The 449,609-nt window shown below is 66.9% G+C and carries 420 protein-coding genes, 6 tRNA genes, 4 pseudogenes and 1 riboswitch (2 of these 431 running past the window's edge); of the genes and pseudogenes, 209 read left to right on the plus strand and 221 right to left on the minus strand.

Annotated features, from left to right (window positions below):
- From AC5RWG_RS08450 to AC5RWG_RS08475, 6 genes are all read right to left on the minus strand, one after another.
- On the minus strand, nt 1-773 hold the 5' portion of the coding sequence (locus AC5RWG_RS08450; RefSeq protein WP_494166757.1) for an alpha/beta hydrolase. The gene continues 244 nt to the left of window position 1, outside the view; the window shows 773 of its 1,017 coding nt (coding positions 1-773); it begins with the start codon at nt 771-773; its stop codon lies off the left edge, out of view.
- A 186-nt stretch (nt 774-959) separates the two neighbouring features.
- A complete protein-coding gene (locus AC5RWG_RS08455) occupies nt 960-1,337 on the minus strand; it encodes a hypothetical protein (protein WP_494000813.1) in 378 nt (125 codons plus the stop codon).
- 115 nt (nt 1,338-1,452) lie between these two features.
- Nucleotides 1,453-2,385, minus strand: coding sequence for a cytochrome b/b6 domain-containing protein (locus AC5RWG_RS08460; protein ID WP_494049374.1), 933 nt, complete (start codon nt 2,383-2,385; stop codon nt 1,453-1,455).
- A gap of 132 nt (nt 2,386-2,517) precedes the next feature.
- Nucleotides 2,518-3,225 (minus strand): FadR/GntR family transcriptional regulator, encoded by a 708-nt coding sequence (locus tag AC5RWG_RS08465; RefSeq protein WP_494166758.1) that lies wholly within the window; start codon nt 3,223-3,225, stop codon nt 2,518-2,520.
- On the minus strand, nt 3,222-4,532 hold the full coding sequence (locus AC5RWG_RS08470; RefSeq protein ID WP_494076441.1) for an MFS transporter: 1,311 nt from the start codon (nt 4,530-4,532) through the stop codon (nt 3,222-3,224). The genes AC5RWG_RS08465 and AC5RWG_RS08470 overlap by 4 nt, the downstream gene beginning before the upstream one ends.
- Nucleotides 4,533-4,640: 108 nt before the next feature.
- Nucleotides 4,641-5,864 carry a glycerophosphodiester phosphodiesterase family protein gene (locus tag AC5RWG_RS08475; RefSeq protein ID WP_494000817.1) on the minus strand — a complete coding sequence of 408 codons (1,224 nt, stop codon included), beginning with the start codon at nt 5,862-5,864 and terminating at the stop codon, nt 4,641-4,643.
- A gap of 190 nt (nt 5,865-6,054) precedes the next feature.
- On the opposite strand from AC5RWG_RS08475, the gene AC5RWG_RS08480 reads away from it, so the two are divergent.
- The 4 genes from AC5RWG_RS08480 (at nt 6,055) to AC5RWG_RS08495 (ending at nt 10,761) form a co-directional block, all read left to right on the plus strand.
- The gene (locus AC5RWG_RS08480; RefSeq protein WP_494000818.1) at nt 6,055-6,438 is read left to right on the plus strand and encodes an RNA-binding S4 domain-containing protein; all 384 of its coding nucleotides are present in this window, start codon (nt 6,055-6,057) and stop codon (nt 6,436-6,438) included.
- A gap of 332 nt (nt 6,439-6,770) precedes the next feature.
- Nucleotides 6,771-8,177 (plus strand): NAD-dependent succinate-semialdehyde dehydrogenase, encoded by a 1,407-nt coding sequence (locus AC5RWG_RS08485; RefSeq protein WP_494012965.1) that lies wholly within the window; start codon nt 6,771-6,773, stop codon nt 8,175-8,177.
- Between the two features lie 429 nt (nt 8,178-8,606).
- Nucleotides 8,607-9,605 (plus strand): fatty acid desaturase family protein, encoded by a 999-nt coding sequence (locus AC5RWG_RS08490; protein WP_494166759.1) that lies wholly within the window; start codon nt 8,607-8,609, stop codon nt 9,603-9,605.
- Nucleotides 9,606-9,696: 91 nt separating this feature from the next.
- Nucleotides 9,697-10,761, plus strand: coding sequence for an ATP-dependent DNA ligase (locus AC5RWG_RS08495; RefSeq protein ID WP_494166760.1), 1,065 nt, complete (start codon nt 9,697-9,699; stop codon nt 10,759-10,761).
- Between the two features lie 82 nt (nt 10,762-10,843).
- Here the strand turns inward: AC5RWG_RS08495 and AC5RWG_RS08500 are convergent, their stop codons facing one another.
- Nucleotides 10,844-11,869, minus strand: coding sequence for an LLM class flavin-dependent oxidoreductase (locus tag AC5RWG_RS08500; RefSeq protein WP_494012968.1), 1,026 nt, complete (start codon nt 11,867-11,869; stop codon nt 10,844-10,846).
- A gap of 35 nt (nt 11,870-11,904) precedes the next feature.
- Entirely contained in the window at nt 11,905-12,951 is a 1,047-nt protein-coding gene (locus AC5RWG_RS08505; protein WP_494012969.1) for an NAD(P)-dependent alcohol dehydrogenase, read from the minus strand.
- 178 nt (nt 12,952-13,129) lie between these two features.
- Between AC5RWG_RS08505 and AC5RWG_RS08510 the strand changes: the two genes are divergently transcribed.
- Nucleotides 13,130-13,606 carry an SRPBCC family protein gene (locus AC5RWG_RS08510; protein ID WP_494012970.1) on the plus strand — a complete coding sequence of 159 codons (477 nt, stop codon included), beginning with the start codon at nt 13,130-13,132 and terminating at the stop codon, nt 13,604-13,606.
- A gap of 533 nt (nt 13,607-14,139) precedes the next feature.
- Nucleotides 14,140-14,541, plus strand: coding sequence for a VOC family protein (locus tag AC5RWG_RS08515; protein ID WP_494012971.1), 402 nt, complete (start codon nt 14,140-14,142; stop codon nt 14,539-14,541).
- Nucleotides 14,542-14,592: 51 nt separating this feature from the next.
- On the opposite strand, the gene AC5RWG_RS08520 is transcribed toward AC5RWG_RS08515, so the two are convergent.
- Genes AC5RWG_RS08520 through AC5RWG_RS08530 form a run of 3 tightly spaced genes read right to left on the minus strand, consistent with a single transcriptional unit; the run spans nt 14,593 to nt 17,601 of the window.
- Nucleotides 14,593-15,546, minus strand: coding sequence for an ABC transporter permease (locus AC5RWG_RS08520; RefSeq protein ID WP_494012972.1), 954 nt, complete (start codon nt 15,544-15,546; stop codon nt 14,593-14,595).
- Nucleotides 15,536-16,501: an ABC transporter ATP-binding protein gene (locus AC5RWG_RS08525; RefSeq protein WP_494012973.1), complete on the minus strand. Its 966-nt coding sequence runs from the start codon at nt 16,499-16,501 to the stop codon at nt 15,536-15,538. The genes AC5RWG_RS08520 and AC5RWG_RS08525 overlap by 11 nt, the downstream gene beginning before the upstream one ends.
- Nucleotides 16,498-17,601: a LolA family protein gene (locus AC5RWG_RS08530; RefSeq protein WP_494128444.1), complete on the minus strand. Its 1,104-nt coding sequence runs from the start codon at nt 17,599-17,601 to the stop codon at nt 16,498-16,500. Before AC5RWG_RS08530 ends, AC5RWG_RS08525 begins: the two co-directional genes overlap by 4 nt.
- Nucleotides 17,602-18,075: 474 nt before the next feature.
- Here AC5RWG_RS08530 and AC5RWG_RS08535 point away from each other — a divergent pair, with 474 nt between their 5' ends.
- Nucleotides 18,076-19,218 carry an acyl-CoA dehydrogenase family protein gene (locus tag AC5RWG_RS08535; protein WP_494001308.1) on the plus strand — a complete coding sequence of 381 codons (1,143 nt, stop codon included), beginning with the start codon at nt 18,076-18,078 and terminating at the stop codon, nt 19,216-19,218.
- 155 nt (nt 19,219-19,373) lie between these two features.
- Here AC5RWG_RS08535 and hrpB read toward each other — a convergent pair whose 3' ends face one another.
- Nucleotides 19,374-22,004, minus strand: coding sequence for an ATP-dependent helicase HrpB (gene hrpB, locus AC5RWG_RS08540; RefSeq protein ID WP_494167109.1), 2,631 nt, complete (start codon nt 22,002-22,004; stop codon nt 19,374-19,376).
- 244 nt (nt 22,005-22,248) lie between these two features.
- Here hrpB and AC5RWG_RS08545 point away from each other — a divergent pair, with 244 nt between their 5' ends.
- From AC5RWG_RS08545 to AC5RWG_RS08595, 11 genes are all read left to right on the plus strand, one after another.
- Complete coding sequence (locus AC5RWG_RS08545; RefSeq protein ID WP_494076486.1) at nt 22,249-22,665, plus strand: ChaB family protein; 417 nt, start codon at nt 22,249-22,251, stop codon at nt 22,663-22,665.
- Nucleotides 22,666-22,832: 167 nt separating this feature from the next.
- A complete protein-coding gene (locus tag AC5RWG_RS08550) occupies nt 22,833-23,768 on the plus strand; it encodes a transposase (protein ID WP_494166761.1) in 936 nt (311 codons plus the stop codon).
- Between the two features lie 129 nt (nt 23,769-23,897).
- A complete protein-coding gene (locus AC5RWG_RS08555) occupies nt 23,898-24,503 on the plus strand; it encodes an isochorismatase family protein (protein WP_494012976.1) in 606 nt (201 codons plus the stop codon).
- A gap of 87 nt (nt 24,504-24,590) precedes the next feature.
- Nucleotides 24,591-25,706, plus strand: coding sequence for an NAD(P)-dependent alcohol dehydrogenase (locus tag AC5RWG_RS08560; RefSeq protein ID WP_494000832.1), 1,116 nt, complete (start codon nt 24,591-24,593; stop codon nt 25,704-25,706).
- Between the two features lie 70 nt (nt 25,707-25,776).
- Nucleotides 25,777-27,234 (plus strand): benzaldehyde dehydrogenase, encoded by a 1,458-nt coding sequence (locus tag AC5RWG_RS08565; protein WP_494012977.1) that lies wholly within the window; start codon nt 25,777-25,779, stop codon nt 27,232-27,234.
- Nucleotides 27,235-27,392: 158 nt separating this feature from the next.
- A complete protein-coding gene (locus AC5RWG_RS08570; RefSeq protein ID WP_494000834.1) occupies nt 27,393-28,379 on the plus strand; it encodes a S1C family serine protease in 987 nt (328 codons plus the stop codon).
- Between the two features lie 176 nt (nt 28,380-28,555).
- On the plus strand, nt 28,556-29,809 hold the full coding sequence (locus AC5RWG_RS08575; RefSeq protein WP_494166762.1) for an amidohydrolase: 1,254 nt from the start codon (nt 28,556-28,558) through the stop codon (nt 29,807-29,809).
- A gap of 23 nt (nt 29,810-29,832) precedes the next feature.
- On the plus strand, nt 29,833-31,362 hold the full coding sequence (locus AC5RWG_RS08580) for an MFS transporter (protein WP_494000836.1): 1,530 nt from the start codon (nt 29,833-29,835) through the stop codon (nt 31,360-31,362).
- Between the two features lie 82 nt (nt 31,363-31,444).
- On the plus strand, nt 31,445-32,044 hold the full coding sequence (locus tag AC5RWG_RS08585; RefSeq protein WP_494025215.1) for a protoglobin domain-containing protein: 600 nt from the start codon (nt 31,445-31,447) through the stop codon (nt 32,042-32,044).
- 368 nt (nt 32,045-32,412) lie between these two features.
- Nucleotides 32,413-33,318, plus strand: a complete 906-nt coding sequence (locus AC5RWG_RS08590) for a sulfite exporter TauE/SafE family protein (RefSeq protein WP_494025214.1) — start codon at nt 32,413-32,415, stop codon at nt 33,316-33,318.
- 12 nt (nt 33,319-33,330) lie between these two features.
- Complete coding sequence (locus tag AC5RWG_RS08595) at nt 33,331-33,795, plus strand: RrF2 family transcriptional regulator (protein ID WP_494000839.1); 465 nt, start codon at nt 33,331-33,333, stop codon at nt 33,793-33,795.
- A gap of 83 nt (nt 33,796-33,878) precedes the next feature.
- Here the strand turns inward: AC5RWG_RS08595 and AC5RWG_RS08600 are convergent, their stop codons facing one another.
- Complete coding sequence (locus AC5RWG_RS08600) at nt 33,879-35,273, minus strand: MFS transporter (RefSeq protein ID WP_494166763.1); 1,395 nt, start codon at nt 35,271-35,273, stop codon at nt 33,879-33,881.
- A gap of 250 nt (nt 35,274-35,523) precedes the next feature.
- On the opposite strand from AC5RWG_RS08600, the gene hpaH reads away from it, so the two are divergent.
- From hpaH to AC5RWG_RS08625, 5 genes are all read left to right on the plus strand, one after another.
- The gene (gene hpaH, locus AC5RWG_RS08605) at nt 35,524-36,309 is read left to right on the plus strand and encodes a 2-oxo-hept-4-ene-1,7-dioate hydratase (RefSeq protein WP_494013742.1); all 786 of its coding nucleotides are present in this window, start codon (nt 35,524-35,526) and stop codon (nt 36,307-36,309) included.
- Nucleotides 36,294-37,112, plus strand: coding sequence for an HpcH/HpaI aldolase family protein (locus AC5RWG_RS08610; protein WP_494076457.1), 819 nt, complete (start codon nt 36,294-36,296; stop codon nt 37,110-37,112). Before hpaH ends, AC5RWG_RS08610 begins: the two co-directional genes overlap by 16 nt.
- Before the next feature lie 131 nt (nt 37,113-37,243).
- Entirely contained in the window at nt 37,244-37,456 is a 213-nt protein-coding gene (locus tag AC5RWG_RS08615) for a hypervirulence associated TUDOR domain-containing protein (RefSeq protein ID WP_494166764.1), read from the plus strand.
- A gap of 79 nt (nt 37,457-37,535) precedes the next feature.
- On the plus strand, nt 37,536-38,603 hold the full coding sequence (locus tag AC5RWG_RS08620; RefSeq protein WP_494166765.1) for an alcohol dehydrogenase catalytic domain-containing protein: 1,068 nt from the start codon (nt 37,536-37,538) through the stop codon (nt 38,601-38,603).
- A gap of 46 nt (nt 38,604-38,649) precedes the next feature.
- Nucleotides 38,650-39,402 (plus strand): ArsR/SmtB family transcription factor, encoded by a 753-nt coding sequence (locus tag AC5RWG_RS08625; protein ID WP_494166766.1) that lies wholly within the window; start codon nt 38,650-38,652, stop codon nt 39,400-39,402.
- Nucleotides 39,403-39,574: 172 nt separating this feature from the next.
- Here the strand turns inward: AC5RWG_RS08625 and gap are convergent, their stop codons facing one another.
- Complete coding sequence (gene gap / locus AC5RWG_RS08630) at nt 39,575-40,594, minus strand: type I glyceraldehyde-3-phosphate dehydrogenase (protein WP_494166767.1); 1,020 nt, start codon at nt 40,592-40,594, stop codon at nt 39,575-39,577.
- 82 nt (nt 40,595-40,676) lie between these two features.
- On the opposite strand from gap, the gene AC5RWG_RS08635 reads away from it, so the two are divergent.
- Nucleotides 40,677-41,888: an ROK family protein gene (locus AC5RWG_RS08635; RefSeq protein WP_494024228.1), complete on the plus strand. Its 1,212-nt coding sequence runs from the start codon at nt 40,677-40,679 to the stop codon at nt 41,886-41,888.
- A gap of 67 nt (nt 41,889-41,955) precedes the next feature.
- Here AC5RWG_RS08635 and AC5RWG_RS08640 read toward each other — a convergent pair whose 3' ends face one another.
- Nucleotides 41,956-42,903 carry a D-2-hydroxyacid dehydrogenase family protein gene (locus AC5RWG_RS08640; RefSeq protein WP_494166768.1) on the minus strand — a complete coding sequence of 316 codons (948 nt, stop codon included), beginning with the start codon at nt 42,901-42,903 and terminating at the stop codon, nt 41,956-41,958.
- 183 nt (nt 42,904-43,086) lie between these two features.
- Nucleotides 43,087-43,629 (minus strand): YceI family protein, encoded by a 543-nt coding sequence (locus AC5RWG_RS08645; RefSeq protein ID WP_494000850.1) that lies wholly within the window; start codon nt 43,627-43,629, stop codon nt 43,087-43,089.
- A 258-nt stretch (nt 43,630-43,887) separates the two neighbouring features.
- Between AC5RWG_RS08645 and AC5RWG_RS08650 the strand changes: the two genes are divergently transcribed.
- From AC5RWG_RS08650 to AC5RWG_RS08670, 5 genes are all read left to right on the plus strand, one after another.
- Nucleotides 43,888-45,459 carry a molybdopterin-dependent oxidoreductase gene (locus tag AC5RWG_RS08650; RefSeq protein WP_494166769.1) on the plus strand — a complete coding sequence of 524 codons (1,572 nt, stop codon included), beginning with the start codon at nt 43,888-43,890 and terminating at the stop codon, nt 45,457-45,459.
- Nucleotides 45,460-45,671: 212 nt separating this feature from the next.
- The gene (locus AC5RWG_RS08655; RefSeq protein ID WP_494001311.1) at nt 45,672-46,307 is read left to right on the plus strand and encodes a uracil-DNA glycosylase family protein; all 636 of its coding nucleotides are present in this window, start codon (nt 45,672-45,674) and stop codon (nt 46,305-46,307) included.
- A gap of 132 nt (nt 46,308-46,439) precedes the next feature.
- Nucleotides 46,440-47,189 carry a ZIP family metal transporter gene (locus tag AC5RWG_RS08660; RefSeq protein WP_494013734.1) on the plus strand — a complete coding sequence of 250 codons (750 nt, stop codon included), beginning with the start codon at nt 46,440-46,442 and terminating at the stop codon, nt 47,187-47,189.
- A gap of 317 nt (nt 47,190-47,506) precedes the next feature.
- Nucleotides 47,507-49,372, plus strand: a complete 1,866-nt coding sequence (locus tag AC5RWG_RS08665) for an APC family permease (RefSeq protein WP_494166770.1) — start codon at nt 47,507-47,509, stop codon at nt 49,370-49,372.
- 180 nt (nt 49,373-49,552) lie between these two features.
- Nucleotides 49,553-50,122: a hypothetical protein gene (locus AC5RWG_RS08670; protein ID WP_494000854.1), complete on the plus strand. Its 570-nt coding sequence runs from the start codon at nt 49,553-49,555 to the stop codon at nt 50,120-50,122.
- Here AC5RWG_RS08670 and AC5RWG_RS08675 read toward each other — a convergent pair.
- The 5 genes from AC5RWG_RS08675 to AC5RWG_RS08695 all read right to left on the minus strand — a co-directional run bounded on the left by AC5RWG_RS08675 (nt 50,027) and on the right by AC5RWG_RS08695 (nt 59,476).
- Complete coding sequence (locus AC5RWG_RS08675) at nt 50,027-51,604, minus strand: dynamin family protein (protein WP_494166771.1); 1,578 nt, start codon at nt 51,602-51,604, stop codon at nt 50,027-50,029. The genes AC5RWG_RS08670 and AC5RWG_RS08675 overlap by 96 nt on opposite strands.
- Complete coding sequence (locus AC5RWG_RS08680) at nt 51,601-53,430, minus strand: dynamin family protein (protein ID WP_494166772.1); 1,830 nt, start codon at nt 53,428-53,430, stop codon at nt 51,601-51,603. Before AC5RWG_RS08680 ends, AC5RWG_RS08675 begins: the two co-directional genes overlap by 4 nt.
- 112 nt (nt 53,431-53,542) lie before the next feature.
- The gene (locus AC5RWG_RS08685; RefSeq protein WP_494166773.1) at nt 53,543-54,754 is read right to left on the minus strand and encodes an IniB N-terminal domain-containing protein; all 1,212 of its coding nucleotides are present in this window, start codon (nt 54,752-54,754) and stop codon (nt 53,543-53,545) included.
- A gap of 196 nt (nt 54,755-54,950) precedes the next feature.
- Entirely contained in the window at nt 54,951-57,419 is a 2,469-nt protein-coding gene (locus tag AC5RWG_RS08690; RefSeq protein ID WP_494166774.1) for a LuxR C-terminal-related transcriptional regulator, read from the minus strand.
- Nucleotides 57,420-57,526: 107 nt separating this feature from the next.
- On the minus strand, nt 57,527-59,476 hold the full coding sequence (locus AC5RWG_RS08695; RefSeq protein ID WP_494025201.1) for an Hsp70 family protein: 1,950 nt from the start codon (nt 59,474-59,476) through the stop codon (nt 57,527-57,529).
- A gap of 556 nt (nt 59,477-60,032) precedes the next feature.
- Here AC5RWG_RS08695 and AC5RWG_RS08700 point away from each other — a divergent pair.
- From AC5RWG_RS08700 to AC5RWG_RS08720, 5 genes are all read left to right on the plus strand, one after another.
- Nucleotides 60,033-60,611, plus strand: coding sequence for a DUF1697 domain-containing protein (locus AC5RWG_RS08700; protein ID WP_494166775.1), 579 nt, complete (start codon nt 60,033-60,035; stop codon nt 60,609-60,611).
- Nucleotides 60,612-60,757: 146 nt separating this feature from the next.
- A complete protein-coding gene (locus AC5RWG_RS08705; RefSeq protein WP_494024217.1) occupies nt 60,758-61,021 on the plus strand; it encodes a PLD nuclease N-terminal domain-containing protein in 264 nt (87 codons plus the stop codon).
- 120 nt (nt 61,022-61,141) lie between these two features.
- Nucleotides 61,142-62,128 carry a 2-hydroxyacid dehydrogenase gene (locus tag AC5RWG_RS08710; RefSeq protein WP_494166776.1) on the plus strand — a complete coding sequence of 329 codons (987 nt, stop codon included), beginning with the start codon at nt 61,142-61,144 and terminating at the stop codon, nt 62,126-62,128.
- Nucleotides 62,129-62,279: 151 nt separating this feature from the next.
- Complete coding sequence (locus tag AC5RWG_RS08715) at nt 62,280-63,413, plus strand: L-talarate/galactarate dehydratase (RefSeq protein WP_494013725.1); 1,134 nt, start codon at nt 62,280-62,282, stop codon at nt 63,411-63,413.
- An 80-nt stretch (nt 63,414-63,493) separates the two neighbouring features.
- Entirely contained in the window at nt 63,494-64,189 is a 696-nt protein-coding gene (locus AC5RWG_RS08720; RefSeq protein WP_494049337.1) for a FadR/GntR family transcriptional regulator, read from the plus strand.
- A gap of 108 nt (nt 64,190-64,297) precedes the next feature.
- Here the strand turns inward: AC5RWG_RS08720 and AC5RWG_RS08725 are convergent, their stop codons facing one another.
- The 4 genes from AC5RWG_RS08725 to AC5RWG_RS08740 form a co-directional block, all read right to left on the minus strand.
- Nucleotides 64,298-64,693, minus strand: coding sequence for a universal stress protein (locus AC5RWG_RS08725; RefSeq protein ID WP_494000865.1), 396 nt, complete (start codon nt 64,691-64,693; stop codon nt 64,298-64,300).
- A complete protein-coding gene (locus AC5RWG_RS08730) occupies nt 64,690-66,216 on the minus strand; it encodes a tripartite tricarboxylate transporter permease (RefSeq protein ID WP_494166777.1) in 1,527 nt (508 codons plus the stop codon). Before AC5RWG_RS08730 ends, AC5RWG_RS08725 begins: the two co-directional genes overlap by 4 nt.
- An 87-nt stretch (nt 66,217-66,303) precedes the next feature.
- A complete protein-coding gene (locus AC5RWG_RS08735) occupies nt 66,304-66,855 on the minus strand; it encodes a tripartite tricarboxylate transporter TctB family protein (protein ID WP_494076475.1) in 552 nt (183 codons plus the stop codon).
- Between the two features lie 49 nt (nt 66,856-66,904).
- Nucleotides 66,905-67,909, minus strand: a complete 1,005-nt coding sequence (locus AC5RWG_RS08740) for a tripartite tricarboxylate transporter substrate binding protein (protein WP_494013724.1) — start codon at nt 67,907-67,909, stop codon at nt 66,905-66,907.
- A gap of 160 nt (nt 67,910-68,069) precedes the next feature.
- Between AC5RWG_RS08740 and AC5RWG_RS08745 the strand changes: the two genes are divergently transcribed.
- The 5 genes from AC5RWG_RS08745 to AC5RWG_RS08765 all read left to right on the plus strand — a co-directional run bounded on the left by AC5RWG_RS08745 (nt 68,070) and on the right by AC5RWG_RS08765 (nt 74,170).
- Nucleotides 68,070-68,954, plus strand: a complete 885-nt coding sequence (locus tag AC5RWG_RS08745; RefSeq protein WP_494000868.1) for a LysR family transcriptional regulator — start codon at nt 68,070-68,072, stop codon at nt 68,952-68,954.
- Between the two features lie 155 nt (nt 68,955-69,109).
- The gene (gene kdgD, locus AC5RWG_RS08750) at nt 69,110-70,054 is read left to right on the plus strand and encodes a 5-dehydro-4-deoxyglucarate dehydratase (protein WP_494000869.1); all 945 of its coding nucleotides are present in this window, start codon (nt 69,110-69,112) and stop codon (nt 70,052-70,054) included.
- 93 nt (nt 70,055-70,147) lie between these two features.
- Nucleotides 70,148-71,749, plus strand: a complete 1,602-nt coding sequence (locus AC5RWG_RS08755; RefSeq protein WP_494166778.1) for an aldehyde dehydrogenase (NADP(+)) — start codon at nt 70,148-70,150, stop codon at nt 71,747-71,749.
- Nucleotides 71,750-71,752: 3 nt separating this feature from the next.
- Nucleotides 71,753-73,081 carry an enolase C-terminal domain-like protein gene (locus AC5RWG_RS08760; protein ID WP_494166779.1) on the plus strand — a complete coding sequence of 443 codons (1,329 nt, stop codon included), beginning with the start codon at nt 71,753-71,755 and terminating at the stop codon, nt 73,079-73,081.
- Nucleotides 73,082-73,183: 102 nt separating this feature from the next.
- Entirely contained in the window at nt 73,184-74,170 is a 987-nt protein-coding gene (locus AC5RWG_RS08765; protein ID WP_494166780.1) for an AEC family transporter, read from the plus strand.
- Nucleotides 74,171-74,344: 174 nt separating this feature from the next.
- Here the strand turns inward: AC5RWG_RS08765 and AC5RWG_RS08770 are convergent, their stop codons facing one another.
- Together AC5RWG_RS08770 and AC5RWG_RS08775 are read right to left on the minus strand one after the other, a co-directional pair.
- Nucleotides 74,345-74,539 (minus strand): hypothetical protein, encoded by a 195-nt coding sequence (locus AC5RWG_RS08770; RefSeq protein ID WP_494167110.1) that lies wholly within the window; start codon nt 74,537-74,539, stop codon nt 74,345-74,347.
- Between the two features lie 317 nt (nt 74,540-74,856).
- Nucleotides 74,857-76,359 (minus strand): CitMHS family transporter, encoded by a 1,503-nt coding sequence (locus AC5RWG_RS08775; RefSeq protein ID WP_494025191.1) that lies wholly within the window; start codon nt 76,357-76,359, stop codon nt 74,857-74,859.
- 160 nt (nt 76,360-76,519) lie between these two features.
- Between AC5RWG_RS08775 and AC5RWG_RS08780 the strand changes: the two genes are divergently transcribed.
- The 3 genes from AC5RWG_RS08780 to AC5RWG_RS08790 all read left to right on the plus strand — a co-directional run bounded on the left by AC5RWG_RS08780 (nt 76,520) and on the right by AC5RWG_RS08790 (nt 79,788).
- Nucleotides 76,520-78,397 carry a sensor histidine kinase gene (locus tag AC5RWG_RS08780; protein ID WP_494166781.1) on the plus strand — a complete coding sequence of 626 codons (1,878 nt, stop codon included), beginning with the start codon at nt 76,520-76,522 and terminating at the stop codon, nt 78,395-78,397.
- Nucleotides 78,390-79,046 (plus strand): response regulator, encoded by a 657-nt coding sequence (locus tag AC5RWG_RS08785; protein WP_494000877.1) that lies wholly within the window; start codon nt 78,390-78,392, stop codon nt 79,044-79,046. Before AC5RWG_RS08780 ends, AC5RWG_RS08785 begins: the two co-directional genes overlap by 8 nt.
- Before the next feature lie 109 nt (nt 79,047-79,155).
- Nucleotides 79,156-79,788, plus strand: coding sequence for a trimeric intracellular cation channel family protein (locus AC5RWG_RS08790; protein ID WP_494000878.1), 633 nt, complete (start codon nt 79,156-79,158; stop codon nt 79,786-79,788).
- Nucleotides 79,789-79,982: 194 nt separating this feature from the next.
- On the opposite strand, the gene AC5RWG_RS08795 is transcribed toward AC5RWG_RS08790, so the two are convergent.
- On the minus strand, nt 79,983-81,029 hold the full coding sequence (locus AC5RWG_RS08795) for a Gfo/Idh/MocA family protein (RefSeq protein WP_494166782.1): 1,047 nt from the start codon (nt 81,027-81,029) through the stop codon (nt 79,983-79,985).
- Between the two features lie 53 nt (nt 81,030-81,082).
- Nucleotides 81,083-81,844, minus strand: coding sequence for an IclR family transcriptional regulator (locus AC5RWG_RS08800; RefSeq protein ID WP_494049328.1), 762 nt, complete (start codon nt 81,842-81,844; stop codon nt 81,083-81,085).
- Nucleotides 81,845-82,108: 264 nt separating this feature from the next.
- Between AC5RWG_RS08800 and AC5RWG_RS08805 the strand changes: the two genes are divergently transcribed.
- From AC5RWG_RS08805 to AC5RWG_RS08815, 3 genes are read left to right on the plus strand one after another with little or no spacing between them, the layout of a single operon-like run.
- Nucleotides 82,109-82,825, plus strand: a complete 717-nt coding sequence (locus AC5RWG_RS08805; RefSeq protein ID WP_494166783.1) for a CoA transferase subunit A — start codon at nt 82,109-82,111, stop codon at nt 82,823-82,825.
- 25 nt (nt 82,826-82,850) lie between these two features.
- Nucleotides 82,851-83,561, plus strand: coding sequence for a CoA transferase subunit B (locus tag AC5RWG_RS08810; protein WP_494166784.1), 711 nt, complete (start codon nt 82,851-82,853; stop codon nt 83,559-83,561).
- Complete coding sequence (locus AC5RWG_RS08815; protein WP_494166785.1) at nt 83,561-84,751, plus strand: acetyl-CoA acetyltransferase; 1,191 nt, start codon at nt 83,561-83,563, stop codon at nt 84,749-84,751. Before AC5RWG_RS08810 ends, AC5RWG_RS08815 begins: the two co-directional genes overlap by 1 nt.
- 184 nt (nt 84,752-84,935) lie before the next feature.
- Here the strand turns inward: AC5RWG_RS08815 and AC5RWG_RS08820 are convergent, their stop codons facing one another.
- A complete protein-coding gene (locus AC5RWG_RS08820; protein WP_494049324.1) occupies nt 84,936-85,598 on the minus strand; it encodes a uracil-DNA glycosylase in 663 nt (220 codons plus the stop codon).
- Nucleotides 85,599-85,858: 260 nt separating this feature from the next.
- Nucleotides 85,859-86,461 carry a biotin transporter BioY gene (locus AC5RWG_RS08825; RefSeq protein WP_494000884.1) on the minus strand — a complete coding sequence of 201 codons (603 nt, stop codon included), beginning with the start codon at nt 86,459-86,461 and terminating at the stop codon, nt 85,859-85,861.
- Nucleotides 86,462-86,614: 153 nt separating this feature from the next.
- Between AC5RWG_RS08825 and AC5RWG_RS08830 the strand changes: the two genes are divergently transcribed.
- Both AC5RWG_RS08830 and AC5RWG_RS08835 read left to right on the plus strand, forming a co-directional pair.
- Nucleotides 86,615-88,249 carry a LuxR C-terminal-related transcriptional regulator gene (locus tag AC5RWG_RS08830; protein ID WP_494024203.1) on the plus strand — a complete coding sequence of 545 codons (1,635 nt, stop codon included), beginning with the start codon at nt 86,615-86,617 and terminating at the stop codon, nt 88,247-88,249.
- A gap of 130 nt (nt 88,250-88,379) precedes the next feature.
- Entirely contained in the window at nt 88,380-89,468 is a 1,089-nt protein-coding gene (locus tag AC5RWG_RS08835; protein WP_494166786.1) for a class I SAM-dependent methyltransferase, read from the plus strand.
- 15 nt (nt 89,469-89,483) lie between these two features.
- Here the strand turns inward: AC5RWG_RS08835 and AC5RWG_RS08840 are convergent, their stop codons facing one another.
- Nucleotides 89,484-90,470, minus strand: coding sequence for an LLM class flavin-dependent oxidoreductase (locus AC5RWG_RS08840; RefSeq protein ID WP_494166787.1), 987 nt, complete (start codon nt 90,468-90,470; stop codon nt 89,484-89,486).
- 161 nt (nt 90,471-90,631) lie between these two features.
- On the opposite strand from AC5RWG_RS08840, the gene AC5RWG_RS08845 reads away from it, so the two are divergent.
- Complete coding sequence (locus tag AC5RWG_RS08845) at nt 90,632-91,276, plus strand: SAM-dependent methyltransferase (protein WP_494166788.1); 645 nt, start codon at nt 90,632-90,634, stop codon at nt 91,274-91,276.
- 84 nt (nt 91,277-91,360) lie between these two features.
- Here the strand turns inward: AC5RWG_RS08845 and AC5RWG_RS08850 are convergent, their stop codons facing one another.
- The 3 genes from AC5RWG_RS08850 to AC5RWG_RS08860 form a co-directional block, all read right to left on the minus strand.
- The gene (locus AC5RWG_RS08850; RefSeq protein WP_494025179.1) at nt 91,361-91,549 is read right to left on the minus strand and encodes a DUF1918 domain-containing protein; all 189 of its coding nucleotides are present in this window, start codon (nt 91,547-91,549) and stop codon (nt 91,361-91,363) included.
- A 54-nt stretch (nt 91,550-91,603) separates the two neighbouring features.
- Nucleotides 91,604-92,155, minus strand: coding sequence for an acyl-CoA thioesterase (locus AC5RWG_RS08855; RefSeq protein WP_494000890.1), 552 nt, complete (start codon nt 92,153-92,155; stop codon nt 91,604-91,606).
- 85 nt (nt 92,156-92,240) lie between these two features.
- Nucleotides 92,241-94,004 (minus strand): BCCT family transporter, encoded by a 1,764-nt coding sequence (locus AC5RWG_RS08860; protein WP_494000891.1) that lies wholly within the window; start codon nt 94,002-94,004, stop codon nt 92,241-92,243.
- A gap of 97 nt (nt 94,005-94,101) precedes the next feature.
- Here AC5RWG_RS08860 and AC5RWG_RS08865 point away from each other — a divergent pair, with 97 nt between their 5' ends.
- Both AC5RWG_RS08865 and AC5RWG_RS08870 read left to right on the plus strand, forming a co-directional pair.
- Nucleotides 94,102-94,728, plus strand: a complete 627-nt coding sequence (locus tag AC5RWG_RS08865; RefSeq protein WP_494024198.1) for a cob(I)yrinic acid a,c-diamide adenosyltransferase — start codon at nt 94,102-94,104, stop codon at nt 94,726-94,728.
- Nucleotides 94,729-94,785: 57 nt separating this feature from the next.
- On the plus strand, nt 94,786-95,574 hold the full coding sequence (locus tag AC5RWG_RS08870) for an IclR family transcriptional regulator (RefSeq protein WP_494166789.1): 789 nt from the start codon (nt 94,786-94,788) through the stop codon (nt 95,572-95,574).
- 159 nt (nt 95,575-95,733) lie between these two features.
- Here the strand turns inward: AC5RWG_RS08870 and AC5RWG_RS08875 are convergent, their stop codons facing one another.
- Nucleotides 95,734-97,773 (minus strand): ABC transporter ATP-binding protein, encoded by a 2,040-nt coding sequence (locus AC5RWG_RS08875; protein WP_494166790.1) that lies wholly within the window; start codon nt 97,771-97,773, stop codon nt 95,734-95,736.
- Nucleotides 97,770-99,503 (minus strand): ABC transporter ATP-binding protein, encoded by a 1,734-nt coding sequence (locus AC5RWG_RS08880; RefSeq protein WP_494025176.1) that lies wholly within the window; start codon nt 99,501-99,503, stop codon nt 97,770-97,772. Before AC5RWG_RS08880 ends, AC5RWG_RS08875 begins: the two co-directional genes overlap by 4 nt.
- A 233-nt stretch (nt 99,504-99,736) precedes the next feature.
- Here AC5RWG_RS08880 and putP point away from each other — a divergent pair, with 233 nt between their 5' ends.
- Complete coding sequence (gene putP / locus AC5RWG_RS08885; RefSeq protein ID WP_494100939.1) at nt 99,737-101,248, plus strand: sodium/proline symporter PutP; 1,512 nt, start codon at nt 99,737-99,739, stop codon at nt 101,246-101,248.
- Between the two features lie 287 nt (nt 101,249-101,535).
- Complete coding sequence (gene ligM, locus AC5RWG_RS08890; protein WP_494000897.1) at nt 101,536-102,942, plus strand: vanillate/3-O-methylgallate O-demethylase; 1,407 nt, start codon at nt 101,536-101,538, stop codon at nt 102,940-102,942.
- Between the two features lie 103 nt (nt 102,943-103,045).
- Here the strand turns inward: ligM and AC5RWG_RS08895 are convergent, their stop codons facing one another.
- Together AC5RWG_RS08895 and AC5RWG_RS08900 are read right to left on the minus strand one after the other, a co-directional pair.
- Entirely contained in the window at nt 103,046-103,348 is a 303-nt protein-coding gene (locus AC5RWG_RS08895; protein ID WP_494166791.1) for a hypothetical protein, read from the minus strand.
- Nucleotides 103,349-103,697: 349 nt separating this feature from the next.
- The gene (locus AC5RWG_RS08900; RefSeq protein ID WP_494166792.1) at nt 103,698-104,564 is read right to left on the minus strand and encodes a methylenetetrahydrofolate reductase; all 867 of its coding nucleotides are present in this window, start codon (nt 104,562-104,564) and stop codon (nt 103,698-103,700) included.
- A gap of 161 nt (nt 104,565-104,725) precedes the next feature.
- Between AC5RWG_RS08900 and AC5RWG_RS08905 the strand changes: the two genes are divergently transcribed.
- Together AC5RWG_RS08905 and AC5RWG_RS08910 are read left to right on the plus strand one after the other, a co-directional pair.
- A complete protein-coding gene (locus tag AC5RWG_RS08905) occupies nt 104,726-106,033 on the plus strand; it encodes an MFS transporter (protein WP_494166793.1) in 1,308 nt (435 codons plus the stop codon).
- Nucleotides 106,034-106,167: 134 nt separating this feature from the next.
- Nucleotides 106,168-106,800, plus strand: coding sequence for a PadR family transcriptional regulator (locus AC5RWG_RS08910; protein ID WP_494076500.1), 633 nt, complete (start codon nt 106,168-106,170; stop codon nt 106,798-106,800).
- An 87-nt stretch (nt 106,801-106,887) separates the two neighbouring features.
- On the opposite strand, the gene AC5RWG_RS08915 is transcribed toward AC5RWG_RS08910, so the two are convergent.
- The 7 genes from AC5RWG_RS08915 to AC5RWG_RS08945 all read right to left on the minus strand — a co-directional run bounded on the left by AC5RWG_RS08915 (nt 106,888) and on the right by AC5RWG_RS08945 (nt 114,635).
- Complete coding sequence (locus tag AC5RWG_RS08915) at nt 106,888-108,441, minus strand: acyl-CoA synthetase (protein WP_494076501.1); 1,554 nt, start codon at nt 108,439-108,441, stop codon at nt 106,888-106,890.
- 360 nt (nt 108,442-108,801) lie between these two features.
- Nucleotides 108,802-109,806: an ABC transporter substrate-binding protein gene (locus AC5RWG_RS08920; protein WP_494076502.1), complete on the minus strand. Its 1,005-nt coding sequence runs from the start codon at nt 109,804-109,806 to the stop codon at nt 108,802-108,804.
- 148 nt (nt 109,807-109,954) lie between these two features.
- Entirely contained in the window at nt 109,955-110,950 is a 996-nt protein-coding gene (locus AC5RWG_RS08925; protein ID WP_494000904.1) for an ABC transporter substrate-binding protein, read from the minus strand.
- Between the two features lie 155 nt (nt 110,951-111,105).
- Nucleotides 111,106-111,561, minus strand: coding sequence for a MaoC family dehydratase (locus AC5RWG_RS08930; protein WP_494065139.1), 456 nt, complete (start codon nt 111,559-111,561; stop codon nt 111,106-111,108).
- 28 nt (nt 111,562-111,589) lie between these two features.
- A complete protein-coding gene (locus AC5RWG_RS08935) occupies nt 111,590-112,801 on the minus strand; it encodes an acyl-CoA dehydrogenase family protein (protein ID WP_494013695.1) in 1,212 nt (403 codons plus the stop codon).
- The gene (locus AC5RWG_RS08940; RefSeq protein ID WP_494166794.1) at nt 112,798-113,700 is read right to left on the minus strand and encodes an amidohydrolase family protein; all 903 of its coding nucleotides are present in this window, start codon (nt 113,698-113,700) and stop codon (nt 112,798-112,800) included. Before AC5RWG_RS08940 ends, AC5RWG_RS08935 begins: the two co-directional genes overlap by 4 nt.
- Before the next feature lie 2 nt (nt 113,701-113,702).
- A complete protein-coding gene (locus tag AC5RWG_RS08945) occupies nt 113,703-114,635 on the minus strand; it encodes an SDR family NAD(P)-dependent oxidoreductase (RefSeq protein ID WP_494166795.1) in 933 nt (310 codons plus the stop codon).
- 124 nt (nt 114,636-114,759) lie between these two features.
- Between AC5RWG_RS08945 and AC5RWG_RS08950 the strand changes: the two genes are divergently transcribed.
- Nucleotides 114,760-115,233, plus strand: coding sequence for a MarR family winged helix-turn-helix transcriptional regulator (locus AC5RWG_RS08950; RefSeq protein WP_494000909.1), 474 nt, complete (start codon nt 114,760-114,762; stop codon nt 115,231-115,233).
- Nucleotides 115,234-115,472: 239 nt separating this feature from the next.
- On the opposite strand, the gene AC5RWG_RS08955 is transcribed toward AC5RWG_RS08950, so the two are convergent.
- The 7 genes from AC5RWG_RS08955 to AC5RWG_RS08985 all read right to left on the minus strand — a co-directional run bounded on the left by AC5RWG_RS08955 (nt 115,473) and on the right by AC5RWG_RS08985 (nt 121,089).
- A complete protein-coding gene (locus AC5RWG_RS08955) occupies nt 115,473-116,336 on the minus strand; it encodes an ABC transporter ATP-binding protein (RefSeq protein WP_494000910.1) in 864 nt (287 codons plus the stop codon).
- Nucleotides 116,326-117,099: an ABC transporter permease gene (locus AC5RWG_RS08960; protein ID WP_494000911.1), complete on the minus strand. Its 774-nt coding sequence runs from the start codon at nt 117,097-117,099 to the stop codon at nt 116,326-116,328. Before AC5RWG_RS08960 ends, AC5RWG_RS08955 begins: the two co-directional genes overlap by 11 nt.
- A complete protein-coding gene (locus AC5RWG_RS08965; RefSeq protein WP_494000912.1) occupies nt 117,096-117,941 on the minus strand; it encodes an ABC transporter permease in 846 nt (281 codons plus the stop codon). The genes AC5RWG_RS08960 and AC5RWG_RS08965 overlap by 4 nt, the downstream gene beginning before the upstream one ends.
- Before the next feature lie 243 nt (nt 117,942-118,184).
- A complete protein-coding gene (locus AC5RWG_RS08970; protein ID WP_494013690.1) occupies nt 118,185-118,412 on the minus strand; it encodes a PLDc N-terminal domain-containing protein in 228 nt (75 codons plus the stop codon).
- A gap of 70 nt (nt 118,413-118,482) precedes the next feature.
- On the minus strand, nt 118,483-119,280 hold the full coding sequence (locus tag AC5RWG_RS08975; RefSeq protein WP_494166796.1) for an NUDIX hydrolase: 798 nt from the start codon (nt 119,278-119,280) through the stop codon (nt 118,483-118,485).
- An 85-nt stretch (nt 119,281-119,365) separates the two neighbouring features.
- Nucleotides 119,366-120,409, minus strand: coding sequence for an LLM class flavin-dependent oxidoreductase (locus tag AC5RWG_RS08980; RefSeq protein ID WP_494074653.1), 1,044 nt, complete (start codon nt 120,407-120,409; stop codon nt 119,366-119,368).
- Nucleotides 120,410-120,438: 29 nt separating this feature from the next.
- The gene (locus tag AC5RWG_RS08985; protein ID WP_494074652.1) at nt 120,439-121,089 is read right to left on the minus strand and encodes an NADPH-dependent F420 reductase; all 651 of its coding nucleotides are present in this window, start codon (nt 121,087-121,089) and stop codon (nt 120,439-120,441) included.
- A 91-nt stretch (nt 121,090-121,180) separates the two neighbouring features.
- Between AC5RWG_RS08985 and AC5RWG_RS08990 the strand changes: the two genes are divergently transcribed.
- The 4 genes from AC5RWG_RS08990 to AC5RWG_RS09005 all read left to right on the plus strand — a co-directional run bounded on the left by AC5RWG_RS08990 (nt 121,181) and on the right by AC5RWG_RS09005 (nt 123,389).
- The gene (locus tag AC5RWG_RS08990; protein WP_494074651.1) at nt 121,181-121,687 is read left to right on the plus strand and encodes a MarR family winged helix-turn-helix transcriptional regulator; all 507 of its coding nucleotides are present in this window, start codon (nt 121,181-121,183) and stop codon (nt 121,685-121,687) included.
- Between the two features lie 10 nt (nt 121,688-121,697).
- On the plus strand, nt 121,698-121,991 hold the full coding sequence (locus AC5RWG_RS08995; protein ID WP_494000918.1) for a DUF503 domain-containing protein: 294 nt from the start codon (nt 121,698-121,700) through the stop codon (nt 121,989-121,991).
- A 104-nt stretch (nt 121,992-122,095) separates the two neighbouring features.
- Nucleotides 122,096-122,527 (plus strand): hotdog fold thioesterase, encoded by a 432-nt coding sequence (locus AC5RWG_RS09000; protein WP_494076504.1) that lies wholly within the window; start codon nt 122,096-122,098, stop codon nt 122,525-122,527.
- Nucleotides 122,528-122,558: 31 nt separating this feature from the next.
- On the plus strand, nt 122,559-123,389 hold the full coding sequence (locus AC5RWG_RS09005) for an aldo/keto reductase (protein ID WP_494076505.1): 831 nt from the start codon (nt 122,559-122,561) through the stop codon (nt 123,387-123,389).
- 73 nt (nt 123,390-123,462) lie between these two features.
- Here the strand turns inward: AC5RWG_RS09005 and AC5RWG_RS09010 are convergent, their stop codons facing one another.
- A complete protein-coding gene (locus tag AC5RWG_RS09010) occupies nt 123,463-124,566 on the minus strand; it encodes a fatty acid desaturase family protein (RefSeq protein WP_494074649.1) in 1,104 nt (367 codons plus the stop codon).
- A 303-nt stretch (nt 124,567-124,869) separates the two neighbouring features.
- Here AC5RWG_RS09010 and AC5RWG_RS09015 point away from each other — a divergent pair, with 303 nt between their 5' ends.
- From AC5RWG_RS09015 to AC5RWG_RS09030, 4 genes are all read left to right on the plus strand, one after another.
- On the plus strand, nt 124,870-125,076 hold the full coding sequence (locus AC5RWG_RS09015; RefSeq protein ID WP_127512299.1) for a cold-shock protein: 207 nt from the start codon (nt 124,870-124,872) through the stop codon (nt 125,074-125,076).
- 156 nt (nt 125,077-125,232) lie between these two features.
- Nucleotides 125,233-125,928, plus strand: a complete 696-nt coding sequence (locus AC5RWG_RS09020) for a hypothetical protein (RefSeq protein ID WP_494074648.1) — start codon at nt 125,233-125,235, stop codon at nt 125,926-125,928.
- Between the two features lies 1 nt (nt 125,929).
- On the plus strand, nt 125,930-126,619 hold the full coding sequence (locus AC5RWG_RS09025) for a PspA/IM30 family protein (RefSeq protein WP_494166797.1): 690 nt from the start codon (nt 125,930-125,932) through the stop codon (nt 126,617-126,619).
- Entirely contained in the window at nt 126,619-127,599 is a 981-nt protein-coding gene (locus AC5RWG_RS09030) for a D-2-hydroxyacid dehydrogenase (RefSeq protein ID WP_494074647.1), read from the plus strand. Before AC5RWG_RS09025 ends, AC5RWG_RS09030 begins: the two co-directional genes overlap by 1 nt.
- 12 nt (nt 127,600-127,611) lie before the next feature.
- Here the strand turns inward: AC5RWG_RS09030 and AC5RWG_RS09035 are convergent, their stop codons facing one another.
- Together AC5RWG_RS09035 and AC5RWG_RS09040 are read right to left on the minus strand one after the other, a co-directional pair.
- Entirely contained in the window at nt 127,612-128,289 is a 678-nt protein-coding gene (locus tag AC5RWG_RS09035; RefSeq protein WP_494166798.1) for a TetR/AcrR family transcriptional regulator C-terminal domain-containing protein, read from the minus strand.
- A gap of 110 nt (nt 128,290-128,399) precedes the next feature.
- Nucleotides 128,400-129,596: an MFS transporter gene (locus AC5RWG_RS09040; RefSeq protein ID WP_494076507.1), complete on the minus strand. Its 1,197-nt coding sequence runs from the start codon at nt 129,594-129,596 to the stop codon at nt 128,400-128,402.
- Between the two features lie 331 nt (nt 129,597-129,927).
- Here AC5RWG_RS09040 and AC5RWG_RS09045 point away from each other — a divergent pair, with 331 nt between their 5' ends.
- Nucleotides 129,928-131,613, plus strand: a complete 1,686-nt coding sequence (locus tag AC5RWG_RS09045) for an amidohydrolase (RefSeq protein ID WP_494076508.1) — start codon at nt 129,928-129,930, stop codon at nt 131,611-131,613.
- 86 nt (nt 131,614-131,699) lie between these two features.
- Here the strand turns inward: AC5RWG_RS09045 and AC5RWG_RS09050 are convergent, their stop codons facing one another.
- The gene (locus AC5RWG_RS09050) at nt 131,700-132,284 is read right to left on the minus strand and encodes a PepSY domain-containing protein (protein WP_494025150.1); all 585 of its coding nucleotides are present in this window, start codon (nt 132,282-132,284) and stop codon (nt 131,700-131,702) included.
- 126 nt (nt 132,285-132,410) lie between these two features.
- Between AC5RWG_RS09050 and AC5RWG_RS09055 the strand changes: the two genes are divergently transcribed.
- Complete coding sequence (locus tag AC5RWG_RS09055) at nt 132,411-133,112, plus strand: dienelactone hydrolase family protein (RefSeq protein WP_494013781.1); 702 nt, start codon at nt 132,411-132,413, stop codon at nt 133,110-133,112.
- Between the two features lie 146 nt (nt 133,113-133,258).
- On the opposite strand, the gene AC5RWG_RS09060 is transcribed toward AC5RWG_RS09055, so the two are convergent.
- Nucleotides 133,259-133,648 (minus strand): cupin domain-containing protein, encoded by a 390-nt coding sequence (locus tag AC5RWG_RS09060; protein WP_494049309.1) that lies wholly within the window; start codon nt 133,646-133,648, stop codon nt 133,259-133,261.
- A 248-nt stretch (nt 133,649-133,896) separates the two neighbouring features.
- On the opposite strand from AC5RWG_RS09060, the gene AC5RWG_RS09065 reads away from it, so the two are divergent.
- The 11 genes and pseudogenes from AC5RWG_RS09065 to AC5RWG_RS09115 all read left to right on the plus strand — a co-directional run bounded on the left by AC5RWG_RS09065 (nt 133,897) and on the right by AC5RWG_RS09115 (nt 143,471).
- Nucleotides 133,897-134,910 (plus strand): squalene cyclase, encoded by a 1,014-nt coding sequence (locus AC5RWG_RS09065; protein ID WP_494166799.1) that lies wholly within the window; start codon nt 133,897-133,899, stop codon nt 134,908-134,910.
- Nucleotides 134,911-135,137: 227 nt separating this feature from the next.
- Nucleotides 135,138-135,440, plus strand: a complete 303-nt coding sequence (locus tag AC5RWG_RS09070; protein WP_494000932.1) for an urease subunit gamma — start codon at nt 135,138-135,140, stop codon at nt 135,438-135,440.
- A gap of 16 nt (nt 135,441-135,456) precedes the next feature.
- Nucleotides 135,457-135,891, plus strand: a pseudogene (locus tag AC5RWG_RS09075) (urease subunit beta); the annotation flags it as partial.
- 149 nt (nt 135,892-136,040) lie between these two features.
- Nucleotides 136,041-137,753: an urease subunit alpha gene (ureC, locus tag AC5RWG_RS09080; RefSeq protein ID WP_494000933.1), complete on the plus strand. Its 1,713-nt coding sequence runs from the start codon at nt 136,041-136,043 to the stop codon at nt 137,751-137,753.
- A gap of 30 nt (nt 137,754-137,783) precedes the next feature.
- Nucleotides 137,784-138,257 (plus strand): urease accessory protein UreE, encoded by a 474-nt coding sequence (gene ureE / locus AC5RWG_RS09085; protein WP_494025142.1) that lies wholly within the window; start codon nt 137,784-137,786, stop codon nt 138,255-138,257.
- Nucleotides 138,238-138,951: an urease accessory protein UreF gene (locus AC5RWG_RS09090; protein WP_494166800.1), complete on the plus strand. Its 714-nt coding sequence runs from the start codon at nt 138,238-138,240 to the stop codon at nt 138,949-138,951. The genes ureE and AC5RWG_RS09090 overlap by 20 nt, the downstream gene beginning before the upstream one ends.
- A 64-nt stretch (nt 138,952-139,015) precedes the next feature.
- Complete coding sequence (gene ureG / locus AC5RWG_RS09095; protein ID WP_494000936.1) at nt 139,016-139,630, plus strand: urease accessory protein UreG; 615 nt, start codon at nt 139,016-139,018, stop codon at nt 139,628-139,630.
- On the plus strand, nt 139,627-140,481 hold the full coding sequence (locus AC5RWG_RS09100) for an urease accessory protein UreD (RefSeq protein WP_494166801.1): 855 nt from the start codon (nt 139,627-139,629) through the stop codon (nt 140,479-140,481). Before ureG ends, AC5RWG_RS09100 begins: the two co-directional genes overlap by 4 nt.
- Nucleotides 140,482-140,545: 64 nt before the next feature.
- Nucleotides 140,546-141,628: a FecCD family ABC transporter permease gene (locus AC5RWG_RS09105; protein ID WP_494076513.1), complete on the plus strand. Its 1,083-nt coding sequence runs from the start codon at nt 140,546-140,548 to the stop codon at nt 141,626-141,628.
- A 53-nt stretch (nt 141,629-141,681) separates the two neighbouring features.
- Complete coding sequence (locus AC5RWG_RS09110) at nt 141,682-142,686, plus strand: ABC transporter substrate-binding protein (RefSeq protein ID WP_494076514.1); 1,005 nt, start codon at nt 141,682-141,684, stop codon at nt 142,684-142,686.
- Nucleotides 142,683-143,471: an ABC transporter ATP-binding protein gene (locus AC5RWG_RS09115; RefSeq protein WP_494166802.1), complete on the plus strand. Its 789-nt coding sequence runs from the start codon at nt 142,683-142,685 to the stop codon at nt 143,469-143,471. The genes AC5RWG_RS09110 and AC5RWG_RS09115 overlap by 4 nt, the downstream gene beginning before the upstream one ends.
- An 89-nt stretch (nt 143,472-143,560) precedes the next feature.
- Here AC5RWG_RS09115 and AC5RWG_RS09120 read toward each other — a convergent pair whose 3' ends face one another.
- Nucleotides 143,561-144,007 (minus strand): MarR family winged helix-turn-helix transcriptional regulator, encoded by a 447-nt coding sequence (locus AC5RWG_RS09120; RefSeq protein WP_494101368.1) that lies wholly within the window; start codon nt 144,005-144,007, stop codon nt 143,561-143,563.
- A 346-nt stretch (nt 144,008-144,353) separates the two neighbouring features.
- Here AC5RWG_RS09120 and AC5RWG_RS09125 point away from each other — a divergent pair, with 346 nt between their 5' ends.
- A complete protein-coding gene (locus AC5RWG_RS09125; protein WP_494101367.1) occupies nt 144,354-144,710 on the plus strand; it encodes a hypothetical protein in 357 nt (118 codons plus the stop codon).
- Nucleotides 144,711-145,058: 348 nt separating this feature from the next.
- On the opposite strand, the gene AC5RWG_RS09130 is transcribed toward AC5RWG_RS09125, so the two are convergent.
- Entirely contained in the window at nt 145,059-147,971 is a 2,913-nt protein-coding gene (locus tag AC5RWG_RS09130) for an FAD-binding and (Fe-S)-binding domain-containing protein (protein WP_494166803.1), read from the minus strand.
- A gap of 124 nt (nt 147,972-148,095) precedes the next feature.
- Between AC5RWG_RS09130 and AC5RWG_RS09135 the strand changes: the two genes are divergently transcribed.
- The gene (locus tag AC5RWG_RS09135) at nt 148,096-148,824 is read left to right on the plus strand and encodes a GntR family transcriptional regulator (RefSeq protein ID WP_494101365.1); all 729 of its coding nucleotides are present in this window, start codon (nt 148,096-148,098) and stop codon (nt 148,822-148,824) included.
- 156 nt (nt 148,825-148,980) lie between these two features.
- Here the strand turns inward: AC5RWG_RS09135 and hglS are convergent, their stop codons facing one another.
- Nucleotides 148,981-150,399, minus strand: a complete 1,419-nt coding sequence (gene hglS / locus AC5RWG_RS09140) for a 2-oxoadipate dioxygenase/decarboxylase (protein WP_494166804.1) — start codon at nt 150,397-150,399, stop codon at nt 148,981-148,983.
- Nucleotides 150,389-151,555 (minus strand): Glu/Leu/Phe/Val family dehydrogenase, encoded by a 1,167-nt coding sequence (locus AC5RWG_RS09145; RefSeq protein WP_494101363.1) that lies wholly within the window; start codon nt 151,553-151,555, stop codon nt 150,389-150,391. The genes hglS and AC5RWG_RS09145 overlap by 11 nt, the downstream gene beginning before the upstream one ends.
- A 138-nt stretch (nt 151,556-151,693) precedes the next feature.
- Between AC5RWG_RS09145 and AC5RWG_RS09150 the strand changes: the two genes are divergently transcribed.
- The 6 genes from AC5RWG_RS09150 (at nt 151,694) to AC5RWG_RS09175 (ending at nt 157,459) form a co-directional block, all read left to right on the plus strand.
- On the plus strand, nt 151,694-152,521 hold the full coding sequence (locus tag AC5RWG_RS09150) for an amino acid ABC transporter ATP-binding protein (protein ID WP_494166805.1): 828 nt from the start codon (nt 151,694-151,696) through the stop codon (nt 152,519-152,521).
- Nucleotides 152,522-152,530: 9 nt separating this feature from the next.
- Nucleotides 152,531-153,364 carry a glutamate ABC transporter substrate-binding protein gene (locus tag AC5RWG_RS09155; RefSeq protein WP_494101361.1) on the plus strand — a complete coding sequence of 278 codons (834 nt, stop codon included), beginning with the start codon at nt 152,531-152,533 and terminating at the stop codon, nt 153,362-153,364.
- Between the two features lie 103 nt (nt 153,365-153,467).
- Nucleotides 153,468-154,154: an amino acid ABC transporter permease gene (locus tag AC5RWG_RS09160; protein WP_494101374.1), complete on the plus strand. Its 687-nt coding sequence runs from the start codon at nt 153,468-153,470 to the stop codon at nt 154,152-154,154.
- Entirely contained in the window at nt 154,151-155,005 is an 855-nt protein-coding gene (locus tag AC5RWG_RS09165; protein ID WP_494101360.1) for an amino acid ABC transporter permease, read from the plus strand. The genes AC5RWG_RS09160 and AC5RWG_RS09165 overlap by 4 nt, the downstream gene beginning before the upstream one ends.
- A 386-nt stretch (nt 155,006-155,391) precedes the next feature.
- Complete coding sequence (locus tag AC5RWG_RS09170) at nt 155,392-156,957, plus strand: amino acid permease (protein ID WP_494025135.1); 1,566 nt, start codon at nt 155,392-155,394, stop codon at nt 156,955-156,957.
- A gap of 118 nt (nt 156,958-157,075) precedes the next feature.
- The gene (locus tag AC5RWG_RS09175) at nt 157,076-157,459 is read left to right on the plus strand and encodes a VOC family protein (RefSeq protein ID WP_494000944.1); all 384 of its coding nucleotides are present in this window, start codon (nt 157,076-157,078) and stop codon (nt 157,457-157,459) included.
- Nucleotides 157,460-157,520: 61 nt separating this feature from the next.
- On the opposite strand, the gene AC5RWG_RS09180 is transcribed toward AC5RWG_RS09175, so the two are convergent.
- The 3 genes from AC5RWG_RS09180 to AC5RWG_RS09190 all read right to left on the minus strand — a co-directional run bounded on the left by AC5RWG_RS09180 (nt 157,521) and on the right by AC5RWG_RS09190 (nt 159,348).
- Nucleotides 157,521-158,027 carry a ferritin gene (locus AC5RWG_RS09180; protein WP_494000945.1) on the minus strand — a complete coding sequence of 169 codons (507 nt, stop codon included), beginning with the start codon at nt 158,025-158,027 and terminating at the stop codon, nt 157,521-157,523.
- Between the two features lie 71 nt (nt 158,028-158,098).
- On the minus strand, nt 158,099-158,629 hold the full coding sequence (locus AC5RWG_RS09185) for a YbaK/EbsC family protein (RefSeq protein ID WP_494166806.1): 531 nt from the start codon (nt 158,627-158,629) through the stop codon (nt 158,099-158,101).
- Nucleotides 158,626-159,348, minus strand: a complete 723-nt coding sequence (locus tag AC5RWG_RS09190) for an alpha/beta fold hydrolase (protein WP_494074633.1) — start codon at nt 159,346-159,348, stop codon at nt 158,626-158,628. Before AC5RWG_RS09190 ends, AC5RWG_RS09185 begins: the two co-directional genes overlap by 4 nt.
- Nucleotides 159,349-159,514: 166 nt before the next feature.
- Here AC5RWG_RS09190 and AC5RWG_RS09195 point away from each other — a divergent pair, with 166 nt between their 5' ends.
- The 4 genes from AC5RWG_RS09195 to AC5RWG_RS09210 all read left to right on the plus strand — a co-directional run bounded on the left by AC5RWG_RS09195 (nt 159,515) and on the right by AC5RWG_RS09210 (nt 163,969).
- Nucleotides 159,515-160,612 carry a DNA alkylation repair protein gene (locus AC5RWG_RS09195; protein WP_494166807.1) on the plus strand — a complete coding sequence of 366 codons (1,098 nt, stop codon included), beginning with the start codon at nt 159,515-159,517 and terminating at the stop codon, nt 160,610-160,612.
- Between the two features lie 252 nt (nt 160,613-160,864).
- Nucleotides 160,865-161,614 (plus strand): glucosamine-6-phosphate deaminase, encoded by a 750-nt coding sequence (locus AC5RWG_RS09200; RefSeq protein WP_494049296.1) that lies wholly within the window; start codon nt 160,865-160,867, stop codon nt 161,612-161,614.
- 13 nt (nt 161,615-161,627) lie between these two features.
- On the plus strand, nt 161,628-162,899 hold the full coding sequence (locus AC5RWG_RS09205) for an N-acetylglucosamine-6-phosphate deacetylase (protein ID WP_494166808.1): 1,272 nt from the start codon (nt 161,628-161,630) through the stop codon (nt 162,897-162,899).
- Between the two features lie 20 nt (nt 162,900-162,919).
- The gene (locus AC5RWG_RS09210) at nt 162,920-163,969 is read left to right on the plus strand and encodes an LLM class flavin-dependent oxidoreductase (RefSeq protein ID WP_494166809.1); all 1,050 of its coding nucleotides are present in this window, start codon (nt 162,920-162,922) and stop codon (nt 163,967-163,969) included.
- Nucleotides 163,970-163,994: 25 nt separating this feature from the next.
- Here the strand turns inward: AC5RWG_RS09210 and AC5RWG_RS09215 are convergent, their stop codons facing one another.
- The 5 genes from AC5RWG_RS09215 to AC5RWG_RS09235 all read right to left on the minus strand — a co-directional run bounded on the left by AC5RWG_RS09215 (nt 163,995) and on the right by AC5RWG_RS09235 (nt 169,243).
- Nucleotides 163,995-164,909, minus strand: coding sequence for an alpha/beta hydrolase (locus tag AC5RWG_RS09215; RefSeq protein WP_494166810.1), 915 nt, complete (start codon nt 164,907-164,909; stop codon nt 163,995-163,997).
- Nucleotides 164,910-164,935: 26 nt separating this feature from the next.
- Nucleotides 164,936-166,084, minus strand: a complete 1,149-nt coding sequence (locus tag AC5RWG_RS09220; RefSeq protein ID WP_494138994.1) for a cation diffusion facilitator family transporter — start codon at nt 166,082-166,084, stop codon at nt 164,936-164,938.
- A complete protein-coding gene (locus AC5RWG_RS09225; RefSeq protein ID WP_494024153.1) occupies nt 166,081-166,446 on the minus strand; it encodes an ArsR/SmtB family transcription factor in 366 nt (121 codons plus the stop codon). Before AC5RWG_RS09225 ends, AC5RWG_RS09220 begins: the two co-directional genes overlap by 4 nt.
- Before the next feature lie 203 nt (nt 166,447-166,649).
- On the minus strand, nt 166,650-168,734 hold the full coding sequence (locus tag AC5RWG_RS09230; protein WP_494166811.1) for a copper-translocating P-type ATPase: 2,085 nt from the start codon (nt 168,732-168,734) through the stop codon (nt 166,650-166,652).
- A gap of 158 nt (nt 168,735-168,892) precedes the next feature.
- Nucleotides 168,893-169,243 (minus strand): heavy-metal-associated domain-containing protein, encoded by a 351-nt coding sequence (locus AC5RWG_RS09235; protein ID WP_494024151.1) that lies wholly within the window; start codon nt 169,241-169,243, stop codon nt 168,893-168,895.
- Between the two features lie 185 nt (nt 169,244-169,428).
- Between AC5RWG_RS09235 and AC5RWG_RS09240 the strand changes: the two are divergent.
- Nucleotides 169,429-169,728 (plus strand): annotated as a pseudogene (locus tag AC5RWG_RS09240) (four-helix bundle copper-binding protein); the annotation flags it as partial.
- An 88-nt stretch (nt 169,729-169,816) separates the two neighbouring features.
- Here AC5RWG_RS09240 and AC5RWG_RS09245 read toward each other — a convergent pair.
- Together AC5RWG_RS09245 and AC5RWG_RS09250 are read right to left on the minus strand one after the other, a co-directional pair.
- A pseudogene (locus AC5RWG_RS09245) lies at nt 169,817-171,008 on the minus strand (NAD(P)/FAD-dependent oxidoreductase).
- Nucleotides 171,009-171,380: 372 nt separating this feature from the next.
- Nucleotides 171,381-171,453: transfer RNA gene (locus AC5RWG_RS09250), tRNA-Ala, on the minus strand.
- Nucleotides 171,454-172,099: 646 nt separating this feature from the next.
- Between AC5RWG_RS09250 and AC5RWG_RS09255 the strand changes: the two genes are divergently transcribed.
- Together AC5RWG_RS09255 and AC5RWG_RS09260 are read left to right on the plus strand one after the other, a co-directional pair.
- Entirely contained in the window at nt 172,100-172,585 is a 486-nt protein-coding gene (locus tag AC5RWG_RS09255) for a hypothetical protein (protein ID WP_494024149.1), read from the plus strand.
- Between the two features lie 438 nt (nt 172,586-173,023).
- Complete coding sequence (locus AC5RWG_RS09260; RefSeq protein ID WP_493989860.1) at nt 173,024-173,485, plus strand: Lrp/AsnC family transcriptional regulator; 462 nt, start codon at nt 173,024-173,026, stop codon at nt 173,483-173,485.
- A gap of 82 nt (nt 173,486-173,567) precedes the next feature.
- Here the strand turns inward: AC5RWG_RS09260 and AC5RWG_RS09265 are convergent, their stop codons facing one another.
- Entirely contained in the window at nt 173,568-174,065 is a 498-nt protein-coding gene (locus tag AC5RWG_RS09265) for a DUF456 domain-containing protein (protein ID WP_494024148.1), read from the minus strand.
- Nucleotides 174,066-174,308: 243 nt separating this feature from the next.
- Here AC5RWG_RS09265 and AC5RWG_RS09270 point away from each other — a divergent pair, with 243 nt between their 5' ends.
- On the plus strand, nt 174,309-176,129 hold the full coding sequence (locus tag AC5RWG_RS09270) for a calcineurin-like phosphoesterase C-terminal domain-containing protein (protein WP_494024147.1): 1,821 nt from the start codon (nt 174,309-174,311) through the stop codon (nt 176,127-176,129).
- Between the two features lie 79 nt (nt 176,130-176,208).
- Here the strand turns inward: AC5RWG_RS09270 and AC5RWG_RS09275 are convergent, their stop codons facing one another.
- Nucleotides 176,209-176,655: an iron chaperone gene (locus tag AC5RWG_RS09275; protein ID WP_494166812.1), complete on the minus strand. Its 447-nt coding sequence runs from the start codon at nt 176,653-176,655 to the stop codon at nt 176,209-176,211.
- A gap of 176 nt (nt 176,656-176,831) precedes the next feature.
- Between AC5RWG_RS09275 and AC5RWG_RS09280 the strand changes: the two genes are divergently transcribed.
- Nucleotides 176,832-177,281 (plus strand): hypothetical protein, encoded by a 450-nt coding sequence (locus AC5RWG_RS09280; RefSeq protein ID WP_494025118.1) that lies wholly within the window; start codon nt 176,832-176,834, stop codon nt 177,279-177,281.
- 93 nt (nt 177,282-177,374) lie between these two features.
- On the opposite strand, the gene AC5RWG_RS09285 is transcribed toward AC5RWG_RS09280, so the two are convergent.
- On the minus strand, nt 177,375-178,646 hold the full coding sequence (locus AC5RWG_RS09285; protein ID WP_494074605.1) for an MFS transporter: 1,272 nt from the start codon (nt 178,644-178,646) through the stop codon (nt 177,375-177,377).
- Here AC5RWG_RS09285 and AC5RWG_RS09290 point away from each other — a divergent pair.
- Nucleotides 178,645-178,794: a hypothetical protein gene (locus AC5RWG_RS09290; protein WP_494166813.1), complete on the plus strand. Its 150-nt coding sequence runs from the start codon at nt 178,645-178,647 to the stop codon at nt 178,792-178,794. The genes AC5RWG_RS09285 and AC5RWG_RS09290 overlap by 2 nt on opposite strands.
- 38 nt (nt 178,795-178,832) lie before the next feature.
- On the opposite strand, the gene AC5RWG_RS09295 is transcribed toward AC5RWG_RS09290, so the two are convergent.
- Both AC5RWG_RS09295 and gluQRS read right to left on the minus strand, forming a co-directional pair.
- Entirely contained in the window at nt 178,833-179,639 is an 807-nt protein-coding gene (locus tag AC5RWG_RS09295) for an SGNH/GDSL hydrolase family protein (protein ID WP_494166814.1), read from the minus strand.
- A 121-nt stretch (nt 179,640-179,760) separates the two neighbouring features.
- Nucleotides 179,761-180,678 carry a tRNA glutamyl-Q(34) synthetase GluQRS gene (gene gluQRS / locus AC5RWG_RS09300; protein ID WP_494139001.1) on the minus strand — a complete coding sequence of 306 codons (918 nt, stop codon included), beginning with the start codon at nt 180,676-180,678 and terminating at the stop codon, nt 179,761-179,763.
- 64 nt (nt 180,679-180,742) lie between these two features.
- On the opposite strand from gluQRS, the gene AC5RWG_RS09305 reads away from it, so the two are divergent.
- Complete coding sequence (locus tag AC5RWG_RS09305; protein ID WP_494074602.1) at nt 180,743-181,606, plus strand: SDR family oxidoreductase; 864 nt, start codon at nt 180,743-180,745, stop codon at nt 181,604-181,606.
- A gap of 135 nt (nt 181,607-181,741) precedes the next feature.
- On the opposite strand, the gene AC5RWG_RS09310 is transcribed toward AC5RWG_RS09305, so the two are convergent.
- On the minus strand, nt 181,742-182,587 hold the full coding sequence (locus AC5RWG_RS09310; protein WP_494000968.1) for an HpcH/HpaI aldolase/citrate lyase family protein: 846 nt from the start codon (nt 182,585-182,587) through the stop codon (nt 181,742-181,744).
- 88 nt (nt 182,588-182,675) lie between these two features.
- On the minus strand, nt 182,676-183,164 hold the full coding sequence (locus tag AC5RWG_RS09315; RefSeq protein ID WP_494074601.1) for a DedA family protein: 489 nt from the start codon (nt 183,162-183,164) through the stop codon (nt 182,676-182,678).
- Nucleotides 183,165-183,496: 332 nt separating this feature from the next.
- Here AC5RWG_RS09315 and AC5RWG_RS09320 point away from each other — a divergent pair, with 332 nt between their 5' ends.
- The 3 genes from AC5RWG_RS09320 to AC5RWG_RS09330 all read left to right on the plus strand — a co-directional run bounded on the left by AC5RWG_RS09320 (nt 183,497) and on the right by AC5RWG_RS09330 (nt 185,887).
- Complete coding sequence (locus tag AC5RWG_RS09320; protein WP_494024139.1) at nt 183,497-183,901, plus strand: helix-turn-helix domain-containing protein; 405 nt, start codon at nt 183,497-183,499, stop codon at nt 183,899-183,901.
- Between the two features lie 170 nt (nt 183,902-184,071).
- Nucleotides 184,072-184,905, plus strand: a complete 834-nt coding sequence (locus AC5RWG_RS09325) for an aldo/keto reductase (protein WP_494074600.1) — start codon at nt 184,072-184,074, stop codon at nt 184,903-184,905.
- A 196-nt stretch (nt 184,906-185,101) separates the two neighbouring features.
- Nucleotides 185,102-185,887: an acetoin reductase gene (locus AC5RWG_RS09330; protein ID WP_494074599.1), complete on the plus strand. Its 786-nt coding sequence runs from the start codon at nt 185,102-185,104 to the stop codon at nt 185,885-185,887.
- 163 nt (nt 185,888-186,050) lie between these two features.
- Here the strand turns inward: AC5RWG_RS09330 and AC5RWG_RS09335 are convergent, their stop codons facing one another.
- The 3 genes from AC5RWG_RS09335 to AC5RWG_RS09345 all read right to left on the minus strand — a co-directional run bounded on the left by AC5RWG_RS09335 (nt 186,051) and on the right by AC5RWG_RS09345 (nt 187,455).
- Nucleotides 186,051-186,242 carry a hypothetical protein gene (locus AC5RWG_RS09335; RefSeq protein ID WP_494000973.1) on the minus strand — a complete coding sequence of 64 codons (192 nt, stop codon included), beginning with the start codon at nt 186,240-186,242 and terminating at the stop codon, nt 186,051-186,053.
- Entirely contained in the window at nt 186,239-187,210 is a 972-nt protein-coding gene (locus tag AC5RWG_RS09340; RefSeq protein WP_494074598.1) for a lantibiotic dehydratase C-terminal domain-containing protein, read from the minus strand. Before AC5RWG_RS09340 ends, AC5RWG_RS09335 begins: the two co-directional genes overlap by 4 nt.
- A gap of 98 nt (nt 187,211-187,308) precedes the next feature.
- Nucleotides 187,309-187,455 carry a hypothetical protein gene (locus AC5RWG_RS09345; protein ID WP_493979969.1) on the minus strand — a complete coding sequence of 49 codons (147 nt, stop codon included), beginning with the start codon at nt 187,453-187,455 and terminating at the stop codon, nt 187,309-187,311.
- A 406-nt stretch (nt 187,456-187,861) separates the two neighbouring features.
- Between AC5RWG_RS09345 and AC5RWG_RS09350 the strand changes: the two genes are divergently transcribed.
- Both AC5RWG_RS09350 and AC5RWG_RS09355 read left to right on the plus strand, forming a co-directional pair.
- On the plus strand, nt 187,862-188,836 hold the full coding sequence (locus AC5RWG_RS09350) for a helix-turn-helix transcriptional regulator (protein WP_494074597.1): 975 nt from the start codon (nt 187,862-187,864) through the stop codon (nt 188,834-188,836).
- A 65-nt stretch (nt 188,837-188,901) separates the two neighbouring features.
- Nucleotides 188,902-190,194 (plus strand): aminotransferase-like domain-containing protein, encoded by a 1,293-nt coding sequence (locus AC5RWG_RS09355; RefSeq protein WP_494074596.1) that lies wholly within the window; start codon nt 188,902-188,904, stop codon nt 190,192-190,194.
- Here AC5RWG_RS09355 and AC5RWG_RS09360 read toward each other — a convergent pair.
- The 6 genes from AC5RWG_RS09360 to AC5RWG_RS09385 all read right to left on the minus strand — a co-directional run bounded on the left by AC5RWG_RS09360 (nt 190,172) and on the right by AC5RWG_RS09385 (nt 196,158).
- The gene (locus tag AC5RWG_RS09360) at nt 190,172-190,396 is read right to left on the minus strand and encodes a hypothetical protein (protein ID WP_494000977.1); all 225 of its coding nucleotides are present in this window, start codon (nt 190,394-190,396) and stop codon (nt 190,172-190,174) included. The genes AC5RWG_RS09355 and AC5RWG_RS09360 overlap by 23 nt on opposite strands.
- A 117-nt stretch (nt 190,397-190,513) precedes the next feature.
- Complete coding sequence (gene rraA, locus AC5RWG_RS09365) at nt 190,514-191,026, minus strand: ribonuclease E activity regulator RraA (RefSeq protein ID WP_494074595.1); 513 nt, start codon at nt 191,024-191,026, stop codon at nt 190,514-190,516.
- 128 nt (nt 191,027-191,154) lie between these two features.
- Nucleotides 191,155-192,681 carry a dihydrolipoamide acetyltransferase family protein gene (locus AC5RWG_RS09370; protein ID WP_494074594.1) on the minus strand — a complete coding sequence of 509 codons (1,527 nt, stop codon included), beginning with the start codon at nt 192,679-192,681 and terminating at the stop codon, nt 191,155-191,157.
- A 13-nt stretch (nt 192,682-192,694) separates the two neighbouring features.
- Nucleotides 192,695-193,669: an alpha-ketoacid dehydrogenase subunit beta gene (locus AC5RWG_RS09375; RefSeq protein WP_494074593.1), complete on the minus strand. Its 975-nt coding sequence runs from the start codon at nt 193,667-193,669 to the stop codon at nt 192,695-192,697.
- Nucleotides 193,669-194,853: a pyruvate dehydrogenase (acetyl-transferring) E1 component subunit alpha gene (gene pdhA, locus AC5RWG_RS09380; RefSeq protein ID WP_494025108.1), complete on the minus strand. Its 1,185-nt coding sequence runs from the start codon at nt 194,851-194,853 to the stop codon at nt 193,669-193,671. The genes AC5RWG_RS09375 and pdhA overlap by 1 nt, the downstream gene beginning before the upstream one ends.
- Nucleotides 194,854-195,003: 150 nt before the next feature.
- The gene (locus AC5RWG_RS09385) at nt 195,004-196,158 is read right to left on the minus strand and encodes a histidinol-phosphate transaminase (protein WP_494074592.1); all 1,155 of its coding nucleotides are present in this window, start codon (nt 196,156-196,158) and stop codon (nt 195,004-195,006) included.
- 72 nt (nt 196,159-196,230) lie between these two features.
- Here AC5RWG_RS09385 and AC5RWG_RS09390 point away from each other — a divergent pair, with 72 nt between their 5' ends.
- On the plus strand, nt 196,231-196,632 hold the full coding sequence (locus AC5RWG_RS09390; protein ID WP_494000983.1) for a phage holin family protein: 402 nt from the start codon (nt 196,231-196,233) through the stop codon (nt 196,630-196,632).
- 25 nt (nt 196,633-196,657) lie between these two features.
- Here AC5RWG_RS09390 and AC5RWG_RS09395 read toward each other — a convergent pair whose 3' ends face one another.
- A complete protein-coding gene (locus AC5RWG_RS09395; protein WP_494074591.1) occupies nt 196,658-198,130 on the minus strand; it encodes a hypothetical protein in 1,473 nt (490 codons plus the stop codon).
- 37 nt (nt 198,131-198,167) lie between these two features.
- The gene (locus AC5RWG_RS09400) at nt 198,168-198,479 is read right to left on the minus strand and encodes a hypothetical protein (RefSeq protein ID WP_494157873.1); all 312 of its coding nucleotides are present in this window, start codon (nt 198,477-198,479) and stop codon (nt 198,168-198,170) included.
- Nucleotides 198,480-198,639: 160 nt separating this feature from the next.
- On the opposite strand from AC5RWG_RS09400, the gene purB reads away from it, so the two are divergent.
- Both purB and AC5RWG_RS09410 read left to right on the plus strand, forming a co-directional pair.
- Nucleotides 198,640-200,052, plus strand: coding sequence for an adenylosuccinate lyase (purB, locus tag AC5RWG_RS09405; protein ID WP_494074589.1), 1,413 nt, complete (start codon nt 198,640-198,642; stop codon nt 200,050-200,052).
- A 156-nt stretch (nt 200,053-200,208) separates the two neighbouring features.
- Nucleotides 200,209-200,282 (plus strand) — tRNA-Met (locus AC5RWG_RS09410).
- A 119-nt stretch (nt 200,283-200,401) separates the two neighbouring features.
- Here AC5RWG_RS09410 and AC5RWG_RS09415 read toward each other — a convergent pair.
- From AC5RWG_RS09415 to AC5RWG_RS09425, 3 genes are all read right to left on the minus strand, one after another.
- Nucleotides 200,402-201,253 (minus strand): pyruvate, water dikinase regulatory protein, encoded by an 852-nt coding sequence (locus AC5RWG_RS09415; RefSeq protein WP_494074588.1) that lies wholly within the window; start codon nt 201,251-201,253, stop codon nt 200,402-200,404.
- Between the two features lie 19 nt (nt 201,254-201,272).
- Nucleotides 201,273-203,678 carry a phosphoenolpyruvate synthase gene (gene ppsA, locus AC5RWG_RS09420; RefSeq protein WP_494074587.1) on the minus strand — a complete coding sequence of 802 codons (2,406 nt, stop codon included), beginning with the start codon at nt 203,676-203,678 and terminating at the stop codon, nt 201,273-201,275.
- Nucleotides 203,679-203,893: 215 nt separating this feature from the next.
- Nucleotides 203,894-205,108 (minus strand): mechanosensitive ion channel family protein, encoded by a 1,215-nt coding sequence (locus tag AC5RWG_RS09425; protein WP_494074586.1) that lies wholly within the window; start codon nt 205,106-205,108, stop codon nt 203,894-203,896.
- A 166-nt stretch (nt 205,109-205,274) separates the two neighbouring features.
- Between AC5RWG_RS09425 and AC5RWG_RS09430 the strand changes: the two genes are divergently transcribed.
- The 5 genes from AC5RWG_RS09430 (at nt 205,275) to AC5RWG_RS09450 (ending at nt 210,046) form a co-directional block, all read left to right on the plus strand.
- Nucleotides 205,275-205,832, plus strand: coding sequence for a MarR family winged helix-turn-helix transcriptional regulator (locus AC5RWG_RS09430; protein WP_494074585.1), 558 nt, complete (start codon nt 205,275-205,277; stop codon nt 205,830-205,832).
- 151 nt (nt 205,833-205,983) lie between these two features.
- Nucleotides 205,984-206,700, plus strand: coding sequence for a DUF2238 domain-containing protein (locus AC5RWG_RS09435; RefSeq protein WP_494074584.1), 717 nt, complete (start codon nt 205,984-205,986; stop codon nt 206,698-206,700).
- Between the two features lie 129 nt (nt 206,701-206,829).
- Nucleotides 206,830-206,903, plus strand: a tRNA-Val gene (locus tag AC5RWG_RS09440).
- Between the two features lie 369 nt (nt 206,904-207,272).
- Nucleotides 207,273-209,537, plus strand: a complete 2,265-nt coding sequence (gene betT / locus AC5RWG_RS09445; protein ID WP_494013580.1) for a choline BCCT transporter BetT — start codon at nt 207,273-207,275, stop codon at nt 209,535-209,537.
- A 74-nt stretch (nt 209,538-209,611) separates the two neighbouring features.
- Nucleotides 209,612-210,046 (plus strand): acyl-CoA thioesterase, encoded by a 435-nt coding sequence (locus AC5RWG_RS09450; RefSeq protein ID WP_494025098.1) that lies wholly within the window; start codon nt 209,612-209,614, stop codon nt 210,044-210,046.
- Nucleotides 210,047-210,178: 132 nt separating this feature from the next.
- Here the strand turns inward: AC5RWG_RS09450 and rlmN are convergent, their stop codons facing one another.
- Nucleotides 210,179-211,396, minus strand: a complete 1,218-nt coding sequence (gene rlmN, locus AC5RWG_RS09455) for a dual-specificity RNA methyltransferase RlmN (protein WP_494024109.1) — start codon at nt 211,394-211,396, stop codon at nt 210,179-210,181.
- A gap of 122 nt (nt 211,397-211,518) precedes the next feature.
- Between rlmN and AC5RWG_RS09460 the strand changes: the two genes are divergently transcribed.
- The gene (locus AC5RWG_RS09460; RefSeq protein ID WP_494025097.1) at nt 211,519-212,001 is read left to right on the plus strand and encodes a pyrimidine dimer DNA glycosylase/endonuclease V; all 483 of its coding nucleotides are present in this window, start codon (nt 211,519-211,521) and stop codon (nt 211,999-212,001) included.
- Between the two features lie 90 nt (nt 212,002-212,091).
- Here the strand turns inward: AC5RWG_RS09460 and AC5RWG_RS09465 are convergent, their stop codons facing one another.
- The gene (locus tag AC5RWG_RS09465; RefSeq protein WP_494074583.1) at nt 212,092-212,790 is read right to left on the minus strand and encodes a helix-turn-helix transcriptional regulator; all 699 of its coding nucleotides are present in this window, start codon (nt 212,788-212,790) and stop codon (nt 212,092-212,094) included.
- A gap of 73 nt (nt 212,791-212,863) precedes the next feature.
- On the opposite strand from AC5RWG_RS09465, the gene AC5RWG_RS09470 reads away from it, so the two are divergent.
- Complete coding sequence (locus AC5RWG_RS09470; RefSeq protein WP_494074582.1) at nt 212,864-213,604, plus strand: alpha/beta fold hydrolase; 741 nt, start codon at nt 212,864-212,866, stop codon at nt 213,602-213,604.
- A 97-nt stretch (nt 213,605-213,701) separates the two neighbouring features.
- Here the strand turns inward: AC5RWG_RS09470 and AC5RWG_RS09475 are convergent, their stop codons facing one another.
- The 3 genes from AC5RWG_RS09475 to AC5RWG_RS09485 all read right to left on the minus strand — a co-directional run bounded on the left by AC5RWG_RS09475 (nt 213,702) and on the right by AC5RWG_RS09485 (nt 215,662).
- The gene (locus AC5RWG_RS09475) at nt 213,702-214,862 is read right to left on the minus strand and encodes an aminotransferase class I/II-fold pyridoxal phosphate-dependent enzyme (protein ID WP_494074684.1); all 1,161 of its coding nucleotides are present in this window, start codon (nt 214,860-214,862) and stop codon (nt 213,702-213,704) included.
- 62 nt (nt 214,863-214,924) lie between these two features.
- Nucleotides 214,925-215,350 (minus strand): universal stress protein, encoded by a 426-nt coding sequence (locus tag AC5RWG_RS09480; RefSeq protein ID WP_493980096.1) that lies wholly within the window; start codon nt 215,348-215,350, stop codon nt 214,925-214,927.
- Between the two features lie 108 nt (nt 215,351-215,458).
- On the minus strand, nt 215,459-215,662 hold the full coding sequence (locus AC5RWG_RS09485) for a hypothetical protein (RefSeq protein WP_494001075.1): 204 nt from the start codon (nt 215,660-215,662) through the stop codon (nt 215,459-215,461).
- A gap of 213 nt (nt 215,663-215,875) precedes the next feature.
- Between AC5RWG_RS09485 and AC5RWG_RS09490 the strand changes: the two genes are divergently transcribed.
- On the plus strand, nt 215,876-216,331 hold the full coding sequence (locus AC5RWG_RS09490) for a VOC family protein (protein ID WP_494024105.1): 456 nt from the start codon (nt 215,876-215,878) through the stop codon (nt 216,329-216,331).
- A 221-nt stretch (nt 216,332-216,552) separates the two neighbouring features.
- Nucleotides 216,553-216,993, plus strand: a complete 441-nt coding sequence (locus AC5RWG_RS09495) for an arsenate-mycothiol transferase ArsC (RefSeq protein WP_494001077.1) — start codon at nt 216,553-216,555, stop codon at nt 216,991-216,993.
- 51 nt (nt 216,994-217,044) lie between these two features.
- Here the strand turns inward: AC5RWG_RS09495 and AC5RWG_RS09500 are convergent, their stop codons facing one another.
- The 3 genes from AC5RWG_RS09500 to AC5RWG_RS09510 form a co-directional block, all read right to left on the minus strand.
- Nucleotides 217,045-218,358, minus strand: a complete 1,314-nt coding sequence (locus AC5RWG_RS09500) for an MFS transporter (protein ID WP_494167111.1) — start codon at nt 218,356-218,358, stop codon at nt 217,045-217,047.
- A gap of 264 nt (nt 218,359-218,622) precedes the next feature.
- On the minus strand, nt 218,623-219,108 hold the full coding sequence (locus AC5RWG_RS09505; RefSeq protein WP_494166815.1) for a DUF4190 domain-containing protein: 486 nt from the start codon (nt 219,106-219,108) through the stop codon (nt 218,623-218,625).
- A gap of 70 nt (nt 219,109-219,178) precedes the next feature.
- Nucleotides 219,179-219,718: a TetR/AcrR family transcriptional regulator gene (locus AC5RWG_RS09510; protein WP_494001080.1), complete on the minus strand. Its 540-nt coding sequence runs from the start codon at nt 219,716-219,718 to the stop codon at nt 219,179-219,181.
- Nucleotides 219,719-219,821: 103 nt separating this feature from the next.
- On the opposite strand from AC5RWG_RS09510, the gene AC5RWG_RS09515 reads away from it, so the two are divergent.
- The 4 genes from AC5RWG_RS09515 to AC5RWG_RS09530 all read left to right on the plus strand — a co-directional run bounded on the left by AC5RWG_RS09515 (nt 219,822) and on the right by AC5RWG_RS09530 (nt 224,616).
- Nucleotides 219,822-221,327, plus strand: coding sequence for an MFS transporter (locus tag AC5RWG_RS09515; RefSeq protein WP_494074579.1), 1,506 nt, complete (start codon nt 219,822-219,824; stop codon nt 221,325-221,327).
- A 79-nt stretch (nt 221,328-221,406) separates the two neighbouring features.
- Nucleotides 221,407-221,763, plus strand: a complete 357-nt coding sequence (locus tag AC5RWG_RS09520; RefSeq protein ID WP_494101805.1) for a metal-sensitive transcriptional regulator — start codon at nt 221,407-221,409, stop codon at nt 221,761-221,763.
- A 34-nt stretch (nt 221,764-221,797) separates the two neighbouring features.
- Complete coding sequence (locus AC5RWG_RS09525) at nt 221,798-222,022, plus strand: heavy-metal-associated domain-containing protein (protein ID WP_494001083.1); 225 nt, start codon at nt 221,798-221,800, stop codon at nt 222,020-222,022.
- Nucleotides 222,023-222,183: 161 nt separating this feature from the next.
- Nucleotides 222,184-224,616, plus strand: coding sequence for a heavy metal translocating P-type ATPase (locus AC5RWG_RS09530; protein ID WP_494166816.1), 2,433 nt, complete (start codon nt 222,184-222,186; stop codon nt 224,614-224,616).
- Nucleotides 224,617-224,699: 83 nt separating this feature from the next.
- On the opposite strand, the gene AC5RWG_RS09535 is transcribed toward AC5RWG_RS09530, so the two are convergent.
- Nucleotides 224,700-224,975, minus strand: coding sequence for a DUF2277 domain-containing protein (locus AC5RWG_RS09535; protein ID WP_494101803.1), 276 nt, complete (start codon nt 224,973-224,975; stop codon nt 224,700-224,702).
- Between the two features lie 191 nt (nt 224,976-225,166).
- Between AC5RWG_RS09535 and AC5RWG_RS09540 the strand changes: the two genes are divergently transcribed.
- Nucleotides 225,167-225,844 (plus strand): NADPH-dependent F420 reductase, encoded by a 678-nt coding sequence (locus AC5RWG_RS09540; RefSeq protein ID WP_494166817.1) that lies wholly within the window; start codon nt 225,167-225,169, stop codon nt 225,842-225,844.
- Here the strand turns inward: AC5RWG_RS09540 and AC5RWG_RS09545 are convergent.
- Nucleotides 225,828-226,832, minus strand: a complete 1,005-nt coding sequence (locus AC5RWG_RS09545) for an EamA family transporter (RefSeq protein ID WP_494001087.1) — start codon at nt 226,830-226,832, stop codon at nt 225,828-225,830. The two genes, AC5RWG_RS09540 and AC5RWG_RS09545, sit on opposite strands and share 17 nt — an antisense overlap.
- 107 nt (nt 226,833-226,939) lie before the next feature.
- Between AC5RWG_RS09545 and AC5RWG_RS09550 the strand changes: the two genes are divergently transcribed.
- Entirely contained in the window at nt 226,940-227,488 is a 549-nt protein-coding gene (locus AC5RWG_RS09550; protein ID WP_494001088.1) for a CGNR zinc finger domain-containing protein, read from the plus strand.
- 13 nt (nt 227,489-227,501) lie between these two features.
- On the opposite strand, the gene AC5RWG_RS09555 is transcribed toward AC5RWG_RS09550, so the two are convergent.
- From AC5RWG_RS09555 to AC5RWG_RS09580, 6 genes are all read right to left on the minus strand, one after another.
- Nucleotides 227,502-228,386 (minus strand): DUF4261 domain-containing protein, encoded by an 885-nt coding sequence (locus AC5RWG_RS09555; protein WP_494001089.1) that lies wholly within the window; start codon nt 228,384-228,386, stop codon nt 227,502-227,504.
- Nucleotides 228,387-228,427: 41 nt separating this feature from the next.
- Nucleotides 228,428-228,853 carry a hypothetical protein gene (locus AC5RWG_RS09560; protein ID WP_494001090.1) on the minus strand — a complete coding sequence of 142 codons (426 nt, stop codon included), beginning with the start codon at nt 228,851-228,853 and terminating at the stop codon, nt 228,428-228,430.
- 102 nt (nt 228,854-228,955) lie between these two features.
- Entirely contained in the window at nt 228,956-229,564 is a 609-nt protein-coding gene (locus tag AC5RWG_RS09565; protein ID WP_494001091.1) for a hypothetical protein, read from the minus strand.
- Nucleotides 229,565-229,573: 9 nt separating this feature from the next.
- Complete coding sequence (locus AC5RWG_RS09570) at nt 229,574-230,929, minus strand: MATE family efflux transporter (RefSeq protein WP_494166818.1); 1,356 nt, start codon at nt 230,927-230,929, stop codon at nt 229,574-229,576.
- A gap of 53 nt (nt 230,930-230,982) precedes the next feature.
- Complete coding sequence (locus AC5RWG_RS09575; protein ID WP_494167112.1) at nt 230,983-232,134, minus strand: MFS transporter; 1,152 nt, start codon at nt 232,132-232,134, stop codon at nt 230,983-230,985.
- A 143-nt stretch (nt 232,135-232,277) separates the two neighbouring features.
- On the minus strand, nt 232,278-233,486 hold the full coding sequence (locus AC5RWG_RS09580) for a cytochrome P450 (protein ID WP_494166819.1): 1,209 nt from the start codon (nt 233,484-233,486) through the stop codon (nt 232,278-232,280).
- Nucleotides 233,487-233,656: 170 nt separating this feature from the next.
- Here AC5RWG_RS09580 and AC5RWG_RS09585 point away from each other — a divergent pair, with 170 nt between their 5' ends.
- The 4 genes from AC5RWG_RS09585 to bcp all read left to right on the plus strand — a co-directional run bounded on the left by AC5RWG_RS09585 (nt 233,657) and on the right by bcp (nt 237,824).
- Nucleotides 233,657-234,439, plus strand: coding sequence for an IclR family transcriptional regulator (locus AC5RWG_RS09585; RefSeq protein ID WP_494166820.1), 783 nt, complete (start codon nt 233,657-233,659; stop codon nt 234,437-234,439).
- Complete coding sequence (locus AC5RWG_RS09590; RefSeq protein WP_494166821.1) at nt 234,417-236,096, plus strand: HAL/PAL/TAL family ammonia-lyase; 1,680 nt, start codon at nt 234,417-234,419, stop codon at nt 236,094-236,096. The genes AC5RWG_RS09585 and AC5RWG_RS09590 overlap by 23 nt, the downstream gene beginning before the upstream one ends.
- Nucleotides 236,097-236,221: 125 nt before the next feature.
- Nucleotides 236,222-237,187, plus strand: coding sequence for a PDR/VanB family oxidoreductase (locus tag AC5RWG_RS09595; protein WP_494166822.1), 966 nt, complete (start codon nt 236,222-236,224; stop codon nt 237,185-237,187).
- Between the two features lie 172 nt (nt 237,188-237,359).
- Complete coding sequence (gene bcp / locus AC5RWG_RS09600; protein ID WP_494166823.1) at nt 237,360-237,824, plus strand: thioredoxin-dependent thiol peroxidase; 465 nt, start codon at nt 237,360-237,362, stop codon at nt 237,822-237,824.
- A 146-nt stretch (nt 237,825-237,970) separates the two neighbouring features.
- On the opposite strand, the gene AC5RWG_RS09605 is transcribed toward bcp, so the two are convergent.
- Nucleotides 237,971-239,239 carry an MFS transporter gene (locus tag AC5RWG_RS09605; RefSeq protein ID WP_494049285.1) on the minus strand — a complete coding sequence of 423 codons (1,269 nt, stop codon included), beginning with the start codon at nt 239,237-239,239 and terminating at the stop codon, nt 237,971-237,973.
- A 95-nt stretch (nt 239,240-239,334) separates the two neighbouring features.
- Between AC5RWG_RS09605 and AC5RWG_RS09610 the strand changes: the two genes are divergently transcribed.
- From AC5RWG_RS09610 to AC5RWG_RS09620, 3 genes are read left to right on the plus strand one after another with little or no spacing between them, the layout of a single operon-like run.
- Nucleotides 239,335-240,432 carry a WD40/YVTN/BNR-like repeat-containing protein gene (locus AC5RWG_RS09610; RefSeq protein WP_494166824.1) on the plus strand — a complete coding sequence of 366 codons (1,098 nt, stop codon included), beginning with the start codon at nt 239,335-239,337 and terminating at the stop codon, nt 240,430-240,432.
- 11 nt (nt 240,433-240,443) lie between these two features.
- Nucleotides 240,444-240,746, plus strand: a complete 303-nt coding sequence (locus tag AC5RWG_RS09615) for a MoaD/ThiS family protein (RefSeq protein WP_494166825.1) — start codon at nt 240,444-240,446, stop codon at nt 240,744-240,746.
- A gap of 60 nt (nt 240,747-240,806) precedes the next feature.
- The gene (locus AC5RWG_RS09620) at nt 240,807-241,022 is read left to right on the plus strand and encodes an Rv3202a family protein (protein WP_493979815.1); all 216 of its coding nucleotides are present in this window, start codon (nt 240,807-240,809) and stop codon (nt 241,020-241,022) included.
- A gap of 46 nt (nt 241,023-241,068) precedes the next feature.
- Here AC5RWG_RS09620 and AC5RWG_RS09625 read toward each other — a convergent pair whose 3' ends face one another.
- On the minus strand, nt 241,069-241,608 hold the full coding sequence (locus AC5RWG_RS09625; protein WP_494166826.1) for a DinB family protein: 540 nt from the start codon (nt 241,606-241,608) through the stop codon (nt 241,069-241,071).
- Nucleotides 241,609-241,644: 36 nt separating this feature from the next.
- Here AC5RWG_RS09625 and AC5RWG_RS09630 point away from each other — a divergent pair, with 36 nt between their 5' ends.
- On the plus strand, nt 241,645-242,229 hold the full coding sequence (locus tag AC5RWG_RS09630; RefSeq protein ID WP_494166827.1) for an LOG family protein: 585 nt from the start codon (nt 241,645-241,647) through the stop codon (nt 242,227-242,229).
- A gap of 108 nt (nt 242,230-242,337) precedes the next feature.
- Here AC5RWG_RS09630 and AC5RWG_RS09635 read toward each other — a convergent pair whose 3' ends face one another.
- From AC5RWG_RS09635 to AC5RWG_RS09645, 3 genes are all read right to left on the minus strand, one after another.
- Nucleotides 242,338-243,324: an ABC transporter substrate-binding protein gene (locus AC5RWG_RS09635; protein WP_494166828.1), complete on the minus strand. Its 987-nt coding sequence runs from the start codon at nt 243,322-243,324 to the stop codon at nt 242,338-242,340.
- 321 nt (nt 243,325-243,645) lie between these two features.
- Complete coding sequence (locus AC5RWG_RS09640; protein WP_494166829.1) at nt 243,646-245,337, minus strand: long-chain-fatty-acid--CoA ligase; 1,692 nt, start codon at nt 245,335-245,337, stop codon at nt 243,646-243,648.
- 115 nt (nt 245,338-245,452) lie between these two features.
- Nucleotides 245,453-246,124 carry a transglycosylase family protein gene (locus AC5RWG_RS09645; protein WP_494076588.1) on the minus strand — a complete coding sequence of 224 codons (672 nt, stop codon included), beginning with the start codon at nt 246,122-246,124 and terminating at the stop codon, nt 245,453-245,455.
- A gap of 371 nt (nt 246,125-246,495) precedes the next feature.
- Between AC5RWG_RS09645 and AC5RWG_RS09650 the strand changes: the two genes are divergently transcribed.
- Entirely contained in the window at nt 246,496-246,690 is a 195-nt protein-coding gene (locus AC5RWG_RS09650; protein ID WP_493979809.1) for a DUF2795 domain-containing protein, read from the plus strand.
- Here the strand turns inward: AC5RWG_RS09650 and AC5RWG_RS09655 are convergent.
- Nucleotides 246,687-247,208, minus strand: a complete 522-nt coding sequence (locus AC5RWG_RS09655; protein WP_494166830.1) for a metallophosphoesterase family protein — start codon at nt 247,206-247,208, stop codon at nt 246,687-246,689. The genes AC5RWG_RS09650 and AC5RWG_RS09655 overlap by 4 nt on opposite strands.
- A 22-nt stretch (nt 247,209-247,230) precedes the next feature.
- Nucleotides 247,231-247,881, minus strand: a complete 651-nt coding sequence (locus AC5RWG_RS09660; RefSeq protein ID WP_494001108.1) for a LysE/ArgO family amino acid transporter — start codon at nt 247,879-247,881, stop codon at nt 247,231-247,233.
- A 40-nt stretch (nt 247,882-247,921) separates the two neighbouring features.
- Between AC5RWG_RS09660 and AC5RWG_RS09665 the strand changes: the two genes are divergently transcribed.
- Nucleotides 247,922-248,821: a LysR family transcriptional regulator ArgP gene (locus AC5RWG_RS09665; protein ID WP_494049282.1), complete on the plus strand. Its 900-nt coding sequence runs from the start codon at nt 247,922-247,924 to the stop codon at nt 248,819-248,821.
- Nucleotides 248,822-248,961: 140 nt separating this feature from the next.
- Nucleotides 248,962-250,482 carry a succinyl-CoA:acetate CoA-transferase ScpC gene (gene scpC / locus AC5RWG_RS09670; protein WP_494076590.1) on the plus strand — a complete coding sequence of 507 codons (1,521 nt, stop codon included), beginning with the start codon at nt 248,962-248,964 and terminating at the stop codon, nt 250,480-250,482.
- A gap of 38 nt (nt 250,483-250,520) precedes the next feature.
- Here the strand turns inward: scpC and AC5RWG_RS09675 are convergent, their stop codons facing one another.
- Nucleotides 250,521-251,342, minus strand: coding sequence for an oxidoreductase (locus tag AC5RWG_RS09675; protein ID WP_494024298.1), 822 nt, complete (start codon nt 251,340-251,342; stop codon nt 250,521-250,523).
- Nucleotides 251,343-251,693: 351 nt separating this feature from the next.
- On the opposite strand from AC5RWG_RS09675, the gene AC5RWG_RS09680 reads away from it, so the two are divergent.
- Nucleotides 251,694-252,446 carry a hypothetical protein gene (locus tag AC5RWG_RS09680; protein ID WP_494166831.1) on the plus strand — a complete coding sequence of 251 codons (753 nt, stop codon included), beginning with the start codon at nt 251,694-251,696 and terminating at the stop codon, nt 252,444-252,446.
- A 34-nt stretch (nt 252,447-252,480) separates the two neighbouring features.
- On the opposite strand, the gene AC5RWG_RS09685 is transcribed toward AC5RWG_RS09680, so the two are convergent.
- Complete coding sequence (locus tag AC5RWG_RS09685; RefSeq protein WP_494001112.1) at nt 252,481-252,624, minus strand: hypothetical protein; 144 nt, start codon at nt 252,622-252,624, stop codon at nt 252,481-252,483.
- A 168-nt stretch (nt 252,625-252,792) separates the two neighbouring features.
- On the opposite strand from AC5RWG_RS09685, the gene AC5RWG_RS09690 reads away from it, so the two are divergent.
- Both AC5RWG_RS09690 and AC5RWG_RS09695 read left to right on the plus strand, forming a co-directional pair.
- On the plus strand, nt 252,793-253,605 hold the full coding sequence (locus AC5RWG_RS09690) for an SGNH/GDSL hydrolase family protein (protein WP_494166832.1): 813 nt from the start codon (nt 252,793-252,795) through the stop codon (nt 253,603-253,605).
- A 256-nt stretch (nt 253,606-253,861) separates the two neighbouring features.
- Nucleotides 253,862-255,439, plus strand: coding sequence for an amino acid permease (locus tag AC5RWG_RS09695; protein ID WP_494100662.1), 1,578 nt, complete (start codon nt 253,862-253,864; stop codon nt 255,437-255,439).
- A gap of 109 nt (nt 255,440-255,548) precedes the next feature.
- On the opposite strand, the gene AC5RWG_RS09700 is transcribed toward AC5RWG_RS09695, so the two are convergent.
- Together AC5RWG_RS09700 and AC5RWG_RS09705 are read right to left on the minus strand one after the other, a co-directional pair.
- Nucleotides 255,549-258,014 (minus strand): zinc metalloprotease, encoded by a 2,466-nt coding sequence (locus AC5RWG_RS09700; protein WP_494076594.1) that lies wholly within the window; start codon nt 258,012-258,014, stop codon nt 255,549-255,551.
- 7 nt (nt 258,015-258,021) lie between these two features.
- Entirely contained in the window at nt 258,022-258,828 is an 807-nt protein-coding gene (locus tag AC5RWG_RS09705) for a peptidoglycan-binding protein (protein ID WP_494076595.1), read from the minus strand.
- A 403-nt stretch (nt 258,829-259,231) separates the two neighbouring features.
- Nucleotides 259,232-259,333: riboswitch (glycine riboswitch) on the plus strand.
- A 436-nt stretch (nt 259,334-259,769) separates the two neighbouring features.
- Between AC5RWG_RS09705 and gcvH the strand changes: the two genes are divergently transcribed.
- Genes gcvH through AC5RWG_RS09720 form a run of 3 tightly spaced genes read left to right on the plus strand, consistent with a single transcriptional unit; the run spans nt 259,770 to nt 262,900 of the window.
- Nucleotides 259,770-260,156 carry a glycine cleavage system protein GcvH gene (gene gcvH, locus AC5RWG_RS09710; protein WP_494025060.1) on the plus strand — a complete coding sequence of 129 codons (387 nt, stop codon included), beginning with the start codon at nt 259,770-259,772 and terminating at the stop codon, nt 260,154-260,156.
- 8 nt (nt 260,157-260,164) lie between these two features.
- Nucleotides 260,165-261,475, plus strand: coding sequence for a serine hydroxymethyltransferase (gene glyA / locus AC5RWG_RS09715; protein ID WP_494167113.1), 1,311 nt, complete (start codon nt 260,165-260,167; stop codon nt 261,473-261,475).
- A gap of 9 nt (nt 261,476-261,484) precedes the next feature.
- The gene (locus AC5RWG_RS09720; protein ID WP_494024068.1) at nt 261,485-262,900 is read left to right on the plus strand and encodes an L-serine ammonia-lyase; all 1,416 of its coding nucleotides are present in this window, start codon (nt 261,485-261,487) and stop codon (nt 262,898-262,900) included.
- 48 nt (nt 262,901-262,948) lie between these two features.
- Here AC5RWG_RS09720 and AC5RWG_RS09725 read toward each other — a convergent pair whose 3' ends face one another.
- On the minus strand, nt 262,949-263,662 hold the full coding sequence (locus AC5RWG_RS09725; RefSeq protein ID WP_494001119.1) for a FadR/GntR family transcriptional regulator: 714 nt from the start codon (nt 263,660-263,662) through the stop codon (nt 262,949-262,951).
- Nucleotides 263,663-263,839: 177 nt separating this feature from the next.
- Between AC5RWG_RS09725 and AC5RWG_RS09730 the strand changes: the two genes are divergently transcribed.
- From AC5RWG_RS09730 to AC5RWG_RS09740, 3 genes are all read left to right on the plus strand, one after another.
- Nucleotides 263,840-265,366: a gamma-glutamyltransferase gene (locus AC5RWG_RS09730; RefSeq protein WP_494024067.1), complete on the plus strand. Its 1,527-nt coding sequence runs from the start codon at nt 263,840-263,842 to the stop codon at nt 265,364-265,366.
- Entirely contained in the window at nt 265,363-266,067 is a 705-nt protein-coding gene (locus AC5RWG_RS09735) for a YoaK family protein (protein WP_494074548.1), read from the plus strand. Before AC5RWG_RS09730 ends, AC5RWG_RS09735 begins: the two co-directional genes overlap by 4 nt.
- Before the next feature lie 109 nt (nt 266,068-266,176).
- Complete coding sequence (locus AC5RWG_RS09740; RefSeq protein ID WP_494074547.1) at nt 266,177-267,484, plus strand: Nramp family divalent metal transporter; 1,308 nt, start codon at nt 266,177-266,179, stop codon at nt 267,482-267,484.
- Between the two features lie 214 nt (nt 267,485-267,698).
- Here AC5RWG_RS09740 and AC5RWG_RS09745 read toward each other — a convergent pair whose 3' ends face one another.
- The 11 genes from AC5RWG_RS09745 to AC5RWG_RS09795 form a co-directional block, all read right to left on the minus strand.
- Complete coding sequence (locus tag AC5RWG_RS09745; protein ID WP_494166833.1) at nt 267,699-268,733, minus strand: AAA family ATPase; 1,035 nt, start codon at nt 268,731-268,733, stop codon at nt 267,699-267,701.
- A gap of 454 nt (nt 268,734-269,187) precedes the next feature.
- Nucleotides 269,188-269,361, minus strand: coding sequence for a hypothetical protein (locus tag AC5RWG_RS09750; RefSeq protein ID WP_494166834.1), 174 nt, complete (start codon nt 269,359-269,361; stop codon nt 269,188-269,190).
- 248 nt (nt 269,362-269,609) lie between these two features.
- Entirely contained in the window at nt 269,610-270,092 is a 483-nt protein-coding gene (locus AC5RWG_RS09755; RefSeq protein WP_494166835.1) for a riboflavin kinase, read from the minus strand.
- Nucleotides 270,089-270,631: an NUDIX domain-containing protein gene (locus tag AC5RWG_RS09760; RefSeq protein WP_494166836.1), complete on the minus strand. Its 543-nt coding sequence runs from the start codon at nt 270,629-270,631 to the stop codon at nt 270,089-270,091. The genes AC5RWG_RS09755 and AC5RWG_RS09760 overlap by 4 nt, the downstream gene beginning before the upstream one ends.
- Before the next feature lie 205 nt (nt 270,632-270,836).
- The gene (locus AC5RWG_RS09765; RefSeq protein ID WP_494166837.1) at nt 270,837-271,586 is read right to left on the minus strand and encodes an SDR family NAD(P)-dependent oxidoreductase; all 750 of its coding nucleotides are present in this window, start codon (nt 271,584-271,586) and stop codon (nt 270,837-270,839) included.
- Between the two features lie 260 nt (nt 271,587-271,846).
- Complete coding sequence (locus AC5RWG_RS09770) at nt 271,847-272,782, minus strand: SDR family NAD(P)-dependent oxidoreductase (protein ID WP_494166838.1); 936 nt, start codon at nt 272,780-272,782, stop codon at nt 271,847-271,849.
- A gap of 382 nt (nt 272,783-273,164) precedes the next feature.
- On the minus strand, nt 273,165-274,118 hold the full coding sequence (locus tag AC5RWG_RS09775) for an isocitrate lyase/PEP mutase family protein (protein WP_494166839.1): 954 nt from the start codon (nt 274,116-274,118) through the stop codon (nt 273,165-273,167).
- Between the two features lie 105 nt (nt 274,119-274,223).
- The gene (locus AC5RWG_RS09780) at nt 274,224-274,733 is read right to left on the minus strand and encodes a cupin domain-containing protein (RefSeq protein WP_494096815.1); all 510 of its coding nucleotides are present in this window, start codon (nt 274,731-274,733) and stop codon (nt 274,224-274,226) included.
- A gap of 216 nt (nt 274,734-274,949) precedes the next feature.
- Nucleotides 274,950-276,164 (minus strand): LLM class flavin-dependent oxidoreductase, encoded by a 1,215-nt coding sequence (locus tag AC5RWG_RS09785; protein ID WP_494166840.1) that lies wholly within the window; start codon nt 276,162-276,164, stop codon nt 274,950-274,952.
- A gap of 191 nt (nt 276,165-276,355) precedes the next feature.
- Nucleotides 276,356-276,928, minus strand: a complete 573-nt coding sequence (locus tag AC5RWG_RS09790) for a flavin reductase family protein (protein WP_494167114.1) — start codon at nt 276,926-276,928, stop codon at nt 276,356-276,358.
- Nucleotides 276,929-276,930: 2 nt separating this feature from the next.
- Entirely contained in the window at nt 276,931-277,116 is a 186-nt protein-coding gene (locus AC5RWG_RS09795; protein ID WP_494166841.1) for a hypothetical protein, read from the minus strand.
- A gap of 251 nt (nt 277,117-277,367) precedes the next feature.
- Here AC5RWG_RS09795 and AC5RWG_RS09800 point away from each other — a divergent pair, with 251 nt between their 5' ends.
- Complete coding sequence (locus tag AC5RWG_RS09800; protein ID WP_494166842.1) at nt 277,368-278,414, plus strand: AraC family transcriptional regulator; 1,047 nt, start codon at nt 277,368-277,370, stop codon at nt 278,412-278,414.
- Nucleotides 278,415-278,914: 500 nt separating this feature from the next.
- Entirely contained in the window at nt 278,915-279,808 is an 894-nt protein-coding gene (locus AC5RWG_RS09805; RefSeq protein WP_494166843.1) for an aminoglycoside phosphotransferase family protein, read from the plus strand.
- A gap of 197 nt (nt 279,809-280,005) precedes the next feature.
- On the opposite strand, the gene AC5RWG_RS09810 is transcribed toward AC5RWG_RS09805, so the two are convergent.
- Entirely contained in the window at nt 280,006-280,530 is a 525-nt protein-coding gene (locus AC5RWG_RS09810) for a hypothetical protein (protein WP_494166844.1), read from the minus strand.
- A gap of 1,114 nt (nt 280,531-281,644) precedes the next feature.
- Here AC5RWG_RS09810 and AC5RWG_RS09815 point away from each other — a divergent pair.
- Together AC5RWG_RS09815 and AC5RWG_RS09820 are read left to right on the plus strand one after the other, a co-directional pair.
- Nucleotides 281,645-282,469 (plus strand): DUF4166 domain-containing protein, encoded by an 825-nt coding sequence (locus tag AC5RWG_RS09815; protein ID WP_494166845.1) that lies wholly within the window; start codon nt 281,645-281,647, stop codon nt 282,467-282,469.
- A 264-nt stretch (nt 282,470-282,733) separates the two neighbouring features.
- Nucleotides 282,734-283,207 carry a DUF1990 family protein gene (locus tag AC5RWG_RS09820; RefSeq protein ID WP_493967187.1) on the plus strand — a complete coding sequence of 158 codons (474 nt, stop codon included), beginning with the start codon at nt 282,734-282,736 and terminating at the stop codon, nt 283,205-283,207.
- Nucleotides 283,208-283,747: 540 nt separating this feature from the next.
- On the opposite strand, the gene AC5RWG_RS09825 is transcribed toward AC5RWG_RS09820, so the two are convergent.
- The gene (locus tag AC5RWG_RS09825; protein ID WP_494166846.1) at nt 283,748-284,311 is read right to left on the minus strand and encodes a recombinase family protein; all 564 of its coding nucleotides are present in this window, start codon (nt 284,309-284,311) and stop codon (nt 283,748-283,750) included.
- Between the two features lie 212 nt (nt 284,312-284,523).
- Nucleotides 284,524-285,696, minus strand: coding sequence for a hypothetical protein (locus AC5RWG_RS09830; RefSeq protein ID WP_494049239.1), 1,173 nt, complete (start codon nt 285,694-285,696; stop codon nt 284,524-284,526).
- 705 nt (nt 285,697-286,401) lie between these two features.
- Here AC5RWG_RS09830 and AC5RWG_RS09835 point away from each other — a divergent pair.
- Nucleotides 286,402-288,525, plus strand: a complete 2,124-nt coding sequence (locus AC5RWG_RS09835; protein WP_494074858.1) for a calcineurin-like phosphoesterase C-terminal domain-containing protein — start codon at nt 286,402-286,404, stop codon at nt 288,523-288,525.
- Nucleotides 288,526-288,573: 48 nt separating this feature from the next.
- Here the strand turns inward: AC5RWG_RS09835 and AC5RWG_RS09840 are convergent, their stop codons facing one another.
- From AC5RWG_RS09840 to AC5RWG_RS09855, 4 genes are read right to left on the minus strand one after another with little or no spacing between them, the layout of a single operon-like run.
- The gene (locus AC5RWG_RS09840) at nt 288,574-289,677 is read right to left on the minus strand and encodes a zinc-binding dehydrogenase (RefSeq protein WP_494166847.1); all 1,104 of its coding nucleotides are present in this window, start codon (nt 289,675-289,677) and stop codon (nt 288,574-288,576) included.
- Complete coding sequence (locus AC5RWG_RS09845; RefSeq protein ID WP_494166848.1) at nt 289,674-290,684, minus strand: Gfo/Idh/MocA family protein; 1,011 nt, start codon at nt 290,682-290,684, stop codon at nt 289,674-289,676. The genes AC5RWG_RS09840 and AC5RWG_RS09845 overlap by 4 nt, the downstream gene beginning before the upstream one ends.
- A complete protein-coding gene (locus tag AC5RWG_RS09850) occupies nt 290,681-291,808 on the minus strand; it encodes a glycosyltransferase (protein ID WP_494166849.1) in 1,128 nt (375 codons plus the stop codon). The genes AC5RWG_RS09845 and AC5RWG_RS09850 overlap by 4 nt, the downstream gene beginning before the upstream one ends.
- 3 nt (nt 291,809-291,811) lie before the next feature.
- The gene (locus AC5RWG_RS09855; protein ID WP_494074854.1) at nt 291,812-292,783 is read right to left on the minus strand and encodes a glucosyl-3-phosphoglycerate synthase; all 972 of its coding nucleotides are present in this window, start codon (nt 292,781-292,783) and stop codon (nt 291,812-291,814) included.
- Nucleotides 292,784-292,986: 203 nt separating this feature from the next.
- On the opposite strand from AC5RWG_RS09855, the gene AC5RWG_RS09860 reads away from it, so the two are divergent.
- The 3 genes from AC5RWG_RS09860 (at nt 292,987) to AC5RWG_RS09870 (ending at nt 295,547) form a co-directional block, all read left to right on the plus strand.
- Nucleotides 292,987-293,685 carry a histidine phosphatase family protein gene (locus AC5RWG_RS09860; protein WP_494166850.1) on the plus strand — a complete coding sequence of 233 codons (699 nt, stop codon included), beginning with the start codon at nt 292,987-292,989 and terminating at the stop codon, nt 293,683-293,685.
- Between the two features lie 279 nt (nt 293,686-293,964).
- Nucleotides 293,965-294,696, plus strand: coding sequence for a hypothetical protein (locus tag AC5RWG_RS09865; RefSeq protein WP_494109576.1), 732 nt, complete (start codon nt 293,965-293,967; stop codon nt 294,694-294,696).
- Between the two features lie 194 nt (nt 294,697-294,890).
- The gene (locus AC5RWG_RS09870) at nt 294,891-295,547 is read left to right on the plus strand and encodes a 4a-hydroxytetrahydrobiopterin dehydratase (RefSeq protein WP_494013503.1); all 657 of its coding nucleotides are present in this window, start codon (nt 294,891-294,893) and stop codon (nt 295,545-295,547) included.
- A gap of 314 nt (nt 295,548-295,861) precedes the next feature.
- Here the strand turns inward: AC5RWG_RS09870 and AC5RWG_RS09875 are convergent, their stop codons facing one another.
- The gene (locus AC5RWG_RS09875) at nt 295,862-296,197 is read right to left on the minus strand and encodes a hypothetical protein (protein ID WP_494013502.1); all 336 of its coding nucleotides are present in this window, start codon (nt 296,195-296,197) and stop codon (nt 295,862-295,864) included.
- Between the two features lie 153 nt (nt 296,198-296,350).
- Here AC5RWG_RS09875 and AC5RWG_RS09880 point away from each other — a divergent pair, with 153 nt between their 5' ends.
- Both AC5RWG_RS09880 and AC5RWG_RS09885 read left to right on the plus strand, forming a co-directional pair.
- Entirely contained in the window at nt 296,351-297,367 is a 1,017-nt protein-coding gene (locus AC5RWG_RS09880; protein WP_494166851.1) for an SDR family oxidoreductase, read from the plus strand.
- Between the two features lie 512 nt (nt 297,368-297,879).
- Nucleotides 297,880-299,718, plus strand: a complete 1,839-nt coding sequence (locus AC5RWG_RS09885; protein ID WP_494166852.1) for an FAD-dependent oxidoreductase — start codon at nt 297,880-297,882, stop codon at nt 299,716-299,718.
- A 141-nt stretch (nt 299,719-299,859) separates the two neighbouring features.
- Here the strand turns inward: AC5RWG_RS09885 and AC5RWG_RS09890 are convergent, their stop codons facing one another.
- From AC5RWG_RS09890 to AC5RWG_RS09915, 6 genes are all read right to left on the minus strand, one after another.
- Nucleotides 299,860-300,327: a sortase domain-containing protein gene (locus AC5RWG_RS09890; RefSeq protein ID WP_494166853.1), complete on the minus strand. Its 468-nt coding sequence runs from the start codon at nt 300,325-300,327 to the stop codon at nt 299,860-299,862.
- Between the two features lie 308 nt (nt 300,328-300,635).
- Complete coding sequence (locus AC5RWG_RS09895) at nt 300,636-301,409, minus strand: hypothetical protein (protein ID WP_494100891.1); 774 nt, start codon at nt 301,407-301,409, stop codon at nt 300,636-300,638.
- 91 nt (nt 301,410-301,500) lie between these two features.
- Nucleotides 301,501-302,115 (minus strand): TetR/AcrR family transcriptional regulator, encoded by a 615-nt coding sequence (locus AC5RWG_RS09900; RefSeq protein WP_494076634.1) that lies wholly within the window; start codon nt 302,113-302,115, stop codon nt 301,501-301,503.
- A complete protein-coding gene (locus tag AC5RWG_RS09905) occupies nt 302,115-303,299 on the minus strand; it encodes an NAD(P)/FAD-dependent oxidoreductase (RefSeq protein WP_494076635.1) in 1,185 nt (394 codons plus the stop codon). The genes AC5RWG_RS09900 and AC5RWG_RS09905 overlap by 1 nt, the downstream gene beginning before the upstream one ends.
- The gene (locus AC5RWG_RS09910; RefSeq protein ID WP_494013496.1) at nt 303,296-303,490 is read right to left on the minus strand and encodes a ferredoxin; all 195 of its coding nucleotides are present in this window, start codon (nt 303,488-303,490) and stop codon (nt 303,296-303,298) included. The genes AC5RWG_RS09905 and AC5RWG_RS09910 overlap by 4 nt, the downstream gene beginning before the upstream one ends.
- The gene (locus tag AC5RWG_RS09915; protein WP_494076636.1) at nt 303,487-304,659 is read right to left on the minus strand and encodes a cytochrome P450; all 1,173 of its coding nucleotides are present in this window, start codon (nt 304,657-304,659) and stop codon (nt 303,487-303,489) included. The genes AC5RWG_RS09910 and AC5RWG_RS09915 overlap by 4 nt, the downstream gene beginning before the upstream one ends.
- A gap of 201 nt (nt 304,660-304,860) precedes the next feature.
- Here AC5RWG_RS09915 and AC5RWG_RS09920 point away from each other — a divergent pair, with 201 nt between their 5' ends.
- Entirely contained in the window at nt 304,861-305,850 is a 990-nt protein-coding gene (locus AC5RWG_RS09920) for a M20/M25/M40 family metallo-hydrolase (RefSeq protein WP_494076637.1), read from the plus strand.
- Between the two features lie 13 nt (nt 305,851-305,863).
- On the opposite strand, the gene dnaB is transcribed toward AC5RWG_RS09920, so the two are convergent.
- Nucleotides 305,864-307,231, minus strand: coding sequence for a replicative DNA helicase (gene dnaB / locus AC5RWG_RS09925; protein ID WP_493941666.1), 1,368 nt, complete (start codon nt 307,229-307,231; stop codon nt 305,864-305,866).
- Between the two features lie 494 nt (nt 307,232-307,725).
- Here dnaB and AC5RWG_RS09930 point away from each other — a divergent pair, with 494 nt between their 5' ends.
- Nucleotides 307,726-308,511, plus strand: a complete 786-nt coding sequence (locus tag AC5RWG_RS09930; protein ID WP_494076638.1) for a hypothetical protein — start codon at nt 307,726-307,728, stop codon at nt 308,509-308,511.
- Between the two features lie 94 nt (nt 308,512-308,605).
- Nucleotides 308,606-309,043 (plus strand): DUF1801 domain-containing protein, encoded by a 438-nt coding sequence (locus AC5RWG_RS09935; RefSeq protein ID WP_494001156.1) that lies wholly within the window; start codon nt 308,606-308,608, stop codon nt 309,041-309,043.
- Nucleotides 309,044-309,053: 10 nt separating this feature from the next.
- Here the strand turns inward: AC5RWG_RS09935 and AC5RWG_RS09940 are convergent, their stop codons facing one another.
- The 10 genes from AC5RWG_RS09940 to AC5RWG_RS09985 all read right to left on the minus strand — a co-directional run bounded on the left by AC5RWG_RS09940 (nt 309,054) and on the right by AC5RWG_RS09985 (nt 316,747).
- On the minus strand, nt 309,054-309,893 hold the full coding sequence (locus tag AC5RWG_RS09940; protein ID WP_494074842.1) for a PhzF family phenazine biosynthesis protein: 840 nt from the start codon (nt 309,891-309,893) through the stop codon (nt 309,054-309,056).
- Nucleotides 309,894-309,969: 76 nt separating this feature from the next.
- Nucleotides 309,970-310,419, minus strand: coding sequence for a 50S ribosomal protein L9 (rplI, locus tag AC5RWG_RS09945; protein ID WP_493988326.1), 450 nt, complete (start codon nt 310,417-310,419; stop codon nt 309,970-309,972).
- A 27-nt stretch (nt 310,420-310,446) separates the two neighbouring features.
- Nucleotides 310,447-310,686: a 30S ribosomal protein S18 gene (gene rpsR, locus AC5RWG_RS09950; protein ID WP_136787674.1), complete on the minus strand. Its 240-nt coding sequence runs from the start codon at nt 310,684-310,686 to the stop codon at nt 310,447-310,449.
- Nucleotides 310,687-310,744: 58 nt separating this feature from the next.
- A complete protein-coding gene (locus tag AC5RWG_RS09955; protein WP_494013490.1) occupies nt 310,745-311,317 on the minus strand; it encodes a single-stranded DNA-binding protein in 573 nt (190 codons plus the stop codon).
- A 94-nt stretch (nt 311,318-311,411) separates the two neighbouring features.
- On the minus strand, nt 311,412-311,717 hold the full coding sequence (rpsF, locus tag AC5RWG_RS09960; RefSeq protein ID WP_136787676.1) for a 30S ribosomal protein S6: 306 nt from the start codon (nt 311,715-311,717) through the stop codon (nt 311,412-311,414).
- A gap of 303 nt (nt 311,718-312,020) precedes the next feature.
- The gene (locus AC5RWG_RS09965; RefSeq protein WP_494074841.1) at nt 312,021-312,740 is read right to left on the minus strand and encodes a response regulator; all 720 of its coding nucleotides are present in this window, start codon (nt 312,738-312,740) and stop codon (nt 312,021-312,023) included.
- Nucleotides 312,733-314,001 carry a sensor histidine kinase gene (locus AC5RWG_RS09970; RefSeq protein ID WP_494074840.1) on the minus strand — a complete coding sequence of 423 codons (1,269 nt, stop codon included), beginning with the start codon at nt 313,999-314,001 and terminating at the stop codon, nt 312,733-312,735. The genes AC5RWG_RS09965 and AC5RWG_RS09970 overlap by 8 nt, the downstream gene beginning before the upstream one ends.
- A 19-nt stretch (nt 314,002-314,020) precedes the next feature.
- On the minus strand, nt 314,021-314,869 hold the full coding sequence (locus tag AC5RWG_RS09975; RefSeq protein WP_494024012.1) for an ABC transporter permease: 849 nt from the start codon (nt 314,867-314,869) through the stop codon (nt 314,021-314,023).
- A 2-nt stretch (nt 314,870-314,871) separates the two neighbouring features.
- Nucleotides 314,872-315,858 (minus strand): ABC transporter ATP-binding protein, encoded by a 987-nt coding sequence (locus AC5RWG_RS09980; protein WP_494049213.1) that lies wholly within the window; start codon nt 315,856-315,858, stop codon nt 314,872-314,874.
- 229 nt (nt 315,859-316,087) lie between these two features.
- Nucleotides 316,088-316,747, minus strand: coding sequence for a GntR family transcriptional regulator (locus AC5RWG_RS09985; protein WP_494001163.1), 660 nt, complete (start codon nt 316,745-316,747; stop codon nt 316,088-316,090).
- A 98-nt stretch (nt 316,748-316,845) separates the two neighbouring features.
- Here AC5RWG_RS09985 and AC5RWG_RS09990 point away from each other — a divergent pair, with 98 nt between their 5' ends.
- On the plus strand, nt 316,846-318,162 hold the full coding sequence (locus AC5RWG_RS09990; RefSeq protein ID WP_494074837.1) for an MFS transporter: 1,317 nt from the start codon (nt 316,846-316,848) through the stop codon (nt 318,160-318,162).
- A gap of 25 nt (nt 318,163-318,187) precedes the next feature.
- Complete coding sequence (locus AC5RWG_RS09995) at nt 318,188-319,393, plus strand: alpha-hydroxy acid oxidase (protein ID WP_494013484.1); 1,206 nt, start codon at nt 318,188-318,190, stop codon at nt 319,391-319,393.
- A gap of 21 nt (nt 319,394-319,414) precedes the next feature.
- Here the strand turns inward: AC5RWG_RS09995 and AC5RWG_RS10000 are convergent, their stop codons facing one another.
- Nucleotides 319,415-320,773 (minus strand): protein kinase domain-containing protein, encoded by a 1,359-nt coding sequence (locus AC5RWG_RS10000; protein WP_494166854.1) that lies wholly within the window; start codon nt 320,771-320,773, stop codon nt 319,415-319,417.
- A 208-nt stretch (nt 320,774-320,981) separates the two neighbouring features.
- Complete coding sequence (locus AC5RWG_RS10005) at nt 320,982-321,959, minus strand: LysR family transcriptional regulator (RefSeq protein WP_494109588.1); 978 nt, start codon at nt 321,957-321,959, stop codon at nt 320,982-320,984.
- Between the two features lie 73 nt (nt 321,960-322,032).
- Between AC5RWG_RS10005 and AC5RWG_RS10010 the strand changes: the two genes are divergently transcribed.
- Nucleotides 322,033-323,781: an L-aspartate oxidase gene (locus AC5RWG_RS10010; RefSeq protein WP_494013482.1), complete on the plus strand. Its 1,749-nt coding sequence runs from the start codon at nt 322,033-322,035 to the stop codon at nt 323,779-323,781.
- A 93-nt stretch (nt 323,782-323,874) separates the two neighbouring features.
- On the opposite strand, the gene AC5RWG_RS10015 is transcribed toward AC5RWG_RS10010, so the two are convergent.
- From AC5RWG_RS10015 to AC5RWG_RS10070, 12 genes are all read right to left on the minus strand, one after another.
- Nucleotides 323,875-324,126 (minus strand): GNAT family N-acetyltransferase, encoded by a 252-nt coding sequence (locus tag AC5RWG_RS10015; protein ID WP_494166855.1) that lies wholly within the window; start codon nt 324,124-324,126, stop codon nt 323,875-323,877.
- A gap of 69 nt (nt 324,127-324,195) precedes the next feature.
- Entirely contained in the window at nt 324,196-324,381 is a 186-nt protein-coding gene (locus AC5RWG_RS10020) for a PspC domain-containing protein (RefSeq protein ID WP_494001169.1), read from the minus strand.
- Nucleotides 324,382-324,481: 100 nt separating this feature from the next.
- Nucleotides 324,482-325,300, minus strand: coding sequence for a class I SAM-dependent methyltransferase (locus AC5RWG_RS10025; RefSeq protein WP_494166856.1), 819 nt, complete (start codon nt 325,298-325,300; stop codon nt 324,482-324,484).
- A 128-nt stretch (nt 325,301-325,428) separates the two neighbouring features.
- On the minus strand, nt 325,429-326,556 hold the full coding sequence (locus tag AC5RWG_RS10030; RefSeq protein WP_494167115.1) for an MFS transporter: 1,128 nt from the start codon (nt 326,554-326,556) through the stop codon (nt 325,429-325,431).
- A 139-nt stretch (nt 326,557-326,695) separates the two neighbouring features.
- Complete coding sequence (locus AC5RWG_RS10035) at nt 326,696-328,378, minus strand: ABC-F family ATP-binding cassette domain-containing protein (protein WP_494024945.1); 1,683 nt, start codon at nt 328,376-328,378, stop codon at nt 326,696-326,698.
- 276 nt (nt 328,379-328,654) lie between these two features.
- On the minus strand, nt 328,655-331,510 hold the full coding sequence (locus AC5RWG_RS10040; protein ID WP_494024944.1) for a helix-turn-helix transcriptional regulator: 2,856 nt from the start codon (nt 331,508-331,510) through the stop codon (nt 328,655-328,657).
- A gap of 39 nt (nt 331,511-331,549) precedes the next feature.
- The gene (locus AC5RWG_RS10045) at nt 331,550-332,374 is read right to left on the minus strand and encodes a fumarylacetoacetate hydrolase family protein (RefSeq protein WP_494024943.1); all 825 of its coding nucleotides are present in this window, start codon (nt 332,372-332,374) and stop codon (nt 331,550-331,552) included.
- 106 nt (nt 332,375-332,480) lie between these two features.
- Nucleotides 332,481-333,476 carry a cation diffusion facilitator family transporter gene (locus AC5RWG_RS10050; RefSeq protein WP_494001174.1) on the minus strand — a complete coding sequence of 332 codons (996 nt, stop codon included), beginning with the start codon at nt 333,474-333,476 and terminating at the stop codon, nt 332,481-332,483.
- Nucleotides 333,473-333,955, minus strand: a complete 483-nt coding sequence (locus AC5RWG_RS10055; protein WP_494001175.1) for a transporter substrate-binding domain-containing protein — start codon at nt 333,953-333,955, stop codon at nt 333,473-333,475. Before AC5RWG_RS10055 ends, AC5RWG_RS10050 begins: the two co-directional genes overlap by 4 nt.
- A 64-nt stretch (nt 333,956-334,019) precedes the next feature.
- Nucleotides 334,020-335,039, minus strand: coding sequence for a PHP domain-containing protein (locus AC5RWG_RS10060; RefSeq protein ID WP_494001176.1), 1,020 nt, complete (start codon nt 335,037-335,039; stop codon nt 334,020-334,022).
- A gap of 39 nt (nt 335,040-335,078) precedes the next feature.
- On the minus strand, nt 335,079-336,518 hold the full coding sequence (locus tag AC5RWG_RS10065; RefSeq protein ID WP_494024942.1) for a phytoene desaturase family protein: 1,440 nt from the start codon (nt 336,516-336,518) through the stop codon (nt 335,079-335,081).
- Nucleotides 336,515-338,104, minus strand: coding sequence for a glycosyltransferase family 87 protein (locus AC5RWG_RS10070; protein ID WP_494024941.1), 1,590 nt, complete (start codon nt 338,102-338,104; stop codon nt 336,515-336,517). Before AC5RWG_RS10070 ends, AC5RWG_RS10065 begins: the two co-directional genes overlap by 4 nt.
- A 139-nt stretch (nt 338,105-338,243) precedes the next feature.
- Between AC5RWG_RS10070 and AC5RWG_RS10075 the strand changes: the two are divergent.
- The 8 genes and pseudogenes from AC5RWG_RS10075 to AC5RWG_RS10110 form a co-directional block, all read left to right on the plus strand.
- Nucleotides 338,244-339,368 (plus strand): annotated as a pseudogene (locus AC5RWG_RS10075) (cytidylyltransferase domain-containing protein); the annotation flags it as partial.
- Nucleotides 339,369-339,482: 114 nt separating this feature from the next.
- Nucleotides 339,483-340,400 (plus strand): N-acetylneuraminate synthase family protein, encoded by a 918-nt coding sequence (locus AC5RWG_RS10080; RefSeq protein ID WP_494167116.1) that lies wholly within the window; start codon nt 339,483-339,485, stop codon nt 340,398-340,400.
- A gap of 9 nt (nt 340,401-340,409) precedes the next feature.
- Nucleotides 340,410-341,381 (plus strand): glycosyltransferase family 2 protein, encoded by a 972-nt coding sequence (locus tag AC5RWG_RS10085; protein ID WP_494023989.1) that lies wholly within the window; start codon nt 340,410-340,412, stop codon nt 341,379-341,381.
- Nucleotides 341,378-342,730 (plus strand): polysialyltransferase family glycosyltransferase, encoded by a 1,353-nt coding sequence (locus AC5RWG_RS10090; RefSeq protein ID WP_494166857.1) that lies wholly within the window; start codon nt 341,378-341,380, stop codon nt 342,728-342,730. The genes AC5RWG_RS10085 and AC5RWG_RS10090 overlap by 4 nt, the downstream gene beginning before the upstream one ends.
- A gap of 10 nt (nt 342,731-342,740) precedes the next feature.
- Nucleotides 342,741-343,853, plus strand: coding sequence for a hypothetical protein (locus AC5RWG_RS10095; protein ID WP_494166858.1), 1,113 nt, complete (start codon nt 342,741-342,743; stop codon nt 343,851-343,853).
- Complete coding sequence (locus tag AC5RWG_RS10100; RefSeq protein ID WP_494024938.1) at nt 343,850-345,097, plus strand: DUF6716 putative glycosyltransferase; 1,248 nt, start codon at nt 343,850-343,852, stop codon at nt 345,095-345,097. Before AC5RWG_RS10095 ends, AC5RWG_RS10100 begins: the two co-directional genes overlap by 4 nt.
- Before the next feature lie 129 nt (nt 345,098-345,226).
- Entirely contained in the window at nt 345,227-346,312 is a 1,086-nt protein-coding gene (locus AC5RWG_RS10105; RefSeq protein WP_494001183.1) for an inositol-3-phosphate synthase, read from the plus strand.
- An 87-nt stretch (nt 346,313-346,399) separates the two neighbouring features.
- Nucleotides 346,400-347,500, plus strand: coding sequence for an acyltransferase (locus AC5RWG_RS10110; RefSeq protein WP_494024937.1), 1,101 nt, complete (start codon nt 346,400-346,402; stop codon nt 347,498-347,500).
- A 37-nt stretch (nt 347,501-347,537) separates the two neighbouring features.
- Here AC5RWG_RS10110 and AC5RWG_RS10115 read toward each other — a convergent pair whose 3' ends face one another.
- The 3 genes from AC5RWG_RS10115 to AC5RWG_RS10125 form a co-directional block, all read right to left on the minus strand.
- On the minus strand, nt 347,538-349,226 hold the full coding sequence (locus tag AC5RWG_RS10115) for a formate--tetrahydrofolate ligase (protein WP_494024936.1): 1,689 nt from the start codon (nt 349,224-349,226) through the stop codon (nt 347,538-347,540).
- Nucleotides 349,227-349,483: 257 nt separating this feature from the next.
- Nucleotides 349,484-349,744, minus strand: a complete 261-nt coding sequence (locus AC5RWG_RS10120; RefSeq protein WP_493978224.1) for a GlsB/YeaQ/YmgE family stress response membrane protein — start codon at nt 349,742-349,744, stop codon at nt 349,484-349,486.
- A 321-nt stretch (nt 349,745-350,065) separates the two neighbouring features.
- Entirely contained in the window at nt 350,066-350,224 is a 159-nt protein-coding gene (locus tag AC5RWG_RS10125) for a hypothetical protein (RefSeq protein WP_494166859.1), read from the minus strand.
- Between the two features lie 298 nt (nt 350,225-350,522).
- Here AC5RWG_RS10125 and AC5RWG_RS10130 point away from each other — a divergent pair, with 298 nt between their 5' ends.
- Together AC5RWG_RS10130 and AC5RWG_RS10135 are read left to right on the plus strand one after the other, a co-directional pair.
- Nucleotides 350,523-350,681, plus strand: a complete 159-nt coding sequence (locus AC5RWG_RS10130) for a hypothetical protein (protein WP_494166860.1) — start codon at nt 350,523-350,525, stop codon at nt 350,679-350,681.
- Between the two features lie 461 nt (nt 350,682-351,142).
- A complete protein-coding gene (locus tag AC5RWG_RS10135; protein ID WP_494024934.1) occupies nt 351,143-352,381 on the plus strand; it encodes a DUF418 domain-containing protein in 1,239 nt (412 codons plus the stop codon).
- A 3-nt stretch (nt 352,382-352,384) separates the two neighbouring features.
- On the opposite strand, the gene AC5RWG_RS10140 is transcribed toward AC5RWG_RS10135, so the two are convergent.
- On the minus strand, nt 352,385-352,987 hold the full coding sequence (locus AC5RWG_RS10140) for a histidine phosphatase family protein (protein ID WP_494024933.1): 603 nt from the start codon (nt 352,985-352,987) through the stop codon (nt 352,385-352,387).
- Nucleotides 352,988-352,989: 2 nt separating this feature from the next.
- Nucleotides 352,990-354,456 (minus strand): CCA tRNA nucleotidyltransferase, encoded by a 1,467-nt coding sequence (locus AC5RWG_RS10145; RefSeq protein WP_494024932.1) that lies wholly within the window; start codon nt 354,454-354,456, stop codon nt 352,990-352,992.
- 103 nt (nt 354,457-354,559) lie between these two features.
- Between AC5RWG_RS10145 and AC5RWG_RS10150 the strand changes: the two genes are divergently transcribed.
- The 6 genes from AC5RWG_RS10150 to AC5RWG_RS10175 all read left to right on the plus strand — a co-directional run bounded on the left by AC5RWG_RS10150 (nt 354,560) and on the right by AC5RWG_RS10175 (nt 361,126).
- The gene (locus AC5RWG_RS10150) at nt 354,560-355,084 is read left to right on the plus strand and encodes an NUDIX hydrolase (RefSeq protein WP_493978228.1); all 525 of its coding nucleotides are present in this window, start codon (nt 354,560-354,562) and stop codon (nt 355,082-355,084) included.
- 53 nt (nt 355,085-355,137) lie between these two features.
- A complete protein-coding gene (gene murJ, locus AC5RWG_RS10155; RefSeq protein ID WP_494024931.1) occupies nt 355,138-356,838 on the plus strand; it encodes a murein biosynthesis integral membrane protein MurJ in 1,701 nt (566 codons plus the stop codon).
- 93 nt (nt 356,839-356,931) lie between these two features.
- Nucleotides 356,932-358,458 carry an ABC transporter substrate-binding protein gene (locus AC5RWG_RS10160; protein WP_494166861.1) on the plus strand — a complete coding sequence of 509 codons (1,527 nt, stop codon included), beginning with the start codon at nt 356,932-356,934 and terminating at the stop codon, nt 358,456-358,458.
- 142 nt (nt 358,459-358,600) lie between these two features.
- Entirely contained in the window at nt 358,601-359,584 is a 984-nt protein-coding gene (trxB, locus tag AC5RWG_RS10165; protein ID WP_494001192.1) for a thioredoxin-disulfide reductase, read from the plus strand.
- A 23-nt stretch (nt 359,585-359,607) separates the two neighbouring features.
- Nucleotides 359,608-359,934 carry a thioredoxin gene (trxA, locus tag AC5RWG_RS10170; protein ID WP_493978232.1) on the plus strand — a complete coding sequence of 109 codons (327 nt, stop codon included), beginning with the start codon at nt 359,608-359,610 and terminating at the stop codon, nt 359,932-359,934.
- A gap of 4 nt (nt 359,935-359,938) precedes the next feature.
- On the plus strand, nt 359,939-361,126 hold the full coding sequence (locus AC5RWG_RS10175; RefSeq protein WP_494166862.1) for an N-acetylmuramoyl-L-alanine amidase: 1,188 nt from the start codon (nt 359,939-359,941) through the stop codon (nt 361,124-361,126).
- Nucleotides 361,127-364,073: 2,947 nt separating this feature from the next.
- On the opposite strand, the gene AC5RWG_RS10180 is transcribed toward AC5RWG_RS10175, so the two are convergent.
- From AC5RWG_RS10180 to rpmH, 8 genes are all read right to left on the minus strand, one after another.
- Entirely contained in the window at nt 364,074-365,351 is a 1,278-nt protein-coding gene (locus AC5RWG_RS10180) for a ParB/RepB/Spo0J family partition protein (protein ID WP_494166863.1), read from the minus strand.
- Nucleotides 365,352-365,435: 84 nt separating this feature from the next.
- Nucleotides 365,436-366,437, minus strand: a complete 1,002-nt coding sequence (locus tag AC5RWG_RS10185; protein ID WP_494013769.1) for a ParA family protein — start codon at nt 366,435-366,437, stop codon at nt 365,436-365,438.
- A gap of 184 nt (nt 366,438-366,621) precedes the next feature.
- Nucleotides 366,622-367,263, minus strand: a complete 642-nt coding sequence (gene rsmG / locus AC5RWG_RS10190; protein ID WP_494166864.1) for a 16S rRNA (guanine(527)-N(7))-methyltransferase RsmG — start codon at nt 367,261-367,263, stop codon at nt 366,622-366,624.
- 34 nt (nt 367,264-367,297) lie between these two features.
- Complete coding sequence (locus AC5RWG_RS10195; protein ID WP_494013441.1) at nt 367,298-367,864, minus strand: Jag family protein; 567 nt, start codon at nt 367,862-367,864, stop codon at nt 367,298-367,300.
- A complete protein-coding gene (yidC, locus tag AC5RWG_RS10200) occupies nt 367,861-368,826 on the minus strand; it encodes a membrane protein insertase YidC (protein ID WP_494001197.1) in 966 nt (321 codons plus the stop codon). Before yidC ends, AC5RWG_RS10195 begins: the two co-directional genes overlap by 4 nt.
- Entirely contained in the window at nt 368,826-369,224 is a 399-nt protein-coding gene (gene yidD, locus AC5RWG_RS10205) for a membrane protein insertion efficiency factor YidD (protein WP_494166865.1), read from the minus strand. Before yidD ends, yidC begins: the two co-directional genes overlap by 1 nt.
- A complete protein-coding gene (gene rnpA / locus AC5RWG_RS10210) occupies nt 369,221-369,625 on the minus strand; it encodes a ribonuclease P protein component (RefSeq protein ID WP_494023975.1) in 405 nt (134 codons plus the stop codon). The genes yidD and rnpA overlap by 4 nt, the downstream gene beginning before the upstream one ends.
- Before the next feature lie 71 nt (nt 369,626-369,696).
- Nucleotides 369,697-369,834 carry a 50S ribosomal protein L34 gene (gene rpmH, locus AC5RWG_RS10215; RefSeq protein ID WP_127513203.1) on the minus strand — a complete coding sequence of 46 codons (138 nt, stop codon included), beginning with the start codon at nt 369,832-369,834 and terminating at the stop codon, nt 369,697-369,699.
- Between the two features lie 401 nt (nt 369,835-370,235).
- Between rpmH and dnaA the strand changes: the two genes are divergently transcribed.
- The 12 genes from dnaA to AC5RWG_RS10275 all read left to right on the plus strand — a co-directional run bounded on the left by dnaA (nt 370,236) and on the right by AC5RWG_RS10275 (nt 383,203).
- Complete coding sequence (gene dnaA / locus AC5RWG_RS10220) at nt 370,236-371,678, plus strand: chromosomal replication initiator protein DnaA (RefSeq protein ID WP_494001200.1); 1,443 nt, start codon at nt 370,236-370,238, stop codon at nt 371,676-371,678.
- A 528-nt stretch (nt 371,679-372,206) separates the two neighbouring features.
- Nucleotides 372,207-373,331, plus strand: a complete 1,125-nt coding sequence (gene dnaN, locus AC5RWG_RS10225) for a DNA polymerase III subunit beta (RefSeq protein WP_494167117.1) — start codon at nt 372,207-372,209, stop codon at nt 373,329-373,331.
- Between the two features lie 30 nt (nt 373,332-373,361).
- Nucleotides 373,362-374,288: a phosphogluconate dehydrogenase (NAD(+)-dependent, decarboxylating) gene (gnd, locus tag AC5RWG_RS10230; protein ID WP_494166866.1), complete on the plus strand. Its 927-nt coding sequence runs from the start codon at nt 373,362-373,364 to the stop codon at nt 374,286-374,288.
- A 10-nt stretch (nt 374,289-374,298) separates the two neighbouring features.
- On the plus strand, nt 374,299-375,495 hold the full coding sequence (recF, locus tag AC5RWG_RS10235) for a DNA replication/repair protein RecF (protein WP_494166867.1): 1,197 nt from the start codon (nt 374,299-374,301) through the stop codon (nt 375,493-375,495).
- Nucleotides 375,476-376,114: a DciA family protein gene (locus tag AC5RWG_RS10240; protein WP_494166868.1), complete on the plus strand. Its 639-nt coding sequence runs from the start codon at nt 375,476-375,478 to the stop codon at nt 376,112-376,114. Before recF ends, AC5RWG_RS10240 begins: the two co-directional genes overlap by 20 nt.
- 315 nt (nt 376,115-376,429) lie before the next feature.
- A complete protein-coding gene (gyrB, locus tag AC5RWG_RS10245; RefSeq protein ID WP_494013768.1) occupies nt 376,430-378,454 on the plus strand; it encodes a DNA topoisomerase (ATP-hydrolyzing) subunit B in 2,025 nt (674 codons plus the stop codon).
- 74 nt (nt 378,455-378,528) lie between these two features.
- Complete coding sequence (gyrA, locus tag AC5RWG_RS10250) at nt 378,529-381,204, plus strand: DNA gyrase subunit A (RefSeq protein WP_494001204.1); 2,676 nt, start codon at nt 378,529-378,531, stop codon at nt 381,202-381,204.
- The gene (locus AC5RWG_RS10255; RefSeq protein ID WP_493978245.1) at nt 381,201-381,764 is read left to right on the plus strand and encodes a DUF3566 domain-containing protein; all 564 of its coding nucleotides are present in this window, start codon (nt 381,201-381,203) and stop codon (nt 381,762-381,764) included. The genes gyrA and AC5RWG_RS10255 overlap by 4 nt, the downstream gene beginning before the upstream one ends.
- A gap of 60 nt (nt 381,765-381,824) precedes the next feature.
- A tRNA-Ile gene (locus AC5RWG_RS10260) sits at nt 381,825-381,898 on the plus strand.
- Nucleotides 381,899-381,933: 35 nt separating this feature from the next.
- A complete protein-coding gene (locus AC5RWG_RS10265; protein WP_494001205.1) occupies nt 381,934-382,050 on the plus strand; it encodes a DLW-39 family protein in 117 nt (38 codons plus the stop codon).
- A 37-nt stretch (nt 382,051-382,087) separates the two neighbouring features.
- A tRNA-Ala gene (locus AC5RWG_RS10270) sits at nt 382,088-382,160 on the plus strand.
- 137 nt (nt 382,161-382,297) lie between these two features.
- Entirely contained in the window at nt 382,298-383,203 is a 906-nt protein-coding gene (locus AC5RWG_RS10275) for a DMT family transporter (protein ID WP_494001206.1), read from the plus strand.
- 3 nt (nt 383,204-383,206) lie between these two features.
- Here the strand turns inward: AC5RWG_RS10275 and AC5RWG_RS10280 are convergent, their stop codons facing one another.
- Both AC5RWG_RS10280 and AC5RWG_RS10285 read right to left on the minus strand, forming a co-directional pair.
- Nucleotides 383,207-384,046, minus strand: coding sequence for a glycosyltransferase family 2 protein (locus AC5RWG_RS10280; protein ID WP_494001207.1), 840 nt, complete (start codon nt 384,044-384,046; stop codon nt 383,207-383,209).
- Nucleotides 384,047-384,171: 125 nt separating this feature from the next.
- Nucleotides 384,172-385,185: a hypothetical protein gene (locus tag AC5RWG_RS10285; RefSeq protein WP_494013429.1), complete on the minus strand. Its 1,014-nt coding sequence runs from the start codon at nt 385,183-385,185 to the stop codon at nt 384,172-384,174.
- A gap of 119 nt (nt 385,186-385,304) precedes the next feature.
- Between AC5RWG_RS10285 and AC5RWG_RS10290 the strand changes: the two genes are divergently transcribed.
- The 3 genes from AC5RWG_RS10290 (at nt 385,305) to AC5RWG_RS10300 (ending at nt 388,683) form a co-directional block, all read left to right on the plus strand.
- Nucleotides 385,305-385,847 (plus strand): peptidylprolyl isomerase, encoded by a 543-nt coding sequence (locus AC5RWG_RS10290; protein ID WP_494001209.1) that lies wholly within the window; start codon nt 385,305-385,307, stop codon nt 385,845-385,847.
- Nucleotides 385,848-385,907: 60 nt separating this feature from the next.
- Nucleotides 385,908-386,765 carry a rhomboid family intramembrane serine protease gene (locus AC5RWG_RS10295; RefSeq protein ID WP_494013427.1) on the plus strand — a complete coding sequence of 286 codons (858 nt, stop codon included), beginning with the start codon at nt 385,908-385,910 and terminating at the stop codon, nt 386,763-386,765.
- A gap of 742 nt (nt 386,766-387,507) precedes the next feature.
- Complete coding sequence (locus AC5RWG_RS10300) at nt 387,508-388,683, plus strand: NAD(P)-dependent malic enzyme (protein ID WP_494013426.1); 1,176 nt, start codon at nt 387,508-387,510, stop codon at nt 388,681-388,683.
- Nucleotides 388,684-388,767: 84 nt separating this feature from the next.
- Here the strand turns inward: AC5RWG_RS10300 and AC5RWG_RS10305 are convergent, their stop codons facing one another.
- The gene (locus AC5RWG_RS10305) at nt 388,768-389,760 is read right to left on the minus strand and encodes a magnesium and cobalt transport protein CorA (protein ID WP_494001212.1); all 993 of its coding nucleotides are present in this window, start codon (nt 389,758-389,760) and stop codon (nt 388,768-388,770) included.
- A gap of 6 nt (nt 389,761-389,766) precedes the next feature.
- Nucleotides 389,767-390,018: a cell division protein CrgA gene (locus AC5RWG_RS10310; RefSeq protein WP_494001213.1), complete on the minus strand. Its 252-nt coding sequence runs from the start codon at nt 390,016-390,018 to the stop codon at nt 389,767-389,769.
- A gap of 267 nt (nt 390,019-390,285) precedes the next feature.
- Between AC5RWG_RS10310 and AC5RWG_RS10315 the strand changes: the two genes are divergently transcribed.
- The gene (locus AC5RWG_RS10315; protein ID WP_494109609.1) at nt 390,286-390,930 is read left to right on the plus strand and encodes an anthranilate synthase component II; all 645 of its coding nucleotides are present in this window, start codon (nt 390,286-390,288) and stop codon (nt 390,928-390,930) included.
- Nucleotides 390,931-390,988: 58 nt separating this feature from the next.
- Here AC5RWG_RS10315 and pknB read toward each other — a convergent pair whose 3' ends face one another.
- From pknB to AC5RWG_RS10350, 7 genes are read right to left on the minus strand one after another with little or no spacing between them, the layout of a single operon-like run.
- Nucleotides 390,989-392,911, minus strand: coding sequence for a Stk1 family PASTA domain-containing Ser/Thr kinase (pknB, locus tag AC5RWG_RS10320; RefSeq protein ID WP_494024917.1), 1,923 nt, complete (start codon nt 392,909-392,911; stop codon nt 390,989-390,991).
- A gap of 37 nt (nt 392,912-392,948) precedes the next feature.
- On the minus strand, nt 392,949-394,724 hold the full coding sequence (locus AC5RWG_RS10325; protein WP_494001216.1) for a protein kinase domain-containing protein: 1,776 nt from the start codon (nt 394,722-394,724) through the stop codon (nt 392,949-392,951).
- Nucleotides 394,721-396,169: a peptidoglycan D,D-transpeptidase FtsI family protein gene (locus AC5RWG_RS10330; protein ID WP_494001217.1), complete on the minus strand. Its 1,449-nt coding sequence runs from the start codon at nt 396,167-396,169 to the stop codon at nt 394,721-394,723. Before AC5RWG_RS10330 ends, AC5RWG_RS10325 begins: the two co-directional genes overlap by 4 nt.
- Nucleotides 396,166-397,584 carry an FtsW/RodA/SpoVE family cell cycle protein gene (locus AC5RWG_RS10335; protein WP_494001218.1) on the minus strand — a complete coding sequence of 473 codons (1,419 nt, stop codon included), beginning with the start codon at nt 397,582-397,584 and terminating at the stop codon, nt 396,166-396,168. The genes AC5RWG_RS10330 and AC5RWG_RS10335 overlap by 4 nt, the downstream gene beginning before the upstream one ends.
- 3 nt (nt 397,585-397,587) lie before the next feature.
- Entirely contained in the window at nt 397,588-399,117 is a 1,530-nt protein-coding gene (locus tag AC5RWG_RS10340; RefSeq protein ID WP_494024916.1) for a PP2C family protein-serine/threonine phosphatase, read from the minus strand.
- 2 nt (nt 399,118-399,119) lie between these two features.
- Nucleotides 399,120-399,596, minus strand: a complete 477-nt coding sequence (locus AC5RWG_RS10345) for an FHA domain-containing protein FhaB/FipA (protein WP_493978260.1) — start codon at nt 399,594-399,596, stop codon at nt 399,120-399,122.
- Nucleotides 399,596-400,333, minus strand: coding sequence for an FHA domain-containing protein (locus AC5RWG_RS10350; protein ID WP_494013421.1), 738 nt, complete (start codon nt 400,331-400,333; stop codon nt 399,596-399,598). The genes AC5RWG_RS10345 and AC5RWG_RS10350 overlap by 1 nt, the downstream gene beginning before the upstream one ends.
- Before the next feature lie 364 nt (nt 400,334-400,697).
- Here AC5RWG_RS10350 and AC5RWG_RS10355 point away from each other — a divergent pair.
- A tRNA-Leu gene (locus AC5RWG_RS10355) sits at nt 400,698-400,780 on the plus strand.
- Between the two features lie 154 nt (nt 400,781-400,934).
- On the opposite strand, the gene AC5RWG_RS10360 is transcribed toward AC5RWG_RS10355, so the two are convergent.
- A complete protein-coding gene (locus AC5RWG_RS10360; RefSeq protein WP_494001331.1) occupies nt 400,935-401,285 on the minus strand; it encodes a DUF5997 family protein in 351 nt (116 codons plus the stop codon).
- A 60-nt stretch (nt 401,286-401,345) separates the two neighbouring features.
- On the opposite strand from AC5RWG_RS10360, the gene AC5RWG_RS10365 reads away from it, so the two are divergent.
- The 3 genes from AC5RWG_RS10365 to AC5RWG_RS10375 are packed head-to-tail and all read left to right on the plus strand — an operon-like array spanning nt 401,346 to nt 403,824.
- Complete coding sequence (locus tag AC5RWG_RS10365; RefSeq protein WP_494001221.1) at nt 401,346-402,155, plus strand: LysR family substrate-binding domain-containing protein; 810 nt, start codon at nt 401,346-401,348, stop codon at nt 402,153-402,155.
- Between the two features lie 50 nt (nt 402,156-402,205).
- Nucleotides 402,206-402,985 carry an inositol monophosphatase family protein gene (locus AC5RWG_RS10370; RefSeq protein WP_494109610.1) on the plus strand — a complete coding sequence of 260 codons (780 nt, stop codon included), beginning with the start codon at nt 402,206-402,208 and terminating at the stop codon, nt 402,983-402,985.
- 41 nt (nt 402,986-403,026) lie between these two features.
- Nucleotides 403,027-403,824: an enoyl-CoA hydratase/isomerase family protein gene (locus tag AC5RWG_RS10375; protein ID WP_494109611.1), complete on the plus strand. Its 798-nt coding sequence runs from the start codon at nt 403,027-403,029 to the stop codon at nt 403,822-403,824.
- A 24-nt stretch (nt 403,825-403,848) separates the two neighbouring features.
- On the opposite strand, the gene AC5RWG_RS10380 is transcribed toward AC5RWG_RS10375, so the two are convergent.
- Together AC5RWG_RS10380 and AC5RWG_RS10385 are read right to left on the minus strand one after the other, a co-directional pair.
- Nucleotides 403,849-404,271 (minus strand): hypothetical protein, encoded by a 423-nt coding sequence (locus AC5RWG_RS10380; RefSeq protein WP_494166869.1) that lies wholly within the window; start codon nt 404,269-404,271, stop codon nt 403,849-403,851.
- A gap of 66 nt (nt 404,272-404,337) precedes the next feature.
- Nucleotides 404,338-406,026, minus strand: coding sequence for a nuclease-related domain-containing DEAD/DEAH box helicase (locus AC5RWG_RS10385; protein WP_494109613.1), 1,689 nt, complete (start codon nt 406,024-406,026; stop codon nt 404,338-404,340).
- A gap of 225 nt (nt 406,027-406,251) precedes the next feature.
- Here AC5RWG_RS10385 and AC5RWG_RS10390 point away from each other — a divergent pair, with 225 nt between their 5' ends.
- On the plus strand, nt 406,252-406,848 hold the full coding sequence (locus AC5RWG_RS10390) for an SRPBCC family protein (protein ID WP_494001226.1): 597 nt from the start codon (nt 406,252-406,254) through the stop codon (nt 406,846-406,848).
- Nucleotides 406,849-406,875: 27 nt separating this feature from the next.
- On the opposite strand, the gene pstS is transcribed toward AC5RWG_RS10390, so the two are convergent.
- Together pstS and AC5RWG_RS10400 are read right to left on the minus strand one after the other, a co-directional pair.
- Nucleotides 406,876-407,991, minus strand: a complete 1,116-nt coding sequence (pstS, locus tag AC5RWG_RS10395; protein ID WP_494024911.1) for a phosphate ABC transporter substrate-binding protein PstS — start codon at nt 407,989-407,991, stop codon at nt 406,876-406,878.
- A 42-nt stretch (nt 407,992-408,033) separates the two neighbouring features.
- A complete protein-coding gene (locus AC5RWG_RS10400; RefSeq protein WP_494024910.1) occupies nt 408,034-409,539 on the minus strand; it encodes an FAD-dependent oxidoreductase in 1,506 nt (501 codons plus the stop codon).
- Between the two features lie 124 nt (nt 409,540-409,663).
- Here AC5RWG_RS10400 and AC5RWG_RS10405 point away from each other — a divergent pair, with 124 nt between their 5' ends.
- The gene (locus tag AC5RWG_RS10405; protein ID WP_494023956.1) at nt 409,664-410,230 is read left to right on the plus strand and encodes a cysteine hydrolase family protein; all 567 of its coding nucleotides are present in this window, start codon (nt 409,664-409,666) and stop codon (nt 410,228-410,230) included.
- Between the two features lie 13 nt (nt 410,231-410,243).
- Here AC5RWG_RS10405 and AC5RWG_RS10410 read toward each other — a convergent pair whose 3' ends face one another.
- Nucleotides 410,244-410,834: a TetR/AcrR family transcriptional regulator gene (locus AC5RWG_RS10410; protein ID WP_494001230.1), complete on the minus strand. Its 591-nt coding sequence runs from the start codon at nt 410,832-410,834 to the stop codon at nt 410,244-410,246.
- Nucleotides 410,835-411,188: 354 nt separating this feature from the next.
- Between AC5RWG_RS10410 and AC5RWG_RS10415 the strand changes: the two genes are divergently transcribed.
- The gene (locus AC5RWG_RS10415) at nt 411,189-412,805 is read left to right on the plus strand and encodes an MFS transporter (protein WP_494024909.1); all 1,617 of its coding nucleotides are present in this window, start codon (nt 411,189-411,191) and stop codon (nt 412,803-412,805) included.
- 91 nt (nt 412,806-412,896) lie between these two features.
- Here AC5RWG_RS10415 and AC5RWG_RS10420 read toward each other — a convergent pair whose 3' ends face one another.
- The 3 genes from AC5RWG_RS10420 to AC5RWG_RS10430 form a co-directional block, all read right to left on the minus strand.
- Nucleotides 412,897-414,372 carry an MDR family MFS transporter gene (locus tag AC5RWG_RS10420; RefSeq protein WP_494024908.1) on the minus strand — a complete coding sequence of 492 codons (1,476 nt, stop codon included), beginning with the start codon at nt 414,370-414,372 and terminating at the stop codon, nt 412,897-412,899.
- Between the two features lie 100 nt (nt 414,373-414,472).
- On the minus strand, nt 414,473-414,952 hold the full coding sequence (locus tag AC5RWG_RS10425) for a MarR family winged helix-turn-helix transcriptional regulator (RefSeq protein WP_494001233.1): 480 nt from the start codon (nt 414,950-414,952) through the stop codon (nt 414,473-414,475).
- 126 nt (nt 414,953-415,078) lie between these two features.
- A complete protein-coding gene (locus AC5RWG_RS10430; RefSeq protein ID WP_494166870.1) occupies nt 415,079-416,818 on the minus strand; it encodes a CocE/NonD family hydrolase in 1,740 nt (579 codons plus the stop codon).
- Nucleotides 416,819-417,034: 216 nt separating this feature from the next.
- Between AC5RWG_RS10430 and AC5RWG_RS10435 the strand changes: the two genes are divergently transcribed.
- Nucleotides 417,035-417,976, plus strand: a complete 942-nt coding sequence (locus AC5RWG_RS10435) for an MBL fold metallo-hydrolase (protein WP_494024907.1) — start codon at nt 417,035-417,037, stop codon at nt 417,974-417,976.
- A 77-nt stretch (nt 417,977-418,053) separates the two neighbouring features.
- Here the strand turns inward: AC5RWG_RS10435 and AC5RWG_RS10440 are convergent, their stop codons facing one another.
- From AC5RWG_RS10440 to AC5RWG_RS10460, 5 genes are all read right to left on the minus strand, one after another.
- Nucleotides 418,054-418,980 carry an alpha/beta hydrolase gene (locus AC5RWG_RS10440; protein ID WP_494109614.1) on the minus strand — a complete coding sequence of 309 codons (927 nt, stop codon included), beginning with the start codon at nt 418,978-418,980 and terminating at the stop codon, nt 418,054-418,056.
- Complete coding sequence (locus tag AC5RWG_RS10445) at nt 418,977-420,098, minus strand: FAD-dependent oxidoreductase (RefSeq protein WP_494166871.1); 1,122 nt, start codon at nt 420,096-420,098, stop codon at nt 418,977-418,979. Before AC5RWG_RS10445 ends, AC5RWG_RS10440 begins: the two co-directional genes overlap by 4 nt.
- A 125-nt stretch (nt 420,099-420,223) precedes the next feature.
- Nucleotides 420,224-421,177: a phosphotriesterase family protein gene (locus tag AC5RWG_RS10450; protein ID WP_494024904.1), complete on the minus strand. Its 954-nt coding sequence runs from the start codon at nt 421,175-421,177 to the stop codon at nt 420,224-420,226.
- Between the two features lie 48 nt (nt 421,178-421,225).
- Nucleotides 421,226-422,215 (minus strand): phosphotriesterase family protein, encoded by a 990-nt coding sequence (locus tag AC5RWG_RS10455; RefSeq protein WP_494109615.1) that lies wholly within the window; start codon nt 422,213-422,215, stop codon nt 421,226-421,228.
- 289 nt (nt 422,216-422,504) lie between these two features.
- Nucleotides 422,505-423,248, minus strand: coding sequence for a GntR family transcriptional regulator (locus tag AC5RWG_RS10460; RefSeq protein WP_494024902.1), 744 nt, complete (start codon nt 423,246-423,248; stop codon nt 422,505-422,507).
- A gap of 148 nt (nt 423,249-423,396) precedes the next feature.
- Between AC5RWG_RS10460 and AC5RWG_RS10465 the strand changes: the two genes are divergently transcribed.
- Nucleotides 423,397-423,639 carry a DUF2630 family protein gene (locus AC5RWG_RS10465; RefSeq protein ID WP_494024901.1) on the plus strand — a complete coding sequence of 81 codons (243 nt, stop codon included), beginning with the start codon at nt 423,397-423,399 and terminating at the stop codon, nt 423,637-423,639.
- A 79-nt stretch (nt 423,640-423,718) separates the two neighbouring features.
- On the opposite strand, the gene ku is transcribed toward AC5RWG_RS10465, so the two are convergent.
- A complete protein-coding gene (ku, locus tag AC5RWG_RS10470; RefSeq protein ID WP_494001895.1) occupies nt 423,719-424,573 on the minus strand; it encodes a non-homologous end joining protein Ku in 855 nt (284 codons plus the stop codon).
- 82 nt (nt 424,574-424,655) lie between these two features.
- On the opposite strand from ku, the gene AC5RWG_RS10475 reads away from it, so the two are divergent.
- The 5 genes from AC5RWG_RS10475 to AC5RWG_RS10495 all read left to right on the plus strand — a co-directional run bounded on the left by AC5RWG_RS10475 (nt 424,656) and on the right by AC5RWG_RS10495 (nt 431,040).
- The gene (locus AC5RWG_RS10475) at nt 424,656-427,199 is read left to right on the plus strand and encodes an ATP-dependent DNA ligase (RefSeq protein WP_494074762.1); all 2,544 of its coding nucleotides are present in this window, start codon (nt 424,656-424,658) and stop codon (nt 427,197-427,199) included.
- 134 nt (nt 427,200-427,333) lie between these two features.
- Entirely contained in the window at nt 427,334-428,413 is a 1,080-nt protein-coding gene (locus AC5RWG_RS10480; protein ID WP_494001897.1) for a LacI family DNA-binding transcriptional regulator, read from the plus strand.
- A gap of 23 nt (nt 428,414-428,436) precedes the next feature.
- Nucleotides 428,437-429,222, plus strand: a complete 786-nt coding sequence (locus AC5RWG_RS10485) for an alpha/beta hydrolase (RefSeq protein WP_494074763.1) — start codon at nt 428,437-428,439, stop codon at nt 429,220-429,222.
- Between the two features lie 41 nt (nt 429,223-429,263).
- On the plus strand, nt 429,264-430,178 hold the full coding sequence (locus AC5RWG_RS10490; RefSeq protein ID WP_494049168.1) for a carbohydrate kinase family protein: 915 nt from the start codon (nt 429,264-429,266) through the stop codon (nt 430,176-430,178).
- A gap of 37 nt (nt 430,179-430,215) precedes the next feature.
- Nucleotides 430,216-431,040, plus strand: coding sequence for an HAD family hydrolase (locus tag AC5RWG_RS10495; protein ID WP_494023945.1), 825 nt, complete (start codon nt 430,216-430,218; stop codon nt 431,038-431,040).
- A 20-nt stretch (nt 431,041-431,060) separates the two neighbouring features.
- Here AC5RWG_RS10495 and AC5RWG_RS10500 read toward each other — a convergent pair whose 3' ends face one another.
- Nucleotides 431,061-431,741 carry a hypothetical protein gene (locus AC5RWG_RS10500; protein WP_494074764.1) on the minus strand — a complete coding sequence of 227 codons (681 nt, stop codon included), beginning with the start codon at nt 431,739-431,741 and terminating at the stop codon, nt 431,061-431,063.
- 48 nt (nt 431,742-431,789) lie between these two features.
- Between AC5RWG_RS10500 and AC5RWG_RS10505 the strand changes: the two genes are divergently transcribed.
- From AC5RWG_RS10505 to AC5RWG_RS10515, 3 genes are read left to right on the plus strand one after another with little or no spacing between them, the layout of a single operon-like run.
- A complete protein-coding gene (locus AC5RWG_RS10505; RefSeq protein WP_494074765.1) occupies nt 431,790-432,593 on the plus strand; it encodes a glycerophosphodiester phosphodiesterase family protein in 804 nt (267 codons plus the stop codon).
- Entirely contained in the window at nt 432,590-433,711 is a 1,122-nt protein-coding gene (locus AC5RWG_RS10510; protein WP_494074766.1) for a glycerate kinase, read from the plus strand. The genes AC5RWG_RS10505 and AC5RWG_RS10510 overlap by 4 nt, the downstream gene beginning before the upstream one ends.
- Before the next feature lie 28 nt (nt 433,712-433,739).
- Nucleotides 433,740-434,246, plus strand: a complete 507-nt coding sequence (locus AC5RWG_RS10515; RefSeq protein WP_494049164.1) for a hypothetical protein — start codon at nt 433,740-433,742, stop codon at nt 434,244-434,246.
- 24 nt (nt 434,247-434,270) lie between these two features.
- Here AC5RWG_RS10515 and AC5RWG_RS10520 read toward each other — a convergent pair whose 3' ends face one another.
- The 6 genes from AC5RWG_RS10520 to pgm form a co-directional block, all read right to left on the minus strand.
- Nucleotides 434,271-435,926 carry a SulP family inorganic anion transporter gene (locus AC5RWG_RS10520; RefSeq protein ID WP_494074767.1) on the minus strand — a complete coding sequence of 552 codons (1,656 nt, stop codon included), beginning with the start codon at nt 435,924-435,926 and terminating at the stop codon, nt 434,271-434,273.
- Complete coding sequence (locus tag AC5RWG_RS10525) at nt 435,923-436,327, minus strand: ArsR/SmtB family transcription factor (protein WP_494013396.1); 405 nt, start codon at nt 436,325-436,327, stop codon at nt 435,923-435,925. Before AC5RWG_RS10525 ends, AC5RWG_RS10520 begins: the two co-directional genes overlap by 4 nt.
- A 181-nt stretch (nt 436,328-436,508) precedes the next feature.
- On the minus strand, nt 436,509-436,763 hold the full coding sequence (locus AC5RWG_RS10530; RefSeq protein WP_494013395.1) for a hypothetical protein: 255 nt from the start codon (nt 436,761-436,763) through the stop codon (nt 436,509-436,511).
- Between the two features lie 7 nt (nt 436,764-436,770).
- Nucleotides 436,771-436,980, minus strand: coding sequence for a dodecin (locus AC5RWG_RS10535; protein WP_494013394.1), 210 nt, complete (start codon nt 436,978-436,980; stop codon nt 436,771-436,773).
- Between the two features lie 137 nt (nt 436,981-437,117).
- Complete coding sequence (locus AC5RWG_RS10540) at nt 437,118-438,443, minus strand: uracil-xanthine permease family protein (RefSeq protein ID WP_494013393.1); 1,326 nt, start codon at nt 438,441-438,443, stop codon at nt 437,118-437,120.
- Between the two features lie 132 nt (nt 438,444-438,575).
- Nucleotides 438,576-440,222 carry a phosphoglucomutase (alpha-D-glucose-1,6-bisphosphate-dependent) gene (pgm, locus tag AC5RWG_RS10545; RefSeq protein ID WP_494013392.1) on the minus strand — a complete coding sequence of 549 codons (1,647 nt, stop codon included), beginning with the start codon at nt 440,220-440,222 and terminating at the stop codon, nt 438,576-438,578.
- A 145-nt stretch (nt 440,223-440,367) separates the two neighbouring features.
- Here pgm and AC5RWG_RS10550 point away from each other — a divergent pair, with 145 nt between their 5' ends.
- The gene (locus tag AC5RWG_RS10550) at nt 440,368-440,811 is read left to right on the plus strand and encodes a DUF4190 domain-containing protein (protein WP_494001911.1); all 444 of its coding nucleotides are present in this window, start codon (nt 440,368-440,370) and stop codon (nt 440,809-440,811) included.
- A 195-nt stretch (nt 440,812-441,006) separates the two neighbouring features.
- On the opposite strand, the gene AC5RWG_RS10555 is transcribed toward AC5RWG_RS10550, so the two are convergent.
- From AC5RWG_RS10555 to AC5RWG_RS10565, 3 genes are all read right to left on the minus strand, one after another.
- Nucleotides 441,007-442,500, minus strand: coding sequence for a peptide MFS transporter (locus AC5RWG_RS10555; RefSeq protein WP_494166872.1), 1,494 nt, complete (start codon nt 442,498-442,500; stop codon nt 441,007-441,009).
- Nucleotides 442,501-442,603: 103 nt separating this feature from the next.
- Complete coding sequence (locus AC5RWG_RS10560) at nt 442,604-443,986, minus strand: amidase (protein ID WP_494166873.1); 1,383 nt, start codon at nt 443,984-443,986, stop codon at nt 442,604-442,606.
- A 51-nt stretch (nt 443,987-444,037) separates the two neighbouring features.
- Nucleotides 444,038-444,781: a Type 1 glutamine amidotransferase-like domain-containing protein gene (locus AC5RWG_RS10565; RefSeq protein WP_494001914.1), complete on the minus strand. Its 744-nt coding sequence runs from the start codon at nt 444,779-444,781 to the stop codon at nt 444,038-444,040.
- A gap of 131 nt (nt 444,782-444,912) precedes the next feature.
- Between AC5RWG_RS10565 and AC5RWG_RS10570 the strand changes: the two genes are divergently transcribed.
- From AC5RWG_RS10570 to AC5RWG_RS10580, 3 genes are all read left to right on the plus strand, one after another.
- Complete coding sequence (locus AC5RWG_RS10570; protein WP_494001915.1) at nt 444,913-445,239, plus strand: rhodanese-like domain-containing protein; 327 nt, start codon at nt 444,913-444,915, stop codon at nt 445,237-445,239.
- Complete coding sequence (pheA, locus tag AC5RWG_RS10575) at nt 445,239-446,165, plus strand: prephenate dehydratase (protein ID WP_494001916.1); 927 nt, start codon at nt 445,239-445,241, stop codon at nt 446,163-446,165. Before AC5RWG_RS10570 ends, pheA begins: the two co-directional genes overlap by 1 nt.
- Nucleotides 446,166-446,247: 82 nt before the next feature.
- Complete coding sequence (locus AC5RWG_RS10580) at nt 446,248-446,577, plus strand: hypothetical protein (protein WP_494013383.1); 330 nt, start codon at nt 446,248-446,250, stop codon at nt 446,575-446,577.
- A 95-nt stretch (nt 446,578-446,672) separates the two neighbouring features.
- On the opposite strand, the gene AC5RWG_RS10585 is transcribed toward AC5RWG_RS10580, so the two are convergent.
- Nucleotides 446,673-447,767, minus strand: coding sequence for a diacylglycerol/lipid kinase family protein (locus AC5RWG_RS10585; protein ID WP_494166874.1), 1,095 nt, complete (start codon nt 447,765-447,767; stop codon nt 446,673-446,675).
- Between the two features lie 98 nt (nt 447,768-447,865).
- On the opposite strand from AC5RWG_RS10585, the gene serS reads away from it, so the two are divergent.
- Together serS and AC5RWG_RS10595 are read left to right on the plus strand one after the other, a co-directional pair.
- Nucleotides 447,866-449,155: a serine--tRNA ligase gene (gene serS / locus AC5RWG_RS10590; protein ID WP_494166875.1), complete on the plus strand. Its 1,290-nt coding sequence runs from the start codon at nt 447,866-447,868 to the stop codon at nt 449,153-449,155.
- A gap of 187 nt (nt 449,156-449,342) precedes the next feature.
- Nucleotides 449,343-449,609 carry the 5' end (the start) of an HAD family hydrolase gene (locus AC5RWG_RS10595; protein ID WP_494013381.1) on the plus strand. It continues 576 nt past the right edge of the window, so the window shows 267 of its 843 coding nt (coding positions 1-267); it begins with the start codon at nt 449,343-449,345; its stop codon lies beyond the right edge, outside the window.

Genomic DNA, 449,609 nt, shown 5'->3' on the forward strand with positions numbered 1-449,609 from the left:
GAGGCCAGCGCGACGTACGGACGCTCCAGATAGTCCTTGGCCCCGGTGTAGGACCACAGCACCGTGCGCAGGTAGTTCTGGTTCCCGGCCTGGTCCGCCCCGGCGAGCGAGAGGTCGTACGCCCCGCAGTGCAGCAGCACCGCGCGCAGCCGCTCCGGCTTCATGGGCGAGGCAATGCCGAGCCTTTTGGCATAGTCGGGATCGGCGATGACCAGCGCCAGTTGCGCGGCGATTTGCGCGCCCGCCGAGTCCCCGGCCAGCACGATCCGCTCGGTATCGATGTGCAGCCGCTCGGCATTGTGTTCCAGGTAGCGCAGCGCGGCGGCCGTCTGGCGCACCGGCGCGGGGTAGCGGCGCACGTGGGCCAGCGAATAGTCCACTCCCACGGCGGTGAAGCCGTAGGAGGCGAGAATCCGCAGGTAATTGGCGACGTCGTTCTTGGTGCCGGAGATCCAGGCCCCGCCGTGGATCCAGACAATTGTCGGAAGGCGCAGCGAATCCTCGGCCGCCTTGTCCGGGAAGAACACGTCCAGGCGGGTATGCCCGTGGTTGCTGAGGTATTCCTGATCCAATACTTCGCTGATTCCGTCCGGCACGTGCCGGGCCATCGCGCGGGCCGTGCGCCGGCCGTCCCGTTCCGACAGCACCCGCAGCAGCACCGCCAGCGGCCGGGGGCTGAAGCGCAGCCACAGGACCAGGCCGCCGGCAAGGGCCGCCGGGACGGTGACGAGCACGGCAACTGCTGTCAGTGCGCGGCGGATACGGACCTGCATGGCTTCCTCCGATCGGCCGGTAGTGAACCAATCGTGAGCCCGCCCCGCCCGCGGGGCAAGCCCCTCCCCTGCCTGACCGTCAACCGTCGGAACCCCCCGCCCGCGAAGGGACGTGAGACCCGCAAACGGCTGGACGGCCCACCGACGAAAAGCCTTGCAGCTCCCCGCCAAGGGCGGGAAACCACGTCAACCGAGGGCAACCACCAGGCTCAGCGCGGCCAAGACCAGGGCGACCGGCGTCATGGTCCACCGCTCGGGCTTGCTGCGCGAGATGGCGTTCATCAGGACGCCGACGAACAGGTACGCGGTCAGGACCCAGCCAAGAACGAGCGACGCGGTCTCCGGCAACGCGTCGAGAAACTGCGCGCGGTCCATGATGACGAACACGAAGAACGCATACAGGAGCACCGAGACCGCGCTCCCGATGCGCAGCTTCGCCGGCAGGATGCGGTGGCTTCCTCCCCAGGCGAACCGGCCCAGCGGCAGGCCCGCGGCCAGCAGGATCTGGAAGACGGCCAACAGCGCGAAGACAAGGCACGCGGCGATGGCCGCAACGGTGATCATGGCGAGCAGTGTAGCGGTGCAGCCTTCAGCCGCGGTCAGGCGGTCAGCGGCTGGCGGTAAGGCGGCGGCCACGCGTGCCACGCGGTCAGCGGCCGGCGATCAGGCGGCCGCGCGGTCAGCGGCTCGTGACCTTGCCCGTCAGCGAGGCGATCGGGCGCAGGAAGATCGGCCGGGCCAGGAACCAGGCCGCCACGGTCACCGCGACGGAGGCGGCAAAAATCCAGAAACCGGTCCACCCGCCGTCGTCCGTGGCCGCATACATGTGGTTGAGGTTGCGCAGCGCGCCGGTGGCCAGCACCAGCGTCACGTGCACGATGATGAACAGCACGAAATACACCATCACCGGGAAGTGGATGGCCCGGGCCGCCTCAATCGGGAAGTATTTGTTGACCGCGGCCCGCTTGGGCCAGGCGGCCGAGGTGCGCAGGCCGGAGACGATGGCCAGCGGGGCGGCGATGAAGACGGTGGCGAAGTAGGTCAGCAGCTGCAGCGCGTTGTAGTTCACCCACCCGTTCTCCAGCGGCCAGTCCAGCGAGGCGTACTGCAGCACCGCGGACAGCGCGTTCGGGAAGATGTCCCAACTGGTGGGCACAATCCGCATCCAGTGCCCGGTCGCGAAGATCAGCACCATGAAGACGATGCCGTTCAGCACCCACAACGCATCCAGCGTCAGGTGGAACCACAGGTTCAGGGTGATCTTGGTGGGCGCGTTTTTGGTCTTCACCAGGCCCTTGTTGTTGCGTGTCCAGTACGCCGGCGAGCGCGTGCCGGCGCGTACCTGCAGGCCGGTGCGGATGATCAACACGATCAGGAAGAAGTTGAGGAAGTGCTGCCAGCCCAGCCAGGCGGGCAGCCCGACGGGCGCGGATTCGGGCAGTTCGGAACGGCCCGGGTAGGCGGCCAGGAAGTCCTGGACGCCCGGCATCGTGCGCATCCATTTGGCCAGCAACACCAGCATCAGGAGCACGACGACGGCGCCGGCCACCGCCGCGGTGATCTTCAGCCACGTCTTCCGGGTGCTCCCGGACGGTTTCGTCGAAGTGGACATCGCCAGCTTTCCTCGTTCCCTGCGTCCCGACAGTCCGGGCTTCGTGATTCAAGGTACCCCGGCCGGGCGGCATCGTGCCACACGCGCGGCCGCGGCGGCCAGAGCCCGCCGCAGCACGGCGTGAGCGGGGCGTTATTGGCCGTCCTGCGGCATCCATTTCAGGCAGTAGCGCAGGTTGGCGGTGACGGTCCGTACCGCGGCTTCTTCGTCACCGGCCGCGATGGCGTCCGCGAGGTCCTCGTGTCCGGCGCGCAGGCATCCATCGAAGCCGTCCCGCAATCGCTGGGCCATCTTGGTCCCGTGAAACACGTCGCCGAAGCTGCCGTACAGCTCGTGCAGCAGCTGGTTGCCGGAAGCCTCGGCCACGGCCAGGTGGAAGTCCCAGTCGGCGGCGATCCAGCCTTCCAGGTCCTGTTCGGCCCACGCATGCCGGCGCCGGGCCAGCATCTCCCGCAGCGCCTCCACGCCGCCGCCGGGGCCCGGCGGCTCGGACCGCGCCGACTGCGCCGCCAGCCTCGCCGCCTGGGTGTCCAGCGCGAAGCGCACCTGCAGCACGTCCTCGTCGTCGTACTCGCGGTAGGCGCGGCGGGCGGTGCCGCTGATCTCGCTGGTAGCGCGCACGTACGTGCCGTCGCCGCGGCGCACCTCGAGCATCCCGGCGTGGGCCAGGGCCTTGACCGCCTCGCGCAGGGTGCCGCGGGAAACGCCCAGACTCGCCATCAGTTCCGGCTCGGGAGGGATCCGGGACCCCAGCTCCCACCGCCCCGCGGCGATGGACTCCCGCAGCCTGGACGTGACTTCCTCCGCCAGCGGCGGCCGCTGGAGCGGGCCGGACCTCACGCGCGCGCCTTCCGCACCAGGCCGCTGACCGCGTGAGCCAGCAGCAGTTGCAGCGCCGCGCCGGCCACCAGGAGCACCAGCGGTACGGTCCAGTCGGCGAGTGCATCGTGCAGCAGGCCGAGACCGAACGGGCCCAGGGCGGCGAAGAGGTAGCCCACCGATTGGGCCAGCGTGGACAGCGCGGTGGTCTCGGCCGCGCTGTCACCGCTGCGGCTGATCACCAGCATCAGCAGCGGGAAAACCCCGAAACCCAGTCCGATCAAAACCGCAGGCAGCACGGCGAGCTCGGCAGGCAGCACCAGCAGGGCGAGGTAGCCCGCCAGCGACGCCGCGCAGGTGATCATGAAGGCCGGCCGCAGCAGGCCCGGGCGCGCCGCCATGGACAACAGCAGGACGACGGCGGGGATGGACACCAGCTGGACCAGCGCGAGCAGCTGCCCGGCGGCCGCGGCATCCACCCCGCGCGAGATCAGGATGTACGGCAGCCAGCCCATCACGGAATAGACGAGCAGCGCCTGGATGGTGAACAGGCCGGTGAGCAGCGCGCCCTTGCGCGTGAGCAGCAGCGGCCACGGCGACGAGTGGTCCCGGGTCCGCGTGCCCGAACCGCGCCTGCCGGCCACGGCCATGGGAAGGAACACCGCGAGCCCGACGACGGCCAGCAGCGCCCACGCGGCCAGCGCGAGCGACGGCGAGTCCAACTGCGCGGCCAGAGGGACGCTGATGGCCGCGGCCAGGGTGGCGCCGACGGACATGGAGATGGTGTAGGCCCCGGTCATCGTCGACGGCCGGTGCGCGAAGTACTTGCGGATGAACGCCGGCAGCGCCACGTTGCAGACCGCCAGTCCGGACATGGACACCACCGTGCCGGCCAGCAGCATCCCGACGGATTCGACCCCGCGCAGGCCCAAGCCCGCAATCAGCAGTGTCAGCGCAAGTGCGATGGCGCGTTCCAGCCCCATGCGGCTGCTCAGCCAGGCGGTCGCGGCTCCGGCCACGGCGAAACACAGCACGGGAACGGTGGGCAGCAGTGCGGCGACCAGCGGCCCGTACCCCAGCAGCTGCTGCAGGTCGTGGAAGAGCGCGGCCGCGCTGGCAATACCAGCCCGGAGGTTCAACCCGATGAGTATCACGGCGGCTACGGCCGCGGCGATGAACCAGCGGCGGCCCGCGGCGGCGGGTGCTGGGGCAGGCTCCTGCACGTTGAGCTCCGGCACCAGGGCCTCGGCGAACTCCCCCGGAGCCTCGTCGCCGCCCGGCGCGTGGTCGCTGCTGCTGCCGCCGCTGGGCCGTCGCTCTAAAATCATTCTCTAAACGTTAGACGTTTGATGTCTGAGGCACCAAAACCGGCGCCGGCGCCTCGGGCGGCGTAAGGCCGCCCGAGGTGCCGGCGTCGGAGCTGCAGAACCTGCCGCCTAGTTGGCGAAGACGTCCTGCAGCGTGCCCTGCGGGGCCCACAGCGCAATGGAGTCGCCGGTGTTGTTCAGTACTGACGCGGTGCCATTGTTGTAGTAGGCCTCGGCGCTGTTGGTGCCGGGACCGGTGTAGACCCGCAACTCCGCGCCGGGGGCAAGCACGTAGCCCTCGCCCACAGCCAGGATATTGTTCGCCGCGTCGCGGATGATGTAGCCGCTGGCGTCGATGCTGTGGTTGGCGGTGTTGCGCAGCACCACGTGCTCGCCGGTCTCCGGCTGAACGTCGCTGCCGGCGGGGTCATTCACCGCGCCGGCGATTTCCAGGCCGGTGCCCGCGGGGAAGGGCTTCCGCCCGTCCAGGTAGCGCATGGTCTGGATCGGGAAGTCACCGGTGACGGCATCGACGCCGAGGTCGACGGAGTGCTGGACGGCCTCGGGCGAGTTGGCGGTGTAGACGCCGACGACCAGCCCGGCGGCCTTGGCGTCTGCAACATTTTGCGCCGTCAGGGTGCGGTAGTTGGTGCCGATTGAATCGGCAAAGGCCGCCCAGGATTCCAGCGTGGCCGGACCCGGGACGGTGCTCGAGAGCTGCTGCAGCGCGATCTCGGGGGCCAGGTCGGCGAAGGTGCGGTTGGAGGCCTCGTCGAAGCCGAGGACCTGGACCTTGTCGGCGGCAACAAGCTTCGTCCAGGCGGCATCGGTGCGGAGCTCGTCGGCGACGAGCTGTTCGATGCCCGGGGAGTTCTTCGGCGACTTGATTTCGATGTACACGCCGGTCTTCACCGTGGCGATCTTCGCCGCGTCATCCAGGTGCGGGATCCGCTCCCCCTGGTACTTGGCGCCGAAGTAGGATCCGGCGTCGAGCTGCTGCAATTCATCCCAAGTAAAGGACGTGATGGGGTCCCCGGCACGCTCGGGAAATACTTCCTCCACGTTGGTGGTCCGGGCCGGAGTGTCGTCGTGGAACAGGAACGGTACGCCATCGGCGCTGAGCTGGACGTCGATCTCGAAGAAGTCGGCGCCGGAGGCGCGCCCGTCCTTGAAGGCCGCAACCGTATTTTCGGGGGCGGTGCCGGCGGCCCCGCGGTGGCCGATCAGCAGCGGGGCTTCATCCTGCCCGCCCGGGTTGTTCTGCGCGCCGGCCGCCGGGGCGGCCACGAGGGTAGCGCCGACGGCGACGGCCGCGGCGGAGGTGGTCAATGTTTTGAGCAGGCGAGATGCCATGGGATATGACGCCCTTCGTAGTGGTTGTCCGGGTTTCCCCGCCATCGAGCTTCACAGCGCCAGTGGACCTGCGGGCCAACTGGCTGTGAACTCGCAGTGAAAGGAAACACCGCCCAAGGGCCGGGGCGCGGCGACGGCGCAATCGGACCGCCGCGGGATGCCGCCGCGGCGACGCTAGACTCGGAGTGGCATGAACACTTCCGCCAATACCCCGAGCTCGGTGCGCGTCGATGCGTGGCTGTGGGCCATCCGCGCCTACAAGACCCGTTCCGCGGCCACCGCCGCCTGCCGTGCCGGACACGTCCGGCTTAACGGCAACCCGGTCAAGGCCTCCCAGCCGGTGGTCCCGGGCGACACCCTGCGGGTGCGGCAGCCCGGCTACGAACGGATCCTGGAAGTGCGCCGGCTGATCGCCAAGCGGGTGGGAGCCGAGGCGGCCTCGCACTGCTTCACGGACCACACGCCGCCGCGCCCGGCGATGCCCTCGCTCGGAATCCCGCAGCGCGACCGGGGTGCCGGCCGGCCAACCAAGAAGGACCGGCGGGAGATGGACAGGCTGCGCGGCCCCCGCTAGGAACGGGAGCGCGGAAGCAGTTCGGTGGTTTCTTGGAACGGGAGCCCGGCGGCGCTTCGGCGGCCGCTGGGAACGGGAGCCCGGAAGCCGTTCGGCGGCCGCTCAGGACGGGAGCCCGGAAGCCGTTCGGCGGCCGCTCAGGACGGCCGGATGGCCCGATGCTGCACCGATCGGCCCGCGCTGCCCGTCAATTCACGCCGCGCCGGGCTTCTTACTTCCATGCCGTGAGCGTAACTCACTTCACATAACCGGCCGGACGGTACAAGATGGAAACCGGAGACGGCCGCGCCGCCGTCCCGCTGCTATGTCATTATCTGAAGGAGATCAGGGCTGTGACCACCACTTCCCACGCCGCTTCATCCACCCAGCCGGGCTACCGGGTCCAAAACCCGTCCACCGGCGAGGTGGTCGAGGAATTCCCCACTGCCACCGACGCCGAGGTCAAGGACGCCCTCGCCAGGTCCCAGGCTGCCTACACAGCGTGGAAGGCCACGCCGATCACGGACCGTGCCAAGGTGGTGTCCCGCATTGCGGAACTGTTCACCGAGCGGGCCGACGAGCTCGCCGCGATCATCACCGAGGAAATGGGCAAGCCCCTGTCCGAGTCCAAGGGCGAGGCCGAGTTCTGCACCGACATTTTCAGCTACTTCGCTACTGAAGGCCCCGACCTGGTGGCGGACCAGGAAATCAAGGCCATCGGCGGCGGCCGCGCCATGATCCAGAAGCTGCCGGTCGGCCCGCTGCTGGGCATTATGCCGTGGAACTACCCCTACTACCAGGTGGCCCGCTTCGCCGCGCCGAACCTGATGCTGGGCAACACCATCATCCTCAAGCACGCCGAGACCTGCCCTCGCTCCGCCCTGGCCATCCAGAAAATCATGGACGACGCCGGCGTGCCCGACGGCGTCTACATCAACCTCTTCGCCAGCCACGAGCAGATCGCGGACATCATTGCCGACCCGCGCGTGCAGGGTGTCTCGCTGACCGGCTCCGAGCGGGCCGGCGCCATCATCGGCGAGCTCGCCGGCAAGAACCTGAAGAAGGCCGTCTTGGAACTGGGCGGCTCCGATCCCTACGTGCTGCTGGACACCGACGACGTCAAGGCCGCGGCCGAGCAGGCGTGGGCCACCCGCATCGAGAACACCGGCCAGGCCTGCAACTCCAACAAGCGCATGATCGTCATGGAGGACATCTACGACGACTTCGTGGCCGAGCTGACCAACCTGGCGAAGGACCTCAAGCCCGGCGACCCGGCCGAAGAGGCCGAGGGAACCTACGCCCCGCTTTCCTCCCGGGCGGCGGCCGAAGGACTGCACGAGCAGCTCAAGGACGCCGTCAACAAGGGTGCCACGCTGCACGCCGGCGGCACCCTGCACGATGGCCCCGGCGCCTACCTGGCCCCGGCTGTTCTGACCGGCGTCACTCCGGAGATGCGAGCCTACCGCGAAGAGCTGTTCGGCCCGGTGGCCGTGGTCTACAAGGTCAGCAGCGACGAGGAAGCCCTGGAACTGGCCAACGACACCGACTACGGGCTGGGCGGCGTCGTCTTCTCCAAGGACGAGGAGCGCGCCCGCAAGATTGCCCAGCAGCTGGAGGTGGGCATGGCCAACGTCAACGGCGTCGGTGAAGGCGCCGACATCCCGTTCGGCGGCGTGAAGCGCTCCGGCTTCGGCCGCGAGCTTGGCCCGCTGGGCATGGACGAATTCGTCAACAAGCGCCTGTTCTACATCGCCGACTAACCGGTCCGGCATCGACTGATCAGCAGGCGCCCTTCCCGCTCGCGGGAAGGGCGCCTGCTGATCTTTGCTTTCTGAGACGGCCAGGGTTTGGAATGGCGGCGTGCAACAGCGCTTTAAGGGTGCCGTCGCAGTCCGCCCGCGAGGCTCGCTGGCGTCCTCGCAGCCTGCGAATTTGGCCCGGATGATGGCCGGGACGCCTCCTACCGATGACAGATTCGCGCGGCGTCGGTACATTCACAAGACTGGTGCTGAAGCTTGACGGCCGGCTGCACCGATTGTATTTACCCGCCGGACGCAAGGCATGTCATGGACTTTCAGCCCGAGCCGCAGACCAATACGGCTCCCCAGCCCGACTCCGCCCGCGAACCGGATCGCCCGACCCGTGCACCAAACAGTATTGCTGGCGGGTACCTGGCACTCATGGCCCGCATGAAATCCGCCGGTCTGCTGACCCGCCGCAGGGGCTACTACATCACCCTCTTCGCGGTGCTCATGATGCTGCTGGCCGCGGCGTGGACAGGGTTTTCGTTGCTCGGGAGCAGTTGGTTCCAACTGCTGATCGCGGCCGGGATGGGGATACTGTTCACCCAATTCGCCTTCCTGGCGCACGAAGCGGCCCATTGGCAGGTATTCAAATCCAAGCGGGTCAACGAATGGGCTGCCCGGCTGGTTGGCACCTGCCTGGTGGGCATCAGCTACGCCATGTGGATGCGCAAACACACCAAGCACCACGGGTTTCCCAACACCGTGGACAAGGACCCGGACATCAGGACCGGGTCCATCGCCTTCCACCCGGACGCTGCGGCCGGGCGCCGCGGCGCGATGGTCCGTGTCACCCGGCTCCAGGGCTACCTGCTGTTCCCGCTGCTGCCCTTCCTGGGCTTCAGCCTGTACGCGGATTCTTTCAAGTACCTGGTCCGGCAGGCCAAGGTGGAGCACCGCTGGCTGGAGCTGGGCATCCTCGCGGCCCGCGCCGCCGTGCTGCTCACCGTGGTCTTCTGGCTTCTGCCCTTGGGGCAGGCGTTCGCGTTCATCGGCGTGCAGATGGCGGTCTTCGGCTTCTACATGGGCGCGTCGTTTGCCCCGAACCACAAAGGCATGCCGATCTATTCGAAATCCAGCCGGCCGGACTTCGTCACCCGACAGGTGACGGCCTCCCGCAACATCCGCGGCGGCTGGATGATGGACCTGCTGATGGGCGGTCTGAACCGCCAGGTCGAACACCACCTGTTCCCCGACATGCCCCGTCCCTGCCTGAGCAAGGCGGCGCCGATGGTCCGCCAATACTGCCGCGAGCACTCGATCCCGTACACGGAGACCAGCGTGCTGGCCTCCTATGCGGCGATAGTCCGCTACCTGGGCGCCGTCGGAATAGCCGCCTCCGATCCCTTCCACTGTCCGGTGGCGGATATCTACCGCCGGGTCTGAGCCCGCGCGGGCCCGGATTCCTTGCGCCCGGGGCGTCCTCCCTGTCTGCGCTGGCATGGACACCGGCTGGGCCAGCACAGAGAATGGGCGCATGGACCTGCCCGTGATGCCACCCGTTCCGCCCATGCTGGCCAAAAGCGTGGCCAAGATCCCCGACGGCGGAATGACGTACGAGCCGAAATGGGACGGCTTTCGGTCAATCATCTTCCGCGATGGCGACGAGGTGGAGATCGGCAGCCGGAACGAGAAGCCCATGACTCGCTACTTCCCCGAACTGGTGGACGCGTTCCGTGAGCAGCTGCCCGAGCGCTGCGTCGTGGACGGGGAGATCATCCTGGTGGGCAAAGGCGGCGACAGGCTCGACTTCGAGATGCTGCAGCAGCGCATCCATCCGGCGGCCAGCCGGGTCAAGCTCCTCTCGGTGCAGACTCCCGCCCGGTTCGTGGCCTTCGACCTGCTCGCCCTCGGCGACGACGATCTGACCTCGCGCCCCTTCGAGGAACGGCGGGCCGCGCTGGAGAAGGCGCTCTCCGCCGTCGTCAATCCCATCCATCTGACCCGGGCCACCACCGACCCGGTGGTGGCCGAGCGGTGGTTCGGAGAGTTCGAGGGGGCCGGGCTGGACGGCGTGGTGGCCAAGCCCTTGGACGGAAAGTATCAGCCGGACAAGCGGAGCATGTTCAAGATCAAGCACGAGCGCACTGCCGACTGCGTGGTCGCGGGCTACCGCGTGCATAAGAGCGGGCCGGGCCTGGTGGGCTCGCTGCTGCTGGGCCTGTACAACGACGGCGGAACCCTGGTGCACGTGGGCGTGGCCGGGGCGTTCAGCATGAAACGCCGCAAGGAACTGTTTGAGGAGCTGCAGCCGCTGATTGCCGATTCGGACGGCCATCCCTGGAACCGGGTACAGCACGAGGCCGGCGAGCGCACACCCCTGACCACGGAGGGCAGCCGCTGGAGCGGCGGCAAGGACCTGTCCTTCGTGCCGCTGCGGCCGGAAAGGGTGCTGGAGGTCAAGTACGACCACATGGAGGGCGAGCGCTTCCGGCACACCGCGCAGTTTGTCCGCTGGCGGCCGGACCGCGATCCGGAGTCGTGCACCTACGGGCAACTGGACGAGCCGGTTTCCTACGACCTGAACGACGTGCTGCTGTAGCGCGCCGGGCCGGGACTCAGTCCCAGCGGCCCGCCGCCGCCGGCCAGCCACCCCGGCGACGAGCCGACGGCGGCCTGGTTTCTCAGCGCCAGCCGGCGGCCGGTGCCACCTGCTGCACGATGTTGCCCAGCATCTTCACGTTGTACTCCACGCCCAAGTAGTTCGGCACCGTCAGCAGCACGGTGTCCGCGGCCTGCACCGCCTGGTCCCGGACCAACTCGGCGCCGATTTTGTCCGGATCCCCGATGTAGCTCCTGCCGAACCGCGAGCGCGTACCGTCGAGCATGCCGACCTGGTCGTGCTGGTCGGCCTGGCCGCGGAGCCCGAAGTAGCGCTGGTCTTCGTCGTCGACAATCGGCATCACGCTGCGACTGACCGACACCCGCGGAACATGCGCGTGGCCGGCCTTCTGCCAAGCCTCGCGGAACAGGTGGATCTGCTCGGCCTGCAGTTGGTCGAAGGGCACGCCGGTGTCCTCGATCAGCAGGGTGCTGCTCATCAGGTTCATGCCCTGCTCCGCGGTCCACACGGCGGTGGCGCGGGAGCCCGCACCCCACCAGATCCGCTCCGGCAGCCCCGGGGACGTGGGCTCCACGGGAAGCATGCCGGCATGCCTGCCCTGGAGGTGGTTCGGGTCGGCGGGGACCATGCCCGCACCCGTGATGGCCCGGCGGAACACCGCGGTATGGCGCCGGGCCATGTCCGCATCGGTCTCGCCCTCGGCCGGCCGGTACCCGAAGGCCGCCGCACCGTTCAGCGCCGGCTCGGGTGACCCGCGGCTGATCCCCAGTTGCAGCCGCCCGCCGCTGATCAGGTCCGTGGCCGCCGCCTCTTCGGCCATGTAGAGCGGGTTTTCATAGCGCATGTCGATCACGCCGGTGCCGATCTCGATCCGGTTGGTCCTCGCGGCGATCGCTGCCAGCAGCGGAAACGGCGAGGACTGCTGCCGCGCGAAGTGGTGCACGCGGAAATACGCGCCGTCCACCCCAACTTCCTCGGCCGCAACCGCGAGCTCGATGCTCTGCAGCAGCCCTTCAGCGGCGGTGGGAACCGGCGAGCCGACGGCGGGGCTCCAATGGCCGAAGGACAGGAAACCGATGCGCTTCATATCCGCCACAACCCCGCCGCCGGCACTTCAATTCCCTAGCTCCCGTGCGGAACCACCACGGCTCGGCCGCTGAGCTCGCCGGCCTGCAGCTTGCGGTAGGCCTCCAGCGCATCGTCCATGCTGTAGCGCTCGATCTCGGGAACGATCTGTCCGGCCTTGTACATGTCCACCACCTCGTGCAGGTCCTCGATGGTGCCCCAGTAGGTGTTCGTGATGACGGACTCGTACGGGTTAGTGAAGAAGCTCCACTCCAGCGTGCCGCCGGCGATCCCCACCACCGTCATCCTGGACAGCCGGGCCATGGAAGCGGCGGCGGTCTTGACGGTCGGGCCCACGCCCACGAAGTCGAACGCGGCATCGACGCCCCGGCCGCCGGTGATGTCACGGATCCGCTCGGCCTGCCCCTCGCCGCCGGAAACGGTCACGGCGCCGGCCTCTTCGGCCTTGCGCATCGCTTCTTCCTTCATGTCGGTGGCGATGACGGTGGCGCCGGTCAGCGCCCTGAGGATCTGCACGGCGATCTGGCCCAGGCCGCCCAGCCCGATGACCAACGCGTACTTGCCGCCGCCGGCCAGGTGCGGCAGCGACTGCTTGATGGCGTGGTACGGAGTCAGCGCAGCGTCGGCCAGCGGCGCCGCGGCCACCGGATCGGCGTCGCCGAGCGGCACCAGGTTCCGCGCCGGCACGGTGACGTACTCGGCCATCCCGCCGTCGCGCCCCAGTCCCACGCCGAGGTAGGGCATCTTGGCCGCGTTCTCGCAGTAAGTGTCCTGGCCGCGCGAACACGCCTTGCAGTGCCCGCAGCCAATCGGCCCATAGACCAGATAGGCATCGCCGACGTTGAAGCCTTCCACGCCCTCCCCGAGCTCTTCGACCCACCCGGAGTTTTCGTGGCCGAGCGTAAACGGCGGCGGCACCGCCCCCGGGCCGCCGGCCTCGAAGTCGTTGTAGATGGCGACATCGGAGTGGCAGGCTCCGGCGCCGGCGACCTTCAGCAGCACCTCCCCGGCCCGCGGCTTCGGCCGCTCCACGTCCTTGATGGTGGGAAAAGTCTTGAAGTCCTCGAACACTACAGCGCGCATGATTCACTCCTGCCGGTTGACTCTGCGATAGCTACACACGCCACCCTACGCACCGCGGAAAATGGTCAGCAAGCTGTCTATCGAGTTGTCACGTTTCACCAGTCTGTGTAGCGTAGGCCACGAGGCCACCTCGAGGGGCGCACCAGCGGCCCTGGCCCGATTCCAAAGGAGGCAACTGATGCAAACCGTGGAAGAAACCATTGATGTAGCCGTTCCGGTCCGCACAGCGTACGACCAGTGGACGCAGTTCGAATCCTTTCCGAACTTCATGTCCGGCGTTGAGTCCGTGACCCAGCTGACCGACACCACCAACCACTGGAAGACCAAGGTCGGCGGCGTGGAGCGCGAGTTCGACACCGAGATCGTGGAGCAGCAGCCGGACGAGCGCATCGCCTGGCGCAGCGTCGACGGCAAGTCCCACGCCGGCGTCGTGACGTTTAGCCCCCTCGGCGCGGACAGCACCAAGGTCTCGGTGCGCTTCGAGTGGGATCCCGAAACCTTCACCGAGAAGGTCGGCGCCGCCCTGAATATCGACGACAAGCAAGTGAAGTCGGACATGCGCAAGTTCAAGGAGTTCATCGAAACCCGCGGCGCCGAAACCGGCGCCTGGCGCGGAGAAGTGAACGACAGCGGCCCCATCGGCACGCAGCTCTAAACTTCCAAAACCACAAGCACGACGGCGGTGGGCCGGCTCTCGGAGCCGGCCCACCGCCGTCGTTTGCTCGCCCACCTGACAGCGCTGTCGCAGCAGCCGGCCCTTCCAAGCCAACAAATTTTTCCGGATTCTCCCCCATTTTCTGGTTATCCGGTTTACTCTAGGCCGCAGGGGATTAACTGAGCGGCGATGGGGGCCAATCATGCGGAAAAATCAGGAACGGCCGGAAGCCAATCCAGTAGCCGACATGGAGCGGATGGGACCTAAGCCCGTCCACGGGTCCGGGGACAGCACGGGGATGCCGAATCTGGCAGCGGCCCAGATACCCGGCCCCGGAACAAGTCACATTGTGGCCGGCGAGGATCGGCATCTGCCGGATGATGCTGCCGATCCGCTGGAAAAGGAAGGCCACCTCAGCCGACCGCGCCGCACCCGCGGCTGGCTTCCCTGGAGCCGTGGAACCGGCCGCCACCGCCTCGCTTGATCAGCGCTCGCACCACCATCAGCATCCGCGTCCAGCGAAGGAGCCCGCCATGGCCCGTCCCGTGCACTTTGAAATCCAGGCAGAAGACCTGGAACGAGCCAAAAACTTCTACGCGACCGTGTTCGGCTGGACGTTCGAGGACTATTCACAGGTCACCGGCACTCCCTACTACGGCGTCGTGACCGGCCCGGAGGACCAGCCCGGCATCAACGGCGGCCTCATGCAGCGCCCCGCCCCGACCCCGGACAGCGGCCAGGGCACCAACGCCTGGGTGGTCACCATGGAGGTGGACGACTACGACGCCACCGAACGGAAGATCCTGGCGGCCGGCGGCCAAACCGCCCTGCCGAAGTACGCACTGCCGGGAATGGCGTGGCAGGGCTACTACCTGGACACCGAAAACAACACCATCGGCATCCATCAGCCCGACGAACAGGCCGGGATGTCGTAACAACTTCAAGCGGCGGCGGACAGCCACAGTCCATCTCCGGCGGCGATCGTCTTAGGACAGCACGTCCTTGGTGGTGAAGCGGCCGTAGGCGAGGGCGCAGGAAACGGCGATGTAGCCGCCCTGCAGGACGGCGTTGGCGCCGAAGGCGTCCCAGGAGATGGGCTGGCGCAGCAGGTCGGCGAAGCTCAGCCAGTGGTGCGTGAACAGCCACGGGTGCAACCACTCCAACTGCGGCAGCGCGCCGACAATCTGGGTGACGACGGCCAGCACTGCCGTCGCCGCCATGGCGCCGACGGGGACCTCGGTGAGAGTGGAGATAAAGAGCCCGATGGCCGCCAGCCCGGCCAGCGACACGGCAACGTAGGCGGCCACCAGCAGCAGCCGAGCCAGAGACTCGCCGACGCCGATCGTGTCGCCGGACAGCAGCGTCACCGGCCCGACGCCGAAGAGCAGGCCGCCGATCAGCGCGCCGGTGACCGCGATGGCGAGCGCCGCCGCCATGCAGAAGACCACCGCCGCACCGTACTTGACGGCCAGCAGCCGCAGCCGGCCGGCCGGGGCGCTGAGCAGGTAGCGCAGCGTGCCGTGGCCCGCCTCGCCGGCGATCGTGTCCCCGGAAACGACGCTGACGGTCAGCGGCAGGAACAACGGGATGGACACCACCAGCCCGGTCAGCGCCACGAACAACCCGTTGTCCGTGATCCGGTTGAGGAACGGTGGACCGCCGCCGGGCCCTCCCTCGTCCGCGGCGAACCGGACCACCACCGCGATGAGCGTCGGTACGGCGGCCAGGGCCAGCAGCATGGCCCACGTCCGGCCACGTCGGAACAGCACGCTGAGCTCGGAACCGAAGAAGGCCCATCCGGCGGACTTCCCGTTTTCCCGTCCCTGGGCCGAAGCGGCCGCCGAAGCGCCGGGATTTTCCTCGTCGGCGGCCTCGACTTCCACGATTTCCGGCCCCGGCCGGCGGTCGCCACCCCTGCTCGGCCGCTGCTCACTGGACAACGTCGAATCCCTCCCCCGTCAGCTCCACGTACCGGTCCTCGAGGCTGCTTGCCTCCACGGCAAACCCGCGGATCCGGACGCCGTCCGCCACGAGGGCGGCGGCGATGTGCTCAGGCAACAGACCGCCCTGGTCCATCGGGGCGTTCACGTGTCCGTCGAGTGCGGTGCTCGGGACCTCGGGTTCCAGGCCCAACCGGCGCAGCACGCCGCGCGCGGCTTCGATGTCGGGCGTCTGGACGCTCACATGCGTGAGCCCCGCCCGGCGCACCTCGTCCAGGGCCCCCTGCGCCACCAGCCGGCCGGCGCGCATGACGGCCGCGTGCGTGCAAATCTGCTCCACCTCGGAGAGCAGGTGGCTGGAGACGAATACCGTGGTGCCCTCCCCCGCCAGCGAACGGACCAGGCTGCGGACTTCGCGGGTGCCCTGCGGGTCGAGCCCGTTGGTGGGTTCGTCCAGCACCAGGAGCTGGCGCGGCATCATCAGGGCGTTGGCGATGCCCAGCCGCTGCTTCATGCCCAGCGAGTAGGCGCGCACCTTCTTGTCCGCGGCGTGGGTCAGGCCGACCCGCTCCAGCGCCCTGCCGATCCTCGCCCGCCGGGTCTCTGACGGGGCATGGCGGTCCGCGGTGTCCAGCCGGTGCAGGTTCGCGGCGCCGGACAGGAAGGGGTAGAACGCCGGGCCTTCGATCAGCGCTCCGACCCGCGGAAGCACGTCCCGCAACGACCCGGGCATGTCCTGCCCGAAGATCCGGACGCTCCCGCTGGTGGCGGCGGCCAGCCCGAGCATGACGCGGATGGTGGTGGTTTTTCCCGAGCCGTTGGGGCCCAGGAAGCCGAAGACGGAGCCGTGCGGGACGGCCAGGTCAAGGGAGTCGACGGCGGTTTGCCGGCCGAAGCGTTTGGTCAGTCCGGAGGTCTCGATGACCAGCGCGGCAGGGTTGCCGCTGCCGTTCACCGGGCCTCCGCGGCTGCCTGCAACGACTCGAACGGGACCGACCCGGCCAGAACGCGGCCGTCGTCGGTCAGGTACACGTTGAGCAGGGCGGTGGAGATCAGCCTGCCGCCGTCCACCGCTTCGGTGGCCTGGGCCAGGAAGGGCGAGTCTTCCCAGCCCTCCGGCAGGGCCCCGGCGGGGACTTCCGCCACGGTCTCCCAGCCGGAGCCGTGGAGGGTGACGTCATCCCGCAGCGCGGCAGCGCCGCCGCCGTGCCGGCCATGGCGTCCGGACGGTGACTGCTCTCCGTGCCGCGGCACGGCCTTTTCGCTGACGCTGGCACCGGCCGGCGGGGTGAACTCGAACAGGCCCTGGTCCGGGGTCTCGAGCGTCAGCTTGCTGAAGCCCAGCTGGAACGCCGGATCCTGCTGTCCCCGCGCGTTGACCCTGAGGCTGAGCGGCAGGCCGGTCTCGGCGTCGACGGCGACGGTCACGGATCCCACCAGCGTGGCAGTGCTGTTCGGCTCCACCAGCAGCTGATAGGCGCTGCGCCCGGCGACCTCGGTATCGGCGCCGACGGACACCTTCGTTTCCGGGCCGATCTTGGCCAGCAGGTGATCGGCGAGCTGTTCGGGCGTGTAGGCGCTGGCGGGATGGTGCGCACCGCCGTCGTGATTCTTTCCGCCGTCCGCACAGGAGGGCAGCGTCAGGTGGACCGCCTCGTTCTCCTTGGAGCTGTAGACCCAGGCCTCGGTGCCGTTGCGGATCACGTCGCGCTCTGCAAAGCGGTCGAAGAGCTGCAGCCGGGCCTGGTCCGGCCCGTCCAGGTAGACGCGCGCGGTGCGGGAACCGGTCAGCAGTTCCAGCGCCTCGGCCACCTGTCCGCCCTCGTCCGCGGGCAGGTCCTCGGGGAGTTCCGGCAGTCCCAACGCGGAGTCCTGTTCCAGCGTGCCTGAGAGTTCCCGGACGTCGCTGTCGGCCACGAATTCCAGCAGCTGCTGCGGGGTCTTGTCCGGCAGATCGGTCGCGGCGTTGGCCTGCAGGGAACCGGTGAGCACTCCGCCGGCAATGACTGCGGGCACGACGGCGGCGGGCAGCCAGCGCTTCCACGTCCGGTCCATGGCACATCACCTTTTCTGCTGCAGGACTCGCTTCCCAGCCTACGCTTCCCGCCTCGCCGGGTCACCAGTCACAGCAAAGCTGGTCCGAGCTCCAGAGCGGCCTGAACACCGGCCCCGCGCCGGCCGGACGCCGGCCCCGCGCCGGCTCGAGCTCCAGAGCGGCCGATAGTCGACACAGGCCCGTCGCGGAAGGCCGCTCTCGCACAGCTCGGCCGCTCTGGAGGACCGCGGCCGTCGCCGATGTCCAGCGACTGCTCCTGTTGCTCGGCAGCGCGGTCCGACCGGCCGCGACACCGGCCCCCACACCGGCCCGCATACACGCCGGGGATCATGCTTGTCAGGCCCCTGTTGCCGTGTTGTAGTTGACTCACGCAATGACATGGACGCACCGCAGCGTCCCGGCGAACCCGGCTTGGCTGCGGCAATCCAGGCGCCGGTCCGCACCCAGGCCGGTAGCCGGAGGGGTGAGTGGCGATGGTTGTGCAACGGTTGTTGCCGACGGAGGAAGCGCAGGACCTGATCGAGCTGGTCCGCGACATCGCGGACCGCGAGCTGCTGCCGCAGGCGGCCGAGGCCGAAGCCGCCGAACGCTTCCCGCGCGAGGTTTTCCGGATGCTGGGGGAAACCGGGCTGCTCAGCCTGCCGTACCCGGAGGAGTTTGGCGGCGGCGGCCAGCCGGCCGAGGTCTACCTGCAGGTCCTGGAGGAACTCGGCGCCGCCTGGGGCAGCGTGGCGGTGGGCGTCAGCGTCCATGCCCTCTCCTGCTTCCCGCTCGTGCATTTCGGCAGCGATGCGCAGCGCAAGACCTGGCTGCCGGACATGCTCTCGGGCGACACGCTGGGTGCTTACTGCCTCTCCGAGTCGCACGCGGGCTCCAACCCGGCGGCGATGCGCACCCGCGCCGTCCGGAAGGGCGATGGCTACGTGATCCGCGGTGCGAAGGCCTGGACCACGCACGCCGGCGAGGCCGATTTCTACACGGTGATGGCCAGGACGTCCGACGATCCCCGGCACGGGATTTCCTGCTTCCTGGTTCCGGCCGACGCCGAAGGACTGAGCGCGGCGCCGCCCGAGCACAAGATGGGGCTTACGGCCTCGACCACGGCGACGATGAACTTCGACGACGTGTACGTCCCGGCCAACCGCCTGATCGGCGAGGAAGGCCAGGGCCTGGCGATCGCCTTCGCCGCGCTGGACTCGGGCAGGCTGGGCATTGCGGCGGTGGCCGCCGGGCTGGCCCAGGCCGCGCTGGACCTGGCCGCCTCCTACGCCAACGAGCGCGAGGCCTTCGGCAAGCGGCTGATCGAACACGAGGGGCTGGCGTTCCTGATCGCCGACATGGCGGTGGAAGTGGAAACCGCGCGCGCCATGTACCTGGCGGCGGCGCGGCTGAAGGACGCCGGCCTTCCCTACGGCCGGGAGGCCTCGATCGCCAAGCTGGTGGCCACCGACAACGCGATGAGCGTGACGACGAACGCCGTGCAGGTGCTGGGCGGGGCAGGCTACACCCGGGACTTCCCGGCCGAGCGGTACATGCGCGAGGCCAAGGTCATGCAGATCTTCGAGGGGACGAACCAGATTCAGCGGCTGCTCATCTCCCGCCACTTCATCCGCTAACTGGGACCGGCCGGAAAAGACCCGCTGACGGCGGCAGTCCGCCCGGCCGGGGCGGCACGCGCCGGACCGTGCCGAACCGCCGGGGCGCGGCACCCGCTGGACCGTGGCCGAACCGCCGGTCCGGCACGCCGGGCCCGGGCGGCACTATCCGGCCGTTACCTTCGGTGCTTGGTCCGCGCGGTGGCCGGCGCGGTCCACGGGTCCTCCGGCCACGGGTGCTTCGGGTAGCGGCCGCGCATCTCGGCGCGGACCTGCGCGTAGGGACCGGACCAGAAAGACGCCAGGTCATCGGTGACGGCCAGCGGCCTGCCCGCGGGCGAGAGCAGGTGGAACAGCACGGGGACCCGACCGCCCACCAGCCGGGGCGTGTCCGCCCAACCGAAGCACTCCTGCAGTTTGACCGCCACTACCGGGCGCTCTCCCCCGTCTCGTTCCGGGTAGTCGATCCGCACCCGCGAGCCGCTGGGAACCTGCAGCCGCTCCGGCACGAGCTCATCGAACCTCGCCGCTTCCGGCCAGGGCAGCAGCCGGCGCAGCGGCTCGGCCAGGTCCACTGCGGCGGCCGGCTTCCCGCCGGCAAGTGCCTCCAGTTCCGGCGCCAGCCAATCGGCCAGCCGCCCCAGCAAGGCTGCGTCCGCGACGTCCGGCCAGGGCGCGCCCAGCTCGCGGTGCAGCAGGGCCAGCCGGCGGCGCAGCCCCTTGGCTGCCTCCGACCAGCCAAGGATGCCCAAACCGCGCTCTTCCAGGGCCCGGGCTACCGCCTCCCGGCCCTCGTCCCGCGACGGCCGGACCGGTGCCGAGGAGAGCACGATGGCGCCAAGCCTGCGTTCCCGGCGGGCCGCGAGTTTGCCCGACTCGAAGCGAGCCTCCACCCGGTCGGTCATCAGATGCCGTGCCGCCGCTGCCGCCGTATCGCCCGCCAACGGGGCGGCCGCGCGGATCACCGCCCCCGTGCCTGCCGCGTCGCGGCCCTGCGCGCGGGACACCTCGGCCACAGCCAGCCACTCGTGCCCGGCCAAGGCACTGCCGGACGGAAGCCCGGCCCGGGTTCCGGACGCCAGCAGGTAGGTTTGCCCGGGACCGGGCACGCGGCGGGCGACCCGTTCGGGGAAGGCCAGCGCCACCACGAAGCCGGCATGCTCCGCCGGGACCACCTCACCGGTGGAAGGCACGACGGCGGCGGCCTCCTGCCGTGCGATGCCCTCCAGCCGTTGCGCCTCCTCCCGCCAGCGCCGCGCGGCGGGGTCGCCGCGGCCTGCCGAACGCAGCCGGGACAGCAGCACCGTGATGTCTGCCCCGGGTGCCCGTTCCTCGCCGGAGACCAAGGCGACCACTTCGGCGGCCACCTGCCGGCCCACCACCGCCGCACCATCCAGCAGTGCCCGGCCCAGCCGGGGGTCGGCCGGAACCCTGGAGAGCACACGCCCCACATCGGTGGCCCGCCCGCCGCCGTCAATGGCGCCCAGCTCATGCAGCGTGCGGACGGCATCCGCCATGGCCGGCGCCGGCGGCGCGTCCGGAAGCCGCAGCCCCTCGCCGCCCGGGGCACCCCAGCAGGCCAGCACCAGGGCGGCACCCGTGAGGTCGGCGACGGCGATCTCCGGGGTGGGATGGGCGGGCGCGGCGCCAAAGGTTTTCGGCTCGTAGCAGCGCACCACGGTGCCCGGCCCCTGGCGGGCCGCGCGGCCGGCGCGCTGGTCGGCGGAAGCGCGCGAGGCCGACACCGTCACCAGCCCGGACATGCCGCGGGCGGCATCCCGGCGGGGTTCGCGCGACAGCCCGGAGTCGACGACCAACCGCACGCCCGGCACGGTGAGCGAGGACTCGGCCAACGAGGTGGAGACAATGATGCGCGGCGGCCCGCCGGGTTCCCGACCGGAAACGGCGCGGTCCTGCGTGGCGGGATCCGCCTGCCCGTGCAGCTCCAGCACCTCCGTGCCGCTGCCGGCGCCGCCCGTCCTGTCGCGGACTCTGTCCCGGATCGCCGCGGCCACCTGCTGCACTTCCCAGGCTCCCGGCACGAAGACCAGGGCGTCCACCGAGGGGTCGTCCGCGAGCGCCTCGGCGTGCGCGGACGCCGCGGTGAACGCGACGTGGTCCAGGAAACCGCGGGCCACTCCCCGCCCGTCCAGCCGCGGCACCGAGGCCGGAGCCCACCGCACCGCCAGGGGATGCAGTGCGGAAGGGCAGTCGACCACCGGGGCCGGGCCTTCGCCGTCGTCCGCGCCGATCAAGGCGGCGAAGCGCGGCGCGTCCAGGGTGGCCGACATCGCCACCAACGTGAGATCTCCGCGCAGCTGGCGGACCTCGCCGAGCAGGCCGACCAGCAGGTCGGTCTCCAGGCCGCGCTCATGCACTTCATCCAGGATCACCGCGTCCGTCCCGTCCAGGCCGGGATCGGTGAGCAGCCTGCGCAGCAGGATTCCCGGCGTGACAAACTCGATCAGCGTCTGCGGGCCCGCCCGGCGTTCCCCGCGCACCGTATAGCCGACGCGTTCGCCCAGCCGGCTGCCATCCAGCGCGGCCAGGCGCCTGGCGGCGGAACGGGCCGCGACCCGGCGGGGCTGGGTGACCACGATGCGCGGCCGGCCGCCCGCCGCAGCAGCCGCCACACAGTTGGCGACCAGCGGCGGAACCAGGGTGGTCTTGCCCGTGCCCGGCGGGGCCTGCACGACGGCGGTGCCCGTCCGGGTGCCTACGGTTGCGGGTTCCTCGCCCACAGGGCTGCCCGTCAGGGCTGCGGCCAGGTGATCCAGTGACTCGGCGAAGACCAGGCCTTCGCCCATCGCGGCCAGGTCGAAAAGGACGTGGCGGTGCGCGGGTTCCTGCGGGATTGGCTGGCTCACCCTTCCATTGTGCCGGTGCCTGTCGCGCCCTCCGGCATCGCCGCCACTCCCGTCGGCAGGCGGCCGTCCCGCCGTCCTTGTTCGCGCTTCCACACCCCGGCGTATCTCCCTTGGCAGCGCCCACGAACTGTGCCACGTTGGAGGTGGAATGGCGAACAATCCTTTCTGGAGGGACGTGGTTCAGATGCCGAAGACGACGAAGAGCGGCAAGCCGAAGCAGACCGAATTGCCCAGCACGCTGCAACGGTCGGGCAAGAAGGCCCAGGAGACGTTCGCGGAAGCCCATGATTCCGCCGCCGAGACGTACGGCGACGAGGAGCGTGCCCACCGCGTGGCCTACAGCGCGCTCAAGCACACGCACGAGAAGGTGGGCGACCACTGGGAACCGAAGGAAAAGAAGGGCCCCTCCGACCCGCAGGCCGAGGGCGGCGCCGGCACCTCTCGGGAAACCAAGGGCGGGGTGGACGCAAACGCCTCCAAGCAGCACCTCTACGATCTGGCCAAGAAGCTCGACGTCCCCGGCCGATCGAAGATGGACAAGTCGGAGCTCGTCGATGCGCTGCGCAAGGCCAACGACCGGGAGACCAGGAAGGCCCGGTAGCTGCCGAGGACCCCGCTTCTGCCGCCGGCTTGCCGGCCGAGGTGATCACCGCCGCCGGACTCCGGGTGATGGGTGCGGGCGCCCGCCCCTGGCCCCCAAGGCACGGCTGCACCACGGGCTTGGCCGGAAACAACGGGGCTTCAGCCGCTCCTATTAGGCTGGGGCACATGGACCTGGAGAGCGCGGCACGGGAGCTGTACGCGCTGCTGCCCGGCGAATTCACCGCCGCCCGCAACGCTCGGGCCAAGGAGGCAGCCGAGGACGGCCACAAGGAGCTCGCCCGGCAGGTCAAAGCGCTGGCGAAACCGTCGGCCGCGGCCTGGCTGGTCAATCTCCTGAGCCGGCAGCGGAGCGCTGACATCGCGGGAATCGTGGAACTGGGCCACGCCATGAGCGAAGCCCAGGAACAGCTCGATCCGCAACAACTGCGCCGACTGGGTGACCAGCGCCGGGAACTGTTGGCCGCCGTGGCGGCGGAGGGCCGGAAGCTGGCCGATGAGCTCGGGCAAAAGGTGAGTGCCGCGGCGGTCGCCGAGGCGGAACAGACGCTGCGTGCGGCGATGGCGGATGCCGGTGCGGCGGCGGCCGTAACCAGCGGCCTGCTGACCGAGTCGCTGTCGTCGAACGGGATCGACCCGGTGGACCTGGACGGCCGGGTGGCCCTGCCGGGCGCGGGCGCTCCCCCGGATGCTGGTGCCGAGCCGGCGCCACGCCTCCAGCCGAAGCGATCCTCGCGGGACGAACTCGCCGAGCGCCGGGCCGCCAAGGCCGAACGGGCTGCCAAGCAGGAAGCCGAAGAGGCCGAGCGGCGGCGCCGGCAGGCGAGGGCGGCGCTGCACAAGGCGGAGCAGCGCAAGGAAGACGCCGAAGCATCGGAACAGAAGGTGCTGGACAAGCTTGACCAACTGCAGAACCGGCGGGACGAACTCGTGGGCGAGCTCGCCGAACTGAAGCGGCGCATCGAGGACCTGGAACGCGAGGTCGCCTCGACCGATCGCAAGATGGAGGCTGCCGAGGAAGACCTGGTGTCCGCGGCCAAGACCGCGGATCGGACGCGCAAGGCCGCCGCAGCGGCACGGCGGGAGTTGGCCGAGCAGGAATAGTCTTCTCGCGGCAGCCGCCGCAGGGCAGCAAGTCAGCGGGGCAGCGAGACGCGAGGGAACATGTAGCCTAGGTCTCAAGTCCGGCCCGGGCGGAATGCCCGGACCGGCCGGAGCCGACAGGGGGCAAACATGTGGCGCATTGATGCGGCCAGGACCGCACTGCTGATGATCGACATGCAGAACGATTTCGTGCTGGAAGGCGCGCCGATGGAAGTGCCGATGGCACGCCACCGGCTGCCGGAAATGGTGACCGCCGCCGCGGCATGCCGGCAGGCAGGCATCCCGGTCATCTACACCCGCCACGTGCTGCTGGATACATTCGACGTTTCGCCGTTGGAGACCACCTACAACCAGCGGCTGCGGGCGGCCGGGATGCGCCGCGGAACCAGCGGAGTTGAGATCGTCGAGGAACTCAAGCCCGAAGCCGCCGACTACGTGCTGGACAAGCACCGCTACGACGCGTTCCACAACACGCAACTGCAGAGTGTCCTGTCGACCATCCGCGGCTTGAACACGATAGACACGGTGATCATCGCCGGCACGCTGACCGAGGTGTGCTGCGAATCGACCGCGCGCAGTGCCTTCATGAACGACTACAAGGTGGCGTTCCTCTCGGACGCCACCGGGGGCCGGTCGGAGGCTGCCCAGGCCGCCACCCTGGACGCTATCGGCACCTTCTTCGGCCGGGTGATGAGCGCCGCCGACATGGAAGCGGAACTCGGAACGACGGCGTAGGTGCAGCCCGGGGACTTTTCCGTGGTTGTGAAACGTTCGACTAGATGACACGTCAACATAGCCGGCAAGACCGTTAGGAGCATGGCAATGAAGATCAACGCGCTGGTAGTCGAAGAAAAGGATGCCCCGTTTGTCCCCGAGCAGCTGGAGCTGGACGAGCCCGGGCCCGGCGAAGTGCTGGTCAAGGTGGCCGCCGTCGGCCTCTGCCATACGGACTTGATCACCCAGGCCGGAGACATGCCGCTGCCGCTGCCCGGCGTGCTGGGCCATGAAGGCTCCGGCGTCGTGGAGGCCATCGGGGACGGCGTGACCAATGTCGCCGTGGGCGACCACGTCATCATGGGTTGGGCTTACTGCGGCGAATGCAAGAACTGCCTGCGCGGCGAGCACCGGTACTGCCTGCGCCTGGGCGAGGCGCTGGTGAGTGGTGCCCGGTTCAAGGGTCCCGACGCCGGCAAGTCCGCCTACACCCGGGCCGACGGAGGCAAGGTGTCCGGCCATTTCTTCGGCCAGTCGTCCTTCGCCGACTACTCGCTCGCACTGGCGTCGTCGCTGGTGAAGGTGGACAAGGAGATCCCGCTGGAACTGCTCGGGCCGCTGGCCTGCGGCATCACGACGGGTGCCGGCGCGGTGTTCAACACGGCCAAGCCCGAACCCGGCCAGTCGCTGGTCGTATATGGAGCCGGCGCCGTGGGCCTGGCCGCGATCATGGCCGCGAAGAACACGCCCGCGGCCACGATCATCGCCATCGACCTGCACGATTCGCGGCTGGAGCTGGCGCGCGAACTCGGTGCCACCCACACCATCAATTCCGGCAACACCAACGCCCTCGAGGAGATCCAGCGCATCTGCGGCGGCCCGGCCGACTACGTGCTCGAATGCACCGGCAACATCAAGGTGGTTGAAGAAGCCGCGGACGCCGTGGGCATGCTGGGCACGCTGATCCTGATTGGCGGGGCGCCGGCGCAGGCGCGGTTCTCGGTGGACCACCTGCGCACGCTCTGGGGCAAGCGGATCATCGGCACCCTCGGCGGTTCCAGCACCTCCGCCCAGCTGATTCCCGGACTGATCGCCCTGTTCAAGGCCGGACGGTTCCCCTTCGACAAGCTGGTGAAGTACTACGGGTTCGACCAGATCGACACGGCCATAGCCGATTCCACCGCCGGCGGGACCATCAAGGCCGTCTTGAAAGCCGCCGACTGAAAACCCTTCCCTGCCCGGCCGCCCCGCTGCGGCCCGCACAACCATGCAATCAACCCTGAAAGGACGGGATATGTCCCTGCTTGATGCCTCCCTGTGGGAGGGCAAGATCCATGTCAATGGCTGGCGCGACGGCGGTGCCGGCACCGCCACTTCGGTGGAGCCCGCCACCGGCGAGACTTTGGGTCGCTACGGGCTGGCCTCGGTCGAGGACGTGAAGGAAGCGGCAGCAGTAGCTGCCGCTGCCCAAAAGGACTGGGCCGCCCGCAAACCGGAAGAACGCGCCGCCGTGCTGCGCCGCGCCGGCGCGCTGTGGGAGGAACACGCCGAGGAAATCCAGTCCTGGATCGTGCGCGAATCCGGGGGCATCGGCCCCAAGGCCGGCCTGGAAACCCACATCGCCGCCAACGAATGCTACGAAGCCGCGGCGCTGCCCTCGCTGCCGGCCGGCGACGTGCTCACCTCCAACGAGGACCGCTGGTCCTTCGCCCGGCGCCGCCCCGTCGGCGTGGTTTCGGTCATCGCGCCGTTCAACTTCCCGCTGATCCTCTCCATCCGCGCTGTCGCCCCCGCCCTCGCCCTGGGCAACGCGGTGCTGCTCAAGCCCGACCCCCGCACCGCTGTCTGCGGCGGCGTCAGCCTGATGCGCGTCTTCGAAGAAGCCGGCCTGCCCGCCGGGCTGCTCTCCCTGCTGCCCGGCGGCGCCGACATCGGCGCGGCCGTGGTCGAGGCCCCCGAGGTCCGGGTCATCTCCTTCACCGGCTCCACCGCCGCCGGCCGGAAGATTGGCGAGTCCGCCGCCCGGAATCTCAAGCGCGCGCACCTGGAACTCGGCGGCAACAACGCCATGATCGTGCTGCCCGGCGCGGACCTGGCCAAGGCCGCGTCCGCCGCCGCGTTCGGCTCGTTCATGCACCAGGGCCAGATCTGCATGACCACCGGCCGGCACATCGTCCACGAGGACATTTACGAGGACTACGTCGCCGCGCTGGCCGAGAAGGCGAAGAACCTGCCGGTCGGCGACCCCAAGACCGGCACCGTCGCGCTCGGCCCGATCATCGACGAGCACCAGCTCAAGCGCATCGACTCGATCGTTCAGGACGCGGTCGCCGCCGGCGCCCGGCTGGCCGCCGGCGGCACCAACGACGGCCCGTTCTACTCCCCCACCGTGCTCGCCGACCTCGACCCGGCCAACACCGCGTGGAAGGACGAGATCTTCGGCCCGGTCGCCCCGGTGATGAAGTTCTCCACCGTCGACGAAGCCGTGGAACTGGCCAACGCCAACGAGTACGGGCTCTCCCTGTCCATCCTCGGCGACGTGGGCCTGGCCATGCAGATCGCCGACCGCGTCGATTCCGGCAAGGTCCACATCAACGAACAAACCGTCTCCGACGAGGCGAACTCCCCGTTCGGCGGCACGAAGAACTCCGGCAACGGCTCCCGCATCGGCGGCCACCAAGCCAACATGGACTCCTTCACCGAGACCCAATGGCTCACCGTCCGCCCGGACATCGCGCAGTACCCGTTCTGATCCCCTCCTGAGTCCCGCGACGGCGGCGGCCGGCAACCAGCCGCCGCCCGCCGTCGCGTGGTTAACTCCCGGGTTCACTGAAGGCGTAGCGGCAGCCGGATTAAACCGGGCCATTCTGCGGTTCCATAGTGAGCAAGCAAAGCTCCCGGAGGTGGGCCGTGAACACAATCCCGGAACCGCATGCCGACCCGCAGGCGGCGCACGCCGCCCAGGACCCGCTGGACTCGTATTCGGCGTCCGTGGTGCGCATAGCGGAGACCGTCACGCCGCACGTGGCGGGCATTCAGATGGACGTGCGACGCCGGGACAGGAGCTTCCCGTCCGGCGGCTCGGCCGTGGTGTTCACCGAGGACGGCTACCTGCTCACCAACGCGCACGTCGTGGCGAACTCCGACGGCGGCCATGCGGCCTTCGCGGACGGGTCACGCACGGACGTTGACGTGGTCGGCGCGGATCCGCTCTCCGACCTCGCCGTTCTGCGCGGCCGGCTCACGGTGCCGCGCCCGGTCGAGCTGGGCGATGCGTCCAAACTGCGCGTAGGCCAACTAGTCGTCGCCGTCGGCAGCCCGCTGGGCCTCTCCGGCTCGGTGACGGCCGGGGTGGTCAGCGCGCTGGGCCGCTCCATCCCCGTGGCCGCGGGCAGGAACCGGAGGGTGATTGAGGACGTCATCCAGACGGACGCCGCACTGAACCCGGGCAGTTCCGGCGGCGCCCTGGCCGACGCCTCCGGACGGGTGGTCGGGATCAACACGGCCGTCGCCGGGATCGGGCTCGGCCTGGCCGTGCCGATCAACGCCACGACCCGCCGGATCATCTCCGCGCTGCTGGCCGACGGGCGCGTGAGGCGCGCCTACCTCGGCCTGGTGAGTACGCCGCTGCCGTTGTCCCCGCGGGAGATCATGCGGACCGGCGAGCGGAACGCGCTGCGGGTGGTCGAGGTGCTGCCCGGCTCCCCCGCCGAGCAGGCCGGACTGCGGCCGGGCGACCTCGTGATCCGGGCCGCCGGGCAGCCGGTGGCCAGTGCGCAGAGCCTGCAGCGGCTGCTTTTCGCGGATGCCATCGGCGTGGAGTTCCCGCTGGCCGTGCTGCGCGGCGGGTCCGTGGTGGAGCTGGCCGCCTGGCCGGTGGAAATGTCAGCCGGTTGAATCGCGAGCCGCGGCCTTTGGCCCGCCGTGCGCGGCGCCCGTGCCTCGGATGCGGAATTGCAGGTGGCCGGGACACCGCCGTCGTCGTTGTGTCTGAACGGTCCAAGTCCTACCGTTGGAGGAAGCACGCCTAACCAGCCGGCCCCCACTTCGGCCGGCGGACCAGGAGGGCAACCATGGCGATCACGGACGGCCTCGCCGGCTCACTCGAGCGGGAGCTGGGCTGGCAGCGGGACCTGTACAAGGACCTGCACCGGAACCCCGAGCTCAGCATGGAAGAACACCACACCGCCGACCTGATCGCGCGGGAGCTAACCGGCTTCGGCTACGAGGTCCAGCGGATCGGCGGGACGGGCGTCGTCGGGGTCCTCACCAACGGTTCCGGCAGCACGGTGCTGGCACGGGCGGACATCGATGCGCTGCCGGTCGCCGAGGCCACCGGCCTGGACTACGCCGCAGAAACCACCGCGAAGCTTCCCGGAGGCGGGACCACCGGCGTCATGCACGCCTGCGGCCACGACATGCACATCGTGTCCCTGCTGGGTGCGGCAAAGCTGATGGCCGGACACAGGGACCGCTGGGCGGGCACCTACGTGGCGCTCTTCCAGCCGGGAGAGGAGACTGCCGCCGGAGCCCGGGCAATGGTCGACGACGGCCTGGCCGCCAGGATTCCTACACCGGACGTCGCCTTCGCCCAGCATGTGATGCCCACCGAGGCCGGGAAGATCGGCACCACGGCCGGCCCCATCCTCTCGGCCGGCGACTCCCTGAAAATTACGGTCTACGGGCGCGGCGCCCACGGCTCCATGCCGCACAACTCCGTGGACCCCGTGGTGCTGGCCGCATCGATCGTGCTGCGGCTGCAGACCATCGTTTCCCGCGAGACCAAGCCGGGCGAATTCGCGGTGGTGACTGTCGGCGCCTCCAACGCGGGCACCAAATCCAACATCATCCCGGACCGTGCCGAACTGCTGCTGAACCTGCGCACGTACGACCTGGGCCTGCGGGAACGGATCATGGCATCGATCGAACGGATTGTCCGCGGCGAGTGTGCGGCCGCCGGATCGCCCCGCGACCCTGAGTTCGAGTACTACGACCAGTTCCCGTTGACCAGCAACGACGCCGAAACGACCGAGCGCATCACGGCCGCCTTCAGCCGGCATTTTGGGGACGATCAGGTCTACCGTGCCGAACCCGTCACGGCCTCCGAGGACTTCAGCCGGATTCCGGATGCCCTCGGGGTGCCCTACACCTATTGGACGGTCGGCTCCGTTCCGGCCGACGTCTACCGGGAAGCCGTGGAGAACGGCACTGTCTCCGAAGACATTCCGGCCAACCACTCACCGTTCTTCGCTCCCGCCATCGACCCGACGCTCTCCGTCGCCACCCAGGCGCAGGCCGTTGCAGCTCTGGAGTACCTGGCACAGTAAGGCAATGTAAGGGGTCGTTTGCCATGACCGAATCCACCACGACCACAGTCCGCACGGACTGGAAACCTACCGACAAGTGGCTGCTGGGCATCGTCCTGGCCGTCATCAATTTCTGGCTCTTCGCGCAGACTTTGCTCAACGTCATCCCGGGGATCCGGGACCAGCTTGGGGTCGAACAGACGCTGGCCAACCTGGCCGTCTCCATCACGTCGCTGTTTTCCGGGATATTCATCGTCGTCGCGGGCGGACTCGCCGACCGGATCGGCCGGGCCAAGATCATGTACGCCGGGATCTACCTCAGCATTCTCGGTTCCCTGCTCATCGCGCTGACACCGGAAAACCTCGGCGGCCTCACCGACTTCATGCTGCTGGGCGGCCGCGCGATCCAAGGCCTGTCCGCCGCGTGCATCATGCCTTCGACCATGGCGCTGATCAAGAGCTACTACGAGGGGAAGGACCGGCAGCGGGCACTCTCCTATTGGTCCATCGGCTCATGGGGCGGCTCGGGCTTCTGCGCCCTGTTCGGCGGCCTGATGGCCACCTCCTTCCTGGGCTGGCGGTCCATCTTCTGGATCTCGATCGTCCTGTCGGTGCTGGCGCTGTTCCTGCTCCGGGGCACGCCCGAGTCGCGGGCGGCGGCTGATCCGGAGGCCGCCGGGCACCGCTTCGACTGGGGCGGGCTGGCCTGCTTCATCGTCATGCTGGTGGCCATCAACGTGTACATCTCCCAGGGGCCGGCCATCGGCTGGTTCAGTTGGCCGGGGGTCGCGCTGGTGGCCGCTTTCGTGGTGTTCGGCCTGCTGTTCCTGCAGATCGAAAGCCGCCGCCACTTTGCGTTCGTGGACCTGAAGCTTTTCAGAAACGGCACCTTCACCGGCGCGACGCTGTCCAACTTCCTGCTCAACGGAGCCGCGGGCACGCTGATCGTTTCGCTGGGACTGGTGCAGGTGGCCGCCGGGTTGAGCTCGCTGCAATCGGGCCTGCTGACGCTCGGCTACCTGATCGCCATCCTCGCCACCATCCGGGTGGGCGAGAAGCTGCTGCAGCGCTTCGGCCCGAAGAAGCCGATGCTGTGGGGCAGCATGATCACTGGCGTCGGCATCCTGCTGTGCTCCACCACGTTCCTGCACATCGAAGAGTACATAGTGCTCACCGTCATCGGGTTCACCCTGTTCGGCGTCGGCCTGGGGTTCTACGCCACCCCGTCCACCGACGCCGCCCTGTCCAACGTCCCGGACGCCCAGGTGGGTGCGGCGTCCGGCATCTACAAGATGGCGTCCTCGCTGGGCAATGCCATCGGCGTGGCCATCTCCGCGGCACTGTATGTGGCCGCACAGGCGGTGAACCCGGAACTCATCCAGTCCTGGGGCCTGTTCATCGGCCGCCAGGACAACGTGGCGCTGCGCTTCGGCGGGGCGGTCGGGCTGTTGTTCAACGTCTTCATGGTCGTGGTCGCCATCGCCTCGATTATCGTCACGGTCCCCGCCACCAGGAGCAAGGAGGAGGAAGAGGCCCGGCCGGACGTGGTCCCGCCGCCGGCCTTCGGCAACTAGGCATCGTTGACCCCACCGGCGTCGCGGAGTATAAATGGCCGTTCAAGGCGCCGGTCCCAAACCTTCCAGCGGAGGCACTGCCATGTCGGTCCATGCATCCAGCGGTTCAGACATCCCCGGCTACGAGTACGGCACGGTGGCGCATTCACCGGTCACGTTGGCCGAGCTCGATGAGCTCAAGGCCAGCGCCATGTTTGGCGACGAGGACGCCACCCTGCTGCACCGGGCCGGCGAGATCCTTGACGGCCAGGTGGAGGACGTGCTCGACGTCTGGTACGGATTCGTCGGCGGCCAACCCCAGCTGGTCGCGCACTTCTCCCGGCCCGACGGCCCGCCCATTGAGGACTACCTGAATGCGGTCCGCCGCCGGTTTGGCCAGTGGATCAGGGATACCTGTACCAAGCCCTACGACCAGGAGTGGCTGGACTACCAAAACGAAATCGCCCTGCGGCACACCCCGGAACACAAGAACGAAACCGACCACGTGGGGTCTACTCAGGTCGTCCCGTTGCGCCACCTCATCGCGCTGATCGGGCCGGTGGTCACCACGATGCGGCCGTTCCTGGCCAGCGGCGGGGATCCCGTGGAGAAGGTCGACGCCATGATGCAGGCATGGCTGAAGGCAGTGGTCCTGCAGATCGCGCTCTGGTCCCGGCCCTACACGCTGCCGGGCGAGTGGTGACGGCGACCGGCGGAAGGATCAACGCCAGGGCAACTCCGGTTCTGCCCCGGCCGATACCCAGCCCCAGCGGAATGGTGATGCAGGGCGCCTGAAATTTCAGCGGCGCCTCGATCACCGACATGCCGACAATCAGGCCCAGTGGGCCGGCAGCACCAGCCGCGCCGCCATGCGCAGGCAAACCGTGTTGTGCCTCCCAGTCCACGCTCCGTCCTACGTTTCCGCGGGAGCGGCACGGCCAACCGCGCACGCTCCTCAAGATTTGCTCAGGGATGTTTGCTCACGACGGATTGCTATCGACACGGACCCGTGGTGTCCATACACTCCAAACTCTAGTAACTTACTAGTGTTTCGGGGGGAAAGGCACTCACATGCGCAATTTGTTCCTCATGGCCATCGTCGGCCTCCTCGCCCAGATGGTCGACGGCTCGCTCGGCATGGGATACGGCGTGACTTCGTCCAGCCTCATGATTGCCGTGGGCATCGCTCCCGCTGCGGCCAGCGCAGCAGTCCACCTCTCCGAGGTCGGCACGGCGCTGATCTCCGGATTCGCCCACCACAAGTTCGGCAACGTCGACTGGCGCATCGTCGGGATCATGGCGGTTCCGGGGGGCATCGGCGCCTTCATGGGAGCCAACTTCCTGGTCAGCCTGCCGGCCGACGTCGCCAAGCCGTGGGTTGCCCTGCTGCTTTTCCTGCTCGGTGCCTACGTCCTGTTCCGGTTCCTGATCCTGTCCGGCCGCCGGCCGCAGTTCAAGGGCCAGGTCAAGGCCGTCGTCCTGATGCCGCTTGGCCTCGTCGCCGGCACGATGGACGCCATCGGCGGCGGCGGCTGGGGGCCGATCGGCACCACCTCGCTGCTGTCCACCGGCAAGATCGAACCCCGCAAGGTCATCGGCTCAATTTCCGCCACCGAGTTCATCGTTGCGGTCAGTGCCTCGGTGGGCTTCCTGCTCGCGCTCGGACGGGAGGGCATTAACTTCGCCTGGGTTCTGGCCCTGCTTGCCGGCGGCGTCATCGCGGCCCCCGTCTCGGCGTGGCTGGTTCGACACCTGGCCGCGGCGGTCCTCGGCGTAGCAGCCGGAAGCCTCATCATCCTGACCAACGCCAAGACCATGATGGAGACGTGGGGCGGGGCGGAAAAGAACTCCGCCCCGGTGTGGCTCACGCTGGCAGTCCTGGCGGTCGCGGCCGGCCTGTTGATCACGCAGTCCGTCCGCAGGGAGTTGCGCCGACGCCGCGAGGAGGAGCCCGAGCTGGAGCTCGCCGGCGCCTGAGACAATGGGCGGGTGCACATCACCGCCAAATCCGACTACGCCCTGCGCGCCCTGATCGTCATCGCCCGGTCGTCCGAAGCGCAGACCGGGACGCTGGCGGCCGAGGCCATAGCAGCCGCCCAGGGCATCCCGCACAACTACTTGCTGTCGATTCTCGCCGATCTGCGGCGCAGCGGCATTGTGCGCAGCCGCCGCGGCCAGGGCGGCGGTTGGCACCTTGCCCGCACCGCGGTGGAGATCACCGTCGCCGACATCATCCGCGCGGTGGACGGGCCGCTGGTGAGCGTGCACGGGGTGCGGCCCGAAGCGGTTCAATACGAGGACCCGGCGGCGGTTCTCCAGCCGGTCTGGATTGCCGCGCGCAGCAGCCTGCGCGAAGTTCTGGAGTCGGTTACCCTGGACCAGCTTGCCTCCGGTCAGCTGCCCGCAGAAGTCACCGGGCGCAGTTCGCGCGACGATGCGTGGGAGCCCAGGTAGACATGCCTCATCGCCTTGCCTTCCCGCGGCGGGGCGACGATCAGTGGCCGGCTTGAGCCGGGCCCGGCGAAGGCGGCCGCCCTCTAGCCTGCCCGCCCTGTTCCCCCGGTGCCGACCGACGCAGCCTTCGACGGCACCCTGCCGTTGACGCGGTAGCGCGGGTTCCTGCGCCGGCCGCCGGCCGCGGGCGGGTCTTCGATGTTCCTGGGCCCGTTGATCATGACGGCGCCGACCAGCATGACCACGATGCAGGCGCCCAGCATGGCGAACGAAGCGGTCCAGGAGCCGGTGGCCTCGTGCACCACGCCGAACAGCAGCGGGGCGACGCCCGCGCCGGCGTAGCCGATGCCCTGGCTGAAGCCGGACAGGACCGCCGAGCCGTGCGTGGTGCGCGAGCGAAGGTTCACCATCAGCAGCGCGGTGGCGAAGGTGCCCTGGCCCAGCCCGGAGAGGGTCATCCACCACCAGGTGCCGCTCTCCGGCGAGAGCAGCAGGCCCAGATGCCCGCCCACCCAGCAGGCGGTGAACACCAAAATGGCGGCGATGGGGTGCCTCAGCCGCGGCACGATCAATGGCACGAGCAGGCTGGCGGGCAGCCCGAGGATGGCGAAGTACGCCAGCGCCGACCCCGCCGTCGCGGCGTCGATGCCGTGTTCGGTCAGGTACGGCGGCAGCCACGCGAAGTACACATACGTCTGCGCGGAGTTGCCGGCCAGGAAGATGGCCAGGCCCCAGGCCACCGGTGAACGCCACGGATTCAGCTTCACCGGCCCCGCCGCGGCTTCGCGGGCGCGAACGGCAGGCCCGTCGCCGCGGACCGGTCCGGGCGGGCCCTCGTCCGCACGGGGTCCAGGCGAGGCCGCCGCAGCCCGCCCGCCGGCGTCGTCCATTCGGCGCTTGCGGCGGTCCCGTGCCGCCTGCACCGCCCACGGGATGAGCACCACGGCGCTGACCGAGGCCCAGAGCGCGATCGATGTCCGCCAGCCCGCGGCGTCCGCCACCGGGACCGCCAGTTGCGGGCTCATCGCGGTGCTGACCGCCAGCAGGGTCACATAGCCCGCGGTCACCACGCCCACCCGGTCCGGGAAGTATTTCCGGACCAGCGGCGGCAGCACGACGTTGCCGATTCCGTACCCCGCCATCACCACCGCGCTCAGGGAAAGAAACGGCCACACGCCGTCGACGGCGGCGCGGCCTAACTGGCCGGCGACCGCCAGCAGCACGGCGGCCACCAGCACCTTTTCCAGCCCGAGCCAGCGGATCAGCGCCGGGGTGCCCAGGCCGGCGGCGGCGAACACCAGCGGCGGCAGCATCGCCAACACGCCGATGCTGGTGGCGTCGAAGCCGAGTTCGGGGCCAAGCTGGCCCAGCAGCGGACCGACGGCGGAGACCGCGGCGCGCAGGCTCAGCGCCATCAGCAGGATGCCCAGCAGCGCGCCGATCCGCCCGGTCCACGGCCTGCGGAGGAAGTAGTTCACCCGCCTACCCTAGCCGCGGCCCGCCCGCTTACCCGGCCGGATACGGTTTGCGGCGCAACAGTCGGGCCGGATGACGGCAGTTCCTGCCCGCGGTCGCCGTCCTTGTCCGCTCCCCCTGTAACCAACTTCCGGGCGGTGACAGGCGCCGCCGTAAGATGGTGCTGGCGCCCTTCCCGTGCGGCGCCGCGGACTGCCGAACGCCCGCCCCGGGCGGCTGCGGCCTGCGAAGAACTAGGAAGTGGTGCCAAGGATGCTTGACCCGTCAACGATCGAGTCCATCGCCGACGAGCTGGTGGAGGCCGGCCGGACACGGACGCCGGTGAAACGGCTGACCGCCCGCTACCCGGAGATGACCATTGAGGACTCCTACAAGGTGCAGAACCTGTGGCGCGAGCGCAGCGAGGCCGCCGGCCGTACGCTGGCGGGCCGGAAGATCGGCCTGACGTCCAAGGCCATGCAGTACGCCACCGGCATCAGCGAGCCGGACTACGGGATCATCTTCGATGACATGATCCTGGAGAACGGCTGCACGGTGAAGTGGGACCAGTACACCCACCCACGCATCGAAGTGGAACTGGCCTTCGTGCTCAACCGCGACGTCAAGGGCCCCAACGCCACCATTTTCGACGTTTTGAACGCCACCGAGTACGTGGTTCCCGCGCTCGAGATCCTGGACTCGCGGATCGAGATGGAGGGCCGCACCATCGTTGACACCATCTCCGACAACGCCGCCATGGGCGCCATGGTGATCGGCGGCAACCCGGTCCGCCCGCAGGACGTGGACCTGCGCTGGATCTCCGCCATCCTGTACAAGAACCAGACCGTGGAGGAGACCGGCGTGGCCGCCGGCGTGCTCAACCACCCGGCCGCCGGCGTCTACTGGCTGGCCAACAAGATTGCCCCGCACGGCGACCACCTCAAGGCCGGTGAAACCATCCTCGCCGGCTCGTTCACACGACCCATGTGGGTACACAAGGGGGACACGGTCTTCGCCGACTACGGGCAGTTGGGAACCATCACGTGCCGTTTCGAGTAGAGCCCGATCCGTCCTTCAAGGACGCCCTGTCCACCGCCGACCGGCCGCTGGCCGGCATCTGGGTCTGCTCCGGCTCGCCCCTGGTGGCCGAACTCTGTGCCGGGGCCGGCTTCGACTGGATCTTCATTGACGCCGAGCACTCCCCCAACGGGCTGGAGTCTGTGCTGGCGCAGTTGCAGGCCGTGCGCGGCTACCCCGGCATTCCCGTGGTCCGCCCGCCCGTCAACGACACCGTGCTGATCAAGCAGTACCTGGACCTGGGCGCGCAGTCACTGATCATTCCGATGGTGCACACGGCCGAACAGGCCCGCGCCGCCGTCGCGGCCACCCGCTACCCGCCGGCCGGCGTGCGCGGCGTCGGTTCCGCGCTGGCCCGCTCGGCCCGCTGGAACCGCATCCCGGACTATCTCACCCGCGCGGAGGAGACGCTCACGCTCATCGTCCAGATCGAGTCCGCCGAGGCCGTGGAGAACGCCGCCGAGATCGCCGCGGTGGACGGCGTGGACGGCGTGTTCATCGGCCCGTCCGACCTGGCCGCCTCGATGGGCGTGATTGGCCAGCAGGAGCACCCGGACGTGGTCGGCGGCGTGGAGAAGGCGCTGAAGGCCGCCAAGGCGGCCGGCAAGTTCGTGGGGGTCAACGCCTTCGCCGAAGCCTCCGCCCGCCGCTACATGGAGTGGGGCGCCGATTTCGTCGGCGTCGGCGCCGACGTGGCGCTGCTGGCCCGCGGCTCCGAAGCCCTCGCGGCCAAGTACATCCCCTCCGACGGGAACGGCAAGGCCGGCACCCCGGCCAGCTACTGATCCTCCGCAGAACGACGGCGGCGCTTGGGCGGGTTTCACAGCCCACCTAAAGCGCCGCCGTCCTACGCGGCGAGGTGCAGCAACTGCTGGTTGGGGAAGCGTCCTTCGGCTAAAAATGCTAAGACTTGAGCATGGCTGCTTCATTCAAGGTTGGGGATAGAGTGCGCTGGAATTCAGAGGCCGGCCAAATCCACGGCAGAGTCACCAAGATCCACACCAAGGACTTTGAATTCCGGGGCCGCACGAGGCGCTGCTCCGAGGATGAGCCACAGTACGAAGTCCAGAGCGACAAGACGGACCACTTGGCTGTCCACAAGGGCTCGGCGCTGCGCAAAACGGACTAACCGGCGACGCCGCCAAAGGCTCTCAGGGCTGGGACTCCACGGCCGTTTGAGGCTCCACAGAAGTTCGAGGAAACAAGACGTGGCAACTGTCTCCAGCAATCTTTCCGGCCGGCAACCGACCGTTCGGGCGCTGGCGCGGATTTCCCACACGCACGGGGGCGTCGGGCTGATCGACCACCTGCTGCGGGCGCCGACAGCGGACGAGGTGGAACTGCGGGTCAGCCTCTGCGGGCTGTGCGGCTCGGACGTTATCGTCTACCGTGCCGACGCGGCAGCGGCGCCGGTTCCGCTGGGCATGGTGCTCGGGCACGAGTCGGTCGGCACGGTGGTCCGCACCGGGCTGCTGGTTCCCGAATGGCTCGCGCCGGGCACCCGGGTAGTGCCCATTTCCACCGTGGGCTGCGGCGACTGCGAGGCGTGCCGGGCGGACCAGCCGCATCTTTGCGCCGAGCGCTCCGGTCTGGGGCTGACCCAGCATGGCCAAGCCACTTCACGGGCTCTCGTTCCGTGGCGCAATCTGGTGCCGGTGCCGGAGTCGGTTCCGGACACCACGGCAGTTCTAGCAGAGCCCGCGTCCATCGCCTGGCGCGCGGTCTCTACTGTCGCCCGCATCCAGCCCGGCGAGCGCGTGGCAGTCTCGACCACCCGCAGCATCGGCCTGCTCGCCGGCCTGTTGGCGCAGCGCGCCGGCGCTGAGGTGACGATGATTGGCCGTGAAGGTCCCGGCCACGCGGCTCGGGTTGAGTTGGCCCAAGGCCTTGGCTTGGGCAGCACGACCGAGCAGCAACCCAACACCTACGATGTGTGGATTGAAGCGACCGGTGCTGGTATCAACCTGGCACGTGCCGTTCAGGAACTGCGGCCCTTGGGCCGCCTGGTCATGGTGGCGATGTACGCCACCGGGACCGCCCCTGCGCCCGTGGTCCGGACCAGCAAGAACCTTGCGGTCCTGAACAGCTTCATCTCCACACGGCCGGATTTCGAGCAGGCCCTGGCGTTCCTTGCCACCAGTCCGGATTTGGGCGAGCGCCTCATTACGACCTACCCCATGGGCCGGGCCGTCGAAGCGCTGCGGCTGACAGCCGAAGCCAGCACCGACGCCGTCGGGCGGCCGCTGGTCAAAGCGGTCCTCATCCCCGATGCCTGAGCGGGCTCTCTCGACATGTGACTAAACAGTCACCTATTATGGGCGCATGGATGCCGTGTTCAAGGCCCTGGCGGATCCCACCCGGCGCGGGCTGCTGGACGAACTGTTCCGCGAGGACGGGCAGACCCTCACCGCACTCGAAGCGCGGTTCGGCATCACGCGCTTCGGCGTCATGAAGCACCTGAAGCAACTGGAAGAGGCCGACCTGGTGGTGACCCGCCGCCGCGGCCGGGAGAAACTGCACTTCCTAAATCCGGTGCCCATCCGGCTCATCCACGACCGCTGGGTGAGCAAGTATGCACAACCATGGGCCGCTGCCCTCAGCGACCTCAAATCCCGATTGGAAAGTCCCATGGAGAAAATCTTCGAGATCTATATCCGCACCACCCCGGAACAGCTCTGGGAAGCCATCACGGACAGCGAGACCAGAAGCAAGTACCAGTTCGGCAACCGGATCGAGACGGACTGGACGCCAGGGTCCGGGTACGCGGTGACCAACCCGCGGGCCGATGCGCCGCTGAGCGAAGGCGAGAACCTGGAAGTCGATCCGCCGCGCCGGCTGGTCCAGACGATGCGCGCTCTGTGGGGCGAGGACGTCGCGGCCGAAGGCACGTCCCGGGTGACGTGGGAGATCGAAAAGGTGGAGGACTCCTGCCGCCTCACCGTGACGCACGATCAGCTGCGCGAGGGGGCCAACGAGCAGGTGTACGGCGGCTGGCCGATGGTCCTGTCCGGCCTCAAGACGTGGCTGGAGACCGGCGAGAAACTCACCACACCCGGCTCGCTGATGTACACCTGATACCGGCCAGAGAGCACTTCGGACATCAGAGCGCCCCGGAAGTTCTGGCTGGCCGGCGCTCTCACCCCCTAGTCCCATCAAAGAATCAGCAGGCGCCCTTTTCACGACTGGAAAGGGCGCCTGCTGAATAGTCAGTCCGGAGTCAGTGTCCGGGAGCGGGATCGGAGCGGAATCAGGAGAGCTTGGACGCCACCAGCGAGGTCAGGTCCACCAGGCGGTTGGAGTAGCCCCATTCGTTGTCGTACCAGCCCACGACCTTGACCTGGTTGCCCATGACCTTGGTGAGGCCGGAGTCGAAGATGGCCGAGGCCGGGTCGGTGACAATATCCGAGGAGACGATGGGGTCCTCGGTGTAGGTCAGGATGCCGGCCAGGCGGGGATCCGCGGCTGCCGCCTTGAACGCGTCGTTGACTTCCTTCACCGTTACCTCGCGGCCGACCGTGACGGTGAGGTCCGTGGCGGAACCGGTGGGCACCGGCACGCGGATGGCGAAGCCGTCCAGCCGGCCCTTGAGCTCGGGCAGCACCTGCCCAATCGCCTTCGCTGCCCCGGTCGAGGTGGGAACCATGTTGATCGCGGCGGCCCGGGCCCGGCGCAGGTCGCGGTGCGGCCCGTCCTGCAGATTCTGATCCGCGGTGTAGGCGTGGATGGTGGTCATTAGGCCCTGCTCGATCCCGAAGTTCTCGTGCAGCACCTTCGCCAGCGGGGCCAGGCAGTTGGTGGTGCAGGAGGCGTTGGAGACGAGGTGGTGGGCACCGTCGTCGTACTCGCCGTCGTTGACGCCCATTACAACGCTGAGCACATCGCCCTTCGCGGGAGCGGAAATGAGGACCTTGCGGGCGCCGGCGACCAAATGCTTTTCGGCATCCGTGGAGCTGGTGAAGCGCCCGGTGGACTCGATCACGATGTCTACGCCGAGCTCGTGCCAAGGGAGGTTTCCGGGGTCGCGCTCGGCCAGCACCTTGATGGTCCGTCCGTCGACCACCAGGTCGCCGTCGGCGACCTTGACGTCCGCGCCCAGCCGGCCGACCACGGAGTCGTACTTGAGCAGGTGCGCCAGGGTTTCCGGCGAGCCGAGGTCATTGATCGCCACGATCTCGAGGTCTGCACCGATCTTGCCCTGCGCCATGGCCGCCCGGAAGTAGTTGCGGCCAATGCGCCCGAAACCGTTGATGCCAATCCGTACTGCCATGGGAACTCCTTTTATTTAGCCTCTAAATTTATGTTCCATTATTATTATCCTGATACTGCCGGACGAGGTCAAGGGGATCGATGTGAGCACCACCGCCACCACTCCGCAGGTCCTGCGGCTGACCAACCTGAAAGCCGTCCTGTCGGTGATGCGCGAGAACGGCGCAGTGACCGGGAGCGACCTGATCGAGGCGACCGGGCTGACGCGTGCCACGGTCATCGCGGTCTGCGACGACCTGGTGTCCCGGGGCTGGGCCCGCGAGGTGGCCGGCGAACGCGTGCTCGGCACGGCGAAGGGCAGGCCGGCCCGGCGGTTCCAGTTCAACCCCGGGGCGGGCTGCGTGCTGGGACTGGACGTCGGCATGGCCACCGCCACCGTGCTGGTGGCGGACCTGAACGGCCTGGTGCTGGCCCGCATCTCAGAGCGGTTCGAGAAGCCGCCGGCTCCGGCGGACTCGCGCCGCTCCACGATTAAGCGGGCAGTAGCCGCCGCCCTGGCCGAGGCCGGACTGCCGCCGGAATCGGTGCTGGCGACGGCCATCGGGGTGTCCACCGTCGTCGATCGCCACGGCAACGTGGCACCCGGACATGAACTTTCCGAGCACTTCGACATTGGCCTGCAGACCGAGGTCTTTGCCCGCTACGGCTGGCCGGTGCTGCTGGAGAACGACGCGAACCTGGCGGCCCTGGCGGAGCGCTGGAGCGGCGCCGGCAAGGGCGTCGACGACTTGGCCGTCATGCTGGCCGGCGAGCGGCTGGGCACCGGCCTGATCGAATCGGGCCGGCTGCTGCACGGCTGCAACGGCGGCGCCGGCGAAGTGGGCACCCTGGAACTGGTGGACGGGGTGGGCAGCCAGGACGGCATCGCGCGGCTGGCCCGCTACTGGGGCAACGAGGCCCTGGCCTCCGGCAGGCCCACCTTGATCCGCGAACTGGTGGGGCCGGGCACCACGCGCGTGTCGGCCCGTTTCGTCTTCGAGGCCGCGGCCCGGGGAGACGCGGTGGCGCAGGAAATCCTGGAGCGCATCGGCCAACGGATGGCCCGCGTGGTCGCGATACTGGGCACCTTCCTCAACCCGGAACTCGTGGTGATCGGCGGCGCGGTGGCCGCCTCGGCGTCTGCCCTGCTGCCCACCATCAACCGGGAACTCCCCAAGCTCACGGCGACGCCGCCGCGGGTGGCGGTCTCCGGGTTCGGCGACGCGATTGTGGCCACCGGAGCGGTGCGGCTGGCCCTGGATTACGTGGAGGAGCACGCCATGGAACTTGTCCCGGCCGGCATGGCGGCGAGCTAGGCGCGATCCCGTCGGGGACCCACCGGACGCCCGGCGGAAACGACGGCCTCCCGCGTGCCGCCGCCGGTCAGGTGAGGACGTTCATTGGCGCGCCGTCGAGGTAGGCCAGGATGTCCTCGAGCATCTGCGTGTACCCCAGCCTGTGGGCCTCCTCGGTGACGAAGCCGACGTGCGGGCTGAGGATCAGGTTAGGCACGTCGAGCAGCGGGCTGTCCTGCGGCAGCGGCTCCACGTCGTAGACGTCGAGCGCGGCGCCGGCGATCCGCCGTCCCGCCAGCGCAGCCACCAAGGCGTCCTCGTCCACCAGCGGTCCGCGCGAGGTGTTGACCAGCCGGCCGCCGGAACCCAGGAGGTCCAGCTCGGCGGCGCCGACAATCCCGCGGGTGGACTTCGCCAGCCTCAGGTGGACGCTGACGATGTCCGAGCGCCGGAACAGATCCTGCTTGGACACCCACTCCGCCCCGTGGCCGGCGGCGCGTTCCCGGGTCAGGTGCGGGCTCCACGCCAGTACGTCCATCCCGAACGCCTGCGCGTAGCGGGCCATCAGCTGCCCCAGCCTGCCCAGGCCCAGCAGCCCGAGGGTGGACCCGGCCAGGTCGACCCCCATCCGGGCCTGCCAGATCCCGGCCCGCACGTCCCTGTCGTTCTGTGGGATCTCCCGGGCCACAGCCATCACCAGCGCCCAGGCCAGCTCGGCCGGAGCCTGCGTCGTTTTCTGTGTCCCGCACACGGTCACCCCACGGGCGCGCGCGGCGTCCAGGTCGATCGATGCGTTGTGCATGCCGGTAGTGGTCACCAGCTCCAGGCCGGGCAGCAGGTCCATCAGTACGGCGGTGATGGGTGTCCGCTCGCGCATGGTGACCACCACCTGCGACCCTTCCAAGCGCTCGGCGAGAACGCCGACGTCGTCACAATGGTCCGTGAAACGCTCGACGGCGATGCCCGCCGGCAACTGCTCCCACGGGGCGCTGCCCAGTGCGACGTCCTGGTAGTCATCGAGGATGGCGATCTTCACGATGCCAGCGTATCCGCCCGGGGCCCGGGAGAGCCGGGGAGCCCCGGCTTGGCGGGCGCGGTGCCGGGTGCTTTAAGCTGCGCAGCCGGGCAAGCTCCGGATCAGCGCAGTTACGCCCAGGGCGTTAACGCAGCAGGCAGGGCCCGGAGCGGATCCGGGCCCTGCCTTTGGGTGTCGCGTGGGTTAGTTGGCCGGCAGCACGAAGGCCGAGTCAACCGTGATGGTGACCTTGTCGCCCACCAGCACGCCGCCGGCTTCCAGGGCGGCGTTCCAGGTGATGCCGAATTCCTTGCGGGAGATCTGCGTGGTGGCAGAGAAGCCGGCGCGGGTGGCGCCGAACGGGTCAACCGCCATGCCGCCGAATTCGACGTCGAAGACCACCGGCTTGGTGGTGTCCTTGATGGTCAGCTCGCCGGCCAGCCGGAACTCTTCGGGAGTGCCTTCGACGCTGGTGGCCTTGAAGGTCATCTCCGGGTACTGCTCCACGTTGAAGAAGTCTTCGCCCTTGACGTGGGCGTCGCGGTTGTCATCGTTGGAGTCGAACGAGGCGGTCTTCACGACGGCTTCGACGGAGGAAGTGGCCAGGCTGTCGCCGACCACGAGGGTGGCGTCGGCGTCGGTGAATTGGCCGCGCACCTTGCTGATGCCGGCGTGGCGGACGGAGAAGCCGACCTCGGTGTGGGACTGGTCGAGATTCCAGGTTCCGGGGGTGAGCTGTACGGCCATTTAGTGCCTCCTGGTTGAAGTTAGGATATGAAGCCCGGGTGAACTTCATGCTTATGCATCTACCGTAGCACCTGATAGTTGAAGAGTCAACTAATGGCCGGTGAACGGCAGGCAACAATTCTTCGCCCGGCGCGGGAGGCCGCCCTGCCAACATCCACGGTGGTTGTCCTGCGCCCTGCTTCGGGTAGATGATCGGAGCAGGGCACGATGCCACCCGTTCGGAGACATCCGGCCCCGTCATCGAGCGAAGGACACGGCATGGCAGCACCGCCAGCCACGAAGGCCACGCTGACCGGGCGGTCGCCGGCCATGCTGGCGGGCGTCGCGTCCGCGGCCGCGCTCTTTGGCACGGCTGAACTGGCGGCAGCTTTTTTCGGCCCGGCCGCCTCCCCCTTCGGCTCGGTGGGCGCCGCCGTCGTGGAACTCTCCCCGACCTGGCTGACCGAATTCGCCATTTCGACTTTCGGGACGGCGGACAAACTCGTGCTGTTCTTTGCGATGGCGATCGTTGCGGTACTGATCGCCGCCGCGGCCGGCCTGCTCGCAGCCCGGCGCTGGACCGCCGGCGCGCTGGTGGTGGTGATGCTCGCGGCGGGCATGGCGGCCTGCGTGCTCACCCGCGCCGGGGCTGTGCCGGCCGATGCCATTCCGACGGCGCTGGGAACCGCGGCTGGCCTGCTCTGCCTGCGCCGGCTGATCAGGCTCCTGCCCCGGCCCGCGCCCTTGTCCGTGGGCGACGCGGCCGTCATGCCGGAGGTTCCGGACCGCCGCCGCTTCCTGGCGAACGCCGCGGCGATGGCGGGTGTCGCCGTCGTCATGGGGATCGCGGCCGGCGCAGTTTCGGCGGCGCGGAACAGCGCACGGCAGGTGCGCCAGGCATTGGGGCTGCCGGCCCCCGCGCGGCCTGCCGGGCCATTGCCGGAGGATGTGCAGGCACCGGTGGACGGGGTGGTTCCCTTCGTAACCCCCAACGAGGAGTTCTATCGCATCGACACTGCGCTCATCGTCCCGTCGGTAGATCCGGGGCAATGGCAGCTGCGCGTTCACGGACTGGTTGAGGAAGAGTTCAGCATTAACTTCGAGGAGTTGCTGGAGGCCGACCTTGTGGAGAGCTACACCACGCTGACGTGCGTTTCGAATCAGGTGGGCGGGAACCTGGCCGGCAACGCCCGCTGGCTGGGGTATCCGCTGCGCGACTTGCTGGCGCGTGCACGCCCCCTGCCGGAGGCGGACATGGTCCTGTCCACCAGCGTCGACGGCTTCACTGCTTCGACCCCCTTGGAAGTGCTCACCGACGGGAGGGACGCGCTGCTCGCGGTCGGGATGAACGGGGAGCCCCTGCCACTGCAGCACGGTTTCCCCGTGCGGATGGTGGTGCCGGGGTTGTACGGATACGTGTCCGCGACCAAGTGGGTGGTCGACCTGGAGCTCACGCGGTTTGCGGACAAGGCCGCCTACTGGACCACCCGCGGCTGGTCGGACCGCGGTCCGATCAAGACGGCCTCGAGAATCGAGGTGCCGCGGCCCGGAGCCCGCCTGCCGGCCGGGACGCTGGCCTTTGGGGGAACGGCCTGGGCCCAGCACCGGGGCCTGTCAAAGGTCCAGGTGCAGTTGGACGACGGCGACTGGGTGGACGCCCAACTGGCGGCGGAGGCTTCCGTGGACACCTGGCGCCAGTGGTACTCGGTGCAGGACGACGTTCCGGCCGGGCCGCACCGGCTCCGGGTGCGCGCCTGGGAGGCCGACGGAACGCTGCAGACCGAGGCGGCGGCACCGCCTGCTCCGGATGGCGCCACCGGCTGGCACAGCGTTGATTTCACCGTTGCTTAACCGCCGGGTCATCTTCGTCACAGGGCCCGCGCCCGATGCCCGGGATTCCGCCGCCGGTCTGCAGGAGGCGCCCAGCTTCGGTTGCTATGCTCAATAGCCGCCTCCCGTCGCCGCAGGCGGCTGCCCGTTCCCTCGGCGGCACCGCCGTCGTTCCCCGGCGCACCGATTTCCTACCGTTCACCTTCCCTTCCCTCCAGGAGACCCGCACCCCGATGACCAGCCCGGCAGTATCCGATCAGCACAAGGACCTCATGGACCGCAGGTACGACTCTGGCGTCGCCGACATTAACCGTCTCTGCGACGAACTGCGGGACCTGAAGCCGGGTACCGAGGTCCCTTACGTGGATCCGATCCACGACGCCGATGAATGCCGGATCGTCTCGCTCTACTCGAACATCGGGCACGCCTCGGACACGGGTTTCATCTGGCCGGGAGACCAGGAGGCAACGACGCGGATGCTCGGGCTGCAGTGGCAGCTCGGCCTGCGGCCCCAATACGTGATGCCGTGGAACGTGCATCCGTGGTTCACCCCGGGCGAGGCCAACGGCAAGCTCACCCCCGACCAGATCAACGCCGGCCTCAAGCCGCTGCTGAAGATGCTGACGCTGGTGCCGCGGGCCTCGGTGCTCGTGGCACACGGAACCGAAGCCCAGCGGCTGGCCGGCTTGCTGCTGAAGACCGAGAACCCGCTGCTCTGGCGGCGCGGCTTCAAGACCTACAAGGTTCGGGCGCTCAGCGGCCGGGCCTTCGCGGGTTCGCCTGCCCGCCAGCAGGAATGGCTGGACGCGATGCACGAAGCCTATGCCGACGCCATGGCGCGCACCGGATTGGGCCGGCCCGCCAAGTAGCACTGCGACCCGGCTCGCCGGCACCGCCGGCGACCGGCCGTCCATCCCTCCCATCCGGCTGAACAATCCCTCTCCCGCCATGGCGGCTGCGCCTTCCCGCGGCTAGCCTGAGCCTGGACGGGAGGAACAGCCATGCCGTTGTGGATGACCGCGTTTTCCGTAGGGGCGATGGGCGGTGCCGCGCTGGTGCTCGGCTGTGCCGTCGCTTGGAAATGGGACATTCCCGTCAAGGTTGTCTCGACTGTCATGGCCTTCGGCGCCGGCGTCCTTATTTCGGCGCTCGCCTTCGAACTGGTCGACGAAGCGGTAACGACCGGCGGGATCGGCGCGACCATCGGAGGTTTCCTCGTCGGCGCCTGTCTCTTCGTGGCAACGAACGCCCTGCTGGCCACAAAAGGGGCCAGGCACCGCAAACGGTCCGGCAATCAGCAGCCCGCCGAGGGAGATACCCCGGGCAGCGGCCTGGCGATCGCCGCCGGCGCCCTGCTGGACGGTATCCCTGAATCCCTCGTGCTGGGCCTCGGCCTCGTCGCCGGGGGAACAGTCAGCCCCGCAATGTTGGGAGCCGTGTTCATTTCCAACATCCCCGAAGGGCTCTCCAGCAGCGCCGGCATGAAGAAGGCCGGGCGGGGCGCGGGCTATGTTTTTGGCGTGTGGGGCACCATTGCCGTGCTCTCCGGAGCCAGCGCACTGGTCGGTTACCTTGCGCTGCAAGACGCACCGGAAGAGCTCGTGGCGTTCATCAACGCGCTGGCGGCGGGCGCCATCCTGGCCATGGTCGCCGACACCATGATCCCCGAGGCCTTCGAAGAGCATCACATCCTCACCGGCCTCACGGCAGCGCTCGGGTTCGTCACGGCCCTGGGCCTCGATGCGCTGTAATCCGGCCCCTGCGGCCATCCCCCGGCCACGCTGAAACCAGGACCAATCACGGTGAGAATCAGCAGGTTCGCCATTGCGGGGAACCGGATGCGGAATCCACAAAATTTTCTCGTTCCCGGTCAATGACGGATCTATACTGTGGGAGCGCCCTGCGACAGGGCCCCGGGCAACGGGGTTCGCCCGGCCGGGGCGACAGGAGAAAATCGGTGCGCTGGTCGCTCGAACATACGGTCCCGGCTGTTGTCCCGAGGCCGGCTCCCCCGCCGCCGCTTCGCCGCGCGCTTAGCCGCTGGCTGTTGATGGACAAAGTTCCGCCGGTGGGCCGCGAAAGCGCAGCGCGCGGGACGCCCCATCCCTGGTGGAAGGTCGTGTGCCTGACCGGCGTTGATTACTTCTCCACGCTCTCCTACCTGCCCGGAATTGCCCTGATCGCTGCGGGACCGCTGTCGCCGCTGGCAACGCTGCTCATTGTGGGGCTCACCTTGCTGGGAATGCTCCCGCTCTACCGGCGCGTGGCGGCGGAGAGCCCGCACGGGGAAGGCTCGGTGGCCATGCTCGACCGGCTCCTGCCGTTTTGGAAGGGGAAGGTTGTTATCCTCGTCCTGCTCGGTTTCGTTGCCACATCGTGGATCATCACCATCACACTCTCGGCCGCCGACGCAACGGTGCATTTGCTCGAGAATCCCTACTCTCCCGGCTTCTTGCAGGGCCACCCGGTTCCAGTCACCGTCGTGCTGCTGTTGGTCCTCGGGGGCATCTTCCTGATCGGATTCGGCGAGGCTGTAGCCATTGCCGTGCCCCTGGTGACCGCGTTTGTGATCCTGAATGCGGCCGTCATCATGGCCGGCCTGTCGCTCATCGCGCAGGACCCCGGCCGCATCAGCGACTGGGCGCAGGCCATGGCCGTTGCCAGCCCCGGCCCCGGCAACCTAACCTTGTCCCTGCTGCTGGCATTTCCTCTGCTGATCCTGGGCCTGTCTGGATTCGAGACCGGCGTGAGCATGATGCCGCTCGTGGCGTCCGAGGGGCACACTCCCGCACAACGCCTCGCCTCACGGGTCCGCAATACGCGGAAGATGCTGACGTGTGCTGCGGCTGTTATGAGCGGTTTCCTGATGGGCAGCAGCTTCGTGACGGCCGTCCTCATCCCGCCCGAGGCCTACGCCGCAGGCGGCCCCGCGGATGGCCGGGCCCTCTCCTATCTTGCGCACGCACTGCTCGGCGAGGGGTTCGGCACGATCTATGACGCGGCAACGGTCTTGATCCTGTGGTTCGCGGGAGCCTCGGCGATGGCCGGGCTGATCAACATCGTCCCGCGTTACCTGCCGCGCTTCGGAATGGCCCCCGAATGGACCAGTGCGATCCGGCCCGTCGTCCTGGTCTACACCGGGGTCAGCATCCTGCTCACCGTGGGTTTCGGGGCGGATGTCAACGCCCAGGCCGGAGCCTACGCCACAGGCATCCTGGCCATGATGGTGTCGGCGGCCGTCGCTGTCGCCGTCACGACTGCACGCCGCCACAAACGCCGCACCGCTGCCGGGTACGGCGCCCTCAGTTTGGTGCTGCTCTACGCACTGCTGGCCAACGTCCTGGAAAAACCCGAGGGCATCGGCATCTGCGGGCTGTTCATCGTCGGCATGGTCGGCGTCTCGCTCGTCTCCCGCGTCGCCCGCACCATAGAACTCCGCGCCGAACGTATCGAATTCGACCAGACTGCCCGGCGGTTCATCAGCGATTCCTTGGACAAGGACGGCTCGCTGAACATCATCGCCAAGCGCCGGCCCGGCAACCACGACGATTACAGTGCCAAGGAAGACGCGCAGCGGCACATGAATCCGGTCCCGGGGACGGCGGACGTCCTGTTCCTCGAAATCGACATCGTGGACCCTTCGGCCTTCGCCAAGGTGCTTCGCGTCCGCGGCATCGACGTCGGCGGGTACCGGGTGCTTCGTGCGGAAAGCCCCGCGGCCCCGAATGCTATTGCCGCCATCCTCCTGGCCGTGCGGGACGCAACGGGTGTTCGCCCCCATGCCTATTTCGAATGGTCTGAAGGCAATCCGCTCGGCCACCTCTTCCGCTATCTGCTCCTGGGAGAGGGAGACACGGCTCCCGTAGTGCGCGAAATCATCAGGCAGAATGAGCCTGACCCTGCCCACCGGCCCGGGATCCATGTGGGCGGATAGCGGCGGCGGAAGCCCGCCCTGACCGCTGAGATGCCGCACGCCGCCGTCGTCGTGGGCACGGCGGCCGGAGGGCGGTCACGCCCGGGCACGAGCATTGCGGTCGCTTTGGGTGGCGGCTAGATTATCTCCATGTCGCAGGAACCAGGGATGGGGGCGCCTGGAGCTCAGGGAACCGGGGGAATGTCCGGCGAACCGGAACGTCCCGCGCCACCGCGTCCGCAGATGTCCGACCTCACGCCGCCTCCGATCATCGGGACTTTGGTGCCGCCGCCTGCTGTCAAGAGGGTCCGCGCCTTGTGGATCCTCAGTTTTGTTTCGGGACTGATTGCGGGGATCTTCGCGTATTTCGCGCAGGAGGAGATCCTCAAGCACCTGCGCGGGCTCATCGACGGTTTGGAGCAGGGCGCCGACAAGGAGACCGTGGAAGCGCTCGCGGTCGTGGTTTTCTGGGGAACCCTGGGCGTGCTGGCGCTCGTCATGCTGATCGAGGCCGTGCTGCTGCGGGCCCTTATGCGCCGGCATGGCAAGGTGCGCTTCGTGCTGCTCGCCATGCTGTTCGTCCACGGGGCGGTGACCCTGCTGGCCGACGAATTCCTGGCCGCTCCCGGCGATCAGGAATTGGGCATCAGGATCATGCTGGTTCTGCAGCTGGTGCTAGCCGGCGCGGCGGTAATCGCCAGCGTCCTGAGCGGGGCCAACCAATGGTTCCGTGCCGAGCACCAGGGGCGGCGAGGCAGGCCGCCTGCCTGAAGCAGGCTGCATTCCGGCCAACAGTTCCTCGCAGCTGCGAATGACGGTCTGGCAGACCTCGGCGACGGCACGGCCGCGCAGCGGGTCGCCGGCCACGGCGTGCCAACGTCTCAGGCACGCCACGGCGTGCTCCCGCAGGACCTCGCCCGGGGCGTCACGCGGAAGCCCCAGGCGTTCGGGCGCCGAGACGCCTTCGCCGCCGATCATCCGTTCAGCTTCGGCGGCCAACTCCGGCTCCAACGGCAGCCCGGTGGTGCGGGCGGCCGCCAGCAGACGCAGTTCACGGAAGGCGTGGGCGCTGGCGAGCAGCCGTTCCAAGCCGGCCGCGACTCCCGCGGCGCCCGGGCGGGGGTGGTCGTTCAGCAGCTTTTCGACGCCGACCAGGGCCGTCCGGGCTTTCAACTGTCCGGCCCGGGCTTGGAACTGCCCGGTCATCACGGCCAGCAATTCGTCCAGCCCGCTGCGGCGGGCCAGTTCGTGGGCCAGCGCGGTCGGCTCCGAGATGCCTCCACGGAGCAGCGCGGCTGCCAGCCGGAGCCCGAAGAGCCCGAACCTGTCCAGCAACTTGGCCCGCGCTTCCGGCGTGGCGGACAGCGGGCCTCCCGGACGGACGAAGCGGTCGGCGGACAGCAGGAGCAGCTCCCGTTCCCGCCTGTCCAAGGAAGCGAGCTCGGCGAGGACGGCGTATTCCGCCTGCCGCAGGCTGCGCGCCGACTGGGCCAGCAGGCCGGCGATCGGCACTACCCCGAGGGCCAGTGAACGCAACGCGCCGTCACGGCGGTACCGCGCAGCGATGTCCCGGGCGGAGAGCATGGCGTCGATCCGGCCGGACCCAACCTCGTCCGCACGGGACAATACCGCCAGTGCGTTGACGGTACCGCTCTGGCCGGCCGCGGTATCACGGAAGGACTCCAAGAAACCCAGGTCGGACGCGTGCAGGTGCCGCAGCAGGTAGATGATCGCGTCGGCCTCCGAGGGCGCGTCGGCCGGCGTCAGGAAATCGGTGGAGCGGGCCGACACGTCCCGGGAGAGCGAGGCAATGCCCGGCGTGTCGATCAACGTCACGTCCCGCAGGGTTCGGGACGGCCAGTCCACCACGAGCCTGTCGACGTCCTCTGCCTGGACCCCGCCGAGCTCGAACACCAACCGGCCGTCGGTGCGCTTGGTCGGCAGGTCCCGGGGCGCTCCAGAACGCGGGTGCAGGGTAATCCGCGGCGTGTCGCCGAAGCGGTACCAGGTGACCACCCGGGTGCACTCTCCCGTGTCGGTCGGGGCAATCTCTTCGCCGATAATGGCGTTGAGCAGGGTTGACTTGCCCGCTTTGACCATGCCCGCAATGGCGATCCGCAGCGGCTCGTCGAGGCGGCGCGCATACTCCTCCAACACCTGACGCACGGCCGGTTCGTCGCGGTAGGCTTCGATCGCTTCCTGGACCAGCGCGCGGGCCGCTTCGACGTCCGCTCCGGCTGCCGCGGTGTTCATGCCTGTCCAGCCACTTGCGGTGCAGCGTCCAGCGCCAATGCCTGCTTGCGCAGCGACTCCACGAGCGCGAGGGACGCCTTGAGCTCCTTGATCCGCAGGTCGCGTTCCTGGTGGAACCGGCTTGCCGCCTTCTGCGCCGCCAGTACCGAATCCGCCAGCGAGCGATGGTGCTCTTCGGCCAGTTCGGTGAAGTGGTCGCGGGTGGCCCGCTGCACTACCCTGAGCCGGTCCTTGAGCTGCTTGCCAACCTGGAACACGACCTCATCGACTTGTTTCCGGACCAGGGCCTTGGCCTCCGATTGGCGGCGCTTCAACCGGGCTTCCTTGTCTTCGCGGTAGGCCTTGCCTCCCAGCAGCAGGCCGGCGCCGACCGAGATCGGGTTGATCAGCGCCATACCCGCGATCCCGGTGAGGAGGCCGAACATCAACACACCGCCGTACGAACCCCGCATGCCAATCAGTATTTTCTGGACCGTTCCAAGGCGTCCTGCATCCAGATCCGGGATTTCCTCGACCGGGTCGAGCACGTTCTCCGTGGAATCGACCTGCAGCAACGGCAGGGTCACGTCGTCTTGGTTGAAGTGCTCGGCGACCTTTTCCGCCAGCCACAACGACCGTTCGTTCGTCCACACGAAGGTGTCGGACACGGCCGCGGCCACACGCTGTTCCAGCCAGTGCACAAACTGCTCCCACTGCGGACCGGGATCCCCGGTATCAATGGACTGCTCGGCGTCCCGCAAAATGCTGCGCAGCCGGTCTCGCAAGTCGTATTCCATATCGGCGATGAGATCGCTCATGCCGTCATTGAGCGTGACCTGCCAGCGGGAAGAACGACGGCGGAGCTCGTCGGCGCGTTCCTTGGCCGTTTCCAGCTCGGCCAGCATCTCCGGGGTTCCGTCCGGATTCTCCAGCGCGCTCAGTTCCGACTTCAGCGAGAGCCGCAGATGGTCCATGGCCGAAATCAGGTCCTGCGCCACCGACCGCCGCTGGAGCCGCTCGGTCTGGCCCAGAATCTTTTGCCGGAGGTAGGCCACCAGCTCCGGAAATCCCGATTCGGCGTTCAGCTCGCTGTCACGCATTTCGGCCGCCCGGAGGCGAAGTTCCGAGGAGACCGGAATCAGCGGCATGCCTGCCCCGATCCGCTTCAAATGGCCCCTGTCCAGTTGGGCCACCCGCCGCCATTGCGGGTACAAATCCGTCTTGGACAGGACGCCGGCCACATTGGGGCAAATCCGTTGCGCCTGCCGCAGGAACCGGATCTCCGGTTCGGTGAACTCCTGGGATGCGTCCGAGACCAACAGCACGGCGTCCGCCGTCGGCAATGCCGTCAGCGTGGTGAGGGTATGGGCCGAGTCCAATCCCCCGACCCCCGGCGAGTCCACCAGGGCGAGTCCGCCGTGCAAGACCTTCCGGGGCAGGGAGACTTCCGCTGCTGCCAGCCGGCGCTCGTTGCCCGGATTCCCCCGTTCCGAGACGTGCTCGGCGAGCTCGTCCAAGGCGACCGGGAGACGCTCCAGTTCAACGTCCCCGTCGCTGGAGTCGGCGCGTTCCTTCGGAACCAGGATCACGGCTGAGGCAGGCTCCCCGTGCTTGACCACCGTCGGCACCGAGGTGGCGACGTCGTCGTCGATGGGACAAACCGGCGCATTTACCAGGGCGTTAATGAGCTGGCTTTTGCCCTGCTTGAATTCACCGACGACGATCACCCGGGTGGTCGGATCCTGCAATCGCTTGCGGGTCTGTTCCAGGCGCCGCTGCAAGTCTGCGCGCTCACCCTTCTTGGCCAATTCCTGGCCCTGATCCACCAGCTTGACGAGCTCGACCACCGTATCCCCTTTTGACTTCCGGCCCCGCGGCCGGACCGTGACACTGTCCAGCAGGAGGTCCCCCGGCCTCCTGCTGGACAGCTGATCTGTCGTGATTCAGTTATCGGGTCGGTTAGAAGTCGACCTCTTCGGCAACAACGCTGTCTTCGATGTCCACTTCGTTGTCCGCGACGATGACGGAGTCGTTGACGGAGTTGTCGGTGAACTCGGCGTTGATGTCGTCCACCTGCACGTCCGTGTTCGTGGAGCTGTCGTTGAACGAATCCTCGACCTCGACCTCGTTGAAGGAATCCTCGATCTCGACCTCCTCGTTGAAGGAATCCTCCACGTTGATGTCGGTGGTGGAATTATCCTCGTTGAAGGAGTCCTCGACCTCGATCTCGGTGGTATTGCCGTTGTACGAGTCCTCGATTTCCACGTTGGTGGAGTTGTCGGTCGAGTGGTCGGAGTTGTAGTTGAAGGAGTCTTCCACTTCGACGTCCAGGTCGACATCCGTGTTGTAGGAGTCCTCGTTGTAGGAGTCCTCGTTGTAGGAATCCTCATTGTAGGAGTCTTCGACGTTGAAGGAGTCCTCGACGGAGATGTCGGTGTCCCCGACGGTCACATCGCCCTCAATGTCACCGGTTGTCACGGTGGTGGAGTTGTCGGTCGAGTAATCCTTCGAGTAATCGTTGGAGTTATCCGTCGAGTTATCCACGGTGGCGTCCCCGCCAGCCGCAACAGAGTCGTCGCCCGAGGCAATCACGGCGTCGTTGTCGAACCACTGGTTCACGTCGCCGTCGGCCCAGATGTTCTGGTTGACAGACTGATCCGTGATGGTGTCCCGATCGTCGATCGTAGAGGTGTACGAGTAGTTGTTCACGATGTGCGTCAGTTGCTGCACAGCGTGGGCGTGGTCATCATGATCGTTGCCCCTGCCGCCGCCGTGACCGTGGTCATCGTCGTCATGGCCGCCACCCCCATGGCCGCCGTCGTGACCGTGGCCCCCGCCACCGTGGCCGCCGCCAGCGTGGCCGCCGCCGCCCCAGCCACCGCCATTGTTGCCGGAGTTGTCGCTGGACCAGTCGCCGGTGTCGCCGCCGGAGTGGTTGCCGCCGGTGTTGTACTCGCGGTCGAAGGACGAGCTGGCATCCACGGGAGCGTAGTCGAGGATGACCGGCATGATGGCGTCCACATCATCGGAGCACACGTCGCCCAGGCCGGCCTCGGCGAGGGCGGCCTCCGGGTCTGCCTGGAATTCGGCGGCTGCGCGCGGATCACGGAGCAGATTCATGATGAATTCGAGTAGAGAGCTTGCGAGCGTAGGCATTATGTGAATCCCCATTCTTATTCCTACTGGATCTGGCCAAAATTATGGATGGTGGCCCGCCGAGCTGAGTTGCTTGGCGTGGTTCAAAGCTACGGCCGGGCTGCTGTCGCCCGCATCGGGGCTTCCTCCCCCGCCGCCCGCCCCCTCCAGGGGGATCGCGGTGGACGGGGACTAGGTAGGGAGGGGCCCCCAGGCCCGGAAGTCCGCGAACTTACTGCGGGGAACTGTCTTCGCCGAGCGCAAGCCGCAACTGCGTCAGGAGTTCGGCACGGTTCGAAGCCCCTAGCCGCCGTCGAATACGCGCTATGTGGTGCTCGGCGGTGCGCGGCGAAATGAAAATCGCGGCCCCGATCTCCCGGTACGTCTTGCCCTCCAGCACCAACCGGGCGACTTCGCGCTCCCGCTCGCTCAAGACGGCGCTTTCTTGTCCCTGTGCTGCTCCGGCGGGGACCGCTGCCTGCCCGCCGGGCTCGGTGACGGTGACGTCGGCTGGCGCGTCCATGGTCCCGCGCGTGCCGGGATGAAGGTCCCTGGCGCAAGCCAAGAGGCGGCTCATGTCCTTGCGCTCGTCCGCGTGCGCTGCCGCGTGCCCGGCGAGGCGCGCCCCGTCCCAGGTGAGGCCGACGGATGCGAGCGCCCGGGCGGACTCCTCCACCAGCTTCGGATCGATCCTGCCGGCCAGCACCGTTACCCACGCCCGGCCGGCCGCCGCGAGCACGCCCGCCAGTCGGTACGTCCCCGAGGCCCGGACCAGCGCCGAGGCATGCGGGGCGAGCTCGCTGGGGCTGTCCGCCAAAAGGGCCGCCTGGACCGCATACCAATGCAGCGAGGTAGACCACAGCGCCGGTTCGCCCAATCTGCCCAGCAGCGCCCAAGCCTCCGTCAAATGCGGCTGCAGCCTCGCGGAATCACGCAGGCGGGCAGCGGCTACTGCCAGTTCGCCGAGCGGCAAAAGGCTGTAGAGATCGACGGCGACGTGCAGCAGCCGGCCCCGCGCCCGGTCCCAGGCGCGCACCAAGGCAGCGGTGTCATCGGTTCGCCGCGCCAGCCCGACCTGCAGGGCGTCCAGCAACAATTCGTCGCGCGGGGTGGGACGGATTCCGCTGGCGGTCGCCTCTGCGATGGCAGCCCCGGCGCTGTCCGGGTGGTCCTGCAGCATGGCGACCCAGGCCCGCAGGAGCAGCAGCCTCAAGCGGGCGGCCGGGCCTCCCTGGCGTCCGCGCAGAGCGTCGTCGAGGACGGCTGCCGCTACGGGGAGCTCACCGCTGTGCAGGGCCACCAAGGCCGCGAGGGCTGCAGGGCTGTCCGGCAGCGGAATGGCGGCGCCGGAGGCCGTGAGCATGTCGGAAGCCCGCACCAGGGCCGGCAGCGCCTGCTCGGTGTGCTCGCCGATCGACGCGACGATGCCTTGTCCCATCAACGAGACGGCCACGTTCGTCAGGGTTGGCGAGTTGTCGGCATGGTTGCCGGCAAGCAGGCTTCGAGCCCCGTCGGGGTCACCCGTACCGATCATGACGACGGCGGCCAGAGCCCTGGACGCCTCCGTGGCGGGTGATCCGAGCCACCGGTAGACCTGGGCGCTGCGCGCCAGCATGCCCCGCTGCGCCCACAGCGACGCCGCCACGTCCGCTCCGCGGAGCCTGTCCGGTGCCTCCGGCTGAGCCAGGAGACGGTCAAGGATGCGGCCGGCTGCTTCGAGGTCTCCGGAGGCCAGTGCCGCCTGGGCCCGGCGCGCCGCCGTTGCCGTTTCATCGGCGCCGGCTGCCGCCGCTTCACCGTACAGTGTCGCGGCCACCCGGGGCTCGGAAGCCAGGGCGCCGTCGCCGGCGTCTTCAAGGACGCGGGCCACGCGTGCATCCTGGAGTCCGCCCCGAACCAGTCCGCGGGCCACGTCCACGGGCGCCGGTGCGGTGTTGTTGGCTAAACAGTCGGCCAGGGCCCGCTGAAAGGCCCGGACGTGGTGCTGCGGGGTGACATGAAGCAGGACGTTGCGCATGAGCGGAGCAAGGTTTCCCTCGGGCAGCACCAACCCTGCGGCCGTGGCCTGCGACATCAGCGGCCCGATTCCGCCGGGCAGCTCCCGCAGTCCGGAAGGCAGCGGCCCGGCTGGATCGAAACCGACGGCCAGGGCCAGCAGCAGCTCCCGGAGATTGGGTTTCAGCCGTTCGAGCTCGTGGCCCACATGGTTGACCAACCCGCCGAACTTCACCGGATCTGACGGTATTGGGCGGGCATCGTCGATCGCTTCCAACACATGCTGGACCAGCCAAGGCAGGCCCCCGGTCAGCCGGAAGACCTGATCAAGGACGGGAGCAGGAAGCCGGTCAGAGCGGACAGCTGCTGCGTGCCGGGCAATATCGTTACGGGTCCAGGGCCCCAACAACACCGGCCGCCGGTGCGCCTCCAACACCGCCGTCAGCCGCTGCAACGCCGGCAACTTCGGCCACGACCGGTAGGCGACCACGAGGTTCACGTTCTGCCCGTCGGCCAACCGATGGACGCGCTCCAGTTCGGCGTCGTCCAACTGGTGGGCGTCGTCGATCAGTACCGTGGTTCCTTCGTCCACAGGGTCTTTCCCCAGTGCGTGCCTGCCCGAGCTGACGGGGACGCCTGCTTCCTCACAGGCCGCCGCCAAGTTTTCCAGCAGCAGGCTCTTGCCCGATCCTCCCGGACCGGACACGGTAGCCAGTAAACGCGACGCGGGTTCCGTCGCGGCTTCCGTCAGCAGTTGCGCGGCATCCCGGTTCACTAGACGGCGCGCCGCCGGCTGCGCCGGTGTCGCACCTGTCATGCCGGCCCCGGAGCAGGCGCATCGGTGGGGTCACCCGACGGTGCCGGCGGCTGCGGCGGGTCCACCCAGGCTGGCGCGGTCGGCGGAGGATCGACAACCACCGTCTCTGACGGTGTTGATGAGGGCTCCGGCGCGGGCTCCGGGGCAGGTTCCGGCGCAGGGTCGGGGGCGGGAGGCGGCGCGGGGTCGGGGGCCGGAGGCGGCAGCACCGGATCCGGTTCCGGTGTCGTTGTCGGCACAGCCGGAACACTCGGTTCCGGCTCGGGGGCGGGAGGTTGGGGAGTGGTGCCTGGCTGTGGAGCCGCGGGCGGCACGGGGGTTCCCGTCGGTCCCGGGGCAGGAGTGTTGGTGCCGTTGTCCGGCTTCGATCCGGGGCCCTGCCCGGAATCGCCGGCCGGCGTAGACACGCCTCCCGGGCGAGTCGACGGTTGGCCGTTCGGCGTCGTCGTCGCCCGGTCCTGCGCGTAGGTCACCTGGTCCTGCGCGAAGCCCGCAGTGCCGCCATAGCCCGGTGAGCCTTCCGGGCTCGGAGCCGCTGCGCCGGAGGACGTTGCAGCTGAGTTCTCCCAAAAGACCACGGGACTCATGCCAGGCTGCGCCGGTTCAGCCGCCATCACGGAATTGGCCGGCCCGGCCCCTTCGCTTTCCTCCGGAGCTCCCCCGGGTACGTGGCCGTTCCGCTCCGCGGCGCTGCCTTGGGCGACGCCCGGTTGGGAACCGAACAGGCCGAATTCGTGAGGGCTCTGGGCGGCGGTTGCCGTCAACGCCGTGAGGGCCGCGACCGCCACTGTTATGGCAGCGGCGCGCATAGCCAGCACGGGTTTCCGTGCGGTGCCGGCGCCTTCCACCGCGGACGCGGCGTGGGCGTGGAAGTGTGGTTGCGGAAAGGCGCGGCCTTCGGCCGCGACGGCTTCCGGCACCGGCCGGGGCTCCGGATCCGCAGCGTGTTCGGATGGCACCGCGAGCCTGTTTCGGGCCGCGAAGTACGCGGCCCCCAGGCTGATGGCGGCCTTCGGGTCCGCATCCACCGCGAGAGGACGGTTCAGTTCGGCGGACAGCAATTGGGCAACCAAGGGGATGCGGGACGAGCCGCCGGTCAAGAGGACGGCGGTGAGGTCCTCGGCAGCCACTTGCGCTGTGTCGAGGGCCCGGCGCAGGGAGTGGAGCGTGTCCCGCACCAGCTCCTCGATCATGCCCTCAAACTCGGACCGCACCAGGCGGACGCCTGTCTGCAGCTCCGGCAGCAACACAGGGATCGTTGCCTCGGAATCGGCCGAAAGCGCTTCTTTGGCTTCCACGCATTCCCGCCGGATACGGTCCAGCGCCACGCGTGCTTGCGTCGAAGTGGGATCCACCGCGCTCAGCCCGCCGTCCAGGCTGGCGACGACGTGCGCGAAGACGACGTCGTCGACATCAGCTCCACCCACCCGCTCCAAACCTTCCGGTTTGCCCAGCAGCGTGAATGAGGCTGCGTCACCCTTGTGCAGGACTGCCGCGTCGAAGGTACCGCCGCCGAAGTCATAGACGGCGACCAGGCTCCCCGTGCCCACGCGGTTTTGGGAGGCGTAATGGAGCGCGGCTGCTTCCGGCTCGCTCAACAACATGACGTCGGCGAGCCCTACGCCGGCCAAGGCGTCACGGATCAGTCCGGTCTTGTAGTCACCCCAGCTGGCCGGATGCGACACCACTACGGCTTCCGGAGCTTCGCCTTCACGTTCCTGGGCGCGGTCTACGACCCACCGGACCACGGCGGCGAAAATGTCCTCAGGTGCGACAAACAGGTCTCCGACCATCATCGGCACCGAGTCGCCGATCCGCCGCTTGAATTCTCGAACCACCCGGTCAGGGGACGTCGTGCCCCGCCGTTCGGCTGCCTCTCCGACCAGAACTGCGCCGTCTTCGCCTACATAGATCACCGACGGCACGGCCGCCGCACGTGAACCCAAGTGGACAGCCTGCGGCTGCTGAGGCTTTCGGTCTCCGCTCCCGTATCGCGCTGTCGCTGCTGCCGTGAAACTTGTGCCGACATCGACACTCAGTACATAAGCCATGAATCCCCTCAGGTACGTCCAGCAAGGAACGCCCCCCACCGCTTCTTTATACTGTCTCCAGAGTCATGCTCTGATTCCCCCTAGGCGGGCGGTATCCATCCGCCCGTGTCCCCATGAAGCCGCTGCTAAATGACGCCCTCAGCCGCCGCCAACCGCAGTTCCCCACACTTGGATCCGGCGTCCTTCAGAAAGCCGTTCCGTTACATTCAGCCTAGGAGGGGTGACGTGCTTAGACAAGGGAATGGATCCCCCGTTTAACAGGCATGAGCAACACGAAAATTTGGTGAATGGTTTAGTCCTTCGACGGCCTATTTCCTCGATTTTGCAGCTCCCTGGTGATACATATGCGAAGTCGCGTACCTTGCCTCGCCTAGTCCCTGAATGGCTAGACCGTGAAGCGATCACGGCCGGTGCATACAATGATTTCCTGTCCATCCGACCCCGGAGCACCATGAAAAATAAATACGGCGAATCCGGTTCCTTACGGACTTATGGCGTGTTTTTGCGCGGCATCAACGTTGGAGGCGTCCGGATTGCCATGAAGGACTTGCAGCGGGTCCTCACCGAAGCCGGTTTCGGGCAGGTGGAGACCGTCCTCGCCTCGGGCAACGTCGTGCTGCGCGCGGAGACCCAAGACCCCGGCGTGGTCAAGCAAAGAGTCGAAGCGAGCTTGCGGACGGCTTTCGGCTACGACGCCTGGGTCATCGTCAAGACTCCCAGCGAGCTGGCCGCCATCGTCGAGGGCTACCCGTTCACCCCGGCCGACGACGGCGTTCCCCGGCACGCTTACGCGGTGCTCACCACGGGTGAGGATGTTGTGGAACAACTGCTCGAGGACTGCCCGGAACTTTCGCCCGAAGAACGGGCGTCTCCGGGGGGCGACGTCCTGTACTGGGAGGTGCCCAAAGGCAACACTTTGGAGTCCAAACTGTCCAAGCAAATGGCCAAAACGATGTACAAGCCGGTGACGACCACCAGGAACCTCAACACGTTGCACAAGATGCTGCCCAGGTTCCGCACGGAGGGCTGAGGCGGCCCCTGCTACCGGGGGAGGAGTGGAACCGCCCGAACTCATCCTCCCGGCGGATAGCCGCGGCGCCGGTGCGATTCTAGACTCGTGTTTGTTGCGGCCTTGTTATGGCCGGCGGCCGGTCACGGCCAAGGAAGGGGGATCCTATGCTGTTCGACTCGGTCACGTGGATATCGGCTGCCGTCTGTGCCGGTCCATTTGCCCTCTTCCTGGCGGTCGGAGCGCTGGTCAGCATCGGGCGGAGCAAACGGCAGCGGTCGGCGAAAGCCGGCTGGTCCCTGCTGGTGCTCGCGGTGCCCATCCTTGGCCCCCTGGCGTGGTTCCGGACGGCATCGCGCCGGGCCGCCGCTCATACGGCCCAGCCGGACACCCGGCCGGCGAAGCAGGCGACGGGGCCCCTTGTTCCCTAAAGGCCCGCCCGCGAAAACGGCCAGCGGTTCCGCGGGACGGATGGAACGTGTCCCGCCGGGTATCGGTCCATGCAGTATCCGTGTTGGACGCGCCTCCGCGAAGGTCCTTACTCTTCTGGCATGACCACCCGTACGGCCGTGCGCGCCGCTGCTCCCACACCCTCCGACGGCCGGCAGGTCCTTCAGGTTGGACCGGTGAACCCCGTTGTCACCGCCGCCTTGGCGGATGAGTTCGGCGCACTGTTGCTCCCGGACGGCCCGGAACGCGGCGATTTCCTGCTGCGGCACGCCCCCGGCATCCGCGTGGCGGTGTGCTCCGGCCGCCATGGTGTCGGCTCCGACCTGATGCGCCGGCTGTCGAACCTCGAAGCCATCGTAAACTTCGGCGCCGGCTACGACGCCACCGACGTCGAGCAGGCAAACGAACGCGGCATCCACATCAGCAACACCCCGGATGTGCTCACCGATTGCGTGGCCGACACCGCGCTGGCCCTCTATCTGGATGTACTGCGCCGAACCAGCGCCGCCGACCGGTTCGTCCGCCTCGGCGGATGGGCCTCAACCACGTCCTACCCACTGACCACGCGGGCCTCCGGCAGAAAGGTCGGCATCCTCGGCCTGGGCCGGATCGGCCAGGCCATCGCCAAGCGGCTGGAAGCGTTTAACTGCGAGATCCACTACCACAGCCGCCGCGCCGTCGAAGACTCGGGCTACGCGTTCCACTCCTCCCCCGCCGAACTGGCCGAGGCCGTCGAGGTGCTCGTCATCGCGGCTGCCGGAGGACCGGAGACGGTGAACCTGGTCGACGCCGGGGTGCTGGCCAAGCTCGGCGCGGGAGGCTACCTGATCAACATCGCCCGCGGCACCATTGTGGACGAACATGCCCTGGTCTCCGCCTTGGCCGGAGGACGGCTGGCGGGCGCAGGGCTGGACGTCTTTGCCGACGAACCGCATGTGCCGGCCGAACTGATGGAGCTGGAGAACGTGGTCCTGTTACCGCACATCGGCAGCGGCACCCGTGAGACCCGCGCCGACATGGCCGCATTGACATTGGAGAACCTGCGCAGCTACCTGCGCGACGGCTCGTTGGTAACCCCGATCGGCTAACCCCGTGCCCGGCGGCGCCGGGAAATCCGGGGGTCGACGCGGGGTAAAACCGGGGTTGGCTCTGGCAAGCGTCGCCTTGGAGCAATACTTGTATGACAAGTGTGCGACTTGTACAATCAGTCGCAGTAGCCATCCCCGCGTAAGGACCGCCATGCCCTACACCGCCGATGCCATCCGGCACGTCAAGCTCTCCACTGCCACGCTGCCGCTGGCCACGCCCATCTCTGACGCCAAGGTCTTTACCGGGCGCCAGAAGCCCATGACGGAAGTCGTCTTCCTCTTTGCCGAAATCACCACCGTGCAGGGACACGAGGGCCTGGGCTTCAGCTATTCGAAACGGGCCGGCGGCCCGGCGCAATACGCCCACGCGACGGAAGTCGCCGAGGCGATGCTCGGCGAGGACCCCAACGACATCGCCAAGCTCTACAACAAGCTGCTTTGGGCAGGCGCGTCGGTGGGCCGGTCCGGCGTCGCCACCCAGGCCCTGGCCGCGCTCGACATAGCGCTCTACGACCTCAAGGCCAAGCGGGCAGGGCTCCCGCTGGCCAAGTTCCTCGGCGCGCACCGGGACTCGGTCCGGACCTACAACACCTCCGGTGGCTTCCTCAACGCCTCCATCGACGAGGTCAAGGACCGCGCGAGCCGTTCCCTTGCCGACGGCATTGGCGGCATCAAGATCAAGGTCGGCCTGCCGGACTCGGCCGAGGACCTGCGCCGTGTCGCCGCGGTCCGCGACCACATCGGCGACGGCGTGCCGCTGATGGTGGACGCGAACCAGCAGTGGGACCGGGCCACCGCCCTCCGGATGGGCCGCCGCCTGGAGCAGTTCGACCTGGTCTGGATCGAGGAACCGCTGGATGCCTACGACGCCGAAGGCCATGCCGCGCTGGCCGCTGCCCTGGACACCCCGATTGCCACCGGCGAGATGCTGGCCTCGGTGGCCGAACACGAACGCCTGATCGCCGCCCGCGCGTGCGACATCATCCAGCCCGACGCTCCCCGGGTCGGCGGCATCACGCAGTTCCTGCGCCTGGCCACGCTGGCGGACCAGGCCGGGCTGGACCTCGCGCCGCACTTCGCGATGGAGATCCACCTCCACCTGGCCGCCGCCTACCCGCGCGAGCCCTGGGTGGAGCACTTCGACTGGCTGGACCCGCTGTTCAACGAGCGCCTCGAGACCCGCGACGGCCGGATGATCGTCCCGGACCGTCCGGGCCTCGGCTTCACCTTCAGCGAACAGGCGCGCGCCTGGACCACGGACAGCGTGGAGTTCGGCCGCGCCTAGCCTTATCCCATGACGACGACGGTGCCGCGCACCGTCGTCGTTCCCCTCTCACCCTGCCCTAGAGAAAACGGGAGCGATTGTTGAAACCGAACCTGACGGTCACCTTGGTTGACGACCTGCGCCGGCGCATTGTCGACGGCGATATCGCTCCCGGCGACAAGCTGCCCAGCGAGAACACGCTGATCGCAGAGCACGGCGTGAGCCGCACAGTGGTGCGCGAGGCCATCACTCGGCTGCAGGCGGAGGGACTTGTGCATACCCGGCGCGGCAGCGGGAGTTTCGCGCTGACGCCACCGGCGGAAGCGGAAGGCCCCCGCGGCCTCCGGCCCGTGCGGACTCTGGAGGACCGGAGGGCGCTGGTGGAGTTCCGCACCGGCGTGGAAAGCGAAGCCGCTGCCTTGGCCGCCGTCCGGCGGACCGACCAGCAGTTGGCGGCCCTGCGCGCCGCAAACGCTGACTTCTCTCGCTCCGGTTCCAACCCGGCCGCGGCCTTATCCCACGACTTCGAGTTTCACCGCACCGTCGCCGAGGCCAGCGGCAACCCCTACTTTCGGGATGCGATCGCGGCCCTCGGCCCGGCCATGATTGCCATGCCCCGCTACCGGCTGGAGGCCAGCGGATCCGAAGCCGAAACGTCCCGTCTCTCGGCCGTGGCGTCCGAACATGCGGCGGTGCTGGCCGCAGTGGAAGCCGGCGATGGACTGGCCGCGGCTGCCGCCATGCGCACCCACCTGGTCAATTCGCGGCTGCGGTTGGAGAGCGAATCCGGGCACTGATTACCCCGGGAACTGCACCCGCCGTAAGGTCACTGGGTCCGGATACGGAAGCGGCAGCAGACCAAAGTCTGCTGCCGCTTCGCTGTTGCGGGGGTGAACCGGCTGTGGCTACTCGGCTGCCTTGACGGCCAACACCGGCCGGTCTGCCTGCAACAGGATGCGCTGAGCGTGCGAACCCATGATGAATTTGCCCACCTGCGTGCGCTGGCGCAGACCGATGACAATGAGCGAGACCTCGCGTTCGCTGGCGAGCTCAAGGATCTCGTCGGCCAGGTCGTCGCGGTGGGTGGGGCGAAGCACTTCTGCGGCCACGCCCGCCTCATTGGCTGCCGACTTCAGGCGGAGGAGGTCGTTCTCCGACGCCACGGTTTTATCCACCAGCACCCCTTCACGGGTGGAGTTGACGATCAGCAGGTCTTCACCGCGGAGCTTGGCTTCCGCGATGGCGGCGGACACGGCTGCCTCTCCCACGGGGGTGGGTACATAGCCGACGAGGATGCTCATGCGTTCTCCTTGGTTTCGGTGCGAGCTTGGGTACGGGAGTTTTTCCGGCGCTCTATGGCGGACTTGACCATCGGCCAGACAGCGACCAGCACGAACAGAACTACCAGCGTGCCGGAGATCGGCCGGCCCATGAATCCGGTGACGTCTCCGTCGAGCACCAACAGCGAACGCCGCAAGCTGGACTCGAGCAGCGCACCGAGCACGAAGGCCAACACCAGCGGTCCAGGCTCGAATCCGAATTTTTTCATCAGGTACCCGACGGCGCCGAAGAGGACCACCAGCAGCACGTCGAACATCGAGTTGCGGATGGTGTAGGCGCCAAGCAAGGTGATCAGTGCGGTGATCGGAGCGAGGATGGCGGCGCGCACCCGCAGGATGCGGACGAACAAGCCGACCAGCGGGATGGACATGATCAGCAGCAGGATGTTGCCGATGTACATCGAGTTGACCACACCCCAGAACAGATCCGGGTTCTCGACAATGAGCTGCGGGCCCGGGGTCACGCCCTGAATGAGCAGCGCGCCGAAGATGATCGCCATGGTGGCATTGGCGGGAATACCCAAGGTCAGCAGCGGAATAAAGGAGCTTGTCGCCGCGGCGTTGTTGGCGGTCTCCGGACCGGCAACACCCTCCACGGCGCCCTTGCCGAAGCGTTCCGGGTTCTTGGCGCGCTTCTTCTCCACGGCGTAGGCGGCGAGCGAGGAGATCGTGGCGCCGCCGCCAGGCAGGATGCCCAGGAAGAAGCCGAGCACAGAGCCGCGCCCGATAGCCCCGGCCGACTGCTTTAGGTCCTTCTTGGACGGCCAAACGTTTGCCACTGTTGCCGGCGCTTGGGCCGCGCGGTGGCGTTCTTCCAGGTTGTAGAGAATCTCGCCGACGCCGAACAAGCCCATGGCCACCGGGACAAAGTCGATGCCGTCGGCCAGACTCAGGTTGCCAAACGTGAAGCGTTCGGCACCGGTGAAAATGTCGCGGCCCACGGTGGCCAGCAGAAGTCCGAAGGCGGCGGCGATCAATGCCTTGATTTTGGCGCCGTTGCTGATCGTGGCGACCAGCAGGATGCCGACCATGGCCAAGGCTGCGTACTCGGGCGGGCCGAAGTCCAATGCGAAGCCTGCCACCAGCGGGGCGAGGAAGGTCAAACCGATGATGGCCACCGTGCCGCCGATGAAGGAGCCGATGGCGGCGATGCCCAGCGCCGTTCCGGCTTTGCCCTTCCTGGCGAGCTGGTAGCCGTCGAAGACGGTGACGACGGAGCTGGCTTCGCCCGGAAGTCGCAACAGCACCGAGGTGATAGTGCCGCCGTATTGTGCGCCGTAGAAGATGCCCGCCAACATGATGATGGCCGTGACGGGCTCGATCCCGTAGGTCAGCGGCAGCAGGATGGCGATGGTGGCTGCCGGACCGAGGCCAGGCAGTACGCCGATCAGCATGCCGATAACAACGCCCAGCAGGCAGTACAGCAGGTTGGAGGGCTCTAGGACGACGCCGAAGCCGTCCATGACCGGTTGCAGGAAATCCATGCGAGAACCTTTGGATCAGTGGGCGAGGGTGGGGCGCGAGGGTCCCACGTTGGCGGCAAAGCCGACACCGTGGGAGTGCACAACCCGCTAGAACAGGTGGGGAATCGACGTTCCCAGGGCAAGGATGAAGATGGCGTAGAACGCGGCAACAATCAGCAGCGAGTAGATGATGGCGCCACGCCAGGATTCACCGCCGAGGAACTTCATCCAGACCAGGCAGAGGAGCAGTGCAGGGACCTCGAAGCCGATCAGCGGCATCAGCAACACCATGATCAGCAGGGTCGCAAACCCAATGGCCGCAAGCCAGGACAGTTTGGAGAATTTTTCCCCGTCGCGGCCCCCACGCCGCCCAACAACCAGTTGGGCGAGCGCGAGGACAGCGATGATCAGGCTGACCACGAACGGCCACATGCCGGGCCGGGGCTGGGAGGGCGTTCCCAGCCCCAGACCGAGCGACATGACGAGCCCCGCCACGCCCAGCGCGAGCACCACGAGGGATGATGCGAGGTTGGCAATGGGTCCTGCCGGCGGTGCGGCCTCGGCTTCCCATTGGGCAGCCAGTTCCTCCGGTGTCAGGTCATCGTCGACGACGTCGACTGACTCAGTGCCTTCTGCTGGCGTCTCGCGGTGGGGCGTCATGGTTTAACTCGATTCGCTGTGGAGGCCGGACGGCCTCACGTGGGTGTTGCTACTCGCCGGCCAGCGAGATGTCGTACTTCTCGGTGAGCTCCTTGTACTTGGCAGCCAAGTCGTTCCACTGCTGGACGACTTCCTCGCCGGAGATTTCCTTGGGGGTCAGCATGTTCTTCTCGTTGAAGGCCTTGTACGTGTCGGTGGCCTGGGCGGCCTCGACCGACTCGACCAGCTTGGCCTTCACATCCTCGGGCAGTCCCTTCGGGGCAGCCAGGGCGCGGTACTGGGAGACCGGGACTTCGTAGCCTTCTTCGATGGCGGTGGGGACGTCCGGCAGGAAGGTGTTGCGCTCGTCGGAGAAGACAACGATCGGCTTGACTTTGCCGGCGTCGATCTGCGGCTTGGCTTCACCCAGCTGGATGGTGGCCAGCTGGACCTGGTTGCCCATGACAGCGGTCAGCGCGGGGGAACCCGAATCGAACGGCACCGCGGTGCCCTTGATCTCGGCCTGGGCGAACAGGATGGCCTGGGACAGCTGCGAGCCGGTGCCCACGCCGGTGGTGCCGAAGGTCAGCTTCTTGGAGCTGTTCTTGATATCGTCCAGGTTTTCAAAACCGGATTCGGCGCTGGCAACCAACACGTAGTCGTCCTGAGAGAGGCCCTTGATGACATCCAGGTCGTCAAGGCTGACGGCTTCGTCTTCAGATACTGCCAGCGGAGTGATAGTGATCAGCGAGGCATTCAGCAGGACGAGGTTCTGTCCGTCGGGCTCCATTGCCGCGACTTCCTGCGTTGCCAGGGCGCCGTTGGCACCGGGCTTGTTCACCACCGGAACAGCGACGCCGAGCTCGTCGGCCATACCTTCGGCCGCGGTGCGCGCGATCAGGTCGGTCGACCCGCCCGGAGCCTGGCCGACGGTCAGAGTAATGGGGCCGTTGGGGAAGCTGTCCCCCTCGGCGGCAGTGCCGCCCCCAACGTTGCCGCCGCAAGCGGTCAACGCCAGCGCAGCAGAGGCAGCGGTCAGACCTAGAACGGTCCGGCGGATGGAGAGTGCTTTCACTTCGGGCTCCTTGCTCGATGAACAGCGATGTTCGAACGGGTCTCGGCCGTGACCCGACTCATATGAGACAGGTCACTAGTGGCTCGGACATCGAGCTTAGAAAGAGACTATGATGCATGTCCAAGCCCATTAGTGCATTGAATGATACTTGAAAGGCATCATGTTCACCCTGGACCAGGCCCGAAGTTTCATCGCTGTCGCCGAAGAGTTGCATTTCGGCCGCGCCGCCGAACGGCTGAGCATGACCCAGCCCCCGCTCAGCAGGCAGATCCAGAAACTGGAGCGCAGCATCGGCGTCGAACTCTTGGAGCGGGACAACCGCAAGGTGGCATTGACCGCCGCCGGACACGCCTTTCTCTCCGAGGCGCGGAAGCTGGTGGTGTCGGCAGACCGGGCGCCCCGAACCGCACGCCGCATCGCCGCCGGCCGGGCGGGTGAGATCCGGATCGGCTTCACTGCCGCCACCGCCTTCAGCGTACTCGGACCCCTGCTCGCCGAGATTGCACTGGAACTGCCCGATGTCGACGTCGAACTCGAGGAACTGGTGACCGGGGAGCAGGTTCAAGCCATTATGGACGGCGACCTTGACCTGGGGCTGGCCCGCCCGCCCTTCGACACAGACCTCTTCGAATCGCACCTGATGCTGTCGGAAAACCTGATGCTCGCAGTTCCCAGCGGGCACCCGCTGGATCAACTGGCACGTCCGCTGGCCGTGGCCGACCTCAAAGACGTGCCGCTCATCATGCATTCACCGATCAAGGCGCGCTATTTCTACGATCTGGTGGTGCGCCAAATCCCGATCGAGCACGGCAACGTCGTGCACACCGTCAGCCAGATCCTGACCATGGTGGCGCTGGTGGCGGCCGGCCGAGGTGTGGCCTTCGTGCCCGAATCGGCACAACTGCTGGGAGTCGATGGCGTCAGCTACTTGCATCTGCCCGAACTCGCGCCGGACTCGGTGGAACTGCATGCCATTTGGAACCGGAACTCGCACAACCCCGCGCTACGCAGGATGCTGGAGAGCGTGTGGGCCAAAGCCTCCTAGCTGCCAGCCGACCACCACCGCGTCTCCGAACGTCAATACTCTTAGTGCATCAATCCATACAAAAGAGGGCTTGGACAGGCATCACGTTGTCTTCCTAGGGTGGAGCCAACGCATTCAACCCGCCGCCCGCGGCACCATCGCAAAGGAAGATGCACGTGGCCCAGTACACGCCCCATGAACTCGCAGACAAGCTCAAGGACGGGCTGTTGTCATTCCCAGTGACGGCGTTTGATGCGGAGTTGAACATCGACGAAGCCGCCTACCGCAACCACCTGGACTGGCAGTCCAGCTTCGATGTCGCAGGCCTGTTTGCCGCCGGCGGCACCGGCGAAGGCTTCAGCCTGACTCCGGCCGAGTCCGCCCGCGTGGTCCGGATGGCCGTTGAGGAGGCCGGCAGCCGGGTTCCGGTGCTTGCTTCGGCCGGCGGCTCCACCGCCCAAGCCATCCAGAACGCCAAGGACGCGGAGGCCGCGGGAGCCGAGGGCCTGCTGCTGCTGCCGCCATACCTGACCGAATGCGACCAGGCCGGCCTGCTGGCGCACGTTTCGGCCGTATGCGCCGCCACCAACATCGGCGTCATCGTCTACAACAGGGCGAACGCCATCTACGCCGCGGACACCGTGGCGGCCCTGGCCGACCGGCACGCGAACTTCATCGGCTTCAAGGACGCCCTGGGCGACATCGAGCACCTTACCAAGGTCTACGCCAAGAACGGTGACCGGTTGTTCTACCTGGGCGGGCTGCCGACGGCGGAGACCTTTGCCCTGCCGCTGCTGCAGCTGGGCATGAGCACCTACTCCTCCGCCATGTACAACTTCGTGCCGGAGTTCGCCCTGGATTTCTACCGCGACGTCCGCAACCAAGACCGCGATGCGGTGACCGAGAAGCTCAACCGCTTCGTGCTCCCCTACCTGGACATCCGCGACCGGGTTAAGGGATACGGTGTTTCCATCGTCAAGGGCGGCCTGAAGGCCGTCGGCCGCGACGCAGGCTTCGTCCGCCCGCCGCTGCAGGACCTAACCGAGAAGGACATCGCCGACCTGTCGGCCCTGATTGAGGCCGCCGGCATCCGCCCGGCAGACGTCCGGCAGAACGCCTAGGTTCCGCGCCCGGGAAGCGGCCGCCCTGCACGGGGCGGCCGCTTTCCGCCCAGCAGCCACCGCAGACCATCCCCAGTCCAGAAGGAGCATCCGATGCCCAGCACGCAGACAACTCTGACAGGCCATTCGATCATTGCCGGCGAAGCCGTGACCGGTACCGGCGGCACTGTCAACGGCTTCGACCCTGCCACCAACGAAGTCCTCGAACCGGCCTACAGCCTGATCGACGCGGCCCAGCTGGCGACCGCCACTGCCGCGGCGGAGGAAGCTTTCGCCTCCTTCAGCACGCTGGAGCCGGAAACGCATGCCGCCTTCCTGGAGAAGATCGCCGAGAACATCGAAGCCGTCGGTGAAGAGCTGGTCGAACGCGCGATGGCCGAAACCGGTCTCCCCGCCGCGCGGCTGAACGGGGAACGCGGCCGCACCACCGGCCAGCTGCGCCTGTTCGCCGCGGTAGTGCGCCAGGGCGACCACCGCGGCGTGCGCATCGATCCGGCCCAGCCGGACCGCCGGCCGATGCCGCGGGCCGAGATCCGCCAGCGCAAGGTTCCGCTGGGCCCGGTCGCCGTGTTCGGTGCCAGCAACTTCCCGCTGGCCTTCTCCACCGCCGGCGGAGACACCGCCTCGGCGCTGGCGGCCGGCTGCCCGGTGGTGTTCAAGGCCCACAACGCCCACCCCGGCACCAGCGAAATCGTCGGCCACGCCATCGCCGACGCGGTGGCCGAGGCCGGCCTGCATCCGGGCGTGTTCTCCCTGGTCTACGGCCCCGGCGCCAGCATCGGGCAGGCGCTGGTCGCCGATCCGGCGATCAAGGCCGTCGGGTTCACCGGGTCCCGCTCCGGCGGCACCGCCCTGGTGGCCACCGCCGCGGCACGGCCGGAACCGATCCCGGTCTATGCGGAGATGAGCTCGATCAATCCGGTGTTCTTCTTCGACGGCGCGCTCCAGGGCGACCTGGACGCGCTGGCCGCGGCCTACGTCGGCTCTGTCACCGGTTCCAGCGGGCAGCTGTGCACCGCTCCCGGGCTTGCCTTCGTGCCCGCCGGGGAGGCCGGGGACGCGTTCGCGGCGGCCGTGAACCGCGCCCTGGCTCCGGCCGCCGGCCAGACCATGCTGACCCGCGGCATCGCCGACTCCTGGATCGCCGGCGTCGACTCCCTCGGCAAGCAGGACGGGGTGGAGCTGGTGGCCCGCGGCCAGGACGGCGCCACGCAGAACGCCCCCGCGCCGGCGGTCTTCGGCACCGACGTCCGCACCTTCCTGACCAATGAGGTGCTGCACGAGGAAATCTTCGGCGCGGCCTCGCTGCTGGTCCGCTACACCTCCATTGAGGACCTGCTGGCTGCGGCCAAGCGGCTCGAAGGGCAGCTGACCGCCACGCTGCACATGACCGACGAGGACCACGCCACGGTGGCCCCGCTGCTGCCGGTGCTCGAGCGCAAGGCCGGCCGCATCCTGGCCAACGGCTGGCCGACCGGCGTCGAGGTCGGGCACGCGATGGTCCACGGCGGCCCCTTCCCGGCCACCTCCGACACCCGCACCACCTCGGTGGGCACGCTGGCGATCGAGCGGTTCCTGCGCCCGGTGGCCTACCAGAACATTCCCGATGCCCTGCTGCCGGCACCGGTGCAGCAGGAGAACCCCTGGAAGCTGAACCGCCGCATCGACGGCGCACTGGAACTGGCCGGAGAGTAACGCATGAGCAACCAACCCACCATTGCCGCCGTCGAGGTGGTCCCGGTCGCCGGGCACGACTCGATGCTGCTGAACCTCTCCGGCGCGCACGGGCCGTTCTTCACCCGCAACGTGGTCATCGTGACCGACTCCGACGGCCGCACCGGCCTGGGCGAAGTCCCTGGCGGGGAGAAAATCCGCACCACCATCGAAGACGCCGGCGCCCTGATCACCGGCCGCCCGGTGGCCCGCTTCCGCAGCCTGCTGCGCGAGATCGCCGCGGCCTTCGCCGACCGCGACGCCGGCGGCCGGGGGCTGCAGACCTTCGACCTGCGCACCACCGTGCATGCCGTGACCGCCATCGAATCCGCGCTGCTTGACCTGCACGGCCAGTTCCTGGGCGTTCCCGTGGCCGAACTGCTCGGCGACGGCCAGCAGCGCGACGCGGTGCCGATGCTCGGCTACCTCTTCTACGTGGGCAACCCGGACGCCACCGACCTGCCGTACCTGCGCGAACCCCACGGCGCGGACGACTGGGAACGGGTGCGCCGCGAAGAAGCCATGACCCCGCAGGCCGTGGTCCGTTTGGCCGAAGCCGCGCAGGCCCGCTACGGCTTCCAGGACTTCAAGCTCAAGGGCGGCGTCCAGGCCGGCGACCTGGAGGTCGACGCGGTCACCGCGCTCAAACAGCGCTTCCCGGACGCCCGCATCACGCTGGATCCGAACGGCGGCTGGCTGCTGCAGGACGCCATCCGGCTGGGCCAGCGCATGCAGGCCGTGGTGGCGTATGCCGAGGACCCCTGCGGCGCCGAAGGCAAGTTCTCCGGCCGCGAGGCCATGGCCGAGTTCCGCCGCGCCACCGGCCTGCAGACCGCCACCAACATGATCGCCACCGACTGGCGCGAAATGGCCCACGCAGTGCGCACCAACGCCGTCGACATTCCGCTGGCCGATCCGCACTTCTGGACCATGGCCGGCTCCGTCCGCGTCGCGCAGCTGTGCAACGAGTTCGGCCTGACCTGGGGCTCGCACTCAAACAACCACTTCGACATCTCACTGGCCATGTTCACCCACGTCGGCGCCGCCGCCCCGGGCGAAATCACCGCGCTGGACACGCACTGGATCTGGCAGGACGGCCAGGGCCTGACCAAGGAACCGCTGCTGATCCGCGACGGCGAGATCAAGGTCCCGCAGGCCCCCGGCCTCGGGATCGAACTGGACGGCGAACGCCTCGCCGAAGCCAACGCCCTGTACCTGGAACACGGCCTCGGCGCACGCGACGACGCCGTCGCCATGCAGTACCTGGTGCCCGGCTGGGAATTCGACCCCAAACGCCCCTGCCTGGTCCGCTAGTACCCGCCGCCCGCTCCGCACCCTGCGGGGCGGGCGGTCTTCTTGTGTCCCGCCGTTTGACCTCTGCCCGGCCGCGCGTTTTGCGCCGGCCCGGGCAGAGCCGTGAGTTCTGGAGGTTCCGTGGAAGGTGTGCTGCTCGGCTTCGGCGTGGTGCTGGTGATTGTTGCCGTCGGCTTTGCCGCCGCAGCCATCGTCCCGCAGAAGGCGCCGGAGATGCAGCGCGGACTGACGCCGGTGATCTACTACATCACCAATCCGGCGCTGATGCTGGTGCTGCTGTCCGAGGCGGATCTCGCGTCGGTCGTCGGCGTCTACACTCCGATTGCGCTGATGACCGCCGCCCTCGCGGGAGCGGTCTATGCGCTGTTCAGCCGCTTCGTGCTGCGCCGCCCGGCAGCGCAGACGGCCGGTGGCGCCATGGCCTCCACCTACGTCAACGCGGGAAACATCGGGGTGCCGATCGCCCTCTACGCCGTGGGCAGCGCCGACCCGGTCGTTTCGGTGCTGCTGGCGCAGCTGCTGGTCATCGCGCCCGTGTACCTGACCGTCTTCGCCTGGTGCCAGCGGAAGGCGGCTAAGGGAAAGCTTTCACCGGACGACGGCGGTGCTGACGCGGCTGTCCCGCTCTGGCGCACCGTGATCAAGTCCATCCTCAATCCGGTCACCGTCGCCACCGCCGTCGGGGCGCTCATCTCCGTGACCGGGCTGCGCCTGCCGGAAGTGCTCTGGACGCCGGTGGAAATGCTCGGCAACGCGTCCATTCCGTTGCTGCTGATGCTGTTCGGCATGAGCCTGCGCGGGCAAAAGCCGCTGACCCAGCGCGCCCTGCGGGCCGACGTCGCGCTCGGCTCCGTGGTCAAGCTGGCCCTGATGCCGGCCATCGCGTGGGCGCTGGCGCACTTCGTGTTCGATGTCGGCGGCGTCCCGCTGCTGGGCGTGGTCGTCATGGCGGCCTTGCCGACGGCGCAGAACGTCTTCCTGTTCACCAGCCAGTTCCGCATGCAGTCCACCCTGGTGCGGGACATCATCTTCCTGAGCTCCCTGCTCTCGCTGCCCGCCGTCCTGCTGGTCGCCCTGCTGCTGGGCTGAGCCCTCCGGCGGAACTCGGACGCTCGTGGACTCGGCGAGGCGTTGGAGGTTCAAGACCTGACGGGTCTGCATGACCCAAGGGGAGCCGGCGTGGCCGCACAACTGACGGGTAGCCGGCGGTGAAACCGGCTGCAGCCCGCGCTGCCCGTAGCGCTCCCTTCAGGCTGCGGTATGTCATCGCGCTTCCCCCCTCAGGCCAGGGTGCAGGCGTTCCTGGAAAAAGGCGAGGATGCGCCTGCGCGCGTCCTCGGCAGACGGCTCGTGATAGCCAGCGGCAACCAGCTTGGCGAGCACCTTGTCCCCGAATGTCAGCTCCGACGGGCCATGGTTGTTGAGGAAGCGGCGGCCGGCGCCGGGATAGACCTTGATGTCATGGTCTGGTCTATCCCGGCGTCGGCGAGCAGCGGCTCAAGACGGGCCGGAACCTTAGGCACTCCAGGCCAGCGGTCCCTACCTCAGCTGCGTCTGGTCTTTGCTCGCCAACGCCCGTGTAGCCTTCACCGTGGTCACAGCGGCCCACTTCTCGGCTTTCTCCTTTTCTTGGTTGGGGGCCTCCTTCATTGCGGCCGCGGAACCGGTTTTCCGGACAAATTATCGGGACCGGTTTTCTGCAAGGTTGAGCGGTGGCGCCCACTGTCCGGTGGTCGAAACCAGACGGCGGCGCCGCGTCGTATTTGGCTGGCGGCTCAGCCCCAGGGGATGGCGCCCAGCAGGACACCGACGGCCAGCATCACCAGCGAAACGACGGTGGCACGCCACAGCACCTTCTTGTGGTGGTCGCCCAGTTCCACGCTGGCCAGCGACACCAGCAGCAGGATCGCAGGGACGAGCGGGCTCTGCATGTGTACGGGCTGGCCTGTGATGGAGGCCCGTGCCATCTCGGCGGGGGCGATGCCGAAGTGGGCGGCAGTTTCGCTCAGCACCGGCAGCACACCGAAGTAGAACGCGTCGTTGCTCATGAAGAAGGTCATGGGGATGCTGAGCACCCCGGTGATCACGGCCATGAACGGCCCCATCGAGTCCGGAATGATGTCCACCAGCCAGGCTGCCATGGCGTCAACCATGCCGGTGCCGTTCAGCACGCCGGTCAGGACCCCGGCTGCCATCACCATGGAGACGACGGCGACGATGCTCTTGCTGTGCGCGACCAACTGGTTGGCCTGTTCCTTGACGTTCGGGAAGTTGACCACCAAGGCAATGGCGGCCCCGACCATGAAGACGTAGGCCAGCGGAACGACGTCCAGCACCAGGATCACCATGACGGCCACGGTCAGGGCCAGATTGAACCAGAACAGATGCGGACGCAGGGTGGCCCGGTTGGGGTCCAGGGCGGAGTCGGTCAGGGATCCGCCCACCGGGCCTTCCTCTGGAGCCTCCAGAACAGCGACAGAGCCACCGGCCGGAGCGCCGACCGTCGAGGTACCCGGGACGGGCTTCCCGGACCCGGCTCCGCGCCTGCCGCGGCCCCTGCCAACGCCGGAGTTTCCAGCGGAGCTGCCGGCACCGCCGTCGTCGTCCCGGGCAGCATCCGCCCACAGATCGGGCTTGCCCTTGGCGGTGGCCTTGGGATTGCCGCCCGCCAACCGCTTGCGCTCGCTCAAACCGAGCGTCCAGGCGAAGACCATCACGACAAGGATGCCTGCCAGCAGGGATGGAATCATCGGCACAAACACGTCGGTCGGGGAGACATCCAGGGCGGCAGCAGCGCGTGCCGTCGGACCTCCCCATGGAACAATGTTCATGGTGCCGTTGGCTAGGCCGGCGACGCAGGTGAGCACCACCGGGCTCATGCCCAGCCGCAGGTAGATCGGCAGCATGGCCGCCGTCGTCAGAATGAAGGTGGTGGAACCATCGCCGTCCAGCGAGACGACGGCGGCCAGCACCGCGGTGCCGAGCACAACCTTGGCCGGGTCGTTGCCCAACGTGCGCAGGATGAAGCGCACCAGTGGGTCGAACAGTCCGACATCGATCATCAGGCCGAAGAAGATGATGGCGAACATCAGCAGCGCCGCTGTGGATGTCAACGACTTCATCGACTCGAGGATCATGTCGCCCAGGCCGAGGCCGGCCCCTGCGAAGAGGCCGAAAACAGTCGGCACAATGATCAGGGCTAAAACAGGCGTCAGTTTCTTGGTCATGATCAGCGCCATAAAGACCGCGATCATTGCGAAGCCGAGGAAAACCAGCACAGCAACTCCTTTGTCTAATGCAGCCGGTGTGACCGGCTTTACAGACATTAGGGTGGTCCGGGTCACGAATGGCGGTTAAACGCCCTTCAGGTGCATACTGCTTATTGAGCACGTTTTGCTCATTTAGCTCACAGGCCGAGGGCCGCACCCGGGAGGCACCATGGAGAACGGGGGCAGGCGACCGCCCCGGATGGGCTTTTCGGCCCGCATGCTGTTCCTCCAACTGGCCGTCGTGGCCGTGGTGCTCCTTCTCTCCGCCGCCGTTCTGGGCTGGCTGACCTACCAGCGGCTGGGCGAAGACGCCGAAGGCCAGGCCCTCGCCGCGGCACGGGCCGTCGCGGCGTCCGGCGACGTCCGCGCCGAGACCGCCGCGCTGGTCGATGCCGGGCCCGATCAGCTGTCCGCAAGGGCACTGGAGAACGGACCGCTCCAAGCACTGGCCGAGGACGTCCGGCTCCGGACCGGAGCCCTGTTCGTTGTGATCACCGACGACACAGGCCTGCGGCTGGCCCACCCCAATCCGGCCGAGCTGGGCCGCATGGTCAGCACCGACCCATCGGAAGCACTGGCCGGCCGCGAGGTCACCGAACAGGAACAGGGCACGCTGGGGCATTCCGCGCGGGCCAAGGTTCCCGTGTACGCTCCCGGGTCCGCATCCGTGGTGGGCGAAGTCAGTGTGGGCTTCTCCAGCCAAGACGTGCTGCAGTCCCTGGCCCGGAGCATCCTGCCCATCGCGCTTACGACTGCCGGGGCTCTGGCGCTGGGGATGGCCGCTTCCCTGCTGCTGGGCCGCAGGCTCAAGCGCCTGACTCTCGGACTCGAACCGGAGGAGATCGCGGCGCTGGCCCAGGACCAGGAGGCGGTGCTTCGCGGCGTGGACGAGGGCGTCATCGGTGTTTCCGCGGACCGCAGGATCACCGTGTTCAACCGCGAGGCCAAACGGCTGCTGGGCTTTCCCATCGACGCGGACCTCGTCGGCCGGCCGCTGGCCGAGCTGGAGATCCCCGGCGCCGGGGCATCTGTGCTGCCCGATGCCTTGGCCGGGCTGCTGGACGCCGCCGATCCGCAATCGCCCACCGTGGAGCTGGTGGTTGGTTCCCGGGTGCTGATCCTATCCGCGCGCGAAGTCCAGGCCAGCCGCACCCCGGGCAGACGCGGCTACCGTCCCGGAACGGGCACCGGCGCCGTAGTTCCGCGTGCACCCGAACTGGGCTGGGTGATCATGCTGCGCGACCGCACGGCCGTCCAGTCGCTGACCCGCCAGCTGGACGCCGTGGGCGCGTTGAGCACCGCGCTGCGGGCACAGCGGCACGAATTCGCCAACCGGCTGCACACCATTTCCGGCCTGCTCGCCACGGGGCACCCGGACCGCGCCCAGGAATACCTCACGTCCATCATGCAGACCGGACCGCTGAACTACCCGGCCGAACAGGCCGACCTGCTGCGGGACGCCTACCTGCAGGCTTTCATCGGAGCGAAGAGCATGGAGGCGGCCGAGCGCGGCGTGGTGCTCCGAGTCGGTCCCGAGACGCTGGTGCGCGGCCGGGTCACCGACCCGCAGGATGTCACCACGGTGATCGGGAACCTGGTGGACAACGCCGTCCGGGCCGCTGTGCTCGGGAGCAACCCGGACCGCTGGGTGGAAGTCGAGGTCATGGACGAGTTAACGGAAGACGGTGGAACGCTGCACCTGGTGGTGGCAGATTCAGGAGACGGGCTGTCCGGCCTCGCCGCCGACCACCCGGCCGCCGGAGAAGCGGCCGCCAGCATTGACCAGATCTTCGCCGAGGGCTACTCGACGGCAGACCCGTCGAGAGACCACCCATCGATCAAGACCGCGCCGCCGGACGACGTGTCGGGCCTGCCCGACATCCACGGCCAAGGCTTCGGGCTGTCGTTGAGCCGCCGGCTGGCTCGGCGCCGCGGCGGGGACGTCTGGGTGGCAGATCCAGGGCGCACGTTCGGGCCGGGAGCCGTATTCTGCGCGAGGCTGCCGGGCACGGTCGAACCTGTACCACCAGGAGGAAACCATGACTGATCTACAGGTGCTGATTGTCGACGACGATTTTCACGTGGGGCGCCTGCATGCCGGATACGTTGATTCCGTCCCCGGGTTCAGCGCGCTGGCGCCTGTCGGAAGCGCCGAGCAGGCGCTGCGCTCGGCTCACGGCCAGGCACCGGACCTGATGCTGCTGGATGTGTACCTTCCCGATGCGTTGGGACTGGACCTGCTGCGGAAAGTCGACGTGGACACGATCATGCTGACCGCCGCAGCTGACGCAGCGTCCATCCGCAAAGCACTGCGCCGCGGCGCGCTCGGCTACCTGATCAAGCCGTTCACGTCGGAGCAGCTGGCGAGAAAACTGCGTGCCTACGCGCGCTACCGCCGCCTCTTGGCTGAGCAGCCGGCCGTGGACCAAGATACGGTGGACCGCGCGCTGCACGCCCTGCACCCGGCCGAGGCCGCCGTGGCGGCCCGGACCCGGTCGGCCACGGAGGCCGCCGTACTGGAGTCGTTGGCACCCGGGCTGCAGCGGTCCGCGGCGGAAGTAGCGCAGACGGTTGGCATCTCCCGGGCCACTGCCCAGCGGTACCTGTCTGCTTTGGCGGACGACGGCGCCGTCGAAATCCATTTGCGCTATGGCAGCACCGGGCGCCCAGAGCACCGTTACGGCCGGGCCGGGTGACTCAGGGCGGGGCCGTCGGCCGGTCCGGGGCACCACCGGACTGGTTTTTGTGGCCGCGCAACGGCGGGCAGAGGCAGGAACAGGGGCGGGCAATGATTGGATGGCAGGCATGACCGTTGGCTTGGTACTGGATCTTTTCGGCACCTTCTTTTTTGCCATGTCCGGTTGCCTGTTGGCGGCCCGCCGGAAATTCGACATCATCGGTTCCGTGTTCCTTGGCTCCCTGGCCGGTCTGGGCGGCGGCATCATCAGGGACGTAATTCTGGATACCGTCCCCAGTGCCTTCAACAATCCGCTGTACTTCGTCCCGCCGGTGGTGGCAGCGCTGGTGGTCTTCTTCCTGTTCCGCAGCGTGGAACGCATGCAGCGTCCATTGCTGATCTTCGACGCCGGCGGGCTGGCACTGTTCTGCATCACCGGGACGGTCAAGGCCCTGAGCCTGGGCATGAACCCTGTCGCCTCGGCGCTGCTGGGCCTGACCACTGCCGTGGGCGGCGGCATACTGCGTGACGTCGTGGCCAACCGGGTGCCCCAACTGTTCAGCCCGGACGATCTGTATGCCGTGCCCGCCATGTTGGGTTCGGCCTTGGTGGTGGTGCTGTGGTTTGCCGGGGTCTACGGAACGCTGGCCGCCGTGGGCGTGGCCGCGGTGGTGTTCGGGCTCCGTGTGGTCTCCCTGCACTATGGCTGGCACATTCCGCACGCGGCCCCGGTATCGCGCCTGCCGCAGGACGACGGCTGATCAGGGAACACCCGCGGCTGGGCGGAAGCCGCGGCGGGACGGCTGCGGCGGCTGGGCGGAAGCCGCGGCGGGACGGCTGCGGCGGCTGGACGGAAGCGGCGGCCCTGGCCCCACGCGGCGGCCGGACGGAAGCCGCGGCTGGGGGGGGCCCACGGCCGCTCTGGGGCATCTTGTGTCGGCGCCGCTGCCCGCCCTTATGTCCGGTTTTGCCGGTGGATCTCCTCGATGATGCGGATGGCTGCCACGGCGTCGGCGGGCTCGACGGGAACCGGGGCGCCGTCGTGGATGGCCGCCGCCAGCTGCCGGTAGAACTCCGGGTAGGCCCCGGCCACGGAGCGAACCTTGCGGGCATGGTGCGGCGTGCCGAGGGTTCCCCACCGCTCTTCGGGCTCCTCGCCGTATCCGGCGGCCCCGGGAACCGCGCCGGCCGCCAGCGCGGCCTCCTGGCCGTCCAGCCCCCGGGAGGTGAAGGCGGCGGCCGAGCCGAGCACGTGGAACCGCGGCGCGGGCAGCGCGGAGATGAGGTTCATCGACAACCGCGAGCGCACGCCCGATTCGTGCCGCAGGGAGACGAAGGCATCCTCGTCGGCGGCGGATGCTGCGGGGGCGGTGTGGCGGGCGGTCTCGCCGTAGACCGTGGCGGCCGGCCCGAAGAGCGTGAGCGCCTGGTCGATCAGGTGGACGCCAAGGTCGAAGAGGATGCCGCCTCCGCCGACGACGCCGGCCGTTGCCTTCCAGGCCCGCAGACCCTCCGGCTTCCAGCGCTCAAAGCGGGACTCGAAGGTGTGCACCCGGCCGAGTTCGCCGTCGCCGATCAGCTGCTTCAGGGTCAGGAAATCCGAATCCCAGCGGCGGTTGTGGAAGACGGAGAGCACCATGCCGGCCCGTCCGGCCTTGGCCAGCAGGGCGTCGCCTTGGGCGGATGCGGGGACGAAGGGCTTGTCCACCACCACGTGCAGGCCGCGGTCAATCGCGGCGTCGGCGAGCGCGTAGTGGCTGGCCGGCGGGGTGGCCACCACCACGAGGTCAAGCGGCTTCGGCGCGTTGAAGAGTTCTTCCGCCGTTGAGACGATCCGGGCGCGCGGGTGCCCGGCCGCCGCCTGTGCCGCCCGCTCGGGATTGGCCGTGACGATCGCGTCCAGCGAGTACCCGCTCGCGGCCTCCAGCAACGGCGCGTGGAAGACCCTGCCGGAGAGTCCGTAGCCGATCACGGCGGTGCGCAGCGGGTTGTGCCCTGCCATCGTTGCTCCTAGGGTGTTCTGGTGCCGGTCGAAGGTGCCCGGCTGCCTCGAGCCTAACGGCGGACCTGGGGCTGTTCACGCAATTGCTGCGTGAGGATGTGCGCCTCCTCCAGGAGCAGCTTGCCGAGGAACTCCTGCCGGTCGGGCCGGAACCGTTGTTCGATGCCGGTCAGCGACAGCGCCCAGGCCGGCTGGCCGTGCCGGTCGAAGACGGCCGCACCCATCCCCCAACTGCCCTCCAGGATCAGCCCCGGGTTGACGGTATAGCCCCGCTGCCGGGTTTCGGCCAGGTTCGCGCGGATCTTGTCCGGCGCATGGGCCGGGCCGAAGCGCTCAACCCGGGCACCGCCGTCGTCGAGCAGCCGGTCGATTTCCCCGTCCTCCAGAAAGGCCATGATGGCCAGCCCGGCCGAAGCGATGCCCAGCGGGAAGCGGACGCCTTCGTGCAGTACAAAGGAGCGGACCGGAAAGCTGCCTTCAACCCGGACCAGGCAGACGGTTTCGTCGCCCCGCCGGATGGACAGAAAGGCGCTCTCGCCCGTTTCATCCGCCAACCGCTGCAGGCGCGGCCGGGCCAGGTCCTCGATCGCAAAGCGGCCAGCGGCCACCGACCCGAGCACATAAAGCTCCGGGCCCAGATGCCAGGTGCCGGTCTCCGCATGATGGTCCAGCAGGCCCTCGGCGGCGAGGGAGTTCAGTAGCCGGTAGACCGTGGGCCGGGTCAGGCCCGAGGCCCGGACGATGTCCGCCAGGGCCGCGCCGGTCTCCGGGGCGCGTCCGACGATCCGCAGCAGCCGGGCTACCCGGCCGACCACTTGGGCTCCTTGTACCTGCTTGTCCGGCAATTGTCCTCCTGGCGGTCTGGCGGCCGGGCCGGGTCGGTTATGCCGCCCCGCAGATCCACAATGTGGACAGTCTACCCGCCACTGTCCACACTGTGAATGCAGTTCTTGGCCGCCCGTTGACGGTTGCGCGGCGGCCGCACTAGTCTGCCGGATAACAGCTGTCCACAAGATGGACAAGTTCCGCGCCAGGTCAGGACGAGTGGCTGCGGACGGCACTCAACGAGGAGGAAGCATATGTCCAAACTGACCGCAGGACCCGCCGCCGCTCTGGCAGGCGTGCTGCATGACGGCATGACCATTGCGGTGGGAGGATTCGGGCTCTCCGGCATCCCCGCGGACCTGATCGACGCGGTGCGCGATTCCGGCGTCAAGGACCTGACGGTGGTCTCGAACAACATGGGCGTCGATGGCAAGGGTTTGGGCGTGCTGATCGAGGCCGGGCAGGTCCGCAAGGTGCTGGCCTCCTACGTGGGCGAGAACAAGCTGTTCGCCCAGCAGTTCCTGGCCGGCACGCTGGAGGTCGAGTTCAACCCGCAGGGCACGCTCGCCGAGCGCCTTCGCGCCGGCGGCGCGGGCATCGCGGCCTTCTACACCAAGACCGGGGTGGGCACGGTGATCGCCGAAGGCAAGCCGCACGAGGAGTTCGACGGCGAGCTTTACGTGCAGGAGCGCGGGATCGTGGCCGACCTGTCCCTCGTCCACGCCCACACCGCCGACACGGACGGCAACCTGATCTACCGCTACACCGCCCGCAACTTCAACCCTGTGGTGGCCACCGCCGGCCGCGTCACCATCGCCGAGGCCGAGGTGATCGTGGGGCCGGGTGCTCTGGACCCGAACCACATCGTCACCCCGGGCGTGTATGTCCAGCGCCTCGTGCAGGCCTTGGACCGCGCCAAGGACATCGAGCAGCGTACCGTCCGCCCCCGCCCCGCCGCCGTCGGCGCCTGAGATTTCAGACCAGAAGGAGCACATCATGGCTTGGACACGAGACGAGATGGCGGCCATCGCGGCCGCCGAACTGAACGACGGAGACTACGTCAACCTGGGCATCGGCATCCCCACGCTGGTGGCCAACAACCTGCCGGACGGCGTGCGGGTGGTGCTGCAGAGCGAAAACGGCCTGCTGGGGATGGGCCCGTTCCCGTACGAGGGCGACGAGGACGCGGATCTGATCAACGCCGGCAAGCAGACCGTGACGGTGCTGCCCGGCGGCTCCATCTTCGATTCGGCCACCAGTTTCGGCATGATCCGCGGCGGCCACGTGAAGACCGCTGTCCTGGGCGCCATGCAGGTCTCCGCCGCGGGCGACCTGGCCAACTGGACCATCCCCGGGAAGATGGTCAAGGGCATGGGCGGCGCCATGGACCTGGTCGCGGGCACCCCACGCGTGGTGGTGCTCACCGAGCATGTCGCCAAGGACGGCACGCCCAAGATCGTTAACGAATGCTCGCTGCCGCTGACCGGAGTGAAGGTGGTCAACCGGATCATCACGGACCTCGCCGTCTTCGACATTGACGACGACGACGGTGCCCTCCCGCTGCGGCTGGTCCGCCTGGCGCCGGGCGTCACCGTGGCCGAGGTGCGGGAGAAGACCGAGCCGGACTTCGCCGTCGCCCCTGAACTGGACGAAGCCGCCGCCGAACCGGCCGGCGCACGGGAAACAGCGCTGGAAGGAACTCACTGATGAGCCTGAAGCAACATTTCGGCCGGGACATCCTGCTGACCGGCTGGGGGCACTCCCCCTTCGGCAAGCTGGCCGACGAGACGCTGGAATCGCTGATTGTCGGGGTGGCCCGGGAGGCCATCGCCAACGCCGGGTTGGAGCCGGGGCAGATCGACGAGATCTACCTGGGCCAGTTCAACTCCGGCATGGTGCCGCTGGGCTTTGCGTCCTCGCTGGCCCTGCAGGTCTCCGACGATCTGGCGAACGTGCCGGCCACGCGGGTGGAGAACGCCTGCGCGTCCGGTTCGGCGGCCGTGCAGCAGGGTGCCAAGTCGCTGCTGGCCGGCGCGGCGCACAACGTGCTGGTGATCGGCGCCGAGAAGATGACCCATGCCGGCGCCGACGTGGTGGGCGCTGCCCTGCTGGGCGCCGACTACGAGGCCGCCGGCAAGCCGAGCTCCACCGGGTTTGCCGGCCTCTTTGCCGAGACCGCCAAGCACTACCAGAAGCGCTACGGCGAGGTGGGCGACGTCCTCGGCTCGATCGCCGCGAAGAACCACCGCAACGGTGTGGCCAACCCCTACGCGCAGCTGCGTAAGGATCTGGGTGAGGAGTTCTGCCGGACGGTCTCGGACAAGAACCCCGTGGTCGCCGAGCCGCTGCGCCGCACGGACTGCTCGCCGGTCTCGGACGGTGCCGCCGCCGTGGTGCTCAGCACCGAGTCGCCGCGTTCCGGTGCCGCGGCGGCTGCAGTCCGGCTGGCCGGCTTCGGCCACGCCAACGACTTCATGCCGACAGAGAAGCGCGATCCCACCGCCTTCGCCGGCAGCCGCGCCGCGTGGCGGCGCGCCCTGGATATGGCCGGGGTGGGGCTGGAGGACCTGGACCTGGCGGAGCTGCACGACTGCTTCACCATCGCCGAGCTGATCATGTACGAGGTCATGGGGCTGACCCCGGCCGGCGAGGGCCGCCGCGCCATCGAGGAAGGCTGGGTGTACCGGGACGGCAAGCTGCCGGTGAACCTGTCCGGCGGGCTGAAGGCAAAGGGCCACCCGGTCGGCGCCACCGGCGTCTCGCAGCACGTGGTGGCCGCCATGCAGCTGTCCGGCACTGCCGGGGACATGCAGCTCCCGGGCGCCCGGCGGGCGGCAGTGCACAATATGGGCGGCCTGGCGATCGCCAACTACGTCAGCGTGCTCGAAGCGGTGTAGTCCCTCTCTGGGTTGGCGGCAACGGGCGCCCGGCGACCGGCCGGGTGCCCGTTCGCGTCCCTGGCTGGTTTGCTTTCCGGCCCCCGTGGCTCCCGGTGCCGGAGACCGCGTTCGGAAAGCGGCCGTGCAGCCTTGCCGCCGTGCCGACCTGACGTCGGGCAGGCCCCCGGACGATCATAGTGACTTACGTCGCCGCGCCGTGGTTGATGCCGGCCTCCAGCAACTCCTGCAGCCCCCGGCGGAACAGCTCCCTGCCGCCGTGGGCCGGGTGGCGGACCTTCGGCACGTTGAGCCCGGCCGCCGCAACGCTGCGGTGCCCTATGTTCCCCACGGCAACGAGTGTGTCGATGCCGAAAATGCGGGCCAATTCCTGCCAGAGCGGCAAGCCGGCCTGGATTTCGGCGCTTGAGGGCGTCCGGTTGGAGTGCGGCCGGCCGGGCTGGTGAGGGTGAAACGGGTACGCGCTCCAGAGCAACGGCAGAAAGTCCAGATCGGCCAGCACGTTCCACATCACCGTTGCCGTCGGCTCCGCCGGCACGGTCTGGACCTCCGGCGGAACCACGTAACCGTTGCCCGGGCCGAACATGCCGAACGGGTCACGCCCTGAAATCAGCGCCTTGTTGGTGAAGGGGACCCCGGTCACCGTCATGCCGCGGTACCCGGGGGCCTCCCCGACCAGCAGGACCTTGGGCCGGCGTTCCAGCATCTGTTCCAAGTACCTGGCGATGTTGTGCCGGCGCGCTGCGTTCGCCGGCACGGATGACGAGAAGAAGTTGCGGCTCGCCGGGCCCGTCTCGAACTCCCCCAGCCGCACCACAAAGTCCCTGATTTCCTGCTGCGCCGTCACCATCCCAACCTAAGCGATCAGCGCGGCGACGGTGGAACCTGAACCCGCGCCCCCGGATCGCTAACCATCCAGTGGCGGGAAGATGCAGCGAAACGGCCCTGTTCGCTGCATCTTCTCACCACGAGTGTGCAGGGAGATAGCAACGACGCCGGTGCCCGGGCGAGGAAGAATCCCCGCCCGGGCACCGGCGTCGCGCTGTGAAATTGTCAGGCTGCAGCGGGCGCGAAAGCCCGCCGCCCAGGCGCTTGGCCACCCAGCCGCTAGGCGCGGGCAGAGTCCTTGGGCAGCCGGGCCGCCAGCTTCCACGCGGCCGGCATGGCGGCTGCCGCGATCAGCGACTTCACAATGCCGCCGATGATGAACGGGTACAGGCCCCACTCGAGCGTCTGCTGCAGGTCGGCGCCCAGGGAAATGGCCAGCCAGGCCATGCCGAAGACAAAGGTGATCACGGTGCCCGCCAAGAATGAAACGGTGGCGCCCAGGAACTTTTTGTCCCAGTTGCGCTTGGCCAGCCAGCCGGTCAGCCCCGCGGCGGCGATGAAGCCCACCAGGTAGCCGCCGGTCGGGCCAACGGCGGCGGCCAGGCCGGAGGAGGCGTCGCTGAACACCGGCATGCCGGCCACGCCGGCCACCCAGTACAGGGCCATCGACAGCATGCCGCGGACCGGGCCCAGCGTGCTGCCGACCAGCAGGACGGCCAGGGTCTGGCCGGTGATCGGGACCGGCCACAGCGGGACGGCCAGCTGCGCCATGACGGCGGTCAGGCCTGCCCCTCCGACAACCAGCGCGGTGTTGGCCAAGGCGGTGCTGGGGACCAGGGCGTCGGCCAGGACACCCTGTCGCGCAACGGCGGCTGAACTCATGTTTGCTCCTTCTCGGGGACATTTCCTTGCGGAAACTGTGGTCCGGTTTCGGCACCACTGTACCGGCAGCCCTCCGCTGCAAAGCCGATTATGGCGATGATTACGCAGTTCCCTGCCGGCTGCGGGAGGACTACCCTGAAATGCAGGAGCGCTATGGAGCCAATCGAAACACTGCTGGCTACTGCACGCGATGCCTACGCGCGCGGTGAATGGCGCCCAGCCTATGACGGATTCGAGCAGGCCCGCAGCCTCTCGCCACTGGACGTGGAGGATCTGGCCCGGCTGGGCGACGCCGCCTGGTGGGTGGGGGATGTCCGCGAATCGGTAATGGACTCCGAGGAAGTCTTCCACCGCTACGAGAACGACGGCGAAAAACTCGCTGCCGCCATGAAGGCCCTGGATCTGGGACTGCTGTGGACGCTGCGCGGGGACCTGATGATCGCCTCCGGCTGGATCAACCGCGCCAGGCGCATGCTGCTGGATGCCCCGCAGAGCCCGGTCCACGGTTACCTGCTGTATCTGGACACCGTCAACGCGCTGCTGTTTGCCGAAGACCCGGAGCCGGCCTTGGCCGCCGCCGAGGAGCTGCAACAGATGGGGCGGAGGTTCAACGCGCCCGTGCTGCATTCCTTCAGCCTCACGCTGACAGGTTTGGCCGATCTGCGGGCCGGGCGGACGGCTTCGGGCTTCGCGGCCTTGGACGAGGCGATGCTCCCGGTCCTCGCCGGGCAGGTGCCCCCAACCTGGTCGGGAGACATCTATTGCACGGTACTCCACGCCTGCTACCAGCTGGCCGACCTGCCGCGGATGCGGGCATGGACCGAAGCCACCGAGCGCTGGTGCGAGCAATTGGCGGGCGGCATGGTCTTTTCCGGCGTGTGCCACATCCACCGGCTCCAAATCCGCAGCATAGAAGGCAATTGGGACGGAGTGGAACGCGAGATTGCCCAAAGCAGCTCGGAACTGGCGGACCGAAACGTGTGGGCCGCCGGTGAAGGGTACTACCAACTCGGCGAGCTGCGCCGGCTGCGCGGCGACCTGCAGGGCGCCACCGACTCCTACGCCAGGGCGCGGGACTTGGGTGTTGAGCCACAGCCCGGCGAGGCCAAACTGCTGGCCGCGCGCGGACATCTCGACGCCGCGTGGGCCGGCCTGTCGGCAGCGCTGGAGTCCGACGATCGGCTGACCCGGGCACAAATGCTGCTCCCCGCGGTAGAACTCGCCGTGCAGCTGAAGTTGACGGCAGAAGCCGAGGAATACTGCCGCGAACTGGAGCAATCTGCCGGTGACTTCAGCAGCCCCGGTTTCCTGGCCTGGGCACGGCATGCCCGCGGGGTCCTGCTGTTTTCCGGCGGCCAGGCCGCGCAGGCCCTCTCCGTGCTGAGGTCCGCGCTGCAGGGTTATCGTTCCCTGCATCACCGGCACGACACCGCGCGGGTGTACGAACTGCTCGCCGCCGTGCACCGCAAGCTGGGCCAGCCGGAGACCGCGGCGTCGGAAGAGGCGACGGCCCTGGCCATCTACCGGGAGCTCGGGGCGGAGCCGGATGTGCGCCGCCTGGACGGCCAAAGGTCCCCGGGCGGCCTGACGGATCGGGAAGCGGAGGTACTTGCCTGCATCGCCCGCGGTGCCACGAACAAGGAAACGGCAGCCGCACTGTTCATCAGCCAGAAGACGGTCGGCAGGCATCTGGCCAATATTTTCCTCAAGATCGGTGTCTCGTCCCGCACCGCGGCCGCCGCGTGGGCCCACGAGCACGGCGTTACCGCTCCCTTGACGCGGCGCTGACGCCTGCATCTTTTGCCCCATCCGACCCGCCCGATCCCACAGAACTTGCCCGATGTTCCCGGTGCCGCCGGCTCCCTACCGTGGGATTCAGCAGGCAACAGGTGCCTGCTTCCAGACCATGGGAGAAGCCATGACCACCATCCAGGAAGCTGCCGGGCAGTTCGACACCCGGTCCGCCGAAGCGTTCGCGCAGCGCTGTCTGACCATCCTGAACGACGGCGCCCTGGCCATGCTGGCCAGCATCGGTCACCAGACCGGGCTGTTCGACACCCTGGCGGCGTTGCCGCCGGCCACCAGCCAGCAGATCGCGGACGCCGCGGAGCTGGACGAGCGCTACGTGCGCGAATGGCTCAACGGCCTGGCCGCGTCGCAAGTGGTGGTGTACGACCCGGTTGCGCGCACTTACCGGCTGCCGGCCGAACACGCCGCCTCGCTGACCAGGGCGGCCGGCCCGGACAACTTGGCGCGGCTGCTTCAGTACATCCCGCTGCTCGGCGGCGTGGAGGAGGGGGTCGTCGCCGCATTCCGCCAGGGCGGCGGGCTGTCCTATGCCGACTATCCGCGCTTCCACCAGCTGATGTCGGAGGAAAGCTCGGCGGTTTTCGACGCCGGACTGATCGAGGAGATCCTGCCGCTGGCCGACGGGTTGGTCGAACGCCTGCGCCGGGGCATCGACGTGGCCGACGTCGGCTGCGGCAGCGGGCACGCCATCAACCTAATGGCGCAGGCGTTTCCCGCCAGCCGATTCACCGGCTACGACTTCTCGCCGGAGGGAATCGCCCGGGCACGGCAAGAAGCGGCGCGCATGGGCCTGCACAATGCCTCGTTCGAGGTCCGGGACGTCGCCGAGCTGAAGGAACCGGGACGGTTCGACCTGGTCACCGCTTTCGACGCCGTCCACGACCAGGCCCAGCCGGCGAGCGTGCTCGGCGAGATCCACGCGGCCCTGCGGTCCGGCGGAACCTTCCTCATGGTGGACATGAGGGCCTCCAGCAATGTGGAGGACAACGTGTCGCTGCCCTGGGCGGGCTTCCTCTACACCATTTCGGTGATGCACTGCATGAGCGTTTCGCTGGGCCAGGGGGGCGCGGGACTCGGCACCGCATGGGGCCAGCAGCTTGCCCTGTCCATGCTGGCGGATGCGGGCTTTTCCGGGACGGTCGTCAAGGACGTCGAGCAGGACCCGTTCAACGCCTACTACATCGCGGCCAAGCGGTAACCAAACGACGGCGGCTCAAGCGGCCAGCCCGGCGGCCTGGGCCGTCAGCTCCAGCGCGCGCAGCCGCTGCGCGACGGTCGGCGCCTGGAACGCCACAATCAGCTCGTCGGCGCCGGCATGCCTGGCGAAGCCTTCCAGGTACTCCGCCACCGCCTCGCGCGTCCCGACGGCCGAGTACTTGACCATCTGCTCCACGTGCTGGCCCTGCGGCGAGTCCAGGATGAGATCCGCTTCCTCGTCGGTAAAGGTCCGGTCGCGGCCGAACAGCAGCGAGACGCGGCTGCGCCGGACAACCCGGAACTGCTCCTGCGCTTCCTCGTTGCTGTCCGCGGCGATGGCGTTCACACCGGCGATCACGTACGGTTCGGCGAGTTGCTCCGACGGCTGGAACTCGCGGCGGTAGACGGACACGGCGTCCTGCAGCGCATTAGGCGCGAAGTGCGAGGCAAACGAGTACGGCAGCCCCAGCGCCGCGGCCAGCTTCGCGCCAAACAGCGAGGAGCCCAGGATGTACAGCGGCACGTTGGTGCCCTTGCCCGGTGTCGCATCCACGCCCTTGATGCGCGACTGTCCGGTCAGGTAGCCCTGCAGCTCCAGCACGTCCTGCGGGAAGGATTCGGCGCTCATCGGATCACGGCGCAGCGCCCGCAAGGTGTTCTGGTCGCTTCCCGGTGCGCGGCCCAGGCCAAGATCGATCCGTCCCGGATGGAGCGCCTCCAGCGTGCCGAACTGCTCGGCGATGGTCAGCGGGGCATGGTTCGGAAGCATGATGCCGCCGGCGCCCAGGCGGATGCTGTTGGTGTGCGCCGCCACGTGGGCAATCAGCACGCTGGTGGCCGAGGACGCGATCGACGCCATGTTGTGGTGTTCGGCGTACCACACCCGCCGGTAGCCCAGTTCCTCCGCCCGCTGCGCCAGGGACACACTGCCGGCCAGGCTTTCACCCACGGTTTCGTTCGTGCCGATGGTTGCCAGGTCAAGGATGGACAGAGGTACGTTCACGTCGGCGGGGCCTTTCGTTGCGGGACGCCCGGGGTGGTTGCCGCGGGCACACATCCTGCACAACAACGGCGGTGCCCGTCTTTATTTCTTCCCTCCCCGCCCGTGGGGGCCGGCTGCCGGGCCGTCGCCGCCGTCACCTCGCCGGCGTAGAGTCTGCAGGCATGGAGCATCATCACGACCGTAGGGAAGAGCCCGACCAGTTCTGGGAGTCCTTTTACAGCCAAAGGGACCAAGTGTGGAGCGGCCGGCCGAACGCCATGCTGGTCCGCGAGGTCTCCGGCCTGCCGTCCGGCACCGCCCTGGAGCTGGGTTGCGGCGAGGGCGCGGACGCCATCTGGCTCGCCGGCAAGGGATGGACGGTCACCGGCCTCGACATGTCCGGGCTCGCGCTGCAACGGGCGGCCAAACACGCCGATGAAGCCGGTGTTGCGGACCGCATCCGGTGGCTCCGACAGGACCTGGTCCGCTGGGAACCGCAGGAAAGCTACGATCTGGTCTGCGCCCAATTCCTGCACTCGCCGGTCGAGCTGCCGCGGAACGCCATTCTCGCCACGGCGGCCCGCGCGGTAGCACCCGGCGGCACGTTGCTGGTTGTCGGCCACGAATCGTTTCCGCCCTGGTCGGGACATCCGGAACCCGAGGAACCTCTGCCCACGGCCGGGGAGCTGGCCGATGCACTCGGACTAGGTTTCCCGGACTGGGCCCTCGACACGCTCGACTCCGTCCCCCGCGAGGTCACGGGCCCGGACGGGCAGACCGCCACGATCACGGACAGCGTCCTGCGCGCCCGGCGGCTGGCCGTTTAGCCGGCATCGGACGTGGCATGCAGCGGGCCTCTCACCCGGCAGCGCGCCCCGTCTGCAGCGGGTCTCTAACCCGGCAGCGGCTTCTTACCCGGCAGCGTGCTCGATGCTGCAGTCCGTGCCGGGGAAGACGACGCTCTCATGCCCGTCGTCGAACCTCACGAAGTAGGGCGGGGCTCCGCCGTCGCCCCTGACCTCGATGACTTCGCCGTGCCGGTCAGCCGAGTCCACCGTCCTGCCCCTGATGACGATGCGGTCTCCGGGTGCTGCGATCATGACCGCTCACCTCCTTTCCCATAGCCTAGGGGAACGGGCTGCGGCCGACCAGAGTCAGCGCACCCAGCGGTGCGGGGCGGGCCGGCGGGTGCTGGGCAGGGCGTTGTTCTCCCGCCACTCATGCAGCCATTCGGGCAAAACCAGATCCGCCGGCGGCCGCTGGCCCACGGCGGCGAAGATCTCCTCATTGGAGACCGGGCCCTGCTTCGAAACCAGCCGGGTGGCGATGTAGGCGCGGGCATGGATTTCGCCGTCGGCCACCATGCGCTGCTCGAAGAAGATGGCGCGGTCATCAAATCCGATGATCCGGGTTTCGATGCTGTATTGCTGGCCGAGTGTGAGCGATTTACGGAAGGAAATGGTCTCCGCGCCGACCACCGGCGACCAGCCCTTGCGGCGGAAGGTGTCCCACACGCCCGCACGCACCATCAGCTCGAAGCGGCCGAGGTCCATCAGCGAGAAATACATCCCGTTGTTGACGTGCATGGCGATGTCGATGTCGGTGGGCAGCACGCGCAGGGACAGCGTGGACGAATCCCATATGTCCAAGGCAGGACGGCGGCGGGCCGTCAGCAGCAGCAGGAGGGTGCGGAAGATCAGGTGCATGCCGCCATGTTACCCGGAGGTAACTTGCCGGGCGGGCGGGACCGGCTAAGCCGCGCCGGTCCCGCCACCTTCCCGCTAGTCCCGGCTACGCGTGGTGTCCGTGTTTTTTGCCGTCCCCGAGGTCCTCCGGCAGTCCGCCCGCGGGATGGTCGGGGCCGCCGGATCCATTGATGCGCCCGGCTTGGCCAGGCTGGACGACCGGCGTCTCGGACGTCACCGGCACCGCGAACGGCACGGTGCTGGGGACGCTGACGGCTCCGCGCACCGGGCCCATGCGCCGCTGCCGCAGCGGATCCCGGCGCAAGTCCACGTACAGCGAGAGGCAGAGCCCCACCATGATCAGCACGAAGGGCGTTGACGCCAGGATGGTGAACGTCTGCAGCGCGTCGAGCCCGCCGACGAACAGCAGCACGGCCGCGACGGTACCGGTGAGAACGCCCCAGAGGATGACCAACGGCTTCCACGGCTCCTTTCGGCCGCGGGAGGAAAGCGTTCCCAGCACGACGGCGCCGGCGTCGGCGCCGCTGACGAAAAACACCGCCGTCAGCACCATCACCACGATGGCCGCGCCGAAAAAGAACGGATAGTTCTGCAGGGTTGCGAAGAAACCGGCCGCCTCGTCTCCGGTCCCGGCAATATCTTCACCGCCCAACTGCAGGTGGATGCCCGCACCGCCGAACACCGAGAACCAGACCACGCTCACGGCGGTGGGGACCAGCAGCACGCCCAGGACGAACTCCTTGATGGTCCGCCCGCGGGAGATCTTGGCGATGAACGTGCCCACGAAGGGGGTCCAGGAGATCCACCACGCCCAGTAGAAGATGGTCCAGTTGGCCAGCCACTCGGTGCCGCCGAAGACGGCCGAGTGGAAGCTCATGGGGACGATGTTGGCCAGGTAGTCGCCGATCGCGGCGGGGACCAGATCCAGGATGAAGACGGTGGGACCCACCACGAAGACGAACACCAGCAGCACCGCGGCCAGCACCATGTTCGTGTTGCTCAGCCACTTGATGCCGCGGGCAACGCCGCTGGCCGCCGAAATCACCACACCCACCGTCAGCACGCAGATGATCAGGATCGGAGCCACGACGCCGGGGTTCTCCTCGAACCGGCCGGTCCGCAGCAGCGCCAATCCGGCCGCAATCTGCAGCGCCCCCAGGCCCAGCGAGGTCGCTGAACCGAATTTCGTACAGATGATCGCCAGGATGTCGATCGGCTTGCCCCAGCCCTTTTCCTCAATCCGCTCCTTGCCGAAGATCGCCTGGAAGGGCGAACTCATCAGGTTGCCGCGGCCCATCCGGTACGTCGAATAGGCCAGGGCCAGGCCAACCACCGAGTAGATGGCCCATGGGTGCAGACCCCAGTGGAAGAGCGTGTAGGCCATCGCGCTGTTCGCGGCCTCGGGGGATCCCGGAGCGGCATCCACGAAGGGCGGCGGCGAGGCAAGATGAGTGACCGGTTCGTAGACGCCGAAGAACATCAGGCCGATGCCCATGCCGGCGCTGAACATCATGGCAATCCACGACAACGTGGAGAATTCGGTGGTTTCGCCCTCCTGCGCGAGCGGAATGTTGCCATACCGGCCGAAGGCCAGCACCAGCGAAAAGATTACGAAGCCGGTGGCGCCGAGGATGAACAACCAACCGAAGGAGTTGGTCACCCAGCCGAGAATTGATCCGGTTACTTCGGTCACCTGCTGGGTAAAGAAAACACCCAGCAGGCAGATGGCAACAATAATGCTGCCTGAAACGAAGAAAACCGTCTTGTCGACGGTATTCCAGCCCCGCTGCCCGTCATCACCCGTATCCCGGGAGACAGTCGGCAAGGGGCCGGTAAATTCGCTGCTCATCACTGATCCTCACTGTTGTCACCGGCTGTACGCGTGCGGCGCTCCGGGCTTGCTGCGGCTCTTCGATGTCAAACGTCCCGTCAGTATGATGGCAGGCATGAGTGGAGATGGCGACTTTCAAAGCGATGATCAGACCCGGATGGACCACTATGGCGACACCGGGTACACCGCCTTCGGCAGCCACGGCGAGGTGTCCAAGAACGACCCGAGGGTGGTCGCGCATGCCGAAGTGGATGCCGCCAACGCCGCGGTGGCCGTGGCCATGGCGAGCGGGGGCGTGTCCCCGGAGGTCAGCGCCATGTTGGTCAGCGTCCAAAACGACTTGTTCGACCTGATGGCCGACCTGCTGGTGCCGTATCGCGGCAATCAGGCGGCGGACGCCCGCATCATCCCCGAGCATGTGGAGCGGCTGGAACGCGCCATCGACCACTTCAGGCAGGAAGCCAAGGACCTCAGCGGCATGCTGCTGCCGGGCGGAACCCTCTCCGCTGCGCTGCTGTACCAGGCCCGCACGGCGGTGCGCCGCGCCGAACGCGCGGTCTGGGCGGCCCTGGATGAGTACGGCGACGTGGTGAATTCCGAGACCGGCCGCTACCTCAACCGGCTCTCCGGGCTGCTCTTCGTGATGGCCCGGGTGGCCAACGCCGAGCACGGGGACGTGATGTGGGTTCCCGAGTCCTCCGTCCGCGGCGTCCTCGAGGACCAATCCGGCACCACCGAGTAGCGCTGCGCAGGCAACCGCCGTCACGATCCGGCGGCCTGCCGGGTATCCTCGACGGTGATGAGCATCACCTCCGACGCGCCCGTGACCAGGGCCTTGACAGAGCCGTCCGCACGCACCCTGGCGCGCGGCCTCTCGGTGTTAAGCGTCTTCGATGACGGTCATCCGCAGATGCGGGCGGCCGAGGTTGCCGCCCGCGCCGGCCTGAACCGTGCGGCTACCGCGCGGGTGCTCCGGACGCTGGTCAGCCTTGGCTATGTGCGCTGCCGGGATGATCTGTTCTCGCTGGCCCATCAGGCTCTGGAGCTGGGCCACGGCTACGTCGCGGGCTCTCCGCTCGTCCGGGCCTCCCGCGGGGCGGTCCAGTGGCTGACCGGGGAATTCAACGAACCGTGCACGGCGGGCGTGCTGGCCGGCGGCGACGTCATCTGCATCGCGGCCACCCGCGTGCCGCGCATGATCCGCGCCGGGCTGACCGTCGGCGCCAGGATTCCGGCGCACGCCTCGTCGATGGGCAAGGTGCTGGTGGCCGGGCTGTCCGAGGACGGCCTCCGGTCCGCCGTTGACGGCGGCCTCAGCAGGCTGACCGAGCAGACCATCGACAGCACCTGGCGTTTCCGCCAGGAGATCGAGCAGGTCCGGCGGCAGGGCTACGCGGTCAACAACAGCGAACTGCAGCAGGGCCACCGCACGCTGTCCGTGCCCGTGAGGGACAGCGCCGGCACGGTGCTCGCCGCCGTCGGCGTCAATATGCTGGCCACCCCCGACACGTTGGAGACGGCCATCGCCAGCCACCTCCCCCTGCTGCGCCGCGCGGCGGAGCGGATCGCCGAAAGCGCCTCGCACTAAGAGCCCGACGGCGGTGCCTGCGCGCGGAGCCTGCGGGCGGCGCTTGACGGCGGCGGTGCCTGCGCGCGGAACCTGTGGGCGGCGCCTGCGGGCGGGCCCGCGCGCGGTGCGGGAACCGCCGAAGCGGGCGCCGCCGTCGTCGTCCTCCCGTTCAGGGGATCAGGACACCGGATCCGCGGCCGCCGCGAACTGCGACATGTAGAGCCGGTAGTACGGGCCTTCGGCCGCCAGCAGCTCCGTGTGGTTGCCCTGCTCCACGATCTTGCCGTCCTCCATCACCAGGATCACGTCGGCGTCCCGGATGGTGGAGAGCCGGTGCGCGATGACAAAGCTGGTGCGGTCCGTGCGCAGCGCGGCCATGGCGTGCTGGACGAGCAGTTCCGTGCGGGTGTCCACCGAGCTGGTGGCTTCATCCAGGATCAGCAGCGACGGGTTCGCCAGGAACGCGCGCGCGATGGTGATCAGCTGCTTCTCACCGGCGGAGACGTTGTTGCCCTCTTCGTCGATCACCGTGTCATAGCCGTCCGGAAGCGCCCGCACGAAGCGGTCCACGTAGGTGGCCTTGGCCGCCGCCATCACTTCTTCCTCGGTGGCGTCCAGGTTGCCGTAGCGGATGTTCTCGTAGATGGAGCCGCCGAACAACCAGGCGTCCTGCAGCACCATGCCCACCTTGGACCGCAGCTCGGCCCGGCTGAGGGCGGTGATGTCCACCCCGTCGAGGGTGATGCGGCCGGCATCCAGTTCGTAAAAGCGCATCACCAGGTTCACCAGGGTGGTCTTGCCCGCGCCCGTCGGCCCCACGATCGCCACCGTCTCGCCCGGCCGCGCGGCGAAGGAGAGGTCCTCGATCAGCGGCTTGTCGGGGCTGTAGCTGAAGCTGACGTTGTGGAACCGGACCTGCCCTTCGGTTTGGGCGGGCAGCGATTCGGTGGCGGTGTCCGGGGCCTGCTCGTCGGCGTCGAGCAGTTCGAAGACGCGCTCGGCCGAGGCGACGCCCGACTGCAGCATGTTGGCCATGCCCGCCATCTGGCCCAGCGGCTGGTTGAATTCACGCGAGTACTGGATGAACGCGGTGGCATCGCCCAGGGTCATGGAACCGGATGCCACGCGCAGGCCGCCCACCACGGCGATTCCGACGTAGCTCAGGTAGGAGATGAACTGCATGACCGGCATGATCATGCCGGAGACGAACTGCGCCCCAAACGAGGCCTTGTAGAGTTCCTCGTTCTTTTCGTCGAACTGTTCCACCGACTGCTGCTCGCGACCGAAGGCGCGGACCAGATCATGGCCGCTGAACGATTCCTCGATGTGCCCGTTGAGCGCTCCGGTGTTCTTCCATTGCGCGGTGAACAACTTCTGGCTGCGGGTGCCGATGAGGCCGGCGCCCACGGCGGAAAGCGGCAGGGCGATCAAGGCGATCAGGGCCAGCTGCCAGGAGACGATGAACATCATGATGGTGATGCCCAGCAGGCTCAGCGCGGACATGATCAGCTGCGCGAACGCCTGCTGCAGCGCCTGCTGGATGTTGTCGACGTCGTTGGTCACCCGGGAGAGCATGTCGCCGCGCTGGCGGGTGTCGAAGTAGTTCAACGGCAGCCGGTTCAGCTTGGCTTCCACGTCGCGGCGCAGCCCGAAGACCACCCGCATGACGATTTGGTTCAGCAGCCAACCCTGCAGCCACATGAACAGCGACGCGACCACGTACATCCCCAGCACCAGCAGGATCAGGTTGCCCAGCAGTTGGAAGTCGATGCCGACCCCGGGAACCAGTTCCATGCCGCTGAGCATGTCGGCGAACTGGTCCTGGCCCTGGGCGCGGAGCCCGGCGATGACTTCTTCCTGGCTGGCGCCGGCGGGCAGGTTCGCGCCGATCGCGCCGCTGAAGATGACGTCCATGGCGTTGCCCAGCACCTTGGGCGCAATCACGTTAAGCACCACTGCCACCAGCACCATGGCCAGCACCAGGATGATCCCGGCCTTCTCCGGCTTCAGCAGCCCGAACAGGCGCTTGGCGGACGGCCAGAAGTGCTGGGCCTTGCGGACCGGCGTCCCGGTCATGAAGTCCTGGTCGGCCTCGCCCGGCTGGAACTGTTCGTCCAGCACCTCGGCCTCGGCTTCAGCGGCGGCTCCCGGCGTTGGCGCCGTCACGGGGTCCGGCCCGGTGGCCACCTCGGCCGGGGCTTCCTTGTCCGGCGTCATGCCGCTTCCTCCACCGCAGTCTGGGATTGAACAATTTCCTGGTAGGTCTCCGAGCTCTCCAGCAGCTGCCCGTGGGTGCCGCGGGCCACGATCTGTCCGTGCTCCATCACCAGGATCTGGTCCGCGTCGATGATGGTGGCGACGCGCTGGGCGACGATGATGACTGTCGCGTCGCCGGTGGTCCCCTTGAGGGCGGCCCGCAGCCTGGCGTCGGTTGCCACGTCCAGCGCGGAGAACGAGTCGTCGAACAGGAAGACCTTGGGCTTGGCCACCAGGGCGCGGGCGATGCACAGCCGCTGGCGCTGGCCGCCCGACACGTTGGTGCCGCCCTGCGAGAGCGCCGAATGAAGCCCCTTGTCCTTGGCACGGACGAAGTCCTCGCCCTGGGCCACGCGCAGCGCCTCCCAGAGTTCTTCATCCGTGGCGTCCGGATCGCCGAACCGCAGGTTGTGTGCCACCGTGCCGGAGAACAGGTACGGCCGCTGCGGCACCAGCGCCACGCGGTCCGTGATGTCGGTGCGCTCCATCCGGGTGACCGGAACGCCGTCGATGAGCACCTCACCGCTGTCGGCGTCGAACAGCCGCGGGAGCATGCTGATCAGGGTGGTCTTGCCCGCGCCGGTGCTGCCGATGATCGCCGTCGTCTGCCCCGGCCGGGCCGTGAAACTGACGTTGCGCAGCACGGGTTCCTCGGCGCCGGGATAGGAGTAGGTGACGTCGCGGAACTCGACGACGCCGGCCGGTTCCCGGGCTTGCTGCGGCTCGGCGGGTTCATGCACGGAGGGCTCGACGTCGAGCACCTCGCCGATGCGTTCGGCACAGACCGAGGCCCGGGGAATCATCATCGCCATGAAGGTGCCCATCATCACCGCCATGAGGATCTGCAGCAGGTACTGCAGGAACGCCGTCAGGGCACCGACCTGCATCTCGCCCGCGTCCACGCGAAGTCCGCCAAACCACAGCACCGCCGCCGTGGCCAGGTGAAGGATCATGCCGATCGAGGGGAACATCAAAACGAACAGGTTGCCGACCGAGACCGAGACATCGGTCAGTTCGCGGTTGGCCTTCTCGAAGCGCTTGGCCTCGTAGGGCTCGCGGACAAACGCCCGGACCACGCGGATGCCGGTAATCTGCTCACGGAGCACCCCGTTGATGTTGTCGATCTTCGTCTGCATCATGCGGAAGAGCGGCATCAGCTTCCAGACCAGCAAACCGACGACGACGAACAGCAGCGGCACCGATGCCCACACCAACCACGACAGTTGCAGGTCCTCGCGCAGTGCCATGATGATGCCGCCGACGCACATGATGGGTGCCATCACCATGAAGTTCAGTCCCATCAGCACGAGCATCTGCACCTGCTGGACGTCGTTGGTGCCGCGGGTGATGAGGCTCGGCGCGCCGAATCGTCCTACCTCCCGGGCGGAGAACCCGGTGACCTTGTGGAAAATGCCGCGGCGGAGGTCGCGGCCCAGGGCCATCGCTGCCTTCGAGCCGAAATAAACCCCGGCGATCGCGGCCGCCACCTGGATAAAGCTGACCACCAGCATGAGGCCGCCGGTGCCCCAGATGTAGTCGGTGTCGCCCCGGGCCACGCCCTCGTCGATGATCTGGGCGTTCAGGCTGGGGAGGTACAGCGCGGCGATGGTCGCAATCAGCTGCAGCACCACCACGGCGAACACGTAGGGAAGGTAGGGGCGGCCGTAATGGCGGATGAGGCGGAGCAGCATCGGGACGTGACGCAACTTTCGGCGAAAGGGTGGATTGAGGCCAGATAGAGGCTACACCTTGGCCAGAGCCGCTGTAACCCACGGCAGATGAACTTCTGCCCCGGCCTTCAGCGGACCGCCGGTTACCCCGCGGTTCTTCGTCCCGTGCGACACAAAGCGGCGGCGATTGGCCACGCCTGTAGCCCGCTGGAAGACTGAGGCGCACCAAACCGAGACACGGCGGAGGAAACCTCGTGAACGACCAGATGTTCCAAATCATCGCCATGCTGATTTACATGGCAGGCATGCTGGCCATCGGATGGTGGGCCTACCGGCGCACGAGCGATTTGGACGACTACATGCTTGCCGGCCGCGGCCTCAAGCCCGGCGTCGCGGCACTGAGCGCCGGCGCCTCGGACATGTCGGGCTGGCTGCTGATGGGCCTCCCCGGGGCGCTCTACGTCGGCGGGTTGTTCGAAGCCTGGATTGCCATCGGCCTAACGATTGGCGCCTGGCTCAATTGGAAGTTCGTGGCCCCGCGGCTGCGCTCCTACACGGAGGTATCCAATAACTCCATCACCGTCCCCAGCTTTTTGGAGAACCGGCTCAAGGACCGCTCGCGGCTGCTGCGGATAGTCTCCGGCGTGATCATCCTGGTCTTTTTCACCTTCTACGTCTCCTCCGGCATGGTGGCCGGAGGCGTCTTCTTCGAATCCTCCTTCGGCTCCACCTATGGGGTCGGCATGCTCGTGGTCGGCGGCGTCACCGTCCTGTACACGTTGTTCGGCGGCTTCCTCGGCGCCAGCTATACCGACGTCGCCCAGGGGCTGTTGATGTTCGCGGCCCTGCTGCTGGTTCCGATCGTCGGTGTGTTCGCCACCGGCGGCCTGGCTGCCACCATCGACTCCATCCGTGAGGTGGATCCGAGCCACCTCAGCCTGTTCACCGGTGGTGCAGTCGCCGGCATTTCGGCCGCGGCCTGGGGACTGGGCTACTTCGGGCAGCCGCACATCATCGTCCGCTTCATGGCCTTGCGCACGCCCGGCGAGGCCAAGGCCGCCCGCCGGATCGGCATCGGCTGGATGCTCATGACGGTATTCGGCGCCGTTGCCACCGCGCTGGTGGGCGTGGCCTACTTCCAGCAGAACCCGGGCGCCACCCTCACGGACGCCAAGTCCGCCGAATCGGTGTTCCTGGACCTCGCGCAGATCCTGTTCCACCCGTTCATCGCCGGCTTCGTGCTGGCCGCGGTGCTGGCGGCGATCATGAGCACCATCTCCTCCCAGTTGATCGTGTGCTCGTCTGCCCTGGTGGAGGACCTGTACAAGATCTTCGCCCGCAAGGACGCCCCGGCGAAGACCCAGGTGATGCTTGGCCGCCTGGGCGTGCTGGTCGTCGCCCTCGTGGCGGGCCTCCTGGCCTGGAGCCGCAACGACACCATCCTGGGGCTCGTGGCCTTCGCCTGGGCCGGCTTCGGTGCATCGTTCGGGCCGACCATCATCCTGTCGCTGTTCTGGCGCAAGCTCACCGTCGCCGGCGCGCTCTCCGGCATGCTGGCCGGCGCGGTCACGGTGTTCATCTGGGGCACCTCGGCGCTCTCGGCCACCATGTACGAGATCGTTCCGGGCTTCATCCTCAACGTTGCCGTCGCCGTCGTCGTCAGCCTCTTCACGCACAAGCCGCAGCCGGACATCGAGACGGAGTTCGCCGAAGCCGTCAGCCGCGCAACCGCGGGGAAGCCCTTCGTGGCTGCCGGAGAGCGCTGACCCACCTCCCGGTCAACGGACTGCAAAGGGTGCCCTTTCCGACGTCGGGAAGGGCACCCTTTCGCTTTGTACACCATGCGCTGCCCGGCAGGCCTGGCGCTCCGCCGCCCGGGCTCGTGATTTCCAGCGCCGGCGAGAACCAGCGGCCGGCCGGCAGCCGTAGGGCCTTCAGCAAGAATTCCGCCCTCAACCGTCGACATAACTATCTCCATAGGTATAGAGTCGGAGTATCTTGGAAATGTGCAATGCGTCACACTCCGGCCCGCCATCGAGGAGGACAAGAACCCATGAGCGCCAAGAATCTTCAGGAAGTATTGGACCAGTCCGGCAACACCGTCGAGATGCTGCGCAACTCGCAGATCGGCGCCTACATTTACCCCGTCGTCGCCCCGGAATTCACCAACTGGCGCAGCGAGCAGCGCGCCTGGCGCGAGTCCGCGGTCCTGTTCGACCAGTCGCACCACATGGACAACCTGTTCATCAGGGGCAAGGACGCCCTGAAGCTGATTTCGGACACCGCCATCAACTCGGTAGCCAATTTCCCCGTGAACAAGGCCAAGCAGTACGTGCCCACCACGCCCGCCGGGCACGTCATCGGCGACGGCATCCTGTTCCACGAAACGGAGGACCAGTACGTCTACGTGGGCCGCTCCCCCGCCGCCAACTGGCTGATCTATCACGGTGAGACCGGCGGCTACGACGTGGACATTGAGGTGGACCGGCGCTCACCGTCGCGGCCCATGGGACAGCCGGTGAAGCGCAAGTACTGGCGCTTCCAGATCCAGGGCCCGAACGCCTGGAAGATCATCGAAAAGGTCAACGGCGGCCAGGTTGAACAGTTGAAGTTCTTCAACATGGACCAGATGCAGGTCGCCGGCCGGCAGGTCCAGACCCTGCGCCACGGCATGGCCGGCGCACCGGGGCTGGAGATTTGGGGACCGTACGAGACGTACGACCAGGTCCGCGACACCATCCTGGAGGCCGGCCAGGAGTTCGGCCTGCTGGCCGTCGGTTCGCGCGCCTACCCGTCCAACACCCTGGAATCGGGCTGGATCCCCTCCCCGCTGCCCGCCATCTACACCGGCGAGGAGCTGCGCCCCTACCGCGAATGGCTCGGCGCCGACAGTTACGAGGCGGTCAACGCGGTCGCCGGCAGCTTCGTTTCGGACAAGATCGAGGACTACTATCTCAACCCATGGGAGCTTGGGTACGGCCACATGGTGAAGTTCGACCACGACTTCATTGGCCGCGAGGCGTTGGAGAAGATCGACCCGGCCGACCAGCGCAAGAAGGTCACGCTCGAATGGAATGCCGAGGACATGGCGAAGATCTTCGCCTCGCTCTTCGACACCGAGGGCACGCCGTACAAGTACTTTGACCTGCCGCTGGCCAACTATGGTTCGTCCAATTACGACGCGGTGCTCGACGCCGCGGGCGAGACGATCGGCCTGTCCATGTTCACCGGCTACTCCGCCAACGAGAACCGGGGGCTGTCCCTGGCCACGGTGGACGCCGACGTGCCGGAGGGCACCGAGGTCACGGTGCTCTGGGGCGAGCCCGACGGCGGTACCCGCAAGACCACCGTGGAGCCGCACCGGCAGCTGAACGTGCGGGCCATCGTCAGCCCGGTGCCGTACTCCCAGGCGGTCCGCCAGGACTACCCGGGCGGCTGGCGCTCCGGCCGGAAGGCCTGAGCCAGGCTGCGTTCGGCCGCGACGGCGGACGGCGGGGAAGGTGCCAAGGGCACCTTCCCCGCCGTTTTGCCGTTTTCCTAGCGCCGCTCAGACGGGACGCTCGTCAGGCGCCGTTTTCCTGGCTGCCGGTTTCTTCGATGTACCGCTCGCCCGACTCGGTCTCGCCGACGCGGAAATGCTGCTCCATGTGCTCGATCGCCGCGGCGTCTTCGGGGCCGGGCGCGCTGACTGGATCGTCAATAGCCGTCCGGTCGGCATCGCCGTAGACGTTGGCCAGGCCCTTCTTGGCATCCGCAGGCAACTCACCGGGCGGGAGCAATTCCTCGTCCCGGGAGGTTTCGCCGCCCTGGTTCTCTTCCCGCTCCGTACGGTCGTAGCGGTCCGGGTTGTTGATTTCCTCGCTCATGAATCTCCTTCCCTCAAGCGCTGGTGCGCCCTGCCTTCACCTAATCACAGAGCGGCGGCGCGCAACAGGGCCGGGAACTGCGCACCACGCCCCAGGAGTTCCATCAGCCAACCTCGGCGGGGCCACGCCGGTGGCCCGATCCGGCTCTGACTCCGGCCGGCGAGCGCCGCTTAGGAGCGGCGCTGTCCAGGTATTAAAACCTGCTCAAGCATCGCCCCTTGTCAGGGCGCCATGGCGCGCCAAAAGATGGAAAATTCCCTCTGAACGTGGACAGCGCAGCCCCCGGAAGCCGATGGGCATCGCCGCGGCGCGGAGTCACCGTCCCCGATGAGCTTCCGTTCGCGCAGCGCTACCGTCCGGCGCGGAAGTCTTTGACCCAGTCGGCCGTGGCCTTCATTCCTCCGAACGTGTAGAAGTGAAGCTTCACCGTGCCGTGCACCGATGGGTCATAACGGCCGGCGAATTCCTCCAGGAACTTGTCCGGCCCGGCGGTCCCCAGCAGGTTGGTCAGGGAAAAGCCGTACTTGTGCACGATCCCGGCGGACGAGGCCACTCCGAACCGCTTGGCATAGTTCAGCAGCCTCTTGACCCCGGCCGGCCCGGGGATGCCGATGCGCACCGGCGCGTGGATCCCGCGGCGGCGGGCCTCGGCCAGCCAGTCGAAGACGGGATCCGTGTCGAAGCCGAACTGCGTGATGATGACCGCTTCAAGGTCTTGCCGCTGCAGTTCGGCATGCTTGTCTTCCAGCGCCTTCCACAACACCTCGCCGGAAATGTCCGGATGCCCCTCCGGGTAGCCGCTGATGCCCACGCGGCGGATTCCGTACCGGGGCAGGAGCCCGCTGCGGATGACCTCGAGCGAGTCCGGATAAGGCCCCATCGGCTCAACCGGGTCGCCGCCGACCACGAAGACGTCCTCCGGTGCCGCATCGGCGGACAACGCCTGCAGGAAGTCTTCCAATTCGGCCCGCGACGCCAACCGCCGGGCAGAGACATGGGGTACCGGCAAGAAGCCGTGCCGTTTGACGGCGGCCGCCGCCGCAACCCGCGTCGGCAGGTCCTCGTTCCCCAGGAAGGTGACGTTGATCCGCGTTCCCGCCGGAATCGTGCCGGCGGCATCTTCCAGCGCGGGAACATCCTTGCCGGTCATCTCGAGCGAGAAGTCGTCGAGCAATGTCCGGGCCGCCTGGGACGGCGCGTGCTTGGGGTCGGCCATAGTCGGAATTCCTTCCTCGTGTGGTGCCGGTCACCCTTGACCGACCTGCAGCGAGTCTAGCCGGAAAGCCACTACCAACATAGGGGGTGATAAGTGGTTTGCATTTCTCAATCACTGGGTGGATACTATGTGAGCCTTTCCTTCTAATCCCAGGAACAACCATGTCCACGCCCCGCGCGCTGCGGCCCTTCGCCCATCGCAACTACCGCATCCTCATTTCGGCCCTGGCCATCTCGGTCTTCGGCGCCGGCATGTGGGCCGTGGCCATGGTGTATCAGGTCGTCGCCCTGGGCGGCGGACCCATTCAGCTCTCGCTCGTCGCCACCTGCGCCAGCGTCGGCTTGTTGGCGTTCGTGCTGCTCGGCGGCATCGCGGCGGACCGTCTTCCGCGCCGCCGCCTGATTATCAGCGTGGAGGCGGCCAACCTGGTGGCCATCGGCGCGGTGGCCCTGCTGGCCATGACCGGGCTGCTGCAACTGTGGCACCTGGCCGCAGCCGCCTTCCTGCTGGGAGTCGGTGCCGCGTTCTTTTTTCCCGCCTACTCGGCCATCCTGCCGAGGATTCTGCCGGCCGAAGACCTGCTGGCGGCCAACGGCATGGAGGGGACCATGCGGCCGTTGCTGCAGCAGGCCGCCGGACCGGCGGCAGCGGGCATGATCGTCGCCTCCTTCTCCCCCGGGGCGGCCATCGGGTGGATCACGCTGTGCCATCTGTCCGCGTTGATCATCCTGAACTTCCTCGGACAGGAACTGGCTCCGGATGCAGGGACGACGGCGTCGGTCGCCGCTGCAGACGAGCCCCCGGGCAAGCGCGGCTCCGTGCTGGCGGATCTGCGCGAGGGCGTGGCCTACACGCTGAAGACTCCCTGGCTGCTCTGGACGCTGCTGTGGGCCGTCGTGAGCGTGCTCATCTTCATTGGCCCCATTGAGGTACTGCTGCCGTTTGCGGTTGCAGACCAACTGGGCGGGGAATCGCGCACGTTTGGCTTCCTGCTTGGCATCTTCGGCATCGGCGGCGCCACCGGGGCGATGGTGACTGCCTCGCTGCGGCTGCCCCGGCGCTACCTGACCATGATGCTGCTGTTCTGGGGCGCCGGCGCCCTGCCGATCGCCGTCATCGGCTTCACCGGCAGCTTTTGGTGGATGGCCGCGGCACTGTTCGTGGTCGGCGCGACCGGCAGCGCGGGCCAGGTCATCTGGGGCACGCTGCTGCAGCGCCGGGTGCCGCCGCACCTGCTCGGCCGGATCTCCAGCCTGGACTTCTTCGTCTCGCTGGCGTTGATGCCGGTCTCCATGGCGCTCGCCGGGCCGTTGGGCGAAGTCGTGCCTGTCTGGCTGATTTTCCTGCTGATCGGCCTCGCCCTGCCGCTCCTGGCTGTGCTGGCGCTTATTTTCGGCGGAATGCTGAAGGACGAGCTTGAGCACCCGCTGGACCGGACTTTGGAACCGGTTGGGCCGGCGCGCACTTAGCGCGGCCGGCCCGGCATCCCGTAAACGACGGCTTCGGGATCACGATCCACGATCAACATCGATTTTCGCGTGGCCATCCGACTACCGATGGATATAGTGATTGGCAACACAACACTGAAAAGGAAGTTGAATCAGTGAGTCTCCGCTACGCCTTGCTGGCGCTGCTCAGCGTCGAACCCATGACCGGTTACGACCTCTATAAGGAATTCGAGTCGTCCGTCGGGAATGTGTGGCACGCGCCCGACTCCCAGATCTATCCCGAGCTGCGGCGGATGGAGCAGGAAGGGCTGCTCGACGGGGAGGAGGTCATCTGGGGCCAGCGCGGGAGGAAGCGCCGCTACCACATCACCGCCGCCGGGCTGCAGGCCTTCCGGGAGTGGATGAACACCACGCTCGACTACACCCGCGTGCGGGATCCAGCCCACCTGAAGGCGGCCTACCTGGAGTGGGCCGAACCGGACGCTGCGCGCGAACAGATGCGCGCGCACATTGAGCACCACACCGCGCTCCGGCAGCAGTGGGAGCAGCGGATCCGCGAGATCGACGACGACAGCAGCGAGATGCTCAATCGCCGGTTGGCCGGCACCCCGGCGAGCGAACGGACGCGGGTCAAGGCCTTCAAGCGCTTCACCTATGAAGGGCTCGTGGCCCGCGCGGAACAGGAGATTACCTGGGCCCGCCGCGGCCTCGCGCTCATCGACCGGCTTTCCGACCAGCCGGGCGTCCAGCAGCCGCATTCGCCGCAGCCGGCCGGCGCCCGCAAGTAGCCCGGGCCCGCAGGCAGTTAGGCGCCCGCAGTCGGCCGGCGCAGGCGGGCCCCCGCAAGCATCCCGGGCGCCCGGGGGCAGCCCCGTCTAGTTCGAGTATTCCTTCCGCAGGTCCGCCTTGCGGATCTTTCCGCTGGCCGTCCGCGGCAGGTCCTCCACGAACACCACGGACTTGGGGATCTTGTAGCGGGCCAACCGCCCGTCCAGGTGCTGCTGGATCTCCTCGGCGGACACGGAGAAGCCCTCGCGGAGCGTGACCACCGCGCGCGGCACCTCCCCCCATTTCTCGTCCGGGACGCCGATGACCGCGGCGCTGCTGACGGCCTCCAGCTCCAAAATGACCTGCTCCACCTCGGCCGGGTAGATGTTCTCGCCGCCGGAGATGATCATGTCCTTGAGCCGGTCGGAGATAAAGAGGAAGCCTTCGTCGTCCACGTAGCCCATGTCGCCGGACTTGAACCATACGCCGTCGGCATAGCTCTCGGCCGTGGCATCGGGCCGGTTCCAGTACTCGCGGATGACGTTGGGACCCGCAATCTGGATTTCGCCGACCTCCCGCGGGGGCAGGACCTCGCCCAGCGGCTCGGCGATCCGGATGTCCGTGAAGAAGTGCGGGAGCCCGGCGGATCCGGCCTTCGGGCGGGACTTCTCCGCCGCCAGCGTGGTGGCTCCGGGGGCCGTTTCGGTCATCCCGTAGCCGTTGGTGAAGGACAGCCCGCGGGCCTCGTAGGCCTCCAGCACCCGCATGGGCACGGCCGATCCGCCGCAGGTCAGCTTGTTCAGGGAGCTGATGTCCGTCTTGTCCCAGTCCGGGTGCTCGCACAGCAGCTGGTAGGTGGTCGGCACGCCGCTGATGCTGGTGGCCTTGTACTTCTCGATCAGCATCAGGGTACGCCCCGGATCGAACTTGGGCTCCAGCACCACGGTGGCCCCCTTGAGCAGGGCCGGCAGCACGCCCATGCCCAGGGATGCCACGTGGAACATCGGGGCGATCATCAGGGCCACGTCGGTGCTGGCCATGTCGAAGTCCACGAGCACATTGATGCTGTTCCAGGTCATGTTGCCGTGCGTGAGCAGCGCCCCCTTGGGCCGGCCCGTGGTGCCGGATGTGTAGAGGATCATGGCCGGGTCATCCAGCGTCACTGCCTCATCGCGGCGTTCTGTGCCGCCGGAGGCAATGACTTCCTCCAAAAGTTCGACGACGGTGCCCGGCTCGGCTGCCTCGGCAACGGTTCCCGCCGGGGTATCTTCCACCACGATCCGCCGGTTTAGCCCCAGCAGCGCACTGCCGCGGTCAGCCAGCGCCTGCAGGCTGCGGGCGTGGACCAGGATGCGGCTGCCGGAGTCCTGCAGGGCGAACTGGACCTCGGGCGGGGCCAGCCGGGTATTCAGCGGGACGAAGATGGCGCCCAGGGTCCCGCACGCAAAGAAGGTTTCCAGGAACGCCGGGTGGTTCTCCCCCAGGTAGGCCACCCGGTCACCGCGGCCGACGCCGCGGTCCGCCAGGGCGTTAGCCAGGCGGTCCACCCGCCCGGCTAACTCCCCGTAGCTCAGTTCACCCGCGCTGCTGATGACGGCGGTTTTCGCGGCGGACTTCATGCGGCGCTTGTGGATCCAGGCCCCAAGACCTTGATTGTGCATGGTGACATACCTTCCGACGTACCCGGCGAGCGGGTCTGGACAGCCCCTCGAGCGGCCCCGACCCTCAAGCCCGCGGGCGGGGGCCGGACTCACGGCTCAGCGGTGAACCAGATCACACTGGACATCTCCAACCTAGGGCCATTTAGTTGAGAAAGTCAATAGTTGAAGATGCGGGTGTACCATCGGCCTTCGCCGCACCACAACCGGCGGTGCCCCGCCACAGAAGGCAGCCGTTCGACCCGCCCGGGAACAGGAAAACGCCTCTCCGCGAGCGCGGAGAGGCGTTTCCGCCGACGGCCCGCCCCTAGCCGCACCGCCAGACCCTCAGCAACACGTCGGCCAACGCAGGCCGGTGGACGCCTATTGCCGCGGCAGGAGCGCCTCCATATCAGGGATCTCCTCGATCAGGCCGTTCTTCAGGGAGATGTCGGCGATCTCCTGGATGGACTCGGCATTGACCTCCTGCGGGAATTTCGGCAGGGTCAGCTTTTCGATGACCGCGGGGTCAAGCTGCGTGTACTCGGGCAGGATCTCGCGCACCCGGTCCGGATTCTCGTCGGCGAACGCCAACGACTTTTTCATCGCCCGAACAAAGGCCTGGGTGACGTCCGGTTTCTCCTCGGCAATGTCGTCCGAGGTGAAGTAGGTCGCCACCGTGAGGTTTTCCACCGGATAGGCATAGTTGGAGAACACGGGCACCGCACCATCGCCTTCGACGATGGTCACGAACGGCTCGACGGCGGCGATCGCGTCCACATTGCCGTTGGCCAGCGCCGCGGGCATGTCCGGGAAGGGCATCTCGACGAAATTCAGGTCCGACGAGTCCGCGCCGGCCTGCTCCACCGCCTCACGGATCGTCGAGTCGCTGATGTTGTTCAGGGTATTCACGCCGATGCGCTTGCCGGTCAGGTCCGCAATCTCCTTGATCCCGCTGTCCGGCTTGACCATCACGGCCGCGAAATCCTCATCCTGGTTGCCGGTGGTTGAAGCGCCGTTGGCCACCATCTGCATGTTCAGCCCCTTGGAGCGGGCAATCACCAGCGACGTGACATTGCTGAAGCCGAAATCCATCTGACCGCTCGTGATGGCCGGAATGATGGCCGCGCCGCCCTGCGCCGGAACGAGTTCGAGATCGAGCCCCTCTTCTTCGAAGAATCCCTCCTGATCACCCAGATAGATCGGAGCCACGTCGACGATCGGGATGACCCCAACCTTGATGGGAGTCATTCCGCCGGCGGCTTCGGTGCCACCGGTCGGGGCCGCATCACCACCACCGGACGGGCTGCCCCCACCGCACCCTGTTACCGCCAGCACTGCCGCCAGCGCAACCGCCGTTCCAATTCTCTTCACGGGTCCCTCTCCCACTCACCGCCCCATGCAGCAAGAGTGTGCCTTAGGTCACAGTATCTACGGACATAGTGGAGGCCGTCAACGACGGGAACCCCTGCAACAGGCCGCAGAGCGGCTCCCGCATCCCGGGAACCGCCCCGCCACCTGAAGCCAAGAACGAAGGCTACTGGACGGCCATGGCCGGCACGTCCGGAGCCTTGTCCACGTACCCGTACTTGACCATCAGCTCGCCCATGTCGCTGAGAACATCCACCGGGAGCTCGGCGTCGAACGTTTCCATCTTCAAGCCCTTCGCCACTTCTTCGGGCATGCCCATGAAGTCCGGCAGGACGGCACGGACGCCAGCCGGATCCGCTTCCGCGGCCGTCAGGGTTTCCGAAACGGCTGCCTTGAAGTCGGCCACGATCTCCGCGTTCTGGTCGGCGTAGCTGCCGCTGGTGAAGGTCACCATGGTGGGCAGGCCCGGCAAGGCCTTCTGGTTCGGGTAGCCCAGCAGCTTGTAGTCCTTGTTGGCCAACGCCTTCGACTGGAAGGGTTCAGGCACCCAAATGGCATCAACGTTTCCGCGCTCCAGCTGGGCTTCCATGTCCGGGAACGGCATTTCGCTGAACTTCAGCTTGGACGGGTCGCCCCCGTCGATCGCCGCCGATTCCATGATGGTGAGGTCGCCCTGGGTCTTGAGTGTGTTGACCGCGGTGGTCTTGCCCTCCAGATCGGCGAAGTCCTCGATCCCGGAATCAGCCTTGACGATCACGGCGTTGATATCCTCGCCCTCGGCCTTGGAGTTGCTGTAGCCCGTGACGATATTCATATCCAGGCCCTTGTCCACCGCCGTCATCACCGACAGCGGATTGCCGACAGCGAAGTTCAGGGTGCCGGTGGAAACGGCGGGCAGCATGGCAGCGCCGCCCTGCCCGGCCTGCAACTCCAGTTCCAGGCCGTGCTTCTCGAAGATGCCCTCATCGATGCCGTACTGCATGGCTCCCGACGGGGCGATCGGCAGCACGCCTACGGTGAGCTTGGTGAGCCCGGAGCCGGCGGCGCCGGACTGTTCCGCCGGCGCTTCGTTCGACCCGGAGGGGGAACCGGAGCCGCAGCCGGTCAATGCCATCGCGGCAATCGCGCCACCGGCCAACAACTTCGCCAAGTGCTTCTTCATGAAATGCTCCTCGCGGTCCTAGGCGCCGCCGCCCCCGCCGTCGGGAGACTGACTGTGATCGACGCCACACCTAATTACAATGTAGATACAATAGTTGAATAAATCAACAGTTAGGTTGGATTTGTGCAGCCGGCAGGACAAGGAGGGCGCCGGCGTCAGGCGTAAAAGCGGGCCAAGAACTCCGCGATGACCGCGGGGCGCTCCTCGCCTTCGATCTCGATGGTGTTGTTGGTCTTGATCTGGACCCCGCCCTTCACCTCGGTGACCTCGGAAATCACCGAATGCAGGCGCACCTTGGAGCCGACCTTCACCGGGCTGGTGAACCGCACGCGGTCCAGGCCGTAGTTGACCTTGGTCGTGACGCCTTCCACGTCGAACAGTTCGCTCCACAGCGGGATGACCAGCGACAGGGTCAGGAAGCCGTGGGCGATCGGCGCGCCGAACGGTCCTTCCTTGGCCTTTTCCGGGTCGGTGTGGATCCACTGGTGGTCATCGGTGGCATCGGCAAAGGTGTTGACCTGGTCCTGCGTGATTTCACGGTAGTCGGTGTAGCCCAGGTCCTTGCCGACCAGGTTGGGCAGTTCTTCGAGGCTGACGACGGTGTTGCTCATAGATGGCTCCTTGGAAAGATGGATGGTCTTAGCGGAATGCGCCCGTGCCGGTGATTGCCCGGCCGACTATCAGGGCGTTGATCTCGTGGGTGCCTTCATAGGAATAGACGGCCTCGGCGTCGGCATGGAACCGCGCGACGTCGGTGTCCAGGGTGATGCCGTTGCCGCCCACGACTTCCCGGGCCAGGGCAACGGTCTCGCGCATGCGGGCGCTGCAGAACATCTTGGCCAACGCCGAGTTCTCGTCCTTGTAGATGCCGTCCTCCTGCTGCTGGGTCAGCCGCACCGCCATGCCGAGCGAGGCCGTGAGGTTGCCGAGCATGGTGGCCAGCTTCTCCTGAACCAGCTGGAATCCGGCCAGCGGCTTGCCGAACTGCCGCCGCTCCTTGACGTAGCGCAGCGCGGCCTCGTAGGCGCCGGCCTGGACGCCCGCGGCGATCCAGGCGACGTCGGAGCGCATGTTGCGCAGCAGCGAGGCCACGTCCGCGAACGAGTTGACGTTCTGCAGCCGCGCGGAGTCCGGTACGCGGACACCGGCCAGCGCGATGTCGGCGTTCTGCATCATGCGCAGCGAGGTCTTTCGCATGATCTTGGCGATGCCGACCCCGGGGGCATCGGTCGGGACGAGGAAGCACTTGACCTGTCCGTCCGCCTGGTCGCGGGCGAAGACGGCGAGCACGTCGGCAGCGGCGGCCCCGCCGATCCAGCGCTTGGCGCCGTCGATCACCCATTCGCCTCCCTCGCGGCGGGCGCTGGTCTCAAGCCCGCCGGCAATGTCCGATCCGTGTTCCGGTTCGGTCAGCGCAAAGACGCCCTTCAACTCGAAGCTGCGGATCTTCGGGTCCAGCTCGGCAGCCTGCCCGGCGCTGCCGCCCAGAGTCACGGCCGTGCGGAACAGTCCTGACTGGGCGTTGTAGAAGGTGGCGACGGAGGCGTCTGTTCGGGCGAGCTCGAAGTTGCGGAAGCCCTCGTAGAGTCCGGAGGGCTTCGCACCGCCGTCGGTCAGTTCGGCCGGCGCCATCAGGTTCAGGTCATACAGCGGCTGGGCAATCTGATACGGAAACTCACCCTGTTCCCAGTAGTCCGCCAGCAGCGGCTGAACCTGCTCCTCGAGCACGCCGCGCAGCCGGCCGAGCACGGTGCGTTCGGCGTCGGTCAGCAGCGCGGCGTAGCCGTACTGGTCGGAGGGATAGAAGGGTCCGGCCGCGGTGCCGGCCTTCTCCTGGGCCACCGTGCTCATGCCTGCCCACCGCCCAGCCCGAGCAGGCGCACCGCGTTGTCCTTGAGGATCTTCGGCCGGACCTCGTCCTTCATCGGCAGGTCCGCGAATGCGCCCAGCCACTTCTGCGGGGTGATCAGCGGGTAATCGGTGCCGAACAGCACCTTGTCCTGCAGGACGGAGTTGGAGAGTTTCACCAGGGATTCCGGGAAGTACTTTGGCGACCAGCCGGACAGGTCGATGAACACGTTCGACTTGTGCGTGGCAATCGAGTTGGCCTCGTCCTGCCAAGGCACCGAGGGGTGCGCCATGATGATGCGGAACCCCGGGAAGTCGGCCGCGATTTCGTCCAGCAGCAGCGGGTTCGAGTAGGCAAGTTTAATCCCGGAGCCGCCCGGGGTTCCGGCCCCCATGCCGTTCTGGCCGGTGTGGAACACCGCCGGCAGGCCCAGCGACTGCAGGGCTTCCCACAGGGGGTAGAACCGTTCGTGGGCCGGGTTGAAGCCCTGCAGGCTCGGGTGGAACTTGAAGCCCCGCACCCCATAGTCCTCGGCCAGGGACTTGGCCCGGTCGATGGCCTCCGCACCCGTCAGCGGATCGACGGAGCCGAACGGGATCAGCACGTCGTTGTTGCGGGCGGCGCCCTCGGCGATGTCCTCGATGCTGTTCGGCTCGTGCTTCAGGCGGGTGCGGGCATCCACGGTGAACACTACGGCCGCCATCTTCAGTTCCCGGTACGTTTCGGCGATCGCATCCAGCGACGGCGTCCGCTCCTCCGCCTTGAAGTACGCGCTCGACGCGTCCATCAGCTCCTGCGGCAGCGAGAGGTGTCCGTGGCCGTCGATCTCGACGTGAACATGCATATCGATCGCCGCCAGCGACGCGACATCGAGCGCCGGTTCGTAACGCGTGGCAGGCATGGCTATTTCGCCGCCGACTCGGGCTGCAGGTCCGCCGGCAGCTCGGGGAACGTCTCGCCCACGCTCTGCAGCCGGCCGCCGAACAGGTCCTGGAAGCGCTCGCTCAGCGCTTCGTAGTTCCAGCCGCCGTCCAGGAACTCGGTGGCGACGGGCTCCGGATGGGACCACAACTGCAGCCGGTCGCCGCCCACCCCGATCGCCTGGCCGGTCACGTTGGCTGCCGCATCGGAGGCGAGGTAGGCAACCAGCCCGGCAACGTCGTCGGCCGTTCCAAAGCCCAGCTCCTTGCGGAAGAAGTCGGGCATGGCGTCGCCGCGCTCGTCCGCCTCCACGGCCTTCTGGAAAAACGGCACGGTCTTCGTCATCGCGGTGGCTGCCACCGGAATCACGGCGTTGGCGGTGACGCCGGCCTTCTTCATCTCCAGCGCCCAGGTCCGGACCATCCCGACGATGCCGGCCTTCGCCGCGGCGTAATTGGTCTGACCGAAGTTGCCGCGCTGGCCGGTAGGCGAACCGATCGTGATGATCCGTCCCGCGACAGCGTTCTCCTTAAAGTAGGCGTAGGCCTCGCGCACGCAGGTGAAGGTGCCGCGCAGGTGCACGTTGATCACCAGGTCGAAGTCCTCGTCGGTCATCTTCAGCAGCGACTTGTCCCGCAGCACTCCGGCATTGGTCACCAGGATGTCCAGGCGGCCGAAGGTCTCGACGGCGGCGGCCACCAGCTGGCGGGCAGTTTCGGTGGGCCCCACCGGGGCCACGACGGCCGTGGCCTGGCCGCCGGCGCCGGTAATACTGGCGACGGCTTCCTCCGCGACCTGCGCGTCCACGTCATTGACCACAACGGAGGCACCCTGGCGGGCAAGCTCCTGCGCGTAGGCCAGGCCGAGGCCCCGGCCGCTTCCGGTGACGATCGCTGTTTTTCCGGCCAAAGACATCTGCTGCTCCTTCATCCCGCACGGTGGAGGTGCGTTGCGGTTTATGCTGGTCTAGAACCCATGACAACCCATATGATTGAAAAAGTCAATCATTTTGGGCAGCACCTACTTCTAGCGAGGAACCATGTCCGCAGCAACAACGGCCGTCCGCCCGTCGGCGACCGCCGGCCTTGAACGGCTGTACGGCACCGATCTGGCCAACGAAATCGAGTTCCTCACGGCGCGGGCGCGTTCGCTGGGGTCCGGCCTGGCCAACAACATGCTGGCCGAGCTTGACCTGAAGGTGCGGTCCTACTCGGTGCTGTCGCTGGCGTGCAGCGGGGAGAACCCGTCGCAGCGCGAACTCGCCGACTTCCTGAGCCTGGACCCCAGCCAGATCGTGGCCCTGGTGGACCAGTTGGAGCGGCGCGGCGCCGTCACCCGTGAAGCCGACCCGCGCGACCGCCGCTCCAAGGTCATCGTTGCGACGGCATCGGGCCGGAAGCTGTACAAGCAGGCCGAAGCGATCATCCGCGAGGCGTCGGACGAGTCCTTGGCCCGGCTGAACGAACAGGAACGGGAAACGCTGCGCGACCTGCTGCGCCGCATCGCCTTCTGACCGGCCGCGAGGGGCGCCGCGCACCGGGCGCCGCAGGCCGGCTCTCCCCTCTCCCAAACCCCTCCCTCAACCCCACCCCAACCTCACCCAATCGGCTACTCAGATAAGGCCCTTTCAGCTGAGAAGGGCGTTATCTGAGCAGTCGATCTCGGAGGGCGGGCGGGACCGGCGCACTGGTTAAAAATCGGAGCCGGCCGCACCCCTTGCCCAGGATGCGGCCGGCGCCCCACTGCCTTCTGCTAGCCGGCGCTGCCGGCCTGGGTGGCGGCGGCGGGGCGGTGGCCCTGCTTGGCAAGCTGGATCTGTTCGTAGACGTGGTGGCGCAGTTCGGTGAACCGCGGCAGTGCCCGGGTGTTTAGCTGGTCGCGCTCGTCGGGCAGGTCGATCTCGAGGTCTTCCTGGATCACGGTCGGCGAGGAGGACAGGATAATCACGCGCTGGCCCAGGTAGACCGATTCGTCGATGTCGTGGGTGACGAACAGGACGGTGACGCCCAGTTTCTTCCAGACCGTGCGGATCAGGTCCTCCAGGTCGGCCCGGGTCTGGGCGTCGACCGCGGCGAACGGCTCGTCCATGAGCAGCACCTCAGGCTGGTAAGCCACTGCCCGGGCGATGGCCACGCGCTGCTGCATGCCGCCGGAGAGCTGCCACGGGTAGGACTGCGGCACGTGGTCCAGGCCCACGGCCTCGAGGGCGTCGTCCACGAGCTTGTCGCGCTCGGCCTTGCCCATGCCGGCGTTCTTCAGCGGCAGTTCCACGTTCTCGCGCACCCGCATCCAGGGGAACAGTGAGCGGCCGTACTCCTGGAACACCACGGCCATCTTCTTGGGCGGGCCGGTCACCCGGGCGCCGTCCAGCAGCACCTCACCCTCGGTTGGGGCCAGCAGGCCGGAGATGCACTTGAGCAAGGTGGTCTTGCCGGACCCGGACGGGCCGACAAGGCAGGCCAGCTCCCCCGCCCGCAGGTCGAAGGTAAGGTTGCGCACCGCCTCAATGTCGCCGCCGTCGGTGTGGTAGACCTTCTTGACGCCGCGCACCGAGAGCATGGCCTGGCCTTCGGGCAGGGTTTTGCCGGTCGGAACCGGGGTGGTTTCAGGCTGCATTTTCTACCTCTCGCAGGCCGTGGTACCAGCGCAGGATCTTGCGCTCGGTCCATTGGAAGATGAATGACATGGCAACACCGATCAGGCCCAGCACCACGATGCCGGACCACATTTCGGGGATCGCAAAGGAACGCTGGAACTGCACGATGGTAAAGCCCAGCCCCGAGGACGAGGCGAACATCTCGGAGATGACCATCAGGATCAGGCCGATGGACAGGCACTGGCGAACGCCGGCCATGATCTGCGGGCCCGCAGAGGGCAGCACGAGGTGACGCACGCGGGCCATGCCGCCGATGCCGTAGGTGTGCGCCGAGTCCGAAAGCACCGAGTCAATGGCGCGGACGCCTTCGATGGTGTTCAGCAACACCGGCCAGATGCAGCCGGAGATGATGACCACAATCTTCATCGTGTCGGTGATGCCCATCAGCAGCATCAGTACCGGAATCAGCACCGGCGGCGGGATGGCGCGGAAGAACTCCAGCACCGGCTCGGTGAAGTCGCGCAGCCACTTGATCGAGCCGATCAGCAGGCCGGCGACGATGCCCAGGATGATCGCCGCGGCCACCCCGATGATCAGCCGCCCGATCGAGGGCAGCACGTCGGACAAAAGCCGTTCTCCGAACCAGGTCTCGGCGAACGCGTCGACGAGCAGTGCCGGCGTGGGCACGAAGAAGTTTGTCGCGCCCAGCGTCGAGGCCCACCAGATCAGCACGAGGATGACCGGCAGCGCCAGCGCGTAGGCAATGCTTTTCAGGACTTTCACGCGATTACCTCGGAACGGATCGATTCATGCCACGACAGGGTCTTACGCTCAATGAAGCGCATCACCAGGTTGACCAGCACGCCGATCAGCCCCGTGGCCAGCACCAACGCATACATGCCCGCGATCGCGCCGCCGGACTGCGCCAGCGCGATTTCCCGGCCCAGGCCCGGGGAACCGATCACCAGTTCGGCCGTGATGGCGAGGATCAGCGCCACCGCTGCGGCCAGGCGCACCCCGGTCATCAGGTACGGCAGGGCGGTAGGGAACACCACGTGGCGGACCCGGGCGAATCGGCCCAGGCCGTAGGACTTCGCCGTTTGCATCGCCACGTTGTCCACGTCGGCCACCCCGTACAGCACCTGGATGAAGACCTGCCAAAACGATGCGTAGACAATCAGCATCAGCGAGGACTCGATCTTCACGCCGAACAGCAGCACCGCCAGCGGAATCAACGCGACCGACGGGATGGGGCGCAAAAACTCCACCGTGGAGTTGGTGAACTTCCGCAGGAAGTTTGACGAACCGATGATGAAGCCAAGTACCACGGCCAGCAGCACCGCCATCAGCAGGCCAAGGAACCACGCGAGCATGGTCTCGCCCACCGCGAGCCAGAACGCCGCCAGGCCGAAATCGTTGAACAGCACGGCGAGCACCTCGGAGGCAGGAGGCAGGAAGCGGGCCTCAACAATCCCCACCCGCGGCACCAGTTCCCACACCAGCAGGAATGCAAGGATCCCGGCGAGGCCCAGCAACTGCTTGGTGGGACGCTTCTTCGACGGGCGCCGGCGTGACCGGCTGGCCGCCGGACCCTTGCTGTCAGTTGTCACCGCGGGCGCGCTCACGGGAGCATCCCGACGAGGTGCGGCGCCCTATACAGCGCACATTTCATTTCCACTCCTTCTGCCCCGAGGAGAACGGGGATACAGACCGCCCTGTTCGCTAGCCGAACATGCGTTCACTAGCTCAAGTGTGGTCGACGCCACTTGGTGACGTCAAACACTCTAGGCCATCGTTACGCAGGCAACACTGCGCGACGGTCTCTAACACCCCTGAATTGAATAGATCAACGGTTTGTGCAGAGGAGTTCAGCGCTTTCGCCCGAGCAGGAAGTAGGCCGCCGGGCCGATGAAGTTGAGGAAGGACGCGGCAAACCACACCGGCTTCGGCCCGTTGACCAGGGCGGCCGGGCGCTTCTTCAGGTCCTTCAGAGCGGCCGTCTGCAAGACAAGCTGCAGCCCGGCCATGGTGGCTACACGCAGCCGCTGCCCCCCGCTCAAATCCCTCAAGGACTTCTTCTTCATGGCTTTCTTCATGGCGGCCTCCCGGTCGGTTGTGGCAGCAGGTGCCTCAAGTGTAGGCGTGCCGGGCCGGCGGCGCAGGGGCCTAGCGATGCCTTTCGTACCGCCAGGGCAGCGAGGCGGTGGAGAGCCGGTGCCTGGCCCCGGCGGCCGCCGCCGGCCCGGAACCGGGGTAGGCAGGGTCGCCCGCCCACACGATGACCTGTCCGCTGGCCGGGTCGTCAATCACGTGGCTCTCATAGTTGAAAGGCTCCGTGTTCCGAGCGGCTGCCAGTGCGTCCGCCACGGTGTTGAAGCGGCCCAGTTCATGCAGGGTTACCCAGGTCGGCGGGACCAGCCGCATCAGCCCCGTCTCATGCCGGCGGAGCGCTTCGCCGGGCCGCATCCAGGCGAAGCCGGCCAGCTCGCCGTCGTTGAGCACGACCTCGCCGACCGGCGCCGCTGCCGCGAAAAACCATGTTTGGAAGCGGCGGACCAGGCTGTGGCGGGGTACCCAGTTGGATAGGTGTACCAGGTCCTGACCGGCGATCCGCAGGCCGGTCTCCTCGAAGGTCTCGCGCGCCCCTGCGATCTTTGCCGCCGCCAACTGCCGACCCTGGTCACGTTCGACGGCGCCGCCGGCCTCTGTGCCGATGCCCGCTTTGGCTTCGGCGTCGGCTTCGGCTTCGGCTTCGGCATCGGCTTCGGCATCGACTTCGGCGTCGGCGGCACGGTAGTCCCCCGGGTCCACCTTGCCGCCGGGGAATACCCAGGCCCCCGCGAAGGATCCACCGCCGGGGCGTTCCAGCATCAGGACTTCCAGTCCCTCCGGGCCGTCGCGCAGCAGGATGACTGTTGCCGCCAACTCTGCCTGGTCCGTTTGTCTGTCCAACGCTTTATCCACGCCCTTAGCTTAGGACGGCGGCGGAGGCGTCGCTTCGAGCCGCGGATAGATATGGCCAGCGGGGCGCGACGGCGGCGCGTCGTGTCTACTTCCGGGACAGCAGCCGCTCAACCCGCGGCTTGACCTCGGTGGCCAGCAGCGTGATGGAGTCGATCAGGTGCTCGTGCGGCAGCCCGCCGATGTCGGTCTGCAGGAAGTGGCGCACATGTCCGAGGTATCCGTGGAGGTGGGCAATCCGCTCGGCCACGTCGTCCGGATCGCCGACGTAATAGGCGCCCGGGGCCTCGGCCTGGGCCAGGAAAGCGCGCTTGTCGGGTGCGGGCCAGCCGCGCAGCCGACCCATTTCCACGTTGAGGTTGTGCCAGCCGGGGTAGAACCGGTCGAGGGCCTCCTGCTTGCTCGGCGCCACCAGCCCGAGGGCGGCAACGGAAACCTTGATCTGCGGACCGCTGTGGCCGGCCTGGGCCGCGGTGCGCCGGTAAAGCTCGGCCAGTGGAGCGAACCGGTGCGGGGCTCCGCCGATAATCCCGTAGGAGACGGGCAGTCCGAGCTGCCCGGCCCGGGCGGAAGAACCGGCGTTGCCCCCGGTGGCCAGCCAGATGGGCAGCGGCCCGGCGGCAGGGCGCGGCACGACGGCTAGGTCCGCGATGGGCGGCCGCCGGGATCCGCTCCACGTCACTTCGGGGGCGCGGCTGTTGTTGATGGCCATCAGCAGATCCAGCTTCTGCGCATATAACTCGTCGTAGTCGCCCAGGTCGTAGCCGAACAGCGGAAATGTTTCCACCGAGGAACCGCGGCCCGCGGTGATCTCGACGCGGCCGCCCCCGGAAATCGCGTCCGCCGTGGAGAACTGCTGGAACACACGAACGGGGTCGTCCGTGGAGATGATGCTGGCGGCGCTCCCGAGCCGGATCTGCTGCGTGGCGGCCGCGGCCGCGGCGACGATCGCGCCCGGCGAGGACGCGGGCATGCTGGTGGTGTGGTGCTCGCCGATCCCGAAGTAATCCAAGCCAACCGTGTCGGCGTGGAGGATCGCCTCAAAGAGGTTACGGATGGCCTCCGACGTCTCCCGCTGGCTGCCGTCCGGATTGAGCTGCGTGTCGCCGAAGCTGTAGGCACCGATTTCCATGTCTTGTCCTGTTCTGCCTGTTGATGCCGTCATCGACACGCCGGTTCGGTGGCCTCCGCCAAGAGGCCTCGGAGCTCGTCGGCGGCATGGGCGGCGTTGAAAATGCGGGTCCCCGGCTGGAAGGCGCGGCCGGCCGAGAGCGGGCCGGCATCGACCGGGTCGTAACCCAGGCGATCGATGAAGGCCGCGACCAGGGATTTGGCGTCGTCGTGATCGCCGGCAAGAGCCAAGGCTCGGCGGTCGGCGGAACCCGGATCGCGGCCCTCCTCTTCGAGTTCCCGGTACCCGATGTGGTTCAGGGTTTTCACCAGTCGCGCGCCCGCCAGGAAATCCTGGACGACCTCGCTGCTGCCGCGCGGGTCGTTCTCAAAATCGCGGATCACGCCGTCGGTCGGTGCCCAGTAGTTCATCGCATCGATCACGGTCTTGCCGGCCAACCGGCCCGGATCCAGCGTGCGGTAACGGTGCAGCGGGATCGCGGCGAGAACCAGGTCCGCCTCCCCCACTTCTGCGGCGTCGACCGGCTCCGCCCCCGGCGTGATGATTTCCGTCAGCAAGGCGATCTCTGCAGCCGGCTTGGACGTTGCGATCTTCACCCGGTAGCCGGCCTTGAGCGCCTGTCTGGCGAGGGCCGTGCCCACGCGGCCGGCCCCCAGGATGCCAACGGTGCCAAGCTTCATTTCAACTCCAGTCTGCCTATATGCTGTCCGACAGACTATATTCATCGCAGATTATCTGTGCAACTTCGCATGATTAGTTATCATGAGAGGCATGACAGGAGAACGAGCCGCCACAGCAGACAGGACGCACAGCCCGGTTCCCGGCGACTTCGGCTGGAACCTCGGCATGGTCCTGCGCGGGTACCAGTCAAATTTCGAGGAGGCCGTCACCGGCATGCCGGAAGGCATCCGCGGCTACCAGATCCTCTCCGCCGTCGTTCATCGGGACCCGCCGAACCAGCAGGCCCTCGGGGCCCACTTGGCGATTGACCGCACCGTACTGACCTACATCCTCGATAAACTCGTGGCCGCCCGGCTGGTGGAGCGCATCCCCGCCGCCAACGATCGGCGCGCACGGAAAATCGTCCCCACCGCGCAGGGACGGGCCGCACTTTCGGAGCTTGAGGTCCGCGTCGCACGTGCCGAGCAGGACCTGCTCTCCGGCCTGTCGCCGGAGGACGTGCGCACGCTTTCCGCCTTGGTCGAGGTGTTGGCCATGGGAATCCACCGCGCGCAGCCGAACTCCAGCCCGTGCGAGGCGATGGACCACCTGCCCTAGACTCGTCAGCATGTGGATCGGCTGGATTGAGTTCGACCTGCTCCTGGGCGACGTGCACTCGCTCAAGGAAAAGCGTTCCGTGCTGCGGCCGATCATCGCCGAGGTGCGGAAGCGGTTCGATGTCTCAGTGGCGGAAGTCGGCCAACAGAACCTCTACCGGCGGGCCGAGCTGGGCATCGGGCTCGTAGGCGGCGACCGGGCCCATGTGGTCCAGGTGCTGGACACGGCCGAGAACTACATTGCCTACCGCCCCGGCGTGGACCTGCTCAGCACGCGGCGGAAAATACACTCAAGCGACGACTGAGCCCGGCCCCGCGCCGCTGCCTGCAGGCCGCCGTGCGCATCGACCGGCGTGGATCTTGGTAGCGTTGGTCACGCCCATGATCCGTGCCACATCCGGAGGCTCTGTTGACTACCCCCGCCACCGACGAGCAGTTTTCCACCGTCGAGGAGCTTGTCCGCCACCGCTATGCCTCCGACAAAGCGTCGCAACACCTTGGCATCGAGGTGCTCGAGGCCGACGAGGGCCGCGTGGTGATGTCCATGGGCGTCCAGGACTACATGCTGAACGGCCACCACATCCTGCACGGCGGCTACCTGTTTACGCTCGGCGATACGTGCTTCGCGTTCGTTTGCGAGTCACTGGGCCGGCCGTCGGTCTCCCGTCAGGCGGAAATAACATACATTGCGCCCGGCGCGGCCGAAGCCCGCCTGGTCGCCACCGGCGTCGAACGTACCCGCTATGGCCGGAACAACATCGTGGATATCTCCATTCACGACCATGACGGCCAGCACTTGGCCGAGATGCGCGTCTACGGCGTGCTGGTCCCGAAGAAGTAGTTTCCCCCCCTGCACCAAAGGAGCATTTCCGATGTCCGCAGTGCCCGCGATCGATCTCAACAACGGCGTCAGCATCCCGCAGCTGGGCTTCGGCGTCTTCAAGGTGCCGCCGGCTGAAACGCAGCGGGCCGTTGAAGCTGCGCTGGAGGCCGGTTACCGCCACATCGACACCGCCGCCGCCTACCGCAACGAGTCCGGCGTGGGGGCGGCGATCAGATCCAGCGGTATTCCGCGCGAGGAACTGTTCATCACCACCAAGCTCCGCAACGGCGAACAGGCCGACGCCCGCCGGGCTTTTGATAACAGCCTGCGCGAACTCGGCTTGGACTTCGTGGACCTGTACTTGATCCACTGGCCGGTGCCCTCGCAGAACCTGTACGTGCAGGCGTGGCAGGCGCTCGAAGAACTCTACGCCGAAGGCCTCAGCCGGGCCATCGGCATCTCCAACTTCCTGTCCGAGCATCTACAGACCCTGCTGGCCGCCGGAGGCATGGTGCCGGCGGTCAACCAGATCGAGATCCACCCGACCTTCCAGCAGCGCGAAGTGGCGGCGCTCAGCCGCCGGCACGGCATCGCCGTCGAGGCCTACAGCCCTCTGGGCCAGGGCGCCGATTTGGAGAGCCGGACGGTCATCGCCATCGCGGCAAAGTATCTGGCGACCCCGGCCCAGGTGGTGCTCGCCTGGCACCTGGCCAACGGCAACATCGTGATCCCAAAGTCCGCCAACCCGGACCGGATAGCGAAAAATCTGACCGCGGCACGGCTCACGCTCGATGCGGAGGACCTGGCCGCGATCACGGCGCTTGACGCAGGCGGTCGCATCGGCGCGGACCCGGCCACGGCAGCCTTCACGCAGCTCTAGAAACGACGGTTGCCGGTGTCCGCGTTGGACACCGGCAACCGTAGGGAACCTGCTGAGCGCAAGAGGCTGAGCGCTAGAGCCGGCGGTACTCGGCCACCATCGGGCAGTCGAACGGGTCCCGCGCCGACAGGCCAACCTTGTTCAGGTACCGGACCACGATGCCGTAGGACTTGGGCAGCGACGTTTCGGTGTACGGGATGCTGTGGCTGGCGCAGTATTCGCGCACGATCCGGGCGGCCTTGGCCAGGTTGGGCCGCGGCATGCTCGGGAACAGGTGGTGCTCCACCTGGTAGTTGAGCCCGCCCATGAGCGCGTTGATGGCGCCGCTTCCCCCGGGGGTGCGGCCGACGATGTTGCGGCTGGTCAGGACCTGGCGGCTGAGGAAGTCCACCTTCGAGTCCTTGGGGATCAGCGGCATGCCCTTGTGGTTCGGCGCGAAGGACGCACCCATGTAGACCCCGAAGACGGCCAACTGCACTCCGAGGAACGCGAACGCGATGCCGGGCGGGAGGAAGAAGAAGATGGCCGCGATATAAAGAGTGAGCCGCGCGAACAGCACGGAAATTTCCCGCTTGCGGCCCTTGACGGGGCCGCGCGCAAACAGCGACCTGATGGAGGTGGCGTGCAGGTTGATGCCCTCGAGCATCAGCAGCGGGAAGAACAGGTAGCCCTGCCGGCGGGTGAACCAGGCCATCAGGCCGCGGCGTTCGGCAGCCTGTTCGGGCAGGAAGGAGACGGTGTCCTGCTCGATGTCCGGGTCTTTCCCGATGGTGTTCGGGTTGCCGTGGTGCCGGGTGTGTTTGTTCATCCACCACTGGTAGCTGATGCCCACGACGGCGTTGGCCAGGAACCTTCCGGCGCGGTCGTTGGCCGGACCGGTTTCGAAGACCTGCCGGTGGGCGGCCTCATGGGCCAGGAACGCCAACTGCGTGAACAGGATGCCCAGTGCGCCGGCAATCAACAGCTGGAACCAGCTGTCGCCAAGCAGTACGAATCCGGTGACCGCGCCCGCCAGCCCCAGCGCCAGTGCAACAAAGAGGCTGATGTAGAACCCCCTGCGCTTTCGCAGCAGACCTGCATCCCGCACGGTGCTCAACAGCTGGGAGTAGCCGCTGGCGGCGGAAGAACCGCGCTTGCTACGGGTAGAAGTTGTCGGTGGAGATACAGATATGCTCATGCAGCCTTCAGTGGTTCGGGTCCGACTTCCCAGCCGCGGAATAGGGCGAGTGCCCCGTAGATGAAGATCACTTTACGATAACAACCTGAACGCGCCCTGAACAGGGGGTGCCGTGGTAGCGCCGTTCGGATTCCCGGCCAAAGTCCTGTACAGTAATTTTTGTAGTTGTTGTGTTGCGCATTTGATTTTGAGCAACAGGCCCTTCACCGAAGGGTTTGTGCTTCTCTGAACGGCGGACGAAAAACACCGCTGCAAGCGACCCGTGAAGTCCGCGGGCCGTGTAAATACTCGGAGGAGTACAAAATGGCAACTGGAACCGTCAAGTGGTTTAACTCTGAAAAGGGCTTCGGCTTCATCGCTCCGGACGACGGCTCGGCCGACGTTTTCGCTCACTACTCGGCTATCGAGAACAGTGGCGGATACCGCGAACTGCGTGAAGACCAGAAGGTCGAATTCGAAACCGTGCAGGGCCCCAAGGGCCTGCAGGCTGCCAACATCCGCGGCCTCTAAGACGGCAGCGGCAACGCCGCTCTAGTCTTTTCCAATGGAGCCGGTTCCCGTACGGGAACCGGCTCCATTGTTGTGCCCGGCTGTTTTGCCCCGCCGTTTTGCCCGGCAATTCACTCCCACTGGCAGGAACCGCTCATCCGGGGGCAAACTTGAGGCATGCCCTTGACACCAGTGCCCGCCAGTACCGGAACCTTTTTGGCCGACATGGTCATGCAAATCCTGATGTTCACCGGCATCGCCGTGCTGTGCGTCGGGACGGCCGCGGCGGTGAGCGTTTGGCTGGTGATCCGCAGGATCCGGCGCTCCCGCCGGTTGCGGAACGGGCTGCGCCGGGGGTCGCTCACCGTCCGCAGTTTCAGCAAGGACGCCGCCGGCCGCCGCCTGGCCCGCCAGCGGCTCGGATTGCAGCGCTCGGCGGAAGCGACGGAACGGACACTCGCCTCCGCTCGGGCGGAGGGCCGCCCCGTCGGGGAACTGCCGCTGGTGGCCGCCAGGCTTGAAACGGCTTCCCGGTCCCTGGACGAACAGCTGAAGTTGGCGGAAGGCGAGCCGGTCCCGGAGGTCAAACGCTCCCTCGCCGCCAGCCTGGGCGGGCGGACCGAACAACTCACCCGGCTGTCGGGCCAACTGCGGCAACACCTGGTGGAAGCCGGGTACTCTGCCGACGCCGAACAGCTGGAACTGGCCGGGCGGCATTTGTCTCGGGAAATCGAGGCGCTGCACGCATGGTCCTCGGCCTACCGCGGTGTCCGCGACGGGCTCAGCCCCGCCGTCCCGCCCCACCTTCGGTCCGGCCCGCCGCGCCGCCAGCCCGCCCCGGCGCGGCGTCGGCCCGATCCCATGAGGAGCTAACGTGTCCATCAAGCACCGCCTTGGACGCATCATCCGCGCCAACCGCGCGGCCAAGGAGACTCCGGTCGATCCCCTGGCGGCCATAGAGGCCAGCCAGCAGCAGCAGTCCGAAGCGGTGGACCAGGCCCGCCGCAGCGTCGCGGACATCGCGGCCGACTGCCGCCGCATCGGGCTGCTGTTGGATGAGGCCAAAGCAGAGCAGGCGTACTGCGACCGCCAGGCCGAAGAGTGCGTGGCCCGCGGCGACGACGACGGGGCCCGCGAGTTCCTGCACCGGAGCATTACGGCGTCGAAGCGCGTGGAAACCCTCGCCCGGCAATATGAGCGCATGGCCGATCAGTGGCGCCGGTTGGACGGGGAGCTCGCCCGCCTGTCCTCGCGGATAGACGAGAGCCGCCTGCGGTACCAGACCCTCCAGGCACGCCACAACGTCGCTCAGGCCACGCTCGGCATGCAGCAGGCCGCCTCGGCGGCAGCCGGCAGCGCAACCGGAATGCAGTCCGCTGCCCGGGATGCCGAGCGGGAGACCCGTCGCATCGAGGCCGAGGCATCCGCCCGCAACGAAATCGCATGGTCGGACCCGGACTCGCCGCAAGTGCAGGAGGCCTTCGAATGGCTGGAGGCCAGCACGGAAGTTGACGACCAGCTGGGCGCGCTGAAGTCGCGGCGCAACAAGGCGCCGGGAGCCTGATGGCCGCAGCCGCCAGACCCGTCGTCACCGTCCTGTACAAAGACCACCTGCCGCCGGGCATGGAGGACGTGGAGGCCGCCGCGGAGGTGCGTTACGCCACCGCGGACGACCTGGAGGAAGCCTTGAACGGCGCCCAGGTGCTGTTCCTCTGGGATTTTTTCTCCCCCGCGCTGGAGGACGCCTGGCATGCGGCCGGCTCGCTGGAGTGGATTCATGTGGCCGCCGCCGGCGTGGACAAGCTCCTGTTCCAGGAACTGCGGGATTCAGGCGTGGTGGTTACCAACGCCCGCGGCATCTTCGACCGGCCGATCGCCGAATTCGTCCTCGCCGGGATGCTCGCCTTCGCCAAGGACCTGCCAGGTCTGCTGTCTTTGCAGCGGGAGCGCACCTGGCGGCACCGTGAGACCGAACGACTGGAGTCCGGCCGCGCCCTCATCGTGGGCACCGGTGCCATTGGACGCGAGATCGCGCGCGTGCTCAAGGCCCTCGGCCTGCACGTTGCCGGGGCCGGGCGCACTGCCCGCAGCGACGACGCGGACTTCGGCGAGGTGTACGCGTCGTCGGAACTCGCCGCCGTCGTCGGAACCTTCGACTGGGTGGTGATGGTGGCACCGCTGACCGAAGAGACCCGGCACCTCGTCGACGCAGCCGTGCTGGAGGCCATGAAGCCCACGGCCCGGCTGGTGAACGTGGGCCGCGGGGCGTGCGTGGACACCGACGCCCTGGTGGCGGCGCTGCGATCCGGCGCCATCGCCGGGGCCGCCCTGGACGTGTTTGAAACCGAGCCGCTGCCGGCCGACCACGCGCTCTGGAAGATGGACAACGTGATCATTTCGCCGCACCTCAGCGGTGATGCCCGTGGCTGGCTGCCCCAGCTGGCCGGGCAGTTCGCGGACAATTTCGCCCGCTACACCCGGCAGCAGCCGTTGGAGAACATCATCGACAAGACGCTGGGTTTCGCGGCGCCCGCAGGATCCTGAACGAGCAGGGCGCTACCCGGCTAAGCGGGCTTCAATGCCGTCAAGCAGCAGGTCCAGCGCGAATAGGAAGTTCTCGTCGTCGTCGATAGCTGACATGGAGGCTGCAGCAGCCGCAGCGTTCGGGAAGCGGCCGGCCGGAGCTTGGGCGTAGGCTTCTGCCCAAGCCCGAACGTCCGTTGCCGACTTCTCGCCCAGTAACTTCAGGGCAGCACTGAAACCTGTCCAGGCGAGCATAAAGTCGGCGCAAGCCCGGTAAATTTTGACAACGTCGTCACCCTCGAATCCTGCTTTTCGTAAGGTGGCGAGGATCGTCTCCACGAAGCGCATCTCGGACTCTTGTCGCGTCACACGCACGGCGGCGAGGGCAGCCACTTGGGGATGTGCCAGGTAGGCCCTGCGCCCGCGAATGAGCAACTCCCGGATGTCCTCTCGCCAGGATTGGGTTGGCTCAAAATCACGGAGGGCTTCGCCGATCAGACGGTCTGTCAGCGCCAGAAGCAGTTCGTCTTTGTCTTTAAAGTGTCTGTACAGTGCGGTGGGGTCCGCGCCCAGGGCTCGCCCGATGCGGCGGAACGTTAGTGCGGAAGCACCGGACTCGTCAGTCAGCTGCAGGCAGGCATCGATGATGATTTCGCGATTGAGCCCTTTTGCCCGCTGCCGGGGATGAGCGAGTTCCGCCTCTGCCCCCATTAGGTTTCCCGCCCCAAGATGTGCGCCACACCTGTAGCCTCGCACATCGGATGCCGTGGTGTCAGGTGGAGGAGGGCGGAGACGGATTCTCGCCGTTCACTGTTCCCCAGCTACACGACTGCGTCCTGTTGGGTCCTCACTGACTCGAGGATTTCACCACCACGCTCCGCAACACCGCTGGCGCGGGATACTGCGTACAGCAGCACTCCGAAAATGAGGCTGGGAATACCGATGGCCAGTCCCAAAGCATCCGTGCTGATGATACCGATCAGGCTGCCGCCGACGACCGGTCCCAGTGCAACGCCGACGATGTAAACGCCCGTGACCAGGGTTGCCACGCGGCCTGATAGATCCATCCGCGCGGCCAGCGCGAAGACCAGCGCCAGCACGGCGCCGTACATCGTTCCAGCCACGACAATGCCTGCCGACATTGTGGTTGCTTCGTCGGCTGTCAAGACCAGGTATTTGCAGATGGATCCGATGGTGATTATCAGTCCGATGGCCAGCGATCGGCCCAGGAGCTTCAGGGCAAGCGGGGAAAGCAGCGCGCCCGCGAGACCGCCGACAACGCTGAGCGAAAGGACGAGGGAAAGGTCCTCGAGTGTCATCCCGGCATATTCAGTGCCAATCACACCGGAGATGGCGTAGACGAGGTCTTCGGTCATGCTCCAAAGCCCAAAAACCAACGCCAAAATGATGGCCTTGATCCCGATCTGGCGCCCCGAGACGGGTTTCTGGGCTACCTCGATGGGCACGTTGGGCAATCCTCCGGCGGCGAGCAGTCCGACCAGCCCTACTGCCGTCAGGATGAGCAGAATCGTGCGGAGGTCGCTGCCGAGGACCGGCACGATAGCCAGAAGTGCCGCAGCAGCCAAGCGGTTGACGATCATGACTATGTTGACGGTCTTGTCCGGATCACGGGTCGCAGCGGAAGCTGCGGTACCGGCAGCCACCACTGTGCCGGCGCCGATGCCCGCAAGCACAACACCGATGCCAACGGCGGTCTCGTTCAGAGTCGCGGCGCCCACACCGAAACCGAGGGCCATAACCAGCAGGCCTATTCGGGCAACTCTGGGACGGTCTCCCTTCGCGACCAACTTGGTACAGGCGAAAATGCTTGCTGCGGTGCCCAGTGACATTGCCGTGGCCAGCGCAGAGGCCGCAGTGATGGACATGCCGAGGTCCGCAATGAGCGCCCCGATCAGCACGGGTACAAGGTTGGCCGCAAGCAGAGCCATCACCCAGGTGCCAAGAAATCCAATAACTACCCTGGGCGTGAGAGGTGGGATGGAACTGGTCGGAAGCATGTGTTTCCCTTCGAGGGGTTAAGGCTAGTGGAGCGATCGACACCTGTCGGTAAAGTCAACGGCGTTGTCAACGGCGCTGACTGAAGAGTGGCATAGTGACCCACTTCACCACAACAGTCCCGGTTGTGATCTGGATCACAGTCCTGCTCCGGGCGCGCCGCGGGCCCGAAGAGTGTCACCCAAGCAAAGTCAACGATGTTGACTTTGCGGCTGATTGCCTGTCTCATGATGTGCACCTGCTCATCATTCGCACCTGACACCATCCCCGGCGGAGACGAGCAGCGGGTCGAGGAAAAGCCGCCGGCCCAGGAAAGGACCGCAAAGGAGCAGCATGACCGACTGGGTATTCCACTCCGGCAGGATCTTCGACGGGGTGCGCCTGCGACCGGACGTTACCGCAGTCGCCGTGACCGGCGGGCGGATCACGGACGTCGGCACGGACGATGAGGTGCGTGCCGCGGCCGGGAAAGCGGCGGAAACGCTAGATCTGCGCGGAAGGCTGCTGTGCCCGGGTTTTACCGACGCCCACGTACACGCCGTTTACGGCGGGATTGAACGACTCAGCTGTGACCTGTCGGAGGTCTCAGGGGCAAAGGCCGCGCTCGCCACTGTGCGGGAATACGCCGCAGGTAATCCCGACAAGGAGTGGATCACCGGTGGTGGTTGGTCCATGGCCGACTTCCACGGCGGCGCCCCTCGCAAGGAGCAGTTGGACGAGGTCGTTGCAGACCGGCCGGTGTTTCTCCTTAACCGAGACCACCACGGGGCCTGGGTCAACTCCCGGGCCCTTCAGCTGGCCGGCATCGATGCCCGCACACCGGACCCTGCTGATGGGCGGCTGGAACGGGACAGCGACGGTAACCCCACCGGCACTCTGCATGAGGGTGCCATGGACCTTGTGGGCAAGCTGGTGCCGGAACCCACCGATGCGGAACTGGCCGAAGCACTGCTCGAGGCACAGCGATTCCTGCACGCGCAAGGCGTCACGGGCTGGCAGGAAGCGATCCTTGGGGACTATGCAGGCTACCCGGACGTCAGCCGGATATACCGGCAGCTGGCCGGAAACGGCATGCTCACCGCACGGGCCACAGGAGCTTTGTGGGTGCCGCGCACCACAACGTCGGGCAACCTCGCGGAGCTGGTGGAAGGATTCGAAGAACGGCGACGGGAGAACGGAGCTGCGGGCTTCACCACCACGAGCGCCAAGATCATGGTGGACGGGGTGGCTGAGAATCAGACAGCGGCGATGCTGGATCCCTACCTTCGCCCGTGCACCTGCACCGGAGGTTCCAACGACCACGGCGCAGCGGACTCCCGCGGCCTGACGTATATGCCCAGGGAAGTGCTCCTTGATGCGGTCGCAGCATTGGACGGTGCGGGCTTTGACCTGCACATGCACGTCATTGGAGACCGCGCGGTGCGCGACGGGCTCGATGCCATCGAGCACGCCCGCAACACCAACACAGGCGGCACCGCCAGACGGCACCATATGGCACACATCCAGATTGTCCACCCGCAGGATGTGCCGCGCTTCGCCAGACTCGGAGTCACAGCCAACGCCCAGGCCTTCTGGGCGCAGAATGACGAGCAGATGACCGAGTTGACCTTGCCGATCCTCGGACTCGAGAGGGCTGGCTGGCAATACCCCTTCAACTCCCTCGTCTCCTCCGGCGCCGCTTTGGCAATGGGATCGGATTGGCCGGTCTCCACCCCCGACCCTTGGCAGGCTATCCATGTGGCCGTCAACCGCCGCGGCCCCGAAATGTCGGGGGAAGAGCCTCTCATACCAAGCGAGGCCCTGGCCTTGGAGATTGCCATGGCCGCCTATACTTCCGGTTCAGCAAGGCTGAACCGCCTTGATCAGGGCGGCCTGCTCCGGGTGGGCGCGTTGGCGGACCTGGTGGTACTGGACCGCCAGCCCTTCGATCTGGCTTCAGAAGACCTGCACACCGTGGCTGCCGCCATGACCATGGTGGGCGGACGCGCCGTGCACTACCGCCAGCAGGCATGGGCATAAGAGGTGGCCACCACGACAGATTCGGCCCCGGGTAAAGGCCCGAGGGCAAAGGAGCACCCGAATGGCCTTCGGAAGGTTCGCCCCACTTAGCGGATCTGCTCACCGGTGACGGCGTCGATCAGCACGTCGGCGCTGGAGCCGTCTTCGCGGTCGATCTCAATCTCCCAGACCGGGAGGCCGCCCTCATCCCCCAGCGTCACCTCGTCCACGTTCCCAGATTCGGCTTCCGCGGCGGTGACAAGGGCCTCGGACATGGAAACCCTGGTTTGCTCCAACTCTCGGGCCTGCTCCGGTTCGGCACCCCCGGATTCCCGTTGCTCAAGCACCTCGCTGCCGTCCGGCGAGACCTGCACCTCGAGCTCGGCATCGACGTCGAAGACGTCCACCTCCCAGGCCTGAAGCCGGTCGCTGTAGTCGAGTTCGATCGCGGAACTGCCGCGGACGGCATTCACCGCGGTTTCGACCGCGGCCCGCGCATTGCGTTCACCGGGCATGGCAGATCCTGTGCCGCCAGGGCTCGGGTTGCCGGCCCCGGCCGGGGTTTCGGCCGGCTGGGCCTGGCCGGGTTCGGGCTGGGACACGTCGTCTCCGGTGGCGTCACAGGCCGACACTGTAACGGCCAGCCCGGCAGCCATCGAAAGGGCGATGAAAGTCTTCCTCAGCTGTTCCATAGACCGATTCTCCGCCCCGGCAACCGGCTTGGCCATGCCCCGGGCCCTCCGCCGCCCCGGCAAGCACGACAACATGTGTCGCTGTCCTAGACTGGCATCGAATGCCCCCGAGTGATCAGGAGTAGGATTTTGGCCGACAACCCGACGTACCAGAACGTCACCTTCGAATCCGCAGGCACCGAGGCCCATGGTTATCTGGCCGTACCCGAGTCCGGGTCCGGCCCCGGCGTCATCGTCATCCAGGAGTGGTGGGGCCTGGTGGACCACATCCGAGATGTTGCCGACCGCCTCGCCGCCGAAGGTTTTGTCGCGCTGGCACCGGACCTCTACGGCGGACGTATCGCCCACGACGGCAAGGAAGCCGCCGCAATGATGTCGAAGCTGCCGGAAGAGGAAGGCGCCCGGCTGCTGGCCGGCGCCGTGGACTACCTGCTGGCCCACGAGTCAGTCACCAGTTCCACGGTGGGTGCCATCGGTTTCTGCATGGGCGGCGGCTTTGTGCTGGCGCTGGCCGCGCAGCAGGGAGAGCGCATCAGCGCGGCCGTGCCGTTCTACGGCGTCGGCCAGGGCGTGCCCACATCGTACGAAGGGGTCCGCGCCGCCATCCAGGGCCACTACGGCGAACAGGATAAGTCCTACCCGGTGGAGAAGGCCAAGGCGCAGGAGGAGCAGATCCGCCGCGAGTCCGGCGCGGAAGTGACCTACTACTTCTACGACGCCCCGCACGCCTTCCACAACGACGAGAACCCGCAGGGCAACTATCGTCCCGAGGAGGCCAAGCTGGCCTGGAGCCGGTCCGTGCAGTTCCTCAAGGACAAGGTCAAGTAGCTTCGGGGATTATGGGACGACGTCGGTGCTCACCCGGGCACCGACGTCGCCTTCCTTCTCTCGCAAGGCTCGGACGGCCGCCGCACACTGCTTCAAGACCATCTCCGACGGAGAAGCCGACCGGCAGGATGGGGCAGTCCGATGCATCACTCCGCTTCGGATGACTCCCGCTCTGGCGTGAGATAGAGCTTCCGCAGGGTTTCGTGCACCGTCCACGTGGTGCGCATCCCTGCCGAAAGCAGCATCAGGGAGCCTGGGGCCAACGGGACCGCCGTCCCGGCGGCGTCATGGGCGTCGTCGTGGTGGAACGCCACGGTGGCGCTGCCGGAGACGACCAGAAACAGTTCATCGGCTTCCGTATCGTTCATGCTGCCGGTGGACATTTCCCAGACGCCAACGCCGAGGTCGCCCAGCCGGCCCAGGCCATGCAGGCCGGTAGTCGGCGCGCCCTCGGCCACTTGGGCAGCCGGCACGGGCAGATGGTCCAGTGTCAGGTCGGTGATATTCAGCGGCAATCCGGGAATCAGTGTCTTCATCAGGGCGCTCCGTTCGCGTGTTGGCCATAAGGTCCGGCATCGGTGGCTTCAACATGCTGCCCCGGCCGGGCCTCCCATCTCTGTGATCGCATTCACCCATTGTGACCGCCTCTGGCCACTTTTCCGCGGCGGCGGTCTCCGGCCACGACGTCGTGCCCGCCCAGCGCAGTCCTTCGGTTCCCCTCCCCGAGCGGGGCGGGGAACCGAAGCCATGTTGTTCTTTTACGGGGCCCGCTACTCTGTTGATCATGAAGCCCGAGGCGGCGTTGGTCGGCTGGCTGCTCGACTCCGATCCGGCACTGCGCTGGCAGGTCGAACGGGACCTCGCACATGCGCCCCCCGAACGGTGGGCCGCGACAAAAGCGAAGGTGGCCACCGAGGGCTTCGGCGCGCGGCTGCTCGCGCACCAAGACCCCGATGGCCAGTGGGCCGGCGGGGCCTATTTCCCCAGCGACTTCGACTTCCAGGGGCCGGAAGCGGCCGAGGGCGCCGGACAGCCGTGGACCGCCACAACCTGGTCGCTCAATTACCTCCGGGACTGGGGCCTCGACGCAACAGCGCTCGCCGGCACGGCCGACCTGCTTGCCGCCAATAGCCGCTGGGAATACGAGAACCTGCCCTACTGGGACGGCGAGGTGGACTGCTGCATCAACGCCTTCACCCTGGCCAACGGCGCCTGGCTGGGTGCGGACGTGGGCGGGATCGCCACCTGGTTCATCGAGCACCAACTGCCCGACGGCGGCTGGAACTGCGAATGGATCGAAGGTTCCACCCGCTCGTCCTTCCATTCCACACTCAACACCTTGAAAGGGCTGCTGTACTACGAGTCCGTCGCCGGGGGCTCGGACGATCTCCGCGCCGCCCGCCACGCCGGCGAAGAGTACCTGCTGGAACGCCGGCTGCTGTACACCCGGTCGACCGGTGAACTCGTCGGGCCTTGGGCCGCGCATTTCGCCTACCCGTTCCGCTGGCTCTACAGCGCACTGAATGCCGTGGATTACTTCAGGTCGGCCACGCTCCACGACGGCACGGCTCCCGATCCCCGGCTCGCCGACGCCGTGGAGGTGATCCGTGCCGCGCGCCAGCCGGACAGCACCTGGCTGCAGGAACGCCGCCACCCCGGCCGCGTATGGTTCGACGTCGACGTGCCGCCGGGTGAGCCGTCCAAGTGGCTTACGTTCTACGCCACGCGCGCGCTCGCTTGGTGGGACGGGGCGGAAGCCCTCCCGCCTGCTCCGGGCTACCGGTCCGAGACCGTGTGACCTTGGTCGCGGTCGCTTCAGCAGGACGAGCCGACCGGGTGTGAAGGACACCGGGAAGCTCGATGTCAATCAATTGTGAGGCGGTGATGCCACCGGATTCCCACCAATTTGCCGGGTGCAATCTCCGTGGCTATCCTTGCCTTATCCACGGGCCTCCCGGTCTAGTCTCTGACCGGTTGTAGATAACGGGTGGACACTTCTTTTTGTTACGGACTAGGGAGTTCTACATGCATTTAACGCCCCGTGAGCACGAAAAACTCATGATTGTGGTCGCCGCCGACCTTGCCCGAAGGCGCCAGCAGCGCGGCCTGAAACTCAACCATCCCGAAGCGGTGGCCCTGATCACCTATGAACTGATCGAGGGCGCCCGCGACGGCCGGACCGTCGCGGACCTGATGAGCTACGGGACCACGATCCTCTCCCGCGGCGACGTCATGGATGGCGTGGCGGAGATGATCGCCGATGTGCAGGTCGAGGCCACTTTCCCCGACGGCACCAAGCTGGTCACCGTCCATAACCCGATCCGCTGAGCCTGAGGAGAGACCCATGAAACCGGGAGAATACATCCTGCGCGGCGAGCCCATCATCTGCAACGAGGGCGCCGAGACCCGCATCATGAACGTGACCAACCGGGGCGACCGGCCGGTTCAGGTCGGTTCGCATTACCACTTCGCCGAGGTTAATCCGGCGCTCGATATGGACCGGGTCGCGGCGCGCGGCTTTCGGCTGGACATTCCGGCGGGCACGGCCGTGCGATTCGAGCCCGGTGACGCGCGCAGCGTGCACCTGGTGGAGATCGCCGGGAACCGCGAGGTCTACGGCTTCCGGAACCACATGAACGGGTCGCTGGGCGCCAGCGTCCCCCCGGCCTACACCGACGCCATCGGCGGCACCGCCGGCATCAACGCCGAGGCCGAGCCCGAACTGGCGGCCGAATACGACATCGACCTGCCCAACGTCGGCGTCGAGGCGGCCGGCTTCCACACCACGTACGGCATGGACCTGGTCGACGAATCCCGCGGCCCGAAGGCCGGCGGCGCCGCCAAGAAGGCGGGCGGACGCGGCGAGGCCGCGGAGCAGACCGAGCAAAATGCTGCGGAGAAGACCGACGGCGGCGGGGAGGAACAGCGATGAGCTTCGAGATGAACCGCAGGCACTATGCGGAGATGTACGGGCCGACTACCGGCGATGCGATTCGGCTGGCGGACACCGACCTGCTGCTGGAGATCGAACACGACTACACCCGCTACGGCGAGGAAGTGGTCTTTGGCGGCGGGAAGGTCATCCGGGACGGCATGGGCCAGAACGGACAGCGCACCCGCGACCAGGATATTCCGGACACGGTCATCACCAACGTCGTCGTGCTGGATTACAGCGGCATCTACAAGGCCGACGTGGCACTGCGGGACGGGCACATCTTCAAGATCGGCAAGGCAGGCAACCCGGACATCTCCGACGGCGTCGACATCACCATTGGTGCCGCGACGGACGTGATCGCCGGGGAGCACAAGATCCTCACCGCCGGCGGCATCGATACGCACGTGCACTTCATCAGCCCCGACCAGGTGCCGGTGGCCCTGGCGAACGGCGTCACCACCCTGATCGGCGGCGGCGCCGGGCCGTCGGATGCCTCCAAGGCGACCACCGTGACGCCGGGGCCGTGGCACATCGGCCGGATGCTGCAGGCGGTGGACGACCTGCCGATCAACATCGGACTGCTTGCCAAGGGCCACGCCAGCGCGCGCGGTCCGCTGGCCGAGCAAATCCGGGCCGGGGCCATCGGCTTCAAGGTGCACGAGGACTGGGGCGCCACAACCTCCTCGATCGACATGTCGCTGCGGATCGCCGACGAGTTCGACGTGCAGGTCGCCATCCACGCGGACACCCTCAACGAATGCGGTTTCGTGGAGGACACCATCCGCGCCATCGACGGCCGCGTGATCCACACCTTCCACACCGAAGGCGCCGGCGGCGGGCACGCCCCGGACATCATCCGCGTCGCCGGGCTGCCCAACGTCCTGCCGGCTTCGACCAACCCGACCCTGCCCTACACCACCAACACGCTCGATGAGCATCTGGACATGCTCATGGTCGCCCACCACCTGAACCCGGACATCCCCGAAGACGTAGCCTTCGCCGACTCCCGGATCCGCAAGGAGACCATCGCCGCCGAAGACGTGCTGCACGACCTCGGCGTCTTCTCGATCACCAGCTCGGACGCCCAGGCCATGGGCCGCGTCGGCGAGATGGTGCTGCGGACCTGGCAGGTGGCGGATGCCATGAAGCGCCAGCGCGGCAAGTTCGAGCAAGACCCGGAAATCGGCGACAACTTCCGGCTCAAGCGTTACGTCGCCAAGTACACCATCAACCCCGCGCTCGCCCACGGCATCGCCGACTCCGTCGGCAGCGTCGAGGTGGGTAAGTTCGCCGACCTGGTGCTGTGGGACCCGGCCTTCTTCGGCGTCAAACCGGAAATGGTGATCAAGGGCGGACAAATCGTGCAGTCCATCATGGGCGATGCGAACGGTTCCATCCCTACCCCGCAGCCGCGGACTCTGCGGCACAACTTCGGGGCGTTGGGCAGCGCCGTGCACTCGTCCTCGATCACGTTCATGCCGAAGATCGCCATCGACGAGGGCATCCCGGACCGACTGAACCTGCGCCGGACCGTCCGCGCGGCCCACGGCATCCGCACCCTGACCAAGGCAGACCTGAAGTACAACGGGGAGACGCCGGACATCCAGGTCGACCCGCAAACCTACACCGTCACGGTCAACGGTGAAGTAGCCACCTGCGAGCCCTCGACCGTGCTCCCCATGGCCCAGCGCTACTTCCTGTTCTAAACCGAGCCATACCTTGAAAGGACGTAGTCAATGATCATTGAGCGCGTCATCGCCAACCGGCACGATCTTCCGCACACGGAGCTTGCCGGCCTGCACGAGGAGAAGGTAGCACTTCCCAGCAGCGAACTGGTCAAACGCGTCCAGCGCGTGACCACCGATCACGGCCGCGAAATCGGCATACGCCTGGCCACCCCGGGAGACCTGCGCGACGGCGACATCCTGTTCCGTGACGAGTCGAACGTCATCGTCGTCAGCGTCCTGCCCACGGACGTGCTGGTGATCGCCCCGCGCACCATCCGGGAAATGGGCGTGGTGGCCCACAGCCTGGGCAACAGGCACCTGCAGGCGCAATTTTTCGACGCCGGAAGCGACTACCGGGCGGAGGTCATGGTGGTGCAGTACGACCACACCGTCGAAGACTACCTGCAGCACATGCAGGTGCCCTACTCCCGGCAGGAGCGGGTCATGCCCGTGCCGTTTCGACATGCCGAACACACGCACTGAGGCACCCGGGCGCCACCCGTCGTCGTACCTGCTGCCCCTGCTGCAGCTGGCCGACTCCGCCCTGCCCACGGGCGCCTTCAGCCACTCGTTCGGGCTGGAGACGTTCCTGTCACGCGGGCTGGTCCGCGACGAGAAGACCTTTGCGGTCTGGCTCGGCCAGTTCATCCACACCCAGCTGACGTACAGCGACGGCCTTGCCATCCGGCTGGCCCTGGAAGCCCGCTCGACGGCGGAACTACGGGAGCTGGACGCGATGCTGGCGGCGCAGGCCCTGCCGCGGCAGGTGCGCGAGGCGGGCGTGAAAATGGGTGCGCGGATGCTCCAGATTGCCTCGGTCATCCTCGACAGCGACGAGATCGAGCAGTACCGCGAAGACGTCGAGAGCGGCGAATGCAGCGGACATCCGGCGCTGGCGTTCGCCATCGCCGGGCGAAGCCTGCACGTTCCGCTGCCGGAGCTGCTGGGCACCTACCTGTTTTCGACGGCGACCTCGCTGACGCAGAATGCCATCCGCGGCATCCCGATCGGCCAGGACGCCGGGCAGCGGGTGCTGCGCCAGGCCCATCCGGAGATCACCGTGGCAACGGCGAGGATCGCCGGACTGGGACGCGGCGACTTCGGCGCCGCCGCCCCGGGACTGGAAATCGCCCAAATGCGCCACGAGCGGCAGCGCGCCCGGATGTTCATGTCCTGACCCGCCGTCGCACGCAACAAACCCGGCCGCACCGCGGCCGGCCCACGGAACAAGGAGTAAGACAATGGAACCCATCAAGATCGGTATCGGCGGCCCCGTCGGCGCCGGCAAGACCCAGCTGGTCGAACGCCTCACCCGGCACCTGTCCGGCGAAATCTCCATGGCCGCCATCACCAACGACATCTACACCATTGAAGACGCGAAGATTCTGGCCGCCAACGGCGTGCTGCCGCTGGACCGGATCATCGGCATCGAAACCGGCGGCTGCCCCCACACCGCCATCCGCGAGGACACCTCGATGAACTCCTCCGCCGTGGAGGAATTGATCAAGCGGCACCCGGACCTGCAGGTCGTGTTCATCGAAAGCGGGGGTGACAACCTCTCGGCAACGTTCAGTCCGGAACTGGTGGACTTTTCCATCTACATCATCGACGTGGCGCAGGGCGAAAAGATCCCGCGCAAGGCCGGCCAGGGCATGATCAAGTCGGACCTGTTCATCATCAACAAGACCGATTTGGCGCCGCACGTGGGTGCAGATCTGTCGGTAATGGAGTCCGACTCGAAGGAATTCCGTGGAGACAAGCCGTTCTGCTTCACCAACCTGAAGACAGACGAGGGCCTGGACAAGGTCATCGACTGGCTGCGCCGCGACGTGCTCATGCAGGACCTGGCGCAGTGAGCGCGGCCCAGCCGGCGGGCGTGCAGCTTCCCATCGGTGAGCTGCGCCTGACGGTGGGCCTGCGCGGCGGCCGCGGCGTCGCCACCTCGCAATACCACCAGGGCGCGCTGCGGGTTATCCGACCGCATTACCTGGACGCGTCCGCGCAGGTCGCTTACACGATCGTGAATCCGGGCGGCGGCTATCTTGGCGGGGATGTCTACGAGGTCGACGTCCAGGTCGAGGACCAGGCCCGCCTGTTGCTGACCACCCAGTCCGCCACCAAGATCTATCGGACGCCGGGCGAACCGGCCGTGCAGCGCACCCGGTTCCGCCTCGGCCCCGGCGCCAGCCTGGAGTACCTGCCCGACCAGCTCATCGCGTACCGGGAGGCCACCTACCGCCAGGAGACCGTCGTCGAGCTCGCCGCGGACTCCTCCCTGGTGATGTGTGACGTGGTCACTCCCGGCTGGTCCCCGGACGGCAGGCCCTTCCGGTACGAGGAGGTGCGCATCCGCAACGACATCTACCGCGACGGCCGCCTGCTCGCCCTGGACAACCTGCTGATCCGCCCCGGCGATCCGGACGCGCCGCTCTCCAGCATGCTCTTCCTCGAAGACTATTCGCACCTGGGCTCGATGCTCGTGGTGGACCCGCGGGTGGACGGCGACCTGGTGCGCGAGCTGCAGGACCGGTTGGCCCCCATGGATCCCGGCGGGCAGCTCGGCCTGTCTCTGCTCAACGGCCCCGGATTCGCCCTGCGCGCCCTGTCCCGCAGCACCGACACGCTGAACGCCATGCTGCACGCCGCCGTCGATCTGCTCCGCCACCGCTGGTTCGGCCAGCAACCACTGAATCTTCGCAAGTACTGACCCAGCCTTGTTGGAGGCACTGATCATCTTTCCGTCATCGGACCCTACCCCACGCGCACGCGACGTGCGCGACGACCAGACCCCACGCGGCGCGGACCCGCTGCTGCGGGCAAGGCTCCGGCGTCGTCATCTCTTCTGGGTAGTGGCGCTGGCCGCGCTTCTCGTCGCCGGAATGGTGCTGTCTGTGGCGACCGGGCCTGTCATGCTGAATACCGCGACCGTGGTCCAAGTGATCCTGTCGCATATGCCGGGCCAGCCGTCCGGGTATCAGCCCGATCCGACAGCCTCGACGATCGTCTGGGACGTCAGGATGCCCCGCGTGCTGCTCGGATGCGTCGTAGGTGCCGGGTTGGCGGTGTGCGGAGCAGCGCTGCAGGCAATGGTGCGCAACGTGCTGGCCGACCCCTACCTGCTCGGCATCAATTCCGGAGCCTCCAGCGGTGCGGCAGCCATGATCCTGTTCGGCGTCGGTCTGGGGGTGGGCGAACACGCTCTGCCCGCCAGCGCCTTCATCGGCGCGCTGGCCGCGTCGATGGTGGTCTTCCTTATCGCGCGCTCGGCCGGACGGGTGACCTCAATGCGGCTGCTGCTGGCCGGCGTTGCGATCGGATACGCGCTGACCGCGGTGACCAGCTTTCTGGTCTTCGCCTCCGGCTCGGCAGAGGGCGCCCGGTCCGTCATGTTCTGGTTGCTTGGGTCCCTGGCTTTGGCCCAGTGGGGAAGCCCCTTGGCCATCGTCGTCGTGGTGGTCCTGATTACCAGCTGCCTGCTGACCCTTGCCGGAAGGCGCTTGGACGCGCTGGCCATCGGCGACGAAACCGCTCACATCGTCGGCGTTGCACCCGGCCGGTTCCGCACCCAGCTGCTGATCGTCATCTCCCTGTGCATCGGTGTGGTCGTCGCTGCCTCCGGATCGATCGGCTTCGTTGGACTGGTAGTTCCGCATCTCGCCCGCAGGCTGGTCGGTGCCGCCCACTCCCGGGTCATCCCGGTCTCTGCCCTGCTCGGTGCCATCTTCCTGATCTGGGCCGACCTGCTCGCACGGATGCTGCTGCAGCCGCAGGAGTTGCCGATCGGGATCATCACGGCTTTCATCGGCGCTCCCTTCCTGCTCTACCTCATCCGCAGGATGCGCCCGGCGGGCTGAGTGTCACCCCACGTCCGCGTTATCGCCCACATCCACTAGCCTGAGGAGAATTCATGAAAGCTGCCGCCCACCTGCTGTCCGCTGCAGCCGCGGCGGCAATCGCCTTCGGTTTGGCCGGCTGCGCCGGGACTTCCGGGAACGCCGGGAACGCCGGAACACCTGCAGCACCCGAGGCCGATGGCTACCCGCTGACCATCACCAATTGCGGCGCCGCGGTCACCCTGGACGCGCCGCCGGAACGGGTTGTCATGCTGGACAGTTCACCGGTCTCCTACTTGGCCGCACTCGGTGTCATGGACACAGTAGTGGCCCGCGCAGGCGTCTACCCGGCCGAATACTTCGACCCGGCCACGCAAGGCGAACTCGCCCGCATTCCGCTCTTGACCGACCGCCTGGACACCACTGGCCACCTGCAAATTTCGCAGGAAGTCGTGTTGGCGCAACAACCGGATCTGGTCCTCGGCACGGCCGAAAACCTTAACCGTGAAACACTAGCCGCCGCGGGCATCCCCATGCTGCAGGAACCGTCCTTTTGCCCCAACGCCTCGGAAACCCCGGAATTCAGCACCGTTGCGGATCAGCTGCGCACCTACGGCAAGATCTTCGGCGTCGAAAAACGGGCCGAAGAAGCAGCCCGCGAGCTCAAGGCCCAGGTGGAGCAGATCACCTCCGAGACGGCCAACACCGGCCGCCGCACTGCGGCCGTCCTTTACCCGACTGTCGGCGGCGGAAGCACCTACGCCTACGGCACAAGGTCCATGGCCCAACCGCAGTTGGAGGCCGCCGGGCTGAAAAACGTTTTCGACGACGTCGACCAGCGGGTCTTCGAGGTCACCCGCGAGGAACTCATCGGCCGCAACCCCGATGTCCTGATCCTGCTCCACTCCGCCGGGGACCCAAGCAGAGTGGCCGACGCCGTCACATCTTTGAAGGGAGCCTCCTCCATGACCGCGGTGGCCAACGACGACATCCTCGTGCAACTGTTCAACTTCACCGAGCCGCCGTCACCGCTGTCGGTCACCGGACTCGAGCGGATCGTCGAGCGGTTCGGCCAGTGATTTCCGGCTCCGGCATCTCCTTCTCCTACGGCTCCCGCGACGTCCTGGACCGCGTTGACCTCCACGCCCGGCACGGCGAAGTCCTGGGCCTGGTGGGACCGAACGGCAGCGGCAAGAGCACCCTGCTGCGGATCCTGTACGGATCGCTGGCCCCGCACACCGGAACGGTCATGCTGGACCATAAGGAACTGCGCCGACTCAACGCGCAGGAGCGCGCCCGGACGGTCTCAGTGGTCGTGCAGGAGACACCGGGCGACCTGCCCCTGCTGGTTTCCGACATGGTGCTGCTCGGCCGCACCCCGCACCAACCGCGGCTGGGCCGGCGTAAGGCGCGGGACGAACAGGCCGCGGCCCGCGCACTGGAACGGGTCGGCATGCTGGGCCGGGCGGACCAGGGCTTCGACCTGCTCTCCGGCGGGGAACGGCAACGTGTTTTGATCGCCCGGGCGCTGGCGCAGGAAGCGACGCACCTGCTGCTCGACGAACCGACCAACCATCTGGACATCCGCTATCAGCACGAGATCCTCAAGCTGGTGCGCGACCTGGCGGGGACCAGCAACCATGCCGTCGTCGTGGTCCTGCACGACCTCAACCTCGCTGCTGCCTACTGCGACCGCGTCCTGCTACTCAACGAAAGCCGGGTGGTTGCTGCCGGCACACCGTCCGAGGTGCTGGTCCCGGAGAACCTTGAGCCGGTGTACAAGATCGGGGTCAGCCGTTTCCAGTTCGACGACGGCTTTCAACTGGTATTCAGACCATTCCCTTCAGCTAATCCGCCAGGCTGAGAGCGTCCGTGCTCCACGGCCATCGGTCAAGATCATCGGAGGCCCAACCGCACCAGCCACGGAAAAGGTTCCGTCGTTGGTCCGCCGGTTTAGCCGGGGCGCAATGGCCTCTTGGTGCCGAACCTGTCGTTGCCGAGGTCCCGGACGACACCGATGAGTTGATTCTTGAGTTGCTCGGTCTCGTCGTCCTCGCCCAGAAGCTCTCGTCCCAATTTCACCACCTGGTGGAAGGTCTCCTTGCCGCTTTCGGAGATGTTGACCCGTTGCTCGCGCCGGTCGTTCTCGCCGCGGACGCGGGATATGTGACCAGTCGCTTCCAGCCGTGCCAGGGTCTTGCCAACGGTCTGTGGCTGCACCCGCACCCGCTTCGCCAGTTGTGCTTGGGCCATTGCCCCCTCCACGGCAAGGATCTCCAGGACAGTCGCACCCGCATGGGTCAAGCCGAGGGAGGCCAGCCGCTCGTTCCACTCGTATTCGACAAGCCTCGCGGCTGTGGAGAGAAGCCGGGGCATGTGCCACTTGGATAGATCAGGCATGCAGAATTATAAGCAAACTGATCTTCCTAAGGTCAATGGTTTATCCACAGTGGAGGGCAGAATAGGCCTTTATTTCTGCCCAGCGCGGTGCCGGCGACCCAGCCGGCACCGCGCTGCCCCGTCGAAAGGCCAACCCGTACGACCCCTGAAGGATAAGCCGCAGCCAGGTTGCCGTGGAGCCGCTCTGCCCGGGCCAAGCCCGGCCCCGGCATCTGTCGTATTGCAACGGTGCTGTAGGCTTCGATTTAGGAGGCAGGTCTGTCTGTCTCCAGAACGCAGCACGCGCTCTCTCACCGAGCGACCAAGCGCTGCCTTTTTCCCTTGGAAAGGGACATCGATGGATTCCGTGACCGATACCAATACGCTGCCCCTGTCGATCGCGGAGTTGGACTCCACGATCTATACCGGACAGCCAGCTGCAACAGCCGAACTGCCTGAAGGCCAGGTCCAGACAGCTTCCGACCTGACACCCGGGCAGAAGAAAGCGCTGGAGGCCGTTACCGTGCGGGCGGGACAGGTCGAGGCGGCGGAATGGGCCTTGGACCAGGCGAAGGCCGTCTTCCAAGAGCAGACAGCCGCCGCGCTGGCCTCCGGAGTACCTGCCGAACTGGTTGCCGCAGCTGCCGGAACATGCGCCTCCGCCCTCCCGGCACCGACCAGCGGGGCTGGCGCGAACTCCCAGGATTTAGTGGCCATCGGCTGACCCCGCCCTGCCCGCACGGCTTGACGCTGCCGGCTCTGGTCAGCCAGGTCCGTTTCGTCCGCTGAGAGATCGTGCAGGTATTGCTGACGCCAGGGTGCAGCCTGGAGTTCCCGTCGGTGGCTTCGGCCAGGACCGTCAGGTGCTTGCGGAGCGCCGGGACGTGCTCGGGGACGACCCGACTCTTGTGATAACTGGATGAGCATGCGGTGCGTCCCTAAGATTTCGGCCGCCACCTGCGGCTGTTCGCTTGCGGAATGCCTGGTTGGTCGAAAGCAGGCTCGATGCGCTCGTCCATGTTCAGCACCCAGGGCCGCAGCTCGGGACTGTGTCGACTCGGGGAGTTGTCGTTCAGCCCCCGTCTGGGGTTGTTTCTCTGACGGATGCTTTCGAAGGGTGTTTCTCGTCCAGGAGTTGGGCCAGATGGATGCCCCGACGATCACTGAGGTCTGCGATTTGGGTCCGGCACGAGTACCCGTCAGCAAGAACAACGGTCTCATGAGTGGCGGAACGTACGGCGGGAAGCAGTTGTTGTTCTGCTACCGCCAGGGATACCTCGTAGTGACCCTTTTCTACTCCGAAGTTTCCCGCGAGACCGCAGCACCCTCCGAGCTTTTGTACCTTCGCACCTGCGCGCTCCAATAGCTGAGCGTCCTGATCCCACCCCATGACAGCGTGGTGGTGGCAGTGTGGCTGCGCTACAACAGTGGTGCCTTCCAGCGGTGGTGGGGTCCATCCAGGGACCGACGCCAGCAGTTCAGCAAGTGTCATGGTGGCTTCCGCGACTTGACCTGCAGCGGATTCGCCGAGCAGCTCCATCGCATCCGAGCGCAGCACACCCGTGCAGGACGGTTCTAGTCCCACGATAGGAATTCCAGCGGCGGCATAACGCTGCAGCTCATTGACGGTACGGCCCAGAATTCTCCGTGCGCTGTCTAACTGTCCCGTGGATATCCACGTCAGACCACAGCACAACGGAGTGGCTGGGATTTTTACGTCGAATCCAGCCTTTTCCAGTACGCGAACGGCGGACTGGCCGACCTCGGGAGTGAAATAGTTTGTAAAGGAATCTGCCCAGAGCAATACAGTCCTCGGCTGTGGGGAGGCATCGTCTTGCGGACTGCCAATCTGGCTTGGAAGTGGGTCGTCGCCAGTAGGGCGTTGACTGCTCTCTCTCGCCTGGAACCACGAGTGGAACGTCTGCATCGTAAAAGCAGGTATGCTGCGTCGGTGATCGACGCCGGCCAGTCGAAGTCCCATCGGCCCGAGCACCGGCAGCTTGGCAAGGGCGTTGACAAGGCTGGGAAAGAGGGACGCCATCCGTGCCCAACGTGGCAGCCAGCCCAACGAGTAGTGGGACGCTGGACGGAGCCGTCGGCGATAGCTCTGATGGAGGGTCTCTGCTTTATAGGCAGCCATGTCCACGCCAGTCGGACAGTCTGATGCGCAGCCTTTGCAAGAGAGGCAGAGATCAAGCGCTTCGTGGACTTCCGGCGATCGCCACCCGTTGCCGCCCTTGTTAATCATTTCCTGCAGTACGCGGGCACGCCCCCGAGTGGAGTCCTTTTCCTCCCGCGTAGCTAGATAGGAGGGGCACATCACCCCGCTGCCGCCTGAAGTGTCGGCGCGGCACTTTCCCACCCCGGTACAGCGGTGGACTGCTTGGCTGAAGTCGCCCCCGTCATGGAGGTATCCGAACCCAAGTCCACCTCTTAGTGGTGCGGCTTGAGCGACGCGAACGCTGCTGTCCAGTGGCAGCGGATCGACAATAACACCCGGGTTCAGCAAATTGTCTGGGTCAAGAATTGCCTTGACCTTTCCGAAAAGGTCGAGCGCAGAGGGCGAGTACATGTAGGGTAAGAGCTCGCTTCGTGCGCGTCCGTCTCCGTGTTCACCGGAAAGGGAGCCTCCGTAATTTGAGACGAGCTGAGCGGCAGCGGTCATGAAGTTGCGGAAACGAGTAGTTCCGTCGGCCCGGTCGAAAGGGACATCCAGCCTGACATGGACGCAACCGTCGCCGAAGTGGCCGTAGGGGAAGCCGCTGAGCTTGTGTTCGATCATCAGGTTATCGAAATCCCTCAGGTAATCACCGAGCCTCTCGGGAGGGACGGCGGAGTCCTCCCAGCCCGAGTGGGCAGGTGCTCCTGCCACCGAGCGACCCGCCAGCCCTGCACCGTCGGCACGGATTTGCCACAGAGCCGCTGCTTCGCGGGGATCTGAGATGACCCGAGCCGAAGCAGCAACGCTTTGGGTCAGACGTTGTGCCCTGTCTGCCACCTCGGAGGGGCTCTCGCCGGCGATCTCGACAAAGAGCCAAGCCGCGCCTTCGGGCAACCTGGGGACAGCAGGTGCGCCCTTCGCGGCGCGAACAACGTCCACGATCCTCGAGTCCAGCCCTTCGCACGCCGTCGGATGGAACGGCATAACGTCCATGACAGCGTCTCCGGCCGATCCGATATCGGCGAATCCGAGAACGACCATGGTCCGATATGGCGGATCCTGCACTAGTCGAACGCCGGCTTCAAGGACGATGCCCAACGTTCCCTCACTGCCTACCAGTGCGCGCCTCAAGTCGAAGTTGCGCTCGGGCAGTAAATGCTCCAACGCGTACCCCGAAACCTGTCGGCCAAAGCGTCCCAGTTCTGTTCGGATGGTGCGGAGCTCGGACTGCACCAGCGCGCGCAGAGCGGTTGTTTCCGGAGACGACGGTGTGGCATCTGCCCCCAGCAGCAATCGTGTTCCCGTCCCGGCCACAACGTCGAGATAAGTCACGTTGTCGACTGTGCGGCCATAGGCCAAGGTGCGGGAACCGCAAGCGTTATTCCCTATCATGCCCCCGATGGTGCACCGGCTGTGGGTGGAAGGGTCGGGCCCGAATCGAAGCCCCTCGGCCAAGGCTTTGCCTTGCAGCGACGCATGCACAACCCCGGGCTGGATCACCGCCGTGCGGGTGGCCGGATCTATGTCCAAAACCTTGTTCATGTAACGACTAAATTCAAGGACGACTCCGCTGCCGACTGCGTTGCCGGCCACAGAAGTTCCTGCTCCACGGGGGGTCACGGGGATTCCGCGCTCACGGCACACCTCGAGGGTTGCCATGACTTCGTCGGCGTCGTACGGGAAAACAACAGCAGCCGGCGGTACACGATACAGCGATGCGTCGCTGGAATATGCGGCTCGGGTAGTTCCATCATCGCGGACATCTCGCACGCCAGCGCTGCGTAAAGCCTTCGTGAGCGACTGGGGCGCGGCTAAAGCGGTCATGGGTAGCATGCTACATGCTATAGCCGGTCAATGGATAGGCTGGGAGCCCGACGCGGCCCCCATAGATGGCTCCTGCGCATACGTGACATGTAACATGTCAACAACAATCCGATAGACTGTATGAGTGTCGCATTCCGAACGAGTTTTCTCAGCGCTGGGAGAAACCAGCGCCTCTCTCACCGAGCGGACCATTGAGGCCGTAAGAGCGGCCGTGCGCTCCGGGGCGCTCGTTCCAGGTGAGCTGTACTCCGTATACAAGATTGCCGAAGAACTCGGCATCTCACGCAGCCCAGTGCGGGAGGCGCTACTGCGGCTTGCGGAAACAGGCATGGTGAAATTCGAACGCAACCGCGGTTTCCGCGTGGTTCTGCCGACGCCGCACGACATTGCGGAAATCTTTTCGATCCGCCTGGCATTGGAAGTGCCTGCAGTACGCCGTGCTACGCTACGTGCCGACACCAACGACCGCGATGCCCTGCGTCGGCAATATGCCGAGATGGAGAAGGCCGCAGACATCGACGATAAGTCGGCCTTCGACCGACATGACCAGCAATTTCACGCTCTCCTGCTCGACATCGAAGGCAACAGTCGCACGAAAAGCATCATTAACAACCTCCGGGACTCAACCCGGCTATTGGGAGCCTCCACGATGGGCTCTGAACGCTCTCTGCGGGAGGTTCTTCTCGACCACCTTCCCATTGTTGAGTCCTTCGAGAACGGCAGTGACGAGGCAAGCGCACTAGCTATGGAACGCCACTTACGGACAACCGGGAGGTTGCTCCTTCAGCAGGCATTGCGCGAAAGCAGCAAGCCGGATGAGGAAGATGAGATTTGGAATAGCCTTATCGGGTAGGAGGAATTCCAGCGGGTTTCTCCCCCACCCGGCCGCGGCTGGGGGAGAAACAAATCTGGCGAACCTCAGGCATGTTGCTTTGCCCGCGAACACGCGACTGTGGGCCCAGAAGTCCTCCCGTAGCGTCCCATTCCCTGGCCCACCCCGCTGCTATTACTAAAAGCCCTCAGTGGAAAGATCTTGTACTCCCAGTTGGGCGGCAACGGCCGCTAACGAGCGCCGGCGTTCGGCAGCATAAAGAGCATACGGGTCGTTTAGATGGCACCCCAACACGCCCTCCAACCAGGTCGCATCCTTGGCACTCCCATCCTTTGTACCGTCGACGCTACCCTCCTGTGTGAGGTTTGAGGAGAAAATTCCGGCAGCTGACCGAGGGAGGAAGTCTTCATACACAATCGGTTCCAGATTGATCCAGTCGTCCCTGAGCAGGGCGGAAAGATTCGACGGTGGGCGCTCTCCGTCAACTGGCCGCTCGGTGTTGACCGTAAAGTTGTAATACGCCAAGTCCTGCATCGCCAGTTCATGATGGGAAGCAGGCATCCTTTCATGCCAGACGTTTGCGGCAATCTCGGAGCGTTCGATGTCGGGCGCATCACTCGACCGCTTGTCGACTTCTTCCATCAGCCGGTCATAGAGATCACGCCCCGCCGGTGTCAGCGCCACTCCCCGTGCCTCCACTTCACCGAACCGTACGCGAAGTTCGCCGGCACGGACGGTCCCGTCTTCTTCCCGAAACTGTCGAGGTTCTGCAAGGGCGCGGAATGAGGTCTGCCGCAGCAGCACGTCTGGACCCTCCCAGCGCGGAGGACCCTGGATCCGGTCAATCATCGTAATTCCTTGATCCTGCATCGACGCGTAGAGGGCGTCGATGTCCAAGACCCGCGGCGTTAGATGGTTGATATGGGTACTGGCAATACCGCCGATATCGGCTGCAACGCTGGAAATACGTTCGAGTGACTCATACCAGGATCGATCCACCGGATCGGCTGACAATTTAAAGGCGTCAACGGCCAGTTCCAAAAATCGGCCGGCGTCTTCTGTGGAAAGTCCAGAGTCTCCAACTGCCCGATCGGCCAGGTGGAGCAGTTCGTCGGAGAAAAGGCACCGTCGATCCAAGAACGCTTCCAACCGCGCCTGAAGATCCTCGTCGAAAAAACGCCGGTCGTCGGTCACCAACATAGAGGTGAAGACTCGAAAGGGATTGAATGAGAGCTCCTCCTTCTCGAGCGGGCGGAATGCCGTCGACACCACTGGGATCGGGGAGGGAGCAGCGTCGCGGAGATCGTAGAAGCCGGTCGGATACATGCCGACGGCGGCTAATATTCGGGCCACTTGACCCATCTCTCGAGGGCTGCCCACGCGAATAGCTCCGTGGCGCTCCGCTGTTACGCGGCTCAGGCTGCCCAACCGTTCCGCGTCAGCCCCGTGTCGAGCAACGAACTCGGCATTCACACGCTGGGAAACTTCCACGAGGGTCTTATAGGCCGGCACCTCCTGCCCATATAGGCTTGAAAGCCCTGATGCGAAAAGAGCCCGCATATCCCGCTGGCTGACCAAACCGCTCTTACTGCTCATTTAGAATCCTTTCGGAGGAGAGTGCGCCGCGCAGATCCATCGCCGCACGGACGCGGGATTGTGCCAGGGCCATTGCAGCCTTGTGGGGCTGCACCCCTTCGTCGCTTGCCCTTTTGAGGACGGCCATGGTGTTGGCGCGCAACTTATCGGTGATCGTTGTAAAGACCGGCTCAACTTCTGGACGAAAAGCCGACTGCCTCGCCTCCATGGCGTAGGCGGCGGCGATAATGCCCCCTGCGTTGGCGATGAAGTCCGGCACTACCATGATTCCCCGGGCATGGAGAATTTCCTTGGCTTCCGCCGTCGTGGGCATGTTTGCGCCTTCGACCACCAGCTTGGCTGTGGTCTGTCGTGCCACTTCTCCGGTGATCACATCCTGGAGTGCAGCCGGGATAAGAATATCCGTCGGCACATTGAGCTCCTCGCCAAGCGGCATGGGCTCTATCCCATAGTGGCTGACGCAATCATCACCACACTCCGCGCGGAGTTTCAGCAGGGCGGCCACATCCAAGCCGTCAGAGCTGTACAACACCCCCTTGGACGTCGAAACGGCGACGACTGTTGCTGCCAACTCCTCGAGGCGTTGGGCTGTGGCTGCCCCTACCGCACCAAAGCCTTGGATAACTACGCGGGATCCCGCAGTTTCCATCCCGATCATCCTCGCGGCGGCATCCGTTGCTTCTGCCACCCCGAATCCAGTGACCCCCAACTGGTCGTAGGGAATGCCCCCGAGTTCACGTGGAAGACCCACAGTGGCCCCTCGGGAGCCGAGCTCGTCAAGGAATACCGCCGCGTCAAGCTCGGATAGTCCCATGTCGAGGCCCAGCACATATTCTCGTGGAATCTCGTTGGAGAGTTTTCGCGCAAAGGCACGCAAGACTGCTTCCTTGCCTTGGCCACGTGGGTCGCCCAGAATCGCGGCCTTAGCGCCACCGAAGAAAAGATCAACAGCAGCCCATTTCCAGGTCATAGTTCGAGCCAAGCGGCTAACCTCGTTCACGGTGACCGTGGGGCTCATTCGCGTACCGCCCTTGCCCATGCCGCGCGCGGTGTTGTCGATGACCAAAACCCCGCGCATGCCTGTCTTCCTGTCCGAGACGCACACCACCTTCTCGGGCCCCCATTCATCAATGGATTGCAACAGGTCCTGCGCCATAAAGATCCTCCGCGATTGCTTGGCATAGTCGAGCGATACTTACATGTCTTTGGCTCACGCTATCGGGCGGATGCGACGTTGTCTATAACATGTTACCGGCTATAGACAATTGGCTCTGTGTGTGACTAGAGTAACAAAATGTCCATTGATTCCACGGCAAGCGCAGCTCCTTCCGCGAAATCGCGCTCCCTAGTCTCCCTCAAGAGAGTCAACAAGCACTTCGGAGACCTGCATGTTCTTCAAGACATCGACCTGGAGGTGCAGGCCGGCGAAGTCGTGGTCGTCATTGGTCCCTCAGGGTCCGGGAAATCGACGCTGTGCCGAGCCATCAACAGGCTGGAAACTGTCGACTCCGGGGAGATCCGGATTGATGGAGAGTTACTTCCATCCGAAGGAAAAGCGCTAGCTAGGCTTCGGGCAGACGTGGGAATGGTATTCCAGTCCTTCAACCTTTTCGCCCACAAATCCATTCTGGAGAACGTGACATTGGGCCCCCTCAAGGTCAAGAAAATGGATCGTGCTGAAGCACGCAAGACCGCTCTGCAACTCCTTGAGCGCGTTGGAGTTGCCAACCAGGCCACAAAGCTACCCGCTCAGTTGTCAGGAGGACAACAGCAGCGTGTCGCTATTGCACGCGCCCTGGCTATGGAACCCAAGCTCATGCTTTTCGATGAGCCGACCTCCGCCCTAGATCCGGAAATGATCAACGAAGTCTTAGACAAGATGATCGCGCTGGCCCGGGAGGGGATGACCATGATCGTCGTTACTCATGAGATGGGGTTTGCGCGCAAGGCGGCGGACCGGGTGCTCTTCATGGCAGACGGTCGGATTGTTGAAGAGGGTACTCCTGAAGAGTTCTTTAACAATCCGAAGAGCGACCGGGCGAAGGACTTTCTCAGCAAAATATTGACAACCAACAATTTCGAATCGCACGCTTCACCGATAGGGTCGGAGCTCCCTGAGTAAGGAATGATTATGCACCGTAAACGAATGGCATTGATCGCGTCGGCTGCGGGCGTCGCTTTGGCGCTGACTGCATGTGGCGGGGCGGGCGGGGCAGGCGCCGCCGGCGATGAGGGAGACGGCATCCGCGTAGGCATCAAGTTTGACCAGCCCGGTTTAGGCTTGAAGGAAGGCGACACCTTCACAGGTTTTGATGTTGATGTCGCGCGGTACGTCGCCCAAGAGCTCGGATACTCTGAAGAAGACATCGAATGGGTTCACAGTCCTTCTGCGAATCAAGCCACACTTCTCGCCAATGGCGAGGTTGAATTCATCGTTGGTAGCTATTCCATAACGGAAGAGCGCAAGAAAACTGTGGCATTCGCGGGCCCATATTTTGTTGCAGGCCAAGATCTGTTGGTCCCGATCGACTCCACCATCAAGGGACCCGAAGACCTGAACGGGCTGAACCTTTGCTCGACAACGGGATCGACTTCGGCGAAAAGAATCAAGGATTCGTACGCTGGGAATGTGAACCTTCTCGAACAGGCTGGCACAGCTGAGTGTGTGGCTGCGATGCAGGGTGGAAACATTGACGCCGTAACGACGGATAACCTGATCCTCGCCGGCCTGGCATCCGACCCCGCTTATGACGGCAAGTTCAAACTTGTCGGCAACACGTTCACCGAAGAACGATATGGCATTGGGCTTCCGTTGGAAAATACGCTGTGTGAAGACATAAATGCCGCACTATCCAAGATGATCGACGACGGCTCGTGGCAAAAGTTCCTTGACAGTAACCTGGAAGGAATTGACTTCACTCCAGACGCCGAGAAGAATCCGCCAAAGCAAGACGCCTGCGCCTAAATCTCGTAAAGCGTGGGAGCGGTTGCGACTGCAGCCGCTCCCACACCCAAGTGCGCTCCGCTTTCTTGCACTTCAACGACAACAAGATTGAGTCATGGACGGAATGACCGACTACTTTCATCAATACACATCCCTTTTTGAGACCTTCGATGTGTTGGGCGCATTCTGGGTAAACATTCAGCTGACCTTTTGGGCTGGCATTGGCTCGTTGGTTTTGGGGACAATTATCGCTCTGATGAGAATATCCCCGATCTCCAGCCTCCAATGGGCCGGCGCCAGCTATGTGAATATCTTCAGAAATTTGCCGCTTACGATCCTGTTAGTCATAGGCAGCCTCGGGTTGTGGGCTCAGCTGGAAATCAATCTTGCAAGCGACTTCAACGAAAACTTCTTCCGGCTGGCCGTACTGGGTCTGTCGATTTACCACGCAGCCTACGTATGTGAGGCGATTAGAAGCGGAGTCAATACGGTGCCTTTCGGCCAAGCCGAAGCCGCACGGGCGATAGGTCTGGGGTTCGCCCCTGCAGCTCGGTTTGTCATTCTCCCCCAAGCCTTCCGGGGCGCTATCGTTCCTCTCGGAAACACGTTGATAGCGTTGATAAAAAACACCACGGTTGCTAGCGCAGCAAGTGTTGCTGAAACAGCCGGATTGATGAAGACAATGATCGAGTTCCGCGCCGATGTCACCATCCCCATCTTTCTCACCTTCGCTTTCGGGTACGTGCTCATCATCATCCCGATTGGGATCCTGATCACCTATCTTTCAAAGAAGTTGGCGGTAGCAAGATGAGTTTTGAAAAAAGCGTCCTTTTCGATGCTCCTGGGCCCCGAGCCAAGCGGCGCATGGTTCTCGTGAACCTCTTAGGCGGGGCCGTACTTCTCCTCGTTGGCGGGCTCGCACTGATGGGATTGGCTGAGAAGGGGCAGCTAACTAGCAGCATGTGGGAACCCTTTGTTACCACGGATGCGTGGAAGTTCTACCTCCTTCCCGGACTAGCTAAGACCCTTCAGGCAGCAGCGATAGCCATCGTCACGTCGGTCGCTTTCGGTATCGTTTTTGGCGTAGGGCGTTTGGCAGAAAATGCCCTCATCAAAAGCATCTGTGGAACTGTAGTGGAATTTTTCCGAGCCGTTCCTGTTCTCTTGATGATGATCTTCATCTGGCTGGGACTCAGTGATTCAGGACTAGTGCCCAAGGGAGAGAGTTCCTTCTACTCTGTAGTCATCGCACTTACCTTGTACAACGGGTCGGTCATGGCCGAACTGGTGAGGTCCGGCGTGCACGGTCTACCCAAAGGCCAGCGCGAAGCTGCCTTGGTTATTGGTATGACCAGGACGTCATCGCTGAGGTTCGTTGAATTGCCGCAGGCGCTGTTGGCAATGCTTCCCTCCATAATCAGCCAGTTCATCATTATTCTCAAAGACTCGGCTTTGGGCTACATCATCGGTTTCAGCGAAGTTCTTCTAACCTCGCGGCTGTTGGGCTCGGCCAACGGAAACATCTTGCCCGCACTTATTGTGGCGGGCCTGATCTTCATAGTCATCAATATGTCGCTTGGATGGTTGGCACAACGGTCTTCGACCGTACTAAGCCATCGGAGCACGAACCAGGTAACCATCAAGACCCCGGTGAAGGTGTAATCGGCCGCTAAGTTCCCAACTCGCCAACCGCCTGCGCTTCCCGCCCATGAACGCTCGGAGGCGAGTAGCCACCGCATAGACCGTTTTTGTATAAGCCGCCTCAAGAAGCGCACAGCGCGACGGAAGGTGGTTGTACGGGCCAAGTCAGTGTTTGCCTCCCCGAAACCGACGTCCGGTCGGCTGAAGTTTCAGACGGTAAAAACGCGATCGGTTTGGCGGAAACTGTGGACGGAGGCTGCCCGGGGACGCGGAATGCGGGGCGGGACCAGCCCTGAGCGCCCCGTCCTGCCCTTGGCGGAGTGCTGGAACGATCCGATTGCGGGCTGTCCGCCCCCTCATTCCGGCGAAGGGTACCGGGGGTAGGCCATCCTGAGAATACTGGTCCCATGAGCCTCTTTCGGACCAAGTCAATCGAGCAGTCCATCGCGGACATGACGGAGCCAGGGCGGGAGCTGAAGCGCACGCTGAGCACCTTCGACCTGATGGTCCTCGGTGTGGCAGTCGCCGTCGGGGCGGGCATCTTCTCCGTCGGCGCGAAGGCCGCCGGCAGCTACGCAGGCCCGGCCGTGACCGTGTCCTTCGTGCTGGCGGCCATCACCTGCGCGCTGGCCATCATGTGTTACGCCGAGTTCGCGTCAGCCATTCCCGTGGCCGGCAGCGCCTACACCTATACTTACGCAACTCTGGGCGAACTGCTGGCCTGGATCATCGGCTGGGACCTGATTCTGGAGCTGTTCACGGCGGGGGCCGTCATTGCGAAGTATTGGGGGATCTATCTCAGCAACGTCTTCCTGCTCTTCGACATTAATGTCCCGACCACGGTGAATGTCTTCGGTCTGGAGCTCACCTGGGGTCCGCTGCTGATCGTTGCTGTCTTCACGACCCTGCTGGTTCTTGGCACCGAGCTGTCGGCGCGGGTAAACAATGTCTTCACCATCATCAAGGTTGCCATTGTCCTGTTCGTGATCGTTGTCGGCTTCACGTACGTACGGGCAGAAAACTACACGCCGTTCGTGCCGGAGCCGGTCGCCACCGCGAGCGCCGGGGGGAACGTCTGGACGCAGTCGCTGTTCTCCTTCCTCAGCGGCGCCGAGCCCCAGCAGTACGGCGTGGTGGGCATCCTGGCGGGTGCGGCATTGGTGTTCTTCGCCTTCATTGGATTCGACGTCGTGGCTACGAGCGCGGAAGAGGTGCGAAACCCGCAAAAGACGCTGCCGCGGGGCATTTTCGGCGGCCTGGCGATCGTGACCGTCCTGTATATCCTGGTCACCCTGGCCCTGACGGGCATGGTGTCCTACCGGGAGCTGGCGGAAGCCGACGAGGCCTCGCTGGCTACGGCGTTCATCGGAGTCGGGGCGGATTGGGCCGCACAGGTCATTTCGATCGGCATCCTGATCGGGCTCACCACCGTCATCATGGTCCTGTTGATGGGCCTCGCCCGGGTTGCCTTCGCGATGAGCCGTGACGGGCTGCTGCCGCGATGGCTCAGCCACACCACCGAGCACCAAAAGACCCCGGCACGGGTGCAGATCCTGGCCGGCGCCCTGGTTGCCCTGGTGGCGGGCTTCACCAACGTGGACGTTCTGGAAGAAATGATCAACATCGGCACCCTCTCGGCCTTCGTGCTGGTGAGCATCGGCATCGTCGTGCTCAGGAGGAAGCGGCCGGATCTGCCCCGCGCCTACCGTGTCCCGGGCTCGCCCGTGGTGCCGATCCTCTCCGCGGTGCTGTGCTTCTGGCTGATGCTGAATCTGACCACGCTCACGTGGGTGCGCTTCGCTGTCTGGCTGCTTATCGGCTTCGCCATCTACTTCCTCTACGGCCGCCAGCATTCTCGGCTGAACCATCCGGAGCTCATATCACTCGAACACCAGCGCGAGGAACACCGCCGACTGGAGCACGAGCAGCGTGTCCGCGACCGGAAGGACCACCGGCACAACCCGGAGCCCTAGCTCCGGGCCGCCGGAGCATGGTAGTCGCTCCCGCTGTCCGGGCCCGGGGTCCGTTCGTCTATGTGCTCCACCCCGGACACCCCGTGGCTATGATGCGAGAAGTTCAGGATTTCGGAGAATGGAGCAACACATGCAACTCGGCGCTTTTTCGCTCAGCCTCGCAGTGAAGGACATTGCGGCTTCCGCCGCGTTCTACGAAAAGCTCGGGTTCAGCAAGCACGGCGGTGATATCACGCAGAACTGGCTGATCCTGAAAAACGGTGAGGCCGTCATCGGACTCTTCCAGGGAATGTTCGACAAGAACGCCTTGACCTTCAACCCGGGCTGGAATCAGGACGCCCAGACCCTTGACTCATTCGCAGATGTGCGCGACCTCCAGCGGCAGCTGAAAGCGGAGGGCGTGGAATTCCTGTCGGAAGCAGACGAGGCAACCACCGGTCCTGCCAGCTTTGTTCTACAGGACCCGGACGGCAACCCGGTCATCGTCGACCAGCACGTTTGATGGCAGACACGAGCAGGCGGCGTCGGCGCCCGCTTGGGCACCGACGCCGCCTGTCGCTTTGCTAGCTGCTGGCTTCGCCGGTGCGGGAACCGAGCTGCTCGTCCAGGCGCAGCAGGCCGGGCCCGTCGTCGTTGACCAGCTTGACCCGGCCGATGATCTCACCGACCGTGGCTTCTTCCTCCAACTGCTCGTCGACGAACCAGTTGAGCAGCGGGATGGAGTCGATGTCGCCCTCCTGCTGGGCGAGCCGGTACAGGTCGCGGATCGACTCGGAGACCTTCTTCTCGTGTGCCAGCGAAGCTTCGAACGCCTGCAGTACGGTCTCGGCGAAAATTGTCGGAGCCGTGATCGCCTGGATCTTGGGGTGGGCGCCGCGGTCCATCATGTGCTCGATGAACTTGTTCGCGTGGACCACCTCTTCCTCGGCCTGGGCGCGGAACCAGCCGGCGATCCCGGGCAGGTCGATGGCATCCATCTCGATGGCGAGCTGGCGGTAGACCACGGAGGCCTGGAGTTCCAGCGTGACCTGGTCATTAAACGCTTCTGCGAGTTTTCCTGTGAGTCCCATGGCACCAGATTAGGCGCCGGTTTGTATCCCCGCCAGCAAGGTAAGGCAAGCCAAGATTAGGGAAGCCTCGGCTACCCGTTCCCTGAACTGTCGGTGGCGCTGAGCGGCACGCCGGGCTTCGCCAGCCCTTCAACCACGACGGCGAGGGGAAGCTTGGCCAGCTCCTCCGGCTTGAGCAGCAGGTTGCTGGAGCGGTTACCGCCGCCCATCACCACGCGTTCCCGGTCCAGCACGGCGGCATCGATGTAGACGGGGTGGCCGGAGGTCCCGATGGCGGTCACTCCCCCGATCTCCATGCCGGTCACGGCTTGGGTGGTCTCCGCGTCGGCGAAGGACGCGCGCTTCACGCCCAGGAGTTCGCGGACCGTCTTGTTCACGTCCAGCCGGGCGGTCCCCAGCACCACGCACACCGCGTACCTGGCCGGTTCCACCTTCTTCGACGCCACCAGGATGGTGTTGGCCGACTGCTCCAGGGCGAAGCCGTAGTGTGCACAAAACGCCGCCGTGTCCGCCAGATCCGGGTCGCAGTCGAGGACCTCATAGACGAGACCGTTCCCGGCGAGCGCTGCCTCGACGGCGGGCAGCAGTTTGGTCGTGCTCACTGCGCCCCGGTTGCCTCGACGGTCTTGGTGACGGCGGCCAGGATGGCTTCGCCGAGCTCGGCCGGTTTGGTGAACTGAGGCCAGTGCCCCGTGGGCAGGTGCACGTACTCCACGTCCCGGATTCTGGCCAGTTCGACCACTTGGGGTGCGCCGGCGTCGATCCAGCCTTGCAGCTGTTCGGGTGTGAACTCGCAGGTGATCACCGTGACCGGCACGTTGAAACGCCGCTCGTCAAAGAGGTGCTGCGGGTCGGAGGCGACGCCCCTTGGCTGCGGGATGGCCCGGGCGCGGAACGCGGCGCGGAGCTCCTCGTCGAGGTCCACCAGGTCTTCCTCCTCGAAGAGGCTCCAGTCCGGCAGCGGCACCTCGTCCCCTTCGGCCGGCAGTTCGTCGTTGATCACGCCGCCTTCGCCCAGCGGCCCGCTGTCCACGTAGACGGCACGGGCGATCCTGTCCGGCCGCTGGTCCACCACGCCGTGGATGATGGCCCCGCCGCCGGAGTGGCCCACGAGGGCCACCGGCCCGTCCAAGCCGTCCACTGCCTTGACGGTCGCGTCGATGTGGTCGCGCAGTCCGATCCCCGCGCGCGGCGCATCCGGCGCTTCCAGTCCGGGCAGGGTCAGCGGGTGTACCCGGTGCCCGGCGGAGACCAACGGCGGGGTCACCTCCGCCCACGAGGATGCGTCCAACCAGAATCCGGGTACCAGGATGATGTCCATGTCAGGTGACTCTAGTGCCCGACCGTGACCCCGAACACCCTTGAGGCGGAATTCAGGACAGCCACGGTCCCTGAGACGGCACACGGAGGAGCACGGCGGCGGCCCGCCTGCCCGAAGAGCCATAGGCTGGCTTCGGAAAGCTTATTGGCCCGACCCGGAGGACCGCATGGGAATCATGAACGACCTGCTGGGGCCGGCCGCCGTCGAGCAACTGGGCACTTGCCTGGCCGGAACCGGTGACCAATCTGCGTGGCCGGCGCTTCGGGAAGCGGGAGGTCGGCTTGAGCCGCTGCCCCTGCGGGCCCGCGCCGACGTGCTGGCGGAAGCGCTCCTCGTCGACCTGGCTGCCGGTTACGAACCGGCCGCCGCCGTGATCCGCGCGGCGCTGGACGACGGCGCCTTCACCGGCTGGATGCTCTGGCCGGTGGGTGAGGCGGCCGTGACCCGCGCCTTGGAAGACGGGAGTCAGCGGGCCTTCGACGACGCGATGGCGCTGCTCGCGGAACTGACTCCGCGGATGACGAGCGAGTTCGCCATCCGCCGGCTGTTGATCCGAGACCTGGACCGGGCGCTGGGAATCATCCGGGACTGGACGGCCCACCCGGATGACCAGGTGCGGCGGCTGGCCAGCGAAGGGACGCGGCCGTACCTGCCGTGGGCCGTCCGGGTTCCCGGTATCGTCGCCCGGCCGGCGGCCACCTTGCCGATCCTCGACGAGCTGTTCCAGGACGAGAGCGACGCCGTCCGCCGCTCGGTGGCCAACCACCTGAACGATGTCTCGCGGCACGCCCCGGAGGACGTGGTGGCGACCGCGGCCCGGTGGAACGCTGCGCCGGGTGCCCACACCGCCCGGGTGGTGCGGCACGGGCTGCGCACCCTGGTGAAGAAGGCCCATCCCGGTGCGCTCGCAGCGCTGGGTTTCACCTCCAGCGCCCTCTCGGTGGCCGTCCCGCAACTCGACCGGGACACTGTCCACCTGCCCGGGGAGCTCGGCTTCGCCGTCGAGATCCGCAATGAAGCGGACGCCCCGGCCCGCGTGGCGGTGGACTATGTGGTCCACTACGTCAAGGCCAGCGGTTCGCTGGCTCCGAAGGTCTTCAAGCTGGCGGTCGCCGACCTCGCCCCGGGCGAGGCCCGGCAGTTCCGCAAAGCGCACGCCTTCCGCCAGATGACCACGCGCGTGCATTACCCCGGCCGGCACCTCGTCCAGGTGCAGGCCAACGGAACGCTGTCGCCCGAGGCGGGCTTCGACGTCGTGCTCTGACACAGGCGCCGTGCGCACACGTTGGAATTCGCTCTTGGCATGGTGCGCCCGCGTCTACCCGTTTGGGCCGGTGGCATCCGGTAATCTTGCTCCAACGTTTCTCCGGGGTGTGCCGGCCCTGACGGCACACCCCGGAGGCTCCGACCCGTCCCACAAGGAAAAGCGCATGAAGTTTGACTTGCCCTTGCCGCAAAGCACGTGCAGCGCGGCGCGCATCCGTCCAGGCGGACTCATCCGACAGACAGGACTCCTATGACCCCGTTGGCCGAGCAGGAACGCAAGCTCCAGGTTTCGCACCACGACGCTGAAGACATCGGCGCGCTGGCCGCCGACATCGTTGCCGGCCTCCTCGACGAGCTGCCCCGTCCCGTCATCGGGCTGGCCACCGGGTCTTCGCCGCTGCCGCTGTATCAGTCCTTGGCGCGGCGCCGCCTGGATCTGTCCGGGGTCCGCTGGTTCGCGCTGGACGAATACGTGGGACTTCCGGCCGGGCACCCGGAGAGCTACGCGCAGGTGATCGACCGGGAAGTGATCCGGCCGCTGGGGCTCGACCGGGCGTCGGTCCTGCTGCCGGACGCCGACCGGGCCGACGTGGACCGGGCCGCGGCGGACTATGAAGCGGCCATCGCGTCGGCGGGCGGGATCGACCTGCAGATCCTGGGCATCGGCCACAACGGCCATCTGGCCTTCAACGAGCCCGGCTCGGCCCTGGATTCCCGGACCCGGGTCGAGGAGCTGACGATGACGACGCGCCGGGCGAATGCCCGGTTCTTCCCGTCGCTCGACGACGTCCCCACCCGCTGCATCACGCAGGGCTTGGGCACCATCCTGGATGCCAGGCGTCTGCTGTTGTTGGTGCAGGGCAGGGACAAGGCCGACATCCTTCACCGCGCGCTGACCGGGCCCGTCGACCCGGACTGCCCGGCCTCGGTGCTCCAGCTGCATCCAGACGTCACCGTCCTCACCGATGTCGAGGCAGGCTTCCGGTTTTCCGCCGGATAGGCCTCGATCCGCCATGACACGCCACGGCGCCGGCAGCACCAACGGCTCCCCCGTCCCGTTCCGCGAAGCGGAACGTGCTCCGCGGCCGGGCGGCCGGATAATCCTCAGGGGCAGAATCCACACCGGCGAGGGTGAACTGCGGGACGGAGCCGTTGCGGTGTCCGGCGCGGAGATCAGCTACGTCGGCCCGGCGGAGGCGCTGCCGCCCGGCGAGGCGGACACCGTCGTCGACGTCCCCGCCGGCCAGCGAATGATCCCCGGGCTGGTCGACCTGCACTGCCACGGTGCCTTCGGCGTCGATTTCACCACCGCCCCCGAAGCCGACGCGCGCCGCGCGGCGGCCGGCATCCATGCTGCTGGCACCACCACCCTGCTGGCGAGCCTGGTGACCGCTCCGCCCCGGGATCTGCTCGGCGGACTCGACGTCCTCGCGCGGCTCGCCGCCGATGGCGAGGTAGCCGGCATCCACGTGGAGGGGCCGTTCCTGTCACCTGAACGGTGCGGCGCCCAGGACCCGCGCTGGCTGCTGGAACCAAACCTCGGCCTGGCACGGGAGCTGCTCGCCGGCGGCCGCGGCTTCCTGCGCACCATGACGTACGCCCCGGAGCTGCCCGGCGCCGACGAACTCGTGGAACTGCTCGCCGGCCACGGCGTAATCCCCTCGCTGGGCCACACGGCGGCGGAGACCGCGGTCGCGGCCGGCTCCCTGCGCCACGCACGGGATGCCCTCGCCCGGCGGTCTGGCGGGGGGCCGGCGGTGCCCACGGTGACGCACCTGTTCAACGGAATGGAGCCGCTGCACCAGCGCTCCCCCGGCGCCGTGGTCGCGTGCCTCCGGGCCGCCCGCGCCGGCGAGGCCGTCGTGGAGCTCATCGCGGACAATATCCACCTGCACCCCGACCTCGTCGTGACGATGTTCGAACTGCTGGGCGCGGACAACATCGCCTTGGTCACCGATTCGATGGCGGCCGCCGGATTATCCGACGGCGTGTACTCCCTGGGACCGGCGGAGGTGCGGGTGCACTCGGGAGTGGCCCGCCTGGCCTCCGGAGCCATCGCCGGAGGCACCGCCGGCATGATGGACGTGGTGCGGAACGCCGTCGAGGCCGAAGTGCCCTTCGACCGGGCCCTCCGGTCGGCCACCGTGGTCCCGGCCCGGACCATCGGCCTGGCCGGCAGCGTCGGCACCCTCGCTCACGGCAGGTTGGCCGACCTCGTGATCATCGATGAAGCCCTGGCGGTCACCGGCGTCATGCGCCGGGGCCGGTGGCTGGGCCGTCACTGAGCGCGACAGGACCGGCGGGGATGGAATACCAGCCTGCCGGCCACGTTGTGACTGGTATGCAGCCTGCCTCCCTTCCGGTCTCCATCCTGGACCGCGCCAACGCCCGTGAGGGCACCTCGGCGTCCGCGGCCCTGAGCGCCACCGTCCGCCGGGCCCGGCATGCCGAGCAGCTGGGCTACCACCGCTTCTGGGTGGCCGAGCACCACGGTGTGCCGGGGATCGCCGGTTCGGCTCCGACGGTGCTGATGGCCGCGGTGGCATCGCAGACCGAACGCATCCGCGTCGGCTCCGGCGGAGTGATGCTGCCCAACCACCAACCGCTGGTGGTGGCCGAACAGGCCGCCACCCTGCAGGCACTTTTTCCCGGCCGAATCGATCTCGGGATAGGACGCTCCGTCGGATTCACGCCGGCGGTACGCGCGGCGCTGCGGCAGGAGAAGGGCGCCGCGGACCGCTTCGGCGAGGACCTGGCAGAACTGATGGCCTATCTCGACGGCAGCGCCGCCGTCACTGCCCGCCCGTACGACGGCGGTGCGACGCCGCTTTTCGTGTTGGCCACCGGCAAGGGGGCGGACATTGCCGCCCAGGCCGGCCTCGCCGTCGTGGTGGGCGGTCCTGCCTTTACCGGTAGTAATCCGGAACCGGCCCGCGGGGTTTTGGCTCGCTACCGGAAAAATTTTCGACCCTCCGCCTCATGCCCCGAACCGTACGTGATCGCCTCCGCCACCGTGGCCGTTGCCGAAACCGCCGACGAGGCGCGGGACCTGCTGCTGCCGGAGGCGTGGGCAATGGCGCAGTCCCGCACGCGCGGGGAGTTCCCGCCGCTGGCGCCCGCCGACTCCGTCCGGTCAGCTCCGATGACCTCCCGGCAGGAGCGCCTGGTGGCCGAGTCCCTGGCTGCCTCGGTGCACGGAACCGCCGACCAGGTGGGCCGGCGGCTCGGACGCTTGCTGGAGGTGACCGGTGCCGACGAGCTCATGGTCACCACCAACACCTTCGACACGACCGCGCTGGCCGACACCGACCGGCGGCTTGCCGCGCTGTTGGGCCTCGGGCGTCAACTCAGTTGAACCACCTGGCGGCGGCGGGTGCGGGTCAGGCTCCGAATACGGTTTCGACTTCCACGCGGACGACGTCGAGGAACTTTTGGAACCCCGGTTCTTCCACTGGAAAATGTCCGCATCCCTCGAGCTCAACCAGTCGATGGTTACCGGCAAGCCGGTTCAGGAACCGGCTGCTGATCCCTGTGGGGGTCCACCGATCCTCGCCCGGATGGACCAGCAGGACGGGCGGTCCGCCATATGACTCCGGCGGCACTGCCGGGCCGGCCTCCAGAAACGACCGGAACCAGCTCAGTGGCATGGAACCTCCCCCGCCGCGCGAATCGCGCAGGACCTGGGCGGATAGCCCGGTGTCGTTGGAAATTTTCCGCATCGGGGCGACCCACCGCAGCGGAAAAGGTATCCGCTCAAGCGGCCCGCTGATGGCCTTGAGGAAGGGCGCCGCGAGACGGGCCATCCACGGGGCACGCACGACGGCCGAGCGAACGCCGGGGTCGGTGCCGTCGAGCAGGCACGTCACGATCACCCGGTCACCCCTGCCGCTCAAGGCAGCCGCATCCAGCGCCAGCATGCCGCCCATACTGGCCCCCAGGAGCAGCAGCGGCCTCTGATCGGCGATGCGCGCCGCCAGGTCCGCCAGAAGCCGCTGCCAGTCCTGATACGAAATGTCCGCGCTTCCGCGGGGACGCGTACGTCCATAGCCCGGAAGGTCAACGAGCGTGACGAGGGCTCCCAGTTGCGACAGATGCGCCGCAAAGGGCCACATGGCCGCAGCGTTCCCTCCCCCGCCGTGCACCAGAAGCATCCGCACCGGCGCTTCAGGGGCCCCGACGTGTTCAACGTGTACGTCCCACCCGCGCCAGGCCCAGGTCTCTGCGCGTCGTTCAACCGACGGATCGATTGGACGGACGTAGGGCTCGTACCTGCGGTCGGCCGCTGTGAAACTCACGCCCTGATCCTTCCCGACGACGTCACTTACGCCTGCCCGCTGAACCCAGAGCCCGGGCGGAGGGCTTCGGCGGGTGTAGGCGTCAGGGACAGATAGCCGATTCCGGGAAGCGCCTCGCGGAGTCTGGCGGTCAGGCGTCGCCGGAGAAGATGGTAACCGTCGACGGTCATGGCCGGGTCCACCACAAGCGTGGCGGAAACATTGAGCCGATGGCCATTCCAGCGAAGCCGCACCTCCGACAGTCCCCTGACTTCGCTCTCGGCCAGCAGGATCTGTTCGGCACGGTCGACGAGCTCAGGCTCCACACCGTCGAGCAGGCGGCGGCCGATGTCGCGGGCGGTGCCCCAGAGCAGAACAATGATCGCGGCGGTGATGACCAGGCCAACGATGGGGTCGGCCAGCGGGAAACCCAGCCAGACCCCAATGACACCCAGAACCACGGCCAGCGACGTGAAGCCGTCGGTGCGGGCGTGGATGCCGTCGGCCACCAAGGCGGCCGAGCCGATGCTCCGCCCGACCCTGATCCGGTAGATGGCCACCAACTCGTTGCCGGCAAAACCGACGAGCCCTGCCGCGAGGACCCAGCCCAAGTTGTGCAGGGGCTGCGGGTTCAGCAGCCGGTCAATGGACTGCCAGCCGGCGCCCAGGGCCGAAAGCGCGATCATGGCCACGATGAACAGCCCGGCAAGGTCCTCGGCCCGGCCAAAGCCAAACGTATAGCGGCGGGTGGGCTGCCGCGTCCCCAGAATGAAGGCGATCCACAGCGGGATGGCGGTCAGCGCATCGGAGAAATTATGGATCGTGTCGGCCAACAGGGCGACCGAGCCGCTGATCACCACGACAACCAGCTGCAGCACGGCGGTGGCGCCGAGCCCTGCCAAGCTCAGCTTTACCGCACGGATGCCCTTTGCACTGGATTCCAGCGCATCGTCGATGGAGTCGGCGGTGTCGTGGCTATGCGGGACAAAAAGCCCGTGAAAAAATCCTTTCAGCCCCGTCGGGTGGCTGTGGTCATGGCTGTGCGGGTGCTCGCCGTGGCTCTGGCCGTGCCCGTGGTTGCCGTGGTCGTGGTCATCGTCGCTGGGCCCGTGACCGCCGTGGTCGCGCCCGTGCTCGTCTGCGGCCTCTTCGGCCTCGCCGGCTGCAGAGTGTCCGGCCTGCGGATGCGCGCTCATGATGCCTGCGGCCGGGGAGCGCTGTGATGTGCCGGAAGACCACCGAGGGAGTGCTCCGCCTGGAAAACAGCATCGGCAACCAACTGCCGGGCATGTTCGTTCTCCAGCCGGTAGTACACCTTGGTGCCCTCCTGCCGCGCCGCCACGATGCGTCCCAGGCGCAGTTTCGCCAGATGCTGCGATACCGCGGCCGGCGACTTTCCCACCGTCTCGGCCAGTTCGTTCACCGGCAGCTCGGTATCCCGCAGGGCCAGGATGATGCGCACGCGGGTGGCGTCGGCCAGCATCGCAAAGACCTCGACGGCCAGCTCAACATACTGGCTGTCTACGTCGAGCCTGCAACTCTTCTTATCTGCATTCATACGCAGATAATCGCACAACCCGCCCCGGACGGCAATGGTTCACAGCGGGAGAGTGGTCAGAGGCTGGCGAGGAGGTCCTGCATTTCCTGTATTTCGCCTTCCTGGTCTTCAATGATGGTCTGTGCCAGTTCCTTGGACTGCGGGTACCCTGTTTTACTTCCTGCTCGGCCTATTTCACGTTTTCGCGCAGGCAGAGGCTTTGGCTACTGGATTCGCTCCGGGTCCAGGTCAATCCGCCGCAGCACCTGGGCGTTGAGGGCGACCACGATGGTGGAAACGGACATCAGGATCGCCGCGATGGCCGGGGAGATGGCGACTCCGGCGAAGGCAAGCACACCGGCGGCCAGCGGCACGGCGATGATGTTGTAGCCGGTAGCCCAGATCAGGTTCTGAATCATCTTGCGGTAGCTGGCCCGGGACAGGTCGATCATCGACAGCACGGACCGGGGGTCGTTGCCCGCCAACACGACGCCGGCAGATTCCATCGCCACGTCGGTACCGGCTCCGATGGCGATGCCCACTTCGGAGCGGGCCAAAGCTGGCGAGTCGTTGACGCCGTCGCCGACCATCGCCACTTTCAGGCCGCGTTGCTGCAGTTCGGTGACCTTCTTATCCTTGTCCTGCGGCAGGACCTCGGCGAAGACCTCGTCGATGCCCAGATCGCGGCCCACGGAGTTTGCGACCTGACGGGCGTCCCCGGTGATCATGGCGACTTTGAGCCCACGCTCCTGCAAGGCCCTGACTGCCGCCCGAGACTCGGGACGCACCTTGTCTTCTAGGGCCAGCGCCCCGATAATCTTGCCGTCGCGGACCACGTGCAGCACACCTGCACCCCGAGCCATCCAGGCCGAGGTTTCTTGGGCTACGTCCGCCGCCTCGGCCAGATTCAGCTCCCGGAGCATGTTCGGCCCACCCACGGAGATGTCGGCCCCGCCCACCACGGCGCGCACGCCCCGGCCAGTGCTGGAGGTGAAGTTGCGGCCGGTCAGACCCAGTCGTGACGCCTCGGCGTGTTCGCCGGCAGCCCGGACGATCGCGCGGGCGACGGGGTGTTCGCTATCGGATTCGGCGGCCGCAGCCAGGGCCAGCAGCTCGCCTTCAGTCACGCCCTCCACTGCGGCGACGGCGGTGACCGCGTGTTCGCCTTCGGTCAGCGTGCCGGTCTTGTCGAACAGGACGACGTCGATGGTGCGCATCCGCTCCAGGGCGATGCGGTTCTTGATCAGCACGCCGGAGCGGGCGGCGCGTTCGGTGGAGATAGCGATGACCAGCGGGATAGCGAGGCCCAGCGCATGCGGGCAGGCGATGACCAGAACGGTCACCGTGCGAACGACGGCCTCGTCAGGACTTCCGAGCAGCAGCCAGGCGCCAAAGGTGATGCTGCCGGCCACCAGCGCGAAGTAGAACAGCAGGGCAGCAGCCCGATCGGCCAGGGCCTGGGCCCGGGACGACGATGCCTGGGCCTCGGCCACGAGGCGCTGGATGCCCGCCAGCGCCGTGTCGGAGCCCACCGCAGTGATCTGGACCCGCACCGAGTTGTCGGTGGCGACCGTACCGGCGACCACCGTGTCGCCGGTCGCCCGGCCGACGGCTTTGGATTCCCCGGTGATCATCGATTCGTCGAACTCGGCCCCGCCGTCGATGATCCGGCCGTCCGCGGGCACGCGGGCACCGGAGCGCACCAACACGATATCGCCGGTGGCGAGGGACCCGACCGGCACGGTGCGGACACTTCGATCGCTGTTGACCACGTCCGCCTCGTCCGGCAGCAGGGCAGCCAGCGCGTCGAGCGCTCCCTGCGCGGAGCCCAGGGCACGCATTTCCATCCAGTGGCCCAACAGCATGATCACGATCAGCAGCGCCAGTTCCCACCAAAAGTCCAGGTCGAACCCGCCGATGCCGAGGGTCGTGATCCAAGAGGCGGCGAAGGCGACCGTGATGGCCATCCCAATCAGCAGCATCATGCCCGGCTGCCGGGACCGCAGTTCATTCACCGCGCCCTTCAGGAAGGGGGTGCCGCCATAGAAGAAAATAATGGTGCCAAGTACCGGGGGGATCCACGCCGCCCCTGGGAACCCCGGGACGGTGTATCCCAGGAGCATGGCAAACATCGGGCTGAAGAACACCACCGGGACCGAAAGGACCAGGGACAGCCAGAACTTGTTCTTGAACATGGCCGTGCTGTGCCCGGCGTGCTGGCCATGCGTATGGACGGCATGTTCATCGTCCACCGCCGAATGTGCGGGTCCGTCCGGCATGGCCTGCCCGTGCGTTTCATGGTCGGTCATCATAGGACCCTGGCCCTGATGCCGATGCTCAAGGCCAGGTCTTTGGGTGTGCTGGCCGGAATTGTCGAGGTGCTGCGAATGCTCGCTTTTCATGGCTCTTCTTTCGCGGGCGCCCCTGCCTTTGAAGTCGGGGCGACCCTTCGCGGGAAACCTGATCTTCAGGAGGCAATAAGCTCGTAGCCGGCGTCGGCGATGGCCGACCGAACGGCGGAGTCGCTGGCGGGCGATACCGCCAGAAGGGTGACGGTGGAAATGCCGCCGGGAACGAGGGCGACCTGAACGTCCCTCACGTAGTCGAGAGCGCCCAACGCGTCCGTAACGCTGGAGGCGCAGTGTCCGCAGGTCATGCCGGCCACCCGGTACTCTGCCTGAACGGCCGGCACCATCGACAAAGCTTCCGGCTCGCGGCGGGCGGTCCGTTCTTTCGAGACGCCGGTCGGGGCGCAGCAGGAGCATCCTTGGGCGGACTTGGCGGTCAGGGACAGTTCCCGGTTTAGGGACTCGGCCATGGTGTTCTCCTCACACATCATCGGTGCTGGCTGCGGGAAGTGGGAACGCCAGACCGTTGGAATGACGCTCCGCCGCCGAAGCCGGTGAGGACCTTCACTGCGTTGAAGCCCTGTCGGGCTCGTGACGCTTGTTCCGGTGAGACTGAAGTTATACCCCCCGGGGGTATCTGTCAAGGTAACGGCGTAACACGTGCCTCTCGGAGGACATGGTTGCCGACCTCACCAAGTGCATCCGCACCAATCTGGACTGCGCCGACATCTGCGCAGCCACCGGCCGCGTCCTCTCGCGCCACACCGGCTACGACGCCAATATCACCAAAGCACTTCTGGAGGCCTGCCGGACTGCCTGCAAGGCCTGCGCCGACGAATGCGGGCAGCACGCGGAGATGCACGAACACTGCAAGGTCTGCGCGGAGGCCTGCCGCCGGTGTGAACGCGCCTGTGACGAACTCTTGGCCTCGCTGGGACGGGGCGCCTCCGAATAGATCGGATCTCTGAGGATGTGCGCGTGCGCCCGAATCCGGTGACGCCTGGGCTTGTAGATGGACAACATCAAGGCGGTCAGCGAGATACTCAGGCCCGTCCCTTCAGGATCAGGTGCCAGTAGACCTGCGGCAAGACCCGCCGGTCCATCACCCCACTGCCAGCGCCGTTCCTTGGCCATCCTGAGGACCGGGTAGCTCGGCTGGGGGCGGTATTGGTCGTCGAACTCAGCAAAGAACGCGGTGCGGCGGCTCAGCGTGAACGGGCAGACTGAGTAGCCGTTGTAACGCGCGTCAGGCGCGCGCCCGCCCAGAACAGCGGTGAGGTTTTTCGCCAGTACCGTGGTCTGTTTGCGGAGCGCCCCGCCGGACTTGGAGTTCCGTGTTCCGGCGGCGTCGCCGAGGGACCAGACGTTGGGAAATCGCGGATGGCGCAGGGTCTCCGGATCCACCTCGACGAAGCCGCCACTGCTCCCTTTCTGCGGCAGCGACGTGGCCTTCAACCAGTTCGGCGCCGACTGCGGCGGAACCGCGTGCAGCAGGTCGTACCGGACCTCCCGGTTCCCCGACCCGCCCTCCAGCACCAGTGTCTGCGCCGCGGGGTTGACCGAGGCGACGGTGGTGGAGGTCCTCAACGTGATTCCGTACTCGTCGATCTTGCGCTGCAGCTCCCGGTCCACCTCCGGCATCCCGAAGACGGTAGGAGTCGGGACCACCATTTGGACGTCGATGTCCTTCAGCACGCCCTGTTGGCGCCAGTAGTCACAGGCCATGTAGGCAATTTTTTGGGCGGCGCCTGCGCACTTTGCGGGCCCCGGCGGCTGGGTGAATACCGCCGTGCCGGAGCGCAGCCCTCGCACCAGGTCCCATGTCTTGGGGGCAAGTGCGGCGTCGTAGTTGGACGAGCCGTGCGGCGAAACCATGGCCTCGGCCAGCCCCGGGACATCGCCCCAGTCCAACTGCAGGCCCGGGCAGACCACCAAGTGCTCGTAGCCAACACGATCGCCTCCGGCCAGGACGACGACGTTCTCCTCCGGCCGCACATCGGCCGCCTCCCCGCGGATCCAGTCAACCCCCTGCGGCATGACATCTGCCTGGGGTCGGACCGCTTCGGCCATCCGTGCAGCCCCGGCTCCTATATGGGAGAACAGCGGTTGGAAGTAGTGCTGATCCCGAGGTTCAATGATTGCGATGTCCTCGACCTTCCACCGGCGAAGCCGCGCGGCCAGCGAGATTCCCGCATTGCCGCCGCCGACAACCACTATTTGATGGTGCTTGTCCATGTTTCGGCCTTCCGTCGTTGGCGGCCGCGCCCCCGCCGCTGCCGCATCCGCCCAGTCCACAGCGCCCAGGGCCGTCCGTCAAGGGCTGGAGCGAGCAGGGACCGGGTCATGAAACGTCGAACGTCGATCTCCAAAATGCAGCGGTATGCGCAGTATGGGGCTGGGCCGTTACGGCAGCCCTGTAGGATGAAGCGGTCGGGTTCCGGCACATGCGCAGGGCCGCGATTGGCGGCTGCGAGCACCAGCGCAACCGGTGCGCCAGCGGGTTTCTATGCCTCATCTAGCGGCATGACGGCTAGAGCGGACGTTGGCCTCGAGGCCCTTATCACTGCCAAAGTATGTGGAAAGGGCGTCGAAGTCCCGCGTCTTCAGTGGAGCTTAGGGGAATCGAACCCCTGACCTTTTCATTGCGAACGAAACGCTCTACCAACTGAGCTAAAGCCCCGGATGCGCGAGTTCACGCGCAGTCACACGTCTGTAAGGGTAACGCATCGGCCCGCCTGAGCACCAAATGATCACAGAATTTTCCGGTGAGCAGTGTCGAGCGCGTTAGCCGCCGAGTCCAGATCATCATCGAACAGGTCCGCGTGGACGTTGAGCGTAACCGAGGCGTCCTTGTGCCCGAGCATGTGGACACTTACTCGTCGGTTACTGCGTTTGATCGTCGAGTTGGTAAAACTGCTGGTCCACCTCGACTAGCGAGAACCCCGGCCTGAAGAATCAGGCCGGGGTTCTCATCGCTGGTCTTCCTCGCAAAGCCTTGTCCGACCTTTCGCAAATTCATTCATTCCATGACATAGCTCGAGCAACTTCTCAGCGCCAATTGCCAAGCATGACGAAAACGGCTTCGTCTACGCGCCCACCATGGTGTTGCCCGCCGGGACTGGAAGCGGTGCCGCAAGCTGCGCCCGCACGAACTGAACCGCTTCAAGGCGGGCAAACAGCTTACCCGCTACTAGGAGGCGCGGGGCGCTGGCTTACATTCCCAGCACTTACGCCGATTATCAACAAAGACCAACCGAATAGCACCACCGGCGGGCTCCACCATGGGGCCCGCCGTTCTCACGCCAACAGCAAAGGAACAACCGGCCATGGATTACTCCTCCAGCACCCCGCAGCAGCCCACCCCGCCCACCACGTTCGGCGCCCCGCAGCAGACCGAGCAGAAGCCCAAGAAGCCCTGGTACAAGAAGGCGTGGGTGCTGCCCGTTGCCTGCGGCGTCGTGGGCATCATGATGGGCTCCGCGGCCGCCGGCGGCCCCCCGGAGACTGTCGAGGTCAAGGTCCCCGGGCCCACCGTCACCGTCGAGGCTGAGCCCGTCACCGAAACCATCACCGAGCGTGTGGAGGTCACCCCGGACTCCTGCATCGAGGCACTGGACCTTGCCATGGAAGCGATCGATCTTATGACACCGCTGCCGGGCATGATCTACGAGTCCGGAATGGCAGGCATGGAGGGCGACGTGGCCACTATCGAGTCCATCAGCGCCCGCCTCAAGACGTTCAATTCCGACCTTGAGGAGCTGACCCCGCAGGTGGGCGTCGCCTCCTCCGGCTGCCGCGGCTCCGCGCAGTAACCAAAGAGGACGACAAAACGTCTGCAGTAGGCGTTAGCTTCGGAGTAGGCAACTGGCCTGGTCCTGCTCGATGTTCCAAAAACGCAGGGGACACTGGTCATGTCCGTATACGGGCAGGACGCTTGGGAATGGGAACTACCGTCGCCCGGTGATAAGGCCTGAAGTTTTCGTGGCGAACAGCAAGACCCCTGGCGGTCCGGCATCCGGACTGGCAGGGGTCTTCAGCTGTGTGAACAACAAGGTCGGGGCTTCGCGGGCCCGCAGACACTGCTCCGGCTTCGTGGGCCTGAACCGTGCACCTCAACGGACTGGCAGCTTGTGGCTTCGCCCGATCTGATAGGTATCAGAGCACCTTCCCGACAATCCGTGCAAGCGTGGGGCTTACAATTGATCAGAGTGTTCAAACGGTCGCACGGCGTTCGACAGGAAGTGGTCATTTTGCAGCAACTCGATGCGACGGACCGTCGGATCCTGCTGGCGCTGGATGAGGACCCGCGGATTCCGGTGATGATGCTGGCCCAGCGGCTCGGCTTGGCCCGCGGCACGGTCCATTCACGGCTGGAGCGCCTGGCGGCCTCTGGTTGTCTGCGCACGCACTCGGCCCGGGTGCTGCCGGAAGCCTTGAACCGCGGGGTGATGGCCATGGTGAGTGCCGAATTGGATCAGAGCAAGCTCAACGATGCGGTGGAAGCGCTTAGGAAGATCCCGGAAGTGCTGGAATGCCACGCCCCTGCGGGCGATACGGACTTGCTGATCAGAGTGGTGGCCAGCAGCCCGGACGATCTGTACCGGGTAAGCGAAGAAATCCGCTTCTGCCCGGGCATCACCCGCACCTCCACGCAGATGTTCCTGCGCGAGGTGATCCCCTACCGCACCACGGGCCTGTTGAAGCAGGACTGATCGCCTGAAGCCAGAGCGGCACCGCCGCACCGCCGCGCCGGCCTAAAAGAGCCGGCGGCTCGGATAGCCGGCCCGGGGCCAGCTAGAAGAAGAAATGCGCCAGCACACCGATCACCCAGACGGCGCCGGCGGCAAAGGCGCAGCCGAGCTCCACCAGCATGCCCAGGCCCACGGCCTTGAGCGCCGCCCAACTGGCCCCGACCGCCTGGCCAAAGTCCCGCCGTCGTGCGTATTCGCTGAGCAGTAGCCCGGCGGCAAACCCGATGAACAGCCCGACGACGGGAATTACGAACATCCCGACCACACCCACCAGCACGCCCGCCAGGATTGACCAGTTGGGCACCTGCCTTTGTTTCAGCCGGCGCCCGGTGAGTACCAGGCTGGCCAGCATGCCGGCGGCCACGAACACCATGCCGATCGCGAAGACCACCCAGCCCAAAGTGCTCTGCAGGACGATGGCCCAAACCAGCAGGCTGATGCCGATGGTGATGGTGCCGGGCAGCACGGGGACGACGATGCCGGCAATGCCGACGGCGATGAGCAGGCCGCAAAAGACGGTCGCGAGTATCTGGGCTTCCACCCACCCAGCCTACTGGGGTGCGCCGGGCGGATCCTGGCAGGCCTGCCCAGTCGAGGGTGATCTGCGCGCAGTAGTCGCAGGACCTCCTTGCTGGCGGCGCTTGCGCGGCTGCCGGGAAGGGTGTGTCACTAAAACGTGGCGCGCACCTCGTTTCCCCTTCGATCCCCGTTCATTCGCACGGGCAACAGTTGAGGGGCCGGCCACCTCCAACGGCCGGCCATCACTCAACCGGAGGTCCAATTCGTGCACGCGTCCCCAACTCCGAAACCAGCCTGGCTGTCCCGGCCCCTGCGCCTGACCGGCGGGGCTCTGGCCCTGCTGGCTGCCGGCTCCATGCTCGGCCCCGCCGCCACCGCCGCTCCCGCCCCCGTCGACACCGACTGGGCCGCCTCGGCCTACCGGGGAGGCATCGACGTCGTTGATGCTCCGGATGCCGACCAGCAGACCCTCGACGGCACCGTCTTTGATGACAAGAACAAGAACTCCAGGCAGGACGTCAACGAACCGGGCCTGCTCGGTGTCACCGTCTCCAACGGCCGCGACGTTGTCACCACGGACAGCCATGGCCGCTACGAACTGCCGGCGTTCGACAACATGACCGTCTTCGTCACCCAGCCCCGCGGCTATCAGGTGCCGGTGGACGACGACAACGTCGCCCAGTTCTTCTACCACCACCTGCCGGAGGGATCCCCCGACCTGAAGTTCGGCGGCATCGCCCCGACCGCGGCGCTGCCTGACAAGGTTAACTTCCCGCTGGCCAAGAGCAAGCTCACCCAGTCCCCGGAGCAACACTGCGCATTCGGGGCCGACGTACAAACCTATAACCAAAAAGAGGTGGAGTTCGCGCAGAACGGTGCCTTCGCCGACTTGGCCGCCCGCTCAGACTATGCCGGCTGCGGCGCGCTCTTCATCGGCGACATTGTGGGCGATGACTTGTCCCTCTTCGAGCAAACCCGGGAACTGACCGCCAAGCTCAACGGCCCGGCCCGCTTTCTGCCCGGCAACCACGACCTCGACTTCGACGCCCTCGACGGAGAGCACGAGTTTGACACTTACCGCAGCCAGTTCGGCCCGGAATACTACTCGTACGACGCCGGCAAGGCCCACGTCGTCGCCATGAGCAACATCGAATATCCGACGGCGATCCCCGCGAAGAAGAGCAATTACACGTACGCCCTCGGCGAGCGCCAGCTGGAATGGCTGCGCCAGGACATCGCGAAGGTGCCCAAGGACCGGGTGATCGTGCTGGCCGGCCACAGCCCGCTGCTCGAGTTCTACTACAGCGACTCTCACACCACGAAGCAGCTCCAGGCGATTTACGGGATACTCGAGGGCCGCGAAGTCGTTTCTTTGGGCGGGCACACCCACATGTCGGAGAACCTCCGGGAGGGCGACCTCATGGCCGGCTGGCGCGACGAGCTCGGCGACACGGGCCTGCCGTTCACCCACTTGACCGTCCCGGCAGTGTCCGGCCATTGGTACAACGGCCGGGTGCTCGCGGAGGGCTTCCCCACCGCCATCCAGCGTGACGGGACCCCTCCCGGCATCCTGACCCTGGATATCAAGAACACGGAGGTCCGCGAGCGTTTCACAGCCACCGGCGACGACGGCTCCGACCAGATGGCTCTGGGCATCAACTCCCCCGCCTACCGTGCCTGGTTCGACGAATACAAGAACCAGCGTGGCAAAGCCCCGTCCCCGGAGAACCCGAACGCGGTGGCCCAGGGCGAACTCGGGGAGACCTGGCTAACCACCAACTTCTGGATGGGCTCCACCGGCTCCACCGTGAAGGTCTCCATCGATGGCGGCGAAAGCACTGAAGCCGCGCGCACCCAGTCGATGACCGCCGACGACGTCCCGCTGATTGGTGCCGAGTACACCGATCCCACCGCCACCATCGAGCAGTTTGTGCACGGCGGCGGCCTTCACGACCGCACCTCCCACCTGTGGCGACTCGAACTCCCGGCCGGCCTGGCCGTCGGCGAGCACACCGCCACGGTCACCGCGACCGATGTGCACGGCCGCGAGTTCACCGAGACCATCACCTTTGAGGTCGTCGAGTAACCCTGCCTCACATCCGACGGCGGGTGGTCGCCTCACGCAGCACCCGCCGTCGCTGGTTTCCGCTGGTCGGAGAGGGCCCTCAGGCGGTCGCGGCCTTGACGAGCGCCCCGACCTTTTCTTCCACTCCCGGGGTCCACTCAACTATTGCAAACGAGACCGGCCACATCGGTCCGTCGTCGAGCGAGGCCGCATCGTTGAATCCGAAGGTCGCGTAGCGGGCCTGAAACTTGGCCGCACCTTGGAAGAAGCAGACGACCTTGCCGTCCGTGTTGGCGTACGCAGGCATCCCATACCAGGTCTTGGGCAGAAGCTCCGGCGCGTTCGCGGTGACGAGCGCGTGAATGCGTTCCGCGAGGACGCGATCGGCGTCGGGCATCTCGGCGATGGCGTTGAGCACGGCGCGCTCGTTGTCGGCCTTCTTTTGGCCGCTGCGCCCCTGGGCCTTCAGCTCTTGGGCCCGCTCCTTCATGGCGGCACGCTCGGCCTCCGAGAAGCCGCCCGCATCGGACTTCTGGTTGGCGCTCATCTCGATCTCCCTTGTACGAATCACGACCGACAGTAGCAGCCGCTTGGGGGCGCGGGCTTCTCCAATTCTGCTCGGTCCGTGAAAAACGTAGCCGTCGGCGGGCAATCTGATATACGGTGCAGCGATACCTCGCGGCTACAGGGGCGGGGCTGGTTAACGGAAGGCGCGGGGACATCATGGACGACGCACAGAACCGCCAGGACCTGACCCGGCAAATCGACCAGCGCCGTGATGAGATCAGGGCTTTTCTTCGCCGTGCCCGTCCCAAACGCAACCGCCTGACCAATGTCAGCGTCGTCGGGAGCTCGGTCGTCGCCGCGTTGACGGCGGGCCCGGGCTTCGGCCAGAACAATTTCAACACGGCGGTGGCGGGCGCTTTCTCGCTATCCAGCACGTCGATCGTCTGGCAGGTCATCTGCATCCTGGCGTCGATCCTCTCCCTTGCCGCCGCGATTGCGTCCGGCCTTGCCAATTCCCGCAACAGCGCGGATCAGATCTCGACGGCCGAGTCCGCCAGCGCGCAACTCGACGGGCTGCTGACGGCCCTGAAGTACGGCCAACTGCCGGTGGGCGACGCAGCGCGGCTCTATCAGGAGTACAGCTCGAAGGCAGCCTTCATCGACTAGCCGCTCCGCGGCGGTGTCGGCGCATCGGCCCGTGCGCGGGGCTGCCTGAGGCCGCAGAGGCGGCGGTGTCGGCCCAGCGACGTGCGCTCGCGGCTACCGCACGCCTTTGATTTTGACCACGAAGACCGCGCCGAGCAGCCCGATCACGGCCGACAGCACGAACAGCGCCGTGTAACCGCCGAGGTAGAGCACGGTGGGGGCGGCGATCAACGGGGCAATCACCTGCGGCGACGAGGCGGCGATGTTGATGACGCCCATATCCTTGCCCCGGTCGGCGGCGCTCGGCAGCACCTCCGTGAGCAGGGCGAAGTCGACGGCCAGGAACATGCCGAAGCCCGCGCCGAGGACCATGGCCGCGCCGACCACGGCCGGCCACGCGGGCGTGATGGCCACGATGACCGATGCAGTTGCGATGGTGACCGAGGACGCGATGACGAACGGCTTGCGGCGCCCCACCCGGTCGCTCAGAGGTCCGCCCACGACCGCCATCACCACCACCATGGCCGCATAGACTCCGGTCAGCAGCAGCACGCCGGCGGCCGGGTCCGGATGCCCCACGGCGTCCTGGAGGAAGAAGAACAGGTAGAGGGTGAAGATGTTGTTGCCCAGATTGACCAGGAAGCGGGTCAGCCACGCCCAGCCGAAGTCGGGGTGCTTGGCGGGGGAGATCCAGAAGCCCTTCAGGAAGCCGGGACAGGCGAAGGGCGGGCGGTCGGCCTTGCGCAACGGGGTGTCCCGGCCCGCGATCACGAATGGGATGATGCTGGCCAGCAGGAACACGGCGCAGTAGATGTAGCCGAGGACGAAGCCGCCGGCCAGATTGGCCAGCACCGCGCCCATCACGATGCCCAGCGTCTGCCCGATGGCGGCCAGCCCGCCGATCTGGCCGCGCTGCCGCCGCGGCACGCGGTCCGGAATGCTGGCCGTAACGGCCGCGTAGGCGCCATTGCACCCGGCCTGCACCAGGCACCAGCCGATCACCATCACCGCGATGTTGGGGGCGCCGGACAGCAGCAACAGCGCGGCGAAGCCCAGGACGCCGCCGGCCAGCGCCCACGGCACGCGTCGTCCGAACCGGGAGGTGGTGCGGTCGCTCAGCGCCCCGAAGATCGGATTGGCGACCAGTGACACGGCGGCGCCGAAGCCGGTGGCCATCGCCAGGACGGCTTCCTTGTTCACGGCATCGAACGCCTGCGACTGCTGGGCCAGCAGCACCTGCAGCGGGCCGAAGAACGCCGCATTGATGCCGAGGTTGGTTAGCACGACGGCGGTGACCCAGCCGGGCCGGACCTTGGTGGTGGGCTCCCGGAACGCCGCGGGAAGGTCGAGCGCCGGCACGGGATCGCGCGGTTCCTGGACGGACATGGCCACAACCCTCCTCACCGACGGCGCGGCCTGGCCGCGGTCCCTGTTGTTGCAACAGCGTACAGCCGCCACCGCGCAGGCCGGTAAGACCATGCCGCCGCGGCCAGCAGTGTTGCCGAAGGGCAGTGTTGCCGCGGTCATCGGCTAATTTTGCGCGGACGTGCGGGAGGTCGACCTGCAGGGACGTCAGCCAGCGCCGGCAGCGGCACGCTGTCTGGCCAGCTTTTTCAGCCCGTGCGAGACCTGGACCGGCTCCGGCCAGCGCGGCGCCAGATTGTCCCCCAGCGTGACGCCCCTGAGCTTGCGGCCGAACATCGGGACCACCCATTCCTGCAGCCAGTCGCGCTCGCGCCGGAGTGCCGCGCGCCAGCCCGCCCGCACCGGAGGTTCCGGCCGCTTCAGCCTGAGTGTGTGCGCCACGCCGAGGGCCTCCAAGACCCTGGCCGCCATGTACTTGTGCCCCAGCGCGGACATATGCAGCCGGTCCGTGTCCCACATCCTCCGGTCCTGATAGAGGTCGAACGCCCAGTGGTCCACCAGCACCGCCCCGTAACGCCGGGACAGGTCCCGGACGGCCTCGTTGAACACCCAGTTGCGCCGCCGCATCGGCTCTAGGACGGGCGGGAGCATGACCTCAAAGCCGGTGAAAAGGATCAAACGCGCACCCGTTTCGGCCAGCCGGCGGACGGCGGATTCGTACTCCGCCAGGAGTTCCGGCATGCTCCGCTTAAGCTCCAAAATGTCGTTGCCGCCGGCATAAAAGGAGACCAGGGTTGGCTGCACCTCGATGGCCGGTTCCAGCTGGTCCGCGATGATCTGGTGGAGCCGCTTGCTGCGTACCGCCAGGTTTGCGTAGCGGAAGTCCGGGTCCTGCTTGCCCAGCTGCTTGGCCACCCGGTCGGCCCAGCCGCGCACGCCATTGGGAAAATTGGCGTTGTAGTCCCCCACGCCCTCGGTAAAGCTGTCGCCCAGCGCCACGAATAGTCCGCCCATCTGCCGAAGACTAGCGGCGCCGGGCGACGCACCGGCAAACACGCGGTGAAGTCCGCCGCTGTGCCGGCCAGGTTGTCCGCGGTTATGAGTCCCGGGCGAGCGGGCAGTTTCCCGCCTGCCGTCAGCTGGGGTCGGGAACCAGCTCCGGCGGCTCGAAGATCCACGGCTCAACCGGCAGGGCATCGGGCCGGAACTCGGACAGCAGCTTGGGCAGCGGGACGTCCGGCAAGCCCAGCGAGGCCAGCAACAGGCCGCGCACCGCGGCCGCGTCCAGCCCGGCCAGCTCGAGTGCGCCCAAGGTCACCGCGCCGTCGCGCTTGGCCAGGCGCCGCCGTCGTTCGTTGAGGACCAACGGCACATGTACGTATTCGACCGGCGGCAGCCCCAGCAGCGAGGCGAGGTATGCCTGCCGCGGGGCGGAGGTCAGGAGGTCGTCGCCGCGCACCACTTGGTCCACGCCCTGGGCTGCGTCGTCCACCACCACCGCCAGGTTGTAGGCGGGGACGCCGTCGTTTCGCCGCAGCACGAAGTCGTCAACGGCGCCGGTGTAGTCGCCGTGCAGCCGGTCGGGCACCGTATAGCTGGCGGTGGAAGCTCGCAGCCGCAGCGCCGCGGGGCGGAGTTGGCGGCGTTCCTCGCGTTCGGCGTCGGTGAGGTTGCGGCAGGTTCCCGGATACGCCCCCTCCGGAGCATGCGGCGCGCTGGGAGCCTCGGCGATCTCGCGCCGCGTGCAGAAGCATTCGTAGAGCAGGCCGGCCTCCGCCAGCTGTCCGAGCGCGTGGCGGTAGACCGCGGCGCGGTCGGTCTGGCGCACGACCTCGCCGTCCCAGTCCAGGCCGATGGCCGCCAGATCCGCCAGTTGCCGGGCCTCGAACCCGGCCCGCGCACGGTCCAGGTCCTCCACCCGTATGAGGAAGCGGCGGCCGGTGCCGCGGGCGAAGAGCCAGGCGAGCAGCGCGGTGCGCAGGTTGCCGACGTGCAGCTCACCCGAGGGGCTGGGCGCGAACCGACCGGCGGGACTCTGGGCTGCTGCTGGCACGTCCCCACGGTAGCAGGCCGCTCCCCGCCCGCCGGGGTGTTGCCGCGCCTATTAGGCTGGTGCCATGAGCACACCCGACTCCCGCATGGAAACCCCGATTGCCGTCACCGGTGCCACCGGCGAGCTGGGCGGCATGGTCGCCAGGATGCTGGCGGAGCAGAACCTTTCACAGCGGCTGATTGTCCGCGACCCGTCGCGTGCACCGCAGCTGCCCGGGTCGACGACGGCGACTGCCGGCTATGGCGACAAGGCCGCCGTCGTCGCCGCGCTGCAAGGTATCGAGACAGTGTTCATGGTGTCTGCCGCCGAAGCCGAGGACCGGCTGCAGCAGCATTTCACCTTCATCGATGCCGCCATCGACGCCGGCGTGCAGCACATTGTCTACACCTCGTTCATCGGTGCGACCGAGGACGCAACGTTCACGCTGGCCAGGGACCACTACGCGACCGAGGAGAAACTGCGCGGAACCGGCCTGAAGCACACGCTGCTGCGCAACAACTTCTACGCAGACGTCCTGCCGTCATTTGCCGACGAATCGGGCCTGATTCGTGGTCCGGCGGGGGACGGGAAGGCGGGCTTCGTGGCCCGCGAGGACGTAGCCAGGGCGGCCGCGACCATCCTGGCCGAACCGATGCCCCATGCCGGCTTCACCTATGAGCTGACCGGCCCGGAGTCGGTGACCCTGGCCGAGGCGGCGGCGGCCATCGCGGAGGCAACGGGCCGTCCGACGTCATTCCTCAACGAAACGGTGGAGGAGGCCTACGCGAGCCGGGCGCACTACGGCGCGCCGGACTGGCAGCTGGATGCCTGGGTCAGCACCTACACGGCAATTGCCGCCGGGGAACTGGACCTGGTGACCCACGACGTGGACCTGCTCACCGGGCGGCCGGCGCTGAGCCTGCGGGAGCTGTTCGGCGTCCGCGACTGAACTGCGGGAGCTGTTTTGCACGACTGAACCGGCGTCCGCGACTGAACCAACACCCGGGCAGGCGCCGACGGTGCCGCCCGGAAGCCCGCGCCCGGAACCCTGCGCGCCCCTGAACGTGGAGCGTGAACGTGGAGCTTAGGCGTTCCAGAGTCCGTAGGAGTCCGCGAGCGATGAAATCTTTTCGGCGCGGGCGAGCCGCGGCAGGTAGGAACCGTCGCCCACCACCGCGCCGGCGGCGTGCGCGTCGAGGAGTTCGTGCGCCCACTTGATCTCCGACTCGCTGGGTGAGAGTCCCTTGTTGATGGTGTCGGCGGCGTCGGTGAGCAGGCAGAGCTTGCCCGTCATGCCCATGGACGCCGTCACCTTGCACGCTTCCAGCAGTTCCTCGCCGAGCGCGCCGACGGTCGGGCCATCGATGGGGCCCGGCAGTTGGCCCACGCGGGAGGCCACCACCAGCCGGGAACGGGCATACGCCAGGGCCATCGGAGAATCGCTGGCCCCGGTGTCGCGGCGGAAGTCGCCCACGCCGAAGGCGAGGCGGAAGGTGCCCGGCGCGCGGGCGATGTCGGTGGCGTTCTCAATGCCGACGGCGGATTCGATCAGGGCGAGCACCGGGGTGCCGGCCTGCAGCCGCATGGCCGTGTGCGTGACCTGCTCGGGCCTTTCCGTCATCGCCAGCATGACGCCGCGCAGGCCCGGCGCCTTGGACAGAGCGGCCAGGTCGTCCGCCCAGTAGTCGGTTTCCATGCCGTTCACGCGCACCCAGGCGGTCATGCCGGTGGACAGGGCCTCCACCACCCGTTCCCGCGCCGCGGCCTTGCCCTCCGCCGGCACGGCATCTTCCATGTCGAAAATGACGGAGTCTGCTTCAGAGGCGAGCGCCGGCCCGAAATTCGCTTCGTCCGCCGCCGAAGCCAAAAGCCAGGAGCGAGACAATTTTGCGGGAAGGGCGGCAGCACGGCGGTTTCTTAAAGCGGACATACCCCTAGCCTAATGTTTCCGCCGCCGGGGCCACCAATGCAGGGGCGAATGCCGATGAGGCAGGCGCCACGTGCGCCCGCGCCGGAGGTTAACCGCCGTCAGAGAGAGCCGGGCGGCGTCCGCGCCGCCGGCGGGCCAGAACGATGACGGCGACCACCGCTGCTGCCAGCAGCACTACGACGGCCATGCCCAGCGGGGACCCGGCGGCCGCGGCCAGCCAGGCGTTGAGGGCGGCCAGGCCCACGGTGGCGTACAGCACCGCCCACAGCACCGAGCCGACCACGACGGCCGGCAAATATCTGCGCAGCGGCATCCGGCCAAGGCCGGCCGTCGCGTTGACCGCGGTCTGAACGCCCACCGTCAGGAAGCAGAGCGCGACGGCGAGGGCTCCCCAGCGGGCGATAAAAGCCTCCGCGCGGCGCATGGCCGGCGAATCCAACTGCCGGACCAGACGGGTGTGCCGCCCGCCGGCGGCCACTCCCCTGCCGGCCCAGTACGTGGCGTTGGCGCGCAGCATCACGATCACGAACAGCGCGCTGACCGCGTATCCGAAGGGGAGGCTGGCGATGTGCTCCATGTCAGGTCGCAGGCACCGGCCGGTGCGCGGCGTGCGCAGCGCCCCTCAATCCGGCGTAGAACGGTCTGCCCACGATGGTCTCCTCGGGAGTCGGCGGATGTTCACTTCCGCGGACGGCGCACGCTGTCCGTCGCGAACAGCAGTTTACGCTTACCTGACGCCGGGTAGTCGGGGAATGTCCATGGCCGCAGCCGGGTCGTCGGGGGAAGGTCAACGCCCGCCGCCGGGCCGCCGGGGAATCCCAACGGCTGCCGGCAGACACGTCCACGCCAACAACGACGGCGCCGCACGCCTTCCCCGGTGCGGGCCGGGAAGTGTCTTACGCTGTCCCCATGGCCCAGCTGACTCCCCGCACCACCGATGCCCTCCCGGCCGCCCAGGCGCAGCGGCTGCAGCGGGCGCTCGACGAGAGCGCCGACGTCACCGTCTTCGTGAACGGCACCACGGTGAAGCTGCCCGCCCAGGCCGCGGACGCCGTCGTCGATATGCTCCGCCGCTTTGCCCACGGCGATGCGGTGATGGTCAGCTCCGCAGTCGAACTGCTGAACACCTCGCAGGCGGCGGAGGTGGCCGGCGTGTCGCTGACCTACATGCGCCGCCTGACCGACGCCGGGACCATTCCGGTCCAGTACCGCGGGACGCACCGGCGGATCCTGCTCTCCGACGTGTTGGCCTGGCTGGAGACCCGGACCGCCGCACGCGACGCAGGTTCTGCCGACGCCGCCTCCGCGGGTTAGCGGACTCTTCCCGCTTGGCCCGGGGGAATCAGCGCCCTGCGGCATCCGCTTCTCCGTCTGCCGCCGGCTGCGGCCGGCACCCGGGGTGCACAGCCGACACGATCACCCCTAGGCTGGGTGCCACGGGCCCGGGACCGGGTCCTGAAGGACAACCAGAGGAGACTGTGACCGTGGCCGACCTGCTTGCTCCGCTCGTGACCCTCCGCAACGGGGCCAAGATGCCGCTGCTGGGACTGGGAACCTGGCCCCTGGACAATGCGGAAGCCGCCCGGACGGTCGAAACTGCGCTCAACCTGGGCTACCGGCTGTTCGACACCGCGGAAAATTACCGGAACGAGGAAGGCGTCGGCGAGGGGTTCCGCCGCAGCGGGCTTGACCGCTCGGAAGTCTTCATCACCACCAAGTTCAATAAGCGGTGGCATAGCGTCGACGGCGCGCGGCAGGCCTGCGAGGCCAGCGCCCGCCGGCTGGGCGTCGACTACGTGGACCTGCTGCTGATCCACTGGCCAAACCCCGGGCAGGACCGCTACGTAGAGGCCTTCGAGGGGCTCACCCGTTTGCTGGAGGACGGGAGCGTGCGGGCCATCGGCACGTCCAACTTCAAACCAGCGCACCTGCAACGGCTCTTCGACGCCGGACTGGTACCCGAGGTCAACCAGATTCAGCTGAATCCCCGGCACACCCGCGGGGATCTGGTGGAGCTACACCGCCAGCGCGGCATCGTCACGGAGTCCTGGAGCCCGCTCGGGAAAGGCGGGGACCTGCTGCGGGAGCCGGCGGTTCAGTCGCTGGCCGGCAAGTACGGCAAGAGCCCGGCCCAGATCGTGCTCCGCTGGCACACCCAGCTGGGGCATGTGCCCATCCCCAAGTCCGCGCACCCGGACCGGCTGGCCGAGAACTTCGCCATCTTCGACTTCATGCTGGAGGCCGGCGAACTGGCCCGGATCTCCGCCTTGGACCGGGGCACCGCGGACATCACCGACGCGGACATTTTCGGCCACTAGGCGGCCGCTGGACGGCCTAGGCGGCGCTGCTTCGGCTTGGCCTGCACCGGCACGCATTAATATGCAAAGGAATGAATTCTGACGGGTCTGTGTTGCGCCTAGTGACACCGGTTGTAATTCGACGGTGTCCACCGCAGCCGGTCGTGGCGCTGGATAACCGCAACGGCGGGCTGGAAGCAGTACAAAGGAGACATTAATGACTGTGCAGGACAAGGTCGCTCTCGTAACCGGCGCCGGCCAAGGCATTGGGCGGGCCATCGCTCTTCGTTTGGCCGAAGACGGCTTCAACGTCGCCATCGCCGATATCGAGCCGCAGCGCGCCAAGGGCGAGGCTGTCGCGGCGGAGATCGAAGGCCTCGGGCGCAAGTCCGTTTTCGTGGCAGCCGACGTCGCCAAGAGGGACGACGTCGTCGCGGCTGTCGACACGGCAGCCGACCAGCTCGGCGGATTCGACGTCATCGTTAACAACGCAGGCATTGCCCAGGTCAAGCCAGTTCTTGAAATTAGCGAGCAGGAACTCGACCAGATTTTCAACGTGAACGTCAACAGCGTGGTCTGGGGCATCCAGGCTGCGGCCGCCAAGTTTGAAGAGCTCGGCCACGGAGGCAAGATCATTTCGGCTGCCTCCATCGCGGCCATCCAGGGCTTCCCGATCCTCAGCGCCTACTCCGCCTCCAAGTTCGCCGTGCGCGGCTTTACGCAGGCGGCGGCACAGGAGCTGGCACCCAAGGGGATCACGGTCAACGCCTACGCGCCCGGCATTGTCGGAACCGGCATGTGGGAGCTCATCGACAAGGAACTCAGCAAGATCAACGGAAAGCCGATCGGCCAGAACCTCAAGGAGAACGTGGAGGGCATCGCCCTCGGCCGGATCGAGACGCCCGAAGACGTGGCAAAGATCGTGTCCTTCTTCGCCGGCCCCGACTCCGACTACGTCACCGGCCAGGTGCTGCTGGTGGACGGCGGCATGCTCTACAACTGATCAGGGCATGCGGGCCTGCCCGCCGCATCACGGCGTGATGGGTGGAAACAGCCCCTGAATTGCGAAGAAAAGGATCAGGCCGGAGCGTTGGGGGTCGCTCCGGCCTGATCCTGTTGGGGGAGGAAGGATGTGGGCACCGACGCAGATGCCGGCGGGCTTTCACCTATTGCCACGCCTGGTCTGCCCACGCGGCGTCGCGCGAGTAGTTGCTGCCGGTGAGGTTCCAGAGGTCATCATCCTGGGCGTGCGCACCCAGCACCCCGACCTGATCCAGTGATGATGCTGTTCCTTCGTTCTTGACATCCGGATCCTTGATGGATTCGGGTCCAATCGACGAGAAACCAAACGGGCTCATTTTGTCCTCTTCTCCAACAACGAGGATTCGACTTCCGGCGACCAGGCCCTGGCGTAGACGCCGAGTGCCGCCTCTTCCCACGTCGTGAACCCCAACCGGTTCATCAGCAGGTGGGCTTGGGAAAACGTCAATTGCTGCGCGCTGCGGCTAACGCGCGCCCGGTCCGCCCGGTACAGGTACGAGTCAAGGGTCCTGATCCAGCGGCGGCGCCAGTTCTGGACGCTGCTTTCGTCCGCTGTCGCTGCCATCAGGCGGTGCATCGGTGCGGTGCGGGCAACCAGTCCTGCGGTGAGGCTGTGGCGCGCCTTGGGAGCCGAACGGCCCAGCTCGGCAGTGGACACGCGAAGATGGTTGTCCCAGCAGTAGTCCCAGGACAGCCTGCCGCGGTCCGGCCACTGTTGCGCCTTCGGCCCATACATCATGGCCCACGCCGCGTCGCAGAGGAGCAGGGAGGCGAGCGCCGAACGTCCTTGGGCCTTGCTGAAACGCTGCGTGGCCCACATGGCCAGTTCGGAGGAAAGTTCGAATACCTCCTCCGCGAGCTCCAGCCCATCGGGTCCCCCAAAACGGTCCAGGTCCGCTTCGGGTACGGGGACGGCGGCATCGGCCGGCGAAAACTGAATGGAATCCCCGCTGCCGAAAGGCAATACGAAGCTTTCCTGGGTCGTGATGCCTGGAAGGATGTCGAGGACCCGGTCCCGGGCCGCCAGCTCGAACCTTTGGAGGCTGTCGAGGATTGGGCGGCGGCCCAGGAACCGGACCTTCAGGTGAGGCCCCATCTGGTCGGCACTGTGGTTGAAGTACCAGCGGCCCACGCCTTCGCGGCGAGCGTGGGCGACCAGCGGTGTAACCAGTTCTCCTATGACTGCGTCGACTACGTCCTGCCTACCCGTGTAAATAGACAGAACCCACCAGTACGATTTAACGTTCACCGAACTTGTTGGGCGGATGGCTGTCAGCTGGCTCATGCGCTACTCCTGGTTCGATGTGCTGGTGGTTGGGGAGGGATAGCCGGCGTCATCCTGGTTACGGAATCAGCACAATGCCGATGAGATGGGGCGGCTTTTTACCAGTCCCAGATATAGGCGGAAGCGGTGGCGTTTTCAGAATGGGGAACCGGTCCTAGATCGGCGGCTACTGCCGGAGTGGCCGCAGAGACCGCCCCCAAAGCAACCAGCAGACCTGCCGCGATGCTTGCGATCTTCTTGAACATGTCATTCCCTTCACATGGCTTAGGTTCGTACAGTGACAAATCCAGCCGGGTTGCTCGCCCCCGACATGTTCAAGAGTTCCGTGCTTCTGCTGCGCCTGTCCAGCCAAACTCGTTGCAACATCCGGACATGCCATGATCGTGCCTCACGGCTTGTGCTGTCACGTTCCGGACAGGTAGTCAAAACCGCCTGCCGCCCCGGAAATCCGGGGAAAGGAGCGCCTCCCAAGGATCGTCACTCAAAGGCCGCGAGGTGATGGCATAATGTGGCCATGGCAGGAAGTGGCCGGTCATAAAGGACGCAAGATGGGCCGAAGAAGTGCTTTAGACTGGCCAAAGAGCGGCCGCACCGCACAGGAAACAGCAGGCCCTGCGTGATACGTAAATGGATCAACCGGAGGAGCGCCCTATGCTGAGCGGGACGGCATTCGAGGTCTATGAATACGCCGTGGCCCACCCCGGCTGGACCAAAGAAAGCATGTCCACGGCACTCGGCTACACCATCCGCGACCTTAACATCGCCATCGGCGAGCTGGTCAGCAGGCAATTGCTGCAGCAGCCGGCACCGAATGTCGAATGCTATGTCGCCATCTCCCCCGACGTCGCCCTGTCGCAACTGGTAGATTCCGACGAGCGGCTGCTGATCGACCTGCGCACCAAGATCAGCGGCCACCGTGCGGACATGGCGGCACTCGTGCCCACCTACCTGGCAGCCCGCAAACGGGTGTCGCTGGACTCCTCCGTGGAGGTCCTCGAAGACCCGGGGGTAATCCGCAAGCTGCTGGTGGACTATGGCCGGGACGTTTCCGAGCAGGTGCTGATCAGCCAGCCGGGCTCCGGTGCCTCCGCGGATGTCCACGAAGAGGGCATCCAAAAGGACATCGAACTCCTCAACCGCGGGGTCGTCCGCAAGAACATCAGCCACGCCAGCACCCTGGACCACGTGCCCACGCGCAAGGCGGTCGCCGCGATCTCGCCGGCCGGCGGCGAGTACCGAACCCTGCCTTACGTGCCGCTCAAGATCATGATCTTCGACCGCAACCTCGCCCTGATCGGTCGCCAACTGCATCCGGAAGACCGCGGCGCGCTGGTGGTGCGCGACTTCAACCTGATCCAGGTCTTCATCAACCTGTTCCACGTGGCCTGGGAGCTGGCCGATCCCTACGTTGTGGACGGGCAGGAAAACGGCGCCTCGGATCTCAACGGCATCCAGCACTCCATCCTCAACGCCATGGCCGCCGGGTACTCGGACGAGGTGATCGCCCGGAGGCTGGACATCAGCGTCCGCACCTGCCGACGCCACATTGCCTGGATGCTGGAGCAGCTCGGCGCGGAAAGCCGATTCCAGGCCGCGCTCAAGGCCCGGGACGCCGGCTGGCTCTAGCCCGGGCAGCACTAATAGAAAACTTCTGTTTCCTATCCCGTAACGTCCCGGGCTATCCTGTGTGAGTGACTTCACAGGATGCAGACCTTTCCGAAACCCTGCCCACCGAAACGGAAGTGGCGCTGGAACGCGCCACTGCGGCGCACCGGCACCAGCACCTGTTCTCCCAGCGCGCCGCCAACATCAAACAATCGGCCGTCCGCGACGTCTTCGACATCTCGATGCGCCCCGGGTTGGTTTCCCTGGCCGGCGGCAACCCCTACCTGCAGTCCCTGCCGCTGGAGAAGATCGCCGGCATGGCGCAGCGGCTGATCGCCGAGCATGGGATGACCGCCCTGCAATACGGCGGCGGCCAGGGTACCCAGGACCTGCGGCGAAAGATCTGCGAGGTCATGGCGCACGAAGGCATCACCGGCGTGGATCCGGAGAACGTCGTCGTCACGGCGGGTTCCCAGTCCGCACAGGACGTGGCCGCCAAAGTCTTCTGCAACCCCGGCGACGTGGTGCTGTGCGAGGATCCCACCTACGTTGGCGCGCTGAACACCTTTGAGGCCTACGAGGTCCAGGTGGAGCCGGTGTTAATGGACGAACACGGTCTCGTCCCCTCGGAACTCCAGCGCCGCATCGAAGAGCTGCAGGGCGAGGGCCGCAGCATTAAATTCCTCTACACCATCCCCAGCTTCAACAATCCCTCCGGCATCACGCTGGCCGCCGAGCGCCGGCAGCAGATCGTGGACATCTGCCGCGAGGCCGGCGTCCTGGTGCTCGAGGACAATCCCTACGGCCTGCTGCGCTTCGACGGCGAGCCCTTGCGGCCGCTGCGCGCGGACAATCCCGACGACGTGGTCTACCTGGGCTCCTTTTCCAAGATTCTGGCACCGGGCCTGCGGATCGGCTGGGCGCTGCTGCCCGACCACCTGCAGCGGAGCTTCTACCTGGCCAACGAGGCCGTCACCCTGTGCCCGCCCACCCTGAACCAGATGCTGATTTCCGCTTACCTGGAGGAACACGACTGGGTGGGGCAGATCGATACCTACCGACGGTTGTACGCCACCCGATGCGCCGCCATGTTGTCGGCGCTGGACGAATTCATGCCCGACGGGACCACCTGGACCGAACCCGACGGCGGCTTCTTCGTCTGGATCACCCTTCCGGAGGGCGTCGACACCTACCCGCTGCTCTACGACGCGATCGAGGCCGGCGTGGTCTTCATCCCGGGGGCGGCGTTCAGTCCCTCCGAGGAGCCGTCACGCCAGCTGCGGCTGGCTTTCAGCGCCGTGCCCGAAGAGGCCATTCGCGAGGGCGTGCGGCGGCTTGCGCCCGTCCTCGCAAAGGCTATGGCCGGCGCCGGTTCTTGAAATAGCGGTAGTACGCGTAGCGGCCGGCGAAATACAGGCCGATCACGATGAGGATCCGCAGGATGGGGTGCAGTCCCGGCATCAGCCAGATCATGACGTAGCTGAGCAGGAAGACGGCCGCCATGGCCCACAGGGTGCCCTTCCAGTCGATCCTGGGCACGCCTGAGTCGTTGCGCTGACCCGAGGGCCTGTTGTTACTCATGCTCCCAGTCTTTCACAGCCGGAACGCCACCCTTGGCGGTCCGTCAGGGCAGGAGGTCGTTGATCGCTGCAGAGCGGATCCCGGACGCCGTCCTCCGAGGAGACACCACCGCCGCGGTCAGGCGCAGACCAGGATGCCGTCCAGGTCGGCGTGGACCGTGGCGCCCGGCCGGAACAGCACGCCACCGATCTCGACGGGAACGTCTGCTTCCCCGCTGGCGTCCTTGGCACTCTTCCGCGGGTTGCTGCCGAGCGCCTTGACGCCGAGCGGCAGCCGCGCGAGGGCCGCCCGGTCCCGGATCGCCCCGTTGATAATTACCCCGGACCAGCCGTTGGCCACGGCGGCCGCGGCGATCATGTCCCCCATCAGGGCCGTCTCCAGCGAACCGCCGCCATCGACCACCAACACGGCGCCGTGGCCCGGGGAGTTGAGGACGGATTTCACCAGCCCGTTGTCCTGGTAACACCTGATGGTGCGGACCGGCCCGCTGAACGACGCCCGGCCGCCGAAGTTGCCGAACTGGAGCGACAGCGACGCCAGTTCGTCGCCGCGCTGGTCGTACAGGTCCGCCGTCGGGATCACTGTAGGTTCTGCCCCGTGGGTCGCTGCGCTGCCCGCTGTCTCAATCACCTGATGGTGCTCCTCCTCGCCACACCGCGATCATAACCAACCGCGGCCCGGCGGGCGTCCGCGCGCGGGACTGAGTCCCTCCGGCATGCGGCGGCGGCGCCGTTAACCCAGCATGCCGCGGCGCACCGTCAATCCAGCAGCAGCGCCGGTTCCTCCATGATCGCGGCGACGTCTGCCATGAACCTGGCGGAAAGGTCGCCGTCCACCACGCGGTGGTCGAACGATCCGCCCAGCGTGGTGATCCAGCGGGGAATGACTTCGCCGGAGACGACCCACGGTTTCTGCCGGATGGTGCCGAACGCGACGATGGCGACTTCGCCCGGGTTGATGATCGGGGTGCCGATGTCGATTCCCAGCGCGCCGATGTTGGTGATGGAGAGGGTGCCGTTCTGCATGTCGGCGGGCTTGGTCTTGCCGGCACGGGCCGTGGTCGCCAGGTCGTTGAGGGCTACCGCGAGCTCCTTGAGCGAGAGGTCCTGGGCGTCCTTGATGTTCGGAACCAGCAGGCCGCGGGGGGTGGCGGCGGCAATGCCGAGGTTCATGAAGTGCTTGACGTGGATTTCGTCGCCGGACTCCGTCTCCACCCAGCTGGCGTTGACGTTCGGGTTGCGTGCGGCGGCCCAGATGACGGCCTTGGCCAGGATGAGCAGCGGCGAGACCCTGACGCCTTCGAAGTCGCGGGACTTCTTCAGCCGCTGGACGAACTCCATGGTCCGCGAGGCATCCACATCCACGAAGATGCTCACGTGGGGGGCGCTGAAGGCCGACTCGACCATGGCCTTGGCGGTCGCCTTGCGCACGCCCCTGACCGGGACCCGCTCGATCCGGTTGTCCAGTCCCTTGCGCGGGGCCCAGAACGTCGGCGCAGCTGCCTGCTCGGCCTCGCGCTGGGCCTGGTAGCTGAGCAGATCCTGCTTGGTGACCTCGCCCCCCTTGCCCGTGGGGGTGATGTCCGCCAAGTTGATGCCAAGGTCCTTGGCGGCCTTGCGCACCGGCGGCTTGGCGAGCACCCGGGTCAGCAGCCGGGTGACGACTGCCTGGACGGCTTCGCCTCGGGCATGCCCGGCACCGACGGCGGGAGCCGCTCCGGGAACCGCGGAGTCGTCGTCGGCGGGAACCGGCGGAACGTGCTGGGCCTGGCCGTGCGGCTCGGGCAGATGGATCTCCGCGGCGGGTACGTCCCCGCCGCCGGAGCGGGCCGCGGAAGGGCGCGCCGCCGTCGTCGTAGTGGGAGGGGACGCGGAGGCGCTGCCGCGGCGCGGGCGCCGCCTGACCGGATCGGCCTTGGGGCCGGAGCCGACCAACGGCCCGCCCTCGGCGGTGGCCTCGGGCACGGGCTGGTCCGGAACGGGGGCCGCGGGGCGCACCGGAGCGGCAGGCCGCTCCGGGACGGCCGACTGCCGGGCGGCGCCTTCGGCGGCGACGGCGAAGATCGGGGTGCCGACCTCCACGGTCTGCCCCTCCGGCACGAGCAGCTCCGACACCACCCCCGCGTAGGGGCTGGGCAGCTCGACCAGTGACTTGGCCGTCTCGATCTCCACGATGACGTCGTTGACCGCCACGGTGTCCCCCGGTTTGACCTTCCAGGACACGATTTCGGCTTCGACCAGTCCCTCGCCGACATCCGGGAGGTTGAAAATCTGCGTGTTCGACATGGAAACTCCGATATCAGTAGGCGAGCGAACGGTCGAGGGCCTCGAGCAGGCGGTCGATGTCCGGCAGGTACTGTTCCTCCACCTTCGCCACCGGGTAAGGCATATGGAAGCCGCCGACCCGCAGCACCGGCGCCTCCAGGCTCAGGAAGGCGCGTTCGCCGACCCGCGCGGCGATCTCCCCGCCGATGCCGCCGAAGGTCGGGGCTTCGTGCGTGACGATCAGGCGCCCGGTCTTCTCCGCCGACGCGGTGATGGTCTCGAAGTCGATCGGCGAGATGGAGCGCAGGTCAATGACCTCCACGCTGTTGCCGTCCTCTTCCGCCGCCTTCGCCGCGGCCAGGGCGACCGGTACCAGCGGCCCGTAGGCGACGATCGTCGCGTCGGTGCCTTCGCGGACGACCTGGGCGCTGAAGGCGTCGCGGCCGGCCGATTCGGTGTCCACCTCGCCCTTGAGCCAGTAGCGGCGCTTGGGTTCGAAGATGATGACCGGGTCCTGGCTGGCCACTGCCTGCTGGGTCATCCAGTAGGCATCGTGCGGGTTCGAGGGGGTGATGATGCGCAGGCCGGGAGTATGCGCGAAGAGCGCCTCCGGGGACTCCGAGTGGTGCTCGATGGATCCGATGCCGCCGCCGTAGGGGATGCGGACGACGACGGGGGCCGACAGGAGTCCGGAGCTGCGGGTCCGGATCTTGGCCAACTGGGTGGTGATCTGGTTGAACGCCGGGAAGACGAAGCCGTCGAACTGGATCTCGCAGATCGGCCGGTAGCCGCGGAAGCACAGCCCGATGGCGGTGCCGAGGATGCCGGACTCGGCCAGCGGGGTGTCGACCACGCGGTCGGCGCCGAACTCGGCCAGGAGTCCTTCGGTGACCCTGTAGACCCCGCCGAGCTTGCCGATGTCCTCGCCCATGACCAGCGTCTTCGGATCATTGGCCAGGGCCTCGCGCAGCCCGCTGGTGATGGCCTTCGCGATCGTCATGGTGGTCATCAGCGGGCCTCCCCGGCGGCGTTGTCTTCGGTGGCGTAATCGGCGAAACCGGCCTGGTACTGCCGGTGCCATTCCAGTTCCTCGCGGACCAGCGGGTGCGGATCGGCATAGACGTTGGCGAAGTGGTCCTCGAAGTCCGGGGCCTCCATGGCCAGGACGTCGGCGCGGGTGGTTGCGGCGAGCTTGTCGCCTTCGGCGGAGACCTCGTCGAAAAATTCGTCGCCGGCAGTGTTGGTGCTGCGCAGGTACCGTTCCAGCCGGAGCAACGGGTCGCGTTCCCGCCAGCCCTCTTCCTCGGCGGCCTCACGGTATTTGGTCGGGTCGTCGGCGGTGGTGTGGGCGCTCATCCGGTACGTGAACGCCTCGATCAGCACGGGCCCGTTGCCCGAGCGGGCATGTTCAGCGGCCCAACGGGTGACCGCGTGGACGGCCACGACGTCGTTGCCGTCCACCCGGACGCCCGGGAAGCCGTAGCCGGTGGCACGGTTGGAGAGCGGAACGCGGGACTGAACTTCCGTCGGCACGGAGATGGCCCAGTGGTTGTTCTGGCAGAAGAACACCACCGGCGACTGGTTGGAGGCGGCGAACACCATTGATTCGTGGACGTCGCCTTCCGAGCTGGCCCCGTCGCCAAAGTACGCAACGGCCACGCCGTCGTCGCCGTCGCGCTGGATGCCCATGGCGTAGCCGACCGCATGCAGGGACTGGGCGGCCAGCACCAGCGTGTAGAGGTGGAAGTTCGTCTCCCGCGGGTCCCAGCCGCCCTGGCTGACGCCTCGGAAGAGCTTGAGCACGCGGGACAGGTCCAGGCCACGGGTGAGGGCGACGCCGTGCTCCCGGTAGGTCGGAAACACATAGTCCTGCGGTTGCAGCGCGCGGCCGGAGCCGATCTGTGCCGCTTCCTGCCCGAGCAGGGGTGGCCAGAGCAGCAGCTGGCCCTGCCGCTGCAGGGCGGTGGCTTCCTGGTCGAACCGGCGGACCAGCGCCATATCGCGGTACATGCCGCGAAGCGCCTCGCCGTCGAGGTGGGCTGCGTAGGGGCTGTACTTCGCATCGTCCCGGACGGTTCCGTCTGGGGCCATCAGCTGCACCAGCGCGGGCGCGTCCGAGGGGTCGCTGGATACCAGCGACTGTTCCAGTTCTTCGATGTCGAATTCCGAGGCGGGCAGGTGCTCAGCGCCCATACGAACTCCTCGCCGATCCGCTGCCCTGCGGCAGAGATCTTCGCTGTTCATATATGCCGGGCCGGGAATACATTCCTGACCCGGCATATATCTGTCGTTTATCTCGTCCTAGCCTAATGGCAGGTGCCGTGCGGACCGGTCACATTACCGTCAGGAAACGCCCGGGCCGTTTGTATAGTTCTCACAGAGCGCCAGGAAGCGGCTGTTGGCTTCGACTTCACCGATGCTGACCCGCACGCCCTCGCCCGCGAAGGCCCGCACGGACAGTGCCTGCCGGCCCGCCAGCTCCGCGAACTCCTGCGCCCGATCGCCCAGCGGCAGCCAGACGAAGTTGCCCTGCGTCTCCGGGATCTTCCAGCCGAGCATGTTCAGCCCGGCGACCACGCGGTCCCGTTCGTCGACGAGGCTTTGTACCCTTTCTACAACTTCGTCGTAGTGGCGCAGCGAGGTGATGGCCGCATGCTCGGCCAGGCTCGATACGGCGAACGGGGTGGCAGCCACGCGCAGGTGCCGGGTGATCTCCGGCTGCGAGATGGAATAGCCCACCCGGAGGCCGGCCAGACCGTGGGCCTTGGAGAAGGTCCGGAGCACCACCACATTGGGGTACTTCTTGTACATGGCCACGCCGTCCACCACCTCCGGGTCGCGGACGAACTCCGTGTAGGCCTCGTCGACGACCACGATGATGTCGTCCCGCACGCTGCGGACAAAGCCTTCCACTTCCGCCGCCGTCAGGGCCGGTCCGGTCGGGTTGTTCGGCGTGCACAGCAGGATGACCTTGGTCCGGTCGGTCACGGCATCCAACATGGCGTCCAGGTCATGCGAGCCGTCGGACCGGTTGGGAATCTGCACGCTGCGGGCACCGGAGAGGCCGACCATGATCGGGTAGGCCTCGAAGGACCGCCACGCGTAAATTACCTCGTCTTCGGTGCCGTCCTCGTGCTGTCCGGCAAACGTCTGCAGGATCTGCACCAGGGCGCCCAAGCTTCCGGCGCCGGTGACCACGTCGTCGGCCGGGACATTCAGGAACCGGCCGAGTTCGGTCCGCAGCGCGGTGCACAACGGATCGGGGTAGCGCATGATGCCCGTCGTCTGCGCGTTCACGGCTTCCAGCACGGCTGGCAACGGAGGCAGCGGGTTTTCGTTGGAGGACAATTTGTAGGATTGCAGTCCTTGGATCGCAGCCGGCGGTTTGCCGGCAGCATATTTGGGCAGCCTGTCGAGCACGGGCCGGGGGTGGATTTGGCCCGACGCACCTGCTGCCGGAACCGCAGCTTCCTTGATGGGGTTCTCAGGAGGAGTCATGCCTTAAAGGATACGTGCGCCGTTGACCGGGTTTTCCGCGCCGCTGCAGCCTGGATGTGGCAGCATACACGCATGGGAAAGTTCATTGTGCGGGTCCTCGTCAACGCGCTGGCGCTGTGGGTGGCGAGCTGGATCCTGCCCGGCCTGGCCATCGAGGCCTCCGCAGCGGCCGACGTCGCCGGCAACGAGTCCCTGGGCACGGTGCTGGCCTACCTTTTCGTCGGTCTGATCTTCGGCCTGGTCAACGCTATTGTCCGGCCCATCATTTCCTTCCTTTCGCTGCCCGTCACCATCCTGACGCTGGGCCTGTTCACCATCGTCATCAACGCGCTGATGCTGGTGCTGACGGCCTGGCTGTCCAGCTTCACGCCGGTCGAGTTCGTCGTCGATTCCTTCTTCTGGACGGCGATCCTCGGTTCGCTGATCATCAGCCTGGTCTCGCTGGTAGTGGGCACCCTGACCCGCACCCGCTGACTCGCCGCTGACTCCGGGGCGGCACCTACCCCTGCCCGCCCCCGCCTGCCGGCGGCGGCCCCTTGCGGCGGCCCGGGATGGCGGCGCGGGACGGCTTTGACCCGTCAAGCTGCGACCGGCGCAGGCTGAACAGATGCTGCCGGGCGGTGCCGCCGGCGAGCGCAGCGCCCAGGAATGCCGTCGCGTCGCGCACCGACGGATCCGGACTGGCGTCGATGTTGCGGGCCGCCCGCACGTAGTTCCCGAGGTCATGCCCGGGTCCCAGCCCGGCGCCCTCGCCCGCAGGGGTGGCCGCGGGATCGGTCAGGGTCACGGTGACCCGTTCGCGCCGGTCCGGATTCGGCCTGGCGTCGGTGCCCGGCACCCAGTCTTGGGCGTGCTCCAGGTGAACGCTCCGGACGCCCGGGCCGGGGTTGATGCCGGCCACCGGCGAGCCGGCCGTCAGGACGAAGCCCACGTTGTGATTGGCCAGGAAGGCGGGATCGGCGGCAAGGTTCATGGCATGGATGCCGCCCTGGCTGTATCCGACCAGCATCACCAAATCCTCTGCGCCGGCCCCGGCTTCCCCGAGGGCCTGCGACACGGCGGCCGAGACGAACGCGCTCCTGCCGGCGACCGCTTCGGCGATGCCGGTCTCATCGAACGGGTTGGCGGTTGCCTCGGCCAAGCCCGCGGCCTGGGTGCCCGGCAACGCGACGACCCACCGCTTCCGGCCGCCGGGGGCGGATACTTCGAGCACCTCCACGGTGCCGTCACCGGCGCCGTCCGCGCTGGCCGTCCGGTGGAGCAGCCCGGCCAGGGACGCCGGCGCGGGACCGATCTCTTCGGTCGCCGGGGCCGCGCGTGCAACCTTGATGGCGTCGGCCCGGAGCAGCCCCGCCTGCCGCGCCGCGGCGACCAGCAGCGGGGCCAGGTGTTCGGTGGCCGGGTTGTTCCACGGACCGCCCTGCCGGCCGTCCCGCAGCAGCATCCCAGCCGCCGGGCCGCCCAGCGCTCCTGTCACCGCTGCCGGGAACTGGCCGAGCAGCCGTTCGCCGCCCGCCCGGGTCGGCCGCCCCTCGTTGACGGCCATGCCGAGCGGAACCGTCGCCCACCAGGTGGCCGAGTCGACCGCCTGCAGCGCGGCGGAGACGGCCTGCTCGGTTGCCAAATAGGTCCCGTGTGCCAACCGCACCTTTCCGGCTAAAGCCCCAACGCTGTCCGCAAGGGCCGCCAACGATCCCGCGGCGGCCTGGACTGCCGTTTCGGCCGCCCACCGCTCCGGCAGCAGCGTCCAGCGCGGATCGGCCAGCAGCAGTTGCACCGACAGGAGCTCGCGCCACAGGTCGCCGATGGTGGCGGCGGCCGACTCCAGCCGGACGGCTGCCGACGCCAGCTCCTCCCACTCAAACGCGATGCCGCCGATGCCGCCGGCAACCCGATAGCCGGCGTACCGGCGGGACCCGGTGCCGCCTTCCCACCACCGGGCCCCGCCGGGCAGCCAGTCGTCGTCAGCCATCGTGCATCTCCGGCACAGGCCGTCCGGATCCCGGACGTCACGACCGGGGGCCGTACATCGCGGCCGCCGCCGTTTGGGCCGCGCCGGCAGCCGCCTCCGCCGCACCGACGGCCGCTGCCGCGAGCCTCAGCAGTTCTGCCGCCTCCGCCATCCCGGTGCGGTACTCGTACAGCCGCGCCCTGAAGGCCTTGCCGGCCGGCGAGACCCAGGCCGCGGCCGCGCCGGCCAGGTCCGCCCGCACGGACAGCAGTTCCTGCTCACAGGAAAGCAGCCGGCCGGGGGCCGGCCCCCATCCCGGGTCCGCCGAACCGCCCGGCCCGGCCTCCGCCGTCGCCGTTTGCCAAAACATCACCCTGGCCTCCTTTGCGCCTCGACTTCCTCCGAGGCTAGGGCCGCGTCGTCCGCGGGGCCTGACGCAGACCGGCTATGTGCATGAGGGAGAACGCGGCGCCGCTGTGCAGGCGAAGTCGCACGGAAAGCGGCGGCATGGGACATGAAAGAATAGGGCCATGGCTGAAACTTCCCGTGTTCCCTTGGCAGAAGTCACCCCCGCTATCGCACTCGGTCCGTTGGACGGGCGGTACCACCAGGCGGTTGCGCCGCTGGTTGACTACCTCTCCGAAGCCGCGCTGAACCGCGATCGCGTGCATGTGGAGGTGGAGTGGCTGATCCACCTGGCCAACCAGTCCGTACTGCCCGGGGCGGGACCGCTGACCGGGGAGCAGCAGTCGGCGCTGCGCAAAATCGTCACCGACTTCGACGGAAATGCCGTGCGCGAACTGGCGGAGATCGAAGCCGTCACCGTCCACGACGTGAAGGCCGTGGAGTACTTCATCGGCCGCCGACTCGGCCAGCTGGGCATCGAGAACCTCACCGCCATGGTGCACTTCGGCTGCACCTCGGAGGACATCAACAACCTCTCCTACGCGGTGGGAGTGAAGGGGGCCGTGGAACAGGTCTGGCTGCCGGCCGCCCGCGCCCTGGTCGAGCAGTTCACGGCCATGGCCCGCGAGCACCGCGACGTGCCGATGCTCTCGCGCACCCACGGACAGCCCGCCACGCCGACCACCCTCGGCAAGGAGCTGGCGGTCATCGCCCACCGCCTCACCCGCCAGCTGGACCGGATCGCCCGCACCGAGTACCTGGGCAAGATCAATGGAGCCACCGGCACGTATGCGGCGCACTACGCTTCGGTTCCCTCGGCGGACTGGCAGGCCGTTTCGAAGACCTTCGTCGAGGGACTGGGCCTGACCTGGAACCCGCTGACCACCCAGATCGAGTCGCATGACTGGCAGGCCGAGCTCTACTCCGACATCGCCCGCTTCAACCGGATCCTGCACAACGCCTGCACGGACATCTGGAGCTACATCTCCATCGGCTATTTCGCGCAGATCCCCGTCGAAGGTGCCACCGGCTCGTCCACGATGCCGCACAAGGTTAACCCGATCCGCTTCGAAAACGCCGAGGCGAACCTGGAGATCTCCAACGGCCTGCTGGACACCCTGGCGGCCACCCTGGTCACCTCCCGCTGGCAGCGCGACCTCACCGACTCGTCCTCGCAGCGGAACATCGGCGTCGCCTTCGGGCACTCGCTGCTGGCCATCTCCAACGTTGCCAAGGGCCTGGACCGGCTCAGCGTGCCCGCCGAGGTGCTGGCGGTGGACCTGGACCAGAACTGGGAGGTGCTCGGCGAGGCTATCCAAATGGTCATGCGCGCCGAGGCCATCGCCGGGGTCGAAGGCATGGAGAACCCGTACGAGCGGTTGAAGGAGCTCACCCGCGGCCACCGCGTTGACGCCGAGCGCATGAAGGAGTTTGTCTCAGGCCTCGGACTGTCCCCGGACGCCGAGAACCGCCTGCTCGCGCTCACCCCGGCCAACTACAACGGCATCGCCGGCAAGCTGGTGGACCACCTGCGCTGACCCTCCCCTGGTTCTTCCGACGACGGCGGCGGTCGCCTTCCGCAGGGGAGGCCACCGCCGTCGTCGTCTGCAGGACCATGGCCGATAGCCCGAGCAGTGACCCCACTCACCAAATTCGTCGTTTGGTCATGGGTGGGTCTAGAGTCATTACTACGCCGCGGGGTGGAGCAGTTCGGTAGCTCGCCGGGCTCATAACCCGGAGGTCGTAGGTTCAAATCCTACCCCCGCAACGAATGAAGGCCCTCTGACTAGGGATTATCCCGGTCAGAGGGCCTTTCTTATTGGCTGGATCCAGTACTCCGCTGCAACTGCACTCGCGGCCGCTATGCAGGGGCCAGTGCTTGCTGGGTCAGTGTTGCAGCCGCATCCGCTGCAGGATGGTCGCGGAGATTTCCTCCACGGACATGAATGCGGAGTTCACGTACGGGATCCCATTGACGGCATACATGTCCTCGGCGCTGCGCAGCTCGAAGCTGCATTGGGCCAGCGAGGCGTAGGTGCTGTCCGGCCGGCGCTCCTGGCGGATTTGGCTTAGCCGGATCGGCAGCGAGGTCAGCCCAAAGCATCTGCGCACGAAGGGCCGCAACGGCTCCGGCAGCGAGCGGCGGGCGAAGTCCTCCTCGATCAGCGGGAAGTTGGCGGCCAAAATGCCGTGCTGCAGCGCCAGGTACATCGTCGTCGGGGTCTTGCCGCAGCGCGAGGGCGCGATCAGGATCAGTTCCGCCCGTTCCAGAGCGCGGATGGACTGCCCGTCGTCGTGCTCGATGGCGTATTCGACGGCGGTCATGCGTGATTGATAGCGGATGGCGTCGCCGACGCCGTGCGCCCGGCCCGGCTCGCCGGTGGCGGAGGCCTGCAGGGCTTGCTCGAGCTGGCCGATGTGGGCACCGAACAGGTCCACGAAGTGTCCCTTGCTCCCGGCCAGGATCGCGCGGATGTCGCTGCCGACGGCGGTGGAGAAGACGATCGGCCGCTGCCCGGCCGCGGCGAGGCTGTCGATGATGGTGACGACCTCGCGCGCCTGTTCCTCCGTCCCGATGAAGGGAATGGTGCGCCGCTCCAGCCGCGGCCCGGGGAACTGGGTCAGCAGCGTGTTGCCCAGCGTCTCGGCCGTGATGCCGGTGCTGTCGGAGAGGAAGAACACCACGGGGCCGGGGCTGTGGCCCGCCCGCGTGGTGTTCCGGGGAAGGTTTCCGCTCACCGTGCGGTTCCGGGCACGCTCATCCCCGGACTGCGGTCTCACGACCGCGGGCCAGGCGCAGCCAGGTGTCGGTTACGGCGTCCGGGTTCAGCGAGATCGAGCTGATGCCCTGTGCCAGCAGCCATTCGGCGAAGTCCGGGTGGTCGCTGGGGCCCTGGCCGCAAATGCCGACGTACTTGCCGCGGGCGCGGCAGGCGCCGATCGCCATCTCCAGGAGCTTGGTGACCGCCGGGTTGCGTTCGTCGAATCCCCCGGAGACCAGGGCCGAGTCCCGGTCCAAACCCAGAGTGAGCTGGGTCAGGTCGTTGGATCCGATGGAGAAGCCGTCGAAGTACTCCAGGAACTCACCGGCCAGCAGGGCGTTGGCCGGCAGTTCGCACATCATCACGATTTCCAGCCCGTCCTCGCCGCGGACCAGCCCGTTGACGGCCAGCAGCTCGGCCACCCCGCGGGCCTCGTCCAGGGTGCGCACGAAGGGGACCATAACCTTGATGTTGGACAGGCCCATCTGCGTGCGCGCCAGCTTCAGGGCCTCGCACTCGAGTTCGAACGCCTGGCGGAACGAGTCCGAGAGATACCGGGAGGCGCCGCGGAAGCCGATCATCGGGTTCTCTTCCTCGGGCTCGAAGGCCGGGCCGCCGAGCAAGTTGGCGTACTCATTGGACTTGAAGTCCGAGAGCCGAATGATCACCGGTTCAGGGGCGAAGGCGGCCGCGATCGTGGCGATGCCCTCGGCCAGCCGGCGGACGTAGTAATCCCGGGGCCCGTCGTAGGCGGCGATTTTCTCCTGGATTTGCTGCACGGTGTAGTCGGACAGCGCGGCGGGGCGCTCGATTTCCCCGGCCAGGGCCAGCAGGGCGTTGGGGTGGATGCCGATCTGGCGGTTGATGATGAATTCCAGCCGGGCCAGGCCCACGCCGCGATGCGGCAGCCGGGAGAAGCTGAAAGCCTGTTCGGGGGTGCCGACGTTCATCATGATCTTCACCGGTGCTTCCGGCATCGTGTCGAGGGCGGTCTCCTCCAAGGTGTAGTCCAGCAGCCCGGCGTAGACCAGACCTGTCTCGCCTTCGGCGCAGGAAACGGTCACCGGGGTGCCCTCGGTGAGCACCTGGGTGGCGTTGCCGGTGCCGACAACGGCCGGGATGCCCAGCTCGCGGGCGATGATGGCCGCGTGACAGGTGCGCCCACCGCGGTCAGTGACGATGGCGGCGGCCTTCTTCATGATCGGTTCCCAGTCCGGGTCGGTCATGTTCGCCACCAAGACGTCGCCGGGCTGGAAGGAGGACATCTGGTCGATCGAGGTCAGCACGCGCACCTGGCCGGCGCCGATGCGCTGGCCGATGGCCCGGCCCTCGGCCAGCACCGCGGAGCGCTCCTTGAGCGTGAAGCGCGAGAGGGTGCCGGCCGCCTTGCGGGACTCGACGGTTTCGGGGCGGGCCTGCAGGATGTACAGCTGGCCGTCGGTGCCGTCCTTGCCCCATTCGATGTCCATCGGGCGGCCGTAGTGGGCCTCGATGGCCACCGCGTGCCGGGCCAGCTGCTCCACCTCGGCATCCGTGAGACTGAAGCGCCCCCGCTGCGAAACCGGCACCGGGGCGAACTCGATGGTGCGGCCGGGCTCGGCCGATGCCGCGTAGGTCATCTGCACGGCCTTCTCGCCCAAGCCGCGCTTGAGGATCGCCGGCCGGCCGGCGGCCAAGGCGGGCTTGTAGACGTAGAACTCGTCGGGGTTCACCGCACCCTGGACCACGGCCTCGCCCAGGCCGTAGGAGGAGGTAATGAAGACCGCGTCGCGGAAGCCGGACTCGGTGTCCATGGTGAACATGACCCCGGAGGAGCCGACGTCGGAGCGAACCATGCGCTGGATGCCCGCCGAAAGGGCCACCTCGGAGTGGGTGAACCCGTGGTGGACCCGGTAGGCGATCGCGCGGTCGTTATAGAGCGAGGCGAAGACGTCCCGGATGGCGGCCAACACGTTCCCGATGCCGCGCACGTTCAGGAACGTTTCCTGCTGGCCGGCAAAGGAAGCGTCGGGCAGGTCCTCGGCGGTGGCACTGGAGCGCACGGCCCAGGACACGTCCTCGCCGTGGCTGCCGGCCAGCTGCGTATAGGCGGCGCGGATCTGCTCCTCGAAACCGGCCGGGAACGGTGCCTGGCGGATCATCTCCCGAATCCTTGCTCCGGCGGCACCCAAGGCCGTCACGTCGTCGCTGTCCAGGCCCACGAGGACGGTCTCGATACCGGCTTCCAGGCCGGATTCGCGCAGGAAGCGGCGGTAGGCGTCGGCGGTGGTGGCGAAGCCATCCGGGACCTTTACTCCGGCCGCTGCCAGGTTTCCGATCATCTCGCCCAGTGAGGCGTTCTTGCCCCCGACCTGGTCAAGGTCGGACAGGCCAACTTCGGAAAACCACAGAACGTTAGTCATGGATGCTGCTCCTTTTGGGCCATGCGCTCCAAGGCGCTGTGGGTAAAAGAGGTGATGCCCAAGGCTGTCCGGAGGAGCTCCCGGACACAAGCGGTTGTGACACACGCAACAGTTCTGAAGGTCACGAAAGGTCACCGAATGGACGCGCTGCCCGCGGGCCGCCGCATCAGCGCCGGACAAACCGGCGCACCTGGAGCTGCCACCAAGGTGCGCGCCTACCCGCCCTGGTTCGCCTTTCGCTCGCGCTCCTCGTAGGCCTCCTCGCCCGGGCCGGTGAACGCCTGGTTGCGCTCCACGGCGTCGATGGAGCCGGTGAACAGCTGAGAGTCGCCCGCGCCGGTCATCACCGCGGCCGCGGGACGGCGGCGGCCGCCGGCGGGGGCCTCGCCGCTCTCCGCCGGGCCGACGGCTTCCCACCGCTGCCGGGGCAGCGCCTGCGGGTATTCGCGCTGCAGGAAGGTAACCATGGATTCCCGCACCAGGCAGCGAAGGTCGAACAGTGTGCCGCTGTCCCCGGCACTGACCAGGATGCGCACGCGGACCAGCGAGTTGACGGCGTCGGTGACCTGCAGGATGGCGGTGCGTCCGTCCCAGATCTCGGCCGCCTCCACCACGGCCTTGAGGTGCGCGCGCAGCTCGTCCAGGGGAACCCGCCAATCCACGTCCAGCTCCACCGTTCCCAGCAGGGCGGCGGTCCGGCGGGTCCAGTTCTCGAAGGGCGTGCTGGTGAAGTACGTAGAGGGCAAGATCAGGCGCCGGTCGTCCCAGATGTGGACCACCACGTAGGTCATCGTGATCTCCTCCACGGTGCCCCATTGGTTCTCGACCACCACGACGTCATCCACCCGGATGGCATCCGTGAAGGCCAGCTGCATGCCGGCAAAGACGTTGGTCAGGGAGCTTTGCACCGCGAGGCCGGCGACGACGGACAGGACGCCGGCGGAGGCCAGGATACCGGCACCGAGGGCCCGGACCTGGGGAATGGTCAACAGCACGCACGCAACCGCGATCGTCACGATCAGCGCCACCGCCACGCGGCGCCCCAGGATCACCTGCGTCTTAAGCCTGCGCAGCCGGCGGTTGTCCTTGGTGTCCGTGCGGTACTTGGCCAGGATGGCCGCCTCAATGACCAGCAGTACGACGACGGCGAACCAGGCCACCGCAGCTATGAGCACCACGATCAGGACGAAGTCCACGGCGGTATGCCACGGCTCATCGGCGGACGTGATACGCAGGCCCACCCGGATTCCGATGACGGCCAGCGCCACCCGGAAGGGGCTGCGCCCGCGGGCCGAGACATCCCGGATGTTGGGCACACGCCGGAACAGCTGGTTCACTGCAACCCGCAGGAGCGCGGTGATCACCAGTGCTGCGGCAACGGCGATCAGCACTACTGTCGCCGGCTGGATCAGGTAGAGATAATCATCCATATTTTCGATGGTGCAGATCCGGCGCGGAGCCTGTCCAATCGAGCTGCGCGACCCTTCATACTGGTGCTGGAGTGCTTGGAGTTTTCTGCCCAGGACCGCGCGGCCCCAGCCCCAACGAAAAACAGTTCGGTTAGCCGAACCGAACGGCTTTTGCTAGGTTGGTTTCATGTCAGATTTTTCTAGCGGCAATGAGACCGGCGGCGAGCAGCCCACACCGGGGGTGCAGGTCCGCCACGGCTTCGCCTTGCTGCTCCAATGGGCCAGCAGGAAAAAGATCCGCCGATACGTCTTCGGCCCCGAAGCCGAGGACCTCTCGCCCACAGACACGGCACTGCTGGAATACCTGACCAGGAGCGGCCCGATGCGGCTATCCGACCTGGCCGCGCAGTGGGGAGTGAACAAATCCACCATGACCCCGCAGATCCGCCGCCTCGAAGCCAGGGAACTGATCGACCGCAGGCCGGACCCCGCCGACCGCCGGGCAACCCTCCTACAGACATCCGCCGTCGGGCTCAAACTGCAACAGCAGATCGGCGCCGCGGGCGCGGCAGCGTTCGATGAAATACTCTCCAGCTGGTCATCGGAAGACAGGGAGATTCTCGGCGCCATGCTGGTCCGTTTCGCCAACGAACTTTCCGCCGCCACGCCCCGGCTCTTCCAAAACACCGCGTCAGCCACCGACATTCCTCCGGCCCACGACCCGGAAAGAACCCCCAACCCCTAAACAACCCCCGGGGCGAGATTTCCGCGACGTCTTCCACTCGCGTCGGGGAGGTGTCCCGTGCTCTCAAACTGCTGTCCTCACCGGAGGGCACTGCCGTGCCTTTCGGCACCGCACCTAAATCGCTCCCATGAACTTTGTGAAGGTTGACTGAATGCGTGAAAGCAACGACATACAAGAAACGGTGCCGTCCAGCGACGCGCTCAGGCGCCACGCCCCACTGATCGCGGCCGAAGCCCTCTTCGCACTCTCCGCACTCAGCGCGCTCATCCGCGGCGAGCCCACGGCAGCCGTCATCCCCGTCGCACTGCTACTGGCCTCGTTCCCGGTTCTGCTCGTGGAGCGGTGGGCGCACGTTGAGATCCCCGCACGCCTACAGGCGCTGTACGCGGTGCTGTTGCTCGGCGGCCCGTACCTGGGAAGCCAACTCGGTTTCTACGCCACATGGACACCGTGGGACACGGTCGTGCACTTCTACTCCGGATTCGTCGTCGCGCTCGGGATCGTTTTTGCCCTGGGCACCACCGGCCGCCGCTACGGGTTCTCGACGCCGCCCTGGCTCGCGGCGGTGATGATCGTCGCGTTCAGCGGTTTCGTCGCCCTGCTGTGGGAGATCGCGGAGTTCGCCTCCGATGCCGTGCTCGGCACCGAAGCCCAGATCACCAACTTCGACACCATGACGGACCTGATCGCCGGAACCGCGTCGGCGATCATCGTGGCGGCCACGCGGATCCTCGTCCGGCACAAGGGATGGTTCCCCTCCGCCGAGGTCCTGACGCAGGGCCCACCACCTCGGCAGGTACCCAGTGCGCACACCCCGGCCGCGGGGCACCCTCGGAGTGCTCCGGTAACCGAAGGCGCCATGCGATAAGACCCGAACCACCGGGCCGATATGGCCCGGCCGCCGTCGCACTTGAATCACAGGTTGCCCCGGAGCGTGCGGTGACGTCGCTCACCAAATTCGCCGTTTGGCCACTTGGGGGTCTACAGTCAGAGACGCCGCAGGGTGGAGCAGTTCGGCAGCTCGCCGGGTTCACAACCCGGAGGTCGTAGGTTCAAATCCTACCCCCGCAACTACTAGTGGGACCCTTGCCTGTTTCAGGCCGGGGTCCCACTTTTTTGGCCTACTCCCCTGCCGGAGCGCAGCCCGGAACCAGCCGGCAGCGCCCGAAGACGGACCCGAACGACCACGGGCAGCAGCCCGGCCGCCGACCAATGGCGGGCAGCAGCGCGCGGCCAGGAGCACCGCATGGCGGAGCCGCACCGCGGGTTTGTCCCAGCGGCGTCCGGGCGGGGAGACGGAGGCGGGGCCCGGAAAAATTGCTCCCCCGCAGGTGGGCACGGACAGGCTTGGGAGGTCTACGCTGTTCACCGCCACGGTTTTTTGGGCGACGTGCCGCTGACATAAGCGGCAGGCGCCGCCCGCGAGAGAAGGAGAATCCGATGGCTAACGCCGAAGACGACAGCATCTCGAACAATGAGGCGCTGAAACCACTCGTCGAACGCAGTCGCTTCGGCGTGGCGGAACGGCGCAAGCCCGCCGATGCCGATTCCGAGGCCAAGCGCCCGCCCATATCCAGCACGGAACTGAGCAAGGGGCCCGCCGAACTCACCGAGAACCGCGGCCCCCGGGTCAACTGGCGGGTTTTCATCATCTCGTCCGTGATCGTCCTGGCCTTCTCCATCTGGGCCATCATGGCCCCGGGCAACGCGGCCGGCACGATGCACACCATGGTCGGCTGGATCGCCACCAACCTGGGCTGGTTCTACGTCCTGACCGTCACCCTGGTCATTCTTTTCGTCCTGTGGGTGGCCCTCTCCAAGGAAGGCAGCGTCAGGCTCGGCCCCGACCACTCGCGCCCCCAGTACAACCTCTTCACCTGGGTCGCCATGCTCTTCGCCGCCGGCGTGGGCATCGATATGCTCTTCTACTCCGTCACCGGCCCGATCACGCAATACATCAACCCTCCCACCGCCGCACCCGAATCGGCGGAAGCCGCGCAGGACGCCGTCGTCTGGACCATGTTCCACTACGGCGTGGCCGGCTGGTCGATGTATGCCCTTCTCGGCATGGCGATGGGGTATTTCGCCTACCGCTGGGGCATGCCGCTGTCCATCAGGGCCGCGCTCTACCCGCTGCTGGGTAAGCGCGTGCGCGGGGCGACCGGCGACGTCATCGACATTTTCGCCTTGGTCGGCACCGTCTTCGGCGTAGCCACATCGATGGGCATCGGCGTCGTCCTGCTCAACGTCGGCTTCAGCTGGTTGTTCGGCCTGCCGGAGGGCCTGGCCCTGCAGATTGCCCTGGTGCTCGTCGCCGTCGTCATGACCGTGGCGGCCTGTACCTCCGGCGTCGACAAGGGGATCCGGTGGATCTCCGAACTGAACCTGTGGGCGGCCGGAGCGATGATGCTCTACATCCTGGTCACGGGTAAGACCTCGTTCCTGCTGAACGCCATGGTCGAGAACATCGGCCGCTTCATCTTCTCGCTGCCGGAGCGCACCCTGCAGACCCTGGCCTACGAGGAGGACGGTTCGGCGTGGATGGCCGGCTGGACCCTCTTCTTCTGGGCCTTCTGGCTGGCCTGGGGCCCGTTCGTCGGCCTCTTCCTGGCACGCATTTCGCGCGGCCGGACCCTGCGGGAATTCGTCATCGCGGCCATCACCGCCCCGGTCCTCTGCGACTTCTTCATCGTCTCAATCTTCGGCAACAGCGCCATGAGCGAGGTGCTCGCCGGCAATACCGAGTTCGCCCAGGAGGCCATCAACAGCCCCGAGCACGGGTGGTATGCGCTGCTGGAAATGTTCCCGGGCGCGCCGTTCCTGATCGGTCTGGCCACCCTCTCGGGCCTGCTGTTCTACCTCACCAGCGCCAATTCCGGTGCGATGGTGATGTCGAACTTCTCCTCCATGATTCCCGATCCGGCGATGGACGGTGCCAAGTGGCTGCGCATCTTCTGGGCCCTGGTCACCGCGATCCTCACGGTGGCCATGCTGGTGGCCGGCGGCGTGACAACCATGGAATACGCAACCCTGATCTTCGCGTTGCCGGTGACCGTCATCGCGTATCTCGTGATGGCCTCCTTCTCGAAGGTGCTCAGGATGGAACGGGCCGAGCGCGAGGGGCAGGTGCTGCGACGGCGCACTGCTGCCGCCCATGGCGGACAGATACCGGAAAAGACTTGGCGGCAGCGCCTGGCGCGGCTGCGGTCCTACCCGTCGAACAAGGCCGTGGCACAGTTCGCCGAGCGGGTCGTGCAGCCGGCGCTGCAGGACGTCGCCAAGGAATTCACCGAACTCGGCTACGAGGCAGAGATGACGACGACGCCGAACCCGAAGACCGGCATCGACGAGCACATCCTCGTGGTGAATATGGACGACCACCGCGACTTCCACTACCAAGTGGCCGCGGTCGAGGCCCCCGTTCCGACCTTCGGCGGCCGCAGCATGCCCCGCGAGATCGACACGTACTACCGGCTCGAGGTGTTCACCCAGACCGGCAGCGAGGGCTACGACCTCATGGGTTTGACCCAGCAACAGGTCATCAACGACGTCCTCGACCGGTACGAGGCGCACCTGGCGTTCCTCAAGTACTCCAGCGAACACGCCTACGCCTCCGTCCTCACCCCCGTGGTGCCGCCGACGACCGAGTCGATTCCGCACGTGCCCAAGAAGGCCGACGACGTCGAGAAGCTCGACGAATCCTAGGAGCGCCGGCCGGCGTCTCGGCGGGCACAATGACTCCCGACGAGCCGCCGGCCCCGTTCCGATACAGTCGTTGCATGGGCACCGACGACATTTCCTTCCATACCCGCAAGTGGGTGCGTCCCGAAGACCTCAACGCCAACGGCACCCTTTTTGGCGGCAGCTTGCTGCGGTGGATCGACGAACAGGCGGCCATCTACGCCATCGTCCAGCTGGGCAACGGCAAGGCAGTCACCAAGTACATGTCGGAGATCAACTTCGTCAGCTCGGCCCGTCAGGGCGATCTGATCGAGATGGGCCTGAAGGCCACGCATTTCGGCCGGACGTCCCTGACGATGCGGGCCGAGGTGCGGAACATGTTCACGCGCCAATCGATCCTGACCATCGAGAAGATCGTGTTCGTGAACCTGGGCGAGGACGGCAAACCCGCACCGCACGGCTTCACCGAGATCACGTACAGCCGCGACAGGGTGCCCCGGCAACATCTGGATCCCACGGCGGTCCAGGACTAGCGGGCCGGCGTCCCGCGGACGGCGGAGAGGGTTACCCGGGTCCAGCCGGTGGACGAGGAGGCCCGAAAGCGCCGAAACCACCGGCGGGCGGATCCGAGGACCCGGCCCGCCGTCGTTGTTGTTCGTGAGGGGTTACTCCGTCGCCGCCAGCTGGCCGCAGGCGCCGTCGATCTCCTTGCCGCGGGTGTCGCGCAGCGTGGTCGGGACGCCGGCGTCGTTGAGCCGGGCCACGAACTCGCGGGTGACGTCCGGGTCGGACGAGGTCCAGATGGAACCCGGGGTCGGGTTCAGCGGGATGGGGTTGACGTGCACCCAGCCGCGGCCGCGTTTGTTGAGCTTCTTGGCCAGCAGGTCGGCCCGCCACGCGTGGTCGTTCATGTCCTTGATCAGCGCGTACTCGATGGAGACGCGCCGGCCGGTGCGCTGGTAGTAGCCGTAGGCGGCGTCCAGTGCCTCGTCGACCTTCCAGCGGGAGTTCACGGGGATCAGTTCGTCACGCAGTTCGTCGTCCGGGGCGTGCAGGCTGAGCGCGAAGGTGAAGGGGAGGTTCTCATCGGCCAGCTTGTTGATCGCCGGCACCAGGCCCACGGTGGAGACGGTGATGCCGCGGGCGCTCATGCCCAGGCCCTCGGGCGCCTCGTCCACCATGCGGTGCACGGCATTCATCACGCGCTTGTAGTTGGCCAGCGGCTCACCCATGCCCATGAAAACGATGTTGGTAACCCGCCCCGCGTCGGGGCCGGCGTCCTTGCGCTTGCCGCCGAGGCCGCCCTCGGCAATGACCCGGTTGGCCTGAACGATCTGGTCCAAAATTTCAGCGGTGGACATGTTGCGGGTCAGGCCGGCCTGGCCGGTGGCGCAGAACGGGCAGTTCATGCCGCAGCCGCACTGGCTGGAAACGCAGAGCGTGACCCGGCCCGGGTAACGCATCAGGACCGATTCGACCAGCGAGCCGTCGAAGAGCCGCCACAGGAACTTGATCGTGTCGCCGTTGTCGGTGGTCAGGCGCTTGACCTCGGTGAGGAGGGTGGGGAAAAAGGTCTCGGCCAGTTCCGCGCGCCGCTCCTTGGGCAGGTCGCTCATGCGCTCGGGGTCGGTGGTGTAGTGCTGGAAGTAATGCGTGGACAGCTGCTTGGCGCGAAACGCCGGCAGTCCCAGCTCCTTCATCTTGTCCTGCCGCTCGGCCAGCGTCATGTCGGCGAGGTGGACCGGCGGCTGCGTGACGCGCGGGGACTTGAACTGCAGCAGCGGACGGCCCTCGCTGGTGACGGCCTGGTTCCAGCCCTCGGCGGCGGGACGCACCTGGGGCCGGTCGGAAGTTTTTTGGGGGGAAGAAATCTGCGAAGACATTGCCACCTATTGTCTCACAGACACGATATAGTTCTCCCTCCGCCGCTGGCGGGCCGGGGTCACGGCTGCTGCTGTCCGCTCGGCCGCCGCCGGGCCGGGCGAGCTGTGCTTATTCTGGTCCAATGCGGATATGGAGCCTGCACCCCCGGCTGCTCGACCGGAGGGGTCTGGTGGCCTGCTGGCGGGAGGCCCTGCTGGCGCAAAAGGTTCTCGCAGGCGAAACCAAGGGCTACCGCAACCACCCGCAGCTGCAGCGGTTCCGTGCCGCGGAGGACCCGATGGCAGCCATCGGCGCCTATCTGGAGGGGCTGGCGGCCGAGGCTGCGGCCCGCGGATATGCCTTCAACACCAGCCTGATCCGGTGTCCGGGAACCTCGGCGGCCGGTGCTGCCGCAAGGCAGCGGCAGCCGAGCCTGCCGGTCCATTCGGAACAGCTCAGCTTCGAACTGCGGCATCTGATCGCCAAACTCGCGGTGCGGGACCCGGACCACGCCGTGGTCCTGAACCAGCGGCTGGAGCGGCAAAGCCCCGGCCGGGTCCCCGACCCCCATCCGCTGTTCACCACGGTCGAGGGACCGGTGGAGGATTGGGAACGGCCGGTGTGACGCCTTCCGGCTGCCGGCGTGCACGGGTCCGGCCGGGGTGTGGCCGACCCGGAGTCCGGCTGTACTGACCGGAGTGGTTAATTGAGTGACTCAATCGCCCCGACCGTGAACCGGCCTGGCGTTCGCCGGGGGTTCTCCGACCTCGTGGATGGTATGGCCGCTGCAAGCCGTCTTAGTTACGCTGGCTCGCTCGATGCGTGACACGGTGAACCATCGCATGGCGTTGCGCAGCCGGCACCACCCCACCAGGTACCACTGGCCGTTCGTGGAGGCGAACAGCACCGGCTCAACGTCGCGGGTGGTCGTGGTCTCGTCTTTCGAGGTGTAGCGGATGCGGATCACCCGCTGCTCGGCCATCGCCTCCTCCAGTGCCGACTTGATGGAGCGCGACGAGGAGGGAAGCGCGTTGACCCAGACGCGGTGTGCCAGCTCGTCGGCCCGGGCTCGGGTTTTGGGATCGAGGACGTCCAGGATCTTCTGGATACCTGCTGCTGCCAGATCGGCGTAGGGGGCATCGGGTGCAGCGGACACGGCTGCCATGAGCGCCACGGCCTGCGCCGGGGACAGGCTGACGGGCGGCAGCGACGCGCCTACAGCCAATCCGTAGCCACCGCCGGGACCCGGGCGAGACCATACAGGCGCACCGCTGTTCTCTAACGCATCGAGGTCTCTCTTAATAGTGCGCACGGATACCGCGAACTCTCTCGCCAACCGGTCGGCGGAAACCCCCCGCGCGCCGCTGCGGCGCAACATCTCGGACAGGGCATGGAGCCGCTCGACTCGCTTCACAGTTCAGACGCCGACAAAATCATGACATAAATAGTGACATACCCTTGTCCGTAGTGCCTGCGAGGGTAGGGCCATGACAACTACCACGAGCACTCCGACCATCATTCTCATCGCCGGCCACTGGCTGGGCGCTTGGGCGTGGGATGAAGTCCTTGAACACCTGACGACCGACCGCTCCCGCGCAATTGCGATGACGCTGCCCGGTCTCGACGGGGACGATCCCGAGCGTGCGGCGAAGACTCTCGACGATCAAGCCGCGGCGGTCCTGGACGTCTTCACTGAACTCGGGGTCTCCGAGGATCAGCCCGCGACTCTCGTCGCCCACAGCGGGGCGAACGCCCCCGTCAGCCTCGTCCTTGACCGTCGCCCCGAGCTTGTCCATCGAGTGGTGTGGGTCGACTCCGGCCCCGTGGCCACGGGAAGCGCCTTTGCCCCGGACCTCCCGGAGGAGTTGAAAGAGCTTCCGCTGCCGCCCCTCGACGTCCTCGCACAGCAGGCGAGCCTCGAAGGCCTGAGCGCGGAGGTCCTCGAGCGTTTTCAGGCCCGGGCCGTCCCCGAGCCCGGACCCGTGCTGCGTCAGCCCGTCGAGCTCACGAACGATGCCCGCCGCACGGTCCGGACCACCTTGGTGTGCTGCTCGATCCCGAGCGCGCAGGTGCTGGAACTTGCCCGCGCAGGCCATGCCATGTTCGCCGAAGTCGCGAACATCGAGCACCTCGACGTCCTTGACCTCCCGACGGGGCACTGGCCTATGTGGAGCCGTCCCCGCGACCTCGCCACGGCCATCCGGTCAGCGGCTTCTCAAACAAACTGAACTGCACGTACAACCAGAAGGGGGTCAGCCGCATCCGCGGCGCATGCGGCAGCCAGCCGCCCTTCCCACGCTTGATCAAGGTGGCCGGTCAGCAGAGCTAGCGGCTCCGGCCCTCCTGGAAGCGCACAATGCGCTCGATGGCCGTGGCCACGGCGTCGGCACCGGCGGCAAAGGACAGCCGGACGGAGCGCGTGCCGTTGACGGCATCGAAGTCGGCGCCGGGGACCAGTGCCACGCCCTCTTCCTCCAGAAGCGCCCGGCAGTATTCGGCCGAGTCGGCGAAGCCCTCCAGCTGCCGCCCGAGCTCGGCGTACAGGTAAAAGGCCCCGTCGGCCGGTGCCGCGCTCCCCCACTCGAGCCGGCTCAGGTTCTGCAGCAACAGGGCGCGCACCTCGGCGAACGCGGCCACCGCGGCCTCCGCCTCCCTGTAGGAGTCCGCCTCGAACGCCGCCAGTGCCGCCAGCTGGGCCGGGGCCGGCGGGCACAGCGCCACGTTTCCGGCGAGCGCATCGAAGGCCGGCGCGAGGTCGCGCGGCATCAGCGCCCAGCCCAGCCGCCACCCCGTCATCCCCCAGTACTTGGAGAAGGAAGAAATAACGACGGCGGTGCGGTCCAGTTCCCAGGCGCAGGTTCCGCGGGCATCCGGTTCCGCGGGATCGGCCGGATACGTGATGCCCTGGTAGATCTCGTCGCTGACCAGGCGAACCCCATGCTCGGCGCACCAGGCCGTGAGCGCGGCGAGCTCGCTCCGCGACACCATGGTGCCGGTGGGGTTGGCCGGCGACGCCAGCACGAGGCCGGCCAGCGGCCCATGGGCCGCCGCCGCTGCGGCCAGCAGTGCCGGCGTCGGCTGGTAGCGGGCTTCCGGACCGCAGTCGATCTCCACCACCTCGCAGCCGAGCGCTCGCAGAATGTTCCGGTAGGCCGGATAGCCCGGCCGCGCCAGCGCCACCCGGTCGCCCGCATTGAACGCGCTCAGGAACGCCAACATGAAGGCCCCGGATGACCCCGTGGTCACGGCCACTTCCTCCGCCGCCACGTCCAACCCGTACCAGCGCCGGTAGTGGCCCGCGATCGCTGCCCTCAGCTCCTGGATGCCAAGCGCGCTGGTGTAGGTCAGCGGCCGGCCGGAGGCGTGGATCTCGGCGGCCCGCTCGGACACTGCCCGCGGGGCGCCGCCCGCAGGTTCCCCCGCGCACAACGACACAACGTCCCGGCCGGCGGCGCGCATCTGCGCGACCCGGTCCAGGATGCTCATCACTTGGAACGGCGGCACCTGGGCACGGCCGGCCACCTGCAGTTCGTTCACGATCCTCAGGATCAGCCGGCGGTCTTGGCGATGTACACGTCGCAGGCGGCCTTGTGGGTGACGGAACTGGCCACGCTGCCGAGCACCCGGCCCAGCCCCTGCATGCCCACGTTGCCGACCACGATCAGGCGGGCGTTGACGCGTTCCGCCTCTTCCACCAGCGCGTCCTGGGGCTTGCCGAGCACCGCCGTGTAGCTGGTCCGCAGGCCCTCCGCGCCCAGTTCTGCCGCGACGTCCCTGGCTACCTTCTCGGCCCGCTCCGACTCGTGGATGAACCACTTGTCGTTGCCGATCTCCACGACTTCGGTCGCATCGGATTCGTGGGCGGTAACCACCCGGAGCTCGGCGCCCATCGACGCGGCGAGTTTAGCCGCGGTGCGCGCCGCCTTCATGGCGGTATCGCTGCCGTCTACTCCTACGATGATGATTCCGGCCATCGGGCCACCCCTTCGAGCACGTCGTCTGGCGGCCACGTGGGCCGTTTCACACCAACTTACCCGCCGCGTGGGCGATCCGCCGGGAGCCGCGGGTCGCCGTCGTCGTTATCAGTCCACGAACTCCGACTGGGTCTCGATGAACTCCCAATCTTCTTCCGGCAGCGTTGCTTCCTTCAGGTCCGGGCCGCCCGCCTCGTAGACCGCCGCCGCCGCATCTGCGTCCACGACGTCTGCCCTCAGGTTTTCCCGGAACCACTGCTTGTGGCCGGTTGGCAGCTTCAGCCACCACTGTTCAATCCGCAATTCCGCCATCTCGCGCCTCCTTGTATCGCGCCGCTACTACTTCCACCGTAGGTGTGTGGTTTCCCGCGGACAAGGGAGGCCTGCACGCGGGTGCCGCAGGCAGCGGCGACAACTACCTCTGCCGGTAGTTGTTGGCTCGTACCGGCCGGAGTGCCACAGTGGACCTCGTCCGCACTCCCGTTGCGCCGCGCCGGCCGCGGGCCCGCCTGGAAGGAACAGCCAATGGACCGCATGGTTTTCATCAACTTGCCCGTCAGCGACCTGAAGAAGGCCACGGACTTCTACACCGGTCTGGGTTATACGCTGAATCAGGACTTCTCCTCGCCGGATGCCTCGTCGGTGGTCATTTCCGACACAATCGTGGTGATGCTGCTGACCCAGGAGCATTTCGGCAAGTTCCTCCGGAACGGCACTCCGCATCTGGGCTCTGATGCCAAGGAAGTGCTGGTGGCCCTCAGCGCCGAGTCGCCCGAGGAGGTGGACCGGTTCGTGGCCAACGCGACGTCGGGCGGCGGGACCATCTACCGGCCGGCGGAAGAAGAGATGCCGGGCATGTACGGGGCCGCCATTGCGGACCCGGACGGACACGTCTGGGAGATCATGCACATGTCACCGGAGGCGATGCAGGCAGTCGCGGAGCAGAACGCCGCGGCGGGCAACGCCGACGGGGCGCAGTAGCTTCTGCGCGGCCCGGTTTCCCTGCCGGCCGGCCGCATCCCGAAAATGTCCCGGATCCATCCCCGGGCGCGGAGTACCCGTGGGATGGCGGCTGGCTCCCGGTGCCGGCGCTTGGCTTTCTTTCCCGGCGAACCTATGGGTCGGCTCGAAGTTCTGGCACAGTGAAGAGGAGCAGCCGGCACCGGCAGCGGGCCGGGAGCCGATCGACGCGGAGGTCCGCCATGACAGCCTCAACTACGGGCACCACCCGTCCGACCGTCCTGTTCGTGGGCGTGCGGGATGCCGGCCGCTCACAGATGGCCGCGGCCTACCTCTCCCAGCTCGCCGAGGGCGGCATCGAGGCCCGGTCGGCCGGAACCCGGCCAAGGGGACGGCTGGACGCCGCCGTCGTCGAGGCCATGGCCGAAGAGGGCATCGACCTGTCCGCCGTGCGTCCCACGGCCGTCACCCACGAATCGGTCAATAAGGCGCAGATGGTGGTCACGTTGGGTTCCGGCGACGAATGCCCGGTGGTCCCCGGCCGGCGCTATGAAGACTGGGACGTGGACGACCCCGCAGGCCGGGACGCTGCCGGCGTGCGTGCGATCCGTGACGACATCAAGCACCGGGTCCAGCACTTGCTGTCAGAACTGCAGCCGGCCCTGCACCCGGACGCGCAGTAGAGCCCGCACGGGGACGCCAGACTGGATGCCGGAGCCTGTCCGCGGCCGGGCTCACGTCCCCGGCGCCTCGGCAGGCGCCTCACTCGCCGCCTCCGCGTACGAGGCCGAGATCCGACGATAGACCGGGGTCAGGAAGGCCAGCAGGGCGGCCACGATCATGACGATCCCGGCCACGAGAAACACCAGGGCGATGCCGCGGGACGTGCCCTCGCCCAGAAGCGGTGCGAGGGTGGCGGCGCCGTCACCCGAGCGCGCGTACGGGATGATCCAGAGTTGCGCGATCGGTGCGATAAGGAACGCGGTGATCGGCGCAGCCGCGGATTCGAAGGCCATGGCGAATCCGAACACCCTGCCCTGCCGCTGCAGCGGAACCACCTGCTGGATGACCGTCTGCTCGGCGGCCTCCACGAAAGGCACCAGCGTCAGGTAGAGCCAGATCCCGGCAATGTACAGCCAGGCCCACTCGCGAAGCGTGAACACCGCGCCGAGGGCCCCCATCACGATCACCGCGACGAGCATGGTGCGCAGCGGATTACGCCCGAGCCCGAACTTGCCGATCACCGCGCCGCCCACGATGAATCCGGTGGAGCCGAGCGCGAGGTACGCGCCCCACAGCTCCACGGGGAACAGTTCCAGCCCGTAGGGATCCATGAGCGCCATGTAAACCCCGCCGATGAAATTGTTAAAGGTGGAGAACAGGATCAGCGCGAACAGTCCGGCGATGGCCAGCACGGCGGCGATGGAACCGCGCAGGTCGAAGCTGCCGCGTGCGTCCGTGGCGGCCGCGCGCACCTCCTCCGGCATGCGCAGGGTGAGCAGGTGCAGGAAGGCGAGCGCCGTGAGCACCAAGGCGACCGCGATTGTCCCGCCCATGCCGAGCAGGCCTACCGACAGCCCCGATAGCACCGACGTAACGATGAAGGCCAGGCCCTGCACCATGCCCACCAGACCGTTGGCATTGGCCCGCCGCTCCGGGTCGACGAGGATGGTCACCGTGGTGGAGAGGGCAATGTTGCGCATGTTCTCCACCACCGCGCCGATCAGAATGATCAGGGAGAAGACCCAGAACCACGGCCGGGTGAGGTCCAGCAGCCAGGCCTGGGGGATCAACAGGAACATGGCCCCGGACAGAAGGAACATCGCCAAGGTGAAAACGGCGGCGAAGCGCATCACGGCCAGCTTGCGGTAGCGATCCACGAACGTGCCGAAGCTGATGCTGGAAAGCGCAATCAGCAGCATGTATGCCCCGCCGATCACTCCGGTGGCGATCACGTTGCGCGTCTCCAGGTACACCCAGAACGTCAACGCGAACCACAGGTAGCTGGTGGTGATGTTGGCCAGGGCCGTATTCACCAGGATCCCCATGAACGTGCGGTACCGCTGTGCAGGGCTGCGCACGGTCGTGTCGACTGCGGCTGGATCGACCAGGTTCGGTGCTTCGCCGTCCCCGATCGGCACCGAAGTACCGGCCGCCCCCGCGGTAAGACCCGCACGCTCCTGGTGAGCCGGGGCCCCGGCAGGTCCCGGTTCCTGCTCGGTCATGCGTTCCAGTGTACTGACCTGACCCAGGTACGGACACGGCGAAATTCAGCCCGTCAATCCCGGCTCCCGGCCCCGCCAGGTGGCGCGTTAACTGCAGGTGTAGGTGACGCCGTCCACGACGTGAGTGCCCGGTCCCAGCTCGCCACAGGCTTCCATGAGGTAACCGACGCCTGCCAGCGCGATGATGATGAACAGCGTCAACAGCACCGTGCCCACGGCGCCGATGATGATGCCGGCGAGCGCAAAGCCGTTTTTGGCACCCGCGCGCTTGGACTGCACCATGCCGATGATGCTGACGATCAGCCCGGCCACCGTCAGCGGTCCGAGCAGGGACAGGATAAAGCCGACGATCCCCATGGTCCTGCCGGGAACGGGTTGCCCGGGACCGGGCTGTCCCGGGTACCCGTAAGGCTCGTTTGGTTGCTGGTATGCCTGGCCGGCGCCCTGTTGCGGGTAGGCGGGGTAGGCGTCCTGTTGCGGGTGGGCGGGGTAGGCGGGGTAGGCGCCCTGCGTGGACTGCGGCTGGGAAGCCGCGGGCTCGGGATGCTCCCCGTGGCCAGTGGGAGTAGACATGTGGTTCCTCTCATCGGTGCGTAAACGATTTATCGTCCCCACCGAACACCCTATGTCCGGCGGCCGCGGATCAGCCCCGGCCCACCAGCGTGTCGACCTGTTCCAGCAAGGCGTCCATCTCGCCGTCGGCCAATTGGTATTGCTGCGCATCCGGCGAGAAGAAGGTTGCGCTGTAGTAAAGGCCGTCGCCGATCAGCTTCACGGCCTGCGCCAGCGGCCGGCTGCCAAGCGCCTGCTCCAAGGCATCCAGCCAGAGTTCCTGGATCCCGGCAAAGGTCCTCGCCGCGGACGGGTGGCCTTGCTGGACCAGGCGCGCCACGGCCACGATGGCCCGGTCCAGCGGCGAATCGACGAACCTGGACGTGCGCACGTAGTAGCGGGCCGCTCCTTCCGGGGCACTGATGATCTGCTCCGCGTCGGCGGCGGTCAGCGCGGAGAGCCGCTCGCACAGGGCGTCCACCATCGCCTCCTTGGACGGAAAGTGGTACAGCAGCCCGCCCTTCGACACCCCGGCCGCCGCCGCGACGGCGTCCATCGTGGCGGCTCGCTCGCCCTCTTTGATCAGGATGTCCTCGAAGTTGTCGAGGATCCGGTCTCTCGCACTGGCCATTCACCCATCCTAGGACTCCCCCCGCCCGCGGAGCTGCCGCTTTGCAGGTAAACCGTCCAGACGGTACAGTAGATCCGACTTCCCCGATTCCGAAAGACCCACCATGCTTACCGTCACCCAGCGCGCCGGGCGCCGAGAATGGACCGCCCTGGCGGTCTTGATGCTTCCGGTCCTGCTGGTCGCCGTCGACAACACGGTGCTCAGCTTCGCGCTGCCCGCGATTTCCCTGGCGTTCAGCACCAGCGGCACCACCCTCCTGTGGATCATCGACATCTACCCCCTGGTACTTGCCGGCCTGCTGGTGGCCATGGGCAGCCTGGGCGACCGGTTCGGCAGGCGCCGGATGCTGATGATCGGCGCGGCCGGTTTCGCCGCACTGTCCGCGCTGGCCGCCTTCTCCCCCAGCGCCGAACTGCTGGTTGCCGCACGCGCCGGCCTGGGCATCTTCGGGGCCATGCTGATGCCGGCCACCCTGTCCCTGATCCGGAACATCTTCACGGACCGGGCGCAGCGGCGCCTGGCGATCGCCATCTGGGCCGCCGGCTTCTCCGCCGGCGCCGCCCTCGGCCCGCTGCTGGGCGGCCTGCTGCTGGAACACTTCTGGTGGGGTTCGGTCTTTCTGCTCGCGGTCCCCATGCTGCTGCCCATGCTGGTGCTGACGCCGGCGTTCGTGCCCGAGTCGCGCGATCCCGAGCCCGGCCCTATCGACGCGGCCAGCATCCTGCTCTCCGTCGCCGCCCTGCTCCCCGTGGTCTACGCCATCAAGCAGCTGGCCGGCGGCGGAAATCCCGCCCTTGCGGCAGCAACGTTCACCCTCGGCATCCTGGCCGGCTGGCTGTTCGTCCGCCGCCAGCTGGTCCGCGCGAACCCGATGCTGGATGTCCGCCTGTTCCGCCACCGCCCCTTCACCGGCGCCGTGCTGGTCAACCTGTTGGCCGTGTTCTCCCTGGTCGGCTTCCTGTACTTCGTCTCCCAGCATCTCCAGTTGGTCCTCGGCCTCAGCCCGCTGCGGGCCGGCCTGGTACTGCTGCCCGGCCTGGCGGTCACCATAACGGCCGGCCTGCTCGCGGTGCCGCTGGTGCGCCGGATTGCCCCGCACCGGCTGGTGGCCTGCGCCCTGTTGCTGTCCGCGGCGGCCTACGCCCTGGTGGCGTCGTCCCCGGACGCCCCAGCGGTGACCCTGATGGCGGCCTTCGCGCTGCTCGGCGCCGGGGTCGGCGCCTCCGAGACGCTCTCGAACGACCTCATTTTGTCCAGCGTCCCCGCGGCCAAGGCCGGCGCCGCCTCCGCCGTGTCGGAGACGGCCTACGAAGTGGGCTCTGTCTTCGGGACCGCCGTGCTCGGCAGCATCCTGGTCGGTGCCTACCGACGGAACATCGCCCTGCCCGCCGGGCTGGACGCCGAACAGCAGCAAGCCGCCGGCGAGACCCTCGGCGGCGCCATCACCGTTGCCGGGCAGCTGCCCGAACGCACCGGGGCCGCCCTGTTAGATTCCGCGGTCCATGCTTTCGACAGCGGCGTGACCGTCACCGCCGGACTGGCCGCGGTTCTCATGGTCGCGGCAGCCTGGCTCGCCTTCCGAACGCTGCGCGTCCCGCAGCACCAGTGACTCGGGGCGCGGCCGGCACCCTTGCGCGATACCCCTAGGGGGTATAGATTGGTGGCATAGCCCACCGATTGAGGAAGCCATGAGCCACACAGCACGGCCTGCGGAAACCGAAACCGTCACCGCCCCTGCCGACGAGCACATCGGGCACGCGTACACGTCGGACAAGGAGGCGTACCTGCGCCGGCTCAAGCGCGTTGAGGGCCAGGTCCGCGGCATCGCCCGCATGGTGGAGGACGACAAGTACTGCATCGACATCCTGACCCAGGTCGCCGCCGTCAACAAGGCCCTGCACGCGGTGAGCGTTGGCCTGCTCGAGGACCACATCGGACACTGCGTCATCGGCGCCGCCAAGGAATCCGAACTCAGCGGCGACCCGCAAATCGTCGAGGACAAGGTCAAGGAAGCCTCGGACGCCATCGGCCGACTGCTGCGCTGACCTTCCCCGCGAACCCAACCCCAAGGAGACAGTCATGAGCACCACCACCATCAGCATCGACGGCATGACCTGCGGCCACTGCGTGGACGCCGTCACGGAAGAACTGCAGGCCCTCGACGGCGTCCGCGGCGTCAGCATCGAACTCAACAAGGGCGGAATCTCCACGGCGACGGTCAGTTCCGAGGCGGATCTTGACCCGGCCCAGATTGGCGAGGCCGTCGCCGAGGCCGGGTACACCGTCGTCGCGCAGAACGCCTAGCTCCAGATCGCTTCAGGCCAGACGGCCTTTGGCCAGTGCGACGACGGTGCCCTCCGGCCGCCGTCGGCCCCCCTTTTTTTCGCGAACCAGCGGACGCGCTGCCCCCGCACCGTCCCACGCAGAATTGAGACAACCAACCGATGTCCTCCCATCCCGGCACCATGGATCCTGAAGCAAAACCGAACCCGACCAGAACCGTCGAACTGGCGATCGAGGGCATGACGTGCGCCTCCTGCGTGAACCGGGTGGAACGCAAGCTCGGCAAGATCGAAGGAGTCCGGGCAAGCGTCAATCTGCCCCTGGAGTCCGCCGTCGTGCTCGTCCCGGACGGCGTCACGAACCAGCAGCTGGTGGACACGGTGAAGGCCACCGGCTACAAGGCCCGGGTGAAGCCGCAGCCGCACTCCGCGCCCGGCCCACGGCACGGGGATAGGGGCCACGGGCTCGACGGGAACCCGGAGGCGGACCACGGTACCGGCCCCGGCGACCAGGACCACCACGACCGCTCCGGGGACGCCGGCCGGGGTGACGACGGCGAGCACGCCGCCCACGCCGATCACGTGGAGGGTGAGGACCACATGGCCCACGGCGGCACCGCCGGCCAGCTGCGTCCGCGCCTCTGGACGGCCGCCGTCCTGACCTTGCCGATCTTCATCTCGATGATCCCCGGCGCGCAGTTCCCGCACTGGGGCTGGGTTGCCTTCGCGCTCAGCATCCCGGTGGTGTTCTGGGCGGCCTGGCCGTTCCACCGCGCCGCGGCGGTCAACGCCCGGCATTTTGCCTCCACGATGGACACGCTGGTGTCCCTCGGCGTGCTGGCCGCCTTCTTCTTCTCCGCCTGGCAATTGGTCATGGATCCGATGCTGACCGAACACGTGGGCGGCAACATGGCCGAGCACGAACTGTACTTCGAGGTGGCCGTCGTCGTGGTCACCTTCCTGCTGCTGGGCCGCTATCTGGAAGCCAACGCCAAGCAGCGGGCCGGCGACGCCCTGAAGTCGCTGCTGAACCTGGGCGCGAAGGACGCTACCGTGCTGCGGGACGGCGCCGAGGTGAAAGTGGCGGCCGCCGACCTGGTCCCGGGCGACATCATGGTGGTCCGGCCGGGCGAAAAGATCCCCACCGACGGTTACGTGGTGGACGGTCACTCCGCCGTCGACGCGTCGCTGCTCACCGGCGAATCCGTGCCGGTAGAAGTGGATGTGGACGACACGGTCACCGGTGCCACCATCAACACCTCCGGCCGCCTGCTGGTCCGTGCCACCCGGGTCGGCTCGGACACCACGCTGGCGCAAATGGGCCGGCTGGTCAGCCAGGCGCAGGCCGGCAAGGCCCCGATTGCCCGGCTGGCCGACCGGATCAGTTCCGTCTTTGTCCCGGTGGTGCTGGTCATCGCCGTCGTCACTTTCATCCTCTGGATGGTTTTCACCGGCGACCTCCAGGCGGCATTCACCGCGGCCGTGACGGTGCTGGTGATTGCCTGCCCCTGTGCGCTCGGGCTCGCCACGCCTACCGCACTGCTCACCGGCACCGGCCGGGCTTCGCAGCTGGGCATCCTGATCAAGGGGCCGCAGATCCTCGAGGACACCCGGCACGTGGACACCATCGTGCTGGACAAGACCGGCACCGTGACCACCGGGCGGCAAGCGGTGGAGGGCGTGCTGGCCCTGGCGGACCGCGGCGAAGACGAGGTCCTGCTGCTGGCCGGCGCGGTCGAGGCCGGCTCCGAACACCCGATCGCGCTGGCCATCGTTGAAGCGGCCCGCAAGGTCGCGGCCCGCACCGCCACGCCGTCCGGCGAGACGGCCGGCGAGGATGCGCTGCCCGCCCTCTCCGACTTCCACAGCACGGCGGGCGGCGGCGTCCGCGGCAGCATCACCGAACGCGACGGACGCGCCAGCACCGTCGTCGTCGGCCGCAACAACTGGATGGACGAGAACGGCATCGCCCTCACCGACGCCCACCGCGGAACCCTGCTGGAGCAGCAGCAGGCCGGGTCCACGGCGGTCTGGGTTGCCGTCGACGGCACCATCGCCGGAATAGTCAGCCTGCAGGACACCGTGAAGGAGAACTCGGCGGCCGCCATCGCACGGTTCAAGAACCTGGGGCTGCACCCCATCCTGCTCACCGGCGACAACGCAGCGGTGGCCGCCGGGGTGGCCGCCGAGGTCGGCATCGCCCCCGGGGACGTCTTCGCCGACGTACTCCCCGAGGAGAAGGTGGCCGCGATCAAGCGGCTGCAGGACGAGGGCAAGACGGTGGCAATGGTGGGCGACGGCGTGAACGACGCCGCCGCGCTGGCCCAGGCCGACCTGGGCATCGCCATGGGCGCCGGCACCGACGTGGCGATCGAGGCCGCGGACCTGACCGTGATGGGCAGCGACCTCGGCCAGGTGGTGCAGTCCATCGAGCTCAGCCGCCGGACGCTCTCCACCATCAAGTCGAACCTGTTCTGGGCCTTCGCCTACAACACGCTCGGGATCCCGGTGGCCGCGCTCGGGCTGCTCAACCCGATGATCGCCGGGGCCGCGATGGCCGCCAGCTCCGTGCTGGTGGTGGCCAACTCCCTGCGCCTGCGCCGCTTCGGACGGTAGCGGGCGGGGGCGGCAACCCGCCGGGCGGCTCAGCAGCCTTCCGGCTCACCAGCCTCCCGGCGGGCCGCCTCCCGGCGCCGGGCCTAGACGGCGGCCCCGTAGCGGACGGCGGCGCGGGCACGGGCCTTCGCGGCTTCTTCCTCACGGTTCTTCGGCGGCGCCGCGGTCACCAGGTCGTCGAGCAGGTGGGCGGTGATGTGCGCGATGTCGTGCACCGCCCGGTTGAATGCTTCCTCGTTCGCCTTCGACGGCTTGTTGCTGCCGCTGACCTTGCGCACGTACTGCAACGCGGCGGCCTCGATTTCGGCGTTCGTGGCGGCGGGCTCGAAGTTGTGGAGCTGGCGGATATTCCGGCACATGTCGAACCTCCGGTTCGGATCGTGGATGCTGGCTGGTTCCAGTTTGCTCCCCCGCCGCGTTATCGCACCACCCCGGCAGGGCACCGCCTCCGGCTTCCTCGACCACTGGCCCGCCACCCTCGGAAGGAGCACAGTAAGTGGTGAGGGAGTCCCACTCGACCGGGGCAACCCGAGCTGGACAGGAGACCATCATGAAAACAGCAGTCCTCGGAACCGGCAGGGTCGGCCAAACCATCGCGGCCCGCCTGGCCGAGCTCGGCCACGCCGTCACCATCGGAACCCGCGATCCCGAAGCCACGCTGTCCAGGACCGAGTCAGATGCCATGGGTACCCCGCCCTTCACCGTCTGGGCCGCCGACAACCCCGGCATCGGAGTCACCCGCTTCGCCGACGCCGCAGCCGGGGCGGAGCTGATCATCAACGCAACCAACGGCAGCGCCTCGCTGGACGTGCTGACCCAGGCCGGGGCCGAGAACCTCGACGGCAAAGTCGTGCTCGACATCGCCAACCCCTTGGACCCCAGCACCGGGATGCCCCCGACCCTCTTCGTCAAGGACACTGATTCCCTCGGCGAACAGATTCAGCGCGCCTTCCCGGCCGCGCGCGTCGTGAAGTCCCTCAACACGCTCACCGCCGACCTCCAGGCGCGCCCCGGGCTGCTCTCCGACCCCGGAACGGTCTTCGTGTCCGGAAACGACGCCGACGCCAAGAATACGGTCACCGAGCTCCTGAAGGCCTTCGGACATCAGGACGTGATCGACCTCGGCGACATCACTACCGCCCGCGGCGCCGAAATGCTCCTGCCGGCCTGGCTCCGCCTCTGGGGCGCGCTCGGCACGCCCCGCTTTAACTTCAAGATCGTTCGCTAGCCCGCTGGAGATACTTCCGGTTCACCGCCGGTTTAGGGCCGCGCAGCTCATCCGCCCGGACCAGCACCACGCCCGCCACGATCAGAGCGCCGCCGACCAACTGGATGGCCGCGGGCAGCTCGCCCAGCAGCAGCCAGGCCCAGATGACGGCGAAGAGCACCTCGGTCAGCGAGACGAAGGAAGCCACCTTGGTACCGAGCGCCCGGGCGGCCATGATGCCGGTGACATAGGACAACACCGTGGACAGCAGCACCAGCCCGACCAGCGGCACCCACCACTGGGTCTGCCAACCGGCCAGCTCGACGCCGGCCGTGCTGAAGGACATCGGCAGGATCTGCACCGCGCCCAGGACGACGATGGCCACACCGCCCACCAGCAGGCCGCCGGCGGCCAGCACCAGCGGCGGCAGCGAGTCGTTTTGCTTGGCGGTGATGAAGAAGTAGACCACCAGGCACACGGCGGCACCCAGCCCCCACAGTACGCCGGCAACGTCCAGCTTGACCGGCCCAAAGACGTCGAGGACGAGCATGAGGCCGGCCACCGCAAGCACGGTACCGGCGATGGTCGCGGGCCGCGGCAGCCGGCGGCTGGTCAGCCAGAGCCACAACACAATCAGCACAGGCGCCAAAAACTCCAGCAGCAGCGCCACCCCCACTGAGAGGCTGGCAACGGCATTGAAGTAGAAAAGCTGGCAGCCGGCCACGCCGATTAGCCCGAACAGCCCGATGGTCTTCCAGTTTTGCCGCAGTTGGTCCCACCGGCCGCGCAGCATGAACGCGGCGGGCAGGGACAGCACCAGCGCCGCGGCCACCATGCGCACAGCCACCGCCGAGCCCGGCGTCCAGCCGGCCTCAAGAAGCGACTTGGCGAAGGGTCCCGAGAGTCCGAAGATCGCCGAAGAGGCCAGGGCGATGCCGACGCCGGCCACGGCGGAGCCGGGGCGCGGCGGGGCTGTCTGGGTACGCTGTTCGGCGGCGGTGGAGGCCATGACGGATCCTTGGGGAAGTGCGGGTTCGCTCCCGGCGCAGAACAGGTCTGTCAGGAGTCATGAGCGGTATACTACTGACAATATCGCCGCCACTGTCAGGGGTCAATGTGGTCTTTGCTCATGACACCGAGCACTCGCTGGTGGATGCGGCCCGGCTGATCAATACGGCCGAGGTCTTCCCGGACACCCTCGCCAGCGTAGCGGATCTCGATGCCCTCGTGGCGGACTTCGGCTTCACCGGCTCGCGCACGCATACGACGGCGGAGCTGGAGGCGGTCCGCGCCCTGCGCCCCGTGCTCAAGGAGGTCTGGTCCGCGACGGAGGACCGCGCCGTCGTCGTTGTCAATACGATCTTGGCCGACGCCGGCGCCATCCCGCAGCTGGTCAAACACGACCAGTGGGACTACCACCTGCATGCCACCAGCCCGGACGCGCCGCTGGAGGTCCGCATGGCCGTGGAGGCGGCGATGGCGCTGGTGGACGTGATCCGCGAGAAGCAGCTGGACCGGCTGCGGATCTGCGCCGCGGACGACTGCACCGCGGTGCTGGTGGACCTGTCGAAGAACCGGTCGAAGCGTTTTTGCGATACCGGCAACTGCGCCAACCGCACACACGTGGCCGCCTATCGGGCCCGCAAGTCGGCCGCCAACGGTTGACCGGAGGACGGTACTAGCGGCTGCCGGCGGAGTAGGGCGGGCCGGGATCGAGGTCGATGACCGTCCGCAGCGGCGGCAGCAGCGAATCTTCCCAGCTGGCGGTGAACACCAGGTCGTCCGGGCCGTTCAGCCGGCTGTTGGATTCGATGACCGGCCCGTGTTCGTAAAGGTACGCTGCCACGTTGAAGGCCAGTTCCACCATCTGGTTCGGATCCTTGTCGCGGAAGTGCACCTGCACGTCCGGCAGGCCCAGCTGGTACATGCCCAGGCTGTCCACCACCATGGCGCCCTCGTCGTTGCTGACCAGGAAGAACCGCATGTTCACCGGGCCCGCCAGCGGGTGGGCCGCCTCAAGCTCCAGGGGGTCCCGCCAGTGCGAGTTGTGCAGCCACCGGACCGCCGCCGGCCGCGTCTCGGCGGCCAGCAGGCGCAGCACCCGCTGGAAAGACTCGACCCGCGGCTTGGGTTCGAAGCCGCTGGCCACCACCTCCGTGACCAGGATGCGGTGCGTGCAGCCGGGAACCTGCTGCTCGGCGTCCGGCCAGGACCAGCTTTGGTCCGCGGGGGTTGCCGCCAGCGCCTCGGCCGCGGACAGCGGCCCGCGGGGAACGGCCACTCCGGTGCTCAGCCGGATCGTTTTCACACCGGAGACGCCGTTGATGTCGAAGGAGTGCGCGGCGTGCGGCAGCAGGGCTACGCCGTCGGAAAAGGAGGCGCCGGGGAATTCCTCCGCCAACCGCGACTGGAGTTCCTCACTGAAGAGCAGGGGATCCGACCGGTACCACAGCTCCGCGGCCACCGTGGTCTTGGCCTCGGGCGGTTGTCCGCCGCCGGTCGCCGCGGTGTCGCCGGGATCTGCCGGGACGGGCAGGTGCGGGGAAGGCTGGCCGGAAGTCATGCTGCCATGCTCGTCGGGTCCGGCCGGGCCGGCGCCAGGCATTAGCGGCGCGCGTCGCCGTCGTCGTCGTTCCCCGAAAGGCGGTTGGTGGCCTCGGGGTTCGCGGCGGCCTCCGCCGCCTGCTGTTCTTCCACCTGGGCCCGGCTCTGCGGCGTACCTGGGGCCGGAACGGTGCCCGCGCCGCCGGGGATCTTCGAGGAGACCCGATGGATCCCGGAGCCCTCGCTGAGGTGGCTCGGGTTTTCCTTGGTGGACATGGTCAGCACCGCAACGATCAGCAGCGAGGCGATGAAGGCGATGCCGGCCGCCGTCACGCCAAGGTCCCAGCGCAGCAGGTTTCCGGACCCGCCGGTGGCAAAGACCATGGTCAGCGTGCCGGCGATCACGGCCAGTACAGCCGAGAAGATCAGCGGGCCCTTGACGGACATCCGTCCTTCGCCCGGACGGCCAGACGCATTCTTGCCCACGATGATTTCCTCCTGCTGACGGGTAAAGCCTGCATCCAGTCTACCGGCCGTAGAAGTTGCCGCGCAGGCACCAGTGGCGCCGGCCACACCCGCGGGCGATATTCAGCCGGCCGTGGGATGTCTGGCGTCGTGGCGCAGGCTGAGGGCGGCGATCAGCAGGACGACGGCGATGATGATCGCCGCCCCGCCCAGCACCCCCAGCAGCGCATGCGGGCCCAAGTGTGCGAAGAAGGGCAGCGCGACGCCGAAGCCCACGGACACGGCACCGGTGATCAGCCAGTCGCGGGCCAGCACGGACCCGGCCTCACCGGCCGCGGCAGCCGCCGGGTTCCCGGGAACCTCGTGGCAGCGGGTCGGTCGATTGCTCCACCAGAGCATCAGCTCGGCCCCGCCGGAGACCAGCAGCGCCGCGGTGGCCAGCACGGTGAACATCGGCACCGTCTGCAGGGCGCAGGTCAGGATGCCGGCCACCGCGAGTACGGCGGCCTGCAGGAGCAGCAGCTGGCGGTGGGCCGCAGCGGCCGGCTTGCGCGCCAGCAGCCAGACCGCCCCGCCGCTGAGCAACAGGAACAGCCCGCCGGCCAGTGCCATCACGGTGCGGTCGGGTTCCTGCCAGAAGATGGTGGTGGCGCCAAAGGCTGCGGCCACCAGGGCGCGGATCAGGACCGGCTGCCAGAACACGGCCGCCTGGGTAGTACTCGGGATCGTCACGGTTCAAGCCTAGTGTGCCCCGGTTACCATCCACGCATCGTTGCGGACCCGCCAGCCGAGCGTGACCGCGCGGGCCGCGGTGTAGCCGAGCCCGAAGGCCGCCCACAGCCAGACGAGTCCCGCCGTGCCGGTCAGCCCGGCCGTGGCCACCCACACCAGCAGGGGCGCGTACGCCAGCAGGTTCACCACGCCGGCAATGGCCAGGTACCGCGCGTCGCCGGCGCCGATCAGCACGCCGTCGAGGACGAAGACGAGACCGCAGATCGGCTGGCTCAGGGCCAGCAGCCAGATCGCGGCCGTGAACGCCTGATGGACGGCCGGGTCGGATGTGAACACCCAGCCGAGCACCGGCGCCACCGCCGCCAGCAGCAGGCCGGTCACCACGCCGAATCCCACTCCCCAGACGATCATCCGGCGGGTCAGCGAGTGTGCCAGCGCCTTGTTCGAGGCCCCCAGTTCCTTCCCGATCAGGGCCTGCGCGGCGATCGCGATGGCGTCCAGCGCGAAGGCCAGGAAACTGTACATCGTCATCACGAGCTGGTGGCCGGCCAGGCTTACCGGGCCCTGCGAGGTGGCCACAAAAACGGTGGCGAGTACCGCAATTCGCATGCTCAAGGTCCGGAGCATCAGCCAGGATCCCACCTGGGTGGTGGCCTTCAGGCCGACCCAGGTGGGCCGCAGCCGCACGCGGTGCCTGACGGCTCCGCGGTAGACGATGACGAGGTAGACCGCCGCCATGGCCCACTGGACCAGGCTGGTGCCCATGGCGGACCCGGCCACCGAAAGCCCCATCCCGTAGACCAGCAGGAAGTTCAGTCCGATGTTGGCGAGGAAGCCGATGCCGGCGACCAGCAGCGGGGTCTTGGTGTCCTGCAGGCCGCGCAACACCCCGGTGGCCGCCAGCACGATCAGCATGCCCGGCAAGCCGGGCATCGACCAGCGCAGGTAGTCCACCGCGAACCCCTGCACCTGCCCGTTGGCCCCCATGGCCGCGGTCAGGTCCGGGGCGAAAGCCCAGCCGGCGGCGGCCAGCACCACGCCGACGGCCAGCGCAAGCCAGATGCCGTCTCGGCCAACGCCGTAGGCCTCCGACAGCCGGCCCGCTCCCATCAGCCGTGCCACCGCTGGCGTGGTCGAGTAGGCGAGAAAGATCATCAGTGCGACGACGGTCTGGACCACGGTGGCGGCCAGCCCCATTCCGGCCAGTTCCGCCACCCCGAGGTGTCCCACGATGGCCGAATCGGCCGCCAAAAACAGCGGCTCGGCGATCAGGGCGCCGAAGGCGGGGATGGCGAGTGCAAGGATTTGCCGGTTCAGGCTCCGTCCCTGCCGCTGTACGGCTGTCTTCTCCGGGTTCACGCCCACCAGCTTAGGCCCCTTGCAGCCCGGATTCCGGCGTGACGAACCGGCAACCCCCGTCATTCGGCGCCGCGCCCCCGCAGGGCGAGCACCGCCGTCGTACCGGCGATGACGGCGAGCGCGGCGGTAAACGCGACGACGCCGGTCCAGCCGAACCGACCGAAGAAGAGGCCGCCGGCCCAGCCGAGCAGGCTGGACCCGGCGTAGTAGAAGAGGTTGTAGAGGCTGGACGCCTGGGCCGCGCCGACCGTCGCCAGCCGCGGCGTCCAGCCCGACGCGACCGAATGCGCGGCGAAGAATCCGGCCGTGAATACCACCAGCCCCAGGAGGATCAGCGCGAGCGAATCGGCGAGGGTGACCGCCAGCCCGGCAATGCTGACCACGATCCCGCCCAGCAGCACGGGCAACCGGCCGGTCCGCGCCGTCAGGCCGCCGGCCACCCGGGAACTCACGGTGCCGGCCAGATAGGCCAGGAACAGCAGGGAGGCCAGCGACGCGGGCAGGGAAAACGGCGGCGCCTCCAACCGGAAGCCCAGATAGTTGTAGACGGCGACGAATCCGCCCATCAGCAGGAATCCCTGGGCATAGAGCGCCAGCAGCGGCGCCGAGCGCAGGTTCGCCAGGACCCGCTGCCCCAGCCCGGGCTCCTGCCCGCGCACGATCGGCCGGAAACCGCGCGGGGCCGGTGCCAGCCGCACGAACAACACGGCGGCGAGCGCGGCGGCGGCGCTGACCGCCAGCACGCCGGCGCGCCAATCGGCCCACTCCCCCACCGGCCCGGCGATGAGGCGGCCGGCCAGGCCGCCCACGGTGGTGCCAGCCACGTAGGTGCCGGCCGCGACCGCCGCGTGCAGCCGCTGCACCTCCTCGTTCAGGTAGACCAGTGCGACGGCGGGGATGCCGCCCAGCGCGGCGCCCTCCAGGAAGCGCAGCGCCAGCAGGGCGGGAAAATTCGGCGCCAGCGGCAGCGCCAGGCCCAGGATCACGGCGGCGCTGATCGCCCACGTCATGGTGCGCTTGCGGCCGGCTCGGTCCGCCACCGCGGACCAGGGCATGACGGCCAGGGCCAGGCCGATGGTGGCGGCGGAAAGACTGAGCGCGGCATCGGCCGCGCTGACCTGGAAGGTTCGGGCGATGCCGGGCAGCACCGCCTGCACCGAATACAGTTGGGCGAACGTGGCGAAGCCGCCGAAGAGCAGCGCCAGGAGCATGTTGCGGTAGCCCGGGCTGCCTTTCGGGTGGCCTGCCCAGGGCTGTTCCGCGCTACTCACGCCTTCGATGCTATGCCGGAGGCCACCGCCGGCAGGAGTTGTACGGTCCCCTCCCGAGGTTGCAGTCCGCCGCAGCCGCCCCCTTAGGCCGGAATGATGCGTACGGGAATGGATTGCCAGCCTCGCAGCGTGTTGTGCAGGAAGGGCACGGGTTCGCCGGTGAACTCGATGGTCTTCACACGTTTGGCCAGGGTGGTCAGCAGCACGTCCATTTCCAGCCGCGAGATAGGCTGGCCGACGCATTGGTGGATTCCCATGCCGAATCCCAAATGACCGCCGGCCTGCCGGTCAATCCGGTACTCGTGGGCGTCGGGTCCCCAATGCTCCGGATCGCGGTTGGCCGCGCCGACAAAGACCGCCACCTTGGTATCGGCCACCAGCTCAATACCGTGCAAGACAGTATCGCGGCTGGTGGTGCGGAAGAAGGACTGGAAGGGTGACTCGTACCGGAAGGCCTCGTCGATGGCGAATTTGGTCAGCCGGGAATTCTCGTGGACCTTGGCCCACTCCCCCGGATGCTGTGCCAGCGCAGCCAGCGTGTTGCCGATCGAGAAGATGGTGGTGTCCAGCCCCGCCGAGAGCATGGCCCGCACGAGCAGCGCAGCCTGGGCTTCGGTGATCTCGCCGCGGTCGGCGTAGTCCCAGATCTGTGCCCCCAAGCTTCCCTCCGCCAGTCGCTCCCGGGCTGTATTGGCCATGGCCCAGTCATTAGTGCCGGCGCCCAGGCGGAAGAACTCCTTGGACCGCTCGTCGTCCGGGCCGAAAGTGCTGAAGTTCATCGCACCGAGCGCGAGCAGGTTTTCGGCCCGCCCCGCGCGGGGAATTCCCACCGCGTCGCCAAATACCCGCAGCGGGAAGACCTGAGCGAAGTCGGTCACGGCGTCGAACTCGCGTAGCTGCAGCACCTGCTCCACCAGCTCGTCGGCGAACTCCTGGAACTGCCCGCGCAGCGCCCGGGTTCCCTTGGGGGAGATCACGCCGGCCATCGCCTGGCGCATGGCGGTGTGGAGGGGCGGGTCGGACTCCATGATGCCCTGCGGACGCCATGACGGTTCGTGGTGGAGGTTTTTCGGCCCCGCGCCGGCACCGGAAATAAAGGTGGCGTGGTCGTCGAGGATGTCCTTGCACGCACCGAAACGGGTGAACGCCGGCACACCGTACTTGTCCAGCCACACCCCAGGTCCGGCTTGGCGCATCCGCTCGAACAGCGGATACGGGTCGGTCAGGTTCGCGTCCGAATACGGATCGTCGGAAATGGCGGGGGCTGCTGCCACCGGCAAGTCGGTTGTCATTGGAGCCTCACTCATCGTTGCGGCAGGGAATGGACTCAACGTAGCGGTGTTTTGAGACTGAAGCGGAATCCCATTCTCATTCTGTGAGAATGGCAATTGCCGGTGGGGCCAGCCTCGGTGGAGCATCGCTGGAGTGCCCCGGATGCCGGAAGGTCTGTGAGGAGGTTGGGTTGACATCATTCGAGCGCGGACTGGCCATTTTGGCCGAGGTCGCTGCCGACGGCGATGCCACCATCGACGCGGTGGCCAGCAAGCTGGGCATCCCGCAAAGCACCGCCTACCGGTACTTCAAAACGCTCAAGGACCGCGGCTTCGTCCAGGAAGACGGGGGGCGCTACCGGCCCGGTCGGGCCCTGCTGGAACTCACCGGGCGGCACCACGTTCAGTCCCACCTCGCAGAGGTGGGCACGGCAGTGCTCAAAGATGTGGTTGATGCGGTGGGCGAGACGGCCGTCTTGATCATCCGGGTAGGCACCCAGGCCATGTGCCTGCGACGGGTGGAGCCGGATAAGTCGCTCAAATACACCTTCGCAATTAACGAAATGCTGCCGCTGCATGCCGGGGCCGGGCAGCGGATCCTGTTGGCCTGGGCGCCGCGGGACGTCGTCCGCCAAGTGCTGGACCGCCAGCTGCCGCGGTTCACGGACCACACTCCGACGGCCGAGCAGGTTCAGGCGGCCTTGCCGCAGATCCGCGCCGCGGGCCGCGCCGTCTCACGCGGCGAGCTCGATTCGGGCTCGGTATCCGTCGCAGTGCCGGTCTTCTGCCGCGGCGAGGTGGTTAGTTCGCTCAACGTCGCCGGCCCCGAAAGCCGTTGCGGCGCCACAGCCTGGATCAATTCCGCGCTCAATGCCTTGGGCTGCGCCGCCCGGAACCTCACCGAATCGCTCGAGTCCACGACCAGTTTTCAATCAACCAGGGAGATCGCCGATGAACACCCAGACCGTCACTGAAACCCCCGTCGTAGTGGGGATCAGCCGCACTACGCTCGAAGATGTGATCCAGGTGGCGCGGTTCCGCCGGCCGGTGGAGATCTCCGACGAGGCGCTGGCCCGGATGGAACCAAGCCGGGCCTGGCTCGGATCGGTGGTGGAGCAGATGGAAGCCGGCCACCCTACCGCGCCGATCTACAGCATCAATACCGGTTTCGGTTCCCTCGCCGGACGCAGGGCCTTCGACGAGGCTTCCGACACTGCGGAGCTGTCCCGCCGGCTGGTCCTGTCAAACGCCGCCGGCGTCGGCCGCTACGTGGACGAGGAAGTGGTGCGGGCGACCATGTTCATCCGGATCGTGAGCCTGGTCCAGGGTTACTCCGGCATCCGGGCGGAGATTGTCACCACCTTGGCGGAAATGCTCAACCGCGGTGTCTGCCCTGCCATCCCCGAGTACGGCTCGCTGGGCGCCTCGGGGGACCTGATTCCGCTGGCGCACGTGGCCATTGTGATGACCCGCCCGCACACCGGCGAAGACGAGGAACTGGACTCCGGCGAGGCTTTCCTGGACGGCGCCATAACCAGCGGCAAGAACGCGATGGCCGCCGCCGGTCTGGACCGGCTGCCGCTGGGCGCCAAGGACGGCCTGGCACTGCTCAACGGCACCTCCTTCTCCTGCGCCCAGGCGGCTCTTGCCCTGTTCGACGCACAGAACCTGCTGGAAACCGCGCAGATTACGGCCGCCATGACCATCGAGGCGCTGATGGGCTTTGGCGACGCCTTCATCGCCGAACTGCATGAAGCCCGCGGCCAAAAGGGCCAGATCGAGGTGGCCGCCCGAATCCGGGAACTGCTGGCCGGCAGTTCCCTGGTCGATGGCAGCGCCGAGGCCGACCCTGTGCGCCAGCCGCCCCAAGACGCGTACTCGCTGCGCTGCGTGCCGCAGGTCTTCGGCCCGGTCAAGGACACTTTGGAGTTCGCTGCCGGGATCATCGGCAACGAAATCAACGCCGCCACCGACAATCCGCTGATCTTCCCGGCGCTTCCGGCCAGTCGCTCCCTCAAGGCAGTCTCCGGCGGCAACTTCCACGCCGAATACGTGGCCTTCGCCGCGGACTTTATCTCCATTGTGGTCACCGAGATCGGGAACATCACCGAGCGCCGGCTCTTCCGGCTTGACGACGGCACCCTCAACCGCGGGCTGCCGGACATGCTGATCGACAGCGAGCAGACCGGCATGGACTGCGGCTACATGCTTCCGCAGTACCTGGCCGCTGCTCTCGTCTCGGACTCGAAGACCCTCTCGCATCCGGACAGTGTGGATTCGATCCCCACCTGCGCCAACCAGGAGGACCATGTCTCCATGGCCAACAACGCCGGCAGGCACGCCCGGCAGGTCGTGGCGAACATCGAGACTGTGGTGGGGATCGAACTTCTCATGGCCTGCCAAGCCCTGGAACTGCGGTTGGCCAAGCCGGAGACCGCGTCCGCCACGCTGGCACCGGCCAGCCGGGCAGTGCTGGAGATGGTCCGTTCGTCCAAGTCGGCTGACGGCCGCGCGGTAGACCACATTAACAGGGACGTGGTGATGTACCCGCGCGTCCGCACCGCCCGGGATCTCGTCCACGGCGGCGCCGTCGTCACTGCGGTCAATGAGGTGCTGTCCGGCTCGGCCTAGGTTGGGAAGCCGTTCGGCCCGGCGGTGGGAATAGGCCGCCGGAGCCGGCCTTTTCGGAACACAGGAAGCGCCCGCTAACCCCCTGCCACGGGCGTTCGCCGGGCACAATACAAGGAGACACCTGCATGGAAACCGCACCGCACGACGGCTTCTTCGACGTCGAGGTCACCCGGATCGAGCCCGCCTCCGACTCGGTGGTGGCACTGCGGCTACAGCATCCCCGCGGCGAGGCATTGCCTGCGTGGCAGGCCGGCGCGCACGTGGATGTGCTGCTGCCCAACGGGCTGCTGCGGCAGTACTCGCTCTGCTCCCGGCCGGAGGACGACTTCTGGCGCCTGGGCGTGCTGCGCGAACCGGCCGGACGCGGAGGCTCGGCCTGGATTCATGACGAGCTGCGGCCCGGCACCAAGCTGCAGGTGCGCGGCCCGCGGAACAACTTCGCCCTGGAGCCGGCCGGCAGCTACCTGTTCATCGCCGGCGGCATCGGCATCACCCCGATCCTGGCGATGGTTCGGCAGGCCGAGGCCGCCGGCACGGACTGGACGCTGGTCTACCTAGGCCGCAGCCGCACCTCGATGGCCTTCCAGGACGAACTGGCCGCTTACAGCGGGCGCGTCCGCTTCCACGCCGACGACGAGTCCGGCCTCTTCCCGCTCGGACCGCTGCTGGCCAAACTCGACGCCGTCGCCCACGTCTATGCGTGCGGACCCGCTCCGCTGCTGGGCGCGCTCGAAAAACTCACCGCCGACTGGGCGGATCCGGGCAGGTACCACTTTGAGCGCTTTGCTGCCGGTCCCGCCCCCGTGCCGTCCGCGGCGGAAGCAGACAGCGAATTCGTGGTCGAGACGGCTGACGGCACCGAGGTCACCGTCCCCGCCGGCACCACCATCCTGCAGGCCTTGATGGACATCGGCATTCCCGTGCTGAACTCCTGCCGCGAGGGCATCTGCGGCACCTGCGAAACTCCGGTCATTTCCGGCGAACCCGATCACCGGGACAGCCTGCTCTCAGACGAGGAGCGCGCCGCCGGGGACACCATGATGATCTGCGTCTCGCGCTGCAAGGGCAGGCGCCTGGTATTGGATATCTGAGCCGGCCCCGAGCTTCCGCCCCTCCCTGGCCGGTGTCCAACACTTGACCATATCCGGAGCGCTCGATGCTTCACGCATTGAGGGGGCAGCGGCATGCTCCGGCCGGCCTCGCCATTAGACTCGGTGACGAAAGCACGGTTTCCACTGTTACCTCCCACGAAAGAGGATCTTCTTGTCCCAGCTCCAGCCCGGCATGTCCGCCCCCGAGTTCACCCTCTCCGACGCCGACGGCAAGAAGGTCTCGCTGTCCGACTACGCCGGCGGGAACGTGGTGGTCTACTTCTACCCCAAGGCCTCCACCCCCGGCTGCACCACCGAGGCCTGCGACTTCCGCGACAGCCTCAACTCTCTGCAGGCCGCCAACTACGACGTCATCGGCATCTCGCCGGACGGCCCCGAGGCCATCCAGGCGTTCAGCGACGCCGAGGGCCTTACGTTCCCGCTGCTCTCCGACCCCGACTTCGCCGTGGCCAAGGCGTACGGGTCCTACGGCGACAAGGCCTTCGGCGGGAAGGTCTTCACCGGCACGCTCCGCAGCACCTTCGTGATCGGTCCCGACGGAACCATCAAGCACGCCGAGTACGACGTGGACGCCAAGGGCCACGTCGCCCGCCTGCGCGAAACGCTCGGGGTCTAATCCCGGAAACTTTCCAACACACCAAGCACGACGGCGGTGCTGGGCTGGCGCCGTCGTCGCTCCGTTTCGGGCGCCTGCTCCACTAAACAACCGGAGCGTGCGCCCGAACCGGAGCGTGCGCTTAAACCGGAGCAGTCACGCCGGCTTCAGCCGGCCGACTGCCGGCCGCCGCCGCCACCGCCGGTGCGCACCGTCAACCGTGCCGCGGCCGCGGCCCCCAGCACCGCGCAGGAGAACCAGATGGCGCCGCCCGGGCCGAGCGGGGCGGCCACCAGACCCGCCGCCAGCGGCAGCACGACCTGCCCCACCCGGTTGCCCAGCAGCCGCAGCGCCAGCGCCGACCCCCGGGACTCCGGCCGCACCGCGTGGCTGATCAGCGTCATGGTCAGCGGCTGGCCCAGGCCCAGGAGGAAGCCGCCCACGAACAGCGCCGCCGCGGCCACCCAGAACGGCTCCAGAACGAACGGCGTCACCGCGATCGCCGCGCCGGAGCCCAGCAGGCTGACCACCAGCAGTTGGATCCGGGTCCAGCGGTGGACCAGCCAGGGCAGCAGGATCCGCGAGATGATCGACGCGCCGGCGCGCACCGCCAGCAGGACGCCCACCCATAGCGGCGGCACCCCGAGCTCCTCGCCGACCAGCGGCAGGAACGCCACCAGGATGTCGATCACCGAGAGCAGCGCCATGGACGCCAGCATGTTCCAGGCCACGCCGGGCCGCCGCAGGATCTGGCTCACCGGCTCCTTAACTACCGGCTCCCTCGCGGCGCCGCCGTCGTTCTTGCCGCGGCGGAGCCGCCGGGCCGCGGCGCCGGGATGCGCGCCGATCAGCATCACGGGCGCCCCGGCTGCGGCAATGCCGGCCGCCAGCAGCAGGGTCAGGTCGATGGCGCCAAGCCAGCTCGGCCCCACTCCCGCGGTCTCGCTGCCCAGCAGCAGCCCGGCCAGCAGCGGGCCGACCAACTGGCCCAGTGAAAACGCTGCGGTGAACCAGCCGAAACCGCTGTCCATCTGGTTCAGCGGCGCATAGCGCCCGATGGCGGACTGGCCGGCAATGGTGAACACGAGGTGCCCCACCCCGAGCAGGGCCATGGAGATCGCGATGACCGCGAACCCCTGCGCCAGGGCCAGCCCCAGCGTGGCCACCGCCAGCAGGGCCGCACCCAACGCGACCATGCCCTTGAGCGACGGAATCCGGTCGCTCACCCGCCCCAGCCACAGCGCCGCCACCACCGGCAGCACGGCGTAGACGGCGGTCACCACGCCGATGACTGCCGCGTCTCCGCCCAGGGCCAGCAGCTTGTACGAAACCACCGGCCGCGACACGTTCAGGGACGTCTGGGTCAGCACGGCGGCCGCCATCAGGACCCAAAGCCAGAGGCGGGAGCCGGGCTGGTTCGGCGGATGCGTGCTCATGTCCTCGTTCCTGCAGTACGGCCGGCCTCCCCATTCTGCCCCGCGCCCGGCCGTTCGTCGCAAAACCGTTGCGCAGCCGGTGCCCCGGTGGTCGAATGGGTGGCATGGCTACTGGGGAGACGGTCCTGGCGATCGGGACCAAGAAAGGGCTGTGGCTGGCTACCAGCCGCGACCGGACCAATTGGTCCCTGTCCGGCCCGCACTTTTTGATGAACGAGATCCCCAGCATCGGGATCGACCAGCGCGGCGGCTCGACCCGCCTGCTGGTGGGAGCCCGCTCCGAACACTGGGGGCCCACGATCTTCCGCTCGGAGGACCTCGGCGAGACCTGGACCGAACCGGAGAACGGCGCCATCCGCTTCGGCGACAACGACGGCGCCGCGGTGGAGCGGATCTGGCAGATCCAGCCCGACGCCGCGGACCGGCCGGGCGTTGTCTGGGCCGGCTGCGAACCGATTTCGGTCTGGAAGTCCACCGACGGCGGTGAGCACTTCGAGCTCAACCGCAGCCTGTGGGAACACCCGGACAAGGACCAGTGGGGGGCCGGTTACGGCGGAGCGGCAGTGCATTCGGTCTTGCCGAGCCCGCAGGATCCGGACACCATGCACGTGGCGATGAGCACCGGGGGCGTCTACCGGACCACCGACGGCGGCGCCAGCTGGCAGGCACGCAACCACGGCATCAGCGCCTACTTCATGCCCGATCCCAATCCCGAGGTGGGCCAGTGCGTCCACAAGATCGCCCGGGATGCCGCTGATCCGTCCACGCTCTTCGCGCAGAACCACCACGGCGTCTACCGCTCGGACGATTCCGGCGACAACTGGCAGTCCATCGCCGACGGGCTGCCCACCGATTTCGGTTTCGTCATGCTCACTCATCCGCGCAGGTCCCTGACCGCATGGGTGGTCCCGATCAAGGCCGACGGCGAGCGGATTCCGCCGGACGGGCATCTCGCCGTGCACCGGACCGACGACGGCGGCGCCACCTGGGCGCGTTTCGCCACCGGGCTGCCGGACCAGGATTACAACGTGGTGCTGCGCGACGCGGCCGCCGTGGACACCGGCGATCCGGCCGGCGTCTACTTCGGCACCCGCGGCGGCTCGGTGTACGCCAGTGCCGACGAGGGCGAAGTCTTCGTGGAAGTGGCCTCGGGGCTGCCGGACGTCCTGTGCGTCCGCGCGGCCACCCTGTAAGGAGGAATGCCGTGGTGGGTGTGGCAGAAAAAGCGGTCACCGTCGTTGTGCCCAGCCTGCTGGCCAAGGTGACCGGCGAGCAGCGGGAGCTGACCGTGCCGGCATCCGGCCCGCGATCAGTGGCGGAGATCCTGGACGCCTTGGCCTGCGATTACCCGGTCTTCAACCGCCGGGTCCGCAACGAAACCGGGGCCATCCGCCGCTACGTCAATCTGTATCTCGACGGCGAGGACATCCGCACGCTGCAGGGACCTGCGACGCTCGTGAAACCGGGTCAGGAACTGCTGATTATCCAGTCCGTCGCCGGTGGATAGGATTCACGATTAAGCCGACAATGTGTACCAATAGCCACCGCAACTTGGAGGAGGGACCCGATGACCAGCAACAGCCAGCACGAAGCGGACATCACGGAAGCCAACGAGGCGGACGTGCAGGAACAGGCCCTTCCAGTCCGCAGTGACGACCTGGAACACGAAGCGTCGCCGGCGATGACCTCCACCTGGGAGGCGAACGAGGCGGACCTGCAGGAGCAACTGGAACCGGTCAAGTCCGACGAGGACGACGAGTATCCGCGCGGGGAAGCCGAGTAGCAGCGGTTACCCGAATCGGCCCTGAGCGGCCAAGGCGCGCCGCCCGCTACTCCCCGACCAGTCCGTCCACTGCCTCGCGCAGCAGGTCGGCATGCCCGTTGTGCCGCGAGTACTCCTCGATCATGTGGACCAGGATCCACCGCAGGCCGGGAACCCCGGCAGTGGACCCGGCCGCCGAGCCGGCCCGGTCCAAGCCGCCGTCGGCCAGGGCTTCAGCGGTCAGGGAGCGGGAGCGTGCCACGGCGGCTTTCCACATGCGGCGGAGCTGTTCCGGTGTGTCGTCGCCCGCGGACTGCCAGTCCCAGTCCGGGCTGGCCTTCCAGTCCACAGTGTCCCAGGGTGGCTGCGGGTCCTGCCCGTGCAACCGTACGGAGAACCAGTAGTCTTCGACGAACGCCAGATGCTTGAGCATCCCGCCCAACGTCATGCTCGACGGACCCAGCCGCGCCGCCAGCTCCTTGGCACCCAGGCCGGCGCACTTCCATTCGAAGGTGGCGCGGTGGAACTCCAGGAAACCCAGCAGGGTCTCCGCCTCCCCCGCCGCCAGCGGAGGGTCGGTGCGGCCTTGCTCGTCCACGTCGCTCATGGTCAGCGAGTCTAGCGGCACTGGAATAATGGCCGCATGCGACTTGCAGTTTTCACGGGATCGGCCAGCGGCAGGGACGACGTCTACGCGCGGGAGGCGGAGCGGTTCGCCACGGAACTGGCCTCGCGCGGCATCGGTATCGTGTACGGCGGCGGGCAGGTGGGCCTGATGGGCGTCGTCGCGGACAGTGCGGTGGCAGCCGGCGGCGACGTGGTGGGCGTGATCCCCGAATCGTTGGACAAGACCGAAGTGGGGCACGTCGGGCTGAGCACCCTGCACGTAGTGGACTCCATGCACGAGCGCAAACAAATGATGGCGGACCTGGCCGACGCCTTCGTGGCGCTTCCGGGCGGCATCGGAACGCTGGAGGAGATCTTCGAGGCCTGGACGTGGCTTCAGCTCGGGATCCACGAGAAGCCCGTCGCCTTCCTGAACATCAACGGTTTCTGGGACCAACTGCTGGCGACCATCGACGGCCTGGTCGCCGGCGGCTTCCTCAAGCAGGACTACCGGGATGCGGTCATCGTGGCCGGCTCCGCCGCCGAACTGCTGGACGCGATCGAGGGCTGGACGCCGCCGGTGCGCAAGTGGCGGGACCCCGGCGAGCGGAGCCGCATCTAGCGGCCTGGAGGGGAAAACAGACAGCGCCACTCCCGTCCGGGAGAGGCGCTGTCGGGGGTAGCAGACGGCCGGGAGATCCCGCCGTCGTACCGGGTGAGGCGTTGAAGCCTAGGGGAAGAACTTGTCCAGTTCCGCCGGCTTCTGCAGCGTGCCGTACTTCAGGGCGGCGTCGGCGAGCTTCTGCGCCGCCTCCATGTTGAAGTCCTTGCGGAACGTGGGCAGGGCCATCTCCGCGCGGGCGTCTTCGTCGATCTTGGTGTAGGTGCCCACGATCTCGCGGACCTCGTCCGGGTTCTCCTGCGCGTACTCCAGCGAGCGGTTCATCGCGGCCTGGAACTTCTTGACCAGCTCCGGATCGCCGGAGACCGTCTCGCCGGTGGCGAAGTAGCCGGAGATGTCCAAGTTCTTGTCGAAGTCGGCGAAGTTGTAGGAGATTACGCGGCCGCCGTCCTCGACTGCCTGGGACAGGAACGGGTCCAGGATCCACGCGGCGTCAACCTGACCGTTGGCCAGCGCGGCCGGGGCGTCCGGGAAACCGATCTCGACGAACTTCACGCTCTCGGGGTCGCCGCCGTCGGCCTCGATCACGCTGCGGATCGTGGTGTCGCCGATGTTGGAGAGGGTATTCACGGACACGGTCTTGCCGGCCAGGTCCTTGGGCGACTTGATGTCCGAATCGCCCTTCACCACCACCCCGCCGAAGTCGTGCGAGGTGTCTCCCGAGGTGGAGTTGCCGTTGGCCACCAGCTGGATGTCCAGGCCCTTGTCGTTGGCAACCATGACCGAGACGACGTTGCCGAAGGCGAAGTCGAACCCGCCGCTGACCACGGCGGGGATGGCCGCCGCGCCGCCGGCGACGTTCTGGATGTCCAGGTCCAGGCCCTCTTCTTCGAAGAAACCCTTCGAGTCACCGAGCCACAGCGGGGCGGTGTCCACAATCGGAATCACGCCAACGGTCACCTTGGTCAGGTCGCCGGCGCCGGCGGATTCGTTCCCCCCGGCCTCGTTGCCTCCGCCGCTGGGCGATCCGGATCCACAAGCCGCCAAGCCAAGCGCAGAGACACCGGCCAGCAGCGTCAGGAATGTTCGCTTCATGTCACTTCCTCAGTTCGAAAAAATCAAGTGACAGCGCCCGCGGATCTCCCCCAACCGGAGAGCGCGGTCATTGCGCTGCCACCGGGGACCACTATGTCACGGCTCACACCGCGCGGTCGCCGCGGGTACGGAATGTGACGCGTCACCCACTTTATTCGCGTCCCCACCCCCTTTGTTCGCGTCGCCCCCGCCCCCGCTGGTTCGCGCCACCCTCTGCGCGCGCCACCCATTCTGCTCGTCATCGCCCCAGCCCCCGCCGGTTCGCTCCACCCACTCTGCTCGTCGTCGCCCCCTTGTTGCCGGGCCTGCCAGCACTCGCCCTCACCGGGCAGCGAGTTGCTCCTTGACCTGCTTGCGCAGCACCTTGCCCAGGATCGACTTGGGCAGCTCCTGAACCGCGACGATTTGGCGCGGGACCTTGTACGCGGCCAACCGGCCGCGGCAGTAGTCCCGCAACCCCTGTTCGTCCAGCCGGACGGCGCCTCCGGGGCGAAGCACGACGACGGCCGCCACCTCCTCGCCGCCCTCCGGGCGCGGAAGGCCGACCGCCGCGGCCTCCACGACGTCGGGGTGTGAGCGGAGGGCGTCTTCGACTTCGGACGGCGAGACGTTGAAGCCGCCGGTAATGATCAGTTCCTTCACCCGGTCGACGATGCGGACGTTGTGCTGCGCGTCCACGGTGACGATGTCGCCGGTGCGCACCCAGCCGCCGTCGAGCAGGACCTCCGCCGTTTCCTCCGGCTTGCCCCAATACCCCTGGAAGACCTGCGGGCCGCGGATCAGGAGTTCGCCCGGCTGTCCCCGCGCGACGTCGCGCGCCGGGTCCTCCGGGTCAACCACCCGCATCTCCGTGCTGGGGAACGGGACACCGATCGTGCCGTTCTGCCGCGTCGGCGCGAACGGGTTGCCCAGGGCCACCGGCGAGGTCTCCGTCATCCCGTAACCCTCCACCAGCAGGCCGCCGGCGGTCTCCTCCCACAGGTCCACGGTGGCCTGCGGCAGGTTCATGGCACCCGAGATGGCGAACCGCACGGACCCCAAATCCACCCGGCGCTTCCTGGCCTCCCGGGCGGTGCGCTCGTAGATGGGCGGCACCGCGCAGAAGATGGTGGGCGGGGTCTTCTTCGCCGCTGCCAGCACCAGGTCCACGTCAAACTTGGGAAACAGGACCACCCGGGAGCCGATGAGCACCCCGAACGTCAGGTGCAGGGTCATCCCGAAGGCGTGGAACATCGGCAGGATCGCGTACATGACCTCCTTGCCCTCGGACACGCCGTGCATCCACGCGCGGCCCTGCTCCGCGTTGGCCCGCAGGTTCCGGTGCGTGAGCATGGCGCCCTTGGGTTTGCCGGTGGTGCCGGAGGTGTACTGGATGGCCGCCAGGTCGGTCACCGCCGGCCGGGGGTGCGACTTCTTCAGCGGCCTGGCCTGCAGCAGCCTCTCCCACGTCACGGTTCCCTTAACCCGGGTGGTCAGCGCCTTCCGCGCGGTCCTGGCCGCCGGGACGGGCAGTCGCAGGGCCAGGCGCTTGGCCCGGGGCATCGCACGGGCGAGGTCCACTGACACGATCGACTTAACCTTGATGTCCGGCGGAAACGCCTGCACCTTGGCCACCACGTTGTTCCAGACAATGGCAACCGTCGCCCCGTGGTCCTCGAACTGGTGGCGGAGTTCTCGCTCGGTGTACAGCGGATTATGTTCGACGACGACGGCGCCCAGACGCAGCACGGCGTAGAAGGCCACCACGTGCTGGGGGCAGTTCGGCAGGATCAAGGCCACGCGGCTGCCCGGGCCTACGCCAAGCCGGCGCAGGCCTTCCGCCGCCCGGTCGATCTGGCGGCCCAGCTCGCGATAGCTGGTCGTGGCGCCGAAAAAGTCGAGGGCCGTCTTCCTCCGGAACCGGCGGACCGAGTCTTCCAGCATGTGCGACAGGGATTCTGTCGGTACATCGATCTCGGCCGGCACGCCTGGCTGGTAGTTCTGCAGCCACGGGCGATTCTCAACGGTGGACACAGCAGCGGCCCGTCCTCTCACTCGGTTGCTACCAGTCTAGGGCGCGTCTTTTGGGCCCAACCAGCAGCGCCCCGTCCTCCTGACGGAGAACGGGGCGCTGCTGGTGCATGCCGGATTACTGCGCGGGCAGCTGCAGAACCTGGTCCACGAAGATCAGGTTCGGATCGGAAACGGTGTCCGCGTTGGCGGCGAACAACTCCTGCCATCCGCCCTGAAGGCCCAGGGACTGGGCGATCTTGCCCAGGGTGTCGCCGGGCTGCACGGTGTAGGTTTCGCCGCTGACCGCCGGTGCCTGGACCGCGGGTGCGGCCGGTGCCGGGGCCGGAGCCTGGGCGACCGGTGCCTGCTGGACCGGCGCCTGGGCGACCGGTGCCTGCTGGACGGGTGCCTGCTGGATCTGGGCCGACTGGCTGCTCACCTGCGACCCTCCGCCGCCGCCGGCCAGGCCCAGCTTGGACGAGCAGGCGGGCCAGGCGCCCCAGCCCTGGCTGTCCAGGACGTTCTCGGCCACGGCAATCTGCTCGGCGCGGCTTGCATCAGCGGCAGAACCGCTGCCCCCGTTAGCCGCCCACGTCCCCGGGGCGAACTGCAGTCCGCCGGAGTAGCCGTTGCCGGTGTTGATGTTCCAGTCGCCGCCGGATTCGCACTGGGCCAGTGCGTCCCAGGTTGCCCCATCGGCGGCGTTCGCGGCCGGTCCGACCAGCGCAACGCTGGCTCCTGTCAGGGCGACGGCGGCGAGGCCGCCACGCAGGGCACGGCTGAGGTTCAGGTTTTTGTTTGGATTCACAATGCTCCGTTGAGGCCGCCTCGTGCTCAGTCCGTCCCCGAACGTCTCCGCACCGCCGTCAGCCACTCGCATAATCGAGGTCATGTGGACGTCTGCCATTCTGACGGCGAAAGGCGTGGGCAGCGTCCGGGCATTCCATGGGTAGTTCATGCCGGAAGTTCCGGCATCCCCTGGCACGGTCATCTCGCCCGCGCACGAACTGCACGTTACCGTAAAGTAACCAACGTTGCAAAACCGTGATCTGCCACCAGCGTGTCGGTGCGCGCGGCGGCTCGAATTACGGCTAGGCGCGCCCGCGCCCCTATGGGCCCTTCCCACTGCCCGGCCCAGCACGTAGCGTGGGGATTCCTATTCGATCGGAAGGTTTTCCCATGGCAGAGAATCCCAGTCCCATTGACATCCAGAAGGCGCTGGGCGGCGTGGACTACCCGGCATCCGCCGCCGACCTGGTGAAGAAGGCGGAACAATCCGGAGCCGGGGACGACGTCCTCTCGGCGCTCAAGAATCTCCCCGACAAGCAGTACGAAAGCCCGGCCGAGGTCAGCAAAGCGGTAGCCGGCAACTAGCGCCCCCGGCCGGCAGTCCTGTCCACCGGCACCACCTCGACGTCGAAGAGGCGGCCGCCGTAGGCCGTCGCGGTCATGTACGTGCAGACCGGCTGGCGGCGGCGGTCCGTGGGCGAACCCGGGTTCAGCAGCCGCAGGCCGCCGGGCGCCGTGGTGTCCCAGGGGATGTGGCTGTGGCCAAAAACCAGCACGTCGGCATCCGGGAAGCGGGCTTGGCAGCGCTGTTCGCGCCCCTTTGCCGACCCGGTTTCGTGCACCATGGCGAACCGGACCCCGGCAATCGTCGCCCGGGCAATCTCCGGCAGTCGCGCGCGCAGGTCATCGCCGTCGTTGTTGCCGTACACCCCGACCAGCCGCCGGCTCCGCTCTTCCAGGTCGTTGAGCAGCCCGGCGGTGACCCAGTCGCCGGCGTGGAAGACGACGTCGGCCGCCTCCACCGCGTCCCACACCTGGTCCGGGAGGTGCCGTGCCCGCTTCGGCACGTGGGTGTCCGCCAGCAGCAGCAATGAGGTGGCCATACCGGCATCCTCGCATATTGGGTCAGAGGCCGAAGGCCATCCGCAGCCCGAGCGCCAGCATGACGACGGCGATCAGTCCGTCGAGCAGGCGCCAGGAGCCGGGCCGGGCGAAGAAGGGCCGCAGCAGCCGGGCGCCGAAGCCGAGGGCGCCGAACCAGATGAGGCTGCCCGCCACGGCGCCGGCGCCGAAATACCAGCGCAGTTCCGGCCCCTGGGTGTTGGCGATGGAACCGAGCAAGAGGACCGTGTCCAGATAGACGTGCGGGTTCAGCCAGGTCAGGGCCAGCGCCGTGGCAGCCGTTGCGGCCAGTCCCCCGCCGGAGCGATTGGCCGAGGCGGTCAGCACGCCCGGCCGGATTGCCCGTTTGGCGGCGAACACCGCGTAGGCCAGCAGGAACGCCGCGCCGCCCAGGCGGATGACGTCCACAACCGCCGGAGCGGCCTGAATCACGGCACCGATGCCGGCAATGCCGGCGGTGATCAGCACTGCATCGGACACCGCGCAGATGAGAACGACGACGCCGATGTGCTCGCCGCGGATGCCCTGGCGCAGCACGAAGGCGTTTTGCGCCCCGATGGCGACGATCAGGGCCAGCCCGGTTCCCAGGCCCAACAAAACGGTGGGAGCAATAGCGGTGGTCACAACAGTCGACGCTACTGACAACCCGAGCATCAGTACAGCTAAAGAAACTTGCGTTACGTAAGCTGGCCTTATGCAGCCCTTCCAATTCGACCACCTGGCGACCTTCGCCGTCGTCGTTCAGGAGGGCAGCTTCGATGCCGCCTCCCGCGTGCTCCACGTCACGCCTTCGGCCGTGTCCCAACGGATCAAGGCGATGGAGCAAGCGGCGGGGCAGGTCCTGTTGCAGCGCACCGCTCCGGTGCGGCCGACTGCGGCCGGAGACGTGGTGCTGCGGCTGGCGCGGCAGGTGCGGGTCCTGCAGGCCGATGCGCAGCGCGAACTCGGCGGCGACGGTGACGGCGTGGCCCTGCCGCTCGTGGTGAACGCGGATTCGCTGGCCACGTGGTTCCTGGGCGCGCTGGCCCGCATGCCGCGCGAGCGGGGCGTGTTTTTCGAAGTCCACCGCGAAGACGAGCAGCATTCGACCTCGTTGCTGCGGGCAGGACGGGTGACGGCGGCGGTGACGGCGACGCCGGAACCGGTCCAGGGCTGCTCGGTGGAGGCCCTCGGCGCGCTGCGCTACCGGGCGGTGGCGAGCCCGGCCTACTTGGAGCACTGGCGGCCGGCCGGGACCGGGCACGACGACTTGGCGTGGCTTGCGGCCGCGCCGGTGCTGGATTTTGACCGCAAGGACGACCTGCAGGAGCGCTTCTACCGGGAACTGACCGGCGTTACGCTGGGGGCGCCGCGGCATTATCTGCCCGCGTCGGCGGAGTTTGCCGCTGCGGTCCGGCTGGGCCTTGGCTGGGCCCTGCTGCCGGAGCAACAGTGCCTGGCGGACGTCCGCGACGGGACGCTGCACGAACTGGCACCCGACCTGCCGGTGGACGTGCCGTTGTACTGGCAGCGCTGGAAAATCAGCTCGCCGGTCCTGGACGAACTGACTGCCTGCGTTCGGCTGACCGCCCGGGAACAGCTGCGGCAGCACTAGCCCCCCCCCCCCCGCGCCCGGAAATCCCGCGGTGCGCGGTGCCTCCGCCCGCCGCCTAGGGTGCCGTTCTCTGCGCCCCGAGCCCCGGCACCGGTGCCCGGCCCCTACAGTGGAGGGGGAGATCCAGACGAAGGGGCACGATGCAAGACCGCATTCGCAATGCCCGCCTGCTCGAGCGCGTGATGAGCGCGGAGCAGGCGGCTGAACTGATTAAACCCGGGATGACCGTGGCCATGAGCGGCTTCACCGGCGCCGGTTATCCGAAGGCGGTGCCGCAGGCGCTCGCGGCACGGATGGAAACCGCGCACGCGGCCGGGGAGCAGTTCAAGATCCGCGTGCTCACCGGCGCTTCGACGGCCCCCGAGCTGGACGGCGCCCTCGCCAAGGTCGACGGGATGCAGCTGCGCCTGCCCTACCAGTCGGACCCGGCGCTGCGCGAACGGATCAATGCCGGCGAGCTGGACTACATCGACATGCACCTCAGCCACGTCGCCCAGCACACCTGGTTCGGGTTTTTCGGCGACGTCGACCTGGCCGTGGTCGAGGCGGTGGGCATCCTCGAGGACGGACGGCTCATCCCGTCCACCTCGGTGGGCAACAACATGACCTGGCTCCGGCAGGCCAGCCAGGTCATCGTGGAGATCAACAACGCCCAGCCGGTGGGTCTCGAGGGCATGCACGACGTCTACCACGGCACCGCCCTGCCGCCGGAGCGCAGGCCGATCCCGCTCGAGCATCCCGATGACCGGATCGGTGAACCCTACCTGCAGGTGGATCCGGACAAGATCGTGGCCGTCGTGCACACCGACGCGCCCGACCGGAACTCCCCCTTTAACCCGCCCGACGACGCGTCGCAGCAGATCGCGGGCCACCTGCTGGACTTCCTGGACCACGAGGTCCGGCGCGGGCGCCTGACCGAGCAGCTGCTCCCGCTGCAGTCCGGCGTCGGCAATATCCCCAACGCCGTGCTGGAGGGCCTGGCGGCCGGCGGCTACCGCGGCCTGACCGCCTACACCGAGGTCATCCAGGACGGCATGCTGCAGCTGCTCAAGGAGGGTGTGCTGCGCATGGCCTCCGCCACGTCCTTCTCGCTCAGCCGCACGGGCCTGGAGGAGTTCAACGCCAACGTCGACTACTACCGCGAGCGCATCATCCTGCGCACCCAGGAGATCTCCAACCACCCCGAGCTGGTCCGCCGGCTGGGCTGCATCTCGCTCAACGGGATGATCGAGGCGGACATCTACGGCAACATCAACTCCACGCACGTGGCCGGCACCAAGGTCATGAACGGCATCGGCGGCTCCGGCGACTTCGCCCGGAACAGCTACCTGTCCGTCTTCATGTCCCCCAGCATGGCCAAGGGCGGGAAGGTCTCCAGCATCGTGCCGATGGCCAGCCACGTTGACCACACCGAGCACGACACGATGATCGTGATCACCGAGCAGGGGCTGGCCGACCTGCGCGGCCTCGCGCCGAAGCAGCGGGCGCGCAAGATCATCGAGACCTGCGCGCACCCGGACTACCGCCCGATGCTGCAGGACTACTTCGACCGCGCCTGCCGGGACAGCTTCGGCAAGCACACCCCGCACCTGCTCGGGGAGGCCTTGTCGTGGCACCAGCGCTTCGTGGAGACGGGCAGCATGCTCCCCGCAGAGCAGTAACGGTCCGCATCCCCCACCCAGGGCTGCGAGGCGCAGGCTCAGCGCTGGTAGATTCTGGCGAGCACGGCGTCGAAGACCCGGTCGGGCAGCAGCCGGCGGGCGCCCATGATCGTCCGCGCGCCCCTCCCGACCGGGTACCGGCTGCGCGTGCGCCGCGCGCCCGCCACCCGGGCAATGCGGCGGCCAACGACCTCCGGCCGCGTTCCCGTGCGTTCCGTGTAGGCCCCGCCAATCGCCCGCGCCACGCTCTCCGCCTGCTGCGCATACGCCGTGCCTTCGGAACTCCGCTGCAGACTCTCCACCGCGATGGCGTCCCACTCGGTCAGGATCGGCCCGGGCTCGACGATCACCACGTCGATGCCGAAGGGCTTGAGCTCCACGCGAAGGCAGTCCGACAAACCTTCGACCGCGAATTTCGCCGCGTGGTACCAGCCGCCGAGGGGTTCGTAGAACACGCCGCCGATCGAGGAGACGTTGATGATCCGCCCGCTGCCCTGGGCCCGCATGGCCGGGGCCGCCAGTTGGATAAGCCGCCCCAGCCCGAACAGGTTCACCTCGAACTGCTGCCGGGCGTCCTCCAGCGGCACGTTCTCGATGGCGCCGTAGGAGGCGTACCCGGCATTGTTGACCAGCACGTCCAGCCGTCCCTGCTCCGACAGGATCTGCTCCACCCCGCGCACCATCGACGCGTCGTCGGTCAGGTCCATCTCGAGGACGCGGATCCCGTGCGCTTCCAGCGGGCGCATCCGCTCCACGCGGCGCGCGGCCGCGTAGACGGTGAAGCCGCCGCGTGCCAGTTCCCGGCAGGTGTGTTCCCCAATGCCGGAAGACGCTCCGGTTACCAGTGCCGTTTTGTCCATCGCCATCGCGCCGTCCGCCTCACTTCGTCAATGCCATCGCGACGGCGGTGCCCTGCTCGTCCGGCGACGTCCGGGCGCCGCCGTCGGCACCAAAGATCCGCCGGCAACCGTCGATGGCGCCAGTGTAGCGGCCCCGACTGGAGAGCAGCGGATGCCGGCCCCGCTGGCCCCGTGGCCCTCTGAACGACCCTTGCGGCCACCCTGCCGCTGCCGCTCCCGCCGTCTCGACAAGTGCCGAAGTCCGGAGCACACTGTTGGCAATACGAGGGCTTTACCCCGTTGCATAGTGGCGGCCCAAGGCTGACCCCTCAAGACAGCAGACGCAGCCGGGCCGCCGTCGGGAGGCGGATCATGGATCAAGACGGCGTCGTCCGGCCCACTCGCGCAGATGAGCAGGATTCACCCGTGCCCACCCGTTCGCGGTTGCGGCTGGCCGCAACTCTTCTCTTTGCCGGGGTGCTGGTCTCCTTGCTGGCCGGAATTTTCCACCCTGGCGCCGCCAACGCCAATGATCATGCAGCAGCCTTCTCCGAGTACGCGAACAGTGCTGCCTGGACCGGGATTCATGTGGGCCAGTTCGCGGGGATGACAATCCTGATTGCCGGGCTGCTGGTCCTGTTCGCGGCCCTGGACCTCCACCGCGGCGCGGCTTCCTGGGTGTCCAGGTTTGCCGGCGTCGCCGCTTCAGCGGCGCTGCCGCTTTATGCGGTCCTTCAAGCCGTTGACGGCGTTGCCCTGAAGCAGGCGGTGGATGCCTGGGCAGCCGCGCCGGAGGCGGAGAAGGCCGCCCGCTTCGATGTCGCGGAAGGGATTCGTTGGCTGGAATGGGGCGCCCGCAGTTACCAAAGTCTGTTGCTGGGGCTCTCGTTTGTGCTGTTTGCCGTCGCTATTATCTGGAGCGGCCGGGTATCAAGGTTCGTGGGCTCCTTGCTGGGGCTGACCGGTTTGGCTTACCTGGTGCAGGGCTGGGTCATTGGTGCCGAAGGATTTTCGCCGAACAACGCCCTGCCGACCCTGGTTGGCATCGCGGCGAGCCTCGTCTGGAGTATCTGGCTTTTGATCAGTGCTTGGCGGCGCCGGCCGGCGGCTTCGCGCTGGGCCTGACCGATGTCCATAGCACTCAGACGGCGTGAGGAATTCAGGAAAGGCGGCGGAACTCTCCCGCCGCAAGCTGGACATAGATCGGCAGTGTCATTTGGATCGGTGCAACGCCGACCGGCTCGTCAAGCAACTCGTTGATCGTCGTCTGCCCTTCCAGTTCGGTCGCTTGGTGCCCATCCATGACTCGACCCTACGTGGACAGGCCGCTCCCGGTGCCAAGACACGCGCCATCTGCCGCTTGGTGCCGGCCTGCTCAGCTTCGGTCACGCTCGGGATGTTCATCTACCGTCCCGGTTCTATGGCGACAGTCGCTGCCGGTGGTTAGAGTCTTCGACATGGAAGGGGTTCCGTGGGCAGCACCGTCCGGTTCCTGATCCTGCCGCTGATGCTGTTGGCGCTGCTTGCTCTGCCTGGATCCGTCGCCCCGCGATCGTATCCAAGTGCCATTGCGGGACTCGGAGATTCCATTACCCAGGCCGCAAACACCTGTTGCCGGCCCGGCAACTACCCGGCCAAGTCCTGGTCAACCGGCGACGGGCGGTCCGACGACATCCGCAGCCACTACGAGCGGCTGGCGGCGCTGCACCCCCAGATCAACAACAACAACTTCAACGACTCGGCAAGCGGCGCCCAGGCGGCAGATCTTCCTGGACAGGCGTCCATGGCCGTGGCCCAGAAGGCGGACTACATCACCCTGCTCATCGGAGCCAACGACCTGTGCGCCTCGTCGGCATCAGCGATGACGTCCACCGCCGATTTCGCCAGGCACGTCGCGGCTGCCCTCGATTCGCTGCACCGCGGGCTGCCGCGGGCCCGCATCTACGTCAGCAGCATTCCCGACCTTCATCGCCTGTGGTCCGTTTTGCGCACCGATCAGGAGGCCAGACGGGTCTGGGCGGCCAATGGAACCTGCCCCTCCGTGCTTGGCGCCGAGCTCACCGAGAACCAGCGGCAGGAAGTGGTTGCCCGCGAGCGGGCCTTCAATGAGATCCTCGCGGAGACGTGTGCACGGTACGGGAACTGCCACTGGGACCGGGGCGCCGTGTACGCCTACAAGTTCTCCGCCCGCGAGATCAGCACACTGGACTATTTCCACCCCGGCCCCGCCGGCCAGGCCGCACTGGCCGAGCTGACATGGCAAGCCTTCCAGGGACGCCGCTGAACCTGCATGTCAGCCACCGGGCATCCAGCACGGCCCCTACCAGATGAACAAGAGACAACTACCCAAAAGCGCGACCGGATTAGCAACTCTGCTGCTTTTCGTGCGGGGACGCCGGTACTCGTAAGATTTTGAAGTTCTTGTCAGCAACATCCGCCCTGCTTAAGGACTCATTTTCTGCGCGTGTTAGCTTGATCACCGTCCTTTCCGGCGGCCCGCCCGGAAAGCTGAACCACCGCTGCTACCTTCCGGAGGCACAATGGGACTCAGCTCCCCCACGCATACAGACGACAGTGCTGTGGCGCCCACACCAGCTGCAGAAACACGACGCGGATCCTTCCCAGGGGCAGTGGCGGGCCGCACCTCCGGCACGGCCGACAACGAACTCAAGCGCGGGCTGAGCAGCCGCCACCTGCAAATGATCGCCATCGGCGGTGCGATCGGCACGGGGCTGTTCGTGGCCTCGGGCGGCACGATTTCCCAAGCGGGTCCCGGCGGAGCCTTGGCCGCCTATGCGTTGGTCGGACTGATGGTGTTCCTGCTGATGCAGTCGCTGGGCGAAATGTCGGCCAAGATTCCGGTCGCCGGCTCCTTCCAGACCTTTGCCACCCGTTTTGTCTCGCCGTCCTTCGGGTTCGCGATCGGCTGGAACTACTGGTTTAACTGGGCCATCACGGTGGCCGCCGAGCTGGTCGCCGCCGGAATCATCATGGACTTTTGGTTCCCGGGAGTCCCGGGCTGGGTGTGGGCCGGGATCTTTCTGCTCGTCTTGACCGGGCTCAACGCCCTCTCCGCCAAGTCCTTCGGGGAGTCGGAGTTCTGGCTCTCCCTGATCAAGGTCGCCGCAGTCGTGCTCTTCCTGATCGCCGGCGTGCTGATGATCTTCGGCATCCTCGGGGATAATTCCCCAGGCCTGAGCAACTGGGAAAACCGCGATGAAGTTTTCCACGGCGGTTGGGTCTCGATCATCTCGGTCTTCATGATCGCCGGGTTCTCCTTCCAGGGCACCGAGCTGGTGGGCGTCGCCGCGGGCGAAGCCAAGAACCCGCGCCGCGAAGTGCCGAAGGCCATCCGCACGGTCTTCTGGCGCATCATGCTCTTCTACATTGGCGCCATCTTCATCATCGGCTGCCTCATCCCGTTCACCGATCCGAGTCTGCTGGCCTCCGGCGAGGCCGATGTCGCAGTATCCCCGTTCACGCTCGTCTTCTCGCGCGCCGGGATTGCCTTCGCGGCGGCTCTGATGAACGCGGTGATCCTGACCGCCATCCTCTCGGCGGGCAACTCCGGACTGTATGCCTCCACGCGCATGCTTTATGCCATGGCCCATGACGGCAAGGCCCCGAAAATCTTCCAACGAACCAATGCGCGCGGCGTGCCGATTCCGGCGCTCCTGGCCACCGCGGCCGTGGGACTCTTCGGGTTCCTCTCAGCGATCGTCGGTCAGGGCGCGGCCTACTCATGGCTGCTGAACATGTCCGGCCTGTGCGGCTTCATCGTGTGGGCGGGAATCGCCATCTCCCACTACCGCTTCAGGCGCGGCTTTCTGGCGCAGGGCAACAAGGTCAGCGACCTGCCGTACAAGGCCTCCCTGTTCCCCATTGGCCCGCTGCTGGCCTTCGCCATGCTGGTCCTGGTCATCGCCGGACAGAACTACGAGGCCGTGCTGGCCGGGCGGGGCATGGAGGTGCTTTCCTCCTACATCGGGCTGCCGGTCTTCATCGCCCTGTGGCTGGCCCACCGCTTCATCACCAAGTCCAAGATGGTGCCGCTGCTCGAGATGGACCTTCGGTCACCGGAGGACCTCGAGGAGGAACCCGCCCACGCCACACGGTGACCCTGCTGCCCCCGGGCTACCCAGACGGAGCCGGGCACCGGCGGTACCCAAGCGCTGCGGGGCCCCGGCCGTAGCCGCTCGCCACGTTATGGCGGCAACCTGCCCGGTGTCACCCGCTCGGCGCCGGAGCGGGCTCGTCGGCGGGAGTGGGTGCGGGGGCAGGCTCCTGCACGGGGGCGGGTTCAGGTTGCGGCGTGCCGGTGGGCATCGGCGCCGGGGACGTCGTTGCAGTACCGGGGTCGGGCTCTTCGTGCGGCGTCTCCGCGGGGGCCGGCGGCAGGTCGCCGCCGGTGTCCGCCGGAGGCGTGCCGGCCGGGGACTCCGGCCCGGAGGTCTGCTCGGTATCTGACGCCTCATCATCGGTGCCCGTGTCGGCGCTGCCGTCACCGATGGCGGCGTCCTGTTCGATGATGCCGAGGATGCGCATCTTGTAGTCGTTCAGGCGGGCCTGGATTTCGTCCAGGGGAACGTCTTCGAGCGACCGGCCGTAGGCCGCGATCTCTTCCCACAGGGTCGCCAATTTCTCCATGCCTGCGTCGCTGAGCGGGCCGTCGAGGGTGAGGACAAGCTGGCTGGCGAGGGCGTAGGTGAGGCACTCGACGCAGTTGTAGTTGGCCGCGGCCGAAAGGTTTTGGGGGACGACGACGTCGGCCTGGCCGAGGATCAGGACAACCTGGAAGCCGACGGCGACGGCGGTGCAGTCCCGGCAGGAAGCGAAGGCGTAGGCCTCGTTCGTGGCGTCTACCGGCCCGTCTTCGGCCCACACCAGGGCGAAGGCGACGTCGTAGACCACGGATCCGTCCTCAACGTTGACGGCCAGGGCCTGGTTTCCGTCCTCCTCGGGGGCCAGCGGCCGGTCGAACGGGAAGACCCAGGCCGGCGGTGTGCCGGCGCCGGCTTCAGTAACGGTGGTGCCGGAACCGCCGTCGTTCTGTGAAGCCTCAACGGCGTCCGCCACAGCGGTCTCCTGATGCCGGGCCTGCAGCTCGCGGGGAACGAGGACCATCGCCAGTTGCGGATCCTCCGGCGTGGGCAGGTCGGTGCCTGAGGGCCAGGCCGCCACCGTTTGTCCTGCGCCGCCTTCGGCCAGCCCTGCCGGTGACACCGGGGCGAAGGAAGCCGCCGCATCGAACAGGGTTCCGCGTTCGTAGGGCTGCACCGGGCGGTAGGCGCCGTCGTCGGGCCACCAGGCCCAGGCCAGGCCGGCCAGAACGGCTGCGGCGGCGGCCATGGCGGTCACCCGCCGGAGCGGCCGGCCACGGGTTTTCGCCCAGGCCGCCGTGCCAAGCTGGCGGGCCAGGCGCAGCAGGATGTAGGCGATCCCGAGAACGGGAAGCGCGACGGCGGTGATCGCCAGGACACGCACGGCCATGCCGGCGACATCGCCGTCCGAACCGGCGTCGGCCAGCAGCCTTTGCTGGTCCATGATGCTGGCCCAGGCCGTCCCCAGGACCCGGGGAAGCGAGACCACCATCATGGCCAGGCAAAACAGGAGCAGCGGCACCGTGACCAGGACCCAGGCGGTCACGACGGCCCTGGCCCAGGGCTTGAGCAGCTTGGGTTCGGGGTCGGACCACCGCCAGGGCAGCAGCCCCAGCAGGGTGGGCTTGATCCGTTGGAACAGGTCGGGAACCCCGGTGGCGTCGGCGAGGATGTGGTAGCCGTCGAAGCGGACCAGGGGCAGCAGTTGGCGCACCATCTGCAGGATCTGGGTCACCACCACCAGCAGCAGGGCGTCGAAGCCGGTGAGCCACCAGACGCCTATCGTGCCCACCACGACGATGGCGTTGAAGTACAGGCCGCCCAGGTCCGTGCGGAGCCGGCCGCCGCGTCCCAGGCGGTAGGAGTCGGTGACATCGGTGTAGAAGGCCGGCCAGATCAGGTACAGGCCCACGCCCATGGCTCCCGGCGTCGCGCCGCCGCGGCGCGCCCCGGCGGCATGGCCGAACTCGTGGAAGCCGGCCGAGAGGATGGTGATGGCGAACACCAGGAGCAGCAGGCCGGGATTGGCGAAGGCCTGGTGCGTTGCCGAACCGAGGCCCTTGACCATGAGCACCCACCAGCACGCCGCCAGGAAGGCCAGGGTCACGGGCAGGGCGATCAGCGGATGGAACAGGACGGCGAACGGAGCCGTCAGCTTCCGGGTCAGCGCGGGGTCGGTGACCGTGTAGCGGAAGCGCATGCCCAGCAGCGGGCTCGCCTTTTTGACGTCGGGCTGCGAGCCGTCGGCGAGCCGCAGCAGGCCCAGCGGCAGCAGCTGTTTGTCGATCAGGGTCTGCACGTTTCCGGCAGTGATTAGCCTGCCGGACTTCTCACCGGCGTGCTCGGCAATCTGGTCGAGGCTCCGGGAGCCGTCGACGCCCTCCAGAATGGCATACAGGAGCGGGGTGAGCTGGAGCGTCTGGCCGTCCGCGCGCCGGACCAGCGCGGGCGGCTCCCGGTAGCCGGATCCCCGTGCAGGTCCGAGGAGCTGCACGCCGTCGGCCAGCGCCGGGACGTCAATCAAAGGGGCAGCCGACCGGCCGCCGGGCAGCGGGTCACTCGTGGCCGGCGGCCGGCTCGGACTGATGCTCATTCAGGGACTATTGTTCGAGGTCGGACTGCTGGCCGGCGCTGGCCTGGGCGCTGCCGTCAATCTGCTGGTTGATGATGGCGTCCTGCTGCGCCACCGCGACGGCGTTGCTGTCGATCGAGCCGATATTCGCCGCCACCGCGGCGTCGATCGGCGCGGCAACGTTGGCGTTGGCTGCCACGGCGCCGTTGATCGGGGCGGCAATATCGGCGTCCGCGGCCAGATCGACGTTGACGTTGAGCAGGTTTCCGTCGAGGGTCGACCCGAGGCCTTCCGTGACGGATCCGGTGTCGGGCAGGGTCCCGTCCGGCAGGGTGCCGTCGGGCAGCGTCCCGTCCGGCAGGGTCCCGTCCGGCAGGGTGCCGTCGGGCAGCAGCGCCGGAGCAGTTGCCTCCTGCCCGGTGGCCTCCTGGGCAAGGCCGGAATCGCCGACGGCGGCACCCGTCGCGCCAGCGGAACCGGCCGTTGCCCCGGCGTCCCCCACAGTGTCATTGCCCTGGTCGATGGTGCTGTCCTGGGTCGACTCGGCGGTCGCGTCGGCGGTGATGCCCTGATTGATGATGACTCCCTGGTCGGACAGGGCCTGCGCCGTGGAGCCGGACGAGAGGAGGTTGGCCGAGGCGGCGGCATCAATGGGGGCCGCCACGTTGGCGTTGGCCGCGACGGCCAGGTCGATCGGCGCGGCCGCGTCGATGGCCAGGTCGAGATCGGCGTTTAGATCCAGGATGGACGCGACTTCCTTGTCCGGCAGCGCGGTCCCGGATTGGGATTCGAGTTCCTCCGGCGATAGCGGCGTGCGTCCCATGTCGTTGCTCATCAAAATCTCCGTCTCCGGCGCAAAGCGCCATTCGTTCCAACCCGTTGTCGAAACCTGTCGATTCTTGTCAACGGCCCGGCGGTACCGGCGCCTCGGTCATCAGCCTTCCTCTCGACGACATCAACGCAAAGCATACTGATGAATCCATTTATTGTGTAGGCGCCGACGTCCGTCCGCACGCGCAGCGGCGGACACTGCCCTGGACTGGACCGGCAGCGGCGGACGTGGCCCTGAACTGGACCGGCGGGACCGGAGAACGACGGCCGGCGGGACGCGACCTTGGATTGGCCGCCGAATGTGACCTTGGTTAGCGACGCGACCTGATGTCTGGCGGCGGAAATTTGGGATCGCACCGGCACTGTGTGTAGGGTGTGAGGCGAATCACCCACAACTGAATGCCTTTTGAACCGTGGCGGGAGAGTCCTCTCCGCACACCATCCGGGCAGGCGCCGTAGGAGCAAATCCTCCCCAGGAATCTCTCAGGCCCATGTACCGCCGCGGCGAGGCAACTCTGGAAAGCAGCCAGGCAGCAGTCTGGCTCACCGACGGTGCAAGCGGAACACACTCCGCGGAATCTCTCAGGTCAAATACAGAGCGGGGAGGAACCCAATCCCAGCCGAGCCCTCGGGCCGGCCCAATCTTGGAGTTCCTCATGACTTCTGACCTGCAGCGGCGCGTCCTCCGCAGCCATCGCTCAAAGACTTGCTTGCCGGCCCTGGCCCCGCCTTGATCCCCGCCCCGTCGTTCCCCGGCGCCCTGATCCTCGAGCCAAGGAGTCCGGGGATCCGGCGGCCAGCGACCGCTTCATCGAAGCCATGATCGCCGTCCGCACGTGCTTCGCCGCACGAAGCGTCAAGGCGAACAAAACGGGTGCACCACAGGGGCCGAGGCGACCTCCTCTCATCTCCTCAACAAAAAGCGTGTTTAAGAAAGGCATCACAGTGAGCAAAGTCAACGCCGAACTACGATACTCCGCGGAGCACGAGTGGGTGGCCGCCGACGGTTCCGGCCCGTCCAAAATCGGCGTTTCTGCCGTGGCAACCGAGGCGCTGGGCGACATCGTGTACGTGGATCTCCCCGAGGTCGGTACCGTGGTGACGGCCGGCGAGACCTGCGGTGAAATCGAGTCCACCAAGTCCGTTTCGGACCTCTACTCCCCGGTGACCGGCGAGGTCATCGAAGTCAACGGCGACGCCGTGGCCGATCCCGCCGTGATCAACGACGACCCCTACGGTGCCGGCTGGCTGTTCACCGTCCAGGTGTCGGAGGAGGGCCCGCTGCTCTCCGCCGAGGAGTACGCCTCCGCCAACGGTGGTGAAGTAGCGTGAGCGCGGCAATGGCGGCGGTCGCCAGCACCAGCCTGAACGTGGACCTGGGTGTCCTCGATCCGGAAATCGCCGCCCAGATCGACAACGAGCTGCGCCGCCAGCAGTCCGGGCTGGAAATGATCGCCTCCGAGAACCACACCCCCGTCGCCGTCATGCAGGCCCAGGGCTCGGTGCTAACCAACAAATACGCCGAGGGTTACCCGGGGCGCCGGTACTACGGCGGCTGCGAGCACGTCGACGTGATCGAGCAGCTGGCCATCGACCGGGTCAAGGAGCTGTTCGGCGCCGGCTTCGCCAACGTCCAGCCGCACTCCGGCGCCCAGGCCAACGCCTCGGTGATGCACGCCCTGATCAAGCCCGGCGACACGATCCTGGGCCTGAACCTGGCTCACGGCGGGCACCTGACCCACGGCATGAAGATCAACTTCTCCGGCAGGCTCTACAACGTGGCCGCCTATGGCGTCTCCGAGGAGGACCACCGGGTCGACATGGCCGAGGTGGAGCGGCTGGCGCACGAGCACCAGCCGCAGCTGATCATCGCCGGCTGGTCCGCCTACCCGCGTCAGCTCGATTTCGCGGAATTCCGCCGGATCGCCGACGACGTCGGGGCGTACCTGATGGTGGACATGGCACACATCGCCGGCCTGGTGGCCGCCGGCCTGCACGCCAGCCCGGTGCCGCACGCCCACGTGGTCACGTCCACCACGCACAAGACGTTGGCGGGGCCGCGCGGCGGCATCATCCTGACCAACGAGGCGGACATCGCCAAGAAGATCAATTCCGCGGTGTTCCCCGGCCAGCAGGGCGGGCCGCTCGAACACGTCATCGCGGGCAAGGCCGTGGCGTTCAAGGTTGCCGCCTCCGAGGAATTCGCCGACCGCCAGCAGCGCACGCTGGCGGGCGCACGGATTCTGGCCGAGCGGCTGTCGCAGCAGGACGTCGCGGAGAAGGGCATTACGGTGCTGACCGGCGGCACGGACGTGCACCTGGTCCTGGTTGACCTCCGTAATTCCGAGCTGGACGGCCAGCAGGGCGAGGACCTGCTGGCGGCCATCGACATCACGGTCAACCGCAACGCGGTGCCGTTCGACCCGCGGCCGCCCATGGTCACCTCCGGCCTGCGCATCGGCACGCCGGCGCTGGCCACCCGCGGCTTCGGCGACGAGGCGTTCCGCCAGGTCGCGGACATCATCGCCGAGGCCCTCATCGCCGGGCCGGCCGCGGACCTGTCCGGTTTGAAGGCCCGGGTGGAGGCACTGGCCCAGGCGCACCCGCTCTACCCGGACCTGGCACCGGTTTCCGCAACCGAAGGGCGCTGAGGAGCCATCATGGCCGTGGGCGTCTTCGACCTCTTCACCGTGGGCATCGGTCCCTCCAGTTCGCACACCGTCGGTCCGATGCGGGCGGCCGCGGTCTTTGCCGGGGAACTGGTGTCAACCGGCGTGCTGGACCGGGTCGCCGGCCTGCGGGTGGACCTCTACGGGTCCCTCGCGGCCACCGGCCGCGGCCACGGCACGTTCACGGCGGTGATGCTCGGGCTGGAAGGTTTCCAGCCCGAGCAGATCCTGCCGGACGACGTCGAAACCCGGCTGGCGGAGATGGCCTCGACCGGCGAACTGCAGTTGGGCGCGCGGGTCGAGGGCTCGGCCGGACGGGTCCTGGACTACCGGGTCGAGGACATGGTTCAGCACCCGCTCACCGTGCTGCCCCGGCACACCAACGGGATGAAATTCCAGGTGACCGACGACGCCGGCGCGGTCCTTCACGAGGCGACGTTCTTTTCCGTGGGCGGCGGCTTCGTGGTCCGCGACGGCGAGGAAGAAGCGGCGGCCCGGGAGCCGGATGCCGCCCAGGCGACGCTCCCCTACCCCTTCCGGACGGCGGCGGAACTGCTCGAACACTGCCGCAACACCGGCCTGGGCATCAGCGACATCATGATGCTCAACGAGAAGGCCTCGCGCTCCGAGGCGGAGATCCGTGCCGGCCTGATCCACATCTGGCAGGTGATGGAGGACTGCAAGGACTCCGCCATCAGGCGCGAAGGTGTCCTGCCCGGGGGGCTGAACGTCCGACGACGGGCGCCCGCCTGGCATGAGCGGCTGCGCAAGGAGGACAAGGACCGGGACCACAAATACTGGCAGGAATGGGTCAACCTGGTAGCCCTGGCGGTGAACGAGGAGAACGCCTCGGGCGGCCGCGTCGTCACCGCACCGACCAACGGGGCGGCCGGCATCATCCCCGCCGTCATGTTCTACGCCACGCACTACGCGCCGGGCATGGACAAGGCGACGCAGGCGGACAAGGAAGACGTCATCGTGAAGTTCCTGCTGGCCGCCGCCGCCGTCGGGGTCCTCTACAAGGAGCAGGCCTCCATCTCCGGCGCCGAGGTCGGCTGCCAGGGCGAGGTGGGTTCCGCGTCCTCGATGGCCGCAGCGGGACTGGCCGAGGTGATGGGCGGCAGCCCCGCGCAGGTGGAAAACGCCGCCGAGATCGCCATGGAGCACAACCTGGGACTGACCTGCGACCCGATCGGCGGCCTGGTGCAGATCCCCTGCATCGAACGCAACGCCATCGGCGCCGCCAAGGCCGTGAACGCGGCCAAGATGGCGCTGTGGGGCGACGGGACGCACCGCGTCTCGCTGGACGAAGTCATCATCACCATGCGCGAAACCGGCAAGGACATGAGCTCCAAGTACAAGGAAACCGCGATGGGAGGCCTGGCCGTCAACGTCGTCGAATGCTAGGCGACCCCGCTCCGGCGAAAACTCACAGGCGGCGGTATTGCCCCGTATTCACTGTCCCTTTTCGGTATGGCCCTTGATGTCGATCAGGTGCTCCTCCATGGCATCGAAGGCCCCGTCTCCGTCGCGCGCCAAAACAGCCTCAAAAATGCGGCCGTGCCACATCACAGAGCTCCGGACGCGCTCCAGCGTCAGGAATTCGTCGGCACGCGAGGGTGCCATCAGGTCATTGGACATCGCCAACAATTCGGTCAGCAGTGGATTCAGGGAGAGCCGCGCCAGTTCCGCATGAAAATCCAAGTCGAGTTTTCTCAGCTCGGCGTTCGAAGGCTGGGGGCGGGCCGCCTCTTTGGTGGCGGCATCGAGGATCGACCGCAATTTGGAGACCTGGCCCCGTGCCCTGATGGCCGCCCGCTTGGCGATCCCCGGTTCGATGACAAGGCGGAGATCCATGACGTGATTCATCGGGTCTCCGGCACCGGTGCTGCCGGTCAGCGACGAGGAGCCGAACGCCAAAAGCGGTTCGTCGGCTACGTAGGTGCCGCTGCCGGGGCGGCGGTACAGCAGCCCGACAGCCTCGAGTTCGCGCAGGGCTTCCCGCACCGTATTTCTGGACAAGCGGTAATTCTCGGCAATTTCCCGTTCGCTCGGAAGTTTAGCTCCGGGGCTGAGGGTGCCGTCCTCAATCCGGGTCCGAATTGCCTCGGCGAGGACGTCTACGCGATCGCTGAATACCAATAAGGGCTCCTGCCTCAGGCTCCGCATATTCGTCCTCTCTGTGGGTACCGGTGAGCGGGTTTCCCCCTGACCGCAAAAGTTCCGGCAATTAAAAGTGTATTTCCCGGCGCCACACCTTGTGGTTTAGTGACTCACCTCACTATGCTACCCAAAGTGGTCCAACCACCCTACCGGTTCTGTGCACTAGCAGAGGAAGCCCTAGCAATGAATCAAGCAGCAATCTCGACGCCGCACCACCTGGCCACGGAGGCCGGGTGGGCCGTTCTTCAGTCAGGCGGAAGCGCGGTCGACGCGGCCATCGCCGCGGCCGCCGTCCTGTCCGTCGTCTACCCGCACAACTGTTCCATCGGTGGCGATTTGGTCGCGCTGGTGAAGGAACCCGATGCAGAGCCCGAGTGCGTGCTTGCCGTAGGCCGAGCCCCCGGTGCCGGCCGCCTGGCGGACATGAGGGATCGGTTTGGCGAGAAGATGCCGGCCCGGGGACCGGCGACCCTCACGGTTCCCGGAGCCCCCGCGGGCTGGCAGCACCTGCACGAGCGGTACGGGCGGCTGGATCCCTCGACCCTGCTCGAAAGGGCGGCGGAACTCGCCGGCGGCTATCAGCTGTCCCGGTCGGTGACGATGGCAGCGGTCAAAGCAGCAGCTGCCGGAGGAATAAGTGCCGAACTGGTCTCCTCGTTGTTTGGTTCCTCGTTTGAGCCGGGCAAGCGCGTGTCGAACCCGGCGCTGGCGGAAACGCTGCGCCGCATGGGTTCGGCTGGGTTTCAGGAGTTCTACCGGGGCACGACGGGCGAGTCACTGCTCTCGTTCATGCAAGGCCACCGCGCCGAATTCAGTGCCGACGACTTCGCATCGGTCGTTCCGGTCACGGCCGCGCCGCTGTCCCATCGCGGCGAAAGCCACACCGTGTACACCAGCCCGCCGCCCACCCAGGGCTTCGCGCTGATCCGGCTGCTGGAGAACCTGTCTGCGACCACGGGCCATGCGGTGACATCGCCGGATGTCGTCGAGGCCATGCAGGTCAATGCCCGGATCTGCAACCACCTCCGGGACAACATCCTCAGTGAAGACTCCGAACCGTACTTCTACCGCGATTACGGCCTGGAGGACCTGCCCTCATCCGAAACCCCCGCACTGGCCTCGGCCCGGGCCGACGGAGACACGATCGGAATTTCGTGCGTCGACAGCACGGGACTGAGCGTGTCCTGGATTCAGAGCCTGTACTCGTCCTTCGGCTCGTACCTGATGGATCCGGCTACCGGCGTTATCCTGCAGTGCCGGGGCTCAATGTTCTCGCTGAACGACTCGCAGCCGAACGCCTTCCGGGGCGGAGCCATGCCGCCGCACACGCTGATGCCGGTCATGGTGACCGATGAGCAGCAACGCATCCGCTACATTCAGTCGACCATGGGCGGCAAGGCCCAGCCGCAGATCCACGCCCAGGTATTGCTGAGGCAGTGGGCGGGCGAATCGCCGGCGTCTGCGCTGCTGGGCCCGCGCTGGATGATCGTGCAGGACGACCAGGGTGCCGATGTGGCCGTCATTGAACAGTCCGTGGATGCCGGGGCGCGGGAGCAGTTGGCCGCGAGCCTCGGCCGGACCCGCATGGAGCCGGACTTCACCGACGGGCTGGGGCACATGCAGCTGGTCACGGTGGATTCCGCCGGCGCTCCGGTGGCGGCCAGCGATCCCCGATCGGACGGATCCGGACGCTACGGACCGCTCGGATGACGCTGACGGAAAAGCGTCCGGCAAAGAGTGCCCGGCGCGGCTGGCTGCTTCCCGATCCGCTCCTCTTGACGGTGCTCTCGTTCGGCACGGGCTTCCTGGATGCCCTGACCTACCTCGGACTGGACCGCATTTTCGGTGCCAACATGACCGGAAACCTGATTCTGGTGGGGATCGGACTGAGCGGGGACTGGGCCGAATTGATCCACCCGCTGGTCGCCCTCCTCGCGTTCTGCGTCGGATGCATGGTGGCGGGCCTGTGCAACAGGCTGCTGGAGGCAAAGAAGCGGGGATCACCGGCCCCGCGGATGCTGTTCCTCACCACCGGGGTGCTCCTGGCCGTGAGCACCGCCCTCGCTTTCATAAATGGGGGCGGATCTTTGGGACTGGTCATCACCGCCCTCATCGGGGTGGCCATGGGTTGCCAGAGCCTCGCCGCGAGACTTCTGGCGGTCCCCGAGATTAACACCGTGGTCGTCACCTCCACCCTCTCGCAATTCTTCGCCGAGGCCGGAGCGGGCCGAACCTGGCGCAAACGGCGTGTTTCGGCGCGCCAGCTGGCAGCCGTGGGAAGCATGCTGGGCGGCGCCATCGTCGGTGCGGCCGTCGTACCCTTTGCCGGCCTCACGGCCCTCGCCGTTCCCACCGCCCTGGTTCTCCTGATGGCTCTTTTCTGCCGGCGGCTGGAACCCCAGGCGTCCTGACACCTGCCCGCTGCGAGCCCGATCGAGAAAGGGGAAAGATCCAGAGGCTTCCCTGACGGAACAAGCCTCACGTCGATTGCACCAATTCTTCCAAGAACAGGAAATCCAAATGTCTGAGTACAACGCGCCAACCGGAGCGGTGAACCACGCCGACCGGATTGACGACGACGGCGGCAAGCCCGCCAAATGGAAAATTGTCGGCCCCGGGCTCGTCGTAGCGGCCACCGGCGTGGGGGCAGGGGACATGGTCGCCACCCTGGTGGCCGGCACCCAATTCGGTTACCAGCTCTTCTGGGCCGTCATCGTCGGTGTCATCATGAAGATCGTTCTGGTCGAAGGCGCCGGACGCTACACCCTGGCTACCGGCAAGACCATCTTCGAAGGCTGGCTGACGCTCGGCCGCTGGACCACCTGGTACTTCGGCCCGTACATCATCATCTGGGGCTTCGTCTACGGCGCCACCGCCACCTCCGCGGCAGCGCTGCCGTTGGCCGCCATGTTCCCGGTGCTCCCGCTGTGGGCGTGGGCCATCCTGAACAGCCTGGCCGGCTTCGTCATGATCTGGTTCGGCAAATATGCCACCTTCGAGAAAATCACCGCAGTGCTGGTCGGCATCATGTTCGTCACCGTCGTGGGCCTGGCCATCATTGCCGTTCCCAACATCCCCGAAATGCTCAAGGGGCTGATCCCCTCGATCCCGGCCGAAGGCGGCCTCCTGTCCACCCTGGCCCTCGCCGGCGGCGTCGGCGGCACCATCACGCTGGCAGCCTACGGCTACTGGCTGCGTGAAAAGGGCTGGTACACCCCAAAGTGGATGCGTGTCATGCGCATCGATAACTCCATGGCCTACGTCATGACCGGCATCTTCGTCATTGCCATGCTGATCGTCGGCGCGGAGGTCGTCCGCTCGGCCGGAGTCTCCATCAGCGGGAGCGATGAAGGCCTGCTGGATCTGGGCAACGTCCTCAACGATCGCTACGGCGAGGTCGTCGGCACAACCTTCCTGATCGGCTTCTGGGCGGCGTCGTTCTCCTCCATCATTGGCGTCTGGAACGGTGTGTCCCTGATGTTTGCCGACTTCTGGGGCCACATGCGCAAGAAGCCCTCCGGCCATCCGGACACCCGTATTGGGGGCAAGTACTTCAAGTTCTATGTGCTCTGGCTGACCTTCCCGCCCATGCTGCTGTTCATCATGGGCAAGCCGATCGCGCTGATCCTGGCCTACGGCGTCCTCGGCTCGCTGTTCATGCCGTTCCTTGCCCTGACCCTGCTCGGCCTGCTCAACGGCAGCCGCGTGCCCAAGGCGTGGGCCAACCGCCTGCATACCAACATCGCGCTGGGCATCTGTGCCCTGCTGTTCGGCGTCCTCGGTATCCAGCAGTTGGTCAAGTCAATCGCCCCGCTCTTCGGCGGCTGACACCAGGGTGGGGTGACTCAGCGGCTGCACAGCCCCGCCGCAGCGTCCGGCAGCGTAGCTGGCCTGGCCACCACTGCGGTCCCGAGGCAAGGACGCCTCGGCAGCCATGTAGAGAAGTTATAGGTACGGAAGGCCCGCAACGTCGCGGGCCTTCCGTCTCCCTTTGGTGATGCTCCGGCAGCTGGTTGTTCGGATCGCAACCGCTGTTTGCCGGTCAGGCCAGCCAGCGACGCCAGCGTGACTGCTCCGGTTCCGGCGTTGGTTCCGGCTCCGGCTCCTCGCCCAAGGCCAGCGCGGCCTCGACGATGTCGTCCTCGGTGAGCGTCATGACGGCCTCACGATCGAGCGCATCGAGGCTTCGTTCCTCGTCCAGCGACAGCCGCAGCGCCTGGCGGTTGAGCGACTGCTCGAACAGCGTGCGGGCGAACCGTGCGTTGCCGGAGTCCTCGCCCGCGTGGAGCCCGGTGAAAATGCGGCGCAGCATCTGGTCCGCACCCGACTCCAGCGTGTACTCGTGTTGGGCCAGCATCTGGTGGAAGATCGTCTGGAGTTCGTCGATGGAGTAGTCGGGGAACGTGATCTCACGGGCGAATCGAGAGCGCAGTCCGGGGTTCGAGAGCAGGAAGGACTCCATCAGCTGCGGGTACCCGGCCACGATCACGACCAGGCGGTGGCGGTAGTCCTCCATCCGCTTGAGCAGGACCTCGATCGCCTCGGGGCCGAAGTCCGCCCGGCCGTCCTCCGGGGCCAGCGCGTAGGCCTCATCGATGAACAGGACGCCGTCCAGCGCACGCCGGATCACCCGGTCCGTCTTGATGGCGGTCGCGCCGACGTACTGCCCCACCAGGCCCGAACGGTCGACCTCGACCAGGTGGCCTTTCTGCAGTAGACCGACCGCGCGGTACATCTCGGCCAGGAGTCGCGCCACGGTGGTCTTGCCCGTGCCCGGGTTTCCGAGGAACACCAGATGCTGTGATGTAGCCACCTCCGGCAGGCCGTGCGCCTTACGGCGGGCCTGGACCTGGAGCAATGCGACGAGGGCCCGCACCTGTTCCTTCACGGTCCCCAGTCCGATCAGCGTATCGAGTTCGGCCTGCACCTCGGACAGCGGCCGGGCCGGCCCGGGCCTCGCACCGATGCGATCGCCGATCAGGTCGTCGACGCGCTCCGAACCGTGCAGCTTGAGCTGATCGGCCAGATGGCCGATGCTTTCGCGCAGGTCGTCGAGCGGATTGCGGCTGGGAGCCATGCACCCACTGTAGTACCCGGTTCCCGACCGTGGACTTGATTCACTAGTATGAGCGAGAGCTTATACAAGTACGTGAATAACCAGTGGGCGATGGAATTCGCGTTCCATCAGGGCTACTTACTGTCCCGTTTGAGGATCCTCCAACACTCCACTCCCCCGATGTCAGTCTCCGCTCAGCAACGGCCCCGGTCGACATATTCACGGTTATCGGCGTCGAACAACGGGAACTACAATGAACGCAAAACCTTCCGGCACCCCACACGATCAACCGGTTTCGCAGTCGGGATTTAGGCGGTCAGGGAATCGGATCCCTCGCCTCCCAGCGAAACAAACGGAAGCACCAACCCCTGACAGTTCTGCAGGAAGTGCTGGCGCTTCCGATATCTTCAGAACCCTTGGGATTCACACGCCAGCTGCCTGTTGAAGGTTCAGCTGTCTGGCTTGGGGTGGTTGCTTATGCGTTGCGCGTGGACGCGGCCCTGAAGATCTGGTTCGTAGTCATCCGGTAGCGGAGGCCGTCGGGCAGTTCCTGCGGCGTGACCCAAACCTGGTGTCCCTGGGACGCTTCAAACATTTGGCGCGGGCCGTCGGCGTCCGCGGCGATCCAGAGCACGGAAGAGTCAGGCATGGCGTCTTCGACGAAGCCAGTTCTGATGACTTGGCCGTCGTGCCAAATTTCTACCAGTGCGTTGATCAACAGGCTCCAAGCCCCGTGTTTGCTGGGCGTAGCTTGGTTGCGTGCCAAGTGGCTCACGGGGACTTGGGCGGCAGCGGCTGCGCCCGTTTGGGCCGGCAGCCGCCACTGCCGGCGGGTAAGAGGTGCGGCCGTGAACCGCTGGTCCGATGCGGCGCCTTCGGATTGTCGCCTGTGATCACTCACGACCAAAATCCCTCGCCAGCACCCAGGGCCCAGGAACGCGCGCTGTCCACGTCGTCCCTGATCTGGGTTACCAGTTCATCGGTTCCGTGGAACCTGCGCTGGGGGCGTATATAAACGTGCAGACTCACCATAACGATGCGACCGTACAAGTCACCGGTGTAGTCCAGAAGGTGAGCTTCCAGCAGGCGCGTTCCTTTGCGGTAATACGTCGGGCGGCGCCCCACCGAGACAGCGGCAGCATGTGTCTCGCCCAGCCTTTCCGGCCCAAGGCAGACAGTGCCCGCCCAGACACCGTCCCGGATTTCCCCGTTCGGCACGGAGATGTTAGCCGTGGGATAACCAAGCTCCCGGCCGCGGGCATCACCACGCTCAACTACGCCTTCGAGCCGGACGGCGCCGCCGACTCGAGCCCCAACGACGGCGGCCGGCAATAAGCGACTGGCGCCGGAAGAGGCGCTCACTTTGGTAAGGGCTTTCATTGACTCACTCGCTGATCTAGCTGCTGTTGGGTCATTGAGATGACCCGTGGCTGCGGTGCCGGGACGGTAGCGGGGCAATGGCCGGTTGCGTCGAGCACTTCGTCCAGCCAAGTGACCTGATTAGTAAAGCGCTTTGCCTTGTGCGGGGCAGTCCACCGGTAGGAGTCGTGTTCCCAGTTGGTTCTTAACCGCCGGCGGGATGTCAGGGCAGTAAAGGTGTGAACCAGCCAGGGATTTCCCGAGCCATTTTTGAGCACCAGAACCGGTCCCTGCCGGAGGTCTAGGAGGTCTTTGGCCTGCAGCCCCGTTTCTTCAAATAACTCTTCAAGTGCCTGCTGTTCGGGCGTTACCCCGGCTTCCACAAAGCCCGTGATGCAGTGCCAAAGGCCACTGTCGTGGCCAACCTGACGGTTCCTTCTGAACAAGGCAATCCTGCCCCGCCATTGGACGACGGCAGCGATGACAACGTGGGCCGCAGGGATGCCATTTTCAGCGTCAGAGGAACACCTGACGCCAAGGGATCGGTTGATCGTGCTCATTTCCTCTCCTCGCACGGGTAATCGCTGCCTTGGCGGTAAACCGGGTGGGTGTTTGGAGTCGGGCGCGGGTGCAAGGCTGGTCCTTCGCACCGCCGGTCGCGACCGACGCCTGTGCGTCGAGGCCACTCACACTTTCGCAAGTGCGCCCGCCCTTTTCTTGAGTAAGAAGGGCGGGGCGGCATTCGCGAACGCGGCGAGCCCCTTCTTACTCGGCCAGGCGTCCGCCGTCGACGACCAGCTCGCTGCCGGTCATGTAGGAAGCCTCGTCGGATGCGAGGAACAGCACCGTGTACGAGACCTCCCGGGGATCGGCGAACCGGCGGATCGGGATCGTCTGAGCGACCGCGTCGATCGTCTCGGCGTCCATCATGTTCTTCGCCATGGGGGTGAGGATCGCGCCCGGATGCACCGAGTTAACGCGCACGTTGTGCGGCCCGTACTCGATCGCGGTGGCCTTGGTCATACCCCTGACGGCGGCCTTGGCACCCGTGTACGCCGCGTTGGGTGTCCCGGCGAGGTGGGCCATCGCCGCTGCCGAGGAGATGTTGACGATCGAGCCGCCACCGGCCTCGATCATGCCCGGCAGCACGGCGCGCATGCCCAGGAACACTCCGGTCTGATCGACCGCGACGACCTTGCTGAACGTCTCCGGGTCCAGGTCAGCGGTGAACGCGTTCGGACCCGAGAGCCCTGCGTTATTCACGAGGACCGTGACCGGACCGAACTTCTCGACAGTCGCCGCCACGACAGCACCCCACGAGTCGGCCTCGGCAACGTTGTGACTGATGAAGAACGCGTTTTGACCGAGTTCCTCCGCGAGGGCCGCCCCGTCCGTCTCGTTGAGATCTGTGATGGCGATCTTCGCTCCCTCCTCGACGAACAGGCGTGCGTGCTCGGCACCCATGCCGACTGCTGCGCCCGTAATGATGGCGACCTTGTTATCCAGACGCCCCATGGCGACCTCCTTCTTTAGTTGCGCCGACGACGCTGCGCAGAGTTGATCTGATCTATTTGGTAGGCGCCCGTTGACAATTTCTACGTCGTGACGGCGACGAGCGCGTGCTTGTCACCGTCGGGGTCGACCGCGAGCACCGTGACACCGGAGGGGCAGCGCGGATGTGTTGCGGAAGACCATCCGGTGGTCACTAAGAGCAGTGCCTTGCCCTGTCCATGAGTTCGGTTATGATATTTCTTCCTTCATTGGAGTATGCGTGCCTATTTGGTCGACAGGTCCGCCGCGTCGGCGGGGATCTCCGACTCCATCTCGGGAGCGAGGAAAACGAGCTGCTCGCGGAAGGATTCGCTCGCGCTGCGCAGCGGGGAGAGCGGACCCTCCTGCATGAGGGTCTCCGCGTTCTCCGCCCAGACTTCGGGGGTCGTGTCGGGCACCGTGATGCGCGGCATCGCGGTGATTACCGTTCTCGCTGCAGAGACACCGCCGATCTCGAACGCCTCTCCGTAGACCGTGGTGTCCTGGTGCGCCAGCCAGGTGGCGAACGCGGCGACCGCGGCGGCAGGGAACTTCTCCCGCATCACTTTCTGGATGGCGGGGTTGGGGAAGGCGTCTTCAGTCATCGGCGTCCAGGCGACGGGCAGGATGGTCGAGATCTGCACTCCGGCCTGGCGGCCCTCGGGGATGAGGGCGTTCCCGAAGCCCCAGATTGCCGCCTTCGCGGCGCTGTAGGCCGTGTCGTGCGGCGCACCCATCAGCGCGTTCGACGACACGTTGATAAGCCGACCGGTGCCTGAGGCGATCAGGTGTGGCATCGCGGCGCGTGAAACCTCGACCAGGCCGCGGAAGCTCGTGTTGAACACGCGCCACCACACCTCACTGTCCATCTCCCAGAACAGGCCGAACCGGTTGATCCCGGCATTGTTGATCACGATATCGAGACCACCGAAGCTGTCGATTGCCGTCTGCACTAGATGGGCGGCTCCTTCGACGATGTCGTGGCTGTCGACGACCGCGGTGCCGCCGGCGTCACTGATCAGTGTCACCGTCTCACCGGCGCGCTCGGCGTTAATGTCGTTGACCACGACCCGCGCGCCTCGGGAGGAGAGCATGAGGGCGTGCTCGCGGCCCATGCCCTGTCCTGCTCCGGTGACAATTGCAACTCGTCCGCCAAAGTCGAGCTCATTCATTTCAGCCATTTCCTGCACCTTTTTAGTTAGGGGCCGTCGGATTAGATCCACGGCCAGTGGTTTTACAGTGTGTCGTTCCGTACCAAGACTTTGGGGTGCCGTTGAGTGGAACCATCGAGGTCATACCTCCATGGCTCACCCCGCGGCACCTTTGACGCTCTCAACCTGCAGGGATACTCGTGGCTGCTGGTTCTCAAGAACGGACTGAAGCCATGGTGGACAGCTAATTTGAAGTTCGCTGGCCCCTCTGCGTCGGGCACCGCTTCTGGCTGAGATCAAGAACTTCGATCTCAGCCAGAAGCTCGGCACGGACAAAGTATGCACGTTTTCCGCCGCTGCCATGATGTTCGCAGCACCGCCACTGCTCAGGCGTTAAACTGCTCCCCACACGCTAGGCGTTGAGGTTGTTGACGTAGTCGGGTCGCACTTCAGCCGGAACGTACTTTTCATCCATCTTGCGCACATCCTCCAGCGAGGGTCGCACGATCCCCTGGCCCCAGCCGATGTTGTATTCGGTGCCGTGCGTTTCATTCATCTTGTCCATGTACCGGGCGAAGGGAGTGGCGTCGCCAGCTTCCCGTGCGTCCAGGAGCAGGCGCCATACTTCATGGATGCCGGGCAAAACAAACGGCAGCACATCGATGGCCTGGCCCATGGCGGTCAACTCAGCGAGAGTCTTGCGCCCAAGTTGATCGACCATCGGGGCGACGTAGTTTGCACCCGGAGTTTCCTTCAGCACGAGTTCGGCCTGTTCCCACGTGTGGAGTCCCTCGTAGAAGATGACGTCGACTCCCGTCTCGGCACGGTAGAGCTGCCCGCGGCGAATGGCTTCGTCAACGCCTCCGCCTGCGGCACCGTATCCGTCGGTGCGGGCGACGATGACGAAGTCGGGGTCCAGCCGGTCCCGGGCGTCCACGGCGGCGTTCAGCCTTCCGATTGCTTCTGCGTCGGATACCAGTTCAATTCCGGCCACGCCACCAGACTTTTTCGGATTGCGCTGATCTTCGATGTGGATGCCGGCTACGCCGGCGTCGATGAACTCGGCGACGGTGCGCTGGACGTTGACAGGTCCACCGTAGCCCGTGTCTGCGTCGCAGTAGACGGGGATATCGACCCCTCGGGCAACGCGCCTTGCGTGCGCCACGACCTCGGTCTGGGTCAGCCAGCCGACATCGGAGACACCTTCAGCCCACCACGCCGACATGCCGCCAGAGAGCTGAAACGCTTCAAACCCGGCGTGCTGAGCCATCTGAGCGTGGATCGGCAGCGTGCCAAACGGCATGATGAAGGTCTCGGGCCGCTCGAAAATTGCGCGCAGCGCCTTACCTGGGGAACTCAGACTCATGATGCACTGCCTTCCGTGATGCGGTGGTATTTGAACTCGGACATGATGTCTCCTACTTCTTGATGCTTTGCCTGAAAGGGCGGGTTGTTGCGGATCGGCGCTGAGCTATTTGTTGTTGTAGCCGATCGTCACCACGGCATAGACGCAGTCCTCGTCGTAGGGGTTCTTCCAGGCGTGAGGTACGCCGGCCATGACGAGCAGGTCGCCCGGTACGAGCGTGCGCTTCTTTCCGCCGGGGAGTTCGAGATCGACCTTGCCTGAGAGCACGACCTCGTAATCGACAGTGTCGCTCGCATGCATGGCGGGGTCGCCGCCGTGCCCGGTTTCAAAAGTGGGATCGATCTCTTCGATGCTGATGCCTTTGCCGGCCGAACGCGCCGGGAAGCTGTTGACCCCGAAGGTCGAACCGTTGGGCCCCGCCAGTTGCACAGTGCTGGGAGGACGCCCGATGTTCTCTCTGCTGTGTCCACCCTCGATGGCCCAGTAGAAAGCTCCGACGGCAACGTCCGGCACGTCGATAGTTGCCGGGTCGCCGACTTCGAGGAAATCGGTCTCTCCTGAGTCGGTGGTGCCTGCAACTACCAGCCGAAATTTTCGTGGGTCCGGGAAGGTCATCTTGTGCTCCTCAGTTGTGGATGATCGCTTGATTTCTTGTTCGACGCGCTGTCGTTCGAGGCTCGCTGAGCTTGGAATGGTGGTGAGCGTCAGGGTCTGAAGTGCCCGGCTCGGCTGCCTACTGCCGTCGGCGACGGGCCAGTGCAGCCGAGCCGGAGGGGGTCGCGCTTCCGGTCGCCGCGGCCAGTGGCGGCTGGATCAGCACGAAGTCGTGTGTCAGGCGCGAAGTCCGGCGCTGCGCATCAGCGGGAAGATTTGCTCGTTCAGGCGGTCCAGGCCCTCGTCGTAGTCGACCATCCCGATGCAGGTACCCGCGATACCTGCGTCAGAGAGCTTCTGGAGCCCATCGACGATCATCTCCGGCGTGCCTACCAGCGGAACAAGACCAGCTCTCAGGTAGGCCCGGACAGCTCCGTCCTTCTTGAAGTCCTCAGACCGCTTGTAATCATCCCAGTTCATGCTGCGGGCGTCGCCGGATTCAACGATTGCCTGATAGCGTGCGGCGCTTTCCCAGTCTCCCTTTTCCTCTTCGACGTACTTGACGTAGTCCTGCGCTTCCTTCTCGGTGTCTTTGCACACGATATGGACGCCTGCCCACAGAGCGAGATCCTCCCTGCCCGCCTCGTCTGCGTTCCTCCGGAGTTTCGAAACGACCGGCTCACTGCGGTCTACGTCGGTGACCCCGGCAAACAGGACGTTGGCATGGTCGAACGCGAATCTCTGGCCTGCCGGACTCGAGCCGGCGCTCATCACCACGGGTCCGGGCGATTGAACGGGCTTCGGGTACGCCTGCGCGCCCTCCAGCTTGAAGAAGTCGCCTTCGAAGTCGAACTCGTACTCATCACCCTCGTCGGACCAGAGTCGCTTGACGATCGTCATCCACTCGTCCGCCAACTCGTATCGCTTGTCGTGCTCGGGCAGGTCGAGTCCGAACATCTTGTACTCCGGCTGGTGATAGCCGGCGACGGCGTTCAAGCCCATGCGGCCTCCGCTGATGTGATCGATCGTCGCACTCATTTTCGCCGCCATGAGCGGATGGAAGAACGGCATGTGGCAGGTGGCAAAAACCTGAATGTTCTGCGTTGCTGCCGCCACTCCGGCCGCCCACGTGAGCGTCTCGTGCTGCCTGCCCCAGGGCCGGTCGGGGCCCGAAAGCCCCTGCCAGCGGGCGATCGGGATAAACCCCTCGACGCCATACCTGTCGGCTTTTTGAGCAAGACCCTGAACCTCGTCCCAGTTGCCGAGCTTGATGGTGTTCTCGGCCAGCGTGAGGCCGCCCTGTCCGGTAGACACGTTCGCCCCGAACATGGCCATCTTGAACTTGTTCGGGCCGTCCATTATCGGCCGTTGGGCACGTTCAACTGTGTGATCAGCGACGAAGTCACGTTCAACGGTGCGGTCAGTGACGACGTTGGGCGATGTAATGGTCATGATTGTCAGTCATCCTTTCGTAGAGATGCAGAGGGGTTGGTTTTGTTCAGTGCCAGTTTTCTTCGGACCTATGATTGGGTGCCGAAGAGCACCGGTCTCAGGCCCGGGTTATGGGACAGGCATTCGAAGAGTTGGCAGAGGGCAGCACGCGTATCCGACTGCCGTTGATGCTTTGTCTTCATCGGCGCCGTCTAGAGTCGCGATGCATCTCCGAGGGCGTGCCAGGACCGGTTGTGGTAAACCAGTGGCCTTCCGGGCACCCCGTCACCGGACAAACCCGGTGACGCTTCAAGCGCCTCAACAGCTACGATGGCCGATCCGCCGGCAGCCATAGAGTTCACGATCCTGCCCCTGATCCAGGCCTGGGCCATGGGAAAGTAGGGTTCTCCGGTCTCAAGCCGCGACCACTGGGAGGTGTCGGCAAACCGGTCGATTCCGCTGGTCGCGCAGAGTTTTGCAAAGTGCACTTCATCCGCGCTGAGCAGGTGCACAACGACCGTGTCTGCACTGCGAATGGTCGGGGTGCTGGACGAGAACTCAGAGACTGAGAAGGCCAGAATATTGGGTTCCACGCTGGCCGAAATCACAGACGTTGCGGTCAGGCCGACCGGCCCGTCGCCGGCATCGGCTGTGATGACAGCGACGCCGCCTGGATGGTTGCGGAACGCGGACTTGAATTCCTCGGCCGTAATCGCCGGCCTATCGATTTCCACAAATTGAGTCCCCCCTGAAGCGCTGCTGACGGCCGAGGCATTGCTGATCATGCTCACCGGATCTCCTCTTGATGTAGTGCGCCGGCTTGAGCGCCGGTCCCGTTGAGCACCAACTCTAGGAACATTTGTGATGCAAGTGACATGGTAAAGAAGGCCAATAGCATTGAAAATGAGGCCAGTATGGTCGGATTCTTGTCGTAGCTGATGCGAAATGGGAAGCTTCCATCGGACCGGTACACCTGTCCTCCTTCAGCACGGCAGGCGCTCCCGGATTAGTAGCCGCTCGACTCAACGAAGAAGACCAGATGCATACCAGAACCGTTCCGCCCGACACCCGGACGGACACGCCATGGGCAGGAACGGCTCCCCGGTGGCGTCACTGGGCTCCTTTGGCCGGCCGGCTCCCCTCCCAGGCAGGTGGACGCGGCTACCTTGGGGGCTCTGAACAATCGGCCCCGCTTCCATACGTCGGCGGCAAAAGGGGGAAGCTGTGAAATTAAGCACGTATCAGAACCTGCGACTGCCGAACTTCAGTATTCACACACTGCGTGGACTGCTCGAAGAAGCGGATCTCGACTGGCGGACCGCACTTGCGAATGCGGAAATTGACCCCGACGCGGTGAACCGCCCGGGAGGCACTATTCCTGCACGGAAGGAACTGGCCTTTCAGCTTCAGTTCGTCGCGCTCACAAAAGATCGTGTCGATCTTTGGGTGCGAGCGGCGCAATCCTACACACCGGGCTCTTTCGGCGTCCGCGGACTGGCGTTCGTAACGGCGCCGACCGTCGAAGCATGGGTGGAAGTTGCCACCGGAATGGACTATGGCCCCGGGCTCATGGAGATTGTTCCTCTGCGGACACCGGATGGCGCGGTGACCGGGATGGAGATCACATACCCCGAGGCCCCGGCAGAGTTGATCCCGTTCAGCGTCTACCGTGACTTCTGTTCCGTCGCCCGTACCCTCGCGTGGCTGTACGGCAGCCTTTTCCCCTTCACCCGGGTCGAGTTCCCTCTCCCAGATGTCTCCCCCGAAGTTTTGACGTACCTCCCCTGCAACGTCGACTGCGGCACCGAAACGTTGCGGCTCTGGTGGGACTCCGCCGTGTCAACACACGAACTGCCCTTCGGTGACGCCTTCCAGCACGAGTCATGGATGAAAGCCGATACCCAGATTCTCGATGCCCTCAGGGCGACCGGCGACTGGCCAGGCACCGTCGCGAAGACTATCAGGGCCTCGCCCGAGCTGAACCGCAAACTGGCCAATGTGGCCGTGACGCTGCGGGTCTCCCCACGCACCCTGCGACGCAAGCTCGAAATCACGGGTCATGACTTCGCCCAGATTCGGGATGAAACCCTGAATGACATCGCCACCGATCTGCTCTCGAATACCGATTACTCCGTAGCACGAATATCCCGCATTCTGGGCTACACAGACCCAGCCAGCTTCACCATCGCCTTCAAACGGTGGAGGGGGATGCCACCGACGGCGTTCAGGGAGGCTTCCCGCTACAGAAACAACATCAGCTCCGGGGCATAGGCTTGCACGGCCCGCGCTCGACCGGTCGCAGGCCAGGCTGGAGATGGGCTGGCGTGCAAGCAATACCTCGGTCGGTCGCGTCTCAGTGGGTGTTTTTCCCGCTCGCTTGAAGAGAGCGCGTTCGGCTTCCTCGCCGGGCCGATCGGCTTCACCGCGAACCTGCTGGTCCAGCCCTTCAAAGGGGTGCTGTCTCCCATTGACAGCCGGACCTAGCAGGCCATCACGACCGGATCGGCCGAGCTTCCGAGACGCCCGTTCACGCGGGGGAACCGGTTCCGCCTGCTGCGCAACGTCCTGGACCAAACCGCCCACGGAAGATCCGGCCGGCAGCTGAGGCGAACGTTAAATCTTCGCGGAGCTTTTCTTCACCACTCCTTGCACCGCCGTATGGTCCCGGTGTCTGACCACGGCGGACGAATCACTGATCACGCCCCTGTGCGGGCGTCCCATTAACCGGCGGGCCAGCGCGACACCGACGAGGGATCACGTAGCGTCGGTACATGACACAAGTTGCAATGCCTCTTGCTGCCAGGGACCGACTTCTTAATCGATTCGGTGTGGCGGCCGCGTCCTGGATCGACGACTTCGGAGCGATCGTGAGCGGGCTCTGCCAGAAGTGGGCACTGGACCCACGCACCGTTCACGCGGGTGGAACAGGCGCCGTTGTCGAGTGCGTATCGGCCGAGGACGGAACGCGGCGCGCACTCAAGCTCTCACCTGACCGCGGAATAACAGAGCAGGAGGCTGCCGCGTTGAGGTACTGGGCAGACGCGAACACGGTGGTCGATCTGATGGACGCGGACACCACGCACAGCGCGATTTTGCTCGAGTGGCTCCCCGAGGCCACCCAGCTGACCGCCGACACCTGGGACATCGCCGAGGTCGAGGATCTCATCGCTGATCTCTTCTCGCCGCGGACACCTCCGCCACCTGATGTTCCCCTCGCTCGTGAGCGCGTGGAGTTCGTGTTCGAATTGTGGGATCGCCGCCGCCGGTCCCTCCTGAACTCTCCCATCGACGACAGCGTGTGGCGTCGATCGCACGCTATTGCTTTGGACATGGCGGGTGAAGGTGAGTCCTTGCTTCACGGCGATCTGCACCTCGGCAATCTTCTGCGGGTCCACGACGGTCGCGGGATCGTTGCGATCGACCCACGCCCTTGCATCGGCGATCCGGCGATGGACCTCACTGACCTCGCCACGATTGGAGCGGCCAGCGAAGCGGAGATCCGCAATCGATGCCGGCAGCTTGCAGACATCGCTGATCCAGTAGACGCAGACCGGCTCTGGCTCTGGTGTCGCACCTTCGCCCCGCTGGCGGCAGTCTCACTCGCCCGCCGTACCGGCAAGACCGAGGAACTCACCCTCATGCGCGACCTCGCCTTCCCGCGCTGAGCGTCACCAAGGAAGGCGCCCGTTAGCCGGTCCCCCACCGCGAGACCTCCGGCTCCGCTCCTTACGGGAGAAAATCCCGAAAAACTAGGACCGCCGAATCGCGCATACCCCGCCCGCAAAAAGGCCCGTCAGGGCACCTTTTGCGGATCATGGCCCTCAGCCTAACCGTCGCTGCGCGGCCACCGCGGAAGCTTTTTTCAGGCGTCCTTTTCCGGCCCGGGAATATCTGTTCGAAGGTCCCGCAGGATCAGTGAGCGGGCCGGTTCCCGGAATTCGGTCACCACACCGTATTCGTCGTCGAAGAGTGCTGTTGCCGTGTACTCCTCGTCCTCCCTGTACACCAGGGACAGCAGCACTCCGCCTCCCACGCGCTCGGCCCCCGAAATCCGCAGGTCGTCCGCATAGCCGCCCCAAATGCGCATTTTCAGCGGATAGAACGCCTGGACAGCCGACGGCATCCAGTCTGAACGCTGGTGCCCCAGGTCCCCGGAGGCCTCCCCGCGGTGGAAAACCAGCCCCTCCTTAGGACTGTAGGAGATCGTCTGGTCGTCCTCCTCCACCCTCCAAGAGTGTGCCCGGTCGCTGACCCGGACGCATGAGAACGACCGCCGGCCCGTCTCATCCGTTTCCTCCACCGTGGCGAACATCGGGTACCGGATGTCTTCGCCGCGGATTACAGAAAGCATATGCAGCAAGGCGCCAAAGCCTGCCTGTCCATCCATTGTTACCCCCCTGTACCCCTGATTCCGTCAGTCCACTAGGGACAAAGTAAGCGGATCCGATCGCCCTGGCTAGCGAAGGCCAAGACGGCTTATGCGGGTGCAAGGTGCCCGCTTAGCCCTTGAGCACCGGATGATCCCCATCCCGTGGCCATTGTTTGCATCCTTGCCATGGCCTCCCGTGCCTGCTCCAGTCCGCCAGCGAGGCGTTGATCGCGGCTCGGCTGTCGGGGTGTTCCTAGCTGCCCCTCCGCAGCGGGCACAGAAGTGCTAACGGCTGGGTGCGGACATTAGGCTGCTCGTGTGCGGAGAACGCGAAACAGGGAACCGGGGGCGGTCAGTCGGAAGCCGATATACGTCGAGACCTTCGTTCGCGCGCCCTTCAACAAATTGTGGGAACTGAGCCAGAACCCCGAGCAGCATCCCCGATGGGACCTGCGGTTCTCCACAATTACGCCGGTCAGCACCGGCGATGACGGGCTCACACATTTCCGATATGAGTTCAGGCTTCCCTTTCATACAATCAGGGGAACGGGAGTTTCCTTGGGCGACCGATTCCGGGCCGACGGACAGGCAACATCTGTACTCAAATTCTCCACCGGAGATCCTCTATCGCCCATCGGACCTGGTTCCGGGTACTGGCGCTATATTCCAACGGACCGCGGGATCCGATTCATCACCGGGTACACCTACCACCCGGGCATGGGCATGGTCGGCCGGCTTCTGGACCGCCGCTTCATCCGGCCGGTTCTGGGCTGGGCGACTGCGTTAAGCTTCGACCGGCTGCGTCTGTGGGCGAAACCGGCCAGGACCCTACAACAGCACGCACCAGATGGGTCCTTGACGCTGCCGCCCGGGCGGCCGCCCTCACCACGGCAGCCGTCTCTCTTCGGCATGCTATGGCTCAACCAGGTCGTCACGGCACAGCCGGCTTCGCACTCGCCGCGGCAGCAGCGGCCGCCGTCCTGCTTCCGGCCCACCTTACGGTGCCGCGCGCGGGACGATGCCTGCGCCGCCCGCCAGCCATGGACGCTGCCCGGGCCCCCTCCACACTGGCTACGCTGCCTGCTCCACAAAGTCTCCCAGCCCGGCCCGAAGGAAAGCGAACAACCAGATCATGAGCTCGATCTTTATGAAGGCCATAAGAGATGACTTTCAGCGGCTTCATCCGATGCTGCAACGACGCTTCGGCGTCAGCGTAGACGCAGGCTATGCCTGCATCGGTACCGGCGCCTTCGCCGAAGTGCAGCGCGGAGCTTGGTGGACAGTTCCTTTCCTGCGTCTTGGCGCGTTCCGCAACATCCTCTTCCCCGACAGCGGAAAGAACGTTCCCTTCACGATCGAAAACTACCCCTACATTGACGGTCTAGGCCGGGAAACCGTCACCTTTGTCAGAACCCTTCAAGTCAGTCCGCGACGAGAGCGCCGCTTCAACGCCACCATGATCTACAGTTCTGAACAAGACCGGATCATCGACTACCTGGGCACTCACCAACACCTCGCCACAGGGCTCGACCTCAGAGTTCTTCCCGATGGTTCCCTGCATCTGACCTCTGGAGCACAACGCTTTTACGAAGGCTTCCTCGGGTTCACCCTTCCGGCGACACTCACCGGCACCGCCGAACTCCACGAGACCTACGATGAAATACGCCAGGTATTCACAGTACGGATGCAAGTTCATAATCACCGCTTCGGGTTCCTCTTCGGATACCGCGGCGAATTCACCTGCGAATTCCCCTCCGCGACATCCGCAAGCTTCCCCCCCGCACCTGAAGCCCGTCCGGGAAGAGCTACGTCAGTAGAAGCGCCGGAGCTCTTCAACCCGCGCACACCTCCGGTCGCCAGATTGCCCGGTGGACGTCACCCGAGCGTTCCTCTCAGATGCCGCCTACAGGGCCGGCCAATTCACGGAAGCGCCCAGTTGAAGTACACCCCAACCTGACGTCCGGAAGATAGCTGAAAGACGTCAGGATAGGGTTCTAATCTGCGATTCCTGAAGTCTTGAGGCTAGAGTCATAGATTTCACTCTGACATCTCAATAGACGTCGCTGCTTCAGGACCTACAACCGCCCTGTGGGACAGGCAGCCACCGGTTCAAAGGCTGTGCAAAAAACCGACCTCGTGGATTAGCAATCACTGGTCTGTCTACGTGTAGACGAGAATGAGGGTCAACTGAGAGTAAGTGCAGGACGCGAAGGGATGCGGCATGACGAGTCCGGCTTTACCGGGATGGCCCAGTAGTGACCGCGGATATCGTCGATCCGAGGTTACGTCGGTTGTGGGACGAGGCGACGCCAAATGGGAGCAAGCCGCTTTCGATGTGCTCCGATGGAAAGTGAAAACCGCGAGTGGCTTTTCTGTAGATGCACCGGGCCCGGTCTCGCAAGGTGACGACGTGATTGTCACAGCGAACATTTGCGGGGTCACCGTTGTTGAGCCGGTGGAAGTCGTATCTGTTGTACAGGAGCCAGATCGAGTTGGCTTTGCCTACCGCACGATGCCGGGGCATCCTGTTCGTGGTGAGGAAGCGTTTATCGTTCACCGTCACGGCGACGAGGTTCAACTGACGATTCGCTCGCTCACGCGCGCGGCTCCACAGCAACCGTGGCGATTGCTGTACCCACTCCTTCTAATCGCACAGCGGGTCGCGCGAAGGCGATACCTACGTGCGCTCCGATAATCGGGGTAAGAAACCCCGAAACCACGAGAACCGATCTTCTCGAACTAAAGCCGCGTCGGACCTTCCCTGCAGCCATCGGTCATTTATCAGGCTGCGACGCGGCCATTCAAGATGAGGGTAAGGCAGAGTACGGTCAGCGTATGGAAGCTCACCCGATAGATCCGCGTGATCAGACGTCCGAGGTCGCGAAACCGACGTACCGTGTCTATTTCTGGGCAGAGGACGGTAGCGCGAGCGAGGAGTGGGAGCTAAGCGGCGCTGACCTTGACGAGGTACTCGAGTGGATTCCATCGCGATCGCGTGGACGCTCGCACAGCCTCTGGGCAGTGGCCCGAACGCCAGGCGACGTCTGCCATGTACGTCTTCGAGGCATCGACCTCGATACAGAACGCGGAACGTGGCCAAGCTGGGCGAGGCAGGTATACCGGTAAGCCATGGTCATCTGCGCATTAGTTTCCTGCACGCAGGCGGGGCAGATCACTACTGATGCCAGCTCAACCGGCCACGACTTAGCTTCCACCTGTTCCAGCCAAACAATAGTTAGGCATTCTCCATGTTCAGGTACCGGTAAACGGTGGCGCGGCTGACGCCAACGATCTTGCCGATGTCAGCGGGTTTGAGACCCTGGGCCTTCAGCTCATGGGCTCGCTTCACCTTTCGGTCGCCTGCCGTGACTTCCCGCCGTCCCGCCCTGCGCCCGTTGGCGGCAGCTGCAGCCATGCCTGCCTTGGTGCGCTCGGCCAACTGGTCGCGTTCGAGCTGGGCGAACGCGGACATAACGGTGAACATCGCCTTGCCCATGGCGCCTGTGGTGGTGATGCCCTCGGTCAGTGAACGGAAGTGGACACCCCGTTCCTCAAGGTCATCAATGAGCGCCAGCAGGTTCCGCGTGTTGCGGCCCAGCCGGTCAAGCTTCCAGACGACCACTTCATCGCCTTCTCGGAGGTGCTCCAACATCTTGTCCAGCTCAGGACGCTTGGCCCGTGTGCCGCTCACCCCATGGTCCGTAAAGACCCTCTTGCAGCCGGCCGTTTTCAGCGCGGCATGTTGAAGGTCCGTGTTCTGGTCAACTGTGCTGACCCTGGCATACCCGATACTTGCCACTGCCGTCCTAAGTCACATCAAAGGTTTATTTTAATGTTCCTGAGACTAGCAGACGTGAGACGTATTGATGAGACGAGGGGGTTGTCTAGAATCCGCGACTTTCTCTCACCTCCAGAAATGGCGGCAGGGGAAGACCTGCTGTCTCAGCAGACGGTCCTTTGATGAGAGACGGGGGCAAAGCTAAGTCCCCACACTTGTCCCCAAACTTTGGGTTAGGCCGTGTCTTCAGACGATGCCGCATCGGGCATCAGAGCAGCCTTGACGATCCTTACTCGGTCCGAGGAGACAACGCCAAAAGCATGCTTCTCCAGGATCGCCAGAGCTAATGCCTTGACTCTCTCCAACTGCGGTCCGTCAATTGCACGTTTGTTCCCGTGAACGAGTTTGCTTCGAATGCCGTAGAGCCGTCCGAGGGGCTCCTTTATGACTGGTTCACCTACACCAAGGATCTCGGCGAGGGTCCGCCGCAAGGGAGCAATGTTCGCGTTCTCACCCAACTCGAGCGATTCAAGCACGAGCCAGTAGGCGATGAATCTCATCACGGGGTCGGCCTGGGATTCAGCCACCCAGTACCACTGAGAGGCGACCCTCATCTGCTGACGAGCCTGGTCAGAAGCGCCCGTAAAGCGGTCTACCTTGGGTTTGAGTGCATGGAGGATTTCCGCCGCCTCCAATACTTTAAGAGTTGCTTGGGATTCGAGAGAAACCGTCCGGCCTCCCAGCAGTCGGTTCCAGTGCCAATCGCTGTGTACTTCACCGATTTCCTCAGTAATTAATGGGCCAAGAACGCGTTCTCCGTACAGAAGGTCCAGCATCACAATCAAAGGCGAAACGGCGGCTCTTCCGGCGGCTACCATTTGTTCATATTGAGTCGGAACGTCGGTATCCAAGATGTATAGGAACTCCACGTAGTTCCCCACCGGAGTCTCACTCTGGTCTGCTCGAATGTTCACCTGGACGTTCTGCATGAACTCGTAGTCGAAGGCGTCGCCTTCATTCTTTAGCTTGCCCCACTCAGGCAACAGGAACTGCCCTGGTTGCCGGGCAGATAAGGTTCCTTCAAAGACGGGTTCTCCCAGAACAACCGCATCGTTGCCGAAGACCAGTCGCAAGTTGCCCATCTCGATATTCAAGCGCGGGATGACCACCGTACGAATTGTCTTGTAGACGACTCGGTATCCGGGCGTGCCGCAGCCCGGAGGATGCTCTTCATCGGACATTTGCCAGCCCCCGAAACTCAGAGGCGTAGGCGTCTCTGCCTGTGGTTCCCATGCAGCAATGAAGTCATCAAGTCCCTGGACGCGGTCATCAGGGATGGCCGCACTACGTCCACCCGTCCCTGTCACTCGTACGCCCGGGTCGCCGTTTTCCTGACTTACGTCCATTTATCCCTACGTCCTCTGATCCGGCGCCGTTAGGAAACCAGCACTTCAGATGGTGCACCTACCCCGATGGCGGCCGTCAGCGGCCGCGTGTGTGAGCCGCATCAATTGAGCGGTGCGCCGCGCGCCATGTCGAATTGGGTGCCGTAGCGATTAACCTAACTGACAACAAGCTCGAACTGAACATGGTTAAGGACGAAGCGCCGATAACAGCGCATATGTTCGTAGGGGTGTCCCCCGGGCGGCATTCTCCGCGTGCACGAACGAGTCGACTATTGTGACGCGGAACGGGACCGCAGTCACAAGTGTGACGGGAGTCGGTGGTAAGACATTGCACAGGGATGGTTGTTAGTTGGCGGGCAACTCGTCCAGGTGGCGGTGAGCTTGTCTTCCCCGAAGGCGACGTAGGGCGGGGGCCGGCGGGCGACTTGGGTGTGGGCCTCAGCTGTGCAGCGGCGGAATGATCCGGTACGGAACACAGGCGGAGACAAAACCGCACAGGCCAACGACGGCGGTACAGAAACAAACGGGCGAAAGCGGTGCTGCGAGGGCATATCTACGAGGCGGTGCCGGCAACTGGAGCCTGCGCAGGCCAGGCTTTGCCGCCCGTTCACCCGGGCGTGGCGGAACAGGGACCGGTCCGTCATGCGGAAGTCCTAGCTTGAGGGATTGCTTCCAACAGCAATCACCCTGGCGAAAGGAATCTGTATGTCTTCCCCTGTCTCCCGGCGTCGTCGTGCCCTGACGGGCGGCACCGCCCTGGCCTTGCTGGCACCGCTTGCGTTTTTCGGCGTGCAGATCGCTGCGGCGGATCCGCCGGAGCACTCCAGCGCGGAGGGCAGCCCGCCGGCCCATGCCGCCGCCAAGGGTCGCGGGGACAAGCCCGTCGATGATGCGGTGGACCCCACGACGTACGTCGGCGGTCCCGAAGTCGTCACCGAGGGCGAGACCGGGGAGGATGTTTTGGATGGCGTGGTCTTCGATGACGCCAACCGGAACTCGGTCCGGGATAAGGGCGAGAAGGGCATCTCGGGGGTGACGGTGTCTAACGGCCGCGAGGTGGTCCAGACCGATGCCAAAGGCCGCTACGAACTGCCGGCGCAGAACAAGGACACCTTCTTCGTCACCAAGCCCGCCGACTGGGACACCCCGGTCGATGAGAACAACATCGCGCAGTTCTCCTACACTCACGCCCCCCAGGGCACCACCGAGCAGGAGTTGCGCTTCGGCGGCCTGGAGCCCACCGGGGAACTGCCCGCCGCGGTGAACTTCCCGCTGACCAAGAACCCCTCCTCGGCCGGCGAGGACATTCGGTGCCTGGTGCTGGCCGATCCGCAGGCCTACTCCAATCAGGAGATCTCCCACGCGCGCAACGGCGCCCTGCGGGAAGCGGCTGCCTATGATGCCGCCGACTGCGGCGCCCTGCTGCTGGGCGATATCGCCGGCGATGACCTGGGCATGTACGACCGGGCGAAGGAGGCCCTGGGCCTGATGGGCATGCCCGTGCGCGCGATCCCCGGCAACCACGACCTGGACTTCGATGCCACGGACGCCCGGTGGTCGTTCGATACCTACCGGCAGCACTGGGGACCGGAGAACTACTCCTACGATGTCGGCGAGGTACACGTGCTGGCGCTGAACAACGTGAAATACCCGTGCACGCCCGAGGACGACAACGCGGACGGCAAGCGGCCGGCCTGCGAGGACCCGGCCGGCGCCCCGGCGTACAACGGCCGCCTCGGGGAAGACACCCTGGCCTGGATCAAGAAGGATCTGGCCACCGTGCCCAAGGACAAGCGCGTCGTGGTCGCCACGCACATCCCGCTGGTGTCCCACTCCGGTGCCGACAGCGCCCAGCACCAGACCGACGACGTCCGCACACTCTATGACCTCCTCGAAGGACGCGAGGCCTTGTCCCTGTCCGGCCATTCGCACTGGGTCGAGTCGATGGCCGAGGGAGATTCCCTCGGGGCGTGGGAGGAGGCCGTTGGGGTGAAGGCGGTGCCGTTCGACCACATCGTCGCCGGCGCCGTGTCGGGAGACTGGTACGCCGGGGACTACGACGTCGACGGCCAGCCGATGAGTTTCCAGGGCGACGGCGCGCTGCCGGGCTTCTGGACCTTCGACTTCTCCGGCACCGATTACCGGCACGCCTTCCATGCCACCGGCCGGGACGGCGACCAGATGGGCCTGGGCGTGAGCTCCCCGCACTACCGCCACTGGGCGCAGACCCTGATCGACTGGCGCGACGAGCACCCCGTCACCTGGGAGAACAAGCACAAGGACGCGGTGCCCCCGCTCACCCTGGGGGATCTCGGGGACCAGAACATGATCACCCGCGAGGACCTGGACGGAGGCACCTACCTGACCGCCAACGTCTGGGCGGGCACCACCGACTCCACCGTCACCGTCTCGATCGACGGCGCCGAACCCGTCACCGCGGAGATCACCCAGCCGGCGGCGGGTGAAGAGGTGCGGCGCGGCGTCGAGTGGTCCGACCCGTCAGCGCTGATCCGCCAGCTCACCAGCGCCCGGATGTCCTATCAGTCGACCTCGGGAAACCCGGAGGCCCAGGGCCTGCACCTGTACAACGGCCAGGTCTACGGACCCTCCGCACCGCGCCCGGTGGAAGGCAACCTCGCCGATGGGTCCCCGCACCTGTGGCGCATCCCGCTTTCGGCCGACCTCGAGAACGGCATGCACCTGGCCGAGGTGGTCTGGACCGACCGCTACGGCAACAAACACACCGAGACCCTCGCCTTCGAGGTCGTCGACGAACGGCCACAGCAGAGCTTCCGGCTGGACACCTTCGGCGAGGACGTCGTGTGGTGATAGTTGAATGCCGCTTGCGCTAGTCCCGCGGGTGCCTGCCAGCCGTGCTCACAGGAACGCGGGGGCCACGGCGAAGACGGCGGTCAGGACGTGCCGTCGGCGGCGGGAGACGTCGTGCATTAGCAGCGGCGCGTCTTCGTAGGGTACGACGTCGGAGATCAGGTGCTTGCGGATTGTGTCACCGTGGGTGCCGAGCAGCTTGATGGTTTCGGCCGAGAGCCGCGCCCGGTCCCACTGTCCCGTGAGGCCGCGGGGCACCCTGCCGATCTGCGCGCAGCGCAGGTTGAGCCCGTTGTGGTGGAATTCCTCGCCCAGCCGTACGGCGTCGGCCCCGCTGGTGTAGAAGGCCAGGTCGATGATGCTTCCCTGCGGGCGGGCCGCGCGGAGGGCGGCGTGGAGCGCTTCGGGGCGGCCCCGGCATTGAAAGACGACGTCGGCGCCACGGTCCCCGGGACCGTGGCGCCATCGTGTTTTCAAGATTTTGCCGGGGTCGTCATTCAGGTCGAGGGCCAGGAAGCCCAGCTCTTCGGCCAGCTGCCGGCGGCGGGGGTCGGAGTCAGCGACGGCGACTTCGCGCGCGCCGAGAGACCGGGCAAACAGGGCGGTGACCAGCCCGATGGGCCCGGCTCCGGTGACGAGCACCAGCCGGCCGTCCACGCCGTCACCCAACGCGCGGACCAGGCCGCCGGTTTCATCTGCCGCCGCGTGCAGCAGGCCGTTGGCACAGATGGGCCCGAAGTGTGCGACGAAGACGCCCAGCAGCGGGTCAAGGTCGTCGGGCAGCGGCACCAGATGCTCGCGCAGCGGGTCGGCCACATGCGCGGTGGCGTGGCCATAGGCCGTGGCAAGGATGTCCCCTTCGGCGAAGGCCGGGGTGCGGGATTGGGCGACCCGGGCGACCTCCATGTAGCCCAGCCGGCGGATTGGATAGGCGGCCTCGGCCGAGTCCTGCAGGAACAAACCGAGCTCGTGATCCAGGCGGGACCGCAACCCGGGGTGGTCGCCTTTGACGAAGGCCAGTTCCGTGCCGGCCGACAGGCCGGTGACGAGGGTTTCGAGCAGGAGCCCGCCGTCGGGGACTTCGGGCAGCTGCTCCTCGACAATCTCCAGGGCTCCTGCCGCAGGAATGACGAGATTGCGCCGGTTCCTCATGGCGCTGCCCCGGCAGTGGCCGGCCGCTCTTCCGGCAGCTTCACCGGCAGCCCCGTACGTGCCGATTCGGCAATGGCACAGCCGAGCCGGTGGCTGCGCAGGGCCTCGGCATAGGGTGCGCGGGTGCTTTCCCGTTCACCGCGGACTGCTTCGATGAATTCCCGGTCGACCGCGATGCGGGGGTCCTCGGCACAGCCCAGATCCGTGCGCGACGTGCCGTCGAAACTGCTCAGGCCGGCCTCGGACAGCTCCAGGTACAGGCCGCGGCTCACAATGTGCAGAGCCGCGCGGTGCTTGGCGGCCAGCACCGAGGTCGCCGCCAGCGTGGCAACGGTCCCGCTGGCAAAGCGGACGGTGGCCGCGGTGGCGTCGTCGACGTCGTCCGGCTCCGGCCCGTCGACCGGCGGATGCCCGGTCTCCGTCCCGCGCACCCCGGCGGCGTAGACCTCGACGGCTTCGCCGAGCAGGAAGCGCGCGGTGTCCAGGACGTGGGTGAGCTGCTCGACCACCTGACCGCCGGAGCGGTCTATGCGCCCCCACCAGGGAACCGGCGGCCGTTTGTCCAGCCAATAGCCGTTGGCCAGCAGGGCCGGGGCCTCCGCGAGCAGGCCGCGGGCATGTCCGACGGCGTCCATGCAGCGCCAGTGGTAGCCGGTGCCGGTGACGACGCCTGCCGCTTCCACGAGCGCGCCAATTTCCTCCGCGGTTTCCCGGCCCAGGCCGACCGGCTTTTCCACGAACAGCGGCAGTCCCCTCGAAAGCGCGGCCCGTTCACCGGGCCCGTGCGCGAACGGCGGAACGCACACGTAGACGGCGTCCGCTTCCGTGCGGTCGAGGGCCGTCTCGGGATCGGTGAAGGCCGGGGCGTCCACTTCACGCCCCAGCTTCTCCGCCGCAGCCGCATGCGCGTCGGTGACGCTGGTGATCCGGGCGCCAAGCTCCTGCAGGACGCCGACGTGCCGCCGCCCGACGGAGCCGGCCCCGATCAGGGCTACTTTCACGCTCATGTGGCCTCCTGGAGGAGTTGGTCGTACAGGCGCAGGTAACTGGCAGCCATCGCCTCGGGTGTCCATGCCGCTGCCGCGTCGATGCAGTCCTGCGGGCGGATATCGTCCAGTTCCTGCAGGAACCGGGCCATTTCCTGCTCATCGGCGGCGAGGAAACCGGTGCGGCCGTGGTCCACCAGCGAGGGCAACACTCCCAGCGGTGTCCCCACCACGGGGATGCCGCGGGAGAGGGCTTCCACTACCCCGGTGGCGCCGGGTTCGGCCCACCGGTTGGGGGCCAGCAGCACCCGGGCCGAGCGCAGGACGTGTTCCTTCGCTTCGCCGTCGACTCCGCCGATCCAGCGGTACCGGCCGCCGTCGAGCAGCGGGCGGACCTCCTCCCGGAAGTACGTGGCGTCCGGGTGGGAGGCCAGGTGCGGGTCCCCTGCGGCCAGCCGACGGTCCAGCTCTGCCGGGTCGTTGATTCCGGCGACGGGACCGGCGAGTACCAGCGGCAGGCCGGCCAGGCGGCAGATCCTGAGCGCGGCGTCCTGCCCCTTGTCGCGGGTGATGCGGGCCAGCACCAGGGCGTGACCGGCGCTCTCTGCGTGGACGTCCAGGGCGGGCGGAGCGGCCAGCGGGACGACGCCGATCGTCTGGCGCTGCAGCGCTATTGGTGCGCGCTCCAACTGGGACTGCGAGACCGCCGCGAACCGGATGCGGCCGCGGCCGTTGAAGGACGAATAGAACGCGCCGTGCTTGGCCAGGTCCCAGTGCAGGGTCTGCAGCACCGGCGGCGCAGCTTGCCCCATGGCGGCGAACACCGCCGGTCCCACCACCTCGAGGTGGTCGTGCACCAGGTCCCAGGCGCCGCCGTCGTACATGGCCTGCACAACGCCGTGCATATGCGCGTGGGCGATACCCGAGACCTGGTTGTAGGGCAGGGCGATCGAGGCGAACTGGGGTTCGTCGAGCGGGCACAGGTAGGCATCGGCCTCGATGGTGCTCGGACCCACCGTCGCGAGGGTGACATGCACCCCGGCGCGGCGCAACTCCGGAATCAGGGTGGCGACCACCGTTTCGATGCCCCCGTAGCCGCGTGGCGGGACAGGCAACCAGGGGCCGGCGTTGATGAGGATCCGCACGGCTCAGGCCACGTGCCCGGTCGCGAGCCGGTACTGGCCCACGTCCAGCATCGCCGGACGTTCGGACACCTCAACGGTGCAGGTTTGCCCGACGTAGTCCTCCCCCTGGCGCATGAACTGTGTCAGCTCGACGGCGAGAGGAGCAGCCGGGGCCAGGCCTCGGCGGTGCAGCCGGGCCTGCACGGTGAGCTGGATCTGCAGGGCCATCCGGGCCAGTTCGGCGTCAGTGGAGTTGCGGTGGCAGCGCTCGCCCAGGTCCACCTGGGCCATCCCGTCCAGGCCCACGGCTTCCAACACGTCGATCAGCATGCCGGTTTCCACCCCGTAGCCGGAGACGAAGGGTATGCGTTCGAGCAGGCTGCGCCGGCCGGCATATTCGCCGGCCAGCGGCTGGACGATCCCGGCCAGTTCGGGCCAGTACAGGTTCAGCAGGGGGCGCGCCACCAGTTCCGTGACCCGGCCTCCGCCCGCCGGCATGATTTTGACCCCGTCGTCGAGCGGCCGGTCATAGTAGCTCTTGACGAAGTGGGTCCGAGGATCGGTTAGCAGGGGGCCGATCAATCCGACGGCAAACTGTGCATCGAACCGGCGCAGGTCCGAGTCCATGAACACCAGAAGGTCGCCGCTGGAGATGGCCAGAGATTTCCACAAGGCTTCGCCCTTGCCCGGAGTGCATCCGGTGCCGGGCAGAATCAGGTCCTGGTGGACAACCTTCGCGCCGGCGGCCGCGGCCACGGCGGAGGTGTCGTCGGTGGAGTTGGAGTCGATCACGATGATCTCGTCCAGCAGCGGTACCGCCTCGACAAGTTCCCTGCGCAAAGCGGTCACGATCGACCCGACCGTCTCCGACTCGTTCTTGGCCGGAAGTACCACGCTGATCCGCTGGCCGGCCTTGCGCTTCACGAGTTCGTGCCGGTCGAAGCTTTTGCCTTGATAATTTTTCGCGGAGAACCACTCCAGAACGTCTGCCCGCATTCCGGCTTCCTCTCATCGAGCGCCGGTTCATCCCCCAAGGCCGGCTGTCGGTAGGATCAAGTCGAAGCCTACGGGGCCGGATCCTGCCCTGTGAATAGTTTCCGCGAGATTGGCAGGGACGGCCGGCCCCCAGAAAGGGCTGCGGATGCCGGTGCACACGGGTCGGCAATGTCTGCGCGAGGCGGCGGCAGTGAGGAGAATTGATGCAGCAGCAGGTCCCCGCCGGCGGCGGCGTCCATCGGCCCCGCCTGGTGCTGTGGCGGCACGGCCAAACCGACTGGAACGTGTTGGAAAAGGCCCAGGGCCATGCCGACATCCCGCTCAATGCGACCGGCCGTGTCCAGGCCAAACAGGCTGCCCGGCTGCTGGCAACGTTCCAACCCGATTTCATCTGGTCCAGCGACCTGGAACGCGCCCGCCACACTGCTGCAGAGCTGGCCGCGCTAACCGGGCTGGAACCGGTGCTGGACAAGCGGCTGCGCGAGTACCATGTGGGCATCAGGCAAGGCACCACCTTTGCGGAGTTCCGGGAACGGCATCCGAGCATCTACGAGAGGTTCTTCAGCGAGGAGAACTACCGGGTGCCCGGAGCCGAACTGCCCTCCGAGGTCAACGGGCGGATGAAGTCGGTCATCCAGGACGCCGCCGCAGAACTGGCCCCGGGCGGCACGGGCGTCCTGGTGGGACATGGCGCCGCCCTCCGAAGCGGGCTGTTGGCCTTCTTCGACGCGCCGGCCCACATGCGCGAGATGTTTGCCGGCATGGCCAACTGCGCCTGGACGGTGCTGGAAAAGCACCCGGACCGCGGGTGGCAGGTCGTCGACTACAACGCCCAAACCCTGCCCGATCCCTCCTCGGCACTGGCAGACGAAATGCCGGCCGAACACGATGGCCAGGGGTAGGATCCGGCCGGGCGGAATCGCACAATCCGGCGTCTTTGCGCAACTTCGGCAGGCTGGTTGGCCGATGGTGCCTCCGCATAACGGTTGCCTGTATGTTGGATAGCTTTCTCGGCGCAGCATCCAGCAAGTCCCGCTGGCCTCCGCAAGCTTCCCTATGGACGGGGTGAATGCTGGAACAAGCTTTTCATAAGAGGACACGTGCAGAATACGCCCTACGCCGCGCATCATGCCGGCGCGTCCACGGCCGGTGTGACCGGCGAACCGAGGGAGACGGTAAGAATGGCACGCACAACCGGGGTTTACGCAGTGCTCCTGTCCGCAATGCTGATGCTCACAGCCTGCGGAGGTGAAGCAGCCCCGGAAGGGACCGCCGAGCCGGCCACGTCCCCTACCGCCCAATCTCCGCAGACCACCTCGGCGGCCAAAACATACACCAACGACGACCTCAAGGAAGTGATCGCGGGTCTGGAAGACGCGCAGGGCCAACAACTTTCAGTCGTTCCGGCGGCACAAATCGATCAGGGACTCACGGCCGCGAAGGAATTGCTGGCGAACGCGACCATTACCCCTGAAGCCTGTTCCATGTTCGCGACCGAACAGACCCGGATACCCGATGGCAGCACCTACGCCGCCGGAGCCAGCCACTCAGCCGAAGAAAAGTCTCAGACCGTCATCACCCTCGTCGCCGTCAAAGACCCGCAAGTCGTCGCCGAGCAGCTCGAACAAGCACAAGAATCCATGCAGCAGTGCGCCGACTTCGAAATCGAAGCGGAAGGACAGAAAATCAGCAGCAAGATCACCCCACTGGACGTGATCACAGACGGTGAGCAGTCCCTCGGCTCCATCACCACCCAGAAGTTGCCGAACGGGCAAAGCCAGAAGGTCATGTCCGTAGCCGGAACGCAAGGATCCCTCGCGGCCACCGCAGTGAAAATCGGAGTCGACATCGAGGAAGAAGCTCAGGACGAACTCATCAAACTCGTCAACGACGCGCTTGCCCAAAGCGAGTAACCAACCATCTGCATAAAGGAGAATATGACCTGGATGGGTCGCCTTAACCTAACTACGGGCTCCGGATATCGTTACACACAGCAAACCAGGTGACGAGGTCAGAACCGGACCCAAGCATATTCGGAGAGCGCGCCCTCCGGCATTCCAGATAGCTTGGATAATCTCAAGCTAACTCGAAACGCGGAGGAAAAATCATGCCAGCAAGAGATGTCCTAAGCCAGGAGCAAATCCAAGCAAATCTGCTCCAGTTGCCGGAATGGCGTTACGGTTTGGGTGCTTTGCGGACCGCAGTTAAATGCGAATCATCCGCAGCTGCCTTGGACTTGCTTTCCGCCATTGGCCGGCTGGCACAGGAATCCGACCACCACCCTGATGTGGACTGGCGGTACGACACACTGTTCATCACGCTCACTTCGCATGATGCCGGCGACAGGGTGACGGCGCGTGACGTGACGCTGGCTCGTTCAATATCGCGGCAGGCCCAAGCCACTGGCGTCACGCCCCTGCCGGAACTCTTGCGAACAGTGGAGATAGCCATAGACACAGATGCCTCGGAAGCCATTTCGGAAGTCTGGCGGACGGCACTGGGCTACAAGAGGCACGAAGACGGAAGCCTGATCGATCCCTATGGCAGGGGTCCGGCCATTTGGTTTCAGGAGTCCCAGCGTCCGAGCGAGAATCGTTTTCACCTGGACGTCACCGTCCCCTTCAGCGAAAGCAGCTCGACTCTGGATGCCCTGGTAAGCGTTGGTGCAACACTCGATGATGAACATGCGCCCATGTGGGTAGTTGCCACTGATGCCCAAGGCAACCGGCTATGCATCAGTACTGAAGCCGGACGCGGCGACTAGACGCGTAAATTCAGGCTGCCTCGGCAAAGGGCGGCAGCCTGACCTTCCTGTCAGCCGCAGTCGCCGCCACCGCCCCCGACATCTCCGCCGTAGGCAGTGGCTCCGAAAGCCCCCGTGCTGGCTGCATCCGTGCTAGCAGGAGCCCGGGCACCCTTTACTGGTCGGCGGTCGGCGCGGGCACCCAATACCACCCAGGCGATACATGCCGCACAAAGGATGCCAACAATGATGGCGAATTCCATACTTGTCTCCTGTCGTTGAGCTCAGAGTATGGGCGGAATAGGCTTAGGGCAACAGTTCCAGGGCAAGACAATTCAGTGACTGGTGCGCCCGCGGGATGAGGCCAACGTCGGGGGCAGCATTCGGTCGGCCACCATTCCGGTCACCATTGAAAATAGCGTTTTGTGGAGGACGTCCACGGCTTTCTCCTCGGCGGGCCAGGTCTTTGGTGGTGACCCGGCACCGGTGGCGTTCTCAATTGTTTGGTCAAAGCCCAGTCGCATCACGGTGTGCCATATATTGGCGTGCAGTCCGCGAATGCCCGTGGCGGCCCACACTCCTCTCAGGGCGCCGAGGCTGGCACCGGTGAAGTAATGCATCAGGTGATTCCACAGGAGGGGCTTGGCATCGTTGGCGGGGCAGATGGCCATACCAGAAGTCCCGATAATCAGGGGGCCTCCCCTGCGGACCGCGAAAGCCATGGCTAGCGAGTTACCAAAACCGTAAGCATACTTATAAACACGGGCTTTTGAACCCAGAGTTGCCCATAGCGGGCATCGGGCCTACATCGAGGAGGAGCTTCGATGCGCATCAAGGATTCCGTCGTTGTGATCACCGGTGCGTCAAGCGGAATAGGCCGCGCCACTGCCCTCCGTTTCGCCCAGAAGGGCGCCCGCGTCGTGCTCGCGGCCCGCCAGGCACAGGCTTTGGAAACGCTTGCCGTCGAATGTGAACGGCGCGGGGCGCAAGCACTGGCAGTGCCGACCGATGTCAGCGACGCGGCCGCCGTGCAGGAACTCGCGGACCGAGCGGTAACACGCTTCGGCAGAATCGACGTCTGGGTCAATAACGCCGCGGTCAGCTTTTTCGCTCCGTTCCTGAAGGCACCCGTCGAGGACTTCCGGCGCCTCATCGACGTCAACGTGATGGGCTACGTGCACGGGTGCAGGGCCGCGCTAGCGCAGATGCAGCAGCAGGGAGCGGGAGTGGTCATCAACGTTTCCTCCGTCGTGGGGGAAATCGCCCAGCCCTACACCTCCGCCTATTCGATGTCCAAGGCCGCCATCCGCGCCCTGGGCGTTAGCCTGCGCTCGGAACTGTGGCTCACCGGCAGGAAAAACCTCAGGGTCTGCACGCTTCTGCCGGCAACCATCGACACCCCGTTCTTCCAGCACGCCGGTAACTACACCGGCCGCAAGGCCCTTGCCATGCCGCCTGTGTACACGGCGGAACGGGTTGCCAAAGCCATCACCGCGCTGGCGGCCTCCCCTCGCGCGGAAGCCGTCGTCGGACCGCTTGGACGGGTCATGGCCTTGCAGCACAGGCTCACCCCGCGCTTGATGGAAGGCGCCATGGCGGCCCAGGTTAACAGGACACATCTTTCGCGCAGCGAGCCAGCGCCCACGACCGCGGGAAACCTCTACTCGCCTCAGCCCTCGCACCCGAAGCCAGCAACGGGAGGCGGCTGGCACGGAAGAAGAAAAACCGCGCTGCGCAGGACAGGCGCCACCCTGCTCGTCCTCACCGCCGCCGGAAAGCTCACCAGCACGCTTGCCCGACGCTACCTTGGTTCCGGTGGACCAGGAACGCGGACCTCGTGATCTCACCCGCGCACGGCTGACGCCCCTGTCCCCTGACTGCTCAAACCTCTAGGCGGTTCGACGGTGAAACCGTCTTTTCCGGCTTGCACTGCTCGTCCCGCCCTAAACCAGAACCGGCGCGGCCGGTCAAGAGCTCCTACTTCCGGCCGGCATCAGTGAACTCCTGATCGACGGGCCCGGCACGAGGTCAACGCGCCCGGGCGATGTCGCCCCCCCGACGAACGACTGACAGCAACGTCCGGATCTGCCGCCAACCGGAAGGAACGCACTCCCGGAATTCGACACTTGGCATGGTCCTTGGTGTGATGGAGACGGAAGAGCGAAAAGTTGACACATCAACTATCCGCGCTAGAGTAGATGCATATGCATGTACATGCATATGCCCGTCCCCGGCACCTGCATCGGTCTCATTCCCGCGGGCTGCTGCGTCAAGCATCCCGCAGGTGGACTTCTGCAGTGCCCCACTGAACCGGCGAGGCCACGTGACGGGGACTATCTGTAAGGAGGAAATCGTGGTTGACAGTTCGACTCAGCACAGCGGCTCCATCGGAACCGTGTCCCAAAAGGGCATCCCCGACGAGGTGGACGTAGCAATCGTCGGCTCCGGCGGGGCAGGCCTGATGGCTGCGCTCACCGCTGCCAGGGAGGGCGCAAGGGTCCTCGTTGTCGAGTCCCGGGAACTCGTCGGGGGCGCCACCGGCATTTCCGCGGGCGCCGCATGGATCCCCAACCACGGCTTCTCAACCAAGGACCTCAAGGTCAAGGACAACTTGGACCAGGCCCGGCGCTACATCTACGGCCAAGGCCGGGACAAGGTTCTCGACCACGATCTGGTGGAGAGTTTCCTGCAAGCCGGGCCCCACGTGGCCCGCTTCATCGAAGAGCACACCTCCTTCGGGTGGATCCCGACCATCTGGCCGGACTATCGCTCCGACATCGACGGCGCGTCGGTCGGCAGGGCGCTCTTCCCCGGCCCCTACTCCCCCGAGGGACTGGGCGAGGTCGCAAAGTACGTGCGGCCGGCCCTCACGACGGGCATGGCCAAGAACCCGCTCCCGTTCTGGTTGTTGGGCGGCATCGGCATCGACGACGTGTGGCTCGCCGGACCGGCACTGGTCGGCGCCCTGCTTGAGGGCAGCTTGCGCAACGGCGTCGACGTTCGCGTCGAGGCGCCCGCTGTCCGACTCGTCACGGACAAGTCGGGCGTGCGGGGAGTCGTCGTACGGGCCGATGGCATGGAGCACACCGTACGCGCCACCAAGGGAGTCCTGCTGGCCAGCGGCGGGTTCGAAAGCTCGGACGAGGTCACGACCCAGTACCTCGACGCGCCCTTCGGCGTGCAGGTCTCACCGAAGGGCCATGACGGCATCGCAGTCCAGTTGGCCAAGGAGATAGGCGCCGACCTGACCGGGATGGAGGACGCCTGGTGGATGCCGGGGGTGCAGTTGCCCGGCGAGGAGTTGGAAGGCCAGCCGCTCAGCCGGGTCTTCCTGGGAGAGCGGGCGCTGCCGCACAGCATCATGGTGAACAGCAAGGGCGAGCGTTTCGCGAACGAGGCGTTGGCCTACGACCAGTTCGGACAGATCATGCGCGAGACCGACCCGGAAACGGGCGCCATGCCCAATGCCACCGCGTGGTTGATCTTCGACCAGAACTACTGGGAGAAGTTCGGTATCTTCGGCGTCACGCCGGGCGGAAAGGTGCCCGATTACCTCCACCGCGCTGAAACCTTGGCAGAGCTAGCGGCCAAGATCGGCGTAGATGAGGTGGGGCTACTCCGCACCGTTGACCGGTTCAACCCTGAGGCCGCACGAGGCCGCGACCCGCAGTTCAACCGTGGTGACACTATGTTCGACCGCTACTTCGGTGCCTACTATCCGCGGCTCGGCAAATACTCGCCCGATGCGCGCTTCCCCGCCGCCACCGCAAAGGCCAGGGTGCTCATCGCCAAGGCCGTCGGTCCGATCGCGAGCAAGCTCGCGGGACGGGTGGCGAAGAAGAACGACCCCGAGCGTCTTCGTTCCTTCGTGGTCCGGCCCCTGGCGAAAATCATCCGGCCGGTGCTGAAGAGCCCGCGGTCGAGCGTGCTGGGCCCGGTCGACACTGCCCCCTACTACGCGCTCAAGGTCGAGGCCAGCGCACTCGGCACTGTCGGTGGCCCGAAGACCGACGCACTCGGGCGCGCGTTAGACACCGAGGGCGAAGTCATTGACGGCCTTTACGCCGCCGGCAACGCAGGCGGCGCCCCCACGAAGGGGTTCTACGGAGGCGCCGGCGGAACGATCTCCCTCGGGCTGGTGTTCGGCTACCTGGCCGGACGCGAAGCAGCCCGGCGGCAGGACGGCGCCTAAGCACCAGGTGCTCTGGCGGGGTCGCACCTCCTGTTGGGGGTGCGACCCCGCCTTCGTGCAGGTCCTGATCCGTGGCGCCGGCATCGGCGGAAGGTGGCCACCTACGACATGAACGCCGCCTGCTGTTTCCGCACTGCAAGGTCAGCTGCGTTTACCCTTGTCCCCCACGCCTCCGGTGGCGGCGGTGAGTTTTCCGTAGGCAACAAGGTTGTCTTCGAACCTGCCGTTCTGCGGGTTGTACCCGTCGCAGGTGATGAGTCGGATCTCTGCCTGCGTGGTATTCCCGTACACCTGCAGGGCCGGGAAGTTGTCTTTGGCATATCGCTTGATGACCGTCAGCCGGAAGACCGCCGTCGTGCCATCTTCGCGCTCCACCCTGACTTCGTCTCCGGGTACCAGTTCCTGCAGTCTGGCGAAAACGCCCGGGCCCCCGCCCAAGGCGTTGACGTGACCCAGGAGGATCGAGGGCCCCCTTTCCCCCGGCGTCGGGGAATTGATGTACCACCCTGCCGGGGAGCCGGCCTCTTCGGGCGGCACCTCCAAGGTGTGATCCTCCTGCTGTGCGAGGTCGATGATGTCGCTGCTAAGCCCGATCCGGGGAATGCTCAACGCTGAAGGCCTGGCTTTCTCCATCACGAGGGAATCGCCGCCGGCAGCGGGAACGGCGGCTTGGGGCGCGGCTGTTTTCTTGCCAGCCTGTTCCGGCTCTTCCCCCGGTTCACGCCCTTGGCCCGGGCGGGGAGCCTGCTCGACGGCGGTACCCGAGGGTGCGGAAGTCGAGGGTGCTGAGGCCGAGGGTACGGAGGGTGGGGGTGGTGACCCGGTAGCGGAGGGTGCAGCGCACCCCGCATTCACGGCCAGGACAAGGGCCAGCCCGGCGAAGAAGGGTGGCCCTGTCCGTGCCGTCTTCACGCCGGTCAGTCCTTGGAAGCGGAACGCCTGCGTGCGACGGCCACCGAAGCGCCTGCAGCAAGCAGAACCCCCAGACCTGCGGCGAGGGACATCGCGCTTCCGTCTGTTTGCGCGGGGGTCTCGACGCCTGTGTCGGGGGCACCGCCTGGCATCGGCCCGGTCATCTGGGAAGCAACCAAGGTTCCGCAGGCCGCGGAAAGTGTGGCGGCCAGCGGCAGCCCCGGGGCTTCAGGGCTCATTTGTTGCTGGGCAGCCGGAGGGAGCCTGTTTGGGTCTACGCCATGGACCTCCACCGTTGCAGTTCCGGCCTGGATTGCCGCTATTGTTGCCGGATCCAGGGTCAGGGTCCGTTCATAGGTGTAGGCTCCGCCGGCGGGGAAGCGGTCGGTTGCCACCATCGAGGCCGGGCTGGTGTCCCCCTGGACTGTCAGCGAGGTACTGACGGCACCGGCATAAGGTTCGCCCTCGGGTGAACTGACGACGCCGTCGCCGTCGGTGTCTGCTGCCGGCCCGGGGCACAACCCCTGGCCGCCGATGTGAATATGCTGGCCGTGTGGGAACGGTGCGTTCATCCAGATTTCCGCGGCGCCCGAGACGTTCATGCTGACCGTTGCCTGCTGCCCGTGTATCTCGATCATCGCCTGTCCGGCGGTTCCGCTGTTGTTGGCCGGCGCAAGGTCAGCCTGCCACACGCCGTCCTGGGCTACAGCCGGCCCGGCCGCGAAAGCCATCGCGCCAATCGCGACGGCAGGGGCAATGAGAAGAGTCTGTGCCTTCATGATGTAGGCCTCTCAGAAAATAGTAAGGGTGCTTACGGTTCTCCCGTGCGTCACACCCTAATCCAATGCCGTCGATCTGAAAAGTCTTTACTCAGCCTGCGTCGCCGAGCAGGTGGTACCAGCTTTCGGCGAGGACCCCGAGCGCCTGGCCACGGTTTGGTTCTGAGGTGCGGCTCGTCCAGAGGGTGGAGACGTAGTTGAGCTGGGTGAACGCGAGCGTTCCGCGGACGTGGTGCGTCTCCTCCGAGAAGCGGCCGGCCTGCTGCATGCCGCGGACGAGGTCGGAGACTACTTCCTCACGCCAGCCCATGACCAGGGCCCGCACTTCGCGGTCGACGGCGGCAGCCTCGTCGAGGACATCCAGGTAGGGGCGGAAGACGGGCCAAAGTACTGCGCGCGACTCGAGCCAGTCGAAAATGCCCGCTGGCTCGCCCGCGCGGACCACATCCACGAGCTCGGGGGCCGTCGATGCATGGCCGGGTCCGGCGGCGCGGTCAAGGACCCCATTCACCCGGGTCATGAAGTCCCTCATCAGATCGCTCCGCGAGGGGTAGTACGCGTAGAAGGTCACCCGGGTGGTGCCGGCAGCGGCAGCGATATCGTCGATGGTCGTGGCGGCGTATCCCTTGTCGATGAAGAGTTCGAGCGCCCGTTCGACGATCCTGTCGCGGGTCAGCTGTTTTTGGGCTTCTCGCAGCGACGGCATCAAGACTTCGCCGGCGTAGCCGGTTGCAGCGCCGAACCTACATTGGCGAGGCGACGCAGTTTGGGAATGGGGATGCGGTAGTTGATCGCCGCCGCGGTTCCGGGGCCGCCGTCCGCGTTGTCCCAGCGCAGCAGCATCGAGTCGGGCTCGCCGCCCGGCTCCAGGTAGTCCGGCGCCCCGGTCACGGGTGTGAAGCCGATCGCCTTGAGGGACAGCCCGAATCCTTCGGTCCAGAAGTACGGTTGGAAGTCGAGCTCCGGCGCGGCGTCGCCGTTGAGCAGGCCGGCAGCCGCGACCTTGGCTTGGTCGATGGCGCTGGTCCACAACGGCACGCGCCGCACGCCGCGGCCGGTCGGGAAGAACGCCACATCACCGGCGGCAACGACGTCCGGCCGGACCCGGCCGCGTGAATCGACGCGCAGCGCCCCGTCGAGGAGGAGACCCGAACCGGCCAGCCACTCGGTGTTCGGTTCGTCGCCGATGGCCGTGACGACGAGGTCCGCCTCAAGCCGGGTGCCGTCGGCAAGGGCAACCCGCGCCCCCGAGCCGGAGTCAATGAGTCGCGCCCTGCTGCCGCCGACGAACCGCAGCCCGCGCCGGGCGGCGGCGGCAGTGAAGATCCCGGACAGGGGGTCCCCGAGTTGCCGCGAGAGGGGCTGCACGTCGGAGACCAGCGTGACGTCGCAGCCGACGTGCAGGCAGCCGGACGCGATCTCCATGCCCAAGGGTCCGCCGCCGACCACGATCACCGAGGGGCGGCCCGAGACCCGCTGCTTGAGCGCCACCGCGTCCTCGAGCGTGCGCAGGGTGAGCTCCCGGGGAGCGCCCTCTGACAGCGGGCTCGGGTTAAGCCGCTTGGCCCGTGAACCGGAGGCGATGACCAGGCCGTCGTAGGGCAGCTCATCGCCGCCGTCGGTCCGGACGATTTTCGCCTCCGGGTCGATGCCTGTGGCGCTGACCCCGAGGAGGTCGGTCGCTTCGTGGGTTGGCTCGGGCAGCTCGTGGGCTTGCAGCCCGCCGTCGCCGTGCAGCAGCGCCTTTGAGAGGGCCGGGCGGCTGTACGGGTGGCGCGGCTCGGCCCCGACGACGGTCAACTCGCCGTCGAACCCGTTCGAACGCAGCGAGTCGCACGCGGTGAGCCCGGCGATGCCGTTGCCGACGACGACGATCCGCCGCAGGGTCATTTCTCCGCCAACCGCAGCGCGGCCACCGGGCACACCCGTACCGCGGCTTTCGCAGCGGCCAGCTCCGCCTCGTCGACCACGGGGACGTCGATCACCAATTCGCCGTCGTCGTCGAGGTGCATGAGTTGGGGCGCGGCTTCCTCGCAGAGTCCGTGTCCTTCGCAGCGGGGGCGGTCAAGTTCGATCCTCACACTGCCACCGCCTTCACGACGTCGAGGCGTTCGTGGCTGCGCGTGATGTTGCTGGGCACGCGGACCTCGTCTCCAATCTCCAACACCTTCGCCCGGCGGGCCAGGGCTTCGATGATCGCGTGGGCCTCAAGCTTCGCCAGGCCCTGGCCGGCGCACCCGTGTGGCCCGTAGCCGAAGCTGAGATGGTCCACCGGGTTGCGCGTGACGTCGAAGACGTCGGGATTCTCATAGTGCCGCGGGTCGCGGTTGCCGGCGCCGAACAGGATGCCCAGCTGGGCTCCTGCGGGAACGGTTGCACCATCGATCTCGACGTCGCGGGTCGCCGTCCGGCCCCAGATGTGGATCGGGGGCCAGTAGCGCAGCACCTCGGCGAACGCTGCGGGCACGAGCTCCGGGTTCTGGCGGACGAGCTCGAGCTGCTCCGGGTGGCGGCCGAAGAGTGCGACGATGTTCCCGATGGAGGCGATCGTGGTGTCGACGCCGGCGCCCAGGTACTGGTGGATGATGTGCCCGGCGGCTCCTTCCGGAATGTCGCCACGGGCCTCGGCGTCGAAGATGCCGCGGCCGATCGACCCCGGTACAAGGTCCTCGGCAGTGACGGAGGAGCACCAGCCGTAGAGCTCGCCGGCGATCGGGAAGTTCTCCTGGGTGCGGTGGTTCATCGGCCCGAGGACCTGCATCGCGGCCTGCCCCCAGCGCAGCATGTTGTCCTTGACGTGGCCGCTGAAGCCGATGAGGTCGGCGACGATTTCGAGCGGGAAGGCACGTGCCAGCGAGTCGATGGCTTCGAAGCTGCCGCTGGCGACGAGCTCGGCGACGAGCTTGTCCGCTTTTTCGTCAATGGTGACCTTCAGTCCGCGCAGGGCGCGCGGCGTGAGGTTCTCCGACAGGGTCGCGCGCAGCTGCGTGTGCGTGGGCGGGTCGGAGGCGAGCGAGGTGCCCTGCAGCGCCTCGTTCACCATCGGGTTAAAGCCAAGGCTGGTGGAGGAGAACGTCTCCGGATCGGCGAGGGCGTCGCGGATGATGTCGTAGCGGGTCAGGACGTAGAGGTCATTCTTCGGCAGGCGGACGACGCCGGCCTGATCGCGCAGGGCGGCGTAGGTGGGGTACGGGTCGACGAGGACGTCATCGGCCCAGATGTCGATGTCTGCTTCGATCGGTTTGGTCACGGTGTGCTCCTTTTGATCGTCCTGGGTGCGGGTCGGAAGCCGGACGATGGGGACGCCCATTGCCTCGGAGAGCCGCGCCTCGGCAGTGAGGCGTGGAACACAGTCTGCCCGTTATCTTTACAGCGTGTCAAGTGAAATTATGTTGTGCATCACGGAGAGGAGGGTAGACTGCCGTCTCCGGGTCGTACTGGATAGGACGATATGAAGCTGAGCCGGCGCTTGAGATCAGGCCTCGCCATCCCACCGGGCAAGGTTCCCGCCGCCTACGAGCATCTAGAGGAGTTCCAGGCCCTGGCCGAGGAGCACGGCGACCGCGCGACCGGCACCTCCGGGTACGAGGCCGCGGCCCAGTACGTCGAACGCCAACTCGCGAGTGCCGGCTATCGCAGCACGCGCCAGTACTTCACCTTCAAACACCGCGGCGAGCAGATCGAGACCTTCAATGTCCTCGCCGAGACCGCATCCCGCAGCGACGAGAACGTGATCATGCTCGGGGCCCACCTCGACGGGGTGCCCGGCTGTCCGGCGATCAATGACAACGGCTCCGGGGTGGCGGCCGTGGTGGAGGCCGCCAAAGCGCTCGGCCGTCAGGAGGGCCTCAGCAACACGGTGCGCTTCGCCTGGTGGGGCGCCGAGGAGTACAAGAAGGAATACGGGTCACGGCACTACGTCAAGCACCTGGCCAAGCGCGACAGCGAGGCACTCGACAGGATCGCCGCCTACTTGAACTTCGACATGATCGCCTCGCCCAACCCCATCATTGGGGTCTACGACGCACGGGACGCCAAGCCTCATCACGACGTGCCCGAAGGTTCGACGGAGATCATGGACGTCTTCACTGACTACTTCGACGCCCGGGACCAGCCCTGGGTCGCCACCGATTGGGACATGGACTCGGACCAGTTGTCTTTCGTCAAGAAGGGTGTCGCCGTGGGCGGTCTGTACAGCGGAGACGACGAGAAGAAAACCACCAAGCAGGCCCGCCTTTTCGGCGGCACCGCCAAGCGGCCCTGCGATCCGAACTATCACCGGCCAGGCGACGACCTCAGCAACGTCGATCTGGATGTGCTCAGCCTGATGACCGAGGCGATCACCCACGCTGCCACCCGCCTGGCCCACGACCACCGCGCCCTCAAGTCAGCGGGCACCGGTAGAACCCTCCCCGAAGGTCGTAAACGGCAAGTGGGCTGAAACCCTACGGCTGCTAGCCGTGCTCGACCGCCATGTTGGCGAAGCGTGAGTAGTGGCCTTGGAAGCCGACCACGATGGTCTTGGTCGGGCCGTTACGGTGCTTGGCCACGATGACGTCGGCTTCGCCGGCGCGCGGGGATTCCTTGTCGTAGATGTCCTCGCGGTGGAGCAGGATGACCATGTCGGCGTCCTGCTCGATCGAACCGGATTCGCGAAGGTCGGAAACCATCGGCTTCTTGTCCGTACGCTGCTCCGAGCCACGGTTCAGCTGCGAAAGCGCGATGACGGGGACTTCGAGTTCCTTGGCCAGCAGTTTCAGGGCACGGGAGAACTCCGAGACTTCCTGCTGGCGGGATTCGACGCGCTTGCCGGAGGACATCAGCTGGAGGTAGTCGAGCACCACCAGCTTCAGGTCGTGCCGCTGCTTGAGCCGCCGGCACTTGGCCCGGATTTCCATCAGGGACATGTTGGGGCTGTCGTCGATGAACAGGGGCGCGTCGTTCATCCGGCCCATGGTGGTGGCGATCTTGCCCCACTGCTCGTCCTTGATGGTGCCCTTGCGCAGGTCCTGAAGCCCGATGGTGGCTTCCGCGGAGAGGAGGCGCATGGCGATTTCGTTCCGGCCCATTTCCAGGGAGAAGAAGACCGTGGTCATGTTGTTCTTGATCGCGGCAGACCGCGCAAAATCCAGTGCGAAGGTGGACTTGCCAACGGCCGGCCGGGCCGCGATGACGATCATCTGTCCGCCGTGCAGGCCCTGGGTGAGCTCGTCGAGTTCGTAGAAGCCGGTGGGCACGCCGGTCATGCCTTCGCCGCGGTGTCCGGCGGATTCGATCTCGTCGACGGTGCCTTCGATGATGTCCTTGAGCGGGACGTAGTCTTCGGCGGTGCGGCGCTCGGCGACGGCGTAGATCTCTGCCTGGGCCTGGTTGACGATGGCGTCGACTTCGCCGTCCTGCGAGTAGCCCAGCTGGACGATCTTGGTGCCGGCGTCGACCAGGCGGCGGAGCACGGCACGTTCCCGGACGATCTCCGCGTAGAAGCCTGCGTTGGCGGCCGTGGGCACGGACTGGATCAGGGTATGCAGATAGGCGGGTCCGCCGATGCGGGAAATCTCGCCGCGCTTGGTCAACAGGTCGGAAACGGTGACGGCGTCGGCCGGTTCGCCGCGGCCGTAGAGGTCGATGATGGCCTCGTAGATGCTTTCGTGGGCGGGGCGGTAGAAGTCCACGCCGCGGAGCACTTCAACGCAGTCGGCGATGGCGTCTTTGGAGAGCATCATGCCGCCCAGGACCGATTGCTCGGCCACGAGGTCTTGCGGCGGCGTGCGGCCGAATTCGGAGTCCCGACCTGTTGCCGAATCCGCGTGCGCTAACGACACCGCTGCCTGCTTTCTTTGCTCCTCGAACCGGATACCGCATCCCCCTCAGAATTAGAACTACCAGCCGGATCGGACGATTTCGTCGGACCGCCAAGGGCGCGCAGACTCCAATTCAGCGCGCGGGCCGCGAGTGGGATACTCCGCAACGGTAACCCCCTTCCCCCTTCCCACCAAGCGAGTTATCCACTCCCCCTGTGGATAAAATGTGGATCAGTGGGCGTCGCTTGTGCACAGGCTGTGCGCAGAGCTGTGGAAACTATAGTTGACTCGCGAGTAACCCCGCTCTGACCTGCGAAAACGCTATCCACGGGCTGTGGACAAAAAGAAGTTTGCTGTTGATTTCCCCGCCATTTTTGCGGTTGACAGATTCGGAATAGACGCGTAAGGCATAAAGTTATCCACGGGTTATCCACAGCTTGGAATTACAGAGCTGTGATGCCCTCTTTCGAAGGCTGTTGGCGCGCGGGCGATGGTCCGGGACGTACGATTCAAGTATGGAATTTGTGGTGCCGTTGCTCATCGCCGTACTGGTGGTCGTGATCGGCCTGGTGATCATGCGGCTGGTTTCCCGCAACAAGACGCGCGGGCCCCGCCCGGGCGGATCGTCGGCGATGCCGGCAGTTGCCACGACCCGGGAGGCCGCCGCGGCGGCCAGCGCCCGCTTGAACCAGCAGCAACATACCGCGGTCTACGCGCTGATCGCGCAGGGGCAGGCTTTTGCGGCGATCCGCGAATACCGCACCGCCACCGGCGCGGGGCTCCGGGAGGCTACCTCCGCCGTCGCGCAGATGTCCGCGCACCCGCAGCCCTACACGGCACCCCGCCGGGATACCGCCCCTGCCCTCCGCCCGGAGGACGAGGGGCCCCTGGAGGCGCACCCGGCGCGCCCCGAGGACAAGGAGGGCCGGGAGTCGTCCCCGGTTCACCCGGAGGACGAGGAACCGCGTCAGGCGGCCGCTGCTGACCTGCCGGAGGACGAGGAGCCACGGGCGGCGGCCCCGGCATACCCCGCGGACAAGGTCGCGCCGCCGGCGGAGCCCGCTCCCGCACCACTTCCCGAGCCGGCCGGATACCGGTACCGGGCCATCGTGTCCAAGGGCGACACCATCAGGGAGGTGGCCAGCACCCGCCTGAACGACGCCGTGTTCCAGCGCATCCGCACCGCGGCCCTGAGCGGCGATCGCGACAGTGCCGTCCGGCTGCTGTTGGAGCACTCGGAAGCGACCGAGGTGGAAGCGCGCGAATTCGTGGATTTGATCGAGCCGGACGAGGAGCCCTAGCTTCGAGTCCGCACGCAACCCCTAGCGGCGCCGTAACCACCCCGGACCCCTGGCGGTGCTGGCAGCGGGCAGGGCTTTCTGGAACACTTCAGCCATGGCCGAGAACAAGACTGCACCCACGGACGTACCCGTCGACGTGTTCCTCGCGTCGGTAGAACACCCCGTGCGGCGCCGGGACGGCGAGACGGTGTTGCGCCTCATGCGGGAGGTGACCGGCGAGGAGCCGGTCATGTGGGGCCCCTCGATCATCGGCTTCGGCAGCTACCACTACAAATATGCCAGCGGCCGCGAGGGTGACGCCGCCGCCGTGGGTTTCTCGCCTCGAAAGGCCAATCTGGCCCTCTACGGCCTGACGTACGCGCCCGGTTCCGCGCCGCTGCTGGAGCGCCTGGGCAAGCACAAAACCGGCGCCGCGTGCCTGTACATTAACAAGCTCGCTGACATCGACCTCGACGTGCTGAGGGAACTGGTCCAGCTCGGCTACCGGCACATGACCACCACCGACCACGAGTCCCTGCAGGGCCAGCGCTAGGGCGGGCGGGTCAGAGCTCCACTGTCCCGCTGATCACGGTCTCTACCGTCCCGCCGACCCAGACCTCCCCGCCGTCGGAGTCGATGTAGACCCGGGCGTCCCGGCCGAGCGCCGTTCCCTGCCGAACGGTGTACGCAGCGGGTGCCGCTCCCTCGTCGATCAGCCACTGCGCCAGCGCGGCATTCAGGCTGCCGGTCGCCGGATCCTCCGCCGGCAGGTCTTCGAAGCCCATGAGCCCGCGGACTTCGAAGTCGACGGCGGAGCCGCCGGGATGGGCGCCGATCAGTCCGACGCCGAACGGTGACAGGGCGGCATAGTCGGGCACGACGTCGAGGACTGCCTGGGCGTCCCGCAACTGCAGGGCCTGCCACTCGGGGCCGTTGTCCGCCCACTGGTGGCGGATCACCTCGTCGCGTCCAATCCCCAGCGCGGCACAGATCTTCGCGACGTTCTCCTCGGGAAGCGGCCCGGTCCGCCGCCGGGGCGGCGCAGCGAAGGCCAGCCGTCCGCCGTCGTGCTTGACCTTGACCAGGCCGGCGCCGCATTCCTGCACAATTTCTCCGACGGCCTTCGGCTGCCCGCCGGCGGCGAGCCAGACGTAGGCCGTGCCCAGCGTCGGGTGGCCCGCGAAGGGCAGCTCGCCGCTGGGCGTGAAGATCCGGACCAGATAGTCGGCTGCAGCGTTTTCGGGCGGCAGGAGGAAGGTGGTCTCGGAAAGGTTGGTCCAGTTGGCGAAGCGCTGCATCTGCTCTTCGCTGAGGCCGCCGGCACCCGAGACGACCGCCAGCGGATTGCCCGTGCACGGTCCGGTGGCGAAGACGTCTACCTGGCTGAACTGATGTGTGCTCACGTCCTCCAGCGTACCGGGCGTTAAACGCTGCAGGCCGGGTCCTGGACGGACCCGGCCTGCAGCGACAGCGAGGCTGTTAGCCTGCAACGACCTTCAGGTCGATGACGGCGGAGACCTCTTCGTGCAGACGCACGGTGGCCTGGTAGTCGCCCACCGACTTGATGTGCTCGGTCAGTTCGACCTTGCGCTTGTCGATGGCGCCGAGGCCGGCGGCCTCGACAGCGGAAGCAACGTCGGCCTGCTTGACGGTGCCGAACAGGCGTCCCGACTCGCCGGCCTTGACGGTCAGCGTGACCGGCTTGGCGGACAGCTGGGCAGCCAGCTGCTGCGCGTCTTCCAGGGATGCGATCTCGCGAGCGGCACGTGCAGCCTTGATGGACTCCACCTGCTTCTCGCCGCCCTTGGTCCAGGTCAGGGCGAAGCCGCGGGGCAGAAGGTAGTTACGGGCGTAACCGTTCTTTACCTCGACGACATCGCCAGCAGTGCCGAGACCGGTCACTTCGTGGGTCAGAATGAGCTTTGCCATGTCAGTACTCTCTCCTCTTCGCTTCGCTTAGCCGCGGCCAGCGCCGGAGTAGGGCAGCAGGGCAACTTCGCGGGCATTCTTGATTGCCAGTGCGATCTTGCGCTGCTCCTGCACGGTGACGCCAGTCACGCGGCGGGCGCGGATCTTTCCGCGGTCAGAGATGAACTTGCGCAGCAAAGCTACGTCCTTGTAGTCGATGACGGTGACGTCAGCGGCCTTCAAGGGATTGGACTTTGGTTTGGGCTTACGAATTTCAGCCTTAGCCATCGTGGAGCTCCTTTATCTTGTGGAGCCCGTGGATCTTTTCCACGGGATGGGGTTTGTTTTAGAAGGGCGGTTCGTTGGAGTCCGGACCGTTGCCCCAGCCGCCGGAGGTACCGCCGGCCGGTGCTCCCCAAGGGTCGTCCTGGGGTGCGGGCTGCTGGCCGGACTGCTGTCCGCCCCAACCGCCCTGGTTCTGGCCACCGCCGAAACCACCGCCGCCAAAGCCGCCGCCTTGGCCGCCGCCGAAGCCGCCCTGGCCACCGCCGGAGCGCTGGGTACGGGTGACCTTGGCAGAGGCGTAGCGCAGCGAGGGGCCGATTTCGTCGACCTCAAGCTCCATGACGGTACGCTTTTCGCCCTCTTTGGTTTCATACGAACGGGACTTCAGCCGGCCCTGAACGATCACGCGCATGCCCTTGGTCAGGGTTTCGGCGACGTTCTCGGCAGCTTCGCGCCACACCGACGCCCGGAGGAACAGGGTTTCCCCGTCCTTCCATTCGTTGGACTGGCGGTCGAAGGTCCGCGGCGTGGATGCAACGGTGAAGTTCGCTACCGCGGACCCGGACGGGGTAAACCGCAGCTCGGGATCGTTGGTGAGATTACCGACGAGCGTGATAACGGTTTCGCCTGCCATGTTGCCTCCTGATGTCCTGGTCCCGGTTGCCGGCGGCGCGCGGGAATGTCTTCGTCAATGCCGCTCCCGGAAAGGGGGCGGCGATCACAGCTGATTACTCAGCGGAGATCTTCTGCTCCTCCGGGCGGATGATCTTGGTGCGCAGGATGGTCTCGTTCAGACCAAGCTGACGGTCAAGCTCAGCAGCAGTGGCGGGAGTGGCGGTGAAATTGACCACCGCGTAGATGCCTTCGGACTTCTTCTTGATGTCGTAGGCGAGCCGGCGGCGTCCCCAGATGTCCACCTTGTCGATGGTTCCACCATCGTTGCGGACAACGTTGAGGAACTTATCGAGCGAGGACTCTACGGTACGCTCTTCGACCTCGGGGTCGATGATTACCATCAGTTCATAAGCACGCATTGTGAACCCACCTCCTTCGGGCTAAGCGGTCACGGTCTTTCCGTAACAGGAGGTTCTGTTGCGTTGCCTGCCTGCCACCGCGCGGCGACTTCCGTGTGTTTTGGCTATTGTCACAGGAAATACCGGCCGGCGCCGACAGCACAGACTTACCAATGGTACCGGACGGCGGTCCGGGCTCGTGAATCCGCCGGCCGGACCTGTCCTCCACAGGGCGGGAGGCCGGGAGCGCCGTCCTCCACAGGCCGGGAGCCAGCACCTTGCGGCACAAGGGTCCCGAGCGCCCCGCCCCGGGGATCGGCGGTGTCAGTAGTCCAGCCCCAGGCTGGGCACCACCAGCCCGGTCTCGTACGCGTACACCACGGCCTGCACCCGGTCGCGCAGGTGCAGCTTGGCGAGGATCCGTCGGACGTGCGTCTTGACGGTCGCCTCCGAGAGGAAGAACCGGTGGGCGATCTCCGCGTTGGAAAGACCCTCGGCGATGGTCCGCAGCACTTCCAGTTCGCGCGGGGTCAGGTCATCCAGCAACGGGTCGCGCTGCGGCGGCGCGGCCGGGCTGCCGCCCGGGGCCAAGCCGCGCACATACGTCTCCAGCAGGCGCGCCGTCACCCGCGGCGCCACCACGGCGTCGCCGGTGGCGACCAGGCGCACCGCCTGGACCAGTTCCGCGGGTGCCACGTCCTTGAGCAGGAAGGCGCTGGCCCCGGCCTGCAGCCCGGCAAAGGCATACTCGTCCAGATCGAAGGTGGTCAGGATGATCACCCGCGCGCACAGCCCGGCGGCCACGATCTGCCGGGTGGCCTCGATGCCGTCCATGACCGGCATCCGGACGTCCATCAGCACCACGTCCGGCGCGAGGTCATGCGCCAGCCGCAGGGCCTCGGCGCCGTCGGACGCCTCCCCCACCACCGCGACGTCGTCTTCGCCCTCCAGGATGAGCTTGAACCCCATCCGCAGCAGCGGCTGGTCGTCCACCAGCAGCACTTTTACCGGCCCGGCCTCGCTGCCGTCCGCGCTCTCAGACACTCGTGTTTTCCTCTCCGGGCCAGTACAGGGTTGCCTCCACCATCCAACCACCGCCGGACCGCGGACCGGCGGCAACGTGGCCGCCGTAGATGGCGGTCCGCTCCCGCATGCCGTGCAGGCCCTGCCCCGCGCCGAGTGAATCGGCCGGCCCGTCCGGCCGGCCGTCGTCGGCCACCGTGATGTGCACGGCGTCGCCGTCGCGGATCAGGGCAACGTCCACCCTGGACGCGTCCTTGGCGTAGCGCAGCACGTTGGTCAACGACTCCTGCACAATGCGGAACACGGTGAGCCGGAAATTCTGGTCCTCGGGCAACGCCGGTCCTGCCATGACCGTGCGGAGCGGCAAGCCCGCGGCCCGGAAGCCGTCCAGCAGCCCGGTCAACTGATCCCCGGACGGCACCGGCGCCAGCGGGGCCGCGTCGGTTCCGTTTTCGCTGCGCAACACCCCCAGCACCCTGCGCATGTCGGCCAGCGCCGACCGGCCGGTCGCCGACAGCCGGTCCAAAACCTGGCCGGCGCGTTCCGGATCCTTGCGCGCGACGACGGCGGCGCCATCCGAGAGCGCGATCATCACCGAGAGCGAGTGTGCCACGACGTCGTGCATCTCCCGGGCGATCCGGGTGCGTTCGGTCGCCGACGCCAGGCGGGCGTTGTCAGTGGCCCAACGCTGGAGTTCGGCGTCGTGGAGCCGGTCCCGGCGCACCGTGACCCCGATGCCCGCGGCGATGACGTTGGCCAGGACCAGCACCAGGCCGGTGACCAGTCCGACGTAGCTCGGGACCTGTCCGAGGGCAATCTGCTTGACGATCTCCGGCGGCATCCGGACGCCCATCCCCACCAGCATGGGCACGGCGGCGAGGACCGCTGCGATGATGGCCTGGACCGCCGGCCGGGCGGTGGCGACCGTGTAGACGGCGAACCACATGGCAAAGGAGCCGCTGCCGGTACTGGTCAGCACCACGATCAGAAAGTCCACCAGGGCGATGGCGGCCAGCACGAGCAGCGGCGACCGGCGCCGCCAGATCAGCGCGGCGCCGCCGGCCAGCAGCAAAAGCAACGGCGGCCATTCGCCGGCGACCGCCGTGATCAGGGCATTAGGCAGGCCGAACAGCACGTGGATGCCGACCAGCACCCAGTCCATCACCACGGGGTGGGTGTGGAAGTAGCGCCGGATCGGTCCCCGGCGCCTGGACGATATTTCGGTGAAGGAGACGGCGGCCGTTCGTTCCGCCGCCTCCTTCACCGAGGCTTCTTGATTCACGCGTTAAGCCCGGCTGCGCCTAGACGTCCCGTGTCTTGGTGGTCACGGCCGCCCCGGCCAGCAGTACTGCCGCCCAGGCCGCCATCACCAGCCCGCCCTGCCACTGGGTCAGGTCGCCCTCGGCCGTTTCGAGCATGAGCATTTGGCGTCCCGCGTTGGAGGGCAGGTAGGGCATCACGCCGTCCTGGACCCAGTCGAAGGGGATGATCTGGGCGACGATGGGCAGCACCAGCAGCAGCACGACCAGCGTGACGATGCCGCCGGCGCTGTTGCGCAGCAAGGATCCGAGCGCCAGCGCCATCAACGCCACCACCGCCAGGTAGAGGCCGGACAGCAACATGGACTGGACGAGGTTTTCCACGTCGAGCCCGAATTCTTTGCCGTAATTGGCCAGGATCGGCTGCAGCAGGAAATAGGTGGCAAAGCTGGACGCAATTCCGACGACGGCTGCGACGACGGCGACGACCAGCGCCTTGGCGAACAGCGGCGACAGCCGGGACGGCACGGCCGTCATGGTGGAGCGGATCATGCCGGTGGAGTATTCGGAGGCGATCAGCAGCACGCCCAGTGACCCGATGATCAGCTGGCCGAAGTCGATCCCGCCGCTGGTCATGAGGTACAGGATGGACTCATCCATGCCGGCGGCCGCCGGATCCTGGCCGGCTGCCTCCATCTGCTCCATCCCGGTGGCCACGCCCCAGCCGCCGAGCAGTCCGATGCCGACCATCACCGCGACGGTGGTCGCCAGCAGGACCCAGGTGGAACGCAGCGTGGTGAACTTGATCCACTCGCTCGTCAAGGTCCGGGGGAAGCTCACGCCGGGGCCGGTGACGCGGCCCGCCTGCGGGGTCAGGGTTGCAGCGCTCATGGTCACTTTCCTTCCTGGCCGACGCCGGCGGCGACGGCAGCGTGCCGTCCCGACCCTGCACTGCCGGCGTTGTCGTGTACATCGGCCACCGGGCCGGAATGGTATTCAACTTCGTCCTTGGTCAGGTCCATGTAGGCCTCCTCCAAGGACGCCTGCAGCGGGGTCAACTCATAGACGAGCACCTGCTGGGCGAGGGCCGTCTCGGCGATGTCCCGCGCCGGGACGCCGCTGACCTCCAGCAGTTCCGGTTCGTGGGCTTCGACGGTGACCCCTTCCCCGGCCAGCGCGCGGGTGAGGACGTCGGGCCGGTCGGTGCGTACGCGCACCCGCTGCGCCCGGTTGTTGAGGATGTCCTGGATGGGCGCATCGGCGATGATCCGGCCGCGGCCGATGACGATCAGGTGGTCTGCGGTGACCGACATTTCGCTCATCAGGTGCGAAGAGAGGAACACGGTCCGACCCTCTGCCGCCAGTGCCTTGACCAGGTTGCGCACCCAGAGGACGCCTTCGGGATCCAGCCCGTTGACCGGCTCGTCCAAGATGACGGTCTGCGGATCACCGAGCAGGGCGGCCGCGATGCCCAGCCGCTGCCCCATGCCCAGCGAGAATCCGCCGACGCGCTTCTTGGCGACGGCGCCCAGGCCGGTCAGCTCGATCACGTCGTGCACCCGCTTGGTGGGGATGCTGTGGGTCGCGGCCATGGCCCGGAGGTGGTTGTACGCGGTCCGGGAGGTGTGCACCGCCTTGGCGTCGAGCAGGGCGCCGACTTCGCGCAGCGGGGCCCGGTGCTTGGCGTAGTGCTTGCCGTTGACCAGGACGTCACCGGCGGTGGGACGGTCCAGTCCCATGATCATGCGCATGGTGGTTGACTTGCCGGCGCCGTTCGGCCCCAGGAAGCCGGTCACCCGACCCGGCTGCACGGTGAAGGAGACGCCCTGCACCGCCGGTTTGTTTCCGTAGACCTTGACCAGGCCCTGTGCCTCGATCATCTGAACCGTCCTTCGTAAATGGAATAGCGCCCGGATTCCCGGGACCAATGAATACGTTACGGAGTGCCGGCCGGCCGCACACCGCACTGCGGGATGATCTTCGCGTCGGGCCGGATCGTCCTTACGGATGACGCTACGTGCCGCGGGCAGGCGGGCGTTACCGGGGGAAGCCCTGAGCGGCCCCTGACCGTTCCCGGAACGCTGCTGTGTACCGGAAGAGGTGCCAGCACTAAGCCCAGAGGTCGCTGGGCCGCTCGAACTGACGGGCCATCGCGGACCGTACGCTGCGCAGGTGGCTGCGCATTGCGTCGGCCGCACCCGCGGCGTCGCCGGCGGCCACGGCCGTGAAGATGGCCTCGTGTTCCACGAGTTCCTGCTCGGCCGCCAGGTGGGCGTGCAGGCCGGGCAGCACGCGGTAGGCGCGGGAGGTCTCGTCGAGGCAACGGGCCAGGAACTCGTCAAGCCGGCGGTTCCGGCCGCCACGCGCCAAGGCCCGGTGGAACGAGTAGGCGTGCTCCATGCTCACGAGCGGTTCAGCAGCGGCCTTCTCGCGCTGATTGTCCAAAAGGTCCCGCAGCGTGGCCAGCAGGGCGTGGTCCGCATAGTCGGCGGCACTCGCGCAGGCATGCGGCTCCAGGAGCATGCGGAGGTCGAGGACCTCGGCGACATCATGCGAGCTCATGGTCATCACCAGGTAGCCCTTTTTGGGGAGCACTGTCAGGAGTCCCTCCGTGGTGAGCAGGCGCAGCGCCTCCCGCACAGGGGTTTTCGAGACGCCGAACTCCTCGGCGAGCCGTGGCTCGACCACGAGGGATCCCGGGGCCAGGTTCCCCGCGAGGATTTGCCGGCGCAAGGCGCCGGCGACCCGATCGGTCATCGACTCGGCCACGGAACCCCCTCACGAAACATTCTTGTGAAGCATATCACGGCGTGCTAGAAATATCTTTCAGATATACCATCGCTTCGCGTCCGCCCTTAGGAGGAACCATGACTAGCAACACCGCCGTTGCCAGCAGTCCCGCAAGGCTTACCCCGGGCGCTCGTCGCGCGCTCTTCGCCGCGACCCTCGGCACGCTCATCGAGTGGTATGACTACGCACTGTACGGCGCGGCGGCCGGCCTCGTCATCGGGCCGCTCTTCTTCGCTGAGACCGGGTCCGGGGCGTCGCTGGCGGCGTTTGCGACCTTTGCCGTGGGCTTCGTGGCCCGGCCTTTGGGCGGGGTGTTGATCGGGCATCTGGGCGACCGGCACGGCCGCCGACCGGCGATGCTCCTGACGATCCTGCTCATGGGTGCCGCGACCGTGGGCATCGGCCTGCTGCCGACCGCGGCCGCCATCGGGGCTGCTGCACCCCTCCTTCTCGTCGTGTTCCGGCTCCTGCAGGGCCTCGGCGCGGGCGCCGAGCTCGCGGGGGCCATGACGCTCGTCGCCGAGTTCGCCCCCGCCAAACGGCGCGGCTACTTCACTGCCATCGTGCTGGCGACGCCACCCGCCGGCATCGCCCTCGCGACCGTCGCCTTCCTCTGGGCCTCTTCCGCAGGCGACGCCGCGCTGCTCGATTGGGCCTGGCGCATCCCGTTCCTCGCCTCCGCCGTCCTGTTCTTCGTGGCGCTGTTCATCCGCTCCAAACTCGAGGAGACGCCGGAATACCGCCAGGCGAGCGAGCACGCCGACGAGGCCCGCAAGCGCAAGCGGCCCGTGGTCGAACTCCTGCGCAAGGACCCGATGGCCGTGGTGATCGGGTTCTTCTCCATCACTGGCCACAATGCGCTGAACTACATCATGGCGGTGTTCGCGATCGGTTTCATGGCCTCCCCCGCCGTCGGGATGAGCCGTCCCGAGGCGCTGCTGGCCGTCACGATCGGATCGCTGGCGGGCGTGGTCGCGACACCCGCGGGCGGATGGGTTTCCGACCGCTTCGGAGCTGGCCGGATTCTCGCGATCGGTTCCGCGGCCGGCGCGCTGTTCGCGTTCCCGCTGTTCGCCGCCCTGGCGAGCGGGTCGGTCGCTGTTGCGACGGCCACGATCGGAGTGGGGTACGGCGTCGTCGTCGCGATGACCAGCGGCGCCCAGGGCGCATTCCTCACCAACCTTTTCCCGCCCGAGCGACGCTTCTCCGGCGTCGGGCTCGCGCGCGAACTCAATGGCGCGATCGTGGCGGGCCTGAGCCCCCTCATCGCAGGCGCGCTCATCGCCGCTGCGCAGGGCAGTACGTGGTCGGCGGCACTGTTCCTTGCGGCCTGCTGCGCGTCCTCGGTGATCGCTGTGCTGCTGGCCCGCGGCCGCGGCACCACCGCACCGTGATTTCCACAACCTTGGAGGTAGCACCATGAAGCGCAGATTCCCCCGTGTGAGCGAACTTCGCCCGCTGCTGAAGTTCGACCTGCCGACCCTGGATCGCCGGACTGCGCGGCTCGCGCACGCCGCGGATGTGTGGGATCTTCGCGCGATCGCACAGCGCCGCACGCCCACGGCCGCGTTCGACTACGTGGACGGCGCGGCCCAGCGGGAGCTCACGGCGAGACGCACGCGCGAGGCGTTCGACGCCGTCGAGCTTCTCCCCCGCATCCTGCACGGCACCGCGAACGTGGACCTCTCGACCTCGATCGCGGGCAGGACTTCATCGCTGCCGTTCGGGATTGCGCCGACCGGCTTTACCCGGCTCATGCACGCCGAAGGCGAGGACGGGGGCGCGGCTGCTGCCGCTGGGGCGGGCATCCCGTTCTCGCTGTCCACCATGGGCACGCGCTCGATCGAGGAGGTTGCCGCCACCGCCCCCGAATGCCGGCGCTGGTTCCAGTTGTACCTGTGGAAGGACCGGCAGAAATCGCTGGACCTCCTGCGCCGCGCGGAGGCCTCGGGCTTCGACACGCTGCTCGTCACCGTGGACACACCGGTCGCCGGGCAGCGTCTCCGGGACGCCCGAAACGGCATGACAATGCCGCCCAGACTCACGCTCAAGACCGTGCTCGATGCCTCCTACCGGCCCGAGTGGTGGTTCAACTTCCTCACCACCGACCCGCTCACGTTCGCGTCGCTGTCCGGGACCAGCCAGGACCTGCCCACGCTGATCAACTCGATGTTCGATCCGTCGCTCTCGATCGAGGACCTTGAATGGATCCGGTCGGAGTGGGGCGGGAAGCTGTTCGTCAAGGGCGTGCTGACGGCCGAGGACACGCGCCGTGCGCTCGACGCCGGAGCAGACGGACTCATCGTCTCAAACCACGGGGGGCGGCAACTCGACCGCGCGCCGGTCTCGCTCCGCGCGCTGCCCGAAGTGCGGGCCGAAGCCGGGGAAGGGGTGGAGATCATCCTCGATTCCGGCATCATGTCCGGGGCGGACATCGTCGCTGCGCTGTGCGCGGGCGCCGACTTCACCCTCATCGGGCGCGCCTACTTGTACGGGCTCATGGCCGGCGGGCGCGAGGGCGTCGAGCGGGTGATCACCCTGCTCGCGAAAGAGATCGAGGTGACAATGCAGCTCATCGGCGCAGCGACTATCGCGGACCTGAAACCACACCTGCTGCGCACCTAACCGGGCCTCGCCACGGAGTGCTCAGACCGCCACAGCGGCAGGGGGCGACTGGTACCGGCGGCTTTCCAAGCGCAACTCCAAGTCGTCCATGACCAGGGCCGCCAAGTCCTCCAACGTCTGAGTATCTTCGTCGCTGAAGTCGCGCGCTTCGAAGTCCAGTACGCAGAGGGTGCCCAGGTTGAATCCGTCCCGGGTTCTCAGCGGGACGCCGGCATAAAACTTCAACCCGAAGTCGCTGGCCACCAGCGGGTTGGCAAACGCCCGGGGATCCGCGGGCGCATTATTGATGACCCAGGGTCCGTGCTGCAGGATGGCCGAGGCGCAGAGTCCGGGTTCCCGGTCGATCTGCTCGACGTGCAGGCCGTGGTGTGACTTGAACCAGATGCGATCGTGGTCCACCACGCTGACAATGGCAATCGGGGCGGCGAGAAGGCGGGAGGCCAGTGCGGTGATGCGGTCGTACGCTCCGTCCGGCGGGGTGTTCAGGATCTCGTAGCGTCGAACCGCTTCCATACGTTGATCTTCGTCTACGGGGATTATGGATGCGTCCACCCTGTGCCGGCCCCGGAGTGCGAGCCCCAAATCAGCCAATGCCAGTGCCACCTCCCGCCCCGTGGGCCGTTCCCCTGGTTCACGTGCCATCATGGCGGTCAGCAACCCTGCCCACTCCGGCCCGAATCCGGCGGGGACGTCCGGATCACGCAGCAGACGGGCAACAGCCGACTCCAGCGGAGGGCCGGGAAAGGCAGCCTGGCCGGTAAGGCATTCGAGCAGAACCAGGCCCAGCGAATAAATGTCGCTGGGCGGGCCTATCGGTTCGCCCCTCGCTTGCTCCGGGCTGAGGTAGGCAGCCGTCCCGTAGACCCCCGGAACATGGGCATCATCGGAAACCACCATGGCGACTCCGAAATCGGCGAGCTTGGCGCGCAGTCGCGACCCGTCGTCGTCGTAATTAAAGAGCATGATGTTGCCCGGTTTTACGTCGCGGTGGACGACCGAGGTGCTGTGGATGTAGGCCAGTCCCTCGGCCAATTCGCGGCCGATTTGGGCAACGTGGCGGGGCGGGAGGGCACCTTCGGCCAGCCGCACCCTCAGGTCGGCGCCTTCAATCAGTTCCATCACCAGATAAATTTGCGGATGTCCGGCTTCGATCTTGTCGATGCCTGCGTCCAGCAGGGTCACCAGATTCGGGTGGTTTAGCCGGGCCAAAAGCTTGATCTCGGCGTTGTCGCGGTGGAATTCTTCCTCGTTCATAGTGGGCCGCTGAATAACCTTGACGGCTACCTCCCGCCCCAAAACCTCATCTCGAGCCCGGTAAACCTTGGCGTTCGCTCCGGTACCTGCCAAATCCTTCAGCAGGTAGCGCCCGTCGAGCAGCATTCCGGATCGATCTAGATGAGGCGCCAACGTCTCCTGCTTCCCGGCTGCCTGTTTAACAGCACCCTTAGTATCCTACGGTGCAGCGGCGCCCCGCCGCGGCAGCGCTTGGGCTTTCTGCCCGTGTTCGGCCGCGTACGGAGCTTTGCCCGCGCCACCGGGCAGCAGAAGGAGTCCGTTGAGCGAGTCCGCTTTGCTGCCTGATGCGAGCTCATCCGCGACGCGGCGTCACGGTCACGAGTCGCGAGAGGTCGGTGCCTGGGGCGGCCAGCCGGTCCACGGTTTCAAAGACGAACTGTTGCATGGCAGCTGCCGCGGCCGAGGGCGGGACGTCGGTACGCCGGGCCAAGTTCACGGTTCGGGTCAGGTGGGGGCTCACCAGGCGGGTGCTGTCCAGCGTGGGGCGGTCGATGACCACCATGGCCGGAACCACGGCCACTCCCAGCCCGCGTTCCACGAATCGGAGCACTGCGTCCATTTCGGCGCCCTCGACGGCGATCGTCGGGGTAAGTCCCGCAGCGGAGAAGGCCGCGTCGGTGGCCACGCGCAGGTCGTAGCTGCGGTTGAACGCGACTTGGGGGATCTCCGCCAGCTCCGCCAGGGTGAGCTCGGCCCGGGTCGGGCTTTCGCCCGGTTGCTCCTTCCCGTGTCCTGGCATCGGGGAGCCCGCGGCTGAGATCACCACCAGTTCCTCGGAAAGCAGGGGGATCAGCTCGGTGCCGGCTACGGATGGTTCGGCCCCGCGGGTGACCATCAGGGCAAGGTCCAGGGCGTTCTCGTTCAGAGCGTCCACCAGGGAGCGCGAGCCGCCCTCCGTGATGTGCAGGTCCACTCCGGGATGCGCGGCCCGGAAGGCCGCCAGCACGTCGGCAACCAGTGAGACGCACAGGGTGGGCGGGGCGCCGAGCCGGACGTGGCCGCGGCGAAGCCCGGCCAGTTCGTCCATCTGTTCGCGGGCGAACCGCGCGTCACCCAGCATCCGCCGCGCGATGGGCAACAGCACCTCGCCTGCGTCGGTCAGCGTCACCCCGGCCGGTCCGCGGCGGAACAGTTTGGTGCCCACGTCGGCCTCCAGCGCGGCGATCTGCCGGCTTAGGGACGGTTGGGCGAGGAAGAGCTCCTCGGCGGCACGGGTGAAGTGGCCGTTCCGGGCCACGGCCTCGAAGGAGGACAACTGCTCGAGTTTCATCATAGCCTTTTTGCATCAGGTTCAGTCGGACAATGCATTGGACTCATCATACCCGCGTTCCTAGCATGGAGATATGACCCCAAAGCACGCCGCTGAGCGGCTGATGTCCACCTCTGTCCTCGTCATTGGTACCGGTGGTGCCGGGCTGCGCGCCTCCATCGAACTGGCACAGCGCGGGGTCCAGGTGCTGGCGGTGGGCAAGCGGCGCAAGCACGACGCCCACACCACGCTGGCGGCCGGCGGCATCAACGCCGCGCTGGCCACCATGGATCCCGAGGACAGCTGGCAGCAGCACGCCGCCGACACCTTGCGCGAGTCCTATTTCCTGGCCGATCCGGCCATCGTGGAGACCGTGACGCGCAATGCCGCCGACGGCATCGAGGACCTGGAAAGGTGGGGGATGCCCTTCGCGCGGGAGGAAGACGGGCGGATTTCCCAGCGCTTCTTCGGCGCGCATAAGTACCGCCGTACTGCCTACGCCGGCGACTACACCGGCCTGGAGATCCAGCGCACCCTGATGCGCCGCGCGGCTGAACTGAACGTGCACATCATCGACAGCATCTACATCACCCGCCTTCTGGTGGCCGACAGCACTGTCTTCGGTGCTTACGGGTTCGACGTCGTGGACGGCACGCCCGTGCAGATCCACGCCGACGCGGTGATCCTAGCCGCCGGCGGGCACACCCGCATCTGGCGCCACACCTCCTCCCGGCGGGACGAGAACACCGGCGACTCCTTCCGCCTGGCGGCCCTGGCCGGAGCCCGGATCCGGGACGCCGAGCTGGTCCAGTTCCACCCCTCCGGACTGCTGGAGCCCGACGACGCCGCCGGCACACTCGTCTCCGAGGCAGCACGCGGCGAAGGCGGCATCCTCACCAACGCGCTCGGCGAGCGCTACATGGAGCGCTACGATCCCGAACGCATGGAGCTGTCCACCCGCGACCGGGTGGCCCTGGCCGGGTATACCGAGATCGCCTCGGGCCGGGGGACGGAGAAGGGCGGGGTCTATCTGGACGTGTCCCATCTGCCGCGGGAGGTCATCCTGCAGAAGCTGCCCCGGGTCTACCGCACCTTGATCGACCTGCAGATGGTGGACATCACGACCACCAAGATGGAGATCGCCCCGACCGCTCACTACTCCATGGGCGGGGTCTGGGTGGCCCCGGAGGACCACGGCACCGGCGTGGACGGGCTGTACGCGATCGGCGAGGCGTCCTCGGGCCTGCATGGGGCGAACCGCCTGGGCGGGAACTCGCTGATCGAGCTGCTTGTCTACGGGCGCATCACCGGCGAGCACGCCGCAGAGTACGCGGCCTCCCGCACCAATGTTCGCCGGGACCCCTCCGCCGTCGAGTCGGCCCGCGCCGAGATGCAGGCCCTGCTCAGCGAGCGCGGGACGGAGTCAGCCCGGCGGCTGCAGCGCGAAGTGCGCAACCTGATGACCGAGCACGCCGGCGTCGTGCGCACCGGGCAGGGGCTGCAGGACGGCCTGCAACGGCTTGCCGCCCTCGAAGAACGCGCGCGGCACGTCACCGCGCACCCGGACATCGCCGGGTTCGACGACCTGGCGCACGCCTACGACCTGCTGGGCTCGCTCCTCGCGGCCCGGGCCACGCTCGAATGCGCCCTTGAGCGGCGTGAGACGCGGGGCTGCCACAACCGGGCGGACTTTCCCGAGATGGATCCGTCGCTGCAGGGCAACTTCGTCTGGTCGCCGACCGAGGGAGTCAGCTTCGAGGCCCTGCCCCCTGCCCCGGACTCCTTCCGGTCCCTGGCGGAGGCCGGCGTCGACGACTCGGTAGCGGGCAAGCTCGTCGAGTAGCGCTGACCTGCCAGCAAGCCGGCGGTCTCTGTCCTCACTGAAGCTGCTTCGATTTGGGCATCGCGCCCTCCCCCGCCCGCTGAAACTCGCTCGTCAGGTGTAGAGGTGCATGGCGTCGGCAGCGGCTCCGACGTCCGCAAAGCCGCGTGACTCGTAGAGTCTGCGCCCGGGTGGGTCTGCGGTGAGGCTGACGTAGGCACCGCGTGGCGCGCGCGTGCGGATGTCTTCAAGCAGGCTATCGAGCACGGCGCCGCCGACGCCGCGCTGTTGATGTTCCGGCAGGGTAGCCATGTCGGCGATGACGAAGTACCAGCCGCCGCCTCCTACGAAGCGACACCATCCCACTCTAGGTGATCTGGAGCCCCGCCCGGTGAGGAAGACTGGCGGTCCCGGCCTGTGCAGGGCGCGCGAAGACTACACCTGGGCCTTGGGGATCATGATCCACAGCGCGATGTACACCAGTTCCCCGATACCGACCAGTCCGAAGATCACGAACCCGAGACGCACCAGCACTTTCGGCAGGCCGAAACGGGCGGCCAGGGCGGCGCAGACACCGGCAATCAGCTTGCCGTTCCGGGGACGGACCAATGCAGCAGCCATGGCCTCAGTCTAGTAACCCGAACCGGTTTCCGAACAGCATCCCGGGACGGAAACGGGTTCTCAGGCCCCGATCTGTTTCCCGGCCGCTAGTCCGGCACGGTCACTTCTTGCGGGCCGTGAACAACAGATACTCCCATTCCATCCGACCGCCGCCGAGATCGTGCCGGTTGGCCAGTTCTTCGAGTTCCTCATCGAGGGCTTGGACCCGGTCGGGTTGGTCCGCGATGTAGCGGTAGGTGTTGATCGTGGGACCGTATGTGGCCTTGAAGAAGTCGCGGAACTCCCCGGCGGTGGCGAACCTTTCGACCGTCAGTTTTTCGCGCCGGGCGACGACGTCGGTGGCCCGATCCCCGAGCAGGTCCTGCACGTGCTGCTGTTTGCCCCACAGCGGCGGTGGTTGCGCCCCCGGAGGCGGCGGGGGTGCGTAAGGCCTCATGGTCGCAAACATCTGGCCGATGAAGCCTTCCGGAGTCCAGTTGGCGAGGGCGATCGTGCCGCCGGGCCGCAGCACGCGGACGAGTTCGTCGGCACTCGCCTGATGGTTGGGAGCGAACATGATCCCCACACAGGAGATCGCGGCATCGAAAGTACCATCGCCGAACGGAAGGTTCTCGGCGTCGGCCTCCTGCCAGTCCACGGAAACCCCTGCCTCCTCGGCCAACCGGCGCCCTCTCTCAAACAGCTCGGGAGTAAGGTCGGCCGCGGTAACCTGTGCCCCTGCCTGTGCGGCGGGGATGGCCGCGTTGCCGGAACCGGCCGCGATGTCCAAGACACGGTCGCCCTTCCCAATGCCGCTGGCCTCGACGAGTGCCGTGCCCAGCGCCGGGATCACCTCGGTGGCGACGGCGGGATAGTCGCCGAGTGCCCACATGGCCCGGTGCTTTGCCTTGATCCCCGAATTGTCCGGTTGATTGCTCATGGCCCTTGCCTCCTGCGATTGAGGCCCTCGTTTTGGGGTCCTTCAAGGATGGGGCCGGGTTCGATTAATTTCCAGTAGAAAATCCGCACACCGGGGCCGCTGGCCGAACCTGCGCTGCCTGCGCGCGCCTAGGTCCGGGGGCGCTGTTCGCGGGCGGCCGGGGCGGTCAGCAGGGAGGCGACCATCACCGCGGCCACGGCGAGCAGGGCGTTGCGGAGGCCCACCTGTTCGCCCAGGAAGCCGAGGAAAGGTGGGCCGGCCAGGAACGCGACATAGCCCAGGGTCGAGACCACCGACACCCGTCCCGCGGCCCGGGCCGGATCGTCCGCGGCCGCGGACATGCCCATGGGAAAGCCCAGGGCAGCGCCGGCGCCCCAGAGCACGGCCCCGGCGAAGGCCAGCGGAAGGTTCGGGGCCAGCACGAAGAGCAGCAGGCCGGCCAGGGCCGTGCCGAGGCTGACCCGCAGCACGGCCACGCGTCCCCAGCGGTCGATGAACCGCCCGCCGGCCAGGCGCAGCAGCGTCATGGCGGCCACGAAGACCCCGAACATGACCGCGCCCGTCGCCTCGGTGGCGCCGAGCCCGACGACGGTGGCCTGGGCGATCCAGTCGTTGGCGGCGCCCTCGGTCAGGGCGGCCCCGAGGACGACGACGCCGATCAGCACCGTGCGCCGTTCCCGCCAGGCGGCGAAGCGGCCGGGGCGGGCCCCGCCGTCGTCGTCATGCTGGGGCCGGTGGGGCAGGAAGGCCTGCGGCACCACCCACGTGGCGGCCGCGACCACCACCGCGAGCACCGCCAGATGGGCGGCCAGCGAAACCCCGAGCACGGAGAGCCAGGCGCCGACCATGGCTCCGGCGAACGCGCCCAGGCTGAAGGCGGCGTGGAACTTCGGCATGATCGTGCGCAGCAGTTTCCGCTCCACGTCGGCGCCTTCGATGTTCTGCGCCACGTCCCACCAGGCCACGCCCACGCCGTAGCAGAACAGCGCCGCGGCGGCGGCGGGAAAGGAGCCGGACGCCAGCGCGGCGGCGAGTCCGGCCGCGCTGACGGCCGCGATCAGCCCGCCGGCCCGGACGCTGTTGGCCGTGCCGATCCTGGCGGCAAGCGGACCGGCCAGGGGCAGCGAGATGACCGAGCCGAGGCCGAGGGCCAGCAGCAGCGCGCCGATGCTGCCGGCGCTGATGTCCAGCGTCGCCGCGGCCGCCGGGATGCGGGCCGCCCAGCTGGCGAAGACCAGCCCGTTGAGCCCGAAGATGGCGAAGGTCGCGTAGGTGGCGGCCCGAAGCGGGCGGGTCGGATCGCCGGCCGGGCGCTGTCTTGCCTCGCCGCGCGGTGCACCGGGCCGGCGCTTCGCGGCCTCGCCCTCCTCGACGTTCTCCCCGACGCCGGGCGGTTCAGCGCTCCCGGACAACGCGTTCCTCGTCCCACACCGGGGTTTCGCTCTCGTAGACCCGGCCGTCGGAGCCGAACACCAGGAACCGGTCGAAGCTGCGCGCGAACCAGCGGTCGTGGGTGACGGCCAGCACCGTGCCTTCGAACGCGTCGATGGCCCGCTCCAACGCTTCCGCGGAATGCAGGTCCAGGTTGTCGGTCGGCTCGTCGAGCAGCAGGAGGGTGGCGCCGGAGAGTTCCAGCAACAGGATCTGCAGCCGGGCCTGCTGCCCGCCGGAGAGCGAGTCGTACAGCTGTTCCGCCTGCCGGGCCAGGCCGTAGCGGTCCAGGACGGCGGCCGCGGCCTCGCGTCCCAGGCCGGAGCGGTGGTCGTCGCCGCGGTGCAGGATGTCCACCAGGGAACGGCCCAGCAGGTCGGGGCGGATGTGGGTCTGGGCAAAGAAGCCGGGACGGATCCTGGCCCCTAGCTTTACGGTGCCGGCGTGCGGCACGTGGGCGATCCGGACCTCGGAGACCGGCAGGTGCTCTTTCTCCGGGTCGGTGCCGCCGCCGGCGAGCAGGCGCAGGAAGTGGGACTTGCCGGAACCGTTGGAGCCCAGCACCCCCACCCGGTCGCCAAACCAGATCTCGGTGCTGAACGGCTTCATCAGGCCGGTCAGCTCCAGCTTGGTGGCCACCACCGCCCGTTTGGCCGTCCGCCCGCCCTTGAGCCGCATCTGCACGTTCTGTTCGATCGGCACGGCCTCCGGCGGCCCGGCCTCCAGGAACTTCTCCAGCCGGGTCTGGGCGGCGTGGTACCGATTGGCCATGTCGGAGCGGAACGCGGCCTTGTTCTTGTACATGTTCACCAGCTCCTTGAGCTTGGCGTGCTCCTCGTCCCACCGCTTGCGCAGTTCTTCGAAGCGGGCGTTGCGGTCGTCCCGGGCCTGCAGGTAGCTCTCGAAGCCGCCGCCGTGGACCCAGGCGGTGGCGCCAAGGGCGCCGGGTTCGAGCGTGACGATCCTGGTGGCGGCATTGGCCAACAGTTCACGGTCGTGGCTGACGAACAGCACCGACTTCCGCGATTCCCGCAGCTTCTCCTCCAGCCAGCGCTTGCCGGGCACGTCCAGATAGTTGTCCGGTTCGTCCAGCAGCAGCAACTCGTCCGGGCCGGCGAAGAGCGCTTCCAGCACCAGGCGCTTTTGTTCACCGCCGGACAGGGTCGATGCGGTGCGGTGCTGCGCGCGGTCGAAGGGCACGCCCAGGGCGGCCGAGGTGACCTCGTCCCAGACGGTCTCCTGCTCGTAGCCGCCGGCGTCGCCCCAGTCCGCAAGCGCCTGCGCGTACCGCATCTGGGTGGGCTCGTCGTCGTGCTCCATCATGGCCAGTTCGGCTTCATCCACTGCTCGTGCCGCGGCGGCGAGGGCCGGCGGGGCGGCGCCGACCAGAAGGTCGCGTACCGTGGTCCCGTCCCGGACCTGGCCGACGAACTGCCGCATGATGCCCATGGCGCCGGAGCGTGCCACGGCGCCTTCGTCCGGAGCGATGTCGCCGGCGATGATCCGCAGCAGGGTGGTTTTGCCGGTGCCGTTGGGTCCGATCAGCGCGGTTTTGGCACCGTCGCCGACCTTGAAGCCGACGCCGTTGAGCAGCTGGCGGCCGTCGGAAAGGAAATATGCGATGTTGGAGACGTCGAGATGGGCCACGGATCCAGTCTGTCATGGTCGCAGACATACGAAATGGCCCAAAGTCAGGCCTCCCCATTAGCCAACTCACTTCGAGCCATTTCGTGTGCGGCATCGGATCCACCGCCCTAAGGCATGTCCCCCCAACTCGGATCCGGGGTGCCGCCGCCTCCGGTGTGGTCTCCCGTTCCGGTTGCTGACACCTTCAATCATGGTCCCGGCGGCTTCCGTTTGCCAGATCAATCCACCCTAGTTAGGAAAACCTAGGGTGTGCCGCTGCGCTAACCCTGGCGCGGGTCAGTCCTGCCGGTCCAACACGGCCGCCAATTCCTTGCGGGACGCAATCCCGAGCTTGGCGAACGACCGGGACAGGTGCCACTCCACCGCCTTGATGGTGATGAACAGTTCGGCCGCGATCTTGCGGTTCGTGAGTCCCCTGGCCGCCAAGGAGCAGACCCGGTACTCGGCCGGCGTCAGCCGGTCGGCCTTGTTCTCGGCGATCAGCGGCAGGTGAAGATCCTGCTGCCCGAGCAGGCGGGTCATGCGCCGGGCCACCGCGGCGGCCCCGATCCGGTTCCCAAGGACCAGCGCCTTGCGGGCCGCCGCCAGCGCTTCCGTCCGGAACACCGACAGCGCGTCGCCCCGTGCGGGCTGCAGGCAGATCTCGGCCAGGTCGGCCAGGGCCAGTGCCAGCTGGTAGCGGCCCTCGTGGGCTTCGAGCAGCGAGATGGCTTCGCGCAGCATGACGACGGCGCTCGGCCCGGGCTGCGCCAGCGCGGCGGCCCGCATCACGGTGCCGGTCAGGCGCGGAGCACCGAAGGAACGGACCTCTTGGAGCAGGTCGGCGGCAACCGCGGAGGCGTATTCGGTCTGCCCGGCACGGGCGGCGGATTCGATGGCACTGCGCGTCCACAGGTTCAATGTCGGGCCCAGGCCGGCGTCGAGGTCCATGGCGGTGGCGAAGTATTCCAGCGCCAGCTGGTGGTCGCCGTGTCCGGCGGCCACCACTCCGTGCAGCTGGAGCGCCATCGCCTGGACCAGCGGCACGCGTTCTTCCGCCAGCGGGACCCGTTTGAGCAGGGCGTCGGCGGCGGCCAGGTCATCCCGGGCAAGGTAGACCTCGGCCAGCGTCACGCAGGCTACCTCCAGGTACGTCCGCCAGCCGGTGTCTGCCGCCTGCATGCTCGTTTCCAGGTCCATTTGGGCCAACCGCAGCCGACCCCGGTTCAAGTGGATGGCGCCGCGGCAATAGGTCAGGGTGGCGTTCGCCATCGGCGAGGAGTTGGCCCGCGCCTCCGCGATGGCCGCGTCCAGCAGCTCCAGGGCAGCGGCGTCCTGTTCCGAGCCGTTGAGCGCACCGGTCGCGTAGTTGATGATGTTGGATTCCGCGCCGACCTCCGCCAGCAGTTTTCCGCCGGCGCACGCCCGCAGGGCCAGTTCCCCGCTGCGCTGGGCATCGGTTCCGGTCACGGTCAGGCGCAGCGCCTCCTGCACCAGCAACAGCCGGTCGCTCGGGCCGTCCCGGGCCGGGTCCTGCACCAGGATGCTCGCCAGCTCCTGACGGTACTCCTCCGAGAACTGCAGCTGCTGGAACCCCGCCCCTGTTGCCAGCGCAACCACCCGCCGCCTGAGCTCGGTGTGCGGGTCGCCGTCGTTGTCCAGTTCGCCCAGGGCCTGGCTGTAGTAACGCGAACTTTCCTCTATCCGGTTGATTGAATACCGTGCCTCGGCGAACTCCAGCAGCAGCTCCACGCGCGCCCGGGTGCCGTGGGTCATGGCCAGCGCCCGCCGTCCCAGCACCTCCGCCTGCGTGAGGTGGCCGGCGGCCTGATGGGCCAGCGACGCTTCAATCGCGATCCGGCGCTGCAGATCCGGCGCCAGCCCGTTCTCCGCCATGGCCCGTTCGATGAGCCGGACAGCGAGTTCCGCTGCGCCGATCCGGCGGGCTCCCCCGGCGGCATCAAGCAGGACTTCGGCCGAGGCAGGGTCGGCGCCCGGTTTGGTGGCCAGAAGGTGGCCCGCCACCACGGCGCTTTCGCTGCCCTGTGCCGTCAGGGCGGCAGCCGCCCGGCCGTGCAGTTCGGCCTGCCGTTCGGGCTCCAGCGCGGCGAGCACCGCTTCGGCCACCAGGGCATGCTGGATCCGCGGGCGCGGAAGCAGGGCGCTGAAGAACCGCGCGGCGGCAAGGCGTTTCAACACCCGGGTCAGGTCGGCCGGCGGCAGCCCCGTCATACGCGCCAAGAGCTGGTGGCTCGCGTCCTCCCCGAGGACGACGACGGCGTCCAGCACCGCCCGCTCGTCCGCCGAGAGCCGGTCGAGGCGGTCTTGGAGCACCGCGGCTTCCGCCTGGGCCTTACCGGTTCCGGCGGCATCGAGACCTGCCCCCGCGCCGCCCTCCAGGAGCTCGTGGACGTAGAACGGCGTTCCCCCGGCCGCCGCATGGATGCGTGCCGCCACGACGTGGTCCGCGGCGGGCCTCCGGCTGGCCGTCCACTCGGTCACGGCCTGGCGGTCCAGCGGTTGCAGCGGCCAGTGCACGCGGCCGTCGGCGCGGGAGGCACTGCCCCGGGCACCGCCGTCGTCGGCCCCCAGCAGCAAGGAGTCCGCCAGGATCCCGTCGCCGCGCTCGGCGCCCCGGCCGGTTCGCACCCCGCGCAGCAGCAGCAAAGGGACGTCGATCAGCAGGCCCGCCATGTCCGACAGCGACTGGAGCGAGAGTTCGTCGAGCCACTGGGCGTCGTCCACCACGGCGGCCACAGGTCCCTCCTGGGCCAGCGAACGCAGGACCCAGGAGGCGGAATAGGTCAGGGCGTCCTTGTGCAGCGGACCGCCCGCGTAGGTCAGGAAGGAATGCAGCACCCGGCCCTGCCCGTCGAAGGGCGGGCCGTGGTCCGGCACCTGCTGGGCCAGCGGCGCGAACCACTGCCAGAACATGGATCCGGGCAGCGAACGGCGGGCGGCGCCGGCCGCCCGCAGCAGTTTCCAGCCGCGCGCGGAGGCCTCGGCGCACACCGTCTCCAGCAGGGATGTCTTGCCGATTCCGGACGGGCCGCTGACGGTCAGTTCGATGCTGCGGCCGGATTCCACGGCAGTGGCGAGGTCGCGCCACTGCGCCACCTCCCGGTCACGCCCAAACAGCCGTGTTTGTGCCACTCCTTGATCCTAGGACGCCGGAGGAAGAAATTCGACGTTTCAGCGCGGCTCTTCGGCCACGCAGCGGTTGTGCAATTCGCCGATTCCCTCGATCCTCGTCACCAGCCGCGCCCCGGCGGGAATCCACTCGCGCGGTTTCCGGGCCAGTCCCACGCCGGCCGGGGTGCCGGTGGCCAGCAGGTCACCGGGTCCCAGGGTCATGAACTGGCTGACGTAGGACACCAGTTGCGCGCAGGAGAAGATCAGGTCCGACGTGTTGCCCGACTGCTTGGACACGCCGTCCAGCTCGCATTCCACCGCCAGCCCCGCCTCCGGATCCAGCTCGTCTGCCGTGACGACGACCGGGCCCACCGGAGTCATCCGGTCCCAGTTCTTGCCCTGGAACCATTCCGAGGTGCGGCCTTGCCAGTCACGGACGGAGACGTCGTTCATCACCGTGTAGCCGGCGATCGCGTCCCGCGCGGCGGCGTCGTCGGCGTACCGGATCCGGGAACCGATCACCACGGTCAGCTCGGCCTCCCAGTCGATCTTCGTGCTGGCCGCGGGCAGCACCACGTCGTCCACCGGGCCGACCAGCGCGTTCGGGTACTTGGTGAAGATGGTGGGGTATTTGGGAACCTCCTGGCCCACTTCTTCGGCGTGCGCGTAATAGTTCAGGCCGGCGCAGAGGATCTTGCCCGGATGCAGGATCGGCATGTCCAGCTCCGACGCCGCCGGCGCAGGGCCCCGCTCGCCGGGCAGGGTCCGCCAGTCCCCACCCCTTAGCAGTTCGCCGACATCCCTGGCCGGCAGGTAGTCGGTGGCACCGCCATCCTGCCGGAACGCCTGCGTGGTCCCGTTCCGCCGTACTGTCCCCAGACGCATCTGTACCTCCTTGCGGCAGCCGTGCACCGCCGTCGTGATGTTGTCAGGCCCTGGCAGCAGGGCCTCCTTGCACGATATATGGTGGGGCGCGCCGCACGGGGAGCGCTCAGAGGTTCCTCTCGGACTGGCGCTCCGATGCTCCGCCTGCTTCCTCGGGCAGTTCGGAGACCGGCACCAGAACCGTGTCGTGGATCATCCAGTGCAGATCGATGCAGCCGTCCCGCGCCTCTTCGAGGACATCGACCGCGGGGACACGTCCGTCGCGGGGGACGACGAAGGCCTCAACGTGCAGCACGTGGCCCTGGTCGCGGACACGCGAGCCCGCTTCTTCTACCCATTCCAGTTGGCGCAGATAATCATCGATGCGTTCGATCAGCGGGTGGGGCTCCGAGTCGTCGAAGGTGGTGGCCCGGGTGTCCATCAGGTCGGTGACGGAGCTCCGCATGTTTTTGTAGCCGTCGCGCAGAATTCCCCCGGCGATGAACAGCGCGGCGGCGGCATCGGCCCACCACAGACCGATTCCGATGCCGGCGACCCCGACGATGGAGCCGGCGGCGGTCTTCCAGTCCGCCTTGTTCATGTCCGCATCCGCATAGAGGACCTTGTCATGCAGCTGCTCGGCGAGTTTTTCCTTGGCCCGGCCGAGCAGGACCGGAGGGACGGCGGTCGCTGCCATGACGGCGATCATGAGCCAGCCGAGCCAGATGGTGTGGCCGAGCAGCTGGACCGATCCGATGGGCGGGTGCTCCCCCTTCAGCAGGCCCATGCCTGAGTCGACGACCAGGAAAGCGCCCATGGTGCAGAGTGCCACCGCGGCCACCAGATGCGCGATCCCGGTCGACCGGTGGTACCCGTAGGGGTACTTCCGGTTGGGGGGCCGGTTAATGATCTTCATCGCCAGCAGGAACGCAATGGGAGGGGCGAGGGAGAGCATGTCTTCGATCCAGGCCGCCTTCATCGCCTGCGAATTACCCATAACCAAAAAGACCAGCGTGACCGACACGGCCAGGACCGCGATGGTGATCCACTGGATCTTGATGGCCCGCCGAAGGGCCTTTTCCTGCTCATCGGGCAGCTCGGTGCGGCCGAATTTGGTATTCATCCCTGTTCCTTCCGATCAAGAAGAAACTTTTCCAGTTCCCGCAGGAAGGCATTTTCGCCCATCTTCGACGCCATGACGTATTCTTCCTTGCCTCCGTCGGGGGCCCGGCCCTCGGCGTAGGGCTGGGTCAGGGCTGCCTTGTCCGACCAGGGCGACTTTTTCGTCAGGCCGCCGATGACAAGGTCAAGTTCGCCGCGTTCCAGCTGCCCTATCAGGGATTCCTCGCCGGCCGCCGCCCATTCGATGGTCGCGTCGCGGGTCGCCGCGAATTGCCTCACCAGGTCCGCCTCGGAGCCCGTGGGCTCCGCGCCGTCCCGGATTTCCGTCCAAGGCGGGTTGTGCGAGACACCCACCCTAAGAGTTCCGCCGCTGATGCGGTCCAAGGTCCCTTCCGGGTCCGCAGGCACCTGCAGCCCGCAGGAGGTCATCAGCAGCATGACCAGCACCGCAAAGGCCGCCTTGGAAAAATTGTTCAGCATACTTCAGGACCATAGCTAAACCGGCGGCGTTTTGGGGAAGCCCGGGTCCGCCCGAGCAGGCGGGCTACCGGCCCTCGCGGCACCACTCGAGCAGGCGCTCCACCGGCCAGGTCGTGATAATCCGTTCGGCCGGGACGCCGTTTGCGGCCGCCCGTTCGGCTCCGTAGTGGAGGAAATCGAGCTGCCCCGGCGCGTGGGCGTCGCTGTCGATGCTGAACAGGCAGCCGGCGTCGAGGGCCAGTTGGATGAGCTCGTCCGGAGGGTCCTGCCGCTCGGGCCGGGAGTTGATTTCGACGGCGACGTTGTTCGCCGCGCAGGCTGCGAACACTCGCCCGGCGTCGAACTCCGACTGCGGGCGGGTGCCGCGCGATCCCTTGACCAGCCGCCCGGTGCAGTGGCCGAGCACGTTGGTGCGCGGGTTCTCGATGGCGCCCAGCATCCTGCGGGTCATGGTGCCCCGGTCCGACCGCAGCTTCGAATGCACGCTGGCGACCACCACGTCCAACCGGTCGAGCATCTCCGGTGACTGGTCCAGCTCGCCGCTCTCCAGGATGTCGGCTTCGATCCCGGTCAGCACCCGGAAGCCGTCCGCTGAAGCGTTAAGCTCTTCGACCAACTCGAGCTGCCTGGCCAGCCGCTCCGCGCTGAGGCCGTTGGCGACCGTGAGGTTGGGCGAGTGGTCGGTCAGGGCAAGGTAGTCGCGGCCGAGCCAGCGGGCGGCATCGGCCATGGCTTCCGGCGGCGAGCCGCCGTCGGACCAGTCGCTGTGGCTGTGCAAATCGCCGCGGAGGGCCTGGTGCAGCTCGCGGCCGCCCTCGGCCAGGGGCGCGGCGGCGCGCTCCCGCACCTTCGCCAGATAGTCCGGGACCTCGCCGTCGACCGCCTGCTGGATCACCACGAAGGTGCTGGCACCGATCCCCTTCATGCTCTTCAGCCGGCCGGTGCGCGCCCGCTCGGCCAGTTCGGCGGGCTCCAGCCCGCCGGCGACGGCGGCCGCCCGCCGGAACGCCTGCACTTTGTACGTGGGCGCGAGTTCACGCTCCAGCCAGAAGGCGATTTCGTTCAGGGCCGCGACAGGATCCATGTGACCATCTTCCACCGGCACCACCCGCTGATCCATGGCTTACGGCCTCAGGGACGGCACAGCGAGACCGAATTGCTCCCGCAGGGCCAGCTCGGCGGCGCGGTAGCCGGCCATGCCGTGCACGCCGGGGCCGGGCGGCGTCCCGGCCGAGCACAAATAGACGCCGTGCAGCGGGGTCTGCCAGGGCCTCCGGCTCAGCACCGGACGCGCCGCGAGCTGCGGCAGGCTGACGGCCCCGGTGCCGAAGTCGCCGCCGACGTAGTTGGGATTGTAGGCCTCGTAGTCGGCCGCGGACATGCTGGCCGAATCCACCACCAGGTCGGTGAAGCCGGGGGCGGCGCGTTCCAGCGCAGCGGTGATGACCGGCTCCATGTCCCGGGTGGAACCGCCCGGGACATGGCAATAGGTCCAGAGCACGTGCCGCCCGGCGGGCGCCCGGGACGGATCGACCACGGCGGGCTGCGCCGTCAGGATCACCGGGTCTTCCGAGTGCCGGCCGCGGGCAATGTCCCGTTCCGAGGCTGCCATCTGTTCCCGTGTGCCGCCCAGATGAACGGTGCCGGCCAGGCGCAGGTCCGGATGGGCCCACGGAACCGGTCCGGACAGGATGTAGTCGACCTTGGCCGCGCCCGGTCCGTAGCGGAAGCGCTGCAGGGCGCGCGCATAGCGGGACGGGAGCCGGCCACCGGCCAGCCGCAGCAGTTCCGTGGGCGAGGTATCCAGCATCACCGCCTCGGCGTCGGTCAGCTCGGCGAGCGACGCGACCCGGTGCCCGGTCTCGAGCCGGCCGCCGTGGGCCTGCAGGTCCTCGACCATGGCCTCGATGATGGCCTGCGAGCCCCGGGCGGGCAGGGGGAAGCCCACGGCATGGGCGAGCGCGCCGAGCATCAACCCCGCGCCCGCGGACGAGAGGCGGCGCACCCCGCCGGGGGTGTGCGCGGCGACGCCGGTCAGCAGCGCCGGTGCGAACTGTTCCTTGAAGCGAAGGTTCCAGGCGGGAGAGCCCTGCTCCAGGGTGCGGAGCCCGTACCGGAAGGCCGTCACCGGGCTCGCGGGCACCTGGAGGAGTTGGTCCATGGTGAACTCCAGCAGCGCGTCGGTCCGCGCGACGAGCGGTTCCATCAACTGCCGGTACGCGCCGCCGTCGGTCCCCAGCCCGGCCACGGTCCGGTCGAGGTCGCGGTGGGCCACCGCCGCGGCGGCCCCGTCGATCACCTGGCCGTAGGAAACCTCCGGCACCAGCAGTTCGATCCGCTGGTCCAGCCCGAAGTCCCGGAAAAACGGCGAGGCCGCGGCCATCGGATGGACCGCGGAACAGACGTCGTGCCAGTGGCCCGGCTCCATCAATTCCACGGTGCGGGAGCCCCCGCCGGGCGTGGCTGCCGCCTCGAAGACCGTGACTCCGAGGCCCGCCCGCGCCATGATCACGGCCGCCGCCAACCCGTTCGGTCCGGCGCCGACTACCGCTACGTCCGTCACGTTGGATCTCCTTCCCGCTGGGGCTTCAACCTTGTGGCCTGCGCCGCCTCACCGGCAAGGCCCGGCCAGGTCGAGGGCCGCCGCACGGCATCTATGCCCGACGAAGAATGTTCGGCCCGCCCGTTCCCAGCGGCGGCCGCCGGTCCGGCGCCCCTCCCCGGGGCGCCACCCGGCAGACCCAGCGTGAACCTGTCCGGCGCGCCGTCGTAGTCCCCGCCCTGCGGGTCGTCGGTGTCCACGCGGCGGACCGGATCATGCTCCGGCAGCCAGATGCCGCGGACAACCTTCCCCGCTATGTATGCCGTTGCTGCTATATGTGCGATGACGGCGAGCACGTAGTACGGCGTGTCCAGGTTGCGTGCCGCTTCGCCGCCGCTCGTCACCTGGCCCAGGTGCATCCAGGTGGCCCACCAGTGCATCGCCTCGAAGAACTGCCAGATCAGGAAGTCGCGCCAGCGGGGATGGGCCAGCACGGCCAGCGGGACCAGCCACACCACGAACTGCGGCGAATAGACCTTGTTGGTGAGCACGAAGGCGGCCACCACGAGGAACACCAGCGACGCCATCCGCGGGCGCCGCGGCGCCGTCCAAGCCAGGAGCGCGATGCCCGTGCAGGCGGCCGCGAACAGCAGGAGGGAGGCGGCGTTGATGAATTCGGGGCTGAGGACGGGCAGTTGCTGTCGCTGCGCCGTCAGGTTGTAGGCGTACCAGAGGGACGAATAACCGGCTTCGCGCTGCCGGCTGTAGTCCAGGAAGTGGAACCAGCCGCCGAGGTCGCGCAGCATGAACGGCAGATTGACCGCCACCCATGCCGCGGCCGCCGCCAGCCCGGCCCGGGCCAGGGGGCGGTACCTGCCGGTCCGCACCGCCAGCAGCAGGATGGGACCGAGGATCAGCACCGGATACACCTTGAACGCGGCGCCGAGACCGACCAGCGCGCCGGCCAGGACCGGGCGGCGCCGGGCGAAGGCGAGCATCGAAAGCGCCGCCAGCATTGCCGCCCAGAGATCCCAGTTGATCGTCCCGGCGAGCACGATACCCGGTGCCAGCGCCACCATCGCCGCGTCCCAGGGCCGCCGGTGGCTCATCCGCGCCGTCGCGATGACGGTGACCAGCCAGACCACGGCCACCAGGGTGGCGTTGATATCGAAATAGGCCAGGGCCCGCTCCGGAGACGTGCCCTCGCCGGGAACCAGCCACGCCGTGGCCCCGGCCACCAGTCCCAGCAGCACGGGGTACTCGAAGGAGCTTCCCGCGGTGACGAACGGCATCACGCCGCCGGCAAGCCCGCGGGACTCGAAGAGCACCGGCCAGTCCGAGTAGCAGCCCATGTAGAAATAGTCCGGCAGCTCCCACCCGGCCAGCCGGCACGGCGTCTTGACCAGGACGGAAAGCAGCGCCGCGAGCGTGGTCAAGATGATCAGCACCCGCTCCACGGTGAAAAATCCGGGCGACACCAGGCCCGGGGCGCTGTGCCGGCCCAAGGGTCCGCCCACCATTTCGGTGAACTGCTTCAGGAACGGGTCGTTGCGGCTGGGCACCACGATGCGCAGCGGCGTGCGGCGCGAAGAGCGGGACCCGGGCATGGTCCAAGACTACTGTCGGCGGCCCACAGGCCACAGATCCGGGCCCGGGCGGCAGGTTACCCGTTTCGTCCGCTGCTGCACGCCTTCCCGTAACCTGGTCCACCCCGGGCCGTTACCGGTGCTTCCTACCGTGGCTCCAATGAGTTACAACGATCCCCGGGAAGTCCTGGTCGTCATCCCGGCCCGCGGCGGTTCCAAGGGAATCCCGTTCAAGAACCTGACCCCCGTGGCCGGCCGGAGCCTGGTGGCCCGCGCCATCGACAGTGCACTGGCGGCCCCGTCGGTGACCGACGTCGTCGTCAGCACAGACCATCCCGACATCGCGGCCGAAGCCGAACGCTGCGGCGCCCGCGTGATCATCCGCCCCGCGGAGCTCTCCGGAGACACCGCCAGCAGCGAATCCGCCGTGCTCCACGTGCTCTCCACGCTGTCCCGGCAGCCGGCGGTCACGGTCCTGCTGCAGTGCACCTCCCCGTTCATCGAGCCGGAGCACCTGGACCGGGCCGTCCTTCACGTGCTGGAGGGCCTGGCCGACGTCGCCTTCTCCGTCACCGAGAGCCACGCGTTCCATTGGTCGCTTGACGACGACGGCGCCGTCACCGCCGTCGGGCACCGCGCCGACGTGCGGCCCCGCCGCCAGGACCGCCGGCCGCAGTACCGCGAAACAGGCGCGTTCTACGCCATGCGCACCGAGGGCTTCCTCGACCGCGGGCACCGCTTCTTCGGTCGGCTGAAGCTGCAGGAAGTGCCCGCCGGGCAGGCCGTCGAAATCGACTCGCCCGAAGACCTGGCCGTGGTCCGGGCACTCGCCGGACTGGACCGCGCCGCGGCGGGCGCCGCGGAGGCCGGCGCCGTCGACGTTGACGCCCTGGTGATGGACTTCGACGGCGTCCACACCGACGACCACGCCTTCGTGAACTCCGAGGGCGAAGAGTTTGTCCGCGTCAGCCGCGAGGACGGCATGGGAATCTCCCGGCTGCGCAGCACCGGAATTCCGCAACTGATTTTGTCCACCGAACGCAACAAGGTGGTCAGCGCCCGGGCCGGGAAACTCGGCATCGACGTCCTCCAGGACGTCTCGGACAAGGCCGGAGCGGTCCGCCAATGGATGGCCGTGAACCGGTTGGACCCTGACCGGGTTGCCTACGTGGGCAACGACGTCAACGACCTGCCCGCCATGGGCGTCGTTGGTTGGCCGGTGGCTGTGGGCGACGCCCGCGCCGAGGTCAAGGCCGCGGCACGGACCGTGCTGCAGCATCACGGCGGTGAGGGCGCGGTCCGCGAGATCTGCGAACTCATCCTCGCCGCCCACAGCGGTGCCGGCGGCTCGCGCCGCCTTCAACAAGCCACCACAGCAACAACCAGAGAGAGTGCACAGATGACTACCGAAGCTACCGTTTCCGTCAATGTTCCCGCCGGTTCCCCGGCGCCCGTCGCGATTGGCGACGTGCAGGTCGGTGCCGGCCAGCCGGTTTACGTGATCGGCGAGATCGGCATCAACCACAACGGCGACATCGAGATCGCCAAGCAGCTGATCGACGTCGCCGCCGAGGCCGGCGCGAACGCGGTGAAGTTCCAGAAGCGCACCCCGGAAATCTCCACCCCCGCGGACATGCGGGACAAGATGCGCTCCACCCCGTGGGGCGAGATGACCTACCTGGACTACCGGTACCGGGTCGAGTTCGACATGCCGATCTACCAGAAGCTCATCTCCCATGCCGCCGACCGGGGCCTGCACTGCTTCGCCTCGCCGTGGGACGTGCCCTCGGTCGCGTTCATGGAGGAAGCCGGCGCGCTGACCCACAAGGTCGCCTCCGCCTCCGTGACCGACCTTGAACTGCTCACCGCGCTGCGCGAGACCGGCAAGCCGGTCATCCTGTCCACCGGCATGTCCACGATCGAGCAGATCGACAAAGCCGTGGAGGTTCTGGGCACGGACAAGCTGATCCTGATGCACGCCACCTCCACCTACCCGCTGCCGCCGGAAGAGGCGAACCTGCGGATGATCACCACGCTGCAGGAGCGCTACCAGGTGCCGGTGGGCTACTCCGGGCACGAACGCGGCCTGCAGATCTCGCTGGCCGCCGTGGCCCTGGGCGCGGTGACGGTGGAACGGCACATCACCCTGGACCGGACCATGTGGGGCTCGGACCAGGCCTCCTCGCTGGAGCCGAAGGGCTTTGAGGCGCTGATCCGCGACATTCGGATCCTGGAAGAAGCCATGGGCAACGGCGTCAAGCGCGTCTTCCCGGGCGAGCTGGCGCCGCTGTCCCGCCTGCGCCGGGTGGACGGCTAAGCACACGCCATGAACCAGCCATTACTGAGTGTCATCATCCCGGCGAAAGACCAGGCCCCTTTCATCCGCGATGCGATGACCAGCCTGACCCGCCAGTTCGATGATCCCTCGGTCATGGAAATCATCGTCGTCGATGACGGTTCCACCGACGGGACCGGGGAGCTGGCCGCCGCCTTCACCGGCCGGCTCCCCGGTCTGCACATCCTTCGAAACGACGCCCCCACCGGCCTGGCCGCGGCCCGCAACAAGGGGCTGGACGCCGCCACGGGACGCTACATCGCCTTCCTTGACCCGGATGACTGGTACGCGCCCGGCCACCTGTCACGCATCACGGCGGAGATCAGGGAGCTGGGGGTGGACTTCCTGCGGGTGGACCACGTGCGGCACGCCGGGGGAATCCGGACCATTCATCGGGCGCCGCAGGCCGTGCGCGGCGTCGCCCTCGATCCCCGCCAGGACATCGGACCCATGGACGCCTCATCCATGGTGGACTACCCGTTCGCGCCCTTCGGCATCTTCGACGGCGCGCTGAGGGAGGCCGGGCTGCTGCACTTTGTGGACGGCCTGCATACCGCCGAGGACCGTCCCTGGATTTGGCGCCTGCACCTGGAGGCAACCTCCTACGCGGTTTCGGACCAGTTGGGTGCCTTCTACCGCCGCGGCGTCGCGACGTCCCTGAGCCAGATCTTCGACCGCCGGCAGTTGGATTTCCTGCGCAGCTACGCCGAGGTCTTCCGGCTGGTGGCCGAGGACCGCGAGGCAGACCGCTTCCGGCCGAAGGCAATCCGGCAATTCCTGGCCATCGCCTGCCATCACCTCGACCGGTCGGAGAAAATGACCAGGGCTGTCCGCCGCGAACTGACGTCCGGGATCCGGGCCGTTGTGGCCGCCCTCCCGGCCCCCGCCGTCGGCAGCTGTTTGGCGGGCATGGACAAGAACCGGCGCCAGAAGTTGGAATCAGCGATCGGACCACTGCAGTGAAAGAACTTTTCGTCGTCTCGACCCTCTACCAGGTCGTCTCGCTGGCGGCGGCCGTCGACGACGGGACCGTGCCGGCCACCGGTGCCGAACGCATCCTGGTGTTGACCAACAACGCCTTGATTCCGGAAATCACCGTCCCGTTCCACGAGTCGCCGGGCTTCACCGAAGCCGCCCGCAGGTTCGACCGCGTGGTCGACCTCAGCGAGCTGCTCTGGCCCCGCCGACCGGGACAGTTCAATCCCCGCGAACAAGACCTGGATCTGTGGCAAAGGCTGCTGCGCTCGGAATGGGACCTGGGCAGCGACTCGGTCCATCTCTACGTCGAGTCCATCCAGGTCAACCCCGCGATTGCCCTGGCCCGGACCTTCGCCCAGGCCGCCGTCTCGGTTCACTCGGACGGCCTGATGAGCTACGGACCCACCCGGAACCCCGTCCCGCTGGCCGTGGCCCAGCGGCTCGATTCCCTGCTGTACGTGGACCTCGTCCCCGGGCTGCGCCCGCAGTTGCTGCGCGAGCATGAACCCAAGCTGCTGCCGGTGGATCCGGCCTCCCTGCGCCGCGCGATGGAGGAGTTGGACCGGTCGGTGCCGCCCCTGGTGATTCCGGCGTCCCAGCCCGGTGCCGCCGCCGGCAGCGCGCTGCTGCTCGGCCAATACCTGTCCGAGCTCGGGATCCTGTCGGCCGAGGAAGAAGTGGCGCTGCACCGAGGGATGATCGAAAAGGCCCTGGAGCGGGGGATCCGGCACTGCATCTTCAAGCCCCATCCCAACGCCGGACCGGCAGCCCTGCGCTCCGTCCAGTCGGCGGCGGTGGACCTCGGGGTACGGCTGGAGATCCTGGAGTCCCCGGTACCTGCGGAAGTGGTGATGCAGCGCCTGCAGCCCCGGCTGGTGGTCAGCTGTTTCTCCACCGCCCTCATGACCGCCAGGTACCTCTTCGGCATCGACGCGGCGGCCGTAGGAACCGAACTGCTGCTGGAGCGCCTGACCCCGTACGAAAACAGCAACCGCGTGCCGGTCACCATCATCGACGCAATCCTGGAACGGAACTTCCACGCCCCGGACCAGGAGGGGGCAGACACTCCCCCTGCCGGCCGCCTGCAGCAACTGGTCGACGCCGTCTCCTACTGCATGCAGGCCGATACGCTGGCAGCAGGCCGCCCGGGCGCGGAAACGTATCTGCAGCACATTCAGGACGGACCCCACATGCGCTACTTCAAGCGGCGACGGCTGACCAAGCTTCAACTGCCGGGCGGATTGCCGGCTGCCGTGGCCGCCCGCCCGCTGGCCAAAGTCGGGCGGCTGGGCCGGCGTGCGGTCCGCAAGCTCCGGTCCCGGGCAGCATCGTGAGGCGGGCGCCATGACGAAAACGGCGATCACCGCGGCCTTCCTTCCCCAGCTGGGACCGGCGGCGGAGGGTTATCAGACCCGTCCACCCGTCGGGTCCAAGACGCAGCGCGGGCGCCGGAGCGAACTGGTGCGCCCCCGCTTTGGCAGGGCCGCCGTCTGGGCCGAGTCCCCGTTGCAGTTGCTCAGCGCCGTCGAGGCGCACGGTGCCGGCCTGCTCGGCCGGGACACGCTCATCTACCCGCGCAGCGATGCGGTCGGCATGGACAGCACCCTGCGGTCGCTGATGGAACAAGTGCCAAGCGGCGTCCGGTTCGCGCCGCCGGCGGCCACCCTCCCGGCGGTGCGCAATAAAAAGCTCGACCGCTGGGTCACCGGCGATGCCTACTCCGGCAAGGTCCAGGCGGAACTGTTGCGCGGCGTGGGCGCGGACGAACTGGTCATCGTGGACGACGGCCTGGCGACGCTGAGCCTGCTGCACATGCTCGTCAGCGTGCGGCCCGTCCCGCTGATCCGGCCGCGGGCTGTGCCGACCGCCCGCCGCAAGGCGCTGGGCCTGGCCACCTGGTGGACCCTGCGGAGGATGGCCTCCCAGGGCCGGCTGCTGGTATTTACAGCCTTGACCGTGCAGCCGGCAGTGGAAAAGAAGTTCCGGGCCCTCGGCGGGCATCTGGAACGGCACCGCTTCGAGTGGCTGGGCACCCAGCCGGTCACCGAGAACATCAGTGAGCCGACCATCGTGGTGGGCTCGGCGATGCCCGCCGACGGGTTGATCCGGGCGGAGCCCTATGTGGAGTGGGTCCGGTCGCTGACCGACGATGGCCCGGTGGCGTATTTCCCGCACCGCCGCGAACGACCGGAACTCCTCGGCGCCTTGGCGGAGCATCCGCTGATCAGCGTCAAGCAACACACCATTCCGGTGGAAATGCGCCTGCGCGGCCTCCGGCCCGGGCAGGCAGTCCGCGCCCTGCCCTCCACGGTGCTGGCCTCGCTGCGCCTGATCCTGGCCCCTTCCGGCGTGCCGCTGAAGGGGCAGCCGGTACCGGACCACTGGTGGCTGCCCGGGACGACGGTAGAACTGCGCCGGCACCTGAGCAGCTCCCTGCGGGACGGAGGCGAGCGATGAACCCGGAGCAGTGGCAACCCGCCGCGCCCGCGGCCGACGGGCGGCAAACGGTCCGTCCCTTCCGTCTGCTGGCAGTCGCCGACAGCGACTCCTACCTGAAGTTCGCCTGCGCCACGCTGGAGTCCGTCGGCGCCGGGTGGGAGCGCGAGGTGCTGCTGGTGCGCTCCCCCATCCTTCCGACCCTGGAACAGACCCAGGCGGCCACCGCCGGGACCTTCCTGGCCGGCAAGGCACCGCGGGTGATCCCCGCCTCCGGCCTGCGGGCCGCGCTGGCGGGCGCCGACGTCGTGCTCGCGGCAGCCACCGGGCCCATCGTGGAAGAAATCTTCACCCAGGCGTCCCGGATGCCGCGGCGGCCCGCCCTGGTATCCGCGCTGCCGGGAGTGGCCTTCCCGGCCACCCGCAAGGCGCTGAACTACCGGGCGCTCGGGGACGCGTTCATCACCCACAGCCACGCCGAGTGCCGGGCGTTCAGCGACTTGGCCGACGCCATGGGGCTGCCGCAGCGGATCCTGGTGTCGCGGCTGCCGTTCCTGGCCTCCGCCGGGCGCCCGGAGCCACAGCAGAAGCCGCTGGACTCGGTGGTGTTCGCGCCGCAGGCCAAGGTTCCGGTGGAGCGGGAGCAGCGCGTCGCGATCCTGCAGGCCCTCGCGGCGTTGGCCAGGCGCCGGCCGGAGCTGTCGGTGCGGGTGAAGCTGCGGGCCTGGGCGGGCGAGCCGCAGACGCACACGGAGCAGTACCCGTTCGACCAGTTGTGGTCTGACCTGGTGGCGGCGCGGGCGGTGGCCGGACACGAACTGCAGTTCTGCACCGGCCCCATGTCCGACCAGCTCACCCCGGGAGCGGCCATGGTGACCGTCAGCTCCACCGCGGCCCTGGAAGCGCTCGACGCCGGCCTGCCGGTGCTCATCCTGGACGACTTCGGACTCTCGGAGCAGATGTTGAACAAGGTGTTCGACGGTTCCGGGCTGGTCGGCAACCTGAAGGACCTGGTGGCCGGCCGGTTCGGGCATCCCGACCCGCGCTGGTTGCGGGACAACTACTTCCACGCCCAGCCGGTGCGGCTGGGCGAAATGCTGGCCAACTTCGCGGCACGCGCCAGGGCCGGAAAGCTGGCGACCGATCCGGATCGCCTGGCCGCGGTGCAGCGGCGCAAGCTGCGCGCCAGGCTGCGCACCGTCCTGCCCGCGCCGGCCTTGAGGCTGGTGCGGCGGCTGCGCAACGCCCGGCGGCTGCCCGCCTGAGCGATTAACCCGCGCCGCGTGCCGTCCCGGGAATGGGCGCGCCCGGCAATGTGTTGAAACACGGCGTAGACTGGATAGGCTGCCCGCCATCGGCGCGGCGGCCCTACAGAAGTGTTTCGAAGGAGAACCGTGGCAGAGAACCCCATCCGGGTAGCGATCGTCGGTGTTGGAAACTGTGCGGCCTCGCTGGTCCAGGGCGTCCACTACTATCGTGGCGCCGACCCGAGCGCAACGATCCCCGGACTGATGCACGTTAAGTTCGGCGCCTACCACGTCGACGACGTGCAGTTCGTCGCCGCGTTCGACGTTGACGGCAAGAAGGTGGGGCTGGATCTTGCCGACGCTATCGGCGCCAGCGAGAACAACACCATCAAGATCGCCGATGTTCCGGCCACCGGCGTCAAGGTCCAGCGCGGCCACACCCTGGACGGCCTGGGCAAGTACTACCGCGAGACCATCGTGGAGTCCGACTACGAGCCCGTGGACGTGGTCGCTGCCTTGCGCAAGGCCGAAGTGGACGTCATGGTCTGCTACCTGCCGGTCGGCTCGGAGAAGGCCGCCAAGTTCTACGCGCAGTGCGCCATCGACGCCGGCGTCGCCTTCGTGAACGCCCTTCCGGTCTTCATCGCCGGCACCCAGGAATGGGCCGACAAGTTCACCGCGGCCGGAGTTCCGATCGTCGGCGACGACATCAAGAGCCAGATCGGTGCCACCATCACCCACCGCGTGATGGCCAAGCTGTTCGAAGACCGCGGCGTGGTGCTGGACCGCACCTACCAGTTGAACGTCGGCGGCAACATGGACTTCAAGAACATGCTTGAGCGCGAGCGCCTGGAATCCAAGAAGATCTCCAAGACCCAGGCCGTGACCTCCAACACGTCGGCCGTGCTTGGCGACGACGACGTGCACATCGGCCCCTCGGACTACGTGTCCTGGCTCGATGACCGCAAGTGGGCGTTCGTCCGCCTGGAGGGCCGCAACTTCGGTGACGCCCCGGTCTCGCTTGAATACAAGCTCGAGGTCTGGGACTCCCCCAACTCTGCCGGCGTGATCATCGACGCCATCCGTGCCGCCAAGATTGCCCTGGACCGCGGCGTCGGCGGGCCGATCCTCTCGGCGTCCAGCTACTTCATGAAGTCCCCGCCGGAGCAGTACGACGACGACACCGCCCGCGCGAAGGTCGAAGCCTTCATCCGCGGCGACTCCGACCGCTAAGACGCACCGCAAGAACCGGGCCGGCCCAGTGGGCCGGCCCGGTTCTTCTGTTGCCAGCCGGCGGCGGCTTCCGGGTAGATTGGCCTCATGGCCGTCCCCTCCCTGTCCCCCGCCGGGGAGCTCCGAGGACCGACCCCCCTCCCCCGCCGCAACTACGCGCTGGACATCCTGCGCATCGTCAGCATCGTCGGCGTGGTTGCCATCCACTCCTTCGGCGAGCTGGCCGGAGACGACGACCGCCGCCACCAGCCGGAGTGGGTCTGGGCGGCGGTCATCGACATCGCCTTCATCTGGGTGGTGCCGGTCTTCGTCATCATCTCCGGCGCCCTGGTGCTGGCGCCGCGGACGCACAAGGAAGGCGCGCTGGCGTTCTACCGCAAACGCGCCCTGCGGCTGCTGCCCGCCCTCGTGGCCTGGCACCTGGCCTACATCTTCCTGGGCAGCCGCCTGATGCTCGGACGCGAACTCGAACCGGACGCCGTGCTGGTGTCCGTCTTCGACACCCGCGTGTACCCCCACCTATACTTCCTGTGGCTGATCCTGGGCCTGTACCTGGTGTCACCGCCGCTTGCCCGTTACCTGCAGCGGGTGACGCTGCGGCGGGCAGCCGCCGCAACCGGCGGCGTGCTGGTCCTGACCCTCGCGCTGTTCAGCCTCCAGGCCGCCAGCATCCAGTACGAGTGGGGCTGGCAGTACCCGTGGAACATCCTGACCCAGTGGTTCCCCTATCTGGGGTACTTCATGGCCGGCTGGGTGCTCACCCAGCTGCGCCTCCCGCGCGGTGCCGCCGCGGCGGCGGGAGGCGCCGCCGTCGTGCTCTCCGTTTTCAATATCTGGCACTGGATCAACCAGGATTCCACGCCGCTGCTTAACGTCATCACGCCGTCCAGCTACGTGGGGCTCGGTGTCACGGCGGCGGCGCTGTGCATCTTTGCCGCCGTGTACCACCTGCTGGCAGGATGGCAGCCGCCGGGCTGGCTGGGCCGGTTGCTCGTCCAGCTGTCCAACGCCTCGTTCGGCGTGTTCCTGTGCCACTACCTGTTCCTGACGTGGCTCACCTTCCACGTCTTCCCGGACCGCGGGCCGACGCTGCCGCTCCTGTTCCTGAAATTCTCGGTGGCCACCGCCTGCTCCTTCGCCCTGACGCTGGTTGCGTTGCGGATACCCGTGCTGCGGCGGCTGTTCTAGACCGCAGCCGGCCGCATCAGACCGCAGCGGCGCAGGGCTAGAAGAGTCCGGTGATGACGCCGTCGTCGTCCACATCCATCCGGCCGGCCGCCGGTTCCTTCGGCAGGCCCGGCATGGTCATGACGTCGCCGGTCAGCGCCACGATGAAACCCGCCCCCGTCTTGGGGATCAGGTCGCGCACGGTGATGCTGAATCCGCTCGGGGCGCCCAGGACCGCGGGGTTGTCGGTGAAGGAATACTGCGTCTTGGCCATGCACACCGGCAGTTTGCCCCACCCGTTCGCCTCGATCTCCGCCAACCGCCTGCGGGCCGGGCTGGTGAACTCCACATGGTCCGCCCCGTAGATTTGCTGGGCGATGGTCTCGATTTTCTTCTCCACGGTCAGGTCAAGGTCGTACAGCGGGGAGAACGATTGCGGCTGCTGCAGGACGTCCGCCACCTTCGCCGCCAGCGCGTCTCCGCCGGGGCCGCCGCCGCCCTGGCCCCAGACATCGGCAATAGCCGCCTCGACGCCCTTCTGCCGGCACCAGTCCAGCACCCACTCGAGTTCTTCGGGGCTGTCGGTGGTGAATTTGTTGATGCCCACCACGGGTGTGACGCCGAATTTGAGCGCGTTGTCCACGTGGCGCTCCAGGTTGGCAATGCCGGCCTGCACGGCTTCCACATTCGGTTCCTTCAACTGCTCCTTCGGAATGCCGCCGTGCATTTTCAGCGCCCGGATGGTGGCCAGCACCACGATGGCGGACGGGGCGAAACCGCCGGCGCGCGCCTTGATGTCCATGAACTTCTCGGCGCCGAGATCGGACCCGAACCCGGCTTCGGTGACGACGACGTCGGCGAGCCGGCGGGCGGTCTGCGTGGCCAGCAGCGAGTTGCAGCCGTGGGCGATATTGGCGAAGGGGCCGCCGTGCACAAAGGCGGGCGTGCCGGCGATGGTCTGGACCAGGTTCGGCTTGATGGCGTCTTTCAGCAGCATGGCTAGCGCGCCCTGCACACCCAGGTCCGCCACGGTGACCGGCTTGCGGTCGTAGGTGTAGCCCACCGTGATGCGGGACAGCCGGGCTTTCAGGTCGGCGAGGTCGGACGAGAGGCAGAAGACCGCCATGACCTCGGAGGCGACGGTGATATCAAAGCCCGCCTCCCGCGGCACTCCCTGCGTCGGCCCGCCCAGGCCGATCACGACCTGGCGCAGCGCCCGGTCGTTCATGTCCAGCACCCGCCGGAACGTCAGGCGGCGCGGGTCGATGCCCAGCGCGTTGCCCTGATAGATATGGTTGTCCACCAGCGCCATCAACGCGTTGTTCGCCGAGGTGATGGCGTGGAAGTCTCCGGTGAAATGCAGGTTGATGTCATCCATCGGGAGCACCTGCGAATAGCCGCCGCCGGTCGCGCCGCCCTTCATGCCCAGGATCGGTCCGAGGGAAGGCTCACGGATGGCCACCATGGTCTTGTGCCCGGCCCTGGCCAGGGCGTCGGCCAGGCCCACCGTGAGAGTGGATTTGCCCTCACCGGCCGGCGTGGGCGACATCGCGGTCACCAGAACCACTTGGCCGCGCGGTTCCTGGTGGCCCTCCCCCAACTTTGCGGGATCAACCTTTGCCTTGTAGCTGCCGTACAGCTCGAGAGCCTCCGCCGGGATGCCGGCGGCATCGGCTATGGCGGTAATGGGCCGCAGAGTGGCGCGGCGGGCAATCTCCAGGTCGGTCAGCGGAGCCGGTTCAGACATCGTCGTCCTTCTTCCTCGCATGGGCCATACGGGCGGCAGTACCGCCACAGCCAACGTATCAGCCGAAAAGGCCGCCGTCACCGGTCCCTTATGGGGAGAAGGGGAACCGCAGAACGAGGCCTGCTGAGCTGGCAGGAACCACCTAAGCGCATCGCCGCTGCGCTTTGGATTCGTCCGGCTCCCGGTCGGAGCGACAAAAAAATGGCCTGCCGCGCGATAGTCGCGCGGCAGGCCATCTCCCTGTTGATTTGCAGCCGTTAGCGGCGCACCGCCCGACGACCGGACAGGCTTTCTGCCACACCGATCAGAAGTACCGCGGCAATCACGGCGACGATGAATCCGAGCACGTTCAGCTCAAAGATGTCGCCCGTGCCCAGCAGGTTCGCGATGACACCACCGATGATTGCTCCGACGATGCCAAGCAGGAGCGTGGCCACGAGCCCCAGATTCTGCTTTCCGGGCTTGATAAGGCGGGCGAGTGCCCCGATAACCAGCCCTGCAATGATGAAACCGATCATGTTGCCTCCTCAGGTTGCGATGGAACCACAATAAGCATACTTAGTGATCGGACGCAAAACGTTTCATCTGGGTGATGTCGATTTGGTGCCACAGACGGCGTCGGCGCGCGGCCTCCGGAACGCCTCTTAGCGATGAAACACCACAGCACTGGAGCGTCGACTAATACTTGAAGGCGGAGGTGCTTAAAGGCCGAGGCCCGCGCCTGGAGCAACCCGGGCGCGGGCCTGAAGCTACATGGGGTCCAATGCGACTCATCGGATCCTCCTCGCGGATGTGTCCCCTACAGGACGGCGTATTTATTTGCACGTGCGGGCTGGAACTCAGCGGATGAGCTGGCGGTGCGACAGCAATTCGTCGCGCACCTGTTCCAAGCGCTGTTCGTCAACACCCACGTTCTGTATTCGTTCCCACAGCGAGACGCTCTGGCGGAGCTTGCGGATCATGGCATTCACCTCCTGCCTGGCCAAGAAATTCGGCATGTCCGCTGCTGCGGAGCGTTTCCTGCTTGCCGGAGTCGGCCCGGCAAGGTCCGAACCCCCGCTAAGGGCACCGGCGTCGCCGGAACTGCCGCTGCCGGTGTCAAGGCCGCGCAGACTTCCGGCGGTAATCACGTCGCCGTGACCGCGCCGCTCCGTTTTCCGGGCCTGCGCCGGCCCGGGCGGACGGATGGATCGTTCCGGTGCAGGCAATACGGCTGCATCGAGCGGTTTCATGAGGGGTTCCTCTCTGGGGTGGGCGGAGTTTTCTCCGGATCGGGTTGGATTTCGGGCAGGAAGCATGGCGGTATCCATGGGGGTTGCCGTTGCCGGGGCGGGGCCGGTGGCCGCGCTCGAAGCAGCAGCGGGGGTCGCCGCGACGGCAGCAGGTAATGCGGTAAGGGTGCTCATTAGCGAAGTCCTCAGGGCAGAAGGTGAGGCCTCCGCGGGGGAGAGCTAGAGAAGTGCGGTGATTGAGAGACGGCAGCGGTTCAAGACTTGAACCGACCCAATCAGCAGAGTTCTACTGCGCAGAAATGGCGGAGGCGGGTCGTCGGAGCGCGGCGAAGGAGTTAAACACTCCGCCCGGCGTCTTGGTCATATTCACGATTCCCACCTCCCTTTCCTGATAGCGCCAATAGATACGGTCCGGGTTGAAGCTCCTGATTGAGAAACTTCAATCGGACTCATTCAACGTACCCGATTGCTCCTGCTTCTGCCTAGTCACGCCCGGGAACTTATTGAACTTTTTCCCGCTGCACCGGCGTGTCGCCAGCAACACGCCGGATAATGACGGCGGCGCCACCCCTTGACGAGCGTGGGCTCCCCCTTTAGGCGACCCCCTTGTTCGCGTCCCGTCCGCCGGACGCCCGGTTGACCGCCCGTTACAGTAGCCAGGCAGGGTCCCTAGACTGGACCCCGATGCCAGCACCCACCCCCGGACGGGACGACGACATGGAAGCTGGAGCTCCGCCGGGACCCGTGCCCGGACCTGCGGCCCCAAAGGCCCCGGCCCGCATCGACGAGCTTGACGCCCTGCGGGCCTTCGCGCTCTTGGGCATCCTGTGCGTGAACATCTGGTACTTCGCCGACCCGTATACTGTCACCGGCGGATCCAGCCCGGCGTTCCAATCCGGTGCGGACACCGCGGTCCGCTTCGCGGTCAGCCTCCTGTTCGAGGCCAAGTTCTACATCCTGTTCTCGTTCCTGTTCGGCTACAGCTTCGTTCTGCAGTGGGCTTCCGCCGTGGCAGACGGCCAACCGGTCGTCGTCAGGACCATGCGCCGGGCAGCAGGTCTCGTGGTGCTCGGGCTGCTCCACGGCCTGCTCCTCTTCCACGGGGACATCCTGCTGGCCTACGGCCTGCTGAGCCTGGTGTTGCTAGGTACCCGCTCGCTCTCCGCGCGGGCCGCTGCCGCGGCCGGAGTGGCAGTGATCGGCTGCATGGGCGTGTTCATCCTGTTGCTGGGACTCATCGCGGCGGCCGCGGGACCCTTCGACGGCAGCGCCGCCGCGGGGCCCGCGCCGGCGTTCGGGCTGGCCGGCTCTCCCGCCGACGTTCTGGCCCAGAACGCGTCGCTGTATCCGCTGACGCAGCCCAATGCCGTGCTCCTCCAGGGCCCGATTGCCCTCGGCGCGTTCTACCTCGGCCTGGCTTGTGCCAAGGGACGGCTGCTCGAGCGGGGCATCTCAGCAAGCACGCTCCGCCGCCTGGCTTTCACGGCGCTGCCGGCCGGGCTGGCCGCTTCAGTGTTGCAGGCGTGGTTACAACACGGCGTTGGCGGTCCTGCCGTGACCGTGGTGGCCTTCGGCATTTCCACGTTGACCGGGCCGCTGCTGACGGCCGGTTACGCCGCTGTGCTGCTGCTGTCCTTCCGCACTCCGGCCGGCGGTGCCCTGTGCGCCGCGCTGGCGCCCGCAGGCCGCCTCGCGCTGACCAACTATCTGGGACAGTCCGTGCTGATGGTCCTGGTCTTCACCGGTTTCGGGCTGGCGTTGACCGGCCGATTGGCCCCGCCCGCGGTGCTTGGCGTGGCGGTGCTCCTCTTTGTGGCGCAACTGCTGGCCAGCGCGTGGTGGGTGCAGGGGTTCCGGTACGGGCCGCTGGAGTGGCTGCTGCGATGGCTCACCTACTGGCGGCGTCCGGCCATGCTCCGTTAGCCGCTAGAGGTTCCAACCCGCGATAGCGGGCGTCTTCTTGTCCCACCCCAGCCGGCAGACGGCAGCGGTGTCCAGCACGAAGTGCCGGCCCTCGATGGCTTCCAGGCCGAGCCAACGGGCCGCAAGCACCCGGAGGAAGTGCCCGTGTGCCACCAGCAAGACCTGGCGTGACCCTGGCGGTTCGGACGAAGGGCCGTCGAGCACCTCGGCGATCACATGGTCGGCCCGGTCGGCCACCTCTTGCAGGGACTCGCCGCCGCGGACGCCGTGGGTCCAGATCAGGTAGGAGGGATCCTTGGCCCGGATGGCCGCGCTCTGGAGGCCTTCATAGTCTCCGTAGTCCCATTCATGCGCTTCGGCCACCACCTCCGCTTCGGGGTAGCCGGCCAGTTCGGCCGTCCGGCGGGCACGCGCCAAGGGGGAGGTCAAGACGGTGTGGAAACGGACTCCCGCCAGCTTCGCCGCGGCGTCGCGGGCCTGCTGGACCCCGGCGGGAGTCAGCTCAAGGTCGGCCAACCCGGTGTACCGGTGGTCGCGCGACCACTCGGTTTCGCCGTGGCGCATCAGCCACAACACCGGGAAATCATGCGGTTCGGCCGCGGCCATGGCTATGCCTGCTCCGCGTATTCCGGCTGCGTCCGCCACCAGGCCAGCAGTTTCGCTTCTGCCTCTTCCCGCGCCGCCGGGCCGTTCTCCAGCCGCTCTTCCAGCAGGAACTTGTAGGCCCGGCCGACCAGGGGGCCGGGCCGGATCCCGAGCAACGCCATGATCTGGGCGCCGTCCAGGTCCGGCCGGACGGCGTCCATTTGCTCCTGCTCCTTCAGCGTGGCAATCCGCCGCTCCAGGTCGTCGTAGGCGAAGGCGAGCCGCTCCGCCTTGCGTTTGTTCCGCGTGGTCACGTCGGAGCGGGTCAGCCGGTGCAGCCGCTCAAGCAGCGGTCCGGCGTCGTTGACGTAGCGGCGCACGGCCGAATCCGTCCATCCCGCCTCCCCGTAGCCGTAGAAGCGCATGTGCAGTTCCACCAGCCGGGACACCGCCTTGATGGTCTCGTTGTCGAAACGCAGCTTCTTCATCCGCTTGGCGGTGAGCTTGGAACCCACCACGTCGTGGTGGCGGAAGCTGACCGCACCGGAGGGTTCGAACCGGCGGGTAGCCGGTTTGCCGACGTCGTGCATCAGGGCCGCGAACCGCAGGACGAAGTCAGGACCCGGCACCGCGCCGTCGTCGTCCGTCTCCAAGGCACAGGCCTGCTCCAACACGGTGAGCGAGTGCTGGTAGACGTCCTTGTGCCGGTGGTGCTCATCGATCTCCAGCCGCAGTGCCGCGACCTCGGGCAGCACGTAATCCGCCAGGCCGGTGTCCACCAGCAGGTCCACGCCGGCGCGCGGGTCCTTGCCGTTGATCAGCTTGGTCAGTTCGTCGCGGACGCGTTCGGCGGAGATGATTTCGATCCGCGCGGCCATGTCCGTCATGGCCTCCTCCACCTCGGGTGCCACGGCCACGTTGAGCTGGGAGGCGAACCGCGCGGCTCGCATCATCCGGAGGGGGTCATCGGAGAACGACGCCGACGGCGCGCCCGGGGTGCGGAGCACGCCCGCGTGGAGGTCCTTGACGCCGCCGTGCGGATCCACCAGTTCCAGCGACGGCAGCCGCAGCGCCATGGCATTCATGGTGAAGTCGCGGCGGAACAGGTCGTCCTCCAGGGACGTCCCAAAAGCCACTACCGGCTTGCGGGAATCCGGGTCGTAGGCCTCGGCCCGGTAGGTGGTCACCTCGATCATGTGCTGGCCCTTGCGCAGGCCGATGGTCCCGAAATCGCGGCCAATCTCCCAGAACTTGTCCGCCCATTTCCCGACGACGGCGATGGTGGCATCCGGATCGGCGTCGGTGGTGAAATCGAGGTCCGGGGAGATCCGGCCCAGGAACAGGTCGCGCACCGGTCCGCCGACCAGCGAGAGTTCGTGGCCCGCTGCCGCAAACAGTTCTCCCAGTTCGATCACGACGTCCGGCAACGGCAGGGACGGGACGCTGGAACCGGGTGCTGATGCGAACTGCGAACCAAAAAGGTGAACCATAGTGACTTAAGCGTGCCAGATGCGGGGCGCGATGTTTAACAAAGTCCCGGCGGCTCGGCCCCGGCATCATCGGCCCCTAACAAAAATCGTTAGAGTGGACTGCATGGCACACCCGGTTCCGAGCGCCCCGAAGCGCACCCCGCTGACAGCGTCAGTGGGCAGCGCCGCGCCCGGACACCATTCCCTGCCCACCGTCGAGGAGATCTCGGCCGGCGGCGTGGTGGTCGATACGTCGACCCCGGACCTGAACGTGGCGATCATCGCCCGCTTCAACCGCGGTGGCCGGCTTGAGTGGTGCCTGCCCAAGGGCCACCCCGAGGGCCGGGAGACCAATGAAGAGGCCGCCGTCCGGGAAGTCGAAGAAGAAACAGGGATCAAGGGCCGCGTGCTGGCCACGCTGGGCAGCATCGATTACTGGTTTACCGTCAGCGGCCACCGCGTCCACAAGACCGTGCACCATTTCCTGCTTGAGGCCACCGGCGGCCTGTTGACGATCGAGAATGATCCGGACCATGAGGCAGTGGACGTGGCCTGGGTTCCGCTGGCGGAGCTGGGCCGGAAGCTGTCCTTCCCCAACGAGCGGCGGATCGTGGACCTGGCCCGGGAAGTCCTGCCCGGGCACCTTTGAGCCCCGGCCGGATCCGGCAATCCGGCCGTTTTCAGGTGAGAACATAGAGGACGATGTCCGAGACCCAGACCCCCTCCCCCAGCCCGTCGGTGCAGCAGCACAGCACCGCCAAGTCCAGTGCCATCATGGCGGCCGGGACCATGGTGTCCCGCGTTTTGGGGTTTGTCCGCACCGCCTTGCTGGCGGTCGCGATCGGCGCCAACACGACGATGGGCGACATCTTCGAGAAGGCCAACACCATCCCGAACATCATCTACCTGCTGCTGGCGGGCGGGGTGTTCAACGTGGTGCTGGTGCCGCAGATCATCAAGGCCAGCCAGAAGAGCGACGGCGGGGCGGACTTCGTCAGCCGGCTGCTGAGCCTGACGCTGCTGGTGCTGGCCGGGATCGCGCTGCTGGCGACCCTGCTGGCCGCGCCGATCATCTCCGTCCTGACCCGCGGCTGGACGCCGGTCATGCTGGAACTCGGCACCGTCTTCGCCGTGTGGTGCCTGCCGCAGATCTTTTTCTACGGGCTGTATGCCGTGGTGGGCCAGGTGCTCAACGCCCACGGCCGGTTCGGCTGGTACATGTGGGCCCCCGCCCTGAACAACGTCGTCGCCATCGGCACGCTGGCGCTGTACATCGCACTGTACGGCCGCTACCTGCCCGGCAAGGACAACCCGGAGCTCTGGACCGGCGCCCAGACGATGGTGCTGGCCGGCGGCACCACGCTGGGCATCGTGCTGCAGGCGCTGATCCTGTTGTGGCCGCTGGGACGGCTGGGGATGGGCCTCAAGCTCAAGCTCGGCTGGCGCGGCATGGGCTTCGCCGCCACCGGAAGGGTGGCAATGTGGAGCCTGGCCACCATGGTCATCGCCAACACCGCCTACCTCTTCTACGGGTCCATCGCCTCCGGCGCCACGGCCGCGCGCGCCGAGCTGGCGGGGCCCGGCGCCTCGGTCCCCGGCGAGTACGCCCTGAATACCGCCCAACTGATCGCCATGCTGCCGCATTCGGTCTTCGTCCTCTCGGTGGCCACGGTGCTGTTCAACCAGTTGTCCCGCCAGCAATCGATCGGGGCCGTGGACGATGTGCGGCACACCGTGAACTCGGGGCTGCGCACCATCGGCGTCGCCACCGTCTTCGGGGCCGCCTCCGTGGTGGTGCTGGCCGGCCCGCTGGCCCGGTTGTTTGCCGGGTCAGGCCCTACCGCGGCGGCTTCCGCGGCGTCGATGGGCCAGGTGCTGACCATCCTCGCGGCCGGCATGCCCTTCATGAGCATCTACTTCTTCCTGGGCCGGGTGTTCTATGCGGAGGAAGACGCCAAAACGCCGTTGATCATGCAGGCGATCTGCTCCGGCGCGTCGGTGGTGCTGGCCGTGCTGATCGCCTGGTTGATCGATCCCACCCTGGTGGTCTACGCGCTGGCGCTGCTGTTCACGGTGTTCCACGTGGTCTCGGCGGTCCTTGCCCACTACTTTGCCCGCCGCCGGCTGGGCGACTACGGCGCGGGCCGCGTCGTGGATACCTACATCCGGCTCGGTTATGCCGGCCTGGGCTCCGGATTGGTGGGCGCAGCGGTCCTGTGGCTGTTCGGCGGTTACGCCAACGGCGGATTCGCCTGGCAGTCCATCGCTACCGCCATGGTGACCATCGCCGTCGTCGGGCTGGTCATGGCCGCGGTATACCTGCTGCTCCTGCGCGTGCTTCGGGTCGAGGAGCTGCAGGACTTCCTGCGGCCGTTACTTAATCGGTTGCCCGGACGCGCCTGACAGAAGCGGGTATCGGGTCCGGCAGCGGATAGCATGGAAACCAAATTATCCAGTCACGGGCACCCGCCCAGGACATTTCGCCGGGAGGAACTAGTGCCGCAGCCAGTTGATGTGGGCATGCTGCTTGGTGGCCGTTACAAGGTCACTGCCCAAGTGCTTGCGTCCGCCGAAAACGATCTGGTCCTGGACGGCATTGACCAGGTGCTCAATCGGCCGGTCAGCATCCTGGTGGCAGCGCCGGAGAATGCCAGCCAGGTCGCCATGAGCGCCCGCGAGATCGCCACCGGCGAACGGGCGGGCAACGTCCAGGTGCTGGACCTCGGCAATGCCGACGGGTTCACCTACCTGGTGACCAACGGGGCCCAGGCGGCCGACCTGCTGGACCTGGTCATTCAGCAGGACGGGCCGTATGTAGAGCCCTTCTTCACCGACACACTCGGTTCGGAAATCTTCGGCCAGGCCCGTTCCACGGAGCCGGAGCCGTATGAGGACGAATACGAGTACGAGGACTACGACGAAGAGCCTCGGCAGAGCCTGCGCGAGAGGCTGAACAAGCTCGACCTGCCCAAATTGGGCCGGAACGGCACTGACGGGACGTCCAAGCCCCGGTTCGGCGCCCGTCCTGGAACCCCGGCCTCCGGCGCCGGGCCCGCTGCGGGAGCTGCGGCCGCCGCAGCATCTGCCGGGGCGCACGTGCCGCCGCCGCCCTCCGCTCCCCCGGCTCCGCGGGCCGCGAGCCCCGCCACGGCGCCGGTGTCGCAGGCTCCGGCGGCCGGCCGGCCGGCTGCGGCTCCGGCTCCGGCAGACAAGCCCAAAGTCAGCTTGTGGCCCGGGGACGACGACTCGACCGGTGAGCGGTCGGCCGGCATGTTCCCGTCCGCCGCACGCAGCAGCAGCGAACCCGCGGTCGATGACTACGAGTACGACGAATACGACGACGAGGAACGCAACAGCCCGAGGTCTTCCAGGTTGCTGGTGGGCGGGTTGCTCGCCGTCTTGCTGGTGATCGCGATCGTGGTGGCGGTGGGCCAGCTGAATCTGTTCCGCGGCGGCCCCGTCGCCGGCGGCTCACAGGGCGGAAACGAAACCGCGGCCGCGTCCGGCCCCGCAGAGACCGGTGCGGCAGAAGAAACGTCGGCTCCGGCCGATGAAGTCGTCGAGCCGGTCATCGCCGGTCTCACCCGTCAGGTTCCGGACTTGCCGGAACTCGACGTGGAGAACGACGGCAAACTGCCCGAAGCCATCGACGGCAACCCCGCCACTTACTGGGCAAGTTACCAGTACGCGTCGGACCAGTTCGGCGGCTACGCCGGAAACATGGCGCTGGTTGTCGAGCTGGAAGAGTCCTCAAGCATCAGCTCGGTAGTGTTGACCCAACTGAGCGGCACCGGAGGGAACTTTTCCGTGCTCCTGAACGATGAACCGACGCTGGACGGCGCCGACCAGGTCGCGCAGGGAAGCTTCACGGCACAGAAGACCACTATTCCGGTGCCTGAACAGGACGGCGCGGCGCCCAAAGCGCAGTACGTCCTGATCAACTTCACGCAGTTGCCGAGGCTGTCCAACCCCATGGGCGGCATGCCCTTCGGCATCCGCATGGCCGAGATCGAAGTCTCCTAGCCCGTCCAGGAGCGGCTGCTCAATAACCTCCCCGGAATAAGCCGGGGGCACCGGCCGTTGAGACAAGTGCCGGGCTAACCGCTCCTTTGGGGTGGCCGGCCCTTAGGGTTACATCAACATCAGAGGAAGAGGTTCGCAGGCAGTGAGCACAGATACCACACCGTCCGTCCGCGACGTCATCATCGTCGGGTCCGGTCCGGCCGGCTACACGGCAGCTGTTTACACCGCGCGTGCCAATCTCAAGCCACTGCTCATCGCCAGCTCCGTAGAGGCAGGCGGCGAGCTGATGAACACCACCGACGTGGAAAACTACCCCGGGTTCCCTGACGGCATCCTGGGTCCCGAGCTGATGGAGAACTTCCAGAAGCAGGCCGAGCGCTTCGGCACCGAGATCCTGTTTGAAGACGTCACGAGCCTTGAACTGGAAGGTCCGGTCAAGAAGGTCACCATCGGCTCCGGCGAAACCTTCCTGGCCCGGTCAGTGATTATCTCCACCGGTTCCGCCTACCGGGAACTGGGGCTGCCCGACGAAAAGCGCCTGGCCGGCCACGGCGTCAGCTGGTGCGCAACCTGTGACGGTTTCTTCTTCAAGGGCCAGAACATCGCCGTCATCGGCGGCGGCGACTCCGCGATGGAAGAGGCCCTCTTCCTGACCAAGTTCGCGGAGTCTGTCACGGTGGTCCACCGGCGGGACACCCTGCGTGCCTCGAAGATCATGCAGGACCGTGCCCTGGCCCACGAGAAGATCAAGTTCGTGTGGAACTCGGAAGTCGTCGGGCTTGAAGGCGACACCAAGGTCAGCGCGCTGAAGCTCAAGAACACGGTCGACGGTTCCGAGTCGGTGCTGCCGGTAACCGGCGTGTTTGTCGCCATCGGCAACGATCCCCGGGTCTCCCTGGTCAAGGACCAGCTGGAACTGACACCCGAGGGCACGATCGCCGTCGAGGGCCGGTCGTCCCGCACCTCCCTGCCGGGCGTCTTCGCTGCCGGCGACGTTATTGACCCCACCTACCGCCAGGCCATCACCGCCTCGGGCAGCGGCTGTGCGGCTGCCATCGATGTGGAACACTATCTCGCTGAGCGCGCAGACACCTTGGCCGACGTCGCCGAACCCGCAACAGTCTGAACCGGTTGTAAAAGGAGAAAAGCATGAGCAACGCAAAAGATGTCACTGACGCTACTTTCGACGCGGATGTCCTGCAGTCTGCCAAGCCCGTGATCGTCGATTTCTGGGCGGAGTGGTGCGGTCCCTGCCGCATGCTGTCGCCGATTCTCGATGACATCGCTGCTGAGCATTCCGACAAGGTAGAGGTCGTCAAGCTCAACGTGGACGACAACCCGGCCACCGCAGCCCAGTACGGTATCACCTCCATCCCAGCCGTCTATGTCTTCAAGGACGGCGCGGTGGCCGCGACATCCATCGGCGCCAAGCCGAAGCAGGTCATTGAGCAGGAATTCGCAGAATTCCTTAACTAGCCAGATGGAAAACGACGCTGCAGACCAGAGCCTGCGCCGTTCAGACAATAGTCGACGCGTAGTAGCCCTTCGTGAAGGGCTACTACGCGCTGGCATTTCCATGGCCTATTTAGCGCCGGATCAAGTAAACAACCCCACCGTCTTTGACGACCATGTAGATGCGGCCGTGCGCACCTTCCAGCAGGCCCGGGGGTTGATGGTTGACGGCGTGGTCGGTCAGGAGACCGAACGAGCCCTGGCGGAGGCACAGTTCAAGCTCGGGGACCGTCCGCTGATATTCACGCTGGACGCGTCGCCTCTTCGTGGCGACGACGTCACCGAGCTCCAGCGCCAATTGTCGTTCCTCGGCTTCTACTACGGTCACATTGATGGCGAGTATGGGGAGCGGACCTACCACGCGGTCCGCGAGCTGCAGCTGAATCTGGGGCTCGAACCTTCCGGCGTCGCGGATCAACAGTTGACTGCCTCGATGGAACGCATTAATAGGACGATCAGTCCGAGCCAGGCGTTCTCGCTCCGGGATTACGAACGGCTCAACCAAGCCTCTGCGGCTCTGCGCGGCCGGACTATCACCCTCGCTCCCGGCGCCGGAGCAGCGCACTGGGCAGACAGCCCCGACGTTGCCTCCGGCAGTCGTCTGACCGAGAAACTCGTCGCCGGCGACGTCGCCAGCCGCGTAAAGAAGATCCTGACCGAGCTCGGTGCCAGCGTGGAAATCGTTGACAAGCCAACCGACGGCGGTGGTTTAGGCCGGACTTTGCTTATCAAAAGGTCTTCTCCGAGCCTGAGCATTGCCCTCCACTGTGACTGGTTGCCGCAAGAGGCAGCCAACGGCGTCAGCGCCTTTTTTTGGGGCCGTCCTGAATCGGGTGAAGTGCGTTCTCCCATTGGGCACCGCGCCAGCGAACTTATCCTGAAGGAGATCGTGGCCCGCACAGGGTCTACCAACCTAGGTATCCACGGTCGCAGCTGGGATATCCTGCGCCTGCCCAGCACCCCCTCGGTGCAGCTGGATCTCGGTTATTTGAGCAGCCCGTTCGACTCCCGCCGGCTCGCTGATCCTATTTACCGGCAGGTCTTGGCCGATTCCATTGTCATCGCCATCCAGCGGCTTTATCTGCTGGAAGAGGACGACGAGCCGACAGGCACCTTGGCTCTCGACGACGTTCTCCGCTTCAATCCAGGTACCTGACTCCCGCGCGGCTCAGTCTCTTGTTTCACGTGGAACAGCGGCGGCAGGTTTTCATTGTCGGCCGTTTCACGTGAAACGAAACGTACCGCTAACCGTTTCCTCGTCCCGGCTCCCCGCTGCACCCGGGGTATGATCCAGAGGCCATTGCCTCCAACGGACCGGGAAGTACGACAACGTGGATACTTCCACAGCTACTGGATATCCGTCTGGCACTATCGTTCTTGCTGCACTCAAAAGTGGATAGTCGCCGCGGGCGAGTCGCTGTCGTCCTTGCTCCTCCGTAGGTGCCTGGCTGCGAATACGCGGGTAAGAGAAGCCTGTGACCGAAGTTCGCCTCTCACCCGCTATCGGCCTGTCGACTGTGAGAACCGGTTGCCCTTTCCCCCCAGGTTCGGACTGTCCTCCTCGGATCCCGCCTATCCTTCATCAGACGAAGCATTTGGAAACGGCTGCGCCGGGCGGACCCGGATTGTGCATCGTTCCACGTGAAACTTCCAGCAAGGGCCAACTCGGTGTCTAAAGCGTTCAGCGACGACCCTGTCAACACACGCCGCTCCCCGTCGTGCCTCAGCGGAAGCCGGGATCGCGACTGCACGCCTTTCCAAGGCTGGGGCTTTTAAGTGCTTCGACATGCGACAGGGATTGGCGTCCGAGGCCTTCTCCAGTGCCTCCTCACATCTTCCTCCTCTCGCATAGAGGGCGAGAACGCTCGACCTAGCCCGTGGTGAAAGGATTCGAGCAAGCATTATCAACCGAACTAGCGCGATGACGGCCCTGCATGTGAGGCAGTGTCGAGGCCGTACGGTTCCACTGGGAGGATCCCGGGGCTAGCCCCTTCGTGCCGCCACCCCGGGGATGAGGCCCCATCACTCATGGAAGACAAGCTGGAGTGCGATCGCTTCATCCACTGCGTGCGGTGGCCACGCTCAATCTCCTGTCCGTCCAATTATGCAGCACATCCACGCGACCGTAATTCCGTCGCTGAGACGACCAGCGTCCACGCTCTAGCGCTCGGGACAACCGAGCCCTGCGCGAGGTTCGAGTGCGCGGACCGTCTTTTGGCCGCGTTCTTGGGTTTCATGCGGAAATCCACCCCGCCGTCGGGCCTGGATCATTGATGCCTTAGGACCTCCCTCTTGGCCGAAGCCAGCGTGGTTCGTTCCACGTGAAACATGTGGGGTCGCCCTGCGGGCCAAATGATGCTGGGCATAAGGATCGATTGTCTGCTGGCCAGTCCGACCAGCGCTATTGCGCCGGCCGACGCCCTGCGCACGCCTCAAAATATGGGATAGGGAAGCAACGGAACGGGTCATCCCTCCCGACCCTCTCGGTAAGAGCAGTGGGAGAGCCATGTCTGCCCCTCCCACCTGGTTGCCCGCAGCTACGGTCACGGACCAGAGCCGCTACCCTCGAGAATTTCTTCCCGTTCGACGGCTGCCTGGCAAAGGCAAGATCCTGCTAGCGCGGCTGCTGCTGTCGCCGTGCACGTGAAATGCGGTGCTCGGAAGGGGCTCCTGGCCAAGCGTTGCCCCAGAGAGCAACTGGCGACCACCGACGCCTCGCTAGTCCACTTTCCGGTTCTGCTCTGCCGCTCCCGGGTTTCACGTGAAATACGCTTTTTCTCCTCGGGGTGGTGTTATGCGGTGCCAGCCCTCCCCTACAGTTAGACCTAAGCTCCCGGGACTACGCGAAGTATGCATGCCCCCGAAGGGACTGCGCTGCGGGCCGGGCAACAGTTGAACAACCGGCGTGTATGGGATCTATCCAACTTCCCCCGCCACGTCGTACGTCGAGATAAGATCCCAACTACTGCCCAGGTTTCACGTGAAACACTTCGCGCGTTTAACCCAGCATTCACCGCCCTTGCAGAAGCTCTACTTCCATCAGCACATTCGGGAAGAGCCTCTGCCCATATGCCACCATTGAACACTCCTGCGAAGCGGAGGCTGAAGCTTCATCTTCAACACATAAGGTCGCTGCTCACCGCCGGCAACGTACGACATGGGGTTTCAGTGGGGGTGAGGCTCATGTCAAGCACTTAAGCCTCAAGCGCTGCGCGCTATTCTCGGATGCTAGATGTCCAGGTGACACAATTGCCAGGTGCCTGAAGGGGCGGGGCTAGGCGGTTCAGACATGATCCAGCGCCTGCACCCGGAGTTTCACGTGAAACTAACCTCTCCCCTGCTCGGCTGAGCCTGCTCACCTTCTGGTTGCTCGGAGCGGTCGGATGTCAGTGTCGCCCTCCGGGGGAAGAGACAGAGCCTGGCCGGTGAGGCTTAGCCCCAAGAATGGCGACGTTGACGTGCGAGCCAGGACTACACCTGCTCGTCCCGAACACGCTTTCCGAGGACGAACCCATGCGGCCTACCGATTCTGCAACCTCACCTAGTCGGCCCGAGTGGCCAGGATATGATGTGCATATCTCTTACTGCTACGGGCGTTTAAATGTGCCGCCTCCAGCCATGCCCAAACCTCCTATGCGGCAGGTGCATATGAGCGGGCGCAATTGCTACTACGCACCCGGCCCTTCCTTCACCGTTTTGGAGGCCAAGAATGCCACGTGTCGTTGCTCCCGGGCGCCGGAGTTTCACGTGAAACACCTAGTAACAGACCCGGCTTGCTAGCGCCACGTCGACGAGCTAGCAGAACGCGCCAAACAGACATCGAAGTCGGAAACAGAGTTCTCACAAGAGCGGGGGTCCAATCCCTAATGGGAAGAGGGGAATCGACACTCCTCTGCCCCTTCCCACACTCCGCACTGGGTGCAGCTGCCAAAAGTCCAGGCGGAATTCGACCGTGGGTTCTGCAACCTAGGGCAATAGGCTTGCTAAAGCGATGTGCACCAAGCATGTCAGCGGACTCGAACCAACCCAGAGTTGCACCTCAGGGCAAAGCAATGGGCTCCGTCCTTGTGGAACGGAGCCCATTGTTTCACGTGGAACGAAGGCTATGGCGTCGCCGGGTTCAGCACGTCCATGATGCGGTTTAGGTCATCGACACTGGCGAACTCGATGCTTACGCGGCCCTTCTTGGCACCCAAGGTGATCTTAACGCTGGTGTCCAGGCGGTCCGACAGGGAACTAGCCAGATAGTCTAGCCGTTCGTGCCGAGCTCCCTCACGGGGCTTGCTTTCGCGCTTCGGCCGGCGCACGCCGTCGCTCAGGGAAACGATTTCCTCGGTCGCCCGAACGGAAAGGCCCTCGGCGACAATCTTTTGCGCCAGCTTTTCCATTTCTCCAGGATCAGTGAGTCCCAGGAGGGCGCGTGCATGGCCAGCGCTCAACACGCCGGCCGCGACCCGCCGCTGAACCAGCGGAGGGAGCTTCATCAACCGTAAAGTGTTGGAGACCTGCGGCCTTGACCGACCGATCCGATCCGCAAGCTCATCATGTGTGCAACCGAAATCATCAAGCAACTGCTGATAGGCCGCAGCCTCTTCCAGCGGATTCAGCTGGCTGCGGTGCAGGTTCTCGAGCAGGGCGTCCCGTAACAGGTCATCGTCGGAGGTTGACCTGATGATCGCCGGAATCGTTTCCAGGCCGGCAGCCTTGGTGGCCCGCCAGCGGCGTTCGCCCATGACCAACTCGTACTGTGCGCCGCCATCATCGGAAGGACGCACAACGATCGGCTGGAGGACGCCGATCTCACGGATCGAATGCACCAGCTCCGCCATGTCTTCCTCATCGAAGACGGTGCGAGGCTGTTTGCGGTTTGGCTGGATCGCAGTAACGAGGACTTCGGCAAAGGTGGCACCGGGAACCTCGACTAGGCCGGCGCCCGACGTTTCACGTGGAACAGAAACTTCGGTAGGAGCCGAGGGAGCTGCGGCGCTGTCCCTGCCAACCGGTTCGGCCGTGTCCTTGGCGGAAGCGTGCGATTCGCCGGCTGCGCCATTGCCATTCGCTCGGGAAGAATCGTCTTTCACAGACTTCTTTGCCGCCGGCTTCTTGCTGCCAGTAGTCGCAAGCTTTCGCGGGGCCCGCAACACTTCGGCTACCTGCGCGGCGCTCGATCCGGTTACGGTCTCGGAGTCAGTCGTCGTGAGGACGGCGGCGTCCCCTTCTTCCCTCCGACTGGAAGCGGGAAAGAAAACGTCTACGGGTCGCTGAGTCCGGCGTTTGGCGGAGGCTTCCTGCCCCTCGGTGGACTCGGTCTCCGCTGGGGCCGGAGCACTGGGTATCAATGCGCCCAGGCCTCTTCCCAAGCCGCGACGTTTTTCACTCATCTGGACCCTCTTCCGTCATGCGCCGAGCTAGCATGCACATGCTCGCTTAAGGCGTAATTCTACCGTTGCAGTACGCCTTCACAGTTACTTGCCGCGCTCGGCGATTTCGGCTGCGGCCTCCTGATAGGAAAGGGCCCCGCTGGACGACGGATCATAGGTGATCACTGTCTGCTGGTAACTCGGAGCCTCCGAGATGCGAACCGAGCGCGGTACGACCGCACTTAAAACCTCGTTCGGGAAATGTTCCCGCACTTCTGCTGCAACCTGAGCTGCGAGGTTTGTTCGTCCGTCGTACATTGTCAGCAGGATCGTAGAAACAACCAATCCAGCGTTGAGGTGCTTCTGAATCATCTCGATGTTCTTGAGGAGCTGGCTCAGCCCCTCCAAGGCGTAGTACTCGCACTGGATGGGAATCAGTACCTCTTGGGCGGCGACGAAAGCGTTAACTGTTAGTAGGCCCAGGCTGGGCGGGCAGTCGATAAAGACGTAATCCAGCCGGGGCAGTCCTGCCGTCTCACGTTCCTGCGCGTAAACCTCGATAGCGCGGCGCAGGCGCTGTTCACGGGCCACCAACGAGACCAATTCGATCTCGGCCCCGGCCAAGTGAATCGTGGCGGGTGCGACGACGAGGTGGGCTATATCGGGGCATTGTGCGATCACGTCCCCGAGCGGCATATCGTTGATCAGCACGTCGTAGATACTGTCGACGTCAGCGTGGTGCTCGACCCCGAGCGCTGTTGACGCGTTCCCCTGCGGGTCGATATCGATGACCAGGACGTTCAGGCCGGCCGTAGCAAGGGCAGCAGCGATATTGACCGTTGTCGTGGTCTTGCCGACCCCACCCTTTTGGTTGCTGACCGTCAACACCCTGGTCTGGGCGGGCCTGGGAAGCTCCTTGGCCTTCAGCCTCTCACGCCGGCGGTTTTCGCTCGCCAATTCCTGCGCGAGCGGTGTGCTTTCGTCAATCGAATCCATAACGTTTGAAACCGTAGCCTCTATCTTCATGTTGGAGTTGGCTATCTCAGCCTCGTTCCCAGGGGAAGTTTCACGTGAAACAGGACCGCTAGGGGGGACGAGCGCAACCATGTTCGGTTGTTCAGCCACTCCGCGGTGCGACGACTCTTCGGCTTTGGTCCCGGTGAAACCAGACACCGTGTTGTTGATCGCCACTTGGATTCCGCCCGCTTTCACTGTCCGCCACCGACCTCTCCTAGCCTATCGTTGCGCGGCCGGATTCACGGGGCGCTGCATGGGTGTGTGGGGGAACAGGTCAAGCATCAACACGGATGCGGACTACCGTCGTCGGCTCTTCCAAGAGATCGTCCCCGACGGTCAAGACCTCTGTTTCTCGGCCACCGAGCTTCCTGATGACCTTTTCGGCCTTCTGAACCTCGTCAGCTGCGCTGCGGCCCTTGATTGCCAGCATTTCGCCCGTGCCATGCAGCAGTGGAATTGAGAGGCGGGCGAGCTTGTCGAGTGCCGACACCGCTCGAGACGTCACGACGTCAGCTGTGACGTCGTCCCCCGCCAGCTCTGCCCGCGTCCGCAGCACCGTGACATTGTCCAGCGCGAGATCCTCAATGACTTCGTTGAGCCAGGCAACCCTTCGTTCCAACGGCTCGATCAGGGTCAAACGCAAGTCCGGTCGCGCCAACGCGAACGTCAGTCCTGGCAGGCCGGCCCCGCTTCCGACATCCGCGACCGCGGCGTCGCGCCCTATCAGGTGTGCGACGACGGCGCAGTTGAGGACGTGCCGGTTCCACAATCTCGGGACTTCCCGGGGGCCCAGCAAACCCCGTTCGATGCCTGAGGTGGCCAAATGCGCAACGTATCGCTCCGCCAGGCCCAGGCGTTTACCGAAAACCGTGTGGGCAGCCCTGGACTCTGCCACAGTCATTTCAACTACCGACATACCTCTGCCTATCAGACCATTCCGCCGGACAAGATCAGGACTCCACCGACACCACGATGTGGCGGTTGGATCCTTCGCCCTCGGATTCGCTGATCAGGCCGAGCTCGGCAACCGCGTCATGGACGATCTTGCGCTCGTACGCGCTCATCGGCTCGAGCGCTACATCGCGGCCCGACTCCTTGGCTTCGGCGACGGCGTCTTCAGCGATCTTCTGTAGTTCTTCGCTGCGTCCTTCGCGGTAGCCAGTGATGTCCAAAACAAGGCGGGAACGGTTGCCGGTCGTCGTGAGAACCGACAACCGGGCCAGCTCCTGCAAGGCTTCGAGGACTTCGCCATCCGGTCCCACGAGCGCCTTGAGCGCGTCGTTGTCTTCCTCTTCGGAGACGATCGAGATGTAGGTGCGGCCGTTGCGGACCTCGATGTCGATGTCCCCATCGATATCGGCGATGTCGAGCAGCTCTTCCAGGTAGTCCGCAGCTACATCTCCTTCTTCTTCCAGACGTTTGGCAGAATTCGAAACAGCTTCCTCCTGCTGTTCGTCCGCTGCAGCCTCTTCGTCGGGAAGTTCTTCAGTCACTTCGGATACGCTTTCGCTGCTCATTTTTTCTTCCTGTTCTTCCGCTGTGGCTGCTGGCGCTGGCCTTTCACCTCTGCCGGGGAATCGGCCGCCGGCGCCTCGGTCTTCCGCTCGCCCAGCAGCGGTACCATCGGCAGGCCCTTCTTTGCACGGCGTTCTGCCAGTTCGCGGGCAGCCTGCGAACCCGGAGTGGGCATGCGCCGGATCACGAAGAACTGCTGTGCCATGGTCCACACGTTGGTAGTTGTCCAGTAAATCAGCACACCGATGGGGAAGTTGATGCCGCCGATGCCGAACACGAGAGGCAGGATGTAGAGCATCATCTGCTGCTGCTTCATGAACGGTGACTGCATTGCTTCGGCGGACATGTTCTTCGCCATGATCTGCTTCTGCGTGATGAACTGCGAGGCAGTCATCGCCAAAATCATGATGATCGACAGGATGACCACGGCGACCTGCTGCTCGCCCCCGCCGCCGTGCAGGAGGGATGCGGAAAGCGGCGCACCGAAAATGGACGAGTCGTCGAACTGACGGATGAGTTCGGGCGACAAAGCGCCAATCCCCTCGCCGTTCTCACTGGCGCGCGAAGCGTTGTTCAGCACGCTGAACAGCGCGAAGAAGAACGGCATCTGCACCAGCATCGGCAGGCAGGCCGAGAACGGGTTGGTGCCGTGCTTTTTGTACAGCGCCATCTGCTCCTGCGTCATGGCCTGACGCGACAGCTGGTCGGTCTTTCCCTTGTACTTCTGCTGCAGCTTCCGGAGGTCGGGCTGCAGTGCCTGCATCCCCCGCTGGGCCTTGATCTGCTTGACGAAGACCGGAATGAGGGCCGCGCGGATCACCAGCACCAGCCCGATGATTGAGAACGTCCACGTCCAGCCGTTGGCCGGGTCCATCCCAAGCCAGGAGAAGCCGGCGTGGAAGGCCCACAGGATCCCGGAGACGACCCACGTGAACGGGGTCAGGATGGTGTTTAAGAAGTCCATTACTGATTTGCTCCTCGGGCCGCGCCGCGGCCTTCATCGTCGGCCGGAATGAGTGGGTGGTTAAGCTCCACGATCCGGGGGATTCTGGAAGGGTTCTCCTGCAGCCACAGGTTGAAGGATACAGACGCCGGAACATGATCCACGCCGCCGGGGTTCCATGGGTGGCATCGGAGCAGGCGGCGGGCGGCCAGCCAGCTGCCCTTGGCGGCGCCGTGGACCGTCACTGCTTCCAATGCGTACGCGGAACAGGACGGGAAGAAACGGCAAACCTGGCCGTACAGGGGCGAAACGAGTTTGCGGTACACGCGCAGCACGCCGATCAGCGCAAACTGCAGGGGACTCGTGGTCCTCCTGGGCACGGCGGCATGGGCGGGAACCGGTACGGCATGGGCACTCATTCGGCTCTCCCCTTCTCTCCGTGCGCAGCTTCCGTCGTTGCGGGGCGCGTTAAGGTCAACTTGCCGAGGGCGGCCTTGAGAGCCTTCCGGTAATCCAGTTCCAAAGCGTTGAAGTCTGCGTCGGCAGCTGCCGGAAGGGCCCGCACAACCACGGTGATCCCTCGGGAATATCCATTCTCCCTTAAGCCGGCTGCTGCCAGTTCCCGCAGTCTCCTTTTAACGCGGTTGCGCATGACGGCGTTCCCCACGGCCTTCGAGACGATAAAGCCAAAAGATGCCGGTCGGGCCGGGTCTGCTGCCGCCGCATATAACACTAAGTTCCGGCGCCCTGAGCGGGCGCCGGAACGTACAGTTGTTGAGAAGTCCGCCGATGTGCGCATCCGGTGCTGGCTGGGAAGCATGTGCTACCCAGCCCGCCGAAACACGCCGCTGCGGGAACTGAACCTCACAGCCGGGTCGACAAACTGGCTATTTAGGCCGACAGTTCGGTGCGGCCCTTGCTGCGGCGTGCGGCCAGAATGGCGCGGCCGGCGCGAGTGCGCATGCGAAGGCGGAAGCCGTGCTTCTTGGCACGACGGCGGTTATTCGGCTGAAAAGTCCGCTTGCTCACGGTGGTTACTCCAAGACGATCGACAGATGCGGTTGGACCCATTGCAACAAGGGGGAAGAACAGGTCGGCGCTCTATATGGGGTCTATTCCATTGCCAGGGCGTTGGACGCACAAGGACAACAAAGTAGACATGAAGGACTAGTCAACGTTAGGCGATGGCGGCGAGTACCGTCAAACCGGCCCTCTCCGCACCCGGGCGTTTCCGTGGATAACCCCTGTGGACAACTCCACGCCAAAGCCGCTTTGAGCGACCGGAGCGCCTCTCGAAAGCGACGTCCACAGGGGCCTGCATCCCAACTGTCGCCCAGCAGATTCATGCTCTACTCTTGGCAGGAGCCCCTTATCCACCGTCTGTGAATAAGTCTGTGGATTTCGGGCGGGCTGTCGGCAAATGTCGAAGCATGCTGAGCATTTCTGAGGGGTACTACGTGGACACGGACCAGATAAATGACGTCGGAAGTTCCTGGCGCAAAGTGGTCCGGACGCTGGAACAGGACGATCGTGTCTCCCCCCGGCAGCGCGGCTTCATCGTGTTGGCGCAGGCCAAGGGCCTGATCGGCACAACCCTGCTGGTGGCCGTGCCCAACGAACTGACACGCGAAGTCTTCCAGTCGCAACAGCTCAAAGACCCTCTGCACGACGCCCTGTTCGAAGTCTTCAAGGACGACATCCTCTGCGCTTTCAGCGTCGACACAGATATGGCTCCGCAGGCGGAACCGGAACCTGAACAGGAGCCCCGCCCGGCCCCGGCGGTCGTGCGCAGCGAGTCACTGCCCCAGCCGGCGGCGCAAGCCGCTTCCCCGGAACTGGGCAGGCTCAACCCGAAATACATTTTTGACACCTTCGTCATCGGTTCATCCAACCGCTTTGCCCACGCGGCGGCCGTCGCGGTGGCCGAAGCGCCGGCCAAGGCGTACAACCCACTATTCATCTATGGCGACTCGGGCCTGGGAAAAACCCACCTGCTACACGCCATCGGGCACTATGCGCGCCATCTCTACAACAGCATCCGCGTCCGGTACGTGAATTCGGAAGAGTTCACGAACGACTTCATCAACTCCATCCGCGACGATGAGGGCGCCAGCTTCAAGCAGCTGTACCGCAACGTCGACATCCTGCTGATCGACGACATCCAGTTCCTGGCCAACAAGGACGCGACGCAGGAGGAGTTCTTCCATACCTTCAACGCCCTCCACAACCACAGCAAGCAAGTGGTCATCACTTCCGACCTGCCGCCGAAACAGCTCTCCGGCTTCGAGGAGCGCATGCGGTCCCGGTTCGAGTGGGGACTGCTGACCGATATCCAGCCGCCGGAGCTGGAGACCCGTATTGCCATTCTGCGCAAGAAGGCCATCAGCGAGGGGCTGTCCGTCCCCGACGAGGTCCTCGAGTACATCGCCTCGAAGATCTCCACCAACATCCGTGAGCTCGAGGGCGCGCTCATCCGCGTCACCGCGTTCGCCAGCCTGAACCAGCAGGCAGTGGACATGGGTCTCGCCGAGATAGTCCTGAAAGACCTGATCACCGACGAAGGGGCACAGGAGATCACGTCGGCCACGATCCTTGGCCAGACCGCCGCGTACTTCAAGCTCAGCATGGAGGAGCTGACCAGCAAGTCCCGGACCAGGACGCTGGTAACTGCGCGCCAGATTGCCATGTACTTGTGCCGCGAACTGACCGACATGTCCCTGCCGAAGATCGGCCAGGAACTCGGCGGCCGCGACCACACGACCGTCATCCACGCCGACCGAAAGATCCGTGAGTTGATGGCCGAGCGTCGAGCCATCTACAACCAGGTCACGGAACTGACCAACCGCATTAAGCAGCAACAGCGCGAAAGCTAGCTTCCCCGGCGGCTGCAGCGCCGGCGGCGGCCCCTGCCCGGAACTACACCGGTGAAATTAACAGGTGTGGATAAGGTTGTGGATTCTTAAGTGGACAACCGGAGTCCTTAAGAGGAAAAGTGCCCTGCCCCCTGTGGACGCCCGAAATTACAAGGATCTGCATCCACAGGCTCCCAGTGCTTGCGACGACTGCCCTGCACATCTTGTGAACACCCAACTTCGGCTCAGGCGCAGGCCGTACCGAGGTTTTCCACAGTATCCACAGCAGTTATTAACACTACGAATCCCATTTATTGATGTTCTTCCAAATAACATTTGACCCTGTTCCGGTTCCCACGCATCGTGCCGAATCGGCCGAACAGGACCTCTGCGCACTCTCGGTGCGCAATGACGGTTGCTGCGGCTAAGCTTGCACAGAGAATCGTTGCCATCTGCTTCAACCTGGTGTTCGCAGTCCCATTCGCTGCACCCCGGCCAGACGCAGGCGGTCTTCCCCGGCATGTTCGTTGTGAAAGGTGGCTTACTTCAGTGAAGTTCAGAGTTGATCGGGATGTTCTGGCGGAAGCCGTGACATGGACAGCCCGTTCCCTGTCACCACGCCCGCCTGTCCCCGTTCTGTCGGGCCTGCTCATCCGGGCCGAAGGCGGCATGGTGAGCCTTGCCAGCTTCGACTACGAGATTTCCGCCCGTCTCCAGATCCCGGCGGACGTCACTGAAGAAGGCACCATCCTGGTCTCCGGACGCCTCTTGGCAGACATCTGCCGAAGCTTGCCGTCGGCGCCTGTCGACATCGAAACCGACGGTTCGAAGGTTGCCCTCACATGCCGCAACAGCCGGTTCAACCTCGCCACCATGCCCGAGGGCGATTATCCGGAGCTCCCTGCGCTGCCGGAAGTCAGCGGGGTCGTGGACGGCGAAGCATTCGCCCAGGCTGTCAGCCAGGTCATCATTGCGGCCAGCCGCGATGACACCCTGCCCATCCTGACCGGCGTCCGGATGGAAATCGAAGACGACCTGATTACTCTGCTCTCCACCGACCGCTACCGCCTGGCCCTCCGGGAGCTGTCCTGGCGTCCGGCCACACCGGGCATTTCCACGAGCGCGCTGGTCAAAGCCAAGACTTTGAGCGAAGTAGCCAAGACGTTGGGTGGTTCCGGCGACCTGAACATCGCGCTTTCGGACAATAGCGAACTGATCGGTTTCGAAAGCGGCGGACGCCGCACGACGTCGCTCCTGGTGGACGGTGACTATCCCAAGATCCGCTCACTGTTCCCGGACAACACCCCGATCCATGCGACAGTCGAAACGACCACACTGATCGAAGCCGTCCGCCGCGTGTCGCTCGTGGCCGAGCGCAACACCCCGGTCCGGTTGGCCTTCACCGACGGCCTCCTGACCTTGGACGCGGGAACCGGCGAAGACGCCCAAGCGTCGGAGGCGATCGAAGCGTCGCTCTCCGGGGATGAAATCACCGTCGCCTTCAACCCGCACTACCTGTCCGAAGGCTTGAGCGCCTTTGACAGCAAGTACGTCCGGTTTTCCTTTACCACGCCGCCGAAGCCTGCGGTCATATCCGCCCAGGACAACCTTGAGGGCGACGACAAGGAAGACTACCGGTACCTGCTCATGCCGGTGAGGTTGCCCAACCAGTAATACCCGCCGACCCATGGACGAGAGGAAAGAGTGACTCGGATGCACATCGGACTGATCGGCTTGGGCCGGATGGGTTTCAACATGCGGCAGCGTCTTCGGGACGGCGGCATCGAGGTAACCGGCTATGACCGGAACCCGGAGGTCAGTGACACCGGGACCGTTGACGAAATGATCCGGGCCTTGCCGGTTCCGCGCACCGTGTGGGTCATGGTGCCCGCCGGCGAGGTCACCGACACGGTCATCACAGAGCTGGTCGGCAAGCTCTCCGCCGGAGACGTGGTGATCGACGGCGGCAACTCGAAGTTCACCGAAGACCAAAAGCACGAAGCCCTCCTGGCCGAAGGCGGGAAAGGTTTCATTGATATCGGCGTGTCCGGCGGCGTCTGGGGCCTGGCGAACGGTTATGGCCTGATGGCCGGCGGAAGCGCCGACCTTATCCAGGCAGCGATGCCGGTCTTCGACGCGTTGCGGCCGGAGGGCCCCCGGGAGGAAAGCTTCGCCCACGTGGGCGACGTCGGCGCCGGCCACTACGCCAAAATGGTGCACAACGGGATCGAATACGGGCTGATGCAGGCGTACGCCGAAGGGTACGAACTGCTGGAAGCCAAGGACATCATCAAGGATGTTCCGGGGACTTTCCGGGCCTGGCAAAAGGGGACGGTGGTCCGCTCCTGGCTGCTGGACCTGATGGTGAAGGCCCTCGACGAGGACCCGGGATTGAGCCAGGTCAGCGGTTACGTCGAGGATTCCGGTGAAGGCCGGTGGACTGTCGAGGAGGCGATCGGACACGGTGTCCCGGCCCCGGCCATCACCGCCGCGCTGTTCGCACGGTTCGCGTCGCGCCAAGACGACGCGCCCGCCATGAAGATGGTGGCCGCCCTCCGTAACCAGTTTGGCGGCCACGCAGTCAGAAAGCCTGCACAAGACCAGGCCGGCCGCCGCAACGAGTCGAAGTAGCTGTAACGCATTGTTTGTTGAATACCTGTCCCTGACCGATTTCCGCACCTACCCGCAGCTCGACATCGCCCTGAAGCCCGGCATTACGGTGTTTGTCGGAGCCAACGGGGTCGGCAAGACCAACATTGTCGAGGCCATCGGCTACCTCGCGTCGCTCTCGTCGCACCGGGTCAGCAATGACGCACCCCTCATCCGGTTCGACCAACCGCGTTCGCTGGTGCGGGCACGGGTGGACCGGGGCGGGCGCAGCACCTCGCTGGAACTGGAAATCACCCCGGGCAAGGCCAACCGGGCCCGGATTAACCGCGCCAACCCCGTGCGCGCGCGGGAAATCCTCGGGCACCTGCGCACGGTGCTCTTCGCCCCCGAAGACCTCGCGCTGGTCAAAGGCGACCCGTCCAACCGGCGCCGCTTCCTCGATGAGCTGCTGGCCAGCCTGGTCCCGCACCATGCGGCCACCCGCAGCGATTTTGAACGCGTCCTCAAACAGCGCAATGCCCTGCTCAAATCGGCGCGCGCCAGCGGACGGTTTACCGCCGCCCATGAAGCTACCTTGGAGGTGTGGGACCAGCACATGGCACAGGCAGGGGCCGCCCTGCTGAAGGCCCGGCTGGAACTGGTGGACCTGCTGCAGCCGCACCTGGACGCGGCGTACGCCGCCCTCACCGATGGCTCCAAACATGCGGCCGCCGTCTACCGCTCCACCATCCACAGCCAGCTGTCGGATGACGGCGAGGTGGAGAACGACGGCGGGGCGGGCCTTCCCCCGCTGGCAAGCCTGGGAACGGCCGAACTGGCGGAACTCTACCTTGCCGCCTTCAAACAGCAGCGCAAGCGGGAAACGGAGCGGGGCATCTCGCTGGTGGGGCCGCATCGCGATGAGTTGGAGCTGCTGCTGGGACAGGCACCGGCCAAGGGCTACGCCTCGCACGGCGAAACCTGGTCTCTGGCGTTGGCCCTCCGGCTGGCCTCGTACTACGTCTTCTGCGACGACGACGCTGCGCCCGGCGCGACTCCCGTCCTGATCCTGGACGATGTCTTCGCCGAACTGGACATCCAGCGCCGGTCAAAACTCGCGGGCATCGTGGCCGGCGCCGAGCAGGTGATCGTCACAGCCGCGGTGGCCGAAGACATCCCCGACGCGTTGGCGGGGGAACAGTTCATGGTAGTGCCGGGAGGCGTGGCCAATGGCCAGGAAACCGCCTGACCGGGACCGGCCGCAGGAGCCGGCAAAGCCGGCGGCACGGCGGCCGGGCCTGCCCGATCCGGCGGTGCCTCCCCCGCCCGCGGGACCGGCGGGAGCGGAGCCGTCCCGTGACGAGGGAGCTGTCGAAGATCTGGACGCCGCGAAAGCCGTCCTGAACCGGGTGCGCCTTGCAGCGGCGGCCCGCGGCGACGTACGCACGAGGGCCAACAGCCGCCGCCGCGCATCCCGGGGGGCGCGGCCGTCCGCCGGCCCGCAGGATTTCGGCCGCGACCCCCAGGGCTTGGGGCGCGTGTTCGACCGGTTCGTCGCGGAACGCGGCTGGAACTCCCCGGTGGCCGTCGGCTCGGTCATTTCGCGGTGGGATGAATTGGTCGGCGCGGACATCGCCGCCCACTGCCGTCCGGAGGGCTTCGAGGAAACCACGGTGCAGGTCCGCTGCGACTCAACGGCTTGGGCCACGCAGCTGCGATTGCTCAGCAGCGCCCTGCTGAAGCGGTTCGACGAAAAGCTGGGCCCCGGCGTCGTGACTAAAATCCAGGTGCTGGCGCCGGCAGCGCCCAATTGGCGCAAGGGCAAGAGGTCCGTGAGCGGCCGCGGACCGCGGGACACCTACGGCTGATTTCGCCCCTCGCGGGAGGCCGGCCGGAAGCAGCCGGCACCGGCTCGCTTAGACGGCGTGTAGGACGCTGGAGACGTCCGCGGACATACACGGTCCCATCGGGCACCCGGCGGCGGCGTCAAAACCCGGTTTCCGTGCCGCATAGAGCCATGTTCGTGCAGGATTCACCGCCCTGACACGGTAGAATTGACTAGGCGGCGCCCGTCCTCTATCCGGAAGGGCGCCGACACACGAGTCCCCCGGACGGAACACAAGGAGTCAACGGCAACTGTGGCAGAGGACAATGAGCTGGAAAACACCGGCGCAGAACCCCAAATGACAGAGGGCAACGACGGCAAGCACTACGACGCCAGCGACATCACCGTCCTTGAAGGCCTGGAAGCCGTCCGCAAGCGCCCGGGCATGTACATCGGTTCCACCGGTCCGCGCGGGCTGCACCACCTCGTGTACGAGGTGGTGGACAACTCCGTCGACGAAGCGCTGGCCGGCTACTGCGACACCATCAACGTCACGCTGCTGGCCGACGGCGGCGTCCGGGTGGTGGACAACGGCCGCGGCATTCCCGTGGACATGCACCCAACCGAGGGCAAACCGACCGTACAGGTCGTGATGACCATCCTGCACGCAGGCGGCAAGTTCGGCGGCGGTGGTTACGCGGTCTCCGGCGGCCTGCACGGCGTAGGCATCTCGGTGGTCAACGCGCTGTCCGCGCGGGTGGAGACCGAGATCCGCCGGCAGGGCTACGTGTGGCACCAGTCCTTCGCCAACGGTGGCCTCCCGGTGGGCGACCTGCGCCGCGGCGAGGAGACCACCGAGACCGGGACCTCGCAGACCTTCTGGGCGGACCCCGAGATTTTCGAATCCACGGAATTCGACTTCGAGACGCTGCGCGCCCGCTTCCAGCAGATGGCCTTCTTGAACAAGGGCCTCAAAATTGTCCTGACCGATGAGCGCCGTCCGGAAGTCCACGCACCGGACGCCGAGGACGTGGACCTGGACACGACGCCCGGCACCGAGGTCGAGACCACCGCGGAACACCGCCAGGTGGTCTACAAGTACGACAACGGCCTGCTGGACTACGTCACGCACCTGAACTCCTCCAAGAAGGTGGAGGTCATCCACCCCGAGGTCATCGCGTTCGAGACCGAGGACACGGAGCGCAAGCTCTCGGTGGAAGTCGCGATGCAGTGGACCACCTCCTACTCGGAGAGCGTCCACACCTACGCGAACACCATCAACACGCACGAAGGCGGCACGCACGAAGAAGGCTTCCGCGCCGCGATGACCTCGTTGATCAACCGCTACGCGCGCGAGAAAAACCTGATCAAGGAGAAGGAAGAAAACCTCACCGGCGACGACATCCGCGAGGGCCTCACCGCCGTCATCTCCATGAAGCTGGGCGAGCCCCAGTTCGAGGGCCAGACCAAGACCAAGCTGGGCAACTCCGAGGCCAAGGGCTTTGTGCAGCGTGTGGTCACGGACGAACTCGGCGACTGGCTGGAGCGCAATCCCGGACCCGCCCGCGACGTGATCCGCAAGTCGATCCAAGCCTCGCAGGCCCGGCTGGCCGCCCGGAAAGCGCGCGAATCCACCCGGCGCAAGGGGTTGCTCGAATCCGGCGGCATGCCGGGCAAGCTCAAGGACTGCTCGTCCCGCGATCCATCCAAGTCGGAAATCTACATCGTGGAGGGCGACTCCGCAGGCGGTTCGGCCGTCCGCGGCCGGAACCCGGAGACCCAGGCCATCCTGCCGCTGCGGGGCAAGATCCTGAACGTGGAGCGGGCCCGGCTGGACCGCGCGCTGGGTAACGCCGAGGTCCAGGCCATGATCACCGCGTTCGGCGCCGGCATCGGCGAGGACTTCGACGTGGAGAAGGCCCGGTACCACAAGATCGTGCTGATGGCCGACGCCGATGTGGACGGCCAGCACATCACCACGCTGCTCCTGACCCTGCTGTTCCGCTACATGCGCCCGCTGATCGAGAACGGTTACGTCTACCTGGCGCAGCCGCCGCTCTACCGGATCAAATGGTCCAACCACCCCCACGATTATGTCTTCAGCGACCGTGAGCGGGACGAGACCGTCCGCCGCGGCCTGGCGAACAACCAGCGGCTGCCCAAGGAAAACGGCATCCAGCGGTACAAGGGCCTCGGTGAAATGGACTACACGGAGCTGTGGGACACCACCATGGACCCCGACCACCGGACACTGCTGCAGGTGACGATGGAGGATGCCGCCGCCGCGGACCAGACCTTCTCGATCCTGATGGGCGAAGACGTCGAATCCCGGCGCACCTTCATCCAGCAGAACGCCAAGGATGTCCGCTTCCTCGACATTTAGCCCCGCCGCAGCCGGCCGGCCGCCGGCCGCTGACCGGGCCGCACCAAGGTTTTGACGCAAAGGAAACTTAAACGATGAGCGACGAAGAGACGCCCGACCTGCCCGCAGGCACCGGCGATGAGCCGATCGAGGGCGAAATCCTGACCGACCGGGTGGAGCAGGTCGACCTCCAGACCGAAATGCAGCGGTCCTACCTGGACTATGCCATGGCGGTCATCGTCGGGCGCGCCCTGCCGGACGTCCGCGACGGCCTCAAGCCGGTGCACCGGCGGGTGCTGTACGCGATGTTCGACGGCGGTTACCGCCCCGAGCGATCCTTCAACAAGTGCGCCCGCGTGGTGGGCGAGGTCATGGGCCAGTACCACCCGCACGGCGACATGGCCATCTACGATGCCCTGGTCCGCCTGATCCAGGACTGGACCATGCGCTACCCGCTGGCGCTGGGGCAGGGCAACTTCGGCTCGCCCGGCAACGACGGCGCGGCCGCCCCCCGGTACACGGAAACCAAGATGGCGCCGCTGGCGCTGGAAATGGTCCGCGACATCGACGAGGACACCGTCGATTTCCAGGACAACTACGACGGCAAGAACCAGGAACCGACCGTCCTGCCGGCCCGCTTCCCGAACCTGCTGGTCAACGGTTCCTCGGGCATCGCCGTCGGCATGGCCACCAACATTCCGCCGCACAACCTGCGCGAAGTGGCCGACGGCGTCCAGTGGTACCTGGACAATCCCACCGCCAGCCGTGAAGAACTCCTCGAAGCGCTGATCCAGCGGATCAAGGGGCCCGATTTCCCCACCGGCGCTCAGATCCTGGGCCACAAGGGCATCGAGGACGCCTACCGCACCGGCCGCGGCTCCATCACCATGCGCGCCGTGGTCAACGTGGAGGAAATCCAGGGCCGGACCTGCCTGGTGGTCACGGAACTTCCGTACCAGGCGAACCCGGACAACCTGGCCATGAAGATCGCCGAGCTGGCCAAGGAAGGCAGGGTCGCCGGCATCGCCGACCTGCGCGACGAGACCTCCGGCCGCACGGGACAGCGCCTGGTCATCGTGCTCAAGCGCGACGCCGTGGCCAAGGTGGTGCTGAACAACCTCTACAAGCACACCTCCCTGCAGGAGAACTTCGCGGCCAACATGCTCGCGATCGTCGACGGCGTGCCCCGCACCCTGACCCTCGACGCCTTTATCCGCCACTGGGTCACCCACCAGCTGGAAGTCATCGTCCGGCGCACCCGCTTCAGGCTGCGCAAGGCCGAGGAAGAAGCGCATATCCTGCGTGGCCTGCTCAAGGCCCTGGATGCGCTCGATGAAGTCATCGCCCTGATCCGCGCCTCGTCCACCACGGAAGAAGCCCGCGACGGCCTGATGCAGCTGCTGGACATCGACACGGACCAGGCCTCGGCCATCCTGAACATGCAGTTGCGCCGGCTGGCCGCCTTGGAACGGCAGAAGATCCAGGACCGCCACGCCGAGCTCGAGCGGATGATCCAAGAGTTCAACCGAATCCTCGCGTCCGAAGAAGCCCAGCGCAGCATCGTCAGCGAGGAACTCGCCGAGATCACCGGCAAGTACGGTGACGACCGCCGGACCCAGATCATGATGGGCTACGGCGGGGACATGAGCATGGAAGACCTCATCCCCGAAGAGGAGATGGTGGTGACCATCACCCGCGGCGGATACGTCAAGCGCACCCGCAGCGACAACTACCGGTCCCAGCAGCGAGGCGGCAAGGGAGTACGCGGCGCCCAGCTCCGCGGCGACGACGTGGTCGAGCACTTCTTCGTCACCACGACGCACCACTGGCTGCTGTTCTTTACCAACCTGGGCCGGGTGTACCGGGCCAAGACGTACGAGCTGGCCGAAGGCGGCCGCGACGCCAAGGGCCAGCACGTGGCGAACCTGCTGGCCTTCCAGCCGGACGAGCACATTGCCCAGGTCATGGACCTGAAGGACTACCAGCAGGCCCCCTACCTGGTGCTGGCCACCAAACGCGGCCTGATCAAGAAGACCCGGCTGGAGGACTACGACACGAACCGTTCCGCCGGCGTCATCGCGATCAACCTGCGCGACGGCGACGAGCTCGTTTCGGCGCGGCTGGTCGCCGAGACCGACGACATGATGCTGGTCTCCCGGCGCGGCCAGTCCCTGCGCTTCACCGCGACGGACGAGGCACTGCGGCCGATGGGACGCGCCACGTCCGGTGTGACCGGCATGAAGTTCCGTGAGGACGACGAACTGCTGGTCGCCGGCGTGCTGCGCGAGGACTCCTACGTCTTCATCGTGACCGCCGGCGGTTACGCCAAGCGGACCAAGGCCGACGAATACCGGGTCCAGGGGCGCGGCGGCCTGGGCATCAAGGTGGGCAAGTACCAGGAAGAACGCGGGCATCTGGTCGGCGCACTCATTGTGCAGGAGGAAGACGAGGTGCTGGTGGTGATGGAAAGCGGCAAGGTGGTCCGCTCCTCCGTCGCCGGTGTCCCCGTCAGGGGCCGCGACACCATGGGCGTCATCTTCGCCAAGCCGGACAAGAAAGACCGCATCATCGCCGTCGCCCGGAACTCCGAACGAGGCCTGGCCGCGGACGAGGAAGGCACCGACACGCCGGACGCGCCCCAAGGTCCCGAAACCGGCGGCACAACCGGCGCCGAATCTGCGCAGCAGGCAACCGATGAAGTACCGTTGAACGCAGACATGACGCAGTCCGCAGCCGAAACGCCGGCGCCGGAAATCGGAGGTAACGAGTGAGTACACCTAAAACGCCACGGCCGGGCACGCGCCCGCAGCCGGCCAACGCGCCCCGGGCTACCACTCGCAGCGGCGGCACGCCGGCACGCCCGGCCCAGCGCCCGGCGAACAGCGGACAGCGTCCGGCCAACGGCGCCCAGCGACCGGCCGGCCAGCCCGCCCGTCCAGGACTCGTGCGTCCGGCTCCGAAGGCCAAGGTCCGCCGTGCCCGCCTGCTGGTCAGCAAGGTAGACCCGTGGTCGGTGCTGAAGATGGCCTTCCTGCTCTCCGTCGCCCTCGGCATCGTCACCGTGGTGGCCTCCATCGTCCTGTGGACGACGCTGGACATCACGGGCATCTTTGACCGGGTCAACGGGCTGCTGACGGAAGTCGCGGGCACCGAGGGCGGCGGATTCGACCTGCGGTCCTACGCCTCGCTGGGACAGGTAGCGTCCTTCGCCACCATCATCGCCGTCGTGAACGTGGTCCTGCTGACCGCACTGGCCATGCTGTCCGCGGTGCTTTACAACATCTCGGCGACGCTGGTCGGCGGCATCGGGGTCACGCTGACGGACGACTGAGCGGATTTGAAGTTCCGGCCCGGCGTACTGTAAAGTCGTATCTCGGCCCGCAAGGGCAGGGGGCGTATAGCTCAGGCGGTTAGAGCGCTTCGCTGATAACGAAGAGGTCCCAGGTTCAAGTCCTGGTACGCCCACGGATGACTGATCCCACCGATGTCGGGAGGACACCGTGAAGAAGTTGCTGCTGATGGCGGCCGCGGCCGCGGGTGTCTTCGCGTACAAGAAGTGGCAGGAATCCGAAGCGGAGAAATCCGCTTGGAGCCGCGCGACCGACAAGGTCGAGTGACTCAAAGCATCGGCCGGTCCGACCGGCCGGACCCTCCGGGGGCATGGCGCAATTGGTAGCGCACCTGCTTTGCAAGCAGGGGGTTAGGGGTTCGAGTCCCCTTGCCTCCACCGGAAATGCGAGGCCCCGATCTACGGATCGGGGCCTCGCTGCGTTCGCTCCCTCGCTGCGTTCGCTCCCCCGCTGCGTTCGCCCCCCGCGGCCGCGGCGGGATGGGTTTGGCAGGGTTCACCCCTAGGCTGAAGGTGTGATCATTTTCCTGGCCACACTGGCTGTGCTCGGCATCTCCGCGTCCGGTCCCATCATGGCTGCCACTGCCGCCCCCGCCCTGGCCATCGCATTCTGGCGGAACATCATCGGCGCCGTCGTGATGGGAGTACCCTCGGCGATCGGCCGGCGCCAGGAGTTCCGGAAGCTGACGACGTCGGACATCGGCTTCAGCGCGGTGGCGGCCGTCGCGTTGGCGCTCCACTTCGCCTGTTTCATCACCGCGTTGCAGCTGACCTCGGTGGCGGCGGCGACTGCTTTGGTCTGCCTGCAGTCGGCCTGGATCGTCCTGTTCAACCGGCTGCGCGGCATCAAGGCGTCCCGGCTGATCTTGTGCGGTGTCGGGCTCGCGTTCGCCGGCGTACTGGTGATCTCCGGGTTCGACCTGCGGCTCTCCAGAGAGGCACTGCTGGGCGACCTGCTCGGCCTGGTCGGCGGGGCCATGGCCGGGGTGTATACGATGGCCGGCGGCCGGGTACGGCGCCGGCTGTCCACGGGACCGTACACCACCATCTGTTACGGATTGTGCGCACTCATCCTGCTGGCTATGGCGTTGGCTTTCGGACAGCCGCTCGCCGGGTTCCCGCCCCAAGCCTGGGCCGGGATCCTGGCCGTGACCGTGGTGGCCCAGTTGCTGGGCCACTCGGTGCTGAACCACCTGCTGGCTGTCCTGAGTCCGCTGGTGGTTTCAATGATCATCCTGCTGGAAATCCCCGGAGCCGCCGCCCTGGCGGCCCTGTTCCTCGGCGAGACCCTTCCGTGGGGCACCTACGCGGGCCTGGCACTGATCCTGGCGGGCCTGGCCGCCGTCGTGCTTTCCCAGAACAGGTCGAAGGTGCAGGGACGCAACCCGGTGCCGGAAGCCAGCGGACCCGGGAGGGACTAACGGCTACAGCCCGCCGCGCGTCACGCGGACCTGCGTGCGGGCCTGGTGGACCCGGCGCAGCAGCTTTGCGGGGTAGTAGACGCTCATGAAGATCAGCATCGGCACCCGCGCCATGCGGCGGTCGATCTTGTGGACGTTGTAGGTGCGCTCGAAGCGCGTGACGTAGTACCGGTAGTCCTTGGGCGAATCTTCCAGCCTCCGGGCCGACATGCCGCTGATCATTTCCGGCACGTATTGGATCCTGAGCGCGTGGTCGGCCAGATGAACGGAGATATCGATGTCCTCGTGCATCTCGTCCGCCTCATCACGGCAAACCTCGTTGCGGATAATGTCCCAGGCTCCGCGGCGGATGGCCATGTTGGATCCGAAGAGGAAGTGGTACTGCTTCTTGGCCAGTTTCAGAACGAAGCGGCGCAGGCGGTCGTCGGCCTGGAGGCCGAAGCGCCGCAGCGGCATGTCGTAGTACAGCACCGGACCGGTGCACGCCATCACTTCCGGGTCGGCGAAAGCCGCTTGCACGCGCTCAACCCAGTCGGGCTCCAGGACGGAATCAGCGTCGATCCTGCCCAGGACTTCTCCGGTGGCATGGTCCAGGCCGAAGTTGCGCGTGGGGATCAGGCCTTGCTCCGCATCCTGCTCGAGCAGGATCAGGGGAACATCGGGGTATTCGGCCTGCATGGCCCGGACCAGGTCGGCTGTCCCGTCGGTCGATTTGTTGTCCACGACGATGATTTCCCAGGGTGCCACGGACTGGCATACCGCGGCGTAGACGCATTGGCGGATAACCGACTCTTCATTGAAGGCCGGGATGACGATCGACACGCTGGGCGCAGCACTTCTCACGGCATGAAATCTACCAGCAGGCTTGCCGGGAGTCCGGGAAGCGGGTCGTGAAGGGGATGGGACGGGAGAGAACAATGGGAGCTCCCCTTCGGGGAGCTCCCATTACGGCGTGTGCTGAAGGAAAACTACTTCTTGGTGTCCTTCTCGGCGGCAGCGTCGGCAGCTTCCGCAGCCTTCTGGCCGGCCGCCCGCGCGGAGCGGGTGGGGCCGTTGCCGGTCGTCTTGGCCGTGGCTGCCGCGGCCTCGGAACCCTTATCGGAGACAGAGGTACCCGCTGCGGCATCCGAGGTGGCCGGGGCTGCAGCGTGTTTGGCTGTTGCGGTTTCGGCAGCCCCGGCGGTACCTGTCGAGGTGGAAGTTGTGGAAGTCGAGGCGGAGCTCGAGCTCGACGGACTGGTGGTGGTGGAAACCTGACCCGGTGCCGGAGTCGCACTCGTCGGCTGGACCGGCGTCTTCCACGGATCTTCGACCGGCCGGGCAGCCCGCCATGCGGCCACTCCCGCCGTTGCCGCGGCCGCGAGGATGCCCACGATCAGCCAACCCTTGCCGCCCCCGGACTTCTGCTGGTTTTTCAGCTCCTTGGCAGCCTTCCTGGCATGCCCGGCGGCTGCCTTTTGGGCTTTCTTGAGGGCGCGCTTGGATCCGCCCGCCTTGACGACGGCGGCCTGCACCGAAACGGGCAGCGCGGTCTTGTCCAGCGTCTTCGCGACCTGGTCTGCGGTAGCGGCGAGCCGTGCTGAGACGGTCGGGATGTACTCGTCGACTACTTTGTCCCGGGCATGTGTGATGGCGGGGGCCGCCCGGTCCAGGGTCTCCTGGATGCGCGGAGCAGCCTCATCCACAACGTGGGAAATCTTCGGGGCCAGGCTGTCCAATCCCTCCTGGATCCTCGGCGTCACAGTTACTACGGAGTGGGAAAGATCCTTGGCGGCCTTCTGCAGCCCCCCCTGGATGCGCGGTGAAGCGGTCTCAATGCTCTTTTCGATCCGCGGGACGGCCCAGTTCCGCGCGGCTGCCATCTTGGGAGAGGCCCAGTCCTTGGCTGTTCCCACGAGGACAAAAACATTGCCTTCTGCGTCGTGAGCTATTCGTTTGGTCTTCTTCACTACTACCTCCCGGAAATGGTGACGGTCGTTCATCAGCCTACTTCCTGCACTTGCAGACGGCTATGCCGGCGATGAAACGCGCGGGATTTTCACTCATCGCGGAACCGGCCGCCGGCGGGAACCCAGGGGAATCGCCGTGGAAGAATGGTGCCATGACTGCTATTGCTACAGCTAAGGCCACTATCCACACCAACCACGGCGACATCGTGGTGAACCTGTTCGGCAACCACGCCCCGAAAACCGTGAAGAATTTCATCGGGCTGGCCACCGGCGAGATCACCTGGAAGCACCCGCAGACCGGCGAAGAGACGAACGCTCCGCTCTACGACGGCGTCATCTTCCACCGCATCATTAAGGACTTCATGCTCCAGGGCGGCGATCCGCTGGGCCAGGGCATCGGCGGCCCGGGCTACCAGTTCGACGACGAAATCAACCCCGACCTGAACTTTAACGAGCCCTACAAGCTGGCCATGGCCAACGCCGGCATCCAGGGGGGCCGCGGCACCAACGGCTCGCAGTTCTTCATCACTACCGTTCCCACCACCTGGCTGCAGGGCAAGCACACGATCTTCGGCGACGTCACGGACGAAGCTTCCCGCGCCGTCGTCGATTCCCTCAACGCGGTGGCTACCGACCAGCGGGACAAGCCGCTGGAAGACGTGGTCATCAAGAACATCACGGTCGAGCAGCTCTAAGTTGCCTAATGTCCCCGCCCGGAACCCGGGCGGGGACCTTTTCCCAGCAGGAGCGCCTCCATGTCCTACGGAATGCCGGCCGAACCGCCGCAGACCGATGTCCCCGTCTGCCCGCGGCATCCGGACCGCGTCTCCTACGTGCGCTGCCAGCGTTGCGGACGCCCGGCCTGTCCGGAATGCCAGCGCACGGCGTCGGTTGGCGTCCAGTGCGTCGACTGCGTCAACGAAGCGGCGCGCAGCATGCCGACTGTCCGTACCGTCTATGGCGGGGTGGCCGCGGTCGGCCGTCCCGTGGTCACGCTGACACTGATCGGCATCTGCGCCGTTGCCTATCTGCTGCAGTGGGTCGTTCCCGGCTTCACCGAAAGGTTCCTGTACGCGCCGGTCTACACCCTTCCAAATCCGTTCTACGCGCCGGAACCGTGGCGGATGATCACCTCGGCTTTTCTGCATTCGCCGAATTTCCTCCTGCACATTGCCTTCAACCTCTACGCCTTGTGGATCCTGGGCCGGCACCTGGAGCCCCTGTTGGGGCGGCTGAGGTTCCTTGGGCTGTACCTGCTTTCCGGCTTCGGCGGCTCGGTCGGCGTACTCCTGCTCTCCGCTCCCAACATTCCCGTGGTCGGCGCCTCAGGGGCCATTTTCGGCCTCTTCGGCGCACTGTTCATCGTGCAGCGGCAACGCGGCGGCGAGGTCAGATCGCTGTTGGTGCTGATTGGCATCAACGCGGTGCTCGGATTCGTGGTCTCCGGCATTGCCTGGCAGGCGCACTTGGGCGGACTGCTGGTTGGTGCCTTGTCCGCTGTGGTGCTGGCCTACGCGCCGAAGGGAAAGAATCGAAGCGTTGTCCAGTTCACCGGGCTGGCTGCCATACTCCTTGTGCTGGTGGCGGTCACTGCCCTGAAGGCGATGACGTAACCCCGGCCGGCTTCCGCCAAGGCGGGCAGGAAAAGTGTCCTGGAGGACGCGGTTCCTGCCCGCCTTTCCTGTGTGGTCCCGTTTGCCGGACCGGCAATCTCCGGGCAGTCCCGCCCGGGGGCTGGCTGCAGGCGCACGCTGTGCCCGAGCCCCTCTCACTCCCTCCGGCGCGCCTGCCGTGCAACTGCGCGTTTTCCCCAACCTGCTTTCCCCATCCTGTGGGCTGGCTGTGGAAAGCTCCGCGGCCCTCGCTGAGGTGAAAGGATGTTATGCACAGGAGTTATGCACAGTGAGGATAAGTTACACACATGTAATTCCACAGCTGTGGATAACGTGATGGCAGGTGACAGAAGGGGTGGACGGAAGTAATCCCCAAAGTTATGCACGTCTGTGGATAAGTTCGGTCTACAACTGTGAAAACGTGGACAACTAAGCCTGCAGCCCCTGCAATTAGCCGGGCACTACAGTGGAAAAGGCGAAACATTCGTCCGGCCGAAGACATATGCAGACCCTGCAAACCGGCCTTCAGGTAGCCTTGAAATCCGGTCCCCTCGCTCGACCAGCCACGGGGCCCACGCGGCCGTCCCGGACCCAGGCGATAGTCGGATCGAATGCGCCGCGCCCCATGCCTTGTGAACGGCCGGCTGCGGCCTCTCGGAGGATCTGCTTCCTACCGGCCTGTCGCAGGCCGGGCCATCCAAGCTCCCTCCCGTGAAGGGAAGGAACAACAGAAGGAATCTACGTGACTACCGAAACCGGCAACTCCACACGAATCGACCTCACCCGCGAGGAGATCTTCAGCGCCCATGAGGGCGGCAAGCTGCAGATTGGCCTCACCGCACCGTTGGACACCAAGCGCGATCTCTCCATCGCCTACACGCCGGGTGTGGCCCAAGTCAGCCGCGCCATCAACGCCGACCCGGAAATGGCCGGGAAGTACACGTGGGCCTCCCGGCTGGTGGCAGTGGTCTCCGACGGCACCGCGGTGCTGGGGTTGGGCAACATCGGGGCGGCTGCGTCACTGCCGGTGATGGAGGGGAAGGCTGCCCTCTTCAAGCAGTTTGCCGGACTGGACTCCATCCCGCTGGTACTCGAGACCACCGACGTTGACGAGATCATTGAGACCCTGGTGCGGCTGCGGTCGAGCTTCGGCGCCGTCAACCTTGAAGACATTTCGGCGCCACGCTGCTTCGAGCTCGAAGCCCGCCTCATCGAGGCCCTGGACATGCCGGTCATGCACGACGACCAGCACGGCACCGCCGTGGTAGCCCTTGCGGCGCTGACCAATGCCGCCCAGGTGGTCAACCGCGAGCTGGCGTCGCTCAAGGTGGTTATTTCGGGCGCGGGCGCGGCGGGCATCGCCGTCGCCGAAATCCTCCTGGCCGCCGGCGTTGCCGACGTGATCCTGCTGGATTCGCGCGGCATCATCCACGGCGACCGCGGCGATTTGACCGAGGTCAAGGCCTCCTATGCTGCCCGCACAAACCCGCGCGGAGTCACCGGCGGCAGCGCGCAGGCGCTCGACGGGGCAGACGTGCTGATCGGGGTCTCCTCCGGCACGATCCCGGAAGAGACCCTGGAGAAGATGTCCGACGACGCCATCATCTTCGCGCTGTCCAACCCGGATCCGGAAGTACACCCGGAGACCGCCGCGAAGTTCGCGAAGGTTGTGGCCACCGGCCGCAGCGATTTCCCCAACCAGATCAACAACGTCCTGGCTTTCCCGGGCATCTTCCGCGGCGCACTGGACGCGGGTGCCCGCCGCATCACCCCGGCCATGAAGGTTGCCGCGGCCGAGGCAATCGCGGGAATCGTTGGGGAAGACCTCGCGGCCGATTACATCATCCCCAGCCCGCTGGACCCCCGGGTGGCCCCGGCCGTTACCGCTGCCGTGATGGCCGCCGCAGACGCCGGCTGAGCCTACCCTGGCAGCCGCCCTGCCGGGGCCCGTCCCCGTATCCCGGGAGCGGGCTTCCGGCGCACCTGCCCGGTCAGGCGGGCTTTAGAGCCATCGGTTGCGCCTGAAGAACCAGTAAAGCCCGAGGGCCGTCAGGAACATCAGAACCAGCGACATCGGGTAGCCGAACGCCCAGTCCAGTTCCGGCATCACCGTGAAGTTCATCCCGTAGACGGCGGCCACCAAAGTCGGGGCGAAGAGTATGGCCGCCCAGGACGAGATGCGCTTGACCTGTTCGTTCTGGGCAACACTGGTTTCGGTGAGTTTCTGGGCCTGCAGGGTGGAGCTGAGGCTCAGGGCGTTCTGCAGGACGGCACGGAAGGCGTCGACGCGCTCGTTCAGCCGGATGACATGGTCCTCGACGTCGCGCAACCCGCGGGCCACCTCAAGGTCCAGGTCAGGGTTTTTGGTGCCTCGTTCGAGGACGGCGATCATCCCCTCCAGCGGGTGCAGGGCACGCTGGAACTCGATGACTTCGCGCAGCAGCTCGTAGATCCGTCGGGAAACGTCGGGATCGCCGCCGAAGAGCTGGTCTTCGATCTCGTCGATGTCGTTCTCCAGGCCGAGCACCACGGGTTCGTACTCGTCGACGACCTGGTCCAGGACCGCGTAGAGCGCCGCCTGCGGTCCCGTCGCCAGCAGGTCGGGCACGGACTCCATACGCTGCCGCACGTGGGCCAGATCCGGCGACTCCGCGTGCCTGACGGTGATCAGGAAGTCCCGCCCCATGAAGACATGCAGTTCGCCGAACTCCACCTTCTCCGTTTCGTCGATGTAGCGCGCGGGCCGGAGGACGGTGAACAGCGTGCGGCCGTACTGTTCCAGCTTGGCCCGCTGATGGCCGCGCAAGGCGTCCTCCACGGCCAGGTGGTGAAGATCGAACTCCGCTGCCACGGCGGCCAGCTCCGGCTCGCTCGGCCGGTAGAGCCCTATCCACGCCATGCCCGAGTACCGGTGCAGCTCGCTGAACGTCTGCTCCAGGGTTTCGGGCGTTGCGGCACGGACGCCGTCGACGTAGATGCCGTTATCAACCAGCATGACTGCCTACGAGCGCCACCTGGTCGTCATCAGGAAGCCCGCGATGGCGATGCCGAACCCGATCATGATGTTCCAGGACCCTGCTGCCGGCAGCGGCCACGCTCCCTGCGTGATGTAGAAAACGATGATCCACAGCAGGCCGATGATCATGAGGCCGAACATGACCGGTTTGAACCACACGGGGTTGGGCTTATTGCCTTTGGCGGTCAATTCCTCGGGACGCCGTTCGGTCCTCTTGCGGCGCTTCGACTCGGGCACAGATCCTCCGGGGCATCAAGGGGTGGTTGGCACTGGCAGGCCGGGGCCGCGATCTTCACGCGAGTCCGCCGCCGCCGACCGTCTAGCTGTTTAGTCTAGCCAATGTATGTGACGTTCGCCGCCGCGCATTTGCCGGGATCACCGCGGGGGACCGATCATAGTGTGAGTGCTGCTGTTGCCGCCTTGGCTCCCGTTCCCCCGACGGAGTGCCGACCGGCTCCCGCAGTCCCCGTCCCGGAACAACTCCACGATTGGCACGACCGTCACATGAGCAAGACTCCGCGCATCCTCGTCATCGACAACTATGACAGCTTCGTCTACACCCTGGTCGGCTACCTTCAGGAACTCGGCGCGGAAACGACTGTGGTGCGCAACGATGACGTCACCCTCGAGGAAGCGGTTGAACTGGCCGGAGTCCGCGACGGGGTCTTGGTCTCCCCCGGCCCGGGAACGCCTGCCGAGGCGGGCATCTGCGTCGAGCTGATCCGTTGGTGCGGCCGGGAAGCAAAGCCGATGTTCGGCGTGTGCCTGGGCCACCAGGCGTTGGCCGAGGCCTATGGCGCCACCGTCACCCATGCCCCCGAATTGATGCACGGGAAGACCTCGCACGTGACCCACGGCGACCAGAACGCCTTCCTGGGCGTTCCGAACCCGTTCACGGCCACCCGCTACCACTCGCTGGCGGCCGTGCGCAGCACCATCCCTGCCGAACTCGAAATCACCGCGGAGACCGACAGCGGAGTCGTGATGGGGCTGGCCCATCGGAGCGCGCCGCTGTGGGGCGTGCAGTTCCATCCCGAATCGGTGCTGACCGAAGGCGGCTACCTGATGCTCGGTAACTGGCTAGAGTCGCTCGGCGCGGAGGGAACGGCCGAACGCGCCGCCGCGCTCAGCCCGCTCATTACCCACTGAACCGCTCCGGGGCGGGACCGCGCGACCGGTCGCGGGGACCAGGCTGCCACGGATGCTGTCAGTCGTCGCTGTTCCCGTTGCCCCGGCCGTTCCCGTTGCCGCGGCCGTTCCCGTTGCCGGAGTTGTTGCCTCTGTCGGAGCCCTCATCCGGGTCGGGCGCAGGCGTTTCGGAGGGCTCGGGGGGCGGCGGTGCAACCGCAACGGTCAGGACTATCTCAGTCCCCTGTTCGACGTCCGTTCCCGCTTTAACGCTCTGGCCGACGACGGTGCCGGGTGCGACCACCTCGTTGTCGACCTCTTGTACCCGGTAGGGCAGGGCAACGGCCGCGTCTTCCAGCATCGTGCCGGCTTCTTCAACAGTTTTGTTCATCAGGGCCGGAACGCGCACCATGCCGTTCGAGATGACCAGGTCCACCGTGGAACCGGTCTTGACCTTCTCGCCGGGGGCGGGCTTGGTGGTCACCACATTCCCGCGCGGCATGGAGGCACTGTTCGCCGGGACGTTTTCCCCCGGTTCCAGGCCCAGATTCCGGAGCTTGTCCCGGACCTCCGCCTCGGTGCGGCCGGCCAGGTCCTTGGGAATGGTAGCAAATTCGCTACCCTCGGAGATGTAGACCACGACCTGGCTGCCCGGTTCCAGCTGTTCTCCGACGTCCGGATCGGTTCGGGTTGCCATGCCCGCCTCGACGTCGTCGCTGAACTCCTGTTCAACCCGTGGCTTGAGATCCGCTGCCCAGATGGCGTTGGTGGCGGCGTTCTGGTCCATCCCCGCCACAGCCGGAACGGCAACCGTATCCGGGACGGCGTTCTGCACCAGCATGTTGTAGACGTAGTAGCCTCCGCCCACCAGGACCAGCAGCAAGGCAATGATCAGCGTGACGATCCATGCCCGGCGCTTGGCCCGGCGCTCGGGTTCGATGTCGTCTTCACTGCCCACGGCCAAGGCGGTGGGAAGCTGCCCGCGGTCGTAGGAGGCCGTTTCCGGCCCGGCGTCGTCATCAGGCGAGTAGGCGGTGTGGGACAGGTCAGGAGTTTCCCCGGCCACGGCGTGGGCCGGCTGGGTGATTAGTTCGGTGGCGGGAGCCAGTGCGGGAAACGCTTCCGTCGCCGGCCCGGCCGCCTGGTGCGGCGTCCCGCCCAGCGCCGCACGCAGCGCGTCCGCGAAGGCAGCGGCCGTCTGGAACCGGTCCGCCTTGTCTTTTTGCAGCGCATGTTCCAGTACGGAATCCAAGGCAGGCGTAACGTCAGGATTGAAGCGGCTCGCCGGTTCGGGGAGTTCGCGGACGTGCTGGTAGGCCACGGACACCGGGCTGTCACCGATGAAGGGCGGACGACCGGCAAGCATTTCGTAGAGCAGGCAGGCGGCCGAGTACAAGTCGCTGCGCGCGTCCACGGCTTCACCCCGGGCCTGCTCCGGGGAAAGGTACTGTGCGGTCCCCAGAACCGCCTGGGTCTGCGTCATCGTCGCGGCCGAATCGGCCAGCGCACGCGCGATGCCGAAGTCCATCACCTTCACGTTGCCCTCGGGCGTGACCATGACGTTGGCCGGCTTGATGTCGCGGTGCACAATGCCCGAGCGGTGGCTGTATTCGAGCGCGGCCAGGACGCCGAGGGCATAGCGGACCGAGTCCTCGATGCCCAGCTCGCGGCCCTTGATGAATTCACGCAGCGTCCGGCCCCGGACGTACTCCATCACGATGAACGGGACCTTGACGTCGTGCTCCGCCGCGCCGGGAAGATCCATGTCCCCCGTGTCGTACACGGCAACGATTGCCGGGTGGTTCAGCCCGGCCACCGCCTGGGCTTCGCGCCGAAACCGGGACTGGAGCATCGGGTCGCGGGCCAGGTCGGTCCGCAGCTGCTTGACCGCCACCGAGCGGCCCAGGCGGATGTCACGGCCCAGCAGCACATCGGCCATCCCGCCGCGTCCGATGAGTTCCCCCACCTCGTAGCGGCCAGCCAGGATGTGCGGCGAGTCCACTGGTTGTCGTCCTTCCATCAGGCCGACCAGGATTCGGTCACGGCTTACCGCCGCGCGTGTCGGGAGCGGAGGTCGGCAGGCCCTTGGCATCCGGCGAGCCCGTCTCTGTCGGGGCCGGAGTTTCTTCTTCTTCTTCCGGCCCACTGGAGACAACGTAGCTGACGGTCGACCCGACCGGAACGTCACCGCCGTCGGGAGACAGGCTGAGCACGGTGCCAGGCTCTTCATCGCTCGGCTGCTCGCCCGACTTCTGCGGTACCAGGTTCAGTCCGATCAGGGCCTCGCGAACCCGCTGCTCGGACTGCCCGGCCAGACCGTTGGGAATGGTGACGGTTCCGGGGCCGGTGGAGTAGGTGACGGTGATTGCTTCGCCAACGACGACGGCGCCGGTCGGCGCGATGTCGATGACGGTATTCTCGGCTTCGCCGCTCTCCACCGGGTTGGGAACCACCTGGTAGCCCATGTTTTCGAGCTCGGCCCGGACCTCGCTGAAGGGTCGGCCCAGGAACGCATTCGCTGCCAGCTGGTTCGTCTCCGGCGTTGCCGTTTCGCGCGGTTCCTCGGTCTCTTCTTCCGTTGGCGTTGCGGAGGTGGTCTTCGGCGCCGCCCGTGTCGTCGAGCTCGATGCCGACGACGACGACTCCGCAACGCCGGTGGGGGTCAGCATGGGCAGCAGGATCGCGCCGGCCACGGCGAACAGAATCAACAGGATCAAACCGACCAGCGGCCAGGTCCAGGGACTGCGTTTCTTCTGCTGGCGGCGCGGTGTTTCTTCAGGCTCATCGCTGTCCAGATCCTGATCGGTCCAGTCCCGTTCGGCGCCGAGGCCCGCTGCTGCTGCTGCACCGCCGACGGCGGGCAGCTGGGAGGTCCCGGCGCTGACGGCGCGCGTCGGAGCGGTTCCGGGGGCGGGCACCGGAGCAGTCATCAAACCGGTGCTGTCGTCCCCACCGAACAGCAACATTCCCGGGACAGCTGCCTCGGCGGCACGGATATTGCCGGCACGGATGGCGTCGGCCGCCTCGGCGAGCTTTTCCGCGTTGGCCGGCCGGTCGGCCGGGTCCTTGGCCAGCATGGACATCAGCAGAGCGCGGACCGGCCGGGGCAGGGATTCGGGCAGTGGCGGGGGAGTGTCGTTGACCTGGGCCAGGGCAATGGCTATCTGCGATTCACCGGAGAAGGGCCGGGAACCGGAGAGGCACTCGTAGCCGATGACGCCGAGCGAATAGATGTCGCTTTGTCCGGTAGCAGTCTGTCCCGTCGCCTGCTCGGGCGCCAGATACTGGGCGGTGCCCATGACCTGCCCGGTCGCGGTCAGCGGAACCTGATCGGCCAGCCGCGCAATGCCGAAGTCGGTGATCTTGACCCGGCCCTCCGGCGTGATCAGCAGGTTTCCGGGCTTGACGTCGCGATGCACCAGGCCCTGGGCATGGGCGACGGCCAGCGCCTTGGCCGTCTGGGTGATGATCGACAGCGTCCGGTCGGGCGAGAGCACGCGCTCGCGCTCGATGATCGCCGAGAGCGGATGCCCGGGCACGAGTTCCATCACGAGGTAGGCGGATCCGGCCTCTTCGCCGTAATCAAAGACATTGGCAATACCGGTGTGGTTCAGCAGTGCGGTGTGCCGGGCCTCTGCGCGGAAGCGGTTGAGGAAGCCCGGGTCGCCCGTGTACTCCTCTTTGAGGACCTTGATGGCGACGATGCGGCCCAGGACCTGGTCCTGCGCCTTCCAGACCTCACCCATGCCGCCGATGGCGATACGTTCAGTGAGCTGGTACCTGCCGCCTAAGGTGATACCCGAGGTAGGTCTCACTTATTTAACACCGCCTCTAGGAGTTGCCGAGCACTTGGACTTGAGAGTGAAGAACCGGTCGTTACATCGACGTCCTCGAAGACGACGGATACGACGGCCTGGGGGTCATCCGCCGGTGCGAATCCGGTGAACCACGAGTTGTTTCCTGCTTCGCCGGCCAGCAGTTCTGCCGTACCGGTCTTGCCGGCCACCTCGACGCCCGGAATGGCGGCTCCGCCGCCGATGCCCCTGCTGACCACATTGACCATCCAGTCCTGAATCAGCCGGGCGTTGTCTGCGGAAAGGGAACGTTGCAGTTCCTGGGGTTTGGGGCTGTCCATGACGCGCAGGTCGGGCGCGCGCACGGTGCGCACGAGGTTCGGCTTCATCAAGACGCCGTCGTTGGCGATCGCACCGGTCATCATGGCCACCTGCAGGGGGGTCACGCGGACGTCGTACTGGCCGATGGCCGACTGGGCGAGCAGGTCATCGCTCATGCCGGTCGGGAACTGGCTCGCGGTGACGTGGGTGGGGATCTGGTAGGACTCGCCGAATCCGAACTTGGCGGCCTGTTCCGCAATGGCGTCTTCCCCCAGGTCCATGGCGATCTGCGCGAAGGGCGTGTTGCAGGATTGCTCCAGGGCAAAGGAGAAGCCGACGGTGGTCCGCGCCGCACAGCCGCCGTTAACGTAGTTCGGCAACTCGACGTTGGTGCCGGGAAGCGGCAGCGTCGGGGGATTGTCGAGCTTGCTGTCGGCGTCGTACTGGCCGGATTCCAGGGCGGCAGCCGTCACCGCGAGCTTGAACACGGAGCCCGGAGCCAACAGGCTCTCGGTGGCGGGGTTGGTGAACGGAGACAGGCCCGGCACCTTCTCCAATTCGGCCATGTTCTGCGTGACCTCTTCGGTGTTGTGCCCCGCCAGGTCATTCGGATCGAAGCTGGGCTTGGAGACCATCGCGAGGATGTTGCCGGTGTCCGGTTCCATCACCACGATCGAGCCCTTCACGCCGTCGGGAATCAGGTCCCAGGCCAACTGCTGCAGCTCGGCGTCCAGGGTCAGCTCCACCGAGGCGCCCTCGACCTGGCCGCCGGAGAACATCTGCACGATCTGTTCGTAGAAGAACTCGTCGCCGGAACCGGAGAGCTGATCGTTCATCGCAGACTCCATCTGGGTGGAGCCGTATACCAACGAGTAGAAACCGGTGATCGGCGCGTAGAGCGCGGGCTCGTTGTAGACGCGCTGGTAGGCGAACTCGTCGTCCGAGGGAACCGACTCGGCGATCGGCTCGCCGCCCACCAGGATGGCGCCCCGGTTCTTGTCGAAGTCTTTGTAGATGGTCCGGCTGTTCCACGGGTTGGCGTTGAGGTTTTCGGCCTCGAAGAATTGCACGACCGTGAGCGATCCAAACAGCAGCGCGAACATCGCGATGGCGACGATCCAGGTATTGCGGATGGCCTGGTTCATGGTTGGATCACCTCCGTGGATCCGGTGTTCCGTGCTTGGGTCTGGTTGCGTCGCGCCGGCCGGTCACCCGGCGGCCGCCGGCCGGCGGCCGGGCCAGTCAGGGCCGGACGGCGCGCGGCGTCGGAAATCAGCAGCAGCAGGGCGACGATCAGCCAGTTGGCCAGGAGGGAAGACCCTCCGGCGGCCAGGAAGGGTGTGGTCAGGCCGGTCAGCGGAATCAGGCGGGTGACGCCCCCGATCACCACGAAGCACTGCAGCGCCAGGGTGAAGGAGAGTCCCGTGGCCAGGAGCTTGCCGAAGGCGTCCCGGCTGCCCAGCGCCGCCCGGATGCCGCGGCTGACCAAGAGGATGTAGAGCATCACGATGGCGCTGAGTCCGATGAGCCCCAGCTCCTCGCCGAGTGCGGCGATGATCATGTCGCTGTTCGCGTAGGTCACCAGGTCCGGCCGGCCCTGCCCGAGTCCGGTGCCGGTCAGCGCGCCGCTGGCCAGGCCGAACAGCCCTTGGACGATCTGGTGGCTGCCGCCGATCCGGTTGTAAACCTCGGGGTCGAACGCGTTGATCCAGCCGTCGATACGTGCGGTGACGTGCGGGAACAGCTGGAAAGCCACGACGCCGCCCACGGCGATCATGAGCAGGCCGATCAGGACCCAGCTGACGCGGCTGGTGGCCACATAGATCATGGCCATGAACAGGCCAAAGAACAGGATCGAGGAACCCAAATCGCGCTGGAAGACCAGGACCCCGATGCTGACCAGCCAGGCCACCACCATGGGGCCCATGTCCTGCCAGCGGGGCAGCTGCAGCGGGCCGATCTTCTTGCCCGCGAGCAGGATGAGGTCGCGGTTCGTCGATAAATACCCGGCGAAGAATATAGCCAGGGTGATCTTCGCGATTTCGCCCGGCTGGAAGGTGGCGAACCCCAAGCTCACCCAAATCCGGGCGCCGTTGATTTCCATCCCGATGAACGGCAGCAGCGGAAGGATGAGCAGGATGGCGCTGGTGATCAACGATATGTAGGTAAAGCGGCGCAGGACGCGGTGGTCGGGCAGCAGCCAGATGACGGCGACCACGGCGGCGATGGCCACGCCGGTCCACAGGAGCTGGCGCCCCGCGGCGGAGTCGTTGTTGGCGATGTCCAGCCGGTGGATCATCGCCAGCCCCACCCCGTTAAGGGCGGTGACGATCGGAAGTATTACCGGGTCGGCATATTTGGCGCGAAGGCGCAGGACCACGTGTACGACGAGGACCAGCACCACCAAGGTGCCGCCCTGGGTGAAGAAGTCGCTGTCGAAGGCCCGGTCCTGGTCGAGCCCGACCAGCATGTTGGCTCCGATGCCGACGATCAAGGCCAGCAGGAGCAAAAGCAGTTCGGTGTTGCGCCGGGAACGCGGCACTGTCTGGATGTTACTCATGGCTTATCCACCTACACATTCCGGCGGCACGGTGGGCTGGGGGCTGGCAGCAGGCCCCGGCGTCGCCCCCGGCGAGGCGCTGGGCCGGTCCGTCGGAACGGTACTGGGGCTGGGTTCGGGTTCCGGACAGTTCAGCTGGCTGCTGATCCGCAACTGTTCCACGATCTCCTCGGCATGCCCGAGATCGCGGGCGGAAATGCTGGAATCCAGCCGCTGCTGTTGGTACGCGGGCAGGCTTTCCAGCGGGATGTTGTAGACCGTGTCCACGTGGGAAAGCGCGATCGGCCCGAAGTTCTGGGAGACGCCGTTGAAGATGGCCACCCGTCCGTCCGCCGAACCCACGAAATACTGGGTCTGCGTCCACAGGTAGCCGAACCACATGACCGCCACCAGCAGCAACGACATGACGGTCAGGAACGCCGGGATCAGCCAGGGCTTGCGGGCCGGGGCCGAGGTCTCGTTCTCGGGTGTTTCCGGTTCGTCCGGGGCCTTGTGGGTCAGCAATGCCGCCGCCCGGCGCTTGTTGGAGTGGGCCGTGACGATGGGAATCTGTCCGGTCTCGGTGGCCAATGCCGCGGCGCCCACCAGCACATGCGGGCGGGTCTCCAGCTCGCGGCGGATGGCATCGGCGCGGATCGCCTCGTGCGGCTGAAGCTGTTCGTCGTCGGCGCCCGCGGCCACCTGTGCCCCGAGGGAGGCTCCGTCGGCGGGCATCGCCGCGACAGGGGAGGCGGCGCCGTCGTGCTTCAAGGCCGATGCCTTCGGTCGTTCCGGGGCGAGGCCGAGGGAGGCGGTGTCAGCCGCCTCCGGCGCCGCTTCGGCGACTTCGATCATCACGATGGTCACGTTGTCCGGGGAACCGCCGTCAAGCGTCAGCTCCACCAGCTGATCGACGGCGTCCTGCAGGGTGGGCGCGTTGCGCACCACGGATTCCACCACACTGTCCGGCACGACGGCGTTGAGTCCATCGGAGCAGAGCAGCCATTTCTCCCCCGGCTCGGCCTGATGGCTGGCCAGGTCGAGTTCGGGACTGGCATCGACGTCGCCCAAGACGCGCATCAGCACGTTGCGGTGCGGGTGGATTTCGGCTTCCGCCGGAAGGAGCCGGCCTTCGTCGATGAGCCGCTGGACGAAAGTGTGGTCCACGCTGATCTGCTCGAAGATGCCGTTTTTCAGCCGATAGGCACGGGAATCGCCGATGTGGGCGAATTCGAGCTTGTCGTCATGCAGCAGCAAGGCGGTGACGGTGGTGCCCATGCCCGCCAGCTTGGGACTGGTCTGCACCAGCTCCGAAAGGATGGAATTGGCGGTCTGGATCTCGTCGGCCAGCACGTTGGCCGGGTCCTGATGGCCCGAGCGGTCCAGATGGACCAGGTCCAGCACCGTGGACGCCGAGGCCACGTCACCGCCGGCATGGCCGCCCATGCCGTCGGCCACCACGGCAAGATAACGCCCGGCGTAGGCGGAATCGTCGTTTTTAGACCGTGCCTTACCCACGTCAGACCGCGCCGCATAGCGCAGAACCAGAGCCACCGTCAGGGCCTCAACTCAATGACCGTCTTGCCGATCCGGATGGGAACGCCGGGATCAACGGGCAGCGCCCGCGTCAGCTGGTTCTCGGCCAGGTAGGTGCCGTTGGTGGAGCCGAGGTCCTCGATGAACCAGCGGCTGCCCTGCGGAAAGAGGCGGGCGTGCCGGCCGGAGGCGTAATCGTCCTCCAGCACCAGCGTTGCTTCCTGGGCCCGGCCCAACAGGATGGGGCTCGCGGCCAGTTCCAGCGAGTGGCCGGCCAGCGGCCCTTCCGTGACCACCAGGCGGCGCGGAGCCACCCGGGGGGCCGGAGCGTCCGCCAGGTCGGGATTCTTCCGGACTTCGCGCGCAGTGGGGGATCCGGTGCGGCTGCGCTTGCCGATCTGCAGGTCCCGCCGCAGTGCGGAGACGATGCTGATGATCATGATCCAGAGCAGGATCAGGAAACCGAACCGCAGCGCGGTGACGACAAGCTCGCCCATTAGGCCCCGCCGCCCCGTGTCGGCAGCAAGCGGAAGGTAATGCGGGTGCGGCCCATCGTGATGACGGAGCCGTCGGTGAGGTCAATCCGGCCGTCGATCTTCTGGCCATTGACATAGCTGCCGTTGGTGGAACCGAGATCCACGGCCACGGCCGACCCGCCGTCGGTGCGGATCTCCAGATGGCGCCGCGAGACCCCGGTGTCGTCCACCATGATGTCGGCCTCGGAGGAGCGTCCGAGCACGATGGACGGCGCGTTGAGCGAGTAGCGCTGCCCGTTGATTTCCAACACGGGCGTCAGCAGGGTGGGCTGGCGCGACGGCGCCGCGGGGGCACTGCGCTGCAGGGGCTGCGGCTGGTGGCCCTCGGACTTCACGACCGTGGCCTCGACTTCAAAGTCGCCGCCCTTGAGTGCGTCGTCCTTGGTGAAGGAAACGCGCACCGGGCCCTGCAGGGTGTACTTCTGGCTGTTGACGTGGCGGATGACCACGTCGCACAGTTCTTCGGCCAGGGTGGCGCCCCATTGTTCAGCCATCGCGTAGTCGGAATCGCCCAGCCTGACGTCGAAGACGTTGGGAGCCAACGTGCGGCCCTGGGCCAAGGTGATGGAACCGTTGTCCAGTTCGCGGCGCAGGCGGCTTGCGATCTCCACCGGCTGCACCTGGCCCTTGCCGCCGACAGAGAAGGCGCCGCGGACCATCTTCTCGATGCCGCGCTCCATACTGTCCAGAATGCCCATCGGGCCGCCTCCTCCCAGAGTTGTGGTCAGGTCTGCCCCCCGCTGCGACAGCGGACAGGGCACACCTGTCTGGCGATTCTTCCCTTCGATACTACTTGGGCGTGTCCCAAAAGGCCCCATTCGGCAACGATCGCCGCGGGCGCGGCGGCGCCGGGGCGTGGTGAAGCTCACCATCGCGGAATCACGACGGCGGGGCGTGCCGCCCGCGGCGCAGGCCCTCCGATCCCCGTCGTTGCGCGGTATCCAAGGGGGCCGGCGCCCCGATTGGGAATTTGGGACTGTTTCACGCTACTATTGATCTCGCTGTTCTTGAGGAAAGCGAACCGGGAAACCGGTTGGCACGCCGAGAGGGCAGGAACAATGCGCGCGAGTGGCGGAACGGCAGACGCGCTGGCTTCAGGTGCCAGTGTCCGAAAGGGCGTGGGGGTTCAAATCCCCCCTCGCGCACGCAGAGCAAGAGCCCCGGTCTTCGGACCGGGGCTCTTGGCGTTAACGGGCACCGGGCCCTCGCTGACCGCTTGGTTAGCGGGGGAGGGGGCCCGCCTCGCTCACCGCTTGATCAGAGAGGAGGGGGGCCCGCGGCGCGCTCAGCGGTTGCTGATCAGCCTTGCTTGCCGGCGGCCTTCACGCGCTGCTCCTCGGCACGCACGGCGGCGAACGAGGCGCGTTCCGCCACCAGCCATTCCGGCGGATCCTGCAGTAAAGCGGTGATTTCGGCCGTCGTCAGCGGCTCCGTGATGCCGCCGCGTGCCAGGCCGGAGATGGAGACGTTGAGTTTACGGGCCACCTCCGGCCGCGGATGCGGACCGTTGCGGCGCAGCTCCGCCAGCCATTCCGGCGGATCGGATTGCAGCTGGTTGAATTCCTCCCGCGAGATCAGGCTGTCCTGGAACTCCTGCGGGGCCGCGGGCAAGTAGATGCCCAGTTTCTTGGCGGCCGTGGCCGGTTTCATGGATTGTGCCGATTTCGCGCTCATAAGCCCAGCCTAGCCGCCCTGCGCTACGGTGATGAAGTGCAGGATGCAGACCAGGAGCCGACGACCACGGCCCAATTGGCCGGACTGAAGGTCGGCTATGTCCCGGGCGTGACACCGGGGAAGTGGACCCGCCGGTGGGCGGAGCGGCTGCCCGACGTCCCGCTGACCGCTTTCCAGTGCGGCGAGGAGGAGCAGACGGCCATCCTGCGCGACGGCCGGGCCGACCTGAGCTTCGTCCGGCTGCCCGTGGACCGCGAGGGGCTGAGCGTGATCCCGCTGTACGCGGAACTGCCCGTGGTGGTCGCGCCGAAGGAACACGATGTTGCCCTCTACGACGAAGAAGTCCCGTATCGGGAGATCGCGCACGAGAACTTCCTGGACCCCGGGGAAATGGGCGGCGCCAAGACCGGCATCGAGGTAGTGGCGTCCGGGGCGGGACTGATGATCCTGCCGATGTCCGTGGCCCGGCTCTACAACCGCAAGGACGTGGTGTACCGCACGGTCACCGATCACCCCGAGACACAGATCGGCCTCGCGTGGCTCACCGACCGGACCGAGGCCGCCATCGAGGAGTTCATCGGAATTGTCCGCGGCCGCACGGCGCGCAGTTCGCGCCAGCCCTCGGTGCAAGAACAACAGGGCAAGGGCAAGACCCGCAAGAACACGGGGAAGAACGACGGCGGAGGCTCCGGCGCGGGGAAGGGCACCGCTGCGGGAAAGGGCTCCGCACCGGGCCGGACGCCGGCATCGGGCAAGGGCGCGAACAAGCCGTCCGGCCAGGGCAAAGGCAGGCCGGGTGGCGGCCGCACCCCGAAGGGCCGCGGGCCGCGGCGGGGCCGCCGGTAGCAACTGCCCCTGCATGCCGCGATCGCCCCGCCGTTGGCTAGGCTTCAGATATGACCGTGAGCAGCCCTGACCATCTGGACGACACCGAACTCGCGGCCTGGCTGGTGCGCGCCGCCGGAACGCTGGCCAACGGCATGCGGTCGGGGGTGACCACGTTCGAGGAGAAGACCAGCATCTCCGACGTCGTCACCGCCGCCGACCACGCCGCGGAGAAACTGGTAGTGGATACGCTGCGCGAACTGCGGCCGGAGGACGCGATCCTGGGCGAGGAAGGCTCCAGCCACGAGGGAACCTCGGGCCGGACCTGGGTCATCGACCCGGTGGACGGCACCTACAACTTCTTCACCGGCGGGCACTACTGGTGCTCCGCGCTGGCGCTGACGGATGGGGCGGGAAGCCGGCTGGGGGCGGTCTACCACCCCGCCGAGGACGTCCTCTGGATCGGCGGACGCGACCTGCCCACCACCCGGAACGGCTTGCGCGTGGGCGAAATCGCCAGCGCTCCCTTGGCGGCCAGCTGCGCGGCGGCGTACCTGCATCACACGTATTTGCGCGACGACGCAGCGGGCGAGCCGTACCTGCGCGCCCTGCTCGGTTCGGCCACCTACCGTACCTGGGGGTCGGCGTCGTGTGAGCTGGCGGCAACCTCCGCCGGGATTTTCGGCGTCTGGTACCAACAGGGGCTGCCGGACTGGGACTGGCTTCCGGGCAAGACCCTGGTCGAAGCGGCCGGAGGTTCCACCGCCGTCCTGGAGGTCGACGGCTACCGCTGGTCGGTGGCCGGGGGACACCGGCAGGTGGCCGACGTGGTCGCCCTGCTGGGGGGATGACCACGTCCGATTCTGGGGGCCCGGCGTGGCATAGTGGGGCTGTGGAAAAGACCTACGAAACGATTCAGCTTGAATGCCTCGGCGAATTGGCCACCGTCGTCATCAACCGTCCCGAGTCGCTCAACTCCCTGAACACCCAGGTCGTGGCAGACCTGGCGCAGTTCGTCGCGGACATCCGTTCGCCGGAAGGCCGGGAAGTGCGCAGCATCCTGATCACGGGTGCCGGCGGGAAGGCCTTCGCCGCCGGAGCCGACATCCGGGAACTGGCCTCCATGGGGCCGGCCGAAGCGGAAGCACACAGCGCCGCCATGCAGGACCTGACCCGGTTGTTGGAGACTCTGGACCTTCCGGTGATCGCCTGCGTCAACGGGTTTGCGCTGGGCGGAGGCTTGGAATTGGCGTTGGCCTGCGATTTCATCTACGCGACGGCCAACGCGAAGTTCGGCCTGCCGGAAGTCGGCCTGGGCCTCATTCCGGGCTTCGGCGGGACGGTCCGGCTGCCGCAGCGGGTGGGCCCCGGAATGGCCAGGGAACTGATTTTCACGGGCCGCAGCATCGGCGCCGAGGAAGCCCTGCGGATCGGGCTGGCCAACGCCGTCTTCGCCAGCAAGGACGACATGCTCGACGCGGCCGCCGCCACCTGCCGGGAGATCTCCGCAAAGTCCCCCGCCGCCGTCGCAAACGCGAAACGAACGGTCGATGCGGCGCTGGGCCGTCCCACCGCCGACGGGCTGCAGGTGGAGCGCCGGGCCTTCGGGCAGGCCTTCACCACTGAAGACTCGCGCATCGGCCGGGATGCCTTCCTGGCCAAGGAGGCGCCCGCCTTCACCGGGCGCTGAAGGCGGGCGCGGGCAGGGAATTGATCAGCGACGGCGGTGCCACGCCGGATCGTACTGGGTGGCCAGCCGCGCCAGGGTCAGTCCCGCCAGCAGTAGGCCGACATCACGCAGCGCCACGTCGTAGAACCCCGACAGCGTCAGCAGGTTGACGATGATGCCTGCCAGCCAGAGGGAAACGATGTAGGCGCCGTACCGCGGCTTGAACCAGACCACGATGCCGGCGGCTATTTCCACCACGCCGACGATCAGCATGGCGGTGTGGGCGCTGAAGGGCAGCAGGTTAACGACCCAAGGGGCCAGATACTGTTCCCAGTCAGTGAGCAGGTTGAAGAACTTGTCCAGCCCCATCAAAATCGGCAGGACGGTGAAGCCCAGCCTGAGCATCCAGAAAGCACCGTAGGCGGGCTCGGTCCGGACCCGTTGCAGCGCAGGAGTGGTGGTTGCCATGGGAACCTCCGGTAAATTCTAAAAACCGAATAAGTAGTTTTAGAATGCTCCGCTGCGGCGGGAAAGTCAATGGCCGTGCTGTTGCCGCTCAGGATCCCACGATTCGGTCTGGGTCAGCCTCTTGACCAGGGCGGGGCTGCCGACACTGGTGAGGGCCGATCTTTCGCCCACGATGACCAGCAGGCTGCGCGCGCGGGAGAAGCCTGTATAGAGCATCTCGCGCGCCCGCTCGGGATCGCCGAAGCCGTTGACCGCCAGGACCACCACCGAGCGTTCGAGTCCCTTGAAGCCGAGCACGTCGCCGTAGAACACGTCGTCGTCGTCAAAAAAGGCGTCCCAGTATCCGCGCCAGCCCAGTGCGTCCACCGCTTGCTGATGGGCCGGATGCTTGCGCTTTGTGGTCAGCAGCGCCACCTGCTGCGGGGCCCAGCCTTCACGCTCGACCAGCTGCGCCACCGCATCGCCGGCCCGCTGGATGACGTTCCCGGCCGTCGCCTCCACCAGCCGGATGCGCGGGCCGGAGAGGCCCCGCGGAATCGCCAGCTCGGTGGACAGCGCGCCGCAGAGCGCCGCGATCTGCTTCGTATTCCGCAGGTTTTCATTCAGCACCAAGGGGGGCACTTCAATCGGCGGCCAGCCGTCGCGGCCGAAAAGGCGCTGGTCTTCGTCCATAAACACATACAGGCCGCCGGCAGCAGGTTCCTTCAGGCACTCCAAGACGGCCTCCCACCACAGCGTGCCAAAGTCCTGGCCCTCGTCGACGACGATTGCGTCGAAGAGTTCGCGGACCGGCTGGTTCTTGGCCAGCCGTTTGAGTGTCCGGGGGAGGTAGTGCTCGTAGTACTGGTTGGTGAGCAACCGGGGATCCAGCGGATGGTGCGCGGCCCAGCGGACCGGCAGGTCATAGAACATGCCCACGTGTGCCGGGCGTTCGGCCGGCTTCCACCCGGCCGTCTCGGTCTCGAAGTACCGGGCCAGGCCGCGGCTGGAGCACAGCAGCGCCACCCGCTTTCCGTCGCGGGCCAACCGCCGGGCCTGTTCCAACGCGAGCCAGGTCTTGCCCGTGCCCGCGCCGCCGATGACGCGTGCCCGCGGCTGGTCCTTCAGGACATCAAGGATCGCCGATTGGTCCCGCGTCATCTGCTCGGCGCGGCTTTCGTGCTCGGCCGCCGCCGAGAGCGCCCCGTCGCCCGGCCGGGGGCGCGTCAGCCATGCCACGATGCGGTCGGCGATATCCGGCGCGGTTTCGCCGTCCCCGTCGCCGCAGAAGTTGATGGCTTCCCTGACCGTGTCGTCCGGATACTTCAGGTCCTCGCTGCCGATCACCATGGAACGCCTGAGGCCGGGGATGTCCCAATGCCGCGGAAGCCGCGTCTCCGGAAAGGCCAGCAGGTGGGCGAAGCGGACCCTGCGGCTGAGCCCCAACTGGGAGCCGAGGTAGCGCTGGAGCATGTGCCGGGCGTCCTGGGCGTGGACCAATGGATCCTTGATGCGGTGCTGCCGGCCGTTGCCGGACTGGTACCACTGGCCCGCGTCGTAGCTGATCTGCCCGCCTTTGACCTCGATGGCCGCGATGCCGACGCCGGGCCAGACAACGAGCAGATCGATCCTCCGGGCGGCGCCGTTTTCGACGATGTCGACCGAATGCAGCAGGGCGGCGGACGGCGGCAGGGTACGCTTCAGCGCCTCCCAGACCTGCCGTTCGGCAGGCTGGTCCCGGCCGAACTCGGGCTGTTCCGGAAAACAGCGCGGCATACCGCCCCCTCAACTTCAACGCAGTGGTTTACCACACAGACTACCCAATGCAGGACATCGTCCCTTCTCGTCCCGGAACGCGGGCCCGGTTGCAGCCAACCCTCCCGCGTGTGGAGGCGTGGCCGTTCATTGCCGCGCCCCGGGCCGTTCTGTAGCGTTAACTGCAGGTGGCAACTCATGAAGGCGGTGCCTGCGGCGCCGTTCCGCGGCGGAATGAGGATGATCATGGCAACCATCGAAGAAACAGTCGAGATCTCGCTGCCCGCCGCAAAGGTTTATGACGAGTGGCTGCGCTTCGAGTACTTTCCCTCCTTCATGCACGGCGTGAAATCGGTGATCCGGACGTCCGACACCACGCACCATTGGGTCACGAAAGTCGGCGGCGTGCAGCGCGAATTCGATACGGCCGTGACCGAGGACGAGCCCGGAGAGCGGATCGTGTGGAGGAGCGAAGGCGGAATCAGGCACAGCGGCACCGTGACGTTCGGGAGCATCGATGCCGACACCACGTCGATGCACGTGCACCTCGATTGGGAGCCGCATTCCCTGCTGGAAAAGGCCGGTTCGGGACTGGGATCGGACCACCGGGAGGTGCGCAACGAGTTGTGGCGCTTCAAGACCTTCGTCGAGTCCGGAGGATCGGAAACGCACGAGCCGGGCAACCAGCAGTTCTACGGCGGAACCTTCGCCGGCGGATTTCCTCCGGCAGCCTCGGCCCAGCCGGACATCCCCCAGAACGAGGATGACAACGCCTACAACCGGGAGCCGGACGTCCGGGAGCCCGAGGACCGGGAGAACCGGAGGCGGGGTCCCGGCAGCTAATCTGCTACTCGGGGCCTGCGGCCGCTGTCAGGAACGGGCGCTGATCCGCTCCACGGAAGCCACGGCACGCTTCGACAGCTCCTCGGACAGCGGCGCGCTCTTGGCCGAGTCCGCCGCGTCGTTCTGGCCCTCGGGGCTCAGGACATACTGAGCGAACGCCTTGACCAGGTCCACCTTCTCCTGGTCCTCGTACGTGGTGCAGTAGATGTGGTAGGAGACCAGCATCAGCGGATAGGCGCCGGCGGCGGTAGTCGTCCGGTCCACTTCCAGGGCCAGGTCGTATTCCGGCCGCCCCTCGACGGGTGTGGCTTCGTCCAACGCCTTCGCTGCCGCTTCTGCGCTCACCGGGACATAGTCCTGGCCAACCTTGAGGTTAACCTTGCCCAGGGGATCCCCGACGGCGGAATCGTCCGCATAGGTAACGGCGCCCGCCGTGCCGGCGACCATGCTCACAACGCCCGTTGTACCCTGTGCGTTTTCCCCGGCGAATTCTCCGGGCCAGGTGTCGCTGGGCTCCGGCGTCCAGACCTCTGGGACCACGGCGTGCAGGTACTCGGTGAAGGTCTCGGTGGTGCCGGAGTCCTCGGAACGGTTGACGGGAGTGACCGCAAGATCGGGCAACTCCACGCCCGGGTTGTGCTCCGCGATGGCGGGGTCGTCCCAAGACCGGATTTCGCCCTGGAAGATCCTGGCAATGGTTTCGGCGTCCAGGTTCAGTTCGGTGATGCCCGGAAGGTTGAACGCCACGGTGATGGGGGAGATGTAGGACGGGACGTTGAAGGCGCCCTCGGGGCCGCACACCTTGCGCGACTGGTCAACTTCTTCGTCGTCCAGGTAGGCATCCGAGCCGGCGAACTCGACGGCGCCGGCCAGGAAGGCGGTGCGTCCTGCGCCGGAGCCGTCCGGCGAATACTGGACCTGCGCGTCGGAATGGAGCAGGCCGAAGCCGGCCACCCACGCGTCCATCGCCGCGTTCTGGGATGATGCTCCGGCCCCTGTCAGCGTGCCCGACAGGGAGGAGCCCTGCCGTGCGGCGGCTTCCTGGGCCGGACCCAGCGGGTAGTCGGAGCCGCAGGCGGCCAGGGACAAGGACATCAAGGCGGCGGTACCAAGGGCGGCCGCGCGGCGTTTCAACTGAGGCATCCGCACTAGACTACCGGTGCGGCGGCGTCAGTCCCAAGGGGGCTACCGTGCCTCGAGGTCCTTGACGGCGGGGCCTTCCAGCACCTTGCCGTCCGCGCTGAAGCGGGACCCGTGCAGGGGGCAGTCCCAGCTGCCCTCCGCGTCGTTCCAGGACAGCACGCCGCCCAGATGCGTGCAGACCGCGCTGACCCGGTATGTGGCGGAGTCCACGGTACAAATGCCCACCGGCCGCGAATTTTCCCGCACCACAGTGCCCTGACCCTCCGGCGGTGCCGCATGCGTGGTCCTGGTCAATCCGCCCAGCCAGCCGGACAGCAATTCCAACCCGACGGACAAATTGGTGCCGGCGGTGCTGGCGGCGTCCCGTCCGGAGATGCGTGACTTATAGAGGTCCTTGGCCCAATGATTGTCGCCGCCCAGGATGGAGGCCGACAGCGCCAGTGCCGCCGCCACCCCGTTGGTCATGCCCCACTTGTTGAATCCGGTGGCCACCATGATGCGCTTTTCCCCGGGCAGGATCGGACCCACGTACGGCACCGCACCGGCGGGTTCATAGTCCTGCGCAGACCAGGCATGCGTGGGCTCGGCACCCGGAAAGTGCTGTTGGGTCCAACGGAGCAGGTCATCGACCAGACCCCGGGTATGGCCGTGGCGGCCGACAACGTGGCCGTTGCCGCCGACCAGCAAGACCTCCCGGTCGCCGTGGCGCGCGGTCCGCAGCGAGCGGGTCGGCCCGTCGATGGACAAATACATCCCCGACGGGATGCGCCCGGGCACCGTCAAGGCGGCGGCGTAGGAACGCATTGGCTTGAGCACGCTGAAGTGTCCGCCGCGGTTGAGCATGGGCGTGCCGGTCGCCAGCACGAGGATGCCGGTCTTAATGTCGCCCAGCCCCGTGCGCACGGTAAGGTTTCGCGGCCCCGCCCCGGCACCGCCGTCGTCCGCGCGGCCGATGCCCGTGACCCGCATGCCCTCGAAGACCAGGCCTCCACGGCTGCGCAGTTCTGCAACGAGCGCCGCCAGGAGGTGCATCGGATGGATCTGGGCCTGGTCGGCCAACCGCAGCATCCCGGCGACCTCGAACGGCAGCTCGCCGGCACCGGAGACTTTTTCGACCGGCAGGCCGGCGGATTCGCTGGCGCGCTGCTCCGCCGCCAGGTCCTCGGCGCCCTCGGGGGTGGTGGCGTAGGTGAAGGCGTCCCGCCGGTCGTATCCCACCCGGTGTTCGTCGCAGTACCGCAGGATCCACGCCTGGGCTTCCCGCTGGGCGGCCACATAGGCCGCGGCGGTGCCGGAATCGTGATGGTTCGCGATGCGCGAAAGCTGGCTGCCCTGCAGCAGGGATACCTTGGCGGTCGTGTTGCCGGTAGTGGCGGCGCCGACCGACCGCGCCTCCGCCACGGCAACCCGGTGCCCGGCCCGCGCCAGCAGGACAGCAGTGGTGAGGCCGGTAAGCCCTGCTCCGGCGACGACCGAGTCGAACCCGGTTTGGCCGGAGTACGTGTCCACGGGAATCTGTTGGGCGGTATCGAGCCAGAGTGAGTGCATGACGCTGTCCTTTCGGCCGGATGGTAGTACACACCACACCCTGTCCCTGCTGGCGCGTCAAGACCCAAACTGCGGGTGCACCTGACAGGATGGAAGCGAGGACGACCGGCGGAAGGCGGAGGGCATGAAAACTGCGGTGCTGATGATCGACTTGCAGAACGCGTACTTCGAGGACCCTGCCTTGGCCAAGCGGCAGGAAGCCGTGGTGGAGTCAGCCAATCTGTTGATCAGGACCGCGACGGCGGCGCAGGTGCCGGTGCTGCTTGTTTACACGCAGCACCTCAGGGACCGTTCAACCTGGACCCTCAGCATGCTCGACGATGACCAGGGATTCCTGTTCGAGGGGACCGAGCAGGCCGAATTCCTGCCCGGGCTGCAAACAGAGGGCCTCGAGCGCATCGTCAAGACACGCGACAGCGCGTTTTTTGGTACGGGCCTGGCCGAGCGGCTGCGGGACGCCGGGGTGGAACGGCTGGTCCTGGCAGGCGTGGCGACCCACAACTGCGTGGCGCAGACGGCGGCCGATGCGTTCGCCCACAACTTCCGCGTGGTCTTCGCCAAGGACATGATTGCCTCGACCAATGAGGACTATGCCGGTTCCATGCTGCAGATCCTCAGCGATGAGTACCGCCAGCCCGTGCTGGGCCGCGGGGCGCTGGCCGAATTGCTGGCGGGCGCGCGCCAAGGGTGATCCAGCTGGAGGCTTACCCCTCCGAGAGCAGATGGCACCAGGAATCCGTCAGGGTTTCCAGGCACATCTCCCGATCCATGATCCAGCCCGTGCGGATCCACCGCTGCGAGAGGTATTCCAGCTGACCGAAGGCGAGGACGCAGCGGACCTGGCGGCTGGCCGGGTCGAACCGCCCCGACCGATCCAGCCCGGATGTCATGTCCGCCGCAACATCGCGGAACCAGTCCTCCATGACCTTTGCAACCTCGGGCTCGACCGGGGCCGCCTGATAGACGGCATGCAGATAGGGGCGGGTTGCTTCCCATTGGTCGAATTTCCGGCTGATCCAGGCGCGGATCAAGTCGCGGGTACCCAGTTCCACCACGGTGGATAGGGCCGGGTCGTCCACGCTGGTGAGAATGGAGTCCACCGTCTTCACCACGTCGCCCATCAGCTGCGCCTTCGACGCGAAGTGCAGGTAGAAGGTCGTCCTCGTGGTGCCTGCACGGGCGGCAATGTCGTCGATCGTGGTGGCCGCGTAGCCCTTGGACTCAAAGAGGTCCAGGCCCGTGTCCAAGAGAAGTTGCCTGGTCTGCTGTTTCTGAGCCTCGCGGAGTGTTGCCATGCCACACAGGATAGCCGGTGTCCGCGGCTCCTCCGGACCAGCCGAGCTGCCCTCCGGATTTCCCCGCCCCGGCTGTAACACTTCAGCCCGGCGGCTCTTGGAGCGGAAGCCCCCTCGAATGACACGTCGAATGTTCACTTGACACCGTGTATTTTGAATCACTACTGTTAGCCCCATCACGATGGGCCTGTCGCCTGCGTCACAGGGTGCCGTAGACAGCACAGAGCGTTGCGGCAGGGTCTCGTCTACTACCGGTTCCAGCGAGTGCGGACGAATGCGGCCGCCATGCCCGGACCGGTTCCGCCGAGCACCACCCGTTCACCACACCGCTCACACCATGACAAGGAAGTTCATATGAGCCAGGACCAGGGGACCCACACGTCATCGCCGCAGTCCGATCCGCCGCCCCAGACGCCGCACGTGCAGGTCACACCCGCGCGCACCAGGGGCACATTGGTCGCTGCATCATTGGCGGTCATGGTGGCGCAGATCGCCAACGCTCTGCCAGGCGCGCTCAATGGCGAATTCCAGGTCACCTTTAACACGTTCGGTTCCCAGCTGACCTGGATCACCGCCGCGTTCATGATTCCGGTGGTGGTTTTCGAGCTGACCTTCGGTGTGCTCGGTGACAAGTACGGCCACCGCAAGCTCGTCGTGGGCGGCGCCGTGCTGGTCATGATCGGCTCGCTGGTCTGCGCCATATCCCCGACGGTCCAGGCCATGTGGATTGGCTCCGCCCTTAACGGCCTGGGTGCGGGTGCGATTTTCCCCGCATCGTTGGCCCTGGTTGCTTCGGTGGCGCGCTCCATGCAGGAGCGCGTGCGAGGCATCGCCATCTGGGCAGGCTTCCTTTCGGCGGGTTCGGCCCTGTCGCCCTTGCTCGGCGGCGTATTTGCCGGCTTCGGCTGGTGGCGCGGGGCCTATGCGGTGGTGGTATTGACGGCCCTCGCCGCACTGCTGCTGACCGCCCTGCGCTCCGCCGAGGCCAAGGTGGCCCGTGAGCGCCGGATGGATATCTGGGGCCAAATCACCTTCGCACTGGGCCTGATCCTGGTTCTCTTCGGGCTGGTACAGGGTCCCGAAGACGGCTGGACCAGCGCCCACGTGGTAGCCGCCCTCGCCTCCGGTGTGGTGCTGTTGGCGATCTTTGTGGCCATCGAACTGCGAGTCGAGTCCCCGCTGCTGGAGCTGAGGCTGTTTCTGAACCGCCAGTTCGCCATCGCGTCGATCGTGGCCGTGGTCGGCATGTTCGCCTTCCTGGGTGCCTGCTTCTCCACAAGCATGTGGCTGGGGCCGGTTCAGCACCAGAACCCGCTGTACCTCGGCCTGCTGTTCCTGCTGCTGCAGGGGCCCGCCTTCGTGCTGATCCCCGTGCTGTCCCGGCTGCAGGCCCGCGTCTCATCCCGCTGGCTGATGACGTTCGGATTCCTGGCCATGGCTGCCGGCGCATTGATCAACTCCACTGCCGATGTCACCAGCCGCGACGTGACCGCTTTCATCCTGCCGTCCCTGCTGGTCGGACTTGGTTTCGCCTTCACGCTGAGCCCGATGACCGCTATTGCCGTTAACTCGGTGCCTCGGGAGATGACCGGCATGGCCAGCGCCACCACCAACCTCCTGCGCGACCTCGGGTTTGCGCTCGGACCGGTGCTGGTGGGCGCCATTGCCCTCTCCACCGCCGGCGGAAAACTCATGACCTCCCTGCAGACCTCCGGTTTGGCTCCGGACCAGTTGGGTCCGGCGATGGGCATTGCGGAAGCGGGCGGTCCGATCGCGCTCAACAGCATCCCCGAGGGCGTTCCCGGATCGGGCGGCAGCCAGTTCGCCCTCGAGGCCCTGGGCAGCGGATTCACGCAGGCCTTCCTGGTGGTTGCCATCGCGGCCCTGGCCGCGGCATTGCTCAGCTTCTTTGGGTTGCACGGCGTCAAGGAAACCGAACCGGAAGCAGCGGCACCGCGCACGGCCGCGTAGCATCCCGCAGCGCCGCGACCGAGACAGAGGAAGCCGGCCATCCCTTGGGGTGGCCGGCTTCCTCTGAGCGTGCGGGCGGGGCAACCGGGCCTTAGTGGCCGGTGTTCTCCTGCAGGCGCCGAACGAACGGTGCGCACCCGACGGCCACGAGGCCGAGGATGCCGCCGACCGTGAAGGCGACCCGGACGCCGTCAACCAGGGCGACGTTCGCCGCGATGCCGCCGGCGGCTGCCGCCGCCGTGCCGATGGTCATGGCGGCAACGAGAACCGCGGTACCCGCGGCGCCGGCCAACTGCTGCAGGGTATTCATGATCGCGCTGCCATGGCCGTACTGCTCACGCGGCAGGGCGCCCAGGGCCACGGTCATCAGCGGAGTCATCAGCATGGCCATGCCGACGCAGAACACAGTATGGAAGACGACGATCGTCGGCACCGGGGTATCAATATGGACGCTTCCCAACAGCCACTGCCCGCCGGCCAGCAGGAAGGCGCCGGGAATGACGATGGGCCTGGGGCCCACCTTGTCGTAAAGGCGGCCGACGAGCGGGGACACGATCCCTTGGATCAGGCCGCCGGGCAGGAGGGCCAGGCCGATGGTCAACGTGCTCAGGCCCATGCCGTTGTGCATGAAGATCGGCATCACCATGACCGTGCCCAGCATGGTGGCCATGGCGATCATCACGATGATGACCGAGATGCGGAAGTTGTGCACCTTGAACGGACGAAGGTCCAGCAGGTCCGACTCCGTCTTGCGCAGGGCACGCTGGCGCTGAATAAAAAGGACCAGCGCGACCGCGCCGACGACCAGTGCCACGCCCGGGGCCCAGGAACCTGCCATCAGGTCGGCGATCGAGGACAGCGCATAGACGATGCCGCCGAAGGCGAAGGCGGAGAGGATGACCGAGAGGACATCCAGCGGAGCCTTGCGCGTCTCCTTGCCGGTCTTGATGGCAATGACGCCGAAGAGGAAGACGATGATGGCCACCGGCACCATCAGGCCGAAGACCCAGCGCCACGTCAAGGAGTTGATGACGGCGCCGGAGAGGGTGGGGCCGATGGCCGGAGCCACGGAGATGACCACGGAGTTGAGGCCCATGACAGTGCCGCGGTGCCGGACCGGCACGGAGGTGAGCGTGGTGGTCATCAGCAGCGGCAGAATGATGGCCGTGCCGGCCGCTTGGATGATGCGCGCGATGAGCAGCACCGCGAACGTCGGGGCGATGGTCGCCAGCGCCGTGCCGAGGATGAAGAGCAGCATCGCACTGACGAAGAGGCTCTTCGTGGTGAACCGCTGAAGCATGAAGCCGGTGGTCGGAATGACGACGGCCATCGTGAGCATGAAGCCCGTGGTCAACCACTGCGCCGTGGTGGCCTGGACGCCCAGGTCCGCCATCAGGTCGGGCAGTGCGACCGTCAGCACGGTCTCGTTGAGGATCATGATCAGCGCTGACAGCACCAAGGCGGTGATCACGGCGGCGATGCGCTTGGGCGAGATCCTCTCGGGCTCCACGGCCTCTGCCGCCTCCACCTCTCCGGGCGGAATTTTCTCCTCTAGGACGTCTTTCATGGCCACCTTTTCTGTTTGTGGGGTGCGGCAGACAGGTGCGCCGCTAATACTTACAAAAGTATAAGTATACCGAAAAAGAAAAGCCCGACTGGCCGACGGTTCAGCGCTGGTCCGGCTCGTTGATCAGCGCCGCCAGGCGCTGGAGGGCGGGCAGGCTCGCCGCGATCTGTTCCTGTTCCCCGGGGTGTAGCCTGGCGGCCGCCGTCCCCAGGGTTTCCGCCCACGCGGTTTCCAGCATGATCCTGATCCGCTGGGACTCGTCGGTGGGGTGCAGCGTCACGTAGCGCTTGTCCGCCTCGTCGCGCCTGCGCGTCACGAGCCCGCGGGCCACCAGTTCACGCAGTTGGGTGCTCACGTTGCTGAACTGGCGGTCAAGCCTGGAAGCGACCTCGGCCACGGTTATGCCCGGGTGCGCTTCGATGACCCGCATGATGTCCACCATGCCGTTGGGCAGCAACGGGACGCCGGAATTCTCGTGGGATTTTCGGCGGACATCGGAGGAGATGTCGATCAAGGCCACCGCCAGATCGCGGTTGTCCTCGACGGCTTTCCGGGCCGTGCCGCCCTCGGTTGTTTCCATTACCCAAGGATAAGAGGTGCGCCGGGCACCTCCGGCCGTGACGTTCAGGATCGCTGACCACCACGGCCGGGGAAGCCTCGGGGGCACCTCGAGGGCGCCCGGCCGCCGGTCGGGGCTGCCGTCGCGTTAGTTCGCCCCATCCTCGGCCTTGCGGGCGGTGAAGGGCAGGACCAGCCGGGACCGGTGTGCGGCGTCGCGGTAAATCTTGTGCGTCACCGGGCGTCCCACCGGGAGGTGGAAGGCGTCCGGAGGCAGCAGTGCGTTGTGCTCGTCGGCCAGCGGCTCGCCGTTGGAAAGCTCGGCCACCAGCCGGTGTCCCGGCCTGAAGGTGTTGGCGAACGGGTAGAGGCGCAGGACATACTCCTCGATCTTCCCCGGCTCCACCGGCACGGCACGGGTGTGCGGGTGGATCGGGCTGCCCTCGCTGGTGCGCTCCTCGTCCAGCTCGCGGTGTGAGGCCTTGAGGTAGCCGGTGGTGATCAGTTGGCGCTTGCCATTCGGGGCGTAGTCCCACAGGCGCAGGATGAAGTTCGAGTCCGGCTGGTCGATCTCGGCGAAGATGTGCGCGGCGCCGGTGCCGATCATCTCCGTGTCCTCTTCGAACGGCCCGGTGCTCCAGCTGAGGATCTCCACCTTGTCGGTCACCATCAGGGGCGCCTGGTAGAAGCCGTCCGGGGCCGCATACTCCACGCCCATCAACTCCGGCTCGGCGGACAGCTTGTGGCGCGGACGAAGGTAGAGGGAGGTGTACTCGATCTCCTTCGGCGGCCACTGGTCCGCCTCGACGGTCTCGCGGGAACCTTCGACGAAAACGCTCACGGCCGGCTCGTCCATCACGCCGTTGTCGATGCCCTTGATCCAGTAGTCGTACCAGCGGAACATCTTGTCGTGCTCCTCGATGAACGGGCGCGACTGCATGGGCGGGTAGGGGCCGATGGTCAGCTTCTTGGGTCCCTTGAGCGAGTTGTACAGCTCGATGGTGCCGTCCATGGTCCAGCCGCGGCCCTGGTCGATTTGGAGCCAGACCGGGATGTCGATGTTCGGAGCGAGCGTGATGGGGTTGCGCTCCTCGTACCACTCGCCGTCCAGCTCGTTCATGACGATGTCGAACCAGGCTTCGTGGTTCTTGGGGTAATGCAGCACGTGGACCAGGTTCGGCCAGGCGGCAACGTCCGGGTCCTCGAGGCGCTTGGCGACCAGCTTCTTGAGCTCCTCGGGCGAGTACTTTTCGATCATGCGGGACTTGACGCCGTCGGTGAAGGCCCAACCGGAGTCTCCGCCGCGGCCTTCGCGGGCGGCGCGGGGCATGAACCACATGATGCCGCCGTGGTAGGTGGTTTCGTAAAAGTCGTAGTGGCCGCCGCTGACGAAAATCGCCTTCAGGTGGGGCGGGCGTTCGGCCGCGGCCAGTACCTGCATGGAGCCGAAGTAGGAGATGCCGACCATGCCGACGTTGCCGTCGCACCACGGCTGTTCGGCAACCCATTCGATGAAGTCGTACGCATCCTGGCCCAGCGATACGCCGCCGGCGTTGTAGTTGCCGATGTGTTCGCCGCCGGAGTCGCCGGACCCCCGCAGGTCGCCGATCACGTGGACGTAGTCCTCCTTGACGATGCGGGCGATGTCGCCGGCCTCGATGCAGCCGTCCCACATCGGGCTCGGACGCCGCTGCGGGGGAGTGGTCAGCGCCAGCGCCTGCAGCTCCTTGCCGTACGGGCTCAGGGCCACCAGCGCCGGCCGGGGCTTGTCCTCCAGGCCCTGGTAGGTGTCCGCGGCGAGCTCAACGCCGTCGCGCATTGGGATCCGCAGGTCCTTGCGGATCTTGATCGTCTCCCCACCGGCATTCCACGTCGTGAAATCAGTCATGTGTGCACTTCCTTGTTGACGTTCGAGTGCCAGGTGTCCCGCTGGCAGGCGCGCTCTCCGGAGCCACGCTCAATTATATTATTATAATAAAGTGCCGTGCAACGATGGTGACCAGGCCCGGGCCGCGGCGCGGAAAGGCCGCGCGAGGGCAAGGGTCCGCGCTGTCGAGCCGTACCATCAGGACCGTGAACGGGTCCCGGAGCTGAGGAGAGAACAATGACGCAAGAAGTGACCATTCATCCGCTGGTCTCGCCCTGGGGCCGCTTCGGTCTCTACAGCTTCTTCATTGACGCGCCCGAGCCGGCCATCGTCGACACGGGCATCACCACGTCACCGGTCGAGGGCATGGTGCCGGAGCTGGAGAAGCTGGGCCGGCGCATCGAGGACGTCAAGTGGATCCTGCTGACGCACGGCCACATCGACCACCTCGGCGGTGCCCACGCCCTCTGGGAGCTCACCGGCCGGAAGGCGAAGGTCGTCATCCACCGGGCGGACGCTCCGTTGCTCCGCTCCCGGCAGGCGCACGTGCAGAACTACCTCGACGTCCGCCGGCAGTACCTCGACAGCCCGAACGGCGTCGAGGAGCAGGCGAAGGCGGCCGGGCATGCCATCTCGGGCGAGATGGAACCGGACATGCTCCTGGAGGGCGGCGAAACCCTCAGCCTTGGCGGGGATGTCACGGTCTCCGTGCATCACATCCCCGGCCACACCGCGGGCTCCGTGGCCTACGTGGTGGACGGGCAGGACGCGGTGTTTGTCGGCGACTCCGTCCAGGTCCACGGCGCCGCCAACCACTTCCCGGGGTATGAGGATCCGGACGCCTACCGTGCCAGCCTCCGCTACCTGCGCGACGAGATCCGTCCCAAGCGCCTGTACCTTGGCCACCCCTACCGCAACACCGAGGGCGTGCCCTTCGACATCGGGATGGACGCCGGCACGGCCCGGCAGGCCCTGCAGGAGAGCCTGGACATCGAGGCCCGGGTCCGCGCCGCCGCGCGCCGCTCCGTGGAGGGCGGCCTGCAGGAGACCGGCTCGCCCTATTCGCCGTTCGCCTCGGTGGCCGAGGAACTCGGCTATACCGGGGATCCGACGCTGGAGCCTTCCCCGTTCTTCACGACCCTGCACGGCTACCGCAAGCTGTACGCCACGAACGCCTAACCGGCTCCACGCCCCAAACGACGACGGCGGCGCGCACCCGTGGGTGCGCGCCGCCGCTGCGTTCGGGGCGGGTGGGGTCAGTCCCGGTTAAGGAACTCGCCCGTTTCCTGGTAGGCCCGGTACATGTCCGGGATCCAGAAGAAGTTCTGGACGAAGCCGTGGTTGGCGCCCGCGTAGCGGCTGACGGTGGTGTCCACGCCGGCGTCCTTCAGGCGCCGGCCGTAGAGTTCGCCCTCGTCGCGCAGGGGATCGTACTCGGCGGTGATGATCAGGGCCTTCGGCAGGCCGGTGAGGTCCTCGCGCTTGATCGGGGAGACCAGCGGGTCGGCCGGGTCCGCGCCGCTCTCGAGGTAGAAGGAGTTCCACGGCTTCAGCGCCGGGGTCTCCAGGCCGTAGCCGGTGGCGTTCTCCCACAGCGAGGCGTAGCGGTCCTCGTCGAAGTCCAGGTCCAGCGACGGGTAGTACAGGACCTGGTGCGTGATCCGGTCGAAGCCCTCGTCATGGGCCATCGCCGTCACCGCCGCCACGAAATTGGCGCCCGAGCTGTCGCCGGCCAAAGCCAGGTTCTGGCCGTCCCAGGCCAGGCTCCCGCCCTGCTCGGCGGCCCAGCGCACCACGCCGTAGCACTCCTGCAGGCTGGTCGGGAAGGGCGCCTCCGGTGCCAGCTGGAAGCCGACGGAGATGACCTTGTAGCCGCTCTCCTTGGCCAGCGCCCGCGCGACGTGGTCGTGCGTTTCCAGGCTGCCGGAGAAGAATGCGCCGCCGTGGAAGTACACCAGCAGCCCGTAAGACTCCGCCTCCGCCGGGGTGTAGATCCGCACCGGGACCTCGCCCGCGTCAGTGGCTGCAACGGTCTCCTCGACGGCGTGCAGTGGCAGCCGTTCCTCCACGGGCGCGACGAACTGCAGGTCGCCCGCGCGCTTTGCCTCCGGGTCGGGCCGCGTGCCGTGGTCGAACGGCGGCAGCGTGGCGAGGAGTTTGCCGATCTCGGGGTGGATTGTCACTCGACACTCGCCCCCTTCTCGAAGGACGTGGTCTCCGGGAAGGAGTCACCGATGTCGAACGGCTTGCGGGAGATGTCCTGCAACACGTCGGTGATGGGCTTGCGCTTGGCCTGGTAGGTGCGCAGGGCGTCCTGCAGGTCGGAGCCGTCCTTGATGGCGTCGGCCAGCCAGGCGGCATCCTGCATGGCGGAGTTCGCACCCTGGCCCTGGTGATGCAGCATGGCGTGCGCGGCGTCGCCCACCAGGGCAACGCTGTCCGTGTGCCAGGTCGGCTGCTTGTCGATGTCGTAGACACCGCGGTTCGTCATCGAGGCGATGTCCAGTTCCTGGCCGATCTTCTGCAGGCGCTCGTCGAAGCCCTCCAGCAGCGACCCGATGTACTCGTGCGTGACCTCGGGCGCCCACGCGGTGTCGTCGCTCGGGGCGGTGATGTCGAAGGACACCTGGTTGCGGTGGCGCAGCGGCAGGAAGTACACGGTGGTGCCGTTTTGGCCCACGTAGACGCGGAAGTTGTCGTTCTCCACCAGGCCATAGGCGTCGTCGGCGGAGATGACGGCGCGCATGGCAATCGTGTGGGAGAACACCGGCTGGACCTCACCGAAGATCTGGTTGCGCACGCTGGAGCGGATGCCGTCGGCGCCCACTACCAGGTCGGCGGTGACCTCCACGCCGTTCTCGAACTTCACGGTGGCGGAGTTGCCGTTGTCGGCGATGCTGATCATCTTGTGCCCGATATGAACCCGCTCGGCCGGCAGCAGGCGCAGGAGGGTCTCGATGACGTCCCCGCGGTGGACCATGCGGCAGTGGTTGGTCTGGGCGTACTCGTTGATGCCCGGCCACGGGTCGCGGGCGATGAGCTCGCCGTTGGCCTGGTAGACCTCGATGGCCTCGGAGGGAGCGGAGACCTTCTCGAACTCTTCGAACACGCCCCACTTGCGCAGCACCTCCACGGTCGGCGGGCGCAGGCCGATGCCGGCCCCTACTTCGCCAAGCTCGGGGGCCTGCTCGTAGACGTGCACGTCGGCGCCGAGCTGCAGCAGTGCCAGGGCAGCGGAAGCGCCGGCGTAGCCGCCGCCCACGACGGCCACCTTCAGGTTCTGGATTTCGAAAGTCTGCATTGTTCTGTTGTTCCTTCACTGGGCGCCGGTGCAGGCGTCCTCGGGGTGAGTGTTGGATTGGAGTCGCCGCCGTCGTCGTAGGCGGCAGCGGAGCCGGCGCGTGACGCCGGATGGAGTGATGCGGGTCAGGCCTTGATGGAGAGGAAATCGGCCGGGTTGTCCTTGAGGAGGAGCTTGATGGTGGCGTCGTCGATGCCGGCGGCGCGCATGTCCGGGAGCATGTCGTCGAAGATGTAGTTGATGGTGTGGCCCTTCACGCCCGGCCAGCCCAGCGGGCTGCAGTTGGCGTCGGCTGAGACGAGCAGCTTGTCCGCGTAGCCCTTGTTCACCAGCTTGACGAAGTGCTCCATGCGCTCGGCGCGTTTGCGGCCCCAGAACGGCGGGTCGGGCAGTTCGAGGTCGTACCCGAAGGTGTCGAAGCCGATGCGGCCGCCCTGCTCGTAAATCCAGTCGTGCGGCGTGATCGGTGCGTTCAGGCCGTCGTCGGCGTGGCCGAAGAGGACGCGATCCAACGGGAGGCCCTCCTCGTTGAAGATGTTCACGGCGGGCTCGGGGTCGATCGCCAGATGCGTGAGGATCGGGACCCCGGTGAGGACGGCGGCGCGGGCGGCGGCGCGGTAGATCCGCTTGTCGAGTTCGGTCATCTTGCCGCCGCGGCTCACGCCGACCTTGATGACGCCGGCCTTGGCGCCCGTGTCGCCGATCCCCACCGTGATTTCGTGGATGAAAACCTTCGCCAGGTAGTCCACCGACGCCCGTGCAAAGTGCGGCAGGGCGGTGTCGCCGCCCACGAAGCCGGTGCAGGCCACGATGTGGACGCCGGTCTTGGCCGAGAGGGACTTGTAATAGTCGACGTCGCGGCCGTTGCAGATGCCGGTGGCGTCCACGAAGGTGCCGCCGCCGTTTTCACGGAACCTGCGCAGCTTCGGCACGGTTTCTTCGTAGGCCTGCTCCGGCGACTTCCACCATCGCGTGTCGAGCTCGGAGCCGGGCATGCCGTAGCCGATGTGTTCGTGGACTGCCACGATTTCCAGTTCTTCAGCCGGGATTGTTCCCAGCACGGTGTTGACCTTGGTCATTCCTTCACCTCAGGGTTTCGAAAGCTTGTTGATGGCGGGCCGCGGTGCTCAGCGCACAGCCAGCAGGTTGCGCGGATTGTCCACCAGGATTCGGCGGGCGTCGTCGTCGCCCAGGCCCAGTGATTTCAGGAAGGGGACAAAGGTGGTCAACACGTGGCTGAACGGCAGGTCGTAGTCCGGCTGCCCCTTGGCCACGCCGATCGCGTTGGACGAGAGGATGACCTGGTCCGTGTGGCCGGCCCCGACCAGCTCGAGCACCAGTGAGGCCCGCTCGCGGTCGCTGAGGTAGCCGCCGTCGTCGTCCAGTCCCACGTGGTCCAGGCCCACGAAGGCACCGCGGCGGGCCACCTCAAGCGCCGCACCGGCGGCCGCGGCGTCCTGGCGGTCCAGGCCGCCGACGAGCACCCGCCCGGCGGGCAGTCCCTCGTCCAGGACGACGTCGAGGTCGTGCAGGGCGTCGGCGCCGTAGCGGATGGAGACCGGGATGCCGGTGGCCAGGGCGGTCCGGGCCGCCCCGCGGAACAAGCTCTCGTCGGTGGGGGTCATGCCCTCGCGGGTTGCGGTGCTGGTGACCAGCCCGGCGGCTCCGCGGCGCTCGACCCGCGGGACCACCATGCCCTCGCTGACTTCCTTCGAGAAGAGGTCGGCGAACTTTTCGGCCGGCCAGGGGGTCGGCGGGTTGGTCTGCGGGGTGAGGAAGTAGCCGCCGAGCATTTCCTCCGGCCCCATGCCGGTGGAGGCGATGATGTGCACGCCGGTCGAGCGCGAGAGCGCCTCGTACAGCTTCACGTCGCGGCCGTGGAACATGCCGGTGCTGTCCACGATGGTCTGGCCGCCGGCCCTGCGGAAGTCGGTCAGCTTTCCGGCCAGGACCTCGAAGATCTCCGCCCGGTCCATGCTGATGTCCGGGGCGTACTGGGCTCCCGGGACCACCGAGAGCAGGGCCTCGTGGACCGCGACCACACCCAGTTCGTGGGCGGGAACGGGGCCAAGAACGGTATTGGCCGTCGGGTGGGGGGTTGTTGTTGTATCCGTCATTGGCACAACCTTTCGTCTGACGCCACGCCATGCAGACGTCACGCGGGGAAGGATCATGCACCGCGACCTCTGGATTCATTCCTCGCCGAAACCGGTGCAGGCGGCAGTAAACGAAGGAGGAGCCCATCGGGAGGCCCGGCGTCCGCTAACGGCCGCGGGCTCCCGCTGATGTGACCTTGATTACCTGTCAACTAGGTTTACATGATGTAGTGCCAAAGTCAAGGCAATTGACCGGAAAACATCTCGTTTCGTTTTGGCTGACGGGGTGGATTTCCCGCGCGGTCGCGGCCTACTGCCCGGTGCTGAACCGGTACTTGAATTTCTCTGCCAGGTGCACTGCGGAGCGCCATCCGGCGGGCAGGTCGCCCGTGGTGAAGAAGACCGTCTCGATGACGAGCAGCGGGCTCCCCACGGCCACCCCGAAGGTCGCGGCCTGTTCGGCGGTGGCCGCGGTTGCCCAGGCTTCGTGCTCGGCGCGGACGTGTGCGATGCCGAACTCTTTCTTGAGGAGTTCGAAGGCGGAGCCAACGCGTTCCAGTTCCGCGGCGGTGGGGCTGAAGTCCCCGGGCACCCGAATGTAGACGTCGGCTTCGACGAGGGGCTCATCCTCGACCGAGATCAGGCGGGTGAAATGCAGGAGCCGCTCGTGCGCTTCGAGTCCCAGGAGGTCCCGAATCCGGCCGGGCGGTTCCACCCGTTCGATGCCGGCGACCTTCCCCGTCGGATGCAGTCCGCTCTCGGCGAGGTATTGGTACAGGGCCCCCGAGCGCACGTCGGCCGGCCGCTGGACCCTGGTGCCGATGACCGGGAACGTCCCCTTGCCTTGTTTCCGGTAGATGTACCCCTCGCTGGCAAGCTCCTGGAGTGCCTGCCGGATGGGCGCCCGACTGACTTCGAACCGGCTGAGCAACTGCGCCTCGGTCATTGGCTTCCGCGGATCAGCGATCCCCTCGGCTATTTCCCTGCGCAGGATTTCCCTGATCTGGCGATACAGGGGTACCCCGGACGAGGTGTCGAGCTCGCCATATGCCATGAGTCTTCTGTTCCTCCACATCGCCCGCCACCGGGATTGCCCTGCAGGAAGTCAACCACAGAACGCAGTCCATTGAGGAGGCGGCGGCCCTAGCCCGCGGATGGCGTGCGACGTAGCCTGAGGTGACTACCGCCGGGAGGGGCGTGCCATGGACCAGGACATCCAGAAGTACATCAGCGCGTTGGTCGAGAAGGAACAACAACTGCGCGACTCCACGCCGGAGGAGCCGGACAAGGCCGCCGCCCGCGCCGCCGAGCTGCGCCGCCTGGAAGAGCAGCTGGACCAGTGCTGGGACTTGCTGCGCCAGCGCCGTGCCAAGCGCAAGGCCGGCGAGGACCCGGGCGAAGCTGAGACCCGGCCGGCCGGGGAAGTGGAAAACTACCGGCAGTAGCGGAGCGGCAGGCGGTCCCGGCGGGCTGGGCCCCGCCCCGCCGTCGTCCCCCGCCCCGTCGTCGTCCGTTTACCGCGCGTCAGGCGCCCTTTGACGCCTCGGACTTGGAGCCTGACTTCTTCTTCTTCGAGGAGCCGGCGGAAGACTTGGCCTCCCGGTTCTGCTCGACGCTGCGGCGCAGCGCCTCCATCAGGTCCAGGACCTTGCCGCCTTCTTCCTCTTCGTCCGTGCCGAAGGTCTTTGCCGTATCCAGCGCCTCGCCCTGCTCCAGCTTCGCCTCGATCAGGGTCCGCAGCTGTTCCTGGTACTCGTCGGTGTAGTCCCCGGGCGTGAAGTCGGAGGAGAACGACTCCACCAGCGCGGCGGACATCTCCTTCTCTTTCGCCGAGATCCGCACGGTTTCCTCGAGCGACGGGAAGCTGGCCTCCCGTACCTCGTCCTCCCACAGCAGGGTCTGCAGCATCAGGACCTTGCCGCGGACCCGCAGCGCCGCCAGCCGGGTCTTCTGCCGCAGCGCGAACTGCACGATGGCCGTGCGGTCCGTCTCTTCCAGGGTCCGCCGGAGCAGGACGTAGGCCTTGGACGACTTCGAATCCGGCTCCAGATAGTAGCTGCGGTCGAACATGATCGGATCGATCTGGTCGCTCGGGACAAACTCGACGACTTCGATCTCGCGGCTTTTTTCGACCGGCAGGGACTTGAAATCCTCGTCCGTGATCACCACGGTGTGCTCACCGTCGTCGTACGCCTTGTCGATGTTCTGGTAGTCAACGGTCTTGCCGCAAACCTCGCACCGGCGCTGATAGCGGATGCGCCCGCCGTCCTTGTCATGGACCTGGTGCAGGCTCACGTCGTGGTCTTCGGTGGCGCTGTAGAGCTTGACCGGCACATTGACCAGACCGAACGCCACCGCGCCTTTCCAGATGGCTCTCATGCCACTAGTGAACACCCGCGGGCGGTACAAAGCCAGAGGCGAGGGCCTAGCCAACCGGCCGCGCGGCGGACAGACTGGCGGTATGGCCAGCCAGAATTCCAGCCGGATATCCAGCCAGAAGGAGACCGTAGACGTCGACGGACGCCGGCTCAGGCTGACTAATTTGGACAAGGTGCTGTACCCGGAAACCGGGACCACCAAGGCGGAGGTGATCGCCTATTATTCGGAGATCGCCGAGTTCCTGGTTCCGCATGCTGCGGACCGGCCGGTGACGCGCAAACGCTGGGTCCACGGCGTCGGCACGGCGGAGGAACCGGGCGAGGTGTTCTTCCAAAAAAACCTGGACAAGTCCGCGCCCGACTGGGTCATGCGGCACACCATCGAGCACAAGAGCAACATCAACGTGTACCCGCTGGCCAATGACCGGGCCACCCTGACGTGGCTGGCGCAGATTGCGGCCCTGGAAATCCATGTTCCGCAGTGGAAGTTCGGACCGCGCGGCAAGATCAACAATCCCGACCGGATGGTGCTGGATTTGGACCCGGGGGAAGGGGCCGGGCTGGCCGAGTGCGTCGAAGTCGCCTTCCTGATCAAGGACATCCTGGAGGGGATGGGGCTCGACCCGAGGCCGGTGACCTCCGGTTCCAAGGGCATTCACCTTTACGCCGGGCTGGACGGCAAGCAGACCTCGGAGGACGTCAGCCAGGTGGCCCACGAACTCGCCCGCCTGCTGGAGGCCGACCATCCGGACCTCGTGGTCAGCGACATGAAGAAGTCCCTGCGCACGGGCAAGGTGCTGGTCGACTGGAGCCAGAACAACTGGGCCAAGACCACGATCGCCCCGTACTCCCTGCGCGGCCGGCCGCACCCCACCGTGGCGGTGCCGCGAACCTGGGCCGAGCTGGAAGACCCGGACCTGGCTCACCTCGACTTCAGGCAGGTGCTCGAGCGCGTCAAGGAGATCGGCGACCCGCTGGCCGGCATGGCGGGCGGCACCGCCGACGAGCAGTCCCTGCCGGAGCCGGGGCCGGACCGGCTCAGCACGTACCGTTCGATGCGCGACCCGGACCGCACGCCCGAGCCGGTGCCTGCGGTGATCGAGCGGCGCGAGTCGGACGATGAACCGGTTTTCGTCATCCAGGAGCACCACGCACGCCGGCTGCACTACGACGTCCGGCTGGAGCATGACGGGGTGATGGTGTCCTGGGCCGTGCCCAAGGGACCGCCGGTCACGACCGGTAAGAACCACCTGGCCGTCCACACCGAGGACCACCCCATGGAATACGCCACCTTCGAGGGCACCATCCCCAAGGGCGAATACGGCGCCGGGGTGATGACCATCTGGGACAGCGGCACCTACGAAGTGGAGAAGTGGCGCGAGGGCAAGGAAGTCATCATCGTGCTGCACGGGCGACCCGACGGCGGCCTGGCGAACGACGGCGGGCCCCCCGGTCCGCGTCGCTACGCCCTGATCCGCACCGGCGGCGAGGACGGCAAGGACAATTGGCTGATGCACCTGATGAAGGACCAGCCGCGTCCTGCTGCGGGGACGGCGGACGGCCGCGGGTCCGGGCGCGCCGGGCGGGCGGCCGTCACCGCCGCGCCTGCGGATGATGCCGGCTCCGCGCCTCAGGGCGCCCGGCCGCCGCAAGCGGTGAAACCGATGCTGGCCGTGCAGGGCACCGAGGCCTCCATCGACGAGGATGAGGGCTGGGCCTACGAAATGAAGTGGGATGGAATCCGGGCCGTCGCCGTCGTTGCCGACGGGTCCGTGCGCTTGGTCAGCCGCAACGGCATCGACATGACCAAGACCTACCCCGAACTGGCCGACCTGCCAGACCACGTCCTGGCCCAAACCGCGGTGCTGGACGGCGAGATCGTCGCGCTCGATGCCAAAGGACGGCCGGATTTCGGCCGCCTGCAGAACCGCATGAACCTCACCAAAAAAGCGGATATAGAGCGCGCGGCCGCGAAATACCCGGTGGAGTACTTCCTCTTCGATTTGCTGGAACTGGACGGAACACCAACACTTGGGCTGGAATACTCCCAGCGGCGGGAAATCCTCAAGGAAGCGGTGGAGACGCCGGACGACGGACATATCCAGGTGCCGCCGGAGCTGGATGCCAGCGTGGCCGAAGCGGTCGCAGCCAGCCGGGAGGTCGGCCTGGAAGGCATTATCGCCAAGCGCACGGACAGCAACTACGCGCCGGGCCTACGGACGAGGAGTTGGATCAAGATCAAGAACCAGCTGACGCAGGAAGTGGTCATCGTGGGCTGGCGGCCGGGCAAGGGCTCGCGCGCCCGCAAGGTCGGCTCGCTGCTGGTGGCCGTGCCCGACGGCGTGGAGCTGAGCTACCTTGGCCGCGTCGGATCCGGGCTGACGGAGCGCGAACTGGCCGAAATCGGTGCACGGCTAAAGAAGATGTCACGCAAGACCCCGCCGCTGGAGGGCGTTCCGGCGGCAGACGCCTCCGACGCGAACTGGGTGCGGCCCGCGCTGGTCGGCGAGGTCCAGTTCAGCGAACGCACCGGATCCGGAAAGCTCCGCCACCCGGTCTGGCGCGGCTTCCGGCCGGACAAGAAGCCGTCGGATGTCGTCGTCGAAATCCCGCAGTTCCAGGCCTGATCCGCGGAGCTGCCGCTCAAAAATTTTGACCCTACCCCTATCATTCTGCCGATGAATCGTTAGTCTTTACCAAGGGGAACTTCTGGGGGGAAGTTTCGGGGGATGATTCTTGGGGAAGAAGGCAGAACTGCATCATGGGGAGTTCATTTAAGCCGACTATTCGCGACGTCGCCGAGCGGGCCGGCGTTTCGCTGGCAACGGTCTCATACGTCTTGTCCGGCCGGCACGGGGGTTCAACGAGGATCAGCGAACCGACCAAAGCCCGGGTAATCGAGGCGGCCAAGTCGCTGGGATATGTGCCCAACCACGCCGCCCGGGGCATGCGCCGCGGGCGGACGGACACCGTGGCCGTCGTGGTGGAAAACCTGGATTCGGCCTGGGACCGGCAATTGGCGGAGGTTGCCAACCGTGTGCTGCCGGAGCACGGGTACCGCGTGGTGGTTCTGCTGGGCCAGGAGGCATGGCGGAACTTCATGCTCTCCGGCGGCGCGGACGGGGCCATCCTGGGTTTCAGCACCGAAACGCCCGAGGAAGACCACACCCTGCGCGACCTCGCCGACCGGGGCGTGGCGCAGGTGGTCGTGTCACAGTTCCTGCAGCCTGACGGCTTCGACGTGCTGAAAGTGGACGCGGAGGTCGGCATCGCCGAGGCGGCTGCGTATCTTGCTGCCAGGCACCGCCGCATCGCCGTGCTGCACCGGGGCGGGCCCGCCCCGGGTCCCCGGGGTTCCCGGCTGGGGTTGTTCCGGCAGGCGATGGCCGACCTCGGCGCAGAACTGGACGAAAACCTGGTGCGTGCAACGCACGGGTCTTGGCGTGAATCCTACGAGGAGACCGGCACGCTGCTGAAGTTGTCCGATCCGCCCACGGCGTTCTTCACCACTGCGGATCTGGAGGCCCTGTGCGTCTCCGGCTCCGCCACCGCGGCGGGACTCCGGATCCCGGAGGAGATGGAGATCATCGGCGTGGACACCTCGGATCTGGGACACCACTCCGAACCGCCGCTGAGCTCGGTGGGACCGGAGCCGCTGGTGGGTACCGTGGTGGACCTGCTGATCGACCGGCTGGAGGGGCGCGCCTCCGCCGGCGGGCGCCTGGTGCCGGCGCCGTGGAAGCTGAACCACCGGGGGACCACCGTGGCGGGGATGTCCGGTGATGGCAGCGCCGAAGGCTCGGGCGAGGTGGAGGACAGCGTCTCCAACGGGGCTCCCTAGCGGCGGGCGGCTACAGTGCAGGGATGGAGTGCACCCGGCACAGCTACGGCCCGGATCCCGGCCAGTACGCGGAACTGTATGTGCCCGCCCGGCGGCGGCACACCGCCGTCGTCGTCATCATCCACGGCGGGTACTGGCGCGCTGCCTACGGTGCCGAGCTCGGACGCCCGCTGGCCCGGGACCTCGCCGGCCGCGGCTGGATCTGCTGGAACATCGAATACCGGCGCGCGGGCAACGGCGGCGGCTGGCCGGAGACGTTCGACGACGTTTCCTGCGGCATCGACCGGCTCGCCGACGTTGCGCACGAGTCCGGATTTGCGCTCGAGCGGGTGGTGGGGCTGGGCCATTCGGCCGGCGGCCAACTGGCGGTGTGGGCGGCCGGACGGGGCCGGCTGCGGTCGGAGGAGTCCGGGGTGCGGGTGCCCGGCGCGGCCCCACGGGTGGAGCTCGCTGCGGTGCTCAGCCAGTCCGGGGTGCTGGATGTGGCGCGCGCCCACGAGCTGGGCCTGAGCGACGGCGCCGTCGAAAACCTGCTCGGGCGGCCGGAGGACGCTGATCCAGGTGCCGCGCATCCCTACCGGCTCGCCGATCCCATGCGGAACGTTCCGCTGCCGGTCCCCGTCTACGCCTTCCACGCCGAGCAGGACGCCGACGTGCCGAGGGAACTGTCCGAGCGCTACGTCGACGCCGCCCGGGCCGCCGGCGGGACGGCCGAACTGGTGCTCGTTCCCGGGGACCACTATGCGCTCATAGATCCTGCCTCTGTTGCGTTTGCGCGCATCCGCGGGGTGCTGGCCGGCCTGGGCTGATGCCGGTGCCGCAACCGGGGGCGCTCTGCTACGTTGGCACTGTGCTCACGGTCATAGGCGAAGCCCTGGTGGACGTCGTCCGCTCCGACACGATGCCGCCGCGGGTGCACGTCGGCGGCAGCCCGATGAACGTGGCGGTGGGTCTGGCCCGGCTGGGCCGTCCGGTCCAGTTCGTCGGCCGGTACGGCAAGGACCGGTTCGGGGACCTGGTCCACGGCCATCTGCGCCGCAACTCGGTGCTGGTGCCGCTGGATCCGGATGCGTCGCCGACCAGCGCTGCGACCGCTACCCTGGATCCCGCCGGTGCCGCCCATTACTCTTTCGACCTGCTCTGGGAACTGCCGGACCTCGAAAAGATCCGGCCCCGGCTGCTCGACGAGACGGTCTGGCTGCACACCGGCTCCGTCGCCGCCATGCTGGAGCCGGGCGCGCACACGGTGTACAGGACCGTCCAGCGGGCCCATCCGCGGGCCCTGGTCAGCTACGACCCGAACTGCCGGCCCACGCTGATTACGGACCGGGACTTCGCCCGGCGGCAGGCCGAAAAGTTCGTGGTCCTGGCCGATGTAATCAAGGCCTCCGACGAAGACCTTCGGTGGCTGTACCCGGACCGTACCGTCGAGGAGACGGCCCGTTCGTGGTTGAAGCAGGGGCCGGGCGCGGTGGTGGTCACGCGCGGGGCGAAGGGCAGCTGGGGAGTGGTCCGTGCCGGGACGGCAGAGGTCGCGGCACCGGCGTCGGCCGTCGTCGACAGCGTAGGCGCTGGCGACGCGTACATGTCCGGGCTGCTCGATGCGCTGCTGAACGCGGGATTCTCCGGTTCGGCCCGGCGCGGCAAGCTGCGCGACATGGGCTCCGCCACGCTCGAAGATGTGATGGCGCACGCTGCCCGTGCCGCGGCCATCACGGTATCCCGGGCAGGGGCGAATCCGCCGCGCCGCGACGAGCTGGGCTAGCCGCCTGCGCCGCCGGAGGCATCCCTAGACTGGTGCAATGCGCCTTATCGCCAGCGACCTCGACGGAACCATCATCGGCCGGGACGGCAAAATCAGCCCCCGCACCGTCAGGGCGTTTCGCAGCGCGGCGGCCGCGGGTGTGGAAATTGTCTTCGTGACCGGCCGGCCGCCGCGCTGGCTGACTCCGCTGGCCGAACAGATCGGACACCGTGGCCGGGTGATCTGCTCCAACGGCGCCGTGGTCTACGACCTGGTGGCCGAGCGGGTGCTCTCGGCGCAGACGCTGCCCCACGCGAACATTCTCGAGGTGCGCCGGATCATCCTCGGCCTGCATCCGGCGGTGACGTTCGCGGCGGAAACGACCGAGGGATTCCTGCTGGAACCGAACTTTCTGCAGCCCGGCTCGGTGGAGCTTCTGGACGGCACCGTGCCCAAACTGTTGCCGGAAAGCCTGCGCCGCTCCGACTCCGTCGTAAAACTGCTGGCCCGCGGGACGGACATCGACCCCGACGCCTTCCTAGCCGAGGTTGGCCCGGCGGTGGGGCATCTGGCCGCCGTGACGCATTCTGCCCCCGGCAACCCGCTGCTGGAGATGGCGCGGCCGGGGCTCAACAAAGCGGTGACCCTGGCCGAGTACGCCGGTTCGTTGGGCATCGGCCCCCAGGACGTGGTGGCCTTCGGCGACATGCCGAACGACATCGAAATGCTGCGGTGGGCCGGGGCCGGCTACGCGATGGCCTCCGGCCACCGCGCCGCGCTGGAAGCAGCCCCGTTCCGCGCCCCGGCGTTCGCCGAGGACGGCGTCGCCCAGGTGATCGAGGAACGGCTGGCCGGCCGAAGTCAGGCCTCGCGCGGGGCCTGACCCCTGCGTGGGTCCCGGGGTCAGGAGCCTCGCGCCGCTCCGGCGGGCGCCGCCTCGCGCCGCGTTTCGGGGCGCTCGGCCAAATACCGGCGGGCGAACCAGCTGGGGCCGGTGCTCCGGCTGTGCCGGGGCGGTTCTATATCCGCAACGATCAGCTCTTCATACAGGCCGGCCTCGGCCACCACCCCCGTCTCCGGTGCAGCGATGAAGCTGTGGCCCGGCCCGCTCCAGGCCACCGCCGGTGCAGATGCTCCCCGGCGGGCCAGTGCACGGAACCAGCCGTCCCGGGCGCTGCTGCCGCCGGGCACCACGAGCAGTTGCGCGCCGTCGTCGGAGACCGACCGGCGGGACGTGCCGGGCGCTGGCAGGGCGACCGCGCCGGCGTCGTCCTCCGCAGCCAGCCCGATGAGCAGCCCCTCCAGCGGCACGACCGCGGCGGCGTCCGTGCAGGCCTGGAGCCCGCCGTACGCATCGAACAGCCACAGTTCGGGGCCGTTGCCGTGGCTGCTGCTCCCGGCCGCCACCGCGACCCTGTGTTCCGCCGCGAGCCCGCCCAGTTCGCGGCGGAAATGCGGGGCGAACCCGGCGGGCAGCACCAGCAGCCGTGCCCCTAGCCCGGCCGCCTGTTCCAGCCACATCCGGCACCGCGGCCGGGACCCGTCGCCGAGCAGCCCGGCAGCCTGCACCACGGCAAGACGCATGGATTCCTCCTCATCGGCAGTCGTGGCGGGGCCGGTAGAGTACCGAAGGTGAGCAGCGCCAGCCCGTATCTCAATCCTACGTTTCCCGGTTCCGGGCAGGGCCGGCCCCTGGCCATGTCGCACCGGGGTTTCTCGTTGGACGGTCGGGAGAACTCGATGGCGGCCTTCCGCGCGGCAGTCGATCTCGGCTACGCCTATCTGGAGACCGATGTCAGGTCCACCCGCGACGGCGTGCTGGTGGCCTTCCACGACCGGACGCTGGAGCGTACTACCGACGGCCGCGGGGAGCTGGCGGAGCACACGGCCCGCCAGCTGGCGCAGGTCCGGATTTCCGGCGAGCCGATCCCCACGTTCGAGGAGTTGCTGACCGCGTGGCCGGACGTGCGACTGAACGTGGACGTGAAGGACATGGCCGCCGCCGACGAATTGGCCCGGCTGATCGAGGCCTACGACGCGCACGACCGCGTGCTGGTGGCTTCCTTTTCCGACCGCCGCCGCTTCCGCGTGCTGCGCGGCCTGAGCCGCCCCGTCGCGGGATCCGCCGGAGTATATGCGACCCTGGCAATATACTTTCTGGGTTATATAGGTCTGGCGGGCCTGTTGGCCCGGCTGGTCCGCGTCCATGCGGTGCAGGTGCCAGTGAAGTACGGTCCGTTTACGGTGGTCACGCCCGGGTTTGTGCGGCGCTGCCGTCGGGCCGGACTGCACGTGCACGTGTGGACCATCAACGATCGCGCAGAGATGGAACGCCTGCTGGCGCTGGGAGTGGATGGTATTGTCTCCGACCGCGCCGATATTCTGGCCGAAGTGATGGCTGAACGCGGCAGTTGGCCGCAGAGGGAGTCCGCATGAAGGTCTTGATCGCACCGGACAAGTTCAAGGGAACCTTGTCGGCCGCCGAGGCGGCCGCCGCAATGGCCGAGGGCGTGCTGCGGGTCTACCCGGACGCCCAAGTGCAGCTGCTCCCGGTTGCCGACGGCGGAGAGGGCACCTTGGAGGCTGCCCTCTCCGCCGGTGCGGCCGAGCACACCGAACGCGTGGTGGGGCCGCTGGAGCGTGAGGTCACCGCATCCTGGGCCATGATCGAGCGGCCGGAGGGCAAGACCGCCGTGATCGAAACCGCGCGGGCGTCCGGCTTGCTGCTCACGGAGCCCAGCGTGCAGTCGGCGCTCACGGCCCACTCCTACGGGTCCGGCCAGCTGATTGAGGCGGCGCTGGACGCCGGCGCCACCGAGATTGTGCTCGGGGTGGGCGGCTCGGCCATGACCGACGGCGGGTCCGGGGCCCTCCGCGCGCTGGGCCTGAAGGTCCTTACCGGCGGCGGCGCCGAAGTCCTGCTCGGCGGCGCGGCCCTGGCCACCGCGGACCACCTGGACACCTCCGGCCTGGACCCGCGCCTGGCGGAGACCGTGATCCGGATAGCGGCAGACGTCTCTAATCCGCTGTACGGGCCGGACGGCGCGGCGCACGCTTTCGGGGAGCAGAAGGGCGCCGACGCGGTCTCGCGCCGGTTGCTCGACGAGGCGCTGCAGCGCTGGGCCCAGCTGCTGCTGAAGGCAACAGGCCGCGACGTCAACGTGGCGGGCGCGGGCGCGGCCGGCGGCTTCCCCTCCGGCTTCATGGCGCTGGCCGGGGTCCGGGTGGAGCCGGGGTTCGACGTCGTCGCGGACCTGGTGGGCCTCGAGGCCGCCCTGGCGGATGCAGATCTGGTCCTGACCGGCGAGGGGTCGCTGGATCGGCAGTCCGAATTCGGGAAAGCGCCGCTTGGCGTCGCCGGGCGTGCCCAGGCCCGGGGCATCCCCGCCGTCGTCGTCGCCGGGCAGATCGACCTGGCGCCGGACCGCCTGGCCCAACACGGGGTGCACGCGGCCGCCAGCGTGGTCGAGGCGGCAGGCAGCCGGGAACAGGCCATGGCCCAGGCCGCGCGCTATGTCACGTTGGCCACGCAACAGGCGCTCGAAGGGGCTTGAGCCCGGGAACGACGCCTATCATGAGGGCATGAGCAGCACCGTCGTCCCGCCGCCCTCGGCCGTCCGCCAGGGTTTTCTCCGCACCCTGGTCCTTTGGCTGGCGATTCCGATGGCGGTGCTGGTGCCGCTCTGGGTGGTGGCCGGACGGGTGCTGTTTGGCATCGGCGGGCAGATGGTGCTCTGGCTGGGCATCAGCCTGGGCCCGGTGCTGCTGGTCTTGCTGTTGCTGACCGGCGTGAAGCTCCTCGAGACCGCCCGCCGGGGCCGGCTGCTTCCGGTGCGGGCCGTCGTGGTGCCGGCGCTGGCCTGGCTGCTGGCGTTCGCCTTCGGCTTCACCGTCCCGGACTTCGGCGGCGGCGCCGGAGAGGGCGCGTCCATCATGTCGCTGCTGGCCGGTCCGTCCGCCCTGGGAATGTCCACCGCACTGTGCAACCCGTTCGGGATCATCGCCGTGGGGCTGGCCATCGCGGCCACGGTTTTCGCCTACCGGGCCGCGGGCGATGCGCGTCGCGGCGTCACTGCCGACCGCCCCTGACGCAGGCGGGCCTGATGGTGCGCCTTAGGCCTGTTGTGCGTGCCGGGCTTCGCCGTTGCGCCGTACGTGACTGCGGGCATGCTCGACCGCCGCTTCCAGGTCGCCGAACAGGTGCCGGTCGTGGCGCAATGACTCCAAGACCCCGACCCGGCGGGCCAACTCCACATGGCGTTCTTGGATCCCCTTGATGAGCACGGTGACGCCGCGGCGCTCCAGCGCCGTGACCAGGTCGGCCACGACTTTGGCCCCGGTCGCGTCGAGAATCTGCAGCTGGGACATCCGGATGATCACCACCTGCACATTGCGGATGGAAGAGACTCGCTCCAGCACCCGGTCGGCCACGCCGAAGAACAGGGCGCCGTCGAGTCGGAAGACTGCGATCTGCTCGTCGCCGTCTGCGGCCGGTCCGGGGATGTCCTCCCGGTGGACGCCGCTGGAATTCCCCAACGCCCTCAGCGCGAAGAACCCGGCGAAGACGATGCCGATCACCACGGCCTGGATCAGGTCGAAGGACACCGTGACGACCGCGGTGACGATGAAGACCGTGGTGTCCGCCCGCGTGGAGCCGAACACGCTGCGCAAGGTGTTCAGCGAGACCATGCGGACGGCGGTCACCATCAGCACGCCGGCCAGCGCCGCCAGCGGGATCTGCGAGACGGGCCCGGTCGCCAGGTACACGACGCCCAGCAGCACCAAGGAATGCACGACGACGGAGGCCCGGGTCCGCCCGCCGGCGCGGATGTTCACTGCCGTCCGGGCGATGGCCCCGGTGGCAGGCATCCCACCGAAGAAGCCGGAGGCAACCGAGGCCAGGCCCTGGCCCACCAGCTCCCGGTCGGCGTCGTACGGGCCCGTGTCGGAGATGGATGCGGCTACCCGGGCCGAGAGCAGGGACTCGATGGCAGCCAGTGCTGCGATGGTGAGGGCAGGCGCGGCCAGTGCGCCCATTAGGGCCAGGTCGACGGCGGGCAGGGAAGGGGCCGGCAAGGAGCCGGGTAGTTCGCCGATCCGTGCAACGTCCAGATTCATCAGTTGGGCCACAAGCGTGGCGACGATGATCCCGATGATGGAGCCGGGCAGCTGTGGATTGATCTTCGGCGCGGCCACCATGATGCCGGCCACGATCAACGCCAGGATGACGGGCCAGAACAAGCCCGCCAACGAGGCCGTGCTCAAGGCTTCGACCGCCGACACGGCCGCGTTGGAGCTGGGCCCCGGTGCCGTCCCGAAGGCGGCCGGCACCTGCTGTATGAAGATGATGACGGCGATGCCCAGCGTGAAGCCCTCGATGACCGGCCACGGTATGAAGCTGACGGCACGGCCCAGTTTCAGCACACCGGCGGCGGCCACCATGACGCCGGCCATGAGCGTCAGCAGCGCGAGCGACGACACCCCGTGGCTCGCGATGACCGGCGCAAGCACCACCACCATGGCGCCGGTGGGTCCCGACACCTGGATGTTGGAACCACCGAAAACGGCAGCGACGATGCCGGCGACGATCGCGGTGATCAATCCCGACGCGGCGCCGGCACCCGAACTGACACCGAATGCCAAGGCCAGCGGCAGGGCGACGATACCCACGGTCACGCCCGCCACCAGGTCGTTCCGCCAGGTGCGCGGCAGCTGCGCGTAATCGGCCTTGCCGGGCAGCAGCGCGGCCGCAGCCCTCACCGACTTCATGGCGCCGGTTCCGGTTTGGTGCCCGCGTCCCGGGCTGATGCCGTCGGGCTGTTGTCGGCCGCACCGAAGCCGGCCAGTTGCTGCGTTGCGGTGTGCAGGAGCTGCTGCAGGAGGCTGCGGGCAACGGTCAGCAGGTCGGCCACCTGAGGGTACGCCAGGCGGTAGAAGACCTGCACGCCCCGGCGTTCGGCCAGGACGAGGTTGTGCCGGCGCAAGACGGACAGGTGCTGGGACAGGTTGGAGGCCTCTTGGCCCGTCTCGTTCATCAGCTCGGTCACGGTTACCTCGGGAGCGTCCGCGAGCAGTTCCAGCACCCGGATCCTGACCGGATGGGACAGTCCCTTGAACAGGTTGGCCTTGACTTCGTACAGCGGGGCGTCGGCAGCGGCAAATGGGTTCACGAGGGCTCCCTAGAGTTCATTACTTTAGGAAGCCATCATATAGCGTGCGTGCAGGCCACGCTAATGCCCCGCTCATGGCCCACGCGTCGCCTCACCAGCCAAGCGTCGCTCGGGCAAGGCCGCGCGGGCCCCGCCGCACGAACCCGCGTCTCGCGGTGCCGCGGTGCCGAGTTCCCGCCTGCTATCCGCCGGTGGGGGCGGAGGGGGGAACGAATCCGTCCTGTCCGGGTTCGTTCTCGTGCTCCGGGTCCTCGCTCTGGCGGTATTCGCCGTCCGGGCTCAGGCCCGGTACCCGCTGCCCCGCATTGAGCAGGCTGGAGGTGAAGTGCTCGCCGTCGAACGTGGCGGCGGAGTCGTTCTCCGGCTCCGGGGCGCCGATGTCGTGGCGCAGATGCTCGTCGTCGGGCATTGTGGATTCATCGCGTGGCTGGCTCATGGGTCGGTCAGCTTTCGTGCCGGAAACCGAGCTTGATGGTCACCTGCCAGTCGGCGACCCTGCCTTCGCTAAGGTGGCCGCGAACGGACTTCACTTCGAACCAGTCGAGGTTGCGCAGTGTCCTGGAGGCCTCGTTGATGGCGTTGGAGACCGCGGCATCGATCCCGTCGGGCGACGTACCCACAATCTCCGTGACGTTGTAGACGTGGTTGGCCATGCTTTCCTCCTCGAGAAGGTCCCGGGCCGGACGCCGCGGGAGAGATGGCTGCAACGCTAGCCTCCGATGTCCCCGCGGTCTAGGGCACGGCGGCCCGGAGCACGCCCTCGCCTCCAGGCGGCCGCCACGCCCGGCGGTCAGCCGAGCTTGGACGGCCTGACGCCCTCGTCTTCCACGGAATCCACGGGCTCGGTGTGGCGCCAGCGGGCCACCGCACTCATGCCATGGAAAATCAGCAGTGCCGCTGCCGAGCCCAGCGCGATGCCTTCGAACTGCAGCTCGCCTATCGCCCACTTGAAATTGGCGATGCCGATCACCAGGGCCACCCCTGCCACGGAGAGGTTGATGGGGTTGGCGAAGTTCACCCGGTTCTGGACCCAGATCCGCACCCCCAAAATGCCGATCATGCCGTAGAGCACGACGCCGGCGCCGCCCAGGACGCCGACCGGGACGGTGGCGATGGCGGCACCGAACTTCGGGAGCAAACTCAACAGGATGGCGACAATGCCGGCCACCCAGTATGCGGCGGTGGAGTAGACCTTGGAGGCCGCCATCACGCCGATGTTCTCGGCGTAGGTGGTGGTGCCGGAGCCGCCGCCGCTGCCGGCCAGCATGGTGGCCAGGCCGTCTGCCATCAACGCGCGGCCGGTGACGGGGTCAAGATCCTGCCCGGTCATCGCGGACACGGACTTCACGTGGCCGATGTTTTCTGCCACCAGGACCAACACGACGGGGAGGAACAGCCCGATCAGGGAGATGTGGAATTCCGGCGCGTGGAATTCGGGCAAACCAATCCAGGCAGCGTCATTGATCTTGGAGAAGTCCACCTCGCCCCGCAGGATGGCCACCACGTAGCCGACCAGCACGCCTATCAGGATGGACAACCGGCCCAGCAGCCCGCGGAACAACACCGTGACCAGCAGGATCGCGACGACGGTGACCAGCGCCGTCACGGGCCCCTTCTCGAAGTTCTGCTTGGCGGCCGGCGCCAGGTTGAGCCCGATCAGCGCAACAATGGCGCCGGTGACCACCGGCGGCATCACCACGTTGATCCAGCGCGTGCCGGCCTTGTGCACCAGCGCGCCGACCAGGAAGAGCAAGGCACCGGCCATGATGAGGCCGCCGAGCGCTCCGCCCATTCCGTGCTGATTCATGGCGGCGCCGATCGGGGCGATGAACGCGAAGCTGGAGCCCAGGTAACTGGGGACCCTGCCTGCCGTGATGATCAAAAACAGAATGGTGCCCACGCCGGAGAACAGCAGCGTGGTCGACGGCGGGAACCCGGTCAGCAGCGGGACCAGGAAGGTGGCGCCGAACATGGCGACCACGTGCTGGGCCCCGACGCCCATGGTGCGCGGCCAGGTGAGCCGCTCCTGGGGTCCGACTACCGTGCCCGGTGAAATGTTCTTGCCGTCGCCATGCAGGGCCCAACGGAACGGGGAAGATTTTGCAGGCGTGCTCATGGTGGGCCTCTTAGGGGGGAGTCAGCGGGAAAATGTCCGGGGGACATCCTACCGCCGGAATGGCGTGCCGGCTCGCCCGACCGGTCGCGGAGGCCGGGCGGGAACGGCCCGGCCTCCGTTGTCAGGCGGTGATCAGGCGATCACGGCGTCCACGATTGCCTTCGCCTCTGCCTGCACCTGCTGCAGATGGTCCTGGCCGCGGAAGGATTCGGCGTAGATCTTGTAGACGTCTTCCGTGCCGGAGGGCCGGGCCGCGAACCACGCGTTGTCGGTGGTGACCTTCAGCCCGCCGATCGGGGCGCCGTTGCCGGGCGCTTCGGTCAGCTTGGCGGTAATCGCCTCGCCGGCCAGTTCGGTGGCGGCCACGTCGGCGGCGGAGAGTTTCGCCAGCGCGGCTTTCTGCTCCCGGGTGGCCGCCGCGTCAATCCGTGCGTAGGACGGCGCCCCGAACTTCTCGGTCAGCCCCGCATAGAGTTCCGACGGCGAGTTTCCGGTCACCGCCACGATTTCGGAGGCCAGCAGCGCCAGCAGGATGCCGTCCTTGTCCGTGGACCACGGCTTGCCGTCGAACCGCACGAAGGAGGCGCCGGCCGACTCCTCGCCGCCGAAGACGCCTTCGCCGGAGAGCAGCCCGGGCACGAACCACTTGAAGCCCACGGGAACTTCCACCAGCTGCCGGCCCAAGTTGGCCGCTACCCGGTCGATCATCGAGGAGGACACCAGCGTCTTGCCCACGGACGCGTCGGCCGGCCAGTCCGGCCGGTGCCTGTAGAGATAGTCGATGGCCACGGCAAGGTAGTGGTTCGGGTTCATCAGCCCGGCATCAGGGGTCACGATTCCGTGCCGGTCCGCGTCGGCGTCGTTGCCGGTGGCGATGTCGAAGGCGGCGCCGCCGCCGCGAACGGCGTTGATCAGCGAGGCCATTGCCGACGGCGACGAGCAGTCCATCCGGATCTTCTCGTCCCAGTCCAGGGTCATGAACGCCCATTGCGGGTCCACCGCCGGATTGACCACGGTCAGGTCCAGCCGGTGCCGCTCGGCGATGGCGGCCCAGTAGTCCACCGAGGCTCCGCCCATCGGGTCGGCACCGATCCGCACGCCGGCGGAACGGATGGCGTCCAGGTCCAGCACCTTCGGCAGGTCGTCCACGTACGCGGCCAGGAAGTCGTACGTACCGATGGACCCGGAGAACCGGGCCTGTCCCAGCGTGATCCGCTTGACGCCGCGCAGGCCCGCCTCCAGCAGTTCGTTGGCGCGGGCGGCAATCCACCCGGTGGCATCCGAGTCGGCCGGACCGCCGTGCGGCGGGTTGTACTTGAAGCCCCCGTCGCCGGGCGGGTTGTGCGAGGGGGTGATCACGATGCCGTCGGCCTGGGCATCCGGATGGGCCGCGTTATGGGTGAGGATTGCGTGGCTGACCGCCGGCGTCGGGGTCCACCCGGTCCGGGAATCGACCAGCACTGCCACACCGTTTCCGGCCAGCACCTCGAGGGCGGTGTCCTGGGCCGGATCCGAGAGGGAATGCGTGTCTTTGCCGACGAACAGCGGTCCGGCGATGCCCTGCCCGGCGCGGTACTCCACGATCGCCTGCGTGATGGCGGCGATGTGGTCCTCATTGAAGGATGCCTTCAGGCTGGAGCCGCGGTGCCCTGAGGTGCCGAAAACCACGCGCTGGGACGGGTCGGCCGGATCCGGCTTGACGTTGAAGTACGCGTCGCGGAGCGCGGTCAGGTCAACAAGGTCGCTGGGAAGGGCCACTGTGCCCGCACGGTTTGCCATCCCTCCAGCATGCCAAAAAACTATCGATCCGTGGCGATCGGGTGGCGGATCCCGCCCGATAGGCCCCGATCTTCCCGCGCGCCTAGACTGGTAGGCAGCACCGAAGCTGCGCAGCAGCGAATCAATTTCAGGGGGAATCAACAGTATGTCCGGCACGGAGAACAGGCCGCCCTTCAACGACCCGAAGCACCCGGGGTGGTACACCGATCCCAATGCGGGCCAGGCCTTGCCGCAGCCGCCGGCGCTGCCCGAGGCGGGGAACCCGTACTCCTACCAGCCCGGCCCCGGCGCGCAGCCGTATACCGGGCAGCAGCCGTACGGCGGACCGGACTACAACCAGCCGATGTACTACACGCCGCAGGTCGAGCCGAAGGGGCTGAGCATCGCGGCGCTGGTGCTGGGCATCGTCTCCGTGGTCACGTTCGGCTTCATGCTGGTCCCGCAGGTCCTGGCCATCGTGTTCGGCCACATCGCGCTGGGGAAGGAACCGGCCGGCCGCAGCATGGCGCTGGCCGGCCTGATCATGGGCTACGCGGTCACCGGCATCTGGTGCCTGCTGATCTTCATCGGCGTCCTCGCCGGGGCGTAGGTCCGGCCGGCGCCTCGTTACGTCGCTGGTCGGCTTCACCCGCTTCCCCCCGTCGACTATTCAGCTCCTGCCCTGCTGAGTGCTCAGAAGGGGCCGGAGCTGAAAAGTGGATGAGGAAAAGGCCCCTCACGACGGCGATGCCCGGGCGGGAGTGAATCTCCGCCCGGGCATCGCCATCGTCGTTAAGGTTCCGTCCTAGCGGATGCCGCCCATCAGCTTCTTCAGGGACGGCACGGCCGCGGCCAGGCCGACGCCGAGGATGATCGCCGTCACCCCGATGAAGCCGAAGTACGGGGCTTCATTCGCCGGGTCGTAGTAGCCGGCCAGGATGCCCGCCAGCGTGGTGCCCAGCGAGATGGAGAGCAGGAACAGCGCCACCATCTGGGTCTGGAAGGCCTTCGGCGCCAGCTTGGTGGACACCGAGGAGCCGGTCGGGGAGAGGAACAATTCCGCCATGGTGAACAGGAACAGGATGCCGACCATGGCCAGCAGCGGGGTGGAGTTGGCGCCGCCGCCGGTGAGCGGGATGAACGCCAGGAACGCCAGGCCCATCACGACCAGGCCCAGGGCGAACTTCAGCGGCGAGCTGGGCTGCTTGGGGCCGAGCTTGGTCCACAGGGCAGCGAAGATGCCGGCGAAGATGATGATGAAGACCGGGTTGATGGACTGCACCCAGCTGGCCGGCATTTCCCAGCCGCCCAGCGTGCGGTCCAGCTGCTTGTCCGCGTACAGGGCCACCACGGTGAACTGCTGCTGGAACAGCGCCCAGAACGCGGCGGAGGCGATGAACAGCGGGATGAAGGCATAGACGCGCTTGCGCTCCACGGCGTCGACCTGCTTGCTGAAGAGGATCACCACGAAGTAGACCACGGCGGCGATGATCGCCAGCCAGGCCATGATCGGGGCCAGGTTCGAGGCGGTCACCAGGCCGAAGGCCACCAGCAGCACCATGACGACGACGGCGGCCACGGCCGCGGCGGCGACCTTGCCGTAGTTGCCCCGCGGCAGCGGGTTGGCCACATGGTGCGCGGCCTCGGGCAGGTTCTTGCGGGTCAGGGCGTACTGGGTCAGGCCGATGGCCATGCCCAGCGCCGCCAGGCCGAAGCCGTAGTGGAAACCGAGCTGCACCTGGGCCAGGCCGGTGAGCAGCGGGCCGAAGAGGCCGCCGATGTTCACGCCCATGTAGAAGATGGAGAAGCCGGCGTCGCGGCGGTCGTCCTTCAGGCTGTAGAGCGAGCCGACCAGCGAGCTGGCGGTGGCCTTGAGGCCGCCGGAGCCGATGGCCACCAGGATCAGGCCGATGGCCAGCCCGACGCCGCCCGGGATCAGGGCCAGCGCGATGTGGCCCAGCATGACCATGATGCCGGTGTAGAAGAGGACCTTTTCGGACCCCAGGATGCGGTCGGCCACCCATGCGCCGAGGATCGAGGAGAGGTACACGCCGCCGCCGTAGGCGCCCACCAGGCCGGTGGCGATTCCTTCGTCGATCCCGAGGCCGCCCTCGGCGACCGAGTAGTACATGTAGTAGAGCAGGATGCCCTGCATGCCGTAGAAGGAGAAACGCTCCCAGAGTTCTACGGAGAAAAGATTCGCCAGCATCCGTGGATGCCCGAAGAAGGTTTTGCCGGTTTGGGTGGACTGTTTTGTTGTTTCCGGCTGCGGATTCCCGGACTGCACGGTATTGCTCACGGTGTTCTATTCTGACAGTCCCCTACATGAAATGTCATATTCTGCGCCCGTGGCCGGGCGGCGTGTTAATGCAAATCCGCAGGTCAGGCCGGGGTTGCAGGATTCATCGCACGCCCTCCAGCTGCGCGGCGGCGGCCAGCAGCATGGCCTCCGAGCCGGGCTTGCCGATCAGCTGGACGCCCATGGACAGGCCCTCCTCGGTGGTGCTGACGGGAACGGCGATCGCGGGCAGCCCGCACACGTTGACCAGCGAGGTGTACGGCGAATACTGGCACTGGCGCATGTAGTCCACGTCTGCGCTGTTGGAGGTGTACCAGCCAACCGGCCGGGGGGTCTGGGCCAGCGCGGGCGTCAGAACCAGGTCGTACCGGCCGAACTGTGCCCGGGTGTCGTCCTGGAAACGCGCCAGCGTGGCCAAGGCGTCCGGCAGCGCCTCCGGCCCGCGCTTCAGGGCGCGGCGGCGGAAGGACCGGGTGAGCGGCATGAGCTGCGGTTCGTGGCCGGCCTGCAGCTCCAGCCGGGTCAGGCCGGAGGTCCAGACGGTGGCAAACGCCTCCGGGTAGCGGTTGTCGTAGCGGATCTCCGCTTCGTCGAGCGCGTGGCCCATCCCCAGCAGCAGCTCCACCGCGGTATCCAACGCCTCGCGCGCCTCCGGCTCCAGCGACAGCGGGTAGGCGGACTCGAACGGAGAGTCGGTGCTGATGCCGATCCGAAAGCGCCCTTCGGCGCGAAGCGCGGCGGCCAGGAAACCGGGTTCCCCCGGGAAGGCCGCGCGGGCCAGCTGCTCGTCCGCCATGGCGTCCATCAGCAGCCCGGCATCGGCCGCCGTGCGGGCCAGGGGCCCGGCGACCACCAGCCGGCCCGGGTCGTCTCCGATGCTGCCGGCCGGGAGCCGGCCGCGCCCCGGTTTCAACCCCACCAGCCCGGTGGCGGCCGCCGGAATCCGGATCGAGCCGCCGCCGTCCGAACCCGGGGCGAAGGGCAGCAGGCCGGCGGCCACGGCGGCCGCGCTACCGCCGGAGGAACCGCCCGGGCTCAGCGCCGGGTCCAGCGGGTTGCGGGCCGGCGGCGCCACACGGTTCTCGCTGTAGGAGGTCAGCCCGAATTCGGGGACCTGGGTCTTGCCGAGGCTGATGCTGCCGGCGGATTCGAGGACGTTCACCAAGGGGTGGTTGGCCAGGGCGGGCCGATGCTCCAGGGCCGCGCTGCCGTGGGTGGTCGGGACGCCGGCCACATCCGTGAGGTCCTTGTAGGCCACCGGCAGGCCGTGCAGCCGGCCCAGGGTCCCGCCGCGTGCCTGGTGGTCGTCCGCGGCGCGTGCCTGCTTGAGCGCCTGGTCGGCGGTGACGGCGATGAAGGCGCCGAGCCTGGGATTCAGGGCATCGATGCGCTGGAGGTAATGCTCCGTCAGTTCGAGGGCGGACAGTTCGCCGCGGGCCACGGCGTCGCGCTGGGCGACGGCCGTCAAGTCATGCAAAGCAGTCATCGCCCGTAAGCGTAGCCCCGCCCGGCGGTGCGGGCTAATCCGCGCGCCGGGTCAGCCGAGGAACCTGGTGTCGATCGGTTCCTCCACCGCGATGGCGTCGGGCCCGTCCCCGGCCTGGGCTGTCACGCGGTAGGCGAGTTTCCCGTCGGTCTCGCTGACCGCCTCGGCCAGATGGGTGCCGCGGTAGACCAGTCCGACGCCGTCATCGGTGCAGTGCGTTTCGCCCAGGATGCCGTCCGCCACGAGCCGGTGCACCAACGGCCGGCGCTGCGGTTCCGAGTCGTAGTGGACGCCGTTGTCGTAGGGCAGCAACGCCAGCCCGTTCGTGACCGGCCGCAGCTCGGGGCCGAAGGAGTCGGTGGTGCCGCCACGGAACCAGCAGATGGAACCGGCGGAGACCCCTGCCAGCACCACGCCGGCCTGCCAGACCCGCCTGAAAATGGCGTCCAGGCCGTGGACCCGCCACACCGCCAGCAGGTTCGCCACTGAACCGCCGCCCACCCACACCACATCCTGGCCCAGCAGGTGTTCCTCGATGTCCGCCACATTGGGCATGGTGAACAGGTTCAGATGGCTCAGGCCGTAACCGGCAACCCTGGCCGCCTCGTCCAGCTCGGCCTGGAGCCAGCGCTGGTCGCCGCCGGCGGTGCCCACGTGAACCAGCCTCGGTGCCCGCCCCGTGGGCCCCGCCAGTTCGACGGCGTGGTGCACCAGGTGGTGGAACGCGATCCGGCTGCGAACGCCGGCCGTGATTCCGCCGGACGTAGCAAGGATGGTCGGCTGGTCTGCGGCCATGGGTGCCCCTGTCTCATTACGGTGCGGCGGACGATCCCACTATAGGCTTGGAAAGGGGGCAAATCGCGGGTGCGCCCGGAGCAGGAATTCACCAGCGGCGGCGCGGCCCGCCGCGGATCACGGAGGTTGCCATGAGCGATATCGAGAATGTGGATGTCAACAGCATCGGCGGCGACGCCACCATTCTGGACGTGCGCGAGGACTATGAATGGGAAGCCGGACACATTGCGGGCGCCGTGCACATCCCGCTCAACGAGCTGCCGCTGCGCCTGGAGGAACTGGACCCCGACGTGGACCTGCATGTGGTGTGCCGCAGCGGCGGTCGGTCCTTCCGGGCAACCGAATGGCTGAACGGGAACGGGTACTCGGCGGTGAACGTGGACGGCGGGATGGGTGCCTGGCTGGACGCCGGCAAACCGATCGTCTCGGAGAACGGGCAGGAGCCCCGGGTCCAGTAATGGCAGGCGTCTACACCTTCCTGGGGCCGGAGGGAACCTTCACCGAGGCCGCCCTCCTCCAGGTTCCCGGGGCGGCTGCCGCGCGCCGGATTCCGGCCGCGAGTGTCGACGCCGCCGTGGACGCCGTTCGCGCGGGCGAAGCCGGCGCGGCCATGGTCCCGATCGAAAACTCGGTCGAGGGCGGCGTCAGCGCCACGCTGGATGCCATCGCGGGAGGCGAGCCGCTGCGCATCATCGGCGAGGAACTCGTGCCCATCCGCTTTGTGCTGGCGGTCCGGCCCGGAACCGAGCCGGGAGACGTCGCGGTGGTGTCCACCCATCCGCATGCCTGGGCGCAATGCCGTGCCTGGGCCGCCGCGAACATTCCCCAAGCGGAATATCTGCCGGCGTCCTCGACGGCGGCGTCCGCGGTGGGACTGCTGGAGCCCGGGGCCGGCTACGAGGCGGCGATCTGCTCGCCGCTGGTGGCCCGGCAGCGCGGGCTGCGCGTGCTCGCCGAGGATATCGGCGATATTCCAGACGCCGTCACCCGGTTCATTCTGGTGAGCCGCCCCGGTGTCCTGCCCGCTCCGACCGGCGCCGACAAGACCACCCTGGTGGTCCCGCTGCCGCAGGACCGTCCGGGGGCGCTGGGGGCAATCCTGGAACAATTTTCCAGCCGGGGCGTGAACCTGAGCCGGATCGAGTCCCGCCCCACCGGCCAGTTTTTGGGAGATTATTTCTTCAGCCTCGATGCCGAAGGCCACCTCGCCGAGGAGCGGGTGGCCGACGCCGTCCGCGGGTTGCACCGGATCAGCCCCGGCATCCGGTTCTTGGGCTCCTACCCGCGCGCCGACCGCCGCGGACTGACTGTTCCGCGCCGCAACCAGGACGAGGCATTCCGGGAGGCCGACCGCTGGGTGCAGGACCTGCTGTCGGCCCGCTGACCGGCCCTGCCGGACTGTCGACCCGCGGTTATGGTCAGTATGCTGAGGAAAACCGCACCTGCGAACCAAGGATCGGAGCACCATGACGCAGCAGAACGACAGGGACCAGTACCAGGACGGGGAGCCGACGCCGGTGGAGGCGCTCAACCAGACTCCGAGTGAAAATCGCGCGGGCGACCTGGGGGACCAGGGCAACGACCTGCGCTTCGCCGAGGAGCAGCAGTTGATCGACCAGCAGGCGGCCGGCGAATTCCCGGTTCCCCGGGACGAAGACCTGCAGCAGCCGGATGCGGATGTCCCGGCGCTCGAAGCAGACGAACAACCCATCGACGTTCCGGGCGAGGAACTGCACAACACCGACCGGGCCGATGCCAGCGACGATCCGCTCAACACCGGGGGCGACGACACGTAAACACCTCCGTTCCGGGCGGCCGCCGGCCCAGGTGGCCGCCCGGCCGCTGCAGGCCCAAGCCCGCCGGCCCAGGTGGCCGCCCGGGCGCGGCAGGCCTAGTCGGCCACCCGGTGGCTGCCGGCGGAGGGGAGCGACTCGGTGCGCACCGCCAGCGACCGCGGCCTGACCTGGACGGTCAGCGACGTGACCGGCCCGGAGGGATCGCCGTCGAGCTGGCTTCCCATCGGCTCGTGCGCCGTGATGCGGACCTTCCGCCCGCGGTGATACTCGATCACGGGAATCGGCGCGCTGTGCCGCACCAGCGTCTTGGCGGCAATCCACAACCAGCCGATTGCGCTGCGCGGACTGAGCACCACGATGTCCAGTTCGCCGTCGTCGATTTGCGCGGTGGGGATGAAATCGATCCCCGCCGGCAACTTCCCGCAGTTGGCCAGCAGGATGCTGCGGACGCGGCGGGGCCGGGCGGGCCCGTCGTCGATGCTGACCATGACCCGCTCCCGCTGGCCGGCGAGGTGGCGGACGCCGGCTTCGGAATAGGCCATCCAGCCGAACCGGCGCTTCAGGTCGTCGCGGGTGTCGGCCAGAACATCCGCATCCACGCCGATGCCGGCGATCACCAGGAAGCTGTCCTGCGACCGTTCGCCGGTCGCCTCGTTCTCCAAGATGATGTCGGCGGTGTCGATCTTGCGGATGATCCCGTGCAGCGCCACGTGGATGTTGGTCCGCAGGGCCGCCGGATCCAGACCCAGATTGCGTGCCAGCAGGTTGCCGGTGCCCAGCGGCAGCACCCCCATCGGCACCTGGGTGCCGGACAGTTCCGAGGCCACCACCCGGATCGTGCCGTCTCCGCCGCCGGCGATCACCACGTCCGCACGCTCGGCGATGGCCCGCCTGGCTTGTCCGTGGCCCGGGTCCTCGGGCGTGGTTTCCAACACCAGGGGCGGGCTCCAACCGGCCGCCGCGCAGGCTGCCTCCACATCGCGGCGGGCCTCGGCGGCCGCGTTCTTGGCCGGGTTCAGGATGAAGACCACGCGCTGGTCGGGCAGGCCCGGGGAAGGCGCAAGTGCGGCCGGCACCGCTGCCCGGCGGCGCCCCAGCATGCCGCGAAGGCCCGGCCATCCCACCGCCAAGGCGGCCACCGCTAGCAGGATGATGAGGGCGGGCATCCATTCGGCAGTCATGTTGGTCATAGACTATCCAGCCCCGCCGCTTTGGCCCATTGAGGCCCGCGACCGGGTGCGGCGGGCGCGGAGCGAGGCCGGAAAGCCTTTTTCGGTACCCTTAGCAGGTGATCGATGTAAACGAACTCCGCGCCAATCCAGAGATTTTCCGTGCCTCCCAGCGCGCCCGGGGCGCCGACGAGTCGGTGGTCGATGCCGTGATCGCCGCCGATACGGCACGCCGGGAAGCGATCAACCGTTACGAGGGGCTGCGCGCCGAACAGAATCTCTTCGGCAAGAAGGTGGCCCAGGCCACGGGCGGGGAGAAGGCAGAGCTTCTGGCCCAGGTCAAGGAGTTGGCAGCATCGGTCAAGGAAGCCCAGGCCGCGTCGGATGCCGCCCGGAACCAGCAGGAATCGCTGCTGCGCAGCATACCCAACCGGATCGAAGACGGTGTTCCGGCCGGCGGCGAGGACGACTTCACGGTGCTCAAGACGGTCGGCGAGCCCCGGGACTTCGCCCGGGACGGGTTCGAGCCGAAGGACCACCTGGCCATCGGCGAGCTGATCGGTGCCATCGACATGGAACGCGGGGCCAAGGTTTCGGGCTCCCGCTTCTACTTCCTCAAGGGCGTGGGCGCCCGGCTGGAGGTTGCCCTGATGAACATGGCGCTGGACCAGGCCGTGTCCAACGGCTTCATCCCCATGATCACCCCCACCCTGGTCCGCCCCGAAACCATGCAGGGGACCGGCTTCGATGTGGAGCACGACGACGAGATCTACCGGCTGGAACGGGACAACCTGTACCTCACGGGCACCTCGGAGGTGGCGCTCGCGGGCTACCACGCGGACGAGATCCTGGACCTGTCCGCCGGGCCGACGCGCTACGCCGGCTGGAGCTCCTGCTACCGCCGTGAGGCCGGGGCCGCCGGCAAGGACACCCGGGGCATCATCCGCGTGCACCAGTTCAACAAACTGGAAATGTTCATCTACTGCCAGGTCGAGGAGGCCGCCGACGAGCACGCCCGCCTGCTCGCCTGGGAAGAAGAAATGCTGGCCAAGGTGGAACTGCCCTACCGGGTGATCGACACCGCTGCGGGAGACCTGGGCATGAGCGCGGCCCGCAAGTTCGACTGCGAGGCCTGGGTGCCCACCCAGGAGGCCTACCGGGAGCTGACGTCCACCTCCAACTGCACGACCTTCCAGGCCCGCCGGTTGAACATCCGTGAACGCCAGGCTTCGGCGGACGGCGAAAAGAAGGGCACGAGGGCGGTGGCCACCCTGAACGGGACCCTTGCCACCACGCGCTGGATCGTCGCCATCCTCGAGCACCACCAGAACGCCGACGGCTCCGTGAATGTGCCTGCCGCGCTGCGGCCCTACCTGGGCGGCATGGACGTCCTTCCGGTGCTCTCCTAGCGCGCCGTTCCGCCCCGCCGGCGGCACTGCGGTGCCGTCGCGGCGGGGCCGCGTTCACCGGCACTTCATTCGCCCGTAGAAAATTTCCTACCCGCGTGTCTGCCCCCCATGTTTGACTAGGGACATGACAACTACAGCTGACAAGGCTAACGCTGGCATCGACGACCAGCGGATTGCTACGGAAGATATGACAAACGATAAAAACGAAGCCCGGCGCCACAACTTCGTGGAGAACGGGTCCCGCAAACTCGTGGCGCTGGATGTGGACGGCACCCTGGTCAACCACGACGGCCACATGAGCGATGCCGTGCGCGAAGCAGCGCGCGCCGTCGTCGACGCCGGCCACGAGGTGGTCGTCTCCACCGGACGGTCCCTGAATGCAACGCTGCCGATCATCCAATTGATCGGCGTCACCAAGGGGTACGCCGTCTGCTCCAACGGCGGTGTCACCCTT

Source organism: Arthrobacter sp. Y3221160 (assembly GCF_059092585.1).

Excerpts from the sequence above, each read along its gene's own strand:
- AC5RWG_RS08455 (WP_494000813.1), bottom strand. The coding sequence starts at position 1,337 with ATGATCACCGTTGCGGCCATCGCCGCGTGCCTTGTCTTCGCGCTGTTG.
- AC5RWG_RS08460 (WP_494049374.1), bottom strand. The coding sequence starts at position 2,385 with ATGTCCACTTCGACGAAACCGTCCGGGAGCACCCGGAAGACGTGGCTG.
- AC5RWG_RS08470 (WP_494076441.1), bottom strand. The coding sequence starts at position 4,532 with ATGATTTTAGAGCGACGGCCCAGCGGCGGCAGCAGCAGCGACCACGCG.
- AC5RWG_RS08475 (WP_494000817.1), bottom strand. The coding sequence starts at position 5,864 with ATGGCATCTCGCCTGCTCAAAACATTGACCACCTCCGCCGCGGCCGTC.
- AC5RWG_RS08480 (WP_494000818.1), top strand. The coding sequence starts at position 6,055 with ATGAACACTTCCGCCAATACCCCGAGCTCGGTGCGCGTCGATGCGTGG.
- AC5RWG_RS08490 (WP_494166759.1), top strand. The coding sequence starts at position 8,607 with ATGAAATCCGCCGGTCTGCTGACCCGCCGCAGGGGCTACTACATCACC.
- AC5RWG_RS08495 (WP_494166760.1), top strand. The coding sequence starts at position 9,697 with ATGGACCTGCCCGTGATGCCACCCGTTCCGCCCATGCTGGCCAAAAGC.
- AC5RWG_RS08500 (WP_494012968.1), bottom strand. The coding sequence starts at position 11,869 with ATGAAGCGCATCGGTTTCCTGTCCTTCGGCCATTGGAGCCCCGCCGTC.
- AC5RWG_RS08505 (WP_494012969.1), bottom strand. The coding sequence starts at position 12,951 with ATGCGCGCTGTAGTGTTCGAGGACTTCAAGACTTTTCCCACCATCAAG.
- AC5RWG_RS08510 (WP_494012970.1), top strand. The coding sequence starts at position 13,130 with ATGCAAACCGTGGAAGAAACCATTGATGTAGCCGTTCCGGTCCGCACA.
- AC5RWG_RS08515 (WP_494012971.1), top strand. The coding sequence starts at position 14,140 with ATGGCCCGTCCCGTGCACTTTGAAATCCAGGCAGAAGACCTGGAACGA.
- AC5RWG_RS08530 (WP_494128444.1), bottom strand. The coding sequence starts at position 17,601 with ATGGACCGGACGTGGAAGCGCTGGCTGCCCGCCGCCGTCGTGCCCGCA.
- AC5RWG_RS08535 (WP_494001308.1), top strand. The coding sequence starts at position 18,076 with ATGGTTGTGCAACGGTTGTTGCCGACGGAGGAAGCGCAGGACCTGATC.
- hrpB (WP_494167109.1), bottom strand. The coding sequence starts at position 22,004 with ATGGGCGAAGGCCTGGTCTTCGCCGAGTCACTGGATCACCTGGCCGCA.
- AC5RWG_RS08545 (WP_494076486.1), top strand. The coding sequence starts at position 22,249 with ATGCCGAAGACGACGAAGAGCGGCAAGCCGAAGCAGACCGAATTGCCC.
- AC5RWG_RS08550 (WP_494166761.1), top strand. The coding sequence starts at position 22,833 with ATGGACCTGGAGAGCGCGGCACGGGAGCTGTACGCGCTGCTGCCCGGC.
- AC5RWG_RS08555 (WP_494012976.1), top strand. The coding sequence starts at position 23,898 with ATGTGGCGCATTGATGCGGCCAGGACCGCACTGCTGATGATCGACATG.
- AC5RWG_RS08560 (WP_494000832.1), top strand. The coding sequence starts at position 24,591 with ATGAAGATCAACGCGCTGGTAGTCGAAGAAAAGGATGCCCCGTTTGTC.
- AC5RWG_RS08565 (WP_494012977.1), top strand. The coding sequence starts at position 25,777 with ATGTCCCTGCTTGATGCCTCCCTGTGGGAGGGCAAGATCCATGTCAAT.
- AC5RWG_RS08575 (WP_494166762.1), top strand. The coding sequence starts at position 28,556 with ATGGCGATCACGGACGGCCTCGCCGGCTCACTCGAGCGGGAGCTGGGC.
- AC5RWG_RS08580 (WP_494000836.1), top strand. The coding sequence starts at position 29,833 with ATGACCGAATCCACCACGACCACAGTCCGCACGGACTGGAAACCTACC.
- AC5RWG_RS08585 (WP_494025215.1), top strand. The coding sequence starts at position 31,445 with ATGTCGGTCCATGCATCCAGCGGTTCAGACATCCCCGGCTACGAGTAC.
- AC5RWG_RS08590 (WP_494025214.1), top strand. The coding sequence starts at position 32,413 with ATGCGCAATTTGTTCCTCATGGCCATCGTCGGCCTCCTCGCCCAGATG.
- hpaH (WP_494013742.1), top strand. The coding sequence starts at position 35,524 with ATGCTTGACCCGTCAACGATCGAGTCCATCGCCGACGAGCTGGTGGAG.
- AC5RWG_RS08615 (WP_494166764.1), top strand. The coding sequence starts at position 37,244 with ATGGCTGCTTCATTCAAGGTTGGGGATAGAGTGCGCTGGAATTCAGAG.
- AC5RWG_RS08625 (WP_494166766.1), top strand. The coding sequence starts at position 38,650 with ATGGATGCCGTGTTCAAGGCCCTGGCGGATCCCACCCGGCGCGGGCTG.
- gap (WP_494166767.1), bottom strand. The coding sequence starts at position 40,594 with ATGGCAGTACGGATTGGCATCAACGGTTTCGGGCGCATTGGCCGCAAC.
- AC5RWG_RS08645 (WP_494000850.1), bottom strand. The coding sequence starts at position 43,629 with ATGGCCGTACAGCTCACCCCCGGAACCTGGAATCTCGACCAGTCCCAC.
- AC5RWG_RS08650 (WP_494166769.1), top strand. The coding sequence starts at position 43,888 with ATGGCAGCACCGCCAGCCACGAAGGCCACGCTGACCGGGCGGTCGCCG.
- AC5RWG_RS08655 (WP_494001311.1), top strand. The coding sequence starts at position 45,672 with ATGACCAGCCCGGCAGTATCCGATCAGCACAAGGACCTCATGGACCGC.
- AC5RWG_RS08660 (WP_494013734.1), top strand. The coding sequence starts at position 46,440 with ATGCCGTTGTGGATGACCGCGTTTTCCGTAGGGGCGATGGGCGGTGCC.
- AC5RWG_RS08670 (WP_494000854.1), top strand. The coding sequence starts at position 49,553 with ATGTCCGGCGAACCGGAACGTCCCGCGCCACCGCGTCCGCAGATGTCC.
- AC5RWG_RS08675 (WP_494166771.1), bottom strand. The coding sequence starts at position 51,604 with ATGAACACCGCGGCAGCCGGAGCGGACGTCGAAGCGGCCCGCGCGCTG.
- AC5RWG_RS08685 (WP_494166773.1), bottom strand. The coding sequence starts at position 54,754 with ATGGGGATTCACATAATGCCTACGCTCGCAAGCTCTCTACTCGAATTC.
- AC5RWG_RS08700 (WP_494166775.1), top strand. The coding sequence starts at position 60,033 with ATGAAAAATAAATACGGCGAATCCGGTTCCTTACGGACTTATGGCGTG.
- AC5RWG_RS08705 (WP_494024217.1), top strand. The coding sequence starts at position 60,758 with ATGCTGTTCGACTCGGTCACGTGGATATCGGCTGCCGTCTGTGCCGGT.
- AC5RWG_RS08710 (WP_494166776.1), top strand. The coding sequence starts at position 61,142 with ATGACCACCCGTACGGCCGTGCGCGCCGCTGCTCCCACACCCTCCGAC.
- AC5RWG_RS08715 (WP_494013725.1), top strand. The coding sequence starts at position 62,280 with ATGCCCTACACCGCCGATGCCATCCGGCACGTCAAGCTCTCCACTGCC.
- AC5RWG_RS08725 (WP_494000865.1), bottom strand. The coding sequence starts at position 64,693 with ATGAGCATCCTCGTCGGCTATGTACCCACCCCCGTGGGAGAGGCAGCC.
- AC5RWG_RS08730 (WP_494166777.1), bottom strand. The coding sequence starts at position 66,216 with ATGGATTTCCTGCAACCGGTCATGGACGGCTTCGGCGTCGTCCTAGAG.
- AC5RWG_RS08735 (WP_494076475.1), bottom strand. The coding sequence starts at position 66,855 with ATGACGCCCCACCGCGAGACGCCAGCAGAAGGCACTGAGTCAGTCGAC.
- AC5RWG_RS08745 (WP_494000868.1), top strand. The coding sequence starts at position 68,070 with ATGTTCACCCTGGACCAGGCCCGAAGTTTCATCGCTGTCGCCGAAGAG.
- AC5RWG_RS08755 (WP_494166778.1), top strand. The coding sequence starts at position 70,148 with ATGCCCAGCACGCAGACAACTCTGACAGGCCATTCGATCATTGCCGGC.
- AC5RWG_RS08760 (WP_494166779.1), top strand. The coding sequence starts at position 71,753 with ATGAGCAACCAACCCACCATTGCCGCCGTCGAGGTGGTCCCGGTCGCC.
- AC5RWG_RS08780 (WP_494166781.1), top strand. The coding sequence starts at position 76,520 with ATGGAGAACGGGGGCAGGCGACCGCCCCGGATGGGCTTTTCGGCCCGC.
- AC5RWG_RS08785 (WP_494000877.1), top strand. The coding sequence starts at position 78,390 with ATGACTGATCTACAGGTGCTGATTGTCGACGACGATTTTCACGTGGGG.
- AC5RWG_RS08790 (WP_494000878.1), top strand. The coding sequence starts at position 79,156 with ATGACCGTTGGCTTGGTACTGGATCTTTTCGGCACCTTCTTTTTTGCC.
- AC5RWG_RS08795 (WP_494166782.1), bottom strand. The coding sequence starts at position 81,029 with ATGGCAGGGCACAACCCGCTGCGCACCGCCGTGATCGGCTACGGACTC.
- AC5RWG_RS08805 (WP_494166783.1), top strand. The coding sequence starts at position 82,109 with ATGTCCAAACTGACCGCAGGACCCGCCGCCGCTCTGGCAGGCGTGCTG.
- AC5RWG_RS08810 (WP_494166784.1), top strand. The coding sequence starts at position 82,851 with ATGGCTTGGACACGAGACGAGATGGCGGCCATCGCGGCCGCCGAACTG.
- AC5RWG_RS08815 (WP_494166785.1), top strand. The coding sequence starts at position 83,561 with ATGAGCCTGAAGCAACATTTCGGCCGGGACATCCTGCTGACCGGCTGG.
- AC5RWG_RS08825 (WP_494000884.1), bottom strand. The coding sequence starts at position 86,461 with ATGAGTTCAGCCGCCGTTGCGCGACAGGGTGTCCTGGCCGACGCCCTG.
- AC5RWG_RS08830 (WP_494024203.1), top strand. The coding sequence starts at position 86,615 with ATGGAGCCAATCGAAACACTGCTGGCTACTGCACGCGATGCCTACGCG.
- AC5RWG_RS08835 (WP_494166786.1), top strand. The coding sequence starts at position 88,380 with ATGACCACCATCCAGGAAGCTGCCGGGCAGTTCGACACCCGGTCCGCC.
- AC5RWG_RS08845 (WP_494166788.1), top strand. The coding sequence starts at position 90,632 with ATGGAGCATCATCACGACCGTAGGGAAGAGCCCGACCAGTTCTGGGAG.
- AC5RWG_RS08850 (WP_494025179.1), bottom strand. The coding sequence starts at position 91,549 with ATGATCGCAGCACCCGGAGACCGCATCGTCATCAGGGGCAGGACGGTG.
- AC5RWG_RS08855 (WP_494000890.1), bottom strand. The coding sequence starts at position 92,155 with ATGCACCTGATCTTCCGCACCCTCCTGCTGCTGCTGACGGCCCGCCGC.
- AC5RWG_RS08860 (WP_494000891.1), bottom strand. The coding sequence starts at position 94,004 with ATGAGCAGCGAATTTACCGGCCCCTTGCCGACTGTCTCCCGGGATACG.
- AC5RWG_RS08865 (WP_494024198.1), top strand. The coding sequence starts at position 94,102 with ATGAGTGGAGATGGCGACTTTCAAAGCGATGATCAGACCCGGATGGAC.
- AC5RWG_RS08870 (WP_494166789.1), top strand. The coding sequence starts at position 94,786 with ATGAGCATCACCTCCGACGCGCCCGTGACCAGGGCCTTGACAGAGCCG.
- AC5RWG_RS08875 (WP_494166790.1), bottom strand. The coding sequence starts at position 97,773 with ATGACGCCGGACAAGGAAGCCCCGGCCGAGGTGGCCACCGGGCCGGAC.
- AC5RWG_RS08880 (WP_494025176.1), bottom strand. The coding sequence starts at position 99,503 with ATGCTGCTCCGCCTCATCCGCCATTACGGCCGCCCCTACCTTCCCTAC.
- ligM (WP_494000897.1), top strand. The coding sequence starts at position 101,536 with ATGAGCGCCAAGAATCTTCAGGAAGTATTGGACCAGTCCGGCAACACC.
- AC5RWG_RS08895 (WP_494166791.1), bottom strand. The coding sequence starts at position 103,348 with ATGAGCGAGGAAATCAACAACCCGGACCGCTACGACCGTACGGAGCGG.
- AC5RWG_RS08900 (WP_494166792.1), bottom strand. The coding sequence starts at position 104,564 with ATGGCCGACCCCAAGCACGCGCCGTCCCAGGCGGCCCGGACATTGCTC.
- AC5RWG_RS08905 (WP_494166793.1), top strand. The coding sequence starts at position 104,726 with ATGTCCACGCCCCGCGCGCTGCGGCCCTTCGCCCATCGCAACTACCGC.
- AC5RWG_RS08915 (WP_494076501.1), bottom strand. The coding sequence starts at position 108,441 with ATGCACAATCAAGGTCTTGGGGCCTGGATCCACAAGCGCCGCATGAAG.
- AC5RWG_RS08925 (WP_494000904.1), bottom strand. The coding sequence starts at position 110,950 with ATGAAGAAGCACTTGGCGAAGTTGTTGGCCGGTGGCGCGATTGCCGCG.
- AC5RWG_RS08930 (WP_494065139.1), bottom strand. The coding sequence starts at position 111,561 with ATGAGCAACACCGTCGTCAGCCTCGAAGAACTGCCCAACCTGGTCGGC.
- AC5RWG_RS08935 (WP_494013695.1), bottom strand. The coding sequence starts at position 112,801 with ATGAGCACGGTGGCCCAGGAGAAGGCCGGCACCGCGGCCGGACCCTTC.
- AC5RWG_RS08940 (WP_494166794.1), bottom strand. The coding sequence starts at position 113,700 with ATGCCTGCCACGCGTTACGAACCGGCGCTCGATGTCGCGTCGCTGGCG.
- AC5RWG_RS08945 (WP_494166795.1), bottom strand. The coding sequence starts at position 114,635 with ATGTCTTTGGCCGGAAAAACAGCGATCGTCACCGGAAGCGGCCGGGGC.
- AC5RWG_RS08950 (WP_494000909.1), top strand. The coding sequence starts at position 114,760 with ATGTCCGCAGCAACAACGGCCGTCCGCCCGTCGGCGACCGCCGGCCTT.
- AC5RWG_RS08955 (WP_494000910.1), bottom strand. The coding sequence starts at position 116,336 with ATGCAGCCTGAAACCACCCCGGTTCCGACCGGCAAAACCCTGCCCGAA.
- AC5RWG_RS08970 (WP_494013690.1), bottom strand. The coding sequence starts at position 118,412 with ATGAAGAAAGCCATGAAGAAGAAGTCCTTGAGGGATTTGAGCGGGGGG.
- AC5RWG_RS08980 (WP_494074653.1), bottom strand. The coding sequence starts at position 120,409 with ATGGAAATCGGTGCCTACAGCTTCGGCGACACGCAGCTCAATCCGGAC.
- AC5RWG_RS08985 (WP_494074652.1), bottom strand. The coding sequence starts at position 121,089 with ATGAAGCTTGGCACCGTTGGCATCCTGGGGGCCGGCCGCGTGGGCACG.
- AC5RWG_RS08990 (WP_494074651.1), top strand. The coding sequence starts at position 121,181 with ATGACAGGAGAACGAGCCGCCACAGCAGACAGGACGCACAGCCCGGTT.
- AC5RWG_RS08995 (WP_494000918.1), top strand. The coding sequence starts at position 121,698 with ATGTGGATCGGCTGGATTGAGTTCGACCTGCTCCTGGGCGACGTGCAC.
- AC5RWG_RS09005 (WP_494076505.1), top strand. The coding sequence starts at position 122,559 with ATGTCCGCAGTGCCCGCGATCGATCTCAACAACGGCGTCAGCATCCCG.
- AC5RWG_RS09010 (WP_494074649.1), bottom strand. The coding sequence starts at position 124,566 with ATGAGCATATCTGTATCTCCACCGACAACTTCTACCCGTAGCAAGCGC.
- AC5RWG_RS09015 (WP_127512299.1), top strand. The coding sequence starts at position 124,870 with ATGGCAACTGGAACCGTCAAGTGGTTTAACTCTGAAAAGGGCTTCGGC.
- AC5RWG_RS09020 (WP_494074648.1), top strand. The coding sequence starts at position 125,233 with ATGCCCTTGACACCAGTGCCCGCCAGTACCGGAACCTTTTTGGCCGAC.
- AC5RWG_RS09030 (WP_494074647.1), top strand. The coding sequence starts at position 126,619 with ATGGCCGCAGCCGCCAGACCCGTCGTCACCGTCCTGTACAAAGACCAC.
- AC5RWG_RS09035 (WP_494166798.1), bottom strand. The coding sequence starts at position 128,289 with ATGGGGGCAGAGGCGGAACTCGCTCATCCCCGGCAGCGGGCAAAAGGG.
- AC5RWG_RS09040 (WP_494076507.1), bottom strand. The coding sequence starts at position 129,596 with ATGCTTCCGACCAGTTCCATCCCACCTCTCACGCCCAGGGTAGTTATT.
- AC5RWG_RS09045 (WP_494076508.1), top strand. The coding sequence starts at position 129,928 with ATGACCGACTGGGTATTCCACTCCGGCAGGATCTTCGACGGGGTGCGC.
- AC5RWG_RS09050 (WP_494025150.1), bottom strand. The coding sequence starts at position 132,284 with ATGGAACAGCTGAGGAAGACTTTCATCGCCCTTTCGATGGCTGCCGGG.
- AC5RWG_RS09060 (WP_494049309.1), bottom strand. The coding sequence starts at position 133,648 with ATGAAGACACTGATTCCCGGATTGCCGCTGAATATCACCGACCTGACA.
- AC5RWG_RS09065 (WP_494166799.1), top strand. The coding sequence starts at position 133,897 with ATGAAGCCCGAGGCGGCGTTGGTCGGCTGGCTGCTCGACTCCGATCCG.
- AC5RWG_RS09070 (WP_494000932.1), top strand. The coding sequence starts at position 135,138 with ATGCATTTAACGCCCCGTGAGCACGAAAAACTCATGATTGTGGTCGCC.
- ureC (WP_494000933.1), top strand. The coding sequence starts at position 136,041 with ATGAGCTTCGAGATGAACCGCAGGCACTATGCGGAGATGTACGGGCCG.
- ureE (WP_494025142.1), top strand. The coding sequence starts at position 137,784 with ATGATCATTGAGCGCGTCATCGCCAACCGGCACGATCTTCCGCACACG.
- AC5RWG_RS09090 (WP_494166800.1), top strand. The coding sequence starts at position 138,238 with ATGCCGAACACACGCACTGAGGCACCCGGGCGCCACCCGTCGTCGTAC.
- ureG (WP_494000936.1), top strand. The coding sequence starts at position 139,016 with ATGGAACCCATCAAGATCGGTATCGGCGGCCCCGTCGGCGCCGGCAAG.
- AC5RWG_RS09110 (WP_494076514.1), top strand. The coding sequence starts at position 141,682 with ATGAAAGCTGCCGCCCACCTGCTGTCCGCTGCAGCCGCGGCGGCAATC.
- AC5RWG_RS09120 (WP_494101368.1), bottom strand. The coding sequence starts at position 144,007 with ATGCCTGATCTATCCAAGTGGCACATGCCCCGGCTTCTCTCCACAGCC.
- AC5RWG_RS09130 (WP_494166803.1), bottom strand. The coding sequence starts at position 147,971 with ATGACCGCTTTAGCCGCGCCCCAGTCGCTCACGAAGGCTTTACGCAGC.
- hglS (WP_494166804.1), bottom strand. The coding sequence starts at position 150,399 with ATGAGCAGTAAGAGCGGTTTGGTCAGCCAGCGGGATATGCGGGCTCTT.
- AC5RWG_RS09145 (WP_494101363.1), bottom strand. The coding sequence starts at position 151,555 with ATGGCGCAGGACCTGTTGCAATCCATTGATGAATGGGGGCCCGAGAAG.
- AC5RWG_RS09150 (WP_494166805.1), top strand. The coding sequence starts at position 151,694 with ATGTCCATTGATTCCACGGCAAGCGCAGCTCCTTCCGCGAAATCGCGC.
- AC5RWG_RS09155 (WP_494101361.1), top strand. The coding sequence starts at position 152,531 with ATGCACCGTAAACGAATGGCATTGATCGCGTCGGCTGCGGGCGTCGCT.
- AC5RWG_RS09160 (WP_494101374.1), top strand. The coding sequence starts at position 153,468 with ATGACCGACTACTTTCATCAATACACATCCCTTTTTGAGACCTTCGAT.
- AC5RWG_RS09165 (WP_494101360.1), top strand. The coding sequence starts at position 154,151 with ATGAGTTTTGAAAAAAGCGTCCTTTTCGATGCTCCTGGGCCCCGAGCC.
- AC5RWG_RS09170 (WP_494025135.1), top strand. The coding sequence starts at position 155,392 with ATGAGCCTCTTTCGGACCAAGTCAATCGAGCAGTCCATCGCGGACATG.
- AC5RWG_RS09175 (WP_494000944.1), top strand. The coding sequence starts at position 157,076 with ATGGAGCAACACATGCAACTCGGCGCTTTTTCGCTCAGCCTCGCAGTG.
- AC5RWG_RS09180 (WP_494000945.1), bottom strand. The coding sequence starts at position 158,027 with ATGGGACTCACAGGAAAACTCGCAGAAGCGTTTAATGACCAGGTCACG.
- AC5RWG_RS09190 (WP_494074633.1), bottom strand. The coding sequence starts at position 159,348 with ATGGACATCATCCTGGTACCCGGATTCTGGTTGGACGCATCCTCGTGG.
- AC5RWG_RS09195 (WP_494166807.1), top strand. The coding sequence starts at position 159,515 with ATGGGAATCATGAACGACCTGCTGGGGCCGGCCGCCGTCGAGCAACTG.
- AC5RWG_RS09200 (WP_494049296.1), top strand. The coding sequence starts at position 160,865 with ATGACCCCGTTGGCCGAGCAGGAACGCAAGCTCCAGGTTTCGCACCAC.
- AC5RWG_RS09205 (WP_494166808.1), top strand. The coding sequence starts at position 161,628 with ATGACACGCCACGGCGCCGGCAGCACCAACGGCTCCCCCGTCCCGTTC.
- AC5RWG_RS09210 (WP_494166809.1), top strand. The coding sequence starts at position 162,920 with ATGGAATACCAGCCTGCCGGCCACGTTGTGACTGGTATGCAGCCTGCC.
- AC5RWG_RS09220 (WP_494138994.1), bottom strand. The coding sequence starts at position 166,084 with ATGAGCGCGCATCCGCAGGCCGGACACTCTGCAGCCGGCGAGGCCGAA.
- AC5RWG_RS09225 (WP_494024153.1), bottom strand. The coding sequence starts at position 166,446 with ATGAATGCAGATAAGAAGAGTTGCAGGCTCGACGTAGACAGCCAGTAT.
- AC5RWG_RS09230 (WP_494166811.1), bottom strand. The coding sequence starts at position 168,734 with ATGACCGACCATGAAACGCACGGGCAGGCCATGCCGGACGGACCCGCA.
- AC5RWG_RS09235 (WP_494024151.1), bottom strand. The coding sequence starts at position 169,243 with ATGGCCGAGTCCCTAAACCGGGAACTGTCCCTGACCGCCAAGTCCGCC.
- AC5RWG_RS09255 (WP_494024149.1), top strand. The coding sequence starts at position 172,100 with ATGGATTACTCCTCCAGCACCCCGCAGCAGCCCACCCCGCCCACCACG.
- AC5RWG_RS09275 (WP_494166812.1), bottom strand. The coding sequence starts at position 176,655 with ATGAGCGCCAACCAGAAGTCCGATGCGGGCGGCTTCTCGGAGGCCGAG.
- AC5RWG_RS09280 (WP_494025118.1), top strand. The coding sequence starts at position 176,832 with ATGGACGACGCACAGAACCGCCAGGACCTGACCCGGCAAATCGACCAG.
- AC5RWG_RS09290 (WP_494166813.1), top strand. The coding sequence starts at position 178,645 with ATGGCCACAACCCTCCTCACCGACGGCGCGGCCTGGCCGCGGTCCCTG.
- AC5RWG_RS09285 (WP_494074605.1), bottom strand. The coding sequence starts at position 178,646 with ATGTCCGTCCAGGAACCGCGCGATCCCGTGCCGGCGCTCGACCTTCCC.
- AC5RWG_RS09295 (WP_494166814.1), bottom strand. The coding sequence starts at position 179,639 with ATGGGCGGACTATTCGTGGCGCTGGGCGACAGCTTTACCGAGGGCGTG.
- AC5RWG_RS09305 (WP_494074602.1), top strand. The coding sequence starts at position 180,743 with ATGAGCACACCCGACTCCCGCATGGAAACCCCGATTGCCGTCACCGGT.
- AC5RWG_RS09310 (WP_494000968.1), bottom strand. The coding sequence starts at position 182,587 with ATGTCCGCTTTAAGAAACCGCCGTGCTGCCGCCCTTCCCGCAAAATTG.
- AC5RWG_RS09315 (WP_494074601.1), bottom strand. The coding sequence starts at position 183,164 with ATGGAGCACATCGCCAGCCTCCCCTTCGGATACGCGGTCAGCGCGCTG.
- AC5RWG_RS09320 (WP_494024139.1), top strand. The coding sequence starts at position 183,497 with ATGGCCCAGCTGACTCCCCGCACCACCGATGCCCTCCCGGCCGCCCAG.
- AC5RWG_RS09330 (WP_494074599.1), top strand. The coding sequence starts at position 185,102 with ATGACTGTGCAGGACAAGGTCGCTCTCGTAACCGGCGCCGGCCAAGGC.
- AC5RWG_RS09335 (WP_494000973.1), bottom strand. The coding sequence starts at position 186,242 with ATGAGCCCGTTTGGTTTCTCGTCGATTGGACCCGAATCCATCAAGGAT.
- AC5RWG_RS09340 (WP_494074598.1), bottom strand. The coding sequence starts at position 187,210 with ATGAGCCAGCTGACAGCCATCCGCCCAACAAGTTCGGTGAACGTTAAA.
- AC5RWG_RS09345 (WP_493979969.1), bottom strand. The coding sequence starts at position 187,455 with ATGTTCAAGAAGATCGCAAGCATCGCGGCAGGTCTGCTGGTTGCTTTG.
- AC5RWG_RS09350 (WP_494074597.1), top strand. The coding sequence starts at position 187,862 with ATGCTGAGCGGGACGGCATTCGAGGTCTATGAATACGCCGTGGCCCAC.
- AC5RWG_RS09360 (WP_494000977.1), bottom strand. The coding sequence starts at position 190,396 with ATGAGTAACAACAGGCCCTCGGGTCAGCGCAACGACTCAGGCGTGCCC.
- AC5RWG_RS09370 (WP_494074594.1), bottom strand. The coding sequence starts at position 192,681 with ATGTCGAACACGCAGATTTTCAACCTCCCGGATGTCGGCGAGGGACTG.
- AC5RWG_RS09375 (WP_494074593.1), bottom strand. The coding sequence starts at position 193,669 with ATGACCACCATGACGATCGCGAAGGCCATCACCAGCGGGCTGCGCGAG.
- pdhA (WP_494025108.1), bottom strand. The coding sequence starts at position 194,853 with ATGGGCGCTGAGCACCTGCCCGCCTCGGAATTCGACATCGAAGAACTG.
- AC5RWG_RS09385 (WP_494074592.1), bottom strand. The coding sequence starts at position 196,158 with ATGACTCCTCCTGAGAACCCCATCAAGGAAGCTGCGGTTCCGGCAGCA.
- AC5RWG_RS09390 (WP_494000983.1), top strand. The coding sequence starts at position 196,231 with ATGGGAAAGTTCATTGTGCGGGTCCTCGTCAACGCGCTGGCGCTGTGG.
- AC5RWG_RS09395 (WP_494074591.1), bottom strand. The coding sequence starts at position 198,130 with ATGGCTGACGACGACTGGCTGCCCGGCGGGGCCCGGTGGTGGGAAGGC.
- AC5RWG_RS09400 (WP_494157873.1), bottom strand. The coding sequence starts at position 198,479 with ATGTTTTGGCAAACGGCGACGGCGGAGGCCGGGCCGGGCGGTTCGGCG.
- purB (WP_494074589.1), top strand. The coding sequence starts at position 198,640 with ATGGCTGAAACTTCCCGTGTTCCCTTGGCAGAAGTCACCCCCGCTATC.
- ppsA (WP_494074587.1), bottom strand. The coding sequence starts at position 203,678 with ATGACTAACGTTCTGTGGTTTTCCGAAGTTGGCCTGTCCGACCTTGAC.
- AC5RWG_RS09425 (WP_494074586.1), bottom strand. The coding sequence starts at position 205,108 with ATGGATGATTATCTCTACCTGATCCAGCCGGCGACAGTAGTGCTGATC.
- AC5RWG_RS09430 (WP_494074585.1), top strand. The coding sequence starts at position 205,275 with ATGTCAGATTTTTCTAGCGGCAATGAGACCGGCGGCGAGCAGCCCACA.
- AC5RWG_RS09435 (WP_494074584.1), top strand. The coding sequence starts at position 205,984 with ATGCGTGAAAGCAACGACATACAAGAAACGGTGCCGTCCAGCGACGCG.
- betT (WP_494013580.1), top strand. The coding sequence starts at position 207,273 with ATGGCTAACGCCGAAGACGACAGCATCTCGAACAATGAGGCGCTGAAA.
- AC5RWG_RS09450 (WP_494025098.1), top strand. The coding sequence starts at position 209,612 with ATGGGCACCGACGACATTTCCTTCCATACCCGCAAGTGGGTGCGTCCC.
- rlmN (WP_494024109.1), bottom strand. The coding sequence starts at position 211,396 with ATGTCTTCGCAGATTTCTTCCCCCCAAAAAACTTCCGACCGGCCCCAG.
- AC5RWG_RS09460 (WP_494025097.1), top strand. The coding sequence starts at position 211,519 with ATGCGGATATGGAGCCTGCACCCCCGGCTGCTCGACCGGAGGGGTCTG.
- AC5RWG_RS09470 (WP_494074582.1), top strand. The coding sequence starts at position 212,864 with ATGACAACTACCACGAGCACTCCGACCATCATTCTCATCGCCGGCCAC.
- AC5RWG_RS09475 (WP_494074684.1), bottom strand. The coding sequence starts at position 214,862 with ATGAGCATCCTGGACCGGGTCGCGCAGATGCGCGCCGCCGGCCGGGAC.
- AC5RWG_RS09480 (WP_493980096.1), bottom strand. The coding sequence starts at position 215,350 with ATGGCCGGAATCATCATCGTAGGAGTAGACGGCAGCGATACCGCCATG.
- AC5RWG_RS09485 (WP_494001075.1), bottom strand. The coding sequence starts at position 215,662 with ATGGCGGAATTGCGGATTGAACAGTGGTGGCTGAAGCTGCCAACCGGC.
- AC5RWG_RS09490 (WP_494024105.1), top strand. The coding sequence starts at position 215,876 with ATGGACCGCATGGTTTTCATCAACTTGCCCGTCAGCGACCTGAAGAAG.
- AC5RWG_RS09495 (WP_494001077.1), top strand. The coding sequence starts at position 216,553 with ATGACAGCCTCAACTACGGGCACCACCCGTCCGACCGTCCTGTTCGTG.
- AC5RWG_RS09500 (WP_494167111.1), bottom strand. The coding sequence starts at position 218,358 with ATGGGGATCCTGGTGAATACGGCCCTGGCCAACATCACCACCAGCTAC.
- AC5RWG_RS09505 (WP_494166815.1), bottom strand. The coding sequence starts at position 219,108 with ATGTCTACTCCCACTGGCCACGGGGAGCATCCCGAGCCCGCGGCTTCC.
- AC5RWG_RS09510 (WP_494001080.1), bottom strand. The coding sequence starts at position 219,718 with ATGGCCAGTGCGAGAGACCGGATCCTCGACAACTTCGAGGACATCCTG.
- AC5RWG_RS09515 (WP_494074579.1), top strand. The coding sequence starts at position 219,822 with ATGCTTACCGTCACCCAGCGCGCCGGGCGCCGAGAATGGACCGCCCTG.
- AC5RWG_RS09520 (WP_494101805.1), top strand. The coding sequence starts at position 221,407 with ATGAGCCACACAGCACGGCCTGCGGAAACCGAAACCGTCACCGCCCCT.
- AC5RWG_RS09525 (WP_494001083.1), top strand. The coding sequence starts at position 221,798 with ATGAGCACCACCACCATCAGCATCGACGGCATGACCTGCGGCCACTGC.
- AC5RWG_RS09530 (WP_494166816.1), top strand. The coding sequence starts at position 222,184 with ATGGATCCTGAAGCAAAACCGAACCCGACCAGAACCGTCGAACTGGCG.
- AC5RWG_RS09535 (WP_494101803.1), bottom strand. The coding sequence starts at position 224,975 with ATGTGCCGGAATATCCGCCAGCTCCACAACTTCGAGCCCGCCGCCACG.
- AC5RWG_RS09540 (WP_494166817.1), top strand. The coding sequence starts at position 225,167 with ATGAAAACAGCAGTCCTCGGAACCGGCAGGGTCGGCCAAACCATCGCG.
- AC5RWG_RS09545 (WP_494001087.1), bottom strand. The coding sequence starts at position 226,832 with ATGGCCTCCACCGCCGCCGAACAGCGTACCCAGACAGCCCCGCCGCGC.
- AC5RWG_RS09555 (WP_494001089.1), bottom strand. The coding sequence starts at position 228,386 with ATGACTTCCGGCCAGCCTTCCCCGCACCTGCCCGTCCCGGCAGATCCC.
- AC5RWG_RS09575 (WP_494167112.1), bottom strand. The coding sequence starts at position 232,134 with ATGCTCCTGGCGCTGCTCTTCGGCGGCTTCGCCACGTTCGCCCAACTG.
- AC5RWG_RS09580 (WP_494166819.1), bottom strand. The coding sequence starts at position 233,486 with ATGACAACCGACTTGCCGGTGGCAGCAGCCCCCGCCATTTCCGACGAT.
- AC5RWG_RS09590 (WP_494166821.1), top strand. The coding sequence starts at position 234,417 with ATGAACACCCAGACCGTCACTGAAACCCCCGTCGTAGTGGGGATCAGC.
- AC5RWG_RS09595 (WP_494166822.1), top strand. The coding sequence starts at position 236,222 with ATGGAAACCGCACCGCACGACGGCTTCTTCGACGTCGAGGTCACCCGG.
- AC5RWG_RS09605 (WP_494049285.1), bottom strand. The coding sequence starts at position 239,239 with ATGAGCACGCATCCGCCGAACCAGCCCGGCTCCCGCCTCTGGCTTTGG.
- AC5RWG_RS09610 (WP_494166824.1), top strand. The coding sequence starts at position 239,335 with ATGGGTGGCATGGCTACTGGGGAGACGGTCCTGGCGATCGGGACCAAG.
- AC5RWG_RS09620 (WP_493979815.1), top strand. The coding sequence starts at position 240,807 with ATGACCAGCAACAGCCAGCACGAAGCGGACATCACGGAAGCCAACGAG.
- AC5RWG_RS09625 (WP_494166826.1), bottom strand. The coding sequence starts at position 241,608 with ATGAGCGACGTGGACGAGCAAGGCCGCACCGACCCTCCGCTGGCGGCG.
- AC5RWG_RS09630 (WP_494166827.1), top strand. The coding sequence starts at position 241,645 with ATGCGACTTGCAGTTTTCACGGGATCGGCCAGCGGCAGGGACGACGTC.
- AC5RWG_RS09635 (WP_494166828.1), bottom strand. The coding sequence starts at position 243,324 with ATGAAGCGAACATTCCTGACGCTGCTGGCCGGTGTCTCTGCGCTTGGC.
- AC5RWG_RS09650 (WP_493979809.1), top strand. The coding sequence starts at position 246,496 with ATGGCAGAGAATCCCAGTCCCATTGACATCCAGAAGGCGCTGGGCGGC.
- AC5RWG_RS09655 (WP_494166830.1), bottom strand. The coding sequence starts at position 247,208 with ATGGCCACCTCATTGCTGCTGCTGGCGGACACCCACGTGCCGAAGCGG.
- AC5RWG_RS09660 (WP_494001108.1), bottom strand. The coding sequence starts at position 247,881 with ATGCTCGGGTTGTCAGTAGCGTCGACTGTTGTGACCACCGCTATTGCT.
- AC5RWG_RS09665 (WP_494049282.1), top strand. The coding sequence starts at position 247,922 with ATGCAGCCCTTCCAATTCGACCACCTGGCGACCTTCGCCGTCGTCGTT.
- scpC (WP_494076590.1), top strand. The coding sequence starts at position 248,962 with ATGCAAGACCGCATTCGCAATGCCCGCCTGCTCGAGCGCGTGATGAGC.
- AC5RWG_RS09675 (WP_494024298.1), bottom strand. The coding sequence starts at position 251,342 with ATGGACAAAACGGCACTGGTAACCGGAGCGTCTTCCGGCATTGGGGAA.
- AC5RWG_RS09680 (WP_494166831.1), top strand. The coding sequence starts at position 251,694 with ATGGATCAAGACGGCGTCGTCCGGCCCACTCGCGCAGATGAGCAGGAT.
- AC5RWG_RS09685 (WP_494001112.1), bottom strand. The coding sequence starts at position 252,624 with ATGGATGGGCACCAAGCGACCGAACTGGAAGGGCAGACGACGATCAAC.
- AC5RWG_RS09695 (WP_494100662.1), top strand. The coding sequence starts at position 253,862 with ATGGGACTCAGCTCCCCCACGCATACAGACGACAGTGCTGTGGCGCCC.
- AC5RWG_RS09700 (WP_494076594.1), bottom strand. The coding sequence starts at position 258,014 with ATGAGCATCAGTCCGAGCCGGCCGCCGGCCACGAGTGACCCGCTGCCC.
- AC5RWG_RS09705 (WP_494076595.1), bottom strand. The coding sequence starts at position 258,828 with ATGAGCAACGACATGGGACGCACGCCGCTATCGCCGGAGGAACTCGAA.
- glyA (WP_494167113.1), top strand. The coding sequence starts at position 260,165 with ATGGCGGCGGTCGCCAGCACCAGCCTGAACGTGGACCTGGGTGTCCTC.
- AC5RWG_RS09720 (WP_494024068.1), top strand. The coding sequence starts at position 261,485 with ATGGCCGTGGGCGTCTTCGACCTCTTCACCGTGGGCATCGGTCCCTCC.
- AC5RWG_RS09725 (WP_494001119.1), bottom strand. The coding sequence starts at position 263,662 with ATGCGGAGCCTGAGGCAGGAGCCCTTATTGGTATTCAGCGATCGCGTA.
- AC5RWG_RS09730 (WP_494024067.1), top strand. The coding sequence starts at position 263,840 with ATGAATCAAGCAGCAATCTCGACGCCGCACCACCTGGCCACGGAGGCC.
- AC5RWG_RS09735 (WP_494074548.1), top strand. The coding sequence starts at position 265,363 with ATGACGCTGACGGAAAAGCGTCCGGCAAAGAGTGCCCGGCGCGGCTGG.
- AC5RWG_RS09740 (WP_494074547.1), top strand. The coding sequence starts at position 266,177 with ATGTCTGAGTACAACGCGCCAACCGGAGCGGTGAACCACGCCGACCGG.
- AC5RWG_RS09745 (WP_494166833.1), bottom strand. The coding sequence starts at position 268,733 with ATGGCTCCCAGCCGCAATCCGCTCGACGACCTGCGCGAAAGCATCGGC.
- AC5RWG_RS09750 (WP_494166834.1), bottom strand. The coding sequence starts at position 269,361 with ATGCCTGACTCTTCCGTGCTCTGGATCGCCGCGGACGCCGACGGCCCG.
- AC5RWG_RS09755 (WP_494166835.1), bottom strand. The coding sequence starts at position 270,092 with ATGAAAGCCCTTACCAAAGTGAGCGCCTCTTCCGGCGCCAGTCGCTTA.
- AC5RWG_RS09760 (WP_494166836.1), bottom strand. The coding sequence starts at position 270,631 with ATGAGCACGATCAACCGATCCCTTGGCGTCAGGTGTTCCTCTGACGCT.
- AC5RWG_RS09765 (WP_494166837.1), bottom strand. The coding sequence starts at position 271,586 with ATGGGGCGTCTGGATAACAAGGTCGCCATCATTACGGGCGCAGCAGTC.
- AC5RWG_RS09770 (WP_494166838.1), bottom strand. The coding sequence starts at position 272,782 with ATGGCTGAAATGAATGAGCTCGACTTTGGCGGACGAGTTGCAATTGTC.
- AC5RWG_RS09775 (WP_494166839.1), bottom strand. The coding sequence starts at position 274,118 with ATGAGTCTGAGTTCCCCAGGTAAGGCGCTGCGCGCAATTTTCGAGCGG.
- AC5RWG_RS09780 (WP_494096815.1), bottom strand. The coding sequence starts at position 274,733 with ATGACCTTCCCGGACCCACGAAAATTTCGGCTGGTAGTTGCAGGCACC.
- AC5RWG_RS09785 (WP_494166840.1), bottom strand. The coding sequence starts at position 276,164 with ATGACCATTACATCGCCCAACGTCGTCACTGACCGCACCGTTGAACGT.
- AC5RWG_RS09790 (WP_494167114.1), bottom strand. The coding sequence starts at position 276,928 with ATGATCAGCAATGCCTCGGCCGTCAGCAGCGCTTCAGGGGGGACTCAA.
- AC5RWG_RS09805 (WP_494166843.1), top strand. The coding sequence starts at position 278,915 with ATGACACAAGTTGCAATGCCTCTTGCTGCCAGGGACCGACTTCTTAAT.
- AC5RWG_RS09810 (WP_494166844.1), bottom strand. The coding sequence starts at position 280,530 with ATGGATGGACAGGCAGGCTTTGGCGCCTTGCTGCATATGCTTTCTGTA.
- AC5RWG_RS09815 (WP_494166845.1), top strand. The coding sequence starts at position 281,645 with ATGAGCTCGATCTTTATGAAGGCCATAAGAGATGACTTTCAGCGGCTT.
- AC5RWG_RS09820 (WP_493967187.1), top strand. The coding sequence starts at position 282,734 with ATGACGAGTCCGGCTTTACCGGGATGGCCCAGTAGTGACCGCGGATAT.
- AC5RWG_RS09830 (WP_494049239.1), bottom strand. The coding sequence starts at position 285,696 with ATGGACGTAAGTCAGGAAAACGGCGACCCGGGCGTACGAGTGACAGGG.
- AC5RWG_RS09835 (WP_494074858.1), top strand. The coding sequence starts at position 286,402 with ATGTCTTCCCCTGTCTCCCGGCGTCGTCGTGCCCTGACGGGCGGCACC.
- AC5RWG_RS09840 (WP_494166847.1), bottom strand. The coding sequence starts at position 289,677 with ATGAGGAACCGGCGCAATCTCGTCATTCCTGCGGCAGGAGCCCTGGAG.
- AC5RWG_RS09845 (WP_494166848.1), bottom strand. The coding sequence starts at position 290,684 with ATGAGCGTGAAAGTAGCCCTGATCGGGGCCGGCTCCGTCGGGCGGCGG.
- AC5RWG_RS09855 (WP_494074854.1), bottom strand. The coding sequence starts at position 292,783 with ATGCGGGCAGACGTTCTGGAGTGGTTCTCCGCGAAAAATTATCAAGGC.
- AC5RWG_RS09860 (WP_494166850.1), top strand. The coding sequence starts at position 292,987 with ATGCAGCAGCAGGTCCCCGCCGGCGGCGGCGTCCATCGGCCCCGCCTG.
- AC5RWG_RS09865 (WP_494109576.1), top strand. The coding sequence starts at position 293,965 with ATGGCACGCACAACCGGGGTTTACGCAGTGCTCCTGTCCGCAATGCTG.
- AC5RWG_RS09870 (WP_494013503.1), top strand. The coding sequence starts at position 294,891 with ATGCCAGCAAGAGATGTCCTAAGCCAGGAGCAAATCCAAGCAAATCTG.
- AC5RWG_RS09875 (WP_494013502.1), bottom strand. The coding sequence starts at position 296,197 with ATGGCCATCTGCCCCGCCAACGATGCCAAGCCCCTCCTGTGGAATCAC.
- AC5RWG_RS09880 (WP_494166851.1), top strand. The coding sequence starts at position 296,351 with ATGCGCATCAAGGATTCCGTCGTTGTGATCACCGGTGCGTCAAGCGGA.
- AC5RWG_RS09895 (WP_494100891.1), bottom strand. The coding sequence starts at position 301,409 with ATGAAGGCACAGACTCTTCTCATTGCCCCTGCCGTCGCGATTGGCGCG.
- AC5RWG_RS09900 (WP_494076634.1), bottom strand. The coding sequence starts at position 302,115 with ATGCCGTCGCTGCGAGAAGCCCAAAAACAGCTGACCCGCGACAGGATC.
- AC5RWG_RS09905 (WP_494076635.1), bottom strand. The coding sequence starts at position 303,299 with ATGACCCTGCGGCGGATCGTCGTCGTCGGCAACGGCATCGCCGGGCTC.
- AC5RWG_RS09920 (WP_494076637.1), top strand. The coding sequence starts at position 304,861 with ATGAAGCTGAGCCGGCGCTTGAGATCAGGCCTCGCCATCCCACCGGGC.
- AC5RWG_RS09930 (WP_494076638.1), top strand. The coding sequence starts at position 307,726 with ATGGAATTTGTGGTGCCGTTGCTCATCGCCGTACTGGTGGTCGTGATC.
- AC5RWG_RS09935 (WP_494001156.1), top strand. The coding sequence starts at position 308,606 with ATGGCCGAGAACAAGACTGCACCCACGGACGTACCCGTCGACGTGTTC.
- rplI (WP_493988326.1), bottom strand. The coding sequence starts at position 310,419 with ATGGCAAAGCTCATTCTGACCCACGAAGTGACCGGTCTCGGCACTGCT.
- rpsR (WP_136787674.1), bottom strand. The coding sequence starts at position 310,686 with ATGGCTAAGGCTGAAATTCGTAAGCCCAAACCAAAGTCCAATCCCTTG.
- AC5RWG_RS09955 (WP_494013490.1), bottom strand. The coding sequence starts at position 311,317 with ATGGCAGGCGAAACCGTTATCACGCTCGTCGGTAATCTCACCAACGAT.
- rpsF (WP_136787676.1), bottom strand. The coding sequence starts at position 311,717 with ATGCGTGCTTATGAACTGATGGTAATCATCGACCCCGAGGTCGAAGAG.
- AC5RWG_RS09975 (WP_494024012.1), bottom strand. The coding sequence starts at position 314,869 with ATGAGCGCTGCAACCCTGACCCCGCAGGCGGGCCGCGTCACCGGCCCC.
- AC5RWG_RS09980 (WP_494049213.1), bottom strand. The coding sequence starts at position 315,858 with ATGATCGAGGCACAGGGCCTGGTCAAGGTCTACGGAAACAAACCGGCG.
- AC5RWG_RS09990 (WP_494074837.1), top strand. The coding sequence starts at position 316,846 with ATGACTAGCAACACCGCCGTTGCCAGCAGTCCCGCAAGGCTTACCCCG.
- AC5RWG_RS09995 (WP_494013484.1), top strand. The coding sequence starts at position 318,188 with ATGAAGCGCAGATTCCCCCGTGTGAGCGAACTTCGCCCGCTGCTGAAG.
- AC5RWG_RS10000 (WP_494166854.1), bottom strand. The coding sequence starts at position 320,773 with ATGCTGCTCGACGGGCGCTACCTGCTGAAGGATTTGGCAGGTACCGGA.
- AC5RWG_RS10005 (WP_494109588.1), bottom strand. The coding sequence starts at position 321,959 with ATGAAACTCGAGCAGTTGTCCTCCTTCGAGGCCGTGGCCCGGAACGGC.
- AC5RWG_RS10010 (WP_494013482.1), top strand. The coding sequence starts at position 322,033 with ATGACCCCAAAGCACGCCGCTGAGCGGCTGATGTCCACCTCTGTCCTC.
- AC5RWG_RS10020 (WP_494001169.1), bottom strand. The coding sequence starts at position 324,381 with ATGGCTGCTGCATTGGTCCGTCCCCGGAACGGCAAGCTGATTGCCGGT.
- AC5RWG_RS10025 (WP_494166856.1), bottom strand. The coding sequence starts at position 325,300 with ATGAGCAATCAACCGGACAATTCGGGGATCAAGGCAAAGCACCGGGCC.
- AC5RWG_RS10045 (WP_494024943.1), bottom strand. The coding sequence starts at position 332,374 with ATGCGTCTGGGGACAGTACGGCGGAACGGGACCACGCAGGCGTTCCGG.
- AC5RWG_RS10050 (WP_494001174.1), bottom strand. The coding sequence starts at position 333,476 with ATGAATACCAAATTCGGCCGCACCGAGCTGCCCGATGAGCAGGAAAAG.
- AC5RWG_RS10055 (WP_494001175.1), bottom strand. The coding sequence starts at position 333,955 with ATGCTGAACAATTTTTCCAAGGCGGCCTTTGCGGTGCTGGTCATGCTG.
- AC5RWG_RS10060 (WP_494001176.1), bottom strand. The coding sequence starts at position 335,039 with ATGGATCCTGTCGCGGCCCTGAACGAAATCGCCTTCTGGCTGGAGCGT.
- AC5RWG_RS10070 (WP_494024941.1), bottom strand. The coding sequence starts at position 338,104 with ATGCCCGGGTCCCGCTCTTCGCGCCGCACGCCGCTGCGCATCGTGGTG.
- AC5RWG_RS10080 (WP_494167116.1), top strand. The coding sequence starts at position 339,483 with ATGACTACCGAAGCTACCGTTTCCGTCAATGTTCCCGCCGGTTCCCCG.
- AC5RWG_RS10085 (WP_494023989.1), top strand. The coding sequence starts at position 340,410 with ATGAACCAGCCATTACTGAGTGTCATCATCCCGGCGAAAGACCAGGCC.
- AC5RWG_RS10095 (WP_494166858.1), top strand. The coding sequence starts at position 342,741 with ATGACGAAAACGGCGATCACCGCGGCCTTCCTTCCCCAGCTGGGACCG.
- AC5RWG_RS10100 (WP_494024938.1), top strand. The coding sequence starts at position 343,850 with ATGAACCCGGAGCAGTGGCAACCCGCCGCGCCCGCGGCCGACGGGCGG.
- AC5RWG_RS10110 (WP_494024937.1), top strand. The coding sequence starts at position 346,400 with ATGGCCGTCCCCTCCCTGTCCCCCGCCGGGGAGCTCCGAGGACCGACC.
- AC5RWG_RS10115 (WP_494024936.1), bottom strand. The coding sequence starts at position 349,226 with ATGTCTGAACCGGCTCCGCTGACCGACCTGGAGATTGCCCGCCGCGCC.
- AC5RWG_RS10120 (WP_493978224.1), bottom strand. The coding sequence starts at position 349,744 with ATGATCGGTTTCATCATTGCAGGGCTGGTTATCGGGGCACTCGCCCGC.
- AC5RWG_RS10125 (WP_494166859.1), bottom strand. The coding sequence starts at position 350,224 with ATGCCGAATTTCTTGGCCAGGCAGGAGGTGAATGCCATGATCCGCAAG.
- AC5RWG_RS10130 (WP_494166860.1), top strand. The coding sequence starts at position 350,523 with ATGGCGGTATCCATGGGGGTTGCCGTTGCCGGGGCGGGGCCGGTGGCC.
- AC5RWG_RS10135 (WP_494024934.1), top strand. The coding sequence starts at position 351,143 with ATGCCAGCACCCACCCCCGGACGGGACGACGACATGGAAGCTGGAGCT.
- AC5RWG_RS10140 (WP_494024933.1), bottom strand. The coding sequence starts at position 352,987 with ATGGCCGCGGCCGAACCGCATGATTTCCCGGTGTTGTGGCTGATGCGC.
- AC5RWG_RS10145 (WP_494024932.1), bottom strand. The coding sequence starts at position 354,456 with ATGGTTCACCTTTTTGGTTCGCAGTTCGCATCAGCACCCGGTTCCAGC.
- AC5RWG_RS10150 (WP_493978228.1), top strand. The coding sequence starts at position 354,560 with ATGGCACACCCGGTTCCGAGCGCCCCGAAGCGCACCCCGCTGACAGCG.
- murJ (WP_494024931.1), top strand. The coding sequence starts at position 355,138 with ATGTCCGAGACCCAGACCCCCTCCCCCAGCCCGTCGGTGCAGCAGCAC.
- trxA (WP_493978232.1), top strand. The coding sequence starts at position 359,608 with ATGAGCAACGCAAAAGATGTCACTGACGCTACTTTCGACGCGGATGTC.
- AC5RWG_RS10175 (WP_494166862.1), top strand. The coding sequence starts at position 359,939 with ATGGAAAACGACGCTGCAGACCAGAGCCTGCGCCGTTCAGACAATAGT.
- AC5RWG_RS10180 (WP_494166863.1), bottom strand. The coding sequence starts at position 365,351 with ATGAGTGAAAAACGTCGCGGCTTGGGAAGAGGCCTGGGCGCATTGATA.
- AC5RWG_RS10185 (WP_494013769.1), bottom strand. The coding sequence starts at position 366,437 with ATGGTTGCGCTCGTCCCCCCTAGCGGTCCTGTTTCACGTGAAACTTCC.
- rsmG (WP_494166864.1), bottom strand. The coding sequence starts at position 367,263 with ATGTCGGTAGTTGAAATGACTGTGGCAGAGTCCAGGGCTGCCCACACG.
- AC5RWG_RS10195 (WP_494013441.1), bottom strand. The coding sequence starts at position 367,864 with ATGAGCAGCGAAAGCGTATCCGAAGTGACTGAAGAACTTCCCGACGAA.
- yidC (WP_494001197.1), bottom strand. The coding sequence starts at position 368,826 with ATGGACTTCTTAAACACCATCCTGACCCCGTTCACGTGGGTCGTCTCC.
- yidD (WP_494166865.1), bottom strand. The coding sequence starts at position 369,224 with ATGAGTGCCCATGCCGTACCGGTTCCCGCCCATGCCGCCGTGCCCAGG.
- rnpA (WP_494023975.1), bottom strand. The coding sequence starts at position 369,625 with ATGCTTCCCAGCCAGCACCGGATGCGCACATCGGCGGACTTCTCAACA.
- dnaA (WP_494001200.1), top strand. The coding sequence starts at position 370,236 with ATGCTGAGCATTTCTGAGGGGTACTACGTGGACACGGACCAGATAAAT.
- AC5RWG_RS10240 (WP_494166868.1), top strand. The coding sequence starts at position 375,476 with ATGGCCAGGAAACCGCCTGACCGGGACCGGCCGCAGGAGCCGGCAAAG.
- gyrB (WP_494013768.1), top strand. The coding sequence starts at position 376,430 with ATGACAGAGGGCAACGACGGCAAGCACTACGACGCCAGCGACATCACC.
- gyrA (WP_494001204.1), top strand. The coding sequence starts at position 378,529 with ATGAGCGACGAAGAGACGCCCGACCTGCCCGCAGGCACCGGCGATGAG.
- AC5RWG_RS10285 (WP_494013429.1), bottom strand. The coding sequence starts at position 385,185 with ATGAACGACCGTCACCATTTCCGGGAGGTAGTAGTGAAGAAGACCAAA.
- AC5RWG_RS10290 (WP_494001209.1), top strand. The coding sequence starts at position 385,305 with ATGACTGCTATTGCTACAGCTAAGGCCACTATCCACACCAACCACGGC.
- AC5RWG_RS10295 (WP_494013427.1), top strand. The coding sequence starts at position 385,908 with ATGTCCTACGGAATGCCGGCCGAACCGCCGCAGACCGATGTCCCCGTC.
- AC5RWG_RS10305 (WP_494001212.1), bottom strand. The coding sequence starts at position 389,760 with ATGCTGGTTGATAACGGCATCTACGTCGACGGCGTCCGTGCCGCAACG.
- AC5RWG_RS10315 (WP_494109609.1), top strand. The coding sequence starts at position 390,286 with ATGAGCAAGACTCCGCGCATCCTCGTCATCGACAACTATGACAGCTTC.
- AC5RWG_RS10330 (WP_494001217.1), bottom strand. The coding sequence starts at position 396,169 with ATGAACCAGGCCATCCGCAATACCTGGATCGTCGCCATCGCGATGTTC.
- AC5RWG_RS10335 (WP_494001218.1), bottom strand. The coding sequence starts at position 397,584 with ATGAGTAACATCCAGACAGTGCCGCGTTCCCGGCGCAACACCGAACTG.
- AC5RWG_RS10345 (WP_493978260.1), bottom strand. The coding sequence starts at position 399,596 with ATGGGCGAGCTTGTCGTCACCGCGCTGCGGTTCGGTTTCCTGATCCTG.
- AC5RWG_RS10350 (WP_494013421.1), bottom strand. The coding sequence starts at position 400,333 with ATGGGCATTCTGGACAGTATGGAGCGCGGCATCGAGAAGATGGTCCGC.
- AC5RWG_RS10360 (WP_494001331.1), bottom strand. The coding sequence starts at position 401,285 with ATGAAACCGGCCACGGCCGCCAAGAAACTGGGCATCTACTTGCCCGCG.
- AC5RWG_RS10370 (WP_494109610.1), top strand. The coding sequence starts at position 402,206 with ATGACCGTGAGCAGCCCTGACCATCTGGACGACACCGAACTCGCGGCC.
- AC5RWG_RS10380 (WP_494166869.1), bottom strand. The coding sequence starts at position 404,271 with ATGGCAACCACCACTCCTGCGCTGCAACGGGTCCGGACCGAGCCCGCC.
- AC5RWG_RS10385 (WP_494109613.1), bottom strand. The coding sequence starts at position 406,026 with ATGCCGCGCTGTTTTCCGGAACAGCCCGAGTTCGGCCGGGACCAGCCT.
- AC5RWG_RS10390 (WP_494001226.1), top strand. The coding sequence starts at position 406,252 with ATGGCAACCATCGAAGAAACAGTCGAGATCTCGCTGCCCGCCGCAAAG.
- pstS (WP_494024911.1), bottom strand. The coding sequence starts at position 407,991 with ATGCCTCAGTTGAAACGCCGCGCGGCCGCCCTTGGTACCGCCGCCTTG.
- AC5RWG_RS10400 (WP_494024910.1), bottom strand. The coding sequence starts at position 409,539 with ATGCACTCACTCTGGCTCGATACCGCCCAACAGATTCCCGTGGACACG.
- AC5RWG_RS10405 (WP_494023956.1), top strand. The coding sequence starts at position 409,664 with ATGAAAACTGCGGTGCTGATGATCGACTTGCAGAACGCGTACTTCGAG.
- AC5RWG_RS10410 (WP_494001230.1), bottom strand. The coding sequence starts at position 410,834 with ATGGCAACACTCCGCGAGGCTCAGAAACAGCAGACCAGGCAACTTCTC.
- AC5RWG_RS10415 (WP_494024909.1), top strand. The coding sequence starts at position 411,189 with ATGAGCCAGGACCAGGGGACCCACACGTCATCGCCGCAGTCCGATCCG.
- AC5RWG_RS10420 (WP_494024908.1), bottom strand. The coding sequence starts at position 414,372 with ATGAAAGACGTCCTAGAGGAGAAAATTCCGCCCGGAGAGGTGGAGGCG.
- AC5RWG_RS10425 (WP_494001233.1), bottom strand. The coding sequence starts at position 414,952 with ATGGAAACAACCGAGGGCGGCACGGCCCGGAAAGCCGTCGAGGACAAC.
- AC5RWG_RS10430 (WP_494166870.1), bottom strand. The coding sequence starts at position 416,818 with ATGACTGATTTCACGACGTGGAATGCCGGTGGGGAGACGATCAAGATC.
- AC5RWG_RS10435 (WP_494024907.1), top strand. The coding sequence starts at position 417,035 with ATGACGCAAGAAGTGACCATTCATCCGCTGGTCTCGCCCTGGGGCCGC.
- AC5RWG_RS10445 (WP_494166871.1), bottom strand. The coding sequence starts at position 420,098 with ATGCAGACTTTCGAAATCCAGAACCTGAAGGTGGCCGTCGTGGGCGGC.
- AC5RWG_RS10450 (WP_494024904.1), bottom strand. The coding sequence starts at position 421,177 with ATGACCAAGGTCAACACCGTGCTGGGAACAATCCCGGCTGAAGAACTG.
- AC5RWG_RS10455 (WP_494109615.1), bottom strand. The coding sequence starts at position 422,215 with ATGACGGATACAACAACAACCCCCCACCCGACGGCCAATACCGTTCTT.
- AC5RWG_RS10460 (WP_494024902.1), bottom strand. The coding sequence starts at position 423,248 with ATGGCATATGGCGAGCTCGACACCTCGTCCGGGGTACCCCTGTATCGC.
- AC5RWG_RS10465 (WP_494024901.1), top strand. The coding sequence starts at position 423,397 with ATGGACCAGGACATCCAGAAGTACATCAGCGCGTTGGTCGAGAAGGAA.
- ku (WP_494001895.1), bottom strand. The coding sequence starts at position 424,573 with ATGAGAGCCATCTGGAAAGGCGCGGTGGCGTTCGGTCTGGTCAATGTG.
- AC5RWG_RS10475 (WP_494074762.1), top strand. The coding sequence starts at position 424,656 with ATGGCCAGCCAGAATTCCAGCCGGATATCCAGCCAGAAGGAGACCGTA.
- AC5RWG_RS10480 (WP_494001897.1), top strand. The coding sequence starts at position 427,334 with ATGGGGAGTTCATTTAAGCCGACTATTCGCGACGTCGCCGAGCGGGCC.
- AC5RWG_RS10485 (WP_494074763.1), top strand. The coding sequence starts at position 428,437 with ATGGAGTGCACCCGGCACAGCTACGGCCCGGATCCCGGCCAGTACGCG.
- AC5RWG_RS10495 (WP_494023945.1), top strand. The coding sequence starts at position 430,216 with ATGCGCCTTATCGCCAGCGACCTCGACGGAACCATCATCGGCCGGGAC.
- AC5RWG_RS10500 (WP_494074764.1), bottom strand. The coding sequence starts at position 431,741 with ATGCGTCTTGCCGTGGTGCAGGCTGCCGGGCTGCTCGGCGACGGGTCC.
- AC5RWG_RS10510 (WP_494074766.1), top strand. The coding sequence starts at position 432,590 with ATGAAGGTCTTGATCGCACCGGACAAGTTCAAGGGAACCTTGTCGGCC.
- AC5RWG_RS10515 (WP_494049164.1), top strand. The coding sequence starts at position 433,740 with ATGAGCAGCACCGTCGTCCCGCCGCCCTCGGCCGTCCGCCAGGGTTTT.
- AC5RWG_RS10520 (WP_494074767.1), bottom strand. The coding sequence starts at position 435,926 with ATGAAGTCGGTGAGGGCTGCGGCCGCGCTGCTGCCCGGCAAGGCCGAT.
- AC5RWG_RS10530 (WP_494013395.1), bottom strand. The coding sequence starts at position 436,763 with ATGAGCCAGCCACGCGATGAATCCACAATGCCCGACGACGAGCATCTG.
- AC5RWG_RS10535 (WP_494013394.1), bottom strand. The coding sequence starts at position 436,980 with ATGGCCAACCACGTCTACAACGTCACGGAGATTGTGGGTACGTCGCCC.
- AC5RWG_RS10540 (WP_494013393.1), bottom strand. The coding sequence starts at position 438,443 with ATGAGCACGCCTGCAAAATCTTCCCCGTTCCGTTGGGCCCTGCATGGC.
- pgm (WP_494013392.1), bottom strand. The coding sequence starts at position 440,222 with ATGGCAAACCGTGCGGGCACAGTGGCCCTTCCCAGCGACCTTGTTGAC.
- AC5RWG_RS10550 (WP_494001911.1), top strand. The coding sequence starts at position 440,368 with ATGTCCGGCACGGAGAACAGGCCGCCCTTCAACGACCCGAAGCACCCG.
- AC5RWG_RS10560 (WP_494166873.1), bottom strand. The coding sequence starts at position 443,986 with ATGACTGCTTTGCATGACTTGACGGCCGTCGCCCAGCGCGACGCCGTG.
- AC5RWG_RS10565 (WP_494001914.1), bottom strand. The coding sequence starts at position 444,781 with ATGGCCGCAGACCAGCCGACCATCCTTGCTACGTCCGGCGGAATCACG.
- AC5RWG_RS10570 (WP_494001915.1), top strand. The coding sequence starts at position 444,913 with ATGAGCGATATCGAGAATGTGGATGTCAACAGCATCGGCGGCGACGCC.
- pheA (WP_494001916.1), top strand. The coding sequence starts at position 445,239 with ATGGCAGGCGTCTACACCTTCCTGGGGCCGGAGGGAACCTTCACCGAG.
- AC5RWG_RS10580 (WP_494013383.1), top strand. The coding sequence starts at position 446,248 with ATGACGCAGCAGAACGACAGGGACCAGTACCAGGACGGGGAGCCGACG.
- AC5RWG_RS10585 (WP_494166874.1), bottom strand. The coding sequence starts at position 447,767 with ATGACCAACATGACTGCCGAATGGATGCCCGCCCTCATCATCCTGCTA.